The sequence below is a fragment of the Rhodococcus sp. 05-2254-5 genome (genome assembly GCF_002258575.1).
In the GTDB taxonomy this organism is placed as follows: domain Bacteria; phylum Actinomycetota; class Actinomycetes; order Mycobacteriales; family Mycobacteriaceae; genus Rhodococcoides; species Rhodococcoides fascians.
Window position 1 is genome coordinate 286,999 of sequence record NZ_NOZG01000029.1, and the last position, 455,569, is coordinate 742,567.

Sequence of the window (455,569 nt, forward strand, 5' to 3'; positions counted from 1 at the left end):
CGGCCCAGTTCCTCGGCCCGGTCGGGTGACCCGACGATCGACGCGCGAATGGTGTCGCTACCGTCGATGGCCGCGACGCAGCCGCGCAGCGACAACTCGTCGAAGATGCGGCCGTCCTCGTCGATGGACTCGACGACCTCGGCGATGGCACCCACCGGCGCGGTGCAGCCGGCTTCGAGTTCGGCGAGCAGTCCGCGTTCGGCGGCCACTGCGGCCCGCGAATGTGCATCGTCCAGTGTGGCGATGGAGGCAGCGAGATCGGTGTCGCCACTGCGACATTCGACGGCCAGTGCACCCTGTGCGGGAGCCGGCAGCAACTGCACCGGATCCAGCGCTTCTGTGACGACGTCCAACCTGCCGATACGGGCCAGTCCTGCCCGCGCGACGATGACGGCGTCGAGCTCACCCGAGGCCACCTTGCCGATGCGGGTGTCGAGGTTGCCGCGCAGGGGTCGAACATCCAATCCCTGTCCGAGAGCACGCAATTGAGCAATTCGGCGGGGTGCGGAGGTACCCACCTTCGCGTCGGCGGGCAGCTCACCGAGCACGAGCCCGTCGCGGGCCACCAGTGCATCGCGGGGATCTTCGCGCGCCGGAATGGCAGCGATGGTGAAGCGCTCGTCGGCGGCGGTCGGCAGATCCTTGTACGAGTGCACGGCGATGTCGACGGTGCCGTCGGCCAGGGCCTCACGCAACGCCGCGGTGAACACCCCGACGCCGATGGTCTGCACCGGTGCTGCCGACAGGTCGCCCGCGGTCTTGACGATCACCAGTTCGGCTTCGACTCCCGCCGCTGCGAGAGCCACCCGAACCGTATCGGCCTGAGTGGTCGCGAGAAGGCTTCCGCGAGTACCGATCTTGACGACGCCGGTCATTCCTGATCCCCCTCGGCGGTGGTTCCGGGGCGAAGATCGGTACGGCTCGCCGTGAAGTCGTCGACCAACTCCAGGGAACCGATTTCCATGGGAGTCGCCACGGCCTCGACCGAACCGGGGCTGAGCTCGAACAATTCGCGCAGCGCCGCAGCATAGGAATCTCCGCCGGGAGTGCTGGCGAGCTGCTTGACGCGCACCGTCGGTGAATGCAGCAACTTGTCGACGACGCGGCGCACGGTGCGGGCCACTTCGTCACGCTGCGGGGAGTCGAGCCCGGGCAGCCGCGACTCGAGCCGCAGCAGTTCCCCTTCGACCACCTCGGCGGCGCGCTGGCGCAGCGCTGTGACGGTGGGGGTGACCTCGGCAAGTCGTTGTCCCGCAAGGTAACCCGAGAGTTCGTTGGAAACGATCTCGCGTGCGGCCGACGCGTCGTTCGCGGCAGCTCCGGCAGCGGGGTCGCGCTGCAGGGATTCCATGTCGAAGACGGTGATGCCCGGCAGACCGGAGACGGCCGGGTCGACGTCGCGCGGCAGTCCCAGGTCGCAGATCACGAGCGGCCGGTCTGCGTCGCGGCGGGCGAGTGCGAGGTGGGCGTCGGCGATGGAGACGACGGCCCCCACCGCACCGGTACAGGTGACGAGGATGTCGGCGGCGGCCACTGCGTCGGCCAGGTTCTCGAGCGCGACCGAGGAGGCGGCGATTCCGTTCGAGACGGCGTTCTCGGCCAGGTGGTCGGCTCGTTCGCGGGTGCGGTTGACGACGGTCAGCGCGTCGATTCCGGCGCGGCCCAGGTGTGCGACGGCGAGTCCGCCCATCGCTCCTGCGCCGAGGACCACCGCGGTGCGGCCGCGGAGCGAGCCGCCGAACACGTCTGCGGCGCGGTCGAGAGCGACGGACACCACCGAGGCTCCGGCGGCGTCGATGCCGGTTTCGCTGTGCACGCGCTTGCCGACTCGCAGAGCCTGCTGCGCGAGTTCGTGCATGACGCGGCCCGATGCCTGCTGACCGTCCGAAGCGGCGTAGGCCGATCGAATCTGGCCGAGGATCTGCTGCTCTCCGATGACCATCGAGTCCAGGCCACTGGCCACGGCGAACAGGTGCTCGACGGCTGCCTCGCTGTACCGAACGTAGGCGTGCTTGGTCAGGTCGGCGATTTCGAGGCCGGAGTGCTCACCGAGAACTTCGCCGACGGCGGTCAGTGCGCCGTGGAACGCGTCGACGACCGCGTAGATCTCGACGCGGTTGCACGTGGAGACCACCATGACCTCGGAGATGTTTCCGCTGGCCATCAGTTTGTCGGTCAGTTTCGGGCGATCGGTGTCCGTGATGGCGACACGCTCGAGGACTGCGACGGGAGCGCTACGGTGCGATATCCCGACGAGAAGGACACTCACGGTGCAATCACCGATCCGTTTCTTGTCGAACTGTTGACTGGGCTTGGATTACCGGCGATGCGCGGGCCGTGACTGCGACCCAGACGCGAGGTGGAAGGCAGCGGCGACGCCGACACGGGCGTCGGCACCGGGGCCGTCACGATCGTCGGCCCGGACACGTTGCGGGAGCTGTTGAAGGACAGAACCTGCATCTCGACGGCCAGGTCCACTCGGCGTACCTCGACGTGGTCGGGGACGTCGAGCACCATCGGCGAGAAGCTCAGGATGCACTCGACTCCGCCCGAAACGAACCTGCCCGCCACCTGGTGGACGGCCTCGTCGGGAGTGGCGATGACACCGATGGTCGCCTCGAGTTCGCGGCAGGCGTCTTCGAGCTCGTCGATATGCCGAACGATGAGTCCCTCGACCTCGGTGCCGACTCGCGCGGGGTCGTTGTCGAACAGGCCGACCATGGTGAATCCGCGACGTGCGAAGCCGCCGTATCCGGCGAGAGCCTGACCGAGGTTGCCCACACCGGCCAGTACGACGCGGTGGCCACGGTCGAGCCCGAGAGCACTGTCGATCTTGGCGCGCAGGCGCGCGACGTCGTAACCGACTCCGCGCACACCGTTGGGTCCGAGGAACGAGAGATCTTTGCGCAATTTCGCTGATCCGACGCCTGCTGCGGTGGCAAGCTCTTCACTCGAGACGATGAGAACACCTTCGTCTGCAAGGATCGAGAGGACCCGCAGGTATGTCGCCAGACGAGTGACCGTAGCCTGAGGGATGACCCGCTCTACGCCGCTGGGCGACGGGCGCTCTTCGGTCACGTCTGGGGCTCCTCGTCCGAACGGCGTCGATGCCGGTCTTCACGCTGATCCTGCGTTCGTGTCTATTTCACGAATGCTGTTCACACCACGGTAACTGCTTGTGAACGAATGAACAAAGTTGCGCATACCGGCCCTCACCTGCACACGGAGAGCAATCACACGTTCTTAGGGTGCCCTGCCCGGCCCAGATCGGCCCGCAATCGGGGCACGTCGACCTCCCAGTAACTGTGCTCGACACCGTCGAGTAGCACCACGGGCACTCGATCCCCGTACTCCGCGCGCAGGTCAGGCGATTCGGCCGCGGCCTCGTCCACGTCGATGACCGTCACGGCGACGCCGAATTCGGCGCACACCTCGTGGAGCACCGCGGACGCGTGGGTGCAGGAATGGCAGCCTGCGCGGGTGAGAAGTGCCACGCCGGACGGAGTCGTTTTCATCCGTCCACTCTGACATGCCGGTAACAGAGACGAAGGTCACAGCTGCGCGGTGCGTCGGGAACTGTTCATCGTCGGTAGGTGCCGTCGTGCGACGCTCGTGTCGGACGCACGCATTAGGCTGCGAGTGACGTACTGGCGAGGGAGGTGGACGTGGTGACTGACGGGGGCACAGACCTGCCGATCGAGGACACGCCCGATGTCGACATGGTCGACACGAACGATCCGGACGGGGACAAGCAGCGCAAGCGGCGTATTCGCCGGATTCGCAATCCGTTCGGCCCGTCCGATGCGGAGGTCCGCGCCAACGTCGCGGGTGAAGCGAGCGCCGATGCCGCTCTCGCCCTGCAGGTCGAGTCCGAGGGAGCGGTTCCCCGCGATCTGACCGCAGCCGCCTTCTTCGACGTGGACAACACCATGGTCCAGGGCGCGTCGATCATCCACTTCGCGCGCGGACTCGCCGCCCGAAAGTACTTCACCACGGGCGACGTCGCCCAATTCGCTTGGCAGCAAGTCAAATTCAGGGTCAGCGGCAAGGAGAACAGCGAGGACGTGGCCAGTGGCCGCGAGAAGGCGCTCTCGTTCATCACCGGTCGTCCCACTGCCGAACTGAGCCGGCTCGGCGAGGAAATCTACGACGAGATGATCGCCGACAAGATCTGGGCGGGCACCCGTGCCCTGGCCCAGATGCACCTCGACGCAGGTCAGCAGGTGTGGCTGGTCACCGCCACTCCCCTCGAACTGGCGCAGATCATCGCCAAGCGGCTGGGCCTGACGGGCGCACTGGGAACTGTCGCCGAAAGTAAGGACGGGGTGTTCACCGGCCGTCTCGTCGGCGACATCCTGCACGGCATCGGCAAAGCTCATGCGGTGCGGTCGTTGGCCGTACGAGAAGGCCTCAACCTCAAGCGGTGCACCGCGTATTCGGACAGCCACAACGACGTGCCGATGCTCTCGCTCGTCGGTACCGCGGTCGCGATCAACCCCGATCCGGACCTGCGTGAGCTGGCGAAGAACCGCGGCTGGGAAATTCGCGACTATCGCACCGGACGCAAGGCCGCCAAGATCGGCGTTCCCACTGCGCTGGCCCTGGGCGCGGTGGGCGGCGGTCTCGCCGCGGTGATCGGTCGCCGCAAGGCCTGACCTCGCCCGCCCGTCGGGTCAGAGCGTCAGTTGCATCAGGGTCAGGTCCAGCCAGCGCCCGAACTTGACCCCCACCTCCGGCATCTGTCCGACGCGAACGAATCCGAACTTCTCGTGCAGTGCGATGGACGTGGTGTTCTCGGATTCGATGAACCCCACCAGCACGTGGATGTCGCCGCCTCGGGCCCGGTCGATCAATTCGCTCAGCAGGGCACTGGCCAGGCCGCGGCGATAGAAGTCGCGGTGGATGTACACCGAATGTTCCACCGAGTGCCGATAGCCGCTCTTGACTCGCCACTGTCCGTACGACGCGTAGCCGGCGACCCGGCCGTCGACCTCCGCGGTGAGTACCGGGTACCCGGCAGCGATCCGTCCCTCGAACCACGCTGTGCGATCGGCGAGGTCCACCTGTTCCTCGTCCCAGATGGCGGTGGTGTTGGCGACCGCATCGTTGTGGATGTCGAGAATGTCGGGGAGGTCTTCTACCGTGGTGTCGCGAATATGCACTGGCAGAGGATAACCCGAGCTATCCGAGAAAGACGTTGCGTCTCTTGGCAAGCAGTCGGTACAACGTGTGCTGAATGGTTTCGCGCACGTGGTCGGTCAGCTCGAAGAGCACCATCGGATCCTCGAACGCGGTGGCGTCGTAGGAGTCGGTGTGGATGGGCTTGCCGAACTCGATGTACCACTTCGACGGCAACGGAATCAGGCCCAGCGGCCCGAGATGCGGGAAGAACGGTGTCACCGGGAAGTACGGCATCCCCATCAGTCGTGCCAGCGGGGCGATGTCGCCGATCTTCGGGTAGATCTCCTCTGACCCGACGATGGAGCACGGAATGATCGGCGCACCCGTTCGCAGCGCAGCCGAGACGAAGCCGCCGCGGCCGAACCGCTGCAACTTGTACCGCTCACTGAACGGTTTGCCGATGCCCTTGAAGCCCTCCGGGAACACGGCGGCAACTTCCCCGGTGCGCAGCAGCCGCTCCGCGTCGGGATTGCACGCCAGCGTATGCCCGGCCTTGCGGGCGATCGTGCCGACGCCGGGCATCTCGAATGCCATGTCGGCAGCCAACATTCGCAACGGCCGGTGGGCAGGGTGATGATCGCGCACGGCAACCGACGTCATCAGCGCATCGACCGGTACGACTCCGGCGTGGTTGGCCACGACGAGCGCACCTCCCTCGGCGGGGATGTTCTCGATGCCCTTGACCTCGACGCGGAACCATTTGTCGAACAGCGGACGCAGCAGCGGCAGCCAGACGGCATCGGCGAAGTGCGGGTCGTAGCCGAACTCGTCGACGCTGTAGTCGCCGGCCAGGCGTCGACGCACGAACTCGGCGACCGAGGAGATCTGGTCGACGATCGCGGTCTTGGTGTCGTCGATCATCGACAGCACGGGTGCCGCTTCTGCGGCGATCGTGGCCGCAGTAGCGGCGGGGGTCGGGTCCACCAGCGGCGTCGGCTCACGTGGGTCGGCGTAGGCCGATGGGTGCCGCTCGCGTGAACCCTGCGCTGCGCGGGCGGACCGGGCGGACGCGCCGCCGTGCAAGGGAATGACTTTGGCCACGTCGCTCACCTGTCCGCTCCGGATTCTCGCGCCGTGTCGGCACTGCCGAGCGAGGCCAGTACGCGCGCCGCGGACGCCCCCGTGTCGACGGCCCCGAGCAGCCGATTCTCGATCGCGTCGACCCATTCGGTTCGGACGACCGGCCGAAGAGCCGCGCCGCGCACGAAGTCGTCGAACGCCTGGACTGTGGTCCACCGAGGCTCGAACCCGAGCACGGACCGCATCCGTGTGGTGTCCAGCCCGCAGCCGAAATGGAAGTAATCGAGTTGCTCGGTCGTGAATTCGCGCATCATTCCGCCCATGAGCGCCCGCCCCACGCTCTTGAACAGTGGAAACGGCACCGGAACCTGCACGCGACCGGCACGTCGAATCGCCTGCGACAGCATGATGGTGCCGTCGGCACCGATGTTGAACGTGCCCGCCGGCCCGCCGATGGTCGCGCGTTCGAGGGCCGCAAGGGCGTCCTCCTCGTGCAACAACTGCATGCGCGCGTCGCGTCCGACGATGCTCGGGATCAGCGGTGACGTCATGTACCGGGAGATGGTGCCGTTGAGCCGCGGGCCGATCAGTGGGGCCATACGCAGGATCGATACCGCGATATCCGGGCGACGACGACCGAGTCCGCGAATGTAGCCCTCGATGTCGATGGTGTCCTTGGCGTACGCGCCGCTCGGTGGGCGTCGGGCACTCATCTCCTCGGTGAATTTCACCGGATCCTTGGCGCTGCATCCGTACACCGAGGACGACGACCGCAGGACCACCTTCTCCACGGTCGGCGACTTCTGGCACACCGCGAACAGCTGCATGGCTCCGATGACGTTGAGGTCTTTCATCGTCGCGCGGCCGCCGGATTTCGGGGGCTTGGCGACCGTGGCCGCATGCACCACGGTATCGACGCCGGCGTTACGAATCACCTTGCCGATCAACGGGTTTCGAATGTCGGCACGAACGAATTCCGCGTGACCCATACGTCGCAGCAGATCTTTGCTCGGAGATTTCTCGTCGACGGCGATGACACGTTCGATGCGAGGATTCTGAGCGAGCCGGGTCACGAGGTATCCGCCGAGGAATCGACTGGCACCGGTCACGAGCACCACCCGGGGCGCGGCAACACCACGATCGCTCGGACTCACTGCGCCTCCCCAACTTCGGCTCCCGTGCCGAGCCTACTGGATCGACAGGTTTCCGCGAGGTCTGAAAGGAAAGGAGGCCTGGAAGGAGAGATGCAACTCGCCTTCGAACGAGCAGAGCCCGCCACCGATGGTGACGGGCTCGGCCGTGAAGCAGATGACGGCAGGCTTATTTGCCGAGTTTCCTGCGCTGCACGCGGGTACGACGAAGCAGCTTGCGGTGCTTCTTCTTCGACATGCGCTTGCGACGCTTCTTGATCACTGAACCCATGCGGGTGTCCTCACGTTCTTCTCTAGCGTTTTCGCGCACGCCGTTTGCGTACGCCTACCTGACAACCAAGCCCGAAGGCTTCGAGCCAACAACCTTGGTCACCGAGCTGGCGCTGGGGCCACGTACTCGCCCACGGCTGCACACCGGCTGGCTGGCACGACGAACGCCAATCCTACCGGTGTGAGCCGTGACTTACGAAACCGGCCCGGTCTTACGACCTAGCTACGTGCACTAGCCTGCGTCGAAATACGAGGTCTCGAGATAGTCGTGTACCGCCTTGGCGTGCACACGAAAAGATCGACCCACCCGTACTGCGGGCAGCTCTCCGCCGTGCACCAGTCGGTACACGGTCATTTTCGAAACTCTCATCAGAGTCGCCACCTCGGCGACGGTGAGGAACTGTGTTCCGGCCAGAGCCGGTTGACCGTCCGGGGACGAACCCTTGGACGGCTTGTTTATAGACGCCATCAATCCACTTACCTCCGGCACGTCTCATGCGGCAGGCTTCCCCTCCTGCCGAACAGACACGCACGTGCTGCCCCCGAGCCTATAGGGACAGATGGGGTTACTGCGACGGGTGTGGGGAAAAGATTTTTTATTCTGCTGTGATGCCCATCTCAATCGATCGGGCGTTGGCTGCACCGAGAGCATCGAAAAACGCAGCTCGGAGGCCGTTTCGCTCCAATTCGCGTACCGCCGCGGCGGTCGTTCCGCCCGGGGAGGTCACGGCATACCGAAGCTCGCTGGCGGACTCGTCCGAGCGATCCAGCATCGCTCCCGACCCCACCATCGTCTGTGCGACGAGTGCAGACGCGACATCCCGGCTCAATCCCAGGCCCACTCCCGCGTCGATCATGGCCTCGGCGACCAGGAAGAAATAGGCCGGACCGGACCCGGACACGGCCGTCACCGCATCGAGCTGATGTTCCTTGACGACGACGACCTTGCCGACGGCCGAGAGGATGGAACGCACGAGCTCGAGGTGCTCGGCGCGGGCGTACTTCCCCGGCGCCAGCACACTGACGCCCTCCCCCACCAGCATGGGGGTGTTGGGCATGACCCGTACGACCGGGAATCCGGCGGGGAGCTTGGGCTCGAACTTGGCGGTGGGCACGCCTGCGGCGAGCGAGACGATGAGTTGTTCGCGGTCACCGTCGAGCTCGATCTTGGTGATCTGATTCAGTGCGCCCTCGACGTCGGCCGGCTTGACCGCCAGCACGATGACGTCGGCTCCCTCGGCCGCGTCGGCGACACTGGCGGTCAGCACTCCGAAGTCCTTCGCGATCTCTTTGGCGCGCGGCTCGGACTTCTCGGCGACCACGAGGTCGCGCACGGCATGACCGGCCTCGAGGAGTCCCGCAATCAATGCCTCGCCGATCCGTCCGCCACCGATCACTGCAATTCTCGTCATACGGCCAAGCCTGCCATGTCAGTTCGAGCGCGGCACCATCGCCAACTGTCGGCTCTGCACCACCACGGCACCGGTCGAGTCGAGTATCAGGTGGTCCTCCTCGAACCAGGTGCTGCCGATGACGGAGCTGGTCGCTGCCACTCGCAGCCACCCCGGAGCCGGGCGGCGACGCAGATATGTCGTCAGCTGGACCGTCGGCGCCCAGCCGAACATTCCGCGGTTCATCGTCACCGGGGCCGAGATGTCGCCTGCCATCAACGCGAAGAGCACCGACGTGTCGGCGTCGGCTTCGTCGCCCGCGAAGGGGCGCACCCACAGTCGAATTTCGGCCTCACCCTGCTGACCGGTGAGAAACGATGCCGACGACGGTTCGATCCGCATCTCGCAGCCCTTGGCGACGTGCACGATCGACGCCATGGGGTGATCGCCTGCCACCGCGAGGGTGTCCGCAGGAGGCTCCGCGGCCATCGACGTCAGCGACAACGGGGTTTCGTGGTTCGGTTCCTCCGAGTCGGGCCGACCGAGGGTGACCACCGCCCGCACTGCGACGCGTCCGGCCTGAGTCAGCTCGACGTCGACGTGCGAGACCTGCCTGCCGCGCTTGCGCACGATCGTCGTGAGCGCCACTTCGCCTGGGTCGGGCGCGGCCAGATAGCTGACGCTGACGGCCAAAGGCTGGATCTCGACCTGGGCCGGGTCGATCAGCACGATCTGCTGACGCGCCGCGGCCGCGCAGATGGCGAGCATCGCCCCGCCGTGCACTTTGGGGCCGATGGTCCAGGTGGAATCGATCGCACCGGCGAAGGACGCCGTGTCTGCGGAGACGTCGAGTGGGACCAGTGTGGTTGCGGCCCGGAACGGGCTGGTGGAACTCATTCCGGACAACTTACCGGCAGTCAGGACAGGTGTGCGCGGGCGAACTGCAGCGCCTGGTCCAGCATCGACGAACGCTCGGGCACCGTGCGCGCATTCTGAGTGTTGATCTCGATGACGGCTTGACCGTCGAATCCTCGCCGCACCAGTTCGGTGCAGACCTGGGCGCAGGGCTGGCTGCCGTGCCCCGGGATCAGATGCTCGTCCACGGACGCGCCGCGGCCGTCGGCCAGATGCAGGTGCGCTATCCCGTCGCCCATCCGGTCGAGCATCTCGAGTGCGTCCGAGCCTGCGGTCGCGGTGTGCGAGAGGTCGAGTGTGTAGTGGCCGTGACCGACGTCGGTCGGGTCGTACGACGGCGAGAACGCCGACAGCGCCGCTCCCGGGCCTCCGCGTCGTTCCAGCCGTTGGGCGGATTTCTCCTTGCGCCCGAAGAATCTGTCGGCACGCATCGGGAACATGTTCTCCACTGCGACCACGACGTGGGAGTTCGATTCCAGTTCCGCCACCTGATCGGCGAATCCGTCGCTGTACTTGCGCTGCCAGCGGAACGGCGGATGCACGACGACGGTCGCCGAACCCAACTTCTCGGCCACTTCGACCGACCGGGCCAGTTTGACGATCGGATCCGATCCCCACACCCGCTGTGAGATCAGCAGACACGGCGCATGGATGGCCTGCACCGGTATCAAGTACTCACGTGACAGCGCAGCCACCGCATCGACGTTCTGACTGATCGATTCGGCCCACACCATCAGTTCGACGCCGTCGTAACCCAGATCGGCGGCATAGCGAAACGCTGCCTCGGTGTTCTGTGGGTACACCGAGGCCGTGGACAATCCGACTTTGATTCGCTTCGCCGCCATCGTTGTCGAAACTCAGCCGGTACTGAGCTGGAAGGCCAACGGACCGAGCGTGACGAACACACCGACGGCTATGGCAATGACGATCGAGACCAGATCGTCGGTACGCCGGAGAATCCTCACCACGGCGACGAGACCGACGATGACCAGCACCGACAGCACCAGTGCCACCCATGGCAACACGTCCCACAGCTGCTCGAAGCCCTTGAACAGCAGCGCACCGACGACGATCGACACGACGGCCTGCCCGATGAGCACCAGCCACTGCCGAACCGCGCCGCCCTTGCCCTTGACCGGGGACTTGTCCTTGCTTCCCGTGTCCTTGCTCGCCTTGTCCTTACTCGCCGGTTTACGACGATCGGCACGCGAGCCGGTACTCGCGGTGTCGGCGGTCTTCGGGTCGGCGGTCGTCGAGTCGGCAGGGTCTTCGTCGGTGGTCGGCTTCGTGAGGTCGACTACCTCGGGTATGACCTGAGTGCCGGCCTCGTCGGCCGATTCATCAGTGGCCTTCTCGTCCGCGATCTTCTTGTCAGCGGTCTTCTTCTCAGCGGTCTTCTTGTCGTCGACCTCGTTGCCGCGCGTGATGCGCGGGGTGACCGCGGTCTTCGCCAGGTCGTCCACTTCGACGAGAGCGGCATGTGGGCTTTCCACCAGCGGCGCACGCGAGGTGACGTCGGTCTTGGGTTCGGCGGATTCGGTCGAACGCGGCGGCTGGAATCCCGCCGATCGACGGGCCCGTCCCTGCTCGGCCTGGGTCGACCCGTACGGACGACGCTCCGATCCTTGCGCGGCAGGAGCGGCTGGCCGCAACCCGCGCGCGGTGTCGTCGTGCGATCGATTGAGCAGGTCTCCGGCGACGGTCGTGGAGCCCGACAGCAGTTCCGGTTCGGGCTGCTGCTTGTCGCGCTTGCCTGCCGGTTGGTACGGGGTCGGGCGGGTGCTCTGGGGCCGGGCCGGTTGCGGCGTGGACGCCGCGGTCGTGTTGCCGTCGGATGCACTGCTCGTGGGCTCGTTCGCAGCGGTATCGGGAGCTTCGTCCCGCGGCTCGTCGACGACGGGTGCGCTGCGGTCGCCGGGTTCGTCACGAACGACGGGAATCTCCCCGGTCAGTTCGGCCACGGAGATGCCGCCCTTGACGCCTCGCCGGCGTCGCCCTCCTGCCGTCAGGTTGGTCTTCTGGCCGTTTCTGGCCAACAGCTCGGCGACCGAGATCTGCCCGGTGTCTTCCGGGTTGGCGTCGCTCATCTCGAACTCCCCACCAGATCGCCGTCGGCTTCGGTGTCCAGCTTCCTCAAAATCAAACCTTCTCTCAGCGCCCACGGACAGATCTCGAGTGATTCCACCGACAGTGCCCGCATGCTCGCCTCCGCTACCAGCGCCCCGGCCACCAGTTGTGGTGACCTGTCGGCACTGATGCCTTCCAATTCTGCACGGTCGGCGGCCGTCATCCGCGATATGAACGCGATGAGTTGCCTCAGACCGCTTGCCGTCAGCGTTCTCGTCACTCGCGGACCGGCTGCGGAAGGCGCAGCACCGGTCAAGCGAGCCAACGAACGAAATGTCTTCGACGTTCCCACCGCGCGGTCTGCATCGCCCGCAGCCAACAGTTCCTTGGCCGGTGTCGCGAGTTCGGCATCCAACCAGTCACGAAGCACGGCGATACGACGCTTTCCCGGAGGATCCTCGTCGAGCCAGTCCCGAGTGAGGCGGCCGGCACCGAGCTGCAGGGAGAACGCCACGTCGGGATTCTCGTCGCTGCCGCTGGTCAGTTCCAGCGATCCGCCGCCGATGTCGAGTCCGAGGATGCGCCCGGCGCTCCAGCCGTACCAGCGGCGCACGGCCGGGAACGTCAATCTGGCCTCGTCCACGCCGGACAGGGTTTCCAGGGCCACTCCGGTCTCGGCGAGAACCCGCGCGAGAACGTCGTCGGAGTTGTAGGCGTCGCGCACCGCGGAGGTGGCGAACGCCATCAGTTCACTACAACCCGACCGAGCGGCGATGGCGGCGAACTCACGCACCTCGTCGACGAGCCGATCGGCACCTGCTGGAGTGATGTTGCCGAACGCGTCGGTGTTCTCCGACAGGCGCAACGTCGCCTTGCTCGAGCTCATCGGCGTCGGGTGTGCGCCACGGTGTGCGTCCACTACGAGCAGATGCACCGTGTTGCTACCGACGTCGAGCACCCCTAATCGCACAACCCCACGGTACTGGGTCTACCGTCGTCGTTTGTGACAGCAGGTCGTGAGCAGCAGTCGTTCGCTGCAGAGGTCGAGTTGGATTTCCCGCGAGAATGGGTCGAGTTTCCCGACCCCGACAATGCCGAACATGTCATTGCCGCCGATCTGACGTGGCTGTTGTCCAACTGGACCTGCGTGTTCGGTACCCCCGCCTGCCAGGGCACCGTCGAGGGTCGCCCCGACGACGGATGCTGCTCGCACGGCGCGTTCCTGTCCGATGAGGACGACAAACGCAAGCTCGACGAGTCGGTGAAGTTGCTCACGCCGCAGGACTGGCAGCTGATGGACAAGGGTCTGGGCAAGAAGGGATACGTCGAATACGACGATCTCGACGACGAGCAATCTCTGCGCACGCGGCGGTACAAGGGTGCGTGCATCTTCCAGAACCGACCCGGGTTCGAGGGTGGCATCGGGTGCGCATTGCATTCGATGGCGCTGCGCAAAGGCATCGAGCCGCTCGAGGTCAAGCCCGACGTGTGTTGGCAGTTGCCCATCAGGCGCACCCAGGATTGGGTGACGCGTCCCGACGGCTCCGAGATTCTCAAGACCACCATCGGCGAGTACGACCGACGCGGTTGGGGCGAAGGCGGACTCGATCTGCACTGGTACTGCTCCGGCTCACCCGACGCGCACGTCGGAGCCAAGCAGGTGTTCGAGTCGTACAAGCCGGAATTGACCGAGCTGCTCGGCAAGGCCGCGTACGAGGAGTTGGCGTCCCTGTGCAAGCGTCGTCGTGGCCTCGGTCTGATTGCCGTACATCCGGCTACTCGTGAGGCCCAGCGCCGATAGTGCGGCTGGCGCCGCACGTGAGTGGAAACTCGTAGCCCACTACGCGTTTCCACTCACATGCCGCAGGCTCTACCCCTCGAGCTTGTAGCCCAGACCGCGCACGGTGACGAGATGCTCCGGCTTGGCCGGGTCGGTCTCGATTTTCGACCGCAGTCGTTTGACGTGCACGTCGAGAGTCTTCGTGTCGCCCACGTAGTCCGCACCCCACACTCGGTCGATCAACTGGCCCCTGGTCAAGACCCGGCCGGAGTTGCGCAGCAGGTATTCGAGCAGGTCGAACTCCTTGAGCGGCAACGTGATCTGATCGGATCCGACCATCACCACATGCCGTTCGACGTCCATCCGCACCGGCCCGGCTTCGAGCACTCCGGTGTCGGTGCCGCCGTCGACCTCGGCGTCACTGCCGCGGCGCAGTACGGCGCGGATACGAGCGATCAGTTCGCGGGCCGAATACGGCTTGGTGACGTAGTCGTCGGCACCGAGTTCGAGCCCGACGACCTTGTCGATCTCACTGTCACGCGCGGTCACCATGATCACGGGAACGCCTGAGCGCGAACGCAATTGCTTGCACACGTCGGTGCCGCTCATTCCGGGAAGCATCAGGTCGAGCAGCACGATGTCCGCGCCGGCACGATCGAATTCGGCCAGAGCCGACGGTCCGTCGCCGACGACGGTGGCCTCGAACCCCTCTTTGCGGAGCAGGAAGGCCAGTGGATCGGCCAACGACTCTTCGTCTTCCACGATCAGAACGTTGGTCACTGATTCTCTCTTTCTGTAACCGCGGCGTCGTCTTCTTCTTCGAAGTACGCGGGGATCTGGAGGGTGAAGGTGGATCCGGTGCCCAGCTTGCTCCACAGCGAGATGCTGCCGTTGTGGTTGGCTGCGACGTGTTTGGCGATGGCAAGGCCCAGGCCCGTGCCGCCGGTGGCCCGCGACCGAGCTTTGTCGACGCGGAAGAATCTCTCGAAGACGCGTTCCTGGTCCGCCTTGGCGATACCGATTCCTCGGTCGGTGACGGCGAACGCGACGTTCGATCCGCGCAGTGCCCTACTGACCGAGACGGGTGAACCGTCGGAGGAGTACGCGATCGCGTTCTGGATGAGGTTGGCCAGGGCCGTCACCAGGAGCGCCTGGTCACCGAGCACTTCGAGCCCGCTCGGATGGTCGGTGGTGACGGAGATGCCCGCGTTCTCGGCAGCGAGTTTGGACCGGTCCATCGCCTCGTTGACGACGGTGTCGACGTCGACCACTTCCAGGTCGGGCAGTTTCTCGGCCCCTTGCAGACGCGACAGTGCGATCAGCTCGGTCACCATGTTGCCCAGGCGTTTGGATTCGGCGACGACCTTGCCGCCGAAGTGCCGGACGGAGTCCGGGTCGTCCGCGGATTCGAGCAGCGCCTCGGCCAGCAGGCTCATCGCACCGACCGGTGTCTTGAGTTCGTGACTGACGTTGGCCACGAAGTCGCGACGCGTGGCCTCCATCCGTACCTGCTCGGAATCGTCGTCGGCGAAGAGAACGACGAACCGTCGGTCCTCTTTGCTGAGAAGTCTCGCGACGCACCGGACGGCGATCTTGTCGCGGCCGGGCCGGGGGGCCTTTGCACTGAGATCGACTTCGACGGGATTGCCGTCGGACAGCACTTTCGTCGCCGCGGCCCACGCCCGCTCGTCGATGGAACGGTTACGCACCAGGCCGAGCTCCTCGGCCCGAGGATTCGACAACACGACGTCGTGAAATTGATCGACGACGGCGATACCGCTCTCCGACGCCAGCACGATGAGGTCCAGGACCTGCGACATCGTCAATCCGGAGGTGGCGCGGCGACGCTCCGAGTGTCGAGTGTTGAGGTACGGGATCAGAACACCGCCGACGAGGTATCCCACGAAGGCCGCGGCGATTGCCAGTAGTACGGCCGATGCAACACTCACACCGGAATCGTACGTTCGATGGACGGCTCACATACGCAGGGTGCAGGCATTTCCCTGGTCGTCATAGCCCTCGTCGGCAGTGTTCTTCGTTCGTTCACCTGCAGTTTCGACAAACTGCCGGTTTGTGCGTGGCGGAGTTACTTACCGCCCTGGTTTGCCACGGCAGCCGCACCCGCAGCCGCTGCTTCCGGATCCAGGTAGGTGCCACCCGGATTGGTCGGCTTCAGCTTGCCGTCGACCTCGGTGAGGTCGTACTGCAGTGGGATGCCGGTGGGGATGTTCAATTCGGCGATGTCCGCGTCGGAGATCTCGTCGAGGTACTTCACGAGTGCACGCAGCGAGTTGCCGTGTGCGGCGACGAGCACGTTCTTGCCGGCCTTCAGATCGGCGACGATCGTCTCCTCGAAGTACGGGATGAGCCGTTCGACGACGTCGGCGAGGCATTCGGTCAGCGGAACGCTGTCCAGGTCGGCGTAACGGGGATCGGCATCCTGGCTGAACTCGCTGCCGACCTCGATGGCGGGCGGCGGCGTGTCGTAGCTACGACGCCACAGCATGAACTGCTCGTTGCCGTACTTGTCCTTGGTCTCGGCCTTGTTCAAGCCCTGCAGTGCGCCGTAGTGCCGCTCGTTCAGACGCCAATCGCGCACGACGGGGATCCAATGCCGCTCGGCCGCGTCGAGCGCGAGGTTCGCGGTGCTGATCGCGCGGCGCAGCAGCGAGGTGTACAGCAGGTCGGGCAGTACGCCCGCCTCGGCGAGGAGCTGGCCGGCGCGCTTGCCCTCGGCCTCGCCCTTCTCGGTCAGTCGCACGTCGACCCAGCCGGTGAACTGGTTGGACGCGTTCCATTCGCTCTCGCCGTGACGAAGCAGAATCAGGGTTCCGATACTCATGTGGTCAGTTTCTCATGCTGGACGCTGGGGAGTGGAGCCTGCGGAACGACCTAACGCTGGGGGTCGTGGCCCGCGTGCGACGAGCACGCCGACGACGACGATCATGACGACCGCGGTGAGGGTGATCGGGATGGGAATGATCGGGTCGAACAAGACGAGCACGGCACCGACCGGAACTGCGATGTTGACGACGCGATCCGCGTGGGCGCGGATGGCGATCAGCCAGACGCCGAGGACGAATATCGCAATCGGCACCGTGACGGTGAACGACGCGGCGACGTCGCCGAGCTTGCTGTGTTCGGTGAGCACGTCGATCTCGACCTCGATGCCGGCCGAGAACGCGCCCGCCGCGGCGAAGATGAAGTAGTGCGTGTAGCCGTAGATCAGCGAGTTGCCGAACTTTCCGATGGCCCGGTGGTGCGGCGGCCAGAAGTAGATCCACCACAGACTCGCGGTGACGACGAGGGTGAGGACGGAAATCGAGATCAAGGGTGCCAGCGCCGTCTCGTCGTGCAGCGCTTCGATGATGGCGTTGGCCGATGCGAGCAGACTCTCGCCGAGCAGTATCAGCGTGAACAGCCCGTAGCGTTCGGTGATGTGATGCGGGTGCCATGGCGTCGACCCGCTGCGTTCGGCGATCAGTGGAACCGCCATTTCCGCGGCTGCCAACACGAAGAACAAGACGACGGCGGCTGTGCCGTCGAACAGCACCAGCCAGAGAATCCAGAGAACTTGAACTCCTGCAATGCCTGTCGCGTATGTCAGTGCGGTCTTCTTGTAGTCACCGGTCCGAGACGCTCGAACCCATTGCGTCACCATCGCCACGCGCATCACGACGTAGCCGAGCACTACGACCGCAAAATCCTTGTCCACGAACGCCGATTCGACTCCGGCGGCGAGCACCAGCACACCGGCCATCTGCACGACGGTCAGCGTTCGATACAGCCAGTCGTCGGTATCGAAGGAGGTGGCGAACCACGTGAAGTTCATCCACGCCCACCAGATCGCGAAGAACACGAGGGCGTAGCTGAGCAGACCGTCGGCGACGTGGTTCTCGGTGAGCGCGTGATGGAGTTGCACCGCCGCGATACTGACGGCCACGACGAAGACGAGGTCGAAGAACAATTCGAGTGGACTCGCCGCGCGATGCGGTTCGTTCGGATCGCGCGGACGCATCTGTACCAGCCGGGCCGTGGAAAGATTCACGAAGGCAGAGTAAGGCATCCGATTCGCGAATGTTGTCGTGATTGCGTTGCCGTAGTTGCCTTTACGGACATTTCGGGCAGGGTCGACGGTATGGCGTTGGCGATTTACGGAACCTCCCACCCTTTGTGACGACCGCGCGCCGGGGTTCCGCGCATAGCGGGGGTGCGAGGTCCGGAGAAAGGGTGTGAGGTTGCGGGACTACTCCCCCAGCGCCGCCCCGATCTCGCCGACCCGAGCTCCCACGCTCTGATCAACCTCTTCGGTGTCGACGAAATAGCGCCGAAACACCGAGCGCATCAATTCGATGACCTCGATGTGTTGCCTGATCGCAACAGCCGCCGACCGTTCCTCACCATCGGCCAGTCGCTTGAACTTGCGACCCAGCTGTCGAGCTGAAGGAAGCGTGCCGAATGCGTCGAGATCGACGAGAAACTCCGTCTGCTGCACCATGCCCTCCAGGTGGGCGATGTACGTGACGCATGCAGCGTCGCACTGCGCCGCAACACCTTCCGGTATATCCAAAATTCCGGCTGCGGCCTGATCCGACAAGCGCCTCCAGTTCTGCATCGAGTCGAACAGATCCCCGGGGTCTTGTCCCACAGTCATACCCTCCAGTTCAGTTCGATATAGGTGGGAGCGATGCGCGCGTGGTGCGCGCAATATTCTCGATTTCCACACACGGATCTCTTGCTGGCTCGCTCGCCGCGCGAGTGTCGAGGACGAAATACACCAGACCCTTCTCCACCTCGAATGCCATGCCACAACTTCGTCCGACCGGACGGTCAGCGCGCAAGAACTGGTATCCGCCGAGACCGTCGACCTTCGAGAATTGATTGAAGCGGTCGTTCGCCTCCAGATCGTCCAGCGAGTGGAAGCCCGAGAACGCGCCCAGGAAGTACCACGATCCAGGGTCAGGGTCTGTCCAGATACACGTCTTCCAGTCGTTCGACAGCGGGGCGTCTCCGAACAGGTTCGAGCTTTTACTGTCCACATCCAATCCCGCGGCCTCGACGGCATTGTCCGGGATGGTGCATGGATCCCAGGGCTCGGTGGCGATCGGCGCAACGCTGGTCGACGTCGGCAACGCAGCATTCGGTGCACTCGGCGTCGACTCACCACATCCGGCGACCAGCATCATCAGTCCGACCACACCCGTCACCCAGCGCCCTGTTGCTCTCACAACTGGTTGGACGCGGCGAGCCCCGACTCGGTTCCCCGGCAACCTCACACCCTTACTACCGACTGCGCGCCCCCACTCTCAGGAGCAAGGGCGCGAAGTCGACAAATGCGGTGTGAGGTCATTACCCAGCGGACATCAGCCGCAGTTCGACGGTGCCGGCTCTCCTCGGAATCGTGCGTCCACGTAGGCGTAGGCCTCGGGCAGTCCGACGATCGATCCACTGAAGTGCTCGGCGAGTGGATACGCCCGGAACTGCACGGTTGCCCCGGCTGCGCAGTAGCGGTCGACCGTCTCCTTCACCGGCGCGAACGGGGTGATGAAGTCGTTGATTCCATGCCAGATATACACCGGGGCCGTGGGGACGCCGTCGTAGTCGACGAGACTGTTCTTCTTCAGTACCGCCTGCGCAGAGGGCAGGGACGCGATGTCGACGTTCGACAGATCTCTCGCGCTCTTGAACGCTCCGCCGATGATGATGGGGCGCCTGCATTCGTTGCTCACGCGATCTCGCAGGGCCAGGCCCGCCGCATTCAGGTTCTCCGAGACGGGGAATTCCGTCGGGTATTCCCGTTCGAGTCCGAGTGATGCCGCGAGTGCCATTCCGAAGGCGGGGTGCGGAATCGCGCTGTAGCCCAGGTTCTGTGCGATCAATCCCAGGTCGGCCGGGGTTCCACCGTGCACGCTGGCCACGATGTTCAGCTCCGGCGCGTAGGTGGGTGCCATGGCACCGGCCCACGAGGTCGCCAGTGCACCTCCCGAGTAACCCAACAAAGCAACGGGACTGTCTTTCAGCGGCAACTGCTCGAAGTTCTGCACGGCCCGCACACCGTCGAGCGTCAAGCGACCTTCGTACTCCGCGGCTCCGTAGGCTCCGGTCGGGCCGAGGTAATCCGGCACCGCAACCGCCCAACCGCGGGCGACCATACCGACGTACAGGCTCGGCGCTTCACCGATCTCGTATGTGAAAAGACCATGCGACGGAGCACATTTGACGCCCAGGGCATTGATGACGGCTTGATAGGACACCAGTGGGGTTCCCGCGCCCTTGCCTCGGGGCATCAGCACGGTCGTCACCGCGGCGACGGGTGCACCTGCGGAGTTGGTGGACCGATATTTGAGTTGCCAGATGTCGGTGTTGGGGTACATCCAGGCGTCGGCCCGTCGGCTGGCCAGGATGTCACCCGGCGCGTGATCGGCGATGTCGGCCGGTGCCGCGTAGAAGACGTCCGGATCCGGGGCCGTCGGCGCGGGAGCCGCCGAAGCTGTTGTGCCCACTGCGAACAGGGACGCGCAGAGTGCCACCAGGATGGACCCCAGGGTAAAGAACTTTCGGATCACAGCGAGCCTTTCGGGTGAGCAAAATCGAAGATCACGGGACTACGGGAAGAGAGAACTGATTGATCGGATCCGTCGAGGACACGGTGACGTCCGCTGGGCCCGGCCCACCCGCGAAGGACGGATCCGACGCGGTGATCTCGACGGCGACGCGATGACCGCGGTCGAATCGATGGACGATGCTGGGCAGCGAGATGGTCACCGGTTCCCCGGATTCGGTGAGTACGGCGGGTGCGAGAAGTCCGTGAATCGGGCTTCGCGCACCGTCGGGTGCTACGTCGAGCACGGTGACGAAGACGGTCGCGGGACCGGACACCGTGGGACCGATGGACAGTTCCGGTGCGCCGACGACGTCGATGGGTTCGGTCAGTGGCGGCGTCGTCCAGTGCGCGGCAGAGCCGGGTAGCGAGACCCGCGGCACGGGCAACTCGGCCGCGAGATTCGGCAGTCCGAACGTGGTGGGTATCGGCGCACCTGCACCCCGAATCGTCTGGGTCCACACTTCATTCGACGAATCCCCCTCCGCCAGTGATCCATTCGACAAACGGAACGTGCGGCGAGCACCGACGGGAAATGTCTCGGATTCGACGTAGGCCGGCGACGCGACACCGGTATAGGGCACCCAGTCCCGGAAGTAGGTGAAAGCCGGTCCTGGGTCGACGTCACGATCCTTGAGGTGTCGGTCGAGCCAATTGCCCACCAGTGCCGCTTCGTGCTGAGTGAACGGGTCGGGGGCCTTGATGTCGAACTCACCCGGATAACCCTTGCGATCGTTGTGTCCCCACGAGTGCCAGACCATGGACGTTTCCACTCCCCGCGCCCGCAGGGCCTCGAATGTGGCTGCGGCCTCGTCGAGACTGAACAGCGAATCCTTCTGCCCCTGCGTGAGCAACACCGGCACATCGACTCGATCGAGATAGTCGACGGGCGAGACATGACGCATCGCCGCCAGAGTTCCCAGGTCGGGTTCGCGATTGGCCGTGAAGGCGGACGCGGCGTCGCACACCCACTGGGCGTAGTTCGGGCACCCCTGTGCCCGTGCCGGATCCACGGCGTATCCGCCCGGTCCGGTCAGAACGGCACCGGCGGCCAGAAATGCCGAACCGAACACGCTCTTGACCGGCCCGACGGATCTGCGGCCGGCCCCGTCCGGTGCCAACGACCGCGCCAGATCGTTCCAGGTGATCATCGACGCGACGGTGTCCAATCGTGGATCGACCGATGCCGTCGCCAATCCCGTTGCGCCGGCGTAGGAACCGCCGAGGTAGCCGACGCGCGGGTCACCCGGTGCGTCGAGGCGAACGACATCCAGTGCCGGGGCGGCCACCGTCCGTGCGGGATCGGTGAACACCCCGCCGCTCTCACCGGCGAGATAGCCGATCAGAGCCGATGCGGCCATGCCGTCGTAATCGGGATCGGCGAAGTAGATCTTGCATGTCGAGCCGCCGAAACCCAGAGCCGAGTACGTCAGAACCACGTAGCCGTGAGTGGCGAATCTGGCCGCGGCACCGGCCTGGTCGTCCTTGGATCCGCCGAAACCGTTGCTGGTCAGAATGGCTGGAGCTCGGTGGTCCGGTCCCAGCCCGACAGGAACGTACACATCTCCGACGACGGTGCAGTGCTGATCGTGTTCGGGCCCCACTGCGACGTCGAAGTACCGAGTCTGCACCGAGAAGTCGCCGAGCGCCTGCGGTGCCAGGACCGGAAGCTCCGCTGCATATCCGGGCGCGGAAGCCGCGACCAGAGCCGTCGTCACAGCAGCGACGACGGCTGCCAGTCGTCTCATCGGAGGCAGTTCGTCGGCGGCGCGGCACCCCGGAACCTGTTGTCCAGGAATGTCAGTGCCGCGGGAAGACCCTCGAACGCCGCCTGGATGTGCTGCGGTGCATGGACGACGTCGAACTGCAAGGTGGCACCACTCGCGCAGTACCGAGCAGCAGTGTCACGCAACGCACCGATCGGAATGAGCGGATCGTTGTCGCTTCCCCACAGCAGTGTGGGTGCCGTCGGCACACCCGCGTACTTGACCAGACTGTTCTCGTCGATGATCTGCTGCGCCTCGGGGCTGTCCACCAACGACGTAGTGGTCGAGACCGCCAGCGCGCTCTTGAAGGCTCCGGTCGCAAGGATCACCGGCGTGCACGCATTCGACACCTGATCCTTCAACGCCAGACCGGTGGGATTGAGCTGCGCGGTGATCGGCAAACGATCCGGGTATTCACGTTCGAGTCCGAGGGCGGCCGCGAACGCGAGACCGAATGCCTGATGGGGCTGAAAACCCAAGGCGCGAGCGATGTTGTCCAGATCCGCAGGCACACCTCCGGCTGCGGCACCCACGATGTTCAGCTCGGGTGCATAGCTGGGAGCGAGCGCCGCGGCCCACGCCGTCGCCATACCGCCGCCGGAGTAACCGGCCATGCCTACCGGGCTCGCTGCCAAACCGAGTTCCGGCACGCGCTGTGCGGCGCGGACGCCGTCGAGCGTGATCTGTCCGCCCAACTTGGCTGCGCCGTACGCACTTTTCGGCCCGAGGTGGTCCGGTACCGTCACGGTCCATCCACGCATCAGCGCGAGGTTGAGGAATTCGCGTTCCTGCACACCGGTCGTCGGGTCGGCACCGAACAGGGACTCCGACGGTGCGCACTGCAACCCGAGCGCGTTGACGAACGGCTGATACGACAGTAGAGGCCCGCCGGGTGCGCGGTTCGTCGGTGCCAGAACGGTTGTCACTGTGGCGATGGCGTCGCCTCGGGAATCGGACGACCGGTACTGGAGCTGCCAGATGTCGGCACCGGGATACAGGGGGCTCGAAAACCGCCGACTGGCAACGACATCGCCGTTGTTCTTCCCGTTCAGGTCCGCAGCCGCCGCATACAACGTGCCGGGTACCGGGGCCGGATCACCGGGCGCGGCCGACGCATGGGGAGCAGATACGAACAACAGCGACATCAACCCGACGACGAGTGTCGAGGTCACGAGGGTGCGAAACATGGTGTAACTCTTCTCGATTTCGATCGGCCCGAACTCCTGGTCCGGGTGAGACATTGTTGGATACTATTGCGGGACAATCACTTACGAATATTCACGGCACACCCTGGGAGACCATCGACGAGCTGCGTTCGACGACGCCGCGGGGCAGCGCGGCCGCGACTGCGGTGGCCACCACCATGGTCGCGGCCAGCCCGAACAACACCGTCCGCTGAGACGCCAGATAGTCCGCGGCAACCGGCTCCGCAGGAAGCAGACCGAAGTACAGGGCCCCGGTCACCGCGGTTCCCACAGCCGATCCCACTTGTTGGACGGTCGGCAGAATTCCCGAGGCCGAGCCGATAGCGTGCGGGGCTACCCCCGCGACGATGGTGCTCTGCAACGGCGCGATCACCGACCCGAGACCCGCTCCCAGTACCCCGAGCGGCACGACCGCCCACCAGGGAAAGCCGGCACGGTCCAGATATTCGGTGGTGACGCCGAGAACGAGCAGAGCCAGTCCCATGGCAGCCGCGCCGGCCGCAACGACGCGAGAATCCCAGTGGTGGAACGAGATCGGCGCGGCCACCGAAGCGAGCACCGCCCCGAGAGCGAAGGGAACAGTGATCGCTCCCACCGTCGACGCGCTCTCACCCAATCCGGATTGCAGTGTCACCGACATCGTCAGAACGAACCCGGTGAAGGTCCCGTACACGAGAGCCGATACGGCGCATCCCACGGAGAATCCTCGCTCACCGAAGACGCCGATGTTCACCATGACGTGTGCTCCTGCAGCACGTCGACGACGCTCCCACATCGCGAACCCGGCCAGTGTCGTCAGACCGAGCGCAACCGCGGGCAACGCTGCGGCGACACTCGAGCTGATCATGACGGGACAGACGATCAGCAGGGCCGCGATCGACCACAGGACGGCGCCGACCGGGTCGAACCGCCCGCCGTGTCCGGCCGGGACCTGCTCGGTACCCGGTGCCACGAACCTACGGCCGAGAACGATCGCCGCCGCCGCGATCGGGACGTTGATCAGAAACAGTGCTCGCCAACCGGTTTCGAGGATGTCGAGGTGCAGCAGCGCTGCGCCGATGGACGGCCCGGCGAGTCCGGCCAGCCCCGCGGTGCCACCGTACAGCGCGAACGCGGTGGTGCGCCGGGTGCCGGAGTAGGCCGCTGTCACGATCGCCACCGTCTGGGCCGACATCGCCGCTCCCGCGAGCCCCTGCAGCACGCGAGCGAGGACGAGCAGTTCGACGGTGGGCGCATACGCGCAGAGCACCGACGTCACGGCGAACAGTGCAGTGCCGGTGACGAATACCGTTCTGCGCCCGAACACCTCGCCTGCGCGCGCCATCGAAAGCAGCGCGCAGGCGAAGGCGAGCAGATACGCCGTCGGGATCCAGACCTGCTGGGTGCCCGACGCGTCGAGGTCACGCGCGATCGTCGGCAACGCCACGGTGACGGCGGTGACGTCGATCATCTGCATCGTGACGGCCAGCAGGCAGGCACCCAGCGTCAGCCACGACCCGCGGCGAGGGAGCGTCATACCCTGCTGACGTCCGGAAGCTCGTGGGCCAACACGTGAGCCTCGGGTGGCTGTGGGATGTAGTCGCCCTTGTCGACCACGGCGGCGTAAATTTCGGAAATCTTGGAGAAGTACAGGTCGATCGAACGATCGGCCTCGTCCGTGCCCGGGTACAGGAACTCGACGCCGGTGTGGTCCTCGAAGCGGTTGATCCACATGAAGACTTCCTCGGAACTGCCGCGGTTGCCGTACAGACCCGCTCCCGCCGCATCCAATTCGGCTTCGCCCGGCAACTTGCGAACGTCGACGTACGAGATCATCGGCGCGGTCCATCCCGGCTGGGTCGTGATTCCGTGTTCCGGCAAGGCCAGCTCGAGCACCCGGTGGTACGAGGTGTTCGCCAGCAACTTTCCGGAGTCGAATGCTGCCTGTGCGAGCACTGCGAGGGTACGGAACGTCGGCTGCTCACCGAGGTCGAATGGCACCGGAATCAGGCTCGAATACCACCCGATCGACGCGAATTCGCCCGGGGTCGCCCGCGTGCTCTTGGGCGTCAGACCGAGGTAGCTGCCCCGGCCGGCGAGCTCGTACTCCGCCAGCGCTGCGGCGGCGAAGATTCCGCCGATGAACTTGACTCCCACGGCTGCACACGCCTCGTCGACTGCCTGCGCGGTGGCACCGTCGAACAACGGGAACGAACTGTGCGAGGTCCGCGTGTAGTCGGCGCTGTTGCGTCCCAACGGAAGTGGGAACGTCGGCAGATCGCCCCCGTTGTCGGTGACCAAGTCGATCCAGGTCCGAACCGCAGGGCTCTCGAGAGTCGTCGCGTCGCTCTCGAGGCGTTCGCGCTGGCAGTACTCGAGGTAGCTGCCCGGGGTGAACAGGCCGTCGGACTCCCCCGTCACCGCGTTGCGATAGAGCTGGCGCAGTTCGTAGTAGGTCAGGGCCTGCGAGATGCCGTCGGTGTCGAGGTGATCGACCGCCGCGTACACCACGAAGTGATCGTCGTGTTCGATCGTTCCGAACGAGAAGCAGTCCCAGCTCTCGGGGCCGGGCGTGCTGTCCTGCACGTGACTCCGAATGGCCTCGGAGTCCGCAGGCGTTCCGAAATCGGTCGCTTCGAGCGCGATGTCGGCGACGTCCACGAGGTGGCGCGTCGAACCCTCGGCCGTCGTCGAGAACCAGCTACGGAACGAATCGTGTCGGGTGACGAACGTGTTGAATGCTCGTCCCATCGCGGTGCGGTCCAGTGCGCCTTCGATCTTGAACGTCACCAGGCACAGCCGGGAGAATCGGAACGACGATCCCCGGTTGCGGTAGGCGGCTTCGAGATACGCCTGCTGGATGTGCGAGGGCGGTGCCGGGTGAACGGGCGCAGCCGCGGCAGCAGCTCGTGAGGCGACGGTGGGTGACCACGTGGTGAGCGGTCCTGGAGCGGGCTTCCACTCGTCGATGAGTCCGAATGCGACCACGACACAACCTTTCGAAGGAGACAGAGCGATTCGACGCGGCGAGGTGCGTCGGAGGGGCCAGTGCATCACCCGGGCAGAGGCCGAGAAACCCCGTCGACGAGCATTTTGGAAAATTGACAACGATTCGCGGGATATCTGTGTCAGAACTGAAGGATCGTCAACATTGTTGTCGGCACCAGTGATTCGCATTACCGTCCAAAGGCACATCGCGCTCGCCGGAGGTTAGTCGTGCGTGGCTCCCACAATGTCAGGAACCGTTGATGCCCAGTCGATTTCGCCTCGGTCAGGCGACCTTGTCGGCGCTGAGTGTGCTCGCTACCGTCGTCGTTCTCCTATCGACTACGGCGGGGTCGGCTTCCGCCGACACCGTCTCGTCGGTGGTCGGCGTCGAGGGAGTTGCCGACCGACGAGACATCGTATGGGTGCATTCGGCAGCCATGGACCGCGATATCCAGCTCGACGTATTTCGGTCGGCGCAGCCCGGTTCACCCACGCTCTATCTACTCAACGGAGCGGCGGGCGGTGACGGGGGAAGCAGCTGGTTCGATCAGACCGACATCGCCGGCTTCTTCGGAGACAAGAACGTCAACGTGGTGGTTCCGCGGGGCGGCGCTGCGAGCTATTACACCGACTGGTTGCACGACGATCCGGTACTGGGCCGAAACATGTGGTCCACCTTTCTCGGTCGCGAACTTCCTCCGGTGATGGATGCTCTGCTCGACGGCAACGGGGCCAATGCGGTCGCCGGGATCTCGATGGCAGGCACGTCCGTTCTGCAGTTGGCCATCGCCCATCCCTCGGTGTATCGATCCGTCGCCGCGTTCAGTGGATGCGCACGCACCAGCGACCCGGTGGGTGCCATGTACGTCAGGTCCGTCGTCGAGGCCCGCGGCGGTGGGTCGACCGCCAACATGTGGGGACCACAGGGCAGCGCCGACTGGATTGCCAACGACCCCTACGTCAATGCCGAGGGGCTGCGCGGCATGGCCGTCTACATCTCGTCCGGAACGGGAGCGCCCGGTGCGTTCGACGTGCCGGGCGGCCCCGGTATCGGCAGCGATTACGGCAAGCTCGCCCAACAACTCGCCGTCGGCGCAGTGATCGAAGCGACGACCGATGTGTGCTCGCAACAGATGCAGAAACGGTTGCAGGAGTTGAACATCGAGGCCACCTACAACTTCCGACCCAACGGGACCCATTCCTGGGCCTACTGGCAACAGGATCTGCACGATTCGTGGTCGGTGATCGCACCGTCGTTGGGGCTGCCGACCGGCCCGTCCTGAGCCGTGCACTCCTCGAGCGATGACGAAGGAAAAGCGATGAACCGAACCGACGTTGCGGGCACTCCGGCTCTGGCTGCCACCTGGGCCCGCTCACCGTGGCCACTGGCAGACATCATCCGGGCCAAACGTGGCCGGACCGTCTCGGTCGTGCTGCCCGCTCTCGACGAGGAAGAGACCGTCGCCGGCGTCATCGCCTCGATGACTCCCCATCTGGGCAGCCTGATCGACGAGCTGGTGGTGCTGGATTCGGGATCGACCGACCGCACCGCGGCGCGGGCCCGCTGCGCCGGTGCCACCGTCGTCTCCAGGGAGGCCGCCCTACCCGGCACACCCGTGGTTCGCGGCAAGGGTGAAGCGCTGTGGCGCGGAGTGGCCGCCACCTCGGGCGACCTCGTGGTGTTCGTCGACTCCGATCTGGTCGATCCCGGTTCGCACTTCGTTCCCTCCCTCGTCGGTCCACTGGTCATGTCCGACGACGTCGAGTTGGTCAAAGGCTTCTACCGTCGGCCGCTGACGATCGGTGACACCACCGACGAGGACGGCGGCGGCCGCGTCACGCAGCTGACGGTACGTCCTCTACTGACGGCGCTTCGGCCCGAACTCGCCGGCGTCTTCCAACCGTTGGGCGGGGAATACGCCGCGACTCGACGCCTCCTGGAAGCACTTCCGTTCGCCCCCGGCTACGGAGTCGAGATCGGTGTACTGCTCGATACGTGCGACCGGTTGGGTATCGGCGCGATCGGCCAGGTCGGACTGGGAACCCGACGGCATCGAAATCGGCCGACGTCGGAGTTGGCTGTCATGAGTCGGCAGATCATCGCCACGATGTTCTCGCGCCTGGGCCTGAGCGATTCCGGAGCCGGGTTCACCACGTTCTCCACCACCGGAACTCAGCTCTCGATGAGCGTGGCACCGTTGTCTCTCGTCGACCGTCCCCCACTGACCACCCTGGACGAATACAACCGCCTCACCCGATGCCCGGCGATGAGTCTACCCGGCTGATTCGAGCGCGGTTCCACGACAACCTCACACCCCTGCTACCGACTGAGCGCCCATGTTTGCGCCCGAGGAGGGTCGCGCGGTCGGAAAAATGGGTGCGCACTATCGAAACGTCTGCGCCACAACACAACACCCCGCCCCACTGAGTGTGGGACGGGGTGTTGTCGTGGAACGGAGTATTACTTTCCGGCCTCCGCGGCCCGCAGATCCTTACGAAGAATCTTGCCGGCCGCAGACTTCGGCACGATGTCGATGAACTCGACGCGTCGGACCTTCTTGTGCGGGGAGACGCGCTCGGCGACGAACGCGATGATGCCCTCTTCGTCGATCGTGGCACCCTGCTGGCGGACGACGAACGCCTTGGGGATTTCCTCGCCCTCGTCGTCGAGAACACCGATGACGGCCGCGTCGGCGATTTCCTCGTGCGTGAGCAGCAGCGCCTCGAGCTCCGCCGGGGGCACCTGGTAGCCCTTGTACTTGATCAGTTCCTTTAGGCGGTCGACGATGTAGACGACACCCTCGTGGTCGGCGACGGCGATGTCGCCGGTGTGCAGGTAACCGTCGGAGTCGAGGGTCTCCGCGGTGGCGGAAGGATTGTTCAGGTATCCCGCCATCACGTTCGGTCCCTTGACCCACAGCTCGCCCGGCTTGCTCAATCCCTCTGTGGGCAGCTCGATTTCCTCGAGCGTGCCCGGGTCGACGAGCTTGTTCTCGGTGTTGGCCAGTGGCTGGCCCACCGAGCTGAGCGGCATGTCGTCGCGATCGAACGGGATCGCGTGGCTGACCGGGCTGAGCTCGCTCATGCCGTAGCCCTGACGCACCCGCGTGTTCAAGCGCTTGGCGACGGCCTTGCCGAGCTCCTCGTCCAACGGGGCCGCGCCGGAGAAGATGGTGTGCACGCTCGAGAGGTCGTACTGATCGATCATCGGGTGCTTGGCGAGCGCGACGGCCACCGGCGGGGCGATGAACAGGTAGGTCAGCTTCTGGTCCTGGATGATGCGAAGGAACTCGACGAGGTCGAACTTCGGCATCGTCACCAGATGCGCGCGCAGCTTGAGGGCGATGTTGAGCAGCACCGTCAGGCCGTAGATGTGGAAGAACGGCAGCAGCGCCAGGATCGCGTCGTTGCTGTCGATGCCCACGCGCGGTTCCATCTGGGCCACGTTGGCGACGAGGTTGCGGTGCGTGAGGATGACGCCCTTGGGCACACCCGTCGTGCCGGACGAGTACGGCAGCACGGCAACGTGCGTCGCCGGATCGAACGAGACCTCGGGAGCAGGCGCGCCCTGGGTGAGCAGGTCCCGCAGACTCGGGTGGCCCTCGGCACCGTCGAGCACGATGACGTAATCGGCGTCGATACCCACCTTGTCCGCGGCGGCCTTGGCCTGCGGGTACAGCGGGGAGACGGTGAACAGGAACTTCGCGCCGGAGCCGGTGAGCTGCTTGGCGATGTCCTCGGCGGTGTAGAGCGCATTGATCGTCGTCGCGGTTCCGCCGGCACGCAGAATGCCGTGCAGCACCGAAGCGAATGCGGGGACGTTCGGCGAATGCAGTCCGACGACGTCGCCGACCTCGAGCCCACGGGCAGCGAGCGCCCCGGCGATCGCGTCGACCTGGCCGATCAGGCTCTTGTAGGTGGTGACGTCACCCGACGTGCCGTCGATGAGCGCAGGCTTGTCCAGATCGGACTCGGCGATGGACCCGAACAGGAAGTCGTAGACGCTCAGATTCGGGATCTCGACGTCGGGAAAGGGACTGCGGAAGCTCATGGCTCTCCTTCGAAAAACTGCGGCAACAATGATCGAACCTTACAGTGAAAGCGGTCACATCGGACTTACGACCCTACCGCTGAGTCAGATGGCGAAACCGTCAACTCCTGGACGCGTACGGTTTGCCCGCCGCGGCCGGTCCTCGCACGTGGCCCACCAGGCCGGCGACGGCGAAAATGGTGACCACGTACGGCAGCATCAGCATGAACTCGCTCGGCACCGGGGACCCGATGATGCCCAGTACGTTCTGCAGATTCGACGCGAATCCGAACAGCAATGCGGCCAGGGTGGCGCGCACCGGATCCCATCGGCCGAAGATGACCGCGGCGAGTGCGATGTAGCCGGCACCTGCGGTCATCTCCTTGCCGAAGGCTCCGACGGACCCGAGCGTGAAATACGCACCGCCGAGCCCGGCGATGGCACCGGCGAGGCAGACGTTCCAGAACCGCGTTCGGGCCACGTTGATTCCGACGGTGTCGGCGGCTTGCGGATGCTCACCGACGGCACGTAGTCGCAGACCCCACTTGGTATGGAACAGACCGAAGAACACCAGGGCCACGGCGATGTACATCAAATAGACGATCAGTGTCTGTCGAAACAGCACCGGACCGAGGATCGGAATCTGCGAGAGCACCGGAATGTCGATGCGCGCGAAGCGCGGTGGCGAATTCAGCGTCTCGGCGTTCTTGGTGAGCACCACCGAGTACAGGAAGCTCGTCAGTCCGACGACAAGCACGTTCAGCACCACACCGACGATGACTTGATTGACGAAGTAGCGAATCGAGAACACCGCCAGCAGCGACGCGGTCAGTGCGCCGGCGACCAGAGCGGCGAGCAGCGCCACGTAGGTCGAACCGGTGATCGACGCGACGACGGCGCTGACGAAAGCCCCTGCCAGCAGCTGCCCCTCGATGGCGATGTTGATGACGCCGACACGCTCGGAGATCACTCCGCCCATCGCACCGAAGATCAGCGGTGTGCTCAAAGCGACTGCGCCGATGAGCAATCCGGGTACGGGGATCGTCTCCCCGTCCGCGGCCCACGCGAGAAATCCGAATACGAACAGCACTGTGAACACGGCGAGCAGCCACAGCGGCGTCGACCGGTAACGCGACGCCAACAGGGCCGCGTAGCCGGTGATGACGGCCAGCAATACGACCACGACCAGGCCGGCACCGTACGACGGTACGCCGACGGCGGGCAGTGCGAAGAAGTCGTCTTCCGAGGCCAGCGCGAATGTACTGGTTCCTGAGCCTTTTCGGACCACGAACAGCACCAACGCCAGCAGTGTCACGACCCCGAGGATCGTGGGCACCTTCCAACTACGACCGAGGACCGTCTCTGCGGGTGAGTCGACGGAGGTGGTCACAGTGCACCCACCTTCGCGGTCTCGGCTTTGGCGAGTTTCTCTTCACCGGGTTTGGGCAATCGGAACACCGCTCGCACCAACGGCGGTGCGGCGATGAACAGCACGATCACCGACTGCACGACGAGCACGATGTCGATGGGTACGCCCTCGGCCGCCTGCATGGCGAACCCGCCGGCCTTGAACGCGCCGAACAGGATTCCCGCGAAGAAGACGCCCCACGGTTTGGATCGCCCGAGCAGGGCCACGGTGATGGCGTCGAATCCGATACCGGCATCGATGTCGGCACTGAAGCCGGTGGTGACCGTACCGAGCACCTGAGCGACACCGGCCAGGCCGACGAGAGCTCCGGACAGGATCATCGCGTAGAGGTAGATGCGGTTGACGTTCATGCCGGCGACGCGGGACGCGTGCGGGTTCTCACCGACGGCACGGAACCGGAATCCGAGGCTCGATCGTTCGAGCAGCCACCACACCGCGACCGTCACGAGGATGACCAGCACGAACCCGAGATGCAGGTTGTACTTGTCGCCGAACAGCTTCGGGAACACGGCCGTCGATTCGATGGGGGCCGTCTTGGGATTGTTCGATCCCGGAGCCTGCAGCGCACCGGGAGTACGCAGGAGGTACGAGATGAGATAGAACGCAACGTAATTGAGCATGATCGTGACGATCACCTCGTGGGCACCGGTGCGGGCCTTGAGGAATCCGGCGATGCCGCCCCAGACCGCGCCGCCGACAACGCCTGCGACGACGGCCACCAGCAGATGGATGCCGGCGGGCAGGCTCACCCCGAAACCGACCCAGCCCGCGCAGGCGGCGGCGATGAGCATCTGGCCACGACCACCGATGTTGAACATACCGACCCGAAAGGCAAGGGCCACACCGAGTCCGGCGACGATGAGCGGCGTCGCGAACGTCAACGTCTCGGTCAACGGCCGGATGCCGTTCTCGAACCCCGGACGACGGAAGTTGTACACCGACCCCTGGAACAGCGACGAATACGCGCCGGACACCGAATCCCAGATCGCCGTCAGCATGTCCGACGGACGGGAGAAGAAGTAGCCTGCCGATTCCTGGACGCCGGAGTTGGTCGCGGCAATGAGGACGGCACCGACGATCAGCGCAAGCAGGACCGCGAGAACCGAGATGATGGCACTGCCGGTGAAGATCTGCCGAAGTACGACATGAGCTTTCGACGGCTGCTCGGTCTCACTCACCGCGCTCGCCGCCCATCATCAATCCGAGTGTTTCGCGGGACGTATCCCCGGGGACGATTCCCACGATTGCTCCTCGATACATGACGGCTATGCGGTCGGCCAGTGCGGCGACCTCGTCCAGTTCGCTCGACACCACGATGACCGGGATCCCCGAATCCCGGGTGGCGACAATGCGCTTGTGTACGAATTCGATGGATCCCACGTCGATTCCGCGAGTGGGCTGCGCGGCGACGAACAGTCGCAGATCGCGGCTCAGTTCGCGTGCGAGTACCACCTTCTGCTGGTTACCACCGGACAGGCGTCCGACGGCGGTTCCGATTCCCGGTGCCCGCACGTCGAATTCGCTCAGTTTCTCCGACGCGAACGTGTCGAGATACTCCCGCTGTACCGCTCCGCGCCGCACGAACGGCTCACTGATGGAGCGGTCGAGCATCAGGTTCTCGGCAATCGAGAACTCCCCCACCAGGCCGTCGACGGTCCGGTCCTCGGGCACGAACCCCACGCCGGCGTCGAGCACCTGCTGAACTGTCGCCCCGACGAGCGAGCGACCGTCGAGGGCGATCTTTCCGGATACGTTCTCCTGCAAGCCGAGTAGCGCCTCGACGAACTCCGTCTGGCCGTTGCCCTGCACGCCGGCAATGGCGAGGATTTCTCCCGCGGTGACCTCGAGACTGATGTCGTCTACGGTCTTGTTGCCCTGGGCGTCGAACACCGACAGGTTCTCGACGAACAGTGCTGCAGCACCCGGCTCGGCCGGTTCCTTCGAAACGGTCAGCTGCACATCACGTCCCACCATCAACGCGGCGAGTTCGGTGTTGCCTGCCGTCGGCTTCGCTTCGCCGACGACCTTGCCGAGCCGGATAACGGTGATCTTGTCTGCTACTTCGCGTACTTCACGGAGCTTGTGGGTGATGAACACGATGGTAGTGCCGGACGCCGCAAGTTCCCGCATGATCCGCATCAGATCGTCGGTTTCCTGCGGCGTCAGCACGGCCGTGGGCTCGTCGAACACGAGCACCTTGGCTTCTCGAGAGAGCGCCTTGACGATCTCGACCCGCTGCTGCACGCCGACGGGGAGATCGTCGACGAGAGCATCGGGGTCGAGGTCGAAGCCGAACCTCGCGGATATTTCTCGTACCAGCTTTCGTGCTGCCACGAGGTCGAGTCGTCCACCCAGCGAGGTGGTTTCGTTGCCGAGCACGATGTTCTCGGCCACGGTGAACACCGGAATCAGCATGAAGTGCTGATGCACCATGCCGATTCCTGCAGTCATGGCCTCGCCCGGTCCGGCGAACTGCTGCTCGACGTCGTCGAGCAGGATCTGGCCTTCCTCGGCGCGGTACAGGCCGCTGAGCACGTTCATCAACGTGGACTTGCCTGCGCCGTTTTCACCGAGGAGGCAGTGGATCTCGCCGGATTCGACCGTCAGATCGATGTGATCGTTGGCGATCAACGAGCCGAATCGTTTGGTTATACCGCGAAGTTCGAGCTTCATATCCCTTTACGACCGGGGCTACTTGGGTGCCGACGGCGATTCGACGGTGATGGACCCGTCGACGATGCCGGCCTTGATCGTGTCCAGTTCGCCCTGCAGTGCGGGGTCGACCTGGGACTCGAAGTCGTGGAACGGCGCGATGCCGACGCCGTCATTCTCGAGGGTGCCCACGTACGGGCTGTTGTCGAACTTGTCTGCACCGGAGTTGGCCACTACCTCGTCGACACTGGTCTTGAGGCCCTTGGTCACCGAGGTGAGCAGCAGGTCGCCGACCGACGGGTCCGACTCGAAGACGTCGGCGTCCGCACCGATCAGTGCGACCGGACGAGAGGAGTCCCGAATGGCCTGCGCCGCACTCTGATAGATGGGTCCACCGACCGGGAAGATGACGTCGGCGTTCTGGTCGATCAGGCCCTGGGCGGTGTTCTTGGCGACCTCGTTGGCGGTGAATCCGCCGGTGAACGAGCCGTTCTGGGAAGGCACGTCCCAGCCGATGACGCGGACTGCCTTGCCCTTCTGCTCGTTGAAGTAGTTCACACCGTCGGCGAAACCGTCCATGAAGATGGTGACGGTCGGCAGCTGCGAGCCGCCGAAGGTGCCGACGACTCCGGTCTTGCTGTAGCTGGCGGCGGCGTAACCGGCCAGGAATGCCGACTGCGACGCGTCGTAGGTCAGCGGCTTGACGTTCGGCAGATCGATCGAGGAGTCGTCGATGATCGCGAAATCGATGTCGGTGTTGGCCTCGGCCGCGACCTTGGTGGCGTCGGCCAGGTCGAATCCGACGGTGACGATCAGGTTGCAGCCCTGATCGACGAGGTTGTTGATGTTGGGGGCGTAGTCGGTGGGCGACGTGGACTCGACGGTGCGCGGCTCGACGCCGAGCTCGCCTGCTGCCTCGGTGAGTCCTTCGAAACCGAGCTGGTTGAACGACTTGTCGTCGAATCCGCCACTGTCGGAGACCATGCAGGGCAGGAAGTCACTCGAGCCGCCCCCGCCGGATCCTTCGTTCTCGGGTGCGGATCCACAGCCTGCGATCAGGGCGATGGCACCGAGCGACGCGACGCCGCCGAGTGCTGCCTTCCGCGTACTCGTGCGGGTAACGAATGACAAGATGTCCTCCAATATCGATGTGTGTTTCGTCTGTTTCGGGACGGTACTCGCGCGAACCTGGGTGCGCAGGATTTCACTCAGGTATCGGACTCGGGCGTGACCTTGCCGGGCAAGGTTCCGCCTTCGCCGAGTACCCGTGCTTCGTCCTCGCGCACCATCACTGCCGGGCCCGCGGCGACCACCGATGGATTCGACGGCGTACCGGGCTTGAATACGTTGAAGAATACGTTGAGCACCACTGCGACAATGCTTGCGGCACTGATTCCGGAATGGAACACCGTGACGAACCAGTCCGGGAACTCGTCCCAGAAGTCGCTCGCAACAACAGGAATGAGACCGAAAGCCAAGGTCACCGCCACGATGACGACGTTGGCGTTGTTGTCGTAGTTCACCTTGCCGAGGGTGCGGATTCCACTGGCGGCGACGGTTCCGAACAAGGCGATTCCGGCGCCGCCGAGCACGGGCAACGGAACGACGCCGACGACCGCCGCGAGAACCGGCGAAAGACCCAGCAGCGCAAGCACGCCGCCGCCCAGGGCGACGACGAAGCGGCTCTTGATGCCGGTCATCGCAACCAGTCCCACGTTCTGTGCGAACGCCGTCGCCGGAAACGTGTTGAAGATGGGGGCGACGGCCGAGGAGACCATGTCTGCGCGCAATCCGTCGCCTACACGTCGGGAGTCGACGTCGGTTCCGACGACCTCTCCCACGGCCAGGATGTCGGCCGTGGTCTCCACCATCACCACCAGGATCACGATCGTCATCGACACGATCGCGCCGACGGCGAAGATCGGCGAGCCGAAGGCGAACGGGGTGGGCACCGCGACCACCGCGGCGTCCCCGACGCCGCCGAAGTCCGTCTTGCCCACGATCAGTGCTGCGATCGTCCCGACGACGAGTCCGAGCAGGATGGACAGGCGCGAGAGCACCTTGATCTTGGTCATCACCAGCACCGCGAGCAGGGTGAACATCGCCAGTCCGATGTTGCCGGGGTCCAGGTACTCGGAATTCGGCGCACCGCCCACCATTTCCTGGCCGGTGATCCAGCGTGCTGCCACCGGCATCAGCGACAGCCCGATGACGGTGATGATGCTTCCGGTCACCAGGGGTGGGAAGAAGCGGACGATCTTCGAGAAGAACGGGGCGATGGCCAAACCGATCAGCGCGGCCACCAGGACGGCCCCGAGGACCGTGCGCAGTCCGGTTCTACCGTCCTCGGCGCTGCCGATGATGGTCAGCACCGTCGACACCGATGCAAACGAGATGCCTTGCACCAGCGGCAGTTGCGAGCCGAAGAAGGGCACTCCGACGGTCTGCAGCACGGTCGCGACGCCACTGACGAACAGCGCGCACGAGATGAGCAGCGCTTGATCGGCCCCGGACAGGCCGGCTGCTCCGCCCACGATGATCGGGACGGCGATGACACCGCCGAACATGGACAGGATGTGCTGCATGCCGTAGCCGAACATCTGCAGCAGCGGCGGGCGAGTGTCCTCGGGCCTGGTCATGACCTCAGGCTAGGAACCGGACGTTACCGAGGGCAATACCCAGCCGTTTCCGGCGAGTTACGGATGTTCCGGCTCGTCGCTGCTGCCACTGGCCACCAGGTGCTCGAACGCCTTCAGATTCGCGAGCGATTCACCGCGCGACACACGCCAGGCCCATTCGCGCTTGATCGACTCCGCGAAACCCAGCTCGAGCAACACGTTGAAATCGCCGTCGGCCGCCTCGAGGGTCTGACCGAAGATCCGATCGAGTTCGTCACCGTCGACGGCGCGCAACGACATTCGGCCCACCAGGTAGATGTCGCCGACCTTGTCGATCGTGTAATGCACTCCGTACAGCCGACGGTTGCGACGCAGCAGGTATTTGTAGACGCCCTCGAAGTTCTCGTCGGGCTTGCGGCAGACGAACGCCTCGATGCGCACCCCGTGGTGTCCGACGGTCAACATCGTCGTCGTCTTCAGTTTGCGTTCCCCGGGCAGTTCGACGGTGAACACCTCGCCGCGCCGCGTGTAGTCCAGTTCGCGATCCTTCAGGACCCGGTCGATCAGTTCGGCGGTTTCGCTCATGCAGTCACTGCTCCCGATCTGCGCAATTTCGACAATCCTCGGACTCGTCGCGGCGAGAATTCACTCGGTGCCTCGCCTCGATCGAAGTGGAATCGGGCCTGTCGGTAGCTCTCGATCAGGCCGTCCGCGGTGTGTTCCCACGAGAAGTTTCGCGCATGGAGCGGTGCGGCAATTGCCATCTCGGACAACGTCGCTCGATCGACGAGCATCGACGCCAATGCGTCGGCCCAGTCCGCGATGCGGTGTCCCTGCACCAGTCGCCCGGTTTCACCGGATCGCACCGCGACACCGAGCCCGCCGACATCTGCTGCGAGAACCGGTGTTCCGCAGGCCTGGGCTTCGATCGCCACCAGACCGAACGATTCGTTGTAGCTCGGCACCGCCACGAGATCGGCGGCTCGGTACACCTGCGCCAGGCGAGCGGACGGCTGCGGCGGCATGAACGTCACGTGCGGGGTGATCCCGAGCGTATCGGCCAGATCGATCAGACTGTCGGGTCGGTCCAACCCGCTGCCGGACGGCCCGCCGACGATCAGGATCCGCAGCGGCATGCTCGGATGTCGTTGCAGCACTTCGGCAGCCGCTGCGACCAGAACGTCGGGGGCCTTGAGAGGTTGGATCCGCCCGACGAACGCGACGACGGCCTCGTCCTGCGAGAGTCCGAGCGCGGCACGTGCGGCCCGCTTGTCTCCCGGGTTGTATTGCGCCAGATCGGCTCCCGGGGCAACCACGTCGATCGACTCCTGCCGAGCCCCGTAGATCTCGACGAGCGATTTCGCTTCCTCGGTGGTGTTGGCGATCAATCGATCGGCCTCGGCGACCACCTGCTGCTCACCGATCTGACGGGCCGCGGGCTCGGGTGCATCGCCCTGAGCCAGGGACGCGTTCTTGACGGCGGCGAGGGTGTGCGCCGTGTGCACCAACGGCACTCCCCAGCGATCACGCGCCAACCACCCCACCTGACCCGACAGCCAGTAGTGCGAATGAACCAGGTCGTAGTAGCCGGGCTCGTGCCGAGCTTCCTCGCGGAGCACCCCGGCCGCGAAAGCACACAGTTGAGTGGGCAGGTCGTGTTTGTCCAGACCCTCGAACGGCCCCGCGACGATGTTGCGTACCAGCACCCCGGGAGCGGCCTCGACGACCGGCGCGTCGCTCGACGACGTCGCGCGGGTGAATATCTCGACCTCGACGCCGCGTTCGGCCAACTGCTTGGCGCTCTGCAGTACGTAGACGTTCATTCCCCCGGCATCGCCCGTTCCGGGCTGCGCCAGCGGGGAGGTATGCAAGGACAACACAGCGACCCTGTTCAGCCGGCGTCCAGTCACTTCTTCAGCGTGCACGCCTCCACATTACGTCGCCACGTCTGCCGCTTCGCACGGCCTGCGCTTTTGCTCACCCGTCCAGACCGTCGACGAATTCGCTCACCTCGCCGAGAAAGCGCTCGGGATCGGCGACGAACGGGCCGTGGTCGACGCCGTCCCAGTACGACGCGCCGGCTCCGGGAATGAGGTCCGCGGCGTGCCGACCGGCCGAGACATCGACGACGGTGTCGTCGGTTCCGTGCAGCACGAAGGCCGGGATATCGAGGTTGCGCAGCAGCTCGTCGTGGCCGACGGTGCGATCGAACGACGCGGCGCGAACCCGCGGTCGGGTGGACAGGGTCAACCCGAACAGGGCTTGCGCCTCGGTGCCCTTTCCCTCGACGGGGCCCGTCAACGCGTTGCCGAAACCACCCAGCGCCTTGATCGCGATACGCGGTTCTTCGGCCATCGCCCCGGGGATCGCCGCCCGCATGGCCGTACCCACCCGTCCGCCTGCCTCGCCTCTGCCGATGCTCGTGATCGCGCCCACGAGCACGATGCCCGCGATCGCGTCCGAGCCGTGAGTCGCGAGATAATCGCAGATCACCAGCCCGCCGTACGACCACCCCAACAGCACTGCGCCTGCGGTGATGTTCTCGGCGTCCAGCACCGCGGCCACGTCCCCGGCCCAGATCTTCGAGTCGTCGTATCCGGCCTCGGGGGCATCGGAGTAACCGTGGCCACGCAGGTCGACGGCAACGACGCGGTAGCGCGACGACAGATCGGCCAGCAGCCCGTCGCCCCAACACGCCGAACTCTGCGCCCACCCGTGCAGCAGAACCAGCGGTCTCGCCGCCGGGTCACCGGTGACGCGGTAGACGATGTTCGTTCCGTCTATGCCGGTGGCCTGCCGAACCGGTCCTGCTGCAGGGGTGCTCATGTGGGGTCAACTTACGCGGCTGCTCGGCGCATCGAGGCCAGTGGATCCGAGTACAGGGAACTGAGCGAGACCACCGTTGCGGCGAACTCCTGCACCCTGTCGCCGAATCCGGTGACCCGAATGTCCCTGCGCGGCAACGTCGAATTGGCGGCGAAGGCCTCCCCCACGTGCGGAATCCCGGCGGGGTACGCCGTGAACGCCTGGCCACCGAGTACCACTCGATCCGGATTGAACATGTCGCGTAACAGGGCGACCGTCCGACCCAACGTGACGGCCCGTTCGACGAGCAAGTCCCGGGCCGCCTCCGAGCCGTCGGTCGCGGCTCGGTACACGGCGGAGATAGTCGGCCGGGGTTGCGGGGCAGTCGTATGGGTCGCTCCGCGGGCTACGCTCGCGAAAATTTTGCGGTCGATCGCCGCGGTCACGATCGCGCGATCGCTGACGGCCGCTTCGAGGCAGCCCCGGTTGCCGCAGCTGCACAGCACCGACGAGCCGGTGGGCAGGTGAGCGATCGACCCGGGTCCGCTGGACGGAGTGTGCACGCGGCCGTCGATCGTCAGCGCCATGCCTGCGCTTTCGCGTGCATAGAAGTAGAGCGAGGTGCCGGTGCTGCTCGGCGGAGCAGCGGCGTCCGATACGCGGGGCGCGAGCAGAAGTTCCGACGCCGCCATCGCTTCGACGTGGCCGGAAACAGAGATCGGTAGCCCCAACCCACCGCCGATGACGCCCGCCACCTGGGCGTTCTCCCAGCCCAGACGCGGATGATCAACGGTGCCGGTCGTCGTGTCGACACGGCCGCCGAGGGCAACCCCCACCCACAGTGGGGTGCGCCGATGCCATCTGCCGGCGAAGGCCCCGGCGCTGCGGGTGATCGAGGCGAGCGCCGCATCGGCGGACCCGCTGGGCGTGGGAATCTCCACAGCCCCCAGGATCTTTCCGCGCGGGTCGCTGACGATGATCCCGGTGACGACGGCACCGATATGGATCCCGATGGTCGAGAACGGCTCGTGATTGACCTCGAACGGCACGCGGGGGCGTCCGATCGCACCGGCGGCCGTGAGGTCCGCGCGCTCGCGCAGCAATCCGACGCCGAGCAGAGCAGAGACCTGACGATTGACCGTGGCAATGCTCAAACCCGTTGTGCGTGCGGCACTGTCACGCGAGATCGGGCCCTCGACGCATGCGACTCGCAGTACCGACGCCGCGGGACTGTCGGCAATCCGAAGATCGGGCGCGACGAGCTGGACCCGCGATCGCAGCGGGGTGTGGGAGGTGGACCGCGCCGGCGAGCGCAGCGCGGTGGGGCGAGAGTGGTGGTGCAGCGTGGATACGGACATCCGTCGTGTTCCTCAGCAGTGGAAAACTCTCGTCTCGTGTGCGACGTCGACGAAAGAGCGAAGTGATGCAGGTCAAGGGGTGAGGCGGACCGGAGAGGTCCACGTCACGCGAATCGACTGCCCATAGCGCGAGAAGGCTAGAGACAGGTTCCTTGGCCGAGACAACACAATTCCCGAGGAAGCGGGAGGCGAGACCCGAGGGACGCGGTCACATAGGTGACCCGCATCGCAGTGGTCTCGCTGGCGGACATGAACCCAAAATTAGCACTCGAAGCCCGATTGTCCAATCGGGCCCGTCCGGATGCGCTGTTTCTCCCGAACTAGAATTTCTCCATGACCTCGCCCGAACACATCGCACCCGATACCCGCATCGCCGTCGTCACCGGAGCGAGTTCCGGCATCGGCGCGGCCACTGCGCGCCAACTCGCCGCCGACGGATTCCACGTCGTCATCGGCGCACGCAGGCTCGACCGCCTCGAAGAACTGGCCTCGGAGATCGGCGGCACCGCCCTGGAACTCGATGTGACGGACGAGGATTCGGTGGCCGCCTTCACCGCCGTCATCCCCCGCGTCGACGTCCTGATCAACAATGCCGGTGGCGCAAAGGGATTGGCCCCGGTGATCGATGCCGACCTCGACGACTGGCGCTGGATGTGGGAGACCAACGTTCTCGGCACACTGCGCGTCACGAAAGCGTTGCTGCCCAAGCTGATCGATTCCGGAGACGGCCTTATCGTCACCATCACCTCCGTCGCGGCATTCGAGGCCTACGACAACGGCTCGGGATACACCTCCGCCAAACATGCTCAGGCCGTACTGCATCGGACGCTGCGCGGAGAGCTGCTCGGCAAGCCGGTGCGGTTGACCGAGGTCGCACCGGGTGCCGTGGAAACCGAGTTCTCACTCGTCCGCTTCGACGGTGACGCGGCAAAGGCCGACGCGGTTTACCAGGGCATCACGCCGTTGGTCGCAAACGACATCGCCGAGGTGATCGGCTTCGTCGCCTCCCGCCCGTCGCACGTCAATCTGGACCAGATCATCATCAAGCCACGCGATCAGGCCGGTCCGGGGCGCTTCTCCCGTAAGTAACCCATGTGAGTGGAACTTCGTAGTGGGCTACGAGGTTCCACTCACATGCGCAGCGCTTTACCCAGCGGGCGCAGGTGCCGTTGTCGTCGCGGGTGCCGTTGTCGCAGGCGTCGTCGTTGCGGCTGCTCCGCCGGCAGGGAGCGCCGACATCGACTCCCACGTCGGCCAGTCGATGGCCCAGTCGTACAGGTCACCGTCCGCTGCGGAGAGGTCGATGCGGGTGCCGGTGACCTCCACCGGATCGCCGTACATCGCCGTGCCGAAGTACTGCTGCGCGTCCTCGGTCGAGAGGTTGATACATCCGTTCGTGACGTTCGATGCGCCCTGCACGCCGGTGGTCAGCGGGTTGGCGTGAATGAACTCGCCGTTGTTGGAGATGCGCACCGCCCAGCGTTCGCGCACGTTCTCGTAGAACGGCGGGTTCGACATCAGGAAGTCCTCGTGCTTCTCGGTGACGACGTGGATGCCGCTGCGGGTGACGTTGCGATCCTCGTTGCCCTCGCCGTAGCTGACGGGAATGTCCATGATCGTCGCGCCGTCGCGGACCACCTGCATGCGGTGGCTGGTGGCGTCGGCGACGACGACCTGACTGCGTCCGATGCTGAAGTTGAGGGTGACGTCGTCGGCCCCGTAGGCACCGTCGCCGTAGTTCACGCCGTAGAGCTTGGCGTTCACCGAGACCGTCGTGCCGGGCGTCCAGTAGTTGGTGGGACGCCAGTGGATGCGCGAGCCGTTGTCGTCGGGGAACCACGCCCAGGCACCGGGCGTCGGCGGGTTGGTGGTGACGGTCAGCGCCTTCTCGACGGCTGCCTTGTCCTCGATCGCCGAGTCGAACTGCAGGATGATCGGCGCTGCAATGCCGACTTCCTGGCCGTCGCCGATGTTGGTGCTCACCGAGGTACGGCTGTCCGGTTCGACGGTGGTGAAGCTGCCCTCGATCGGCACGGTCTTGTTGTCCGCGCCGACGGCGGAACCGGACCACGTGTATTTCACCCCGTACCCGAGTGGCTCGGTGACGGCGTAGGACGCGTTGTCGGGTGCCAGTGCCCCCTGCACGACCTTGCCGTCCGGGTTCGTCAATTCGACCTGGGTGAGCGTTCCGTTCGTCACCGACACCGAGATCGGTGCCACCGGGCTGACGTCGGTGGCACCTTCGGCCGGGTTCTGCGTGATCTGCGCGACGGGCGCTGCCTCGGTTGTCGGTGCCGAAGCGCCGGGGCTTTTGTCGCCCGATCCGACGGTGCAGCCGGCTACTAACGCAACCAGTGCGACGAGCACGGTGACCAACCACACCATGCGCGTCCGTTTTGTCTGTTCTACCTGCTCATGCACGTTGTCCAACGTACCTGCGTCTGCGAACTACCCCACATTTCCCACTGTTTTTGGGGGCAGTCTCACAGCGAACCGTCGACGACGAGTCAGAGCTTCTGCGAGCGCAGCTCGTGTCCCTTCGACGTCAGGCAGCGGCCCGAGTCCAGGTTCCAGTCCCAGCCGTGCAGGTTGCAGGTGAGCTTGTTTCCCTCGACGATGCCGAACTTCGTCAGGTCCGCCTTCAGGTGCGGGCAGCGACGTTGAATTTCGTAGCCGCCCATCGTGATGGTGGCCGTGTCGTCGTGCGCCTCGGAGAACCACCCGTCGGCGTAGGCGATGCGTTCGTCGGTGAGGCACTTGAAGAACGTGTAGAGGAATTCGTTGTACCCGCCGACGCGTCGGGCCCGGAACCGGGTGGACAGGAAGATCGAGTTGACCCAGTCCGGCTCCTGATCACGCACTGCCGTGCGCACCAGTTCCGGCGGGATCGTGAAGCTGTATCGGAACTTCTCGTTCGAGATAGGCTCTCGGACAATCCTTTTCGGGAAGTCCAGCACAACCGTCTCGTCACCCATCGTGATCCCGACGGGGTAGCCGATGCCATCACAGATCAGATCCGTCTGAGCCATGATCGGCTCGAACAGTCCGCGCAGCGGCTCGAGCAGCGGCTCACCCTCGGCCGGTGCCCAGCCGGCCTTCTCGGCTGCGATGACCGACGCCTGACGCTGGGCGTAGGCCTCGATGTAGTCGGCTTTGCCGGTGGTGAAGATGGCTTCGGCGTCGGCCGTGGGGATGGGATGCTCGTGGGACTTCAGATCCGAACCCTCGAATGTGGCCGTCGTGCCCGGAATCATCAGCAGACCCTTGTCGTGCCCGTGCAGTCGCATCTGCTCGAGAAACACCATCTGGTCCGGGAACACGTTGGCCGGGTCGCCGTAGACGTCGTTGAGCGAGCGCAGTTCGTCATCGAGGAAACACGGCGGGCCCGCGGACGGAATGACCCACGTGGAGCCGACCTGCTCGATGTACTGACGCGCACGATCCATCTGTCGCTGACGCTTCTGGATACCGAAGTTTCGCTTCGCCCGCGAGACCATGTCGTAGACCATCGGGTACCAGATCGCGCCCGAATACTGCAGCATGTGGACGTCGACGGGACCGAACTGCTCGGTCATCATGTCCAGGTCCACCGGCCGCGCGTCGTTCATGTTGAACGCGACGGTCTTCCCGTCGGACACCACCAGGCCAGAGTCGCCGATCGGGCCGTCGGCAGGCGCGCGGAGCGCGATAATCATGATGTCGAGATCGCCCTTGGGCCCGGTCAGCGTGTGCTTGACCGAGTCGGTGGTCTCGTAGAACTTGTGGAAGCCGAGCTTCTCCAGCTCGTGCTTGAGATCGAGCACCGGGTAGTCCGGCAACAAGACCGTCGCGTCCTTGTTGACGTGTTCGGCCAGGTTCTTCGGATCGAAGTGGTCCTTGTGCAGGTGCGAGACGTAGAGGTAATCGCAATCACCCAACTCGTCCCAGTCCAGGCCCGAGTTGTCGGGGAAAGGGAACCACGACGCGTAGAAGGACGGGTTCACCCACGGATCGCACAGGATGCTCCCCGCCTCGGTCCGAATATGGAATCCCGCGTGCCCCACGCTGGTGACCTGCACTGACTTACCTCCTACGAGCCGAACTCTCGAATCTCCATCGTATGCGCCGTTTCGAGCGTCCCTAACCCAGAGCGCAGTTGACGAGGTCACACTCGGGGGTCAGCGTGACCCCGAACTTCTCTCGCACACCGTCTCGGACGTGCGCGGCAAGAGCCATGATGTCCGACGCGGTGGCCCCGCCCCGGTTGGTGATCGCGAGTACATGTTTGGTCGACAAGGCCGCGGTACCGCGGCCGAACTCGGTGCCGTAGCCCCGCGGGAATCCCGAGTTCTGAATGAGCCAGGCAGCCGGAATCTTCGTGCCGGCCGGATCGGGGAAGCTCAGCGCGTGGGTTGCCTGCTCCGGCACCTCCGGCAACACCGGGTTGAGGAAGAACGACCCCACGCTCCACGTGTCGTGATCGGCCGCGTCGAGCACCATCCCACGCTCACCGCGCAGCGCGAGCACTGCTGCGCGGACGTCCGGCACCGGAACGACGTCGCCGATCTGCACATCGAGCCGCTCCGACAACGCGGCATAGCGCACCGGCAGCGATTCGGTGGTCTTCTTCAGCGCGAACGTCACGTCCAGAATCACGTAACGCGACGATCGCTTGAACACCGACGACCGATGCGTTCCGAATCCGCACTGCTCGGGCGTCCACACCGAGGTCTCCTGCGTCTGCCGGTCGTAGACGGTGAGGCTGTGCAGCAATTCCGACGTCGACGCGCCGTACGCGCCGACGTTCTGAATGGGCGTCGCGCCCGTCGTTCCAGGAATCCCCGACAGCGCTTCCATCCCGGACAGACCCGCATCGATCGTCGCCTGTACGACGGCATCCCACTCGACACCGGCGTCCACGGTCACCCGCTCGCCGTCGATCTCCAACCGCGAGCCGGTCACCCGAACCACCCGGCCGTCGAACCCGTCGTCGCCGACGACCAGGTTGGATCCGCCGCCGATGACCAGCACATCCGTCCCTGCACGGTCCGCGTCACGCACCAGGGAGACCAACTCGTCAGCGTTCGTCGCGACGGTGAATTCACGGGCTGGGCCGCCCACCCGGATGGTGGTGAGTTCGGAAATTGCTGTAGGCACGGACTCTCACGCTACCGGTCGCGCACGAACGTCCTCAGTCACCCGGTAACCTGCGGGGATGCCTCGCCCTATTGAGCACAGCTCGACTGTGCCCGCCTCCGCCGACAAGGTCCACGCAGCGCTGACGTCCGAGCAGTACTGGAAGGACCGCATCGAGCAGATCGGCGGCCCCGGTGCCAGCTTGAAGAGCGTCACCGTCGGCGACGGCACCATCGACGTCGTCATGACCCAGTCGGTCCCCGAAGAAGAGCTGCCGTCCGCGGTCACCGCCTTCAAGAAGGGCGACCTCATCATCGAACGCACCGAGAGCTGGGGACAGTTCGACGGCACCCACGCCGCGGGCACCTTCGGAGCCACCGTCGAAGGAGCACCCGCGCGCATCACCGGCACCACCACCCTCGACGGCAAGGGCGAGACGACCACCGTCGCTCTGGCCGGCACCACCGAGGTCAAGGTCCCCATCTTCGGCGGGAAGATCGAAGCGATGATCAGCGAGCAGGTACTCGCCCTCATCGACAACGAGCAGGACTTCACCGGTAACTGGATCGCGGCGCAAGCAAGCAGCTGAGCCTGGTCGTTCCGCAGGCTCCACTCCTGGGTAACCTGACGCACTATGGCTCGCCGAATGAACTACTCCGCCCGGTTCACCCACTCGACGCAGCAGGTCTATGCAGCGCTGTCCAGTCGCGAGCACTGGGACGCGCGCATCGAGGAGATGCGTAAGTATTCGGAGAACGAGCTGAAGAGCTTCGAGGTGTCCGACGCCGGAATCGACATCGTGATGCACCACGTCATCCCCCGTACCGAACTGCCCGACATCGCACAGACGGTGATGAAGAAAGACATGGTCATCACCCGCAACGTGCATTTCGACGCGTACGGGGAAACCACTGCGGGGCACTACGACGCGTCGATTCCGGCCGGACCCGGCTCACTGAAGGGCACCACGTCACTGTTCCCCACCAACGGTGGCTCGACGCTGCGCACGTCCTCCGAGGCCAAGGTGTTCCTGCCGTTCATCGGCGGCAAACTCGAGCAACTGATGCTCGTCAACCTCATCGACCTGTGGCGCGGCGAGGGCGAAGTGACCGCCACCTGGCTCGAGAAGAACGCCTAGCCCACTGAAAGGGCCTGAAGGCGTCATCACCCGCGGCACCACCGGCATCAATCGGTTGCGTCGCAGCGACCGGTGGTTGATGCACGATCCCGATGTCCGACGCGTCCTGCGCGAATCACCGGATCCCCTCGTCGTCGACCTCGGGTACGGGGCGATGCCGAACACGACTCTCGAACTCGCGGGCCGACTTCGCACCGTCAGGCCCGATCTCCGAGTCACCGGTCTGGAAATCGATCCCGCGCGGGTGGTCGAAGGAAGCGGCGGCGTCGAATTCGCCCGTGGCGGCTTCGAGTTGGCCGGACTGCGACCGAATCTGGTGCGGGCCTTCAACGTGCTGCGGCAATATCCCGAGGACGCGGTTCCCGGTGCCTGGCACCGCATTCTGTCGGGCCTGGCACCCGGCGGCCTGTTGGTCGACGGCACCTGCGACGAACTCGGTCGACGCTGCGCGTGGGTGCTGCTCGACGCCGATGGGCCACGATCTCTGACTCTGGCCTGGGACCCGTTCGATGTCGAGATGCCGTCGGACATCGCGGAGCGGCTTCCGAAAGTGTTGATACACCGCAACATCGAGGGCGAGCTGATCCACGATGTGCTGCGCCGCGCCGACCGCGCGTGGTCGGTCTCGGCACCACTGGCCCCGTTCGGCCCCCGGTTGCGTTGGCGGGCGGCATTGAAAGTGCTTGCAGAGCAAGGACTCCCGGTCGCACTCCCCCGCCGCCGCATGCGAGACAACGTGCTCACAGTGCCCTGGTCGACGGTCGCCCCGACGTGACCGATCCTGCTGCGAAGGAAATGCGCATGAACACACCTGACGCTCTCACGGTGAGGCCGTGTGTGCGCGACGACCTCGAAATACTCGAGCAGTGGCGCACTGTGGAGCCAGTCGAGTGGGTCGATTCGACTCGCCTCCACGAGGACATGGCGTCGGGCAATTACCGGTTCGAGTGGACATGGCTCGCCGAACGCGCCGGCCGTCCGGTCGGGCGCGCGGTGTGGTGGGGCCGTTCCGACGCAACGAGCCCGGTCACCCTCGACTGCTTGTCGGTCGCCCCGGACGAGGAGAGACCGGACGACGTCGGCGCTGCCCTGGTCGGTGCCGCCCGTGCAGCGTTCGATCACAGCATCGCATTGGAGTTCAATGTCGATGTGCCGGTAGGGAACTCGATGGACGATTCCCTGCCGCGGGCGTTGGCGTGGCGCGCATCGGCTGCGTACGGAGGCGGATTCACCCGCACGACCGAACGCGTCTCGTTCGCCCGGACGGCTGACGCCCCGCAGCCCGAGACGTCGACCCGACTGCACTTCTCGGCGGGCACCGATGCAGAATTCCTCGAGGTGTTCGAAGCCGTCGCAGCCGGAAGCCTCGACTCCCATACTCGAGAGATGGTCGCCGAGCACGGCGTCGCCGCACTCGCCGCGGACGATCTCGTCTTCTATGGTTCGCTACCGGGGCGGCGGGAGTCCTGGCAGATCGCCGGCCGACTCGACGGCACGACGGTGGGCTTCGTCGTCCCGACCAGAAATGCCTACGACGCGGCCATTAGCTATCTCGGGGTGCTCCCCGAGCATCGTGGTCAGGGCTATGTCGACGATCTACTGTCCGAGATGGTCCGGATACACCACGACGACGGGCAGCACCGCATAGTCGGAACCACCGATGCAGCAAACGCACCGATGCGAGCAGCCTTCGAGCGCGCAGGCTTCGTCGTCACCCGCACCCGTATCGTGCACGCGGGCTAGCGATCACGTACAGGCGGACAGTGCCAGTTCGACGCGTTCGGCCACTCGATCGGTGCTGCTGCCGGCCTCGGAGTACAGCGCCTGCGGGTCGACGCGACCGATGGCCACGGCGTCGCCCACCACCTCGTCGAGGGTGATCTGCGAGATGCCGCCTGCGGCGAGGTCGAGGACCGTGCGTATGGGAGTGGTGATGTTGAACGTGCCGGCCGATTCGACGTCACGCGGCTCGAGCCGAAGTCGGTGCACTGCCAGGCGAGTGTCGGTGAGTCGTAGGTCTCCGAACGCGCAGAGATGTACGAACTGCGGGTGCAGGTGTCCGAAACCGTGCAATTCGGCGGCGCTCTGGTGTGAGATCACTGCCTCGCCGCCGAACCACGCGCACCACATGGCGAACACTTCGAGTTCGCTGTGCGGCCACTGCCCGAGCCGAAACAGGTTGCGCTCGACGCGAGTCCACGTGGACGTGGCCAGGTTGACGCGCACCATCGCAGAGTCGAAGCCGAGTTCACCGGCCTGTTCGGCGGTGAAGTAGCCGTCCTGCCGGGTAGCGAGCGAGTGCAGCTCCTGCACACTCGGTCCTATCGTGCTCATGCAGCAAGAGTACGTCAGAATGTGTTACACATCACAAACTTTCGAATCGAATCCCCGGACTCGGCGAGTTTCACAGAGCTTGCTCAGAAACTTCGGGAAGACTGCCGGGAATGACATCCTCAGCCAGGCGCAGCACAGTACCGCTGATCGCAGTCTCCGTTGTTGTCGTCCTCCTCGTCGCCGTCATCGGCGGAGAACTGTTCGTTCGGCAGCAGATCAAATCCTGCCTCGCCGGCCAGCTCGAGTCCGAGCTGGGCAGCCAGGTGGAGGTGGGTCTCGGCTTCAAGCCGGTCTTGCTGTCCTTGGTCGACAAGAAGGTTTCGTCGGTGACCGTCGACAGCGACGATGCTCGATTCGGCCCTGCCGAGGGCATGGTCGTGCACGCCGAGGCGAACGATCTGAATCTGACCCAGAGCGCCGACTCCGGCGGCACCATCGGTAGCTCGAGTGCCGACATCTCGTGGTCGACCGACGGCATCACCCGCACCCTGCAGAGCCAGGGCATCGGTGCCATCGTCTCCGGGGTCACGTCCGACGCGTCGGCGGGCACCCTGGAGTTCGCCGTCGGCGCGCTTGCGAAGCTGACCGTCAAGCCTCAGGTCACGGGCGGCAAGGTCGACGTCCAAACCGTCGACGCATCGATTCTGGGCCTGGGAATCCCCACCGATCTGGTCGATTCCGTCGTCGGCGTGCTCACCGACAGCCTGCAGGCGTACCCGCTGGACATGGCTCCGACGTCGCTGACCGTCACCGACTCCGGCATCGAGCTCGCCCTCGAAGGTGGCCAGTACACCATCCCGGCCACCCAGCAGAACCAGAATCAGCAGACGCCTGAGGGTTGCTCCCTGGTCGCGTAACCCACGTGAGCGGAAACTCGTAGCCCACTACGAGTTTCCGTGCACGTGCGACGCAGTCGCTCTAGTTCAAACCGTCGAGTACCGCGCGGGTACCCGATAGCCCCAACCGCGTGGCACCGGCGTCGATCATGGCCAGGGCAGCGTCCGTGGTGCGGATGCCGCCGCTGGCTTTGACGCCCAAACGTCCGCCGACGGTCTCGGCCATCAGCCGCACCGCCTCGACGCTCGCGCCGCCAGCGGGATGGAATCCGGTGGATGTCTTGACGAAGTGAGCTCCGGCCTTCTCCGCGGCGCGGCACACTTCGACGATCGCCTCGTCGGACAGCGCTGCCGATTCGATGATCACCTTGAGTACGGCGTCGCCGATGCCTTCGCGGACGGTCACGATGTCGGCCAGCACGGCGTTGTAGTCCCCGGCAATGGCCGCGCCGACGTCGATCACCATGTCGACCTCGTCGGCCCCCTGCTGCACCGCCAGTCGCGCCTCGGATCCCTTGATCAACGAATGATGCTTACCCGACGGGAATCCGGCCACCACAGCGGTGAGCATTCCCTCGGCGCGAATCGGCAGCATCGACGGGGAGACGCACACGGCGAGCACTCCCAGCTCGCGGCCTTCCTCGATGAGGGCCTCCACATCGGCGGCCGTGGCCTCCGGCTTGAGCAGGGTGTGATCGACCATTCCGGCGAGGGCGGCGCGGGTGAGTGTCATGAACCCAGCTTTTCACAGCACCGCATGTCGCGGCCCTGTCGGTCTACCATTCTCGGCTATGGACGCAGCCTCGCTCGCCGACACGTTCAACGCCACCAGCAGGGAGTTCGACGCGGTGACGCCGCTGGTCTGGGGCCCGGCCGGGCAGTCGCTGACGTTCGCTCTCGGGCTGCGATCCGGCGACGCCGTACTGGACGTGTGTTCCGGCACGGGGGCGTCCGCGCTCCCCGCCGCGGCAGCCGTCGGCCCGGACGGCCTGGTCCATGCCGTCGACCTCGCCGACGACCTGCTGGAGGTGGGCCGGGTGAACGCCACCGAGCGCGCCCTGCGCAACATCGACTTCGTCGTCGCCGACGCCACGGCCTGGGAACCGCCGTCGACCGTTCCCGACGCCGGATACGACGCCCTGACGTGTTCGTACGGCATCTTCTTCCTGCCGAATCCCGAGCGGGACTTCTCGCGTCTGGTGTCGCTGGTCCGGCCTGGTGGCGGCGTCGGGGTGACGGTGTGGCGTCAGGGCGCAATCGAGGCGTTCTCCCGTGCGTACTTCGAGGTGATCGCAGCACATTCACCGTCCACCGAGCAGGTGGGCCGCCTCGCGCAGGAGGGGTACGACAAGCACCCGATCCGGCGGATGGAGACGGCCGATCTGCTCGGTGAGTGGCTTGCGGCGGCGGGTACGACGGACGTCCGGGTGGCCGAGCTGAGCAATCATGTACCCGCCACGGAGTCGTTCGTGTGGAGCTTCGTGTTGGGCAGTGCTCTGCGCGGTGCCCTCACCCCGTTCGACGAGGCAGCCGTCGGGCGGATTCGAGCGGACTTGTTCGCGTCGCTGACCGAGCGCGGCATCGATTCGATCGATCTCGGGACACTGGTGGCAACCGGGTTGCGAGCGCCCTGAGAGAATTGCCCTCATGAGTTCTTCCGTGTCCGAGGATCGCCGCTACGTTCTGTCCCTCGGTTGCCCAGACAAGACGGGCATCGTCGCCCGTATCTCCACGTTTCTCGCCGAGGTCGGCGGCTGGATCGTCGAGGCCGCCTATCACGCCGATCCCGATACCGGTTGGTTCTTCACGCGTCAGGCCGTGCGGGCCTCGTCGGTGAGCATGAGTGTCGAGGATCTGCGTGCCCGCTTCGCCGAGGTGGCTGCCGAGCTCGGCCCGGAAACCGAATGGGCACTGCATGATTCGGGCGCACCCAAGCGAGTCGTACTGCTGGTGAGCAAGGAAGCGCATTGCTTGCACGATCTCCTGGGCCGCGCGGCCGGCGGGGAGCTACCCGCTCAGATCTCGGCGGTGATCGGCAACCACAGGTCGCTCGAGCCCGTCGCTGCGGCGCACGGAACACCCTTCCATCACGTCGAGTTCGCGAAGGACCCGTCCGAGCGCGGACCGGCCTTCGAGGAAGTTCGGTCGCTCGTCGACTCCTACGACCCGCACGCGGTCGTGTTGGCGCGTTTCATGCAGGTGTTGCCCGAGTCGCTGTGCGAGCACTGGGCCGGTCGCGCCATCAACATCCACCACAGCTTCCTGCCGTCGTTCGTCGGTGCTCGGCCGTACCACCAGGCGTTCGCCCGTGGCGTCAAGCTCATCGGCGCGACGTGCCATTACGTGACGGCCGAGCTCGACGCAGGTCCGATCATCGAGCAGGACGTCATCCGCGTCGACCACTCCGACGAGGTGACCGACATGGTGCGTCAGGGGCGCGACATCGAGAAGCTGGTGCTCTCCCGCGGCCTGCGCTGGCACCTCGAGGATCGCGTCCTGGTGCACGGACGCAAGACCGTGGTGTTCAGCTAGACCGTTCGGGTCACAGGTTCCGCAGACGAACCACTTCGGCGTTGAAGTCGTCGATCGCTTCCACCGAGCTCATGTGGCCGATTCCGGGGATCACGATCAGTCGGCTCAGGTGGTCGTGGTCGTCGAGTGCTCGGGCGAGCTTGCGCGCATGCACGGGCGGGGTCAGTCGATCCGCAGATCCGACGAGCACGCTGGTGGGCACGGACATGTTCTCGAGCGCCTCGCGGATGTCGAGGTCGCTCAGCGCAGCGCCCCAGATACCCCGGGTACGCGGCGCGCACTCGAGCACGATCTTCTCGCAGAACGCTACCTCGGCGGGCGTGGCACCGGGGGCCATCGAAATGTACTTGATGGCTTGGCGGGTCACAGGGGACGGCCGTAGCGGTAGCGCGGAACTCAGCACAGCGCGTCCCACGGGGGCGGGCACCCGGGGGAAGCGCTGCGGCAACGGGATGACGGTGGTCTCTCGGACGAGGGAATCCGTCGCCGTGCTGGCGAGCAGCACGGCGCTGACCAGGCGGTCGACCTGATCGGGGTAATTTCCGGCCCACGCCATGATCGACATGCCGCCCATGCTGTGCCCCACCAGGACGGTCTTGTTGTCCTCGGTGACGGTGGCCGAGAGAACGGCCGACAGGTCGTCGGCCAGTACGTCAGGGCTCAGCGGACGCGTTCCGACGTCGCTGCGCCCGTGTCCGCGCTGGTCGTAGACGATGACGCGGTAGCGACCTGCGAGCGCATTGATCTGCGGAAACCAATAATCGGCCGAGCAGGTCCAACCGTGACTGAACAGGACGGGTTCGGCATCGGGGTCACCGTAGCTGCGCACGTGCAGGTGTGCGCCGTCGTCGGTGACGACTTCGGTGACGGTCGGCTCGGCCGTGGGATGCTGCAGCAACTCGTCCGGCTGCACGTCCGTGGTCTTGGTGAACGAATGCAGTCGACGTCGCCGAACGACGAAGGCCCCGATGCTCGCGGCAGCGGCGATGCCTCCGACTCCGAGCAGCGAACGTTCGATTGCCTTGCGTGAAACCACTGATATTCCCCTCTACCTGTGACCCCCGAGCGGGTGCGGTAGAGGTTACGCCCAGCGCCGAACGGGCGCCGAAGCCCCTCTACCAGCGCGGTCCGCGCTGAATGCCGTCGAGCTTGGGACGCACGTCCACCAGGTACACGCAGACTGCGACGACACCGATGATGCCCAGGAAGCCGATGACGCCCGAGACAAGGATCAGCAGCAGACCGACGAACAGGATTGCGAGCCAGGCATTCTTGGTCAGCTTGTCCACGGCCGGAAAAGCGTCCGAGCGCTGACGTAGTGCGTGGAAAATCGCGTAGGCCGCTCCTGCCACTCCGAGTAGCTGGAGGAAGGTCAGGATATAGAAGCTGAAACTGCCTGCGATGCTCACAGGCGACAGTGTACGAGAAACGACCCCTGCACCGTGCGGTGCAGGGGTCGTTTTCTTTACGAGTGCTTTAGCTGGTGGTCTTCTTGGCCGGAGCCTTCTTGGCAGCCGGTGCCGGTGCGGTCTTCTTGGCGGCCGGTGCTGGTGCCGTCTTCTTGGCCGGTGCCGGAGCAGCCTTCTTGATCGGTGCGTCGGCGGTGCCGCGGGTCTTGGATTCGACCTTGCCCGCCACGCCGCTCACCTTGTCGGACGCCTCGACGGCCTTGTCCTTGGCTTCGTCGCCGGCTTCGTCGATGTTCTCGGCGAGCTCGTCGGCGGCCTCGGAGATCTCGTCGGCACCTTCACGAACCTTGTCCGACGCGATGCCGGCCAGAGCTGCGGCGCGCTCGCCGACCGCGCGGGTCTGCGATGCGACAGTTCCGAGAGCGTGCTCGGTGAGGTCGACGACGTCGTTGGCGGCGGAGTTGGCCCGCTCGAGGCCTTCTTCGACTGCCGGGGTGCGGCGGATGCGCTCGACGGTCTCTTCGCCGCGCTCGGCGAGCGAGGTGTACAGGTCGGACGCGACCTTGAGGTACGCCTCGGCTACCTTGCGAAGCTCGTCCGGGGTGAAGCGCTCGCGGAGCTCGGCGATCTCGTCGGGCAGCTCTGCGGGCAGGTTCGTCAGGCGCTCGCGGAGCGACTCGACGCCCTCGGTGACCTCGTCGGAGAGGTCTGCGATGCGAGCGTTGACCTCGCTGGTCCGGCTCTCGGCGCGCGAGCGCACCTGTGCCACGACGTCTGCGACGGCCTGGACGACTGCGTCGCCGGCACCGACAGCTGCGTAAATCGGAGTCTTGACGTTCTCGAAGTTCTTGGAATCAGACATCTGGTGTCTCCTGTTCGTCGGTTTCGGGCTCTTGCGTCGACTCGTTCTCACGACAGAACGAGTCGTAGATCTCGATCAGCACTTGCTTCTGCCGTTCGGTGATGTGCTCATCGCCGAGCAGAGCTTCGCGCACCGGACCGTGGGGACGCGCTTCCAAGATCCCGGCCCGGACGTACAGCACCTCGGAGGAGACGCGCAGACCCTTGGCTATCTGCGCAAGCACTTCTGCGGACGGATTGCGTAGTCCGCGTTCGATCTGGCTCAGATACGGGTTGCTCACTCCGGCCCTGCTCGCTAGCTGCCGCATGGATACCTGTGCGGCTTCTCGCTGGGACCGGATGTAGCTTCCGATGTCCTGGGCTGCAGTCGTGACGACTGCGGCGACAAGGTCTCCGGCCTCGGCGACCACCTGCGTCGCCTCGGTCGCTTTGGCGACCAGATCCCCCTCGTTCTCGGCCATCTCGGCCTCCTGGTTTCGGTGTCCTACTGGACGGTACCGAAGGGTGCTAACTATTGCAAGCACTCTGCTAGCACTAGTGTCCGAAGATCAGATCGGAGACGGTGTAGATCGCCAGGCCTGCGATGGAACCGACGACGGTGCCGTTGATCCGGATGAACTGCAGGTCTCGTCCGACCTGCAGTTCGATCTTCCTGCTTGCTTCCTCGGCGTCCCAGCGCGCGACGGTGTCGCCGATGATCGTCGTGATCTCGTCTGCGTAGTTGGCAGCGATGTAACGGGCCCCACCGAGCAGCCATCCGTCGGCCTTTCCGCGCAATTCGTCGTCGTCGCGCAGTCGAATGCCGAAGTTGGCCGTGTTCTCCTTGATCTTGTTGCGCAAAGTACTCGTCGGATCGTCCACCGACTCGGTGATCAGACGCTTGGCCACCTTCCACGTCGACGCGGCGAGCCCGGTGATCTCCTCGCGGCCCATGATCTGTGCCTTGAGCTTCTCGGCCTTCTCGATGGTGGCCGGATCGTTCTGCAGATCGTTGGCGTAGTCGACGAGGAACTTGTTCGCCGCCAGGCGCACCTCGTGTTCGGGATTGGAGCGGATCTTCCACGTGAACTCGACGAGTTCCTTGTAGACCTTCTCCCCCAGCAGTGTGTCGACGAACTTCGGCGACCAGTTGGGCGAGTCCCGGGCGACGACACGATCGATCATTTCCTGGCTGCCCAGTGCCCACTGATGAGCGCGCTCGGCCAGCATGTCGATCAGCGGCAGCTGACGATTCTCGCGAAGCAGCTCGTCGAGGATGCGGCCGATCGGCGGCCCCCATTGCGGATCGGCCAGTCGGCGCACGATGGTGCTGTCGATGACGGCGGTGATGTCCTCGTCGTTGAGCACGTCGACCACGCCGTGCAGCACCGTTGCCGCCTCGGCCGCCACCCGTTCCGCATTGTCGGGTTGGGCGAGCCAGGTGCCGAGTCGCAACGGCACCTGGGCCGACGCGACCTTCTCCGAGACGACCTCGGGCGCGAGGAAGTTGCTACCGACGAACGAGCTCAGGCTGGCACCGAGCTGGTCCTTCTTCTTCTTGATCAGGGCCGTGTGCGGAATCGGAATGCCCAGCGGATGCTTGAACAGGGCCGTCACTGCGAACCAGTCCGCCAGCGCGCCCACCATGCCCGCCTCCGACGCCGCTCGGACGTACCCCACCCATGCCCCGGCCCCGGTGGATTCCTGCCAGCGGCAGAAGAGATAGACGATCGAGGCGAAGACGAGGAATCCCGTCGCGACGGTTTTCATCTTGCGGAGGTCGCGACGCTTTGTCTCGTCGTCGAAGTTCATGAGCTGCACACCCGACATTGTGCCCAGAATCGCAACCGATCAACCGGGCACGGCCCCCTCCTGTGTCGTACCCGACGCATAAGGTGGGTGACGTGGTGAAAAATAGTGCGGCGGCAGCCTCGGAGGACGCCCCCGAGGCGGACGCGGACAAGCCCAAGATCGAGAAGCCGGACGGCCGCAAGCGTCGATGGCGAGAGCACAAGATTGCCCGACGCGAGGAGCTCGTCGACGGTACGTTGGCCGCGATCCGGCTGCGTGGTCGCGAAATCGGGATGGACGAGATCGCGTCGGAGATCGGTATCTCGAAGACGGTGCTCTATCGGTATTTCACCGACAAGAACGATCTGACCAGCGCGACGATGTCCCGGTACGTCGAAACCACCCTCGCGCCGCGCATCTACTCCGCGATCTCCCACGAGCTCGACGAGTACGAGCTGACCCGGGTGGTGGTGACCGCCTACGTCGAGACGGTGGCCACCGATCCCGAGGTGTACCTCTACGTGATGGCCAACAACGCCGGCAACAACCGGGACGTGGTGGCCGAGTCCGAGCGCATGATCGCCGAACTCCTCTCCACCGTGCTGGGTGAGCGACTGCGCCAACGCGAGATGGATTCGGGCGGCTCGGTGCCGTGGGCGTTCGCCATCGTCGGCGCAGTCCAGTTGGCCACGCACTGGTGGATCTCGAACAAGTCCATGTCCGCCGACGACCTGATCGACTACCTCTGCATGATGATGTGGGGCGGCATCCACGGCGTGGCCATGGCCGACGGCTCACCGGCCAAGTTCAAGTCGCAGCCGCATCCTCTGGTGGACGACGAGCCGGGTAAGTCCTAGCGCTCGTCGTATTCGTCGTCGAGCGGAACTTCGGTGCGTTGTTCGATGACGTCCGTGGCGTCGGCCTCGACGGGGAGATCGCCCGCATCCGGCTCGTCCGGTTCGTCAGCGATCGGCAGATTCTGCTCGACGCGATCCTCGGTCGGAGATTCGATCGGTGATTCGCTCATGTGTCCATTCGTACCACTGCCGCGCACACGGTTCTCGTTTGAAACTCGATCGCGCCGGTAATCCGAACGAGCATGAACAACGAAACATTGTCCGGACGCCGCATTGCCGTTCTCGCCACCGACGGTGTCGAGCAGGTCGAATTGGTGCAGCCCCGTGAAGCCGTCGAAAATGCCGGTGGCACAGTCACATTGGTTTCGCTCGATCACGGCGACATCCAAGCCATGAACAGCGACGTGAACGCAGGCGACACGTTCAGTGTCGACAAGATCGCGGGTGAGGTATCGGTCGACGACTTCGACGCGTTGATCCTGCCCGGCGGCACCACGAATCCCGATCAATTGCGCGTGGATGCGGACGCCGTGGAGTTCGTGCGTGCGTTCGTTCAGGCGCGCAAACGGGTCGGAGTCATCTGCCACGGCGCGTGGACGTTGGCCGAAGCAGACGTACTGAAAGGCCGCACGCTGACGTCCTACCCGAGCATTCGGACCGACCTTCGTAACGCCGGTGCGACTGTCGTCGACGAGGAAGTGGTCGTGGACAGCAACCTGGTGTCGAGCCGCAACCCCGACGACCTGCCGGCCTTCTGCGCGAAGATCGTGGAGCACTTCCGCGCTTGATAGGTTAGCGTGCCCTATGCGCATTTCTCGATCTCTGGCCCTGCCTGCGGCAGCCGTGGCCCTCGCTCTGACCCTGACCGCGTGCGGATCCGATAGTTCCGACGGCGGCGACTCGGCCGACTCGGCTGCTGCGGGCACGGTAGTCACCGACATGTTCGGGGAGGTCGAGGTGCCGGCCGATCCCCAGCGAGTAGTTGCGCTCGGCTGGTCCGACGCCGAAACCGCACTGGCTCTCGGCGTGCAGCCCGTCGGAGCCAGTGACTGGCTCGGCGTCGGAGGCAACGGCCTCGGCCCTTGGGTCACCGAAAAGTACGACACCGACCCGACGATCCTGGCCACCTACGACATCGACGTCGAATCGGTCGCCGCCCTGGCACCGGACCTGATCCTGTGGACCAGGAGCACCAACGACAAGGCCGTGTACGACCAGCTGTCCGACATCGCCCCCACTGTCGCGGCCCCTCCGGGAACCGACGTCGCCTACGGCACCACATGGGACGGGCAGACCGAGATCGTCGCCGAGGCACTCGGAAAAGTCGACGAAGGCAAGAAGCTGATCGACGACACCAAGACCCAATTCGCCGAGACCGTGGCTGCCAACCCGGAATTCGCCGGCAAGTCCGTCGCCGTCGGCACGCTGTACAGCGGCCAGAGCGGGGCCTACGTACGCGGCGACACCCGAGTCGACTTCCTCGAAGCACTCGGACTGACGAACGCCCCGGCCATCCAGGACCTCGCCCAACCCGGGAAGTTCAGCGTCGACCTCTCCGAGGAGAACATCGCGAACCTCGACGCCGACCTGACGGTCATGTTCCCCATCGGCAGCGGACCCGAGGTCATCACCGAGAACCCGCTCATCCAGGGACTCCCGTCGGCCCGCGACGGACGCCTCGTCGTGCTCGGTGACACCGACCTGTCCAACGCATTCTCGGCCGCCTCGGTCGCGGGAACCCGATACGCACTCGACAACGCAGTGCCACTGTTCGCAGCACCACTGAAGGCTTAGCTCACCCCCTCCTGGGCGGACTTGTCACACTCTCCCGGGCGGGCTTGTGACATTCTTCCCGGGGGCTTGTCACACTCTCCCGGGCGGGAAGCCACCCGCGGCGATCGGGCCCCAGGTGTCGATCGTGATGCGGATCAACGACTTTCCCTGCTTCACCATCGCCGCGCGGTACTCGTCCCAGTCCGAGTGCTCGCCGGCGATGCTGCGGAAGTACTCCACCAGAGGCTCGACGGCGTCGGGGAGATCGATGATCTCGGCCGTCCCGTCGACCTGGACGTAGTCGCCGTTCCAGTCGTCGCTGTGCACCAACACGGTGACGGCCGGCGTGCGGCGGATGTTGTGCACCTTGGCGCGCTCGGGGTAGGTGGCGATGACGATGCGGCCTTCCGAGTCCACGCCTGCGGACACCGGGGAGACCTGCAGACTGTCGTCGCGCTTACGCGTGATCAGGGTGTGGTGGTGCCGCGGAGATACGAATTCGAGCAGTTGTTCACGCGACACAGTCTCGGCTTTTGCGATGGTAGGGGCCATGAATCCCATGGTAGAGAAGTAGTCTTCCGCCTATGGCCGACAAGTCGAAACTGTGGACGCTCTCTCCCGTCGATGTGCTGCGCGCCAGTGCCTCTCCTCGGGTGGAGGACATCGATTTCACCGCCACTCCGGGGTTCGACGGCGCGAAAGCACACGGCAACGACGTCCTCGAGCAGCGCGGTGCGGTCCTTACGGCGCTCCAGGAAAAGCTCTATGCCCACGGGCGCGCAGGCGGCACCAAGTCGGTTCTGCTCGTGCTGCAGGGCATGGACACTGCGGGCAAGGGCGGCATGGTCAAGCACGTCATCGGGATGGTCGATCCGCAGGGCGTCGACCTCGCGTCGTTCGGGGTGCCGACCCAGGAGGAGAAGCAACACCACTACCTGTGGCGCATCCGCAAAGCTCTTCCGCGCGCAGGCCGAATCGGGGTGTTCGATCGGTCCCATTACGAGGACGTTCTCGTCGTCGCGGTCCACGACCTCGTGCCACGGCAGGTGTGGGAGAAGCGATTCGACGAGATCAACGCTTTCGAGAAGGAGTTGGTCGACGAGGACACGGTCGTCGTCAAGGTGGCCTTGTTCGTCTCGGCCGACGAACAGAAGAAGCGACTGCAGGAGCGGCTGGATCGACCCGAGAAGCACTGGAAGTACAACCCGGGCGACGTCACCGAGCGTGGTTTCCTGCCGCAGTACCGGACGGCGTATCAGCGGGTTCTCGATCGCACGGATACCGACCACGCACCGTGGTATGTCGTCCCGTCCGACCGCAAGTGGTACAGCAGACTGGCCGTCACGGAAATTCTCATCGACGCGCTCGAAAAGCTCGATCTCGATTGGCCCGCAGCCGATTTCGATGTCGAATACGAGAAGCAGCGACTCGCCGAGAGCTGAACCCCCGTCGAAGGCGAGAATGGTCCATCGACCCCCGTCTGGGCAGGTCAATGGACCATTCACGCGTCCAAGGAGACAGTTACAGCGTGGCTGCGTCGATCACGAAGCGGTAGCGCACGTCGGACTTGACGACGCGGTCGTATGCCTCGTTGATCTTCTCGGCCGGAATGACCTCGATCTCGGCACCGATGTGGTGCTCGGCGCAGAAGTCCAGCATTTCCTGGGTCTCGGCAATGCCGCCGACCATGGAACCGGCGAACGAGCGACGGTTGGCCAGCAGGTTGAATGCAGGCACCTCGAGGGGCTTCTCGGGAACACCGAGCTCGACGAGGGTTCCGTTGCGGGCCAGCAGTCCCAGGTACTTGCCCATGGGCAGGTTGGCCGAGACGGTGTTGAGAATCAGGTCGAACTTGCCCTGCAGATCCTTGAGCGCGGTGGTGTCCTTGGTGGCGTAGTACTCGTCGGCACCGTAGGCCTTGCCGTCTGCTTCTTTCGCATCCGTCTGGCTCAGCACGGTGACGTGCGCGCCCATGGCGTGAGCGATCTTGACGCCGATGTGTCCGAGGCCGCCCATTCCGATGATGGCGACCTTCTTGTCGGGGCCGGCTCCCCAGTGCTTGAGGGGCGAGTACAGCGTGATGCCTGCGCACAGCAGCGGCGCTGCGACGTCGAGTTCGACGCCTTCCGGGATTCCGAGGACGAACTTCTCGGTGACGACGATCTGGGTGGAGTAGCCGCCGTTGGTGAATTCACCCTCGTAGGTGGTGGAGTTGTACGTCTGGACGACGCCCTTGGTGCAGTACTGCTCGTCGCCGTCGAGACATGCCTCGCACTTGCCGCAGGAGTCGACGAAGCAGCCGACGCCCACGCGGTCGCCGACCTTGCGGGTGGTCACCTCGGAGCCGACCTCGGCCACGATGCCGGCGATCTCGTGTCCGGGAACGACGGGGTACGTGGTGCCGCCCCACTCGTTTCGGGCGGTGTGGATGTCGGAGTGGCAGATCCCCGCGAACTTGACGTCGATGAGGATGTCGTGCGGTCCGACTGCGCGTCGCTCGATCGTCGCCTTCTCGAGCGGAGCGTCCGGAGCGGTGGCCTGGTAAGCGGTAGCTGAAGTCATGTCTACATTGCTACCTACGCATCTGTGTAAGCGCAACACAGCTACCGCTGCGACCAGGCTATTCCTGCTCCGAACGAGTCGTTCGCAACAGTAACGTCAGCTGTTCTTGGCGATATTGACGCCGAGCCATCCAACATACGCTGCCAGACCGACCAGTCCGATCTTGCGGGTCTTGGGGTACGCGATCGCCACGCCGACGGCCAGTTCTGTGGCCCCGTTACGACTGATCCAGGTTCGAGTGTCCTTGGGGAACGGAAGCTTGGTGATTCCCTCGAAGGCCTCCGGCACGACGAAATGGGCCGCGCCTGTAGCGGCCAACCCGATTCCGAATGCCTTGGGCACCAGACCGTTCGACTTCTTGGACTTGCTCACTGACATGCTCCCTGGGATCGATGGATTTGCACCGGCAGACCGACAATAGCGCTCGGCAGGCCGCTGCGCGGCGACCCGCCCGAGACGCCCACTACTTTGCTACGCGGCCGTTCTCGTAGCGGTAGAACCCGGCCCCGGTCTTCTTGCCCGTCTGCCCCGCCTCGACCATGCGCAGCAACAACGGCGGTGCCGCGAACAGCGGCTCGTCGAATTCCGAATACATGGAGTCGGCAATGGACTTGACGGTGTCGAGACCTACGAGATCCGCGAGCGCGAGCGGTCCCATCGGGTGCGCCAAACCCAGAACCGTCGCTTTGTCGACGTCTTCCTTGGTGGCGAATCCCGACTCGACCATGCGGATCGCCGAGAGCAGATACGGAACGAGAAGTGCGTTGACGACGAAGCCCGAGCGATCCGCGGATCTCACCACCTGCTTGCCGAGAACATCTCCGGCGAAGGCTTCGGCGCGGTCGGCCACCGCATCGGACGTTGTGCTCGTGGTGACCAGCTCGACGAGCGGCAATACCGGAACCGGATTGAAGAAATGAAGTCCGACGACGCGTTGCGGTGCCGTGGTGGCCGACGCGAGCGTCGTGATCGGAATGGACGAGGTGTTGGACGCGAGCACGGCATTCGCGTCGGACACCACCGCGTCGAGTTCTGCGAATATTGCCGCCTTGATCTCTTCGTCCTCGAGGACTGCTTCGACGACGAGTTGGCGGTCTGCGAAGTCCCCGAGGTCGCAGGTGAACCGCAACCGGGAGGCGGCGTGTTCTCGTTCGCGCTCGGTGATCTTGCCGCTGCTCACTCCGCGGTCCAGTGATTGCAGGATGCGGCTGCGGCCGGCCGTCGCCAGTTCGCGAGTCTGTTCGTAGACCGCCACGTCGACGTGCGCGCGGGCGCAGACCTCTGCGATTCCCGCACCCATCTGTCCGGCTCCGACGATCCCCACCCTCTCCACCGTCACAGCAAACTCCTAGCGAATAATGTTGCAGCACAACAGCTTAAAGCGAGATGAGGGTAACCCTTCCGGGGTACGCCCAGAACCCAGGCGATACAAATCAGGCGGCCCGCAGCGAAACGCTGGGGCCGCCTGACTAGTGCGCTGAAGATCCGGGGAGGCGGGCTAGCTCAGTGGAACTGGCCTTCTTCGGTGGAGCCCTTCAGTGCTGCCGTCGAGGTGTTGGGGTCGACGGTGGTGGCGATGCGGTCGAAGTAGCCCGCGCCGACCTCACGCTGGTGCTTGATGGCGGTGAAGCCACGCTCTTCGGCAGCCTTGAACTCGCGCTCCTGCAGATCGACGAACGCTGTCATGCCTTCGCGGGCGTAGCCGTGTGCCAGGTCGAACATGCCGTAGTTGAGCGAGTGGAAGCCTGCGAGGGTGATGAACTGGAACTTGAAGCCCATGGCACCGAGTTCCTTCTGGAACTTCGCGATGGTGGCGTCGTCCAGGTGTGCCTTCCAGTTGAACGAAGGCGAGCAGTTGTAGGCGAGCAGCTGGTCCGGGAATTCGCTGCGAACCGACTCGGAGAACTTCTTGGCGACCTCGAGGTCCGGGACGCCGGTCTCCATCCAGATGAGGTCTGCGTACGGTGCGTAGGCCTTGGCGCGAGCGATGCAGGGCTCGATGCCGTTCTTGACGCCGAAGAAGCCTTCTGCGGTGCGGGTTCCGTCGAGGAACTCGCGGTCACGCTCGTCGACGTCGGAGGTGATCAGCGTGGCTGCCTCGGCGTCGGTGCGGGCGATGATGACCGAGGGGACGTCGGCGACGTCCGAGGCCAGACGGGCGGAGGTCAGGGTGCGGATGTGCTGCTGGGTGGGGATGAGCACCTTGCCACCGAGGTGGCCGCACTTCTTCTCCGACGCGAGCTGGTCTTCCCAGTGCACGCCGGCAGCGCCGGCCACGATCATGGCCTTCTGCAGCTCGTATGCGTTCAGTGCGCCACCGAAGCCTGCTTCGGCGTCGGCCACGATGGGTGCAACCCAGTTCTTGACGGACGTGTCGCCCTCGATCTTGGCGATCTCGTCGGCGCGCAGGAGTGCGTTGTTGATGCGACGGACGACCGACGGAACCGAGTTGGCCGGGTAGAGGCTCTGGTCCGGGTAGGTGTGGCCAGAGAGGTTGGCGTCGCCGGCGACCTGCCAGCCGGAAAGGTAGATCGCCTGGAGGCCGGCGCGAATCTGCTGCACGGCCTGGTTGCCGGTGAGGGCACCGAGCGAGTTGATGTAGTCCTCGTTGTTGACGAGATCCCACAGGATCTCGCTGCCGCGGCGAGCGAGTGTGGCTTCTTCGACCACAGTGCCCTGGAGGTCGGAGACCTGCTGCGCGGTGAAGTTACGGGTGACGCCCTTCCAGCGCGGGTTGGTGTCCCAATCCTGCTGAATCTCGGCGGTGGTCTTCGGGGTGCCGGTGGTCGACATCGGAGCTCCAGTCTCTTCTCTGCTTCTCGGCCTGCCGCGAGACGAATCTTCACATCGTTGCCAGGCCCTTCTGGTGTACTCCAAAACAATGGCACACCCGAAAACAGGCGTCTACCAGTTGTTAGTGCCAATCTTGGCTAGCTTTCCAGAGCCCTTTGCTAAGTCTGCGAATTTTTGGGGCTCGCATACCTCGCTGATCGGGCGGCGTGGTTACTCGTCGGTAGCGACGAATCCCCAGTTGGTGAACGGAATGAACAAAATTCTTTACGGGACGCTTGTACGGTTTGAATCGGGCGTCTGAATCGAGTCAGAAAAGAGCCTGGTAGTGATGGACGTCACACTCGTCTCGTCTCACGATGTGGACGGTGCACAAGTTGCTCCACTCGCAATCTGTATTTGGAGAATCCCCCGTGCGAGTGCGTCGAGTGGAGCAGGAATTGCACCATCCACAAGCATTCCGCCATGCACAGGCCATTCCATTTCCCCAGGTCGACCGATCAACGCCCCACAACGACGCACCGATGCTGCAGCCATGACACACCACAACCCCGCAGGCTCCACCCCCACCACCTTGGGGGACCTCGTCGCCGGAGGGATTCACCCCACCACCATCTCGCGTCGCTTCACGCGCGTCCTGCCGACGGTCCGTATGCGCGGAGAGCCGTCGACGATGGACCGTTGTAGGGCGATCACGCTGTGGCGACCCGACGCCGTCCTCAGTCATCGATCGGCCGCGTACCTGCGCGGCTGGACCACCGAACCGACAATGCTCGACGCCACCGTCCCCCGAACTGCGCGGCTGAGACCTCCGTCTTGGCTTCGGCTGCACCGTCGCGACATGGACTCCACGCTCGTCGACGAGGTCGCGGCGCTGCCCTGCACCATCTCTGCGCAGACGATGCTCGATTGCCTGGCGCTACTCCCCCGCCCCGATGCCGAGTTGCTGATCGACGAGCGCCTGAAGTTCGGAATGGACCCGGCTTCGCTGCTCTGCCTACTCGACCGCTACCCGGGTCGGCACGGGAACGTCGAGCTGGCTCGTCAGGTGCGGCTCGCGGTATCGAGATTTGCGTCGGAGCCCGAGCGCGCCCTGGGCCGCGCAGTGCATCGACTCGGCCTGCGCCTGGAGATGAACGCTGCAGTCGGTCCGTTCGTGTGTGATTTCGTCGACCGCCGCAGCCGAACGATCGTCGAAGTCGACGGTCGCGAATTCCACAGTGCAGCAGCCGTATTCAGCAAGGATCGCCGACGACAGAACGCGCTGATCCTCGATGGCTGGTTGGTGCTGCGCTACTCGGCGTTCGATGTGCTCACCGCGCCTGACGACGTGGCTGCCGAAATCGCGTCGGTTGTCAGGCGGCGCCGGGCATCGCGGCGATGACTGCACACAATGCTCCACTCACTGGGCCGCACACGAGATTCATCGCGCCTGTCCCGGGAAGTGGAGCATCAGTTGCAGAGAAGGCTCAGATGCGAACGCCGGTGCGCTCGTCGCTGGAGGCCACTACTCGCGAGGTGACCGGTGCCCGGCGCGATGCGATGACTCCCAACGCACCCATGGCGGCGATCACGAGTCCGCCGACGATGGCGAACAGGTCCGCGGCCAGCAATCCGGAGGGGAAGACCATCAACGCGGGCGAGACGGCAAGCAACACACCGAGGCCGACGTGAGTCCAGTGGCTCTGTCTGGACGCGGATCCGATTGCCCAGAGCGCCGACGATGCCGCGAGGATGCCGAGCACCAGGATGGCTCCGGTGACTTCTTGGTCGCCCTGGACGGGAAGCCAGACGGTGGAGGCGACCAGAACGGCCCCGGTGACGAAGACGACGACGTCCCTGACGATTTCCGATGTGCGCTGACGATTGGACATGACCGCTCCTCGAGGTGCGTGATGAATAGCTCGTATATCGGTATACGCCTTTACTTCGGCTAATGTTCCCGACGGTCACCGAATCGTGACCCAGCAGCTAGTTGCGAACGGTGTTAAGGCAATTCTTCGCAGGCGTAGCCTGGCAACCGTGTCCAAGACTTTCGTCGGCGTTCGCCTTCGGCAGCTCCGCAGCGAACGCAGCATGAGCCAGGTATCTCTGGCGCAGAAGCTCAGCATCTCGGCCAGCTATCTCAACCAGATCGAGCACGACGTACGCCCGTTGACGGTTCCGGTACTGCTGCGCATCTCGGAGGTCTTCGGCGTCGACACCTCGTTCTTCTCCTCCGAGGACGACACCAGGTTGGTTGCCGAGTTGCGCGAGGTCGCACTCGATCAGGACATGGGCATCGACGCAGATCCGCACGAGATCGCGCAGATGGTCAGCTCGCACCCACAGCTGGCTCGGGCAATGGTCAATATGCATCGCCGATACCGCAATACGACGGCTCAGCTGTTGGCAGCGACCGAGGAACGATTCTCCGACGGCAGTGGCAGCGGCTCCATCAGCAAGCCGCACGAAGAGGTGCGCGACTACTTCTATCAACGACAGAACTATCTGCACGAATTGGATACCGCCGCAGAGGCATTGACATCGCGGATCCGGTTCCATCGCGCCGACGTGGGCGGTGAGATCGCGAAGCGGTTGCGCACGGTGCACGACGTGCAGATCGTCAATCGCATCGACCTCGGTGAGAACGTGCTGCATCGGTTCGACCCGCAGACGCGGGTGTTGGAGATTTCTCCTCACCTCTCCGGCGGGCAGAAGGTGTTCAAGTTCGCCGCCGAGCTCGCGTATCTCGAATGCGGTGATCTGTTGAACAAGATGGCCGACGAGGGAAACTTCACGAGCGAGGCGTCGAAGAAACTGGCGGTGCTCGGGTTCGCCAACTATTTCGCGGCCGCGACGGTGTTGCCGTATCACCAGTTCCACGACGTCGCCGAGGATTTCCGATACGACATCGAGCGGCTGTCGGCCTTCTTCTCGGTGAGTTACGAGACCATCTGCCACCGACTGTCCACGCTGCAGCGCCCCGAGATGCGCGGTGTTCCGTTCTCGTTCGTCCGAGTCGATCGCGCCGGCAACATGTCGAAACGACAGTCCGCCACCGGCTTTCACTTCTCCTCCAGCGGCGGCACGTGCCCTCTGTGGAACGTGTACGAGACGTTCGCGTATCCCGGCAAGATCATGACGCAGATCGCCGAGATGCCCGACGGCCGCAACTACCTGTGGATCGCGCGGACGGTGGAACGCCGCGCCGCTCGATACGGGCAGCCCGGCAAGACTTTTGCCATCGGCCTCGGTTGCGAACTGCGCCATGCCGGACGGCTCGTCTATGCCGATGGACTGGACGTGCAGGGCTCGGCGGTCGCAACTCCGATCGGAGCGGGTTGCCGGGTCTGCGAACGCTCGAACTGCCCGCAGCGTGCGTTTCCGCCGCTCGGCAAGGATCTCGACATAGACGAGCACCGAAGCTCGGTGTCCCCGTACCTCGTTCGCTGAGTAGAAAGAGAATTTCCATGACCCGAATCGGCGTTGTACTCCGGCCCGAGATCGCACCGGAGGCGCTGGTCGACGCGGCTCGCGCAGCCGATGCCGCGGGCGTCGACGAGGTCTGGCTGTGGGAAGACTGCTTCTTCTCCGGCGGGCTGTCCACTGCTGCACTGATTCTCGCGAGCACCGATCGCGTGAACGTCGGCATCGGGGTGTTGCCCACTCCGATGCGGAACGTCGCGTCGACGGCCATGGAGATCGCGACCGTCGCTCGGGTCCATCCGGGCCGGCTCCGCGTGGGGCTCGGCCACGGCGTCCAGTCGTGGATGGGCCAGATCGGCGCGCGAGTGCAGTCTCCGCTGACGTTGCTCGACGAGCAGATGACGGCGCTCACCGCGCTGTTGGCGGGCGAGAGCGTCACCGTGCAGGGTCGGTACGTCTCGCTCGACAATGTGCAGCTCGATTGGCCTCCGCTGCAGGCACCTCCACTGCTCGTCGGGGCGACAGGCCCGAAAACCCTTGCTCTGAGCGGCCGCAGGAGTGTCGGCACCATTCTCACGAGCGAGACGGACCCGGATCAGCTGCGGACTGCCGTCGGGCATATCGCCGCGGGGCCGGGGCACGACATCGTCGTCTATGTCGCCGTCGGATCCGATTCCGATGCCGCCATGAGCAATCTGCAGCGCTGGATCGATGCCGGCGCTACCACTGTCGTACTCGAACCGACTGCAGAACAACCGGATCCGACCCCACTGTTCGCGCACACCGCGTCCTTGACGACGGAGTTCGGAGCCCGGTAACCAGCAATCTCACCGAAAAGTCTGACACTAGCGCTCCCGCAGATACCGTCCCGCGTCGGCGAATGCGCGTGCTCGACGCGTCAGCGTGGGTGGCGCAGCGGGTTCGCCTCGCCACAGGCGGTAGAGCGTGCTCATGCTGAGGATGAGTCGCTCCGGCGAATCCCAGTGCGCGTAATGGCCGAATTCGGGTGATTTGAGCAGGTTCAGGGCGGCCTCGGTGGAGCCGAGGCCCGCGTCGAAGCACGCTCGTCCGGCCTCGCCGACCCAGGTCCAGTAGCTGCGCACGGCGCGTATTTCGTCGGTGCCGCACAGGGGGCCGTGGCCGGGAACGTACACGTCGGCGTCGAGTTCGAGGAGGTGGTCGAGGGCGTCGATCCAGTTTTGCAGCGGGCCGTGCCACAGCACCGGGGTGGCGTCGATGAAGAGCAGGTCGCCCGCGAACACGACCCCCACGTCCGGGAGGTGAGCGATGAGATCGCCTTCGGTGTGCGCCGGACCGAGGTAGCGCAGGTGAACCAGTCGTCCTGCGACATCGATGGTTTCGGTGGTTTCGAAGGTGTGATCAGGCAGCCGGGGCAGCGCCGACGGAAACAGCGCATCGCCGCGAACACGGTCCATGTAGGAGCCCATCGCACCGATCGGTCCCGGCACCCAGCCGACTGCCTTGCCGAAGGACGCGAATGCGGATACACCCTTCGGCGGAGTCTCCTCCTTCATCGCGTGCAGCGACGCCGCACTGGTGGTGATGCGTGCGGAGGCGGGCACGCTGTCGTTACCCCACCAGTGATCACCGTCCGAATGCGTGTTGAGGACCTCGGTGATCGGTGCGGCGGCAACCAACTCGGCCGTGTCGGCGGCAACCCTCTCGGCCCAGTTCACGTCCCAGACGGTGTCGATCAGCATCGACGCCGAACCGGGTGCCACGACGAGCCCGGTGTTGGTTTGCCCCCAACTGCCCGGCGGACGCATGAAGGCCCAGGTATCGTCGGCGATCTGCTGGTATCCCACCTCGGTGTTTCGCACTGCCACAGGCTATCCGCTGAGCATCTCCTGCAGTCCACCATTCCACTGGCGCTCCGGAAAACATCGACCCAATACCTCCAGCATGATGGGAACAGCGGTGGAGGCGCCGGGCGATGCGCCGAGCACGGCGGCGATGGAGCCGTCCCGCGACGCGATCACCTCCGTGCCGAAACGCAATTGCCCGTTCACGACGATCTGGGCGCGCTGTCCGGCGGGGACCACGGACCAGTCCGACGGGTCGGCATTCGGTACGAATTGGCGCAACGCAGCGATCTTCTTGGCTCGGGTGGCCGTCAATTCCGACAGCAGCAGACCTATCAACGGCGTGTTGTTGCCTGCCATCGACAGCAGTGACCCGATGTTGTGCCGGTCGATCGACGTCGGGAAGTCGAGCCACGATCCATGTTTCAGAAACCGAGGATTCGCGCCGGCGTACGGTCCGAAAAGTATGGACCGCCGCCCGTCGACGATGCGGGTGTCGAGATGGGGCACCGACATCGGAGGCGCTCCGATGGGCGGAGTTCCATAGACCTTCGCGTCGTGTCTGTCGACCACCTCGGGCCGATCACAACGCAAGAACTGCCCGCTGATCGGTAGTAGTCCGTAACCGCGGGCCTCGGGAATCCCTGCTGTGCGCAACAGCTTCAGAGCCCAGCCACCGGCACCGACGAACACGAAGCGCGCGCGCTCGATCGATCGGCCACCGCGCACTCGCAGGGACCAGGATCCGTCCCGTTCCTGACTCATCCCGGTCACCTCCCGCCCGGTCTCCACGCGCGCACCACGTCCACTCATGTCCCCCAGCAACTGCCGCGTCAGTGCACCGAAGTCGACGTCGGTTCCGGTCGCATCTCGGGTGGCGGCCCAGTCGCCTGTTCGTCCCGCCGACACCAGCGGTGCCCACTCGTCCAGTACCGCAGCATCTTCGGTGTACTCCATGGCTCGAAACAGCGGATGCGCGGTCAACGCTCGATGCCTGGCCTGCAGCGATCGAACGTTTTCCGCCCCCTGCACCAGGGTCATGTGCGGCACCGAACGTACGAAGCTGGTGTCGGCCAGCGTCGACCAGAAGCGTCGCGTCACGGCGAACTGCTCGGCGATCGCGACGGCCCGGTCGATATCGACGGAGCCGTCGACTCTCTCCGTCGTGTAGTTGGTTTCGCACAGGCCGGCGTGGCCGGTCCCGGCATTGTTCCACCCGTCGGAGGCTTCCATCGCTACCTCGGGCAATCGTTCGAGGACCCGAATCGACCAGGTCGGCTCCACACGTTGCAGCAGCGTGCCGAGCGTCGCGCTCATCACCCCACCGCCGACGAGGATGACGTCATCCATCGCGCACCCCTCTCTCGTACTAAGTACAAGTCACGCTAACACCGACTCGTACGCCTGTATAGTTCTGCCGGTGCCTCGCTTGACCAGGACTGCCGTCGTCGACGCCGCGCTCGAAGTCGCGTACCGACGCGGACTCGATTCGCTCACCATCCGCAAGATCGCCACCGAACTCGGTGTCTCTCCCATGGCGATCTACTGGCATGTGAAGAACAAGGACGAACTAGTCGACGCCATGGGCGACCGCGTCTGCCAGGATCTCGACATCACCGTCGATCCCACGGCGACGTGGTGGCAGCAACTGCGCACCGTGCTCGAGGACTTCATGCGCGCCTTGCGCGCACATCCCGGAGCAGCGACCATCGTCGTTCCACGAATGCTGTTCTCCCCCAACAGCAGAGCGGCGATGGAGCTCAGCCTGAAACTCCTCGGCGAGGCCGGTTTCTCCCTGTACGACGCCACCCAGCTGGCCCGTCACGGCGTTCGAGTCGCCATTTCGTTGATCACGGAGCCGCTGTTCACGGGTGTCGAAGTCGAGCCGGAGCGTCGGGCACACGTCGAACACGAGGTGGCGAAAACGATGGACTCCCTCCATCCCGACGAGTTTCCCAATATCCTCGCCGCAGCCTCGCATCTGAGCGACGTCAGCGCGCGGACGGCGTTCGAGAAGCTCGGGCTGGACACCTACATCGCCGGTGTCAGGGCCCTGGCCGAGGAGACTGACGTTTCGTCCTGATTACTCGCATCGTCGTGTACATCTTGTCGGGTGGCAAAGTCTCGTCCGCGGGTGCAGGCTTTGCAGAACCGAAATAGTCGACGCTAGGGGTTGTGATGACGGTGCCTGTCCTGCAGAACTACATCGACGGGGCATTCGTGACGCCCTCCGGTACCGAGATGCTCGATGTCGTCAGTCCGGTGGACGAGTCGGTGGTCGCCCGAGCCCCGATTTCCGATGCTGCCGATGTCGACGCCGCAATGTCGGCTGCCGCCAAAGCTTTCGAGACCTGGGGCAAGACGACTCCGAGTGAGCGGCAGAAAGTACTGCTGAAGCTCGCCGATGCCATCGAGGCCCACAGCGACGAGATCGTCGAGGCGCAGAGTCGCAATACCGGTCAGCCGAAGGCCACCATCGCCGCCGAGGAAGTCACCGTCGGAGCAGATCAGATTCGGTTCTTCGCCGGGGCTGCACGGATGCTCGAAGGCAAGTCGGCCGGCGAGTACATGGACGGGTTCACCTCGTACGTACGCCGCGAGCCGATCGGCGTCGTGGGGCAGGTGACGCCGTGGAACTACCCGTTCATGATGGCGATCTGGAAGATCGGGCCTGCGCTCGCGGCCGGCAACACCGTCGTCCTCAAGCCGAGCGACACCACCCCCGAGAGCACCCTGGTGCTGGCGAAATTGTCGAAGGGCATCGTCCCCGACGGCGTGCTGAACATCGTGCTCGGCAACGGCGGCACCGGTGCCGCCATCGTCGAGCACAAGACGCCCGGCCTGGTCTCGATCACCGGTTCGGTGCGGGCAGGCATCGCCGTCGCCGTCGCCGCTGCCAAGCAGCTCAAGCGCGCGCACCTCGAACTGGGCGGCAAGGCACCGGCCATCGTGTTCGACGACGTCGACATCACCAAGGCCGCCGACGGCATTGCCGAGGCCGCGTTCTTCAACGCCGGCCAGGACTGCACGGCGGTCACTCGCGTGTTGGTTCACGAGTCGGTACACGACTCGCTCGTCGACGCACTCGTCGCCAAGGCGAAGACACTGAAGGTCGGATTGCCCGACGACCCCGACACCTTCCTCGGCCCGCTGAACAACGTCAACCACTTCGGTCAGGTCAGCTCCAAGGTCGACGGTATCGGCGCGCACGCCACCATCGTCACCGGTGGAAAGCGCATGGGCGACAAGGGATTCTTCTACGAGCCCACGATCATCACGGGCGTGCAGCAGTCCGATCCCATCGTGCAGGAGGAGACGTTCGGCCCAGTGCTGACGGTGCAGAAGTTCTCCGACGAGGCAGAGGCGATCGAACTTGCCAACGACGTCGACTTCGGTCTCGCGTCGAGCGTCTGGACGTCCGATCATGCTCGCACGCTTCGCATTTCGGCGGCTCTCGACTTCGGTGCAGTCTGGGTCAACTGCCACATCCCGTTGGTGGCCGAGATGCCGCACGGTGGCTTCAAGTACTCCGGTTACGGCAAGGACCTCTCGGCCTACGGCGTGGATGATTACACCCGCATCAAGCACGTGATGAGCTCGACGGAGACCATCGCATGACATTCCATCCCCTGGACCCACTCTCGAGCGACGAATTCTCTACCGTCGCCGAGGTTCTGGGCCGGGAGCACAGTGTCGGCGACGGGTGGCGATTCGCCTCGATCGAGATGATCGAACCGTCCAAGTCCGAGGTCGCCGCATTCGATGCGGACGGTACCGTCCCCGCCCGTCGCGCAGTCTCCGTGGTGTTGAACCGCGCCGAGAACAGCACGTTCAAGGCCGTGGTGTCACTGGACAACAGGAGCACCGAATCCTGGACCCACATCCCGGACGTGCAGCCCAACTTCACCGTCGACGAGTGGGAGGAGGCCGACGCGGCTCTGCGTGCACACCCCGATGTGATTGCCGCGCTTGCCGATCGCGGGATCACCGATCTCGATCTGGTGTTCATGGACACCTGGACGTACGGCGAGGCGGTGACGCCCGAGAAGTACAAGGGTCGACGCCTGGGCTGGTCGGACACGTGGGTCAAAGCCGCAGAGGGTGCCAATCCGTACGCGGGGCCGGTGGGCGGCTTCCACTGCGTCATCGACGCCAACACGATGGAACTGCTCGAAATCGAGGACACCTACCGCGTCGAGCGGCCGGAGATCATGGGCGAGTATGTACCCCGCCATATTCCGGAGCGCATCCGCAACGCCAGCAGCCGTCCGCCGCTGAAGCCACTCGAGATCACCCAGCCGGACGGCCCGTCGTTCGAGCTGGACGGCAACAAGCTGACGTGGCAGAACTGGTCGCTGCGCGTGGGTTTCAACTACCGCGAGGGCATGACGCTGCACGCCGTCACCTACGTCGACAACGGGAACGTGCGATCCGTCGCGAACCGAATGTCGTTCGCGGAGATGATCGTTCCATATCGTGACCACACCGAGGATCACTATCGGCGCACTGCATTCGACATCGGCGAGTGGGGCCTGGGCTTCATGACCACCTCGCTCGAGCTCGGCTGCGACTGCCTCGGTGAGATCCGGTACCTCGATGCCGTGCTGCACAACAGCAAAGGCGAGCCGTACACGATCACCAACGCGATCTGCATCCACGAGGAAGACAACGCGGTGCTGTGGAAGCACGTCGATCACGACGCCGGGGCAGAGGTGCGTCGGATGCGCCGTCTCACCGTCAGCTTCCACGCCACCGTCGCCAACTACGAGTATCTCGTCTACTGGCGCTTCTATCAGGACGGCAACATCGAGTGCGAGGTGCGCGCCACCGGCATCATGGTCGTCACCCACTTCGAGGAGGGCGGCACCCATCCGTCGGGCACGCTGATCGACAATCGCACGTATGCGCCGTACCACCAGCACTTCCTGGTCGCCCGGCTCGATCTGGACATCGACGGCACCGAGAACACCGTCTATTCCAGCCAGACCCAAATGGTGCCGATGGGTCCCGACAATCCGTACGGCCTGGCCCTGACGCAAGTGAACACCCCGCTCACCACCGAGTCCGAGGGCAAGCAGGACTACGACTGGAACACGCAGAAGGCGTGGAAGGTGGTCAACGACAACGTCACCAACGGTCTCGGCACCCGGCCCGCGTACAAGTTGGTGCCCGGCTCGGCGATTCCGGCGATGTTCGATCCGGCGTCGCCGATCTTCCAGCGTTCCCAGGTGATCGGTCACACCGTGTGGGTCACCCCCAATTCGCCCGACGAGCGTTGGCCCAGTGGCGAGTTCGTCAATCAGAGTGGCGTCGACCATGGCCTCCCCGAGTGGACCGAGAAGAACCGTTCGATCGAGAACACCGATGTGGTGGTCTGGTACACCTTCGGCATCCATCACATCACCAGGCCCGAGGACTGGCCGGTGATGCCGTCCGACACCGTCTCGTTCTGGCTCAAGCCTTTCGGCTTCTTCGACCGCAACCCCTCGCTCGACGTCGCACCATCGGAGCCGAAGCACTGCCACACCGATCCCGGCAGCACCTGTCACTGACTGGCGCGACCCGACGGCAGCCAGGACCGACAACACAGCGAAGCGGCGCGTAGCTCACCTGAGCTACGCGCCGCTTCGCTGTCTTGTGTTGACCGATCCGTCGTCGGCCTAAGAGCTGTGTCCGGCCTAAGAGCTACGTCGGACCTCGAACTGCTCGCCGACGACAGCAGTCTGCGATTCGGTGACGCAATCCAGGCGTCCGTCCAGACGCAGCGAGACGTTGTACTCACCCGGCTTGAGCGCGAACGTGGTGATCGTGATGCTCGTCGCGTTGTCTTCCACGACGACGCGTGGGCTCAGCGACAGCATGCCGTTGTGCAGGACCTCGCATACCTGACCCGGAAAAACGTTGTCCACATCGACGGTGATGGTTCTGGGGCCGCCCAGAACCTCGATCGTGGGAGTGCTCGACCCTACGAGTCTGAGGTAGCTCTTTTCTCTGCGCACGGTCTCGACTTCCCTGTTTGCATGCTCCACCGGAGGGTGGACGCCCGACACGGTCTCGTTGGTACTTCGTGGCGCGACGGAGGACGGATTGGTATTACACGTCGTCATCGCCGTCCACCCGAGCCTCCCTTTACATCGAACGTGCATCCGTCCGCGTTACCGAAACCGCCGCCGAACAGCACCCCTACAGCCGCAACACCGGGAAATCGCGATGTCATCGGTCAGAACATACCCTCCGGCCTGCAAATCTGCGAAACGGAGACGGTCCAACCGAAGCCTTTACGCATCCTTGCACCCTGTAACAGATCGTGCGACACATTCGAGACCCAATTCATTCGTCCGTATCGAAAGCCCGCTGCTCGGCCAGCTCGGCGGCATGCTCGGCCTTTCGCTGTTTCCGCTGCTTGCGCTTGACGCCCACTACAGCGCCGGCGATCCCCAGCGGTACACCGATAGCCGCCCCGATCCAGACGGACCCGAGATCGCCGCTCACGTAGCGACCGAGCAGCCGTACGAACGCTCCACCCACACCCAGCAAGTACAGAACGATGAAGACCGCAAATCTCGCGCGGAGCCATTGCTGAGCGCTCTGCACTTCGACCCCCCGAGCTCGGGAGTACCCAATTACCACGTAGGAGACAGCAAGGAGAGTGACGATGATCCCGATTGCGATCCATGCCCCGGTGACACCCGCCGCGTACGGCAGAATCGCCGCCGAGATGAACCCAATCCACAGCAAACACTGCAAGCCGACGGCCGAGGCCTCGTTCCAGATGTCGCGTTGTAGTTCGTCGGCGTAGAAGTCGTCGTCCAGATCTCCCACGAAGCGGGCAGCTTTGGTGAATGCGCTCATGTTCGTTTCCCTTCGTCGTCGCCGAACAGTGTTTCGACTGTCGTGTCGAGTGCTCGGGCCAGTCGCAGTGCCAGGTACACGCTCGGTGCGTAGTCGCCGCCCTCGACGGAGACGATGCTCTGCCGGCTGACTCCGCAGATGGTGCCGAGTTCGGCCTGCGTGATGCGTGCCTGTTTGCGATGCGCGCGAACGTTGTTGGATCCGGGCATGACAAAAAGTCAACTCCGCTTGTCACAAAATGTCAAGCAGTCTTGTCATTAGCTCGCCTTTACCCAGTCGTAACGCGAGAAACAGACTCGTCACCGCAGAAAATACCAACGCAATAAGTTGCCTTTACTGTTCGCAATCGCGAATACATCTCCGTATACACACTTTCCGAAAGGGCCGTAGATGCCTGCTGTCTCGAAGCGCATGTCCGTCAAGCGCGTCATGGTCGTTCCCGCAGCACTGGCTGCATTGAGCCTGGTTGCCACTGCCTGCGGTAGCAAGGCGAGCGACACCACCACCGCCGATGGCGGCGGAGGCTCGTCCACCTCGTGTGTGGACACCTCCGGTGACACCATCAAGGTCGGCTCGCTCAACTCCCTGTCCGGCACGATGGCGATCAGCGAAGTGACAGTGCGTGATTCGATCGCACTGGCCGTCGAGCAGATCAATGCGGCAGGCGGCGTCAACGGAAAGCAGATCGAGGTCGTCGCAGAGGACGGCGCATCCGAGCCGACCGTGTTCGCCGAGAAGGCCGAGAAACTCATCAGCAGCGACTGTGTCGCAGCAGTTTTCGGTGGCTGGACGTCATCGTCGCGCAAGGCGATGCTGCCGGTGTTCGAGGACAACGACGCACTCCTCTACTACCCCGTGCAGTACGAGGGCCTCGAGGCGTCGAAGAACATCTTCTACACCGGAGCCACCACCAACCAGCAGATCATCCCGGCCCTGGACTACCTGAAGGAGAAGGGCGTCAAGTCCCTCTACCTGGTGGGCAGCGACTACGTGTTCCCGCAGACCGCCAACCGCGAGATCAAGGCGTATGCGGCCGCCAACGGTATCGAGATCAAGGGCGAGGATTACACCCCGCTCGGTTCGACGGACTTCTCCACCATCGTCAACAAGGTCCGCTCCGCCGACGCCGATGCCGTGTTCAACACGCTCAACGGTGATTCCAACGTCGCATTCTTCCGTGAGTACACCAACGCCGGTCTCAAAGCTGCTGACATGCCGGTCATCTCGGTGTCCATCGCCGAGGAAGAGGTGGCGGGCATCGGAGCCGCGAACATCGCGGGCCAGCTGACTGCCTGGAACTACTACCAGACCGTCGACAGCCCGGAGAACACCAAGTTCGTCGCCGACTACAAGGCGAAGTACGGTGCCGACAAGCCCACCTCGGACCCCATGGAAGCCGCGTACACCTCGGTATACCTGTGGAAGAACACCGTCGAGAAGGCAAATTCGTTCGCGGTGGCCGACATTCAGGCCGCAGCCGACGGTGTCAGCTTCGCCGCTCCCGAGGGCGAGGTCGTCATCGACGGCGACAACCACCACATCTCCAAGACTGCCCGCATCGGTGAGATCCGGCCCGACGGCTTGATCTACACGGTGTGGGAGTCCCCCGAGGCCATCGCTCCCGACCCGTTCCTCGAGACCTACGACTGGGCCTCCGACCTCAACTGACCACCACCCATGTGAGTGGAACTTCGTAGCCTGCTACGAAGTTCCACTCACATGCTCCGAAGGAGCTCCCCCATGGACGTCGTGATCGGACAGTTGTTCACCGGCCTGTCGATCGGATCCATTCTCTTGCTCGCCGCCCTCGGGCTCTCACTGACGTTCGGTCAGATGGGCGTCATCAACATGGCACACGGCGAGTTCATCATGGCCGGCTCGTACACGGCCTACGTAGTGCAGCAGATCGTCTCGACCGGCGGCGCATCACTGTTCATCTCGCTCATCGTCGGCTTCCTCGTCGGCGGCGCAATGGGTGTGCTGCTCGAGGTGACGCTGATCCAGCGCATGTACCACCGTCCACTGGACACCCTGCTCGTCACGTTCGGCGTCGGGCTCATCCTGCAACAGCTCGCTCGCGACATCTTCGGTGCCCCGGCGGTCAACGTCGTCTCGCCGGAATGGCTGAGCGGCGGCGTCGACATCCTCGGTGCCGTGGTGCCCAAGACCCGAATCTTCATTCTCGTGCTGGCGGTCGTCGCCGTCGTCGCACTGTCGATCGCGCTGAAGAAGACCGCAATGGGTCGACGCATCCGCGCGGTGGTGCAGAACCGCGATCTCGCGGAAACCTCGGGCATCTCGAGCCGCAGGACCGACATCTCGACGTTCTTCCTCGGCTCCGGTTTGGCGGGTGTCGCGGGCGTGGCACTGACTCTGATCGGATCCACGAGTTCCACTGTGGGACAGAGCTACCTGATCGACGCCTTCCTGGTGGTCGTCGTCGGTGGACTCGGCCAGATCAAGGGCGCGGTGATCGCCGCCTTCGCCCTCGGAATCCTCAACTCGTTCATCGAATACAGCACCACGGCCTCGATCGCCAAGGTCATCGTGTTCGTCCTCATCGTGATCTTCCTGCAGGCCCGCCCGCAGGGCTTGTTCGCCGTCAAGACAAGGAGCCTGGTATGAGCGAGTTCATCGCCAAGCGCGGCGCTCTGCTGGGTTTCGCGCTCGCCGCAATCCTGTTGTTCGCTGTGGCGCCCGCCGTCCTCAGCGACTTCCGGTTGAATCTGCTGGGCAAGTTCATCTGCTACGCGATCGTGGCTGTCGGTATCGGATTGGCCTGGGGCCGAGGCGGAATGCTCACCCTCGGCCAGGGTGTCTTCTTCGGCATCGGTGCCTACATCATGGCTATGCATCTGAAGATCTCCGACGCCGATCTGCGCGGCGACGCGGTACCGGACTTCATGTCCATCGCCGGCATCCGTGAATTGCCCTCGTACTGGCTGCCGTTCACCTCGCCCATCACGACGATCCTGGGCATCCTGTTCGTGCCGGCACTGGTGGCGCTGGTGCTCGGCCTCGGCGTGTTCAAGCGTCGCGTCAAGGGCGCGTACTTCGCGATCCTCAGTCAGGCACTGGCCGCCGCCTTCGCGATCCTGCTCATCGGACAGCAGACCACCGGTGGATCCAACGGGCTCAACAGGTTCCGCACGTTTTTCGGGTTCAACCTCAACGACCCGGCCAACAAGCAGATGCTGTTCTTCATCGCTGCCGGCGTACTGCTCGTCGTCGTCGCCATCACCCGCCAGCTGATGTATTCGCGCTACGGCGAACTACTGGTGGCCGTCCGCGATCAGGAAGAGCGAGTGCGCTTCCTCGGCTACGACCCGGCGAACGTGAAGATCGTCGCGTACGTCGCCGCAGCGTTCTTCGCCGGTCTCGCCGGGGCGCTGTTCGTCCCGATTGTCGGCATCATCTCCCCCAACGACGTCGGCATCGTTCCGTCCATCGCGTTTCTCATCGGCGTCGCCATCGGCGGCCGCACCACTCTGCTCGGCCCGGTTCTCGGCGCGCTCGGAGTCGCGTGGGCGCAGACCACGCTGTCCGAGCAGTTCCCGTCCGGTTGGACGTACGCGCAGGGTCTGCTGTTCGTCGTGGTCGTCGGATTCTTCCCCGCCGGCATCGCCGGACTCTTCGCACTGCGCAAGCGAAAGAAAGAGCCCGAATCGGTCCCCGAGGCCAGCGCGGAACCAGAGAAAGAGCTCGCACGATGATCCATGTCGAAGGCCCGCAGCCCACGTTCGGCGGCAACGCCGGCATGTCCAGTCAGTACCTCGAAGTCCGCGATCTGACAGTCAGTTTCGACGGCTTCAAGGCCAACACCAACGTCGATCTGACGCTGATGCAGGGCGATCTTCGCTTCCTCATCGGACCGAACGGAGCCGGCAAGACCACGCTGATCGACGCCATCACCGGTCTCGTTCCGGCCACCGGCTCTGTCACCAAGTCCGGAGTGGAACTGCTGGGCAAGAAGGTGCATCAGATCGCCCGGCTCGGTATCGGTCGAACCTTCCAGACGGCCAGCATCTTCGAAAATTTGACGGTGCTGCAGAACCTGGACATCGCCGCTGGGTCCGGACGATCCGTGCTGACGATGTTGCGCCGTCGGGCATCGGTTCTGCCGCAGATCGAGGAGGCCCTCGAGACGATCGGCCTGACGGCCCAGAGAGACAAGGCCGCAGGAATTCTGGCGCACGGCCAGAAGCAGTGGCTAGAGATCGGAATGTTGTTGGTGCAGAACGCCGATGTGCTCCTTCTCGACGAGCCGGTCGCCGGCATGAGCCACGAGGAACGTGAGGAGACGGGCCAGCTGCTGCAACGCATCGGCGGTGAACGGACCGTGGTGGTGGTGGAGCACGACATGGACTTCATGCGGATGTTCGCGACCTCGGTGACAGTACTGGCGGCCGGACGCGTTCTGGCCGAGGGCACCGTGGCCGAGGTGCAGGCCGATCCGAAGGTTCAGCAGGTCTACCTCGGCACCGCCGCGGCGGGCGAGGAACTCGAGCACATCGCAGAAGAGGGAGCCGATCATGCTTGAACTGGTCGACGTCAGAACAGGTTACGGCCGCAGCGAGGTCGTTCACGGTGCGTCGCTGACGGTTCCGGCCGACGGTGTCGCGGCGGTGATGGGCCACAACGGTGCGGGCAAGACGACGCTGCTGCGCGCGGCGGTCGGGCTGTTGAAAGTGAACTCGGGCAAGGTCATGTTCGACGGTGAGGACGTCAGTGCGTTGCGGCCCAGCGCCCGCGTCGCCCGCGGACTGGCGTACGTGCCACAGGGCCAGCAGTCGTTCGGTCAGTTGACGACAGCGGAGAATCTGCAGGTGGTGGCCGACGGGCGCAAGCGCGGCAAGGCACTGATCGACGAGGCACTCGACCTCTTTCCGGCGCTGAAGGAATTGCTGAATCGCAGAGCCGGCCTACTGTCCGGCGGCCAGCGCCAACAGCTCGCCATCGCACGAGCATTGATCACCGAACCGCGGATGCTGATTCTCGACGAGCCGACCGAGGGTATTCAGCCGTCGGTCGTCGCCGAGATCGAGCGCACCGTCATCGAGCTCACCCGCCGCGGCGGTCTCGGAGTTCTGTTGGTGGAGCAGCACATCGGCTTCGCATTGGAATCTGCCCAGAAGTACTACATTCTCGAGGCCGGCCGGATCACGTCCACCGGTGTGGGCGGATCCGATTCCGAGGCCGACGTGCGCGCAGCCATGGCGATCTGACCGGGCGTATCGTGCCGCGCAAGGACCTTCGCGAGAAGGTCTATTCGTCACTGCGCCGGGATCTGATCTCCGGTGCGATCGGCTCCACGGAACGGCTCGGCGAGGAGCGTCTCGCCGAGCTGTACGGCGTCTCGCGCACGCCTGTGCGGGAGGCGCTGGCACGTCTGCAAGCCGACGGTCTGGTCGTGCGCGACGAGGCCGGTCTGCATCCCTATCGTCCCCGGCTCGGCGACCTACCGGATCTGTACGAACTGCGGTCGACTCTCGAGTCCCGCGGAATCACTCGCTCGACGCCGCAGTCCTTCGATCGGGCTGCCTTGTCGGCGTTGGCGGCGACGTGGGCCGGGCTGCGTGCGCACCCACCGGAGACCACCGACGACATGGTCGCCATGGACGAGCAGTTCCATGTCGCGTTGTCGGCCGCTTCGGGCAATGCGGCTCTGACCGAGGCCCTGTGCGCCGTCAACGCCAAGGTGCGGCCCGTGCGTATTCTCGGTGGTCTCGACGCCTCGGCCGTGGTCTCGGCGATCGATGAACATCTCGCGATCGTCGAGCACCTACTGGCCGGGCAGCTGGACACGGCGCTGAATATGCTTGTTGCACATATCGATTCGTCCCGCGACCGAGTGGTCGAGCGCGCCCGTCAGGCAGCGGCGTTGGCCGGCGCGGTCCGAATCTGACGCGTCAGTTGGAAGCCGACAGAATACGATCGATGTCGTCTAGCACGGTTTGCCCGCCCATGGGCCCGACGCCGGTGATCCAGTACGACAGGTCCACCGCGTGCGGGTTGGGCAGTGCCGCAGCGTTGGCGGTGATCGACGACGGGATCGCGGCGGGGTCCGACGGGTTGTCGGCGGTGACGACGATCAGGTCCGCTGCCGCCTGAGCCGCGAGCTCGGGCGAGAGGTCGACCGAGATCTCGTCGGCCCATTCCGGCCGCGGCGGGGTGGTGAATCCGGCGCATTCGAGCGTGCTTCCGGCGAACGACGACGGCCCGTACAGGGTCAGCTCACCACTGCGCGGCCTGATCAATTGCGCTGTTTTCCCGGCGGTGTCGTGCTTTTCGGCGATCTCGGCGCACCGGTCGTCGTAGGCGGTGAGCAGTTCCTCGGCCTTCGCTTCCTTGCCGAGAACGCGCCCGACGAATCGGACACTGTCGCGCCACGGATCGGACTGGGAGGCGATGAACACCGTCGGCGCGATGGCGGAGAGTTGGTCGTAGTACTGCGCGTGCCGAGTCTCCGTCCCGAGAATGAGGTCGGGTTGCGCGGCCGCAATGTCCTCGATGGTCGGTTCGGCCACGGTGCCGACCGTGGCGATGCCGGCCGCTTCCGTACCGAGATAGGTCGGTACACCGGCAGTTTCGCTGAGCACCGCCGTGCCGACGGGCACGATGCCGAGCGCGACCGTGGTGTCGAGTTCCACCGGTTCCAGGGTGACGACCCGCAGAGGATTGTCGGGAACGTCGATCGAGCCTCGAACGGTCTCGACCGTTCGAGTCGCTTCGCCGGCGGACCCGTCGGCGGTATCGGCCGACGAGCATGCCGTCGCTCCTGCCGCCACCGCGAGCGCGGTGATGGCCAACGCTGTCAGACCGAGCTTGAACTGCACCACTTCGAGGGACCTCCGGGTAGAACAATGCGAGACACAAAGGAGGTTAGCCTACCCTCCAGATCATCACCCCGCCGCGTCCCCGAGCGGCGGAGCTACCAGTCGGTAAGATGTGATCGTGACCACTCCTCGCATTCCGTCCGGTACCGCCCGCACTCTCGGCCCCGTCAACTGGGTCATCTGCAAGGTCATCGCCAAAGGCGCGGGAGTACCCAACCCCCACCTGTTCACCACTCTCGGTCGAACCGGTGGCCTGTACCGGGCGTGGCTGTTCTACAGCGGCCATCTGATGCCGGGCGGAAAGATCTCCCGCAAGGAATCGGAAATGGTGATTCTCCGGGTGGCGCACCTGCGCGAATCGGCATACGAGATGGACCACCACATCCGCCTGGGCCGTCGAGCCGGCATCGACCGAGACCTGCTCGAGCTGATCATGACCGGCCCGCACGCCCCTGGGCTGTCGACTCGCTACCGCACCATCCTCACTGCCGTCGACGAGCTGATCGAGACCAAGACGCTCACCGACGCCACGTGGTCCGAACTGGCGACCCAGTTCGACGAACGTCGCCTCATCGAATTCGTCTTGCTGGTCACCCAATACGACGGGCTCGCAACCACACTGGGCACCCTCCGCGTCGAACGCGACTACGGCGACCGGCCGCCACGACGATGAACGAGACACCCGAGACTGCACTGCGCCGCGCTCTGGCGATGATCGAACCGGAGTCGGTCCGCACGAGCGCCCGGATCGACGGCGACTACGTCGAACTCATGGACGACGCCAAGGCCCCCAATCCGACGATGGCCAGCCGAGCGATGAACAACCGCGGTGTCGCGGCGATCTACGAGAACATCTGGCGACCGTTCGGCGTATCGATGATGGGAATCGGCGGGCTGCCCATGTCCGCCGAACGCGCCAAGGCCGTCGCCGACTTGCGGTTACACGGGCCACAGCGAGTCCTGGACGTCGCCTGCGGCCCCGGCAACTTCACCAGGTTCCTGTCGGAGCAGCTGACCGAGGACGGTATCGCCGTCGGCTTCGATATCTCCGAGGCCATGATCGCTCGTGCAGTGCGCGACAATCGGGGGCCGCGTGCGGCATACGTTCGCGGCGATGCGGCCGAACTCCCGTACGCCGACGCGACATTCGACGCCGTATGCTGTTATGCCGCACTGTATCTCGTGCCACATCCACTGCAGGTGGTCGACGAGCTCATCCGCGTCCTGCGACCGGGTGGACGCATCGCCATCATGACCAGCTGTGAACTGGGCCTGGCACCGCTGCGTACCGTCGTCGGCCTGGGATCTGCCGCCGTCGGGGTACGCATGTTCCCGAAGGGGCAGTTCACCGAGATGTTCGCTGCTGCGGGCATGACCGACATCGAGCAGGGCATCCGCGGTCTCGCCCAATTCGTCAGTGCCACCAAGAATTAGCGCTACCGACCCTGCTACACCCCCCGGCAATGCGAGACCTGACCGTGGTCAAGAACGAACCGGAAGGGCTTCTTACTGATACTTTGGCAAACAGACCGATCAGACTGGGAGCCACACAGTGACACACGCACCGGACCGTACTCGTATCGAGTTTCCCGATATCTCCTCTCGCACTTGGGAACACCCTTCGGACCGAGCAGCCTTGGTCACTCTTCGCACCCTCAAGGGCTTCGACACGGTGCTGCGAACGCTGTCCGGACTGCTGCGCGAGAGACAGCATCGCCTGATGTACTTGGCCACCGCGGTGCGTGTCGACGAACGCCAGTTCAAGGATCTGAACGATCTTCGAGCCGATTGTGTGCAGATTCTCGGCGCGGAGGAAACTCCGGAGCTGTTCGTGGTTCAGTCGCCGATGGTCAACGCGTTCACCATCGGGATGGATCGACCGTTCATCGTCCTGACCACCGGCATGCTCGACATCATGACCTACGAGGAACAGCGATTCGTGGTCGGCCACGAACTGGGCCACGCCCTGTCCGGCCACGCGGTGTACCGCACCGTTCTCATGCACCTGATGCGCCTCGCCGGCACGGTCGGCTGGGTTCCGGTGGGCGGCTGGGCCTTGCGCGCGGTCATCGCGGGGCTGATGGAATGGCAGCGCAAATCCGAATTATCCGGCGACAGAGCAGGTTTGCTGTGCGGACAGGATGTGCACACCGCGATCAGCGTGCAGCTCAAGTTGGCGGGCGGCGCACGTATCAGCGAAATCGACGTCGACGCCTTCCTCGCTCAGGCCGCCGAGTACGAGGCCAGTGGAGATCTGCGCGACGGCGTGCTCAAGCTGCTCAATCTCGAACTCCTCTCGCACCCGTTCTCGGTGCTGCGAGCTGCGGAACTGAAGAAGTGGGTCGACACCGGCGAGTACGCGGCGATCCTTCGTGGCGACTACCCACGCCGGTCCACCGACCACGAGGCCAAGGTGTCGGAGGAGTTCCGTAACGCGGCCCGCACGTACAAAAACAACTTCGACACGTCGGAGGACCCGCTGATCAAGACGGTCCGCGACATCGGCAGCGGCTTCACCGGTGCCGTCGACGCCGTCGGCAACGGAATCGGTGACGTGGCGTCGGACATCAAGGGCCGATTCGACCACTGGCGAAAGTCCTAGCACCCCAGAACTAAGCGAACGGCGGCGACCACCGAGGTGGTCGCCGCCGTTCGTCGTTCTACAGCAGAGATCAGAAGTTGATCATGTGGCCTGCGAGGCCGTGGATCGCTTCCTGCAGTGCCTCCGACAGCGTCGGGTGCGTGTGGACGTTGCGGGCCAGCTCGTTGACCGTCAGGTCCCACTTCTGGGCCAGGGTCAGCTCCGGCAGCAGCTCCGAGACGTCCGGTCCGATGAGGTGGCCACCGAGCAGCTCACCGTGCTCGGTGTCGGCGATGAGCTTGACGAAGCCCGTCGCGTCGCCCAGGCCGTGTGCCTTGCCGTTGGCGGCGAACGGGAAGTTCGCGACCTTGATGTCGGATCCACGAGCCTGCGCTTCTTCGCGGGCCTGGTCCTCGGTGAGACCGAAGCTCGCGACCTGCGGCTGGCAGAACGTGGCGCGCGGCATCATGCGGTAGTCGTCGATCGGCAATGTCTCTGCGCCGCCGATGGTTTCGGCAGCCACCACGGCCTGCGCCTCCGCCACGTGGGCGAGCTGGAGCTTGGCGGTGACGTCGCCGATGGCGTAGATGTGCGGGACGTTGGTCTGCATCGTGTTCGTGATGCCGATGGCACCGCGATCGGTGAGCTCGACACCGGTCTTCTCGAGACCGAAGCCCTCGACGCGAGGAGCGAATCCGACGGACTGCATCACCTTGTCGACGGTGAAGGTCTCGCTCTCACCGGACTTGTTGTGCTTGATCTCGACGGTGACCTTGGAGCCGTCGTCGTCGATGCTCTGCACACCCGCGCCGGTGATGACCTTGACGCCGAGCTTCTTGTACTGCTTCTCGATCTCCTTCGAGACGTCCTTGTCCTCGTTGGGGAGCGCGCGATCGAGGAACTCTACGATGGTGACGTCGACTCCGTAGTTCTTCAGGACGTACCCGAACTCCATACCGATGGCGCCCGCGCCGACGATGAGGATCGATCCCGGCAGATCCTTGGTCATGATCTGCTCTTCGTACGTGACGACGTTCTTGCTGAGCTCGGTTCCCGGGAGCAGCTTGGTGGTGCTGCCGGTCGCGATGATCGCGTTGTCGAACGTGATCGTCTCGGTGCCGCCCTTGGACAGTTCGACCTCGATGGTGTTGGCATCGGTGAACGTGCCCTGGCCGTCGTACTCGGGGATCTTGTTCTTCTTCATCAAGAAGTGGATGCCCTTGACGCGTCCGTCCGCGACCTTGCGGCTGCGGTCGAATGCTGCACCGAAGTCGAAGGATGCTTCACCCGAGATACCGAACAGCTTGGCCTCCTTGGTGAAGAGGTGCGCCAGCTCGGCGTTACGGAGAAGCGCCTTCGAGGGGATGCAGCCCACGTTCAGGCACACACCGCCCCAATACTTCTTCTCGATGATGGCAGTGCTGAGTCCGAGTTGTGCCGCGCGGATAGCAGCGACGTACCCACCGGGACCGGCTCCGAGGACAACGACGTCATAGTGTGAGGTCACGAGTCCCCAGCGTAGTCGTGCCCTCCGACACTGTCTCGACCTGGTCTTCGTTACCAGCCGGTAGCCTCGCACGCGTCCTGCACCCGACCGCACGTGTGCTGCTAGAACTGTGCCATGGCTTTCTCGGACGACCCGTACCTCTGGCTCGAAGACGTCACCGGCGACGACGCACTCGCGTGGGTACGCGAGAAGAACGAGGTGACGATCCAGGCGCTGGCAGGCGAGCGTTTCGACGCCACCGTGGCGGGTGTACGCGAGATTCTCGACACCGATGCGCGGATCCCGTACGCACGCAGGCGCGGGCAGTTCCTCTACAACTTCTGGCGCGACGCCGAGCACATCCGCGGGGTGTGGCGGCGCACCACGATGGACGAGTACCGCACGGACGAACCCGCATGGGACGTCCTGCTCGATCTCGATGCCCTGGCCGCCGACGAGGGCGAGAACTGGGTGTGGGGCGGCGCTCAGGTACTGCGCCCCGACCAGCTGCGCGCTCTGGTGACGCTGTCCCGAGGCGGTGCCGACGCGACGGTGGTACGCGAGTTCGATCTCGACTCCCGCACGTTCCGCGCTGCGGAGGACGGCGGTTTCACGCTGCCCGAGGCCAAGACCGATATCGGCTGGATCGACGCCGACACGGTCTTCGTCGGCACCGATTTCGGACCGGGGTCCCTGACCGAATCCGGCTATCCGCGCATCACCAAGCGATGGCACCGGGGCACCCCGCTCGCCGACGCGGAGACCGTCTACGAGGGCGAATCCCAGGACATTTCGATCTCCGCGTGGCACGACCGCACGCCCGGATTCGAGCGCGACTTCGTGCAGCGGTCCACCGACTTCTACAACTCCGAGACCTACGTGCTCGACGGTACGGCGGTGACCCGCATTCCGACGCCGACGGACGCATCGACGTCGGTCCACGAGAACTGGCTGCTGATTCGGACGATGACCGAGTGGACCTACGACGGTGTCACCCATCCGGCGGGCGCTCTGCTCGCGGCCGACTTCGACCAATTCATGAGCGGCACAGCATCTCTGGCGGTTCTGTTCACTCCGGACGAGCACACATCCCTGCATCAGTACGCCTGGACCGAGAATCATCTGCTGCTGGTGACGCTGCAGGATGTCCGCACTCGTCTGCATGTGCTCACCCCTCGTGCGCGTTTTGCGTACCTGGAGGGGCGCAAAACGCGCACGACGGAGTGGGATACGACCACCGTCGACGGGCTGTCGGAGTTGGCGTCGACCGAGATCATCGGTACGGACGCCGAGGAGAACGGGGACGAGTTCTTCCTCGGCTCCTCGGGTTACCTCACCCCGGCCACGCTGTTGGTCGGCACGGTCGGCGGCGCGCTCGAGGTACTGAAGCAGGCTCCCGCCTTCTTCGACGCGGACGGCATGACGGTGCAGCAGTTCTTCGCGGAGTCGGACGACGGCACCGCGATCCCCTACTTCGTCGTCCGACGCGGCGACGCAGGCCCCGGCCCGACACTGCTGTACGGCTACGGCGGCTTCGAGATCTCGATGACGCCCGGCTACAGCGGAGCGATGGGTCGAACGTGGCTCGAGCGCGGCGGCACCTACGTCGTTGCCAACATCCGCGGCGGCGGCGAGTACGGACCGTCCTGGCACACCCAGGTGTTGCGAGCGGGCCGGCATCTGGTCCACGAGGACTTCGCCGCGGTCGCGCGCGATTTGGTGGCCCGAGGGATCACCACCGCCGACCGCTTGGCCGCCCAGGGCGGCAGCAACGGCGGCCTGCTGATGGGCATCATGGAAACGAAGTACCCGGAACTGTTCGGGGCGTTGGTATGTCAGGTCCCGCTACTGGATATGAAGCGGTACCACCTGTTGCTCGCGGGAGCGTCCTGGGTGGCCGAGTACGGCAACCCCGACGACCCCGCCGAATGGGAGTTCATCTCGCAGTACTCCCCGTACCAGAACGTCGTGGCCGCGTCCGAGCGGAAGTACCCACCGATACTCATCGCCACGTCCACCCGAGACGATCGAGTCCATCCCGGACACGCGCGCAAGATGGCTGCGCGGCTGGCCGAGCTCGGTCAGGACGTGAGCTACTACGAGAACATCGAGGGCGGCCACGGTGGGGCGTCGGACAATGCGCAGCTGGCGTTCAAGACCGCACTGACGTACGAGTTCCTGTGGCGGCACCTCGAGAGCCGGTGATGTCAGTCGGCCAGAGCCTGCTCGAACATCGGCCAGGAATTGTGGAGATCGTCCTGCCAGTATCCCCAGGAGTGCGTGCCGCGTTCCCGTAGCTCGAAATGGGCTGGGATGTCCAGCTTTTCGAGCGCGCTCTTCAGTCGACGGGTGCAGTCGCCGGTGGCGACCTCGATGGCACCGCCCACCACCATCTGGTTCAGCAGCACGAAACCGGGGCCGTTGGGGTTGGTTCCGTCGAAGGTGTCCGATGCCCCCGCCAGGCCACTGCCGTTGGAGATGTAGAGCGCGGTGCCGCGCAGCTTGTCGGCGTTGACGACGGCGTCGTTACGCACCCAGTCGGGGTCGTCGTCCGCGCCCCACATGTTCTTCACGTCGGCTCCGAGCGCCATCGATACAACGGTCTTGACGTACGCGCGGCCCAGCGGATCGGTGGTCGAGGCGCACCCGCTGTAGGAGCCGACCGCCCGGAAGAGACCGGGGTTGTGCGCCGCCAGATTGAGCACCGACGTAGCAGCCATCGAGATTCCGGCAATGACGTTGCGGCCGTTGGTCTTCAGCAGCTGGTCGACGAGTGGAGGCAGTTCGCGGGTCAGGAAGGTCTCCCACTTGTTGCGGCCGAGCACGCGATCGTCGTGCTGCCAGTCCGTGTAGTAGGAATAGGCCCCACCGACGGGAGTGACCACATTGACGTTCTTGTCCGCGAAGAACGACACGACATCGGTCTGGGTGTACCAGTCCATACCGTCCACCCCACCGCCCGCGCCGTTGAGCAGGTACACGGTAGGGCTCGGTTCCGCACGGTCCGGCGATCGAAGAATCTTCAGGGGGATGATCCGCTCCATCGCGGCCGAGTACACGAACGCCGTCATGGCGACGGCATCGGTCTCCTCCGTACGCACCACGTACGACGTCGACGCGTCGGGCGCGGCGAGGGCCGTGCCCTGCGCGGCCGACGCAGCGATACACGCGGCCACGAGCACAGCCCTACCGATCCGACGAGCTGTAGCCCCCAGGCCGTTCATACACGTGCTCGCTATCTTCGGCAGAACAGAAGTTGAGTCACTAGCGTTGTACACCAGAACGGGCGCGGAGTTGGAACTTATCGCATGAATTAGTCCAAACGACCGTATCGTTCGGCACGGGGTTGTGTCAGCGGTGCATCCACCGCTCGACCAGGTCGGCCACCGCGGTGGGATTGCGGATCCACCCGTTGTGGCCCAGCGGCTCGTCGATGTGTTCGGTGGTGATGTCGGCGTTGGCAAGCTTGGCCGTCAGATTCTCCATCGAACCCTTGGGGGCCAGATCGTCGCCCTCGATGGTCACTGCCAGCACCGGTAGGGTCAGCCGGCCCATCCGTTCCTCGTAGTCGATATCGGCACCGGCCGGCTCGATCGAGCCCGTTCGGGCGAACCTCGACCAGTCGTCGATCAACACTCGTGATTGACGACCGAATCCGCCGACCCCGATGCGGTCCCCCGGCCAGAACCCGGCGATGTTGCTGGTGATCGCCATCGCCGCCGCGCCGAAGTACAGCGGGACCCCGCGAGTGGTGCCGAAACCGCGGTGGTACGGCGACCCGGACGCCACCAGGATCAAGCCACCGAGCCTGCCTCGAATTCGGGCGGCGTACATCGCGCCCAGTTGTCCGCCCATACTGTGGCCCAGCAGATACGGGGTCGCGGCGGGGAACTGCTCGCGCACCACCTCGAAGATCGCCGGAAAGTCGACCGAGACCAATTCCTGATATCCGTACCTGCTCGACGAACTCGGCTTCGGCTTACTGTCCCCCTGGCCCCGAAGATCGCCGATCGCAGCATGGAATCCGCGGGCGACGAGCGCTTCGGCGAACAGCCGGTAGTAGCCGCCGGGGATGCCGAGACCCGGGAGAACGACGATGACGGGCGCATCGTCTCGGCCCTCACTCGGAAACAGCGTCACCGGCACCGTCGAACCGTCGGGCATCTGAATCGGAACCGTCTGCATCGGCCAACCCTATGACGGTGCGACCGCACCTTCCCCAGGGCACTACCTCACAGGATGATCGGGTGGTAGCTACCGGTCGACCAGCTGAACCAGAACAATTGACTGTTGATGAATCCGACTACGGCTTCGAGCATGGCACCACCTCTATTACCGTCGATACCGAGCGCATCGAGGATGAGGTTCAGGTCTACCCGGTCGGCGGCGAATCATCGACCGCTGGAGGATATTTCGGTCGACCGAATGACACTTCGAAACCACGAAAACCGGGCCCGACGGTAGTCGGGCCCGGCTTCGGGGTCGCGCTTCAGCTGGGGAGCGTGCCGGGGATGTTGACGACCGAACCTGTTCCTTCGGAGCTGCCGACAGCGAGCAACTGCAGCAACAGCGAGAGAAATTCCATCAAAACTCCTTCGAGAGAGGGGATTCGCCGCCGACGCGGCGTCGCGAGCCTTACTGTTCATCGATTCGGCTCCGGTCTGCCGTCCTGGCCGAGGCCTACGGCGCGGAGCCGGGATGTCAGTCGGAGGAAGAACTGATACCCGAGAAGAGCTGGATGAAGATTGCCAAGAGGTCACCGAGTTCAGCGGACATGCGACAGGCTCCTTGTTGTTCGAGGGATGTGCAGATCGAACGTGACGGTCGTCACTCGATTACCTCTGCATGAAGATTTCTACCCGAACGGATAACGTTTCGTACACGCATTGGCATCGAAAAGTCAGAAATCTTGGTGAGCTGTCACAAAACGGTCACGGAGACGAAAAGTCGCGGCCGCCCCCGACAGCGACCGCGACTCGTGGACCGACGAATTACGCGGCGCTACCCGACGTCAGCACGCCGACGATCTGCTCGACGATCGCGTCGACGATGCCGTCGTAGACTCCGGTTGCAATGTCGGTGATGAACTGCGCAGCTGAACCCATGAGAACTCCTGATGCTCGTCTCTTCGTACAGCCGTAGGTAATACGGCCTACCACTTTCCTACCGCAACCACCGTCGCGGTGCACAACGCGGCACGAACTCACTGCGCGGATACCGAAGCGACGCAGGACGTTCACCGAGCAGACCCCGGTATGTAGCCCAGAATTATTCTCCGAGCACGTCTTTCGCGCGACCGACGAGCAACGGGTCTGTTTCGCCCACGATCTCGGAGTCCTTGTTGGCGTAGTCGAACTTGTTGAGCACGAACCGCATCGCGTTGATCCGCGCGCGCTTCTTGTCGTTGCTCTTCACCACGGTCCACGGTGCTACGTCGGTATCGGTGGCGCGGAAGTTCTCTTCCTTCGCAGCGGTGTACGCATCCCACTTGTCCAGTGACGCAAGATCCATCGGCGACAGTTTCCACTGCCGTACCGGATCCACCTGCCGGATCGCGAAGCGAGTGCGCTGCTCGTGCTGCGACACCGAGAACCAGAACTTGGTCAAGCTGATGCCCTCGTCCACCAACATCTGCTCGAACAGCGGTGCCTGCCGAACGAACTGTGCATGCTGCTCCTCGGTGCAGAACCCCATGACCCGTTCGACACCGGCACGGTTGTACCAAGACCTGTCGAACATCACAATTTCGCCGGCCGCAGGCAGATGCCCGATGTACCGCTGGAAATACCACTCCGTCGACTCCCGCACCGACGGCTTCTCCAACGCGACGACGCGTGCGCCGCGGGGATTGAGGTGCTCCATGAACCGCTTGATCGTGCCGCCCTTACCGGCGGCGTCGCGACCCTCGAAGATGATGACGTGGCGTCGTCCGGTGTCCTTGGACCACATCTGCAGCTTGAGCAGTTCGATTTGCAGCAGCCGCTTTTCGAGTTCGTACTCGGCGCGGGTCATACGCTCGTCGTAGGGGTAGTTCTCCCGCCACGTGTCGACGACGTGACCGCCCGGTACCGTCAGCAGCACCGGGTCGTCGTCATCGGAGTCGTCGACGACGAACCCCGAAGTATCGGCAAGATCCACGGCGGTCGTGATGTCCCGCACGTCGCTGAGATTCTTGCGTGCAGCCACGCCGTTGCGGAGATCGAAGTCGGTCATGCGCCGAAAGTTAGTGCTCATCGGTGACCGGTCCATGGCGATTCGGTGAACACCGAGCGCAACCGGACGCATCGGACACGCTTCCGGTCTGCAAGGGGGACGGACCGGAAGCGACCGACACATCCGACCGTAATCCTCGCGCCGACAACAGGTCGAGCGTCTGCGTCGTAAAAGTCACCGAACTTGCATATCGACCCGTTTCTCGATCGTTCGATTCTCCGGGTCGATATGGGTGAAAGCCCCGATGTGCCCACAGGCGTCGGCGACGCAGACTTCTCACCATGACATTCGAGAGCAATTCCCCCAGAGAATTCACCCTGTCCAACTCGCAGAAGATGATCGGAGGCGTCTGCGGCGGTATAGCCGACTACTTCGGCTGGGACGTCAACCTCGTTCGCGTCGCCACCGTCGCCGGTGCAGTGCTCAGCGGTGGCACGGTCGTACTGATCTACCTGGCTGCCCTGATGCTGATGCCGCGCCGCCCGTGAGCTCCCGGGACCGAGGAAAGGCCCCGCATCCTCGGCGGTGGAGGAGCGGGGCCTTGCCGTCGGACTTCGCGGAATGGGGCCTAGCTGGAGCCGAAGCTACCGGTGCTTCCGCCGAGCAGTCCGTCGAGGAGTTCACCGAGACCATCGGTGAGGCCACCGGTGATGGGTCCGGTGATGCCACCGTCTTCGCCGCCGCCGAGGATGGGCAGGAGGCCGGTGAGGAGATCGAGGAGCATGGGTAAGCCTTTCGAAAGACACGTCGTGGCCCGAGTCGGAGGGTGACCAGGCCACAGGAACATAACGTTCCAGACGCGATCCATTCCATTGTTTCGGACAAAAAGGACCCACCGGCTGTTTCGGGGCTCGAAAGCCGACCCGGTTCTTCACCGTTCCGGTGATCAGTCCTCGGTTTTCCCGGTGATCAACCAACCGCAGGGCGCAGCCAGCTCGTCGGCTTCCGTCGGTCCCATCGAGCCCGGCGCATAGTTCTTCACCGCGGGCGGATCGTTCAACAGCGGCGCCGCCACCTCCCACACGTGGGCCAGGCCGTCGGGTCTGGTGAACAGCGATCGGTCCCCGTTCAGTACATCGAGGATCAGACGGGAGTACGGGCTCAACGGCTCCGCGTCGGGCACCGATTTCAGCGGCAACGACAGATGCCCGACGGACAGGTCGAAATCCGGTCCCGGTTCCTTGACCGTCATGGCGATATCGATGCTGCCGTCACCGGACAGGTCGAACGAGAGCACCGCGCCGTCTTCGGGCAGCGTCGACAGTGGACTGTCGGCGGGCTTGCGGAACACCAGCGATACCCGCTGCGCTCCGGCACCGAGCATCTTGCCGGTACGAAGCAGGAACGGCACCCCACGCCAGCGATCGGTATCCACCCACAGCTTCGCGGCCACGAACGTGTCGACCGTCGAATCCTCGGCAACGCCGTCGACGTCGCGGTAGCCGTCGTACTGCCCCAGAACCACCTCGTCGGTGTCGAGTGGACGGAACTGCCCGATCACCGTTTCGCGAGCCGACTGCAGATCCTCGGCCTTCAACGACGCAGGGGGTTCCATGGCCACCTCGGCGGCCACCTGGAACAGATGGGTCACCAGCATGTCCAGAACGGCACCGGTCTCGTCGTAGAACTCGGCGCGGTCGTCGATGTCGAGTGTCTCGGGCACGTCGATCTGCACATGCTCCACGTGCTCGGAGTTCCAGATGCCGCTGATCATGCCGTTGGCGAACCGCAACACGTGCAGGTTCTGCGTTGCTTCCTTACCGAGGAAATGGTCGATGCGATAGACCTGTTCCTCCTTCACGACCTCGTGCACGGCCTTGTCGAGTTCCTCGAAGTTGTGCTGCGAGGTGCCGAAGGGCTTCTCGTACACCACTCGGGAACCCTCGGCGAGATCGTGTGCACCGAGGGCCTTCGTGTAGTCGACGAACGTGCTCGGCGGCAGCGCGATGTAGTGCACCAGCTGTGCGTCGTCACCGATCTCTTTCCTGGCGTCGGCGACGACGTCGGGGAGCTTGCCGGGATCGTCGACGGTGAAGCCGTTGCCCGCGAAACGGATTCGCTTCGAGAACGCCGACCAATCGTCGTCGGCCACGTTCTCGGCGAACTCGTCGAGCACATCTTTCACGTGGTCGCGGAACTCGTCGTCGGACGAATCCTTGCGACCGTTGCCGATCAGGATCCATTTCTCCGGCAGCAGGCCTTCGACGTGGAGTTGGTAGAACGACGGCAGAACCATTCGCTTCGCGAGGTCTCCGGTCGCGCCGAACAGGACGAATACAGTGGGTTGCGAGGACGCCATGACCTCCACTATGCACCGCATAGTGCTACCTAGGTGAGAGTGCACGAAGATGACCAGATCACGGTTTCACGGAGAGATCTACGGGGTAGGTACGACGTCGGGAGTGCGCATCGTCGTCGGACACTGGACGCGCTCGCCCCTCGGCGAATTCACCGATGTGATGGTCCAATTCGCGGACGGTCGACGCCTACTCGTGGCACCGAACGAGGCAGTACGTGAATTCGTCACGGCGACATACTCGTTCGATTCCACCGAGCTGGTACCGGTCACCTTCTCCGAACAGCCCGACGGGTGGCGGTCCGTCGTGGCCGGGGATCTGTCGGTACGCATCCGAGTGGCCGGACCGACGGTTCTCGGCCGCGCCCTGAGCCTCGTCCCCGACGCCGTGTCCACCGCACCGTGGTTCTGCACGATCAGCGACCCCATCGCCCGAGTGATACTGCGCGGAGTGCGAACTCGCGGCAGCGCCGGCGGAGGCAGGCGCGAATACTACGGAGCCAGGCACCAGCACCGCGTCGTCGACGTCGTCGCATCCTGGCAAGGAGAGGACCTCGGCTCGCTGACGCCCGTCACTCCCCCGGTGACGTTCGGTTTCGGCAGCACCCCCGCGGCACCGTCGGTCACGTCCATCACCACCACGATCGACTTGTAGACCACTGCTGTTTCACACCACTGCTGTCTCACACCACTGCTGCTCCGACTTCGCGGAGTTCGTCGAGAGCCGCTGCGGAGGTCTCGGGAGCGACCCCGGCCACCAGATCGGTGAGAACCCGAACGTCCAGGTGCTGTGCCACTGCATCTTTCGCCGACGCCAGCACGCAGTAATCGGTGGCGAGACCGACGATGTCGACGGCCGTCACCTCGTTGGCGGTCAGGATCTCGGACAGAGATGTTCCATCCTCGGTGACGCCTTCGAACGCCGAATACGACGGTCTGCCCTGCCCCTTGTAGACATGCACGTCGACGCTGCCGGTTCGGTAATCCGGGTGATATTCCGCGCCGACCGTTCCCGCGACGCAGTGCACGGGCCACGTGGTGACGAAATCCGGGGCAGCGTCGGTGGCGAAATGTCCACCGTTGTCGCTGTCGCCGTCGTGCCAGTCGCGTGAGGACACCACGAGGTCGTAGTCGTCGCCGCTCCGGGCGAGGTACGCGCTGATCCTGCGCGCCACCTCCCCACCGCCGACCACGGCCAGAGCACCACCCTCGGTGAAATCGTTCTGAACATCGACTACCAACAGAGCACGAGTCATGTGTCCCAGTATCCTCGACGGGTGCGCGTGTCGTCTCTGGTGACCTATCCCGTCAAAGGATGTGCCGGTACGGCACTGGACTCGGTCCGGGTGAGCGCAGCCGGTCTCGAACACGACCGAGCGTTCATGATCGTCGACGCGGACGGCTCGTTCCGCAGCCAACGCACCGATCCCGTGCTGGCCGTCGTTCGATGCTCGGTGGAAAACGGCTCACTGACACTGCGCCACGAGAGCGCAGGGAGCGTCACCGCCGTCGTCGATCGCGATTCCGCGGGCCGCGAGGTCACGATGTTCGGCACGCCGCTGCGGGGCATCGACCAGGGCGACGACATCGCCGCCTGGCTCACCGACGTCATCGGCGAGCCCTCCCGCCTCGTCGCCGCGCCCCGCGATCACGGCCGCGTCACCGACGGAATCTGTCCCGGCTCGGCCCAATTCGCCGACAGCGCCGCCGTCCACATCCTCTCGACCGCCACGCTGGCCGGTCTGAACTCCCGCCTCGACGCGCCGCTCCCGATCGACCGATTTCGGCCCAACATCGTCGTCGACGGCTCGCAGGACGCTCATGTCGAGGACGAAGTGCGCAACATCTCGATCGGCGACGCACGATTGACGTACACGAAGCTGGCGATCCGCTGCGCCGTCACCACGGTGGAGCAGAGCACCGGTGTTCGCACCGGACCCGAACCTCTGCGCACTCTCGGCACCTACCGCCGGGCCCGGCAGAAGGGTGTCGCCTTCGGTTCGAAGTTCTCGGTGATCGAGGAAGGAACCATCTCGGTCGGGGACGAACTACGCGTCGAGACCTGGGGCGAGTCGGAGCTGTAACTCGAACGGCATGTGGTTCGCCCACCCGTTTCGAGCTCGCAGCCGAAGGTGCTGTTCTGCACCGAGTTCGACGCGTCGCCGCCCGGTGCCGAGTGCGGATGTCGTGCCGCGGTAACGAATGAATGCGGTGAGCTCGTGGCCGCCCGGTGCCAGCTCGTAGGTCGACGGTTCCGACCACGACTGGCGATGCTCCACGCCGTCGATCGTCACGAACGGCCGCGCCAGCGTGCGCACCAAGGACGCGTTCACCCAATGCGGAGCGAACTCGATCTCGATCGTGCTCACGTCACGCCTCCTTGGTGCGCTGAGTGTCCACTATTCGGCTCCGTGGGCGGGATCCCGCCTAGGCGAACGAATTGTGGACGACCACGTCAGTAGCTCCAGTGGCGACCAGCGCCGCCAACTGGATGCGCGCCTGCCCGGCCCGGAGTTCGCGGGAGAACACCGCACCGGCGTCGAGCAGATCGTGGCCGCCGCCTCCGCCGCCGTACGTCGGCGAGGTCTCACCGAACGGCACCCGCGTCGTGACGACCACGTGCAGCCCGGCAGCAACGGCCTCTTTCACCGCGTGCACCACCAGAGCGTTGGTGTTACCCGAGCCCAACGCCTCGAGCACGATGCCCGACGCCCCGGCTTCGCGACAGGCATCGATCTGCACCCCGTCCGCGCCCGGGTACAGGGCCACGACGTCCACGCGCACTCCCGCGACGGGCTGCCACCGCAGCGGGTCCGGCCTCGGCACTGCTGCCGACCGAAAGGCGTCGAGTTCGGAAGTGTGCTTCTTGATCGCCCCGCGGGCCGGCAGTACTCGTCCGCCGAACGCGATCAGCACTCCCTGCTCGGACCGCGCCGCCGTCACCGCGGCGGTGATGTTGGCGGGGCCGTCCGGGTCCGGATGATCGGCGGTGCGTTGGGCCCCGGTGAACACCACCGCACGCGCGTCGTCGTGGAACAGGTCGACGTACAACGCCGACTCCTCCATGGTGTCGGTGCCGTGCAACACCACCACTCCGGCGCAGCCGTCCTCGGCCAACGCGTCGACCACGGCAGTGCGAATGGCGTCGAGATCGGCGAGGTCCAGGGCGGAGCTGTCCTTCGACATCACCTCGCGCACCACCACGCCGTCCATGTCGACGCCCACGCCTGCGACCGGCCGAGAAACCCCGTGCTCGTCGCGACTACTGGCGATCGTCCCACCGGTGGTCAACAACGCGACGAACTCAGCACTGCCGGGTCGTTCCGGCAGGCTCCACTCCTCAGTCATTACGGGCGGCTACCTCTCGAATTCTGTTGCGGCACATGTACCATCCGGCGATCAGCATCGGCGCGATGAGCAGGATGGACGCGACGGTCCACGTACCGACGGGTTTGTCGAAGGCCATCAGTACCAGTACACACGCCAGAAAGCCTAGCGTTGCGTAGCCGGTGTACGGGGCACCGAACAACCGGAACGCAGGCCGGGTGACCGCGCCGGTCTTGGACAGAGACCAGAACTTGAGCTGGCACGCCACGATGACGGCCCACGCGCTGATGATGCCGAGCGCAGCGAGGTTCAGCACGATCTCGAACGCCTGCGCCGGGACGACTGCGTTGAGGACGACCCCGAGCAGCGTCACCACCGACGTCAGTGCGATGCCGCCGTACGGAACTCCTTGCTTGTTCATGCGGGCCGCGAATTTCGGTGCCGAACCGGCTACCGCCATCGAATGCAGGATGCGACCGGTGGAGTAGAGCCCGGCGTTGAGAGACGACAGCGCTGCGGTGAGCACGACGAGGTTCATGATCGCGTCGGCACCCTCGACGTCGATCGCTCCGAAGAACGTGACGAACGGGCTCTCCCCGGCCTGATACGCGGTGTACGGCAGCAACAGCGAGAGCAGCAGCACCGAGCCGACGTAGAAGACGACAATGCGGACGATAACGGTGTTGATCGCCTTGGGGATGACCTTCTCGGGGTTCTGCGTTTCTCCGGCGGCGGTACCGACCAATTCGATGGAGGCATAGGCGAATACGACGCCCTGGATCACGACGATCGCCGGAAGCAGTCCGTTGGGGATGAGACCGCCGTTGTCGGTGAGGACGCTCAGACCCGGAGCCTGCCCGTCGATGGGGGTACCGAAGATGACGTAGTAGGTGCCGATCGCGAGGAACGTCACCAGGGCCACGACCTTGATGAGCGCGAACCAGAATTCGAGCTCACCGAACACCTTGACCGACACCAGATTCAGACCGAGAACCAACACCAGGCCGGCCAGCGCGAACACCCACTGATCGACGTTGCCCAGTGGTGCCCAGTACTTCTTGAAGAAGTTCATGTACAGCGCCACTGCCGTCACGTCCACGACGGCCGTCATCGCCCAGTTCATCCAGTACAACCACCCGGCCGCGAACGCGACCTTCTCACCGAAGAACTCGCGGGAGTACGAGACGAACGATCCGGACGACGGGCGGTGCATCACCAACTCACCCAGCGCGCGCAGGATCAGGAATGCGAAGAAGCCGCACAGTGCGTAGACCAGAACCAACGCGGGCCCGGCGTCACGCAATCTTCCGCCGGCACCCATGAACAGGCCGGTGCCGATCGCGCCGCCGATGGCGATCATCTGAATCTGGCGCGGAGCCAGTTCTTTTCGATACCCCAGCTCCTCTTCGCTGAAGGCCTGCTTCTGGGTCGGGTTCTCGGTGCTCATCGCATTACCTCGTCGACGTCTCGGGAGCAACGGAATGCTCGGTGGGAGCCACCCGCAGGTTCGCGAGATGCTCGGGGCTCAGCAATCGATCCAGCTCTTCTCGCGCCAGCAGGCCCTTCTCGAGCACCAGGTCGACGACATTGCGACCGGTGACCAGCGCTTCCTGCGCAATGGCCGTCGACTCCACGTACCCGAGGTACGGGCTGAGCGCGGTGACCAGACCGATCGAGTTCTCCACCCGCTCACGCAGCAGATCGACGTTCGCGGTGATGCCGTCGACGCACCGATGCGCGACGGTCCGGCAGGCCGCACTCAGATGCGCCATACCGTCGGACAGGGATTTGACGATGATCGGCTCGAAAGCGTTGAGCTGCAACTGCCCTGCCTCGGCGGCCATCGTGATGGTGACGTCGTGACCGATCACCTCGTAGGCAACCTGATTGAGAACCTCGGGAATGACGGGGTTGACCTTGCCGGGCATGATCGACGAACCCGCCTGCATCGGAGGCAGATTGATCTCGTTGAAGCCCGCGCGCGGCCCGGAGGACAGCAGCCGGAGATCGTTGCAGATCTTCGACAGTTTCACTGCGACGCGCTTGAGCACACCCGACAGGTGCACGAACTGACCGACGTCCTGCGTTGCCTCGATGAGGTCCGTTGCGGTGACCAACGGCAGGCCGGTGATGGTGCGCAGGTGCGCGACGGCCGACTCGGTGTATCCGGCAGGAGCATTGAGCCCGGTGCCGATGGCCGTGGCCCCGAGGTTGATCTCGTGCACCAGCAACGCGGCTTCCTCGAGCCGTGAGCAGTCCTCGTCGATCATGATCGCGTAGGTGCCGAACTCCTGACCGAGTGTCATCGGCACCGCGTCCTGCAGCTGGGTGCGGCCCATCTTGACGACGGTGGCGAACTCGCTTGCTTTGCGGGAGAACGAATCTCGCAGGACCTTCATCGATGCGATCAGCTCGTGCACCGCGAAGATGGTCGCGATGTTCACCGACGTCGGATACACGTCGTTGGTGGACTGCGAGGCGTTCACATGCTCGTTGGGGTGCAGCATCGAGTAGTCACCGTGCGCGTGGCCGAGGATTTCCAGGGCACGATTGGCGATGACCTCGTTGGCGTTCATGTTGGTCGACGTCCCCGCGCCACCCTGAATGACGTCGACGACGAACTGTTCGTGCCACTGGCCGTCGAGAATTTCCTGGCACGCGGCCCGGATCGCTTCCCCGCGGGTGGCGTCGAGGATTCCGAGGTCCTGATTGGCCGCCGCGGCCGCCCACTTCACGGCTGCGAGCCCGCGGACGAGGTGGGCGTTGGTGGAGATCGGCCGCCCCGTGATGGGAAAGTTCTCCAGCGCGCGCAGGGTATGGATTCCCCAGTAGACGGTCATCGGAATCTCGCGTTCGCCGAGAAGGTCTTTCTCGATGCGGGTATCGGCCACGGTGGGTGCGCTCCTTCAAAGGGTGTCCAGCTGTCCGGCTGTCTGACAGGTAGAGTGTGGCGTAGAACACCTCGTCGGTCAACCCCGGGATAGGATCACTGCATGAACCTGTCGGACAGCTGGGCAGTCAGTGCGCCCACCAATGCCCGCATGAGCGCCGCCGAGGCAGTCTTCGCCGACCTGCGTGCCGCGATCTCGTCGGGAAAGCTCCCCGTCGGGCAGAAGCTCCCGTCCGAGGCGGCGCTGGCCGCGAGACACAGCGTCAGTCGTTCCGTCATCCGCGAGGCTCTGCGCTCGTGCCACGCGCTCGGTCTGACCGAAACCAAGACGGGCCTCGGCACCTTCGTCGTCCGCGATCGAGTGGGTAGCGACCTCGACATCGGCAATTACGAGGCCCGTGAACTCATGGAGGCCCGACCCCACGTCGAGGTACCCGCAGCCGGGTGGGCGGCCGAACGACGTACCGCCGACGAGTTGGCGGTTCTCTCCGGCCTCGCCGACGAGATGCGTTCCGAGGACGACCACGAGGCCTGGGTCCTGTTGGACGCGCAGTTCCACACCGCCATCGCGCGGGCCAGCAGAAACCGCGTGTTCGAGTCGATCGTCGTCGACATCCGGGACGCCTTGACGCGGCAGTCCGAAACGTTGAACCTCGTCGCCCACCGGCAGCAGCAGTCCAACGTCGAACACGACGCCATCGTCGCCGGCATCCGATCCGGCGAGTACGACGCAGCAGCCCGCGCCATGACCGCCCACCTCGATGCCGTCCGTGGTGCAGTGGAGTCGCTCGCCGATCGGCCCAGCTGACCGTACGACTAAGCTGCGGGCCGTGACGAAGGTATTGAACTCCCTCCCGGTCGGTGAACGAATCGGCATTGCATTCTCCGGTGGTCTCGACACCTCGGTGGCCGTGGCGTGGATGCGCGAGCACGGCGCGATCCCGTTTGCCTACACCGCCGACATCGGCCAGTACGACGAGCCCGATCTGTCCGACGTACCCGCCCGCGGCCTCGCGTACGGTGCCGAGCAGGCCCGGCTGATCGACTGCCGCGAACCGCTGGTCGAGGAAGGCCTCGCGGCACTGACCTGCGGCGCGTTCCACATCCGATCGTCACTGCAGACGTACTTCAACACCACTCCCCTCGGCCGCGCGGTGACCGGCACGCTGCTCGTGCGCGCGATGCAGGAGGACGGCGTCTCCATCTGGGGCGACGGCTCGACGTACAAGGGCAACGACATCGAGCGGTTCTACCGTTACGGCCTGCTCGCCAACCCCGAGTTGCGCATCTACAAGCCGTGGCTCGACGAGGCATTCGTCGCCGAGCTCGGCGGCAGGCACGAGATGTCGCAGTGGCTCACCCAGCGCACCCTCCCCTACCGTGACTCGGCCGAGAAGGCGTACTCCACCGACGCCAACATCTGGGGTGCCACCCACGAGGCGAAGCGTCTCGAATACCTCGACACGTCCCTCGAGATCGTCTCGCCCATCATGGGTGTCCGCTTCTGGGATCCCGAGGTCGAGATCGCAGCCGAGGACGTCACCGTCGACTTCGAGCGTGGCCGGCCCGTTCGGATCAACGGCAAGTCCTTCGACAGTGCCGTCGACCTGGTGATGGAAGCCAACGCCATCGGCGGACGCCACGGGCTCGGCATGTCCGACCAGATCGAGAACCGGATCATCGAGGCCAAGAGTCGCGGCATCTACGAGGCCCCGGGCATGGCACTGCTGCACATCACGTACGAGCGGCTCGTCAACGCCGTCCACAACGAGGACACCATCGCCTCGTACCACAACGAGGGCCGCCGACTCGGACGCCTGCTCTACGAGGGCCGCTGGTTCGATCCGCAGGCACTCATGCTGCGCGAGGGCCTGCAGCGCTGGGTCGGCAACGTCGTGACCGGCAGCGTGACGGTTCGCCTGCGCCGCGGTCAGGACTTCACCATCGTGGACACCCAGGGCAGCAACTTCAGCTACCACCCCGAGAAACTGTCGATGGAACGCAGCCAGGGGCAGGCCTTCTTCCCCGGCGACCGCATCGGCCAGTTGACCATGCGCAACCTCGACATCGCGGATTCGCGCAGCAAACTCGAGCAGTACGCCGCCCAGGATCAGCTGACCGCCTGGGGCGACCTGATCGGCGAACTCGCCCCCGGTGGAGCCGACGCCATCGCCGCCAGCAGCGCCGAGAACTCAGTGGACTCCGCAGCCCTCGACCACGCCGCAATCGAGTCCGGCACCGACTGACTTCTGGCTGCCGAACTCGAAGTTATGGACGGATTTCTGCCGATTTCCGTCCATATCTTCGAGTTCGGCTACTTCTCGGGGTCGCTCAGCCCCTCGTGCTCGTCGCGCTCCGCCCATTCGAGTAGCTCGTCGATTGCGAACACCGCGTCGTCGATACCCGCATGTAGGTCGCCCAGTTCGGCGTATCTGGCCGGTACGGTGAAAATCGTGAACTCGCGTGGATCGACGTCGGGTACCTCGGCCCACGAAATGGGTGTCGACACAGTCGCCCTCGGGTTTCCCCGCACCGAATACGCGCTGGCGATCGTATGGTCGCGGGCATTCTGGTTGTAATCGACGAACAACTTCGACGGGTCGCGATCCTTGCGCCACCACGTCGTCGTCACGTCCTCGGGTGCGCGGCGCTCCACCTCCCGCGCGAATGCCAGTGCAGCCCTTCGCAAGTCCTTGAAGCCGTGCGCGGGGTCGATGCGAACGTAGATGTGCAGACCGTGACCGCCCGAGGTCTTGGGCCAGCCGACTGCGCCGAGGTCACCGAGCACGTCCTGCACGACACCGGCGACGCGTTGGACCCGATCGAAGGGGCAGTCGGGCATCGGATCGAGGTCGATGCGCCATTCGTCGGGCATCTCGACGTCGGCGCGGCGCGAGTTCCACGGATGGAACTCCACCGTCGACATCTGCACCGCCCACGCCACGTGCGCCAATTCGGTCACGCACAGCTCGTCCGCGGTGCGGTTGTAGCGGGGGAACGTCACCTCGACGGTCTCCAACCACGGCGGGGCTCCGTGCGGCACCCGCTTCTGGTGCACTTTTTCACCGGCGAGGCCCTTGGGGAAGCGATGCATCATGCACGGCCGCTCCCGCAACGCGCGGACGATGCCGTCGCCGACGCTCAGGTAGTAGTTCACCAGGTCCAGCTTCGTGGCACCGCTCTCGGGGAAATACACCCGATCGGGGTTGGAAATGCGCACCGTGCGCGTGCCCACCTCGAGTTCTATTGCCGGAGATGCCATACCAGCGACACTAGATGTACCCGCGGCCGCGCGCGCTCGGAAGTCGGAGATTTTCTCGCAGGTCCACCGGAGCTACGTGTGGGAACGCAGCGTGATGCCGTAGCGGTCTCGCTTGCGGTAGATCGTGGCTCGACTCATTCCCAGTTCCTCGCCCGCCTGATTCATCGTGATGCCGGGCCGGCTGAGTACTCGAATCATCTCGTCGCGCTCGAACGTCTCGATTCGTGTCAGACGTTGGGTGGTCCGCGAAAGCACCTCGGGCGGCAAGTGATTGACGCCGACGACGTCGGCGCGGACCGCCGCCTCGTGCATCACCGTCGCCAACTCGGTGACGTTCCCCGGCCACGAATATCCGACGAGGGCTCGTTCGGCGTCTCCGGTCAGGCTGACCTCGCGTCCACGCGCCCGCAATGCCAGATGCCGAGCGAGCGGAGCGATGTCCTCGGGCCGATCGCGCAGCGGCGGGACCTCGACGACCGAACGCACCAATTGCGCCAGGGCAGCGGGAACAGCGTCGTAATCGGAGGCCGTCAGGGTGACGGGCACGCCGTCACCGACACGAGAGATCAGTTCCGCCAACGCGTCTGCCCCTCGCGCCGGAAGCCGGTCCACGTCGCGGACGATGACTGCGGTGTCGGGTTTGGGCAGCTCGGGCGTCCACAGATCCAGCCAGGCGTCGACGTCGCGCGCCGCCGGAACTCCGGCACTCAGAATTCGACCCCGTGGGCGGATGGTACGCAGCGCTCGGGCCAGAATCGTGGCACGTCCGGTTCCCGGTTCTCCCACCAGCAGGACCGAATCATGTTGGCTGAGAGCTGTTTCGGAGGACGCGAGAGCCTGATTCCACCGCGTCGACAGCGTCGGGACGCTGCCCGCACCCGGCCGACCCGACGACGCTTCGACGCGGAAGACCGTCCCACGTGGTGCCGGACGCGCGTGCTGTCCCTGCGCTCGCGCGAGCATCATCGCCGCGGTGTTCCCTGCCGCCGACTGAGCAAGGGCCAGCAGCAGATCCGTCGACGACTCCGACCACGTGGTGAGGTTGACGCAGCCCTCCACGGTGCCCGTCATCGGGTTCAGCACCGGTGCCGCGGCGCAGGTGTATCCGGTGAGCGAGAGCGAGTAATGCTCGGAGGCGCGCACCACTGCCGGAATTCGATCGGCGAGCGCGAGGGCGAGGCCGTTGGTGCCCGCCTGGTTCTCGCCGTACGAGAAGCCGGGGGCCAGATGCACACGGTCGAGCGCTGCCAACAGCTCACGGTCCGCGCTCACTCGATCGAGCACCAGACCGTCGGCGTCGGTCAACATCATCGACACCGGCTCGTTCGCCAACGTGTCGCGCAGTCCGTCGAGCACCTCACGCCCACATCGGTAGAACAGTGATTCGCCGTCGTAGGTGCCCGAAAATGCTGGTACGACGTCTTCGAGTGGCACTCCGAATTCCTGGCTTCGGTGCCACGATGCGAGCAACCGATGCGACACGGCAGCGAGGGGCTCCGAGTGCAAGCGGGCTCGTACGAGACCCTCGGGATCTGCCATGTGATTCAGGTTACATTCGCTGGTCGCCATGGATCCGAAACCAGCGTCTCGAATTGAGACATCGCGCTACTTCGTCGAGCCTTCGCCGCGCCTACCGTCATCCACAGATCGCTTGTGACAGACGTCACGCACAGTCTCTGGAGGTCAGCCATGTACAGCAAGAACGGCGAGAACTACTTCATCGTGGACGCCCACGTCGCGCTCTGGGATGCGCGGCAGGAGAACCAACGCAACATCCACGGCAAGCAGTTCATCGACTGCTTCTACGACTACCACCGCAACCTCTCCCCCGAGAGCGAGCTGTGGACCTATGACGAGTACCTCTACCAGGGCGGCGATCGGTTGATGCGCGACCTGTTCGAGATCGGATACGTCGACCACGCCATCTTCCAGCCCGCTCACCTGGGCGAGTTCTATCACCGCGGGTTCGGCCAGACCGACGAGGCATCGGCGCTCGCTGCAGCTCACCCGGACAAGCTGACCTACAACCATCACTTCGACCCACGCAACGGCGAGCGTGGCCTGGACCAACTGCGTGCCGACGCAGAACGCTTCGGGCTCAAGGGCGTCAAGCTCTACACGGCCGACTGGCACGGCGATTCTCGCGGTTACAAGCTCGACGACGACTGGACCCGGCGTTACCTCGACGTGTGCCGCGAGGTCGGCATCAAGAACATCCACGTGCACAAGGGACCCACCATCCGTCCGCTCGATCGCGATGCGTTCGACGTCGCAGACGTCGACCACGTGGCCACCGACTTCACCGATCTGAACTTCGTCGTCGAACACTGCGGACTGCCGCGCCTGGAGGACTTCTGCTGGATCGCCACCCAGGAGCCCAACGTGTATGCCGGCCTCGCGGTCGCCATCCCGTTCATGCACACGCGGCCGAAGTACTTCGGTCAGATCATGGGCGAGCTGCTGTACTGGCTCGGCGAGGACCGCATCTTCTTCTCCTCCGATTACGCACTGTGGACGCCCAAGTGGTTGGTCGAAGGATTCGTCGATTTCCAGATCCACGAGTCCCTCGACGAATACGCACCGATCACACTCGAGCAGAAGAAAAAGGTCCTGGGCTTGAACGCCGCAAAGCTCTACGACATCCCGGTGCCCGCCGAGCTGCAGCTGCCCGACGCCGACGAAACCGAGACCGGACCGCGTCAGCCCGAACGCGCCGACCTTGCGGCGGTGTGACGTGACGACTGCTGTGACCACCAGGAAGGACGAGGCGTACACCGCGCTCGGCGTCGTCCTGGATCCCGAATTGGACGAGCCCATCACCGATCTCGGGTTCGTCCGGTCGCTCGAGGTCGACGAGGGCACTGTGCACGTTCATCTTCGACTGCCGACGTCGTTCTGTTCGCCGAATTTCGCGTATCTGATGGCGGGAGACTCCAAGGACGTGTTGACGGCGTTGCCGTGGACCGAGCACGTTCTCGTCGAACTGGACGATCACCACGACTCGGACAAGATCAATGCCGGCCTCGCCGCCGACGCGGGATATCGGGGCACCTTCGGGCACGAGGCCGAAGAGGACCTCGACGAACTACGAGCGACGTTCCGCCGCAAGGCGTACGTGGCGGCGATGGAACGGTCGCTCATGGCGTGGTTGCGCGCCAATCCCGACTCGACCGAGAACGACCTGGCCGCAGTGGTTCTCGCAGACCTACCGGATGATCGCACCTCGACCGCGCTGCTTCGCCGACGCGAGGCTCTCGGCCTGCGGACCGATCCGGCGGCACCGGCATTGGTCGATCATGCGGGTCGTCCACACACCGGCGACCTGACGATGGTGATGCGACGCGCCCGCGCCACCCGCGTTTCGATCGACGGTAATGCGCACTTCTGCCGCGGATTGCTGCAGACCCGCTACCCCGGCGCAGAGGAACAGCAAGTCCCTCGCGAAGAGGGCGCGTTCGTTCCTCTCACCACTCTCACTGTCCCCCTCCGCACTACACAGGAGCATGTTTCATGAGTTCGATGCGCGCCGTCCAGGTCGTCGGATATCACAAGAATCTGGAGATGACCGAGGTTCCGATTCCGGAAGTACAGGGTCCACTCGACGTCATCGTCAGGATCGGCGGTGCCGGCGTCTGCCGTACCGATCTGCACATTCTCGAAGGCCAGTGGGCCGAGAAGTCCGGCGTCACACTGCCTTACACGATCGGCCACGAGAACGCCGGGTGGGTCCACGCCGTCGGCTCGGCCGTCACCAACGTCCGCGAGGGCGACAAGGTGATTCTGCATCCACTCGTCACGTGCGGGTTGTGCCGGGCGTGCCGCTCGGGCGACGACGTCCACTGCGAGACGAGCGATTTCCCGGGTATCGACACCAACGGTGGATACGCCGATTACCTACGGACCAATGCGCGAACCGTCGTCAAGATCGATGATTCACTCGAACCGTCCGCAGTCGCTGCACTTGCCGATGCCGGCCTGACGGCATATCACGCGGCCGCGAAGGCGGCCCGGCGTCTGACTCCCCGCGACAAGTGCGTCGTCATCGGAGCAGGCGGCCTCGGCCACATCGGCATTCAGGTACTCGAAGCACTGTCGCCCGCCGAGCTGATCGTCATCGACCGCAATGCCGACGCCGTGAAACTCGCGCTCACCTTGGGGGCCGATCACGCGGTGGTCGCCGACGGCAGTCAGGTCGATCAGGTCATGGAACTCACCGGCGGCTTCGGAGCCGAGGTGGTACTCGACTTCGTCGGTGAGAACGGTTCCACTGCAGAGGGATTGGCCATGACGAGGCGGGCCGGCGACTATCACGTCATCGGGTACGGAGAGAACGTCGACGTGCCGACCATCGACCTGGTGTCGGCGGAGAAGAACATCGTCGGCAATCTCGTCGGGTCCTACAACGACCTGTGCGATCTGATGTCACTCGCCGCCCGCGGTGCCGTCAACCTGCACACGCAGACGTACGCACTGGACGACTTCCAGAGCGCCATCGACGACCTCGACAACGGACGAGTTCGCGGCCGCGCGATTCTCGTACCCTGAAATCGGGTACAACCCAGATTCGTCACTACAACCACAGGGAGCAACGTTGATCTTCATCACCGCCAAGTTCAAGGTGAAGCCCGAGCACGCCGACAACTGGCCCGAGATCTCGCGCGATTTCACCGAAGCCTGCCAGGCCGAGGAAGGTTGCCTCTGGTACTTCTGGTCGCGCACCCTCGACGACCCCACCGAGTACGTCCTCGTGGAGGCATTCAAGGACCCGGATGCCGGTGCCGCCCATGTGAATTCGGATCACTTCAAGCAGGCCCAGAAGGATCTTCCGCCGTACCTGGTGGAGACGCCGAAGATCATCAGCCAGGAAGTCGACGGCACCGACTGGAACGAACTGGGCGAACTCGCGGTCGACTAGGTCCTTTCGCGATCCCGGATCACCTGGCCGAGTGTCATGATGGCGTCGGCGAACTGCCCCGGCAACTCCTGGGGCGGGTTGTGGCCGCACTCGACCTGACGAACATCGATCAGATCGGTGAAGTGCGCCGTGTGGTCTGTGCGGCCATACAACGAGGCGACGGTGTCCTCGGTCGGATCGATCACGACCGTGGGCACCGTGATCGCCGGTTGCCGTGTCAGCAACTCCTGCGTCGCGGCGTAAGCGACGTCCCCCGCCTCGATGCCGTATCGGTGCCGATAGGAATGCACGGACACGTCCACGAAATCGGGGTTGTCGAACGAGGGCGCGGTGGCCGTGAATTCGGAGTCCCCGAACCTCCATGTCGGCGACCAATCCGTCCACAGAGTCTGCGCGATCTCGGCGCGGTAGGCCGCGAGCCCGGCCCGGCCGCGCTCGGAGTGCAGGTAGTACTGATACCAATACCGCTTCTCGAGGTGCGGCAGCACGGGCGTGGTCACAGCCGCCTCGATGTCCTGCACGAGGTACCCGGACACGCTCACCAGACCGGACACCAATTCCGGCCACAGCGCGGCGACGACGCACGCCGCTCGGCCACCCCAGTCGTAGCCGGCGACGATGGGGTCGTTCAGCTCCAGGGCGATAGTCAGCTCGCGGAGGTCGTGGCCGATCGCAGCCTGTTCACCCGAGCGCATCGTGCCGGCGTCGACGAAGCGAGTCGGTCCGAAGCCGCGCAGGTAGGGCACCACCACGTCGTAGCCGGACTGAGCGAGCAGCCGGGCGACGTCGTCGTAACTGCGCGGGTCGTACGGAAACCCGTGCATCAGCACCACCGATCGACCCGACGGATCACCGACGCGGTCGTACGCAACCTCCAGCACCCCTGCGCGAATCATCATGGGTCCATGCTCGCATTGCCGGGCTGAGGGTCAGCTGCTCAACACGTCCTGCATGCCGGGAGCGAGAACATCCGAGAGGTCGGTCCAGGGGATCGTGATCGTGACGAGGCCGATGCCGTAGGACCCCACCTGGTAGTCACCGAAGTGAATGTTCATACCTTCCGGCGATGCCGTCCAGTTCCCGAAGTTGGCCACCGTCGGTTCGATGCCCGAGCGCTCGAAGCTGCCGCCCGCGCGGGTGGACGGGAGAATTGCCGCTGCTCGATCGGACAGTCGAGACAGGCCCACATCGAGGTCGGTGAAGGCATCACCGAGAGTGATCGGCTGTGCGGTATCGGCGTCGATCGTCCCGGTCGCAAGCAGTGAATTACCGTGCGCTCCGGGCGGTACGGCGATCCAACTCGTGATCTGTTCGGCACTGATCACGCGCCGCCCGACATAGGCCGTACCCGTCGAGTAGCCGTCGCTGAGAGCGAAGTCGTTCCCGTAATCGCGGTCGATCTGATCCTGCAACGCCGCGCGCATCGACTCGTTGAATTCGGCTGTCACGGCCGGATTGCCGCCGCTCAGCTGTGGAATCGCGACGTCGTAGGTCGCACGCGCTGTCGATCCGGTGATGCGCGTACTGCCGACGACGTACGGCTCGGCGGCACTCGAGGTAGTGGTCGGCGTTGTAGACGTCGGCTCGGCGCGCTCGGTGGTGGCGGTGACATCGGTTGTGGTCGGTGCCGATACGGGCGTGGCAGTTCCGGAGGTGGAGCAGCCCGCGAGGGCCGCTGCCAGAGCGAGTGCGACCGTCATCGAGCGGATTCGCGTCATGCCCCACACTAACCACCGAACAGCCGACAACTCCGCTGCTGGCGTCGAACCTCCCGGGTCTCCGACCGGCCCACGTTCGGAAAGGGAGTTCGATGAAAACAATGAGCATCATCACCAACCTGCGGGTTCCGGACGTCGACGAGGCCAAATCGTTCTACACCGAGTTCCTCGGTCTGAAATCCGAGGAGTTCGATATGGGGTGGGTCGCGCGGCTGTCGTCACCCGACCGCCCGGTCAGCGTTCAGCTGGTGACGAGCGATCGGAGCGCACCCGAGGATTCGGTGATGTCGGTGCACACCGACGATGTCGATGGCGCGTACGCCGAAGCGCAGAAACTGGGCTACGAGATCGTGCACCCATTGACGACCGAGCCGTGGGGTGTGCGCCGCTTCTTCGTTCGCGCTCCCGACGGCAACGTCGTCAACATCGCGTATCACCGGGACTGACTACAGCACACGAAAAAGCCCGACCCCCTCGAAAGGGAGTCGGGCTTTTTCAGCGAGGGGCTGGACTCAGAAGTCCATGCCGCCCATGCCACCGGTCGGATCGCCAGCGGGCGCTCCGGCCTTCTCGGGCTTGTCGGCGACGACGGCCTCGGTGGTGAGGAACAGAGCCGCGATGGACGCTGCGTTCTGCAGTGCCGAGCGGGTGACCTTGACCGGGTCGTTGATGCCTGCAGCGAGCAGGTCCTCGTACTCGTTGGTCGCGGCGTTGAGGCCGTGACCTGCGGGCAGGTTGGAGACCTTGTCCGCAACGACGCCGGGCTCGAGGCCTGCGTTGAATGCGATCTGCTTGAGCGGGGCGGACAGTGCGACGCGAACGATGTTCACGCCGGTTGCCTCGTCACCGTCGAGCTTGAGGTTGTCGAGTGCGGGCGCTGCCTGGAGCAGTGCCACGCCGCCACCGGCGACGATGCCTTCTTCGACGGCTGCCTTGGCGTTACGCACGGCATCTTCGATGCGGTGCTTGCGCTCCTTGAGCTCGACCTCGGTTGCCGCTCCGGCCTTGATGACTGCAACGCCACCGGCCAGCTTGGCCAGGCGCTCCTGCAGCTTCTCGCGGTCGTAGTCGGAATCGGAGTTCTCGATCTCGGCGCGGATCTGGTTGACGCGACCGGCGATGGCGTCGGAATCTCCCGAGCCCTCGACGATGGTGGTCTCGTCCTTGGTGATGACGACCTTGCGTGCCTGACCGAGCAGCTCGAGTCCGGCGGTCTCCAGGGAGAGGCCGACCTCTTCGCTGATGACCTCGCCACCGGTGAGGATGGCGATGTCGGCGAGCTGCGCCTTGCGACGGTCACCGAATCCGGGAGCCTTGACGGCGACGGACTTGAAGGTGCCACGGATCTTGTTCACCACGAGGGTGGAGAGAGCTTCGCCCTCGACGTCCTCGGCGATGATGACGAGCGGCTTGCCGGACTGGATGACCTTCTCCAGCAGCGGCAGCAGGTCCTTGACGGTGCTGATCTTGGAGCTGACGAGCAGGATGTACGCGTCTTCGAGGACGGCTTCCTGACGCTCTGCATCGGTGGCGAAGTACGCCGAGATGTAGCCCTTGTCGAAGCGCATGCCCTCGGTGAGCTCGAGCTGCAGGCCGAAGGTGTTGGACTCCTCGACCGTGATGACGCCTTCCTTGCCGACCTTGTCCATTGCCTCGGCGATGAGCTCGCCGATGGACGGGTCGCCTGCGGAGATGCCAGCGGTAGCAGCGATCTGCTCCTTGGTGTCGATCTCCTTGGCGGACGCGAGCAGCGACTCGGTGACGGCTGCAACAGCCTTCTCGATGCCGCGCTTGAGGCCGAGCGGGTTCGCGCCGGCTGCGACGTTGCGCAGGCCTTCACGGACGAGTGCCTGAGCGAGAACGGTAGCGGTGGTGGTGCCGTCGCCTGCGACGTCGTCGGTCTTCTTGGCGACCTCCTTGACGAGCTCGGCACCGATCTTCTCGTAGGGATCTTCGAGCTCGATCTCCTTGGCGATGGAAACACCATCGTTGGTGATCGTGGGAGCTCCCCACTTCTTCTCGAGTACGACGTTGCGACCCTTGGGGCCCAACGTCACCTTTACTGCGTCGGCGAGGGCATTGAGGCCTCGCTCGAGGCCACGGCGTGCCTCTTCGTCGAACGCGATGATCTTGGCCATTGCGAAGTGATCCTCCGGATTGGGGGTGACACATTGCTGGCCGAGCTCGGTGCCCGCGACGGACGACCAGGGGTGTCGTTGATTCCCCGGCCTCACCGTGTCCCGACCTGGCACTCACGTGTCGAGAGTGCCAACTGCATTTCTAGCACTCGCCCATGGTGAGTGCAAGGTCGTCCGCCGCCAGCGAACCGCCGCACCCCCCATGCTCGACGCCACCGCGGGACGCAGGTGACGAGCAGATGCTCGGCCGAGCCGATATCTGTCACACACTGTTCACACCGGTACGCATTGTTAACATCCGAATACTGTGCATCGGACCCGCGACGCTAATACCGTTGAACGACAACGGTTTCGACACCCGAAAAATTCGGACAAACCCCCGCAAAAGCGACAGTGAGGATCGAATATGTCCGATACGGTCGACACGTCGTACGACAACTCGGCGATGGACCACGAGGAAGAGGGCTACCACAAGGGCCTCAAACCTCGACAGTTGCAGATGATCGCGATCGGTGGCGCAATCGGCACCGGCCTGTTCCTCGGCGCGGGCGGACGCCTCGCCAGTGCCGGGCCCGGCCTCTTCCTCGCCTACGCCCTCTGTGGAATTTTCGTCTTCTTCATTCTCCGCGCCCTCGGCGAATTGGTGTTGCACCGCCCGTCGTCGGGCAGCTTCGTCTCGTACGCTCGCGAGTTCTTCGGCGAGAAGGCCGCATTCGTCGCCGGGTGGATGTACTTCCTCAACTGGGCGATGACAGCCATCGTCGACGTCACGGCCATCGCGACCTACATGCATTACTGGGGAAGTTTCGAGGTGATTCCGCAGTGGGCCATCGCGCTGGTCGCACTGGTTCTGGTGATGAGCCTGAACCTGGTGTCGGTCAAGTGGTTCGGTGAAATGGAGTTCTGGGCGGCCATGATCAAGGTCATCGCGCTGGTGACCTTCTTGATCGTCGGCATCGTCTTCCTGGCCGGCCGCATCCCCGTCGGTTCCGAGATGCCCGGAATCAGCTTGATCACCGACAACGGCGGCCTGTTCCCGTCCGGCGCATGGCCCCTGGTCATCGTCATCTCGGGCGTCGTGTTCGCTTATGCCGCAGTGGAACTGGTGGGTACCGCGGCCGGTGAGACCGAGAACCCGGAGAAGATCATGCCGCGGGCGATCAACTCGGTCATCGCCCGTATCGCACTGTTCTACGTCGGCTCGCTGGTACTGCTCGCACTACTGTTGCCGTACACCGCATATCAGGCCGGTACCTCGCCGTTCGTGACGTTCTTCTCGAGCATCGGCCTCGGCGGCGCGGGCACCATCATGAACATCGTGGTGCTCACCGCGGCGCTGTCCAGCCTCAACGCCGGTCTCTACTCGACCGGCCGAATTCTGCGGTCGATGGCGATGAACGGCAGCGCACCGGAATTCACCAAGAAGATGACCAAGGGCGGAGTACCGTTCGGCGGCATTCTGCTGACCTGCTTCATCACCCTGTTCGGTGTCGCCCTCAACGCCATCGCGCCCGGCGAGGCGTTCGAGATCGTGCTCAACATGTCCGCACTGGGCATCATCGCCAGCTGGGCGACCATCGTGCTGTGTCAGATTCAGCTGTACCGCTGGTCCAAGAAGGGCATCCTGAAGCGGCCCAAGTTCCGACTGTTCGGTGCGCCGTACACGAGCTACGCGACGCTGGTGTTCCTGTTCGGCGTGCTGGTCCTGATGGCCTTCGATGCCCCGATCGGCTCGTGGACCATCGCGACCCTCGTCGTCATCATCCCCGCACTGATCGGCGGCTGGTTCCTGGTGCGCACCAAGGTGCTCTCGGTGGCCGAGGAACGAATGGGCTACACCGGCCAGTACCCGGTGGTGGCCAACCGTCCGACCGAACCGGAGGAGTGACCCTTCCCAACCCCCTCTCGAGCCAGGGCCCCGCATCGACCCGATGCGGGGCCCTGCTCATGGAGTCAAGAAAACCTGAGCCATCGCGAGCGGGTGAACGGTGAGCGTCGCGCCGGCGGCTCCGGCACTCCGGCAGAAACAGCAGCAGCCACGGCATCGGCAAGCTCCACGCAGGTCTGGAATCGATCCGCCGGGTCCTTGGCCAACGCGCGTGCGACCACCGCGTCGAGACCCCGCGGCAGTGATCGCCGACGCCTCGTCACCGCAGGCGGTTCGGCCGACAGATGTGCGGCGGTGATCGCGAGCGGCGTGGCCAACGGGTACGGCGTTCGCCCGGTCAGCAATTCGACCAGCGTCGCCCCCAATGCGTAGACGTCGGTCTGCGCGCTCAGCACTCCCCCGCGAAGCAGTTCCGGTGCCGCGTAGTGGATGGACGCCAGTACAGTTCCGCCGACGACCAGCGGCGTCGAGTCGTCGACCAGACGCGCAATTCCCCAGTCGGACAACAACACTTGCTCGTACCCGTCTACTCGCTCGGTGGAGATGAGGATGTTCGACGGCTTGACGTCGCGGTGCAGGACGCCGTTCGAGTGGGCATAGTCGAGCCCCTTGGCCACCTCGGCGACGATGCGTGCCACGCGGGAGACGTCGAGAGCGATCTGACCGCGAGCGACCAACCGCGCCGCGCTGTACCCGTCGACGTAGTGCATCGACATCCACAACTGACCCTCGAACTCACCGTGTTCGTGCACCGACACGATGTTCGGATGCACCAGCAGCTCGGCCACCGTGGCCTCGGTCCGAAATTTGGTGCGCAGTCGCGGCGAGCGCGAGGCGTCGCGGTCGAGGATCTTCAGAGCTTCGAGCCGATCGTGTCCGCGGCCGAGTACGAGGTACACCTCACTCATGCCGCCGACCCCGAGGCGACGCTGCACCCGGAAGCCGGCGAACTCCGCACCCGGCTGCAGCTGGCCGGGCGTCATGGAATCACCTGCTGCGCAGCCTCACTCACAGCCCACAGGCTCACGAGAGGGACGATCGGACGAGGCCGCAGCATCGACAGAACTGTAGTCCGTTCGGGTGCTCGCGGCGACTCGGCAGACTTTCGACGCGGGCCTGTCTCCCCAGCTCACCGGCTCGGTCACGTTTCGCCGCCCGCGCCGACGTCGTTTATGGTGATTACCGGTACTTGACCAAAACAAGGGAAAAAGAACGGCATACCGATAGTGGTCAGCCGATCACCTCGACTCGAGTTGTAAGGAAGTCAAGTAAGTGAAAGCAGTAAAGGAAGCGTGGGGCGGCCTGCTCAAGCCGGTTTTCGTCCCCGCATCTATCGTCATTTTTGTGATGATCACCTTCTCGGTGATCTATGCCGGCACTGCCGCCGACGCGTTCGACAAGCTCAACAACGCCATCACCAGTGGCGTCGGCTGGTGGTACATCCTGGCCACCACGGGTTTTGTGGTGTTCGCGCTGTACTGCGGCCTCAGTAGGGTCGGCAACATTCGCCTGGGCCGCGACGACGAGAAGCCGGAGTTCGGCGTCCTGTCCTGGTTCGCGATGCTCTTCAGCGCCGGCATGGGTATCGGCCTGGTGTTCTACGGCGTCGCCGAACCTCTCTCGCACTACGTCACGCCACCCGAAGCCGGGGGCATTCCCGGCAGCACCGACCCGGCCGCCCGTCAGGCGATGGAGCTGACCCTGTTCCACTGGGGTCTGCACGCCTGGGCGATCTACGTCGTGGTCGGACTCGGGCTGGCCTACATGACGTACCGCAAAGGACGCCCACTGTCCGTGCGCTGGTTGCTCGAGCCGCTGCTGGGACGCAAGCGCATCGAGGGCGGCATCGGCCATGCGATCGACTCCGTCGCCATCATCGGCACGTTGTTCGGTGTGGCCACCTCGCTCGGATTCGGTGTGCAGCAGATTTCGGCCGGTCTCGAGTACCTGGGTTGGGTCGACACCAACAACTGGGTGACGGTCCTCATCATCGCCGGCGTCACCGGCCTCGCCACGTTCTCTGTCGTATCCGGCGTCTCACGAGGGCTCAAATGGCTCTCGAACATCAACATGGGAATGGCCGCGGCGCTGGCCGTCTTCGTTCTGATCGCTGGACCGAGCCTGTTCCTCATGCAGTCCTGGGTGCAGAACCTCGGCGGCTACGTCCAGGCGTTGCCCGAATTGATGCTGCGCACGTCGCCCTTCTCCGACGATGGCTGGGCCGGTGCCTGGACCATCTTCTACTGGGGCTGGTGGATGAGCTGGGCACCGTTCGTCGGCATGTTCATCGCCCGCATCTCACGCGGCCGTACCATCCGCGAATTCGTGTTCGGAGTGCTGCTGGCACCGACCATCATCGGTTCGCTGTGGTTCACGATCTTCGGTGATGCCGGCATTCTGCGTCAGCGGGACAACGGTGACCTGCTGGTCGACGGTGCCGTCGACACCAACACGAGTCTGTTTCAGCTGCTCGACACGTTGCCGTTGGCTACGATCAGTAGCGTGCTGGCGATCTTCGTCATCGTGTTCTTCTTCGTGACCTCCTCCGATTCCGGCTCGTTGGTCATCGACATCCTCTCCACCGGCGGTGACCTCGAGCCCCCGAAGATCACCCGCGTGTACTGGTCGATTCTCGAAGGCGTGGCAGCAACGGTGCTGCTCCTGATCGGCGGGACAGGATCGTTGACGGCCCTGCAGACGATGTCGATAGCCACGGCAGTACCGTTCTCGATCATCCTTGTGCTCGCATGCATATCGATGCTCAAGGCCTTCCGCTACGACGTCGCCACCACCCCGCGGTACTTGCGCGTCACCGCGACACCCGATGTGGGGCAGGACGAGCCTCAGGCAGCACCGGTGTCACCGGCGGTACGCAAGCGAGTGAGTGCCGGAATTTCGTCGACATTCTCCGGCCTGGCACCGTCTCGAGAAGGGGTGACGCCGCCGCGCACGGACGGCAGCGTCGTGCTGGCGGTGCACGAGGTGCCCACCGAACAACTCGAGATTCACCCCGAGACGGGTGCGGTCGAGTACTCCGGTGACAACGCACCGGTCGATCCCCTGGGCGGCGAAGTGTTCGACACCCAGGAGTTCGCAGATTCGGCCGAAGGCCAGAACGTCAGCAAGAACGCGGACTGAGCACCTTCTCAACCACCGATCGCTGGCCCTCGCGACATTGTTCGCGGGGGTCAGAGGTTTTTCGAAGCCCAGTCGGTCAGTGCTTGCAGGGACGGCAGCAGCGCCGCGCCGGACGGCGTCAGGCTGTACTGCACCGAGAGCGGCGGTCCGTTGTCCACTGTTCGCTGGACCAGGCCGGCCTTGCCGAGCTCACCGAGCCGCTCGGACAGCACCGAATCGCTGATACCACCGACGGCCCGGCGTAGGTCCGCGAATCCCATCGACCCGTTCATCAGGGTGGCCAGCAGAATTCCGTTCCATCGCTTGCCGAGGAAGCCGAACGCTTTGGTCAGGGCTCCGTCGCAGGCACGAGGTTCGTGAGTGGGTTCGTTCGCGGCCATGACCCCACCGTACCGAAGTGCTACTGTCTGCCTTGCCACTTCTGATTCACTAGTGGCCTCAGAAATGAAAGCAGGGCTCATGTTCATCGCAACAGTCGTCGTGTCGGTGCTGCTGGCCGTGGCACTCACGTTCTCCGCCGTCGGAAAGCTGACGCGCAACCCCTCCGTCGTCCCGATGCTCGAACAGGTGGGCGTGCCCGCAGACAAGATTCCGTGGTTGGCCTACGCGGAGATCCTCGGTGCCATCGGCCTGCTCGTCGGCCTGTTCGCATGGCCGATCGGAGTCGCGGCAGCCATCGGCGTCATCGCGTACTTCGTCGGAGCAGTCGTCGCGCACCTGCGCATCAAGGACAAGGAATTCGGTCCGGCGGCAGGCCTGGCCGTGTTCGCCGTCGTCGCCCTGGCCCTACGGGTGCTCAGCGCCTGACCAGTCGTAGTCCATCTGGCCCGCGGTGGCGAGAGCCTGATCGGCACTCGTCCACCGCGCGACCAGATGCAGTGCAAGGTCCAGGCCTGCACTGATACCGGCCGACGTCGCCAGATCACCGTGGTCGATGTATCGAACTCCCTCGTGCACGGCCAGCGCGGGCCAGCGGGTGCGCAACAGGTCGAGGTCCTCCCAGTGTGTGGTGACCGGTCGCGAATCGAGCAGGCCCGCCGCGGCGAGAACGAAGGCACCGGTGCACACCGATGCGACAACTTCTGCGGTGGGTCGAAGTCGCTGCAGCCACTGAAGCACTCGGCCGTCCGCTTCGACCGCGTCGACGACACCGCCGGGAACCAGGACGAGGTCGTAGGTCCGTGGATCGTCGATCGTGGTGTCGACGCCGATTCTCATCCCACCTCGCGCGCGTACCGCTGCGTCGTCGAGCCCGACGAGCGTCACGTCGAAAGGCACCGCGCTACCGGCACGTTGGGCCACCCGATTGGCCACCGAGAACACCTCGAACGGCCCGCAGGCATCGAGCACCTCGACGTCGTCGAACAACAGAATCGCAATACTTCTCATTTTCGCCCTCAGCTGCTCGTGGTCGAAACGATGACGGGCACCATGATCGCTGCCGTCACCGCGGCATTGACGTCCGAGACCGCTTTGCGGACAGCTGCACCCGCCCACTCACCCTCGGCGATCTGTTTGGCCCTCGTCTTCAGCACCTTCTTGTCGGCATCGACGATGACCTTGTGCGTCAGATCGACTGCCGAGATCAGTGAGATCAGAGCAGCCGAGTGCGGTGTGGGCGTCGTGCCGTCGACGAGAGCACTCCGCAGTGCATCCCGCAGCACCTTCTCCCGCGAGGTGTCGCGAGCCGGCCACGTCGTCGTCGGGAAAAGCCCCCAGACCTTGTCCTGCTTCTCGGTGACGAAGCCCTGCGCGACCAGACGCGCAGCCAGTTCCTTCGCCAGATTCTTCTGCGACTTCTCTATCACCTTCTGCGGCTTCATCGGCCGCGACGCCGTTGCCACGAGATCGAACACCCGGCGCAGCAACGGGTCTGCGGGCGGATCTCCCGCGACGACGACGTGGTCCTTCGTGGTCTGCTCACCGGGACCGGTGATGCGGAGCGACCCGCCCAGGGCGAGCTCGACGACCAGCGCACCCGCGAGAACACGGGGCAACTTGGTGGAATCGGCCGATGGCTTGCCCGATTCGTCGTCGAGCAACAACAGCAGCAGGTCCTCCGCAATCAAGGTCATGCTGCGAGATTACCCACAGTGCGCACTCGATTTGCGGTGTTCATCCGAGCGAAATCGACTGTTCAGTCGGCCCCGCCCACTCAGTTGATCAAACTCTGCCAATTCGAGGGCACCCGTTCACGGGGGCCCGGAACCGTCTGATCGAGCGGATGATGTTGCGGCGGAGCAAGTTCGGGCCCGTCGTACATCTGCTCGTCCTCGTAGTTGTAGAACCAGTCCTCACCGGGCTCGTAGCTGCGCACGAATTGGTGCCGAGTGGATTCCGCGTGCTTGCTGGCATGCTGCGACGGAGACGAGTCACAGCACCCGATGTGCCCGCACTGCGCACATCGCCGCAGATGCACCCACCACCCCTGCGTCTGCGTGCACTCCACGCAGCCCGGACCGGACGGCGGGGCTGTCGGATCGATACCGTCGATTGTCATGATGCCTCCTCGATTGCTGGATGAACGGGCAGTCGCACGATGAATCGGGTGTCCCCCGGCTGGGACACCACTCGCAGATCGCCCTGATGTTTCTTCACCACGATCCGCCACGAGATGTCCAGACCGAGCCCCGTGCCCTCACCGACGGCCTTGGTGGTGAAGAACGGCTCGAATATTCGCGACCGAATATCTTCCGGCACACCAGGTCCGGTATCGCACACCTCGATCTGCACCTGATCGTCGTCGAGAAGTGTGCGGACGGTGAGCGTGCCGCGGCCCTCCATGGCCTGCACCGCATTGTCGATCAGATTGGTCCACACCTGATTGAGCTCGGCGGCATACGCGGGAATGGGCGGCACCGACGGGTCGTATTCCTTCACCACGCGGATATCGTCACCGATCTTGCGCCCCAACATGATCAGCGTGCTGTCGAGTAGTTCCCGCACGTCGACGGTCTGGTACGGCGCTCGATCCATCTGCGAATACTGCTTGGCTGCACCGACCAGAGTGGAGATACGAGTGGTCGAATCCGAGATCTCGTTCATCAACAACTCGGTTTCCACCGTGTAGTTGAGCCACCTGATCGCCCCTTCGAGCATGGCCGGATCCCCCACCGTCGCCGACACCCGATCCAGCCACGGCACGTCGAGACCCGCCGAGACGAAAGTGGGGGCCAGATCCCATCCCCCGTCGATTCCGTTGTCGTCGAACCACTCTCCGAGCTCGTCCTCCCTGTCCGACGCCTCCATGGCCGTCAACTTGGGCGCCTTGGCCACCAACTCCACGGCCTCGTTCTGCAGTCCGACCAGATGCGACAAGCTCGAGCGATCGAGAGTCCCGCCGGCAATCATTGCCAATTTCTGCCGCATGTGCGCCACCCGATTTCGCAACGCGGACGTCGCCCGCACCGCGGCCGCGGCCGGATTGTTCAGCTCGTGCGTCAACCCGGCCGACAGAGAACCCAACGCCAACAAGCGTTCTCGTTGCTCGACGACCTGCTTGGTGTTCTGGTTTCCGAAGAACAACCCCTCGAGCAGATGCAGGGCCATCGGGAACCACTCACGCACGATCGAGGCGAAGCAGTCGGCATCGAGGACGAAGAACCGGGACTGCGCGGTCACCCGCATCGAACCCTGATAGGTCTGCGGCACTCGATCACCCAGATATGCCTGCCACGCACCGGCATACACCCCACGCTGCGAGGTGCGATTGACCACCAGGTCTTCCCCGCCCGAGAGCTTCGAGAGCACCACCGAGCCCTCGATCAACACGTAGAAGCACGTCGCTGGGTCGCCTTCCGCGTACACCGGCCCCGGCTCGATCGTTTCGATGCGACCGTCTCGACACAGCTCGGCGAGCTGTGCGTCGGTGAGCTGCTCGAACAAGAACAGCGTCCGCAACTCCTCCGGATCACACAGGGGCGCGTTCACGGATTTGCCAAGTATCTGTGCACCAACATCACGGCCATCGCTCCTTCTCCCACTGCCGAGGCAACCCGCTTGGCCGAGTCCGACCGGACGTCACCGGCCGCGAACACTCCCGGCACGCTCGTCTCGAGGTGGTGCGGCAACCGCGCGGGTGTCCACCCGGCAGGACCGCGGCCGTCGACCACCAGATCGGGGCCCGTCACCACGAATCCATGATCGTCACGCACGAGCACGCCCTCGAGCCAATCGGTGCGCGGTGCCGCGCCGATGAACAGGAACAGGTACTGCGCGTCCACCGTCGTCGTCTCGTCGGTTGCCCTGTTGTGCAGCGTGATCTGCTCCAGGTGCCCGTCGCCGGAGACGCCGACGACCTCGGTGCACGGCCGAACGCTGATCTTCGGGTTCTCTTCGATCTGCTTGATGAGGTAGTACGACATCGATGCCTCGAGGGACGCCGCACGGATCAGGATCGTCACCGACCTCGCGCCTCGCGAAAGATAGACCGCCGCCTGGCCGGCCGAGTTCGCGCCGCCGACGATGAAGACGTCCTGTTCGGCGCAGCGAGCTGCCTCGGTCATCGCCGAGCCGTAGAACACTCCGCGACCGGTGAAGTCGTCGATTCCGGGGGCCTCCAACCGGCGGTAGGCGACGCCGGTGGACAGGATGATCGTCTGGGCACTGATGCTGCGGCCGTCGGCGAACCGCACGGTCCGCGCAGCGCCGTTGGTCTCCAGGGCCACGACGTCCTGCGTGGTGACCACCTCGGCACCGAACTTCAGCGCCTGCCGCCGAGCCCGCTCCGCGAGTTGTGCGCCCGAGACGCCGTCGGGAAAGCCGAGGTAGTTCTCGATGCGTGAACTCTGCCCGGCCTGCCCGCCGGTCGCGGTGCGCTCGATCAACGTGGTGCGCAGGCCCTCGGACGCGCCGTAGAGCGCAGCGCCGAGACCGGCCGGGCCGCCGCCGATGACAACGAGGTCGTAGAACTCTTCCGACGGTGAGACCGTCAGCCCCAGACGGTTGCCGAGTTCGGCATCGGACGGCTCGATCAGCGCGTCACCTTCGGTGGTGATGACCACCGGCAGCCGGTCGTCGGCCACTCCGGCCGCTGCCAACAGCCGCGCACCCTCGGATTCGTCGGACATGTACCAGCGGTACGGCAGTTGATTGCGGGCGAGAAACTCCCTGATCTCCGAGGACCGCGCAGACCAGCGATGGCCGACGATCTTGGTGTCCTCCACGGCCCGATGGTCGTACGCGCACCAGGCTTCGAGCTGAGCGTCGAGGACGGGGTAGAGCTTTTCCTCGGGTGGATCCCACGGCTTGAGCAGGTAGTAGTCGAGATCGATGACGTTGATGGCGTCGATCGCAGCGTCGGTGTCGGCATAGGCGGTGAGCAGGATTCGCCGCGCCGTCGGGAACAGATCCATGGCCTGTTCGAGAAATTCCATGCCGCTCATGTTCGGCATGCGGTAGTCGGCCAACAGAATCGCGACCGGAGTGCCGCGCAACGTCAGCTCCTTGAGCGCATCGAGCGCCCCGGCACCGGATTCCGCGCGCACGATGCGGTACTGCTCGCCGTACCGGCGGCGCAGGTCGCGGGCGACCGAACGCGATACTCCGGGATCGTCGTCGACGCTGAGAATGACCGGTTTCATGACCCTCCAGGACTGGTGCTCGTCAACCTCATGAGCATGCCACCACCGGACCCCCTATGGGAGGTGAGTGACGGCGTCGAGCCTGGGAACAGCAGGGTCAGATTCGGCCGCGCCTGATCAGATCGATCTCCTGCGGGGTGAGCAGCCGCTCGAGCTTCTCGGCCGGCCAGGTACGCGGACTGCCGCTCATCCTGGCGGTCTTCAACAGGGGCAGATCACTGCTGGTACGACGCATTATCGACTGTAATTTCACGGTGGATCACTCCGAACAATTTCTTCGTTGGTCCCGACACTCCGCTTGCTACATCGATCAGTGTCCGCCCGGCGTTAACGCCGGGCTGGGATCTCGTACGGCGTTTCGCGCCGAAAGACCGTTTCTCCCCGCTCTACGTGGGGTAAACATCGGCCCACATCAACTGATCGGGGAACGTTCGTGAACACGTCGGGAAAATCCACGTCGGGACATTCGGGAACAGGTAAATCGGCTACAGGAAAATCACTGGCCAATTCGGTTCAGGACAACGGTGCATTCGAGAAGGCGGCCCGGGCCGGCCACTTCGTCAGCGGAGTGCTGCACATCCTGATCGGGTACATCGCCATCCGATTGGCGTTCGGTCAGGGCGGTAACGCCGACCAGTCCGGAGCACTCGCCGAACTGGCCGAGAAGCCCGGCGGCAAGATCGCACTGTGGGTTGCCGTCGTCGCGTTCGTGGCACTGGCCCTGTGGCGCATCGTCGAGGCCATCGTCGGCAAGAAGTCCGATTCCGACGAGGGCAGCGCGATGGATCGACTCAAGGCGGCAGCGCTGGCCGTCGTCTACATTGCCTTCGCATTCTCCACCTACGGTTTCGCGACCGGATCCGGTAAGTCCAGTGGGCAACAGAACGCCGGCTACTCGGCGCGATTGATGGAATCCGGTGGCGGCAAGCTCGTATTGATCGTCATCGCCCTGATCGTCATCGGCGTCGGCGGATACCACGTCTACAAGGGCGTCTCGAAGAATTTCCTCGACGACCTCGAAGGCAGCCAGAGCGGAGCGGTCGTCAAACTCGGCATCGCCGGATACGCGGCCAAGGGCACGGCGCTCGTGGGGGCCGGAATCCTCGTCGTCGTAGCGGTACTGCAGTCGGACCCGTCGAAGGCCACCGGAATCGACGGTGCCGTCAAGACCCTGGGAGCCCAGCCCTACGGGCAGGTTCTGTTGATCCTCGCCGGCGTGGGAATCGCTCTGTACGGCCTGTATGCATTCGTTCTGGCTCGCTTCGCTCGCATGTGAGCAGGAGTGGAGCTCGCTTCGCTCGCATGTGAGTGAAAGTTCGTAGTGGGCTACGAGGTTCCACTCACATGGTGGCCGAGTGTGGTCACGGCCACATAGGATGCACACGATTGGTGTGACGATCAGTTGCAGCTATTCCTACAACCCGGAGGCCCACGTTGAGCAAGACCCTCGAAGCCACGATCGACATCGATGCCAGTCCGCAGGCCGTGTGGTCGGTCGTCTCGGACCTACAGCGCATGGGCGAGTGGAGTCCGCAGTGCAAGAAGATGAAGGTCTTCGGCGGACCCGTCGGCAAGGGCACCCGAACGCTCAACATCAACCGCAAGGGCCTGCTCGTGTGGCCGACCAGCGCCAAGGTCGTCACCTTCGAGCCGAACAAGGCACTGGCGTTCCGCATCGTCGAGAACAAGACGATCTGGTCGTACACGCTCACTCCGACGGCAACCGGAACCACCGTCGTCGAGAAGCGGGAAGCCCCCAGCGGCACCTCGGCCGTGTCGTCGTTGCTGGTCAAGCGGATCCTCGGCGGGATCGACGAGTTCGATGTCGAGCTGGTCGAAGGCATGAACAGCACGCTCCGACGCATCAAGACCGAAAGCGAAAAGTCGAGCCGAAAATAACTTTTCTCAGGAAGGTTTCAGGTTTGTTACCCCTGGGCATCCATGGTTTCGACAAGCAATCGATACACACGGAAAGTGGGGGCAACACATGTTGGGTCTCGGAATCATCGGCTGGATCATCATCGGCGGTCTCGCCGGCTGGATCGGCAGCAAGATCATGAAGACCGATGCTCAGATGGGCATCATCCTGAACATCGTCGTCGGCATCATCGGCGGCCTCATCGGTGGATACCTGCTCAAGGTCTTCGGCGTCGACGTCGAAGGTGGCGGCCTGATCTTCAGCTTCATCACCTGCATCCTCGGTGCATGCATCCTGCTGTTCCTGGTCAAGCTCGTGACCGGTCGCAGCCGCGTCTGATTTCACTCGCACTTCCCGACTGCCGGGGCCGCTCACGTACTCTGTGAGGGCCCCGGCAGTCGTTTTGTTCGCCGTCCGATCAGCTCCCGGCGTCCAATCCCTGCCCGCATCCGAGCTCGCCCGACAGTAAGAGGAGACCGTGGCACGCCGTCCCGCCCCGATTGATCAACCACCCCGCACGGGAGTGGCTCACATCGTCGACCTGGTTCGCGAAACGGTTCCACCGCTGCACCCCGCCGGACTGCCCTTCGTCGGTGGTCCCCTGGCCGTCGCAGTGCTCGGCCGTCGGTCGAAGTGGGTCCGCAATGCCGGGCTCGTCGCCGCCGGAGCCTGCGCCACCTTCTTCCGCCACCCGTCGCGCGTGCCGCCGAACCGCCCCGGCGTCGTCGTCGCTCCCGCCGACGGTTTGGTCACCCTCGTCGACACCGCGATCCCGCCCGCCGAGCTCGATCTCGGTGCACAGCCCGTGCCGCGAGTGAGCATCTTCCTGTCCGTTCTGGACGTGCACGTGCAGCGTGTTCCCGTCGGCGGACGCGTGGTCGAGGTCGTGCATCGCCGCGGCCAGTTCAAGTCCGCAGACCTGGCCGAAGCCAGTGAGGTCAACGAGCGCAACAGCATGCACATCGAGACCGAATCCGGTCACCACGTCGGCGTGGTGCAGATCGCCGGTCTCATCGCTCGACGCATCGTCAACAACGCGAAGGTCGGAGACGTGCTCTCCATCGGCGACACGTACGGCCTGATCCGATTCGGCTCCCGCGTCGACACCTACTTCCCGGCCGGGACGACGCTCCTCGTCGAACGCGGCCAACGAGCGGTCGGTGCCGAGACGGTACTCGCCGAGCTCCCCCAGTAGAAACGACATGATCACCAGACGCGCCAAGCCGCCTGCTGCTATCCGTCTGCTTCCGTCGGTCGTCACCATTCTCGCGTTGTGCTCCGGGCTGTCGGCGGTCAAGTTCGCTCTCGACGGTCAACTCGGAACCGCACTCGCGATGATCGGTGCCGCTGCGATACTCGATGCACTGGACGGCCGCATCGCTCGTCTGCTCGACGCCACCAGCAAGATCGGTGCCGAGCTGGATTCTCTGTCCGATGCAATCTCGTTCGGCGTCGCGCCCGCCCTGGTGCTCTACGTGACTCTGCTCGAGGGCAGTAGTGGCGGTTGGATCGTCGCACTGGTGTACGCCGTGAGCATCGTGCTCCGCCTCGCCCGGTTCAACACCCTGCTCGACGAGGACGACACCCCGGCGTACGCCCGCGAGTTCTTCACCGGGGTCCCCGCACCCGCAGGTGCACTCATCGCGCTCGCCCCGATCGCTGCATTCGAGGAATTCGGCGACGGCTGGTGGGCCTCGTTCTACGTCGTCGCCGGCTGGTCGATCCTCACCGCTGGTCTGATCGTCAGCACCATCCCCACTCTCGCGCTCAAGACGGTCTCGGTGCCACCGCGCCTGGCCGCCGGTTTGCTGGTGTTGGTCGCGCTGCTCGCTGCCGCGCTCATCACCTTCCCGCTGGTCCTGCTGATGGGATTGGTGTTCGCCTACCTCGTGCACATTCCGTTCGCGGTGCGCTCGCAGCGCTGGACGGCTGCACGCCCGTACACGTGGGATGCGAAGCCGGCCGAGCGTCGCGCGGAACGCCGCGCCATTCGACGGTCGCCCGGCAACGCGCGCCGGTCGCAGGCGCGTCTGGGACTTCGCCGACCGCGCAGCTGACGACCCCATTAGGTTGGACGTGTGACCGAATCCCGAACCCCCGAGCTCGTTCTCACCACCCGATTGAACACCTCGGCCGCCGACGCCAGGCGAGGCGTCGTCCGACTCCATCCCGAGGTCTTGGCGGCGCTCGGTCTGCGGGAATGGGATGCCGTCTCGCTCATCGGTTCTCGGCGTACGGCTGCGGTGGTTGCCGAGGCTCCCAGCGGAATCCCGCAGGGTACCGCGCTGCTCGACGACGTCACGCTCTCCAATGCCGGACTACGCGAAAATGCTTCTGTGGCAGTCGCTCCCGTGACGGTCTACGGGGCGAGAACCGTCACGGTCACCGGATCGGCCCTGGCCACCGGTTCCATTTCCGACGCCACCCTGCGCCAAGCGCTACTCGGCAAGGTCCTCACCGTGGGCGACACCGTGTCGCTCCTCCCCCGCGATCTGGGGCCCGGCACATCGACGTCGACGGCCACGCAGGCACTGTCGCGAACATTCGGGGTGGCGTGGACGACCGAACTGTTGACGGTCTCGGCCGTCGAACCCTCCGGCGGTCCCGTGAGCGTGCAACCCAATTCTGCGGTGAGCTGGGGACGCGGCACGGTCGCCTCGGGATCACCCGAATCGGCCTCGGCCACATCGGTTCCGACGCCCGGAGCTGCGGCCCCGCCACGCGTCAGCGCAGCCGACCTGGTGGGCGTGAGCACTGCACAGGCCAAACTCACCGAGTGGCTACGACTGGCGCTCGACGAGTCGGAACTGCTCGCCACCCTCGGCGCATCTCCGCATCTGGGCGTGCTGATCACCGGCCCGGGCGGAGTGGGCAAGACGACGTTGGCTCGGGCCGTCATCGGCGAACGGCGAAGCGTCGTGCTGGACGGGCCGTCGATCGGCGCATTGGAGGCGTCGGCTCGCGTCGAACGCGTCACTGCCGCGGTGGACGAACTGACCGGCTCGGGGGTGCTGCTGATCACCGATGTCGACGCGTTGCTGCCGTCCGATCCGGAGCCTGCGTCGACGTTCGTCCTCGATGTGCTGCGCCGTGCCGTCGACACTCCCGGCTTCGCACTGATCGTGACGACGGCACATCCCGAGGCCACCGACGCCAGAGTGCGTGGGCAGGATCTGTGCGATCGCGAACTGACGCTCACTCTCCCCGATGCCGCCGGTCGCAGAGCGTTACTGGAGCATCTACTGAAGAAGGTCCCTCAGGATGATGTCGATCTTGGCGAAATAGCCTCACGGGCACCGGGTTTCGTTGTCGCCGATCTCGCTGCCCTGGTGCGCGAAGCGGCGCTACGAGCGGCTGCGCGAGCATCGAACGATGCGACGGCAGCCTCACTGATGCACGACGACCTGATCGGCGCGTTGCAGGTGATTCGACCGTTGTCACGCTCGGGCGCCGAGGAATTGGCGATCGGCAGCCTCTCCCTCGAGGACGTGGGAGACATGGTCGAGACCAAGCAGGCCCTGACCGAGGCCGTCCTGTGGCCGCTGCGTCATCCGGATTCGTTCGCGCGCTTGGGCATCGAGCCACCGCGCGGAGTTCTACTGTACGGCCCACCCGGATGCGGCAAGACGTTTCTGGTGCGCGCCCTGGCCAGTTCGGGCCAGCTCAGCGTCCATTCGGTCAAGGGCGCGGAACTGATGGACAAATGGGTCGGGTCCTCGGAAAAGGCTGTGCGCGAACTGTTTCAGCGCGCCCGCGACTCCGCCCCCTCGCTCATCTTTCTCGACGAAGTAGACGCCCTCGTACCGCGTCGCGGGCAGAGTTCGGATTCCGGTGTCGGCGACCGAGTGGTCGCGGCACTGCTGACCGAGCTCGACGGCGTCGAACCACTGCGCGACGTCGTCGTTCTCGGCGCAACGAACCGGCCCGATCTGATCGATCCCGCTCTACTGCGGCCCGGCAGGCTCGAGCGCCTGGTCTTCGTCCCGCCGCCGGATGCCGATGCGCGAGTGGACATCCTGAAGGCGTCGGGCAAGTCGATCCCGCTCGCCGAGGATGTCGATCTCGAATCCCTCGCACGCGATCTCGACGGCTACTCCGCCGCGGACTGCGCGGCCCTGCTGCGCGAGGCCGCACTGACGGCGATGCGTCGGTCGATGGACGCAGCAGACGTCACCGCCGAGGATGTCGCCACCGCTCGGGCCACGGTCAAGCCGTCACTCGATCCCGAGCAGGTGGCGCATCTGCGGGCTTACGGGTCGTGAGCGGAAACTCGTAGCAGGCTACGAAGTTTCACTCACATGCGGCGCAGCCGCTCTCACTTCCAGCGGGCCAGAACTTCTTCGGCGCGCTTGGCGAGCACCATCTGGAAGATCGGGCCGAAGCTGATGCGACCGACGCCGAGGGAAGCGAAATGCGACAGGTCGCCCTCGGCAGGGTTGGCGATAGCGTTGATGGGCAGCGGGAGTTCCTCGGCGAGACGCTTGTAGTCGGCGTCGTTGTGGAAGCCGACGGGGTAGAGCGAGTCGGCACCGGCAGCGGCGGCCAGTTTCAGGCGTGCGATGGCGCGGTCGACGCGATCGTTCTCGTCACCGATCTGCTTGACGAACAGGTCGGTGCGAGCGTTGATGACGACGTGGACGTCGGTGGCGTCGGATGCCGTGCGGAGGGCTCCGACGAAGTCGGCGTGTTCCTGTGCTTCACGAAGTCGGCCGCCCTCGCTGTGGACGGTGTCCTCGATGTTGAGGCCGACGGCTCCGGCGGAGATCAGTCCCTCGATCAGGCGCTTGGGGTCCTCGCCGTAGCCGGATTCGATGTCGACCGAGAGCGGTGCGTCCACGGCGGCGGAGATCTGGGAGATGCGGGTGAGCAGTTCGTCGAAGGTGATGCCCTCGTTGTCCGGCTTGCCGATCGAGTCGGAGACGGGGTGGCTGCCGACGGTCAGTGCAGTGAAGCCGGCGGACACGGCGAGGTTGGCGGACCAGGCGTCCCATACGGTCGGCAGGACGACCGGGTTGCCCGGCTGGTGCAGCTCGAGCAGGGTGGTGGCCTTCTGGGACAGGTCGGTCATGGAGACTCCTTCGCGGCGGTTGTGGAGAACGTACGTTCTCCCACATCCAACATACGCGCTTCAGTCGATCAAATCGAGGGCCTTCATTCGGTCGAACACCATCAACGACCCCGGGGCGACATCGGGCATGGCGGCGTACTCGTCGCGAGTGAAGTACCGAATCTCGGCGATCTCGCTGGTCGGCGTCGGCTCGTCGGCAAGATCGGCGAGAAAACACGTGATCTCGAGCGGGGTGCCCATCGGATGGCCCCAGGCCTGGCACTCGAACACTCCGAGCAGCCGAACGTCGATGACCGCGGCGTCGAGTTCTTCCCTGATCTCGCGGTGCAGCGCCTGCTCGGGCGACTCGCCGGGATCGATCTTGCCGCCGGCCATGTAGAAGGCAGATTTGCCCGTCGACCGCGTCTGAAGCATGCGGCGGTGGCGAACGTAGGCAAGACCGGCGGTGCGAATGGGTCTCGGTTCACTCATCGACGATCGACTCTCTCTATCGGAAACGTCCGGTTTGTACCGCATGGCACGCCGTCGACCACGCAAAGTAGGATGGAAACCGACAAACGTGCCCGCCACCGTTAGGTGGTCGGTCCGCTATTTCTCAAAGACCGAGTCTTCGGAGACCCAGGTCGATTTCACACACAATTTCACGACCCTACTCATCGCCGCCCTACGACCACCGCCCCGGCCCGAAAGCCGAGGCGACCGAGACGACGGAGTGATTTTTGCTCGCTATTCTTCTTGCGCACGCCGCCGCCGCGCTGCTCGCGCCGCTTCTCGTCCGGTGGTGGGGACGTACTGCATTCTTCCCTTTGGCCCTGGTGCCACTGCTCAGCCTGATCTGGGTGTTCGGCAACTGGAACACCGACCAGAAGCTGCACATCGAATGGGTTCCCGGCCTGTCGATGGACATCGACATGCGCTTCGATTCGCTCGCCGCCATCATGTCGTTGCTCGTTCTGGGCATCGGTTCGCTGATCCTGCTGTACTGCGCCCGCTACTTCGAGGACGACGAGCCCAGGCTGGGCCTGTTCGCCGCCGAGATGGTCGCGTTTTCCGGAGCCATGTTCGGCCTGATCACCAGCGACAACATGCTCGTGCTCTACATCTTCTGGGAAATCACGACGGTGTTGTCGTTCCTGCTGGTCGGCCACTATGCAGAACGCGCGTCGAGTCGGCGCGCCGCGACGCAGGCTCTGCTCGTCACCACCGCAGGTGGTCTGGCGATGCTGGTGGGCATCATCGTCCTCGGCCAGGCCGCTGGGTCGTACAACCTGTCCGACGTCGTCGCGAACGCCCCGGGCGGCTGGCTGCCCGGAGTGGCGATCGTGTTGATCCTCATCGGCGCACTGAGCAAATCGGCCATCGTGCCGATGCACTTCTGGCTGCCCGGTGCCATGGCCGCGCCGACGCCGGTCAGTGGTTACCTGCACGCCGCCGCGATGGTCAAGGCCGGTATCTACCTGGTCGCGCGCCTCGCTCCGGGTTTCGCGGACTCCGGTCCGTGGCGCGCCACGGTCATCAGCCTCGGCTTGCTCTCGATGATTCTGGCCGGGTGGCGAGCACTGCGTGCATTCGACCTGAAACTGATTCTGGCGTTCGGCACGGTCAGCCAGCTGGGCTTCCTGATGGTCCTGGTCGGCATCGGATCCGAGAAGGCCATGTTGGCCGGTCTGACGATGGTGATCGCGCACGCGATGTTCAAGGCCACGCTGTTCATGGTGGTCGGCATCATCGACCACACCACCGGCACCCGAGACATTCGTAAGCTCGCCCACCTGGGCAAGAAGGCCCCGTGGCTCGCCGCCATTGCAGCGCTCGCGGCGGCGAGCATGGCCGGACTACCACCGATGATCGGCTTCGTCGGCAAGGAAACAGCCCTGTCGGCCGTGATCAGCACGCCGACGCTCGACCCCACGGTCGCGGCTGTCGTCGTCGCGGGCCTGGTGATCGGCTCGATTCTGACGGTCACCTACAGCATTCGGTTCGTCTGGGGCGCGTTCGCCCGCAAACAGCTCAAGCGTCCGAGCCCGTCCGTCAGGGCCATGCATGCACCCTCCGCATTGTTCCTCGCCGCGCCCGCGTTCCTCGCCGTTCTGGGTCTGATCGCCGGATTCACGTCCTCGGTCGTCGACCACATCGTCAGTCCCTACGCCCGAACCCTGCCGTCGTACGGGCAGGAGCCTTACCACCTGGCGTTGTGGCACGGGTTCAACCTGCCGCTGGCGCTGACCGTCGTCGTCGTCACCGGCGGCGTCGGGCTGTTCATCGCACACCGGGTGGTCAACCGACTCAAATTCGAGCATCCGCCGCTCGGTAACGCAGACCGCATCTACGACAACGTGCTCAAGTCCATGGACACCCTGTCCATTCGCTTGACCGGCACCACGCAGCGTGGTTCGCTCCCCCTCACTCAGGGCACGATCCTGCTGACGCTGGTGCTGCTGCCGATCATCGTGTTGATCGTCGGCCAAGAACCCGGCCTGGATTACACGCTGTGGAACACCCCGCTGCAGCTGGTCATCGGAGTGATCATGATCGCGGGTGGCCTCGGCGCGACAGTGATGCGCAACCGTCTGGCCAGTGTCATTTTGGTCGGACTCACCGGGTACGGCTGCGGCGTCATCTTCGCCATCCATGGCGCTCCCGACCTCGCCCTGACTCAGTTCCTCGTCGAGACTCTGACCCTCGTGGTGTTCGTCCTGGTACTGCGCAAACTGCCCGCCGAGGTCGACGACCGGGGCTCGGCTGGTTCGCGTGGCCCCCGCGCCGCACTCGCCGTTGCCGTCGGAGCGACCGTCAGCGTGCTCGGCGCGTTCGCGATGAACGCCCGCAGTGCCGCGCCGGTCTCACTGCAGTTCCCCGAGGCCGCGTACGAGCTCGGCGACGGCAAGAACATCGTCAACGTGATCCTCGTCGACATCCGCGCCTGGGACACACTCGGCGAAATCTGCGTACTCCTCGTCGCCGCGACGGGCGTGGCCAGCCTGGTGTTCCGCAACCGGCGGTTCGGCAGCGCTCCGCGGGTGTCCGACGCCCCCGCCTCGTCGTCGGACACGAACGACGCGGCGGAGACGACGTGGCTGCTCGGCGGCGATCTGATCGATCCGCGGCATCGTTCGTTGATTCTCGAGGTCACGACGCGGTTGATCTTCCCGACGATCATGGTGCTGTCGATCTACTTCTTCTTCTCCGGGCACAACGCCCCCGGCGGCGGTTTCGCCGGTGGACTGACGGCGGGCTTGGCGCTGGTGCTGCGGTATCTCGCCGGCGGCCGGTACGAGCTCGGTGAGGCCGTTCCGATCGACGCAGGCAAGATCCTGGGTCTCGGGTTGATCTTCGCGGCCGGGACCGCGGTGGCGTCGATGTTCCTCGGCGCTCCGGCGCTGTCGTCGGCGACGTTGGAAGTGACACTTCCTCTCCTCGGTGACATCAAGCTCGTCACCGCATTGTTCTTCGACCTCGGTGTGTATCTCATCGTGGTCGGGTTGGTACTCGACGTGCTCCGCAGTCTCGGCGCGCGTCTCGACGCACAGGTGGAAATGCAGAGCCAAGGCCGAGTGAGTGCCCCATGACCGCAGATGTCGGAATGCTCGTCATCGTCGGCGTTCTCGTCGCATCGGGTGTGTACCTGCTGCTCGAACGCAGCATCACCAAGATGCTGCTCGGTCTGCTGCTGTTCGGCAACGGAGTCAATCTGTTGCTGCTCACCGTCGGTGGCCCGGCAGGTACGCCGCCCATCGTCGGCCGGGACAACTCTCTGCACCAGAACATGGCCGATCCGTTGGCTCAGGCCATGATCCTGACGGCGATCGTCATCACCATGGGTATCGCTGCCTTCGTGCTCGCGCTGGCGTATCGATCGTTCACGCTCAACACGAAGGACGACCTGGAGAACGACCCCGAGGACACCAAGGTCTCCCAGCGCCGTTCGATGGCCGAAGCACCGGACCGCGACCGTTCCGACGACCCGGTCACCGGTGAGCCGAGCTTCGGGGGCGACGCCTTCGACTCGAAGGGCAATCCGATTCCACTCGAGCAGATCAGGAACCTCGAAGATCTCGAGTGCTACGAGGATCTGCACGACGGCGACTTCGACAACGACGACGACAACCCCCAGCTGCGCGGTCTCGACGGCCTCGACACGGCCGAGAAAGACGACAGCCGACCTGAGCACCCCAGCACTGACCACTCCAGCGCTGACGACTCCAGCACCGACGACACGAAGGGAGACGACAAGTGACGATCTCCCCGGGCGTGATCGATGCCCTGACCCCGCTGCCCGTGCTCATCCCGATGCTCGCCGCGGCGCTGACGCTGGTGCTCGGACGTCGGCCCCGCGCGCAGCGTTTCATCACTCTCGCCGCGCTGACCGCGGTGGTCGCGATCTCGTCGATGATGCTCTATCTCGCCGACCGCGACGGGACCAGCGCACTGCAGGTCGGTGGCTGGGATTCACCACTGGGCATTTCGCTGGTGGTGGACCGGCTGTCGGCGATGATGCTCGTCGTCTCGTCGATCGTGCTGCTGGCCGTCATGGTGTACTCGATCGGACAGGGTATTCGCGACGGCAGCGAGAATCAGCCGGTATCGATCTTCCTGCCCACCTATCTGGCCTTGACCGCAGGCGTCTGCAACGCGTTTCTCGCCGGCGACCTGTTCAATCTGTTCGTCGGCTTCGAGGTACTGCTCGCCGCCTCGTTCGTGTTGCTGACGCTCGGTGCGAGTGCCGACCGGGTTCGCGCCGGTGTGTCCTACGTGATGGTCTCGATGGTCTCCTCGCTGATCTTCCTGATCGGCATCGCACTGGTCTACGGTGCCACCGGAACACTGAACCTGGCGCACATCGCCGTGCGGATGGACGACATCCCGTCCGGCACCCGCACCGCCATCTTCGCGGTGTTGCTGGTCGCGTTCGGCATCAAGGCCGCGGTGTTCCCGTTGTCCACGTGGCTACCCGACTCGTACCCCACGGCCCCGGCTCCGGTCACCGCGGTGTTCGCCGGCTTGCTGACGAAGGTCGGTGTGTACGCGATCATTCGCGCACACACGCTGCTGTTCCCGGACGGCTCACTCGACAACGTTCTGATGGTCTGCGGCCTGCTGACGATGCTCGTCGGCATCCTCGGCTCCATCGCACAGAGCGACATCAAACGACTGCTCTCGTTCACCCTCGTCAGCCACATCGGTTACATGATCTTCGGTGTCGCGCTGTCGACTCAATCGGGATTGTCCGGCTCGATCTATTACGTTGCGCACCACATTCTGGTGCAGACGACGCTGTTCCTCGTCGTCGGCCTGATCGAGCGCCAGGCCGGTTCGTCGTCCCTGCGACGGCTCGGCGGCTTGGCCGCGGCCAGCCCGGTGTTGGCCATTGTCTTCCTGGTGCCGGCCCTCAATCTCGGTGGTATTCCACCGTTCTCGGGGTTCATCGGCAAGGTCGCCCTGCTGCAGGCCGGCAGCGACCAGGGCAGCGTACTGGCCTGGTTGCTCGTGGCCGGCGGCACCGTCACCAGCCTGCTGACGCTGTACGTGGTTGCTCGTGTCTGGACCAAGGCGTTCTGGCGAGCCCGCGCGGACGCCCCCGAAGGCGATCTCGCGGACAACAGCCCCTCTGCGCTGCTCGACGATTCCTCGGACATCCAGTTCGGTGACCGCGAGGATGTGGGCCGCATGCCCGCCTTCATGTTGATCCCGACGATCGGCCTCGTCGTCGTCGGTTTGGCGATGACGGTGTTCGCCGGGCGCATCATCGACATCAGCGATCGGGCGGCGGCGGATCTGCGGGATCGCTCGGTGTACATCGACGCGGTGCGTGGAGCCGAATTCGTCGGCGATCAGGCCTACGAACAGGCACGCGCAGACGAGGAGGGCACCCGATGAAGATGAACCGTTCCTTCCTGCTGCGAATCTGGACTCTGGCATGGCTGACGGCTATCTGGGTTCTGTTGTGGGGCAACGTCTCTGCTGCCAATATCCTCGGTGGCCTCGCGGTCGGCCTGCTCATCATGGTGCTGTTGCCGTTGCCGCGGGTGCCGGTCGAGGGCCGCATCCACGTGTTCTCGCTCGTCAAGCTTGCAGTCGTATTCCTTTATTACGCAGCCGAATCCAGCGTCAGTGTGGCGTGGTTGGCGATCCGCCCGAAGGCACCGCCGGTCACCGGTGTGCTGCGCTGCCGCATCGCCATCAAGTCCGATCTGGTGCTCACCCTTTTCGTCGACGCGATGAATCTCGTTCCGGGAACGATGGTCCTCGAGATCGATCGCACCCGACGCCTGCTGTACGTGCACGTGCTGGACATGGGGACGCAGAAGGCCGTGGACGGCTTCTACGCTTACGTCCGGAACCTGGAGAAGCTGTTCGTCGCGGCCTTCGAGCGTGACTCCGACTGGAAGCCGAGCCCCCTGCATTACCAGGAGTACGAGCAATATCACGGGGTTCTCGGCGACGATCCCGAATCGGGCGACCTCGATACCCCGCGCGACGACAAGATGACCGACGACAACAGGAAGGGGGACTGGTCGTGACCGTCGTATTGGCGATCGCAGGCGCGCTGCTGCTCGCCGCCGCGATCCTCACCGCATTCCGGCTGCTCGACGGCCCGAGCACCTTGGACCGGTTGGTCGCGATGGACACCATCCTCGCCGTGTCGATGTGTGGGCTCGGTGTGTGGGCCGTCTACAGCCGCGACACCACGCTGGTGCCTGCCATCGTTGCGCTGTCCCTGGTCAGCTTCGTCGGGTCGGTCAGCATCGCGCGATTCAGAGTGAGGGACGAATGAGCACGGTAGCCCAGGTCATTGCCTCGATCTTCATCCTGATGGGAGCTCTGCTGGCTTTCACGGCCGCCGTCGGCATCGTGCGCTTTCCCGACACCCTCTCGCGTATGCACGCGGCCACCAAGCCGCAGGTGGTCGGCTTGATCATGGTGTTGGTCGGCGCGATCATCAGCCTGCGCGGCAATGTCGATATCTGGATGCTGGTGCTGGTCGGCATCTTCACGCTCGTCACCGCTCCGGTGATCGCGCACACCGTGGGACGCGTCGCCTACCGGGAACAGCGCGGGCGCGACGGCCTGCTCATCGTCAACGAGATGGAACCGAACGAACCCGATCAGTGAAGCGCGAGCGATCGGCGAAGAACGCGGTATGGAATCCGAACGCCATGCCGATCAGAATTCCGAGCACGAGCGGACCGAACACCAGTGGGTTCGCGGCGAACTCCTCGGCGAGGTAGCGGTAGCTCAACAGTAGTACGGCCATCGCGACGCAACCGTAGGTCACCAGCGTGATCCGGTCGCGGTCCCATCCCCGTTCCGGGTCGCGCAGCAACGATTCGATGGTGAGGCACAGTATCGCGCCCGCGACCAGGTCGACGCCGTAGTGGTAACCGAATCCGAGCGTCGCGGCCAGTGTTCCCACCAGCCACAGTGTGCCGCCGGTGCGCAGCCACCAGGGACCGCGTCGGGAATGGATGAAGATGCTCAGTGCCCACGCGGTGTGCAGGCTGGGCATGCAGTTGCGCGGCGTCTGCAAGTCGAACGGGATCTCGCCGAGGGTGCCCGAGAGCGGAACCGACTGCGTCGGCCACGACTCGAACGCGAACATCGGGCCCACCACCGGAAACAGCAGGTAGAACACCGGTCCGACGAGTCCGATCAGCAGGAACGTGCGGAACAGGAAGTGTTTCGGCCACGCCGAGCCCGCGGCGACCCCACGCAGTTGGTACAGCGCAACGATGATCGCCGCGACGGGGAGCTGAATGTAGATCCAGTGCAGCGTTCCCTCGGCGACCGGGCCGAGTCGGTCCAGAATGCTGCCGAGCACCCAGGACGGATTTCCCAGCGCATGATCGGCGGCGTATGCGTATTCGTCGAGAACGTAGGGCCGGACCAAGGTCGTGATGTGCAACCAGGCATCACCCGCCTTGGTCGCGAGCAACAACAGTGCGCCGAGGGCGACGCCGCGCATCGCCCGAGTGTCATGCCGCCGGACGACATGGAACGCGAGCGCGACCAGCACCAGCGACGGCCCGTTCCCGACGGTCGGCGGCACATCGAACAGATACCGACCGCCCAGTACAACGGCGTCGAGCGCAGCAGCGACGGCCAGTACGCGCAGGCGGGTGGAGTTGTTCAGACCTACCGTGGCCAGGACCAGCGCCGCCCACGGCAGCGACATCGACTTCGGTGTTCCGAACATGTCGTTCCACATGCTCGGCAGCGGGCCGGGGAAGTTCCATTTCCACGCGACGACCTGCAAAGTCACCAGGAACGCTGCCACGAGGACGGCACCGACGATCAGAGGACGAACAGAGTCCTCACGTGTCGCATCGACCTCGACGCTCTCGACGTCCCCCTGCAGCACGCCGTTGATCGTAAACGCTGAGTGAACACAAAATTAAATACAGAGGGTCACGATTGGAGATCGGTGACCAACGACTCCACGACGGCACGCAGATCGCCGCCGGATTTCGCGGCCACGGCACGCTGGCGTTGATACGAGGCCCCGAGGCGGGGAATGTCGGCCACCGCGGCAAGCTCGTCGACGCAATTCAACCGGACCGCCGTCGGCGTCAATTTCTCCAGCAGGTCGTGCAGATCGTCGGTGACCAGCCGCTCGTTGCTGTCGGCGTCGAGAATGATCTCGGCGTCGAGGCCGTACCGGGCAGCTCGCCACTTGTTCTCCTGGACGTGCCACGGCGGGATCGTCGGCAGGGTCTCGCCCGCTTCGAGTCGTTCGTCGAGATGCACGATCAGGCAGTGCGTCAACGCGACGAGGGCCGCGAGTTCACGCTTGGTCGATGCGCCGTCGCACACCCGGACCTCGATGGTTCCCCACTTCGGCGCCGGGCGGATATCCCAGTGCATCCCCCCGAGTTGCTCGATGACGCCGGTCTTGAGCTGATCACGAACGAAACCCTCGAACTGCGACCAGTCGTCGAACTGAAACGGCAGACCGGCCGTCGGCAACTGCTGAAACATCAGTGCTCGGTTGCTGGCGTATCCGGTGTCGTTGCCCGCCCAGATCGGCGACGACGCCGACAGCGCCAACAGATGCGGGTACTGCAGAAGCAACGAGTTGAGGATGGGAAAGACCTTGTCGGGAGAGGACACCCCGACGTGGACGTGCACGCCCCAGATGAGCATCTGTCGACCCCACCACTGGGTACGCGCGATGAGCTCGTCGTAGCTCGGGGAGCTGGTCAGTTGCTGCGTCGACCATTCCGCGAACGGGTGCGTCCCGGCCGAGAACAGATCGATCCCCAGAGGATCCGCGGCTCGGCGCACCAGGTCCAACGAGCCGCCGAGGTCCTCCATGGCCTCCCCGACGTTCTCGCACACTCCGGTGACGAGTTCGACGGTGTTGCGCAGCAGTTCCTTCGTCACCCGAGAGGTGTCTCCGGCGAGGTCACGAACGCCGTCCATGACTGCCTCGGCGGAGTTGACGAGATCCCGCGTGCTCTTGTCGACCAGCGCGATTTCCCACTCCACGCCGAGCGTGGGTCGCGGAGAACTCGCGAAGTCGATCCGGGGAGCGTTCAAACTACTTCAGTACCGCGCACGCCGCCCGAGCACCGGCATCACCGGTCATCAGGGTCGCCATGTCGGGTACCGCAGCACCGTCGGGCAACGTGTACCGCGGCGGGATGTTGGCGAAGTTGTCGGCACCCTCGTGCACGATGACCGACGTTCCGGCACCACCGGCGCGCAGGTCGTCCAGCGTGATCGCATCGGTGGTGGTGACCAGGCGGCCCGTGCCGTCCTCGCCCACCTGGATCGACGACAGGTCGCCGCTGGAGGGGTGTTCGGTGCGTCCGTCGACCTGCAGGTGACCACCCGCAGAGAGGAAGTTGCCCGGCTCGCCGCCGGTCGGCGCTACGGAGTTGGGCTCGCAGGCACCGACGGTGTGGACGTGGAAGCCGTGGAAGCCCGGCGTCATGTTCTCGACCTCGGCCGTGACGGTGAGCTTCTCGCCCTCCGACGCGAACGACACGGTGCCCACCTCGGCACCGGACGCGTTGCGGAGCACGCCTTCGATCATGTTCTCGGAGCTGCCTTCCGAGCCACTCTCTGCCCGACCGTCACCGGCGACTGCGGCCGCGGACGGGTCTGCTTCACCGGTCCACACCGGCGGCACCGTGCCGGGTGTGTCGGACGCGACCTCGCCGTTGCTGCAGGCAGAGAGCCCGAGAGCGGCGATCGCGAGGACCGGGGCCACGTAACGCAAAGAGCGGGTCGCAGCAGTGCGTCGCTTGAACAGGTCCATCGAAGAGTGCTCCTCTTTCGGGCAGGGTGAAGGGCTTGCAAAATCATAACGTGCCGACCGATTCGGCCGAACCGGACAGGTTGTCATGCCGGCGAGTTACTGCGTCACGATGACGACGACACCCGCGGTGGATTCGAGTGAACTGGGCTTGGGCTCGGCCGGAATGCCGAGTTGGGTGGCGATCGTCTGCGCTGCCTGCTGCTCACCGGTGTCTGTGCCGTAGTACACCGCGGTCTGGGCGAACTGGGCTTCGCTGAAGTTGCCGGTCTCGGCGACCGTCCAGCCCTCGGCGGTGAGTGTGCTCGCAGTTCCGGCGGCGAGCCCGGAGACGTTGGAGTTGTTGAGCACGCGCACCTCGACGTCGGCGGCGGCGCGAGAGGTGGTTGCTGCGGCGGACGTGGTCGACGACGCGGCAGGAGCCTGCGCGGCGGGAGCTTGAGTACCGGGAGCTTGGGCCACCGGAGCAGCTGCCGTCGTCGTCGCGGCAGCGGGCGGTTCTGCTGCCGCATCCTCGGAATCGGAGCCGGTCAGAGACAGGGCACCGATCGCTGCGAACAGGATCGCGAGCGAGATCAGCACCATGGCCAGGGCACGGAGGGGTGGCCCGGTCTGTTCCGGGTTGGGGCTGCTCACGTACTCGACCCTAGCCGACCGTCGACCGAGACCTTTTGGACGGAGCCCGGCACCGCTCGGCGGAAGCTCGGACGCCGAAGCTCAGACGTCGAAACCCAGCCGACGTGCAGCACGGGCCTTCTGCCTGCTCGCACGCAAGCGGCGCAGTCGCTTGACCAGCATCGGGTCTGCAGCAAGGGCTTCGGGACGATCCACCAACGCGTTGAGGATCTGGTAGTAGCGGGTTGCCGACATGGAGAAGAGTTCCTTGATCGCCTCTTCCTTGGCCCCGGCGTACTTCCACCACTGGCGCTCGAAGGACAGGATGTCGTGCTCTCGTCGGCTCAAGCCGTCCGCACCGACTTCGTTCGGATCCTGAGAGCCGTCCGATCCCGGTTGCTGAGACTGGTTCGAGTCACGCGCTGCTGCGCCGTCCATCCCACTCCTCGACTTCTCGACTCCCCTGGGCCCGTGCGACAACCGACCCCGGGGAAATCTGCTTCCCCCAGTGCTGCCGGCACCCGTACGAGTACCGACCGAACTTCGAGCGAATTACACAGTTGTACTTCGGGGATCATTCAACCACGTTCGACCGCCCGGACCCGGCTCCCGCGAGGTACTCGCGCGTGGCGTGTTCGTCGACGACCGAACCGCCGGTGCGACACTCGTCCACCGGCTCCGCTCTCGACGGGCCGGTGGGTAGGCCGGGCGTCACCCACTATCCTTGTCGACCATGGCAATTCTTCCCATCCGGATCGTCGGCGATCCGGTGCTCCACACTGCGACCGATCCCGTCACCGAGTCGCCGGCCGAGCTCGCCGAGCTGATCGCCGACATGTACGAGACGTTGGCGGCTGCCAACGGCGTCGGACTGGCCGCGAACCAGGTGGGCGTCGGTAAGCGTCTGTTCATCTACGACTGCCCCGACCAGGGCGCGGACGGCAAGGTGTTCCGCCGCCGCGGAGAGGTCGTCAACCCGGTGCTCGAGACGTCCGAGATTCCCGAGACGATGCCCGACCCCGACGATGACGACGAGGGGTGCCTCTCGGTCCCCGGTGAGCAGTACCCCACCGGTCGGGCCGACTGGGCGCGAGTGACCGGTACCGACGCCAACGGCGATCCGGTGGACATCGAGGGCCGCGGGTTCTTCGCCCGGATGTTGCAGCACGAGGTGGGTCACCTCGACGGCTTCCTCTACACCGATGTGCTCATCGGTCGCCACGCGCGAGCGGCGAAGAAGGCGATCAAGCGCTCCGGGTGGGGCGTCCCCGGCCTCAGCTGGGTGCCGGGCACCGTCGACGACCCCTTCGGCCACGACGACGAGGACGAGGACTGATCGCTGCCGTGACCGTTCCGCCGGGGACGCGGGTGATGCTGCGGTACCGACTGCCACCCGGCCACACCCATCCGATGACGGACGTCATCGGGGAATTGGTGTCGGCCGACGCGGTCGCGGTGTCGGTCCGCGCCAAGGACGGCGCTCTGGTCCAGGTGGCCGCCGATCGCATAGTGGCCTTGAAGCCGTTGGGCCCCAAACCTGTTCGCACCTCGGAGATTCGGGCTCTCGAGGCGGCCGCGGCCGATGGGTGGCCGGGTGTCGAACAGGAGTGGATCACCGGCTGGCAGTTGCGATTCGGGCACGGCTTCACCGGGCGCGCCAATTCGGCCGTGCCTCTCGAGCCCGGCGCAGCAGCAGATTCCGAGACGGTGGCCGCGATCTCCGCCCGCTACGACGCACGAGGACTGTCGCCGATCCTCGCCCTCCCCGACCGTCTCGCGACCGCACCGGCCGGCTGGTCGACGTTCAACGAGACCGTCGTCATGGCGGCGGACATCTCGAATCTGGTTCTACGCGAAGGTGATTCGGCTGTCGCCGTCACTCCCGAACCGACCGCCGACTGGTTGAGTTCTCTGCGCTACCAAGGCAGAGAAGCGTCGACGGGTGCTGCCGAGGTGGTCTCGGCGGTGCGCAACGGAACTCTCGGTTTCGGCGCGATCGGGAACGCAGGAGTCGGATCGATCGCAGTGGGCCGAGCGGCCGTCACCGCGGCCCCGGACGGTCGGTCGTGGGTGGGCTTGACCTCGCTCTGGGTGTCCCCCGAGCATCGCCGCAACGGTCTCGGCACGCTGATGTGCGGTGAGTTGGTGCGGTGGGGACGCGAGAACGGCGCCACGCACGCATACCTTCAGGTGGCCGTCGACAACACCGATGCCCAGTCGCTGTACCGCGATCTGGGGTTCGGCGAGCATCACCGCTATCGCTACGCGCGCCCGGACGACGCGATCGGCCGCGAGCCTGTCGGACGCGTTCTATAGGGTTCCTTCCCGTGCGCTTTGCTACCTGGAATGTGAACTCCGTCCGCTCTCGGCAGGATCGAATCGTCGATTGGTTGCAGCGATCCGACGTCGACGTGCTGGCGATGCAGGAAACCAAGTGCAAGGACGCACAGTTTCCGTACGAGCGGTTCACCGAGATCGGCTACGAGGTTGCCCACGTCGGGCTCAGTCAGTGGAACGGCGTGGCGATCGCGTCGCGCGTCGGCTTGGACGATGTGCAGGTCGGCTTCGAGGATCAGCCCGGGTTCAGCAAGGATCCCGAGGTCGAGGCCGCAGACGAGGCCCGCGCCATCGGAGCGACCTGCAACGGGGTGCGTATCTGGAGCCTGTACGTGCCGAACGGCCGCGAGCTTGCCGACCCGCACTACACCTACAAGCTCGAGTGGCTCGCGGCCCTGAAGGCCGACGCGCAGGCGTGGGTGGCGGCGGACCCGCAGGCGCAGATCGCGCTCGTCGGCGACTGGAACATCGCTCCCACCGACGACGACGTGTGGGATCCCGCCCTGTTCGAGGGCAAGACTCACACCTCGCAGCCGGAGCGTGATGCCTTCGCGGCATTCTCCGAGGCCGGTTTCACCGAGGTGACGCGGCAGTTCACTCCCGAGCCCAGGACGTTCACGTACTGGGACTACACCCAGCTGAGATTTCCGAAGAAGCAAGGTCTGCGCATCGACATGGCGTTGACCTCACCTGCTCTGACGGCTCGCGTGACCGGCGCATCGATCGATCGCGAGGAGCGCAAGGGCAAGGGTGCCAGCGATCATGCTCCGGTGATCGTGGAGATCGGCTGAGTAGGGCGGACCGAACTGCCGGCCACCGCTCGCGCAGCGATGATCGCTCCCACGACAATCAAGATTCCGTGGGCGATCCGCACGGCCGGTGGGGTGTAGAACTGCGGGAGATACAACACGAATCCGGCGGCCAGCACCATCGCATAGCGGTTCCGTAGAGCGAACATCACCAGCCCGACGGCGATCGACACCAGTCCGAGGCCGAACATGACCGTTTGCACGATCGAGTAGCGAATCGGATCGACAAGGTCTAGCAGCCCGGGGTTCGAGTTCGCGGCGGCGTCGATGCCCAGCGCGTGCAGCGCGAACGTCTCCGCACCGTAGTACGGCAGAAGCAGTCCGACGCCGATCCAGGTAGTGACCACTGCCGGATCGGACCGTCGACCGCCGTAGAGCACAACCAGTCCGAGTGCGATGAAGCCGAGCATCGCGAAGGTATGGGCCGTCACCCAACTCGAGGATGCGAAGGCGTCCGCTCCTGCACTGCTCATCTCGTCCGAGTAGGGGCGCAATACGGGGTAGAGGCCGAACATGAGGCCGACGAAGACATACAGAGCTGCACGCATCGGGAGTACCCAACCTTTCGAGAGCGGCGCTCTCTACAGGGAGCAGTATTCACCCTCGACACACTCCAGGCAAGAGCAGTGCTCTCTATTCGACCACCAGGTCCAAGAACTCCGGGTGCTGCGCCAGGTAGCGACGGACGTAGGTGCAGATCGGCACGATGCGCCAGTCGCGGTCGCGCGCGGTGTTCAGCGATGCGCGCACGAGCACTCCTGCCCAGCCGCGGTCGCCGTATTCCTCTTTGACGACCGTGTGCATCAGGGCGACAACCGATTCGTCGCCGGCTGCATCGTCGCCATCGCCGAACCGATAGCCGAGGATGCCGACGAGATCGTCGTCGACGAACAGATCGAATCTGTTGTGATCGGCGTTGTCCTCGATGCGGACCGAGGGGCGCTCGACCGGAATCGCCGCGTCGGAGCGACGGTGAATGATGTGACTCATGTCACTTATGAGACCAGAGTTGCTCGAGTGTCGCGGGGAAAGTGCACCGATCGACGCCGAGTCGAGTCCTTTACGTAACCAGCCCTGGTGTGACCGGCCGGGCAGTGCGAGTACTCAGAGAGCGACGAGCATGTCGTTGTACTCGGGGTTGGCTGCCGCGAAGCGCTGGACGTAGGTGCAGACCGGCTTGACCTTCCAGCCGTAAGACCGCGCGCTGTCGAGGGCGCGGCGAACCAGAATGCCGGCCAAGCCTTGATGACCGAAGTCCTCGGTGACGACGGTGTGCATGAATGAGACGACATGCGTGCGTGTCGCACGGGCTCCGTTTCCTTCGACTTCGAAGAATCCGACGATGCCGACGAGGTCGCCGTTCAGTCGAAGCTCGAAGCGATTCTGGTCTTTGTTGATCGAGACATCAGCACTGGGAGAACTCGCAAGCATGGACGCCTCCTTTGCTGGGTGTGGAGTGGTGGAGGAACTTCGGAACCGAGACGGTATGTGACGTGCACCACTATTAAACATGCGCGAGGTGGGTCTGTCACCTTTTCTACCAACAAACCTTCGGATGCGTAGGTTTGTCCATCGATCCCGAACCGGATGCTGGTACAGCTCATAAGTGTCCCCGTGCGCCGTTGTGATACAACAACATTCAAAGTGTCACCATGTTTTCACCAACATTCACCTCCGGCGTCTCGCCTGCCGAGACCCTGCCGATCGCGGCCCGCCGGTACTGTCGTCTCTCGTGAAGTTCCTACCGCTCACGCCCAACGGCGAGACTCCCGTCCGCGCGCTGACGATCGCCGGAACCGACTCCGGCGGCGGTGCCGGAATTCAGGCGGACAGTCGCACGATGGCCATGTTGGGCGTGCACGCATGTGTTGCCGTCGCGGCGGTGACGGTCCAGAACACCGTCGGCGTCACGGGCTTCCACGAGATCCCGCCGGAGATCGTCGCGGCTCAGGTTCGCTCGGTGGTATCGGACATCGGCGTCGGCGCAGCGAAGACCGGGATGCTGGCGTCCACCGCGATCATCGAGGCCGTCACGGCCGTGTGCACCGAGGTGGGTATCGGCCGCGACCACCCGGTTCCGCTCGTCGTCGACCCGGTGTGCGCGTCCATGCACGGTGACCCCCTACTGCACGCCGAGGCGCTCGACGCCATCCGGCACACGCTGTTTCCCATCGCCTCGCTGGTGACTCCCAACCTCGACGAGGTTCGGTTGATCACCGGCATCGATGTCGTCGACGACGCCGGCGCGCGTCGCGCCGCCGAGGCGCTGCACGGATTGGGCGCGCAATGGGCCCTGGTCAAGGGCGGTCACCTCCGCACCTCGACCCACAGCACCGATCTACTGTTCGACGGCGACACCTTCCTCGAATTCACCAGCGAACGCATCGACACCGGCAACGATCACGGCGGCGGCGACACCCTCGCGGCCTCGATCGCGTCGGCGCTGGCCCACGGATACTCGATGCCCGACGCGGTGGCGTTCGGCAAGGAATGGGTCACCCGTTGCCTGGCCGCGTCCTACGACCTCGGTGCGGGCCACGGCCCGGTGTCACCGCTGTGGCGACTGCACGAGTCGGAGAATGCGTAGGTCGTCGGGTGCGCCCTTGATCTTCGGAGCGAAGAAGCTGCGCCGATAAGGCTTGGCGACCACGTGCAACGCGTCGAGCACCTCCGGTGACACGGCGTCGAGTGCGGCGGCCGAGATCATGATGTTGCCGTTTCCGCCGGTCTGCATGACCCGCGCTGCGACGGTGACGTCGACACCGAGCCAGTCGGAACCGACCTGACGCGGGCTTCCGGTGTGGATTCCGACTCGCATCGTCGGGGTGTAGCCGTCGACGTTCACACTGGTGAGGGCCTCGCGCGCCGCGAACACGGCGTCGACGGCTTTGCCCGCATCGGCGAACACGGCCATGATGCCGTCGCCCAGTCTTTTCACGACGTGGCCACCGCGGAACACGACCTCGGGTTCGACGGCTTTGGAGACTTTGCGGAGCAACGTCAATGTGGCGGTATCGCCCGCGCGCAGCGACCACGACGAGAACCCGACGAGATCTGTGAAGACGATCGTGACGTCCTCGTCGCCGCGGCCCCGACCGGCTCGCTCGAGGATGGCCTGCCACACCTGCAGGGCACCGAGGCCGAGTTCGCGGGAGGCACCCGGTTCGTCGTCGAGTCCGTTCGCTGCCAGGAACCGATCCGCCACCCGCGCGACGGCCAGTGCGCGTCCCGGACCGTCGATCGACAGCGGATCACCGAACGTGGGGTCACCGGGTAATGCGCGACGCACACGCCGAACCGCCCCGACGACGGTGGGCGCTCGGTTGGTGGTGCGGACCCACTCCACCACCGAGGAGACGACTGCGTTCACAGCATCGAGCGTAACTCACGGTTACACATACTTCCCCTACCCTTCGGCGCGTGCGGCCTCGCGCGCAGCCCCGACAAGTACTCCGTTGGGGCCTTCCACCGACTGCGCGTAGACACCGATGCCGTACGCCACGGCGGCACCGTTCCTCGCCAGCGCCGCGCGGTCGACGTTCGCCAGGGTGTCCTGATCGGTGTGGTAATTCTCGTCGAACGTCTGATCGGCCGTGCCACCCCACTTCGCGGCCTGCTCGGCGGTCTTGTTCTCGTCCGCGCCGCTGAAGACACCGCCTGCGGGGATGCCGACCTCGATGAACGGCCCGTAGTCGGATCGACCGTCGAAATCCGTACCGTCGACGGCGATACCGTCGGCCGCCAAATGCTCGACGAACGTGCGCTCGATGGCGTCGGATCCCGCCGGTCCCGCGGGCTCACCGACCTGGTCGGAGTCGTCGCCGTCGTAGGCGAGGTAGCCGGGGTTGTGCGAGCCGATCATGTCGAAGTTCAAGTACAGCGCGATGTTTCGCTTGTCCTCGTCGGACAGGCCCTCGACGTACTTGGTCGAACCGACGAGCCCGTTCTCCTCGGCACCCCAGAATGCGAACCGGACCGCGTTGGTCACCTCGGGTGCACTGCCCATCTGCAGAGCAGTCTCGAGCACGGCGGCGGTGCCGGTGCCGTTGTCGTTGATGCCCGGGCCCTCGGGGACGCTGTCGAGGTGGGCGCCCGCGACCACCACGTTCTCGGTCGAGCCGGTGGTGGTCTGCGCGATGATGTTGCGGCTCGTGGTCGACTCGGTCGTCGTGACGAGAGTCAACGTGACCTCGGGGGCCGCGAGGACCGCTGCCCCGTCCTCCTGGCTGACACCGCCGGTCGGAATCTTCGCGGTCTCGGAATCACCGAGCGTTCCCGAATCCAGTGGTCCGGGTTCGTTGTTGACGATGATCGCTGCTGCCGCACCCAATTCGGCGGCGACGGTCTGCTTCGCACCGAACGGGCACACCCCTCGCGGCACGACTGCCACCGCTCCCGTCAGGTCGAGACCGGCGTAATCGGCTGCCTCGCACCCGTCTGCCCCGGCGGGAGCGCCGACGACGCGTGCGGTGATCCCCTCGGCGGACGTGGTGGGCGAGTAGCTGAGCGCGAACACCGGAATCTCGGTGCCCGCGAGCGACAGGGTTTGCGTCTGCGCCTCGAAGGTGTCGAAATCGAATTCGGGAGTGGTGACGTCGAATCCGGCCGATTCCAGTTGGGAGACAACGTAATCGACACTCGCGTCGTACCCGGCAGTCCCGGCCGCGCGGTTACCGTCGTGCGCGGCGGCGATGTCCTCTAATTCCTGCAGGTGCCCGACGAGGGCATCCTCGGTGACCGCTTCCGACAGTCCGGCCCCGTCGGGTGTCGCGAAAACTCTGGCCGGTTCCTCGTCCCCCGTACCGGAGGAGGACGAGCAACCGGCCAGAATCAGGACAGTGACGGCGCTACCTGCAAGCAAGGAAATCCGCATAGCGGACACCCTACCCAGGCAGGTGTCAGGCGTCCCGGCGATTGACGACGAACACTGCCACTCCGAAGATCACCGCGGTGAAGACGACGAAGTAGATCAGGCTGCCGACGGGTCCCCAGTGGAAGTCCGTTCCCGCGGATCCGCCGAGGAAATGGTCGGCGTTCTTGAACGGCAGGAACGGCTGAATCTTCTCGCCGACCTTCGGGATGATCCCGACGAGGTTCTCGATGAGCAACGGCCACAACAACAACACGGCGATGGCACCGGCGGACTGGCGAATCAGCGCACCCACGGCAACGGCCAGAACGATCTGCACGAACGCCAGAATTGCGGTGCCGTAGACGACGCGCCAGGTGCCGTCGACGTCGAAGCTCAGCAATGCGCCGGCTTCCTCACCGGCGATGGATTTGGCCAGGAACAACGCGCCGAAGGCGAGAACCAACGACAGCACTGCCCCGTACACGCCGACGATCAGTGCCTTCGCACCGAGCACCGAGGCCCGGTTGGTGATCGCCTGGAACGTGGTTCGGATCAGGCCGAAGCGGTATTCGCTGGTGACGGTGAGTGCACCGAGGATCATCAGCACCATGATGCCGAGTCCGCCGACGCCGCTGCCGACGACGTCGTATGCGGTGGTCGGTGGCAGACCTTCCGGCGCATCCGGGCCGACGGCGGTCTTTGCGGCCCAACCCAGGATGGCTCCGAACCCGAGGCCGAAGACCACCACGATCGCGCTGCACCACCACGGCGACTTGGTCGAGGTGAACTTGATTCTTTCTGCTGCCAAGACGCCCATCAGAGTGCACCGCCCATTGCTTGCTGAGTGTTCTGGTCTTCGGCTCCCGAGCCGTGATATTGCACTGTGTCTCCGGTGAGTTTCATGAATGCTTCCTCGAGCGAGCCGCGCTGAGAGGCCAACTCGTGCAATGTGATTCCGGCCCGGCCGGCGAGGTCGCCGATCGCGTCGGTGGTGGAGTTCAGCACGACGAGCGAGGGCTGCAGTTCGTCGGACTTGTCCGGCTCACGCACCGTGAGGCCGGCGGTGGTCAGCACCTGACGTAGGCCGTCGAGTTGTGGGCTGCGCACGCGTACCGAGGCCTCGGAGGCATGGTCGATGAATTCCTGCACCGAGGAATCCGAGATCAGCTTGCCGCGTCCGATGACGATGAGGTGTTCGGCCGTCTGCGCCATCTCCGAGAGCAGGTGGCTCGACACCAGGACCGTGCGGCCCTCGGCTGCCAAGCGCTGCATGAACTTTCGGATCCAGACGATGCCCTCGGGATCGAGTCCGTTGACCGGCTCGTCGAACAACAACACCTTGGGGTCACCGAGAAGAGCGCCGGCGAGACCGAGCCGCTGCGACATGCCGAGCGAGAATCCGCCCGCATTCTTCTTCGCTACCTCGGACAGGCCCACCAGCCGCAGCACCTCGTCGACGCGGGACTTGGGGATGCCGTTGGACGCGGCCATCCATTCCAGGTGCGCACGCGCAGATCGGTTGGGGTGCACCCACTTGGCGTCGAGCAGAGCGCCGACGGTACGCAGTGGCTGCTTCAGGTGGCTGTAGCTCTTGCCCTCGATGGTCGCCGTCCCCGAGGTGGGGCGGTCGAGCCCGAGAATCATTCGCATCGTGGTGGACTTGCCCGCACCGTTCGGTCCGAGAAAGCCGGTCACGATGCCGGGTTTGATGGTGAAGGTGAGGTTGTCGACCGCCGTCACCGCTCCGTACTGCTTGGTCAGTCCTGTCACTTCGATCATGGGACAACTGTCCCCGATCGACGACGTGTCCACATCGCCCCACAGTCGCGACTTGCATCATCCTTTTGGATGACACAGACCCTGAGACAGCCGAGGCCTGGATGCGTCACGCGGTCGCCTGAGCGCAGCCGCAAATGCGCGCGCGTTTGCCAGATGCGCGGGGATTCGCCCTTGTTTTCGCCACTATTCTGCGCGCGTTTCGCAAACGCGCTCGCGTTTGCGAAATACGCAGCACCACACAAAGGGCCGCGCCGCCGACGCAGCCGCTACATCGGCGAGCTTGCCTGCGCCCAGAATCGTTTCGGGATGCGGCCTGCATGTCGGGCCTGGTAACCCGCCGCCACCGCATGTCTCATCGCCGACGCCATCAGCGCCGGGTCCTTCGCGCGGGTCACCGCGGTGGCGAGCAGCACTGCGTCGCAGCCGAGTTCCATCGCGAGGGTGGCGTCGCTGGCGGTGCCAATGCCCGCGTCGAGGATCACCGGTACCCCTGCGGCCTCGACGATCATCTCGATGTTGTGCGGATTGGCGATGCCGAGGCCGGTGCCGATGGGTGAGCCGAGCGGCATGACGGCAACGCAGCCGATGTCTTCGAGACGCTTGGCCAGTACCGGGTCGTCGGTGGTGTACGGCAGCACCTGGAAACCGTCGTCGACGAGTTGCTCTGCGGCCTTGACCAATTCGATGGCGTCGGGCAGCAGGGTTCGCTCGTCGGCGATCACTTCGAGTTTCACCCAGTCGGTCTCGAGCGCCTCGCGGCCGAGCTGCGCGGTGAGCACGGCCTCGGCTGCTCCCCGACACCCCGCGGTGTTCGGCAGCGGGGCGATGTTCAACCGCCGCAGCAGATCGAGCACTCCCGTTCCACCCGCGGCGTCGACGCGGCGCATCGCGACGGTGGTCAGTTCGGTTCCCGACGCGACGAGGGCTTCCTCGAGGACGGCGAGGTTGGCCGCTCCCCCGGTGCCGGTGATGAGCCGGGACGTGAAGGTGCGATCGGCGATGGTGAGTGCGCTAGCCACCCTGAACCGCCGTGAGAACGTCGATGGTCCAACCCTTTTGGACGTCGGTGGTGTCCCATTGGCTCTTGGGCAGCACGGCACCGTCGACGGCGACGGCTATACCTTTCTCGGGCAGGCCCAGAAATTCGAGCAGCCGACGCATGGTCATGTCCTCGGTGAGCAGGTGATCCTCGCCGTTGACGGTGATCCCGATGGCAACCTGGGTCATGGTGTCCTTTCGATCTGTGAGAAGCGTTCGGGTGTGGCGGCTTTCGCCTCGGGCAGCGTGTCGCCCGATATCAGCGCGGCGACGGCGTCGGCGGTGATCGGCGCGAGCAGAATGCCGTTGCGGCCGTGCCCGGTAGCGACGATCACGTTGTCGGCGAGTCTGCCGATCATCGGCAGTCCGTCGGGGCTCATCGGCCGTAAACCTGCAGCGGTTTCGTACAGTTCGTACTCGCCGATACTCGGCATGAGTCGTTCGGCGTCGGCGATCAGGTCTCGTACCCCCGCCACGGTGACCTGGGTGTCCTCACCGGATTCGTATTGTGTTGCGCCGACGACCAATCCGTCGCCGCGTGGCACCAGGTACACGGGTCGGCCGTGCACGGTTCCGCGGATGGTGCGGTGCGGTGGCGGTGCGGCGCTGGGTCGGCGACGCAGCCGCAGGATCTCGCCTTTCACCGGCCGGACGGGCAGTGTCGGCCACAGTGCGGCGCAGCGCGAACCGGCGGCCAGGACCACCTGATCGGCGTCGGGAATTGCGTCGACCGAGGTTGCCACGAACTCCACTCCGGCGTCGAGACATCCCTGCTCGAGCGCGGTAACCAGGGCCCGATTGTCGACGGACAGCTCGGTCGGTGCCAACAACGCGAGCCGAATGTTCTGCGCCAATGCAGGTTCGAGTTCACGCACCTGCGCGCGGCCGAGAATCTCGAGCTCGTGTCCCTGCTCGCCCACCCATTCGGCGATCGTGCGCAGGTCGGTGGCGTCGGCGGAGTCGAGGGCGACGGTCATCGATCCGGTGGCCGAGAACACCGACGGGCCGGGAAGGCGTCCGGCGAAGTCCGGCCACCGCCCGAGCGACGCGGCACCGAGCCGTAGGAGTTCGTGTTCACCGGGCCACCCCTCGGACAGCGGGGCCAGCATGCCCCCGGCGACCCACGACGCGCCTCGACCCAGCGCAGGATCGTGCACCACCACCCGATGGCCGTCCTCCGCCAGTCGTAGTGCCGTCGACAGCCCGATGACGCCTCCGCCGATAACGACGATATGCACGCGATTCACGTCCTCACTCCCTGCGCCCGCATGATCGGGTTCAGGTATTGACGGTAAGGGCGGCGAACCCACTCTCAGCCCCACGATCCCCGGGACTCCCGCGATATGTCGGCCACTCCGTCGTCGGTCGCGGCTGCCATGAGAATACAGTTCGTTTCGTGCACCCAACTCAGACCGTCCGCAACCAGACTCCTCGCGAGCGTCTTGCGTCCGCTCGCCTCTACCTGTGTACCGATGCCCGACGCGACAAGGGCGATCTCGCGCAGTTCGCCGAGGCCGCGTTGTCCGGTGGCGTCGACATCATCCAGCTGCGCGACAAGAACTCCGCCGGTGAGCGCCAGTTCGGGCCGCTCGAGGCCAAGGACGAGCTCGCTGCGCTGGCGATTCTGCTCGCGGCCACCAAGCGCCACGGCGCCTTGCTGGCCGTCAACGACCGCGCGGATCTGGCGCTGGCGTCCGGTGCCGATGTCCTGCATCTGGGCCAGGGCGACCTGCCCGTGCACTACGCGCGCCAGATCCTCGGCCCGGATGTGGTGATCGGACGCTCGACGCAGAACCGCGCGCAGTCCTCGCTCGCCGCGATCGAGGACGGCGTCGACTACTTCGCCGTCGGGCCGGTGTGGCCGACGCCCACCAAGCCCAACCGCTCGGCCGCCGGCCTGGAAACTCTGCGGGCTACCGCGGATGCGTTGCCGGAGCGGCCGTGGTTCGCCATCGGCGGCGTCGACGCGACCAATGTGGATCAGGTTCGAGCGGCGGGAGCCGAGCGCATCGTGGTCGTTCGGGCGATCACCGAAGCACGCGATCCGCAGGCAGCCGCACGCGCGCTGGTACAAGCTCTACAGAACTGACGTCACAGCCAGGCGAGCACGGCAGACGGCGAGAGCACGTGCACCGCGCCGGGCAGTCGATTCTGGAGTCCGCGGTCGGCGGTGACCAGTGCGGTCAGGTCTGTCGATCGGTGGGCCTGATCGGTGAGGGTGTCGTCGCCGGTGCCGTCCGCGAGGATCACCGGGATGCGCGGATCGTCGACAACGGCGTCGCGCGCTTGCCCCTCGAGCACGGCCTCGATGCGGGTGAGCCAGCCGTACTGGCCGCTGGGTAGTTCCACCGTGCGCGGCAGTGTCGCGGCCAGCGACGTCAACAGTGCGCCGGTCGAGCCGGCGCGGTCCTTCCACCAGCCGTCGGGCCGGGAGCCGAGGACGTTGGCGGTGTCGAGCAGCACGCGCAGCGGCTCGGTACGCAGCGACGGCCAGCTCGACGCGAAACCCGGATGCAGTGGCAGCTCGCCGACGATGGACTCCGGCACCCACCGCAGTTCCGTGCTCTCGCCGTTCGGGACGGTGGCCAGCGGGTGATCGGTGTCGGCGATGACCGTGGTGTACGACCAACCGCTCGGGACTGCGGCGGTGACACGCTCGCTGCGCACGCTCAACTGTTCGGCCGAGATACCGGCTTCCTCGTGCGCCTCGCGGACCGCCGCGTGCTCGGTGCTCTCGTGCGAATCGCGAGCCCCGCCCGGCAGGGCCCACGTTCCGCCCTGATGACTCCACAACGCGCGGTGCTGCAGCAACACCATCGGTTCGCCCGCATCGGAGGGCGCACGGAGCAGCAGACCGGCGGCACCGTGCTTGCCCCAGTGCCGAGAACCGTTCTCACCGATCACCCAACCGTCCCCGTCACCGCGCATGCTCCCCACCCTAGGTGAACCGCCTCGTCGTAGTGACTGTGCTGTAGTGGCTGCAGTGCGGTCCGCCTGCTTATATGCTCGATGCGTGATCGCGGCCGGCATTACTCCCTCTGCTGCCGTCCCCCCGACAACGGCACCCCACGTCGGTGCCGCTGCAGGCAAGCCACCGGTTCGATACACGATGCGTTCGACGCCTGCGCGGTTGGTCGCGATGGGTACCGCGCTGGTCGTCTTGGCGCTGACCGTCGGAAATCTCGCGTCCACGGCGGTGACCGATCGAGTCGACACTCTCGGGACACTGCTGGTGCGCACCGAGCCGTTCGCCAACTCGGCTCAGAATCTCTACGGTGCCCTGTCGGTGGCCGACGCGGCGGCCGCGTCGGCCTTCATCGCCGGTGGGCTCGAGCAACCCGAAGTACGTGACCGGTACTCGCAGGCATTGGGTGAGGCGTCGTCGGAATTGATCGCCGCGTCCGCCGGGGTCACCGACAAGGACGAGGCCACCAGCGCGGTGCTGACGCAGATCGCTACCGGGTTGCCGGTGTACAGCGGGCTGGTCGAGACAGCGCGAGCGAACAATCGCAGCGGGAACCCGGTGGGTGCGGCATATCTCGGCGAGGCGTCGACGATGATGCAGTCCAGCCTGTTGCCGCTGGCCGAGAAGTTGTACACCGAGCAGGCCTCCCGCGTCTCGGCCGATCAGGAGAGGTTCACCAGTCCCCCGTACTTCGCGATCGGGTCGGTGGTGTTCCTGTTGCTGATGACCGGTCTCGCTCAGTGGTACCTGTCCCGGACGACGCGTCGGACACTGAATGTCGGTTTTCTCGGTGCCACGGCCGCGCTGGCCGGCTTGCTCGGGTGGATGTTGGTGGTGGGATTGATCTCGTCGATCGCCACCGACCGCGCTATCGACCGCGGGGTGGCACCGCTGAAGTCCTACACGACGGGTTTCATTCTGGCCCAGCAGGCCAGGGCGGACGAGACACTCGACCTGGCCCGCCGCGGTGGCAGTCAGGATTACGGACAGTCGTTCGCCGGCAACGTCTCTCGGCTCGCGGACATGTTCGAGGGCGACCCCGAGGTGACCGAGGCCCTGAACAACTGGTCGGCCTCGCATGCGCGGATCGATTCGGCGCTCGAGGTGGGCGACTTCAACGGTGCGGTGTCGATAGCGACCGGATCGGGTGATTCGGATTCGGCGGCCGCGTTCAATGCTCTCGACAGTGTGCTGGTCGACGGGATCGACAGTGCAAGAAGCGAACTGCGCTCCAACATCGACCGATCGGTCTGGGTCCTGTCGGGTTTGTCGAACGGCGCGTACGTGCTGACGGTCGTGGCGTCGGTGGCGTTCGGTGTCGGCCTGTTCCCGAGGTTGCGTGAGTACCTGTGAAACGTCTGCTCGCCGCCGGCCTCGTCGCGACTGCCCTGCTCGTCGGGTGCTCACCGCCGGAAAGAATTGCGGCACAGACCGATACGACGTTCACCGAACCCCCTCTACCCGACGGTGCCGCCGTCGCAGCTCGGCCCACCGAAACACCGGCGGACGACGAGTGCGCCCGCCCCACGGCCAGTCTGCGGCCGCTACCGACCGGCACCGACGTGCCACTGCCTCCGCAGCCGACCATCGATGCACTCCGCGCCAAGGGTCGCCTCGTCGTCGGCCTCGACACGGGCAGTAACCTTTTCAGCTTTCGCGACCCCATGACCGGGCAGCTGGTCGGGTTCGACGTCGACATCGCTCGGGAGATCTCACGCGACCTGTTCGGAGACCCGAACCGGTTGGACTTCCGAATTCTGACGTCCGCACAGCGCCTCGAAGCTTTGCAGGACTCGACGGTGGACATCGTGGTGAAAACCATGACGATCACGTGCGCCCGGCGTAAGGACGTCCAGTTCTCCACCGTGTACTTCCAAGCGCAGCACCGAGTTCTGGTGGTGCAGGGCTCGGGTATCCGTGGGGTCGGGGATCTGGCGGGCAAGCGGGTGTGCGCGGTGGAGGGCACCACGTCGCTGCGTCGCCTGCAGCGGGTGCAACCGGCGGCAACCGTGGTGACGGTGCCCATGTGGTCGGATTGCCTGGTGGTATTGCAACAACGACAGGTCGACGCCATCAGCACCGACGACGCCATCCTGGCCGGACTGGCCGCACAGGACCCGTACCTCGAGATCGTCGGCGACAGTCTGAGCCCGGAACCGTACGGCGTGGGCATCAACAAGAAGAACGAGGATCTCGTGCGCTTCGTCAACGGAACGTTGGCACGCATCAGGTCCGACGGCACCTGGAACCGCATCTACAACAAATGGCTGACGGTGCTCGGCCCCTCCCCCGGTCCACCCACCGCGTCGTACAGCGATTAGAGGCGCACGTCATGGACGAGGACGAACAGCAACCCACCGCTCCCGCGCAACGCACGCAGGCGGTGTCACGGGATCAACTCACATCGACGGACGGCGTCGAACGCACGCAGGCGGTCTCGCGGCCGGAAGCCACGCCGACGGACGGCGTCGAACGCACGCAAGCGGTGTCCCGGTCGCCGATCGACGATCGAACCGCACCGACTCCGGGGCCGAATTCGCCGGTAGGCGACGGCAACTCGAAATCTCCGGTTGCCAAATCCGCAGCCGTCAGATCCAGCATGTCGCAGAGTGCATCCACTCGGGCCAGAACCGGTCGATCTCGGTCCGGTCGTTCCCGCAGCACCGGTATTCGGCGTCGTCTGGGCGGCGGCCTGGTGGAGGTTCCGCGGGTGGAGCCGATCGATCCGGCGACCGCGGTGATGTCGGATCCCACGGTGCCGCAGCACAAACGGTTCTGCTGGAAGTGCAACGCCAAGGTCGGGCGCAGCGAACCGGGCGAGCCCGACATCTCGGTGGGCGTGTGCCCGCACTGCGGCACCACCTTCGATTTCACGCCGCTGCTCGAGCCGGGTGATCGGGTGGTGGGCCAGTACGACGTTCAGGGCTGCATCGCGCACGGCGGTCTGGGGTGGATCTACCTGGCCATCGACCGTAACGTCAGCGACCGCTGGGTGGTGCTCAAAGGCCTACTGCATTTCGGCGACGAGGAAGCCCATGCGGTCGCGGTTGCCGAGCGTCAATTCCTGGCCGAGGTAGCGCATCCCGGCGTCGTCAAGATCTACAACTTCGTCGAACAACCCCGCGGCGACGGCACCTCCGTCGGCTTCATCGTCATGGAGTACGTGGGTGGTCGTTCGCTGCGCGACATCCTGACTGCGTGCGGCGACGACGCCCGCATGCCGGTCGAGCAGGCGCTCGCCTACGTTCTCGAAGTGCTTCCGGCACTGGGTTATCTGCATTCGATCGGGCTGGTCTACAACGATCTCAAGCCCGAGAACATCATGGTCTCCGAGGACCAGATCAAGCTGATCGACCTCGGCGCGGTCGCGGGCATCGAGGATTACGGCTACCTGTACGGCACGGTGGGGTACCAGGCACCGGAGATCGTGAAGACCGGGCCGACAGTGGCGTCGGACATCTACACCGTCGGCCGCACCCTCGCGGTGCTGACGCTGGACATGCCGTCGAAGAACGGCAAGTACCTCGACGGCCTGCCCTCGGTCGCAGAATCGGACGTGCTGCAGCAGTTCCCGTCGCTGCATCGCCTGCTGCTTCGAGCCACCAACGCAGACCCGACTCGGCGGTTCCGGTCCGCCGACGAATTCGCGGGGCAGGCAACCGGCGTGCTGCGCGAGATCCTGGCCATCCGGACGGGCGTCGAGCGGCCCGGCCTGTCCGCGGTGTTCAGCCCGCCGCGTACGACATTCGGCACGGAGCAGTCGGTGGGTCGTACCGATACCTACGTCGACGGCAAGGTACGCCACGAGCGCATGACGGCAGCCGAAGTGGTTGCCGCACTGCCGGTTCCCCTGGTCGATCCCAACGATCCGAGCGCTCCCCTGCTGGCCGCCGCCGTGCACGTCGAAGCTCAGCAGACTCTGGACTCGCTCCAGCACGCCAAGCGGAACGGCATCGAGCGGGTGTCGGCCGGCACGACGGGTGCCACCGGTTCCGCGCCCGCGGGAGCGAGCCTGGAGATCACCCTCGCGGAGGTCAAGGCGCACCTCGATCTGGGCCACGTCGTGGAGGCCACCGACATCCTGTCGAAGGTGCAATCCGAGGATCACGCCGCCGATCCGTGGCGGGTGCAGTGGTACGCCGGATTGATCGCCTTGCTGCACCACGAATACGATTCTGCGTTCACGAGTTTCGACAACGTGCTCGGAGCGATGCCCGGCGAGCTCGCGCCCAAACTGGCGCTCGGTGCCACGTCGGAATTGTTGGGGCATGTCGCGCTCGGCAACGACGAGGACGCCGAGAAGTGGCGGGCCAGGGCCGAGGGCCTGTACCGCGCCGTGTGGCGCACCAACAGGGGCATCGTCAGCTCGGCGTTCGGTCTGGCCCGGCAGCTGCAGCGCCGCGGTGATCAGACCGGTGCCATCGCGGCACTGGACCAGGTTCCGATCAGCTCGCGGCACTACTCGATGGCACGCATGACCAGTGTGCTGACCTTGCTGATGGATCGCTCGCGCGCCGAGCTGTCCGAGGCCGACTTTCGTTCTGCCGCACGGCGAGTGGCGCTGCTCCCCAAGGCGGAGAGCCGAGCACTGCAGATGCGGACGTTGGTCCTGGCGATGGCCCTGGACTGGATCGTCTCCGGTCACGCGTCCACGGCAGAACGCGAACCGATACTCAGCGTGCCGTTCACCGAGGACGGTTTGCGGCGCGGCACCGAGAAGGGTCTGCGGGCACTGGCCCGCAGCGCGACCGATCGCGCGCACCGGTTCTCGTTGGTGGACCTGGCGAATGCGATCCGTCCGCGTTCGCTGTTCTAGCGGTACGTCAGGAGCGAACCAGATCGTCCGTCGCCCGGGCGATCGCCAGCTCCTCGTTCGTCGGCACCACCAGCACCGTGACGGCCGAGGATTCGGCGGAGATCACGCGAGCCGACTTGCTGCGCACGGCATTACGTTCGGAGTCGATCCGAATTCCGAAGTGTTCCAGGTTCGCCAGCGCGTCGGCGCGCACGGCAGCAGCGTTCTCGCCGACTCCCGCGGTGAACGTGATGACGTCGAGCCGCCCGAGCCCGATCATGTACGCGCCGATGTACTTACGCAGCCGGTGGATGTACACGTCGTAGGCCAACCGGGCCGACGCGTCGCCGTCGTCGATGCGTTGCTGCAGTTCCCGGAAGTCGTTGACCCCGGACAGTCCGATCAGACCCGACCGGCGGTTGAGGAGAGTGTCGATGTCGTCGACACTCATCCCAGCGCTACGACGCAGATGCATGATCACGCCGGGGTCGATATCCCCACTGCGGGTGCCCATCACCAGTCCTTCGAGTGGGGTCAGACCCATCGACGTATCGACCGCCCGGCCCCCGTCGACCGCCGATGCCGACGCACCGTTGCCTAGATGCAGCACGATCTGCTTGAGATCCCCGAGATCGCGTTCCAGGAACTGCGCAACCTGCTCGGACACGTAGCGGTGCGAGGTGCCGTGAAAGCCGTAGCGCCTGATGTCGTGTTCGGCTGCGACGGCGGCGTCGATCGCGTACGTCGCAGCAGCGTCGGGCAGAGAATGGAAGAACGCCGTATCGAACACGGCAACGTGCGGCACGTTCGGCAGTTGCTTCCGCGCCACCTCGATACCGAGGACGTTGGGCGGATTGTGCAGCGGCGCAAGACTGCTCAGATCCGAGATCTGCTGAACGACAGCGTCGTCGATGATCGTGGGGCGATAGAACACCGTGCCACCGTGCACGACGCGATGCCCGACGGCGGTGACGTCGGACCCCAGTTCGATGCCGGCGTCGGCAAGCATCTCGAACGCGAGAGCCAACCCGTCCCCGTGGTCCTCGATGTGCTGGATTCGCTCGGCGCTCTCGCCGCGGTAGTCCAGTTCGACGCGCCCGTCGGATTCACCGATGCGCTCGACGAGACCACTGGCCAGCGATTCGCCCGAATCGGGATCGACCAGTTGGAATTTGACCGAGGACGAACCCGAGTTGACGACGAGGATGCTCACGCCTGTGCCTCCTGCTGGGAGATACCCTGCGCCTGAATGGCGGTGATGGCGACGGTGTTGACGATGTCCTCGACCAGTGCCCCACGCGAGAGGTCGTTGACGGGCTTGCGCAGGCCCTGCAGTACCGGCCCGACAGCGACGGCACCGGCGCTGCGCTGAACGGCCTTGTAGGTGTTGTTGCCGGTGTTGAGGTCGGGGAAGATGAACACCGTTGCGCGGCCTGCCACGTCGGAATCCGGCAGCTTCGATTTCGCGACCGACGGTTCGATGGCCGCGTCGTACTGAATGGGGCCCTCCACCAACAGTTCCGGGTTACGTTCGCGCACGATCGCCGTCGCTTGCCGCACCTTGTCGACGTCGGCTCCCGAGCCGGATTCGCCGGTGGAGTACGACAGCATCGCCACTCGCGGTTCGATACCGAACTGGGCCGAGGTCTGCGCCGAGGAGATGGCGATGTCGGCCAATTGCTCGGCCGTCGGGTCCGGCACGACGGCGCAGTCGCCGTAGGCCAGTACGCGATCGGACAGACACATCAGGAAGATCGACGATACCGTCGACACGCCCTCGGTGGTCTTGATGATCTCGAACGACGGCTTGATGGTGTGCGCGGTCGTGTGCGCCGCTCCCGACACCATGCCATCGGCAATGCCCTTGTGCACCATCATGGTTCCGAAATAGGAGATGTCGGCCATGGTCTCGCGGGCACGCTCGATCGTCATACCCTTGTGCTTGCGCAGTTCCGTGTACTCCTGCGCGAATTCCTCGGCGTAGTCGCAGTTCTTGGGGTCGAGGATGGTCGCCGAATCCAGATCCACTCCCAGTTCCGATGCACGACGACGAATCGGGCCTTCTTCGCCGAGGATCGTGAGGTCCGCGACCTGGCGCTGCAACAGCCTTCCGGCGGCCCGCAGAATCCGGTCGTCGCCGCCCTCGGGGAGCACGATGTGCTTGCGATCGGCACGCGCTCGATGGATCAGCTGGTATTCGAACATCTGCGGCGTCGTGATGGTCGGGATGGCGATATCGAGCCGTCCCAGAAGGGTTTTGGCGTCCACCCGCTGCTCCATCAGGCCCAGCGCGGTGTCGACCTTGCGCTGAGAACCGACGGCAACACGGCCGCGGGTCTGCGCCGCAGCCGATGCGGTGTCGAAGGTTCCGAGCTCGGTGGTCAGAATCGGCAGTCTCGGACCGAGACCGGCGACCAGTCGTGCGATTGCCGGGTGCGGTTCGATGCCGCCGTTCATGATGATGCCGGCGAGAGACGGAAAGCCGTCCGCCTCATGGGCATTGACGAGTGCGAGAAGTACGTCGGACCGGTCTGCCGGCGCGATGACGACGACACCTTCGGTGAGCCGCTCCAGAATGTGCTCGGCCGTCATACCGCCGACCATCACCCGCATCGCTTCTCGCTGCAGCAACGACGAGTCGCCGCTGTAGAGCGTGCCGTCCACCGCGTCGAGCAACTCCGCCATGGTCGGAGCGACGAGCAACGGGATCTCCGGAAGGCTCCACGCCGGAACGTCCACCGACGCCAATGCGTCAGTGACAGCGTCCAACTGATCCGGATCGCACCGGTTCGCCACGATCGCGGCGAGATGGGCGTGATGCTGCCGCAGTTCGGCCTGGCACAGCGCCGCCAACTGAGCGATCTCGTCGGGGGTTCGATCGGAGCCACGCAGCGCGAGGAGCACGGGGGCACCGAGATTGACCGCGATGCGCGCATTGAATCCGAGTTCACTCGGGCTGCCGACATCGGTGTAATCGCTACCCACGATCACCACGGCGTCGCACTGCGCAGCCACCTCGTGATACCGACTGACGATCTCGCTCAGTGCCGCATCCTGATCGGAATGCACCTGCTCGTAAGTGACCCCGAGAGACTGCTCGTAACTCAGATCGGCGGTCGTGTGCTCGACGAGCAATTCGAGAATGTAATCCGGCTCGTCCGTCGAGCGGGCGATAGGCCGAAACACACCGACTCGGGCCGTCGTCGCGGCGAGCATCTGCAGCACACCCAACGCAATCGTGGACTTGCCGGAGTCGCCTTCCGGTGACGCGACATAAATACTCGAGGGATACATGTCAGCCGTCTCGGCACCGGTGGACTCAGCCATGCCCGCCAGCTTAATGGTTGGGGTGTTGACACCGAGCACAGTCGGGTTGTCCCATGAGCCATGGCCGAATCACCGTTTCCGGATGTTCGCTGGGGCAGCGAGACATCGTTCATCCGCAAGCCCGCCGTCAAGTTCGCGTCGACCAAGCCCGGTTCGTGGGTGATCAGGAACCTCGCAGGCGTCGACCGCTGGTTGTTGACCAAGTCGAACGGCCGATTCACCGTCCTCGGACCGATCGCTGCTCCGGTGGTGTTGTTGACCACCACCGGACGCAAATCCGGTAAGCCGAGGACGAGTCCGCTGCTGTACTACCGGGAGGGTGATCGGATCTTCGTCGTGGGATCCAATTTCGGCCAACAACACCATCCGGCATGGACGTCGAATCTTCTGGCCGATCCGAAGGCCGTCGTCACTATCGGCGGCAGGAAGATACCGGTCACAGCCACCCGAATCACCGACGACGAGAAGGCCCGCATCTACCGACAGTTCGACGCGATGGTGGAGGTCTACGGCGAGTACGAAACAAGGACCGACCGAGACATGCGATTGTTCGCACTCTCGGCCGATCCCCGCACTTCGACGTAACTAGCCGAGCTTGCGCAGGCGCGGTGCCAGATCCTTCTCGAACAGCTCGAGGAAGCGCTTCTGGTCGTGTCCGGGCGCGTGGAACACCAGGTGGTTCAGGCCGGCGTCGGTGTACTGCTTGACCTTCTCGACGGCCTCGTCCGGGTCCGAAGCCACGATCCAACGCTTGGCGACCTGCTCGATCGGCAGCTCGTCGGCGGCCTTCTCCATCTCCATCGGGTCGTCGATGGAGTGCTTCTGCTCCGGCGTCAGAGACAGCGGAGCCCAGAAACGGCAATTCTCCAGTGCCAGTTCGGGATCGGTGTCGTAACTGATCTTGATCTCGATCATCTTGTCGATCTCACCGGCGTCACGCTCTGCCTTGCCTGCACCCTCTTCGACAGCCGGGAGGAGCTTGTCGGTGTAGAGCTCCATGCCCTTGCCCGACGTGCAGATGAAACCGTCACCCGCGCGTCCCGCATACCGCGCGACGACGGGTCCGCCGGCCGCGATGTAGACGGGGATGCCGCCCTCCGGGACGTCGTAGATCGACGCGCCCTTGGTCGTGTAGTACTCACCCTCGAAATCGACGCGATCTCCCAGCCACAGCTCGCGCATCAAGCGAACCGACTCCCGCAGTCGTGCGAAACGCTCCTTGAACTCCGGCCATTCGCCGGTGAACCCGGTGGCGATCTCGTTGAGCGCCTCACCGGTTCCCACTCCGAGCATGATGCGCCCGGGATACAGGCAGCCCATCGTGGCGAACGCCTGCGCGATGACCGACGGGTTGTAGCGGAACGTCGGCGTCAGAACGGACGTCCCGAGCTGGATCGTCTTCGTGCGCTCGCCGACGGCCGTCATCCAGGCCAGAGAGAACGGGGCGTGGCCGCCCTCGTGACGCCACGGTTGAAAGTGGTCACTGACAGTCGCGGAGTCCATACCGTGTTGCTCGGCGAGAACACCGAGTTCGACGAGCTCCCGCGGCCCGAACTGCTCCGCCGATGCTTTGTACCCGAGCTTGAGACCCTGCGCCACGCCGAACTCCTGTCGTTGGTCGTCTAGTACTTCGATTGTGCACCTGTGGCGATTGGCGGTGTGCTACTGGATCCCCAGAACAGTGACCACCGCAGCCAATACTGCTACTGCGCCGATGCCGACCGCGAAGATCCACAGGTCCCGGGACTCGGGCATGGGCGCTCCGCTCTCGAGGGCGGCGCGCACTCGCATCCATCGCCGCAGTCCGATGACGGGTGCGGCGGCCGCGAGGCCGATGAGAATCAGACCGAGTGCAGTGCGAACCCAGCCGGTGCTGAATCCTGGAACCAGGTGAACGATTGCGATCCCGCCGGCGAGCAACCCGAGCGAGGTTCTCAGCCAGGCAAGAAAGGTGCGTTCACTGGCGAGGGTGAACCGCTCGTCGGGGCGCGTCACGCTGGAGCGGTGATGCGTTCGCGAATGAGTCGGGAAACGAGTTCAGGATCGTCGGGGGTGAAGACCGGCGAGATGCGGCGGATGGTGAGCACCACTGCAGTGTCCTTCTTCGGACGCATGACGTCCAGCGGGAGCCACTGGTCGGTTGTCGACGCGCCCCACAGTCGCCAACGTCCGTTCCAGTTGCCCAGCACGGCGGTGTCGACGGCGCGAATGTCACCGTAGGGGACGAACTTCTCGATCGCGAACGGAAAGTAGTAGTGCCGCAACGTGACCCCGCTGTCGTCCACGCGCACGAGACCGTCGTCGTAGTGGACCGTGGATGTTGTTCGCATAGTTAACGGTAGGCCTGCTCTGCACGGTCTAGCAACCGTCATCTCGAACCTGCCGGTGGGTCGAGATACTCTTTCTTCAGTTCGAACGCATGTTCTGAACTGGGGGTCACCGGGGGGTGAAAAATGGCTGGACCAGTGGTGTCGTTGGATGCGTTGATCACTGCCGCGCGGGAAGAGAATCGGCATGCGGCCCGAAAGATCGCTGCCTGCTACGACTTCCACCTCGCCTGCATCGCGCAGGATGCAGGTCCGAGCCCGCAGCTGCGTTCGGATACGGGTTCGGTTGCACTACAACCTCATTCGACCACCACAGACGTCCCACCCGACCCGACTGTCGATCCCGACACCCGGCAACGGCGTCGGAATTCCCTTGCCTCCGCAGCGGCCCGACTACGCGATCGCCACTGCCGCTTCCCCGGCTGCCACCGACCCGCCACACGCTGCCAACTCGACCACGTCAACCCGTTCGACCACGCCAATCCCCTCGGCGGCGGCTGGACCACCGTCAACAACCTCCAATGCCTCTGCGAATACCACCACAGCGTCAAAACCGCAGGCTACTGGACCGCCGTCATGCTCCCCGGCGGCGCCATCCTGTGGACCTCCACCTCGAAGACCACCCGAATCACCCTGCCAGCCAACGGAACAGCCGTACCCATCATCGGCAACGACCTCCGGCCACACATCCCCACCCAACCCAGACGATCCGGCATCATCGCCTACCCCGACCCACCAGACAACCCGACCCCCGAACCAGAATCGACCAACGAAGAAGACGAGGAGCCGCCCTTCTGACCTCAGACGTCGGCCGCTCGTTCCGGTGTTCTCACCAGCGTCAGCTGCGACGTCTGGCGCAGCGCGAATCCGATGGAGAGGTACAGCTCGATAGCGCGGATGTTCGTCGCGGCGGCATGCAGGAACGGCTCGTCGCCTCGGGCCCTGATGCCGTGACCGACCGCGCGGACCAGCTCGGTGGCCAAGCCCTGTCCGCGATGAGCCGGGTCGGTACACACTGCGCTGATCTCGGTCCACCCCGGCGGACGCATGCGCTCCCCTGCCATCGCGATCAGTGCGCCGCCCCGTCGGATACCGAGATACGTGCCGAGTTCGCGGGTGCGAGGAAGGAACGGGCCCGGCTCGGTGCGTCGCACGAGATCGAGCATCTCGGGCACGTCGTCGGCTGTCAGTTCTACCGCCTCGGCCAACGGCCGAGTCTCGAGTTCGGTGCCCACGAGTTGAACGATTCCGAAGCTGTCGACCACGGACCACCCCTCGGGCACATCCAGCACCGGCCCCCGCAATCCCACGATGCTTCGCGGCCCGAACAGCACTGCGATGTCGTCCCAGTCCCGTGGCTGCAGAACGTCGGGATGCGCCAGAAAAGGCGAGACCTGGGGATCAGCGCGAATCACTCGGCCGCGCGTGATCGCAAACCGCGACAGCGGACCCCCGAGGGAGGTACGAATGGGATCGTCGAGAGGGTGAACAGACACGTCGGTCAGCGTCCCATGTCGGGCTCGGTCAGTTGCTCACGACCCACTCCGTCACCAATACTTATACCGGTATAGTTATTCGCATCGAACCGAAAGGCATTCCGTGATCGAAATCCTGCCCCCGAGCAAGCTTCCCCTTGCCCGTGAAACCGGTGCACTCGTCGCCGAAATTCTCGAGACCGTCCGCGAACGCGCGACCGTCGGCACCAATCTGCTCGAGATCGACGAATGGTCCAAGGACATCATCCTCGGGGCGGGGGCGACGTCGTGCTACGTCGATTACGCGCCGTCCTTCGGGCGCGGACCCTTCGGCCACTACATCTGCACGTCGGTCAACGACGCTGTGCTGCACGGTTTGCCGCACGACTACAACCTGGCCGACGGCGATCTGCTGACCCTCGATCTTGCCGTGATCCTCGGCGGCGTGGCATCGGACTCGGCCATCAGTTTCGTCGTCGGCGAGAACAAGCCGGCAGAGAGCCTGGCGATGATCGATGCCACCGAACGAGCGTTGGCCGCGGGTATCGCCGCGGCACGTCCGGGCAACAAGATCGGCGATATCTCCCACGCCATCGGGACGGTTCTTCGTGAAGCCGGCTATCCCATCAACGTTCAGTTCGGTGGTCACGGAATCGGATCGACGATGCATCAGGATCCGCACGTATCCAATACCGGCAGGCCCGGTCGCGGCTACGGCCTTCGCCCCGGCCTGATGTTGGCACTCGAGCCCTGGGTGATGGCGGATACCGATGAGCTGGTCACCGACCCCGACGGGTGGACGTTGCGTAGCACCACCGGTTGCCGCACCGCGCACAGCGAGCACACCGTCGTCATCACCGACAGCGGGGCCGAAATCATGACCCTACGTTCGTGATTCTGCGTCGGTAAGGAGTCACAAACGCTTCTCGAAAGTGTTGGAGAACGGCAGCAGTTCGTACGGCGAAAACACCGGGATGCGGGTGTAGCCGCTCTTCTCGTACAGCCGCACCGCGTCGGGCTGACGATCACCGGTCTGCAGAATCAAACGCCGCAATCCCTGGTCGCGGGCCGCATTCTCGGACGCCTGCAGCAGCGCGGTGGAGACTCCCGACCCACGGTGATCAGGATGAACGAACATTCTCTTCAGTTCGAGGTCGGGGCCGTTCCACCGCAGAGCGGCATGCCCGACGGCCTGCTCGACGTTCTGCGCATCGCACCGATAGACGACGAACGTGCGATGCACGTCGCCTTCGTTCACGGCATTGGCCTGCGTCTTCGCCATCAAGGCCGCTCGGTCCGCGTATCGGGGACCCACCTCCGATGCCATTGCGGCACGGAGCGATTCGGCGTCGGGGTGGTTCCAGTCGACGGCGCGGGTGACGAGGTCTGTTCGGGACTGCGCTACATCGGTCACGCTCGATCGGACCACGCGTTACGGGCCGCCGTCAACCGCTGCAATCACGGTGAGTTTATCGCTGGTGCGGCCAGTCGTCGTCGTGCACTGTGACAGCGTGAACACGAACTGTCGCTGCCCACGCTGACCATCCGACCTCCCCACCGTCGACAGCACTTGTCACAGTCGACACTTGTCACAGGAGCCACAGCCATGAGCACCGAAGCGACCGTCGTTCTTCGCATCTCCGATTCCGGGACGTCATCCTTGCAGGGATTGACCCGACCGCAATTGCACGCCCTCGCCGATGCTCTCCGCGTCGCCGCCAAAAGCTATGCACCACATGCCAAGATCCTGACGCGTTTCGACGTCCGGGTGAACGAACTCAACGCTCCCCTCGTCATCGACCTACCCGCGCGCGATGTGGTTCTCGCCGGCAAGAGCGTTCGGTTCAGCCACACCGAGTTCGAGATCTTCGCCTATCTCGCCCAGCATCCTCGTGTCGTGGTGAACAGATCCGAGCTGAGTGACTCGAACGGCGGCCGCAGTGTCGACGTCCATCTCTCCAGGGTGCGAACCAAACTCGGGCAGTACGGCCGACTGATCACGACGGTCCGCGGCACCGGCTACCGATTCGACCCCGAGCCCGGGATTCGCGTCATCACCGAGCCGTCGGTGCTGCGCAGCGCCTGAGATCAGTTACACGACTATCGCGTCAGTGCTGCTGTTCGACGTCGACGGTTCCGACGTACCACCACGAACACGAGCAACGCGACCAGAACCACCGCGATGATCGCGCCCAGTGCCGTCGCGCCGCGGAAGCCGGGTGCGCTGGTATCGAGGGTGCGTTCGCCGGCGTGGGCGGCATTGCTGGTACCCAGAACGATGGTCAGAGTCAGCAGGTTCGGGATGGCGGTGACGACTGCGAGAATCACCGATCCGATCGCCAACTGCTTTCCCGCCCTACCCTTTCGGACCGACCACGCACTCCAGAAGAACATCAGTGGCGCGAACGTGCAGACGATTCCGAACAGCAGGCCCCACAGAATTCCCTTGGTGAACGTGCGATCCGCCAGGCTTTCGACGCGCAGGCTCCACCACCGCGGCAGGAACGCCGCCAGAACGAAGTAAGCGATCAACAGAAGAACGACGCCGGCACCGAGCAGGATGCCGCGCCGCTTCCAATTCGCCGAGCTGTTCGACGGTGCAGGCGTGGTCGGGTCAGCAGTCATAGGCCCATGGTAGAGCGTCGAACACCTCGTACGACCTCACCCGAGACCTGATCGTTAGATGGGGATGTGCCCAGCCCGCTACGACGCCCGTGCACGGTCGGAAGCAGCGTCACCGTCGAGGCCCAGGTGTCCCCGCAACGTCGTCGAGGTGTATTCGGTACGGAACACCCCTCGCTCCTGCAATGCCGGGACCAATTTGTCGACCAGATCGCCGATGGCGTCACGCAAGTGGTACGGGTTGATGTTGAAGCCGTCGACCACACGGTGACGCACGAGGTCTGCCCAGTGGTCTGCCACTGCCGCAGGGGTTCCCGAGTGGAAGCGCGACGCCGGCGACACTTCGAGCACCAACTCTCGGATGGACAGCCCTTTCTCTTCCGAGAGGGCTCGCCATTGCGCGATCTGAGTCAGTTTGCCGGTCCGAGCGTCGATGGACAGCGTGCCGCGTGACGGATCCAGCTCGGCGTCCACCGGATCGATGTCGGGTAGTGGGCCCTCCGGGTCGTACGCCGAGAGGTCCTTGCCCCAATAGTGCTCGAGAAAGGCGATGGCTCGAACACCGTTGTGCGCGTTGGATCGAAGCCACCGCACCTTTTCTTCGGCCTCGGCTTCGGTATCGCCGAGTACGACGGTCACCCCGGGCAAGATCTTCACGGCATCGGCCGGTCGGCCGTAGGCAACCGTCCGGGCACGTAGATCTTTGGCGTAGGCCACCGCTGCGTCGTAGGCGTTGTTGGCCGAGAAGACGACGTCGGCGTGCCGGGCTGCGAGGTCCCGTCCTCCCGGCGAATCGCCGGCCTGGAACAGCACCGGCCTACCTTGCACACTGGACCGAACGTTGGGTGCCGCAACCGTTTCGAGCAGATCGGTGTGGAACTCCACAGGAGAACCTGCCCAATACTGCTTCGCCAGTTCGACCACCTGGGTGGCGCGCTCGTAACGGCGTTCGTGCTCCAACCACCCTCCGCGCCTGAAGTTTTCACCCGTCCAGGCGTTGTCGGTGGTGACGATGTTCCATCCGGCGCGCCCGTCCGACAGCGCGTCCAGGGTGGCCAACCGACGAGCCAACTCCACCGGGATGCTGTACGTGGTGTTCTGGGTCGCGACAAGTCCGATGCGCTCGGTCACCGACGCCAGAGCCGCCAGTTGCGTGATGGCGTCGGGCCTGCCGGCGATGTCGGTGGAGAGAATGTCGCCACGGTTTTCTCGGATACGTTGACCGTCCCCGAGGAAGAACGCGTCGAACAAACCGCGTTCGAGTGTGCCGGCGACTTCGACGAACGTGTCGGTGGCCACTTGATCGGGGGCGTTCGGATCCTCCCAGACCGTCTGCGCGCCTATCCCTGGATAGAACACGCCCAGATGAATCTGCGCGTTCTGGTCGAACGGTGCGCCGGTGTCCGGATGATGGTCGATGATGCCCATGACAGCTCTTCTCTACTCGTGCGCAGCCGCGGCGTAGCGGCTGACCGGACGCGGCAACCCCAGGTTCTCCCGCAGCGACAGTCCCGGCGTCGGTCGACGAATCAGATGTGCCGGAACGGCAAGCTCTTTCAACGCCGCACCACCGAGGTGCAGCCGGACGCCGTCGACGACACCGGCGAGGGCCTCGGCCTTCGACAGGTGGTCGATATCGGCGAACACCAGCGCGGCTCCGTCGCGGCGAGCGGCGTCGGCCTGCTCGCCGATGCCGTCCCCGCGTACGAGTGCGACATCGAGCAGATCGGTGACTCCCAGGTCGGCGTCGCCGATGACGACGACCTGCCCCTGCGGCGGACGAGGAGTGATCAGTGGCCCTACGACGTCGAAGAATTCGCCCTCGAAGCGCACGTGATGCACGCGAGCGGGATCGAGATACCGGCCGGACTCCGCGTCTCGAACGACGGCGTCGTCTTCCCACGAATCCCACAGCCGCCGCGCCACGTCGATGACGTCCCGCACTTCGGCGGTGGTCTCGGAGCGGACCTCGGATCCGACAGCCGCGTGAGTGTCCGCGCTGTTGTCGACACCGACCACCCAGGCCCCGCGGCCGTGCGAGGCGTGGTCCACACTCGCGAGTTGTGTTGCGAGAAAGAACGGTTCGGTCGTCAGAGTGTGGACCGTGGGAGCCAGGCCGAGGGTGGACGTGGTGGAGGCGACGAATGCCGCACGAGTACCTGCATCGAGGCGCTCGCGTGAGGAGACCAGCGAATCACCGAAGGTGACGAGGGTGAAGCCGGCGCGTTCGGCGTCGGCGACGTTCTGCTTCAGGAGCGCGGGTGTCTCGTCGAACCCGTCGAGTTCGACGGCGAAGTACAACGTCTCGGTCATCCTCGGTTCAGCCCTTCGCGCTCATCGTGTTACTGCTTCCTGTACCGACGATCTTCACCGGACGGCTCAACCACGAGTTCCGAAGTCCAGCGCCGCGGCGGTGCAGGCAGGGTGAGCTCCGAGTCGATCGATCAACGCCGCTGCCAGTGCTTTCAGCCAGGTCATACGTGGACCCTAGGTTCATCAGCTGTAGAGCACACCCGTTGCGATCACGCTGATTCGAAGGACGTAGATGCCGGTACGTAGACGCGCAGTGTCAGCACGAGGTCACCGCTCTCGCGGGCCCGGACCACCTCTCTACTGTCACCGATCAGGTCGTGCGACCTACGTCGACCTCCACGAGGACCCGGTTTCACGCTCGAAGACCGGCCGCACATCCACGGTGTCATAGACGATGGACAGTGCAGAAATGCGTCCGTCCTCGTCGAGTTCGGCGACGTCGACCACGTCGAACGGGGCCGCCACACCCGAGGGCAGTCTCCAGTCGAAATGAAACCAGAACGTGACGAGTCGAGCGCCTTCGGACGTACGACCTTCGGCGACGCCCTTCGAGGTCAGCGTCGCACCCGAGGTGTCCGCGAAAAGCGCGCGATAGAAGTCGGATGCGGGCGTCGGTCCGTACAGCGGCGAGTGCACAACCGCACCGGGTGCGAACAGAGTCAGGACCGCATCGACGTCGGCCCGTCGAAGTGCATCGAGGTACTGCTCGACCAAGTGGTCCGCGGACGAGTTCATGAAGCAAGAGTAGCCGACCGCCAGGACGCAAGACATTCGCTCACCGTGATTTTTTGCCCCTGCAGCAACGACTTTCGGCGTGTGCATACTTCTCGTAGTGGGACAGTGTCAGATGGAGGGCCGCCGGTGAAATCGTTCACTATCGCCATTGTGGGTGCGGGTCCGCGCGGCACCGGCGTACTCGAACGACTGCTGGCGCGCCGGTCCGATGCGGAGCTGCACATCCACGTCGTCGATCCGTTCCCTCCGGGGGCCGGTCGCATCTGGCGTAGCAGTCAACCACCGCTGCTGTGGATGAATTCGGTGGCCGCCGACGTCACCATGTTCACCGACGACACCACCGTCGTCGACGGTCCGATCCGCCCCGGTCCGACGCTGGCGCAGTGGGTTCTGGAACATGCCCACACCCTGCGCCAGGACCCCGAATTGCGGGACGAACTGCGCGATTTCGGTCCGCATTCCTTCGCGTCGCGGACTCTACAGAGTCGCTACCTCAGCTGGGTGTTCGAGCACGCCGTTGCCGACACCGACACGCACGTTCACGTTCATCGAGCACGGGTGACGGACCTGACCGCCGACCAGGTACTGCTACTCGACGACGGATCGACCATCCGCACCGATGCCGTGCTCTTGGCCCAGGGACATCCGGATGCGCTTGCATCGCACCGTGAATCACAGCTCGATGAGTTCTCCCGAACCCATGGGCTGACGTACATCGGCCCCGGATACACCGCAGATCTGGATCCCAGCCGAGTGCCTGCGGGAGAACCGGTGCTGATTGCCGGGCTCGGATTGGCATTCATCGACTGGATGGTGTTGCTCGCGGAAACTCGCGGTGGATCGTTCGCCCGCAACGCGGACGGCGTGCTCGAGTACACCGCCTCCGGCCGCGAACCGATTCTCTATGCGGGTTCGCGGCGCGGAGTTCCGTACCACGCGAAGATCTCCTACGACATCGCCGCGGCGCGCCCGCCCCTCCCGAGGTTTTTCACCGCCGACGCCTTCCCCGGCCACGGCCCTCTGCACTTCCGCGACGAAATCTGGCCGCTCGCATCCAAAGAACTGGCCTGGGCTCATTACTACGAGTTGTTCACGGCCCACCCCGAGCGAACAGTCGGCTCCTGGCCGGAGTTCGAGGTCGGATTCAGTGAAATCATCTGGAAATCCCCAGAACTCACCGTCTTCGTGGAGCAATTCGTTCCGAAGGACGAGGACCGCATCGATCTGGCACGGCTCGACAAACCCTTTGCCGGACGGCGTTTCGAGGGACTCGACGAGGTAGGTACCGAGCTGCAGACCTACATCGAGACGGACCTTCGTCGTCGAGCAGATCCCTACTACAGCTCGGATGCCGCCGTCTTCTCGGCGCTGCTCTCGGTGTACATGACCATCGGAGAGTTGTTGCGACGCGGGCGTATTCCGGCGCAGTCGGTCGCAGGCGATGTGGAAGGGTGGCTGCACTCGTTCTTCAGTTTCGTCGCGAGCGGTCCGCCACCGGAACGGCTCGAACAACTCCTGGCCCTCAGCCGGGCGAACATCGTTCACTTCCTCGGCCCCGATGTCACCTTCTCCCCGGAGAACGGGTCGTTCGTCGCCCGTAGCTCTGCACACGATGTGGTGGTGCACGCCGACACTCTGATCGACGCGCGCTTACCCGTCGCATCGATCGCCGCCGCCGGTGACGAATTGCTCCGCACCCTCCATGCGCGCGGCGAGATCACCGACATCCGCGCCACCGAGCACAGCGCAGCGAAAGTAGCAGTCGACGGGCGCTCTCGATTGATAACCGCGTCGGGAGAGGTTGCCGAGAACCGCTACGCGGTGGGTCCGTGGGTCGCCGGACACACGTGGTCGAGTGCCTTTCCGCGGCCGAGGACCAACGCCGGGTTCTTCCGACACAACGACCAGCTCGCGGCAGAACTACTGCGGCACAGCCGCTGAACCGTCGGTCGGCCGAACAACGGACCGGATCACGGCGCGATGCGCAGTCCGGCGATCAGCACCCGCGCCATCTTGCGCGGGTCGTAGCGGCTGTCCGTGGCACCGATGCACAGGTTGCCGACCGCCCGCATCAACTCCAATGCGGTCTGCCCCGGGGCGATCTCCCCCGAGTCCGCAGCGGCGTCGAGCAACGACTCGCACACCGGAACCAGCCGGTTCAGGAAGTAGCTGTGCAAGGTCTCGAATCCGGCGCTGTCCGACTGCATGGCCTCGGCCAGACCGTGTTTGGTGACCAGGAAGTCGACGAACCGATCGATCCAGAGCACCAACGCCGCGTGCGGTGATTCGCGGCCGGCGAGAAGCTCCTGACCGGCGACGGCGCAGGCCTCCACCTGATGTCGGAAGACGGCGACGACGAGGTCGCCCCGCGTCGGGAAGTGCCGGTAGATGGTTCCCACGCCGACGCCGGCCCGCCTGGCGATATCGCGCACCGGCACTTCTACTCCCGACTCGACGAACGCAGCCGCCGCCGCGTCGAGCAGGGTCGCTTCGTTGCGCCTCGCATCCGCCCGCTTTCTGGGCTGCTCGGCTTCGGCCTCGGTCACTGTTCCTCCAGCCATCGACAAACGGAACAACGTTCCGTATGTTTGTTTACGGAACGTTGTTCCGCTTACTCGCAGAGTAACCCCTCCAGAGGCCACAAGGAGATCCCCATGCAGTACCGCACACTGGGACGCACCGGCGTCCAGGTCAGCACTCTCTCGCTCGGCGCGATGAACTTCGGTGCCATCGGACGCACCACGCAAGACGAGGCAACCGCGATCGTCGACGCCGCACTCGAGGGCGGTATCAACCTCATCGACACCGCGGACATGTACAGCCAGGGACAATCCGAGGAAATGGTCGGCAAGGCGATCGAAGGTCGGCGCGAGAACATCGTGCTGGCCACCAAAGTGTTCAACCCCATGGGCGACGAACGCAATCATCAGGGCAGCTCCCGCCGCTGGATCGTCACCGAACTGGAGAACAGCCTGCGCCGACTCGGTACCGATCACGTCGACCTCTACCAGATACACCGCTGGGACCCCACCACGAGCGACGAGGAAACCCTCTCGGCGCTGACAGATCTGCAGCGTGCCGGGAAGATTCGATACTTCGGCTCCTCCACCTATCCGGCTTACCGAATCGTGCAGGCGCAGTGGACCGCACGGGAGCACCGTCTAGGGCGGTTCGTCACCGAGCAGCCGCCGTACTCGATCCTGCAGCGCGGCATCGAATCCCACGTCCTTCCGGTCGCGCAGGAGTACGGAATGGGCGTTCTCGCGTGGAGTCCCCTGGCGGGCGGCTTCCTCTCCGGAGCCATCCGGGCCGGGCGAGAGACAACCACCAACCGCGCGGCGATGATGCCCGAGCGATTCGGCACGGACACTCCCACGGGACGGGCCAAACTCGACGCCGTCGAGAAACTGGTCGGTGTTGCCGACGAAGCCGGACTGACACTGATCCAACTCGCACTCGGTTTCGTGACGGCTCATCCGGGAGTCACCAGCGCGATCGTCGGGCCGCGTACCGTCGAGCACCTACACTCGCAGCTCGCTGCCGCCGACACCGTCCTCCCGGCCGATGTCCTCGACAGGATCGACGAGATCGTAGCTCCGGGAGTCGATCTCGCGCCGGACGACAAGTTCGACACCCCGCCGGCACTGCTCGACGCCTCCCTGCGGAGACGCTGACATGGTCAGCTACGGGATCATGACCCCTCCCCAGAACATCTCCTACGCCGACCTGCTCCGGGTGTGGCGCGAGGCAGACGGCATTCCGGAAATCGAGCACGCGTGGCTGTTCGATCACCTCATGCCCATCGGCGGTGACCTCGACGGCCCGATCTTCGAAGGCTGGACCATGCTGTCCGCATTGGCCGCGCAGACCCAGCGGATCAGACTCGGAATCATGGTCACCAGCAATCGGATCCGTCCGCCCGCGATTCTCGCGAAGATCGCCGTCACGGTCGACACGGTCTCGGACGGGCGGCTGGACTTCGGCATCGGTGCCGGATCACGGCCGAGCGTGCCGATGGCGAGACGGGAGTACGACGGGAGCGGGCTGCCCTACAGCGACGCTGCGAACGCTGTTGCGCGACTGGGTGAATCGCTCACGGTGATTCGTAGGCTCTGGACCGAGAGCGAACCCTTCGACTTTCACGGCAGCCACGTCGACCTCGTCGGGGCGTTCCAGAATCCGAAACCGATTCAGCGACCGGGCCCGCCGATCGTGATCGGCGGCCGGGCCGCAGGAGTGCTGCGCCTCGTCGCCGAACACGCCGACGTATGGAACATTCCCGGTGGGGACCTGGCCGACGCACTGGACAGAGGCAGACTACTCGACCGGTACTGCGCCGAGATCGGGCGCGATCCAGGGGCGATCACCCGATCGATCGCTCTCGGGGTGTCGTTCGAAGAACCCGAGAGGTTGAGAAACGACATCGGCGACGCGGTGGCCGCCGGATTCGATCATGTCGTTCTCATCCTCCCCGGCCCCTATCCCGACGGCATCGCGCAGAGAGTGACCGAGGAGTTCATCGGTCCGAGTACGAGCTCGTGAAGCGTTCTGCGCCCGGGGTTCTCGTCAAGGAATCAGGACGAACTTGCCGCGCGGGTGCGCCGACTGCAGCTCGGCGTGTGCTCTCGCCGCATCGGCGAGGGGAAACGTCTTGGCAACCGTGACCTCGAATACGCCTGCACCCGCCTGCTCCAGCAGCACCGGGGATGCGAGGCGTCGACGCTCCATACTCACCGGCCCACCGACGGTGAGGAACCCGTCTGCCGAAGCTCGCCCGAAGGCGGCCGTGCTGACCAATCTCGCTCTGTCCGTCAGTAATTCGAGAGAGACGTCGACGGCCTCGTCGGTGCCCACCGTGTCGATTGCCGCATCCACCCCATTCGGTGCGGCTGCTCGTACCCGGTCGATCAGTCCGTCGCCGTATTCGACGGGCTCGACACCGTAGGACCGGAGCGCGTCGTGGTTCTGGTGGCGCGCAGTCCCGATGACGGTGGCCCCGCGCTCCAGAGCGAGCTGAGCCACCACGGACCCGACGCCGCCCGCCGCCCCGTGCACGAGAACGGTGTCTCCGCTCTCGACACCGACGGATACCAGTGCGTCGTAGGCAGTTCCAGCCACGGCGAGTACACCCGCAGCAACGTTCCAGTCCAGGGCTTCCGGCTTCGGAAACACGAACCGCGCGGGAACCAGAATTCGCTCGGCGTACGTACCGTTCTGGCCGGAGACAACCACCGCGTCGCCGACGGCGACAGGACCGACCGGGCCCTCGACGGTTCCTCCGACCGCCACCACGATGCCCGACGCCTCGCTGCCCAACGCAATCGGAAGCTTCGACCCGTCGGTACCGAAGGCACCGCTGTAGCTCTTGTAGTCGAAGGGGTTGACGCCGATCGCCTTGACCTCGACCAGAACCTGGCCCTCGGACGGTTCAGGCAGCTCTCGTTCGACGATCTCGATGACGTCCGGTCCACCGTAGGACGCTGCAACTGCAACTCGTGTCATGCGCGGTACAACGGTCACCACGACGCAAATGTTCCGCTCAGATCCGCAGGCGCGGCAGTCCCCATTCCCTACCGAGCAATTCGTACGAGCGCAGCCGGTCCGCATGGTCGTATGTGACCGAGGTGAGCACAAGTTCGTCCGCATCGGTCGCTTCCTGCAGGGCGTCGAGCTTCACCGCGACCGTCGCCGCAGACCCGACGATCTGGGTGTCCACCCGATCCGCTACGCGCTGGTACTCCTCGTCGGTCAGAGGTGCCACATTGTTCGGATCCGGATACTCGATCGCACCTCGACCGCTGCGAATGCTGTGCACCCACTGCGGGAAGGACGCTGCAAGCTCTCGGGCGCGCGAATCCGATTCTGCAACAACCACATCGGCCGACACCGCCACGTACGGCGAGGACAACCGGGCCGACGGCACGAAAGCACGGCGATACTCGTCGATCGCCTCGAGAGTCGTCCCCGGGCTGAAGTGATAACTCGCCGCGAACGGCAGACCGCGGGCACCGGCCTCACGGGCAGTCGGCCCAGCGCTGCTGCCGAACAGCCATAGCGCCACATCGGCCCCGGCACCCGGACGTGCCGTCAACGGCACCCCGTCGCGCTCGTAGCTACCGGCAAGCAGCGCAACAAGGTCGTCGAGTTGATCGACGAATTCCGGGACCTCAGCGTGTGGCTGCTGCAGCGCAGCCAGAGACGCAGCCAGCAGCGAGGTTTTTCGCGGGGTCGCCGCAGCGGGCGCCACTGGGAACAGTCCACCGGGTTCCGATGACACCGCGTGCTCGGGCGCAGCCCGCTGTGCACCGGTCAGGGCTGCTGCTCTGCGCTGCCCGGATCGACCCACACCAAGATCGATACGACCCGGATACAGCGCGTCCACCGTTCCGAAGGACTCCACCACGGCAGCAGCTGTCGTGAAACCGAGCTGGACCGCAGCCGATCCGACACGAATGCGGTTGGTGGCAGCCGCAATCAAACCCACCAGTACGGCAGGCGCAGAACTGGCCGCAGCGACGAAGTGATGCTCGGCAACCCAGTAGCGCTCGTAGCCCCACTCTTCGGCCTGTCGTGCCAGATCGAGCGAATTTCGGAGCGCCTGAGCAGTGCTCGACCCAGCGCTGATCGGTGCCAGGTCGAGAACGGACAGCGGCACGCGCGTCATCCGGGCGTCTTCTCCCCTGCTTCGACAGCCACCGTCAGCCGGTTCTCCGCCGGCGCGACCGGGCACGTCGCGTAGTCGGTGAACGCGCACGGCAGGTTCGCCGCTCGGTTGAAATCGAGTGCCACGGAGCCACCCTCGGGTTCCGCCACAGCAAGGATCCGCGCTGCCGGGTACGTGGTGACCCCGCTCGTGGCATCGGTGAACAGAACCTTCAGACCAGTGTCGTTGCCGCCGAACGCAACCAACTGCTGGGCTGCACCGGCCAGCTCGAAATCGAGGGTGCCCACCGCAGTGTGGTGGTGTTCGAGACCCTCGACCACGGCACCTGTCGTCACGGTGACCGGGGCGTCGTAGGGCGTGAACGTGGCGCGGGCCACGAACTCCTCACTGGGCTCGAAGGCCGGTATTCCGTTGTAGGACTGCAGGGTCGAGGCTTTAGGATCGTGGACCCGTAGCGCCACCGCGCCGGTGCGGCGGATGACCTCGATACGGCGTTCACCGTCGTCGACGAGGATCCCGGGCGCACCCTCCACCGGATTCAGAGTCGTCACCCCGTCCACTCCCTCGACGGTCACCGAGTCCGAGTCGGCCCGCCATCGGCCGGGCAGATCGGCAACGATCTCGAACTCGTCGGTGAGCCAATACAATCCGGTCAGCGACAACCACCCCAATGGATCGCCGTAGGACGCTTCCCGGTCCGCGTGCCACTGCTTCCAGTCCTGCTCGAATTCACTCACGATGCTCGCACTCCTTCACGCTGTTGGTACGGGTGACGCAGACCGAGGTGATCACGCAGCGTGTTCCCGGTGTACTCGGTACGGAAACTACCGCGATCCTGCAGTTGTGGGACGACTTTGTCGACGAACTCGTCGAGCCCGGCCGGTGTGATGTGCGGGACGAGGATGAACCCGTCGCACGCATCGTTCTGGACGTAGCTGTCGATGTCCTCAGCTACCTGTGCCGGCGTTCCGACGAACTGCTGCCGGGTCGTCACCGCGATGATGAGCTCCCGGATGCTCAGGTTCTCGGCCTCGGCACGCTCACGGTACTGCTGCGCAAGGGTTCTCGGGTCACCGTGGCGAGCGCGACCACGGGTGATGCTCACGTCACCGCTCGGCTCGACGTCGGGCAGTGGCCCGTCCGGGTCGAACTCGGACAGGTCTCGTCCCCACACCTGCTCCAGAAACGAGATGGCAGTCTTGCCGCTGACCTGCTGGTGCCGAATATGGTCGGCCTTCTCGGCTGCATCCTGGGCCGAGTCCCCGAGGACGAACGTCGCGGCGGGCAGCACCTTCAGGTCGGCGTGCTCGCGGCCGTACTTGGCCAACCTTCCCTTGACGTCGGTGTAGAATTTCTGCCCGTCCTCCAGCGATCCGTGGATGGTGAAGATCGCATCCGCCTTGGCCGCACCGAACTCACGACCTTCGTCGGAATCGCCGGCCTGCAACAACACCGGGTGTCCCTGCGGACTGCGCGGCAACGTGAAGCGGCCCGTCACATCGAATTGCGGACCCGAATGCGAGACCGTGCGGATCTCGGATTCTCGGCCGAACACACCTCGATCCCGATCGACGACGAACGCATCGGACTGCCACGAATCCCAGAACTCTCGGGCGACGTCGATGATCTCGTTCGCTCGCACGTAGCGGTCGGCCCGGTCGAGGTAGCCACCGCGTCGGAAGTTCTCTCCGGTGAACGCGTCGGACGAGGTCACCATGTTCCACGCTGCGCGCCCGTCGGACAGGTGGTCCAGCGAAGAGAACTGCTTGGCGAGCTCGAAGGGCTCGTTGAACGTGGTGTTGATCGTCCCGGCGAGTCCGAGCTTCGTCGTCACCGATGCCAACGCGTTCAACACCGTGAGCGTGTCCGGGCGGCCGACAACGTCGAGATCGTGAATCTTGTTGCGATGCTCGCGTAATCGGAGACCTTCGGCGAGGAAGAAGAAGTCGAACAGCCCACGCTCTGCGGACTCGGCCAGGTGGACGAACGAATCGAATTCGATCTGGCTCTTCGACGCCGGGTCGGTCCAGACGGTGGTGTTGTTGACGCCAGGGAAATGCGCGCCGAGGTGGATCTGCTTCTTGGTCCGCTTCGAGATCGTCACCGACTGTTCCTTCCGGGTGCTGCAAAACGATTTGTCGGACGAGCCAGGCCGAGGCGCTCACGCACCGTCGCTCCGGTTCTGCTGTCCGTGGCCGGGAGTGTCTTCACTCCCGACGGAAGCGCGAGCGGCACGAGAGTGACCCCGTCCAGTCCCGCGGATTCGGCCGCTCCGAGAAGCAAGTTGAGCCCGGCGACGTCGCCCACGTACTGCAGCGATTGCGGCGTACGTACCCGACCTGCCCAGTTGTCGAGCTGCGCCAATTCTTCGGCCGCGGTCTCAGACACCAAGGTCTCGACGTCGAGTAGCACGAACACGTCCACCGGGTCGCGGCCCTCGTCCACGACGGCCCGTCGAACATGCGCCGCGAGGGCAGCTGCGCCCTCGATCGAGTCTGCAGCAATCCGCACGATGTCCGCTCTGGCGGCCGCTACCGCGGTGGATTCGGCGGAGTGGGCGCGCACTGTCACCAGCGGTTGGCCTTGAGGTGACCTCGGCGTGATGGACGGCCCTTTGACCGAGAAGTGCTCACCCTGGAAGTCGATGTAGTGCAACTTGTCTCGGTCGACGAACCGGCCCGTCGCAGCGTCTCGAATCTCGGCGTCGTCCTCCCAGCTGTCCCACAGCCGAGCGACGACCTCGATGCCCTCGTCGGCCTCCTGCCACAGGCTCTCTTCGTCCTGCTCGCCCTTACGCCCGAACAGTGCTGCCTGCTCCGCGCCGCCGGACACCTCGACCTGCCAACCTGCGCGACCGTGTGAGGCGAAGTCCAGACTCGCGATCTGCTTGGAGATGTGGAACGGCTCGGTGTGGGTGACGGTGACCGTCGGGATCAAACCGATGCGTTCGGTGAGCGCAGCAGCCCGGGCTGCCACGGCAACCGCCTCGAGGGTCCGGGAAGCGAAGGAGTCTGCGAGGAAGACCAGATCGATCCCGGCCTGGTCTGCCGCGCGGAGTTGTTCGATCCAGAATGCCGCGGTGAACACTTCCTCGGCGCGAGAATCCTGTCGCCGCCACGCCTGTGGATGTGCGCCGGTTCCCCTCGGTTCGATTGCGGTGACGAAAAGCTTGTCAGACACCGGTACCCACTCTCTGTGTCGCTGTTCCTGGGATGGCCGCGAGCAACTCGCGGGTGTATTCCTGCTGGGGGTTGTCGAATATCGAAGCGGTGCTGCCATATTCGACGATCACGCCCGACTGCATCACAGCCACGGTGTCGCTGATCTGGCGAACCACGGCCAGGTCGTGCGAGATGAACAGATAGCTCAGACCGAACTCGGATTGCAGATCGCCGAGCAGCGAAAGAATTTGTGCCTGCACCGACACGTCCAAGGCCGACACGGGCTCGTCGAGCACCACCACCTCCGGTGCCAACGCCAGTGCCCGAGCGATTGCGACGCGTTGACGCTGACCACCCGACAACTCGGCCGGGCGACGCGCCAGGTGGTCACTGCTCAGAGCCACTTGGTCGAGCAGTTCCGCGGCACGCGCCGAACGGTCTCGCGACGTCCCGATCTTGAACGCGTCCAGCGGTTCTCGCACGATCTCGCCGACGCGCAACTTCGGGTTCAGTGATGCGTACGGGTTCTGATAGACGATCTGGACTCGACGCCGCAGCTCCCGCCTCGCCGTGCCACGAAGGCCGGTCAGCTCGATTCCGTCGAACGTGACCGTGCCCGCGGAGGGTGTTTCCAGGCCGATCGCGATACGCGCCAGGGTGGACTTCCCCGAACCGGATTCGCCGACGACAGAGACGGTTCGACCCCGCTCGACCGTGATCGTGGCGTCTCGCACCGCATCCAGGTGAACGCCTCGTCCGATGGCGAAACGCTTCGACACCGACGAGACGGACAGAATTGGATCGCCCGCACCCGTCCTGGCCGGACGGAGCGTCGAGTTCAGAGACGGCGCGGCCGCGAGCAGCTTCTGTGTGTAGGGATGGGTGGGGTTCGCCAACACCTCTGCAGTCGGACCGGTTTCGACGATCTCACCACCACTCATGACGACCAGCCGGTCGGCGCGATCGGCCGCAACGCCCAGATCGTGCGTGATCAACAGAACTGCGGCACCCGTCTCGGCAATTCGGGCGTCCAGATGGTCGAGGATGCGTCGTTGCACGGTGACGTCCAGGGCGCTGGTCGGTTCGTCGGCGATCACCAGTTCGGGGCGGCACGCGAGAGCGATACCGATCAGTACCCGCTGCCGCTGCCCACCGGACAGGTCCTGCGGGTACTGGCGTGCCCGCACCTCGGGGTTGTCGAGGCCCGCGTCGGTGAGAATGCGGATCGCCTCGAGCTTCGCGGTACGCCGATCTGCCAACCCGTGCACACGCAGCACCTCGGCCACCTGGTCTCCGACGCGTACGACGGGGTTCAGTGAGGTGGTCGGATCCTGCGGCACGAGCCCGATATGCCGACCGCGCAGGCGATTCAGTGTCTTGTCCGACGCGGTGTCCAGGCGCCGGCCGTCGAAGGTCACCGAGCCACTTCGGATCCGACCGTTGCCGGCCAGCAAGCCGATGACCGCGTGGGCCGTGGTGGATTTTCCCGAACCGGATTCGCCTACGACGGCCAGAACCTCGCCGCGTTCGACGGTGAACGAAATTCCGCGCACGGCCGTCGTCGTGCCGTAGCCGACCGTGAGGTTGTCGACTTCGAGGATGGGGCTCATTCGGATCGCCTCTCGAGTGCGTGCCCGAGACGGTGCGCGGACAGCACGACTGCCACGATCACCAGGCCCGGCAAGGTGGTCATCCACCAGGCGGTGGCGAGGAAGTTCCGACCCTCGGAGATCAGCGATCCCCACTCCGGTGTAGGCGGAACAGCGCCGAATCCCAGGAAGCTCAACGCCGAGACCGCCAGGACCGCCATACCGAATTCGACTGCTGCGAGGGCAATCACGGGACCGTACGAGTTGCGGAGGATGTGTCGGCGAAAGACGTCGAACCATCGCACACCCGAGGCGTACGCCGCCTCGACATACAGCGATCGACGCACACGCAACACCTCCGACCGCATGACCCGGGCGAAGTTGGCGATGAGGGTGACCCCCACGGCGATGGCAACGTTGACGGTTCCGAAGCCGAGCGCTGTGACCAGGGCCAGCGACAGCAGCAGCGTCGGAATCGAGAGCAGCACATCGACGATGCGCATCAGCACGGCGTCGACGAGGCCCCCGACTGCCCCGGAGATCAGGCCGACGAGCGATCCGACGACCAGTGCGATCCCGACCGCGAGCAGTGTCGCGGTCAACGACAGACCGGAGCCGTGGACCACGCGGGTGAAGACGTCACGGCCGATGTTGTCGGTGCCGAACCAATGTGCCGTGCTGGGGGCCTGGAGCTTGTCGGCGGGCACGCCCACCAACGGGTCTCCGCTCGCGAACACGGAGGGGAAGAGTGCGAATCCCAGCGCGAGCAGCAGCACGAGCGCGGACAAGATAAGCCACACGTGCTTCAGGGCGTTCGTCACAACCCGGCGACGACGAGCTGTCGACGGCACCGACTCTGCCTCGAGCAACGCCTCCGCCTGAATCTGGAGATCACGAATCAGAATGTCAGACACGGGCTTTCTCCGGTTCCGCGACTGCGCGCGCAGGCTTGTACTCGCGCACGATGCGCGGGTCGATCAGCGGATACAGCAGGTCCACGGCCAGGTTCACCACGACGAACACCAGCGAGGTCAGCACCACGATGCCCTGCACCACCGGAATGTCCTGGGCCAACACCGAGGTCTGGGTCAGCCGTCCCACTCCGGCCCGCGAGAAGACCGTCTCGACGACGACCGATCCGGCGAGCAGCGTCCCCACCAACACACCCGCGATCGTGAAAGCCGGGATGGACGACAGCCGCGCTATATGCCGCGTCTGCACCCGTAGCCGCGAAACGCCCTTGGCGCGAGCGACATCGACGAACGGCTGCTTCCAGGTAGTCGACATGCTGGTGGCCAACACCTGAGCGATGACCGCACCGGTCGGCAATGCCAACGTGACCGCAGGCAACACCAGTGCAGCCGCTCCGGCGTCACCGAAGGCCGGGAACCACCTCAACTGGAACGAGAACAGTTGCAACAACAGCAGTCCCACCCAGAAGGTCGGTACAGCCACCCCGAGCGGCGGGAGTGCGAACAACAGATTCTTGAGCCACGGCGTTCGGGTGTACGTCGCGGCGTACGCCAGTGCCGACCCGAACACGACTGCCAATACCAGTGCGGTGCCTGCGAGGCCGAGCGTGCTCGGCACGGCATCGAGGATCGCCGTCGTCACCGGCTGTCCGGTGGCGATGGACAATCCGAAATCGCCCTGCACAGCCCCAGACAGCGAATGCCAGTACTGCACCCACACCGGCTGGTCCAAACCGTAGCGGGCCTGCAATTCTGCGACGGCCGCCGCGTCGACCGGTGTGCCCGAACCGGCAGAGTCGACAGCGAGACTGACCGGGTCCGAGGGCAGCAGGAACAGCACGCCGAACGAGATGGTGAACGCGGCCCACAGCACTGCCACTGCCTGCAGTACGCGCTGCCCGAGGTACCGGATCATGCGCTCAGCCAGGTATCGAAGAACTGCAGTCGAGCGGAGGCCTCGAACTTCAGGTCCTGCACTTTCGACGCCGCGCCGACGGCCTGCGACAGCTCGATGGTGGGGATCCACAGTCCGTTGTCGAGCACCTGCTGCTGAGCGGTGGCGAGGATGTCGTTGCGCGCCGTTGCATCGGTGGTCGAGAGCTGATCGGTCAGCGAAGCATCCAGATCGGGAATTGGGTTGCGCGCGTTCAGGTTACGTCCGTCGGCGGCGAACGTGGTGCGCAGAATGTCGCCGTCGGCGCGGGTGCTGTTGTAGTACGTGGAGTCGTAGTCCTTGGTGCCCTGACGTGCTGTCGCCTCGGACGTCGAGACCAACTCGAGCTGCAGGTCGACGCCCACCGCACGTAGCTGCTGCTGCGTCAACTCCAGGATCGCCTGGTTGCCAGCGAACACTGCGGAGTACATGACCTCGAAACTCAGCCTCTGCCCGTCCTTTTCACGGATTCCGTCGGCACCGGGAACCCAGCCGGCGTCGTCGAGCAGCGATTTCGACTTCTCGGGATCGTAGGTGACATCGGCGAGTTCGACGTAACCTGGGGTGGCGCTGGCCAACGTGCTTGTCGCCGTGCGGAAGTCGGGCCCGAGGACGGTATCGACGAGTTCCTGACGGTTGATCGCCGGTACCAGGGCCGTCCGGACGGCGGGGTCTTGTAGCGCACCGCGAGTTACGTTGGGCTGAATGCCGAACGGGACTCCCGGGTTCGAGGTGGTCAGAATTCGGCCGCCGGTCGCTTCGATCTGCGGAGCGTCCTGCGGCAACGCGTCGCTGACGGCGTCGAGCTGATCGGAGGACAAGCTTCCTGTGCGAACGCCCGACTCGGGCACGATGGTGAATTCGATGCGATCGAGATAGGCCTCGCCGGTGTGACCGAATACCGCTGAACCCCAGTTGTATCCGCTTCGCTTGGCCAGAATGACTGACCGGTCCTGCTGGTAATCCGCGTAGGTGAACGGTCCCGATCCGATATTGGTACCCAAGCACCGCGACTCGGCCGACTGCGCCGAGGTCGCGATGGATTGAACTCCGAGCTGAGGTGTCGAACTCGCCTGCAGGAACTGCGCATTCGGTGCTGCGAAGTCGATGCGCACCGTCGAGGGGTCGACCACCGTGGCGCTCTGATAACCGGTCAGATAGCTCGCCGCCAACGGTGCCTTCGCTGCGCCGAGGCCGATGATCGCGTCGAAATTCGCCTTCACCGCCGCCGCGTCGAGCACCGTGCCGTCACTGAAGGTGACGCCGTCCTTCAGCGTGAATGTGAAGGATTTCGCATCGGCACCCACGTCCCACCGCTCGGCCAGCCACGGTTCGATCTCACCGGTTTCGGGGTTCTGATCGGTGAGTGAATCGACGACCTGACGGGTGACGTAGATGGTCTGGTTGGTGCCGGACTGGGCAGGATCCGAGCAGGTCGGGGCCCCGGACAAGCCGTAACGCAGAGTTCCGCCGGGCTGGGCCGGACCGGCGTCGGCGGCCGTGGTGGCGGCACCACCGGCGCATCCGGCGAGGACTGTGGCCGTAGTGGCGATCAGGCCGGCCACCAGGAATGCAGGACGAGTGGACACGTAGGTGTCTCCGATATCTGGTCGATCGCGCGCACGATCCCGCATCCGAGCTGGGTGTGCCCAGGAAGGAGTGCGCGCAGATGATGAGGTGAGGTGTGAAGTACGAGTTGTGACGAAATGTCAGCTGCGACAGGTCGAACCGTTGAGGCGGCACAGATCGACATGGAGACGGCGGCAACCGTTGACGAAGCCTGCGGCAACTCGGGTGTTCACGTGCAATCCTCCATCGGTCCCGGCGGTAGCACCCTCACCCGACGAGCGGGGGGTTGCTGCGACGTCATAGAGCCAGGTCTCTCGGTCGCTCTGGATGGTCCTACAGTTTCCGATACTACGAGAGCATCGCCCCGGTTGCCAACCGGGGTAGGAAAACCCGCCGATAGTAGACGCGAGAAGCGCGGTCGGACCGACGCCTACCGTTCAGACGGCCAGCGCCAGTCCAGCGCTCCCACTCGCGCAAGATCTCGAATCATCATGCGACGCAACTTTGTTCAACTCTGGCGCATTCACGCGGTGCACCCAGTAGTCGATCGCTTCGCCGGCATGAGCGAATCGGACGAGGACGTCCATGCAGAGCCAGGTCGCGACCGAGAAGTCCTGTTCCGCACCGTCGAGACCGATCAGTGTCAATTCTTCTCCCACAGCAAGCAACGCGCGATCGATATCGGAACCGCCGGGGCCGAGCCACGCCAGTGCTCGTCCGAGTAGCGCCCAGTCTCCGGCGGTCACAGGCTCATCGGCCGATTGTCTGCACAGTTCCGCAGCCGCAGCGAGAGCATCCGCCACCGGAGTCGACACCGAACCGTGGAGCTCAGCGAGAATGCCGCGATCGGAGTCGACCAGATCGGCCATGTAGCGCCAGCGGGCAGGAAGCGCCGCGTCCTCTGGCCATAGGTCGGCGGTGCCGAACTGGAGACGGGTGATCATGTCCTTGGGCGAACTGCACGAAAGCGCGGAGCCACACGAGTCGTTCATGTCGATCATCCCCACTGGGTCAACACACAACATTGGACACCGGCTCGACACACGCGTTCGGAGATACCGTCGAGCAGTGGCTTTCGTCACCGATGCAAGCAACGCTGCTGTGGTCGTTACGTCCGCCTTGGGAGATATTGAACGCCGCCACCAGCATCTTCGCGACTCGTGGTTGCACAAAACCGACAACGTCACACTTTTGGTCCATATGTAATTGGCCGCATAGTGCCGTGCTCCGACTCCAGCTGGGCCGCAGCGACAGCCGAATGATGCGGGAACAAACGTTCGAATACTTGTCGGTGGGTCGCGGTAGATTCTGTTCATGCTTTCGGGGGACGGCGGATCAGGGGTGGACGGCATCGAAACGGTGCCTCCTGCCCCCGTCGTGTCCGACCCTGTCTTGGCGGGGTTGGTCGAGGCGGTGGAGTCGGCGGTTGCCGAGTTGGCGGGGCAAGGGTCGGTGGCGTGGTCGAATGCCGACCGGCGTGCGGTGATCCAACGCATGGAAGCGCTCACCAGATCGGTGACCGCCTACTCGCACACCTGGCTCAACGAGCTGATCTCACAACACGGCCTCGACGTGTATCCGGGTTCGGTGCCGTGCTCGGTGGCATGGATGCTGCGAATCACCCCACGAACAGCCGGGGCGCGAGTACGTCTGGCCGCGGAGTTGGGTGACCGCACCGCACCGCACTGTCCGGCGAACCGCTACCGCCTTTGCTGCCACACACCGCTGCAGCGGTGCGGGCAGGGTTGCTCGATGCCCAGCACGTGCAGATGATCCGCGAATTCTTCCGGCACCTGCCGTCGACTGTGGATCCGCAGACCCGCGATCGCGCCGAACAGCAGTTGGTCGGTCTCGCCTCGACCCGACGGCCCGACGACTTCGCGCCACTGGTGGCGCACCTGGACTCGATCCTCGACCCCGACGGCGACTTCGACGAGAACGAAGACGAAGACGAAGACGAAGACGAAGACGAAGACAAGAACGCGAAGCCGAGGCCACGGAAACGGGATGCGTTCTTCTACCTCGGTGAGCAGGGTTCCGACGGCATGTCCGAAGGGAAGTTCTGCGTCGACTCCGAGCTACGCGCTTACCTCGAAGCCTTGTTCTCCAAGGCCGCGAAGCCGGGAGTCAACAACCCTGCCGACCCGACATCGATCGTCCACGACGATGAAGCTGACAGCAAGTCCACTGCAGAGCAGCCCGAGCCGACGTCCGAGCCGTCGTCCGGTGATGCCGGGTCGAGCGATGCAGGCCTGTGGGATGGGACGACCCGCAACGGGGACAGTGACTGCAGTGACGACGACTGCGGTGACGAGGACTGCTGCGAAGGCGACTGCGGCGAGTGCGACGGTGACGACTGTGGTTGCGGCACAACGCCACACGGCACGCCCAACACCAACGACGATGCCGGCTCCGGCAGCACTGCTGAACCCGGCGGCCACGCCGACGCCGACGCATCGGACACCGCTGCTCGCGACGCTGCCGCCGCGCGAGATGTACGCACCCAGAACGAACGCCGTCATGATGCCCTGAAGATGGCGCTCCGGCACACCCTCGCCTCCGGCACCCTCGGCACCCACCGCGGCCTACCCGTCACCGCCATCGTCACCATGACCCTCACAGACCTCGACGCTGGCTGCGGCTACGCCATGACCGCCACCGGATCCCGCGTCTCGATCCGCGACGCCATCCGCATGGCTTCGCACGCCCACCACTACCTCACCATCTTCGACGACAACGGCAGAGCCCTCTACCTCGGCCGATCCAAACGCATCGCCTCCGCCGACCAACGCATCGTCCTCATCGCCCGCGACCGCGGCTGCAGCTTCCCCTCCTGCACCCGCCCCGCGACCTGGTGCCAAGCCCACCACCTCGACGACTGGGTCGAGGGCGGACCCACCGACATCGACTCCCTCACCTTCGCCTGCGACATGCACCACGCACACGTCGGCACCGGACCCGAAAAGTGGGCCACCACCAAAACCACAGCGCGACACAGATACCCGGGCCGCACCCTGTGGCACCCACCAACAGGGATGGACCCCACACGCCGTGGCCTGATCAACCACGCACACCACCCAGAAGAAGTCCTCTACCCACCCGACCAGCACAACGACAACACCCGCGACACCGGCGACGAAGAACCACGACAACCCGCCTGACGACCCACACCACCACCACGGCACAGCTCTGCCTTCAACACAGCCTCGCCTCCGGCAGGATTGCAACGCTGACACAGGAATCCCCCATTGCGTCGACCCACAGTTGCGCTCGATACGACCAGGGGGTTCCATCGATACAACCATCACAGGAGGAGTACGAGCGCATGGCGTACGACGAGCTTCTTGCGGACCGCATCCGCGACGCTCTCAGGGACCAGGAGAGTCTGCGTGAGCAGAAGATGTTCGGCGGTCTGGCGTTCATGGTGCGAGACAGAATGGTGGTGTGTGATCGGCACCGAAAACCGTGCCTTGCTTGTTCGTGTGGACGGGGTACGCGAACCCGAATACCTCCAGCTCGATGGGGCCCACCATGCCGTCATGGGCAAGGGGCGGTCGATGGGTGAAGGCTGGATCACCGTCGATGCAGAAGCGCTGACGAGCGAACAGGCACTGCAGTTCTGGGTCGGTGCAGCTCTGGAACACCACGCCGACACGTCGGGCTGACAAAAATTGCTCGGCGACACCGCACCCCACTCGGGCCGTAGTCGGGCATCACTGAACCGGGCTCATTCGAGACTCTTCTCGAAGGGGTGCGATCCGACTGTTCTGGACGGCAAACTTCGGTCGTAGAGCGGAGTGTATCCAGCTGCCAGGTACAGCGCAACGGCCTCGGGCTGATTCCAGCCGGTCGTCAGGTAGACCCTGCGATATCCGCGATCACGTGCGCTGCGTTCCAGCTCGGCCACGACGAGTCTGCCGAGTCCCCTGCCGCGGTGCTCTTTCGATGTCCAAATACGTTTGAGCTCTGCGGTTTCCGAGTCGTATTTCCGGTACGCACCTCCGGCGACAGGAACGCCATCGGCCAAGGCAATTACCAACACACCACCCGGCGGTGCGAACTCCCGGGCGGGATAGGACTTCAGTTCCTCGTATTGGACACCGGGGCTCCGGCCGTACCGGGACGAATATTCGATCGCCAGTTCTTGCAGCAGGGGCGTCGCCAGCCGATCGTGCTGATCGACCTCGACGAAGTCCACGCGTCCTGGACCCGTGTCACCAGTGCGAATGTTGACATCGAACGTCGCGCTCATGTGCTTCCTGTCTCGATTAACTGTCGACCAGATCAGCGACCAGCATCCCGGCCGACGTCACCTCTGCTCAGTTGTCTAACCTTCCTTGCGGGGTAGCCCGGGCGGGTTGATGACGGACTCGGTCACTGCCTCGGACTGCAGGCCCCAACGATCGATCACCTTCTGATAGCTGCCGTCCTCGATGGCGTGGTTCACTGCGTCCTGCACGGCGTCGATGAGCCCGTTGTCCTTCTTGGTCAGTACTGCTATCTCACCCTGCAGCGCATCTCCGGCACCCGAGAACGTGCCGATGATCTTGGTTTCACCACCGGTTGCCGCGTGATAAACCGCGGACGGATTCGGTCCCAGGTACCCGTCGATACGGCCCGACCCGAGCGCCAGGTAGTAGTCGGACGTGTTCTGGTAATAAGCGATCTCGGCGGGAGCCAGACCCTCGGCAACGTTCTGCTCGTTCCAGTCGACCAGCAACTGCTCTTGGTTGGTACCGGAGCCGACACCGATCTTCTTGCCTGCGATGTCCTGACGCTTCTCGACTGTCCAATCGGTGTCCTTCTGCGCCTCGAAAGCGAGGTTGTCCAGTCGATAGGTCGCGAAGTCGTACTTGTCCTTGCGCTCCTCGGTGACGGTGACATTGGAGATGAACACGTCGTTCTCGCCGGAGTCGATCTTTACGAAGTTCTGCGACCAATCTGCGACCTGAAGATCGACGTCGAGACCGAGAATGTCGGCGATCAGGTACGAGAAGTCCACCTCGGACCCCACGATGGTGGTGTCGTCGGTGGCGTAGAAGCGCAGCGGCGGTGCGGTACCGCCCGACCCGGTGACGATCAGCGTGCCGCGATCACGAATCGCTTGCGGCACTTCGGCTGCGATGTCGTCGACCTTCTCGGCGCGAACGCGGTCGGCCTGCTCGGGTGAAAGATCGAACGATCCGCCGTCCTCGGTGACGACCTGAGATTCGGCAGTGGGCTCGCTGCATGCTGTCGCAGTGAGTGCCAGGACAGCGAATGCCGACGCTACTACCGCGAGCCTACGAGATGATCCGGACATGACTTTCCCCGTTCGTGGGTGCAGGTGAAGCATGAGTGAGAGCTAGAGAACGTGAGCGAGGAACGACTTGGTGCGTTCCTCCTGGGGTGAATCGAGAAGTTCGGCAGGAGAGCCTTGTTCGACGATGACGCCGCCATCCATGAAGACGACGGTGTCGGCGATCTCGCGCGCGAACCCGACCTCGTGCGTGACGATCACCAGGGTGGCACCATCGCGTGCCAGGCCGCGGATGACCTCGAGAACCTCTCCCACCAATTCGGGGTCGAGCGCTGACGTCGGCTCGTCGAACAGAATGACTGTGGGACGCAGGGCAAGTGCACGCGCGATGGCGACCCGCTGCTGTTGTCCGCCGGAGAGTCGTCGCGGATAATCATGGGCTTTCGCGTGCACCCCGACTCGTTCGAGGAGAGCCAGCGCCTCGGGTTCGACGTCGGAACGCGTGCGCTTCTGCGCGGAGATCGGGGCTTCGATGACATTCTCGAGGACCGTCAGGTGAGGAAACAGATTGAAGTTCTGGAACACAAAACCGATCTGGGAACGCTGCCGCAGAATCTCCTTGTTGCTGAGTTCGTGCAGTTTGTTGCCTTTGCGCCGATATCCCACCAGATCACCGTCGATCCGGACGGTGCCCTGGTCCACCTTCTCCAGATGGTTCAGAGCGCGCAGCAGGGTCGACTTGCCCGAACCCGAGGGGCCGATAATCGCGGTCACCTCACCGGGACGTACGAGGAGGTCGACGCCTTTGAGCACCTCGAGCCCGCCGTAGGACTTGTGGACGCCGCGCACCTCGACCGCGTATCTCGTTGCGGCAGTAGATGTGGAGGCATCGAGAGTGGTCATCGGGTTGCCCCTCTCGGCGCGAAGGTGACGTTGGAGAGCTTGTGGCGAATCTGCTGGATCGGCGTCAGCGGAATGTTGCGTACCGCGCCCTTGGCGTAGTGCCGCTCGACGTAGAACTGCACGATCGAGAGCACCGACGTCAGAATGATGTACCAGACGGTCGCGACCATGAGCAGCGGAACCACGCGCCCGTTGCGTCCGTATATGACTTGCACCTGATAGAACAATTCGGCAATGGCCATCACCGACACGATCGACGTGCCTTTGAACAGACTGATCACCTCGTTGGCCGCGTTGGGGAGAATCCCTCGCATCGCCTGCGGCAGAACGATCTTGAAGAACTCCCGCCTCTTCGGAATACCCAGCGCTGCTGCAGCTTCGAGTTGCCCCTGGTCCACCGAGATGATGCCGGCCCGAACGATCTCGGCGGAGTAGGCCGCTTGGTGCAGGGCCAGCCCGATGATGGCCGCCGTCGATCCACTGATGACGTTGTTGACGTCGAACTGAAAGAAGCTGGGACCGAACGGAATTCCCAAAGACAGAGTCTGGTACAGGTACGCAATATTGAACCAGAACAGAAGCTGCACGATCAACGGGATGGAACGGAAGGCCCAGATGTAGAACCAGGAAATAACCTGCAGCACAGGATTGTCGGACAGCCGGGCCACCGCCAGGCCGATACCGATGGCGAAACCGATCAGCGTTCCCCAGAAGGTGAGCTGGATGGTCAACCACAGCGCCGACATCACCGATGCTGCAGTGAAGTACTGCGCGAAGGTGCCCCAATCCCAGCCGGGGTTGGTGACGAAGCCGTGCAGGAACTGACCGACCACGATCAGCGTTGCGACCGCGATCACCCAGCGCCACGGGTGCCACGTGCGTGCAACGACGAGTTGTTCGTCGGGAATGTCGTCCGTCGTATCCACAACGGGTCGAGAGTCGAGTTGAGTCACCGGAACCGCCGGGTCGGATGGGCAGCGATCATCGCTGGGTTGCCTTTCGAAGATTTCGTGCTGTGAGTACGCCGATCGGTCAAGCGTGCGTACTGATACAGATGTTCATCGGTCGTGCCTCCATCGGTCCTGGCGGTAGCACCCACACGCCGTAGGGCGGGGTTGCTGCGACGTCATCGAGCCAAGGTCTCTCGGTCGCTCTGGATGGTGACAGGAACGTACAGAACAATTTATCGAAATGTCAAGTGCACGTGCGCATTCGGTTGAAATCACGATGATTTGAACCCTTGCCACCGACGATGTTTGCCGAGTGTCAGCCGAATATGCCCCGGCACCGGGCCGCCGGATGCGACGCGGGCCGTTGATGTCAAGAGCAGGTCTTCGGACCGGAACCGGGAGTTGCGCACTACTCACGAGCCACTCGATCACCGATTAGGCTTGTCGTGTGCGACTCGACATACGACGCGGTGGAGTGTGGATCGACGCCGTGGTCGTCGCTGCGATCGTCACCGCGGGCTGTGTGGCAGCCGGAATCACCCATGATTCGCAACCCGAGGTCGAAGACATACCGGGTTGTGACGTCGTAGTTCCCGACGGCGAGACGTTCTCCTTCTTGACCGGTTCCTACCCAGGCACGTACGACAACCCCGACTACCCGTGGCTGACGGCCGAGAAGGCGTCGGCGATGTCGGAGTCTCTGGTTCGCTCCTTGCCCGCAGACGTCGAAGTGGAGTTCGCTTCCCCCTCGAATTCACTGGTGTTCCAACCGATACAGATCTACTCGAAGAATGCCGAACTGTCGGGCGGCATGACCGTCGAGGACATCAGTGGGGACAGCACGGCATCCGGGGTTGTCGATCGTGCAGGAGTCGCTGCACCACTTCGGGTCTCGGCAGAGGCGTGGGACGATGCGATTCCGCCGTGCACCGAGGGATCGGTCGACGAACGAATCACGCTGCCCGACGGCACCGCCGTCGATGTGCTGGATGCGGTGTCCGAGTACGACGGGGTATCGACGCATCGGCGCACAGCGACCGCATACTCCCCGGACACCACCGTCCACGCACGGACTTCGAGCGAAGGAGCCGAAGCCGAACTCCCTCTCGAGGCCGACGAGCTCCGCGACATCGTCTCGAATCCCGAACTCCGGGTGAGCGCACGCGTCCCCGAAGGTACGAAACCAGCGCGAGCCGACTGTGGATCATCGCGCGAGTACCCCGTTCCCCCACTCCCACGCGATGTGGTCGTGCGCATCGGATCGGCACTCCAGACGCAGTGGGAAACCACGTTTCCGAACACATCCACCGATGTTGCTGCGGGCGACCTGATGCCGGGCACCTATGGAAGCGGAAGCGCCTGCAATGCAGTCGTTCTCACCACCTCGCGCGGCACCGCACAGCTGAACGTCGAGATATCCGTCGAGGACAACGTGGAGTGGCCCGACGATCCGGACGTAGTGCGCAGTGTTCTGCCCGACGGCACCGTGGTGACCCGCAGGTCCGACATGCGCACGATAGGGACGGAACCGACCGAGTGGCTCAGTGTGCTCAGGCCGTCGAACACGCTGGTGCAGTTTCGTTTCGACGACACCGTCGCAGTCGATTCGCTCGTCGAGCTCGCAACCGCCCCCGGGTTGGATCTGTAGAGGGTCGACGAACTCCACCACCCTCGTGCGAGAATTCGACCCATGCACGTGTGGAAAGCCAGGATCGGTGACGATGGCTTTCGAAGGACGCCGCGCTATCGGCAGCTGAACGCAGCGAGTGTCGTCTTTCTCGGTTCGCTGGTCGTGATCGGCACATTCCAGGCAGTCGACACGTCCGATTCGATACGTCTGGCCACTCACAGCGCCATCCAAGTGGCGATCGCAGCCGCAATTCTTTACGCGCTCAGGCGAACTGACCGAAAGCCGACGTGGCTCCTTCCCCGTACGACGCTGATTCTGTTCGGTCTCGGCAGTCTCGTGTGTGTCGTCGCAGGCGACTATCTCCCTGCTGTGATCGCCGCGATCCAGGCTGTGATCCTTCCGCTGTTCATGCTGGACGACTGAGTGAACGCCCTCTATCGGTACACCCCCGACGTGTCCTGAACCCGCGACCTCGAATCACCCTGATTCCAACCCTTGCCTCGCGCCCGCGACGCGGCGAGAGTTCCTGGCGAATGGCCTTGTGCGGGAGCAGTCTCGCGCAGCGTCGACGAAAGGAATGGGTCGCCACGATGCCGAACGAATCTGCCCCACCGAAGAACACCGCAATTGCAATGATCGAACGCAGGATTTCCTCGTCTGCCGCCGAATCCTGGGACTGGCAGCTCGACGCACTGTGCCGGGGTCAGGACTCGGAGATCTTCTTCTCCCCCTCGGGTGAGGGGCGAACGGCGCGTCGCCAACGCGAGGATCGCGCCAAGCAGGTGTGCGCAGGCTGCGGAGTGCTCGACGCCTGCAAGCGGTTCGCGTTGGCGGCCAACGAACCGTTCGGAGTGTGGGGCGGCATGACGGCCCGCGAACGGCTGGTGCATCGGGCCAACTCGCGACGCGACCACGAGCGGCGGGCAAGTTAGGCCGCGACCAGAAGATGGTCCGCAGGTCGCCGGATGGTCCACAATGGAGGGGTGACCGATATCGAGAAGCCCCTGCCGTGGACGTACCTGATGGACATGGACGGAGTTCTGGTCCACGAGGATCACCTGATCCCCGGTGCCGACACGTTCCTCGCCGAGCTGCAGGCCAACGAGATCCCGTTCATCGTGTTGACGAACAACTCGATCCGCACCCCACGTGACCTGCGCGCACGTCTCGCATTCACCGGCTTGGACATTCCGGAGAAGTCGATCTGGACCTCGGCTCTCGCCACCGCCACCTTCCTCGGCAATCAGCGGCCCGGCGGCAGTGCGTATGTCGTCGGCGAGTCCGGTCTGACCACCGCGCTGCACGACATCGGTTACACCCTCACCGACTCCAGCCCCGACTACGTGGTGCTCGGGGAGACCCGAACGTACTCGTTCGAGGCCATCACCACCGCCATTCGTCTCGTCGAGAAGGGTTCGCGCTTCATCGCCACCAACCCCGACGCGACCGGTCCGTCGCGCGAGGGTTCGCTGCCCGCGACCGGTTCGGTCGCCGCACTCATCACCAAGGCCACCGGCAAAGAGCCGTACTACGTGGGCAAGCCCAACGCGTTGATGATGCGTTCGGCTCTACGCGCCATCGGCGGGCACTCCGAGAACACTCTGATGATCGGCGACAGGATGGACACCGACGTGCTGTCCGGCCTGGAAGCGGGATTGCAGACCATTCTGGTGTTGACCGGTATTTCGACCGTACAGTCCGTCGAGCAGTACCCGTACCGTCCGACGAAAGTGCTCGATTCCGTCGCAGACCTGGTGGGCCGCACACAGAACCCGTTCTGATGAAGCTCCGATTCGTTCTGTCTCGGCAGGATCATCACGTCGTCGGCTTGGGAGTGCAGCAACAGTTTCCGGACGTCGCCGACGCAGTCGCGGCGGTACAGCAAGGCCGAAACGTCGTCGGGGTATTGCCTTTCGACATGTCCGACGCCACCGCGCTGATCGAGCCGGCGGAGTTCTACCGACGCGCCGGTGCGTGGGCGGTACCGGACGCACAGCCGCCACTTCCGTCCGTCACCGTCGAACGCCAGATCCCCGAGCCGGACGTGCACGTCGAACGGGTACGCGAGGTCGTGCGGCGTGTGAAAGCCGGTGTCGCCGAGAAGATCGTGCTCGCACGAGCGATCGAACTGGCCGCCGAGTCGCCCATCGATCCGTCAGCGGTGTTGAGCGCGTTGGTGACTCGCGATCCGATGGGAAACGGATTTCTCGCGGACCTCTCGCCCACAGACGTGCCCGGTAGACATCTCGTCGGCGCAAGCCCCGAACTGCTGGTGCGCAAACGCGGCAACGTCGTCAGCTGCCATCCCTTCGCCGGGACGGCCGCGCGATCCACCGACCCCGACGAGGACGCGCGTATCTCGGCGGCACTGGCGGCCAGCGCGAAAGACCAGGCCGAGCATCGCTTCGTCGTCGACGAGATCAAGGCAGCACTGGCACCGTTCTGCGAAACACTGGACGTACCCGCGACACCTCAGCTGAGCAGCACTCCGCAGCTGTGGCACCTGTCCACGCCGATCGTCGGTACGTTGGCCGACCCGTCGACGTCGGCCCTCGACCTCGCACTGGCGCTGCATCCCACCGCTGCCGTCGCCGGTGTTCCCCGCGCCGCCGCCATGCGAGCGATCACCGAGATCGAGGGATCCCGCGGCTTCTATGCCGGGGCGCTCGGATGGACCGACGGCAGCGGGGACGGTGAATGGATGGTCGCGATCCGGTGCATCGAACTCACCGCGGACGGCCTGTCCGGTACCGCCACAGCCGGCGGCGGCATCGTCGCCGACTCGGACCCCGACGCCGAGCTGGACGAAACCACGGCAAAGTTCAGAACGGTACTCAGCGTCTTCGAGAACTGACCCAGCTACTTCAACGCCTGGTCCAGATCCCCGATCAGGTCCTCGGTGTCTTCGAGACCGATGGAGATCCGCACGACGCCATCGGTGATGCCCACTGCGGCACGACCTTCCGGCCCCATCGCGCGGTGTGTGGTGGTGGCCGGGTGGGTGATGAGCGTCTTGGAATCGCCGAGGTTGTTCGAGATGTCCACGATCTTCAGGCCGTCGAGCAACTCGAAAGCACGCTGCTTGCCTGCGCCCTCGGGGGCATCGAGCTCGAACGTGACGACCGTGCCGCCGCCCGACATCTGCGACGTCGCCAGCTCGTACTGCGGATGTGATGGCAGGAACGGGTATTTGACCCACCGCACCGCCGAATGCCCTTCGAGGAATTCGGCGATCTGCAGCGCGGAGTTCACCGAATGCCGCACACGCACCGGCATTGTCTCGAGCCCCTTGAGCAAGGTCCAGGCGTTGAACGGGCTCAGGGCAGGTCCGGTGTGCCGCATCAACGTCTGTACCGGACCGTCGATGTACTCCTTCGATCCCAGGATCGCGCCGCCGAGCACCCGGCCCTGACCGTCGATGTGCTTGGTACCGGAATACACCACCACGTCGGCACCGAGTTCGAGACTGCGCTGCAGCAGAGGCGTCGCGAACACGTTGTCCAACACCACCGTTGCGCCGGCGGCGTGCGCCATCTCGGACACCCGCCTGACATCGACGAGCGACTGCATCGGATTGGACGGGGTCTCGAAGAACACCGCGGTCGTCGGCACCGACAGCGCCTGCTCCCACTGCTCGAGGTCCTCGCCGTCGACGAAGACGGTCTCGACGCCCCAGCGCGGCAGAATCTCGTTGCACACCACGAAGCAGGAACCGAAAAGGCTACGCGCAGCGACCAATCGATCGCCGGCCTTCAACAGTGCGCCGAGCGCGGTGAACACTGCCGACATTCCACTCGACGTGCCGAAGCACGCCTCGGCACCCTCGATCAGCCGCAACCGCTCCTCGAACATCTTGACCGTCGGGTTGCCGTAGCGCGAGTACACGAAATGATCGATGTCACCGGTGAACGCCCGCTCGGCGGCACCGGCACTCTCGTAGACGAAACCCGAGGTGAGATACAGCGCTTCGGCGTTTTCATCGAAGCCCGATCGCATCAGACCGCCGCGAACTCCCAGCGTTCCCTGACCCACACCGTCGGGTAGCGGCTTCTGAAAACCCCCGCCTCTGGGAATGTTCGTCACGACTGCCTCCAGGGCAACCCGACCGCACGCCACCCCACGGCACCGCGGTGGCCGTCAGCATCGGTGGCACCTTCGAAACCGTCGAGCACGTTGTAGGACGGGCCGATTCCCGCAGCCGTGGCGGCCTCGGCCGCACCGATGGATCGCTGACCGGAGCGGCACAGGAACACCACCGGCCGATCGCCGTCCACGCCTGCGGCTTTCAGCTCGTCGACGAAGCCGGTGTTGCGAGCGCCGTCGGGGTAGCTCACCCACTCGATCAGGTGGGTCGGGCGATCGATGCCGGAGGTGTCGGGTACGCCGACGTACTGCCACTCGGCGTGCGTGCGGACGTCGACGAGAACGGCATCGGGGTTGCTCTGCAACAACTCCCACGCCGCCTGCGGGGTTATGTCACCTGCGTAGGTCACTGGATCAGCCTTCCGTCACTTGCTGTTACGACACACATACCGAGATCAGACATTGCACACCAACCAGGTGTCGTTCACCCGCACGAACTTCCATTTGTCGTCGGTCTGCGCTCCGGATTTCTCTTCCTTCAGCGGTACCGTGACGACGCCGCGGTCGCCGTTGACCTCGTACCCCGTGGGCACTCCGTCGATCGACGTCTCGCCGTTGCGTTCCACGTCGCCTGCGCGGTCGGTGCGGTACTGGGCGTCGTCGCCGGGAATCAGGCGCTCGACCTGATCGGCGCACGTGTTCGCACGCAGCAGATCCGCGTCACCGGTGTTCTGTGCTTCGAGGAAACCGTCGACGGCGTCGGTGAGCAACTGCGCCTGTGTCACGTTGTCCTCCGCGGGGGCGAACTTGGACGCCGCGAAGATGCCGACGAGCAGCACGACGACGATGCCCGCAGCGATGATGAACGGCCACGCGGTGGGCGGACGCTGCTCACCGGAGTCGGCGGCCGCTTTGGATGCGTTGTTGCGCGCTTCCTCACGACTGTCGACCCACTGCTGCCTACGTTCACTCCACGACGCCATGTAGGCAATCTTCCTCGATCCGACGGGTCTGCGTTCAGCTGGGTCCTGGAGTGTGTGGGTCCTCGTAGTGAGTGGGTCCTTCAGCGAGTGGGCCCGACGGGGATGTCGCCCTTCAACGTGATGCGGTGCATCTTGCGGTGCTCGGTGCCGTAATCGCGGTTGGCGTAGTGCGAGGTGCTGCGGTTGTCCCACAGCACCAGATCACCCAGACGCCAACGGTGGCGCACGATGTGCTCGGGCTTGGTGAGGTGCGCGTACAGCAGATCCAGGATTCCGCGGCTCTCCGCCTCCGAGACGCCCACGATGTGGGCGGTGAAACCCGGATTGACGAACAGCCCCTTGCGGCCGGTTTCCGGATGCACCCGCACGACGGGATGTTCGACGGGGACCAGCGCGGTCACTTCCTTGCCGTCCCACACGTTGCCCTTACCGCCGCGCTTCTGCGCGAGGTAGTAGCCGAACTCACGGTTACCGTCGTGAATTGCGGTGAGCCCGTCGATCATTCGGCGAACCGGCGCGGACAGGGACTCGTAGGCGAGTTGACTGTCGGCCCAGTTGGTGTCGCCGCCGTGCGGAGGCAGTACGACGGGCCGCAGGATAGACCCCATCGGTGGGCGCTCCATGAATGTCACGTCGGTGTGCCACACGTCGGCGAAACCGTTGTCCTGGCTGTCGAGGGCATAGACCTCGGGGGCGACGTGACCACTGTCGTGCACGGGGTGCCCGGCGGTGAGGTCACCGAGTCGGCGGCCGAACTCGATGTGGCCTGCGTCGTCGATCGACTGACCTCGGAGCACGAGAACCTTGTGCTCGACGAGAGCTCGGCGGACGGCGTGGATCTGCGCATCGGAGGCCGACGCGACATCGAGACCGATGACTTCGGCACCGAACGACGGGCCGAGCTTGTCGAGAGTGAGCGAAACTGTCTGTTCCAGAGTGGTCATGTGTCCTCGAATCCGAGAGACAGCGGTGCGCCTACTGGTCGCGGCACGGCCGTCGAGGGAGGGATCCCGTCCCGACGACGTCGGGGAACAGGGATTGGGCGTCGGGTCAGGTCACCGACAACACATGTTGGTGCAGGTGCGACAGAAGTCGACGGTGAACCGTCGGACCAGGTATGTCGTCTGCACGGGTCAATTCCTACCGGAACCCGGGGAATACGGCAAGTTGCCCACTGCCCCAGCTCAGGTTGTCCTTAATTTATGCTGGGGTGTCCGCACTTCCCTCGAAGAAGGTAGCTCGCTGCACATGACTGATCAGACTCGTCCACTCCGCGTCGCCATCGTCGGTGCCGGACCGGCAGGCATCTACGCCGCCGACGCGCTCATGAAGTCCGACCACAATGTCAGCGGACCGGGCGTGAGCATCGACCTCTTCGAGCGGATGCCGGCCCCGTTCGGGCTCATTCGCTACGGCGTTGCCCCTGACCACCCACGCATCAAGGGCATCATCACCGCCCTGCACAAGGTGCTCGACAAGCCTCAGGTTCGCCTGCTCGGCAACATCGACTACGGCACCGACATCAACCTCGACGACCTGCGTCGCTTCTACGACGCCGTCATCTTCTCCACCGGAGCCAACGCGGACCGCGCACTGAACATCCCCGGCATCGACCTCGACGGCAGCTACGGTGCCGCCGACTTCGTCTCCTGGTACGACGGCCACCCCGACGTCCCCCGCACCTGGCCCCTCGAGGCCGAGAAGGTCGCCGTCCTCGGCGTCGGCAACGTCGCCCTCGACGTCGCACGCGTTCTCGCCAAGACCGGCGACGAACTGCTCCCCACCGAAATCCCCGCCAACGTCTACGAAGGCCTCAAGGCCAACAAGGCACTCGAGGTGCACGTCTTCGGACGTCGCGGCCCGGCTCAGGCCAAGTTCACCCCGCTCGAACTGCGCGAGCTCGACCACTCGCCCAACATCGAGGTCATCGTCGCCCCCGAGGACATCGACTACGACGAAGGCTCCGAGCAGGCTCGCCGCAGCTCCAAGCAGATCGACATGGTCGCCAACACCCTGCAGGACTGGGCCATTCGCGACGTCGGCGCTCGCCCGCACAAGCTGTTCCTGCACTTCTTCGAGTCCCCGCACGAGGTACTCGGCGAGGACGGCAAGGTCGTCGGTCTGCGTACCGAACGCACCGAACTCGACGGCACCGGCAACGTCCGCGGCACCGGAAAGTACAACGACTGGGACGTCCAGGCCGTCTACCGCGCCGTGGGCTACCTCAGCCAGAACATCAGCCAGCTCCCGTTCGACGAGCAGGCAGGCACCATCCCCAACGAGGCCGGACGCGTCGTCGAATCGCCGCACTCCACCACGCCCGTTCCCGCCACGTACGTCACCGGCTGGATCAAGCGCGGACCCGTCGGCCTCATCGGTCACACCAAGGGCGACGCCAACGAAACAGTCGCGAACCTGCTCGAGGATGCGCCGAGCTTCGCCGGTGCGGCCGAGCCGGACCTCGAGGCCGTCACCTCGTTCCTCGAAGGCAAGCAGGTTCCGTTCACCACCTGGGACGGCTGGTACCGCCTCGACGCCCACGAACGCTCCCTCGGCGAAGAAGAAGGCCGCGAGCGCGTCAAGGTCGTCGAGCGTGAGGACATGCTGAAGGCCTCCGAGCCTGACAAGGCCTAGAGCGGCTGGCGCCGCATGTGAGTGTGGAGCCTGCGGGTCGTTCCGCAGGCTCCACTCCTGCCTCGTAGCAGGCTACGAGTTTCCACTCACATGCGCGAAGCGCTCTACACCCGAACCGCCAGCAGCTTTCCCTCGGTTTCGATCTTGCGTTGATGCTCGTTGAAATCGGGTGCAGCGCAAACGAACAGCGTGCGGCCGTCGGATCCGCCGAGTCCACACGCGAACACGCCGAGGTCGAAGTCGAGCTGCTCGAGAACCTCTCCGCCCGGCGCGACGTGCAACACGCGCTGACCGAGTGCGTCGGCGATCCACATCGTGCCGTCGGTGTCGATGCAGCAGCCGTCGGCTGCCACCTTCACCTCACTCATGGCCGTTGCCATATCCGTCGACGACGGCAGTTCACCGAACGTCGCCCAGTCACGCCGCTCCCCCAGCGACCCGTCCTCGGCGATGTCGAACGCACTGACCCGGTTCCCGACCGTCTCGTCGACGAGCAGTTCAGCGGAATCGGTGAACGCCATTCCGTTGGGGAAGTACAGATCCGATGCCACGACGTGTGCGGACCCGTCCGGGTCGACGCGAATCAGGTCGGCCGTCTCGACGGGAGCGAAGTTCATCAGATCGAACCCGAAATTGCCGATGTACGCGCGTCCCTGCGCGTCGACGAGCATGTCGTTGAGGTTCGCCTTCACGTACGTCGACAGATCGGCATGGACGGTCAGCGAACCGTCGTGCTCGCGCAGTAGCAGTTTGTAATCGCGCATCGAGACGATCAACAGCCGCCCGTCGGGCAGCCAACCGAGGCCCGACGGCTGATTGGGCACCTCGGCCTCGACTCGCACGTCGGAACCGTCTTCGAGAGCGGATACGACGCGATGGCTGTAGAAGTCCGATACCCAGATCCTCCCGTCGTGCCAGCGTGGACATTCGAAATACGTGTATCCGTCGAGAACGACGGTGGTCTCCGGTTTCATGTTTCGCATTCAAACACCGAGCCAGGTCGCCGCGACGGCGAATCGGCGAGCTGGCATGCTGGGACCCGTGTTCGACGCCCACCTACACATCATCGACCCTCGATTTCCGCTGATCGAGAACCAGGGATACACGCCGGATCCGTACACCGTCTCGAACTATCTCTACGACGTCGACGGGCTCGGGATCACCGGCGGTGCCGTGGTCACCGCATCGTTCCAGGGCACCGATCAGAGCTATCTGCTGGCCGCATTGGAGACGCTCGGACGCGGCTGGGTGGGGGTGGCCCAGCTCGATCCGGAGTGCACGGACGAGGAGATCGTCGCCCTCGACGAGGCAGGCGTGCGGGCGATGCGATTCAACCTCAAACGCGGTGAAACCGACGTCGAGATGCTCACCACGCAGGCCCGACGAGTGCACGAACTGGTGGGCTGGCACGCCGAGCTGTACGTCGACGCGTCGTTGCTGCTTTCGCTCGAGCCGATCCTTGCGAAACTACCGGCGGTGAGCATCGACCATCTGGGACTATCGACGCAGGGACTTCCCTATCTGTTGAACCTCGTCGACCGCGGAGTACGCGTCAAGGCAACAGGATTCGGCCGCGTGGACCTCGACATCGTCGACACCTTGCAGCAGATCCACCGCGTGAACCCGGAGGCACTGCTGTTCGGCACCGACCTGCCCGGCACACGAGCCCCACGGCCGTTCTCCGAGACCGACATCGACATCATCTCCGGGGCCGTCGGCGGCGACCTCCCCGCTGTGCTCGACGGTAATGCCCGGGCCTGGTATCGGGTCCCCTAGATCAGTACTGCTCCCCCGAGCCACACGGCCGAGGCGAGCAACGCGCCGAACAGCTCCACCAGGATCGACAGCCCGGCCGCCTTGGTCGCATGCACGGTCGATCGCCAGGCCTCGGAATGGTTGCGGTGCCTGGGTAGTTCGGCCACGTAGACGCCGGCGATGAAGCCGATGAAGAGCCCGACGACCGGGATGACGAAGAAGCCGACGATGCCGAGCAGGCCGCCGACGATCAGCGACCGCATCGGCACTCCGGCCTCCCGCATCCGGCGGCCCGGCCAGGTGTACTTCACGACGCCGCTCAGAACCAGCAGCACCGTCGCGATGCCGAACACCGTCCACGCGGCGGTGCCGCCGGTAACCCACGCCCACACCGCAACAGCTGCGAAGATCAAGATGGTGCCCGGCAGGACGGGCACGACGATGCCGACGAGTCCGACCAGAATCACCAGGCCGACCAGTATTTCTCCGAGAGCGCTCATGGTGGTCAAGTGTGCACGCCGATCGCCGGTAAGTTGACGCCTGTGCCCCGAACCGCGACTTTCGAACGTCCTGTTTCCGGCGGCGACGCCCTGCTGTCCATCGGCAGCCTGCTCATCGGTGCCATCGCTGTGGTGGCCGCGGTCGTGCTTCTCGTCGGTGTGTTCGACCTGAATTGGGTACTCGGCTACGCCATTCCGCTGGCGACGGCGGTGTTCGCAGTTGCCTTGTGGCAGTCGCTGAGTCGCCGCGGCTGGACGTGGAAGGATCTGCAGCTCACGTCGGGTCCACGATCGCTGTGGCACCTGCTGTGGGAAGTACCCGTCGCGTGGATCGCCGCCATGGGCGTCGGCATTGCACTCGCCGGCGCTGTCGACATAGCTCCCGCCTCCGATGCCGGCGGAAGCGCGTCGACTCTCGATGCACTCGACGTGGGTGTGGTCGCCGGCGCTCTCACCATCGCCTGCACCGTCCTGATCGCACCGGTACTCGAGGAAATCCTCTTCCGCCGGGTGATCTTCGGGTGGTTCGACACCCGAACACGATGGCAGATCGCAGTTCTCGGATCCGCGGTGTGCTTCGGGGCCGTCCACGTACTACCCGCCATCGCGCTGATCATGGTCTGCATCGGCTCTGCTGCGGCCCTGCTGGTTCGACTGCACCGATCGTTGATTCCGGCCATCGCACTGCACACGATGAACAACGCCCTTGCTACCGCGGCGGTGGTGGCCTCAATCTAGACGGCGCGATCTAGACGGTCGGTCGAACCTTGCCTGCTGCCTCGCGGGCCCGAGCGCGAGCGGTCTCGATGTCCGACGCCGTCGACACCGCAACACCCATTCGCCGCCGGACGAAGCTGGCGGGCTTGCCGAACAGCCGGAGATCGGTTTCGGGAACCGCGAGGGCATCGGCGACGCCTTCGAACAAGATTCCGTCCGCATCGACACCGCCGTAGATGACCGCCGACGCTCCCGGCGAGAGCAGTGTCGTGTCGATGGGTAGCCCGAGAACGGCGCGGGCGTGCAGCTCGAACTCCGAGAACCGTTGCGTACGAAGCGTTACCAGGCCGGTGTCGTGCGGCCGGGGGCTGACCTCGGAGAAGTACACGTTGTCGCCCTGCACGAACAGCTCCACGCCGAACAGTCCCCGACCACCGAGTGCCGTCGTGATTCTCTCGGCCACTTCGCGTGCCGACGCGAGTGCCGCGTCGGACATCGGTTGCGGCTGCCAGGATTCGATGTAGTCGCCCGACTCCTGCAGATGACCGATCGGCTCGCAGAACGAAGTCCCGTTTGTCGCGCGCACGGTGAGAAGTGTTATCTCGTAATCGAAATCGACGAATCCCTCGACGATGACGCGGCCCAGATCGACTCGACCGCCCTTCAACGCGTAGTCCCACGCCGTCTCGACGTCGGCTTCGGTCCGTACCACCGACTGCCCCTTACCGGACGAGGACATCACCGGCTTGATGACGGCGGGGAAGCCTATGCGGGACAACGCTTGTCGGACCTCGTCCAACGAATCGGCAAACGCGTACGGCGAGGTGGGCAGACCGAGTTCCTCGGCCGCGAGCCGCCTGATTCCTTCGCGATTCATCGTCAATTGTGTTGCCCGCGCTGTGGGAATGACCACCGAGCGCCCTTTGGCCTCTACTTCGGCGAGCGCATCGGTGGCAATGGCTTCGATCTCCGGGACGACGAAGTCCGGCTGCTGAGCGTCGATCAGCGCCAGCAGCTCTTCGGGATTGCTCATGTCGATCGTGTACGCGTGATGCGCCACCTGATGGCCCGGGGCGTTGTCGTAACGGTCGACGGCAATCACCTCGACACCGAGGCGCTGGAACGCAATGATGACCTCTTTGCCCAGCTCACCTGCCCCGAGGAGCATGACCCGGGTGGCACCGGGGGTCAGTGGAGTACCGATGCGGACGGGATCTGGGGCAGTCACAGCCCCATTATCCACACCCACATCACTAGGACGCCCTAGTACACGTTAGTCTCCATTCACTATCGGAGCTGACGAGTCGGAACGAGGCAACAAACGTGGCTAACACTGGTGGACCGCTCGCAGGGCTCCGCGTCGTCGAACTCGCAGGGATCGGACCCGGCCCGCACGCCGCACTGCTGCTGGCCGACCTCGGCGCAGACGTCGTCCGCGTCCAGCGCGCCGGGCAGGTCTCTCCACACGACCACCAGCTGCGCAGCCGCACCATTGTCGAAGCGAACCTCAAGGACCCCGCCGACATCGAGAAGGTTCTCGGCCTCATCGAGCGCGCCGACGTACTGATCGAGGGGTTCCGCCCCGGTGTCACCGAGCGACTCGGCCTCGGGCCCGACGACGCCCTGGCCCGCAACCCGCGCCTGGTCTACGGTCGCATGACCGGCTGGGGGCAGGAAGGCCCCTGGGCACAGACCGCCGGCCACGACATCAACTACATCTCCGTCACGGGCGTCCTCAACGCCATCGGCCGCGACGGCGAACGACCGGTGCCACCGATGAACATGGTCGGCGATTTCGGCGGCGGATCGATGTTCCTCGTCTTCGGCATCATGGCGGCGCTCTACGAACGACAGAATTCGGGACAGGGACAGGTCGTCGACGCAGCAATGGTCGACGGCACCGCAGCACTGTCGCACATGATCTGGGCCTGGCGAGGCGTCGGAGCATGGAGCGACGACCGCGGCGTCAACCTGCTCGATACCGGCGCACCGTTCTACGACACGTACGAGACGTCGGACGGCAAGTACATGGCGGTCGGGTCCCTCGAACCACAGTTCTACGCTCAGCTCGTGACCGGTCTCGGCCTCGCCGATGCAGACCTACCGTCACAGATGGACAAGCCGCGCTGGCCGGAGCTGCGCGAGAAGTTCACCGCGACATTCCTGACCAAGACCCGCGACGAATGGGCGGCGATCTTCGACGGCACCGACGCCTGCGTCTCCCCCGTCCTCACCTTCGCCGAGGCCCCGAACCACCCACATATGAAGGACCGAGACTCGCTCATCGACATCGGCGGCGTGACGCAGCACCGTCCGGCACCGCGGTTCTCCCGAACCGAAAACGGAGTCCCGACGCCACCGCCGTCCACGGCGACCGACATCGCATCCGTCTGGGCGTAATTCTTTGCGCCGAACTCGAGGTTATGGACGCCTTTCGGCTGATTCTCGTCCATAACGTCGAGCTCGCGGTCAGAACACCGCCGCTCAGAACACCAGGGCCGGCTGTTCGGATTCGACGCTCGGTGCCAAGGCTCGATACGCCGCGGCAGTGGCCGCAACTGCGGCCCGAAGCTCTTGCGGCTCACGGGTGTACGGCAGCCGAAGGTAACGCTCGAACGCACCCTCGACTCCGAACCGTGGGCCCGCGGCCAACACTGCTCCGAATGCAGGCGCAGTAGCGGCGAGCGCACTCGACACCGGTGCGGGGAGCTGAAGCCACAGCGACATCCCGCCCTCCGAACGTCGGTATTTCCATTCCGGAACATGTTCGGCCAGAGCATCTTCGAGCACATCTCGACGCTCCCGCAGTTGGGATCGACGGACCTCCAGCGCGGGTTCGGCGTCCTGCAGCAGGAACGACGACGCCAATTGATCGACGATCGAGGTACCGAGGTCATGTGCTGCTCGCGAGCCGGCGAGCTGCGAGACGAGCGAAGGATGCGCTCTGATCCACCCGATGCGCAGACCGCCCCAGAACGACTTGGACGCCGAACCGATCGTGACGATGTCCGATCCCGACACCCGCCCGAACGACGCGACCGGTGGCGGCGGTGGCGCATCGAGCCACAGGTCCACCATGGTTTCGTCGACGATGAGCGTCATTCGGGTGTCTCGGGTGATGCGCGCGAGCTCGGCGCGCCCCTCCGCGTCGAGCACCTGCCCGGTGGGGTTGTGGAAGTCCGGGATCAAGTACGCCACCTTGGCGGCGGTTTGCCTTGCTGCACTGCGGATTCCGTCGAGATCCCAATCCCCTTCGACGGGACGGACCGGCACCGGCACCGGCCGGGCACCGACGCGCCTGATGGCCTCGAGTGCATTGGGATATGTCGGGTGATCGATCAGGACGCGGTCACCGGGCGCGGTCAACGTACCCAGCAGCAACCGAACCGCTTGCTGCGCACCCGAAGTGACCATGATCTGATCGGCGGTGGTGGGCAACCCACGTTCGACGAAACGCTGCGCGATGGCCTCCCGCAACACAGCGAGTCCGATGGGCTCCATACCGTGAGTGGGCAGATACGTCGGAAGTGCTTGCAGCGCAGATTCGTACGCTGCTGTCATCGTTCCGTCGGCCGCCGACATGGCCGCATGACTCATGTCCACCACCGGACCCGACGGTGACGTCGACTGAATCAGCATTCCGTTCGGTGTCGGCGCGGCAGGCAACGCCACGGTGCTGCGCGATCCCTGTTTGCTGATGAGATAGCCCTCGTCGCGCAGCACCGAATACGACGAGGTGATCGTGGTGCGACTCAGGTCGAGAGCAGCCGACAGATCGCGTTCACTCGGCAACCCGACACCCAACGGGATGCGGCCGTCGTGAATGAGCAGTCGAACCCCGTCTGCGAGCGCCCTGTACGTGGGACGGGAGGCCTTGCGCCTGCCGGATCCATCGGCCGACGCGTCGCCGCGCCAGCTTCCGAGATCACGGGCCAGTGACGTTGCATTGAGCACTCTGGAGGCCATACAGCCCATATTCACCCACTGGCATCGAACTTTCAAGTCCATTGGGCGTTCGACTGGACTGCCTGTCGGCGTCCGGTGGATACTCGACCCATGCCGAGCAGCACCCTCTTCGACACGGCCATCGGGCGATGCGGTCTTGCCTGGAGCGCGGACGGCGTGATGGCCGTGGCACTACCCGAGCCGTCGGACGAGGCGATGCTCGATTACCTGGCCGGCTTCGCCGCTGACCTAGGTCCGGTCGACGCTCTCGCCGAGGACGCGATCGATCGAATCGTGGCGCTCCTCGCCGGGCGCGACGTGGACATGAGCCCGATCCCGCTGGTGCTTCAGGTTTCGGCGTTCGACGCCTCGGTCTACACCGTGTGCAGCGCGATCCCCAGGGGCGCGACGCTGACGTACGGAGACATCGCGCGTCGACTCGGGGTGCCGGGCGCGGCCCAGGCGGTGGGTGGGGCACTGGGCCGAAATCCGGTACCGATCATCGTTCCGTGCCATCGCGTGCTCGGCGCGGGCCGAGAGGTAGGCGGCTTCTCCGCTCCCGGCGGGGCGAATACGAAACAACGAATTCTCGGCATCGAAGGCGTCGCCGGATTCGACGAGCCGACGCTGTTCTGAATTCATCGGTAATCGCTAAAGATACTTCTCGACCGAATAAATAGATGGAAAACAGGATTGAAGTTGGCTTTGTCAGCCAGATATCCCGACCGAAGACATCGAGGCGTCGACAACGGAAACCGTCGCGGCGGCGGGACCCGGACTGACATCAGAATCCTCTTCTCTACCGCCGATGGTGAATGCGCCCGTATCCGGAAGCCAGCCGATCGCTCCGCGCTGAAACAGGTTGTAGCGTCCGGAACCGGTGGGCGTCGGGCGCTCGTTGCTGATCGGATAGCCAAGTGCGCCATAGGGTCCGCCGTGCGAGAGGTACCACTCCAGAATGGGTCCGTGTACTTCGTGCGCACCACCCTCGGGGAGGGCGAACACCATCGCGTGGGTGAACTCCAACATGCCGCCCCCTTGCGGACCGAGCATGAATTCGCCAGTCTGCGCCCCGATCCACGAGTGTTCGTAAGCAAACCGATCGAATTGGTAGCTGAAAACTTCCAAGCCATTGTAATTTTCAGTCATCGACCGGCCCTCCGTCGCTTTACTTGGCCTCGATTATCCACCCGATTCGTAGACGCGCACTTCGATTCCGAGATATATGTGGCGTCTCCGCTATTGCAGAAGGGCGAGAATCTCGGCGGGGACGTCATCCGTCGCTGCGGGGTCGACCACCGTTCGAGACCACGCGCAGTCGACATCGACTCGCGCCTTCGGCCGGTCTACGTACACGCCGAACGAGGCGCGCCTCCTACGATCGCTCCAAATCGCGGGTAAGCAGGTCCTCCGCAATGGACCTCCGGTCATACGCGATCATCGAGACCTCGCTGTCGGGTCTGACCGACGGACCTTTCGCGCACATGCCCTCGGCATCATGAGGCGCGGACTCGGCGTAGGTACAGCGGAGCGATCAGCACCACCTGCAACCCGCCGCCGGAACCGTGGTAAGAGGCCGGCACACGAAGCCCAGCGGGATGACGTCGGTGGATCGGGGCTAAAGCAACGCGGCGATGTCCGACGGTAAGTCAGCGGTCGATTTCGTACTCGAAACAAACGTGCCATCACCTGACGGAGCCAACTGCACCGGAGCAGATTTCTCCGAGAGGATGTACAAGCTGCCGTTGGAGGACCACACTGCCCCTGTGCCGTAACGCTCACTCGACGACACTGGGTATTCGTACACGATCACCTCCGCGGGATCGGTTATTGCCAGCACACCTTGTGCGACACTCGCTGTGTACTCACCCGAGGATTTCGGCGAACCGGGTGAGACAAATGCGCTTGCTGGAGGGGCTGGCGGAAGCGCCGACGTCTCAGGGACGGCAGGTCCGGGCTCGACTGGTTCAGGGACAATCGGTGCGGGAACGACCGGTTCGGTGGGGACGGTCGGTGCCGACGTCGTCGTCATTGGTGGCACTTCCGTAGCTTTCGGAGGCGCAACCGTCGTGGTCGGTGTCGTGGTCGCTGTCGTGGTCGATGCCGCGATCTCGGGCGCGGTCGTGTTAGCCACCGAACTATCGATCGTCGGCGACGGTATCGGCACAGCTTGCCTGCTAGCCGACGCGGTGGCGCTGCCGTTGCAATTCACACCTAGAAAAGAGGTGATTGTCTGGGTCTGTTTCCCGGGCGAGACCCACTGCCCAGCAGTCGATCGAACGTCTGCATACGAAGTTCCGCCCAACAATGCCCCGAGAAGTCCGGAAGTCACCACCGCGGTGGCGCTACCGGTCTGCGGCACCGTGAAAGCCATCGGGGCCGTGGAAGTTGTACCTGCAGCATTCCGAACTACCACCTGAAACCCGGTGACCGGAGCCACGGGACGGCCGATGGTCAAAGTCACCGATCCTGCCAACGCCCCACCGCCCGAGCACACCAGTCCTGTCGGGTTGGGTAAGGTACCAGCTGCTAGCGGCCCCGGCCGAACAGTCGCAGTGTCCGATAGAGCAGCCTCAGTCACGTCAGGATGCGCATACCCCATTCCCAGAGCGGTCGCACCAGCAGCTACAAGTGCAATCCCGGTGGACAAGGAGTGCCTGCCGCTCGGCGTACGTGGCGCACTCGGCTCCGGACGCCATGCGACATACAATAAGAATGCTGCAAGTCCAGCGCCGAGCACCCAGGCGAACGGCGTGGTGGTCCACGTTGCTACATAGCCGCCAAAAGGCACATGCGCGAAAACTCGATCGGCTTCGGTAATTGCATAACTGTCGGCATCGACGTCCGCATTTGCGTCGCCTTTGAGGAGGACCGACACAGAGTTTCCGGTAGAACCCTGAATCTTGTTAACTCGGTGCGTAATACGCGATCCATCCGTACGGTTGATGCTCACGATATCGCCGACCGTCAGCGACGACGCCGGTACGGTACGCGCCAAGGCCAAAGATCCCGTATCAATCGCGGGGCTCATCGAGCCGGAACGGAATATCAGCGGTGTGATGCCGAAGAAGACAGCGCACACAGCGAAGACGAAGCAAATAACGCCTAAGAGCGCACCGATATTGAGCGCGGATTCCTTCATCATTTGTCTCGACTTGGCCATCAAGCCCCCGTCGCAGTAAAGAGAAGGCTGACGTTCCCCGTCGAGCTCTGCGCGCTAGCAGGGGCATCCGGCGACAGTCGCAGACTTACGCACAGAACTTGAACTCCGCTTGTGGCGGCCAGGGGTGCTGCCACAGGAGCAATCTGTAGATTCGCGGGCAAAGGAGCGAGTGATGGCGTGACTGCAGTGCCGTCAGTGCACGGCGCAGTCACACTTCCGTCCTTCCTGACAGTTACATCGAAAAATGCGCCGAGACCAGTCCCGGTAACAGCGACGGAGTACGAGAAATTTGTCGACCCGACGTTGCGGACAGTGAATGCCCCTGAGGTAATCGAACCGGGAAACAACCCGGTCAGCGGTGCAGACGCGTACGTCACCGGATCGTTCGAGTTGTTGATGGTTATGTCGACAGTTCCGGTTGTGAACTGACCTGACGTCGCAACCACAGTCGACGACCACGCGGCAAGAGTGCCCACGGCGCCGAGGCCCAGAACCATCCCGAGCGACAGAAGCGCACGAACGCGAGTACTGGACAGGACGTTGAACACCGGACGGAGAAAGCTCACGACTGCAGCTTTCGCCGCGACCGGTCGATCCCTGCGCTCGCAAACTGATAGAGCGCGAATGCAACCAAGCCGCCCGCAATCACGTATACGGCGGTCGTTCGGCGCTCACCGGTAATCCAATTATTCACGTACCCGAGGTACGGAATGCTGTACCAAACCCTTCCGCGGATTTGCTCGGGCTTGACCGGGCTCTCATCAGGACGCGGATTATTGTCGCCCTGCGTTGTGTAAACCCGCCTGTTTTCTGCGTCGAAACCGACGGCGACGATCCTGTGCGTTATCACTTCGGGCAGTCCGGAGGCAATTTGGTATGTGACGGGTTCGCCGATGCCCATCGACTGCACGTCGCCCGGCTTGACGACGATCAAGGTTCCAGGTGGATACGTCGGTTCCATCGATGAGGTCAGAACTGTATATGCCTGCGATCCGCTGACCTTCGGCACAACCACGGCTGCAAGGAGGATCGCCACTACACAGAACAAGAGAAGCAAGGACATAACGTTGACGATCCACCAGCGGAGCCCGGTCTTCTCGCTGGTCTGCTCAGCGGTCGTCATTACTTCTGCACCTGCTCTCCAACAATGGTGAATTCATGTCGGTACGACGACGACACTGACGTCGAGGCGGACACCAACGTCGACCGCACACACAGCACCACTGCCTGATTGGCCTGAATGGTCTGCTCCAAGATCGGCGTTCCGACGGGGACGATTGCAGGCGACGACGTGCTCGCGGAAACGCTGACTACGGACGGGCCCGACGGCGCACTGGTCGTCGTGCAAGCAGCAACAGTCGTGCCGATCCGAACGTCTACGGCGACTTGCACCGGCGTGGCCGGTGCCACCGTAGCCGGCGTCAACCCAATCCTGCTCACTCTGAACCGCAGCGGGACGTTGCCACCGTTCCTCAACACCATCGCACCCTGGCCGAATTCACCGGGTGCAATCAAAGTTTTGGCGAGGTTGTCGAACTGGAAAACCTGGGAGGTCGTAGTCGAATCTCCACCCGCAAAGAGAGTCAACGTGCCCGCTTTGACCGACCCCGCGTTCATCGTCTCTTGGTCGCGCCACAGTGCGCCGGTAGTCTGCACTGACCCAAAGGCCAGGACAGCCACCGACGCAACCGCAATACCGAGCCACATTGTCTTGACTCTCGGTCTGAGTTTCGACACGAACCGAAATGACTACGGACGTGTCTGCTGAAGATTCAGCTTGAACGTCGACAAATTGATAGTGCCGTTCTGACCGACCTGATTGGCGGTTTCCCTATCGAAGGTGACCTTCGCCGACACCGTGATCGTCTGTCCGGCCTGAGCGGAGGTGATTGTGTTGGATCCGGTCGAGTTGGTAACCACGACCGGAGCATTGACAGCAGTCAATCCGGAAGTGCCGTCGTACCTCACTGCGGTCAGCGGATCAGCCGTCAACGTCGCGGTCAGATTGTTACCGGTGGCGGTGACTACGAATGTTGCGTCGTACTGCAGGATGTCGCCGGGTACCATACGGAAGCTGGCGATCGATGGGATCGGGGTGCCAGGCGCACCCGCCGAAATGTCTCTCCATCCCGTACTGGTACCGGGAGCGATGTCGAGAATACCTGCAGTCACGGTGCCACCGTCGACGGTTTCGCTATCACTCCAGAGCGCGTAGGACCCGGCACCGCCGAGCAGGAGCACGCCAGCGGCAGCGGCAGCGAGCGCGCCCTTGGTTGCCTTGTTCATTCGTTCTACTTTCTTCGGTGGCCACACGGGGCCGAGGGGGGTGATCCGATCGGATCGTCGGCCATCCGAAGAGGCCTCCGCAATTGGTGCGATGCTCATTGTTTCGCCACGTCTACGTGGCCTGTTACCCAAGTGAGAGTAAAAGTCCAGGAGTCTTTTCAGCCGCTCGTTTCGAACTCTGCGTTTACATGTCGCGATCATCTGTAAAGCAGAGCCTCATCCGGAATCGGTTGAATCGGACAACTGCCGACGGCCGATTTCGGACGATTACCCGTCCGAATGATTGTTTCCAGCCGGTCTACGAGAGCACAGTTTGTTTCATCGACACAGACGTTCCTGGGTCTACAGGTTCGTGCGGAGACAGCAAAAAGCCCCGAGGCAGTGCGCCTCGGGGCTTTTCGATAACGGGTTCGGCTACCGCAGGATGTCTCGACGGACGATGGTTTCGTCGCGGCCCGGTCCCACACCGATGCACGACATGTACGCGCCCGACAGTTCCTCGAGACGCAGGACGTAGTTCTGCGCGTTGATCGGCAGTTCCTCGAATGTCCGGGCACCGGAGATGTCTTCCCACCAACCGGGCATCTCTTCGTAGATCGGCTTCGCATGGTGGAAACCGGTCTGCGTCATCGGCATTTCGTCGTGACGGACGCCGTCGACGTCGTAGGCGACGCAGATGGGGACGGTATCCAGACTGGACAGCACGTCGAGCTTGGTCAGGAAGTAGTCGGTGATGCCGTTGACGCGGGTGGCGTACCGAGCGATGACCGCGTCGAACCAGCCCGTACGTCGGGCACGACCGGTGGTGACGCCCACCTCGCCGCCCTGCTTGGCCAGGTACTCACCGTGGTTGTCGAACAGCTCGGTCGGGAACGGACCCGAACCGACACGCGTCGTGTAGGCCTTGAGGATGCCGAGGACCGTGGTGATCTTGTTCGGGCCGATGCCGGAGCCGACGGACGCACCGCCTGCCGTCGGGTTCGACGACGTCACGTACGGATAGGTGCCGTGGTCGACGTCGAGCAACGTGCCCTGCGATCCCTCGAGCAGAATCGTATCGCCGCGCTCGAGCGCTAGGTTGAGCTGCAGGCGCGTATCGGTGATGCGGTGCTTGAAACCTTCGGCCTGCTCGAGCACCTCGTCGACGACCTGCTGTGGGTCCAACGCCCGGCGGTTGTAGATCTTCGAGAGCACCTGGTTCTTGAATTCCAGTGCAGCCTCGACCTTTTGGGTCAGGATCTTCTCGTCGAGCACATCCGCCGCACGCACTCCGACGCGGGCGAGCTTGTCCTGGTAGCACGGGCCGATGCCGCGCCCGGTGGTGCCGATCTTCTTGGCTCCGAGGAAGCGCTCGGTGACCTTGTCGATGGCCACGTGGTACGGCATGATCAGGTGCGCATCGGCGCTGAGCAGCAGGTTCGACGTATCGACATCGCGCTTTTCTAGGCCGTCGAGCTCGGTGAGCAGCACACCCGGATCGACGACGACACCGTTACCGATGACGTTCTTGACGCCCGGCGTCAGAATTCCCGACGGGATCAGGTGCAGCGCGAACTTGTCGCCGTTGGGAAGAACGACGGTGTGGCCGGCGTTGTTGCCGCCTTGGTAGCGAACCACCCACTGAAGTCGTTCGCCGAACAGGTCGGTGGCTTTGCCTTTGCCTTCGTCGCCCCACTGGGCGCCGATCAGGACTATCGCCGGCATGTGCTCTCCTACGTTGCTTTCGTGCAAGGACGTGCTGCAGATGTACTAGAGCGAATGCAGCAGTCACCATTCGTCGCAGGCGCGACAGTGGCCGGGGGAACAGTCTAGCCGAGGCGGTGAGCTGGCCCGCATGCCGCTACGGTCGACGCCGAACGAGGGCACTATGGTCGTGACGAGGATTCATCGGAAGATCTAGGAGCGCCGTGACACCGTTCGTTCTGCAGTGCGGCAACCCGCTGCTGCCGATCACGCTGACCGACGTCCCACTGCGCAACGCCGACGCAGTACCGACCGACGACGATTGCAGCGCGATCTTCTCCGACATCGAATCCGCCCCCGAGCCACGCATCATCGTCCTGGGCGATGATGCGTCCCTCGCCGCGCTGCTGACGCGCCTGATGCGCACCGAACGGCTGCACGTCGAAGTCGCGTTCGTGCCGGAGAACGCAACCGATGCCGCTCACATCTACAAGCTGGGCACCGGGTCACGTGCCGCCAAGGTCGCCTTGACGGGCACTGCGTCGAGCACACCCCTCATCCGCGACGATGCAGGCAAGGCCGTCGTCGGGAGGGCTCTGCTCGGCGGTGCCGACGGAACCGACCTCGAAGGCGAGGCCTATGTCGACGACACCCGGTTGTTCTCCGGCGTCGTGCCCGGAGTCGAGGTGGCTCCCACCCCGGACATGCCCGGCCTCCGTGCACGCGTCGTCGGCCGTCGCCGATTTCTGCCGCGCCGCTGGGTGAGCGGCCGCGCCATGCAACTCGGCTCCCCCGCCGCCGAACTGACGCGCGACGGCATCGCCGGCGGCAAGGCGGTGAAGCGGTCGACCTTCTACCGCCACCATCAGGAGTGGTTGCTGGTCCGATGACAGCCCCACTGGTCCGATGACCGTTCCGGTGCGGCGCAGTCCCGTACTGCCGAGCCCGATCTTCGTCGCGGTGCTCGCCGTCGCCGGAATCGGTGGTGCCCTTGCCTGGACGGCGGACGACGTCACGTCCGTCGCCGCGCGCATCGGAGTGTTCGTGCTTGTTCTCGCCGGGTGGATCGCGTCGGTGTGCCTGCACGAATTCGGCCACGCCTACACCGCGTTTCGAGCCGGTGATCGCGAAGTCGAGCTCCGCGGCTACCTGACCCTGAACCCGCTGAAGTACACCCACCCGCTGCTGTCCATCGTTCTCCCGGTGGTGTTCATCGCGATCGGCGGGATCGGCCTGCCGGGCGGCGCCGTCTACCTGCGTACCAGACAGTTCTCGGCGTCGACCCAGCGGCGCATCGCACTGGCCGGCCCGTTCGCCAATGCAGTTGTGGCCGTGGCACTTCTGGTGGTCATCAGGCTGTTCGGTACCGACGGCACCAACGCCGCCTTCTGGTACGGGCTCAGCTTTCTGGCGTTTCTGCAGATCATGGCCACGATCCTCAACCTGATCCCGGTGCCCGGACTCGACGGATACGCAGCCCTCGAACCCTCGCTCTCACCCACCACCCGAGCGTCGCTGAACCAGTTCAAGGGATACGGGATTCTCGTCCTCGTTGCGTTGCTTTTCGTGCCGGCTGTCAATGCCGCCTTCTTCGGAGCGATCTACACCCTGTTCGGATTGTCGGGGGTCCCCGAGTTCTTCGCCGGCAACGGCAACTACCTGATGCGATTCTGGATCTGACAGGTCCAGCGGGAAAGAGTGCACGATATCGAACGCGATCGGCGGGATTCCGTCTGTTCGGGCAGGTTCCGTGCATTCCTGCCCAACACTGTCGGTGGTCGATCGCATAATGTGCGCATGACGACGTGGAACGAATTCTCGGCAGCGGCTCCGACTCTCGCGTCGGCGGTGCGGGCCCGATTCACCGCGCACAAGCACCATGTTCTTGCGACGCTACGAGCAGACGGCTCACCGCGCGTGAGCGGAACCGAGGTGGAGTTCGTGGACACCGGGGTGCTGCGACTGGGCTCGATGCTCGGTGCCGCCAAAGCGCGAGATCTTCAGCGCGACGGCCGCTTCGCACTGCACAGCAATCCCGGCCACCACTCGATGGAGGGCGGCGACGCAAAGATCAGCGGAATCGCCGCAGAGATCACCGATCCTGCTGTGCTGCAACCGATATTCGACGCGGCTCCCGGCGAACTCGTGCCGTATCACGTGTTCGATCTCGACATCGGCGAAGTGGTATTGACGTCACTGGTGGACGATCACATGCAGATCGACGTCTGGCGTCCGGGAACCGAGGTACGCACCGTCACCAGGTGAGCTCTTCCTTGCAGGTTCGGCCGTGTGCGGTCGGCTCGACCTGCACGGTGGCGTGGTCGAGTCCGTAGGTCGACAACAGCGAGCGCGCTCGATCGAGCACCATCGACGACGACCCCTCGCATTCCAGGTGCACGGTGGCCACGTCCATTCCGGTGGTCAGGGTCCACACATGTAGGTCGTGCACTCCCGTCACTCCGGGAAGGGCGCTCAGATCTCCGGTCAACGCGTCCACGTCGACATCGGCAGGACTCGCCTGAGTGAGGATGCGCAGTGCCGACCCGGCGAGCTTGATCGCACGCGGAACCACCCACAGCGAGATGAGCACGCCGACGACGATGTCGACCCAGGTCCACCCGAACACCAGCATGAGCACACCGCCCACCAACACACCGACGCTGCCGACGGCGTCGGCCAGCACCTCCATGTAGGCACCGCGAACGGCGAGAGAGTCCTTCGCATCGCCGCGGATGAGCATCATGACGACGATGTTCGCGGCAAGACCGGCCGCAGCGGTGAGAATCAACGGAAGACCGGGGATCTCGGGCGCATCGCCGATGCGAGATATCGCCTCGTACATGATGAACGCCGCAACGCCCAGCAGCAGAACAGCATTCGCGATCGCGGTGAGCACCTCGGCACGGTGCCAACCGAATGTCCTTGCCGCTGCGGCACTTCCCTTTCGCGCAAGGACGAGAGCGATCAAGCCCATCGACATTCCGAGTACGTCGGTGAGCATGTGGCCGGCATCGGCCAGCAGACCGAGCGAGCCGATGGCCAGCGCCACGGTCAGTTCGACCACCAGGAACACCACCAGAACGGCCAACGCCACGATCATCTTGCGAACCCGAGATCTGGGCGGTCCCGCGCCGTCGGGCGAATGACCACCCACGCCGTGGCTGTGTCCGTGACCCGCGCCCATGACTCCCCCTCGTGACTGCAACGACTTCAGGCAGTCACCATATGCGTACATACGCATATATGCAATGGTGTGCTCGGGTCACAACTCCGGCGGGACGTGCGGATGCTTGACCGTCGGCGGCAGAGTCGCCAGCGCTGAGATGCGCTTGAGCCCGGCGACCTGCAACAGATCGACGATGATCGACCGCAACTGAGCGAGCACCACGGTCGCCGACAACCCGGCGTTCGAGATCAGTTCCGGCTTCGCTCCGGCAGCGACCGACCGCAACACCCGCGCGGCCTCCGCCGCATCCGGCTTCTGCCCCGGATCGGCGAGAATCATCTGGCGCAGGACTTCCACCGCATGCGCCAGCTTCTCCACCTCGTCGACCACCCGCGGGTCGAGAATTTCGTCGTCGCGCACTAAGGTCAACGACCGCCGTGCCAGCACCCGAATATTGCGAACCGCGTTGTCGATGGGGTCGGCCGTCGCCGCCAGGGCCGCCAACCGAGTGCGATGATTCCAGTACATCGGAGAAATGCGCGCGATCTCCCGGCCGCCCTTGAGATCGGTCCGCAGAGCATCGATGCCGGACTGCGTCGCCCGAGCCTTGCGCAACGCATCCTCGATGGGTTTCGGGTCGTTGGCCACCAACCCGTCGGCCACTTTCTGCAACACACTCGCCGCGGTCGCCAACACGTTCGCCGCATCCTTACGCGCCCGCCACACCGGATGCGTCGGAATCAACGCCACGATCGCGATGCCCACCAGACCACCGACCAACGCGTCCACCATGCGGTTGGGGCCACCCATGTTGCCCGGAGGAATGAGGGTCGCCACCAGCACCGCGGACGATCCGGCCTGCATCGCGATGATGGGGCCGCCGTCGAGGAACACCGCAGCCGACATCGCCAAAACGACCACCAGCGCAATCTGCCACGGCCCACTGCCGATCAGGGAGATCAACAGATCGCCGACGCCGATGCCGACCGTCACGCCGGCCACCAGCTCGGCCGATCGACGCAACCGCGCCCCGAGGGACACACCGAGCGAGACGACGGCCGCAATGGGCGCAAAGAACGGACGTTCGTGACCGACGAGATCCGTAGCGACGAACCACGCGACCCCGGCCGCCAACGCGCACTGCACGATGGGCAACAACGACAACCGCAGCCGCTCGGTGCCCGCCTTCATCCGGGTTCGGCCACGCGCCCGGCTCGCGCGGGCCCGATCAGCCCAGGCCGAGCGCTTCCGCTGCTTTGGGGTCACAGTCTTCGAGGAGGTCGAGGCAGCGGGCGTACTCGTCGTGCTCGCCGATGTCGCGGGCGGCTTTGGCGAGGACTGCGACGCATCGGAGGAATCCGCGGTTGGGCTCATGGCTGTACGGGACCGGCCCGAATCCCTTCCATCCGTTACGACGCAACTGGTCCAGACCTCGGTGATAACCGGTACGCGCATAGGCGTACGCGGTGATGGTGGCACCCGATTCGAGAGCGGCCTCGGCGAGATACGCCCACGCGATCGACGCCGTCGGATGGGCCGCAGCAACCGTCTCGGGAGCCTCGTGATTCAGCAGTGCGGATTCGGCCTCGTCGTCGCCGGGCAACAGCGTTGGTTGAGGTCCGAGCAGATCACCGAAAGAAGTCATGGCGCTCATTGTGCCCCTACGTCACCCAATCGTGTCCGAACACCCCCGGCGGCGCTCACGCTGCGCTGCACACGCGGTCGATAGGCTGCCAGCTGACGAAATTTCGGACTTACAGCTTTCGAGGAATTCGGTGAACGAGGGAGAACGCATGTCGGACGAGAAGAACAATGCGACCCCCGAGGCCGACACGACCAAGATCGACCTGAACAAGAAGAAGCCGGCCGACGAATCGACGGACGCCCCCACCGAGAAGATCGCTGCACCTGAAGCCGATTCGCCGGTAGCTGCGCCTCGAAAAGCCGAGCCCCAGAAGATCACGCCCCAGAAGATCGCGCCCAGAAAGATCGAACCGCAGAAGGCTCGGCCGCAGCAGGTCGGACCACGCCGCGTCGGACCGCCGGCTGCGGAACCGAACAAACCGAGTCACAAGAAGTGGTGGGCGGCTCTGGTGGCCGCGGTAGTCGTGATCGCGGCAGTGGCCGCCGGTGCGTACCTGCTGATCGACCGCACGAGCGTCGAAGACTCCCCGGAAGCGCAGATTCGCACGACGGTCGAGTCGTTCACCAGGGCGCTGGCCGCCGGAGATCTGGCCACGCTGCGCAGTACGTCCTGCGGAGACCTGGCGACGTTCTACCGCGACATCCCGGACACGGAGTTCGCCGACGTGCATCGGGTGTCCGTGGAGCAGGGCAACATCCCGACCGTCGACAGCATCGACGCCATCCAGGTCACCGACGACACCACGGCGATCGCTCAGGTCATCGCCCACACGGACGCCAACCCGAACGATCGCTCGCCGCGCACCTTCGACCTGAGCCTCGACGGCGATCAGTGGAAGGTGTGCAGCTGAGAACCCATGTGAGTGGAACTTCGTAGTGGGCTACGAGGTTCCGCTCACATGGGGCGCAGCCGCTTATCCGGCGCTGACGCTGCGTCCGGCCGACTTCAGGTCGTTGCAGGCCTCGATCACACGGGCCGTCATTCCGGCTTCTGCCTTCTTGAGGTAGCTGCGCGGGTCGTAGGCCTTCTTGTTACCCACCTCGCCGTCGATCTTGAGCACACCGTCGTAGTTGGAGAAGAAGTGTCCGGCGATGGGGCGGCTGAATGCGTACTGGGTATCGGTGTCGACGTTCATCTTCACCGTTCCGTACTCGAGCGCCTCTTCGATTTCGCTCTTCGCCGAGCCCGATCCGCCGTGGAAGACGAAATCGAACGGCTTCGAGCCCGATGCCAGGCCGAGCTTTTCGCTGGCCACACGCTGACCGTCGGCGAGAACGGACGGCTTGAGCTTGACGTTGCCCGGCTTGTAGACGCCGTGCACGTTGCCGAAGGTGGCCGCCAGCAGGTAGCGCGAGCCGGCGTCTCCGGCACCAAGTGCCTCGACGGTCTTGAGGAAGTCCTCGTTCGACGTGTACAGCTTGTCGTTGATTTCTGCCTCGACGCCGTCTTCCTCGCCGCCGACGACACCGATTTCGATCTCCAGGATGATCTTCGCGGCCGCAGCACGAGCCAGCAGATCCTTCGCAATCTCCAGGTTCTCGTCGATCGGCACGGCCGATCCGTCCCACATGTGCGACTGGAACAGCGGGTTCTTGCCGGCGTCGACGCGCTCCTGCGAGATCGCGAGCAGCGGACGCACGTAGGTGTCCAGCTTGTCCTTGGGGCAGTGGTCGGTGTGCAGCGCGATCGTGACGTCGTATTCGGCAGCCACGACGTGGGCGAACTCGGCGAGCGCGACAGCGCCGGTGACCATGCTCTTCACGCCCAGGCCGGAGCCGAATTCTGCGCCGCCGGTCGAGAACTGGATGATGCCGTCGCTACCCGCGTCGGCGAAGCCTTTGATGGCGGCGTTGATGGACTCGGAACCCACACAGTTGATTGCCGGGAAGGCGAACTTGTGTTCCTTCGCCCGGCCCAGCATCTCGGCGTAGACCTCGGGAGTTGCGATAGGCACGGCGTCATTCCTCCATTGAAAGTTCGATTGTGTCCTGTGCAGTATGGCAACCTCCGCGCTCGGTGTCGTGCGTACCCGCTCACGTCCCTCTCGGGTGGTTGTCCGTCGAGGGGTGCCGAACAGGCCATCGAGTTCACGGTCGGCCGACACCGACTGTTCAGGAGTTGCCGGTTTCGGCCGGTAGTGTGGGCGCGGTGAGTCTTCTTGCTGCTTCGGAATCGGTGACGACGAATCTGGCCCTGTTGCCCGGTTTCCTCGATCCGGTGAACCTGCTCAATTCCTTCGGTCACTGGGTCCTGATCGGTCTGCTGCTGGTGGTGTTCATCGAGTCCGGCCTGCTGTTCCCGCTGCTGCCCGGCGACTCGTTGCTCTTCACAGCCGGCCTGATCGCGGCGTCGAAGTCCACCGAGATCGAGCCATTTGCGTCCATTTGGACGCTGGTCATCCTGATTCCCATCGCGGCGATCCTCGGCGACCAGGTCGGTTTCCTCATCGGCACCAAGGGCGGTGCTGCCCTTTTCAAGAGCAACGACGCCCGGTTCTTCAAGAAGAAGTACATCGACGAGTCGCACGTCTTCTTCGAGAAGCACGGCCCGATCACGATCATCCTGGCGAGATTCGTACCCATCGTGCGGACGTTCGCGCCGGTCGTCGCCGGTGCGTCGCACATGAAGTACTCGCTGTTCCTGACGTACAACGTCGTCGGCGGCATCCTGTGGGGCGCGGGTGTCACGGTTCTGGGGTACCTGCTCGGACAGATCGCGTTCATCCGCGACCACGTCGACATCATCTTCCTGCTGATCGTCGCCGTGTCCGTCCTGCCCATCGTGATCGAGGTCGGCAAGCGCATGATCAAGGCCCGCAAGACTCCACTCGGGGAAGCAGCCGACGCGATCGAAGCCGACGCCCCGGACTCCAAGTCCTGATCCGAAAGCGATCGAGCCCGTGTCACTGAGCGCCACAGCATTGACCGCCGCCGCACTGCAGACCGTGTCCACCGAGGCCGTCGGCAGTTTCGGACCGCTGCAGTCTGCGGGTCCGCTGGTCGTGTGGGTGATCGTGATGGCATTCGTGTTCATCGAATGCGCGGTGATCATCGGCCTGTTCCTACCCGGCGACTCGATGCTGATCACTGCGGGCATCGTCATGGCGACGCACGCGTCGGGCACCGGCCACATCTGGGCTCTCTCGGTCGGTGCGATGGTCGCGGCGATCGCGGGCAACCAGGTGGGATACATGATCGGCCACCGAACCGGTTCGACGCTGGTGGCCCGCAAGAACGGCAAGTACCTCAACACCAAGAACCTGCACAAGGTAAATCTGCTGCTGGAAAAGCACGGATTCTGGGCGGTTCTCGTCGCGCGTTGGATCCCGTGGGTGCGCACGCTGTGCCCGATGGTCGCCGGGGCGGCGAAGATGGATCACCGTCGCTACACCATCGCCAGCACTCTGGGCGCGATCATCTGGGCACCGGTGCTGCTGCTCGTCGGTTTCTACTTCGGCTCGTTCATCCAGCGCATCCCGTGGCTGATGCCCGCGGTGCTGATCAGCATGATCGTGCTGCTGGTCGTCGGAACGGGTCTGGGCATCTGGCAATACCGCAAGGAAATGGCGCGTCCCGAAGAGACGATCGTCGTCGACGAGGTTGTGGAGTAAGACCCGCGGAACGACCTAGAATCCACCAGCGCAGACGCGGTAGGCCGCTTCCATGAGCATCCAGCCACCGAGTTGCACGGACAGGTCGCGTTCGGGCACCTCGGACGGTCGGACCGTTCCCTCGGCGAAGGTGGCGATGTGCAGGCCCTGCCCCGGGAATCGTGCTTCGCGGGTCCAGTCGGCACCGAACAGTGGGTTGTCCTCCACTTCGAGTCTGTTCTCCCATGCGGCCTCGGCCGAGACGAGGACGATTGCAGCGGCGACCTCTCGTGCACGGTCGTCGGCGTCGGTGTCGCCGGGTAGTTCGGTGGCCACCAATGCGAGGTAGCGCGCGAGGATCGGGTTGAACAGGCCCCCGTCTCCCCCGCCGCCGCCGGTGATGACGAGGTTGCGGGTGAGGTGGTTCTCGACGGCGTCGACCAGAGCGTGGACGCGCTGCGCATGCCTCGGCTCGCCGAGACGGAGTGCGAGTTCGGTTTCCAGTCCGAGTGCGACGCCCTGGCAGTAGCTGTAGATCGCGCGTTCGACCTCGCCGGACTTGCCCGCGTCGACGAGGGCGCGGGTGGAATGCATGCCGTCGAGGATCAATCCGGTGCGCGAGTCACGCAGGGTGCGGTCCATCCAGTCCGACATCTCCTGGGCCCGCCAGAGCCGACCGGTGCGGGCGAGCATGATCGCGGCCGGGCCGTTGGCCGGCGCGTTGTAGAAGTCGGATTTCTTGCGCCACGGGATGCCGCCGCCTTCGGCCGGAGCCCAGGCGTCGAACAGTTCCATCTCGATCTGCTGGATGCCGCTGCGATTTCCGACGAAGTGCTGACGCTGCGCACGTTCGAGAGCCAACCCGAGCCAGGCCATGTCGTCGTAGTAGTTGTTGGTCCAGCCGGTGACGTTTCGGGTGCGGTGCGCGCGGGTGATCTTTGTCAGGCGTCGTCGACGTTTCGTGGTGAGTTCGCGGTCGGCGGCATCCACTGCGCAGTCGAGCAGATGTGCCTGCCACCAGTAGTGCCAGCGCAGGAAGGCACGCTCATGCTTGACGGGCGGCCACGCGACGACTCCGAGCGCCGTACCGGGCAGTCCCCACAGCCGACGCATGTGCCGTGCGACGACGGCCCCCTCCGCAGCGTCGGCACGCTGCGACCACAACTCCTGCATACCCGCAATCCTGCCACTACCGTTGCCGAACCGTTACATCCCGTCCTGGTAAGGCCCTGTCCTCACCATGCGGTATCGAGATCGGCGTGGCGACGAATCCACGAGTGCATCGCAATCCCGGCCGCAACACCGGCATTGATGCTGCGTGTCGACCCGAACTGCGCGATCGAGACCGTCATGGACGCGGACTCCCGCGCACTATCGGAGACGCCGGGACCCTCCTGACCGAACAGCAGCAGGCAGTTGCGCGGCAATTCTGCCGTTTCGATCGGCACCGAGCCCGGGGTGTTGTCGACGGCGACGACGACGAGCCCCTGGTCCTCGGCGAACGCCATCAGCGCCTCCACCGAATCGTGGTGGTGAATGTGTTGGTACCGGTCGGTGACCATCGCGCCGCGACGGTTCCATCGACGCCTCCCGACGATGTGCACCGCCTGTGCAGCGAAGGCGTTGGCCGTGCGCACCACGGTGCCGATGTTCGCGTCGTTCGCGAAGTTCTCGATGGCGACGTGCAGTGAATGACGGCGAGTGTCGATGTCGGCGACTATGGCCTCGCGTCGCCAGTATCGATATGCGTCGACGACATTGCGTCGATCACCGGCGGCGAGTAGTTCGGGGTCCAGTCGCGGGTCGGCGGGCGGCGGCTCGTCGTGGGTGTCCGACCACGGGCCGACGCCGTTCGGGTTCTCACCCCATTCGGTGGGACCGGCTTCGGCCGGTTGGCCGTCGATCTCGTTCTCGCTCAATAGATTTCGTTACTATCGGGCGCGATCCGGAATCCGTGACCGGTGGCGTCGTTCGCGCACGAGATTCCGTTCTCGGCCGAGGTACAGGTGTAGCCACCCTCGGCGATGGTCGCACCGACAGCCAGCGGCGGATCCATCGACTCGCCACCCGAGGTGTACACCACTCCCCCGGAACACATGAATGCCGCGGGACCGTCGTTGGTCACGCGAATACCGTTGCCCCAGTTGATCATGCAGTCGTCGGGCCGCGGCGGAACCGGGGTGGTCGTGCCTTGACAGCCGGCCTCGGTGCGACTCGACAGCGGCACGATGCCGCATTGAAACAGCCCGTCGGGCGAAGTGAAGTAATAGGCCCCGCCGATCGCGGCATACGTCGTCTGCGGCTCCGCGACCGGTGGGGGTGGTTCGACCGGCGGGGGCGGCGGCGCTTCCGACGTGGTCGTCACCGGCGGCGGAGTCGTGGTCGGTGCGGTCGTCGTGGTGGTCGGCACGGGGGTGGTGGTCGACGACGTAGGCGGCGCTTGCGCAGCCGACTCGCTACTGCAGCCGGTGAGTACGAGCGCCGACCCGACCCCGACAGCGACCACCCACGCCCGCACCGTTCCGAATCGCACTGTCCCGAATTGTCTTGTCCTGCTCGACCGCACCGTGCTCAGCATGAAGAAAACCCGACCCACCTTTCGACACCTACTGCTCGAAAGACAGACGATACCGGCGCAGCGCCGGCATCGTCCGGTGCGGCGTTCTAGGTGTGGCTCAGACGGCGGTTGACTTCACGGGTGAGCCACGCAGGCGAGAACCGTGAACCGAGCGAGAGCGCCTTGGAGGGCAGCCCGACCGGGAAGTGCACCTTGTGCAACCGGCGCTTCACCGGACGGGTGGCGTCGAAGATCGCGTCGGACACATCTTTGACGGTGAGCTTGATGCCCAACGAGCTCGTGGTGCCCGTCGAGATCTTCTCGGTCATCGCCGTCTGGACGAACAGCGGCCACATGGCCTTGACCGCGATGTCGTACTTGCTCCATTCGAGATCCAACGCCTCGGTGATGCCGCGCACCGCGAACTTGGATGCGCCGTACGTCACCAACTCGGGCTGACCGTAGATGGCCGAGGCCGAGCACAGGTTGACGACCTGCGCGCCCGGGGTGTCCCTGAGGTAGGGGAATGCAGCGTGGGTGCCGTAGACGACGCCGTTGACGTTGATGTCGATCTGGCGGCGATGCACCGAGAGCGGCATGTCTTCGAAGGCCCCTGCAGCGAGGATCCCGGCATTGTTGATCAAGATGTCGAGTCGACCGTCACCCTCGGCAACGAACTCCTTCAACCGGGTTTCCCACTGGTCGGAGTTGGTTACATCCAAAGTACCGGTGAACACCCGACCGCTGAGCGAAGCAGCTTCCTTGCCGAGTGACGCCAAACCGGTCTCGTCGATGTCGTACGCACCGACGAGGTAACCGTTGGCAGCGAACTTGAGTGCCGTTGCACGGCCGATGCCGGCCGCGGCACCTGAGATGAAGACAGTTGGTCGAGTCACATCGATCACCGTACATGTAACCCTACTTACGAGTAACCCCCAATCTCCGATCGATCGAACGCCGTCTCCCGACGGCACAGGAGTACCGAAGTGAACGACTCGAGGATCGTGCGAGCCGTCGTCGTCGTGGCGATCGGCTATTCGATAGTGCTGGCAGTCTGGATCGGCTGGCTCGTGGACAAGACCCCGCCCGGCACGTTGCCGTACCAGTTGGCAGCCCTGGTGGCCGGATTCGGCGCGGCCCTCGGCCTGGCCATGATGATCGCCGGACGCCCCACGCGCGAGCAGAAGGATCTGATCGAACACGGCGTCGAGGGGTGGGCGACGGTGGACGCGATCCGGCGCATCGACGACGACACCGCCGAGCTCGACCTGGAGTTCACCGTGCCGGGCTCGAGCAGCTACTTCGGCAAGATCGTCTACGGCATCCCCCGAGCCGACACCGCACACTTCGAGCCGGGCACGGTCATCGCCGTTCGAGTGGACCCGGCCCATCGAGAGCGTGTTCTGCTGCTTCCCCGTCACGGCGTCGACGAGTAGTGGCCAGGGCGTCGACGAGGAGCATCTGAGCGGCCACGTACGTGGACAGGATCACCGCCTCCGCCGTACGGCGCTGCCGTTCGTCGGTGAGGAACAGTCGTCGGTGGACGATCAGCGCGTCGGACAGCGTGAACAGGATGCCGCCCACGACGAGCCGGCGATCACCTCCACGCGAGACCGACCGCGCAGACAACGTCGACGTCGTCGCGAGCACGCCGCCGTAGGCCGACAGGGTCGGGGCAACCGCCGGTTGGCGTCGAGCCAGCAGGATCGACGCGGCCAGCCAGCCCGCGTATCGCGGAACGGCGTCCAGCAGAACCGGTCGCGCACCACGACGCCACAGCAGAAACGTGTAGCAGCTCTGCATGACTCCGAATGCCGTGGCACCGAGTTCGAGCGCCGAGTCGTCGTCCGGGTCGATCAACAGCACGTCGCCGATGGTGGCTGCGACCAGCCCCGTCGCCAGCACCCGGTCGTGTACCGGATCGAGGGCGGTGGCCAATGCAGGAACGATCAGCGGCTTGGCGATCTTCTGCAGCCGTGCCGAGCCCGTCCACGCCCCGAGCACTGTCACCGCACCTGCTACCGACGCGGCAACGCGGGCACATCCCACCCGATCGATGTTCACTTCCGACCTTTCCGGGGCGAATCCGTCATAACGACCGTCACATGTGACCCTGACCCCTATCGCTTGATACTCGCAGTGAGCGTGGGCATCGTGGACAGGTCGGTCGGATCATTTTCGAAAGCACTGGGGACCATCATGCGCCGCAAACTCACCGGGCACACTCGCATCGCAGGTGACGAGGTCGCCGGCTACCCCAATCCGCTTCTCCGCGACTGCGACCTTCGCCAGGCACAGATCAAGCGCTGGGTCGTCACCCTGTTGATCGTCATGGCGCCGTTCTCGCTGTGGATCGGCACCGGTGCCTACTCCGAGCAGCAGCAACGACTCGATGAGCAGCGCACGTCGATTCACCAGGTGACGGCCACCACGACCGATGTCGCAACCGTGGCACCGACTGCCGCGACCAGCTTCGACTCCACCAACGGTGCCGCCGTGACGGCCGTTCCCTCGCAGTGGGTCTACCGAGGCGTCGAGCACACCGGCCGCGTCAGCGTCGACACCGGGTCGCCGGTCGGTACGACCGCTCAGATCTGGGTGAACGACGCCGGCGAGCTGAGCCTGCGGCCACTGACCTCGTCGGATGTCGTCGCTGCCGCGATCTTCAGTGCTGTCGGAAGTTGGATCCTGGCGGCCACTGCGCTGATCGGCTTCTACTACGTCATGCGCTTCCGTTACGACGGGCGCCGAAACGCCGAGTGGGATCGCGAGATCGCCGATCTACTGAGTCGACACTGACCGCTCTCTTCCCCCGAGCTCACCCCACCCGATTTCAACGGCCGGCGAGCCTCGCGTTGCGATAGATAGTTAGTGTATGTAACAATAAATCGGTGAGCCATTCCCACGACGACCTCAAAGATCTGGTCTCGGAGCTGGTCACCAGTTCGTCACGCTTCGTTCGCTTGGCTGCCCGATTCGGCAGCGAAGAATGGCCCAGAGCGTGGATGCGGGCACTGTCGCTGCTCGAGGAGTATCAGCCCCTGCGCATCAGCACCTTCGCCGAGTTGGACCGATGCTCGCAGCCCTCGGCCACGGCACTGCTCGCGAAGTTGGGCAAGAACGGCCTGGTGACCAAGACGTCCGACCCCGACGACTCGAGGGCCGTGCTCGTCGAGATGACCGAGGCCGGCCATCGGTGGCTCGCCGCGAGTCGCCGTCACATCGTCGACGGACTCGTCCCGTACCTGTCCGACCGAGACCCGGAACAAATCCAGAAATTGACCGACGGCCTGAGCGAGCTTCGCAGCATCCTCGAACCCGTCGATCGCGAAAAGAGAGGAACTCTTTCGTGACCACCAGCACCTCCCCCGACAGCCTGCTGAAGCAACCGCGCGCAGTGTGGGCCGTCGCGTTCGCCAGCGTCATCGCCTTCATGGGCATCGGTCTCGTCGACCCGATCCTCAAGCCGATCGGCGAACAACTGCACGCCTCGCCGTCTCAGGTGTCGCTGCTGTTCACCAGCTACATGCTCGTCACCGGCGTCGCGATGCTCATCACCGGCGTCGTGTCCAGCCGATTCGGACCCAAACGCACGCTACTGGCCGGCCTGGCCGTCATCGTGGTCTTCGCCGCCCTCGCCGGCATGTCCGGTTCCGTCGGCGAGATCATCGGATTCCGCGCCGGCTGGGGACTGGGCAATGCCCTGTTCATCGCCACGGCACTCTCGACCATCGTCGGTGCAGCATCCGGCGGCGTCGCTCGCGCGATCATCCTCTACGAGGCCGCACTGGGCATCGGAATCGCGACCGGCCCGCTGGTCGGCGGCCTACTCGGCGGATTCAGCTGGCGCGGACCGTTCTTCGGCGTCGCGGTACTGATGGCCATCGCGTTCATCCTGCTGATCGTCATGCTCCCGGACACCCCCAAGCCCGCGCACACCACGTCGATCCTCGACCCGTTCCGGGCACTGCGACACCGCGGACTGCTGACCGTCGGCATCACCGCACTGCTCTACAACTACGGCTTCTTCACCCTGCTGGCGTACACCCCGTTCCCCCTGGACATGGGCACCTACTCGATCGGTTTCATCTTCTTCGGCTGGGGCCTCTGCCTGGCCGTGGCATCGGTGTTCATCGCACCGAGACTGCAGCGGGCCTACGGAACGCTGAACATGATGATGCTCTCGCTCCTGCTCTTCGCCGTCGACCTCGGCGTCATGGCGATGTTCACCGAGAACAAGACCGTCCTGATCGTCGGAACCGTCGTGGCCGGCCTGTTCCTGGGCGTCAACAACACTCTGATCACCGAGACCGTCATGATCTCGGCACCGGTGGAGCGCTCGACCGCGTCGGCGGCCTACAGTTTCGTCCGCTTCACCGGCGGTGCCGCCGCTCCCTACCTGGCCGGCAAGCTCGGTGAATCCAACATGCACGTCCCGTTCTGGGTCGGCGCGGCCTGCACGGCCCTGGCCATCGTCGTCCTGGCGACCGGCCGAAAAGTCCTCTCCCACGTGGACGAACACGAGCCGGCACCACACAGCATCGACGAAGCCCGCGCGGTGACAGTAGGCGACTGAGCCTTCCGATCAACCGCTGGATCCGACGGCCGAGAGCATCACTCTCGGCCGTCGGCGTGTATCAATGGCCTCATTCGTCACATCCGTCTCATCAGTAACACTTTGGTAACCAATACCTCAGTAAAGGACTTTTCGGTTCGATGTACCGTCCGGTTGGTTTACGGTCACGTCATCACGGTTGTTCGTGTGACTCACCAACAACACTCGTTCCGCGTGGGAGGACGGGTGCGCGCAGCTCACTGCTGCCACTGACCGAAGGGCCACAATCTCCATGTCGCAGAAGTCGATCGCCAGGTCCAAGAAGGCGCGCCTCGCCGCAGCCGGGGCCGCCACGGCACTGTCCCTGTCCATCGCCGCACCGGGAATCGCCAGTGCTCAGGAGCCCAGTACGCCGGAAAGCTCCGAGGTTCAAGCACCGGCGGGCGAAGAATCCGAAGGCGTCGAACCCGCCGCTCCCACAGGCCAACAGGGTGCCGCAGTAGAAGGATCGGGCACCGCAACAGCCGAAGGACAGATCGACGCTCCTGTCCCGGCCGTCACGTCCGAGGACGCAGCCGCGGCCGCCGCAGCCGCAGTCCCGACACCCGAAGCCCCCTCCGCCGTTCGTCCACTGCCGCAGATCACCGGCGGCGTCGTGTTCAACGAAGACGGCACGGCCACAGTCAATCTCGACGTCATTCCGCAGTTGTCCGACGCCGAGAAGAAGGCGATCGCCGACGCCGAGGCCGCCAGCAAGGAAGCCGCAGCCGCATCGGCTGCCGCCCAGGTACGACTCGAGACGGCCAAGGCAGCCGAGGCCACCGCGAGCACCGACGCCACCAAGGCAGAAGTTGCTGCTGCCGAGGCAGACGTCAAGGCCAAGGCCGCCGTCACGGCCGCCTCGAACGCCAAGGTCGAGAGCGCAGCAGCGAGCGCAGCGGTCACCGCAGCGAAGAACACCGCTGCCGAACTGAAGACCAAGGCCGACGAAACCAAGGCCGCCGCCGACAGCGCTGCAACAGTCGCAGCCGAGGCAGAGGCGAAGGCGAAAGAGCTCGAAGCCGCAGCCGTCTCGGGCGACCCCGAGGCCACCGCCGCAGCCGAGGCGGCTCGCGCAGACGCCGACGCGAAGGCCGAACTCGCCGCCACCGCCAAGGTCGAAGCCGACGCATCGAACAAGGCGCTCGCGGATTCCGTTACCGCTGTTCAGGATTCGTTCAAGAACTTCAACCTCACCAAGGTGACCGCTGCAGTTCGCGCTGCCGCTGCCACTGCCGCGAAGTCGCTGGCACTGAACATCGAGGCTCAGACCGCTGCCGCAGTGGCTGCAGTGGCCGAGCAGAACGCGAAGAACCTCGAAGCCGCAGCCGAGGCCGCCGCAGGTGAAGACACTGCATCCGAGAAAGCCGCAGCCGACGCCCGCACTGCAGCCGACGCAGCAAAGGCCGATGCCGACGCCAAGGCCGAGGCGGCAACCGCTGCCCAGGCTGCACTCGATTCCGCGCCGTCGGACGCCGATGTCGCCGAGTTGCAGGCCAAGGCCGACGCAGCCGCAGCGGCACTGGTGACGGCGAATACGGCCGTCGAGACGGCGAACGCCGACCTGCAGGCCAAGACCGACGCAGCCGCGACCGCCAAGACCAAGGCCACGGAGGCAGCAGCCACGCTGAAGACGGCTCAGGACGCCGCAACGGCCGCCAAGACCGAAGCCGACGCCAAGGCGAAGGCCGAGGCCGATCTCAAGGCCGAGGCAGCCGAATTGGCAGCCAGCGGACCGAAGTTCGAGTGGACCATCAACCTCGGCAACACCGTGAAGGAAGACGTACCCGTCACCGAGGTCGACGAGAACACCGTCGTCGTCGACAAGACCGGAGTCTCGCTCGTCGGCGTCAAGAACGAGGACGGATCCTTCACCGTCGCGGACTACTTCACCACCGACGACAACGGCGTCGTCAGCGTGGCCGGAGAGCTCCCGCCGGTCGATCTGGCACTCGGCGATTCCTCGAACGAGGCGTCGGGCGCTTCGGACAGCTCGTCGAACACCCCGGTGATCCTGGCCGGTGTCGGCGTGGTCGTCGTCGCAGCTGCCGGTGGCGCGTTCTACCTGCGTCGCCGCAGCTCCACCGATGCCACCTCGTAACACCCGCTGGCTGTGGACGGCGATCCTGACGTTCGTTCTTCTCGTATCAGGTTGTGCGAGTGACGAAGTCGGGATCGCCGCACCCGATCGTTCGCCGGTGCAGTCACAGATCTCGGGGGCTGCACCGACGGGCGATGTCGCCCCCTCTCGACCGGAGTACATCGAGCTGCGCTCGGCGGACGGGTCGACCTATCTGAGCAGTCCCATTCATCCGGACCCCCTCTATCGCGGCGGGGAAAGCGGGCAGGTGCTGAACCCGGTGGACGAACTACCGGCCTGGTGGGCCGAGAGTGGCATGCCGGGCACCTCGACCGAGCAGACGGTAGTTGTTGCCGGACACAACTATTCGAAGCGGGACGCCCCGTTCAAGGCATTGCGGGTGGTAACCCCTGGCGACACCGTTGTGCTGCGTACCTCGAGCGGCACCTTGGAATACGCAGTCGAAACCGTAGGACCCCTGCCGAAGGGATCACTGTTGGCAGACAACGAACTGCGCAAATCGGTACCCGGTCGATTGATCCTGGCCAACTGCGACGTCCAAGGCGGCGAGCCTACCGACGACAACTTCGTCGTCGTCGCGCAGTTGATTCGCTGAAACAGGCTTGTAGACAATCACTGTCGCGGCCGGGCCCCCGGTCCGGCCGCGACAGTGGCTACAGACCGAGGTCTGCCAAGCCCAGCAGTGATCGGTATTCCAGCCCTTCGGCGGCGATGACCTCGTCCGCACCCGTCGCCCGATCCACGACAGTGGCGACCCCGACCACCGTCGCGCCCGCGTCGCGCAGGGCTCGAACTGCGGTCAGGGGCGAATTGCCGGTCGTCGTCGTATCTTCCACCACCAGAACACGTTTGCCGACGATGTCCGGTCCCTCGATCTGACGCTGCATGCCATGCGCCTTCGCCGCCTTGCGCACCACGAACGCGTCGATCGGACGACCCTCGGCATGCATGATGGACATCGCCACCGGGTCTGCGCCCATGGTCAAACCGCCGACCGACGCGAAATCCCAGTCGGCGACGAGTTCGCGCATCAGCGAACCGATCAATGCACCTGCGCGATGATGGAGGGTCGCCCGACGCAGATCCACGTAGTAGTCGGCTTCCTTGCCCGAGGACAACGTCACCTTCCCGTGCACGACGGCGAGCTCTTTCACCAGATCGGCCAGTTCCTGCCTGTCCGAATTCGCAGCGCTGTCAGCCATGTTCGGGTTCCTCTCGTCGTGCCATGAGGCGGTCGGGTCGGTACGAACTTACCCACCGAGATTCTCGACCACCCGCACCCGGGTACTGGGCGCAGCGCTCCCCTACGCGGCGACCTCGGCGGCGCGGTGCTCGTTCAGGGACTCCTTGGTTTCGACGAACGGTTCGGGCGCGGTCACCGATCGAGCCTTCGCGACCAGCGACGAGGGGAACGATCCGACGGCCTCGGACAGCTGATACGCCGTGTCATTGTACACCCGCACCGCGCCGGCAATCCGCTTCTCGGTGACCGTCAGGTCGCCGGCCGGCCCCTGGAACGCCCAGTTGCCGACGACACTGCGGCGCGCTTCGGCGTCGTCGAGAACCGCATGGAAGGCGGCGGACAGAGCGTTCTCGGCTGCAGCCTGCGCCTGCAGGCCCAGTCCGCGATCACGGACTGCCTTGGACCACGAACGCGCTCCGGCGAGCTGACGCAGCAGGTCGCCCGACAGGTCCGCCGACTCGGCCGCAGTCAGAAACGGTTGCAGTTGCTCGTATCGACGCTCGAGCTCGATGTCGACGAGCCGTGCGCTCTGCTCGGCCAGACCGCGGTACCGCGCGAGGCGGCGCACCACACTCAGGACGTAACCGAGAACGACGAGTACCAGCACGAGGACCACAACGCCCGAGAAAACCGTCACGAGGTACGAATTTAACGGTGCCCAGCCGCCGAGGCCGGTAGGCACGCCCGAGAATGATCAGGGTTGGTTGCGTCGCCGATCCGCATCGAACGGAATCGGACGGGACACGGGCGGACGCGGCACCGGTCGCACCGGATTCACCGATCGCGTGGCCTGCGGTCCGCTCTGATCCGGCCTCGGTGGACTCGGCCGTCGAGTCGCCTCCTGCGGACGAGAATCGGCAGCAGGACTTCTCGTCTCCACACCGCGAGGCTCGACACTGCGCGGCGGGACGTTCCCGGACTGCTGGTTGCGGGGCGGCCCGACGCGCGGTTCCTGCACCAACGGTCGACCCGGATCGCTTCGATCACGAACGGACTCGCCGCCGCCCGGACGCGAGCCGTACACCGCGCTACCGCGGACCGGCGGCAGAACGTGCAGCATCCCCGACAGTCGCGCCACCGCATCGATCGCGGCATCCCAATCGCGCCCCGAGCTGGTCAGGGGCATCGATCCGAGAGTCCAGTCCTGTTCACTCCACAACAGCTGCAGATTCTCGGGAATCGACTCGGTGAACGCAGCCATCCGCTGGTCACAGACACGACGAGCGATGTCGACGTCGGTGGCGAACACCACTCGCGGTCCGATGGACCCGAGAAGTTGCATGTCCTCGTCGCGCGGAGGTGGCGTCGAGCGGGGCCTCAGGTCGATATCGACATCGGAGCCGACGGAACGCTGCACGGCCACGATGGTGCCCGTTTCCTCGACGTCGAAGAGTACGAACTCCTCACCACGCCGAACTCCGGTGACGACACCGAGAGCCACATCGAACTCGGGCTTGGACAGCGCGGCGCGCGAGAACTGGGTGACCAGCTCTCGGTCGTGGGGTCGGTACTCGTACCCCTGGGCCTTGGCCCACATCTGCCGTACCCGACCGGATCGATCTCGCTTGGATCGGTCGATGTAGAGCAGCGCTGCTGCGCCCACGAGTGCAATTACCGCCAGGCCGAACCACATTGCCGTCATCGCGAACCACCTTAATCGACTTCCACCTCGCGCCCGTCCACGGCCGCCGACTCCTGTGAACGGTCATAGGAGCCGCACGGGGAGCTGCGGGTCATTCCGCAGGCTCCACTCCCGCCGTCACCCTCCGAGTTTGGGAGTCTCGATGATGACGTTCGCACGGATGATTCCGTTCTCGACGGCCTCGCCCTGCACCACGACGAAAGCACCGACGGCCAACGACGCGAGATCGCGACCGGACAACGAGATTATCTGGGTCTGCGGTGTGGTCTGCACTGTGACCGGAGCGCCGTCGAGGCCGTCGAGCGTCAGAGTCGAACCGTCGTTGGCGTTGATCGTTCCCACCGACGAGCCGAGCTGGCCGAGGATCTCGGGAATGCCGCCCGGGATGAGCTCGGGTGTGGTTGTCGCACCCGATTCCGTGGGCCGCGGCGTCGTCGTGGGCGCGCTGGACGGCGAGGGCCGGATGGAGGTGGACGGTGCCGCGGCGGTGGTGCCCGGCTCGTCGCGCCCTCCGCTCAGAAACGCAATCCCGAACGAGACGACGATGACGAGCACAACGAGCCCGATCAGCGCCAGAACCCACGGACGGGGCCCCTTACTGCCGGAATCGACGCTGTTCGGCTCCTGCGGCGGCGGCGCACCCCCGAACTGCTGGGTGCCCCCGAACTGCTGTGGTTGTCCGAACTGCTGGGTGTGACCGAACTGCTGGGTGTCGTATCCCGGGGCCTGCCCGTAGGCCTGGTTCGCGGCCGCCTGCTGCGCCGGGTCGAAGGGCGGGAACGCCTGCGTCGGCTGGTAGCCCGGTGGGTACGCCTGCGGGTCGGGGTTGCCGTAGGCCTGGGTCGGATACGCCTCCGTCGGCTGAGCGTCCGGGTACTGCTGGGCGTCCGGGTACTGCTGGGCACCTGGGTGCCCGTAGTCCTGGGTCGGCTGGGATGACTCCGGCTGCTGCGCCGCGTCCTGATCGCGATCTCGGGGTGCTCGCGGGTCGTCCGGATTTGTCATTCCACGAGGGTACCCACGCCGAGAACGTCGACAGTGGCAACCGACAGCAGGCCCGCACGAGGTCTCGTGCGGGCCTGCTCCGGCTGGTTGCCGGCTCGGGCGCTAGCCGAGGATGAGCCGTTCGCCGTCGGGGCTGACGTTGACGGGCACCACGTCGCCGTCGTGCACGTCACCGGCGAGGAGGAGCTTCGCCAGCTGGTCGCCGATCGCCTGCTGAATCAGTCGGCGAAGCGGTCGAGCACCGTACAGCGGGTCGTAACCGCGTACGGCCAGCCACATCTTGGCCGGCGACGACACGTCGAGAGTCAGTCGACGAGCTGCCAGACGGTTCGCGAGGAAGCCGAGCTGGATGTCGACGATCGACTCGAGCTGGTCCTCCGACAGTGCGTCGAACACGACGACGTCGTCGAGCCGGTTGACGAACTCGGGCTTGAACGAGCGCCGCACCGCGTCCATCACCTCGTCCTTGGTGCCGCCGGCACCGAGGTTCGAGGTGAGGATCAGGATCGTGTTGCGGAAGTCGACCGTGCGGCCCTGACCGTCGGTGAGCCTGCCCTCGTCGAGCACGGCCAGCAGGATGTCGAACACATCCGGGTGAGCCTTCTCCACCTCGTCGAAGAGCACCACCGTGTACGGACGCCTGCGTACCGCCTCGGTCAGCTGCCCGCCGGCCTCGTAGCCGACGTAGCCCGGAGGGGCACCGACGAGCCTCGCGACGGCGTGCTTCTCGCTGTACTCACTCATGTCGATGCGCACCATCGCGCGTTCGTCGTCGAAGAGGAACTCCGCCAACGCTTTCGCGAGCTCGGTCTTACCGACGCCGGTGGGTCCGAGGAACAGGAACGAGCCCGTCGGACGGTTCGGGTCGGCCACCCCGGCGCGGGCCCGTCGGACGGCGTCGGACACCGCTTGCACTGCATCTTTCTGTCCGACGACTCGCTTGCCGAGTTCGTCTTCCATCCGCAGCAGCTTGGCGGTCTCGCCTTCCAGCATTCGGCCGGCCGGAATTCCGGTCCACGCCGCCACCACGTCGGCGACGTCGTCCGGGCCTACCTCCTCCTTGAGCATCACGTCGCCCTGGGCAGGTGAGTCCTCGGTCTTGGCCGCGAGTTCCTTCTCCAGGGTCGGGATCCGGCCGTACCTCAGTTCGGCGGCCTTGCCGAGATCACCGTCGCGTTCGGCACGATCGGATTCTCCGCGCAGGTTCTCGAGTTCTTCCTTGAGCGCCCGCACCGAGTCGATGGCGTTCTTCTCGTTCTGCCACCGCGTGCTGAGTTCGGCCAGCTTCTCCCGTAGGTCGGCGAGTTCCTGACGCAGCTTGTCCAGCCGGGCCTTCGATGCGTCGTCGGTCTCCTTGGCCAGGGCCATCTCCTCGATCTCGAGGCGACGGACGGCTCGTTCCACCTCGTCGATCTCGACGGGGCGCGAGTCGATCTCCATGCGCAGACGTGATGCAGCCTCGTCGACGAGGTCGATGGCCTTGTCCGGCAGGAACCGGGCCGTGATGTACCGGTCGCTGAGGGTCGCGGCGGCCACCAGGGCGGAGTCCGTGATGCGGACGCCGTGGTGCACCTCGTAGCGTTCCTTGAGTCCGCGCAGGATGCCGACGGTGTCTTCGACCGACGGCTCCCCGACGTAGACCTGCTGGAAGCGGCGTTCGAGGGCGGCGTCCTTCTCGATGTACTTGCGGTACTCCTCGAGGGTGGTCGCGCCGACGAGTCGGAGCTCGCCGCGAGCAAGCATCGGCTTGATCATGTTGCCCGCGTCCATCGCCGAGTCGCCGGTGGCTCCCGCGCCCACGATGGTGTGCAGCTCGTCGATGAACGTGATGACCTGACCGGCGGAGTTCTTGATGTCGTCGAGCACGGCCTTGAGCCGCTCCTCGAACTCACCGCGGAACTTCGCGCCGGCGACCATCGAACCGAGATCGAGGGATACGACGGTCTTGCCTCGCAGGCTTTCGGGTACGTCGCCGGCGATGACGCGTTGCGCGAGTCCTTCGACGATGGCGGTCTTGCCGACACCGGGTTCACCGATCAGAACGGGGTTGTTCTTGGTTCGCCGGGACAGCACCTGGACGACACGCCTGATTTCGGTGTCGCGACCGATGACGGGATCGAGCTTGCCTTCTCGGGCGAGCGCCGTCAGGTCGGTGCTGTACTTCTCCAGCGCCTGGTAGGTGTTCTCCGGATCCGCGCTGGTGACGCGGGCACTGCCGCGGACCGCCTGGAACGCGTCGCGCAGCTCGTTGGCTCCTGCACCATGGCCGGACAGGAGCTTGGCGACGTCGTCGTTTCCGGTCGCGAGACCCACCATGAGGTGTTCGGTGGAGACGAACTCGTCGTCCAGTTCGGTGGCCAGGTGCTGCGCTGCGGTGATCGCGGCGAGGGTTTCACGGCCGAGTTGCGGAGTGGTGGTCGAACCGGATGCCGAGGGCAGGCGATCGACGAGGTTCTGCGCTTCTCGACGCACCGTTGCGGGGTCGACGCCGACGGCCTTCAGCAATGGTGTGGCGATGCCGTCGGTCTGATCGAGCAACGCCACCAACAAATGTGCCGGACGAATATCCGGGTTACCGGCCGCGGATGCGGCCTGCAGGGCAGCCGAAAGTGCTGCCTGCGACTTCGTGGTGGGAGTGAAACTGTCCACCGGTCACCTTCTTTCCAGTGTGGGGTTCGAGCGTGTCGCTGGGTACAACCATAGACAAGTTGAGTCTGTTCCGCTCAACCTTAGTTTTTCTCGTGCGCGTTTTGCGTACCTGGAGGGGCGCAAGACGCGCACGAGGGCGCAGCCCTGATGCGCGAAAGTCTCGATCGGTCTACTTTGGTGACGGTCGAAGGTGTCAATCGGTGGGGGTGGAGGTTGCTCGACGCACGCACGGTCTCCCTGGTCCGCACCGGATTCAAGTCGGTAGCGGCTGCACCGAACGGTCCCGAACAGCTGTCCCGGTCGTTCTACGCTCACCTTTTCGCCAAATATCCTGACTTCCGTTCCCTGTTCCCGGCGTCGATGGACGCATTGCGCGAGCATTTCGTCCTGGCACTGGGGTACATCTTCGACAATCTGGACGACGCCGACCGCGTCGAGCCGTTCCTCGAACAGCTGGGCCGGGACCACCGCAAGCACGGAATCTCCGGAGCACATTTCCGGGCGGGGAGTTCGGCGCTGATCAGCGCCTTCCGGAGCTTCGCCGGCACCGAGATGTGGACCGACGAGGTCGAGACCGCCTGGCGAGACGCCCTCACCGTGGTGAGCAACGCGATGGCCGCCGCCGCCGACAACGACGAGCTGCCCCCGTATTGGGGCGCGACGGTCGTCGAACATCACCGCCTGCTCGACGACCTGGCCGTGGTGCGGCTGAAGACCGACGGGGAGATTCCCTACTTCCCCGGCCAGTACGTCAGTGTGCAGATACCGCAGCGACCCAAACTGTGGCGCTACCTGTCCCCTGCCATTCCCAGCAACCCCTACGGCGAGATCGAGTTCCATGTTCGACGCGTATCCGGGGGCTGGGTATCACCGGCGATGGTCACCGAAACGACTGTCGGCGACCGTTGGCTGATCAGCCCGCCGCTGGGCGGCATGCACGTCGATCGCACGATCGGCGAGGACGTGCTGATGATCGCCGGGGGCACCGGTTTGGCACCGTTGCGCGCGCAGGTGATGGAGATGGCCCAGCGCAGCACCAATCCGCGGGTGCATCTGTTCGTCAGTGGGACGTATCCGTGCGACCTCTACGACCTCGACACACTGTGGCAGCTGTCGTTGTCGAATCCGTGGTTGACGGTGGTGCCGGTGACCGAGGAGCTCGAGGATCCGTGGTGGCATTCGGGTCCGACGCGCGAACTCCCGTGGGGCATGCATCATCGGCTGCACGGCCCGGTGGGCAAGGTGGTGACCCGGTTCGGCTCGTGGGCCGATCGGCAGATTCAGATCTGTGGATCGCCGTCGATGGTGCGCACCACGCTGTACGCACTGCGCAAGGTCGGTACGCCGATGGAGCACATTCAGCACGATCCGTTCTGACTGCGCTACAACACTTTTCGGCCGGAGATCGACCGCGGCGGGAGATCCTCGACGATGCCTCCGACGACCAGCCGCGGTGTCCAGCTCTCGGTGACGAGTCTGCCGTCTCCGGTGATGATCGCCTCGGGATCGGGGTCGACGAGGATGGGGTATCCGGTGTCGGAGGTAGCTCCGACATTCTGCACCAACAGGCCGTTCTCGATGGTGTAGTACACGTGCACCGGGTGCAGGTCGGAGTCGAAAGCCCAAGGGCGGCCGATGAATATCACTGCGTCGCCGGTGCTGTCGAGCACCGATACGGAACCGTCTCGCTCGAGCCGTAACGCCCAGCACGCAGGCATGGATGCGGTGAACTCGAATCGATGCGGAGCCTGGGCTTCGAGCAGGTGAATCATCAACAACGCACCCTCGCGTGGGTCTCGTTGCGGCACAACTACTTCGAACGATCCACATTCGTAGAATCTGGATCCGAACGGTCCCGGTACGCCTACCCCGAGATCGTCGGCGATGGCCAATTCCAGGCGGATCGAACCGGATCCGTTCTCGGCCCGCAAGGTGATGCCCTCGGAAGGATGGGGCATCGGGGACTCGTCGCGGGGCGCGTAGGACAACACCGCTCGCAGCAGCGGCTCGGCGACCTCGGCGTCACCGTCTCGGGAATCGAACGTGCGTCGTCGTCGTCGATCGGTCATCGTCACCCCCTTCGCCTGACTCGACCAGTTTGCCACCCTCGACCCCGATCGCGCGTCCGATTCTGCGGAAAACCATCCATTCGATGCAGTGGTCTGCTAGCGCGCATCAGGCCCCGGCAGCCGCCTTGGCGGCAATCCGCGCCTGCACTTCCGGACGCCTGAGCGGAGGCACCGTCGGAGGTGGCTGCCGCCGGTCCGGCAGGGCGTCGAGCAGCCGATGCGTCGTGGCCGTCACCTCGGCGACTGCCGTCTCGAACGCGTCACGGGTGGCGTCGGACGTCTTCTGCACTCCGCTGATCTTGCGGACGTACTGACGCGCCGCAGCCTCGATCTCGTCGTCGGTGGCGTGTGGTTCCAATCCCCGCAGGGTGGTGATGTTTCGGCACATTCCCCGACGATAGACCCGCAGGTCACACCTCGAGAAGACCTGCGATCGCCTTCAGACACAGCTCGCGAACCTGTTCCCTCTTCAGAGTCCTGCGCTCCACCCAGTCGTGACAGACCGCGCGGACGAATGCCACCCACCCGCGGAGCGCGGCCCGGATCGTCTCGTCGCCGTGGAACTCGTCCGGCAGCGCGTCGAGAATGCGTTGCTGCTGGATGTCGAACTCGCGCGTCAGAATGTCGTTGATGCGGTCGTCTCCGAGCAGCGCGCCTCGATTGACCGCTCGGACGCCGTGCGCATGCTCGTCGGTGTAGGCGATGTAGGCGTCGAGTCCGGCGGCTATTTGCTCGAGGACCGGCAACGACGGGTCCGGGGCGGTGACGGCGAGGTTGCGCTCGGATTCGGTGCGCACGATCTCGACGAAGAACTCCCGTTTGGACGGGAAGTAGTGGTACATCAGACCCCGTGAGACCCCGGCCAGGTCTGCCACTTCCTCGATCCACACGTCCTCGTAGGGACGTTCGGCGAACAGGGTCGACCCGATCTCGATCAGCTGCGCACGCCGCTGCTCCGGTGTCATGCGTTTTCGAGGTGTGGTCATGGGATTTCGAACCTTACTTGACACGAGTTCAACGGTGAGTACGGTCACTATTTGACACCGGTTCAACGAGTCGGTTCGGGGACTGAGGAGCGGCCATGTCGACGGAATTCGCACTACGAGACGGCGTACTACCGCATCCGCCGTATCGGTTGCCGATACTGGGCGACGTCATCGGCGTCGACCCGCGCTCGCCGATCCAGGATTCGACCGCTCTGGCCGCCCGGCTCGGACCGATGTTCGAGCGCCACATCCTCGGCAAACGCTTCGTCTTCGCCTCGGGTGCCGACGTGGTCGGCGATCTGTGCGACGAACGCCGCTTCGAGAAGTTCCTGCCGCCGGGCGTCGAGCGCCTCCGCGACATCGGTGCCGACGGCCTGTTCACCGCCTACAACCACGAGCCCAATTGGCAACGGGCCCACGATCTGCTGCGGCCGGCGTTCACCGCCGGAGCCATGCGGGGCTACCACGACATCATGGTGAACGTCGCGGACGATCTGATCGAGCACTGGACCGAGCGTTCGCGCGACGCGTCGACGACCGATGTGTCCTCGGACATGACGAAGCTGACGCTCGAGACCATCGGACGCACCGGATTCAGCTACAGCTTCGGCTCGTTCACCCGCGCCGAACCACACCCGTTCGTGTCCGCGATGGTCGGCGCACTGACGTACAACCAACGGCGGGCGTTGGTATCGATCCCGGCGTTCGCCGCGCCGCTGTTCGCCCGATCGGACCGCCGATACGAGCAGAACAAGAAGTACCTGGCCGAGGTACTCACCGACGTCGTACGTACTCGTCGACAGTCCGACGGGGACTTCACCGACCTACTGCAGATCATGATGGACGCGGCGCGCGAGGCCGACAACCCGAATGCATTGAGCGAAGCCAACATCGGCCACCAGATTCTGACGTTCTTGATCGCCGGGCACGAGACCACCTCTGGTGCATTGTCTTTCGCACTGTACTTCCTGGCCACCCACCCCGAGGTCTTCGAACGGGCCCGGGCCGAGGTGGACGAAATCTGGGGGACGGACAAGCCCGAGTTCGGCCAGGTACCCAAACTCCGGTACGTCCGCCGAGTCCTGGACGAATCACTGCGTCTGTGGCCGACGGTTCCCGCGTTCGGACGCGGCGCACGAGCCGACACCGTCATCGGCGACGGCTACCCCATGGCGGCAGGAGACTGGGCGATCGTGCTCGCGACGGCCCTGCACCGAGATCCGGTGTGGGGCGACCGGCCGGAGAAATTCGACCCCGACAACTTTCTGCCCGCCCGCATCAAAGCTCGGCCGGCGCACGTGTACAAGCCCTTCGGGACGGGCGAAAGAGCATGCATCGGAAGGCAATTCGCCATCCATGAGGCCGTACTGGTACTCGGCACCGTGCTGCAACGCTTCGATCTGCAGGCCGACCCGTCGTATCGGCTGAAAGTCACGGAGCGGCTGACCATGATGCCCGAGGGCTTTCGGGTGCAGCCGACGGTGCGCACGTAGTCAGTCCGGCAGCAGCGGTACCGATACCCCCGGGTCTCGTCCGAGCAGTACCCCGCGCGTCAGCGACGTCGACCCGAACTTCTTGTGCACCCCGTCCAACGCACGGTCGAGAGCCGACGCCTCGGGTGGTCTGCGTACCGAGGGGGCGTCGAACTGCAGTTCCAGTTGCTCGGCTCCACCCCTGTCGATGCTCGAGACCGTCACCCCGACCAGCGTGATGCCCTTCTCCGCGATCAGCGGAGCCGCCTCGTGCAGCAGCTCGAGGGCGGCATCGAGGATGTCCCGGGTGTCGGCGGTGGCGCGATCGAGGGTGTGCGATCGGGTGGCCCGGGTGAAATCGGCAAACCGCAAGCGCAACATCACGGTTCGGCCGGTCCGCTGCGCGCCCCGCATTCGGTGCGTGACGCGATCGACGAGGCCGATCAACGACGCCTCCACCTCGGCCGCGTCGTGCCGCCCGCGGCCCAGGGCCCGCTGGGCACCGATGGAACTGCGCGACTTTCCGGGCTGCACGCGGCGCGGATCTCGTCCCATGGCCAGTGCGTACAGGTGCGCTCCTGCGCCCTTTCCCAACACCGAGGCCAGCGATCTCTCGCCGTAGGCCGCGATGTCTCCCACGGTTCTGATGTCGAGTACGTGCAGCTTCTCGGCGGTGACCTTGCCGACGCCCCACAGCCTTTCGATGTTCAGCGGGTGCAGGAACTCGAGTTCACCACCGGGTGGCACCAACAGCAGCCCGTCGGGTTTGGCGAACGCACTGGCCACCTTCGCCAGGAACTTGGTGGTGGCAATCCCGACGGTGATTGGGAGCCCTACCTGTTCGGCGACGTCGCGGCGCAGTTGCTGCCCGATGTCGAGTGCGCTGCCCGCTATCTTGCGCAGGCCTCCGACGTCGAGAAAGGCCTCGTCGATGGAGATTCCCTCGACGAGCGGCGTCGTGTCGTGAAAGACGTCGAACACGTCCTTGCTCGCCTGGGAGTACGCCTCCATACGCGGCGGCACGACGATCGCCTGCGGACAGACCGCCCGCGCCTGCCCACCGCTCATCGCGGTGCGTACCCCGAAGGCCTTGGCCTCGTAGCTGGCCGCGAGTACCACTCCCCCGCCGACGATCACCGGTTTTCCCCGCAGCCGCGGGTCGTCTCGCTGCTCCACCGAGGCATAGAAGGAGTCGAGATCGGCATGCATGATGCTCGCTTCCCCGCTCTTCGCCGTTTCGGCGCTCGACTCCACGTTTTCATGCTCCCACGAGGCACCGACATCCCCGTTACCTGCATCGAGCCCGAAAAACACCCCGAGAAAGTGACCCAGGTCACCTGATGTGCCATTGTTGAGTCGTCGGATCACGCGAACGGCTGGAGACAACTGTGACGGCCTGGTGGCGGTGGTACGGAGCACTCGGCGTACTCGGCTGCATCGCCTACTTCGCGGTGCCCGACTCCGTCTGGTCGCAATCGATCTTCGTCGTGGTCGGGGCGTCCGCCGTCGCCGCCACGATCGTGGGAACGAGGCTCAACCGTCCGCGCAACCGAACCGCCTGGTGGAGCATCGCCGCGGGCACCGCGGTGTGGGTGCTCGGCGACATCGTCTACGAGTGGCTTCACGCCGGCGGAGGCGTCGCGTCCTACCCGTCGCTCGCCGACGCGCTCTACCTCGTCGGCTACCCGATCTACGGTTTCGGACTGTTTCTGCTGGTCCGGCACAAGTGGAGGGCGAGCGAACGCGGCCACATCGCCAACAGCGCTATCGTGATGGTCGCATTCGCACTGCTCACCTGGGTTTTTGCGGTCCAACCGTCGCTGGATGGGGACGGCATTTCCGGCGTCGCCGGGCTGGTCGATGTCGCCTATCCCGCGATGGACATCTTTCTGCTCGGGTTGCTCGCCCACTTCGTCGGCTCTCGTCAGTGGCGGGCACTGTCCTACCGACTGCTCACCGCGGCGGTGGTCCTGCTCGTCGTCACCGACACCGTCAACAACTTCTCCATCGTGTCCGATTCCTCGGCCGACCGCTCGCTGCTCGACGCGGGATGGACGCTGTCCTACGTCCTCATCGGCGTCGCCGCACTCCACCCGTCGATGCGGAGAATCACCAGTCCCACCATCGAATCCGACGCCCACCTGATGGCGTCGTTCACCACACCGTCCGTCGTCGTGCTGACCGCCGCCACGCTCACCGCCCCCGCCGTGATGGTCGTCGAAGTCGTGCGCGAGAAGCCGATCGCACAGTGGGGATGGGCGGTCATGCTGTGCGCGGGCATTCTGGTGGTCCTGGTGATCCTGCGCATCACCGACCTGCTGCGACTGCTGCACACCCAGACCGTTCAGCTCCGTGCCGTAGCCGACACCGACCACCTCACCGGGCTGGCCAACCTGCGCGCCCTCGAACACCAGATCTACGGCAACGCCGGTGAATCGACGTTGCTGACGGTCGACATCGACCGCTTCACCGAAATCAACGACACGTTCGGACGGGGCCTCGGAGATCAGGTGTTGGCCGCCGTCGCCACCCGACTGCGCACGGTAGGCGACGACGCGATCTTGTTGGCACGCTTGGCCGGTGACGAATTTGCGCTGTGCGGTGAATCGGATTCGATGGATCCCGAAGCCCTCGCCCGCGACATACTCGAACAATTTTCGACGCCGTTCGAGGTGGGCAACATGTCGTTGCTCATCGAAGCATCCGTGGGGGTGGCGACGAACGCCCCGGCGGGCGTCGCCGAGGACGACGCCACACCCGACCGTCTGGTGCAGCGCGCCGACCTCGCCGTACAGGCCGCAAAGACCGTGCAATCGCGCGTCGCGTACTACGACCGGTCCATGGACCGGGACAAGAGCGAGCAGTTGATCATGCTGGGCGAGCTCACCGCCGCCCTCGCGTCGGATCAACTGAGACTGCGCTATCAGCCCCAGGTCGATCTGGACTCTATGACCGTGGTGGGGGTCGAAGCCCTGCTGCGTTGGCACCACCCGAGTGGAGACATTCTCTCTCCCAGCGCATTTCTGCCCACGGCCGAGCACACCGGACTGATCCGCCCACTGACCCGCTACGTCCTCGAGCAAGCCCTGGCGGAACGACAGCGATGGGCGGCATCGGGCCTGCACCTGCGCATGGCCGTCAACATCTCCACCCGAAACCTGTTCGACGACAGCCTGATCTTCCACGTGTCCCGGGTCCTGTCCGAGTTCGATTGTCCTGCTGAGCAGTTGACCTTGGAGGTGACCGAGAGCTCCGCGATGACCGACCCCGCCGGTGCCACCGAGGTGCTGGCCGGTCTGCACGCCATGGGAGTGCAGGTCGCCATCGACGATTACGGCACGGGCTACAGTTCTCTGGCCTACATCGAGCGCCTCCCGGTCCAGGAACTCAAGATAGATCGAACGTTCGTCAGCGGAATGTCGCACAATGCCACTCACGCCGCCATCGTTCGCTCGACCATTGAACTGGCGCGCACACTGGGACTGTCGGTGACCGCAGAGGGCGTAGAGGACGAAAGGACGGTATCGGTGTTGCGTGAGCTGCGATGCGGACGGGCGCAGGGCTTCCATCTGGGCCGCCCCACACCCGGCGAGCACCTGCCCGCCCTCGTCGACGAACTGAACGAGAACCTGAAAACTGTTATCGGAGAACGGATATCATGACCGAAGCCACACTGTCGGTATACGCGGCCATTCGATCTCGCCGCGACGTGCGAGCCGAGTTCGACGGAACCGTCGTCGACGACGACACCTTGCGCCGCATCCTCGGCGCAGCGCATCAGGCACCGAGCGTCGGTAACACCCAGCCCTGGGATTTCGTGGTGGTCCGCAAACCCGACACGTTGAGCGCCTTCGCCGCACACGTCGCCGACTGCCGACAGGACTTCGCGGACAAGCTCGACTCCGAGCGCCGACAGACGTTCGATCCCATCCGTATCGAAGGGATCGAGACCAGCGGCACCGGAGTGGTGGTCACGTACGACCCGAACCGGGGAGGCCCGCACGTCCTCGGCCGCGACACCGTCGACGACACCGGATTGTTCTCGGCAGTACTGGCCATCGAAAACCTCTGGCTCGCAGCGATAGCCGAGAACGTCGGGGTCGGCTGGGTGTCGTTCTACGACGAGGCGTACCTCACCGAACTGCTCGACATCCCCGCCCCGGTGCGTCCGATCGCATGGTTGTGTGTGGGCCCGGTCGAGTCGTTCCAGGAGGTACCGGATCTCGAGCGATTCGGCTGGCGCACGGGGCGTCCACTGGACGATGCCCTGCACTTCGAGCAGTACCGCCGATCGTGAAAACCGCTCTCGCCGCGGCGACGGTCATGTGCCTCCTGCTCGTGGGGTGCTCGTCTGCCCCTGACGAATCCCCTTCGCCCGCAACCACTCCGGCAACAACTCCGGCGGCCGAACCCGCCCAGGCACCCGATTCTGCCGATCCCGTCGGAACTGTCGTTCCGCTCCCCGGGGCTCCCGAGGGCATCGTCGTGGGGACGTCGGGCATCGCCGCCGCCGGAGTACGCGAGCCCGACGGCGTGGTGCTGTTCGACGCGGCGACGGGTGCCGTCCGGCAGATGGTCCCGACGACGGGCGCACCCCGGCATCTTTCGCTGGCAGGTCCCGACGGCCCGGTCCTGGCCCCGCTCGAAGGCAGTGACGAACTACTCGAAGTGGCGCTCAACGACGGCGCGATCCTGTCCACGGCCACGGGTGTCGGACGGCAGCCGCACGACGCGGTGCTCACCTCCGGCGGCACGATCGTGGCCACCAACGAGATGGGCGGCGGGGTGATCTTCCTGCGCGAGGGATCGGTCGTGTCGGAGCTACCGCCGGGCCCGGTCCAGCCCGGTGGCGCTGCCGCTCTCGGCCCGTACGCCGCCGTCGCAGACGTGCAGGGCAACGGTGTGTGGGTCTACGACGGCGCGACCCAGCGGGAGGTGGCGCAGGCCCCGATCGGCGTCAAGCTGACCCACGCCGTGACGGTGAACGAGACAACAGCCGGGTTCGCCGATACCGACGGCGGGACCGTTCTTCTCGCTTCGGTCGACGCTGCGGGGAGTATCCGCCAGACCGCGTCGATCGAGGCCCCGGGTAATCCGTATGGACTTGCCGTCGACCGCGACCGGGCACTGCTGTTCGTGACGTTGACCGCGTCGAATCTGTTGCGCGTGGTAGATGTTTCGGACGTCTCCGCACCGCGAATCCTGGGCGACGTCCCGACCGTGACACAGGCCAACTCTGTTGCCGTGGACCCGCGCACCGGGGACGTTCTGGTGACCGGCAGCGACCCCGGCGCAACGAGTTCGATTCAGATCATCCCCCGCGCCGAGCTACCCGCGGGGTGAGTGATCACCAGCCGTAGGAGCCTGGAATGCCCTTGAACGGGCCGACCACGTCGTCGGTGATCCAGCCCTCGTAGAAACCGCCTTCTTGCGGCCGGACCGCCTCGCCGTCGATTTCGCAGTCGAGTCGGCTGGGTGAGAACGCGAGGTAGCCGGCGATCTCGGCGAACCGCGGTGTCGGGTTCTCGTAGCTCCACCCCGCGGCCGGGGCGACGGCGTCGCCGCCGTGCACGTCCCAGTACGTCGCCGCGCCTTTCCATTCGCAATGCGTCGACCGGGCCTCGGACGGCGTCAACGCACCCGGAACCACGTCTGCGGGCGAGATGTACCAGGTGGGCGGATGGCTGGTTTCGAGCACTCGGTACGCGGCGGTGGTGCGCGCGACCACCTCGCCGCCGAGCCGGACGACCAGCGAACGGTTGGAGGACTCGAGCTTCGGTGGACGGGGGTAATCCCACACCGACTCCTGACCCGGCTTCGGCTTCTCGGGAACTACGGATCTCGGCAGATTCTGGCTCATCTCTCGATGGTGCCACCGGATGTCACGGAGCGTCGACGGGATAGAGATCGTCCACCCGTTCTTCGTCGAGAATCCAGCGATCGACGTCGTCCAATGGTTCGACCGGGCGCACGGACGTGAACGGAATATCGCGCGCCGGCGAATCGACCCGAATATGCTCGATCAGCGTCTCCTGGGTTCGCGCGCCCGAGGTGTCGCCGTCATGGTCGTCGATGCTCGCGGCGACGGGGGCCGTCCGGCCCCGGGCATCGACCGGAACGTCTGCGATGCTCGACTCGACGTCGTCGGGTTGCTCGGTTGTGTGGTTCCGTCCCGCCTCGGCCCTGCCGGTCTGTTCGACCGCATGGACCTGTCCGACTTCACGGGTCTGTTCGGGTTCGGGTGGTTCGGTGTCGCGCGGCAGTTCGGCCGGCACTCGGACGAGGATGCCGAGTCCGTGGGTCGCGGCCAACAGACTGACCGGGGCGACCGTCGCAATGGCGGCCGACAGCGCCGGATGCAGTGTTCCGGCGTCGGAAATGAAGGCGTGCATGGCATTTGCGCCGATACTGACCAGAGCTGCCGTGATCAACACGCCCCAGAAGAAGCGTCGACCACTGCGTTGTTCCTCGAATTGGGCGAGTGCGATGACGGAGATCGTAGCCTGCAGGATGGTGCCGTCGACGATCACCGGCCACAGCCACGACAGAGAACGCGGGACGCCCGCCATCGTGGCGAGATCCCACAGTGCGGCGAAACTCAACACGAACGACGCGATTCCGATGACGGTGGTGATGACGACCGCACTGACGAGCGTCGCACGCAGGACCTTGTTCATGGGTCGTCATGAAACACGAGACCACCGACAGGTTCCGATCAAGCGGTACGGACGGCTCCGCGGTAGAAGTCGGCGCGATCGTGTGCAGACATTCCGCCCCACACGCCGTACGGCTCGTTCGCTTCGAGGGCGTGCTGACGGCATTGCTCGAGCACCGGGCACCGGCCGCAGACCTGCTTGGCGGTCTTTTCCCGAGTGGCGCGGGCGCGGCCTCGCTCCCCCTCGGGATGGAAGAACACGGACGAGTCGAGACCACGACACAGACCGTCGAGTTGCCAGTCCCAGACATCTGCGTTGGGAACGGGAAGTTGGACCGGCCTGGCGGGTGCGCCTCGCACCATGAGCTGTCTCCTCACTGAAAAGTGAACAAGCTCACCTTCTCGCATTCGTCGTACTTTTACAAGTCCTTTCGGTCATTCGTAGTACTTAAAATCAAGCGCGCTTGCTTGGAATATGCACTTACCGGACACTCCGCCCCGGACCTCTGCCCTGTTTCGGCCCCCGGGTGTGGATCAATGTCCCATTGCCGCACTCTGACCGACTGAATCCCGCATTGATCCGAACCCGGGTGGGGAGCGAGAGGACCGAGGCAGGCAGCACTCAGTGGCTTTCGGACATTCCTGCGCGTTTTTCGAGTTCGACGAGGACGTGTTCGGCGATTTTGGTGGGCGGCGGGCCGATGTCGACGACGATGGCGTTCTCGTCGTCGCCGAGGGGTTCCAGTGTCGAGATCTGGGTGTCGAGCAGTGAAGACGGCATGAAGTGGTCCATCCGCGCGTTCAGACGTCCGCTGATTCGGTCCTTGGTTCCGGCCAGGTGTACGAAGATCACCGGCGCCCCGTCCCTGGCCCCTGCGCTCAGTACGTCCCGATACGACCGTTTGAGTGCCGAGCACGTCACGATTCCCGATCGTCCCGTGCTGGTGTGGTCGGTGATCCACTCGGCGATGATGTCGAGCCAAGGCCATCGGTCCTCGTCGGTCAGGGGCTGACCCGACGCCATCTTCGCGACGTTGGCGTCCGGGTGCAGGTCGTCGCCCTCTTGAAGGTCCCATTTCAAGGCTCCGGCGAGGATGCCTGCCACGGTGGATTTGCCCGATCCGGATACCCCCATCACCACGAGAACCGGATGGTGCGCTCTGCCTGTCTTCTCTGCTGCCATGACTCGATACTGCTCCATCCGGTGCATCGGGATCGGACAGACGCGAGAAACCGGGCAACCCGTGGGACGATCGATCGGACATGACCGAGACCAACGATTTTCGCCAACTCCACGATTCGGTGCTCGACGAGCTCGGGCGCGACATCGTGAGTGGCGCGATCCCGAGTGGCACCCGAATCTCGGCCGACGACGTCGCCGTGCGGTTCGCCGTATCGCGAACCGTGGTGCGAGAAGTCGTTCGTGTTCTCGAGTCACTGGGCCTGCTCACCGTTCGGCGACGCGTCGGCATCACGGTGCTGGGTTCGCAGAACTGGAACTCCCTCGACCCGGTGGTCATCCGCTGGCAACTGGCCGGGCCTGCCCGCGCCGAGCAGCTGCTGCTGCTCAGCGAACTGCGGTCGGGTATCGAACCTTTGGCAGCCAAACTCGCTGCCCACCGAGCCACCCCCGAGCACTGCGGGGCGCTCACCGCTGCCGTCATCGGAATGTCCTCGACGTCGCGGTCCGCGGACTCGGAGGCCTACCTCGAACACGACTGCAACTTTCACCGCACGCTGCTGGAGGCGTCGGGCAATCCCATGTTGCGGTCGATGTCGGACATCGTCGTCGAGGTACTCGCCGGACGCACCCGCCATGCCTTGATGTCGCGGCAAGCAGACCCCGAGGCCATCCGGTTGCACGGAGTGGTCGCGTCCTCGATCCAGTCCGGTGACGCCGACGCCGCACAACGAGCGATGTTGGCCATCGTCACCAAATCCGCGAGGTCGATGTCGGCTGCTTCCGGTGTGACGCCGTCGCCCGGTCTGGTTCCCGACCAGCAGTGATGCACCGGACGCACGAAGCCAGGTACGCCGAGACGAGGTTCATCGCCTAGATTCGACGCGTGACTGCTCTCGAATTGCCGCTCGAACTTCGCCGCGCACTCGTCGGAGTCGCTCGGACTCCGCGTTTGCTCGTCGCGTCCGATTACGACGGAACCATGGCTCCGATCGTCTCCGACCCGCAAAAGGCCTTCCCGCACCCCGAGTCCGTCAGCGCCATGCGCGGGCTCGCCTCCCTCGCCGGCACCAACGCTGCGGTCATCTCCGGCCGCGCCCTCCGCGATCTCGCGATCCTCTCGCGATTGCCGTCCGAGGTGCAGCTCGTGGGCAGCCACGGCAGCGAGTTCGACGCCGGGTTCGTCAACGCCATCGACGACGACGCCAAGAAGCTCCTCACCGTCATCACCGGCGAGCTCCAAGCCATCGCCGACGCCCATCCGGGCGTGAGTATCGAAACCAAGCCGGCCAGCGTCGCACTGCACGTGCGCAACGCCGAGCCCGCCGCGGGCGAGGAAGCCCTGGCCGCCGTGCGTTCCGGTGCTGCCGCACGCGACGGCGTCCAGGTGACCGAAGGCAAGTCCGTCATCGAGCTGGCCGTCATCATCACCGACAAGGGCGTCGCCCTCGATATCCTCAGACATCAGGAAGCCTCCACTGCCGCAGTCTTTTTCGGCGACGACGTCACCGACGAGAAGGCATTCGGCCACCTGCACGGACCCGACATCGGGGTCAAGATCGGACCGGGCGATACTCTCGCCGAATTCCGCATCGACAGCACCGAGCACGTGGCACTGGCCTTGGCGTTCCTGCTCGAGGAGCGTCGGCAGTGGCTCTCCGGAGCCGACGCCCCGCGCATCGAACGACTGACGATGTTGGCCAGCCCCAACGCCGTCGCGCTGCTCACTCCCGATGCCGACGTCACCTGGCTCTGTCACCCCGAGCCCGATTCGGCAGCGGTGTTCGCACACCTGCTCGGCGGCGATCAGGCCGGACACTTCAGCATCGGACCCGTCCGCGCATCGCTTCCGTTGAGCCAGCAGTACGTGGACGGCACGATGACCGTGCAGACCAAGTGGGCCAGCCTGCAGGTCACCGACTACCTCCCGCACGACATCGGCCAGGGCCAGACCGCGCTGACCCGCGTCATCACCGGCAAGGCATCGGCCATCGTCACGTTCGCGCCGCGTCCGGAGTTCGGAAAGGCGTGGGCATCACTGGAACCCGACGTGGACGGACTGCGCATCCTCGGCACCGCGGACCCGATGGTCCTGCGGAGCCCCGGCGTCACCTGGAACATCGTCTCCGACGGATCCCAGCAGTCCGCCCACGCCGAGGTCGACCCGTCGAACGGGCCGATAGTTCTCGAATTGCGGCTCGGCACAGACGATCTGAGCGAGCACCCGTGGCCCGAGGTCGAACGGCGTCGAGCATCGGAGTCGTACTGGAAGGACTGGGCCGACGGCCTGAATCTGCCGCCGCTCAAGCGCGACCTGATGAAGCGATCGGCCCTGACCTTGCGTGGCCTCGTGCACTCCGAGTCCGGTTCGATCATGGCTGCCGCCACCACCTCGCTGCCCGAAGACATTGGTGGAGTGCGCAACTGGGACTACCGATACTGCTGGCTGCGCGACGCAGCATTGACCGCGACCGCACTGGTCGACGTCGGATCGACAGCCGAGGCCGAGAACTACCTGTCGTGGATCCACGGGGTACTCGAATCGGTGTCGGGACCCGAACGCCTGCACCCGCTCTACACCATCTGGGGCCTGGGCCTGCCACCCGAGGCCGTCATCGACGAGCTGCCCGGCTACGCGGGTTCACGTCCGGTCCGCGTGGGAAACGCTGCCAACCAACAGGTTCAGCTCGACGTCTTCGGGCCCATCGTCGAATTGGTGTCCGCCCTCGCACACGCCCGCAAGGCCGCGGGGTCCGAGAACGGCCTCTCCGACGACGACTGGGACCTCGTCCGCGCGATGGTCGAAGCCGTCGAGCGACGCTGGTTCGAACCCGATCACGGCATCTGGGAGATCCGAGACAATCCCCGCCACCATGTCTACTCGAAGGTGATGGGCTGGACGACGGTGGACCGCGCCATCGGTCTGGCCGAAACCTTCGGCCGCACAGCCGAATCGAGCTGGTCCGAGCTTCGTGACACCATCCGAGAAGAAGTGCTCGCCAACGGTTGGAACGACGAAGTGCAGTCCTTCACCGCCGCATACGACGGCACCGACCTCGACGCCGCGACGCTGTACATCGGCCTGTCCGGACTGATCGAGCCGTCGGACCCGCGTTTCGCAGCCACCGTTACCGCAACCGAAGCCGAACTGCGCAGCGGATCGACGGTCTACCGCTACCGCCACGACGACGGCCTTCCCGGCGGCGAGGGCGGATTCCACCTCTGCGCAGCGTGGCTCGTCGAGGCATACCTGCTGGTGGGCCAACGCGCCGAGGCCGAGGCTCTGTTCGCTCAACTCGTCAGCGCCGCCGGACCGACCGGACTGCTCAGTGAGGAATACGACCCGATTGCCGAACGATCGCTTGGCAACCACCCCCAGGCCTACAGTCACCTTGGTCTGCTGCGCTGCGCGAGATTGCTCAGCGCTCAGCCTGCATGACCCCCCGCCCCGGTTCACTCCTCCCCAGTTGGGATCAATGCGCCTTTGTTGCACTCAGACTGACTGAAATCCACATTCATCCCGAACGGGGTTCCAACCGACACTGAATGAATGTGGCTTTGTTGCACTCTGAGTGACTGAAACCCACATTGATCCCAAAAGGGGCGCAGATCTGGGGCGCAAATCTGGAGTGAGCGCGCGAGGACAGCTCAGGCGATTGCGGGCGGTTGAGCCGGCGGCGGTGCTGCGGTGCGGCCGCGGAAGAGTTCGGTCGGGAGTGTTTCGGCGGCGACGATGCCCGAGTGCGAGGACGAGAGCACCAGTTTGCCTGCGCGGCGGCCTTTTTCCTCGGCGTCCTGGCGCACGGTGGTCAGGTTCTCGCGAATGGCGTCGGAGATGCCGTCGAATCCGGTGACCGAGAGTTGGCTCGGCACATCGATTCCCGAGACTCTGGCGAAGTTGAGTGCACCGAGGGCGATGACGTCGGTGGTGCACAGCAGTGCGGTGGTCTCGCGGTTGGCCTGTAGCGCCTGGGCTGCGGCGGAGTGGCCGGAGCGCACGGTGTGGTCGAATCGTTCGACGACGGTGAGGGTGTCGGGGTCGAGTCCGGCGTCGATCATGGCGGCCTGGACGCCGGCGATGCGTTCACGTTGGACGTGGAAGTGACTGTCGGCCAGCCGCCCCGGGGGTACGACGCCGTCGCGGCGGTCGCGTCCGAGCCGCATGCACAGCACTGCAAGGTGTTCGTGTCCCAGCGAGATCAGATGTGCGGCGAGCATTTTCATGGCGACGCGGTCGTCGATTGCGACGAGGGCGGCCTCGGGGATGTTGCGGGGTTGGTCGCACACGACGATGGGTAGGTGTCGTTCGCGCACTGCGGCCAGGTAGGGGTCGTCGTCGGCGACGGAGTAGACGACGAATCCGTCGACTCCTGCTTGTTGGACGACGGCTGCGGCTTGGACGTCGTCGCGTTCGGCTCCGGCGGGGATGAGCAGCAGCCCTTGTCCTGCGGCCTCGCAGGATTCGGCGAGACCGGCGAGGAAGCTCATGGCGGCGGGGTCGCGGAAGGAGTAGCTGAGGGCTTCGGTGAGCAGTAGTCCGATGGCTCCGGCTTTGCGGGTGCGCAGCGATCGCGCGACCGGGTCCGGGCCTGCGTAACCGCGTCGCTTGGCTGCCTGGAGAACGCGTTCGCGCAGTTCGGGCGAGAGTTGATCGGGTCGGTTGTAGGCGTTCGAGACGGTGGTTCGCGATACCTTCAGCTCGGCTGCGATCGACGCCAACGTCGCTTGACGTCGGGGCTCGCTTGACCTGGCCATAACCGGGACGTTAGTCCCACACCACGCTGCAGTGAAAATCGAGGTTGGGCTCGTCCGATTCGATACCGAGCCCGCCCGAGAGCTAGAGTACAACGGTAACGGTTTCCATTAGCGTCAAGCCCTGCCTTCAGGAGTACATCGATGTCGTCCTTCCACCGCCCGTCTCGGGTCAAGAGCTCGGCCCTCATCGGCCTGACCTGCGCTGCCGCGCTGGCACTGACCGCGTGCAGCTCGAACGAGCCGACGAGCACCGAGTCCGCGCCGGCCAACCCCGTCGACGGTCCGATCACGATCGTCGCGTCGACGAACGTGTGGGGCAGCGTTGCCGAGGCCGTTGCGGGCGACCTGGCCACCGTGAAGTCGATCATCGCCGACCCGTCGGCAGATCCACACTCGTACGAGGCGAGCCCCGGTGACGCCGCCGCGGTTGCCGAGGCGTCCTTGGTGGTCTACAACGGCGGTGGCTACGACCAGTTCATCGAGGACATCCTCGGCTCCGAGGGCAAGGACGTGCCGTCCGTCGATGCCTTCACGTTGCTCGACGCGGACCACGATCACGACTCCGAGACGACGTCCGAGGCAGCAACCGAGCCCGCAACCGAGCCCGCGACCGAAGACGGCCACTCGCACGGTGAGGTCAACGAACACGTCTGGTACAACGCCGAGGTCGCAGCGCACACCGCCGAGGAGATCGCCGACAAGCTCGGTCAACTCGACCCGGACAACGCCGCGCAGTACACAGCCAACGCCGAAACGTTCCACGAGCAGATCCACGCCATCACCGACGTGACGGACCGGATCGCCGCCGAGTTCCCGAACGCACCGGTGGCCCAGACCGAACCGATCGCGCACTACCTCCTCGAAGAGTCCGATCTCGACGACCGCACTCCCGAGGACTTCAAGGACGCCATCGAGGAGGGCAACGACCCGTCGCCCGCATCGATCGCCTCGACACGGGATCTGTTCACGTCCAAGTCCGTCCGCGCGCTGGTCTACAACACTCAGACCGAAGACGCTGTCACACAGGACATTCGCACCACCAGCGAGGCTGCGGGCATCCCCGTCGTCGAGGTCACCGAAACTCTGCCCGCTGGGATGACGTTCATCGAGTGGCAGACCAAGGCCGCGACGGACCTGCAAGCCGCGCTCAGCACCAACCCGTGAGCCGATCCGCTTCCCGATCGGTGGGCAGCTGATGGAAAGCTGTAACGCATGCCTGCTGTAGAACTGCGCGATGCCGGACTGGCCTTCGGCGACCGCACACTCTGGCAGAACCTGGATCTGTCCGTCGCGGCGGGCGAGTTCGTCGCCGTCCTCGGCCCCAACGGGTCGGGTAAGACGTCGTTGCTCAAGGTGCTGCTCGGTCAGAACCACCTCACGTCCGGCACCGCGTCGATCGGCGGCAGTCCCGTTCGCCGCGGCCAGTCGGGCGTGGGGTACGTCCCCCAGCAACGCAACATCGACGACGATCTGCCGCTGCGCGGACGCGATCTCGTCGGTCTGGGCTGGGACGGCCACAAATGGGGCATGGGACTGCGCGGCATGCGGCAGCGCAAGGAGACGGTGCAGCGCGCCATCGATCAGGTCGACGCCAATTCCTTCGCCGGCGCACCGGTCGGCTCGATGTCCGGTGGTGAACAGCAGCGACTGCGGATCGCCCAGGCACTCGTCGGCGATCCGTCGGTACTGCTGTGCGACGAGCCCCTGCTCAGCCTCGACCTCGCCAACCAATCGTTGGTCTCCGGCCTCATCGATCGCCGACGGCGGGAGCACGACACAGCCGTGCTGTTCGTGACGCACGAGATCAACCCGATCCTTCCGCTCGTCGACCGCGTCGTCTACATCGTCGACGGCCGGTTCCGGATCGGGACTCCCGAGGACGTCATGACCACCGAAGTGTTGTCCGAGCTGTACGGCACCGAGGTCGAGGTGTTGAAGGTTCGCGGTCGGCTCGTCGTCGTCGGAACCGGCGACTCGATCGATGCGCTCGGCTCGGCCGGTGCCCACCACCCACCCGTACCGCACGACGGAGAAGACAAGGCATGAACGAGAAGGTTCTCGACGCATTCTCGAAAATGCTCGACTTCGACACCACGGCGAATCTGCTGAGCTACGACTTCGTTCAGCAGGCGTTGATCGCCGCTGCCATTCTCGGATTGCTCGCCGGCGCGCTCGGACCGCTCATCGTCAGTAGGCAGTGGGCCTTCGCGGTGCACGGATCGAGTGAGCTCTCCCTCACCGGTGCGTCCGCTGCACTGCTCGTCGGTATCACCGTCGGACTCGGGGCCATCGTCGGATCCGTCGTCGCCGCGGTGATGTTCGCCCTGCTCGGCAACAAGGCCCGCGACCGAGACTCGGTCATCGGCGTCATCATGTCGTTCGGCCTCGGCCTGTCGGTGCTGTTCATCTGGCTGTACCCGGGCCGAACCGGCACCAGCTTCTCGTTGCTCATCGGCCAGATCGTCGGCGTCGGGCAGAGCGGAATCCAGCTGCTGCTGGTGTGCGCCGTTCTCGTGCTGATCGTGCTCACCGTGGTCTACCGCCCGCTGTTGTTCGCCAGCACCGACCCCGAGGTAGCCCTGGCCCGCGGCGTCCCCGTCCGCGCACTCTCGGTCGTGTTCGCCGTACTCGTCGGTGTTGCCTGTGCACTCGGCGTGCAGATCGTCGGCGCGCTGCTGGTGCTCTCACTGCTCATCACCCCGGCCGCGGCCGCCGCGCGGGTCACGGCCAGCCCGCTGAAGGCGACGCTGCTGTCCATCCTGTTCGCCGAGATCGCCGCTGTCGGTGGCATCTTGCTCTCGCTCGCTCCTGGCCTCCCGGTCTCGACTTTCGTCACGACCATCTCGTTCGTCATCTACCTCGTGTGCCGCGGCATCGGGGCAACCCGCAAGGCCAATTCCGGACGGCTCGTCGCCGCCTAGACTGTCCAAGGTGACGGCCATCGATCTCAACGCCGATCTCGGCGAAAGCTACGGTGCGTGGACTCTGGGCGACGACGACGCGTTGCTCGCAGTGGTGTCCAGTGCCAACGTCGCGTGCGGCTTTCACGCCGGTGATCCGACCACTCTTCTGCGCACGTGTCGCTCTGCTGCGAACGCAGGCGTGCGGATCGGTGCTCAGGTCGGCTATCAGGACCTCGCCGGATTCGGTCGACGCTTTCTCGACGTCGCCCCCGCAGATCTCACCGCCGACGTGATCTATCAGATCGGTGCACTCGACGGCCTTGCCCGAGTTGCCGGTTCGGCCGTCACGTACGTCAAACCGCACGGTGCGCTGTACAACGCGATCGTGCATCACCGCGAGCAAGCGAAAGCCGTCGCCGAGGCAGTCGCCGCGTACGACCCGCACCTGCCGGTACTCGGACTGCCCGGTTCGGCATTCCTCGACGAAGCCGAACGCGTCGGGTTACGCACGGTCGCAGAGGCTTTCGCCGATCGCGCCTACACCCCACAGGGAACTCTGGTCTCGCGCTCGGAACCGGGAGCCGTGCTCAGCGACCCGGAGGCGGTCGCCGAGCGGGTACTGACGATGATCACCGACGGTACGGTCGAGGCGGTGGACGGCACAACGGTCGAAGTCCGCGCCGAATCGATCTGCTTGCACGGCGACTCCCCCGGCGCAGTGGCGATGGCGAATGCCGTGCGGGACCTGTTGCGCGTCAACGCTGTCGATATCGCTTCCTTCGTCTGATGCGCCTCCTCCCCGCAGGCGAGAACGCGCTGCTGATCGAGTTCGCCGACCTGCCCGAGACCATGTCGTATCACCGGTCCATGGTCCGCCAACGGCCGGACGCGGTCGTCGATCTGGTTCCTGCCGCCCGCACCGTGCTGGTGATCTTCGACGGGGCACCGGCACCGATACTCGAGTGGGTCGCGGCGCTGGAACCCGCTGTCGACGAACCCACTGCCGCATCCGAGGCGGTCACGATTCCCGTCACCTACGACGGCGCTGATCTCGACGACGTCGCCCGCCTGACGAGCCTGTCCACCGCCGAAGTGGTTGCAGCGCATACGGAACAGACCTGGACAGTCGCGTTCGGAGGCTTCGCGCCCGGCTTCGGCTACCTCGTCGGCACCGACACCCGACTGCACGTGCCGCGACGTGATTCACCGCGCACCAGCGTCCCGGCAGGCGCAGTGGGTCTGGCCGGCGAGTTCTCCGGCATCTACCCGCGATCCTCACCCGGGGGATGGCAGTTGATCGGCCGCAGCGACGTGACGCTGTGGGACAGCGAGCGCACTCCACCGGCACTGCTCACACCCGGCACCACCGTCCGATTCGAGTCGACATGAAGGCCCTGACCGTCCTGCAGACGGGTCCGCTGTGCACCGTCCAGGATCGTGGACGACGTGGCCACGCGGCGGTGGGCGTCGGACGATCCGGTGCAGCGGATCTCCGTTCACACGATGCGGCAAACCGTCTGGTGGGCAACGACTCCGGGGCCGCCACCCTGGAAGTGACGTTCGGTGGCCTGCAGGTCCGAGCCGAGTTCGACGCCGTCATGGCCGTCACCGGAGCGCACGTGATCTGCCGCGTGGACGGCACCGTGCAGGGACTGCATTCGACGCTCGTGGTCCGAGCCGGGCAGACGTTGGAATTATCAACGCCCACAAGCGGTCTGCGCAGCTACGTTGCCGTGCGAGGCGGAATAGACGTTCCCGCCGTCCTGGGCAGTCGTGCGACGGACACGATGTCGGGACTCGGACCCGCAGTGGTCTCCCCCGGCACCGTTCTGCCCGTCGGCGACGAGAAAGCCAAGTGGCCAGCAGCAGAGTTCATTCCGCCGCCCGTCTTCCCGCAGACCCTGCACATCACGTTCGGCCCGCGCGAGGACTGGTTCACCGAGCATGCCCGATCGGTTCTGGTGCAGCAGCCATGGACGGTCACGCAGGATTCGGATCGCGTCGGCATCAGGCTCGACGGCGTGGAGCCCTTGACCCGCGCGGTCGACGACGAATTGCCCAGCGAGGGAATGGTTCTCGGGGCACTACAGGTGCCACCATCAGGACAGCCGGTGTTGTTTCTCGCCGACCATCCCGTCACGGGCGGCTATCCGGTGATCGCCGTCGTCACCGCGAACGATGTGTCCGCCGCCGCGCAACTGACCCCCGGAACGCGAATCCAGTTCCGCGCTGTCGGCTGATCCCGACCCTGCGCAACCTCAGCCTCGACGCTGACGCGCGATGTCGGCCAGCACGACGCCCGCAGCGACGGATGCGTTGAGCGATTCCACCGGCCCGGCCATCGGGATCGACAGGATGTGGTCGCAGGTCTCGCTGACCAGACGCGAGAGGCCCTTGCCCTCGGATCCGACGACGATGACGACCGGTCCCTTACCGTCGAAGGTGTCGAGGTCGGTGTCGCCGCCTGCGTCGAGGCCGACGACGGTGACGCCCTTGGACTGCCAATCCTTCAGTGTACGAGTCAGATTGACCGCCCGCGCGATGGGCAGTCGGGCTGCGGCACCGGCGCTGGTGCGCCACGCCACGGCCGACACGCTGGCGCTGCGACGCTGCGGAATCACGACGCCGTGGCCACCGAACGCGGCCACCGAACGCACGACGGCACCGAGGTTACGCGGGTCGGTGATGTTGTCGAGCGCCACGAGCAGTGCGGGTTCCTGGTGCGTGCGCGCGTTCGAGATCAGATCGTCGGGGTGCGCGTAACGGTACGGCGGCACCTGCAGGGCCAGGCCCTGGTGCAGTCCGTTGGCGCTGAGCTTGTCCAGATCGGAGCGGGGAACTTCGAGGATGGAGATCCGTGCGTCGCCTGCGCGTTGCACGGCTTCCTTGAGTCGATCGTCGCTGTCGGTGCCGACGGCAACCCACAGGGCGGTGGCGGGCACGCCTGCACGCAGGCACTCGACGACCGGGTTGCGCCCGAGTACCACCTCGGGACCGTCTTCTGCCTTGCGTCCGGCCGGACGTCCACCCGCGCGTCCTCCGGTGGTACCGCCACGGTTCTGCGCGGACTTCTCGGCGAGCTTGGCCCGACGCGCTGCGGGATGCTTGGTGCGCTCGGAGGCGGGGGGTGTTGCGCCGCGGCCCTCGAGGCCCTTACGACGCTTGCCTCCGGATCCGGCGACCTGACCCTTCTTGGTGCCGTCCTTGCGGATTGCGCCGCGCCTACTCGAATTGCCTGCCATCACAAACCTGCTTCGTCGGTCTTGCTCGTACCCAGCGACCATTCGGGCCCGTTGGGTGTATCTGTCACATCGACTCCGGCTTGCGCCAGTCGATCGCGTATCTCGTCGGCGACGGCCCAGTCCTTGGTCGCCTTCGCCGTTGCTCGACGCTCCAGCTCGGCCTCGACGAGAACGCCGAGTGCACCGAGAGCTGCTGCGTCCGAACCACTGTCGCTCGACCAGTGCGGATCGAGGGGGTCGACACCGAGGATGTCGAGCATCGCCCGCACGCTGCCCGCATGCTCCACGGCTGCCGGTAGGTCACCGGACTCGAGGGCGGTGTTGCCGAGGGTGACGGTGGCGTGAATCTCGGCCAACGCTTTGGGCACACCGAGATCGTCGTCGAGAGCCGCGGCAAATCGGGCGGTCCACTTGCCCATCGGTACGTCACCGGCACGTTCGACGGCTCGCCGGACGAATCCTTCGATGCCCCGGTACGTTACCGCCGCGGTCTCGAGCGCAGTGTCGGAGTATTCCAGCATCGAGCGATAGTGCGCGCCACCGAGGTAGAACCGAAGTTCTTGCGGCCGAACCTTTTTGAGCACGTTGGGTACCGAGAGGACGTTGCCGAGAGACTTGGACATCTTCTCGCCGCCCATCGTCACCCAGCCGTTGTGCAGCCAGTAGCGCGAGAAGCCGTCGCCGGCCGCCATGGATTGAGCCCGCTCGTTCTCGTGATGCGGAAACACGAGATCGAGTCCGCCACAATGGATGTCGAAGTCCGCGCCGAGGTACGTCTCCGCCATCGCCGAGCACTCGAGATGCCAGCCGGGACGGCCTGGGCCCCACGGCGTCGGCCACGAGGGCTCGCCGGGCTTGGCACCCTTCCACAGCGTGAAGTCGCGAGGATCGCGCTTGCCCTCGGCAACGCTCTCGCCCTGGTGTACGTCGTCGAGCTTGTGACCGGACAACGCGCCGTAACTCGGGAAACTCTGCACGTCGAAGTACACGTCTCCGCACGAATCGGCGTACGCGTGGCCACGCTCGATCAGCCGCTCGATCATCTGGACCATCTGAGTGATGTGGCCCGTCGCACGCGGTTCGGCTGACGGCGGCAGCACACCGAGTCGGTCGTAGGCCCAGGTGAACGAACGCTCGTACGTTGCCGCCCACTCCCACCACGGACGACCGGCGTCGCGCGCCTTGTTCAGGATCTTGTCGTCGATGTCGGTCACGTTGCGAACGAAAGCGACGTCGTAGTCGTGTGCCAACAGCCAGCGGCGCAGAACGTCGAACGCCACTCCGCTGCGTACGTGGCCGATGTGAGGCTCACCCTGCACCGTTGCCCCACACAGGTACACCGATACATGGCCAGGGACCAAGGGGGTGAATTCCCGCAGGGCCCTCGTCTCGGTGTCGTGTAGGTGAAGGGTCACGACCAGCAATGCTACCGGTGGTTTTACCTCGTCATGACAAGTGCGGTCGCGACGGCCGCGATTCCTTCGCCGCGACCGGTCAGCCCGAGCCCATCGGTGGTGGTCGCGGACACCGACACCGGGGCACCGAGCACACCCGAGAGAACGTCCTGCGCCTCGACGCGACGCGGTCCGATCTTGGGCCGATTACCGATGATCTGCACCGCAGCGTTGCCGACCGCAAACCCGTCGGCGTCGAGCAACCGTCGTACCTCGGTCAGCATCGCGGCTCCACTGACCCCGTCCCACTCCGGACGCCCGGTACCGAAGACCGACCCCAGATCGCCCAGGCCCGCAGCGGACAGCAGGGCGTCACACAGCGCGTGCGCGGCGACGTCGCCGTCGGAGTGGCCCTCGAGACCGTCCGCGTCCTCGAAGAGCAGTCCGGCCAGCCAGCAGGGTCGGCCGGGAGCGATGGGGTGGACGTCGGTGCCGATGCCGACTCTCATAGGAGCGCCTCTGCCAGTAGTAGGTCGTGCGGAGTGGTGATCTTGAATGCGAGCGCGTCGCCGACGATCGTGTGCACCGTCTCGCCGATGCGCTCGACCAGTCCCGCATCGTCAGTGGAGATGTCGGTAGCGGCGGCATAGGCGCGACGCAGGACGTCGGCGTCGAAGCCCTGCGGGGTCTGGACCGCACGCAGACTCGCGCGATCGGGCGTGCCGACCACAGCGCCCATGAGGTCGACTTCCTTGACGGTGTCGACGACGGGCAGCACCGGGATGACCGCTGGTCGTCCGGCTCGGACCTCGGCGACGACGCGGGCGATCAACGCGGGCGGGGTGAGAGCGCGAGCGGCGTCGTGGACGAGCACGACCGAAGCGTCTCCGACGACGGCGAGACCGGCGCGCACCGAATCGGTGCGTTCGCGGCCGCCTGCCACGACGATGACGTCGTCGCCGACGAGCCCGCGGGCCGCGTCGAGCAGATCGACGGGCACGATGACGACGATGCGGTCGACGGCACCCGAGGCACGCAGTCCGTCCACGGACCGCGCGAGAAGAGAGTCGGTACCCAGACAGACGAAAGCCTTCGGCTCGTCGTGTCCGAGCCGAAGGCCTTTACCTGCTGCGGGTACCAGGGCGACAACGTCGCCGGCGGTACCGTTCACGCTACGAAGCTGCTCATTCTGCGAAGCTGCTCACTCTACGAAGCGGTGGCGAGAACTTCGTCGAGCATGGTGTCGGCCTTGGCCTGGTCGGTTCCCTCGGCCAGTGCCAACTCGCCGACGAGGATCTGACGCGCCTTGGCGAGCATCCGCTTCTCGCCTGCCGACAATCCACGATCCTGTTCGCGACGCCATAGATCACGAACGACCTCTGCCACCTTGTTCACGTCACCGGAAGCCAGCTTCTCCAAGTTGGCCTTGTAGCGACGCGACCAGTTGGTGGGCTCTTCGGTGTGCGGTGCGCGCAGCACCTGAAAGACTTTGTCGAGGCCTTCTTGCCCGACGACATCGCGAACGCCGACGTACTCGGCATTGTCCGCGGGGACTCGAACGGTGAGGTCGCCTTGCGCGACCTTGAGAACCAAGTACTCTCTCGGTTCACCCTTGATGGTGCGTGTCTCTATCGCTTCGATCAGCGCCGCTCCGTGATGGGGGTAAACGACGGTGTCTCCGACCTTGAAAATCATGTGACAAGTGCCCCTTTCGATTTATCCAGAATACCACGCCCATTATCAACGGCGCAGGTCAGGGGCACAGTGCTGCCGAATCAGGGGTTGACACAGACCGTTCGACGTGTATCCGATGCCACATTTCGGCCGCGGTCGTAACACCCCCGTTCCGTGCGGAAGGCTGCCCTACCTGGCGCATCGTGAGCAGTGGCGGACCCCACGAGCGGTCGGTGGACGAGAACTACTACTCTGCCTAGTGGACGAGATGGACCGAGCCGGCCCGGCACCACATGGAGGACGACCGAAGTGACTGCAATCGACGCTGCGACACCGCTTGGCCGCCATCGCAGAACGGCCGCCGCCCTCGCGCTTCTCGCTGGTGGCACCCTCGTACTCACCGCCTGCGGCGCAGGTCAGATCTCGCAGACGGCCACTCAGGTCGCGGCGGTCAACGGCAATTCCGTCGACGTCGGAGACATTCAGCTTCGCAACGTGCACGTCGTGTACCCCTCCTCCGAGGAGTACAGCATCGAGCCCGGCGGCACCGTCGAGCTCGGGTTCACGGCCATCAACGCCAACCCCGCCGTGGCGGACGAGCTGACCGGGATCTCCTCTCCCGAGGCTCAGGTCACCATCGTCGACGAGGCAGAACCGGGCAGCACCGAGATCGCTCCGCTGACCGCGCTCGGTGCCGGATCACCCGCCGACACGCAGCTGGACGATCCTCTGCTTCCGATCCAGCTCATCAAGGTCGAGATGGCCGACATCAGCGAGAACGTGCGCCCGGGCCTGACGCTGCCGGTCACCTTCGAGTTCGCCAATGCGGGCGATGTTGTCGTCAACGTGCCCGTCGACGCCGGTCACGAATTGGAGCGCTCCGAGGAGGCAGTCTCCGAGCACAGCGGCGGGCACTGACCCCTCCGTACGAGGTCACCGGACCTGTCGGTGCCGATCGTTAGGCTTCCGACGTGGTCAAACTGAAGTCGAGCTACCGCTGCTCCGCGTGTCATCATTCGGTCTCCAAGTGGGTCGGCCGGTGTCCCGAATGCGGCGACTGGGGCTCGATGGACGAGGTCCAGGCCACCGCGGCACCGCTCACGTCGCGCGCAGGTGCATCGGCGCTCCGCTCGGGCGGCGGCGCCATGATCCCGACGACGCCCGCAGCTGCACTGACGACCATCAGCAGCGCAACCTCGCAGGCGAACACCACCGGCATCGACGAGTTCGATCGTGTCCTCGGCGGCGGCCTGGTCCCCGGTTCGGTCGTTCTGCTGGCCGGCGAGCCGGGCGTCGGCAAGTCGACGCTGCTGCTCGAGGTGGTGCATCGGTGGGCTCGTTCGGCTCCCGACCGCCGCGCGCTCTACGTCACCGGCGAGGAATCGGCAGGGCAGGTTCGGCTGCGAGCCGACCGTACCGGCGCGGTGCACGAGCGCGTCTTTCTCGCCGCCGAGTCCGATCTGGCAACCGTGTTCGGACACGTCGAACAGGTCAAGCCCAGCCTGTTGATCGTCGATTCGGTGCAGACGATGCTCGCCGCCGACGTCGACGGCGTCATCGGCGGTGTCACTCAGGTCCGCGCCATCACCAGTGCGTTGACCACTCTGGCCAAGACCACCGGAGTCGCCGTTCTGCTCGTGGGGCACGTGACGAAGGAAGGCGCGGTGGCAGGCCCACGCTCGCTCGAACACCTCGTCGACGTGGTCCTCAACTTCGAGGGCGACAAGCACTCCACGCTGCGCATGATTCGCGGCGTCAAGAACCGGTTCGGCGCCTCGGACGAGGTGGGCTGCTTCGAGTTGCGGGAGACCGGAATCGTCGGCATCAGTGACCCGTCCGGGCTGTTCCTGCATCACCGCAACGACGCCGTCCCCGGGACCGCCGTCACCGTCACGATGGACGGCAAGCGGCCGCTGCTGGCCGAGTTGCAGGCACTGATCGTCGACACCGCGATGCCGTCACCGCGACGCGCGGTCAGCGGACTCGATCACGCCCGTGTCGCGATGATTCTGGCCGTCCTGGAACGCCGGTGCGGGGTGAAGGTGTCCAAGGCCGAGGTCTATGCCGCGACGGTCGGCGGGATGCGCACGAGTGAGCCGTCCGCAGATTTGGCTCTGGCGGCTGCGGTGGCGTCGGCGGTGCGTGATCAACCGTTGCCCGCAGGAATGGTGATTCTGGGGGAAGTGGGGCTCGCCGGCGAGGTACGACGCGTTGCCGGGCTCGGGCGCCGCCTCGCCGAGGCAGCCAGACTGGGGTTCAACTACGCCATCGTCCCCGAGGACGCGGGCCCCATCCCGCCCGGCATCAAGGTCAAAACCGTCACCAACGTCGGTGAGGCCCTGACGTACACGCGTATGCGGCCGGTATGACACCGGGCGGTACCCTTTACGGCGCTGCCCGTGTGCAACGGCGTGGCCCGCATTCGGCGGCGCGTTAGTCTTTGTTGGGCACGAGCTCCAGATCTGCCGCATGCCGTTACGACACGAGGGGGTTGGCCATGGAAGGCGCCGCGCAGTCCCCGGCGTTACGCGAGACCATCGCTCGACTGGCACCGGGCACCGCCCTGCGGGACGGTCTCGAGCGAATCCTGCGCGGCCGCACCGGCGGATTGATCGTCCTGGGCTACGACGAAGAGGTCGAGGCCATCTGCGACGGCGGGTTCGAGCTCGATGTCGAGTTCGCGCCGACACGACTGCGCGAGCTGTCGAAAATGGATGGCGCAGTAGTGCTTTCGACCGACGGGCAGCGCATCGTTCGGGCCAATGTTCAGCTCGTCCCGGACCACAAGATTCCTACCGTCGAATCCGGCACCCGACACCGCGCAGCCGAGCGAACCGCGATGCAGACCGGGTATCCCGTTGTCTCCGTAAGCCAGTCGATGAGCATCGTCAGTGTCTACATCAGCGGCATCAGGCACGTCGTCGAGGGCTCGGCCACCATCCTCTCGCGCGCCAATCAGGCCGTCGCCACGCTCGAGCGATACAAGGCCCGGCTCGACGAGAACACGCGTCAGCTCTCGGTCGTGGAGATCGAAGATTTCGTGACCCTGCGCGACGCGTTGACCGTCGCGCAGCGCCTCGAGATGGTGCGACGGGTGTCGGTGGAAATCGAGCAGAACGTCCTCGAGCTCGGCACCGACGGCCGTCAGCTCGCTCTCCAGCTCGAAGAGTTGTTGGGCGACAACGACATCGACCGTCAACTGATCGTGCGCGACTATCTCGCCGGCAACGAACCGTCGAGCACCACCGGCGTGGAGAAAGCGCTCGCGGCGCTGGACAAGCTGACCGATGTCGACCTGTTGGACCTGACGACTCTGTCCCGGGCATTCGGTTATCCCGCGACCATCGAAGCGTTGGACACCCCGATGAGTCCGCGCGGTTATCGCGTACTGACGCGAGTGCCGCGGTTGCAGTTCAGCCAGATTCACCGACTCGTGGGCGCATTCGGCACTTTGCAGGGCCTGCTGGCCGCCACCGCAGCCGATCTGCAGTCGGTCGACGGCATCGGCGGCCTGTGGGCCAGGCACATTCGAGAGGGGCTGTCGCGCTTGGCAGAGGCCTCGATCTCCGGGCCCTACGACTAGGAAGCGCTACGACCGAGACCCGGAACCACTGGGAACCGGTAACGCCTACCGCTTCTTGGTCCCCGGGAGGAAACCAGCGTCGATCACGGCTTTCACGTAGGGCCGTGCGCTCGTGATCAGCTGCTCCGCATCCGGAACGGTCTTCCACACTGCCGAAGCCATGGCGTCGGTACGCTCCTCGATGTGCCGATCGAGAGCGGTGCCGGCCTCGGTCAACGTCTCCCCCTCGGCAGAAGTGGTGAGCAGTCCCCGGACGGCGAGTCGTTCTGCAGCCGAATCCCATTCGGTCTCGGACCACTGTCGCGTCAGCTGTGTGATGCGCTTGCCGAGCGCTCGGCGCCCGGGCTGCGGTGTCGGGCGGACGGCTTCGTGGAACACCGCTGCTTCCGCGGGGTCGAGTTCCGCGTCGATCAACGCGGCGAGGTGGCCGTCGCCCCGCCACTCACGCAGCACGGTGATCGAATGCCACAGGGCGAGATGAGGCACGTCGGGTCGTTCGGTGGAATGCCATGCTGCTGCGAGAGGACGGCCGGCGAAGGACGCCGCGTCGCCGATGCTGCGCAACCGCTCCGCGATGGTCGCGAGATCGGGCTCGGAGGCCAAGGAACCCAGTGCTGCGCCGAGGACGGAGTCGAGCAGTGCCCACCGACGATCGGACACTGCATCCAGACCGACGGCCACAGCGGCCGGCCACGCCTGCTCGATCAACACCGGGTTGAAGTTGTAGAACGCAGCCGCGACGACGCTGGGCGCGCACGGACCCATCGGCGCGGCCCTCGCGCCCACGTACCAGGCATGACCGTCGAGTCCGGTGTCCTCGTACGCAGATCCGAGTTCAGGATTGAAGTACGCGGTCACATGGAAGGGTTCGAGCGTCGTGTAGGCCGCTCGGGCAAGCGCTGTCGGGGTGGTCATGAGATTCAACCGTACTCAGCCGGTGATGTTGAACGGTTCCGGCACGCTCTTGAGTTCGCCGAGCTGTGCGATGGCCTGGTATGCACCGACGCCGACCGAGACGCGCTCTTCACCGCAACCGGGAACCGAGTTGGTGCCCGACCACTTCACCGTGAAGCCGGCCTGCTCACCGGGCTTGAAGGTTCGCAGATCCGACGCAGCGTTCGGGAAGCAGTCGATGTTGGACCAGATGCGCTGATTGTCGAGCGTGTAGACGAGCGCCTGCTGCAGCCCGGCACCGACGTCGCGTTGGCACTCCGCTGACCCGATGTTGGTGATCACGACGGTGAACACGGGCTCTTCGCCGAGGCGATAGGTGGCCTTCTCGGGCGTCACCTTGATCGCGAGGGACTGATCCGGGCACTGGTTGGCGATCGCCGGAGCGGGCGCACCACTGGTCGTTGCTGCTGTCGTGCCACCGCCGGCCGCGGAGTCGGTACCGCCGCCCGAACCACCGGACCCACCGGAACCGCCCGATCCCTCACCCGAACCACCGGAGCCACCCGAACCACCGGGCGTGGCAGACGAGCTGGGCGACGGCAGCGCGGACGTGGTCGCCGGAGCTGCGACCCCGGCCGGAGCGGCCTCGGGGTCGTCGGAACGACCGCTGAGCGAGGCGATGAACCACACGATCAAGCCGAGGACGACAACGGCCGCACCGATGGCGAGTGCGCGGCGTCGCCAATAGATTTCGGGAGGCAATGGCCCGGTCGGTTCCAACACGAATCAACCGTATGCGGCCGAAGCCACGCTATCCCTGAGCCCACGCGGCGTGTCGCACCGGCGAACGGGCTTTCGGGGGCTGCCGGACCGTCAGGCGGGCTGTTCGACCGTTCAGGCCGGCTGCTCGCCGATGTCGCCGATGACCTCGCGAAGCTGCGCACGCCCCTTGGACAGCTGGTACGTGAGTCCGACGATCGCCAGCTCGCCGGCTTCGACCTTCTCGGCGACGATGCGCGAACGCTGCATCAGCAGGTTGCCGGTTTCCTGGACGTGGCGCGCCTCGAACTCGTCGACGGCTTCGTGGCCGTCGCGTCGGGCCGAGAGCACCGACGGGGTGACGCGCTCGACGACGTCGCGGATGTAGCCGCCGGGCACGTCACCGCTCTCGAGTGCGTCGACGGTCGCCTGGACGGCACCGCAGTGGTCGTGGCCGAGCACGACGATCAGCGGAGCATTGAGCACCGCGACGCCGTACTCGATGGAGCCCAGAACAGCGGAATCGACGACGTGGCCGGCGGTGCGAACGACGAACATGTCGCCGAGGCCCTGATCGAAGATGATCTCGGCGGCGACGCGTGAGTCGGCGCAGCCGAACAGGATGGCCCCGGGGTGCTGAGCGCTCTCGAGCCGGGCGCGGTCCTCGATACCCTGCGACGGATGCAGGACCTCTCCGGAGACGAACCGTTGGTTGCCTTCCTTGAGTGACTTCCAGGCAGCGATCGGATTCGAAGCAGGCATAGCTCTCATTGTGCACGCGCAGCGGGTTACCGGCGAGTCGGGTGCACGCGCAGCGGGCTACCGGCGAGTCGGGTTCACTACTGTTGGTACCCGTCACAGACACGAGAAGAAGGGCGCACAGTTGCCGATCGATCCCGAGGCCCTGCTCGGATGGTTCGATACCGACGGACGCGACCTGCCGTGGCGTCGTCCGGGAGTGACCGCATGGCAGATCCTGATGAGCGAGATCATGCTGCAGCAGACGCCCGTCGTGCGGGTGGCTCCCATCTGGGAGCAGTGGGTGCAGCGGTGGCCGGTCCCCTCGGCGATGGCCGCGTCGTCGCAGGCCGAGGTGCTGCGGGCGTGGGGGAAGCTGGGGTACCCGCGTCGCGCATTGCGTCTGCACGAGTGTTCTCGGGTGCTCGCCGAGGACTACGGCGACGAGGTTCCGCAGGACGTCGACACCCTGCTCGGCCTGCCCGGCATCGGGGCCTATACGGCCAGGGCGGTGGCGACTTTCGCGTACGGCCAGCGAGTTCCGGTGGTGGACACCAATGTTCGACGCGTCGTCGCGCGTGCGTTGCACGGCAACGCCGAGCCTGGAAATCCCTCGACGACAAGGGATTTAGCCGACGTCGAACAACTGCTTCCGGTCAGCGTGCCCCGCGCCGCCCGGTACTCGGCGGCGTTGATGGAGCTCGGCGCGCTCATCTGCACCGCCAAGAATCCGGCGTGCCTGCTGTGCCCACTTCCCGAGTGCGCCTGGATCGAGGCCGGGCGGCCTGCGCACACCGGCCCGGCGAAGAAGGTGCAGAAGTTCGCCGGAACCGATCGACAGGTACGCGGCAAACTGATGTCGGTCCTGCGGGAGAGCACCGGGCCGGTGGAGCGGGCTCAGCTCGACATCGTCTGGCCCACCGACCCCACCCAGCGCGACCGAGCTCTCGATTCCTTGCTCACCGACGGATTGATCGAACAAACCGAGTCGGGATTGTTCGCGCTGGCCGGTGAGGGTTCGGACGGCTAGGACGCCAGAAACTCCACCAGAGTCGCATTGACGGCGTCGGGTCGTTCAAGGTAGCCGAAGTGGCCCGTATCGGCGATTTCGACGTAGCGCGCACCGGGTATCGCCGCAGCCACTTCACGACACTGCTGCACCGGAATGAGCCGGTCGTCGGCAAATCCGACGACGAGCGACTTGGCCGAAATTCGGCGATACGCTATCAATCTGTCTGTGCCGGCACGCATTTCGAGTCCGATCTGCGCCCGCATACCGGCCGTCTTCTTGCCGCCGGAGTATTCGAGCACCGCCAGCCAGTCGCCGATCGCTGCCTCGTCGGCCAAGGTCTTGGGCGAGAAGTTCTGCATCGCAGTCATCGCCGCCCGGTACGAGGCCGGAAGTTCGACTCCGGCGTCGAACAGGTCTTTCTCACCCTTCGTCAACTGCTGACGCATTGTGGTGTTTTTGCCGTAGGTGGCCATCATCACTGCGTGCGACACCAGATCCGGCCGCGCCAACGCCAATTCCTGGGTGACGCGTGCGCCCATCGACGTGCCGACGACGCGCGCCTTTCCGCCGCCGAGATGTTCGATCAAGGCGGCGGTGTCTGCGACCAGGTCGTCGAGCGTCATCCCGCGCGCACACTCGGACGACGGTGCGATACCGCGATTGTCGAATGTGACCACGCGATATCCACTCTTCACCAGCGCGGGAACCTGATGGGTTCGCCAGACGCGGCCCGGGCTTCCCGTTCCCATCACCAGAACCACGAGCGGTCCGTCACCGGTGACGTCGTAGTTCAGGTCGATTCCGTTGAGCTGTGCGAGCGGCATTCGGATGATCCTAGTGTGCGCAGGAACCCCTCGACGGCGTCGCGATACCGCCCCGGGGCTTCGTCGTGAACGAGATGCGCCGCACCCTCGACTCGGACGTACACCGATCCGGGCTTGGCCGAGTGCATTCGGCTCATCTGACCGGCCGGCGTGATGGTGTGCTCACCTTCGATCAACAGAACCGGAGCACGGACGGCATCCCATTCGTTCCAGAAGTGCCGCGTCCCCCACTCCTGCGAAATGGCCTCGAACGTATCGACGTCACCGTGCAGTCGCCAGCCGTCGTCGCTGAGCTCGAACGAATCCAGAAAGTACTGTCCGGCAACATCTCCGAAGAAGGCGCGTACCGCGTCGGCGTCCGGGAACGGTTGCGGCCACGCCCGGATCATCGCCGCCCAGCCGTCCGCCGTTCGACCGCGAAAGTCCGGCGCGATGTCTTCGACGACGAGCGCGGTGACCAGATCGGGTCGCCGCGCAGCCGCACACCAGCCGTGCAGCGCTCCCATCGAATGACCGACCAGCACACTGGGACCCACCGTTTCGAGGTGTTCGATCAGGTCGTCCACGAACGCCTCGGTCGTCAGTTCGGGCGGCGGAGGCCGACGGTGGCCCGGGGCGTCGTAGGTGTGTACCCGCCCGAATTCTCGGAGCCACGGAATCTGGCGTCGCCACGTCGCCGCACTGCCCATCAGCCCGTGCAGCAGCAGTATCGAACGGCCGGATCCACCCTCGTCGTAGAGCATCACCGCCGAGCATATCGGCGGGGTAGTCTCCCGAGAATGGCCATTGTGAAGATCAACGCGATCGACGTACCCGAGGGCGCAGGCCCCGAGCTCGAGAAGCGCTTCTCCGCGCGTGCCGGAACGGTCGACGGTTCGCCCGGTTTCCTCGGGTTCCAGTTGCTCCGTCCGGTCAAGGGCGAGACACGCTATTTCGTCGTCACCCAGTGGGAGGACGAGGAGTCGTTCCAGGCCTGGTCCGGTGGCCCGTCACGGCAGGCGCACGCAGGTTCCGGCGAGAGCAAGCCGGTCGCGTCGGGCGCGTCACTGCTGGAGTTCGAGGTCGTGCTGGACGTGCCCGCCACCTCGTGACGACGCAGTTCGCCCGTCAGATGGGCTGACGGGCGAGCTCCCACTCCAGTCTGGTGGGCGTATCGGAATCGAGCTTGTGCACGGCGTCGAACAACAGCTCGGCAGGCATCGGGCGACCGAGGTAAAAGCCTTGTGCCGCATCGCAACCCAGCCGACGAAGGGCGTCGAGGGTGCCTGCATCCTCGACGCCCTCGGCCATGATTCGCACACCCAGACTGCGGGCCAGGTCGATGGTCGAGCGAACGATGGACGCGTCGGTGTCGTCGGAGTTCATCTTCGAGACGAACGAGCGGTCGATCTTGAGGGTCTGCACCGGCAAGGTCTGCAGGTACGCCAGCGAACTGTAGCCGGTCCCGTAATCGTCGATGGCCAGAGTCACCCCCAGGCTGCGCAACGAGGTCAACGCAGCCACCGATCGCACCGGGTCGGTCATGGCTGTCGTTTCGGTGACCTCGAACTCCAGGGCGTGCGCCGGTACCGAGTGTTTCGCCAGTGCCGCGGCGACCTGTTCGGTGAGTGTCTCGTCGAGAAGATTCCGAACCGAAAGGTTCACCGAGACAGACAGAGTGATGCCTCGCCGCCGTAGTGCGCTGCACTGCGCGAGTGCCTCGTCCAGTACCAGCGCGGTGATGGCGGGCAACATGCCGGTGCGCTCCGCATCGGGGAGAAACGTCGACGGCCCGATCAGTCCCTCGCGAGGGTGCAGCCACCGCAGCAGAGCCTCGACCCGGTCGACGCTGCCCGACTCGAGATCGAGACACGGCTGGAAGAACACCCGGAGCTGATGGTCACGGATCGCCGTGTCGAGCTCGCCCAACAGTCGCATCTGATCGTGTCGGTTTCGGTCCATGTCGGGCTCGTACAGACCGATGCGAGCATGGCCTGCCTTCGCGGACGTCAACGCCACATGAGCTCGCTGCAACATCGCCTCGCCGTCGACGCCGTTCGTCTCGGACGCTCCCGAACACTCCTCGAACGCCGCTATCCCTACCGCCGCATCGAGGGCGACGTTGATGTCGTGCACGAACATCGTTCTGCTGACAGCGAATTGGAGCCGATGAGCCATGTCGAAAATATCGGTCCTGCCCGGGAGCCGACGCATCGCCACGACGAACTGATCGCCTCCCAGCCGCCCCACCAGATCGTCGGACCGCACCGAGGCGACGAGGCGATGGCCGATCTCGCGGAGCACGCTGTCGCCCACGCTGTAACCGAAGGTCTCGTTGATCTGAGCGAAACGGTCGATGTCGACCACGAGCGTGAAGACGTCCGATTCGCCGCGCGTGGCGAGCATCGTGTCGAGCCGCTCCCGAAGCAGCCTGCGGTTGCCCAGTCCGGTAACGGCATCCGTTCGTGCCACGTTCTCGAGCACCGAAGCCTGCCTGCGCAGCGTTCCGAGGAAGCAGGCCATCCTGCCGCCGACCAGGGATATGACCAACGCAGAGGACAGCACGATCACCCAACCCCACTGCGCGACGGGCACTCCGCGAGCCAGTTGCACGGCCATGGCCGCCGGGGTGACGGCAACCGCGAGACCCAGACCGACGAATCGTGCTCGCCCGAACCTGAACGGACTGGGCCGCTCGATCCGTGCGACCGCCCGCTCCGGCACGAACAGCGCAACGACTCCGAAGCACACGTAGGCCGCCAGCCACAGCGTGTTCGGGATCAGCGAGCGGTAGAGCTCGACATCGTCGAGCCGAGAGTAGGTGGCGAAGTCGGACACGGTGAGAAGCACTGTGCCGATGGTGGCAGCCACGACCGGGATTCCGGTCGAACGCGTCAACAGATAGAGACTGCCGATGAGAGTGAGCAAGAACGCGTCGATGGTCAGGTAGACGGTCGCAGGCAGGAACGAGAGCATCGAGGCCAGCGGCCCCGTCCAGTCGCCGGGAACGACGAACATCCACGCGGCCAGACCGACGCCCACTGCGACCACCAGACATTCGAGCAGCTCTTCCAAACCGAAAACGAGCCCGTTCTCGTCGGCCGCACGCGCGAACCCCACAGCGATGATCACGTACCCGGCCAGAAACAGCACGTCCGCGGCCGAGAAGGTCGAGACCCGACCGCCCCCGTACTGCATCAGGGCGACCAAGCCGTCGCCCACGCCCCAACAGCCGACACCGAGGGCCATGTACTTCCATGTGCGCCGATCCGGACCGTTCTCGCGCAGGTACCGATAGACGAATGCCGCCATTGTGGCCAGGACCACGATTGCATAGACGATGTCGCGGGGTAATCCATGCGGGGCTGCCGCGTGCGCTGCGACTGCGAGGGCACCCAGGCCTAGGAAGCGCGTCCACAACATGGTGGGCACATCCTTCCTAGGCTGGTCGTTACATTCCCCGAAGGTATGCAACAGCCGATCTAACCCGATGCTTGACCTCGATTCGGCACCGAACCATCCGTGGATGGGTCGATTCACGAACTATTTCAAACCTGACGACTGTTCGCCAGTCTCACATCGGGTGATCCGTTCGATCAGCCTTCGAGCGCGGCGTCCAGCGTGATCTCGACACCGGTGAGAGCCTTGCTGACCGGGCAGGTCTCTTTCGCTTCCTGCGCCGCCTTCGCAAACCCGTCGGCGTCGAGACCGTCCACCTCGCCGCGGACGGTCAATTTGATACCGGTGAGCTTGAAACCGGGCTGATCCGGACCGAGCGAGACATCAGCGGTGACTTCGAGACTCTGCGGAGTACCGCCCGCTTCGGCGATCAGCGCCGACAATTGCATCGCGTAACAGCTCGAATGAGCCGCTGCGATCAGTTCCTCCGGGCTGGTGGTGCCGTCTGCGTTCTCGGCGGCACGCTTGGGAAACGACACGTCGAACGTCGCTGCACCCGAACTGGACAGCTCCACTTGCCCGGAACCTTCTTCGAGAGTTCCATTCCATGCGGTGCGTGAGGTACGTGTTGGCATCGAACCGAGTCCTTTCGTCGTCGACCCTTCATAGGGCCGATACTCAGGCTAACGTCGGCGGGGTGACCGGGCCATCGAGTGCGGAGATCTCGAGATGACGAACGAGCGAGCCACCAGTTGCCTGCGGCGAACAGCGATGATCGTGGCGGCGGCGCTCGTCTGGGGTGTCACGCTGTCGGCACCCGTCGTCGCCGATCCCCTGTCGGACTTCTACGACCTGCCGGTGGAATCGACGGGACATTCGCCCGGCGATGTGGTGCGAGTACGACCGATGAACTCGCCCAAAGGTTTCGGACTCGGCTTCGACATCGAACGAATCCTGTACACCTCTACAGATACGCACGGCGAACCCATGACCGTCTCCGGGTACACGATGACCCCCACCGCGCCGTGGCCCGGTCCCGGACCGCGACCGGTGATCGCCTACGCGCCCGGCACATCCGGGATGGCCGATCGCTGCGCCGGATCGGCGGTTCTCGGCACAATCGGCTCGTCCCCCGCCATCCTGCCGCTACTGCTGGCCGGCTATCGCGTCGTAGCGACCGACTACCAGGGACTCGGCACTCCGGGCGGGCACACGTATCTGAACCGCCTGGCCTCGGCACATGCGTTGCTCGACGTAGCGAGAACCGCCGACGATGACGCGCCGTTGGTGCTGTACGGGTACTCGGAGGGTGGGTTCGCCTCGGCCTCGGCGGCCGAACTCGCCAATGGGTATGCCCCCGAGCTCAACATCGTCGGCGCCTATGTCGGTGCGCCACCGGCAGATCCGACGCTCAACATCGAGCCCCTCGACGGCACCACACTCGGCAGCGCCGTCCTGTTCGCGGTCGACGGCATGATCAATGCCTACCCCGAACGTGCCGACGACATCCGAAGCGTGTTCGACGCCGACGGCACCGCACTGCTGGACGCCGCGCAGAACTGGTGCAGCACCGACCGTGCAGCGAACGACGCTATCGACACAAGAGCTCTGACCCGCGACGGACGCCCACTCACCGCACACCTGAACGACCCCGGAATCTTCGATGTGATCGATGCGAACACCGTCGGCCGAATCGCACCGAGCATGCCGGTCTACCTGTCGCACGGCGTCGCGGACGACGTCGTACCGATCGAGCAGTCCCGCGCTCTGCTCGAACGCTGGCAGGAACTCGGTGCCGACGTCACCTACCGCGAATACGACTTTCCGGTCGTCCCGATAACGGGCGCGAACCATGCACCCGGAGCCCTGGCCGCATACGCCGACATATTGCCCTGGATCGCGGACCTCGTTCACAGAACCGAGGCCTGATCTCAGCACCGAAATCAGGGTCTTCACCGAGGCGATCGCGGGGAGTTCCTTGATTCACTCGTGCGGCAACGCAGTTCGCCGACCGAGGGACGCCCATTCATGCGCATCGTGCACACCCTGTTGACCGTGGCAGCCATCCTTACCTCGATCTCTCCTGTTCCACCCGACACCGACGCCCGGTCGGACGTCGAGCACGTCGCCGACGTGTTGGGTCTGCCCGGAGTGGCGCTTCGCGTCGTCTCCGAAGGCGAGGTCACCGAGGACGTGACGGTCGGGATGGACGGAAACGGTTCCCCGATCGACGACGGCACACCCTTCGTGTGGGGTTCGGTATCGAAATCGGTGACGGCAGCAACGGTGCAGGCGCTCGTGGCCCAGCACCGTCTCGACCTGACCGATCTCGTCGAAGACGTTTTGCCCGAATCGAATTCGATCATCTCGGCCGACGTCACCGTTGCAGACCTGATCCACCACACCGGCGGGCTACCCCACGACGTCACCGCGTTGGACGTGTGGGGAAGAACAGAACGAGCCCTCGACGTGGTGCCCGCCCTGCGGCTCACACCCGACGACCCGGGTTCGTTCCGCTACTCCAGCCTCGACTATCTACTGCTGCAAGCAATCGTCGAGAGAATCACCGACGAACCGTTCGCCGACGTCGTCGCCCGTGAAACCGGTGTGCACACCAGCGAAGCAGTGCCACCCGGTCACGTCCCGTTCTTCACCTTCCCTCGACGCATCGACACCGGAATCGACAACGCCGGGTTGGGCTACGGCTACCTCGCCGGATCCATCGACGAACTCTCACGCTACGCATCGAGCCAACTCACCACTGTGGCGTCGACCGGTCGAGATGCGGTGCCCACGGGGTCGGGACTGTCCTATGGATTCGGCTGGTACGTCGAAACCCTGCCCGACGGTACCGAGATGCGCTGGCACTCGGGGGCCGTTCCCGGCTACTTCACCCACGTCGCGCTCATCCCGGACCGCCACATGGCCGTAGTGTTCGCGACCAACCGATACGGCGAACTCGAAGCCGAACAGTTGGCCTCGGCGGCCCGCGCACTGGTTCTCACTCGACTCGGATTCGACGAGCCCCGCAGCACCGGCCCGGGCCTGTACGCCATGCTGTTGATCGGCTCGACCGCTGTCGCCGTGCTGCTCGCCGTGTGCGCGATCCGCATTCTGCTTCGCCGGCAAACCGCGCCCGGCCGGTGGGCACCTGCGCACGTCCTCATCGCTGTTGCTGCCGGAGGAGTGCTGTACTTCGCGACACCGACGCTCACCGGTGTACCCATCTCCACCCTGGGCCGTTGGGCTCCCGACGTGACAGTGCTGTTCTGGCTCGTGCTGTCGGAACTTGCCGTCATCGCCGTTGCTCTCGCTGTTCGCACCCTCCGTCAATGGACCCCTGCACACACGTCTGAACGGTGCAACGGCCCATTCACCCACGGAGGTGATCTGCGTGAATGAACCATTGCATGCGTCTGAGCGCTGCAGGGGTCCATTGACGCGAACGGGGGCGGGGGGCGGGTGTTGGTTGGCTTGTGGACATACGACAACGGGCGACCCTCCGAAGAGGATCGCCCGTTGTGTTGGAACTGGTGGAACTTACTCGCTGTCGCTGTCTCCGGCGGCCTTGGCCAGATCGACCGGAACCTCGTCGGGGACGATGATGGCTTTCTTCTCACCGCGGAACGTGAACTTCGCGTCCTCGCCTGCGCCTTCGCCGTCCCAGTTCTCGACGTCGACCAGGATGATCTGGCCGGCTTCGATCTCGCCGAAGAGGATCTTCTCCGACAGGGCGTCCTCGATCTCGCGCTGGATGGTGCGACGCAGTGGCCGCGCACCCAGTACGGGGTCGAATCCGCGCTTGGCCAGCAACGACTTCGCCTTCTCGGTGACCTCGATCGCCATGTCCTTGTTCTTGAGCGCACCTTCGACTCGGTTGAGCATGAGATCGACCATCTGGATGATCTCGTCTCGCGTGAGCTGGTGGAACACGACGATGTCGTCGATGCGGTTCAGGAACTCAGGCCGGAAATGCTTCTTCAGCTCGTCGTTGACCTTGAGCTTCATCCGCTCGTAGTTCGAGCCGGTGCCTTCACCCGAGGAGAAGCCGAGACCGACAGCCTTCGAGATGTCTGCGGTACCGAGGTTCGAGGTGAAGATCAGCACGGTGTTCTTGAAGTCGACCGTGCGTCCCTGTCCGTCGGTCAGACGACCGTCTTCCAGGACCTGGAGCAGCGTGTTGTAGATCTCCGAGTGGGCCTTCTCGATCTCGTCGAACAGCACGACGGAGAACGGCTTGCGGCGGACCTTCTCGGTGAGCTGGCCACCCTCTTCATAGCCGACGTATCCGGGAGGAGCACCGAACAGACGCGAGGCGGTGAAGCGGTCGTGGAACTCGCCCATGTCGATCTGGATCAGCGCATCGTCCTCGCCGAACAGGAAGTTCGCGAGTGCCTTCGACAGCTCGGTCTTACCGACACCGGACGGGCCGGCGAAGATGAACGAGCCCGACGGGCGCTTCGGGTCCTTCAGACCTGCACGGGTACGACGGATCGCCTTGGAGACGGCCTTGACTGCCTCTACCTGGCCGATGATCCGCTTGTGCAGCTCGTCTTCCATGCGGAGCAGACGGGTGGTCTCCTCCTCGGTGAGCTTGAAGACGGGGATGCCGGTCCAGTTTCCGAGGACCTCGGCGATTTGCTCGTCGTCGACCTCGGCGATGACGTCGAGGTCACCGGAGCGCCACTGCTTCTCGCGCTCGGCGCGCTGACCGACGAGGGTCTTCTCCTTGTCGCGCAGGTTCGCAGCCTTCTCGAAGTCCTGTGCGTCGATGGCCGATTCCTTCTCCCGGCGTGCGTCGGCGATCTTGTCGTCGAACTCACGCAGGTCTGGCGGCGCGGTCATCCGGCGGATGCGCATCCGCGCGCCCGCCTCGTCGATGAGGTCGATTGCCTTGTCGGGCAGGAACCGATCGTTGATGTACCGGTCGGCCAGAGTGGCGGCCGCGACGAGGGCACCGTCGGTGATCGAGACGCGGTGGTGAGCCTCGTAGCGATCGCGCAGACCCTTGAGGATCTCGATGGTGTGCTCGACGGTCGGCTCGCCGACCTGGACGGGCTGGAAACGACGCTCGAGTGCGGCGTCCTTCTCGATGTACTTGCGGTACTCGTCGAGGGTGGTGGCACCGATGGTCTGCAGTTCGCCACGAGCCAGCTTCGGCTTGAGGATCGACGCTGCGTCGATGGCACCTTCGGCTGCACCTGCGCCGACGAGCGTGTGCAGCTCGTCGATGAACAGGATGATGTCGCCGCGGGTGTTGATCTCCTTGAGCACCTTCTTCAGGCGCTCCTCGAAGTCACCGCGGTAACGGCTGCCTGCCACGAGCGAGCCGAGGTCGAGGGTGTAGAGCTGCTTGTCCTTGAGCGTCTCGGGAACTTCGCCGTTGACGATGGCCTGAGCCAGTCCCTCGACGACGGCCGTCTTACCGACACCGGGCTCACCGATGAGAACAGGGTTGTTCTTGGTACGACGCGACAGCACCTGCATGACGCGCTCGATTTCCTTCGCACGACCGATGACCGGGTCGAGCTTGCCTTCGAGCGCGGCTTGGGTCAGGTTGCGTCCGAACTGATCGAGGACCAGTGACGTCGACGGGGTACCTGCTTCGCCGCGACCGCTGCCGCTCTCGGACGGCTCCTTGCCCTGGTAACCGGACAGCAGCTGGATGACCTGCTGGCGTACCCGGTTGAGGTCGGCTCCGAGCTTGACCAGAACCTGAGCTGCGACGCCTTCGCCTTCGCGGATCAGGCCGAGCAGAATGTGCTCGGTGCCGATGTAGTTATGGCCGAGCTGCAGTGCTTCACGCAGACTGAGCTCGAGTACTTTCTTGGCGCGCGGGGTGAACGGGATGTGACCGGACGGAGCCTGCTGGCCCTGGCCGATGATCTCCTCGACCTGGCTGCGTACTCCTTCGAGGGAGATGCCCAGCGACTCGAGAGACTTGGCGGCGACGCCTTCGCCCTCGTGAATGAGGCCGAGCAGAATGTGCTCCGTGCCGATGTAGTTGTGGTTGAGCATCCGGGCTTCTTCTTGAGCCAGGACGACAACACGCCTCGCGCGATCGGTGAACCTCTCGAACATCGCTCTCCCTCACTTCTCGGTGGGTGGTAGCTCGCCCACCAGTTCTTCCAGCGCCGCAGTGTCCTGAACACTCGGTCGCTTGTGCATTCGAAGGTAAGACTGTGTCTCACTGTAGTTGGCCGACGTGACGAACGCCGACCCTCCACCCCTGAAATACTGCGTATCCGGCAGCGAGACGGACCGCCTCGTGTGCTTACTGTTCATAACGCAGGCACTTTGCAAAACGTTTCCCGATCGCTGTCCGCTGCTGGCGAACAGCTTTCTGGCCTCCGATCAGGCCTGCGACGGCTTGACGATCGGAAACAGGATCGTTTCTCGGATACCCAGCCCGGTCAACGCCATCAGCAGACGGTCGATTCCCATACCGGTTCCGGTGGTCGGCGGCATTCCCTGTTCCATGGCCGCGAGGAAGTCCTCGTCGAGCACCATCGCCTCGTCGTCGCCTGCGGCAGCCTGACGCGCCTGGTCCTCGAAGCGCTCGCGCTGGATGATCGGGTCGATCAGCTCCGAGTAGCCGGTCGCCAGCTCGAATCCCCGAACGTAGAGATCCCACTTCTCGGTGACGCCCGGCTTGCTGCGGTGCTGACGCGTCAGCGGCGACGTCTCGACGGGGAAATCACGAACGAACGTCGGTTCGGTCAACGCGTCACCGACCTGGTGTTCCCACAGTTCCTCGACGAGCTTGCCGTGGCCGTAGATCGAGACGCCGTCCTTGCGGGGGACGTCCAGCCCGACCTTGTCGGCGATCGCGAGCAGTTCGTCGACGGTGGTGTCAGGAGTGACGTCGAATCCGAGCGACTCCGACAACGACGGGTACATCTCGAGCGTCGTCCATTCGCCGCCGAGATCGTAGGAGGTGCCGTCGGGCAGGGTGACCACGGTGGATCCGAGTGCGGCCACCGCCACTTCCTGGACGAGTTCCCGCGTCATCTTCGCCGAGTCGTCGTACGTGCCGTAGGCCTCGTAGGTCTCGAGCATCGCGAACTCCGGCGAATGCGAGGAGTCGGCACCTTCGTTGCGGAAGTTGCGGTTGATCTCGAAGACCTTCTCGATGCCGCCGACGACGCAGCGCTTGAGGAACAGCTCCGGCGCGATGCGCAGGTACAGGTCCGTGTCCATTGCATTGGAGTGGGTGACGAACGGCCGGGCCGCGGCGCCGCCGTGCAGCGTCTGCAGCATCGGGGTCTCGACCTCGAGGAAGCCGCGACGCTCGAGTGCGTTGCGCAGTTCACGAACGACGGCGATGCGCTTGCGGGCGGTCTCTCGGGCCTCCGGACGCGTGATCAGATCCAGGTAGCGCTGCCGAATACGCGTCTCTTCGCTGAGTTCCTTGTGCGCGACGGGCAAGGGCCGCAACGACTTCGACGCGATCTGCCATGCGTCGGCCATGACGCTGAGCTCACCACGACGGGAGCTGATGACCTCGCCGTGCACGAACACGAAGTCGCCCAGGTCGACGTCGGCCTTCCACGCTGCGAGGGCGTCCTCGCCGACACCTGCCAGGCTGATCATGGCTTGGAGCTGGGTGCCGTCGCCCTCCTGCAGGGTGGCGAAGCACAGCTTGCCGGTGTTACGGACGAAGATCACGCGGCCGACGACCCCGACGATCAGGCCGGTCGTCGTGTCGGCGTCGAGCTCGGGAAACTGGGTGCGGATCTCGAGCAGGGAATGGGTCCGCGGAACCGATACCGGATACGCCTCGACCCCGCGCTCGAGCAGCGCTGCGCGCTTGGCACGACGAATCCGTAGTTGCTCCGGGGTGTCGTCGGCCGGCTGGGTAGAAGCTGTATCACTCACGCGCAGATACTTTACAGACCGAGTATGTACGGACGATCAGTGCGCTGCGACGGCCTCTGCCTCGCGTACGCAGTGCTTGGCCTGCGTCAACACACCGAGCAGACCGGCCGACTTCAGCGCCTGATAGCCGCCGACCAGATCGGTGGCCTTGTGCAAGCCCAACAGCTTGAGCGACGCGGCCGCGAGCGACGAGGTGTAGCCCTCGGAGCAGATGACGATCCACTCGACGTCATGATCGACGGCGATCGCCAGGCGTGCGTCACTGGTGGGATCGAGACGCCATTCGAGGACGTTGCGTTCGATGGCCAACGCACCGGGCAGGGTGCCCTCGACTGCGCGCTGCGCCTGCGGGCGAATGTCGACGACGACCGCGCCGCGGTCGACAGCGTCACGGAGCTCGAAGACGGTCATGCGATCGATGGTCTCGCGAGCGGATTCGAGCATTTCGACGATGGTCATCTCGTGGCCTTCTCGGGTTCGGCGGTGAGCTCACTGCGGGTACGGCGCAGCGTGGCACGCTCGGTCACTTCGTAGTACGACATCGCCGTCAGCGGCGGTGAGTAGGCGTGCACGCTGAGGGTGGGCCCGGTCGTGTTCGACGCCGGATCGTGCATCACGTCGTGCACCCATCCCAGCGGAAAGGCTGCCTGATCTCCCGCGTCGAGATGACGTTCCTTCAGTTCGGTTCCCGCCCAACGGTATTCGAGCAAGGAACCACTCAGGACGGTCAATGCACCGAGCGATCCGGCGTGATCGTGCAGTTCGGTGGATCGCTCGGGAACCCAGCTGATCAACCAGACGTCGAGATCGTCGTCGGAGTGCAGGCGAGTGGCCCAACGCTCGTCGGTAGGCCACTGTCCACCGCCGGGAAGCAGGTGGTCGAAGCGACCCTCGAGGACGTCCGATGCGCCCTGATCGGTGATCCGAAGCAGGTCGGGAGGACGCAGCCGAGTCGGCAATGTCGAGACCGACCGCGAGGTCGAACGGGGTCGGGTGGGTGCAGAAAATACAGGTGTGGAAAGCATGAAGCTCTACTCCAGGGGTGTGTAACGAACGAGGCAGCGGTCAGCCTCGACAACACTCCTGGGTGGCCATGCACGTCATCACGCCGACGATTCTGACACACGAACGCCCGACGCGCTACCCCGCTTCACCGAAACACTCAGCGTGGCCGCCGCTGAAACATTCAGCGTGGCCGCCGCTGAAACATTCAGCGTGGCCGCCGCTTTGCCATGTTGCGTTCGTAGACCAGTCGAAGTCCTTCGAGCGTCAGGTCGGGTTCATGATGCTCGATAGTCGTCGACTCGGGCAGGATCAGCGCAGCGATGTCTCCGGTACCGATGACCGCGACGTCGGCGCCTTTGACCTCCGGCACCTCACGTCTGATGCGTCCGACGAGCCCGTCCACCAGGCCGGCGAAACCGAAGATGGTGCCCGCCTGGATGCACTCGACGGTGTTCTTTCCCAGCACCGATCGCGGCCGCACCATCTCGACCTCACGCAGCGTTGCGGTGCGAGTCGACATGGCCGAGGCCGAAATTTCGAGACCGGGCGCGATCGCCCCGCCGAGGAACTCGCCCTTGGCCGAGACGACGTCGACACACGTGGTGGTCCCGAAATCCACCACGATGCACGCCGAGTCGTACAGATCATGTGCAGCAAGGGTATTGACGATGCGATCGGCCCCGACCTCTTTGGGATTGTCGACCAGCAGCGGAACCCCGGTCCGCACACCGGGTTCGACCACCACGTGCACCACGTGATCCCAGTAGCGCACGAGCATCGTCCGCATCTCGCGCAGCACGGACGGCACCGTGGACAGAGCCGTCACCCCGGTGATCTGCTCGGCCTGTTCGCCCAACAACCCCCGCAACATGAACGCCAGCTCGTCGGCCGTCACATGGGGGTCGGTGCGAATACGCCAATCGCGCAGCAGTTTCGAGTGATCCCCGGTGCCGGTGAAGAGTCCGACCACCGTGCTGGTGTTGCGTACATCGATTGCGAGAAGCATCGAGTCAGACCAGCACGGAGTCGGCCCGCAGATCGCGCGGCGTGATCAGACCCGAACCGACGGGCGCATGAGCCGGGTCGCTGCCGAGCTCGACCGGCCGGTTCTTGTCGTCGACGAACACCACCCGGGGTGCGTAGTCGGCAACCTCCTGCTCGTTCATGACCCCGTAGGCGATCAGGATGACCAGATCACCCGGGTTCACCAAATGCGCTGCAGCCCCATTGATTCCGATGACGCCACTTCCCCGCTCGCCGGTGATCACGTAGGTCTCCAGCCGCGCACCGTTGTCGATGTCGACGATGGTGACCTGCTCGCCTTCGAGCAGATCGGCCGCCTCCATCAGTTCCTGATCGACGGTCACCGAGCCCACATAGTGCAGGTCCGCGTGCGTGACGGTGGCGCGATGGATCTTGGACTTCATCATGGTACGAAACATCGTGTCACTCTCCACTTTTCGGATCGTCCGGGTACTCCAAGAAACCGGTGCCGACTGCGACACCGACGTTGTCGATCAATCTCGTGGTGCCCACCTTGGCCGCCACGAGCAGTCTTCCGTCCCCACGTTCGGGAGCGGGTCCGAGATGCGGGTCGCGCACTTCGAGGTAGTCGACCTGCACCAACGGCACCTGGTCGAGTACGGCACGCGCGGTGGCGATGATCGCCTCCGGACCACCGGCAGCGGCATGCGCCCCGGCCACGAGTGCAGCCGACAACGCCATCGCAGCGTCACGCTGTTCGGCATCGAGATACCTGTTGCGCGAGGACAGCGCCAGACCGTCCTGCTCGCGAACCGTCGGGACTCCGATGACAGCGACGTCGAAGTTCAGGTCTCGCACCATCTGCCGGATCAGCGTCAGCTGCTGGTAGTCCTTCTCCCCGAAGTACGCCCGATGCGGAGCGGCTATCTGCAGCAGCTTGGCCACGACGGTGAGCATTCCCGCGAAATGCGTTGGCCTGCTGGCACCTTCGAGTTCACTACCGAGCGGACCGGGATGGACCGTGGTGCGCGGCCCGGACGGGTACATGTCGGACGCGGACGGCGCGAATACCAATTCCACGCCCTCACCGCGGAGCAGTTCGACATCGGCGTCGAGGGTCCGCGGATAGGCGTCGAGGTCCTCCCCCACGCCGAACTGCAGAGGATTGACGAAGATCGACACGATCACGACCGCGCCGGTGAGCTTCGCCTGGCGCACCAACTGCAGGTGGCCGGCATGCAATGCGCCCATGGTCGGCACCAGAGCGACCTGCTTGCCGACGCCACGTAGGGCCTTGGACACCGACGTGATCACCGCGGGATCGTGATGAACCGTCAACTGCCCCTTCGTGTAGCTGCCCGCGAGGGTCATCGCTTTCCTTCCAGAATCTCGATCAGATCGGCTGCGGCACCGATACGTTGGGCGGACCGCAGCGACAGCGCACGGTACCCGGCGGCGATCCGTGGATCGACGGCCTCGAGCACTTCGAGGTGTTTGCCCACAGCCGCGGTATCGCCTCGGGCCACCGGGCCGGTCAGTGCGGATTGTCCGTTGCGCAGCGCATTGTCCAGTGCAGCTTCGAGCAGAGGAGCCAGAACGCGCTCGGGCACACCACGTTCGGCATCGGATCCAGGAAAACCCGGACCGGCCAACGCAACTCGCAGTGCCTCGACCGCGTCGACCACCAACGTCACGAGGTGATTGCTGCCGTGAGCCAGCGCCGCGTGGTAGAGCGCCCGGTTGCTCTCGGGCACGTGCACCGGCTCGCCGCCGATCTCGAGGACGAGGGCTTGGGCTACCGCATAACCGATCTCGTCGCCCGCGGTGATGCCGAAGCACGCGGCCGTCATCCGGTCGGTGTCCTCGGGTCCGCCGCTGAATGTCATGGCCGGATGTATTGCCAACGGAACCGCGCCAAGGGCAGCCAACGGCTCCAGTACCGCGACGCCGTTCGCGCCGGAGGTGTGCGCCACCAACTTGCCCGGCGCGACCGCCCCGGTCGCGGCGAGACCGGCGACGATCGAGGCCAGTTCGTAATCCGGTACCGCCAGAATCAGCAGTTCGGCGCGACGGGCAACCTCGTCGACAGGCAGAATCTGCGACTCGGGCAATCGATCACGTACTCGCGCGATGGATGCGTCCGATACCGCGGCGGCACCGACGACAACGTGTCCGACGCGTTCGAGCGCCTCACCGAATGCCGTACCGACCCGACCGGCGGAGACGACACCCACGGTCAAGCGAGCCGGAGACAGACCACCAGTGAACCCTGATGAGGTCACCGAAATTTTCCTCTCGTTCGTTCCAGTCCCGCTCGGCGGGTACCAGACGTCCTGCAGGGAACAATAGCGACAGCGGCACCGAACGTGCCATGGGAAACCGGTGTGATCTGGTTCTCAGTCTGCGCGGCGGCGACGGCGACGCGTGCCGGCGTCGGTGGTCGTCGTGTCGGCCGAATCGCCGCCTGCCAGCCCGGCCATGATCTCGGCGACGGAACGGCCGTTGGAGTGCGCGCCGGACGCCTCCTCGGGGGATTCGGCGCGCCTGCGTCCGCGTCGCGGTGCATCCGCCGTCTCCTCGGCAGGCGTGTCGTCGACGCGGTCGGCTGCGAAGAACGCATCGGCCGAATCGCGCAGCGATCGGCGCGACTCCGGGTACGTGGCCGCTTCTTCGGCCGATTCGGACTCGGGGGCCTGTTGAGCCTGGGCCTCCTCGACAGGTTCGGCGTCCTCGACCGCTGCTGATTCGGCCGGTTCGGATTCGGCCGCGGGTCGACGCGTCTGCTCGAAGTTGTATGCGGTGAACGGCGAGGTGGGCGGGCTCACCCGCCCGGCCGGCCTCGGTGCCCCGTAGGGGCGGGACTGCGCGGCCGGCGGCTCGGTGCGGTCGTTCTGCCCGGCGTCGGTGACGTCGTCGGAACCCTCCGGTGCAGAACCCTGCTCGGCAGACGCGTCCTGTGCGTACCGGGAATCGGCTTCAGGTGCCGCGGTCGCGCGGGGCATTTCGTCGGGATCCTCGGGGTAGACCACCGACGTCTCGGCGGTGACCGGCTCGTCGTAGGGCGTACCCACGCCGTTGAAGCCGGGGCCTGCGGGTCCGTTGCCGTTGCCGCCACCCCGTACGTACAACCCGGACGGTGCGGGCTGATAACTGTCGTATCCGCGGCCACCGAGTTCCTGCATCCGCATCGCCTCGGCGCGCAGTGCGACCCGTTCGGTCGGCAGGTTGCCCTCGAACAGCACCTGCAGGTTCTGGCGCAGCGCGGCCAGTTCGTTACGCAGCGCAGCGACCTCGTCCGATTCCAACCGCGTCTCGTTGCGCACCCGGGCTTCGACGCTCATCTCGTACTCGCGTCGGGCCGAGATCTCGCGGGCGAGCTGCAGTTCGTAGACGGTCTGTAAGTCCTTGGCCTTGGTCTGATCCGCGGCCGCTTCCCTGCGGTACTTCGTCATCGCGAACGCACCGATCACCGCGGCCCACAGCGCCGAGAGCACCCCGACGCGCATCCACTGAACGCTTTCGCTGAACAACAACAGCACACTGGCGACGATGCCGAACACGACGAGCGCCGCGAGGAACAGCTGGCTCGCACTACGCCGCTTTCGGCGTCCCTTCTTGGCGCGAGTCTGATCTGTCATGTTCTCAAGGGTAACCGGCCTGTCGGTCGCATCTGGTCATCCCCGACCGATCACGTACACAACGAAGGTAACGATCGAGGGACGGATACGTTATCGGGAGCGCTCGTCGTCCCGATCTTCCGGGGTGCGGCAGCACTGCTCGAGCCACACCGCGGCGGCGACGACGGCCAGGCCCGCGACGAGGGCCACGATCGCTCCGGCTCGGTCCGCGGACGCCGCTCGCACCGTTGCCGCACGTGGCAATACGTACACCAGGAAGCCGACGCACACCCCCACCAAAGCGGTTCCCACCAGCAGCGACGCCTTCGCCAACACCAGCGCCCGGAAGACCGTCAACGGATGCAGGTCGTGCAGACCGGTACCCACTCGATGCTCGGCGATGCGATTGCGGACGATCACCGCGGTCACCACTTCCACCACCGCGACCAGATACAGCGACGCCCCGGCGTACACCGGGATCGGCGGAAACGAACCGTAGAAAACCCGCACCAGCAGCCACGTGCCCACTGCGGCGATCAGAAACAAACCCAAGACATCCCAGATCTTGGTGGGATTGGTCACCACAGTCGATCACCGTCGCCGTCGAGACGGACGACTCCCGCTCGCTCGTCCGTACTCAGACGCTCGAGCAGCTCGGATATCGGCACGTCCGCCCCGTCGACCCGAAGCGTGGCGTCGGGCTCGACGTCCAGCCACGGCATCAGCACGAACGCGCGCTCGTGTGCACGGGGATGGGGAAGAATCAGGCGCGGGTCGTCACTGATGACGTCGTCGCACACGATCACGTCGACGTCGAGGCTGCGGGGTCCCCAACGCTGCACTCGAACGCGGTCCGCTGCCTCCTCGAGTTGCTGCGACAGACGCAACCAGTCCCACGGGCCGTAGGCATCGTCCTCGGCCACCACGATCGCGTTGAGGAAGTCCTGTTGCTCGACGCCACCCCACGGAGCAGATCGATGCACGGCCGAGCACGCCACCACGCGCGAACCCAATTCCGTTGTGACAGAACGCAAGTGGCTCATCGAGTCGCCGATGTTGCTGCCGATCGACAGCACTGCACGGCTCACTTTCGCTCCCGATAGGCCACCACGGCAACGTCGCCGAACGTCAGGGGAATGGGAGCCGACGGCTTGTGCAGCACCACCTCCACCGCGTCGACTCGGGAGTCGTAACCGAGCACCACCTCGGCGATCTCGGCGGAGACCGTCTCGATCAGATCCCGGGACGGGCCCGCTACGACCGCCGCGGCATGTTCGGCCAGCTCGCCGTAGTGCAACGTCCGAGTCAGATCGTCGGTCTCGGCCGCGGGCGAGAGATCCATCCAGACGGTGATGTCGACGACGAAGTCCTGGCCGTCTCGCTTCTCGAAGTCGAAGACCCCGTGATTGCCGCGGACGGTCAGCCCGCGCAATTCGATGCGGTCACCGCGACGAGTCCCTGCAGCGGCACTGTTGATCTCGCTCATGCGCGACCACCCTGCCATGCCCGCACGACGGCCACCGCGTCGAGTGACGACCGGACGTCGTGCACCCGCACTCCCCACGCGCCGCCGGCGACGGCGAGGGCCGAGACGACGGCCGTCGCGATCTCCCGGCCGTCCGGTGGACGCGGTGAACCGTCGGGTTCGGCGAGGAGCGAGCCCAGAAAACGTTTGCGGGACGCACCCACCAGAACCGGGAAACCGGATTCCACCAGGGTGGGCAGTCCGCGCAGCAGCTGCCAGTTGTGCTCTGCGTTCTTGGCGAATCCGAGGCCCGGGTCCAGCACGATCCGCGACGCGTCGACCCCGGCGCTCACTGCGTGGTCGACCTGCTCGAGCAGTTCGCGGCGGACGTCGGCGACCACGTCGTCGTAGTGATCGGCCGGACCGGTGTGCCGGAACGCCGAGTCGGCGGCCCGCCAGTGCATCAGGATCCACGGCAGCCCGCCTTGCGCGACCACGCCGGCCATCGCGGGGTCGGCTCGACCGCCCGAGACGTCGTTGACGATCGACACCCCGGCCTCGATCGCCGCAGCGGCGACGTGTGCGCGCATCGTGTCGACGCTGGTGCTCACGCCTTCGGCGGCCAACGCCGAGATGACCGGTACGACGCGCTGCACCTCGACCGACGGGTCGACGCGGTCCGCCCCGGGGCGCGTGGATTCCCCGCCGACGTCGACGATGTCGACTCCCAGCCGATGCATCGCCAGACCGTGTTCGACGGCCGCGTCGACGTCGAGGTAGCGACCGCCGTCGGAGAACGAATCGGCCGTCACGTTGAGAACGCCCATGACGATGGGCGCAGCGGGAACGGAGCGCGCGACATTCATCGTGATCGGACCGCAACCGTCATTTCCGGAGGATCAGGTCCAAGGCTTCCGAACGCGATGCCGCGCTGGACTGCAGCAGACCCCGGACCGCCGAGGTGGTGGTGCTGGCACCGGGCTTGCGGATACCGCGCATCGCCATGCAGAGATGCTCGGCCTCGATCACGACGATCGCACCGCGCGGGTCGAGCTTCCGCATCAACGCGTCGGCGATCTGGCTGGTCAACCGCTCCTGCACCTGGGGACGCTTGGCGTACATGTCCACCACGCGGGCCAGCTTCGACAGACCGGTCACCTTGCCGCTCTTGCCGGGGATGTATCCCACGTGGGCGACGCCGTGGAACGAGACCAGGTGGTGCTCGCACGTGGAGTACATGGGGATGTCGCGAACCAGAACCAGTTCTTGATGGCCTTCGTCGAAGGTCGTGTTCAGCGCGGTGTCCGGATCGGTGTAGAGGCCGGCGAAGATCTCGCGGTAGGACCGGGCGACACGAGCCGGGGTATCGAGCAGGCCCGGGCGGTCGGGATCCTCACCGACGGCGATGAGCAACTCGCGTACCGCGGCCTCCGCGCGGGGCTGGTCGAACACCGCGCCCGTGGCATAGGCCACCGTCTCCGCGATTCCCTGCTGCGGGGCGGCGGATTGCACGGCTGCTGGGACTTCTGCCGAGTCGCCTGTCGACTCGTCGGTCCTGTTGACTGACACGAGAACGTACCTCCGGTTGGGCTCCGCGAATGTGGCAGCTGGGCGGGCGTGCTGCTCGGTGTGAACGGCTCGCCGACGAACAACAGCACGGGTTCGAAACGACGCACTGGGTCGACCGTCACGGTCGACCCAGTCAGCCTAATGATCGGACTAGCGGTGTGAGCCGCCCGGTCCTTCCCACCGTTGGGTGCGTGGGCCGGCGTCGCCGTCGTCGTTTCCGTGACCGTCGCTGTGCTCACCCTGCTGAGACTCCTCCGACGAACCATGAGCGGGTCGATCGTCTCCGGGCAGCGGGTAGTTGTGCGAGCTTTCCGGAACCTCCCACGTGGGAGTCGACTCCGGCGCGCCCTCGGAATTCTCGCCGTAGGGAGGCTCGTGCCGGGACGTGCGACCGTGCTCCCCGGCGTCCGGCCGGAACGGATCCGGCTGGTACTGCGGCGGCTGATACGACTGCTGCGGCTGCTGCGGGTCGTACGACTGCTGCGGCTGGGGCGGCTGGTAGGACTGCGGCTGCTGATACGTCGGATGCTGACGGTAGCCCTGATCCGAGTCCTGTTCACGCGGAGGCTGGTACTGAGCCGGCGGCGTGGACGGGCCTTGGTAGCGCGGCACCTGTGGCTGATCGCGCGGCGGCCAGCCGGGTGCCGACCAGCCGGCGGGAGCGCCGTAATCGGGGCCCGAACCATTGGGACCCGATCGGGGCTCGGGCCGGCGATAGCCCTCGGAGTATCCGCCGCCCGTGGTCGGCCCGCCGTAGCTTCCGTTGGCAGGACCGCCGTTGGTAGCGCCGTTGTAGCCGCCGCCATTGTTGCTACCGCCGTTGTAGCCGCCGCCGTTGTTGCTACCGCCGTTGTAGTCGCCGGGGGCAGGCGCGCTTCGTCGACCGGCACCCGTGTTCGGTCCGAGCTCGCCGGTGCCGGGTGCGCCGTTGCTGGGTGCGCCGTTGGTGGGTGCGCCGTTGTAACCGTTGTTGCCGTTCTGCTGCCCACCCTTGGTCAACTGCGGCGACCCGGCGTAGCTGGGCTGCGGAAACTGTTGCGGTGGAAGCTGTTTCGGTGCAGGTGGCACCGGAGGCCACGGCTCGCCGCGCTCGGCTGCGAGCTCGCGAGGAGTCTTGACCGGCGGCTTGTCCGACGGCTTACGGTCACCGAAGTCGTTGAACAGCGTGATGCGCGGGCGCTTGGTGACGCTGTGGAAGATCTTCTCGAGGTCCTTGCGGGTCAGCGTCTCACGTTCGAGCAGCTCGGAGGCAAGGGTGTCGAGCAGGTCGCGGTACTCGTTGAGGATGGCCCAGGCCTCGGTGTGCGCGGCTTCGATGAGCTTGCGCACCTCCTCGTCGATTTCGCGTGCGACCTCGTGCGAGAAGTCGGACTGCTGTCCCATCGAACGACCGAGGAACGGGTCGCCCTGTTCCTGTCCGTAGCGAACGGCACCGAGCTTGCTGCTCATGCCGTACTCGGTGACCATCGCGCGGGCGATCTTGGTGGCCTGGTCGATGTCCGAGGACGCTCCGGTGGTCGGCTCGTGGAACACGAGCTCTTCCGCGGCGCGTCCACCCATGGCCATCACCAGGCGTGCGATCATCTCCGACCGCGTCATCAGGCCCTTGTCGTCCTCGGGGACCGTCATCGCGTGGCCGCCGGTGCGACCGCGCGCGAGGATGGTCACCTTGTACACGGGCTCGATGTCGGGCATCGCCCATGCCGCGAGCGTGTGGCCACCCTCGTGGTACGCGGTGATCTTGCGCTCGTGCTCGCTGATGATGCGGCTCTTGCGGCGCGGACCACCGACGACGCGGTCGACGGATTCTTCGAGCGACGCCTCGGTGATGACGGTGCCGTTCTCACGAGCGGTGAGCAGTGCGGCTTCGTTGATGACGTTGGCCAGGTCTGCACCCGACATTCCGACGGTTCGCTTGGCCAGACCTTCGAGGTCGGCATCCTGCGCGACGGGCTTGCCGGCCGAGTGCACCTTCAGGATAGCTCGACGGCCGGCCAGGTCGGGGGCACCGACGGGGATCTGACGGTCGAAGCGGCCCGGACGCAGCAGGGCCGGGTCGAGGATGTCGGGCCGGTTGGTGGCGGCGATGAGGATGACGCCGGTGCGCTCACCGAAGCCGTCCATTTCGACGAGCAGCTGGTTGAGCGTCTGCTCGCGCTCGTCATGTCCGCCGCCCATGCCTGCGCCGCGCTGGCGGCCGACGGCGTCGATCTCATCGACGAAGATGATGCAGGGGCTGTTCTGCTTGGCCTGCTCGAACAGGTCGCGCACGCGGGATGCACCGACGCCGACGAACATCTCGACGAAGTCGGAGCCGGAGATGGTGAAGAACGGGACGCCCGCCTCGCCTGCGACGGCGCGCGCCAGCAGCGTCTTGCCGGTTCCGGGAGGGCCGTACAGCAGGACGCCGCGCGGAATCTTGGCACCGAGGGCCTGGTAGCGCGCCGGGTTCTGCAGGAAGTCCTTGATTTCGTAGAGCTCTTCGACGGCCTCGTCCGCGCCCGCAACATCGGCGAACGTGGTCTTCGGCATGTCCTTGGTCAGCTGCTTGGCCTTGGATTTGCCGAAGCCCATGACACCGCCGCGGCCGCCACCCTGCATACGGCTCATCACGAAGATGATCACGCCGAGGATCAACACCATCGGGAGGATGAGCAGCAGGAACGAGCTGAACCAGCTCTCCTGGGTGACGGTGGTGTTGTAGCTGTTCAAGCCCTGCGAGTCGACCTTGTCGAAGATCTGCTCGGACGCCGAGTCCGGATACTTCGCAATGATCTGCTTCTCGTTCTCCGTGGCGTCGGAGGCCTCTTTGAGGGTCAGCCGAATCTGCTGCTCACGGTCGTCGATCTGCGCGGACTCGACATTGCGGTCGTCGAGCTGGGCGATCGCCACCGAGGTATCGACCGACGTCCAGTTCCGCGTGTCGTTACCGAAGTAGCTGAAGGCATAGATCACCAACAGAATGCCGAAAACGATGGCGAGATTTCGTATTACTGTCTTCCGATTCATACAGCTTCAGCCGACTCGGCCGTGTCCTTTCAGTCCGCTCCCGCGCGCTGGCTGCTCCCTGCCCGCCGGATACTCCAGGCTACCGCGAGACTCGGACATCGGACTCGCTCTTACCTGGCGCTCTGCGTCCACGCGCCTGTCGGCGTCGACGCTTCTTCCCCTCCAACGACTGCACTCCCCCGGCAGTTCCCCGTGTATCGCCGCACACTATCCGGATCGATGGACCATTGCATACGTCTCGGCGCGGCAATGGTCCATTGACGGACGGTCCAGCGCAGCGACACGGGCGGAACCGAAAGAACTCGGATCAGCTGTACACCTTCGGGTCCAGCAGACCGATGTACGGCAGATCGCGGTATCGCTCGTTGTAATCGAGGCCGTAGCCGACGACGAACTCGTTGGGGATGTCGAAGCCCACGTTCGCGACCTCGACGTCGACCTTGATCGCGTCGGGCTTACGCAGCAACGTCACCACCGACAGCGAGGCCGGCGACCGGGTCGCCAGGTTGCGCTTGAGCCAGCTCAGCGTCAGACCGGAGTCGATGATGTCCTCGACGATCAGCACGTGGCGTCCGGTGATGTCGCGGTCGAGGTCCTTGAGAATCCGGACGACGCCGGAGGACGACGTCGACGAGCCGTAGGAGCTCACCGCCATGAACTCGAGCTGCGCCGGGATGGGCAGGGCCCGCGCGAAGTCGGTCATGAACATGATCGCGCCCTTGAGAACGCCGACCAGCAGCAAGTCGCCTTCGGGAGCACCCTCGGGATACCGCTTGGCAATTTCCTCTGCGAGTTCCGCGGTCCGTGTTTTGATCTGTTCCTCGGAAATGAGAACCGATTCGATGTCGCCCTCGTACACGGGGTTTCCCTTCATTCGTTCTCCAGGCCGACGCTCAGCCTGCCATGCCGACGCGAGCACACCAACCTCGCCTCCGGTGTTCCCCCAGGCAGCGCAACTCCGCCCTGCCCGGTCCAGCGCACGACGAGCGCATCGACAGCGCGGATCTGACGGTCCGACAACGACGTCACACCCCGGCCGAGGAGCCAGCGCCGCACCACTCGGCGGCGGATCGCAGGGTCGGACGATTCGATCGCCGAGACGTCCAACTCGCGGGTGTTCGTATCGACGACGGCCGCGGCGATGGCGTCGAGCGCACGGCCGTCGTCCTGCAGCTGCTCGGCCGTGCGGGCCAGAGCCGGAGCGACGCCCCCACCGAGCACGTCCTCGAGCAACGGCAGCACCTCGTGGCGTAGCCGCACCCGGGTGAAGTCCGGATCGAAATTGTGCGGATCCTCGAACGGTTCGAGTCCCAGCTCCGCGCACGCGGCCCGCGTCACAGCGCGTCGCACCCCGAGGAGCGGCCGACCCCACGGGTCGTCGAACGCTGCCATTCCGGCGATGGACCGCGGCCCCGAGCCGCGACCGAGGCCCAGCAGCACCGTCTCCGCCTGGTCGTCGAGAGTGTGCGCCACCAGTACCGAGGCAGCGCCGCGCGCGCCGTCCAACGCGTCGTATCGGGCTCGGCGCGCGGCGGCTTCCACCCCACCCGTACCCGCCACGGTCACCGTCAGCACCCGTGCATCGGCGACGCCCAGCAACCGGGCACGCTCGGCGGCGACGGCAGCCACCTCGGCCGATCCCGCCTGAAGTCCATGATCGACGATCAGCGCCGCCACGTTCGAAGCCTCGGCTGCCGTCGCCGCAGTGAGCGCCAGTGAATCCGCACCACCGGACAACCCCACCGCTACCGGGCCGGGATGCGCCGCCAACCAACCCCGCACCGCTCGCCGAACCTCCAGCAACGCCGGAGACTCGGGCAGCATGGGTCGTTCCGCAGGCTCAGCCAAGGACTCGCGCGACCCACGCATCCGGGTCCTCGATCTCCGACAGCAACGGCAGAGTGTCCGGCCCGGTCCACACCGTGTTGAAGCGTTCCATTCCCACCGAGCCGACGACGTGATCCACGAATGCCTTGCCGCGTACGTATTGCGCCATCTTCGCGTCCATCCCGAGCAGCGTGCGCACGACGCGTTGCACGGGGTTGACCTTGCGTTGGCGTCGCCGATCGAACGCGCGGCGGATCTGCACCACCGACGGCACGACGGCCGGTCCGACGGCGTCCATGACGTGGTCGGCGTGACCTTCGAGCAGTGTTCCGAGAACGAGAAGCCGGTCGATCGCCTGCCGCTGCGGCTCGGGCTGGGTCGCGCGGAGCAGACCGATGATGCCGGCGTCCTCGGCGGATCCGCCGGGGTTCTTCCTGGCCTTCAGAGCGCCGCTCAGCCGAGTGAGGACATCGGACATCGGCTCGTCGGTGCCGTCGGAGAGCAATCCGACGTTGTCCCGCATGTACTGCCCGAGCCACGGCGCGGAGGAGAACTGCACTCGGTGGGTCACCTCGTGCAGGCATACCCAGAGCCGAAAATCACTGGGTGAGACGCGAAGTGCACGTTCGACGGCGATCACATTGGGTGCGACCAGCAGCAGGGTGCCGCTCTCACCGGTGAACGGATCGTACTGTCCCAGAATGGCACTGGACAGGAACGCGAGCATGGCACCGGCCTGCAACCCGGCGGGCTTGCCACCGAGCAGTCCGGTCGGGGGTGCCTCGTTCTCGTCCCCGGTGAGGTGCTTCATCGACGCGGCCGCCGCTGCGATCCATCCTGCTCGATCGACCACCTGGGCGTCGGGCACCGGCAGACCGTCGGCCAGACCGGTCGTCTCCCGCACCGGACCCTCGGCCCGAACCGATGCTGCGGCAAGCTCTTCCACGGCTGCGGCGGCGGTGTATCGCGAGGTGGCCGGCCCCGGGCGGGCCAATCTCGCTCCGGCCTTCGCGGCCACCGCCCAGTCGACTGCGCCGGCGAACCCGGACGTGGCGTCGTTGTCGTCGGCGGTTGCTGTTTCGGTGCTCATCGGCAACCACACATTCTCAGGGTCGATGCGACGGCATCGAGGGCGGGTCGACTGACATCGGGTGGCCGGTCGTTGGACATCAGGGCGAACGTCAGGATCCGACCGTCTACGTCGACGACGTACCCCGCCAGAGCGCTTGCAGCGGAGAGGGTTCCGGTCTTCGCGCGAACCCAGCCGGCACCGGTGCGATCACCCGAGGCGTACCGATCGGACAGCGTTCCGGTGGCACCGGCGACCGGTAGGTAGTCGAGCATGGGCCGCAGTGCCGGTTGACCGCTCCCGGCTGCCGACGTCAGCACCTGATCGAGCAGGCGCGCGGGAATCCTGCCGTCGACCGACAGTCCGCTCGCGTCCTGCAACGACAGACCGGCCATGTCGAAGCCGGCCGAGAACAGGGTCTGGCCGATGGACGCCACCGCCCCGGAAAAGCTTGCCGCCGTGTTCATCTCGAGCGAGAGTTCTCGGCCCACCGCTTCGGCGAGTACGTTGTCGGACCGATAGATCATCTGCTGCAGCCGATCTCGCAACGGGGCCGACTGCACCGATGCGATCTGATCGGCACCCTCCGCCGCCTTGCCCGTCGTCACCGCAGCGGGGTCGACGCCGAGTCCCGCGGCGAGGGCGCGGCCGGCATCGAGGGCAGGCGTGGTGCTACGCGGCGATTCGTCGACGAGGGGGTTCGAGCGGCCGCCGTCGAGCATGATCGGTTCGATCGGGGTGATCGATCCGGCGGCGATGTCGGCCGGGAACCAGCCCTGGGCCATCGTGTCGCCGGAGTAGATGGACGTGTCGACGCTGATGCTGCGCACTGCGGTTCCGCTGCGACGGATCTGCTCCACCAGGTCGTCGATACGCGCCGCTCCCGGATAGAACCCGGTCGTACCCACCGGCAGGGCGGTGAGCGTGGGGTCGCCGCCGGCGATCAGCACGATGTTGCCCTCACCGCTGCCCTGGACCACCCGGGTCGCGACGCGGTGGTCGGACGGAAGCGCGAGCATCGCGGCCGCTGCCGTGAGCACCTTGGTCGTCGATGCGGGAGTCATGGGCGTGTCGGGATTCTGCGACCACAGGATCTGGCCGGTCTGCGCGTCGGCCACGGTTCCGGTGAAGGTGCCGAGCGCGGCGTCGTCCACCACGGGTGCCAACGCGCCCGCGAGACCGGCTGCGCTCGGCACCGGGGCGGAGTCGGGGAACGCGGTGATCGACGGGTTCGGCAGCACCGTCTCGGGTGGGGGTGCGATCGCGGCGTCGGCACTCTCGGAGACCCTGGGCAGCACCAGAGCGGCGGTCGTGACGGCAAGGACCACGACGAACACCGCGCACAGCGTGAGGATCAACCGCTTCTTCCTGCGTCTACGCCCCGCCATGGGACCGAGGAATCGCCGTGTCAGCCCCGCCACCGTTCCTCCGTCATTGCCGTGGTCGTACCCATGATCATCGAGTCAACAGTATCCTCGGGTCCGGTAGCCTTGCGCCGCCACCATAGAGACATTCGCAAACCACTCGAGTCCGGTCGGGCTCGAACCAAGACAGTGAGGACTGCACGTGTCGTTCGACGTCACCATCGAGATCCCCAAGGGGCAGCGCAACAAGTACGAGGTCGACCACGTCACCGGACGTGTTCGCCTCGACCGCTACCTCTACACCGCGATGGCGTATCCGGCCGACTACGGTTTCATCGAGAACACCCTGGGCGAGGACGGCGATCCGCTCGACGCGCTGGTGCTGCTGCCCGAGTCGGTGTACCCCGGTGTCATCGTCGAGGCCCGCCCGGTGGCCATGTTCAAGATGGTCGACGAAGCAGGCGGCGACGACAAGGTGCTGTGTGTGCCGGCCGGCGACACCCGCTGGGATCACATCCAGGACCTGAGCGACGTCTCGACCTTCGAGCTCGACGCGATCAAGCATTTCTTCGTCCATTACAAGGATCTCGAACCCAACAAGCACGTCACCGGTGCAGACTGGGTGGGTCGCGCAGAAGCCGAGGCCGAAATCGCTGCGTCCTTCAAGCGTTTGACGGACAATCCGGGTCACTGATCCTTTCGGCATCACAACACCTCGTTTCGGCCGTGAGCCGACGAACCACAGTTTGGGGAGACGTATGACCGACAGCACTTCCAACGGCACCGCCGGTGATCGGCGCAATCTGGAGTCGCGGCCGATATCGGACCCGACCCAGTTCCCCGATCTGCCGGTGACCGTCGTTCTCGACCGGATCCCGGTACCGATTCTGGCTGTCGATCCCACCGGTGCCATCGTGTTCGCAAACGAGGCCTTCGACGATCTGTTCGGACTCGACCGGACAGAACGAGAGGACTTCCACCTGCACGACATCTTCCCGGATCGAGCTCCGGAGGGCGTGAACGTCGCGGAGATGTTCCTGACCACCGTCGCCACCCGTGCGGACTCCCTGTGGCGGATGACCGACAAGACCGGCGACATCGTTCAGGTGCGGGCCAGCAAGTCGATTCTCAGGCGCACCGAGGACACCATCGTGCTCGTCGCGTTGGAGGATTTCACCGACCAGCTGTGGAACGACCCGAAGAGCGCTCTGCGCTGAGACTTCGAAGAGCGCTCTGCGCTGACGGTTCGAATCGTTCTCCCCAGAACGTTTCCCGGGAACGACCAACGGTGTACACCGGCATGTCAGGTGCCGGTGTACACCGTTGCTTTGTTTCCACCCGCGTGTTTCGACTCGTACATCGCTGCGTCGGCGTCGAGCAGTCCGTTGTGCATCAACTCGGCCGACTCGTAGGACGAATCGGCCGACCGCCACCGGCCGGCATCGAGTATCGCGACCCCGATGCTGACCGTCACCGGCACGTCGTCGCCTGGATCGTGCACCGCCTCGCGAATGTCGTCGGCCAGGTGTTTCGCGGAGTCGGCGTCGACCGGAACGGCAATCGTGAACTCTTCACCTCCGGTCCGCGCCACGCACGGACGTCTACCGGTGACAGCGCTCAGCCGCCGCGCTGTCCGACGAAGAACCCGGTCACCCATCGCGTGGCCGAAGGTGTCGTTGACCCGCTTGAACTGGTCCAGATCGACCACCATCAACGCCACGGATTCAGTGTCGGCCAATCTGCCCAGCATCCGCTCGAGCCGCAGTTCCAGACCGCGCCGATTGAGCAGGCCCGTCAAGGAGTCGGTGTTGGCGAGGTCGAGCTGGCGTTGGATGACGGCGCGAAAGGCGAGCACTGAGTTGACCACAAGCACCGTGACGAGAGCGCGCGCGACGATCGAGGCCGGGTCGTCCGGGCGTTCGAGGACGGCCAGAACCGCGAGCAGCAGAATGACGGCGTTGACGAACGCCGTGTGAAATTTCAGTACGTTGCGGCGGGAGAAGTATGCGATGTAGGTGCCGATCACCGAGAACAGGGCAGCCCCGTACAGAGCCAGGTCCCGGTCCGCAAAGGTCAGCAGTAGCCCCGACACCCCCACGTCCGCATAGATCACAAACCATCCGGGCATGTGCGAGGCGTCCACCGACCGTAACCACCACCACGCTCCCACCGGCAGGGTGGAGAGCAGCACGATCGTGCAAATCAGCACGGCTGTCGTGCCCACCGGACCGTCGTCCGACAGCATGATGATCGCGCCGATCACGCCGAACGACGGGACGAGCACTGCGATACCCCTGGCCACGCGACGCTCGAGCCGGATCGAGCCCGATCGGGGTCCGATCTCGGACGACGGGGAGGGTAGGTCGTGATCGGTTGGCATCGCGTCCCCTCCGTCCGTTCCGAGCAGTCCGAGCATTCGCGTACGACGGCGTCGCGCCCCGGCCGTCGAGGCAGGGCTCGAGCGTACGAAACGACTCGACCGTCGGCACCGAGTTCTCGGAGTCCGAGGCTCAGACGTTACCCGGGCGTTGAGTGGGCAGGTCCGGTCTGATGGTCTCGTAATCGGTCAAGAATCGGTCCAGCAGTCCGACCAGCGTCGCCCGATCCTCCTCGGCCCATCCTTCGATGACTCGTCCGAGGTTCTCGGTGCGGCGTTGCTGGATGGCCGCTGCAGCTTCCTCGCCGGACGGGGTGACGGCCAGAACGAATGCCCGCCCGTCACGTTCGTCGGGTACCCGAGCGACATGTCCTCGCTCGACCAGCTGCCCTACCTGCCTGCTGACCGTGGACGGGTCAGAGTTGACCATCGCGGCGAGCTCGCTGGACCGCATCGGTCCGTCGCGCAGCAGGCGGAACAGGCATACGTAGGCGGCACCGTCGACGCCGCCCGAGGACGAGATCTGCGCGATGTTGCGCTCCCGAATCCGCTGCAGCCGAACCAGCTGTGTACCCAGCTCTTCGGCGTACTCGACCACGTCAGCTACCGGTGAATTGGGCCGGACGCTTCTCGAAGACCGAGGTGATGGCCTCGGTGAGATCGTGCGAGGCGAGGAAAGCCGCGTTCCAGGCCGCGACGAATCTCAGCGAGTCGTCGACGCTCGCCGACCGGGAATGGTCGAGGACGGTCTTGATGCCCTGCACCACCAGGGGCGGGTTCGCAGCAATGGCCGCGGCGCACTCGCGGGCGGCCGCGAGGACGGCATCGTGGTCCTCGAACACGTCGTTGACCAGGCCGATCTTCTCGGCGCGCGCCGCGTCGATGTCCTTGCCGGTCAACGCGAGCTCACGCATGTGGCCGTCGCCGATGATCGCGGGGAGTCGAGCGAGAGATCCCATGTCGGCGACGATCGCGACACGCACCTCGCGGACGCTGAACTTCGCGTCGGCGCTGGCGTACCGCACGTCGGCGGCGGTGATGAGGTCGACGCCGCCACCGATGCACCAACCCTGCACTGCGGCGACGACGGGCTTGCGGCAGTCCGCCACGGCGTTGACGGCCTTCTGCATCGTCTTGATGGTGTCGTGGAACGTGGTCCTGGGTCCGGCGAGTGCTTGGTCGGCCATCAGCGGCCCGAACGTTCCGGCCATGGCCGGCAGGTCGAGACCGTAGGTGAAGTTCCTTCCGGAGCCCGCGAGAACCACGGCCCGTACCTCTGGATCGGCATCGAGTCGGGCGAACAGTTCTGGGCATTCGCTCCAGAAATCAGGGCCCATGGCGTTGCCCTTGTTCGGCCCGAGAAGTGTCACGTGCGCGATGTGGTCTGCGATCTCCGCAGAGAATGCGGTCCAGTTCCGTTCGGTCATGCTGCGAGCCTAGCGGCAGACGCAGCAGTACCCACAGGGCGTGTTACGCCGAGTAACGTCTGCGCTAAGAGCCTGCTCAGCTATGGCAATGGCCGACTGCGGTCCCCCATCATTCATGCATGTTGATGCATCAGGGGTTGGGTCTCGAGACATTCAACGATCTGCCGCGTCGCAAGGCGGTACACGCGCTCTACGAGTGCTGTTGCTCGGTTGCCTGGGCCTCACGTCTCGCCGACGGCCGCCCGTACCGGTCGCGGGACGAGTTGTTCACCGCGGCGGCCGCCGAGCTGAACGAGTTGTCCGACAACGTCATCGACGCCTTGGCCGCGACGCTGCCCGAGCCGAACAAGATGTGCACGACCATGGACGCAGAATCACGTAGCGCCCTGGGCACCGCAGCGCGCGCGTACGAGTCGAAATTCGGCTGGCGGTACGTCTCGAACCTGATGATGGCTCCCGACGGTTTCGAACCCAGGGACGTGCTGATGGAGCTCGGCCATCGACTCGACAACGACGAACCGACCGAACGGCTGGTCATGCGCAGGGAGTTGGTCGAGATCGATCACCGTCGCCTCGGCCGACTGTTGGGTCCCGAAGGCGGCTGGCCGCCGTACTGACACCGCGAAATCAGCCGAACAGGCCGACAACTCGACCGATCAGGCCACCGGCGATCACGATCGCCAACAATGCCACCAGAACGATGACGACGATCGGCATCACGCGACTGCGCTGCGGCGGTTCGTGGTTCGGCCCACCGACTGCTGTCTCGGCTGGAGGAGTATCGCCCGGCGTCACGCTACCGCCCGCTTCGAGGCCGGCAGTCTCATCGGGTTCTGGATTCTGAGCAGTCATGAACCCGGAGTACCCGGTAGCGCAGCCCTCAATCGAGCTGTGCTCTGGCTATCGCTCCGGCGAACAGTTCCGACACGGCATCGGCGATGACGGACCGGTCGATCTCCTCCGGATCCACCGAATGTTCCACGGCCAATCCGGAGATCAACGCAGCCAAGGACATCGCGAGGCGTCGAGCATCGAACGCCTCCCCCACACCCCATTGCACCGCTCGATCGGCGATGAGTCGTTCGAGCTCGGAGCGGAGGGCACGGCGGTCGGTGCGGTAACGCTCGGCGACCACCGGGTCACGGCCCGCAAGAATCCCGAATTCGACGGTCAGTAGCGGCCACCGCGGCTCGGCGACCACCCAGGATGCGATTTCGCCGCCGCCGGCTCCCGCTGCCGCCTGCGGGTCCAGGTCCGACACGTGAGCGAGTACTCGGGCGGCGAGATCGAGTGAGCGCTGTGCCAGCAGTTCGGCGAACAAACCTTGCTTGGAATCGAAGTTGGAGTACACGGCCCCCTTCGTGAAGCCGGCCCGATCGGCAATGTCGGTGAGCTTGGCCGCCGCGTATCCGCGCTCGGTGAACTCGTCGGCGGCTGCGGCGAGCAGTCTCTCTCGCACATCGGTGCGCTGCGGCCTGCGCTGTGGCTGTGTCGATCGCCACTCTTCTTGCTGCTCGGCATTCACGATACCTAGAGTATTGAATACCTCGGGTATCGACAAGGTCTTCGAGTCTCGACATGTTCAGGAGCACTTTTCATGCGCAAGATGTCACTACTCGCCGCCGCAGTGCTGGTGCTGCAACTCGGCTTCATCCTCAGCTACGTGTCGGCGTTTCATCAGCCGACTCCCCACGCGATTCCGATCGTCGTGGTGACCGAGGCCGGGCTTCCCGCCGGCCTGGACCAGCAGACCGCCGACCGCCTCGACGCCATCGACGGGGCACCGCTCGACGCGCGTACGGCAGCGGATACCGCCGAGGTTCGCACCCTGCTCCGCGATCGGGACATCCTCGGCGCCTACGTCGTCGGCTCGAGCGGCACCGACACACTGATCACCGCGAGCGCTGCCGGCAGCTCGGTGGCGACCGCCCTCGAATCGATCTTCACCGAGGTCGATGCCGCTCAGGGACGCCAATTCGTGGTGCGTGACGAGATCCCGGTCGGTGTGCACGACAACCGAGGATTGTCCGGCTTCTACCTGTCGGCGGGCTGGGTCGTCGGCGGCTACCTCCTCGCTGCCGCCTTCGGTCTCCTCATCGGGGCACCGAAGACCCGACGCGAAACCTGTGTCCACGTCGGCATTCTCGCCGCGTACTCGATTGCCTCGGGCGCACTGGGAGCACTGCTGACCACCCACGTACTCGGAACCTTTGCCGGACACTGGTTTCCGCTCACCCTGCTGGGCACCGGGGTCGTCTTCGCCACCGGACTGTTCACGATGGGCCTGCGAGCCCTGATCGGAGTGGCCGCGGTACCGGCGGCGATCGTGCTGTTCGTCATCCTCGGAAACCCCAGCGCTGGAGGCGCTTTCGGGGCCAACGTACTGCCGCATGTGTACGCGTCGATCGGCCGGTGGATCACCCCGGGCATCGGCACCGAAGGAGTGCGCAGCATCGTGTACTTCTCGGGTGCGGGGGTCGGGCAGCCGGCACTCGGACTGGGTCTCTACATCCTGACCGGCGTGCTGCTGATGGCTGCGGCAGCGGTTCTGCGCCGTCGTCGCAGCGCCGGTGTATCGATGCCGAGCCAGTAAAGTGGCATCCCATGACTGCCACCTTCCCTCTGCCGATGCCCGATCTCGCTGTCCGCACACTCGGTGGCGCAGTGGTGTGGGCGAACGACGAGACGTTCGCCGAGAAGGAAAATCTGATCACACCGGGCAAAGCCGACTACTCGACCGCGACGTTCGGGCACAAGGGGCAGATCTACGACGGGTGGGAGACGCGGCGCCGACGCGAGGCCGGCTACGACGAGGCGATCGTGCGACTCGGAGCTGCCGGCGTCGTGTCGGCCGTCATCGTCGACACGTCGTGGTTCACCGGCAACTACCCGCCGGAAATTTCGATCGAGGCCGCCGAGGTGACCGGATTCCCGTCACCGACCGAGCTGTACGACACCGAATGGACGACCATCGTCGCCCGTAGTGCCGTCGACGGCGACAGCGAGAACCGATTCGAGGTCGCGTCCGACGCCCGGTGGACGCACGTCAAGCTGTCCATCTACCCGGACGGCGGCGTCGCTCGGCTGCGAGTACTGGGACGCGGCGTCCCGGACCCGAAGTTCCTCGCCGTCGGGCCCGTCGACCTGGCCGCGCTCGAGAACGGCGCATACGTCTCGGCCTGCTCCAACATGTTCTACAGCTCCCCCAACAATCTGCTGTTCCCCGGCCCGCCGCGCTCGATGGGCGAAGGCTGGGAGACCTCGCGTCGACGCAACGACGCCAACGACTGGGTGCAGGTGCAGCTCGCCGGCACGGGCCGGATCCGGCTGGCCGAGCTGGACACCAGTTGCTTCCTGGGCAACGCCCCCGGCGCGGCATCCCTGCAAGGGCGACTGGGCGACGGCGACTGGATCGAACTGCTGCCGCGAACGACACTGCAGCCCGACACTCGGCATCGCTTCGTCCTCGACCACGACGCCCCGGTGTCGGAGGTGCGAATGGACATCTTCCCCGACGGGGGAATGGCGCGATTGAGATTGTTCGGTGATCTCGCGGGAGTGGAGCCTGCGGAATGACCCAAGGAGGCGGGAGTGGTGCCTGCGGAATGACCCAGTTGGGCAAGCTGTCTGCGTAAACGGTCGTGTGGCAATAGGGTTGGGGCATGTCCCGGCTACTTCATCCGAATGCAGCCCATGTTGCCGACACCCTGATTTCTCGTGGTCATCACGGGGTGGTGGTGAACAGTCCCGAGGGCACCCACACCGCCGCCGACGCCGCAGCTGCGTTGGGCGTCGATGTGGGTGCGATCGTGAAGTCGATGGTGTTTCTGCTCGACGACGAGCCGGTGTTGCTCCTGGTGTCCGGGGCTCACAATGTTCATCTCGAACACACCGGTGAGCGTCTCGGCGGCACGCTCGCCCGGGCCGATCTGCGTACCGCCAAGCACGCCACCGGCCAGCCGATCGGGGGAATCGCTCCGGTGGGCCATCCGACGAATTTGGATACGTTCGTCGATCAGGACCTTGCGGCCCACCCCGAACTGTGGGCCGCGGCCGGGCACATCGACACGATCTTCCGCTCGTCGTACACCGAGTTGCTGCGCATCACCGCAGGTCTGGCGATCGACGTCACCTGAGCTCGAACGACCTAGGAAGCAAGGGTCGGGGCAATTCGGGGTGCGCCGAGGATCGCGTCGACGACGTCGGTGTCGAGGCGGGTGCCGCGCGATTCGAGGAGCGGCAACACTCCCGCGGCCAGGAACGTCGACTGCCGCTCGATCTCGCCGTGCACCTGCAGCGTCACGCCGTCGGCGACGTCGGCCGCGGTGACGTCGGAGATCAAACTTGCCAGTCCCGACGGGGTACCGACGTAGCGGATGGACGACGGGCTTGCCGGCGCGTCGAGTGCGGCGAATTCCCGACGGGCCGTCCTGGCGTCGGCAGCGATGTAGATCTCGAGATCGAGGAAGACCGCGAGATTATCGGCCGATTCACCGCGGTCGACGGCTTCCGCGTGCAACCGGGCGCGTTGCTGCTGAGCTTCCCGCAGGTCCGAGGCAACGATTCTGACGGTGTTCACCTCGGGCCCGACGGTCAGCTCGGTCCAGACGTCAGCGGATTCGATGGCTATGCGGGTGTGATTGTGCGACATGAGTGGTGGTCCTGATTCGTCGGTCGGGATGCGCATGCGGTCGGAGCGGAGCCGAACTCGAACACGACCCGGACGCAGTGCGGCACAGATCGACATACCTGTTGCACCAGTGGCGATTGCCACGCGACACGACACTCACGGTCATGACGCCATGCTAACTGCCTGCGGGGCTGCACGGGGATCCAACCCCGGCGGCCCCATCGGCCAGGGCGGGGAACGGCCGAGGGTCCGGTACGGGGTTCCACCACCCGGCTTCTTCGGCGTAGTCCCATGTCGGCCCGGACTCGACGAACGCTGCCACGGCGTCGACGAGTCGGTCCACGTCGGCCGAGGAACTGCCGAGACCGATACTGGCCCGCACGGCACCGTCGGCATGACCGAGCCGGCGCAGCAGCGGGTGGGCGCAGAACTTTCCGTCGCGCACTCCGATGCCGTGTTCGGCCGACAGGTACGCCGCCACTTCACCGGGGTCGTGGCCGGCGACGGTGAACGTGACGATGCCGACGACGTCGGGCGCGTCGGCCCACACCTGCAGCAGTTCGACACCCTTCAGTGCGGCCAACCCGTCCCGCAATCGGGTGGACAATTCCCGCTCGTGCGTCGTCGCGGCATCCTCGTCGAACGACGCGATGGCCTCGCACGCCGCCGCCAGCGCGGCGACTCCGAGCACGTTGGGCGTTCCCGCCTCGTGACGCTGCGGTGCGGGAGCCCAGTCGGTGTGCTCGATCGTCACACTGCGCACGGCACCGCCGCCGGCCAGGTGGGGCTCGCCCGCGTCGAGCCAATCACGCCTTCCCACAAGCACACCCGCGCCGAACGGGGCGTAGAGCTTGTGACCGGAGAACGCCAGATAGTCCACACCGAGTGCGGCGATGTCCACTCGACGGTGCGGAACGAGCTGTGCGCCGTCGACGACGATCCGGGCACCGTGGCGATGCGCGAGATCGGCCAGTTGCTCGATGGGGAGCACTTCGCCGGTGACGTTCGATGCACCCGTGATGGCCAGTAGCGCAGTAGGTTTCGCAGCCAGCTCCGCGTCGAGCCGGGAGAGCGTCTCCGCCAGCGTCGATGCTGCGACCACCACTCGGCGATTACGCCACGGCAAAAGGTTGGCGTGGTGTTCGATATCGAGCACCACGGTCTCCCCCGGCACGCACGCGGCCAACAGATTGAGCGAATCGGTGGTGTTGCGCGTGAACACGACCACTGAATTCGTTTGTGCACCAACGAAACCAGCCACGGTCTCGCGCGCCTTCTCGTACGCCGCGGTGCACACCCGAGACGCGTAGCCGGCCCCGCGGTGCACGCTCGAATAGAACGGCAGCAATTCCGCGATCCGATCGGTCACTGCGGACAGCGCAGGCGCGCTGGCCGCGTAATCGAAATTGGCGTAGGTGCACGTGCCGCCGTGAACCAACGGAACCTGCAACTCCGTGCCGGAAACAGGGGCAAAAGGAGTGCAGGGACGGGAAAGTACAGACGTCATGACAGATCAAGCCCTCACGTTCGAGGGACCCGCAACGGAAGATATTCGTGAACGAGTCCGCGCTTGCCGCACCGATTTTTCGGTGTCAGCCTGGTCGTCACCCGGAGCACCCCACCGCGAAGGAGGGTTGCCGACCAGCAAGCCGGGGCTCGATGCTGGTACTCGTGACCGTGGTCAAGACACTGGCAAACCCGCCACGGTTTTGTCAAGCCGGGGATCGCTCCCACACAGCAGTAGGATTTCCGCGGTGGGAAGGCGCGCTCGTTCACCTGCTGGCAAACAGAACGTGAGATAACCAACGGCGCTGCTTTCCCCAGCACCACAAGAGTCATGTGCCAACGAACGAGAAGGACACCCGGTTGCCTGTGCACCAAGAGAACGATCTGCCGGGTTCGAGCACGGATATCGCACCTGCTCCGGCCGCGTTTCTCCGCTCGCCCCTTGCCCCGCCGGCCCGCACACTGATCGACGTACTGCAGGAGACCGCCGATCGCTTCCCGGATGCACCCGCGATCGACGACGGGACGGTGTCGGTCAGCTACGCCGAACTGCTGGACGACATCGCCGAGGGCGCCCAGTGGCTCGCCGACGCCGGTGTCCGGCGCGGCGACCGCGTCGGCATCAGAATGCCGTCGGGGTCCTTCTCGCTCTATGTCGCAATTCTGTCGATCCTCGACGTCGGGGCTGCGTACGTACCCGTCGACGCCGACGATCCGGAAGAGCGCGCCGAATTGGTCTTCGGTGAGGCGCAGGTGACGGCCATCGTCACTGCGGGCGGAATCGCTGCCGGCACCGCGCCGAAACAGAATGCGCCCGAACTGGGTGCCGGTACTCCGGTGCCCGAGCTGCCCACACCCGAGGACGACGCGTGGGTGATCTTCACCTCGGGTTCGACCGGAACCCCCAAAGGTGTTGCAGTCAGCCACCGTAACGCCGCGGCATTCGTCGACGCCGAGGCGCGGATGTTCCTGCAGAAGGATCCGCTGGGACCAGGCGACCGAGTGCTCGCCGGCCTGTCGGTCGCGTTCGACGCCTCCTGCGAGGAGATGTGGCTTGCGTGGCGGCACGGTGCCTGCCTGGTACCCGCCCCGCGCTCTCTGGTGCGATCCGGCTTCGACCTCGGTCCGTGGCTCGTCTCCCGAGACATCAGCGTCGTCTCGACGGTGCCTACGCTGGCGTCACTGTGGCCCGCCGTGGCACTGGAAGCGGTGCGGCTGTTGATCTTCGGCGGCGAAGCATGCCCACCCGAGCTGGCCGAGCGGCTCGCCGTCGAAGGCCGGGAAGTCTGGAACACCTACGGCCCCACCGAGGCGACGGTTGTCGCGTGCGCGTCCATCATGGACGGTAAAGGTCCGGTCCGCATCGGATTACCGCTGGACGGTTGGGATCTGGCGGTCGTCGACGCCTCGGGCACTCCGGTGGCGGTCGGCGAAGTGGGCGAGCTCGTCATCGGCGGCGTCGGCCTCGCCCGGTATCTCGATCCGGCCAAGGACGCCGAGAAGTACGCGCCCATGCCGTCTCTCGGGTGGGACCGGGCGTATCGCAGCGGCGATCTGGTGAAGCTCGAGCTCGAAGGGCTGCTGTTCCAGGGCCGCGCCGACGACCAGGTCAAGCTCGGCGGCCGACGCATCGAGCTGGGCGAGATAGACAATGCGCTGCAAGCACTTCCGGGCGTCGGCGGCGCGGCCGCGGCAGTCCGCAAGACCGCTGCGGGCAACTCGGTTCTGGTGGGATATCTCGCCAGTACCAATCCCGACTTCGACCTGGAGGCCGCGCGCGCCTTGTTGGCCGAGCAGTTGCCGTCGGCGCTCGTACCGCGGCTCGCGCTGGTCGACGAGATGCCCACACGTACCTCGGGCAAGGTCGACCGCAATGCGCTCCCGTGGCCGCTGCCCGGCATGGCGGGCGCGTCGGCGCTCGGTGGTACCGCGGGGTGGGTGGCCGAGTTGTGGACCAACATCCTCGGCGCTCAGGTCAACGACGAGAACGCCGACTTCTTCGCCAACGGCGGCGGTTCACTGTCGGCCGCTCAGCTGGTGACGGCACTGCGCGAGCGGTTCCCCGAGATCACCGTCGCGCAGCTCTACGACCACCCGCGGTTGGGTTCTCTGGCACAGTATCTGGACGACCTGAAGCCTGTCGTGGAGGCAATCCCCCGCGATGTGGCACCGACGTCCCGCACCGCGCAGTGGGCACAGATTCTGGCGACCGTGCCGTTGACGACCCTGACCGGGTTGCAGTGGGTCACCTGGCTCGGCCTGCTGTTCAACGTCATGGCCTGGTTCGACGACGTGCCGTGGGCTCCGACGCTGTCGTGGTGGTGGATTCTTCTCGCGTTCGTCCTGTTCATCACCCCGGTCGGGCGCATGGCCATCTCGGTGATCGGCTCGCGGATACTGCTGGCGGGGTTGAAACCCGGCGCATATCGACGCGGCGGCAGCATGCACATAAGACTATGGGCGGCAACGAGATTGACCGATGCCAGTGGCGCGTCCAACCTGTCGGGCGCACCGTGGATGGTCTATTACGCGCGCGCTCTCGGCTCGAAGATCGGTAAGGGCGTCGACCTGCACACCCTGCCGCCCGTGACCGGCATGCTCGAACTCGGCGACGGCTGCTCCATCGAACCCGAGGTCGACCTGTCCGGTCATTGGATCGACGGCGACCTCGTCTACATCGGCGGCATCGAGATCGGTGCGGGTGCCACTGTCGGTGCCCGCTCCACGCTGCTGCCCGGCACCAAGGTCGGCAAGAACGCGGTTGTGACGGCCGGCTCCGCCGTCGTCGGACGAGTCAAGGCCGGCCAGATGTGGTCCGGCTCGCCCGCGCAGAAAGTGGGCAAGGCCGATCATCCGTGGCCGGCGGAGACCCCGCCGCGCGCCACCAAGTGGGTGTTCGCCTACGGCGTCGCGTCGCTGTTCCTCTCCGGCATGGCCCTGTTCTCCATCGGCGTCAGCCTGGTGCTGATGGGCTGGTGGATTCACACCGCGGACTCCGTGCTGGGGGCCTTCGAGCGCGGCTTGGTGATGCTGCCCGTCGCCACTCTGGTGTCGCTGGCGGTGTTCGCGCTGATCACCGTCGTCGCGGTCCGGTTGCTCGGCATCGGTCTCGTCGGCGGCTACCACCCCGTGCGCAGCCGCATCGGCTGGCAGGTGTGGGCCACCGAACGCCTGATGGATTCGGCGCGCACCTTCCTGTTCCCGCTCTACGCGTCGCTGCTGACACCGCATTGGCTCCGGTTGCTGGGCGCGAAGATCGGCAAGGACGTCGAGGCGTCGACAGTGCTGATGATTCCCAAGTTCACCACCGTGGCCGACGGCGCGTTCCTCGCCGACGACACCATGGTCGCGAGCTACGAACTCGGCGGCGGCTGGATGCACCTGGGCGACGCCAAGGTGGGCAAGCGGGCGTTCCTCGGAAACTCCGGCATGACGGGACCGGGGCGGACCGTCCCGAAGAACGGTCTCGTTGCGGTGCTGTCGGCAACTCCGGACAAGGCGAAGTCGGGCTCGTCGTGGCTCGGTAGTCCACCGGTACGGTTGCGCCGCGCGGCAGGCAGTGCCGACTCGTCGCGGACGTTCGACCCGCCTCGCAAGTTGAAGATCGCCCGTTCACTCGTCGAGACGTGCCGGCTGATTCCCGTCGTCGTGACGTTCGGCATCGGCCTCGGTGTGCTGTTCGGACTGACCGCGATTGCCGACTCGATCGGCTACTGGCTCGCTGCCGCGCTCAGCGGTGTCGTGTTGCTCGTCGCCGGCTTCGTGGCTGCAGCGGTGTCGGCGGCCGCGAAGTGGCTGTGGGTCGGCCGGATCGGCAAGACCGATCATCCGCTGTGGAGTTCGTTCGTCTGGCGCAACGAGGTGGCCGACACGTTCGTCGAGACCGTCGCCGCACCGTGGTTCGCGCGCGCTGCCGAGGGCACCGCGGTGCTCAACATGTGGCTGCGGTGGCTCGGGGCGGACATCGGTCGAGGTGTGTGGTGCGAGACGTACTGGCTCCCCGAGGCAGACCTCGTGACGTTGGCCGACGGTGCGACGGTGAACCGAGGGTGCGTTGTGCAGACGCACCTGTTCCATGATCGGATCATGTCCATGGACACCGTCGATCTCGGCAGAGGCGCAACCCTGGGACCGCACTGTGTCGCTTTGCCTGCATCGGGTATAGGTGATGGTGCGACGGTGGGGCCTGCCTCTCTGGTGATGCGCGGCGATACGGTTCCCGCGCATACTCGTTGGCAGGGCAATCCGATCGCGCCGTGGGCCAAGGGTGATCCCTTTCCGCGGATTCGCGACGACCGAAACGAGGGGTGATCTTCAATGCCGGACAGGCTCGTGGCACCGGTGTTCGACGTCGACTCCAGTGACAATCCGATCGATACGTATCTTCCGCAGAACGGCAATCGCGGCTATCGCGTCTCGCGCTACGAACTCGACCTCGAGTACAAGGTCGAGAGCAACCGATTGACGGGCAAAGCGAAGATCACCGCGGTCACCACGGCGACGGTGTCGAAATTCGCGTTGGATCTCGGCCCGGCGATGAACGTGTCGAAGGTGTCGGTCAACGGGTCACGTTCGGTGAAGTTCAGCCACCAGCGGGGCAAGCTGAAGATCACTCCCGCCAAGCCCATCGCGTCCGGAGCGGCACTGGTGGTCACGGTGGCGTACGGCGGAACACCCAAGCCCATCAACGGTTTCTGGGGTGAGGTCGGCTGGGAGGAGCTCACCGAGGGATCGATCGTCGCGAGTCAGCCGAACGGTGCCGCATCGTGGTTTCCGTGTGACGACCACCCGGTGTCCAAGGCCAGCTACGGCATCACCATCACCACCGATTCGCCGTACTACGCGGTGGCCAACGGCACGTTGGTACGCAAGCAGACTCGGGCCAGCCGGACCACGTGGGTGTACGAGCAGCCCGAGCCGATGGCCAGCTATCTCGCGACCATTCAGATCGGCCCGTACGAGCATCGCGTCGTCAGCCCGGGACCGGTGCCGATGAACGCGATCACGCCCCCGCGGCTACGAGCTCAGTTCGACCACGACTTCGGCCGTCAACCCCAGATGATGGACACCTTCGTACGGCTCTACGGCCCTTACCCTTTCGCGGCGTACACCGTGGTGGTGACCGACGACGATCTCGAAATCCCGGTCGAGGCGCAGGGCCTGTCCATCTTCGGTGCCAACCACTGTTCGGGTTCCCGGTACTACGAGCGTCTGGTTGCACACGAATTGGCGCACCAGTGGTTCGGCAATTCCCTCACCCTCGGCAAGTGGGCAGACATCTGGCTGCACGAAGGATTCGCCTGCTACTCGGAATGGATCTGGGCCGAGAACTCCGGCGGCGCAACGGCTCACGACAAGGCCAAGCGAGCTCACACCATTCAGCGAGGGCTCGCGATGGATCTGCAGCTCACCGATCCCGGGCCCGCCCGCATCTTCGACGACCGCGTCTACAAGCGGGGCGCGCTGGCCTTGCACGCACTGCGACGCACCATCGGCGACGAACGATTCTTCGGCCTGATCCAGGAATGGACCTCCAAGTACCGCTACTCCACCGTGGCGACCGCCGACTTCACCGACCTCGCCTCTCGCTTCGGTTGCCCCCGAACCCTGTGGGACGCATGGCTTGTGGATACGCAATTGCCGTCGTTGCCGTAGGTCCAGCGGGCAATCGGCTCCCCGGTTTCGGAAATGTGCCTCCGATCAGAGGCATATTTCCGAGTCTGGGGAGCCGATTGTCGTCAGCGATACCCGAGCGAGACCGCGAGGCCTGCCACGGCGTAGCCGTACAGCGCGACCGTCGCAGATGCCTGTCGCCAGAATCCTTGCGGGAACGTAGCCGCCCAGCGTCCCTTGCCGTCCAGTTGCAGATCGCAGGGGAAGTCGCTGATGACCATCGCCGAAGCCGGTTGTTTCGAGTGTGCGAGCACCACACCGGTGGTGAACGGCAGTCCCCGAACGAACAGGTGACCACGCGCATCCCCCGCTCGATAGCGCACCGTGGATTCCGTCAATGGTCCTGTGTACCAACGCCGTTGGACGTTCCACCCGGTGGCGTGTGCGAGTCGGAGGTTGCGATCGCCGCGTAGTGCCGTGTCCACGGTCTCGACGTGTGCGATCACTCCCCAGCGCAACATCGACACCCACGAGGCGATCCGTCGGTAGCGAAACACCAGAGCCCCGAACAGAACGATCGCGAACATGTAGGGCACCAGCGGGGGATACCTGGACCAGCAGGCAGCAGGCACGATCACCGCGACGAGAAACCAGTACGCTTCGCGTCGATTCCAGACCGTGGCAGCAGCGATCAAGACTGTCGGGGGCACCCGATACGGCGGGACCGTGCGCGAGGACTGCACCATGATGGCGCTGATCCTAGCCTCCCTCGTGCGCGTTGTGCGTCCCTCCAGGTACGCACAACGCGCACGACCCCTAGGGCAGGTGAGCGGACGTTTTCGATCGCACCACCAGGCCACACAGTGCCGCCATCACCGCGCCGAATCCGAAGATGATCGGATACGTGACCACCCCTGGCCAGGTCTCGGTCAGCGCCGACAGCACAGCGGGCACCGCAAAGCCGAGATACGTCAGCGAGTAGAACACCGCCGTGAGGCCGGCAAGATCGTCGGGGCCCGCAATGCGTTGCACCTCTTGCAGACCCGAGACGAGCGCCATGCCGTATCCGCAACCGAGTACCGCTGCTGCGATCAAGGCCGCGGCAATGGTCAGCACTGACGCCGCCCACGCCGCGACAGCCATACCGACCACCAACAGAGACAGCGCAACCAGAGCGCCGCGCGCATTGGCGGGTGTGTCGATCCGACGCCCGACAGCCTGGATCGCAAAACCGGAGCCGAGGGCGATCACCGCCATCGCCGCGGACAGGGCGACGGGGTAACCGCCACCGGGCTCGTCGGCCAACGCGTCGGCCATCAGAGACGGCAGCACCGCATAGGCGACGCTGGCCGCACCGAAAACCCATGGGGCCAAGGGCAACACGACGAACAGGAAGCGTCGATGCGACGCAGACGGAATTCTGAGATCGTCGACGAGGCTCTTCCTTCCCGATGATGCTGCGGCGCTGCGTGTCTCGGGGACCGACAGCATGCCGACGAACGCGGCGATGCAGATCAGCACGTGCACGCTGTACGCGAGGTGCGTCGGCCAGGGTGCCCACTGCGCCAGCACACCGGCGACGCCGGCTCCCAGGGCGAAGCCCGCCGTCAACGACATCGCGGCGCGGCGCGCTCCGGCACCGGGCTTGGCGGTGGCGTCGTGACCGGAGAGTTCCTTGACCCAGCTACCGCCGACGGCCATACCGATTCCGAGCGCGATGCCGCTGAGCACCCGCCCGCCGAAGAGCATGTAGGCGTTGTCGGGTCCGAGGGCGATCAGAATGGACCCGGCCGCGGCAATTGCAGGCGCGGGCAACATGATCGGGCGTCGGCCGAGTCGGTCGGACAACGGACCACAGATCAGCATCGCCGGAATGATGCCCAGAACGTACGCGAACAGGAACGTATCGACCACTACGGCAGAGAAGCCGTGGTCGAGTCGATACATCACCAAGAGCGGTGTGAATTCGTTGCCGCCCCAGGCGACGGCGAACATGCCGACGGCAACCAACAGCCAGCGTTTGGCCGTCGCCTGTCGGACGTCGTCTTCGATCATGGCCTCGGTCATCGTGTTCCCCCTCTGTCTGTGCGCAAGCCGTGCACCCTGAGCATGTGTTGTTCGACGGCTCGCTCGAATTCGTCTGCGTCCCCGGCTTCGATCAGGTCGGCGAGTCTGCGATGGTCGTCGACGATGCGGGAGATCTGACCCGGATCACGGGTCAGGGATGCCGCGGTCATCCGCCGCTGTCGCTCGCGAAGTCCGTCGTAGAACGCGTCGAGCAACGGGTTGTTGCCGGCGCGGACGACGGTCCGATGGAAATCTGCGTCGGCGGCACTGAACTCCGCTGCGGTGCCGTCGACTGCGAGCTTGTCCTGGATTCGCAGGTTGTCGCGTAGCGCCTCGACCACTCGTGCGCGGGCATCCGCATCGCCGACGAAGGCGCGAACACTGCCGGCCTCGACCAATCGCCTCGCGTCGACGACGCTCTCCGCCTCACCCACCGCGATGGGGACGACCAGCGCCCCCCGCTTGGGATAGAGGCGCATCCATCCCTCGACCTGGAGGCGAAGGAACGCCTCGCGGACCGGTGTGCGGCTGATCTCGAGCCGCGTCGCGATCTCCCCTTCACTGACGAGCTCACCACCAGGAAGTTCCCCCGAAATGACGAGCTCCTTGACAGTCAGGTACGCCGTATCGGCGGCGGATCTCGTCTCGGACACAACATAGATACTAGATGCGCCTCACGCTGACACCAACCCAGGTCCCTCCCAAGGTCCACTCGACGTGACATCGACGGTCGAAAAGCCACTGGCGATCAGGACAGGTAATGTCCGCAATAGTTGCAACCGTACTTCCATGACTATCACCGAGTCCCCCGTCCCGTTCACCGTCGACATCCCGCAGTCCGACCTCGACGACCTGGCACGACGCGTCCGCGATGCCCGTCTCCCCGAACCTCTGGGTGCCGACGACTGGACCACCGGTGTCCCCATCTCCGTCCTGAAGTCCATGGCTTCGACGTGGATCGACGACTTCGACTGGCGGGACGTGGAAGAGCAGCTCGAAGCATTCCCCCAATTCCTGGTGGAAATCGACGGGCAGCGCATCCACTATCTGCACGTGCGATCGTCGCGGGCCGATGCCACACCGATACTGCTGTGCCATGGGTGGCCCGGGTCGTATCTCGAGTTTCTGGAGCTCATTCCGCTCCTCACCGAGCCGGATGACGTGAACAGCCGTCCCTTCGACGTGATAGTTCCCTCCGTACCCGGATTCGCTTTCTCCATGCCGCTCTCCGACGACGGGTGGACCACCGACCGTGTAGCGAAAGCGTTCGTGGAGTTGATGAGTCACCTGGAGTACAACTCGTACGTCGTGCAAGGTGGCGACTACGGTGCCGGCGTTGCACCTGCGATGGGACGGCTCGATCCCGATCACTGCACCGCCATTCACGTCAACGGTTCGATCGGCGCACCCCAGCAGGCGCCTGACGAAGAAGAGCAAAAGCGTTGCACCGAAGTCGAACTGGACCGCTACCGCCGCGTAGCGGACTTCTTGCAGTCCGAGTTCGGGTACATATCCATCCAGTCGACGCGGCCGCAGTTGATCGGTGCCGCCATGACCGACAGTCCCATCGGTCAGCTCGCGTGGATGCTGGACAAGTTTCGTGCGTGGACATATCCGTTCGACGCGGAACCGGACAGACGCATCCTGGCGCACGTCACTCTGTACTGGCTCACTCGTTGCGCCGGTAGTGCTGCGTACACCGTGTACGCAGCAGATTCCGGTGCTTGGGGCGAGAAGGCGCAGAAGCCGTCACAACCGGTGGGTGCCATCATGTTTGCGCACGACATCGGCATTCGGCACCTCGCGGAACAGGAATTCCACATCGTGCACTGGACGGAAGTCCCCGATCACGGTGGGCATTTTGCCGCGATGGAGAACCCGGCTCAGTTGGCGGCGGATCTGCGGACTTTCCTCGGCGCGTTGAAATAGGAGCTAGGTCAGGGCACCCAGTGTCTGGCGGCGATGTCGTCGATCACCGGGTCTCCGTCGGGGGCTGCGTCCAGTGCTTCGAGGTCGTCGCGCAGTGCGTTCAGGCGGGGGTCGTCGCCCTCGGCCTGCTCGGCGGCCGTGCCTCCGTCGTCGGCGATCTGGGCGAGCAGTTTCGCCCGCACCCGATCTCGCAGTGAGTCGCTCATTCGTCGTCACCCTTCTTGAAGACGCGTCGGGCCGTGGGGATGAGCGCGATGAGCACGCCCAGCAGCACGATGATCGAGAAGATTTGCAGCAGCACAGCAGCCTCCTAGGGATGTCAGGTCGGGGCGAGGGCGGTGCCCCACGCAGTGTTGCGCACCACGGTGAACAAGACCAATAGGGCAACCCCGACGACGACGGTCGGGCGACCGAAGCGAGGCAGCGTCAGTGGCGTCTGCGTCCATCTTGCTCGAAGCCACGCGGCCCAGACACCGATCGCGACGACACCGAGCACCACCGCCACGACGTTGCTCGACGCGGCAGCCGCGATGTCTCCGCGAGTGAGGTCACCGAAAGCCCTGGTCGCACCGCATCCTGGGCACCACAGTCCGGTCAGGGCGTGGAACGGGCACGGCAGGTACGTCGAGGTTCGGGGATCGCGGACGTGCAGCAGCACAGCACCGCCGACTGCGGCCAGGCCGACGCCGAGAGGAGCGGCGATGCAGCGCGTCCGGGTTGTCATGACTAGCAGTCCATCACGGTTCGACGATGATCGTCGCGGTCATGTCGGGGTGCGGGGTGCAGTGGTAGGTGTAGGTGCCCGCGGTGTCGAAGGTGTGGGTGAACTGCCCCGACTGCATCAGTTCGCTGCGGAACGACTTGTCGTCGGCGACGACGTTGTGTGCCATCGCGCGGTCGGCGAACACCCAGGTCACGGTCTCGCCCGCGGTGATCGTCAGAGACTGCGGCGTGAACATCCGGTCGGCGACGGTCACCTGGTTCTCGGCAGCGGGCTCGGCGGGTGCGGCCGGGGTGGTCGAGGTGGAGCAGGCAGTCGCGGCCAATGTGATCGACAGTGCCGCGAGCAATCCGAGTGCCTTCATGACGTCGACGGTACCGAAGCGGCGAGTTCTCGCCGGTCCAGGAGGTACGTCGCCGTCAGCGCGATCGAGCGGTCCTCATCCTGAGTCAGCTCGCGCAGAGCCTGCGCCGCCGCCGGACCCGGAATGCTGGCCAGCGCCTGGGTCACCCGTAGTCGTGCCGCGACCTCTTTCGGCCCGCCCATGAGGTCCGCGACCGTAGAGTCTTCGTAGCCGAGCTCACCGAGCACGTCTGCCGCGTCCACATCGTTCGTACCCTCGTGGACCATCTCGATCAGCACCGCAATCGCGTCGACGATTCCTCGGGCACCCAGTTCCAGCGCCGCGACGCGTCTGATCTGCCCGTCCTCGTGGCCCAGCGCCTCCCGCAGCACCTCGGTGGCGTCGGGATGCCGAATCTCGACGACGGTATCGACGGCGCGGCGACGCACCTCGGGATCCGGTGAGTCGAGGCCCTCCCGCAGCGCCGAGACGGCGTCGCTCCCGGTCTGCGCGAGTGCCCATCGCAGCGCGCCGGCGACGTTGGTGGCGGGCTCGCGCAGCACCGCCTCGGCCAGAGCCTCGGCCGGGATGGGGCGATCCCCGACGGAGGACAACGCTGCCGACTGTCGCTTCCCCGCGCTCACCGAGTCCAGGTCTCCGAGCATGCCAATGACACCGAGGACGTCCTCCCAGTCCTCCGGTCGGGCGCTTCCGATGCGGCGCAAACGTGTCAGTAGCTCGCTATCTCGCGCGATGCGCTCTTCGGCTCGGGTAGCCAGCTCGTCGACGAGTCCCGTCGCCGCGAAACTCGGATCGTCCAGCGCGCGTCCGACGTCGTGCAGGGACAACCCGAGCGACCGGAGCGATTCGACGTGGAACAAGCGACGAACGTCGGCCGGGGAGTATTCGCGGTAGCCGGTGCCAGTCCGCGAGGTCGGCTGCACGAGCCCGAGCCGGTCGTAGTGCCGAAGCATGCGCGCGCTGACCCCGGACCGCCGCGCCACCTCACCGATCAACATCTGCCTATTTCACCCCGTCGGGTCGGCTGCGCCAAGTGCATCGACGCGCCGGGCCTCGAACAGTGCCCATCCGCTGTCGGGGTCTCGGAGCAGCGACTCCGTCGCCAGTGCGTGCGCGCGAACAGCAACATCCTTGCTCGACGCGGCTGCGCGCACCATCGGCTCGATCACCGACCCGAGTTCCACCAGTGCGCGGCTGAGGCTGCGCTGCAACTCCCGCCCGCCTCGTCCCAGCTGAGTGGACAGCGTCGTCGCCAACCACTGCTCGCTGCCGCCGGGGACCAGGACGACCGCCGCCCGCCACGCGCTCCGGGCCACCTCGTCGTCGGAGTCGGAGATGAGCGGCTCGGTGATCACCGGCCAGGCCGACCGGTCCTTGACCTTGGACAACGTGTGCAACGCCTGGCTACGAGCCTGTGCGCCGCCGGTGCGCACTTCGTGCATCAGCCTGGGCACCGTCGATGCAGCGGGGAGACGAATCAGCGCCCACGTCAACATCTCTCGAACCTGAAAATCCGGTTCGACGGCGCAACGCTCGAGCAGCGCGTCGAGGAGTTCTGGGTTCTTCGATATTCCGATGTCGAGCGCAGCCCGAAGCCGCACGGAAGAGTTCTGGCGCCGAAGTGAGTCGATCATGGCCGTCAGCCAAGACCTTGTCACCGTGTGAAGGTCAAGCCCAGCTCAGGACGTCCGCGTAAGTCCGAACATTCAGCCGGGCCACCGCTCACCCGCCCTGGCAGATTCCGGATTCGTATGCGAGTACGACGGCCTGCACTCGATCCCTCAAGGACAGTGCTTTCAAAATCCGACTGACATGAACTTTGACGGTCCCCTCGGAGATACCCAGATCGACTCCGATCTCCTTGTTGGACCTACCGTTGGCCAGCGAACGCAGAACGGACAGTTCGCGATCGGACAGTGCACTCACCACGGTGTCGTGGCGCGTCTGCCGTTCCGCCGGAGGCAGCGAGCGGGTGAACTGTTCCACAAGATGCTTTGTCGCGCGCGGAGCCAAGACTACGTTCCCGTCGGCCACGGCCCTGATAGCTGTCAGCAAGTCGACCGGTGCAGCATCTTTGAGCAGAAAGCCTTTGGCTCCGGCACGCAGGCCTGCATGGATGTAGGAATCGAGATCGAATGTCGTCAGAATGAGAACCGATGCAGTCGGGCAACGAGATTCGATGGCTGCAGTCGCAGTAATCCCGTCCACGTTGGGCATCCGAACGTCCATCAGTACGACATCGGGCCGAAGAGCGACCGCCATGGACACCGCATCGGCTCCGTCGCCTGCTTCCCCGATGACTTCGATATCGCCTTCGGCTTCGAGGATGAGGCGATAGCCCAGCCTCAACAAGCTCTGGTCGTCGGCCAACAAGACGGTGATCATCGAGCGCCGACAGCGTCACCGACATACAAGGTTGCCGCGACTGCCCATCCGCCAGTCGGATGAGGACCCGCGGTGAGTGTTCCGCCGTGGACGAGGGCCCGTTCGCGCATGCCGATCAAACCGATCCCGGATCCGTCGGTGGCCTTCGCACGAACGCCCGCGCCGTTGTCGCGTACCGACACGTCCACACCCTCCGGTCCGTATCGAACATCGACCTCCGCACACGTTCCAGATCCACCATGCTTGAGAGTGTTGGTCAGGGCCTCCTGAACTATTCGAAACACTGCAAGATGCATCGGCCGGGTCGCCTCGGATCCGGCACCGGACACCGTCAGCTTGGTGGGAACCCCGGCATTGCAGACCCGCTCGATCAACGACTCCAGATCGGCCCGGACGGGTGTCGGATTGCAACCATCGAGTGCTGAATCACGCTGCCGATGAAGTACTCCGAGTAGTCGACGGGTATCGGCGAGCGCCGAACGGCCCGTCTCGGACACCACGCGCATCACCTCGATACCCCTTTCCGGCGACGACGCCGTAGCCGCCGCAGCGCCATCGCTGAGAGCGACCATGACGGTGAGGTGATGGGCGACGATGTCGTGCATCTCGCGACTGATGCGGTCGCGCTCGGCAGCAGCAGCCAACGCGCCTTGCTGATCACGTTCGATCTCGAGATGTACCGCCCGAGAGATCAATTCGGCCAGATACGCTCGGCGGGTCCATGAGTGAATTCCTAGACCTGTCGCCAACCCGACGAGGCCGGACAGCAACAGTGCGTCGACCGTCCGCGACTCGCTCGAAGACGTCAGCGCCGCCGACAAGGCGGCAACCTCCACCAGTGCCGTAGCAGCACTTGCTGTTCGGCGTGGTTGCGTCGCGACAACGGTATAGAGGGCAACCAGAACACCCAAGCCGCCGATCACATGATCGTTCCACTGGACTGCAGCCGAAGCGGCGACGAACACCCATGCGAACACGGGAACGGGATACACCCGCCTGAGCAGTAATGGTGCATGTACGGCAACCAACGCGATCATCGCCGGTGCAACGTTGTGTCGGTCGTCGTAGAAGACGTAGGGAGAGGCGACAGCGAAGGCCACCATCGTCGCGGTGCCATCGAAGATCCACCGACGCCAGGGACGACCGACCGATCGCTCGCCACGTACCAGCCACGTCACTGTGGAAAACACTTGCTCGGCATGGCAACTCCGACCGTGAGATTTTTGTCCGAAACCGTCGAAATCTTCGACTTGGCCGAACCCTATGCCCCAGGAGTCGATATGGGTATCGCCAGATCGGCTCGAAGTTTCGCGCCCTACTACGCCTTCTAACGGCGCGTTGTACGCCTTACGACCGACCATCTCGAGGTCGGCATCGTCCGAAAGGATGATCTTTGCCTCGGGCGAATACCACTTCGTTCCATTTCTCATGGTCAGCTGCATTTGAGATATCAAGCGAGAAAACGTGATTCAACGTGATCATGGTTGACTGCTGCCGGACATCGCAGTGAACAACTCTCGAAAGGACCGATCGATGATCAGAACCACTCTTGTTAAAACGATGATCTGTTCCGTATTGACCGTGGGGCTTGCAGCTACCGCGACCTCCTGCAGTAACGGAGAACGACCGAATTCGCCTGTGGACACTTCACCCACGTCGGCTGTGAACCCCGCTGATCGACCAGTGGATGCCGCGCTGTCCGCGCGCCTGGATGCGGTAATCGATTCAGCGGTAAAAAAGGCCGGTCTGCCGGGCGCTCTTGTGGGAATCTGGGGCCCGGGCGGTAGCTATGTCGGAGCGCGTGGCGTTGCCGACACTGCCACCAAAGCTCCGATGGAGCCCGGCTTCTACAGCAGAATCGGCAGCGTAACGAAGACCTTCACTGTCACAGCCCTGCTGCAGCTGGTGGACCAGGGGAAGATCGGTCTGGACGATCCGATCGCGAAATATGTCGGTGGAGTCACCGAGGGAGGTCGAATTACACTGCGGCAGTTGGCCGGTATGCGCAGTGGGCTGGACCCATACACATCCAACGAGCAGTTCGTGACCGATGTCCTGAGCAACCCGGAGCAGTCGTTGACTCCGGAGCAACTACTCGCCTACACGGCCGGCCATCCCCTCCATGTCGAACCTGGGACCGACGTGGAGTACTCCAACACGAACTTGATTCTTCTGGGCATGGTGATCGAAAAGGTCACCGGACGACCGCTCGCCGATGTCATCGGTACCGGAATTCTGACTCCGCTGAAACTGACGCACACGGTGTTCCCTACCGCTAACGAGTTTCCCGAGCCGCACGCACGGGGCTACACGGAGCAAACACTGGACGGAGCCACTGCCGACGCCACCGACTGGAATCCCTCATGGGGTTGGGCGGCAGGTGCGATGATCTCGACCCTGGACGACCTGCGCGTGTGGGTACCCGCCCTCGCCAAGGGCGACTTGCTCGCACCAGGCACTCAGCACCAGCGTCTGGAGACCCACAGCCTCGACCCGCAGGATCCTATGAGCGGATACGGTCTGGGGCTGTTCAACGTTCACGGCTGGATCGGCCACAACGGCAGCTTGCCAGGGTACAAAACCGTCGCCGTCTACCTACCCGAAAAGGACACTACCCTCGTGGTTTTCGTCAACACCGATATCGACGGACCGAGTGACCTCGTGAGCGCTTTGATGACTCCGATCACGGAAATTCTCAGCCCCGAAAATGTCTACAGCTGATCGAGACCCTCACGCAGAGAACCGTCGACGATGCGGTCGAGCCATTTCCCTGACACCGCGCCGAGGTCAGCCCCGACTGAGGACATCGGCCAGGGTCCGATTCATAGTGTTCAGGGCTCGCACCGCGATCCGCACCGGTCCGGGTGAGTTGGTGCTGGTGAGCAACACATCCAATACCGTTGTGTCGGTCACCTTCTCGGGCTGATCGACGCGCTTTCCCGCGATCGCCGCCTGCACTTGCCGGGCGGTGTCACGCACCAGGGTTGCGGCCTCACGCAAAGCCTGGGCCGTCTCGGGCGAGGGCATCGATGCGGGATCGGCGCGCGAGGCGATTACACCCGCTCGCGCCAGGCCGTGTGCGGATCGGCCGCTGACGGTCAGCACCCGCAGTAATCGCTTCGCCCCTCGCCGGCTGCGGGTCGTCGGCCCGAGCACGAGCGGCTTCCCCGCCGTCACGACCTCCTTCAGCGCGTTGTCGAGCGTGCGCGTCGACGCCACGAGGTCGGTGGCGTTTCCTGGGGTGATCACCGATTCGACGCTGGCGTCGATCAGGGCGTCCAGTTGGTCGAGATACGTATCGACTTTGTCCACCAATGTCTTTCGTGTTCCGGTCGAGAAGATGAAGTAGGCGGACGCAATACCGACGGCTCCGCCGACTGCAGTCTCGATGATCCGTAGTTCGAGAACCTCGATGCTGAACGTGCCGAGCAGCCCGTAGAGCATCGCGAGCAGAATGGTCACGAAGAACGACAGCAACGCATACGCGACGGTCACCAGGTAGAACGCGAAGAAGACACAGACGACGATGAGCACCAACTGAACGGATTGGTGATTGCCGACGAGTGCCGCGATCACCACTCCCGCAAGCACTCCCGCCATCGTGCCGAGGATGCGTTGGCCGGCTCTGGTCAGAATCTCGCCGCGCGTCGACGCCCCCGTGAACACCAGGAACGCCGTCAACACGGCCCAGTACCAACGATCCGGTGAGACCAGCTCCCCCAATACCGTTGCCGCGCTGGTCGCGACAGCAACCTGGATTGCCGCCTTGGTGCTGGGGTTCAGGCCGGCAGGCTTGTCCTTGTCCGCCGGCTCGACAGCAGCCTGTCGAGGACTCGACGTGACAGCCACCGCATTGGTGGTGATGTGATGAATGGCGATGTGTGCCTGCACCGCTCGTTGCGCGGATACCGTCGCGATACCGGCGGGGGTCGACGGGTCGGCGCGCTCGGCCGCCGTGGCGGCCAACCGTCGGGCGGCCTTGAGTTGCTCGGCGGACGGGGCGTTCTGCAGGCACGATCCCAGCGCGGTGGTCGCTTGCCCCAGCGCGGTCGGCCACGGCTTGGCGGGATCGAGAGCCCACAGTGAGCTGACGAGTTGTTCGGTGGCGATCTGGGCGTCGAACACACGAAGCGACAGGTCGGTACTCGTCACGCTGAGCAGTTGTCCCGCGTCGTGACGGTCGAGCCAGTCGTCGATCATCAGGGCGGTGTTTCCGAGCCGATCGAGCCTGCGCCGCAACAGTTCCAGATCACGGTCCTCACGCGCCGATGCCGCCGCGAGCACCGATTCCGATACCGCTCGCATGGCGTACAGCAGCCGCCGCACCTCCACGATCGGTCGGTCCGGAAAGACCACCGCCCGTACGAACAGAGCGATGAGCACTCCGCCGACGATCGCCGCGATCAGCATCGGCACTTGCCCCGGGGTCGCCTGAAGGAACAACGCGAAGAAGTACGAGATGAACGCGACCATGCCGAGCGCGGTGCCACGGGGTCCGAATCTGCGCACCCATACGGCCGCGAACAACACCGCGATGAATCCGACGTCGGCCACCGCGCCGAGCCGCGAGAGCAGCGCCGCGACCGTCACTGCCGCCGAGGCGGGCAGCACCATCAGGGCGGTGGTGACGAGCCTGCTGTGCTGGTCTTTGTCCTTGACCGACGCCGACGCCTGCATCGCCACCACGGTGCCGAGCATCGCCACGGTCACCGGCTGGCCGATGGCGCGAGTAGCGAGCAGCAGGACCACCATCGCGAGCAACACCGTCAGCGTCGTCGCCGAGGCACCGCGCAGCCGTAACTGCCCGGGATCCGACGCGTCGAGGATGCGGGCGAGGCGGTTCATTCCCCGATTCTGCGCTACGGCTCAGCCCCGTGCGGCCCGGATAGCGGGGGCCGACGAATGCGGTAGCAGCCTGTTCATGTCCGCCGGCGTGATCACGTCGACCGTCGCCGACTCGTCCAGCCGATAGGGCTGGGTGGAGATGATGCCGGCGAGGTGCTTGCGCAGGCGCGACATCTCGGCCCGCACGGTGATCGCGCGGCCGTCGTCGCCGAAGAGGTCGGCAGCCATCTGCGACGCGGTGCGTCCCTGCCGGTGGATGGCCAGCAGGTACAGAATCTCGGCGTGCCGGGGCGTCGGCTCGTGGGTCCACTCCCCCACCTCGCTGCGCACCTCGATACGAGGCTTCTGCGAATCGCGCAGGTCGATGCGAATCGTCGTCGTGTTACCGGACTCCGCGACGAACGAGTCCGCCGACTCGCCAGGAGTGGAGCCGGCGGAACGACCATGAGAAGTGGGTCGCACCAGCCATCCACCGGGCAGGGGTTCGAAGTCGCACACCCCGAGGCTCGGCAGCCAGAAGCGTCCCGTCGCGAGGTCCTCGGGCAGCAGGATGCGATTGCGCAGTGCCACCGATTCGACGGCCGCGACCCACCCGTTCGCGTCGACGGCCAGCGCCGGGGACTGCAGGCGCGCCAGCATCGGTGCGGCCACCGAACGCAGTCGATCCAGGGTGGTTCGGTGAATCTCGCGCAACTGCGATTCCGCCAACCTCGCCACGGCGTCGACCAGGGCGATGGTGGTGGGGTGCACCGTCTTGGCCGGCCCGCTGACGTCGATGGCTCCGAGCACCTGGCCGGTACGCGGATCGCGAATGGGGGCTCCGGCACAGGTCCACGAATGATGGCTGCGCACATAGTGTTCGGCCGAGAAGATCTGCACAGCGCGGCGTGAGACCAATGCTGTCCCGATGGCATTGGTGCCCACCGAATCCTCGGCCCAGTTGGCCCCTTCGACGAACCCGAGACCGTCGGCGCGGTCGAGCACCGACGTCGATCCGCTGCGCCACAGCACTCGACCGTTCCGATCGGCGACGACGAGAATGTTGTCGCCGTCCTGCACCACCGATTCCAGGCCACGGGCGAGGTCGTCCAGAATGTCGAACAACCCCGATTCCCGTCGACTGAACTCGAGATCGGACGCGTCCATCTGTCTCTCGGCAGGATTGCCCAGTTCCGGGTCGATACCGAGGGTCTGCAACCGCCGCCAGGAGTCACCGATGACCTCGCGGGGACGCGCGGGAGACTTCCCGCCGGTCATGGTCGCGTCGTACACGGCAGTGAGAATCTGCGCGTAGCGGCGCGGGTCTTCGCCGGCCGCCAGCGCAGGTTCAGGGCCTGTCGACTGCGTCATCGCTGTCAATTGTGCTCCAGCTCACAAAGCGGATTCATGCGGGGTCACCGGTAGACCAAACCACCATCGATCAACGGTGCCTGTCCGGTCATGTAATCCGAGTCGGGTCCGGCGAGATACGAGACGAACGCGGCGACGTCCTCGGGAGTCTGCGCCCGACCGAGAGCGATACCGCCGACGAACTTGTCGTAGGTCTCCCCCTCGGCGGCACCGGTCAGCTCGGCGAAGCGCTTGTCGATGGTCACCCACATGTCGGTGCCGACAACGCCGGGGCAGTACGCGTTGACGGTGATGCCGTCCGAGGCGTACTCCTTGGCCGCAGCCTGGGTCAATGCCCGGACTGCGAATTTCGTTGCGCTGTAGACCCCGAGCATCGCGAACCCGTCGTGGCCTGCGATCGAGGAAGCGTTGATGATCTTGCCCTTCTGGCCGAGCGCCTTGAATGTGGCTGCCGCAGCTTGAATCCCCCACAGCACCCCGTCGACGTTGACGGCCCAGATCTTCTTCGTGTCTTCCGGGCGGACGTCGTCGAGCGGCGCGACCTGTGCGATACCGGCATTGTTGACGATGACGTCGAATCCGCCGAGCGCTTGCTGGGTATGTTCGACGGCCGCGAACACTTGATCGCGATCACTGACGTCGGCGACGAATGTCGTTGCCTTCGAGCCTGTTCGACGCACCTCGTCGGCCACGCCGGTGATCTTGTCCTCGGCCAGGTCGACCAACGCGATGTCGTGCCCGTCGTTGGCCAACCGCAACGCGATCGCCCGTCCGATTCCCTGACCGGCTCCCGTCACTAACACGGCGCTCATGCGGGTGCACCCGTCGAGGGGTCGACCAAAACTTTCATCTTCGTGCCTGCATGCAGCGCCTCGAATCCGTCGTCGATGACGCCGTCGAGCGTGATCTTGTCCACCCAGCCCGTCGTGTCGTAGTGGCCCTGGCTCATCAGATCGATGACGGCCTCGTAATCGGCGGAGGTGTAGCAGAGCGATCCCTGGATGCGGGATTCGTTCATGACGAGCTTCTGCAGCGGTGTGGTGAGCGGCTTTTCGTAGATAGCGACGCTGACGAGCGGTTTGCGAGCACCGATGCAGCCCAGCGCGGTCTCGACGGCCGGTTGCACACCGGCCGCGTCGTAGATGGCGTCGGCCCCGTTGCCGTCGGTCAGATCGGCAATGAACGCGGGGACATCGACTGCCGTCGGGTCGAGGGTCTTGGCACCGAGCGCTTCGATCGAGGCGCGACGCGTCGGCGACGGTTCGACGACGTAGACGTTGTCGAGTCCCTTACCGCGCAACGCGAACCACAGGCCGATACCGATGGGGCCGGCACCGAACACCATCGCGGTGTCCTCGGGCTTCGGATCCCCCAGTGTCGCAGCGTGATAGGCAACCGACATCGGTTCGACGAGGGCACCGAGTTCGAGGGAGACGTTGTCGGGTAGGGCGTGAATCATGTCCGTTGGGACCACGGTGTATTCGGCCATTCCGCCGTCGGACATCAGTCCGTGGAAACCGATCTGCGCGCAGATGTTGTAGTTACCTGCCCGGCAGGGTCCGCAGTGTCCACAGCGGTAGAGCGGTTCGATGGCCACGCGATCGCCGACCGAGATGCCGGTGACACCCGTACCGAGCTCGGTGACCGTGCCCGAGAACTCGTGTCCGAGCACCAGGGGCATCTCCTGGCCGGTCAGTGGATGCGGCGAAGTGGGGATGAAGATGGGGCCGGCGTAGTACTCGTGTAGGTCGGTTCCGCAGATTCCGTTGAACCCGACCTTGACCTTGACCTGCCCCGCACCGGGATTCGGCTCGGGTACGTCGGTGATCTCCACCTTGTTCGGGCCGTAATACACAGCTGCACGCATCGGTTCTCACTCCTGACTGAATTGGATGCACACAGGTTTATGTGACGACGACCACTTCCGACAGGGTTGCAGTGCGTTGCATCGAATCGGCCGCACTGCAACCTCCCGCAACCCTGACGGTGGGCTGTGATTCAGCTCATAGTGACGGCGACCCTGTCGACCCACCGAGAAGAGACCCCCATGACCGCAACCGCAGACCGACCCCTCGACGAGCCGAAAACGGCATCAGCACAGGGCAACTGGCTCATATTCGGACTGGCCAACCTCGCCGTGGTCACGGCGGTATCGCTGGCTACCTGGTATCTGATGGCCGATCCCACCACCAGTCCCTGGAACTTCTATCCGCTGCCGTTCAACGCCGCGCTGTTCTGGGCCATTCTCTTCATCGTGTTCATCGGATTCGATTGTGAATTCGCCGGATTCGACTCTCTGAAGCAACCGATGCGCGGGCTCGCGATCCTGACTTCGACGGCGGTGTTCGCCGTTGCCGTCACCTGGATCCTCGGCAGCGGCCTCGGGGCGTTGTACCCGGACTTCGCCGGTTCTCGCGAGGGCGGGCTCGGCTACTTCGCCGGAGCGCTGTTCGTGCTGTTCGGATTCGGCACTTGGGTCATGGTGGTCCTCAACTGGCAGCACTGGCCGTGGACCGTGCTGCGCATGAAGCAACCGCTGATCGGGCTGTGCGAGATCGCATTCGTCGCCGTCCCGACCCTCGCGTTGTACTTCGTGTTCGGACTGCCGTCGGTCTCGCTCTCGGCCACCGATCCCCTGATGTCCGTGGACACCGCACTCGGCTGGTTCTACTCGATCGTCGTCTCGGTGATCCTGACCGGCCAAACCCTGGACAACTGGCCCTGGAAATTGGCCGGCGGCGGCGGACGGACCGCACTGGCGGCCACCGTCGGCAACGCTGCGCTCGGCACGGCGATCTACTTCCTGATGGTTCCGCTCGCGAAGCTACTCGTCGGCTCGGAAGCGACCGCAGAACTCGGTACTGTGATCAACCAGTTCCCGGCACAGATCGGAGTCTGCTGGGCATTCTGGATGATCTTTTGGGCGAACGGCTTCGGTAATCGCTTCCCGGCGGCGGGACGCGCAGTACTGACTTTCGCGCTGGCCATCGGCACGTTCCTGGCCTACTACTACGTACTTGCCGAGCACGTGCTCCACGAACCCGTCGTCGCTGCCGGGATCTCCGGTAACGCACTGGGCTTCGTCGACTGGCTGGTGCTGTGGACATTGATCTACGTCGTCGGATTCCAGTCGTTGGGGTTGAAGAAGCTGTCACCGGCATGAGCCGCTGCAACGCATTGCAACTCTCGACCCGGCTATCCGAAGAGAGTGTGCTGGGTCACATACACGGCACCTCTTCATCGCAAGGAGTTTTCATGACCCAGACCATCGAGCCCGACTCGATCACCCGCACGCACACCCCGCAGGAACGGGTCGACGCCTGGTTGTCGCAGTTCGAGGACGCCCTGGTCGCCCGGGACATTCCTCGTGTTGCCGGCATGTTCGCCGTCAGCAGCTTCTGGCGCGATCTCGTCACGTTCACCTGGAACCTCAAGACGGTCGAGGGCCGGGACGGCGTCGCCGACATGCTGGGCGAGAGGCTCGCCGATACCGACCCGACGGGATTTCACACCACCGAGACCCCCGACGAAGCAGACGGCGTCGTCTCGGCGTGGATCGCATTCGAGACGGCGACGAGCCGCGGCAAGGGACATCTGCGTTTGACGACGGACGCCGAGACCGGTGACGACGTGGCGTGGACGCTGCTGACGACGATGCAAGAACTCAAGGGATACGAGGAGCGGCAGGGCAAGTCCCGCATCAAGGGTGCCGTGCACGGCTCGAATGCCGACACCCAGAACTGGGCCGAGAAGAAGGAGATGGAAGAGACGGAGCTCGGCTACAGCGTGCAGCCGTACGTCCTCGTCGTCGGCGGCGGGCAGGGCGGCATCGCTCTCGGTGCTCGGTTCCGTCAACTCGGCGTCCCGGCGATCGTCGTCGACCGTGCCGAGCGCCCCGGAGATCAGTGGCGTGGCCGATACAAGTCACTGTGCCTGCACGACCCGGTCTGGTACGACCATCTGCCCTACCTGCCGTTCCCGCCGAACTGGCCGGTGTTCGCGCCGAAGGACAAGATCGGCGATTGGCTCGAGATGTACACCAAGGTCATGGAGGTTCCGTACTGGACCAAGACGACCGCGAAGTCCGCGACCTACGACGAGGCCGCGAAGGAGTGGACAGTCGTCGTCGACCGCGACGGCGAGGAAGTGATCCTGCGGCCCAAGCAGTTGGTGATGGCCACCGGGATGTCCGGCAAGAAGAACGTGCCCAACTTCCCCGGCATGGACGAATTCGAGGGCGAGCAGCACCATTCCAGCGAACACCCCGGTCCCGACGCCTATGTCGGCAAGCGCGTGGTGGTCGTCGGTTCCAACAACTCGGCGCACGACATCTGCAAGGCGCTGTACGAGACGGGCGTCGACGTCACGATGCTGCAGCGCTCGTCCACACACATCGTCAAGTCGGACTCGTTGTGCGAGATCGCTCTCGGCGATCTCTACTCGGAGCGCGCGGTGGAGTCCGGAATGACCACGGCCAAGGCCGATCTCACGTTCGCGTCGCTGCCGTACCGGATCATGCACGAGTTCCAGATCCCGGTGTATCAGCAGATCGCAGAGCAGGACAAGGATTTCTACGATCGCCTCGAGAAGGCAGGCTTCCAGCACGACTTCGGTGACGACGGTTCCGGCCTGTTCATGAAGTACCTGCGCCGCGGCTCGGGCTACTACATCGACGTCGGCGCATCCGAGCTCGTCGCGGACGGCAAGATCAAACTCGTTGCCGGGCAGGTGGAGCGGATCAGCAAGACCGGCGTCGTACTCGAGGACGGGACCGAACTACCGGCGGACCTCATCGTCTACGCCACCGGCTACGGCTCGATGAACGGCTGGGTCGCCGATCTCATCGACCAGGAGACCGCCGACAAGGTGGGCAAGTGCTGGGGTCTGGGCTCGGACACCACCAAGGATCCCGGTCCGTGGGAGGGCGAACAGCGAAACATGTGGAAGCCGACGCAGCAGGAGAACTTCTGGTTCCACGGCGGCAATCTGCATCAGTCACGCCACTATTCGCTGTACCTGGCGCTGCAGATCAAGGCGCGCTACGAGGGCATCGACACCCCGGTCTACGGGCTGCAGGAGGTGCATCACCTTCGGTGACGGTCGTGCGCGGAAACTCGTAGTGGGCTACGAGTTTCCGCGCACATGGCTGCCTAGTCGTACACGCCGGTCCCCTGCGCCTTGGCGATCAACGCGTCCTCGGAGCGCACCTGATCGAGGTTGACCACGCGGGTGGACAGCACCGTCGAGTACAGCCAATCGGTGGCCACGCGCACCCGGGCGGAGGCGGTGGGCAGGGCATAGAGGTGATAACCGCGGGCGACGAACTTCGCGACGGGTCCGGTGAGGGGCACGCCCAAAGGCTTTGCCACACCGTCGAATCCGCCCAGGTCGGCGACCAGTCCCAGATCCTTGTGTCGGTACGGTCGAGCAGTGCCGACACCGAGGGACGCGGCGACGTTCTTGGCCACCGCTGTGCCCTGCCGCTGCGCGTGCTGAGCGGTGGGCGGCGTCGGCTTCGACGGGTCGGCGGCGATATCGGGCACCGCGGCCGCGTCACCGATGGCCCAGACGTCGTCCACGCCGGGGACCGTGAGGTCGGGGTTGACCACAAGCCGCCCCTTTTCGGTCGGCAGGTCGAGTTGCGCGATGAGGGGGCTCGCAGCCACGCCCGCTCCCCACACCAGGGTGCGTGTCGGTACGACGTCGCCGTCCGTCAGCGTCACCGCGTTCGCCGTGGCCGATTCCACCGACACCCCGAGACGCACCTCGACGCCGCGAGCCGCGAGGACTTCCATTGCTTCCTTGCCGAGTCGCTCGCCCAGTTCCGGCAGCACCGCCGGCGCGAGGTCGATGAGCAACCACCGAATGTCCGACGGGTCGACCGTCGCCCACCGGGTAGCGATACCGCGAATCGAATTCTGCATCTGCGCAACGAATTCGGTGCCCGTATAGCCGGCTCCCACAGCGACGACGGTGAGCCGTTCCTTGCGTTCGGCGCGGCCCTCCGGCGTGTCGGGCAGTTCGTCGGCTGCATCCAACTGCTTCAACACGTGGTTGCGAATGAACACCGCTTCGCTCAGGGTCTTGAGACCGTGTGCGTGCTCGGCGACACCGGGGATGTCGAACTGCCTCGTCACCGAACCCGGGGCCAGAATCAGCTTGTCCCAGGCCAGGTCCGAATCACCGTCGGGACCGGCGACGCGAACGCGTCGATTCTCGAAGTCGACGGACGTGACGTGTCCCAGCACCAACTTGGTGCGCCGCAACGTCTGTCGTGTCGACACCGCGATGTCCCGCGGATCCAGCACGCCGGTCGCCACCTCGGGCAGCAACGGGCTGTAGAGCAGGTAGTCGTTGGGCGCAACCAGGGTAAACGAGGCGCGGTCCGGGCCCAACAGCTTCTGCATCTTGCGCAGTGCGTAGAAGCCGCCGAACCCGCCGCCGACCACCACCACCCGGGCTGGGGATGCGGGAGCCGGGGCGGTGCTGCGATTACGGAGTGGTGAGCGCATGGTTCACATTAACGCCGAGTACCGCAGCTCCGCCCCGTCAAACGTGGACCGGTCGACGAATTTCTAGACCAACCGGGCTTCCGGGGAGCCGGTCTTGCCCGCATCACGCTCGACCGAATCGCCGAGGGCTTCGTCGATCTTGGCGAGTACATCCGCGTCCAGGGTGACCTCGGACGCCTTGATGTTCTCGGCGATCTGCTCGGGACGCGATGCCCCGACCAGCGCGGCGGAAATGTTGTCGTTGGCCAGAACCCAGGCAACAGCCAACTGCGCCATGGTGATTCCGAGATCGTCGGCGATCGGCTTGAGTGCCTGCACCCGGGTGAGCGTCTGATCGTCGAGGTAGCGCGCGATCATCTTGTCGCCGCCCTTGTCGTCCTTGGCGCGCGAACCGTCGGGCAGCGGTTGTCCGGGTAGGTACTTGCCGGTGAGAACGCCCTGAGCGATGGGCGACCAGACGATCTGCGAGATGCCGAGTTCCTTGGACGTCGGGATCACCTGATCCTCGATGACGCGCCACAAGGCCGAGTACTGCGGCTGGTTCGAGATGATCGAGAACCCGTTCTGCCGTGCCAGTTCCTGGCCGGCGCGGAGCTGATCTGCCGTCCACTCCGAGACGCCGATGTAGAGGGCCTTGCCCTGACGGACGACGTCGCCGAACGCGGCGATGGTCTCTTCGAGCGGGGTCTCGACGTCGTAGCGGTGGGCCTGGTAGAGATCGACGTAGTCGGTACCGAGCCGACGCAGCGAGGCATCGATGCCTTCGAAGATGTGTTTGCGTGAGAGTCCGGTGTCGTTGGGACCCTTGGGTCCGACGGGGAAGTAGACCTTGGTGAAGATCTCCAGCGATTCGCGGCGCTCGCCCTTCAATGCGTCACCGAGGACCGTTTCCGCAGCCCCGTTGGCGTAGACATCGGCGGTATCGAATGTGGTGATGCCTGCATCGAGAGCCGCACGCACGCACTGGGTCGCGATGGCGTTCTCCACCTGCGAACCATGGGTCAACCAATTGCCGTAGGTGATCTCCGAAATCTTCAGTCCACTGTTTCCGAGGTATCTGTAAGCCATGTAAGAAAACGGTACTCCGGTGTTCAATTCACAAGTGGCCGACGACCGAGGAACCGCGTCCCGACGCCTGCGAGGACCACCGTCGCCACTGCCCCGCCCGTCGAGAGCCACAGCTCTGCACTGGGCCACGTCGAGTGGTGGAGGGCGGATGTGAGCGGCGTGTACGCCGTCCAACCGTAGGTGACGACCATCGGCACCGTGATCGCCACCGGTACCGCGAGGCCGATGGTCAAGGGCGTGGGGGTCGAGGGAGTGGTAGTAGCCGGCGTGCACGCCACGTACAGATAGGCCGCAGCGGCCGGGAAGATCACCAGACTTGCCGCGTAGTGCACGTTGTCCCACGGGGGGCGCTCGAACAGCGCGGTCGTACACACCACCGCCAGGGTCGCCAAGCCGACGATCGGTCGACCCCAGCGCAGCCCGAGTGCCGCGCCCACTGTCACCGCAACTGCCGTGATCGCCACGAGCCCGAGCACCCAGATACCGTCCGACACATCGATGCCCACCCCAGCGGTGGTGGTCGAGGTGAGCAACACGGCTGTCCCGGCGAGCACAAGAATGCCTCCGCGACCCGGTAGCAGAGCGGCAGCACCGAACAACACTGGTACGACGACGAGGCCGAAGTACCAGCTTCCACCGAAGCCGTCTTCAGCTCGAAACAGCATCTGCACGAACAACATATTGAGCAGCAAGCCACCGATCGAGATCAGTAGTATTGCCCCGACCGTGCGGATGCTCCGTTCCGGTGGCACATGGTCGTCGCTGCGGTCGACACGAGCTGCCCAGGCCACTGCAATTACGACCAGTACGCACAGCACCGGAACGACCACCGGCGGACCGATATCGGATTCGGTGAGGTAGTCGGCGTAGCGACGCGGGATACTCGGATGCTGCAAGGCCTCGACCGCGCCTGCACTGAGTAGTCCGACGAGGAACGACCCGATCGACAGTGCTTGCCGAGCTCGTACACCGTTCGCCCGTACTGCAGTGCATCCCAACAGAACTCCGCCTGCCACCAGCTCGGCGAGGCCGGAGGGCATCATCAGTGCCGTCACCCCGGCGCCAGTGGCCGCAGCGATGGACAGGCCGGCCAAAATACTGCGCCGACGGACGAGCATAGCCAGACCCGACGCCAGAATCACTGCTACGGCGACTCCCCCTCCGCCGCTGGAGAACACCACACCCCCGACGCTGGTGTCGCCGAAGATATCGACCCCGTCGGATTGCGAGAGCAAACCGGCCAGGAGGCCGGAAAGAACGATCGCGAGCGATGACATCCCCGAATTATGCACGGCCAGCCCGATAGGTGCGGGATGCCGCAACAATCTTCTCCAAAGTCTGTGCAAAAGAACGCAATTCGTCCTCACCCACCGCGGCACCCACCGCGTCCGACCACGCGTGTTGAGCATCTCGCAGAGCGGCTACGGTCTCGCGCCCCTTCGGGGTGGGCTCGAGGAGCTTCGCTCGCTTGTGGTTCGGGTTTTCGCTGTAGACGGCCCAGCCCCTGTCCACCAACAGGTTTGCGGTTCGTTGCACACTCTGCCGCGCCAAACCCAGACCGACGCGTCGCGCAATATCGGCCACCGAGAGCGGCTCGTCGAGAGTGGCCCCGAGAACCTGCCACCAGGCCGGCGTCAATCCTGTCGGTTCGGTGATGTCCTGTGCGGCAGCGAGGAATTCGCCGTTGAGCTCGAAGACCGGCAGGACCACCTCGGTGAGCGCATCTCCCTCCGGCGTTCGTCGGCTCATGCGCCCGTCAGCTGGTCGTAGAATCTGCGCTCCCCCGTCGTGTAGAGCCCGTACCAAGCGTCGATGATGGGCTGCGGGAACACCTCCAGGCGCTCGAACACCAGCTTGGCGAACTCGATCGGTGCGGTCGCTCCCGCGGTGATGACGGTGCCGTCGGACACTGCCTTCTCCTCGCGGTAACGCTCTGCTCCGCGGTATTCCGCAGCCTGAGTGAGGAATTCGGCGGCATTCGAGGTATGTGGCCGGTCGTCGAGCAGGCCGGTCCGAGCCAGCCCGTAGGTTGCCCCGCAGATTGCTGCGACCGGAGTGCCCGCCGCAACAAGTTCGGCGGCCAGTTCCAACGCCGCCCCGTTGGCGGATTCCCACGTGCCGGCACCGGGCAGGATCAGCGCGTCGACGGGCGGAAGATCGGCCAACGCAACGTCGGGGGTAATCCTCAGGCCGCCCATCGTCGTCACCGCCTCCCCCGACTCCGATGCGACGAGCAACCGGTTGGCGTCGGGATTCTGCTCGCGGGCCATCGTGAGCCCGGCGATGAGGTAGCCGTACTCCCAATCGGCCATGGTGTCGGTGGCATACAGCGCAACGGTGATCATGGAACGGTCCTCACATCGATTGACAGGATGCTGTCAATGCTGCGCGCAAGACAGCAGGCTGTCAACCCTTCCACGAATCTTATAAACCAATTGGTTGACTACGCAGCTCGAGGGGCATATCTTGGCTGTATTCGAGGAGGTGGGTGACCATGGACGACCGTATCGAGCAGCTCAATCGAACCTTTGCAGCGTTGGCGGACCCCACTCGGCGTGACATGGTTGCTCGGCTTGCGGGTGCCGACGCCAACGTCAGCGAACTGGCCGAGCCGTACGACATGAGCCTGCAGGCAGTCTCCAAGCACGTGAAGGTGCTCGAAGACGCCGGGCTGGTGACGCGCAGCAAAGACGCCCAGCGCAGACCGGTGCATTTGGATGCAGAGGTGTTCGGACTGATGGCGAAGTGGATCGAGCGTTACCGCCAGGAGGCCGAGCAGCGCTACCGACGTCTCGACGACCTGCTGGATCACGTTGTAACACAAGACGACTCTCAGAAGGACGTGTCATGAACGAGCACGAAACCGAGATAGTAGCGGACGACAAAGTACCCACCATCGAGATCATCAGGCAGTTCGACGCGTCGCCCGAGCAGGTGTTCCGCGCACACGTCGACCCCGATCTGTATCGGCAGTGGGTAGGCCCACGGTCGGTGACGACGCGAATCATCGCGTGGGACGCACGAACCGGCGGCGCATGGTCGTTCGCGAACGACCGCGACGGCGAAGAGATCGCGTCGTTCTTCGGCAGCTTCCACGAGGTTCGCGCGAACGAGCGGATCGTGTGGACCTTCACCTACGAAGGCGATCCGGATTCGGTCGCCCTCGAGACCATGGCTTTCGGGGCCCGCGACGACGGCGGTACGCGATTGAGGGTGTTGAGCGTCCTGTCCGACTTCGCAACCCGAGACGGGATGCTCTCCAGCGGAATGGATGTGGGAGTCAGGGAGGGTTACGAGAAACTCGATGCACTGTTGACGGGACCGGCTGCACAGCATGCACGGGACGCTGCCGCGTTCACGGCGTTGGTCGATTCCGTTTCCGGGGACGCGTGGTCTCGGCCCAGTCCGGTACCGGAGTGGAACGCGCTGGGTGTCGTCGAACATCTCGTCGGTTGGTCACGTGGTTTCCTCGGCGGTGTCGAGGGTGTCGAACTCTCCGAGCTCGACGTGGCGCGCGACCCTGCCGCCGGGTGGGCGCGACACGTCGCCGACATCCAAGCCATTCTCGACGCCCCCGCGGGCCGCATCCCGAGCAATCCGCACATCGGCGACATGCCGGTCGAAGACGCGATCGACCGGTTCTATACCGCTGATGTGTGGATGCACACCTGGGACTTGGCCAAAGCCCTGGGACGCGAACCCGATCTCGGCGAAGAGCGTTGCGCCGCAGCGCTGATCGCCATGAAACCGATGGACCGCGTGCTCCGCGCGAGCGGGCAGTTCGGCCCCGCCGTCGACGTCGACGACAACGCGTCCGCCCAGCACAGGTTGATGGCCTTCATCGGACGCGACCCGTCCTGGTCACCCAAGAGTTAGGTACCCACAGCCTCGAGCTGCGGACGAATCTTGTTCAGCGAGAACTCGACCGACGCTTTCGATGGTGTATTGAATCCCACCACCGTCGCGTAGTCGACGACGGCAACTCCGCCGCCGGTCGCCGCGGGCAGGCTGGTGAACCCCGGAAGTTGTTCGAGGTCTTCGCGCGTGCCGCCGTTGGGGAGAATGACCACGAGGTCTGCGGTGAGAACGTCCAGCCGTTCGGGGCTCAGCACGATCCGGCCGTGAGAGATGTCGGGCGAGTTCACCAAATCCTGCGGGACGTCGAGTCCGATGCTGTCGAAGACCTTCGCGGCACCGTCCTCCGGGTCGGCGACGACCGCAAGCTGCTGACTGTCGAAAACGAACTGCGACAACACAGCCGACTTACCGTCGAGCGCCGGGTACTGCTGACGGATGCCATCGGTGACGGCATGCCCCTCGTCGATGATGCTCTGTGCATCGTCCTCGCGATCGAGCACCCGCCCGAGCGTCTCGATCTGCGATTCCCACGTCTCGACCTTCTCCGCCTTCGGAAATATCGTGGGCGCGACGTCGGACAAGCTCTTGTACGGCTCTATCGACGGTATCCCCGACAGCAGGATCAGGTCGGGCTGTAGCGCCGCGATCTGCTCGGTCGGCACCGAAGCCCCCATCTGATCGACGGCGGCCGAGTCGAGCATCTGGGCATCCGTATCCACTGCGGACTGCCAGGGGTAGAGCCCGCGTTCGTCGCCGTTCGATCCGGCGGAGACATACCCGACGGGTTGCACGTCGAATTCGAGCAGCGCGTCCACCCACTGCTGCCCGAATGCGACGATGCGCTGTGGCGTTCCCGTGATCTGCGTGGGTCCGGCGAGTGTGTCGACGGTGACGCTGCGGGTGTCGGAGCCGGCGTCGTCAGCGGTGTTACTGCTGCACGATGCCAGCGTCAGGGCCGTGGCGACGGCAAAGGCGCACCCCAGGAAGGTCCTTGTCATCGGCAGAAATTAGCACAGCCTTGCCTTCCTGGGGTGAGCTACGTTCACATGTACTTGCGCAGCTCCATCTTCGCGATGGACATCTTGTGCACCTCGTCGGGACCGTCGGCGAGCCGCAGCGTCCGCACGTGTGCGTACATCATGGCGAGCGGGAAGTCGTTGCTGACTCCGCCGCCGCCGTGCACCTGAATGGCGCGGTCGATGATCTTCAGCGCCATCTCGGGCGCAGCGACCTTGATCGCGGCGATCTCGGTGCGTGCTTCCTTGTTTCCGACGGTGTCCATCAGGTAGGCGGCCTTGAACGTCAGCAGCCGCGTCTTCTCGATCTCGATGCGCGCCTCGGCGATCCAGTCCTGGATGTTCGCACGCATGGCGACCGGCTTGCCGAAGGTCACCCGTGAAACCGCACGGCGACAGAGCAATTCGAGCGCTCGCTCCGCAACACCGATGGTCCGCATCGCGTGGTGGATGCGGCCGGGCCCCAGTCGAGCCTGACTGATCGCAAACCCCTCACCCGGCCCCTTCAGCACGTCCTTCGCCGGCACCCGCACGTCCTCGAAGAGCACCTCGGCGTGCCCTTCGCGGTCGACGTAGCCGAAGACGGGCAGGTTGCGCAGCACGGTGACGCCGGGCGCATCGATGGGCACGACGAGCATCGACTGCTGCCGGTGCGTTGCTGCCTCAGGGTCGGTCTTGCCCATGACGATCAGAACCTTGCAGTTCTTGTGCATCGCGTTCGACGTCCACCATTTGCGCCCGTTCAGGATGAAGTCGTCGCCGTCGCGGTCCATCTTCATCGCGATGTTGGTGGCATCGGAACTGGCGACGTCGGGCTCGGTCATCGCGAAGGCCGAACGAATCTTGCCGTCCAGCAACGGCTTCAGGTACTTCTCTTTGTGCTCGTCGGTACCGAAGAGGGTGAACACCTCCATGTTGCCGGTATCGGGTGCGTTGCAGTTGCAGGCTTCGGGGGCGAGCAGGCTGCGGCCCATGATCTCGGCCAGCGGGGCATATTCGAGGTTGGTCAGGCCGGGGCCCCACTCGGGGTGCGGATGGAACAGATTCCACAGTCCACGCGAGCGCGCTTCCTTCTTCAGGTCCTCGAGAATCGGGGGATGGAAGTGCGGGTCCCCGGCTTCGAGCATCTGCTGCTCGTACACCGCCTCCGCCGGATAGACGTGAGAGTCCATGAACTCCAACAGATCCGACTCGTACTTCTTTGCGCGGTCGCTGGTCTCGAAAAATGCCACGTTCAGTTCCCCTGTTGGTTGTCGAGCAAGCTGTCCTGGTAGCGGCGCATGCCGCGCAACCACCGGTCGTAATCGGCACCTTTGTTGCGGTACATGTCCAGTACGTTCTCGTGGGGCAGGATCAGGAACTGCTCCCGGTCCATCGCGTCGAGCACCACGTCGGCGACGTCGAGCGGCTCGAGCACAGCGCCCGCGCTCAGTACCGCGGCAGTTGCGGCCGCTCCCAAGGCATCTCCCGATTCGCGGCCTTCGTAGAGCAGCTTGGTATTGACGCCCATCGGGCACAGGCAGCTGACGCGAATGCCCCGATTGCCGTAGGTGACGTTGAGCCATTCGGCGAACCCGACCGCAGCATGCTTGGTCGTCGCGTATGTCGCGGAACCGATCTGGGTGAGCAAGCCGGCTGCCGAGGCCGTACTGACGAAGTAGCCCTCACCACGTTCGAGCCAACCGGGCACCAACAGCTGCGCAGCGCGGATGTGTGCGCGCACATTGACGTCGAAGGACAGGTCCCAGTCCTGTTCGCTGGCGTCGAGCCCGGGGGCACCACTGATGCCGGCGTTTGCGAAATACAGATCGACCGGACCGAACGACTCTTCGGCGACCGCGATCAGCCGCTCGATATCCCCGATGTCCGACGCGTCGGCCGCGGCAGCGACGGCTGTGCCCGGCCGGTCTCGCTCGATGGCGTCGACCACGGATCGGGCCGTGGACTCGTCGACATCGGAGACGACGACGCGGGCTCCGTGTTCGGTGAGTCTGGCGGCGATGGCTCCGCCGATTCCGCCACCACCTCCGGTGACGATGGCGACCTTGCCTGCAACCTTCATTCCCCAGGTATAGTTGAAGTCAGATTCAAGTTCAACCCTGGTTCGATGAACTGCCTGCTCATCGCTGGTGTGTCACGCCCTCGGCCGCGTCGGATCGGTGATCCAACCCGACCACGAGCCGGGATACAACGCGGCGTCGATACCTGCCAACTCCAGTGCGAGAACCTGATGTGCAGCGGTCACGCCCGAGCCGCAGTAGACGGCGACGTCCTTTCCCTTCGGCACGAGTCCACCGAATGCGCCATCGAGTACCTCCGGGGGCAGGAAGCGCCCGTAGGAATCGACATTGTCGGTCGTCGGCCTGTTGACCGCCCCGGGGATGTGGCCGGCCACCGGATCGACTGGCTCGACCTCGCCGCGGAATCGTTCGGGTGCGCGGGCGTCGAGCAGGACGTTCTCGCGGGCGAAGGCCAGCACGTCCTCGACCTCGAGGACCCGGGCCAGCGGTGGCCGCGCCGTGAACGATCCGGCCGCCACGATCGAGGGCTCGGTGCCGACGGAATAACCCTCGTCGACCCATCGCGCGAACCCGCCGTCGAGGACGCGCACATCCCGGTGACCGAAGTAGCGGAGCAACCACCAGGCCCGCGCAGCCGCAGTTGCCGGCCCCGCGTCGTAGACCACCACCGCGGAATCGTCGCCGACTCCGGCTCCCCGCATCGCCGCGACGAACGTGTCCGCATCGGGCAGCGGATGGCGACCACGATCGTCTGGCGGTGCCGCCAGTTCCGTACCGAGGTCGACGAATTGCGCGGTCGGGATGTGCCCCGCCTCGTAACCTGCTCTGTCGCTACCGTTTTGGAGGGTCCACCGAATGTCCAGGACCACTGGGCCGCGACCCATCTCGAACAGACCGTGCAATTCGGAAGCTGATATCAGCGGCGACTGGCTCATAATGTTTCGACGCTACAGTCCGGGAGGGGGAATAGCTCGGACTCCGGCCAGGTTGTGCGCAGGCGTGACCGAAACTGCAACGACAACACCGCACCTGTCCACCGCCGGGCTCTTCGAGCCGTTCGAGGTCAAGTCGCTGAAGCTGCGTAACCGCTTCGCGATGGCCCCGATGACGAGGGCGTTCTCGCCCGACGGCATCCCCGGCCCGGACGTGGCGGAGTACTACCGCAAACGTGCAGCAGGCGGCACCGGCCTCATCATCACCGAGGGCACGTATATCCCCGACCCCGCCGCAGGACCGCACACCCGCGTACCGCGGATCTACGGCGACGCCAGCCTCGAAGGATGGAAGGGCGTCGTCGATGCGGTCCACGCCGAGGGCAGCGCGATCATCCCGCAGCTGTGGCACCTGGGGGTCGAGCGCGGCACCGAGCCACGCCTGTTCCCCGACGTCACCACCGTCAGCCCGTCCGGCATCGCTCTCGACGGCTCCTCGGTCGGGCGCGCCTTCACCGACGCCGATCTCGACGAACTGACCTCGCACTGGGTTCAGGCTGCCGTCAACGCGAAGAACACCGGCTTCGACGGCCTGGAATTGCACGGCGCTCACGGCTATCTCCTCGACGAGTTCCTCTGGGCAACAACCAATGTGCGTGACGATGAATTCGGCGGATCTCTCGAGGCCCGCACCCGCTTCCCCGCACAGGTTGTCGCCGCGATCCGCGCCGCGGTGGGTGAGGACTTTGCCATCGTGTACCGCTTCTCGCAGTGGAAGAGCAACCACTTCGACGCTCGACTCGCAGAGAACCCGGCCGAACTCGATCGCGTCCTCACGCCGCTGGTCGACGCAGGCGTGGACGTACTGCATGCTTCGACTCGTCGGCACTGGGATCCGGCATTCCCCGAACTGGACGGAGTGGACGGCAAGCTCGGTCTGGCCGGTTGGACGCGCAAGCTCACCGGCGTTCCGACCATCACCGTCGGCTCCGTGGGCCTCGATTCGGTGTTCACCTCGGCATGGTCGGAGGACGCGGCCTCCGGTGTGACGGGACTGGACGCGTTGGCCGGTCAGTTCCAGGACGGCGAGTTCGACCTGGTGGCCGTCGGACGGGCGCTGCTCTCCGATCCGGAGTGGGTGAACAAGGTCGGCGACGGCCGCGTCGACGAGCGCATCGAATTCACGCGCGACCACATTCGGAACCTGGTCTGACACCCCCAGCCCTGGTCGCCCTCGGGTCCTAGCGCCCGAGGGCGACTCTCACCTCCTGCACGACGAGCCCACGATCGGTCGGTCGTGGGCTCGCGTGTTGCGCCCGAGCAGGAGACGGCACACCCCGCGCCGGCCAGCAGAATGTTCGCGACGAGGGCGATCGCCCTGCGCCCGCTGCGGCGCGCGACAATCAGTCGCCCGCTGCCCGAGCACGGTGCCGTCGGGCCTTCATCTTGTTGCCACACGTGGCCATCGAACACCACCGCGCGGTGCCCGCACGGGAGCGATCCAGGAGAAACAGGCGGCACTCGTCATTCGCACACGGACGCAGTGCGCCGGGAATAGTCTCACGAATCTCCGCCCAGGCCAGCACTATTCGCGCAGCCAGTCGGCGATCCTCGGCCACCTGCAGATTCCAGTCCAGCGCGTCATCGGTCAGCACCGGCACCCGCGAGAGGCCCTCCAAGTACGTTCTCAGCGACGACGGTGACGCCTCACCCCGCACCACCCGCTGAAGGTCGTCACGCACAGCGCGACATACCCGAAGCTCCTCGGCGCTTCCGGTCCCGCCGCGTGCACTCAGCCAGTCTCGGCCGTCGGCGTCGCCCGCCAGGAGATCGATCGGCTGATCATCCACGACCGGTGTGGTGTTGAGCAGGTCGATCAGCAGTGCCTCATCGATCGCCCGTGCTTCCGCGGTGTCCATGTAACCATCATAGACCGCTTGACAGGTTACGGCCAGTGTGGTTCCGTCATGGGAGTAACCACATCAACTACCTATAGGGGTTATTCATGGTCGCCGTTCATCACCACACCACCACCGTCGACGGACTCGAAGTCTTCTACCGCGAGGCCGGCAATCCCGCCGATCCCACCATCGTGCTGCTGCACGGAACACCCTCGAGCTCTTTCATGTTCCGCCACCTCATCCCGTTGTTGGGCAAGCATTTTCACGTGATCGCACCCGACCTCATCGGCTTCGGATACTCGTCAGCTCCATCCGTCGACAACTTCGACTACACCTTCGACACGCTCACCGCGGTGACCGATCACCTCCTCGAGCAGCTGGGTCTCGCCCGGTACGCGATCTACACCCAGGACTACGGCGCACCCGTCGGATGGCGTCTCGCCCTCAGCCATCCCGATCGCATCACCGCCATCGTCACTCAGAACGGAAATGCCTACGAGGAAGGGTTCGTCGACTCGTTCTGGGCTCCTCTATGGACCTACGCGAATAACCGCACACCGGAAACCGCGGCTCCGCTGCGCGAAGCACTCGAACTGGACGCGGTCCGATGGCAGTACGTCCACGGTGTCTCCGATTCGACGCTCCTGAGTCCCGACGCTTGGATCCACGACCACGCGCTACTCACCCGCCCCGGCATCGACGAGATCCAACTGCGGCTGTTCGCCGACTATCCGACCAACGTCCGCCTGTATCCCGCGGTGCAGCGCTACTTTCGCGATTGTCGTCCCCCGCTCCTTGCTGTCTGGGGCAAAAACGACGAGATCTTCGGACCCGACGGTGCGCGCGCGTTCCTGCGCGATCTCCCCGACGCGGAAATTCATCTACTGGACGGGGGCCACTTCCTCCTCGAAAGCCACCTCGACGACGTCGCCACCCTGATCACCACCTTCCTGCACCGATCTTCCGGGGCGCGACACGCAGCCTGATAGAGAACTTGTTCTCGATTCCGCACCAGCTATTCCCAATAGCCATGTATGCCAACAGCCTCCGAGAAAGGCCAGACGTCATGCGAGCAGATGACGACCACATGCCGAGCCAGTGGCATCCAGGGGAGGAGACGATGCACCGTCTTCTGCAGGTGCCGTACGAGGACAACCCCACTGTCCCAGGGCTGCCCGCCGCATACGGACCCTGGATGAGCCGGAGCCCACTCGTGGCGCTGGGGACGATCGGCGTCGACGGCCGAGTGTGGACAACGCTGCTCGGAGGCGCTCCGGGAACAGCAACCGTGGCCGCGGACAGTGTTCTCCGAGTGAGGTTTCGGACCCGGCTCGAACCTCGTCCCGCAGATCCGGGCGCTCACTGGACGGGTACCGACCCAGTGCTCGAGGGTCTCGTGGGCGACGAAGCCACGAACGGACGAGGAAGGCTGGTCTCGGGCCTCGTCATCGATCTCGAGCACAGGGGCCGGGTCAAGATCGCAGGACGGCTGCACGACGGGATGGTGATGGAAAGGCGAACGAACACAACGCCTTCGGAGACCAGCGAACCAATCGACGTACAGGTGAATGTCGCAGTCGACGAAACCCTCGGAAACTGCCCCAAATATCTGAACATGCGGGCGATAACACCTTACGCATCATCTCCGCAGTTGATCACCGATTCGCTCCCCCTACCAGCCGACGCCCTCGCCCTCATCGGCAGATCCGACACGTTCCTCATCTCCAGCCGACACGGCGCCCACAGCATGGACACCAACATCCGCGGTGGGGCACCAGGATTCGTCCGGATATTCAGTAACTCCGACACGGAGGGCGTGACCCTGGTGTACCCGGAGTACTCGGGGAACCGCCTCTACCAGACGTTGGGAAACATCACTTCCGACCGGGCAGTGGGACTCACCTTCCCCGATTTCGACACCGGCGACATCCTCTACCTGACGGGACGCGCAGAGGTACTGATCGGAGATGCCACTGAAAGCGTTCTGCCACACAGCAGTATGGCTGTACGGATCGATATCGAGGCAGTGCGCTTCGTAAGAGAGGGCCTTGCATTCCGAGGCACGCTGCTCGACCCGTCGCCGTACAACCCGCCGGTTCGAAGATTGGCCCGCGAGGTCGGAGGTTCGGGCCGGCGGCCCAGATCAGCGGACAGAATGCTTGCCTCGCTGATCCACAAGCTGCCGATCACACCGACGATATCGCGCTACACATTCCGGCTTTCTCCGGGCGAGTCGTCGACGCCGGTGCGATGGCGTGCCGGGCAACACGTCACCCTCGACTTTTCGGATCGACTCGATCGTGGCTGGTCGCACATGCGCGATCATGACCCGAGCTCCCTCAACGACGACTTCATCAGAACGTTCACGGTGTCCAGCGAACCGAACACTTCGGGCAGCAATGTATTCGAGATAACCGTTCGGGAGCACGGACCGGTCAGCCGCCTGCTGTCGCGGTGGACTCCAGGGTCGGACCTGGCCGTCCCTGTCATGGGCTTCGGCGGCGAGGACGACACCAGATACGGCGATACGCAGCCCGATACCGACGACGTAGTGGTCGTGGCATCGGGGATCGGGATCACGCCCTTCATGGCGCAGGCGCATGCTGCCCACGAATCCGGACTCGCGCTGACCCTGCTGTGGAGCATCCGTGCAGAGGACCTGGCTCTCGCAGTCGACGTCATCGAGCAGGTCGGCCACTTGGGGATGGCGATCACGGTGTTCATCACCGGACAGTTGGACACCGACGGGCATGCCAAGGCACGCACTCTCGAACAGCTCCGAGCCCGGACATACATACGACGAATGACCGAGTCCGACGTCAAAGCCGTAGGCCACGTCGGGCGAAGGCAGTTCTATGTGTGCGCTGTGCCTCCTCTACACGCAGCAGTTCTGGGGTGGTTGGCTGGCGAGGACGTCAGGTTCGAGGCGTTCGACTACTGAACGTTGCATCCAAGAACGCGGCCTCTAGAAGGGCGGTGCTGCCGTGTCGTCTGTCTCCGGCTGTTCGTTGTCCGGTGGGTCGGGGTAGGCGATGATGCCGGATCGTCGCGGTTTGGTGGGGATACAGGGCCGGAGGTCGTTGCCGAGGATGGGTACTGCGGTTCCGTTGGCGGGCAGGGTGATTCGGGTTGTCTTCGAGGTGGAGGTCCATAGGATGGCACCGCCGGGGAGCATGACCGCTTTCCAGTAGCCGGCGGTCTTGACGCTGTGGTGGTATTCGCAGAGGCATTGGAGGTTGTTGACTGTCGTCCAGCCGCCGCCGAGTGGATTGGCGTGATCGAAGGCGATGATGTGGTCGAGTTGGCAGCGTTCGGCAGGTCTGTGGCAGCCGGGGAAGCGGCAGTGGCGGTCGCGTAGTCGTACGGCGGCGGTGGTGAGGGCGTCGGGTCGGTAGATCAGGGCTCGGTCGGTGAGGGGGTCGCGTCGGACAGGTTTTGCGAGGGTGGGGTCGGCGGCGATGGCGGCTTCGAGTGTTGCGGCGAGGGATGCATTGCCGAGGTAGATGCCGGAGGAAGTCCGCTGTGCGGTGCGGCCTGCGGGGCGGACCGTCGGGTTGTCGGGGCGGACCTCCGAGGATAGGTCGAGGGCAGAGCTGTGCCGTGTGCCCCTGCCGACGGGTGTGTGAGTACAGAACAGGGCTGCAGAAGACGCCAAGGCACTCCGACGTCGTTGCCGGTGCTGAGTCTCGTCATAGTCGGTCGGCTCAGGCGGTGTCGGGTCTGGCTTCGAATGCGATTCTGCAGCAACCGAACCCGAACCCTGGACCGGCCCTGCGCCGGGATGCGGTCCTGGGTCCGGTAGCGCCGGTGGCGGTACCGGAGGTGGCGGTATCGACGGTAGTGGCGCTGCTGTGTTCGTTGCGCTGCCCGCGCCGGTGCCGGTGCCAGTGCCAGTGCCAGTGCCAGTGCCAGTGCCAGTGCCAGTATCCGTCCGCGTTACTCGCGTATCCGGTTTCGCTGCATTCGGTTCCGCGTTGGGTTGTGTCGCGTCAGGCTCTGTCGCACTCGACTCGGCTGTTGTTTCTGCCGAGCGTTGTTCCCATTCCCCGGTTTCCGGGTTCTGCACTGCCAGTCCGAGTTTCTCTGCCAGCGTCACCGCCTCGGTGAGCAGGATCTGCCAGTGACTGTTGCGCGCCAACTCCCGCGCGAGGTCGGGATCGATCGATCCATGACCGGCCAGGTACGCCGGATTCGCGAGCAGTCCGATGAGGGTGGCGATGTCGACGGTGACCATCGTCAACGGCACCCGACGATCCGGCAGCTCTGCATCTTTCTTCGGGCAGTCCGCTCGTTGGCACAGGCATACCAGCCGGGGTTCACCGTGCATCCGCGCCATGAAGGCGTCGCACAGCCGATCCTGTTTGCCGCGTGGGTCTTTCGGGCAGAGCGTGTCGGCCATTTCCTCCAGGAGCTGCCATGCGGCCGCGGCTTCGGGGGCGGTCAATTCTGCTCGGATCCGCGCCAACTCCCCAGCCGGGGCATAGGAAACATTGCGGAACTTCTTCGCGAACTCGCGTAGTGCAGCTGCTTCCTCCGGCGCGACCCGCAGCAGAATGTCCCAGATCTCCTTCTCCAGCGGCCCCGGTGGCGACCGTCGGGCCGCCTCGACGATCTCGTCCTCGACCGACCTCACGATGTCGTCGGAGAGGTTGTCGAGGATCCGGCACACCACCCTCACTCGCGGAAGGTCGATCTCCCCAGCCTCGAATGCCTTCTTCACCAGCGGCAGTCGAGTGTGCAGGGCGACCCCGACCGAGACATACGCCTCGGCGACCGTCGCCGAACACCCCAACGCCACCGCCATCTCGGTGCGCCCATACCGGCTGTAGTGTTTGTGCTTGGTGTCGAGAGTGATCCAGCTCCGATGGACGTCGTAGCACGCGGAAATCTTGCGGGCCGCCAGCCGATTCTCTTCTCGCGCAGCGGCGGTCAACGCATCCAACGAGACCGTCGGTATCGCCATCTCTTCACCCCCCAGTGAATCGAAACAAGAACGCATGTTCGAACTGCAAGAAGAGTATCCCGACCCACCGACAAGAACGCCGGACCCGTCGAACCCCAGGTCGTCGGACCGACGCGGCGATGATCGCGTACCCGAGCCACATCCCCCGAATACTCGACAACGCCTATCCTCGGTACGTGCCCACCCTCTGCACTTCACCGACGAGTACCACGTGACCGGTTCGGCAGTGGCGTGGCTGGAGAAGTTCCAGATCCCGCTGTACCTATTGGCGTTGGCCGTCGGAGTTGTTGTCGGGTCGGCGGCACCGGCATCGGCTCCCGCATTCGAGATCGCCATCAATCCGGTGCTGATCGTCTTGCTCTACGCGACGTTCCTCGCAGTTCCGTTCTCCGCCATCGGTGTATCGCTGCGCGACACGAATTTCTTGCTCAGCGTCGTGGTGCTCAATTTTGTGCTCGTTCCGATCGTCGTGTTCGCACTGACCCGGTTCGTTGCGAGTAACGAAGCGGTGCTCGTCGGGATACTTCTGGTGCTGTTGGCTCCGTGCATCGACTACGTCATCGTTTTCAGCGGATTGGCCGGGGCGGCATCGGAACGACTTCTCGCCGCTGCTCCGTTGCTGATGCTGCTGCAGATCGCGTTCTTGCCGCTGTATCTCTGGTTGTTCGTCGGACCCGACCTGGTGAAGATCATCGACGTCGCACCGTTCGTCGAGGCGTTCGTCCTACTGATCGCGCTGCCACTGACATCGGCTGCGGCAACGCAGTGGTTGGCACGACGCACACGCCTCGGCACTCGCATCATGGACGCCATGGCAGCGGCAATGGTGCCGATCATGATGGCGACCCTCGCAGTCGTCGTCGCATCTCAGGTCGACGCAGTCCGCAGCGAGGCATCTCAGCTGATCGCAGCAGTGCCGATCTTCGTCGCGTTTCTGGTCGTCATGGCCGTCGTCGGACTCGCGACGGCTCGGGTCACCCGCCAGGACGTGCCCGCGACCCGGGCTTTGATCTTCTCCGGGGCGACCCGGAACTCGCTGGTGGTGCTGCCTCTCGCGCTCGCGCTGCCGCCGGCTCTTTCCCTCGCCGCAGTGGTCGTGGTGACGCAGACGTTGGTGGAGCTGATCGGCATGATCGCGTACGTCAGGATCGTTCCTCGCCTCGCACCGGCGACCTAGACTCCGAACATGACCGAACCCACGCCATCCGACCTGACCGCACTACGTGCACGGGCTGCGGGCGGTGACCAGGACGCGATCGACGAATTGGTGGAGCAGGGCACCGTCGACGACCTGCGTTCACTTGCCGCAGCCGGCAACAGCGACGCCGTCGACATGCTCGTCGAACGCGCCGGAGAGCGCGAGGACCGCGACGAACTGCAGCGACTGGCAGCCGGCGGAAGTCAGGATGCCGCAGACATTCTCGAAGAACTGGACGGCTAGATCGGATCGGGACGGGTGCCCACCTGCAGGGTGAGCCGGTGCGCCGCGTCGAGCAGCATCTTTCCCAACTCCCGACGTCTGTCCTCTCGAAACCTCGTTTCCACACCGGTCAGACTCAACGCCCATGCCGGCCTGCGTCCTCGGTCGAACACCGCTGCGCCCAGTCCCCAGCTGCCTTCCACGAGCAACGCCGGGTTGACGGCGTAGCCCGAGGACCGCGTCAGCTCGATTCGGTGGCGAATCGCCGACTCCGAATGATCGGCTCCCCACTCGGGCACCAGATCGACTCCGTCGAGGTAGTCGTCGACCTCGCGGTCCGGGAGATGAGCGAGAACGGCCAAGCCTGCGGAGGCCACACCCAGCGGTAATCGGATGCCCTCGTACAGCACATGCGACCGTAGCGGGAAGCTGCCCTCCACCCGAAGCAGACACACCGTCTCGCCACCTCGACACGCGGACAGGAACGCGCTCTCGCCGCTCCGCATTGCCAAGTCCTGCACGATATCTCGGGCCTGATCGGTGACGTCGTAGCGCAATGCGGCCATGGAACCGAGGAGATAGATTTCCGGTCCCAGTGCCCACCGTCCGGTCCCCGTATCGCGGTCGACGAAGCCCTCGTCGGCCAGTTCCGTCAACAGCCGATGCGCCGTCGGGCGCGCAACTCCAGCGGACCTCGCCAACTCGGTGGTCGAGGTACCGGTCGCCTCCGCCGCACTGGCGGCACGCAGCAGAGCACACACTTTGGCGATGACGCCTGCGTTGGCATCGAGCACAGTCACCGCACCACTGTACGTCCACTGAGTGAACGCCGACGCACTTCATGTTCGACATTCGAGCAGAATTTCCTAAAACAGCCACGATGCGCGCTGGTCGAGTTCACTGGACCCATCGTTTGCTCAACGAACACATCAGGAGTTCACGTGACAGGAAAGACCTACGACTCCGCAGCCGACGCGGTGGCGGACATCGGTAGAGGAGCGACCATCGCGGTCGGCGGCTTCGGCCTGTGCGGCATCCCCGATGCCCTCATCGAGGCCATCGCCGACACCGACGCGGACGAATTGGAGGTGTTCTCCAACAACTGCGGCGTCGACGGCTACGGATTGGGAATCCTGTTGGCAGCCGGACGCATTCGCCGCGTCACTGCGTCGTACGTCGGCGAGAACAAGGAGTTCGCCCGGCAGTATCTCGCCGGCGAACTCGAAGTGGAACTGACACCGCAGGGCACGCTCGCCGAACGTCTCCGCGCCGGCGGCACCGGCATACCCGCTTTCTTCACCCCCGCCGGGGTCGGCAGCCCCATCGCCGACGGCGGAATGCCGTGGCGCTACAACGTCGACGGTTCCGTCTCGATCGAGTCACCACCCAAGGAAACACGGGTGTTCGGCAACAAACGCTACGTGCTCGAGGAAGCGATCAACGCCGACTTCGCTCTCGTGCACGCCGAGATCGGCGACACCGCAGGCAATCTCGTGTTCGACAAGACAGCGATGAACTTCAATCCGCTGGCAGCGATGGCCGGCAGGATCACCATCGCTCAGGTGGAAAAGCTCGTCGAGCCCGGCGAAATCGACCCGGCCCAGGTGCATCTTCCCGGGGTGTTCGTCCAACGTGTCGTACATACCGGTCCACAGGACAAGCGCATCGAAAAGCGCACCGTCAGTTCAGGAGTTCGAGCATGACCGCAGGATGGACCCGAGACCGGATGGCCGAGCGTGCGGCGGCCGAGATGGTCGACGGCGAATACGTCAACCTCGGCATCGGCTTGCCGACGCTGATCCCGGGCTACCTCACCGACAAGGTGAACGTCACTCTGCATTCGGAGAACGGCATCCTCGGCACCGGCCCCTACCCCACCGAGGACGAGGTCGACGCCAACCTCATCAATGCCGGAAAGGAGACCGTCACCGTCAATCCCGGTGCGTCGTACTTCGATTCGTCGCTGAGCTTCGGCATGATCCGAGGCGGCCACATCGACACAGCCGTTCTCGGCGGCATGCAGGTGTCCCGTAACGGCGACCTCGCCAACTGGATGGTCCCCGGCAAGATGGTCAAGGGCATGGGCGGCGCGATGGACCTGGTACACGGGGCTCGACGCGTCATCGTGGTCATGGAACACACCGACCGCGACGGCAATCCGAAGATCCTCGACGCGTGCACCCTGCCGCTGACCGGCCAGGGCGTCGTCGACCGCATCATCACCAACCTGGCCGTCATCGATGTCGTCGGCGACGGCACGCTAGAGCTGGTGGAACTGGCGCCTGGCGTGACCACCGAACAGGTCATCGCCGCCACCGGATCAACCCTGAAGCACTGAAGCACCGACAGCCGTTCGAACAGCACTGTGGGCCCGAACGTCCGAAGACGTTCGGGCCCACAGTGTTACGATCTAGTCCGGGATCATGTCGAACGTGTCCGGATTCGGACCGTTCCGGCCTTCCTCGCCCTTGTCGAGTGCAGTGATCGCATCGACGTCGGCCGAGCTCAGCTCGAAGTCGAAGATGTCGAAGTTGGCCTTCACTCGCTCCGGTGTCACCGACTTCGGGAAGATGATGTTGCCCCGCTGAATGTGCCAGCGCAGCACCACCTGTGCAACGGATTTGCCTGTGGCGTCGGCGATTCGCTTCAGTTCCGCGTCGTCGAGAACGTTGCCCTGAGCGATCGGCGACCACGCCTCGGTGGGGATGGCATGTTCGCGGCCGTAGGCCCACACGTCGTGGTTGACGAAGTAGGGGTGCACCTCGATCTGGTTCACAGCGGGGACCGTCTCGGTCTCTTCGGCGAGGCGATCGAGGTGAGCGGGCTGGAAGTTCGAGACGCCGATGTTGCGGGCCCGGCCGTCGGCCGCGAACTCCTCCAACGTCTTCCACGTGGAGACGAAGTCGCCGTCGTACCGGGTGGGCAGCGGCCAGTGGATGAGGAAGAGATCGACGTAGTCGGTCCCGAGGTCGCTGAGCGTCTTGTCGAACGCCGAGCGCGCGTCGTCGGGCCGGTGGAAACCGTTGTTGAGCTTGCTGGTGACGAACACCGATTCGCGGTCGATGCCGGAGTTGCGAATGCCCTCGCCGACCTGCTTCTCGTTGCCGTACATCTGCGCGGTGTCGATGTGTCGGTAGCCGATCTCGAGCGCCGTTTCGACGGCCTTCGCGGTCTCGTCGGCGTCGATCTGAAAGACGCCGAAACCGAGCTGGGGAATCTGCTTGCCGTTTCTGAGCGTGACGTTGGGTACCTGAGTCATATCGCCGGGGTGCCCGCCCACTGTGGCCTTCAAACCGGGTGGAACAATGCCATCGTGATAGTGCAGCGCATCCGGCGCGTCGTAGACGGAGTTGCCGAGAAATTCGGTCGGTCCACCTCTGCTCTGACAGCTCCCGAGCGCAGTTTCGATCCGGGGCACCCATGGTTCCTGACCGCGCCCGAGCGAGGCAACGACGACACCCGAATTTCGGCCTGGACCGAGGGCAATCGCGTCGAGAACCTCGTGCACGGCAAGACGTACTTCGCGGCACTCGCACGGGCCCTCGAGCAGACCGAGCGCGACGATCTGGTGCTCTTCACCGATTGGCGCGGGGACCCGGAGCAGCTGCTCACCGACGACGGCGTGACCGTCGAGGATGCCCTGGCCGCCGTCGCGCACCGCGGTGGCGTCGTCAAGGGCATGGTGTGGCGCTCCCACATGGAAACCCTCGGTTTCACCGGTCCGAAGAACCGCAAGCTCGCGCTGCGGCTGGAGGAGGCGGGCGGCGAGGTCATTCTGGACCAGCGCGTGCTGGTCACCGGAAGCCACCATCAGAAGTTCGTGGTCGTGCGGTACGGCAGGAAAGATCTGCCCGACGTCGCTTTCGTGGGCGGTATCGATCTGGCCCGTGCTCGACGCGACGACGCCGATCACTTCGGCGATCCCGTCTCGCGCCCCTTCCCGCCCGAGTACGGCGAGATTCCGGCGTGGCACGACGTGCAGGTGCAGATCGAGGGGCCCGCAGTCCGGGATGTGGAGGACGTCTTCCGCGAACGGTGGGAAGATCCCGCGGCGCTCTCGCGTCTACCGTGGCATGCCATTCCCGATTTCCTGCGCGGAGTCACGCGTGAACCGTCGGAGTTGCCACCCGCTGCCGCCGCCCCGGAGCCGCAGGGCACGTGCTCGGTTCAGCTGCTGCGTACTTACCCGCGTCGACGCCCCGCCTACCCGTTCGCGACGAGAGGCGAGCGCAGCGCGGCCCGTGCGTACGCCAAAGCCCTCGACCGTGCGACCGAGCTGATCTACATCGAGGACCAATATCTGTGGTCCGTCGACGTCGCGCGTGTGTTCGCCGCGGCACTGCGCCGCAAGCCGAACCTGCGGCTGGTGGTGGTGGTCCCCAAACACCTCGACGACGACAGCAACCTGACCATTCCCTCTGCGCTGCTGGGACACTCGGCGGCGCTCGGGGTCATCCGCGCGGCCGGCGGTGACCGCGTACTGGTACTCGACATCGAAAACGACCGTGGCATACCGGTATACGTGCACTCGAAGGTCTGCATCATCGACGACGTGTGGGCGGCAGTGGGGTCGGACAACTTCAATCGCCGCTCCTGGACCCATGATTCGGAGCTGACCGCGGCCATTGTCGACGAGCAGCGCGACGATCGGGCACCCTTGGACCCAGCAGGCCTCGGCGACGGCGCCAGAACCCACGCGCGCAACCTGAGACTCGAACTGATCCGCGAACACCTCGGGCGGGCCGACGGCGACGACGCCGACCTCGTCGACCCACAGCAGTTCTTCGACGTGATCTCGGCGAGCGCGACGGCCCTGGACAACTGGCACCGCAACCCGTCCGCGAAGCCCCGGCCCGTCGGCCGACTGCGAATGCACGAGATCACGGTGCCGCCCGTCTGGCAGCAGCGACTCGCCGCACTCGCCTACCGGCTGTTCGTCGACCCCGACGGACGCCCCATCGGGATGCGCCTGCGTCGTCGATTCTGAGTCGACGTTTTCGAGTTGTAGCTGTTTCGGACCTGACATATCGGGCATTCGCTCACGATGTCCACCTCCTCCCGCGCGCCCAGCGCGTTCGTCTTCGCGCCGTCCCCACTACTGACGGTGACCCTCGACGCTGCCCCCAACGGCAGTACCGAACTGCACGTGCACGCGGGCGGGCAAGGCCACTGGATCGCCAGGATGGCGTCGGTGCTGGGTCTCGATGTCACACTCGCCGGGGTGTTCGGCGGCGAGATCGGTGCCGTACTGCGCGGCATCGTCGAGAGTGAGGGCATCTCCGTCGTCTCCGTCGACATCGGCCAGGAAAGCGGCTCCTACGTGCACGATCGCCGCAGCGGAGAGCGCGAGGTACTGGCCACGGTCGATCCGCCGCCGCTGGCCAGGCACGCGCTCGACGACCTGTTCGGCGCAGCACTTGCCACCGGTGCCCGCAGCGACGTGGCGATTCTCGGCGGTCCGCACGCCGACAACATCGTGCCTGCGGAGGTGTACGAGCGGCTGTGTGCCGACCTGCGCGCACTCGAGGTCCCGGTGGTCGCCGACCTGTCGGGCCCCACCATGCTGGCCGCCCTCGCCGGCGGTCTCACGGTGCTCAAGGTCAGCCACGAGGACCTCATTTCCGACGGCGGAGCCGAGTCCGAGGACCCGAAGCACCTGATCGATGCGATGCGAAAGATGCACGACGACGGTGCCGAGGTGGTTGTGATCTCCCGAGCGGGAGACCCCGCCTTGGCCCTGGTAGAAGGCGACGTACTCGAAATCGTCACTCCGGGTCTGCAGATGGTCGACCACCACGGCGCAGGCGATTCGATGAGCGCCGGCATCGCCGCCGGAATCGCCCAGGGAATGTCGATGCCGGAGGCGCTCCGCCTGGGCGGCGGCGCGGGCACCGCCAACGTCACCCGTCGCGGCCTCGGTAGCGGCCGAAAAGACCTGGTTCTCGGACTCACCGAATCGGTCGAGGTGCGTCCGTACGGCAAGGCGGGCAAGAAATGAGGGCGCTGATCACCAACGACGACGGTGTGGACAGCGCAGGCATCGCGCTGTTGGCGCGGGTCGCGCTCGACGCCGGCCTCGACGTCGTGGTGGCCGCTCCCCATGAAGAACGCAGCGGTGCCAGTGCATCGTTGACGGGGATGGGCGTCGACGATCACCTGGGTATCGAGCGAACCGAGATCGAGGGGCTGCGCGGCGTCGAGGTCTATGCGGTACAGGCCTCACCGGCCCTCATCGCGTTCGTCGCCACCCGAGGGGCCTTCGGCGATCCACCCGACGTGGTCCTCTCCGGTATCAATCACGGCCCCAATACCGGTGCGGCCGTTCTACATTCGGGCACGGTGGGCGCGGCGCTGACAGCCCTGACGCACGGGGTTCCCGCCATGGCGCTGTCGTCGCTCGCCACCCGGCCGTCGCACTGGGACACCGCCGAACACGTCGCGCATCTGGCGGTGACATGGATGATTTCGCATCTGACCGTCGATGCCGTCGTCAACGTCAACATTCCCGACGTTCCACGGTCGGATTTCGCCGGGATCGTTCCGGCCTCGCTGGCCCGATACGGCGCGGTGCAGGCCGAAATAGGCGATCGCGGAGAAGATTTCGTCACCGTCCGGTTCGACGAAATCCACGCCGAGGACGACGACTCCGACGCCTCCCTACTGGCACGGAACTGGGCGACCGTCACCGCGCTGCGTCCCCCGAGCGAGGTGGACAGTATCGATCTGTCGACGCTGCGTGAGTGAGCTCGGTGCGGTGGACCCGAATGTGTCGGTGCCCTCGGGCACACTGGGAACCATCACCGCACATGCCACGGACCTAGGGGGTCACCGCACATGACGACAGATACCGATTCCGGATCGTTCCGCAGGCTCCACTCGCATGGCGTAGTTCCACCGTTTCTGCTCGAGCGTCTGCAGGGAGCCGGTGCCCGCGCGACTCTGCTGGCCGACCGCGAGATGCGGGCGGGCCGAGAGGTCGTCCAGGCACGTACCGCCATCGCACCGCGGACCGGCGGCACCCTCGAACGCACCATCTCCGATGCGAAAGCGACCCGCGACCTCCCGGGTCAGCAGGTTCGCGCCGAGGGTGAGGATCCCACCGGTGATGCTGCGACCGACGAGGCATACGACGGTCTCGGTGCCACGTATCTGTTCTTCGACGAGGTGTACGGCTACTCGAGTCTCGACGGCAGCGGCCTGCCCCTCGATGCGACGGTGCATTACGGCCGGGACTACGACAACGCGTTCTGGGACGGCTCTCGCATGGTGTTCGGCGACGGCGACGGCGAAGTGTTTGCCCGCTTCACCGTTTCTCTGGGCGTCATCGCGCACGAGCTCGCGCACGGGTTCACGCAGTACACCACCCCGCTTGAATACAAGGACCAGGCCGGCGCACTGAACGAGTCCATCTCCGACGTGTTCGGTGCACTCGTGGAGCAGTACACCGCGAAGCAGAACGCCGAGGACGCGTCGTGGTTGATCGGCGAAGGTCTGTTCCTGCCCGCGGTGCAGGGCAAGGCGCTGCGCTCGCTTCTCGAGCCCGGCACCGCGTACGACGACGATGTACTCGGCAAGGACCCGCAGCCGGCGAGCATGGACGACTTCGTCGTCACCACCGAAGACGACGGCGGTGTGCACATCAACTCGGGCATTCCCAACCGCGCGTTCGCCGTCGCCGCAACCACGTTGGGTGGCCCGGCGTGGGATCGCGTCGGGCAGGTCTGGTTCGACACGATGACCGTCGGGGGCCTCGCACCGACGGTCGACTTCGCCGGTTTCTCCGCGGCGACGCTGCTCGCAGCGCAGAAGCGATTCGGCACCGATTCCGACGTCGCCCGGGCCGTGGCCACCGGTTGGTCTACCGTGGGAGTTCAGTCAACACGGGAGCCGAGCGACGATCGGGTGTGATCGAGGGGCATGAGCCTGCGCATCGAGGTACTGCGAACCGGTGGGATCGCCGGGATGTCCAAACGCGGAGTGGTCGAGACCGACGAGCCGGAATGGCAGTCGCTGGTCGAGGCTGCGCGCCCGTACCTCGCTGAGCCGCCCCCACCCGAGCCGGCCGAGTCGCAGGCCCGCGACACCTTCGTGTGGAACGTGTCGGTGGGCGAGCAATCCTGCCGGGTCGGCGATTCGGCCCTGACCGGGCCGCTACGCGACCTCGCGGAGCGCACACTCCGCGAGGGTCGCGTCAGGTAGTTCAGCAGCTCGGCTCAAGCTTTCCATTCCGCGGAGCGTTCCGGGGACGCCTCGGCCAACGCCTTCACCGTGTCGTCGACGCCGAAGTCCTTGCCGTACACCGGGCTTCCCGGCTGCTGACGCCAGGACTCGGCCAGGGAACCGGCATCGACCGGGTCGAAGCCGAGCTCGTCGATCACCGAGAACACCAGCTTCTTCGACTCGGCGTCGTCCCCGGCGATCGGCAGCGCGATGCGCTTGTCGGTTCCGGCAGGAACACCCTTCTCGAGCAGGTGCTTGTACCAAATTCCGTTGAACGCCTTGATCACCGGCTCACCGAGCTGCTGCGACACCCATACGCTCTCGGGTGTGCCGCCTTCGATGTCTTCGATCAGACCGTCGCGCTGCTGCGGGTAGTAGTTGTTCGTTTCGATGATCGGCGCTCCGGGCTTGCGTGCGCCGGCGATACCGGCGGCGAGGTCGGGCACGTTCTTCTGCGGGATGCTGAGGATGACCAGGTCCGCATCCTGCGCCGCGTCCGCTGCCCACACCGCCGTCGCTCCGGTTTCCGACGCCAGCTCCGCCAGAGTCTCCGGGTCGCGTGAGTTCGAGAATCGAACCTCGTGACCGAGCGCCGTCAACCGGCGCACGAGCGTTCCACCGATGAATCCACTTCCGATGATGCCAATTTTCATGTCCGGAACAAACGATCAGGGACTCGATCTATTCCCGTCAGGAAGCGACCGCGACCTTCGATCGAGGCCGCCCGAACTTCATCGCCTTGTCGACGAGCTTGCCGTACCGCAGAACCGGCAGGTCGCGGAAGTAATTCATCCGCAGCTTCCACGGAGTTTCACTGCCCTGCCTCGGGAAGTTGTCCACGGCCCGCAGCACGTAGCCGGCGGCGAAATCGAGGAACGGCTCTTCGTCCACGGACGGGTCGCGTTCGAGCTCGACGGTGCTGTACCCGTTCTCGTCCATGTGGGCGAGCAGGCGCATGACGTAGTTCGAGACCATGTCGGCTTTGAGCGTCCACGACGCGTTGGTGTACCCGACGACAAAAGCGAAGTTGGGGATCCCGGTGAGCATCATGCCCTTGTACGCCATGGTGCTGGGCAGGTCGACATCGTTGCCGTCGACGCGGAAGGTCGCGCCGCCGAGTGCGGACAGGTTCAATCCCGTTGCAGTGACGACGATATCGGCGTCGAGGTGCTGGCCGGACTTCAGCTTCAGGCCGGTCTCGGTGAAGCTGTCGATATGATCGGTGACGATCGAGACCTCGTCCTTGCGGATCGAGCGGAACAGATCGTTGTCGGGCACCAGGCACAGACGCTGATCCCACGGGTTGTACGACGGGGTGAAGTGGGTGTCCAGGTCGTATCCCTTCGGCAGCCAGCCCTCCTGCATCTTCCGGATCCGCTTCTTCATGAATTCCGGGTACTTCTGGCTCAACGTGAAGATCAACATGGCCATCGACACGTTCTTGAGCCGAGTCACGCTGTACGCCAACTTCTTCGGCAAACGCTTCCGCAGTGTCTGCGCAATCGGATCCTTCGAGGGGAGCGAAAGGATGTAGCTCGGCGAGCGCTGCAGCAGCGTCACGTGCTCGGCCTCACGAGCGAGGTTGGGAGCCAACGTGATCGCCGTTGCACCGCTGCCGATGACGACGACCTTCTTGCCCGCGTAATCCAGATCCTCGGGCCAGTGCTGCGGGTGGATCACCTGCCCACCGAAGTTCTCCTGGCCGACGAACTCCGGGCTGAAACCCTTGTCGTAATTGTAGTAACCACTGCAGGAGAACACGAACGACGCGGTGATCGTGACGGTCTCGTTCGTGTCGCTGCGCTGCGCCGTGACCGTCCAGAACTGCTGCTCGGACGACCATTCGAGGGCGACGACCTTGTGGTGGTACCGAATGTGCTTGTCCACACCCGCTTCTCGTGCGGTTTCGACGATGTAGTTACGGATGTCGGAGCCGTCGGCGATGGACTTCTCTCCCGTCCACGGCTTGAAGCTGTACCCGAGGGTGTACATGTCGGAATCGGAGCGAATACCGGGATAGCGGAACAGATCCCAGGTGCCACCGATCGCCCCGCGGCTTTCGAGGATGGTGTACGTCTTCCCGGGCAGATCGTGCCCGAGGTGACGCGCGGCACCGATCCCGGACAGGCCGGCACCGATGATGAGGACATCGACCTCGGGGGTGGTCAGTACGGCAGTCATGAGCAACGATTCCTTCGGTGGGGGGTCAGCTGATTTTGTTGCGTGCGCTCTCGGACCTACCGAGACGCGCTACTTCTTCGTCCATCTTGGGCAGGATCGTCGGCACGTGCGCCAACATGCTGCGATCGCCGACGCGCGAGGTGATGACGGCCTTGAACCAGGACGCCGCACCCACCCACCGCGGTACGTAGACGCGGCGCTTGCGCTTGGCCAGGCCGTCGACGAACGCATCCACGCACTGCTCGACGGTCATCGTCTTCCCGAGGGGGCCGGGCAGTACCGCGAGCAAATCCTGGAATGCCGTGAGATCGGACTTCGCGTCCTGGACCATCGGGGTATCGATCCAGGCCATGTGGGCCGAGCCGACGTCGACTCCTCGGTAGTTCACTTCCAGCCGAAGCGCATTGGCGAAATGCTCGGCTGCGGCCTTGCTGGCGTTGTACGCGGCCAAGCCGGGGCACGGGGTGAACGCGGCCAGCGAGGAGACGACGAGGATGTAGCCGTTGCGTTCGATCAGAGACGGCAACGCAGCGCGGACGGTGTTGAACACGCCCATCACGTTGATGTCCATGACGCGCTGGAACGTGGCCGGGTCCACCTGCAGGATCGATCCGTAGCTGGCGATTCCCGCATTGGCGAGCACCAGATCGATGCCTCCGTAGGCCGCGATGCCGCCGTCGACGGCGCGCTGCATGTCGTCCAGATTTCGGACGTCGGCGACGAACGCCTCGGCCTTCAGCTGCGTCGCGACCTCCCGCAGCGGAGCCTCGTCGACGTCGACGAGTACCAACTTGGCTCCACGACCTGCCAACGCACGTGCGGTCTCGGCACCGATTCCTCGTGCCGCGCCTGTGATCAGAACGACCTTGTTCCGGAGCGTCGATGACGCCATGTCTCCCCCTCGATCGAGATGCATTCCTGCGAACACTTTGCATCTGATACCGAGCGGTGTCAAGATCTGTCTGTGACTACCCATCACAGTGAAGTCGGCCGCACCTATCGAGGTGCCGATCCGCAGCAGCGGCAGCAGGAGCGTCGAACCCGGCTGCTCGATGCCGCCGTCGAAGTGTTCGGCACCACCGGGTACCGGACGGCGACCGTGGAGAAGGTCTGCAGCGAAGCGGGGTTGACCAAGCGCTATTTCTACGAGTCATTCACCAACAGCGAAGAACTCCTGATGGCCACCTACGCCCGCGCCACCGACGCGATGCGCGAGAGCATCCTCGCCGCCGCGGCCTCGGAAACGGAGTCCAGCGAACAGGTGCTCCGTGGAGCCCTGACCGGCTTCTTCACGTTCGTCGCCGAGCAACCGAAGTCCGCTCGTATCGCCTTCGTCGAAATCCTCGGCGTATCCCCCACTGTCGACGCGTTGTACCGCAAGACCACCACGTCGTTCTCGGCGACGGTGCTACAGGTAGCCGACACCGTCGGGTCCAGCCGAGGCCTGGCCGGGCCGAACCGTAAAACACTGGCCATGGGGCTGGTGGGCGCGGTTCTCACCATCGCTCAGCAATGGTTGCTGTCCCCCGAACGCGAACCTCTCGACTCCGTGATCGCCAGCGCGCACACCATTCTGGCCGCCGTCGTATTCGGACGCGTCGACGGCTGAGCAATTGTCATGCTCTGCTCTGCAGCGGCTCCACCGGTTCGTCCGAGGTGACGCGTTCACCTGATTTGACGACGACGACACCGAGCAGAATCAGTGCGCCACCGGCCAATTGGATCGGTCCCGGAGCCTGGCCGAGTAGCAGCCACGCGAACACAAGCGCTGCAACAACTTCCATCAGACCTATGAACGACGCCAGCCGCGAGCCGAGGCGTCGGCCGGCTGCAATTCCGAGCACGTACGCCAACGCGGCGGTCACCACACCGAGACCGATGATCGGAACCCACCACGGCACAACGGCATCGACGAACGTGACGTCGGTCAGCGGAGCCGCGAACGGGACGATACCGACCAGCCCGGCGGCGAGCAGAATGAGTCCACCTGCCAGCAGACCGCCCCCGGCGAGCACGATCGGCGGCAAACCGTTGCTCTCGTCGGCGGAGAGCACCCAATAGACGGCGGCTCCCGCCATCGCACCGAGCGCCCACAGCACGCCGACGCGGTCGACGTCCGCGCCGGAGATCAGGTCGAGCACGAGCACCAATCCCATTGCGGCCAACAGCGCACCGACCAGCGTCAGCCGACCCGGACGCTGCTGGTGCCGAAACCACATCCAGCCGATGACGGCTACGGGCGAGGTGAATTCGATGAGCAGTGCGACACCCACGTCCATTCGGCCGACGGCGTTGAAGAACGCGAGCTGACAACCGGCCACCGCGAAGGCACCGTAGGCCACGAGTAGTTTCCAATTCTTGGCCAACAGGCCCCAGCGTCCACGCAGCGCGAGAATCGACGGAATGAGCAACACCGCTGCCGCGAGCAGGATGCGCGCCGTCACCGCGGCACCGGCGGTCCAGCCGGCATCGAGCAGGCCTTTGGCCAACGAGCCGGAGAGCCCGAACGATGCCGCGGACAGGAGCGCGAACATGAGCCCCGAGAGTCGACGCGACCGTGCCGCAGCGTCGTGTACAGCTGCGCGATCCACCTGCGCGTCATGAGTGTAAGCCGTCATGACATGTGACAGTAGGGAGTGGATTGGTAAGGTGTCAACATGCTTTTTGCTCATGACGCAGAACTGTCGCTTCTGTCCGCCGTGGCATTGGTCAATTCCGCCGAAGACCCGGACACGCTGACCACCCGCGAGGAGCTGGCCGACTTCTTCAGCGACCAGGGCTACTCCGGACGGTTCGACGGCGACGACGCCGAGCTCGAAGCGGTGCGGGCACTGCGCCCGACCCTGCGATCACTGCTGACCAGCAGTCGAGACGACGCCGTGATCGAGGTGAACCGCTTGCTTGCCGAATCCTCGGCCCTGCCCCGATTGGTCCGGCACGACACTCTCGACTGGCACATCCATGCCGTCGCCGACGACAGTCCGCTCTCAACCCGCATCGTCGTCGATACCGCGATGGCCATGATCGACGTCATCCGAGCCGACGAGCTCTCTCGTTTCGACGTCTGCGCCGATCCGGACTGCAACGGGCTGGTTCTCGACCTGTCCCGAAACCGCTCTCGCCGCTTCTGCAGCACCACCTGCGGCAACCGCGCGGCAGTTGCCGCGTACCGCGCACGCAAGGCCCAGTAGCACCGCGGGGCTTAGACGACCGGGTTTCGGGTATTCGGCGACGGAACTTAGCGAGAGGAACATCCCCATGGTCGAGAAAAGGCCTTCGAAAACGAGCTGGGCACGTGCAGTCGAGAACATGCTGGCCGTCATCTTGATCTTCGCCGGAATCGCATCCGCGGGCGGTCTGATCGCGGCTCTGGCGGGCGGCTTCGAGGGATGGGCGATCGTCGCCGGCATCACCGTGGTCGTACTGTTCGCAGCCGCGTTCTTCGCCGTTCGCGACGGTGCCCGACGACGCGCGCGGGAAGTCGACACCGTCGTCTACTCCCCCGACAACACCGATCAACTGTTCGACGTGGACCCGAACACCGGTGAGCGCACTCCGCACCGGGAATAGCACTGCCGCACGGTAGTGCTGCTCGGCGTCAACTCGGAACCGATTCGAGACGAACCATCGAATCGGTTCCGAGGAAGAACACACCCGACCGCGTCTGGGCGATGGTGCCGCTGTCGGTGAACCCATCGGATCCAGCCGGGATGGTCCAATGCCACCGCACATCACCGGAATCCGTGGTTGCGACGTACGCCGGACCGTCGATCGAATAACGAGTGTTGCCGATGACCTTGTCCGTATCGAACGGATCCGGCAACTCCCACACAGTAGCGCCGGTGGAGTCGACGATGGTGTCGTCCGAGGTCATGTTGAGACCCTCGACGGGTGCTCCGGTGGTCGGATCGAAAAATGTCGCCTCTCCGCCCATCGTCACGACGCCTCGCCCGTCGGCCGTGTGAATCACCGTGCCACTCAGGCCCTCCCACCCCATGGATGTGGTGATCGGTAGCGTCCACATTCGGTCGAGTGCATTCACCGACCCGCCGTGCAACACGGATTCGCCATCCTCAGGGCTGCCTTCCAACAACAGCACCGATGTCCCGTCGCTCTCGATCGCGTAGACGTACCAGTTCTCGGGGACCGGTATTCGCTTCACCACCCCGTCGTTCGTACCGATAGTGACGAGGGACTGCACATCGGAATACGAGTCCAGACAGACGATGTCGCCCTGAACGGGGACACTCGCGCATACGTCGACTGTGCCAGGCGACGCCTTCCATCGCACACTGCCGTCGTCGGCATCGAGGGCCACGAACTCGACTGCATCGAGCGAAGACGACCGTGGATTCGGAAGACCCATTGCGGTGACGAGAACATCGCCGGCGTCGATCACACCCGTGACCCCGAGATCGAACGTCAAACTTGCGTTCGGCGAACGGAATGCAGCGAATTGCCTGCCGTAGACGGTCTCTGCGTCGATCCGCCAGCTGGGCTCGAGCGCCGGCCCAGCCGGTGCCTCAATTGTCTCCGTCTCCTCCGAGAACGTCGGCATCTCGTCGAACGCCGACGTCGTTGCATCGTCCATCGACGGCTTCACGGACACGTCCACATTCACCAGCACGACCGCAGCCGCGGCGACGGATACCACTGCCACCATCACCGCGGCTGCAGCGAGAACAGTGCGTGTCGTCGAATCTTTCACGGCCACTCCGTGATCGGAGCTTGGGCCACTGCATCCAGTAGCTCGAGTGGCAGCGGTTCCGGCCGTGTCGAACGGCCAACGCCAGGAACGAAATCCGCCGTCGACCGAACCGACACCTGCACGCCGGACGGTCGCGTCAGCGTGACCGACCTCGCCAACCGCATGGTTCCGTCCTCCGCGGTCATGCTGCTCGACAGATCGACGTCGTACGATTCGAGCACCGAACCGTCGGGCAATGTTCGCAGCTCCACAACCGGTTCGTACGCATTCTCCGGATCGTAGGGGTCCCTCGCCACCGGGATTGCCGCGCCGGAGGATAAGGAAATCGACAGCGCTACATCGGAGTTCACTACGTCGATGTCCGTACAGGCACCCCTGCCCGTGCGATCGGGTACCAGTGACCCGATCGGCCGGTTCAGGACGGGCGCGTCGGATAGCGCCTGCCACGTTGTCGTCAACGCCTCGTTCGCGGCGTCCAAGGACTCCTCGTCGATGTCCACCGCTGCCGCCTCCCCTGCGAGCGAGACCGAGCAATCCTGGCGCGGCGCAGCGCTTCCCGCCGGTGCAGGCGAACCGACTCGGAGGCCCGGCAGCGCCGCGATTCGGGTCAACTCGGATGTGTCCAAGGGAAATTCGGGACCGACGGTAGTACTGAGATTCGCGGTGACCAGAGTTCCGTCCGGGTGATACGCCGTCGCTCTGCGACTGTTCGTGCGGTCACCACCGATCTCGTACCAACTGTCGTCGGTATCGACCACCGTCCCGTCGCGTTCGGTACTGCGGGCATCGAGAACGCCTGCGACACAGGCGGGTACACCCGTCGACGACGGTCGAACGTCGACGCTGGCAAACGCCGAAATCCCGGCGCGAACCAGATCGCCACGGGCGCTGGTGCTGGGCTCGAGGCCCTCCGGCACGTTACCGCCGAAGTCATCCACCGGTTGGAAGGTCAGCGACTGTGATGGGGCGGCCAACTTCACGGTGACATCCGCTGGAAGTGCGCCCACGAGAGCGTCGGTCATCGCTCCTGCCTTGCTCGCGGTCAACCACGGGTAGGCAGGATTGTCGTAGGACGGAGCCTGACTTCCGATGACCGAGATGAGGCGTCCATCCTCACTGGGCGGGGGCGGCTCGACCTCGGAGCACCCCGGAATGTCGGCCGGATACTCGACAGGCTCGGAGACGATGGAGTAGTCACCGTCGCGCGCGGCCTCTCCGGATGACACAGCATTTCCGGGCGGCAGTTCACTTTCCGGCGAATGCAGCAGTCCGGCCGCAACGACACCGAGTGCGACCACCGTGACGATGACGGATACGTCGATGACGGCGTTGTGTCTTCTACCTTCGCGCACGAGACGACACTACATACCCAACGGACGGTTTTGGTCCGATGCGGCCATTCAGGCCGAGTCCGCCAGCAGCGCCGCCACCATACTCGAGCTGTTCACACCTCGGCTGATCCATGTTGCCTGCACAGCGTGGTACAGGTCGGGTTTGCCACTCCACACCGTGGCTGCGGGCCTGTTGTCCGCGTCGAGTTCGTGATGCCAGGAGCCGTCGACGAGGTCGATGAAGGAGTCGGCGGCGACATCCCACCATGCGCGATAGTCGTTGTCGTAGCGGTCTTCTCCGGTCCGACGGCCCAGTGTCGCGGCGGCCGCGATCGCCTCGCACAACACCCAGTGCAGACGCTCTGTCACTACCGGTCGCCCAGTCCAGTCGGTGGTGTAGACGAAGCCAGGCGACGGGCCGGGTTGCCATCCGTCCTGCGCCGCGCGGTGATACAGGGACGCGGCGGCGGCAACGTAATCGTGGCCACCAGGGCTATCGGCCACGAGATTCGCCTGCACGAGCAGCCGAGCCCACTCGAAACCGTGCCCCACCGTTGCTCCGTACGGCTTGAACTGGTTTGCTGTGTCGCCGCTGTTGTACTCGAGCATCGGCTGCCATTCCGCAGTGAAATGCTCGGGAATGCGATTCTCGTTCGCCTGTGACCAGCCGATCACGTTGTCGCAGATGCGTACTGCCCTGCTCCGCCAGACCTCGGGCGCACCCGCGTCGGCCGCCGCCAGCAGCGCCTCGACCATGTGCATGTTGGCGTTGATACCGCGATAACCGTCGAGCGCAGTCCAGCTCGCATTCCAGGTGTCTGCGCACATGCCGTAGTTCTCGTCCCAGAATCGCCGATCCACGACCTCGAGGGCTTCGTCGAGAAGCCCTCGTCCACTGGGGTGTCCCGCCGCTGCGGCTGCGGCTGCCGCCAACACCACGAAAGCATGCGTGTAGGCCGTCTTCGTCGCATCGGGAGACGAGACGTCGGCGCTGGACTCGAACCACCCGCCGTTCGTGCTGTCCCGCAACGTCGTCAGTAGACCGTCGAACACTCGATCGGCTTTCCTACGAGACCCCGGATACCCCTGCATCGAGGCCAGGAAATGCACGTGCACCATCCGAGCAGTGATGTAGGTCAGGGCCGGATGGCTCAGGTCCGGATGTCCGCGGTCGTTCAACCACGCCGCTCCCCCGGCAGGATGCTCGAGCGAGCTACCGAACCGGAGGAGCCGAGCCGATTCTGTGTCGAGCCACAGCTGGTGCGCAGGCAAGGTCCACCACTGACGACGATCACCGGATGTCATGAGCCCATTCTGCGCGATCGGGCCGGACGACAGGTCTGCTTACCGAACCACCCTGTACCGCAGATACATCCAGCCCGACGTGGGGAAGTGCCTCTGCTCTTCCAGCACCAGGTTCAGTCGGTGCCCCACGGGGAAGTACGGCTTTCCACCACCCAGGATCGTCGGGACGACAATGAGCTCGAACTGGTCGATCGAGTCGAACAACGATGCGGCCAACGACGCGCCGGCGACGGCCAACGTGCCCTCGGTCTCCCGTTTCATTCGCTCCACTTCCGCGACGGCGTCGGCACTACGGACCAGCCGGCAACCGTCGGGCACGGAAGTGAGGGTGTCCGAGAAGACCACCCGGGGAGTTGCCTTGTACAGCTCGGCGAATTCGGCTTCGACGGGGTCGCCGGCCGCCCGTTCCGGGTCGGTCCAGTAGTCCTCCATGGCCTCGTACAGCCGCCGTCCGAACAGAAAGACGCTCGTCTCCACGGTCTGGCGATTCGAGAACCGATGCGATTCCGCGTCGGGCATCGAGTAGTCGAGGCTGCCGTCGGGATCCTCGATGTAGCCGTCGAGGGAAACATGCAGGTTGTAGGTCAGAATCGCCATGTCACTCCAGAGGTTGGGTGGGTTTGCCGGTATCGACCTCTGCACCGCCGAGAAGTCACCGGCCTATCCGCGGATTCAGTCCAGAATCGCGGTTGCTTCCACCTCTACCCGCACGTCCGGTTCGAAGAGGTAATCCACTCCGATCAACGACGCCGGCGGCATGGGAGTCGGCAGTCCGATCTCGTCGGCGACGCGCGTGACGCCGTCCATGAACTCACCGATCAGCTCTGGAGCCCAGTGCGTGACGTAGAACGTCAGCCGCAGTACGTCCTCGAATGTTGCTCCTGCACCGGTCAATCCGATCCCGGTATTGCGCAGCGCCTGCGCAACCTGACCGGCGAGGTCGTCGGTATCGATGGCCGACCCGTCCTCGTTCTGGGCGATCTGACCGCTGACGTGGATGTGTCGAGAACCCTGACCCACCGCCACGTGGTGATACGGGGTGGGTTGCATCATTCCGGGCGGGGTGAATCGAGTGACGCTCATGGTTGGTCCTTCGTCGTAGAAATTCAGGTATAACGTTGATACCTGGTACACAAAGGACACTTCAAGGGAACCTGGTTTCATGACCGATACCGCCGACGGCACCGCAGAACTCACGATCACTGCCCCGCACCGCGAATTGTTAGATCAGGTGCTGGACAAATGGTCACTGCAAGTACTCAACGAATTGTGCGAGCGCCCCTGCCGATTCAACGATCTCCGCCGCGGGATTCCCGAGGTGACTCAGAAGTCCCTCACCGCAACGCTGCGCAAGCTCGAACGCAACGGAATCATCGAACGCACGGTGCTGAGCACCCGCCCGGTGGCGGTGGAATATCGAATCACTCCCCTGGGCAAAACGCTCCGAACTCCCGTCGACGTCCTGCTGGCGTGGGCAACCACGCACATGGACGACATCGACCGAGCGCGAGACCGATTCGATGCCCTGTGACGGTTCACGTCCAGTACAGCAGCTGCGCGTCGGGCAGAACGTCGCGAAGTTCGTCGACGAACCAGCTGCGCATCTCGGCCATCGTGTCCTTCGGATAGACGTATTTCACGCCACCGAACTTGTTTCTCTTCGCTGTGCGCGCGCCCTCGTCCATCTCCAGTTTCGTTCCCGGATACCAGCTCAACAACACATCCTTGCTCGACGGCGTGAAGCGGTGAGTGATGATTTCGGCGGTCAGATCGAGATCGGGCACATCGCGCAACGCGTCGGCGACATTCGCGAGCAATCGACCGTACTGCTCGCGCCACTGCGGGATCGGCATGATCGGCGCGATCGTCAACCCCACTCGGTAACCGGCCAGTGCCAACTGCCGCAGAGCTTCTATCCGAGCCGGCATACGTGCCGTGCCGCCCTCGAAGCGGTGAGCGATGTCATCGGCGTTGACCGACAGCCGAACTCGCGTTCGGCGGCCGTGGTCGAGCGTCACCAACTCGCGGACGTCGTCGAACTTGGTGGTGAAACGCAGCGACACGTCGTCGCCGTACACGCCCGCGCCCACTCTGCGAACGGCCTCGGCAAGAGAGCCCGTCACGTGTTCGATCCCCAAAGGATCGGTGTAGCAGGATAACTCGAATGTGGTGCCTTCGTGCCCGCGCTCATCGGTACCGGAGGTGATGGAACCGCGGCCTGCGTGAGCGCCGATACCGGCCAACACGTCGTCGAGGTTGGCGAAGACCCTGGTGATCGGCGGACCGGACAACGAGCCGGCGAGATAGCAATACTGGCAATGCGCCGGGCACCCCTTGGCCAGGTCGATCCGCCAGTCCGCGCTCGGCGGAATCGGTTGCGGTTTCAGCACACTCGGCGGAGCGACCACCACGGCCATCGTCGACTTGGCTCGTGCGTAGGTCTCGCGCTCGGACTCACCACGCAGTCCGGTGAGGCGGTCACCGGACAGAATGTCGATGTCGGCGACGCCTGCTGCTTCGCACCGACGGAGAATTTCCGCGGTGTGGGGTAACTCGGACGCAGACTTGGTGACCAGGACACGCGAGGGTGTCCAGAGTCGAGTGGGGGCAACCAGAAGATCATCCATTACTCGTGTTCAACGCGTCGCAGCGTGCAATGCTTCCCGGTTACCGCAGCTCAGGCGAGAAATTCGTCGAGCACGCCCAGCAGGGCACGTACCGCCGCGCTCGGAGCGCGAGTCGACGAGGTCGCAACCGCGAGCGGCCACGTCAGATCCACTTTCGACACCGTGGTGACGACCACACCTCTCCGGTCGGTCAGGACGAACCGGGGTAGCAGCGATATCCCGAGGCCGTTGCGGACGTACGCAACGCCGGTGGAGATATCGGTGATTTCGATGCTCACGCGTCGTTGCAATCCCGCGTCGGCGAACGCGCGGTCGGCCACCGCGCGATTTCCGAAGCCGATCGGCGAGTCGATGAAGTCGTACGGTGCAATGTCGTCCAGCGTCAAGGACTCTCGTTCGGCCAGGGGGTGGTCCGACGGGAGCACCAGATCCAATACCGACGACGCGAGTTCGCGCACGTCGATCCCGGCGGGCCGTCGGCCGGAGTCGGAGACGAACGCGAGGTCCAGTCGGCCGTCTGCCACCGATTCGAGTAGCCCCTGAGTGCCCGACGGCGCTGCGCCGGTGATGAGCTGGACGTGCGGAAACCGGCGGTGGTACTCGCCCAGCAGACCGGGAAGGTCGATCAGCTTGATCGAGGTCAACGTGCCGATTCTGACGGTGCCGCGCAGGCCGCCTCGAACGTCGTCGACCGCATCACGGGCATCGCGAGCGGCATCGAGGACCACCCGAGCACGGGGAAGCAGAGCCCGGCCTGCCTCGGTCAGCAGCACACGCTTGGAGTTGCGATCGAGCAGCGATGCACCCAGTTCTCGTTCGAGGGACTTGATCGCCGCCGAAACCGCAGATTGAACGATATGCAGACGGGCAGCGGCACGGGTGAAGTTCTGTTCTTCACTGACCGCGACGAAGTATTCGAGATGTCGCAACTCCATCCGGCAATGATCGCATATCGAGATAGTTGCAAGCTCTTTCATTCGCTGGACGCGATCGTCGACTCGGAGGAAAGTCTTAATCGAGCGAACGACACCCACACGCGATCGACACCGACATCGGAGAACGACATGTCCCACAACACCCTGACTCTCGCGCCGCAGCCTCAGACCGTGCACCCAACCTCTGCACGCCGACACGGCATCGGCTTCTGGGTGGTGGCCGCAGCGTTCCTCACGGCAATGGCGTTCTCCACCGTCCCGAGCCCGCTGTATCCGCTGTATCAGGTGCGCGACGGCTTCTCGACCTTCATGGTCACGATCGTGTTCGCCGCCTACGCCGTCGGCGTGATCGTCAGTTTGATTCTCGCGGGCCATGTTTCGGACTGGGTCGGCCGCAAGAAGGTGTTGATTGCAGCGTTGCTGCTCGAGTTGGTGGCTGCGGTGATGTTCCTCAGCGGCACCGCACTTCCGTTGCTTCTCGTTGCACGGCTCATCACCGGGCTCGGCGTCGGCGCACTCACCGCGACCGCCACGGCCTACCTGCACGAACTGCATTCCACGCACCGGCCGACCGCCTCCGGCCAGCGATTCGAGATGGTGTCCACCGCCGCGAACATCGGGGGGCTCGGCGTCGGGCCGTTGGTGGCCGGGTTCCTGGCGCAGTTCGTCGCGGCTCCCCTGCACACCCCCTACCTGGTGTTCGCCGTCCTGCTGGTCGTCGCCATTGTCGGTGTGACGCTGACACCCGAGACCGTCGACGAGCCGGCGGAGCGGCCCGCCTACCACCCGCAGCGAATCAGCGCAGATCACGGTGATCGCGCTGGATACTTCGCCGCTGCCGCAGCAGGTTTCGCGTCGTTCGCAGTGTTCGGTGTATTCACCTCGGTGGCACCGGGATTCGTGGCAGGCACACTCGACCACCCGTCCCGCGCCCTCAGCGGAGTCACCGTGTTCGCGGTGTTCGGCACGGCAGCCCTCGCGCAGACCCTCACCAGTCGCATGTCGAGCACGGCGAAGCTCTCGCTGGGCATCTCGGCCGAGGCACTGGGTCTGATCGCTCTCGTCACCGGGATGCACACCCTGAGTCTGCCGATGTTCTTGATCGGAGGGGTCGTGGCCGGAATCGGTGCGGGCGTGCTCTTCAAGGCCGCAGTGGGAGCGGTCGCTGCCATGGCCGCACCGGCTCAGCGAAGCGAAGCCCTCGCTGGACTGTTCCTCATCTCCTACCTCGGGCTGGGTATCCCGGCCGTGGGAATCGGAATCGCCACCCTCTCCATGTCCGCAACCGCAGCCATGACCGGACTTGCGGCCTTAGTGCTGGTACTTCTACTGGGAGTGGCAACCCTGGCTCGACGGGCCCCGGCAACACCGCGGTGAGGCTCAGGGATTCCAGGTATCCGACGCGATCTCGGCAGGTCTACCCAGCAGATAGCCCTGTCCCTGAACAGAATTGGGCAACGCCTCGAGTTGATCGAGAGTTTCGATGCCCTCGACCACGCAGCCCAGTTTCAGATCGCGGGCCAAGTTGATGATTGCTCCGACGATGCTGCTGCTCGTCGCGTCACTGGTCATGCTGGACGTGAACGACCGGTCTATCTTCACTGCGCTCACCGGCAGCGTAGCGAGGTATCGCAGGCTCGCGAAGCCCGTTCCGAAGTCGTCGATGGCGATTCCTACACCCAGCGTGCGTAATTCGCCGAGCTGACGCAGGACCGACGAGCCGGAATCGAGCAACACGGACTCGGTGAGTTCGAGAACGAGGTCCCCCGGAGCCATGCGATGCCGACCGAGGGCTGCGTCCACTGCCGCACGGATGTCGACGTGTTGCGCCTGTCGGGCACTGAGATTCACGGCCATCGTGACGGGCGCGTCGGACGCGGAGGTAGGCGGGTTCTCGGATCGCCACCGCGCGAGGGTGCCGAGAGCGGTGTCGAGCACGCGCTCACCCAGATCGGAATGAGTCCCGTGTCCTCGGCCACCGGGATGAATCTGTCGGGTGAAATGGCTGTGCCCGTGCTGTCCCGCAGACGAGCGAGCGCCTCGAAACTGACCAGTCGCCGACTGCCGAGATCGTAGACCGGTTGGTAGGCCACGCCGAATGTCGCGGAACCGCCGCGATCAGGATCGAGCGCGTCCCTCAGGGTCTGTTCGATGTACGCACGCTCGATCGCGTGCACCCGCAGCGCGTCGTCGAACAGTTCGATTCGGTCCTTGCCCAATTGCTTCGCCCGGTACATCGCGGAGTCCGCATCGCGCAGCGCTTCCTGAGCACTGACACCCCGGCGGACCAACACCATCCCGACGCTTGCCGACACCACGTACTCACGGCCTCCGTACGCGATGGGCGCTGCGAGTACCGTCCGGATTCGTTCGGCGACCTGCACCGCAAGCGCGCCGTCCGCAGGCCTGCCTGATCCGTTCTCCGCAGGCAACGCATCGAGGACCAGAACGAACTCGTCGCCGCCGACTCGGGCGATCGAGTCCTCGGCCCGCAGCACCGAACGCAATCGGCGAGCGACCTCGACGAGGACCGCGTCACCGGCGGCGTGGCCGCCGGTGTCGTTGATTCGTTTGAACCCGTCCAGATCACAGAACAGCACCGCCGCGGCAGCGCCGGTGCGAGCCGTCCGCCGCACGCACCCGGTACCGGATGCTGACGCTCTCCCCATCCGGCAGGGAGGCAGCGTCCCGGTCCGCTGCCCGGACGACGTCGATGCCCTGGGACACCACCGACTCCAACCCGTCCTCGGGGGCGGCGGTGTCGCCGGGTGAGCCGTCCTGGTTCGGCCCGGTCAACAACGACCTGACGTTGCGCGAGGCCCACTTCACGGTCCCGGTCTCGACATCGGTGACGATGGTGACGTCCGGCGATGCCGTCAGCACCGCATCACGGAACGCGCGCGCCTGCTCGAGCTCGGCGCGCGCCTCACGCTCGGCAGTGACGTCCTCGGACAGCACCATCGCGCCGACGATTCGACCTGTGTCATCGCGCAGAGGTCTGGTCTTCACGGCGAAGATCGCACCCGTCCGGGAACCCACGGAGTCGAAGGACGATTCCTCCCCATCGATGGCCGCTGTGTAGAACGGCTTCAGCCGGGCATAGACCTCCGGCGGCACAGTGTCTTGCAGCAGCTGCCCCTCCATCCGCCGCGGGTCGTATCCTTCCGCCAGCAGTCCGGCACCTTCGACGAGAATGAATCGCAGGTCGCGATCGACGACCAGCACCGACGTGTGCGGGAGGTTCGCCGCCAGCTGCCGATACCGGGCCTCGCTTGCGTCGTCGAACATCGCAGGTGAGCGGAGCAACGGTCCGTAGAAGCGGCGCATCCCCAGGTAGACGACGCCGGCGAGTGCCGTCGAGGCCGTCACCATCACATCGACGGTCCCGCCCATCGACTCCCGCATCGCGTCCAGGGTTCCCATGCCGGAATCGGTACCGAGATGCGATGCGTGAGTGCCGAGCCCGGCCGTCAGATGCCACGCATGGATCAAGTGGTGGGCGGCACACGTCGTGAAGATCGCGGCGGTGGCGACCGCGAGCCGGTTGTTACGAAACTGCCCGGTTCGCAACAGCCCTCGGACGATGAACAGCACGATCCCCGAGTACGCAGCAGCGGTGATCCCGTTGAGGATCACCACCCAGAGCCACCCACTCACCGCGATCGCTCATCGGCTCGGTACGCCGGGCTCACGAGTCGGTTCGAGTCGACGACGAGCACGATGCGACCCCCCAGGTTCGTAGCGCGTTGCACAGAATGATCGGACCGGGACCGGAATTCGGTACTTCACCACCGAAGACCCGCATTGACCAGCGTTTCAGCACATTGTGTTTCGCGAAGGTTATCGCAGTTCTTTTTACACTGCTGCCGTTCGGGCAGCCGCGAATCGGGCGTTTCGCCGGATAATCCGCACCTTCGGTCCGCCGCCGAACGAACGCGATGCGTCGGGTAAGAAGCTCTCATGCCCTTCGCCGATGAACTACTCGGTCCGGACGCAGCCCACACGCTGTTTCGGACCATTCGTACGGCTGCTCCGAAAGCGGATTTGTCGTTGCTTCGAGAGTCGTCGGACGGGTTGGCTCCACTCGCACTCCGAGCCCGCGCCGACCTGCTGCGTGACGCGCTACTGACAGGGCTGCCGGGCGACTACGCCCAGTTCGCTCGAACCATCCGACTGGCCGCTGCGGATCCCGACTTTCGAGGCTGGTCGGTCTGGCCCGTGACCAGCGCCGTCGCATCGAAGGCCGTCGACGAGCGCACTGCGACCGCGTTCGACGACGGGATGTCCTTGCTCGCCGAGCTCACCGGCCGACTGACCTCCGAATTCGCCATCCGGACCTTCCTGCGAACCGATCTGGATCGGGCTCTCGCCATCGCGGCCGAGTGGACGCAATCACCGGACGAACACGTTCGCCGCCTCGCGTCGGAAGGCACCCGACCGTACTTGCCGTGGTCGGTGAGAGTGCCCGAAATACTTGCGCGCCCCGGCGTGACCGTGCCGATTCTGGACAGGCTGTACCGAGACGACAGCGACTACGTTCGGCGGTCGGTTGCCAACCACCTCAACGACTTCAGCCGAGACATCCCGGATGTCGTCGTCGGGACCGCGGCACGGTGGCTGGGCGAGCCGGACGCCAACACCGACCGGCTTGCGCGCCATGCGCTTCGGACGGTGATCAAGAAGGGGAACACCGACGCGCTCGCGTTATTGGGTTTCTCCCCGGCCGAACTCGAGGTGACGGGCCCTGCCGTGGACGTGACCGAGTTGCAGATCGGCGAGAGCCTGGGATTCACCGCGAAAATTCGCAACGTCGGCGTCGAGCCCGCAAAGATCGCGATCGACTACGTCGTCCACCACACCAAAGCGAACGGCGGAGTGACAGGGAAAACGTTCAAGCTGACGACCAAGACAGTCGCGCCCGGAGAGAGCATCGAGGTAGTGCGCCGACACTCGTTCAGAACGTTGACCACACGCACGTACTACCCCGGCCCGCACTCGATCGAGCTCCAGATCAACGGTGTGAGTTACGGTCTCGCGGAGTTCGTGCTCGTCCGCTAGCCGCGAGTTTTGTACCACGCACATGCGGCACATCGGCTACGTCCGTACGGTCGATGAGGTGCGTGGACAGTGGCGGTGGCTGGCGGTGGTGCTCGGCATCGCCGTGCTCGTCGCCGCGCCCTCGGTGATCGAGCGCCTGCCCGTCGCCGCGTCGGACATCGGTGCGGCGGAACTGCTGTCTCGGGTCCAGTCCTCCACCGCAACACCGTATTCGGGCTACGCCCAGGCCGTTGGCGGCGTCACCCTGCCGGTCACCGACGGACTCGGCGGCCTACCGGATCTGCTGGGCGACACCACGACCCTGCGCGCCTGGTACCGCGCCCCGGACAGCTTTCGCGTCGACACCGTCCGCCTCGCCGGTGAACGCGGTCTCTACCGGTCCCCGGCTCTGCTGTGGAGATGGGACTACGAACAGAACACGGCCGTGGCAAACCCGGTCCCCGAACCGAGCCTGCGTCTGCCGCGCGAGGCCGATCTGCTGCCGCCGGAGCTCGGGCAGCGGTTGCTCAGTGAGGCGACCACCGACGAGGTCACCCGGCTGCCGACCCGCCGAATCGCCGGCCGGGACGCCCCTGGCCTGCGGCTCGTCCCCGCCGAGTCGCAGAGCACCATCACCGAGGTCGACGTGTGGGCCGACCCCGACAGCGGGCTGCCACTGCAGGTCGACGTGCTCGCCGGCGGGGCCGCTCGCCCTGTTGTCAGCACCGCGTTCCTGGACTTCTCACCCGAGATGCCCGACGCCGACACCGTCCGTTTCGTCCCGCCCCCGGGAACCGATGTGCAGCAGCAGGACGGCCTCGACATCGCCTCGTTCGCCGACGGGACCGACTCTCCCCGTCTTCCGTCGACTCTGTCCGGACTGGATCTGCGGGCCCGCGACGAACCGGGATCCGTCGGGATATACGGCCGCGGAGTGACCGAGCTGATCGCCGCTCCGCTGCCGCGTCGCGCCGCGCGCGGGCTCGTCGACCAGTTGCGGGCCGCTCCCGGCGCAGTCGTGACCGGCGACAGCGTCGCACTGTCGATCGGACCGCTGAACGTCCTGATCACCGAGCCCGCCGGAGACCGCCGCCGATATCTGCTCTCCGGCACCGTCACCGCAGAAACCTTGGCCACCGCCGCCCAGCAGCTCGAAGGAGCAGCCACATGATCCGCACGACCGGCCTCACCAAGCGTTACGGATCGGTGCGGGCCGTCGACGGCGTCGACCTCAACGTGCGCGCCGGCGACATCTACGGCTTCGTGGGCGCGAACGGCTCCGGCAAGACGACGACCGTTCGGATGCTGCTCGGGCTGGTCCTGGCCACCTCCGGGCAGATGCAGGTGCTCGGCGAGGAGATGCCCCGACGACGCAGGAGCGTGCTGCCACGGGTGGGTGCACTGATCGAGAACCCCGCCGCCTACCCCAATCTTTCCGGGCGACGAAACCTCACGCTGCTCGACGCGGCCGGCCCCGGTGGTTCTCGGCGCACCCGCACCGCCCGCGTCGGCGAGGCCCTCGAGCAGGTGGGCCTCGCCGGGGTCGGACGCAGGCCGGTCAAGCAGTACTCGCTCGGCATGCGGCAGCGCCTCGGCTTGGCCGCGGCCCTCATGCGTACCCCCGAGCTGCTGATACTCGACGAGCCGACCAATGGCCTCGATCCACAGGGAATCCTCGAGATTCGAGAGTTGTTGCTGGACTTGCATTCCCGAGGCACCACCGTCTTCCTCTCGAGCCACCTGCTGGCCGAAGTGGAGCAATTGTGCGACCGAGTGGGAGTGCTCGATCGAGGTCGCCTCGTTCTGCAGGATCAGCTCTCTGCATTCCAACAACCCACCGGCCGAGTGCTCGTGCGTACCCCCGACCCCGCCGACGCGGTGACGGTCCTGTCCGACGTGAAGGACGCCACCGTGCTCGAGCGTGACGGACAGCAGCTCGTGATCGAACACCCTGATCCGGCCCTGCTCAATCGACTGCTCGTCGAAGGCGGCGTCCGGGTGAGCGAGTTGAGCCCGCAGCAAATGAGCCTCGAGCAGTCGGTGCTGGCGGTCACCGGTGCCAGCGCGGACCGAGTCGACGGTCCTGCTGGCCCTCGCGAAGGTTCCGTCCGATCGGAGGTGACCGCATGATCGGAGTCGAACTGCGCGCGATGCTTCGCCGACCCCGCACCTGGGTCGTCATCCTCCTGCTGAACCTGCTACCCACCATCGTCGCGGGCCTGCTGGCACTCACCGACGTCGGTCCGCGTCCCGGCGACGGACCTGCCTTCCTGTCCGCGGTGACCACGAACGGCCAGCTCTTCCCACTCGCCGCTCTTGCCATCGTGCTCCCGCTGTTCCTGCCCGTCGCGGTGTCGGTCATCGCCGGCGATTCCGTCGCCGGGGAGGCCCAGACCGGCACCCTGCGTTACCTGCTGGCCCGCCCGGTGGGACGAACGAAGCTGTTGGTCGCGAAGCTGATCTCGGTGGCTGCGTTCGTGCTGCTGGCCGTCGTCATCGTTGCTGCCGTCGCATACTTCGTCGGCACGACGCTGTTCGACACCACGTCGTTGGCCGGCGTGTCCAGCGTGTCCGGCACGGTACTGACAGACGAACAGGTCGCCGTGCGCACTGTCATCGCCGTGCTCTACGTGACCCTGTCGATGCTCGGAGTTGCTGCCATGGGGCTGTTCCTGTCGACCCTGACCGACTCGCCACTCGCGGCGACGCTGGGCGCGTTGGCCTTCCTCATCGCCAGCTCGCTACTGCTGACGCTGGACGCCGCCGACGCCATCGCGCCGTACCTTCCGACGCGGTACTGGCTGGCCTTCGTCGATCTCTTCCGCGACCCGGTGCCGACGCGGGACCTGGTGCGCGGCGTCGGATTGCAGGGCGTCTACGTCGTCGTGCTCCTGGGTGCCGCGTGGGCGAACTTCACCACCAAGGACATCACGAGCTGAGACGGCTGCAGTCGGCTGCGCCGAGCTCGACGGTAGAGCTGCCGTCCAACTGGGCCGAGACCATCGCGCCGACGAGAGGATCACGGGGCAGGTTTCCGTGGTCGACGGCCGAGTCCTCGCACACGCTCTGGACGGGGATGTCGATCGCCCCGTCGAGCCGGGCCGAGTTCGGCGGGGTCACCACTTGGTCCAGTTCGGTCCAGATCGACACCCACTGCGGCCCGTCCGGCGTCTCGTCGCCCAAGTTCAAGCCGACCAGCACGGAGCTGTTCGGGGCAAGCTGTTGGCAGGCGATCGGGCACCGGTCGGGTAGGACCTGGGCAGCCAGCCCCGCCACCTGGGTGCCGTGGTGTGGGGAGCCCAGGGTCACGATGCGCCGGGCCTGCTCGGCACCGCCCAGGTCAGCGACCCAGATCCGGGCCACCACCCCGCCGGCGGAGTACCCGACGACGTCGACCGAGGTCGCTCCCGTCCGAGTCAGAGCCGCGTCGACGGCGTCGCGCAGTGTCTGCGCCTGCGCGGTCAGGTCGCCGACGCCACCATCGGGCAGGGCCACGACGGTGGCGTCGCGGCCGTTCTCCCGTAGTTCCGCCGCGAGCACCTCGAGAGCTTCGGTGGATCCGCCGAACCCGGGGACCAGTAATACCGGGCCGGGAACCGACTGGTCGACGCTCGCGACGGGGTCGTTCGTGGACCGCGATGCGACGAAGGCCGCCACGGCCACGACGAGCCCGATCAGGACGAGAGCGAGTACGACGTACGCGAGGCGACGACGGGCCGGGGCGAGGGAGGCGAACACCTCGTCCAGTGTGCCCGTCGACGGTGGTGCGGAAGGTCAGAGTGTCTGCGTTTCAGCTTTCGATGGCGGTGATCGCGTCGACAGCGATGACGACGGTGACGTAGGGGGACCCTGTGGGGACCTCGGTGAGGGCGACGGTGATGAAGCCACCGTCGTCGTCGTTGTTGTCGACGGCCCCGATCTTGCCGACATGCTGGTGTCCGTCGATGGTGCTGATTCGGACGGGGGTTTCGGTATCGGAGTAGTTGGTGAAGATGACGGCGTCGATCATGTGGGTGTTCCTGTTCGTTCGGTGATGGATGTCGCGGGGTCCGCGACGCTGACGAGTCCGACGCTCACCGGAGCGGGATACGAAAAAGCCCCTCACAGATTTGTATCGGTGAGGGGCTGAGCCTGAGCCGCCTAAGAGAATCGAACTCTTGACCTTTTCATTACGAGTGAAATGCTCTACCGACTGAGCTAAGGCGGCGTGCCTTTCGGCGTTGGTGAGTCTAACGGAGCATCGGGTCGAAACGAAAATCGCCCTCCCTGACGGTCAGCCCGCGAGGCCGAGTCCTTCCGCAGGCCCGCTGAGGATCGTCTTGACGTGCCTGGTCAGGTCGTCGGCGAGCACTTCGGTCTCCCCGGCCTCCAGGGCGTCGAGCACCTGGCGCACCACGTCGCGTGGGTCGTTCTTCGGGACGTCGAGTTCGGCGATCATGTCGGTGTCGGTGTACCCGAGATGCACCCCGACAACGAGGGTTCCCTGCGGTGCGAGCTCGAGCCGGAGCGAGTTGGTGGCCGACCAGATCGCCGCCTTCGATGCCCCGTAGGCACCTGCACCGCCGAGCCACGACAGCACCGAGTGAATGTCGACCAACGCCCCGCCGCCGTTTGCCTTCAGTATCGGAGCGAACTCTTGCGCGATTCGCAGCGCGCCGAAGACATTGGTCTCGAACACCGCGCGAATGTCGTCGATCGACGTCGTCAGCAACGGTGTCGTTCCGGGAGCGCCGGCGTTGTTGAAGACGATCGACACATCGGATGCGATATCGGCAAGTGCGGCAACGGAATCCGCGTCGGTGACATCGAGAGCAACGGGAACCACCCGAGGATCCGAGTCCTCTCGCGGGCTCCTCGCAGTCGCGTACACCTTCGTTGCCCCACGCTCGAGCAATGCGTCGACTGTCGCCTTGCCCAGACCGCGCTGACCGCCGGTCACCAATACCGTTGCTCCCGAAACAGACACCATCGACTTCACCCTTACGACAGAGGTTAAATGCTTTTGACTCTGTCAGTAGTAGTTGACCAGTTCGACATAGTCAAATACTGTTCACTTATGTCACAGTCGCCGACGGAGCGCTTTCACCTAGCACCGGCACCCGACGGACTGAAGGTGGTGCAGAATCTGCTCAACACGCGAGCCATCGACGCGTACGGCCTCCCCGACCTCCTAGCGGACGGGAAGGCAGCGTCGCTCGTGTGGGAGACCGCGCTGTCGGACGACGATGCGGCCACGCTGCGGGCTCTGCGCTCGGATGTCGAAGCGGCCATTGCCGGCGACCTGCCCACGCGTCCGGCCGTCCGAGCAGAACTCGTACCGGGCGGCGACGGCACCGTACGACTGATGCCGACCGGCACCGGGGCCGACTACATCGCGTCGAAGATGTGGTCCGAAGTGCTTCTCGCCCAACAAGCGGACACGTGGCGACGACTCAAGCGATGCAAGAACGAGGCATGTGGATCTGCCTTCTACGACCGCTCCCGCAACAACAGCGGCGTCTGGCACGACGTGAAGACATGCGGCAATGTCGCCAATCTTCGCGCCTCACGGGCCCGACGGAAAATACAGAGCTAGCGCAGGACATCCCCGAGCGTCGCGACCATCGCATAGATCGCAAATTTGGGTTTTGCGTTGACAGCCAACGACTCTCGGCATTCGAGGATCGCCTCGATGCTTTTCAGCAGAGCCTCGGGCGGCACGGCTTTCGCCATTCGCTCGACCTGCTCGGCCATGTCGGGGTGCGTGGCCGTCGCGGTCGAGCCGTACGAACGCGCGAGCGCGTCGCGGTACAGGCCCACCAGGTCCATCAACGCGCGGTCGAGCGAGTCGCGGCCGGTTCTGGTGGCGCGAGACTTCTGCCGCTTCTCGAGGTCCTTGAGCACTCCGGCCGAGCCACGCAATGCTCCGGCAGCGCCCTTACCTGTGCCTCCGGCACCCAGAGCCGTGCGCAATTCCTCGGTCTCGGCCTCGTCACGAGTGGCACTCATTTCCTTGGCCTCGTCCTCGGCGGCCTTCACCAGTTCCTCGGCTGCGAGGTACGCCTGATTGGGACGGGCCGCGGCCGACGCCAGCGCAAGTGCCCGCTTGCGTCGCGCCCGCGCGTCCTCGTCGGTCGCGAGTCGGCGTGCTCTGCCCACATGGCCGCCGCTGATCGACGCGGCCCACTCCGCTGTCTCGGCGTCGAGCTTGTCGCGGGTCTGCAGCACCTGCGCGATGGCCGGCACTGTGGGCGTCACCAACGAGACGTGCCGGCAGCGCGAGCGCAGCGTCACCGAGATGTCCTGCGGATCGACCGATGGAGCGCACAACAGGAACACCGTCCGAGCGGGCGGCTCCTCGACGACCTTGAGCAGTACGTTTCCGGCACCCTCGGTGAGTCGATCGGCATCCTCGACGACGACCACCTGCCACAGACCGGTGCTCGGCCGACGCGACGCGACCGAGACGATGTCTCGCATCTCCTTGGTACTGATGCTCAGACCCTCCGGGATGACGCGTCGTACATCGCCGTGAGTGCCTGCCATCGTTGTCGAACACGCCTGACAATGCCCACACCCCGGAGTGCCCTCGGTGGTGCACTGCAACGCCGCAGCGAAGCACAGGGCGGCGATGGAACGCCCGGACCCGGGAGGGCCGGTGAAGAGCCACGAATGCGTCATCGCCGACGAGTCGACGCCCGTACGAGCAGCCACTGCTGCAGCCGTCAGATCGGCCTCGACATCTTCCTGACCGACCAAACGATCGAACACACCCGCCATGCTGGCAACCCTAACGGTTGGGACCGACTACTCCCGGCGCACTGTTCCCGGACACTGCCGAACTCGAAGCTATAGACGTTATCGCTGCCGATTCCATCCACAACTTCGAGTTCGCGAGCTATTCGCCGTCGGTCTTCTTCGCCGGTGCCTTCTTGGCAGCAGCCTTCTTCGTCGTCGTCTTGGCCGCCGTCGTCTTCGTGGCGGTCTTCTTGGCTGCAGCCTTCTTGGCCGGAGCCTTCTTCGCGGCAGCCTTCTTGGCCGGAGCCTTCTTCGCAGCGGCCTTCTTCGCCGGTGCCTTCTTCTTCACCGGGCCACGAGCACGCCTGTCCGCCAACAACTCCGACGCGCGATCGTCGGTGATCGTCTCGACCTCGTCGTCCTTGCGCAGACTCGCGTTGGTCTCGCCGTCGGTGACGTACGGCCCGAATCGACCGTCCTTGATCACCATCGGCTTCTCACTGATCGGGTCGACGCCCAGTTCCCGCAGCGGCGGCTTGGCCTCACCCTGACGGCCTCGACGCTTGGGCTCGGCGTAGATCTTGAGAGCCTCTTCGAGACTGACCGTGAACATCTGATCCTCGTCGGCGAGCGAGCGAGAGTCGGTGCCCTTCTTCAGATACGGGCCGTAACGGCCGTTCTGCGCGGTGATCTCTTCCTTGGACTCGGGATCGACGCCCACGATGCGCGGCAACGACAGCAGCTTGAGTGCATCCTCGAGCGTGATCGTCGCCAGATCCATCGACTTGAGCAACGAGCCGGTCCGCGGCTTGGGGCCGGTGGCCTTCTTCGCGGCAGCCTTCTTGGCCGGTGCCTTCTTGGCTGCAGCCTTCTTCACCGCAGTCTTGACGCCACCGCCACCATCACCGTCGCTACCTGACGGGATCGGCACGATGTCGGGCTGAGGCGGCGTCGGCTCGGGTTCCGGCTCGGGCAGGATCTCGGTGACGTAAGGCCCGAAACGGCCTTCCTTCGCGACGATGTCGTGGCCGGTCAGCGGATCGACACCGAGCTTGCGGCCCTCTTGTGGTGTGGCGAAAAGCTTTTCGGCGAAATCGATCGTCAACTCGTCCGGCGGAAGATCGTCGGGCAGGTTGGCGCGCTGGCTGATCGGGTCGCCGTCGGGATCGTCGTCGCTCTTGACCATGCGCTCGAGGTACGGACCGTAACGGCCTACGCGCACATGGATTTCGCGTCCCTCGGAGTCGTCGAACAGACGGATCGAGTTAATGGTGCGCGCATCGATCTCCTCGAGATTCTGGCCCACCATCTTCTTAAGGCCACCGGAGCGCGCCACCGAACCCTCGGCACCGGTCTCGCCGCCGAAGTAGAAGTTCTGCAGCCAATCGCCGCGGCGCTCACGGCCTCCCGCGATCGCGTCGAGATCGTCTTCCATGCCTGCGGTGAAATCGAAGTCCACCAGACGCCCGAAGTGCGCTTCCAGCAACGCAATCACCGAGAACGCCACCCACGACGGCACCAGAGCACTGCCACGCTTGTAGACGTAACCGCGGTCGAGAATGGTCTTGATGATCGACGAATACGTCGACGGCCGACCGATTCCCAGCTCTTCGAGCGTCTTGATGAGCGACGCCTCGGTGAATCGAGCCGGCGGGTTGGTGGTGTGACCGTCGGGATCGAGCTTGGTGGCCGTCACTGCCTGGCCGGCCTTCAGCGCGGGCAGACGTGACTCGGCGTCGTCGGTCTGACCGCCCGCCTCGTCGTCGACGCTCTCGACGTAGGCCTTGAGAAAGCCGGCGAACGTGATGGTGCGCCCCGACGCGGAGAACGTGCATTCCTCGCCGGTGCCTGCGGTTCCGGTGATGCGCAGCGTCAGCGTGGTACCGCGCAGATCCGCCATCTGCGACGCGACCGTGCGCTGCCAGATCAGCTCGTAGAGCCGGAACTCGTCGGTCTGTAGCGCCGAATGCAGCTGACCGGGAGTCTGGAACACGTCACCCGAGGGGCGGATGGCCTCGTGCGCCTCCTGCGCGTTCTTGACCTTGCGGGTGTACTGCCGCGGAGTGGGGTGCACGTACTCCGGGCCGTACAGCTCGGTCGCCTGCGCCCGTGCCGCGGAGACCGCAGACGCGGACAGCGACGTCGAGTCGGTACGCATGTAGGTGATATAGCCGTTCTCGTACAGGCGCTGCGCGACACGCATGGTCCGCTCGGAACTGAACCGCAGCTTGCGGCCGGCCTCCTGCTGCAGCGTCGACGTCATGAACGGCGGGTACGGCTTACGCGTGTACGGCTTGTCCTCGGCGGACGCGACGGTGAGGTCGACGCCTTCGAGAGCGTCGGCGAGGCGTCGGGCATGCGGTTCGTCGAGAACGGTGACCGACTCGGTCTTGAGCTTGCCGTCGGGACCGAAGTCGCGGCCGGCGGCGACGCGATTGCCGTCGACGTTGACCAGCCGAGCACCGAAACTGCGCGGGCTCGCCTCGGCCCCGGCGTCGAGGGTGGCAGAAATATCCCAGTACTCGGCGCTACGGAACGCCATCCGCTCGCGTTCACGCTGGACGATGATGCGGGTGGCCACGGACTGCACACGGCCTGCCGACAGCTTCGGCATGACCTTCTTCCACAGCACCGGGCTGACCTCGTAGCCGTAGAGACGGTCGAGGATGCGGCGGGTTTCCTGTGCGTCGACGAGGTCTTGGTCGAGGTCGCGAGTATCGGCGGCGGCCGCGAGGATCGCCGGCTTGGTGATCTCGTGGAAGACCATGCGTCGAACCGGGACTTTGGGGTTCAGGGTCTCGAGGAGATGCCAGGCGATGGCCTCACCCTCGCGGTCGGGGTCAGTGGCGAGATACAGCTCGTCGGCGTCCTTGAGCAGGCTTTTGAGCTCTGCGACCTTGCCCTTCTTCTCGGGCGAGACGACGTAGAGGGCCTCGAAGTCGTGGTCGACGTCCACGCCCAGACGTGCCCACGGCTCGCCCTTGTATTTGGCGGGCACGTCGGCAGCACCGCGAGGAAGGTCGCGGATATGGCCGACCGAGGCCTCGACGACATAGTTGCTCCCGAGGTAGGGAGCGATCTTTTTGGCCTTGGTCGGAGACTCGACGATGACCAGACGACGCGGCTCGGCGGAGCTGTCCCCCGAGCCGTTGTTACGTGCTGCCACCTTGCTGCCGAACCTTCCCTAGTGCGTTTTCACAAGCAGATTTGCCTGCCCCACTCCTAACAGACTGACATACGTCGAGCAAATACTCGCAGATCAGTCATTCATCTTCCTACTCAGCGTGGGGCCAATTGGTACGTGCGTCCACATTCGCAGGAGCCTCGCCGACGTTCTCGGTGAGGCGCAACAGCCGACGTCGGCCGGTGATTCGAAGGCCAGGATTGGACCCGCGGGTGCCGATCAGAGTCGGCGCGATGCCCGCGCGCATCAACGATTGAGCGAGGACCGCATGAGTCTCCGGCGCGTGCGGATCGAGGCCGAGTACGTAGCGTTCCCCCTCCGCCTCGGGACGCCCCGACGCGAGCACCCATGCCCGCAACTCCCGAGAACCGGGCACCCACCCGGGAGGCACGGCCTTCACCGCGCCCTTGGTCCACAACGACGCCAGGGCGGACAGTTCCGGAACCGACGCGGTGCGGACGAGAGGACGGTCTTCTTCGGACCGTCCCAGCTCTGCCGACAGACCACATTGTTCGATCAACTCGGCAATGGCATCGGCCCGCCACTGCGCGTCGACGACGACGGAGATACGCGCCGATCCCGAGGATGTGACGACATGGCCGGTGGCAGCCAGCAGTCCGCTGAGATCGGTCACCGCGGGCGGCAACGACTCGGCAGAGAAGAAGGACAGCTGGTTCACAGCATGGACATTAGGACATCGACACCGGCAGACACTGCTTTCGACTCTTCCTGGTGGTTCGCCACGAACGAAACATCCCCCTTTCTCGAACGGCTTTTCACGGCCGATCGAGAAAGGGGGATGAAGGTTCTCGTCTCCGAAGAGAAAAGAATCAGACTGCGCGAACGCCCGTTGCCTGAGGACCCTTGGTGCCCTGGCCGACCTCGAACTCGACGCGCTGGTTCTCCTCGAGGGTGCGGAAGCCGCTGCCCTGGATCTCGGAGTAGTGAACGAAAACGTCAGCGGAGCCGTCTTCTGGTGCGATGAATCCAAAGCCCTTTTCGGCGTTGAACCACTTCACAGTTCCCTGTGCCATGCTTTTCCTTCTCTTTCTAACACCGGATTCGATGGAGCGCACTTTCGATCCATCGGGCCGGTTCCGACCGCTGCACTTGTACGAATCCCCCTCAGGATTCCCCCTGATGGACGAGCTCTCCCAGTACCGCGCCCGCAACATAAGATCCTGCGAAGCGTAGAACGAACACAGAAGCTGCGACCGCGTCAAGTGAACCATGAACTCCGCGTTCGCAACAGTCGAAAACCGACCCTTTTCGAACAAATTGCCCGTCTTGTAACAACACACAACGCCGGACGGGTGGAATGCGGCTCTCACCAGGGCTCGAGCCGCTCGTTTCGGGTCCGCGATAGCATGAGGGCTCCAGGTCCCGCCTAGCCCGAATGGGCGGCCAGTAGATCGAACGAATGTATGGAGACCGGCAGTGAGCGAGAAGCATCCGCACGACGGTGCGGATGTCCGGAGTTACGGGCAGCGGCTGCTGGATCGAGTGTTGGCCGGTACCCCCGCCGACGACGGCCCCGTCACGCACGTCGCCGAGTTGCCGGCTCGATCGTCCAGCTTTGCACCATGGCCGTCGTGGGTCGGCCCGGAAGTGGTGCAGGTGATCACCTCTCGGGGCATCGCACAACCGTGGACGCATCAGGCCCGGGCCGCGACGCTCGCCGCCGAGGGCAGTCATGTGGTGCTCTCGACGAGTACCGCGTCGGGCAAATCGTTGGCCTATCAGCTGCCCATTCTGACGACGCTGGCCGCCGACGCCCGGGCGACGGCTCTGTATCTCGCACCGACCAAGGCCCTCGGCGCCGATCAGCTACGCACCACCATCTCGATCACCGACGAGTTACGTTCGCTGTCAAACGATCTCGCCGAGGTGTTTCCCAGCTCGTACGACGGCGACACCCCGATCGAGATTCGGCAGTGGGCCAGAACCAATGCGCGCTGGATCTTCACCAATCCCGACATGTTGCACCTGGGCATCCTCGGCGCGCACGAGCGATGGTCGCGTTTCCTGCGCAACCTTCGATACGTGGTGGTCGACGAATGCCATTACTACCGAGGTGTTTTCGGCTCCAACGTCGCCCTGGTACTCCGTCGGCTGCGACGCCTCTGCGCGCGCTACGGAGCGTCTCCGGTGTTCGTTCTCGCCAGTGCCACCACCTCGGAGCCGGGACGCGCTGCCAGTCGACTCATCGGAGCGCCCTGCGAGGAGATCACCGAAGACGGCTCGCCCCACGGAGCGCGTACCGTCGCACTCTGGGAACCGCCGCTGCTCAAGGAGATCACCGGCGAGAACGGTGCGCCGGTACGCAAATCGGCGGGGGCCGAGGCGTCGCGCATCATGGCGGATCTGTTGATCGAGGGTGCACGGACACTCGCGTTCGTACGGTCCAGGCGCGGAGCCGAGGTCACTGCGTTGGGGACCCAGAGAATTCTCGCCGACGTCGATCCGCAATTGGTCCGACGCGTCGCCGCTTATCGCGCAGGCTATTTGGCCGAGGATCGTCGCAAACTCGAACGCGACCTGTCCGACGGCACCCTGCTGGGAGTGGCCACCACCAACGCCCTCGAACTCGGCGTCGACATCGCCGGTTTGGACGCGGTGATCGTCGCCGGTTTCCCGGGCACCGTCGCCTCGTTCTGGCAACAGGGTGGGCGTGCCGGACGACGCGGGGAGGGCTCACTGCTGGTACTCGTCGCGCGCGACGATCCTCTGGATACGTACCTGGTGCATCACCCGGCTGCCCTGCTGGACAAGCCGGTCGAGGCAACCGTCACCGACCCCACCAATCCGTATATTCTTGCTCCCCAATTGCTTTGCGCTGCAGTCGAACTACCGATCACCCTGGCCGAGGCCGAGGCGTTGAGCGCGGAATCGGTACTCGAAGAGCTCGAGCTGAAGGGCTACGTGCGTAAGCGTCCTCACGGGTGGTTCATCACCCCCGAGGGGCAGCAGCTGTCTCCGCACGGTGCGGTCAACATTCGCGGCGGCACGGGCGTGCAGGTCGCCATCGTCGACGGCGAGTCCGGCCGCATGCTCGGCACAGTCGACGGCGGACGTGCCCCTGCCACAGCGCATCCCGGTGCGGTGCACATTCATCAGGGCGAGTCCTTCGTGGTCGACGAGCTCGATCTCGAGGCCGGCCTCGCGCTGGTGCATGCCGAACAACCCGAGTGGAACACCTCGGCCCGCGAGATCACCGACATCGCGATCACGGCGGTGCACGAATCCGTCGACTACGGCGAGGTCCGCGTCGCGCTGGTGCAGGTGAACGTCACCCATCAGGTGGTGGGATATCTTCGACGCCTCCCCTCGGGCGAGGTACTCGATTCCATCGAACTCGACATGCCGGCCCAGACCCTCGACACCCGCGCCGTCATGTACACCATCACCCCGGAGTTGTTGGAGCACAGCGGTGTTCCGTTCGAGCGATTCCCCGGATCGCTGCATGCCGCCGAGCACGCCGCCATCGGCTTGCTGCCGTTGGTCGCGACCTGCGATCGATGGGACATCGGTGGAGTGTCGACGGCATTACACCCCGACACCGGGCTCCCGACCGTCTTCGTTTACGACGGATACGACGGCGGAGCGGGTTTCGCAGACCGCGGACACGTGGCCATCGCCGACTGGCTCGCCGCCACCAAGGACGCCATCGTCTCCTGCGAATGTCAGACCGGTTGCCCGTCATGCGTGCAATCCCCCAAATGCGGAAACGGCAACGATCCACTGGACAAAGAGGGTGCCGTTCGAGTGCTGACCGCAGTGTTGGCGGCCGTCACTCGCGAGGGATGAGCCGACCGATCTCGCAGTCAGGAACCTGGTGGCTGGGTACCGAGTGGGGGTTCACCGCAAACGCGCGCGCGTTTGCCATGCGCGCGCAAAATTGTCAGGATTTCGCGGGGATTGCCAGTCATTTTTCGCAAACGCGCGCGCGTTCAAGGCTTGGATCGAACTGGTGCGCCACCCTGCTCGTTGCTGCCGACACCTCGGGTGGTGTGGTGGGGAGAGGATCAGCCCACAGAATCGAGACGACGCATGCCCATTGCCCGGCAGATACCGAAAGCCACCGACTTGCGCGAGGTGCTCTCGTTCAAGAAGCCCGATCTGAACCTGCGCCGACGACGCCTCAGCGCGGCACTGACCATCGACGATCTCCGCACCATCGCCCGTCGCCGTACCCCGCGCGCGGCATTCGATTACACCGACGGCGCGGCCGACGCCGAGATCTCACTCTCCCGAGCCCGGCAGGCCTTCCGTGACGTCGAATTCCACCCCTCGATCCTGCGAGACGTCTCCCACGTCGACACCTCGACGACGGTGTTCGGCGGACCGTCCGCGCTTCCGTTCGGTATCGCCCCGACGGGCTTCACGCGCCTGATGCAGACCGAGGGTGAATACGCCGGTTCTGCCGCCGCCGGCGCTGCTGGAATTCCGTTCTCCCTCTCGACGCTGGGCACCACGTCGATCGAGGACGTGAAGGCCACCAACCCGAACGGCCGAAACTGGTTCCAGCTCTACGTCATGCGTAACCGCGACATCTCGTTCGGACTGGTCGAACGCGCCGCGAAAGCAGGCTTCGACACCCTCCTGTTCACGGTCGACACACCGGTCGCCGGAGCTCGCCTGCGAGACAAACGCAACGGGTTCTCCATTCCGCCGCAGTTGACCGCGTCGACCATCGCCAACGCCATTCCGCGTCCATGGTGGTGGTGGGACTTCCTCACCACGCCCAAGTTGGAGTTCGCGTCGCTGACCTCTACCGGCGGCACAGTCGGAGAGCTGGTCGATTCAGCGATGGATCCCTCCATCTCGTTCGAGGATCTCGACGTCATCCGTGAGATCTGGCCCGGCAAGTTGGTCGTCAAAGGTGTTCAGTCGGTGGCGGATTCGGCGCGCCTTGCCGAACTGGGTGTGGACGGCATCGTTCTGTCCAATCACGGAGGCCGACAACTCGATCGGGCTCCCGTCCCCTTCCACCTGCTGCCGCAGGTCGTCCGTGAAGTCGGCTCCGACTTCGAAGTAGCCGTCGACACCGGCATCATGCACGGTTCCGACATCGTGGCCTCCATCGCAATGGGTGCATCGTTCACGCTCGTAGGCCGCGCGTATCTGTACGGCCTGATGGCCGGTGGCCGCGCGGGCGTCGACCGCATGATCGAGATTCTGAGGGAGGAGATCATCCGCACCATGCAACTGCTGCAGGTCAATTCACTCGCGGAACTGACCCCGGAACACGTCACGCAACTCACTCGGTCGGCCCCTCTGCAGTCCGGTGCCGCCGCATTCACGCCGCGCTGACCGCTGCGGACATCCCGACCCGCCGAGGCCGTGGCAAGACTCTCGGCCACGGGTTCGGGTCCTCGGGCGGGGGTCGAGGCCGGGTTTCACCGCAAACGCGCGCGCATTCGCTGAACGCGCGCGAATTCGCCGGCTCGAACGGGGCGATTCCGCTCGCACCTGACAAACGCGCGCGCGTTTGCGGATTCGGGCGGCCGGCGGGCAGGGGCCCGGACTCACTCCGGCCCCGCCCGCGCCGTCGCGGTGGCGTCGGACATTCCGAAGCGTCCGAGGAACACCGACTGACCCACCGTCACGATCACGTCCCAATCGTCGATCGTGCACTCTCGCAACTCCGTCCCCATTCGCGCCGCCAATGTCCGCGCCGTCTCACACGCATCGACCACCCCACGATCGAGGGCCCCCGCACCGGCCAATGCAGCGAGATCGGCCGCCGATTGCGCCTGATGACGAGCGCCCACCGCCGAGCCGACGTGCATCACCATCACCACGACGGCGATCAACGCCGACATCGCCAGCGCCGCCAACACCGTCGCCCCACCCTCGTCATCACGCACACCTGATTTCATTCCGCTGCAACCGGTTCCGCAGCAGCAACGGCCTCAGCCGACAACGTCAAACCCGGCAGCGGGCTCTCCACCTCCACCCGCGCGACGAAGAATTCACCGTCTTCGCGCACCGTGATCCGAGCACCCTCCGGCGCAACCCGCTCCCCTACCGAGACAGCCCGGGTCGCATCACCTCTCGCCGCCAATCGAGCCGCTTCCCGCGCAGCGTCGACGCAGCCGATGTGCATCGTCACCGACACGATCGCACCGATACACACCACGATCACTGCGACGATGGACGCGACGGCGATCGCCGCCTCCACCGTCACAGCCCCGTCCTCACCGCCCGGAATCAGACGGCTGTGTTGAGCGCTCGATCGATGATCCCCGTCAGCGCGGTCACGATACTGTCCCCCGTCACCACCGTGTAGAGCACCGCGCCGAACGCCGCGGCGGCGATGGTGCCGATCGCGTACTCCGCGGTCGACATACCGTCGTCCTCCACACCGAACAATGCGATTCGAGTCTTGCTCTCCTGCAGTGCATTCCCCATCATGACGCTTCCCCTCCCAGTATTCCGGCGCGGCGTGTCCGCACCGGACGATTCGTTGTTCGGCGGTCACATCAGACCGCCGCCCAGAACATTGCCCGCAAGGCCGATCACCACGGGGACGATGCCCAGGCAAATGAAGGCGGGCAGAAAACACAGACCCAGCGGTCCGCTGATCAGCACACCGGCCCGTTCGGCCGCAGCCGCCGACGCGTCCTCGGCCCGAGTTCGTTGGGTGGCAGCCAGTTCCGTCATCGCCGACGCCATGGACGACCCGGCCCGGGCGGATCGTCGCGCAATTCGTGCCAGCGCCTCGGTCTCCGGATCCTTCGCCACCGCGTCCCATGCCGTCGCCGCGTCGGCCCCCAGCTCGAGCAGATCAGCGGCTTTGCGCAGAGCGACACCGAATGCGGGCGGAGCGGAGTGGGCTGCGGCCGCAGCGGCAGTCGAGATCGGGAGTCCGGAACGCAGACACGCAGCGAGAAGGTCGAACGTCGTCGCCACTGCGAGCGGATCGGGTCCGGAGTCGTCGACGGCTTCTGCCGTCGAAAGCCCCGCAACCTCCACACGTGCCAACCCGCCACGGGTAGCGGGGACGACGACCAATGCCGTTGCCAGACAAAGCGTGATCGCCCACGTCATGTCGTCACCTTGCCGGTGATCGCATCGGTCCACAGCAGACCTGCGCAGCCGAGAGCGGTTCCGATGAGGAGCAGGATTCCGCCCAGCCCGCCGCCCAGCAGTATGCGCAGCGGATCGGCCCCCATCAGTTGCCCGAGCGCGACCCCGAGGACGGGCAGTCCAGCCAACACCAATGCAGTAGCGCGGGCCCCTGCGAGCGACGCCTCGGTTCGTTCCCGGAATCGCCTACGTCCGAGCAGGTCCTCGCGCACGGCGTCGAGCAACTCGGCGAGTGCGAGGCCGTGTTCGTCGGCCACCCGCCATGCCGCGGCCAAGCGGTCCAGTTCGGGGTTCAACAGCGGATCCGACGCGGCTATCCCGTCGGCAGCGCGTCCACCGAGTCGCGATCTGGACGCAGCACCTCGCAGCGCCTCCGAGGCGATCCCGCCGCACTCGTCCGCAGCCACCTCGCCGGCCGTCGCCGGGTGCGCACCGACCCGCAATTCACCGATGACCACTTCGACTCCGGTTGCCAACCAATCCAATTCGGCCGTACGACGGGCGCGCACGGTGCGACGGCCATGTCGGTGCCATCCTGTACCGCCCGCCACGAACAGAGCCGCCGCGCCCCACGGACCGCCGATCCAGAACATGCCTACGGCCGACACCGACGCTACAGCCACAGGGAACGCCCACCCAGGAACCCCGACGGCACCTCTACCGCGGCGCGATAGTCGGCGAGAGCGGCTGGGCCACAGCGTGAATGCAGCGGCCAGGACGCACAGAGCGGCCGTCATCGCATCTCGCCACAGCGGCGAGCGAGCAGTTCGTGCAGTCCGCGCCGCCCGGGCACGGCGTCGGAATCAGCGGACCACGCCGGCACAATGTGGACACGGCCCGTCGAATCCACCTCTACCAGTCCGATCTCCCGCAATCTGCGCGTGCCGTCGGCGCTCCGGTGGACGTGCAGGACGACCTGCACGGCCGCCGCGAGTTGACTGTGCAGTGCGTCTCTGCCCATTCCGCCTAGTGCGGCAAGGGCTTCGAGCCGAGCGGGGACTTCCGAGGGCGAATTGGCATGGATGGTTCCGGCACCGCCGTCGTGCCCGGTGTTGAGGGCCGTCATCAGGTCGATCACCTCGGCCCCGCGTACCTCACCGACGACAAGCCGATCGGGTCGCATCCGTAGTGCCTGGCGAACCAATTGCCGAACCGACACCTCGCCCACACCTTCGACGTTCGGAGCACGGGCCACCAGACGCACCACATGGGGATGCGCCGGAGCCAACTCGGCCGCATCCTCCACACAGACGATTCGTTCGGCTGGATCGACCTCGCCCAGCAAAGCAGCCAGAAGGGTGGTCTTCCCGGCACCGGTACCTCCGACGACCAGAAACGCCAAGCGCGCGAGCACAATCCGCGCGAGCAGATCGTAGCCCTCCTCGGTCACCGCACCGGACGCCCGGAGCGCGGCGAGTCCCTGGGTGGCCGGGCGGAGCACTCGCAACGACAGGCAGGTTCCACCGCTCGCCACCGGTGCCAGCACCGCGTGCAGACGGACCCCGAACGCTCCCTGTCCGACGCCGGATAATCGGCCGTCGACCCACGGCTGCGCATCGTCCAATCGCCGACCGGCCGAGAGCGCGAGCCGTTGCGCCAGCCGCCTGACCGCGGCTTCGTCGGCGAACTGGACTCCGGTGCGTTCCAGGCCTCTACCGCGATCGATCCACACCTGATCCGGCGCCGTGACCAGAACATCGGTCACCCCTGGCTCGGACAGGAGCGGCTCCAACGGGCCTGCTCCGGTGAGCTCGGTCTGCAGAATACGCAGTGCCGCAAGCATATCGGTGTCACCGATGACTCCCCCTGCCTCGGTGCGGATGGCCGCGGCAACGGTGGCGGGCACCGGAGACTGTGCCGAAGCAGCCAGCCGATCTCGTACGCGGTCGAGCAATTCGGCGGTGACGACTGCGCTCATGCCGCCCACCGCTGACCACCGGGCTTGTGCGCGAACGTATCGAGGACCCCGGTGGCCGCCGCCGCGAGCGGTGAGCGGCGTCCGAGAGCAAGCCCGCCCCGCTCGAGACGCTCGGCCAATCCAGGCTCGGCCCGCATGGACGTCAGCAGCGACAGGTCGAGGGCGGCGGCGATGTCCGCTGCCCGTAGTCCCCCGGGTGCGGGCCCACGAACGACCAATCCGACGTTCGCATTGCGACTCGAGATCTCGTCCGCTACTGCTTCTGCCGACGTCACGGCCCGCAATTCGGCAGGCAGCACCAGTACGACGAGGTCGGCTGCGGCGTACAGGGCGTCCGAGAGGTCATCGGAGTGGCGCGGGGCGTCGCACACCACGAGATCGCCTCCAGCGCGCCCTGCGTCGAGCACAGCCGCCGCGGCGACGGCCGAGAGTCCGGTTCGCCGGTCGTCGGATCGCCCGAGTGCCAGCACCGACAATCCGTTCTTCGACGGCAGCGCGCCGTGGAGTGCGTCGCCGGATACGCGCCCGCCCTCGACGACGAGGCCGGACCAGCGCAAGCCTGGGGCGTTCTCCCAGCCGAGCAGCAGATCGAGGCCGCTGCCGTACCGGTCGGCTTCGACCACGAGCGTGCGTTGCCCCGTGCGACTGCTGCACAGGCCCAGCGCCGCCGCGAACGTGGACGCACCCGCACCTCCGCGGGCACCGACGACCACGATGACGCCACCGCCGCCCGGCGATGTGACGACGGGTTCACCGAGGATGCGAACGAGCGTGTCCTCGTCCGAGGGTAACGACACCACGTGTTCGGCACCGAGCGCTGTGGCCGTCCGCCAATCGTCGAGTGTCGGCGAGGCGGCCGTGACCAGAACGACGCCGGGCCGCCGCGGAAGTCCGCCTGCGAGCGCCGACTCGGCAGAAGAAAAATCGATCAAAATAGTTCCTGGGAATTCCCAAATCGGGCGCGCCGATCCGATACCGACCAGTAAGTTCTGCTCTTCCACAACACAATCCGCGGCTGCGGCGATTCGATACACGTCCTGACGCAGTCCGTGATGGTCGATCGACATCGACGCGTTCGCATTCGTCCGCCGTGAAATCGGATCCGTTTTCATGGACCCAAGCGTGCGCGAGAATCCGCTCGCGCGGCGCGCGACTTGGGGAAATGTGGATAGATCGGCCCCTGTGGATGAATACCGGTACCGCGGTACCAGTTTTCGGCCTACCCCGAAAAAGAGGACGACCCTCGCCAGGGGGGGAGGAGGCGAGGGTCGTCTGGTTCAGCCCCGGGGGGTCGGGCTGAACACCGCCCGGAATGAACCGGGCTCGTGGAAAATACTACACCCGTGGACGTCCTTGTTTGCAAGTTCAACCGTCTCAATTTGTGGACATGTTCGGAGCGAGTCGAGAAGAGAAGTTGCGCGACATCCACCGGTCACCACCGGCCACTATGGTGACAATCGTGACCCTCAGCGCAGACACCGACGACGCCCCCGCCGGCCGACGCGCAGCGCGCGTCGCCGCCTTCTTCGACCTCGACAAAACGATCATCGCGAAGTCCAGCACTCTGGCCTTCAGCAAGCCGTTCTTCGACCAAGGTCTGATCAACCGGCGAGCGGTACTCAAGAGCAGCTATGCGCAGTTCTTGTTCCTGCTCTCCGGTGCCGATCACGACCAGATGGAACGCATGCGCGCACACATCGCCGGTATGACCGCCGGGTGGGACGTCGAACAGGTGCGAGCAGTGGTGGCCGAAACCCTGCACGACATCGTCGATCCCCTCGTCTTCGCCGAAGCGGCCGATCTGATCGCGGACCACAAGCTCCGCGGACACGACGTGGTGGTCGTCTCAGCGTCGGGCGACGAGATCGTGCATCCCATCGCCGAACTGCTGGGTGCCGACCACAGCATGGCCACGACGATGGTGACTGTCGACGGCAAGTACATCGGCGAGGTCGACTTCTACTGCTACGGCGAGGGCAAGGTCGACGCCATGAAGTCCCTGGCGGCACAACATGATTACGACCTGTCCAAGAGCTACGCCTACTCGGATTCGATCACCGACGTGCCGATGCTGCGGGCGGTCGGGCACCCCACCGCCGTCAATCCAGACCGCGCGCTCCGCAAAGAGGCCTCGTCCCTCGGCTGGCCGATTCTGACATTCTCGAACCCCGTTTCGCTGCGCTCCCGCATTCCGAATCCGTCCGGGAAGACCGTAGTAGCCAGTGCTGCAGCAGGTTTCAGCGCAATAGCGGCCGGCGCGATCACCTACGGACTACTCCGCAGAAAACGATGAGCCCAAACCCTTGATGTGAGCGGCGTCACGGGGTACAAATGACGTACGGAAGAACGGAAGGCCAAGAACGAACCGGAAGAGAAGGTTCGCTTCTCCCGACCGCGATTCCCAGCACGGACACCGGCACCCACGCGGAGCTTGCCACCTAATGGCAGAAGCGCTGTGGGCCTGCGATATTCGTGGGTGATCAGCAAGAACCCTGCACCGGTTGCAGGGATGACCTCATCACCGTCGAGTTCTCGCCGAGGCCACGTGGTAGTCCATCACAGCCCACCTGTGCACGCTTGGTAACCAGGCGCTCCGTGCTAACGGGCGGCGACGTCGACGCAAGTCGGCATCGCCGCCCTTTTACGTGTGCACAACTCCTACTGTGCAGCTTCGGCAATCGAAGTCGCTTCTGCGGCACCAGCTTCGAATGCCCCGAGGCAGAGGATCACCCAACTGCCGACGCCCGTTGCCGTGCCCTCGGCGAACCCGGCAGCTCCATCCCGGTACGCGTTCGCTCGACGCATCCAGCTCACCTCGGGCACGCCCAGGTTGTGCGGATCGAACCCCGACGATGCGGCCACCAACCTCGATGCAGCGCGCGCGACGATGCCGTCGGCAGTTCCGAAAGGCCGCAGCGTCAACAGTTCACCGTGCACGACTGCCGCGATCACCGGAGCCGGCGCGGAGGTTCCACCCGTCACCAACTGCGCAAGGAGGTCGAGCCGCTCGCCGATGCCCGCGTCCGTGCGCGGTCGACCGAGCGAGGACGCGTCGTCGACGAGATCGGCGGCGGCCAACAGATGTAGGCGGGCCAGCGTCTGCAGTGGTGCGCGCTTCCACGTCGACAACGTGTTCTGCAGGGCGTCACCGTCGAGAGCAGCGGCCACTCGCAGCGCACCCGCCAGAATCGGGTCGCCCTCCTCGCCTTCGCGAGGGAAATCCATCGAACCGCCCTCGAGCGCGGAGGACGAACGAGCTGCCCGGACAGCGGCCTCGGCCGCGGTCGCCGGCCACCCACGACGATTGGCCTTGTGCCGATGCACGGCACCGAGGGCATCGCGTGCCCGTTCGGCGGAATCGACAACTCCGGGCAATTCCAGCAGCGGGGCGAGGGGGTCCGTCACGACAGACGACGGTACCCCCTCACCCACCGCGGCTATGCGCCCAGCTGCACCGAGCCACCCGGAATTGCTGCGAGCAGCTTCTGGGTGTACTCCTGCTGCGGGTTGTCGAAGACGGCATCGGTCGACGCCGCCTCGACGATCTCGCCGCTGCGCATCACGAGCACGTCGTCAGCAATCTGACGGACCACCGCGAGGTCGTGCGTGATGAACAGGTACGTCAACCCGAGCTCGGCCTGAAGGTCGTTGAGCAGGGACAGGATCTGCGCCTGCACCAACACGTCCAAAGCCGACACTGCCTCGTCGCAGATGACCATTTCGGGCTCGAGGGCCAACGCACGAGCGATTGCGACACGTTGCCGCTGGCCGCCGGACAGCTCGTTGGGGAACCTGCGCATCACCGACGACGGCAGTGCCACCTTGTCCAACAGATCACGGACTCTGGCTTCCCGCTCGGACTTCGACCCCACCTTGTGGGTGCGCAGAGGCTCCTCGATGGTGCTGAAGATCGAATACATCGGGTCCAGCGTCCCGTACGGATTCTGGAAGATCGGCTGCACTCGACGACGAAACGCGAACGCGTCCTTGTTGTTCAACCCCGCCACATCGCGGCCGTCGAACTTCACCGAACCTGCCGTGGGCTCGAGAAGTCCCAGAACCATCTGTGCCACAGTCGACTTGCCCGAACCCGATTCGCCGACGATCGCAGTGGTGGTACCGCGTGCGACTCCGAACGACACATCCTTGACGGCCGTGAACACGGACGACTTGAACGGGTTGCCGCCCCGGAGCTTGAATTCCTTGGTAAGCCCCTCGACCACGAGCACAGTGTCCGCGGCCGGCTCGAATCCCGAGTCGGTCTCCTCGGTGACGGCCTCGACCGCCACCTGCTTGGCATGCTCGACGATGTCCTTGCGCACCACCGACGACTTCAGTCGCTGCGACGCGAGAGACGGCGCGGCGGAGACGAGCTTGCGCGTGTACGGATGCTGAGGGTCCTGCAGGATCTCCAGTGCCGGACCGGATTCCACGATCCGCCCCTTGCTCATGACGACGAGGTGCTCGGCTCGTTCGGCAGCCAGGCCCAGATCGTGGGTGATCAGCAGAACCGCGGTTCCGAGTTCCTTCGTCAAACCTTCGAGATGATCGAGAATCTGACGCTGCACGGTCACGTCGAGAGCGGACGTCGGCTCGTCGGCAATCAGTAGTTTCGGACGTGCCGAAAGCCCGATCGCGATGAGCGCGCGCTGACGCATACCGCCCGAGAACTCGTGCGGGTACTGATTGACCCGCTTCTCCGAATCGCTGAGGCCCGCTTCTTCGAGCAGCTCGGCTGCCCGAACACGCGCCGCCTTACCCTTGGCGATGCCGTTGGCAGCGAGGGCCTCCTCGATCTGGAAGCCGATCTTCCACACCGGGTTCAAGTTGGACATCGGGTCCTGAGGAACCAGGCCGATCTGGCTGCCGCGGATGTCGACGAAATCCTTCTCCTTGGCCTGCGCCAAGTCACGGCCCTCGAACAGGATGCGCCCCGCCGTCACCGTGCCGGTTCCGGGAAGCAGGTTGATGATCGAGTGCGCGGTGGTCGACTTACCGGAACCGGATTCGCCCACGATCGCAACGGTCTGCCCCGGGTAGACCGTCAGCGATACTCCGCGAACAGCCGGGACCGCACCGGAGTTGGACCGGAACGAGACCTCGAGATCTTGGATGTCGAGCAGGGGCTGCTCCACTGCGATGCGTGCTGGATCCGTCATCGCTTCCTCGCCTTCGGGTCGAGGGCGTCGCGCAGGGCGTCACCCATCATGATGAAGCCGAGCACCGTGATTGCCAGCGCTGCAGCAGGATAGAAGAGAATGGTCGAGCCCTGTCGCAGGGTGACCTGAGCGGCACTGATGTCGCCGCCCCAGGAGACCTCGGTGGGAGGCAGTCCGATGCCGAGGAACGACAGCGTCGCCTCGGCCACGATGAACGTACCGAGTGAAATCGTCGTGATGACGATGATCGGTGCCATCGCGTTCGGCAGTACGTGCCTGATCAGAGTTCGCAGTCGCGTCAAACCCAAAGCCTGCGAGGCCATTACATAGTCGTTGCCCTTCGCCGACAGCACTGCACCGCGAGTGATGCGAGCCATCTGAGGCCAGCCGAACAACGCCAACACCAGAATCACCGTGAAGATCGTGCGATCGGTGAACAGCTGCATGAGGACGATGGCCGCCAGAATCAGCGGAACGCCGAAGAAGATGTCGGTGATCCGTGAGAGCAACGAGTCCGCGATGCCGCCGTAGAAGCCGGCCAGAGCACCGAACACGACGCCGATGACCAGCACGAGGAACGTGACCCCGACTCCGGTCAGCACGGACGCCCGAGCACCGAACAGCACCCGGGAGTAGATGTCGCAGCCCTGTCGGTCGTAACCGAACCAGTGTCCGGATCCCGGGCCCTGCATGCTGAACTGCAGATCGCAGAAGCGCGGATCGGTACTGGTGAACAGGCCAGGCACGGCTGCGACCACGATGACGGCCAGGATGATGATGGCCGAGACGATGAACATCGGACGCGTGCGCAGGTTCCGCCACGCATCCGACCAGATGCTGGCGGGTGCGTCGTCGATGACGACAGCGTCGGTCTGCGACACGTCGATGACCTCGTCGGCCTCGACGAAACGTGCTTGGCGAGTAGCGCGATCGGCGTCGACGCTCTTCGGGGTGATGGGATCAGACATAGCGAATCCTCGGGTCGAGCGCGGCATAGAGAAGGTCGACGATGAGATTGGCGACCAGATAGACGACGATCAGCACGGTCACGAAAGACACGACGGTCGGTGCCTCACCGCGGATGACGGCTTGGTAGATGGTGCCGCCGACTCCGTTGATGTTGAAGATTCCTTCGGTGATGATCGCGCCGCCCATGAGGCTGGCCAGATCTGCACCGAGGAACGTCACGACGGGAATCAGCGAGTTACGCAACACGTGCACGTTGACGACCCGGTTACGCGAGAGCCCCTTGGCCGTCGCCGTCCGCACGAAGTCCGCACTGAGATTCTCGGCCACCGACGTGCGCGTCAACCGCACCACGTAGGCGAACGAGACGGCTCCGAGTACGAATGCCGGCAGCAACAGGTTGGTGAAGCTGGTGTTGCCTCCCACTGTCGGCGGCACCCAACCCCACTTGATACCGATGAAGAACTGCGCGAGAAAGCCGATGACGAAGATCGGCACGGCGATGATGACGAGGCTGACGACGAGGACCGTCGAGTCGAACAGCTTGCCCTTGCGCAGACCCGCGATGAGACCGAAGCCGATGCCGAACACGGCCTCGATCACGAGGGCCATCGAGGCGAGCTTCGCGGTGATCGGAAACGCTTGTACGAGAACTTCACTGACCGGGCGGCCCGAGAAGGACATACCGAAGTCGAACGTGAAAATGCCCTTGAGGTACAGCAGGTACTGCACGATGAACGGCTGGTCGAGGTTGTAGCGGGCGCGCAGTTGGTCGGCGACGGCGGGACTGATCGCCTTGTCTCCGGCCAATGCCGCGATGGGGTCTCCTGGCAGCAAGAAGACCATGGCATAGATCAAGAATGTCGCCCCGATGAACACGGGGATCATCTGAAGTAATCGGCGTCCGATGTACCAGAGCATCGGATCACCTCCTTTGGAGGAAGGTGGACGTCACCGCAGAGGCGCAAGGATCAGCTGCAGCGGGGCGTCGAACGTAGATACGGGAGTGAGCGAGCACACGAGAAGGGCGGTAGGTGGAAGACCTACCGCCCTTCTCGGTCTCTACAGCAGTGGAGCGAACGTGATCAGTTCTTCTCGATCTGGTTGTAGATGGGGATTCCGTCCCAACCGATCTTGACGTTGGTGACGTTCTCCGACCAACCACTCGCTGCGTTGCGGTACCAGGTCGGCACTGCGGGCAGGTCGTTGAGCAGGATTTCCTGAGCCTGGTTGGTCAGCTCCTGCGCCTTGGTCTTGTCGGTCTCACCTGCGGACTCGCGGAGCAGACGGTCGAACTCGGGGTTGGAGTACTCACCGTCGTTGGAGCTGCCACCGGTCTGGTAGTTCTGTGCCAGGAAGCCGTACTGCTGCGGGTAGTCACCCTGCCAGCCCGACCGGAAGGCGGTCGCGATGGTGCGGTTGGTGGCTTCGGTACGCAGCTGAGCGAACGTCGGGTACGGCGCACCCTGCGCCTCGATGCCGAGCGTGTTGCGGATGCTGTTGCTGACCGCATCCACCCATTCCTGGTGTCCACCGTCGGAGTTGTACGCGATGGAGAACGTTCCGGACCACGGCGCGATGGCATCGGCCTGGGCCCACAGAGCCTTGGCACCCTCGGGGTCGTACTCGACGTTTCCCACGTCGGAGAGATCGCCGGTCCAGCCGTCGATGGCCGGGCTGGTGAAGTCCTTGGCCGGGGTACGGGTCTTGTTGAAGATCTGCTCGGTGATCTGGTCGCGGTTGATCGCCTTGGAGATCGCCTGACGACGCAGCACACCCTCTTCACCACCGAAGTGCGCGAGGCGGCCCGGAATCGTGAACGTCTCGATCGACGCGGACGGCTGGTTCACCGTGCGGTCGGGAAGATCGGACTCGAAGGTGGTGACGGCCGAGGCCGGAACGTTGTCGAGAACGTCGACGTTGTTCGACAGCAGGTCCGTGTATGCGGTGTCGAGGTTGCTGTACAGAATGAAGCTCACGCCGCCGTTGGCGGGCTTGCGGTTACCGGCGTAGTCGGGGTTCGTGACCAGGTCGATCCGCACGTTGTGCTGCCAAGCGCCCTCCTGGGCGAACTTGTACGGGCCGTTGCCGATCGGGTTCTCGCCGAACGCGGCGATGTCCTGGTACGCAACCTCGGGCAGCGGGTAGTACGCGGCGAAGCCGAGACGATCGGGGAACGCTGCCTCGGGCTGCTTGAGCTCGATGGTGAACGTCTTGTCGTCGACGACCTTGAGACCGGACATGGTCTGCACCGTCGGGTTCTCGGCTGCGACCTCGTCGTAGCCCTGAATCGGATCGAAGAACGATCCCTGCAGCTGCGCATTGGTCGACAGTGCGCCGTAGTTCCAGGCATCGACGAACGACTTGGCCGTGACCGGCGTGCCGTCGGTGAACTGCCAGCCGTCCTTCAACGTGACGGTGTAGTTCTGGCCGTCGGTGGTATCGATCGAGTCCGCGACCTCGTTCTCTACACCGCCCTCGGGGGTGTAGGACACCAGGCCGGCGAAGATCGAGTCGACGACACGTCCGCCGGTGTTCTCGCTCGTATTGGTGGGCACCAAGGGGTTCTGCGGCTCACCGCTCCAGGCGTTGATGATGCCGGAGCCGTCTCCTGACCCTCCGCCGCCGGTCGAATCGCTCGAAGAGCACGCCGTCACCAGCGCCGCTCCGACGACAACTGCGATTGCAGCTGACGCGATGCGTGTTTTACGCAAGGAAATCCTCCATCCAGATGTGAACACGGGGTCGTCCGTGCTCAGTTCCTCGGGCGCGACGCCCGGGGATTCGTGGGCGACCGCAAGACACGGCCTGTGAGCCGTACCAACGATCTGATGGAACGAACTTTAGACACATCCTGAAACGAACATGTGAACTCCCCCGGGTTTTGTTGACCGGCGAGTAAGTCGGAAACATGATCGAAACGTTTCGGCAAGTCGATTTCCCACAGTGCGGGCAGAGCCGCCGAGACAGCCTCCCGCCGACGACGGCGATGACCGTCCATCGTGCGGAAACAACCGATCACCGCAGATCAAGGGGTTGCAGCCGATTGCAACGGTGCGATCGCCATCACATGTGACTACCCTCACTAGGGGCTCGAGACCGGCTAGTGAGTGCCGTTTCATGGGCGAAAAGCATCGGACGAAAGAGAGCTATTCGAGATGACGACCAGTACCTCCGGAACCGACGAGACCGCGGTTGCCTCCTACGCACCCTCGGCCGAGTTCGCGGCGCAGGCGAACGCTCAGGCAGATCTGTACGCCGCCGCGGAGAAGGATCGACTCGGGTTCTGGGCGGAGCAGGCTCGCCGGCTGCACTGGCACACCCCGTTCACCGAGGTACTCGACTGGTCCGACGCCCCCGTCGCGAAATGGTTCGCCGACGGCGAGCTCAACGTCGCCTACAACTGCGTCGACCGCCACGTCCTCGACGGCCACGGCGACCAGGTAGCCATCCACTGGGAAGGTGAACCCGGCGACAGCCGCGACATCACCTACTCGGATCTGCTCGCCGACGTCAGCCAGGCCGCCAACACCCTGACCGAACTCGGCCTGGTCTCCGGCGATCGCGTCGCGATCTACATGCCGATGATCCCCGAGGCCATCGTCTCGATCCTCGCCTGTGCACGCCTCGGCCTGACCCACTCGGTCGTCTTCGCCGGGTTCTCCGCCACCGCACTGCGCTCGCGCATCGACGACGCCGAAGCCAAACTCGTCATCACCACCGACGGCCAGTGGCGACGCGGCAAGCCCGCCCCCATCAAGGACACCGTCGACGAAGCCGTGGACGGAGCTGCCTCCATCCGGAACGTTCTGGTCGTCAAGCGCACCGACTCCGACGTCGCCTGGACCGAGGGACGCGACCTGTGGTGGCACGAGACCGTCGCGAAAGCGTCGAAAGAGCATGAGGCGCAGCCGTTCCCGGCCGAGCACCCCCTGTTCATCCTCTACACCTCGGGTACGACGGGTAAGCCCAAGGGCATCATCCACACCTCCGGCGGCTACCTGACGCAGACCTCGTACACCCACCACAACGTCTTCGACCACAAACCCGGCAAAGACGTCTACTGGTGCACCGCCGACATCGGCTGGGTCACCGGACACTCCTACATCGTCTACGGACCGCTCTCCAACCGCGCCACCCAGGTCGTCTACGAGGGAACCCCCAATTCGCCCGACGAGCACCGGCACTGGAACGTCATCGAGAAGTACAAGGTGTCGATCTACTACACCTCCCCCACCCTGGTGCGCACATTCATGAAGTGGGGCAAGGAGATTCCCGAGGCACACGATCTGTCCTCGATCCGCCTGCTCGGGTCCGTCGGCGAGCCCATCAACCCCGAGGCGTGGCGCTGGTTCCGCGACGTCGTCGGCGGCGGCAGCGCACCGATCGTCGACACCTGGTGGCAGACCGAGACCGGCGCGATCATGATCTCCCCGCTCCCCGGCGTCACCGCGACCAAGCCCGGCTCGGCAATGACTCCGCTGCCCGGTATCTCCGCCAAGATCGTCGACGACGACGCCAAGCCACTGGGCAACGGCGGCAACGGATATCTCGTTCTCTCCGAGCCGTGGCCGGCGATGCTCCGCGGGATCTGGGGCGACATGGACCGCTACAAGGACACCTACTGGTCCCGCTACGCCGAAGAAGGCTGGTACTTCGCCGGTGACGGTGCCAAATATGACGAGGACGGCGCCCTGTGGGTCCTCGGCCGCGTCGACGACGTCATGAACGTCTCGGGCCACCGCATCTCCACGTCCGAGGTGGAGTCGGCATTGGTGAGTCATCACAGTGTCGCCGAGGCTGCCGTCGTCGGTGCCGCCGACGAGACCACCGGTCAGGGCATCGTCGCGTTCGTCATCCTGCGCGGCGGCGAGGAGAACACCGGCGACGCATTGATCGCCGAACTCAAAGCTCAGGTCTCCAAGGAGATTTCGCCGATCGCGCGGCCACGGGAAATCTCCATCGTGCCGGAGCTGCCGAAGACCAGGTCGGGCAAGATCATGCGCCGCCTGCTCCGTGACGTGGCAGAAGGTCGCGAACTCGGCGACGTCTCCACCCTCGTCGACCCGAAGGTGTTCGAGGCGATCAAGAAGGGTCGCTAGCGCTCCCATGTGAGTGGAACCTCGTAGCCCACTACGAGGTTCCACTCACATGCGGCGCAGCCGCTCAGACGCTGTCGAGCGACTGGTCTCGCGTTTCCTTCATGATGATCAGCGAGATCAGGGTCAGCGCAGCGGCGATGGCGAGATAGACGCCCACCCAGCCGACGCCGTAGGAACTCACCAGCCAGGTTGCGATGAACGGGGCCACTGCAGCTCCGAGGATCGACGCGGTGTTGTACGAGATTCCCGAGCCCGTGTAGCGCACGTTCGTCGGAAACAGTTCGGGCAGAACGGCACTCATGGGCCCGAACGTCAGACCCATCAGTCCCAGGCCGACGCACATGAACACCAGCATCTTGCCTGCCGACGCGGACGACGGGTCGGCGAACCAGTGGAACGACAGACCGAACAGCACGATCGCCGCGGTGATGACGATGAGCGTGGGGCGGCGGCCGTACTTGTCGGCGAGCAGCCCGGCGACCGGGATCAGCGCCGCGAAGAACAGCACCGCGATGAGCTGGAGCTCCAGGAAGTCCGTGTACGGAATCGCGAGCTTGGGCCCGTTGACGTCGGCCACCTTGCCTGTTCCGTAACTGACCACCCACGTCGTCATGATGTAGAAGAGCGTGTACGTGGCGAGCATGACGAACGTGCCGATGATCAGCTGACGCCAGCTCGTCTTGAACACCTGGGCCAACGGGGTCTTGACCTTCTGGCCGCGCTCGACTGCCAATTTGAACACCGGCGTCTCCTCGAGCTTGAGACGGACGTACAGGCCGATGATCACCATGATCGCGCTGAGCAGGAACGGGATGCGCCAGCCCCACGTGAGGAACGCATGGTCGGTGCCGGAGTTCGCGGAGTCGTAGCCGGTCGCGATGACGATGAGCAGGAAGATGCCGTTGGCGAAGAAGAAGCCGATCGGCGCACCCAGCTGCGGGTACATTGCCGCCCAGGCTCGCTTGCCCGGCTTCGCGGTTTCGGTGGCCAGCAGCGCCGCACCACTCCATTCGCCGCCGAGGCCGACGCCCTGAGTGAAGCGCATGAGCGCCAGCAGGGCCGGTGCCCACAGACCCGCCGCGGCGTAGGTCGGCAGGAGCCCGATCGCGAACGTCGCGACACCCATCGTCAGCAGGGACCCGACGAGGGTGGCCTTGCGTCCGATGCGATCACCGAAGTGGCCGAACAGAATCGAGCCGATGGGTCGCGCGACGAACGCCAAACCGAACGTCGCGAACGACGCCAGCAGCGCGGTCGTGTCGTTGCCTGCGGGGAAGAACAGGCGGGGGAAGACGAGTACTGCGGCCGTTGCATAGATATAGAAGTCGAAGAACTCGATGGACGTACCGACCATCGAGGCGATGACGATTCGGGACCGAGGCACCTGAGGTGCGGGAATTGCGCCGTCGTCCGTGACGGCGTGGGGTGAACTCACGAGTGCTCCTGAAGGGGAAAGTTCCCTGAAAATTACCTGATGAACACCTGAGAATTTCACGCCCCCGGGCCGTTCGTTGCCGATTCGTGCAACATTCCCGTGTTTGTCGCGACGGGCGGAGAGGTAACCGACGACGGGCCGAGCGTCGCTCGGCCGCCGCGGGACAGATAATCTGCTACTTAGGCACTACTGTCGATACGATCTTCCGCAACACCGAGCAGAGCGATCACCGCAATACCGAGCACAGCGATTACAAGGGGTCGAGAGTTGAGCGTCAGCAATGACAAGGGATACGGCAACGGCGTCCCGAACACGATTTCGTCGATACCTCTCACCGATGTCGATGCCCGCACACCCGGTAGCGCGAGCATCGGAAACCTCGTCAAGGACGCCACGACTCAGGTCTCGACGCTGGTGCGTGCCGAGGTGGCCCTCGCCAAGGCCGAGGTCACCGGCGAGGTCAAGAAGGGTCTGCAGGGCAGCGTCTTCTTCATCGTCGCGCTGACGGTGCTGCTGTTCAGCTCGTTCTTCTTCTTCTTCTTCGCCGCCGAACTCCTCGACGTGTGGCTCTACCGATGGGCCTCGTTCCTCATCGTCTTTGTGTTCATGGTGCTGGTTGCCGGCCTGTTCGGGTTCCTCGGCTACCGCAGGGTCAAGAAACTGCGCAAGCCCGAGAAGACCATCGACTCCCTCAAGCAGGCGTCGACCGTGCTGCCCAACCAGCACGACAGCATTCCCGGAATCCCCGGCTACAAGAAGTAGACGACGCCCGGCGAGTCGAGCAGTATGAATCATCCCGATCCGTCCACGGTCCGTTACCCAGGACAGTGGATCCATCGCGACATCCATGCCAATGGAATTCGGTTCCACACCGTGGAGGTCGGCGAGCATGCTCCCGACGCCCCGCTCGTGGTGCTGCTGCACGGCTTCGCCGACTTCTGGTACTCCTGGCATCACCAGCTCGACGCGCTCGCGCGTTCCGGAGTGCGAGCGGTCGCAGTCGACCTCCGCGGCTACGGCGACTCCGACAAGCCCCCACGTGGTTACGACGGATGGACCCTGGCCGGAGACATCGTCGGTCTCGTGCGCGCGCTGGGGTACCCGCACGCGACGTTCGTCGGTCATGCGGACGGCGGCCTGGTGTGCTGGGCGAGTTCGGCTCTGCATCCGCGAATGGTCCGCTCGATGGTCCTGATCAATGCACCGCACCCGATCTCGCTGCGCCGCGCCGTGCTGAAGGATTCCGAACAGCGCGGTGCTCTGCTGCCGCACTTCGTTCGGTATCAAGTTCCGCTGCGCCCCGAGAAGCTGCTCACCCGGCGAGGGGGCGCGGCAGTCGAGGAGTTGATGCGCAGTCGCGCCGGGTCGCAGTGGCAGCGCACCGACGATTTCGCCGATACCGCAGGCAAGATGCGCTCGGCCATCCGAATTCCCGGGGCCGCGCACAGCGCACTCGAATATCAGCGCTGGGCGTTCCGTAGCCAGTTCCGCGCCGAGGGCCGACGCTTTATGGACGCCGTCGACGTGAAGACCTCGATCCCCGTCGCGCAGATCAGCGGTGACCTCGATCCGTACGTCCTACCCACCACCCTCGATCGCGATCGGCACTGGGCACCGGGGCTGACCCGTCGAACAGTGCGGGACGTGGGGCACTACGTGCACCAGGAAGCCCCCGACGTCGTGTCCGAGGAAATCCTGCGCGTCGCGCTCGAAAGCTGACGTCCCGCCGTCAGACGATGCAGTCGCCGGTCCCCACACTGACCGGCGCATCGAAGCTGCGGGCCAGCTCGTCCGAGATCTCGGTTGCCGTCAAGACGAATCCGGTATCGGGGTCGTCGACGGCAGCACCGAACACCACACCGAGTACCTCACCGTTCGAATTGACCAGTGGCCCACCGGAATTGCCCTGCCGCACCGATCCGCGAACTGTGTAGACCTCACGTTGAACAGTGCCGGTGCGGTAGATGTCCGGTCCGCTGAGGTTGATGATCTCGCGAATGCGCGCTGGGCTCGCCGTGTACGGACCGCCGCCCGGGTAGCCCAACACGATGGCGTCGGATCCGGATTCGGCCGGGTTCGGCGCGAACGGCAACACCGGAGCCTGCAGCTGCGAAACTCGAAGCACTGCAACATCTTCTTCGGGATCGAACAGGACGACGTCGGCGTCGAGAGGGCCGTCCGGAGAATCGACGGTCACCTCGGAGGTACCGGCCACCACGTGGGCGTTGGTCATCACCAGATCCGGCCCGACGACGAAACCCGAACCTTCGAGCGCCTTCTGGCAACTCGGAGCGATTCCGTTGATCTTGATGACGCTCGCCTGCAATGCTATCGGGACGGGGCCTGCGGCGATCCCGGAGTCGGGAGCGGCGACGTCGGCGACCGGAGTGCGTCCGAACGGACCGATGACGTCCGGCAGCCCGGACGTGTCGAGCAGCGCCGAGAATTCCTTGGGCACCTGACGCAGCCACTCGGGTGCCACCTCGTCGACCTTGCCCAGGACCGTCGAGCCACGCACGGCACTGGCCACCTCGGGCTGCGACGAGGACGTCAGCGGAATGGCGAGCAACCATGCGGCAGCGAGCACGGCCGCGGCCTGCAGACCGGCCCCGATCGTGCTGTCCACGGATCTTGCTGAGCGCGAATGTATTCCGCTGCGCAACGCACGACCCAGAACCATGCCGGCCACCTCACCGACGATCACCAACACCACGATCAACGCGATACCGACGAACACCCTCGTGCGTGATCCGTCGACGTGTTCGAGCACGTGCGGTGCCACCAGAATCCCGGCGACGGCACCCAGAACAACTCCCAGAAACGCCAGCGCCGACGCCACCGCCCCCTGTCGCCATCCCGACGTCGCTGCCAGCAGCGCGACGGCGAGCACCGCGATATCGACCCACCCTGAACCCGTCACCGATCGAGCCTCGCTCCTACCGCAGTCAAGCTGGCCTCCAGATCGCGTATATCCCCCGTGTCCCATTCGGACTCCCAGCCCGACACAGCGAGCAGGCCCGCCAGAATACCGCCCGTGAATCCCCACACCAGCATTCCCTGCACCGAGAAGGCCGGGCCCTGGTAGCCGGCGGGGTGACGCACCTGGAATCGGTTGGCCGGATCGAGCAACTCGCGCAGGGGAACTCGCACCACGCGCTCGGTTTCGCCGGCGTCGACGACGCGGACCGGGGTTGGACTCTGCCAGTACGAGAGCACGGGAACCACGTCGAATCGAGACGGCGGCACGTAGATGCCGGGCATCGTCGCGAGCGGTACGACGCCGGCCGGGTCGAGACCGGTTTCTTCCTGGGCCTCGCGCAGCGCGGTTCCGATGGGCCCGTCGTCACCCGGGTCGGTGGCACCGCCGGGGAAGGCGATCTGCCCACTGTGGTCGCGCAAGGTCGACGCCCGCTGGGTCAGCAGAACGTCGGCCTCGGCGGGTAGCCCACCGGGCGCGGTCGGATCAGCGGCAGCCGGACCACCGAACAGCACCAACACCGCCGCCGAGCGGGTTCGATCGGCCGGCTGCGCCTGTCGTTGCAGCACCGGGTTGATGCCGGTGGTGTCGGTCAGTCCGTTTTCGCTGCCGGCGACGTCGAGCATGCGCCCGAGCCACTCGGGTGCGCTCACGACGCGACTCCGAGGTTCTCGCGGACTGCGTCGGCGATGTCGTCGACGCTTGTGAAGGGTTCGGTCAGCACCTTGGCGACAGTGCCATCCGCAGATATCAAAACGGATACGGGCAGCACGTTCGGCGCTTCCGCCGCCGCGGCGACGCGTCCGGCACCGTCCTGAACGCCGGGCAGCGTGACGCCGTACTCGGCCAGACGGGTCAGCCCGTTGGACTCGTTGGCATCGTTGTGGACGGTCAACACCGTGACTGCATCACCCGCCCGCTGCGCGTATTGCTGCAGGTAAGGCAACTCCTTCGCGCACGGGCCGCACCAATAGGCCCAGATGTTGAGCAGTGCGGGTCGCCCGGCCAGAGCCTGGCCGAGGTCGATCGACGAGCCGTCGCCGATGCATTCGAGGGTGATGCCCGTCAACGGGCCTGCTGCAGCGCCCGACGGCGTCGGACATGCGTCGAGACCGGCGGTCTGCCGCAGCGGTGCCAGAGCCTCGGGAGTATCGGCGGCCCGACGCTCGGCCGTCGACGGTCCTTGCTGCCCCAGACCGGGACCATCGGCGCGCTGCGTTGCCGGAGATTCATTGCGTGGCCAGAGGGCATAGACCATCCCGACGACGAGAATGAGCGCGACCAGAGACCAGCGGAGTGCGGCCTTGTTCACGACACGATTCCGGCGAGAGCGAGCAGATGATCGGTCTCGGGACCTCTCACCAGGGCGGCAGCGGTCGCCGGATCGGTCGGGCCGAGGCCGAACGACGGGCAGTCCTTGGCCAGGACGCACACCCCGCACGCCGGCGTGCGGGAGTGGCAGACGCGTCGACCGTGAAAGATGACGCGATGGGAGAGCACGGTCCACTCTTTCCGCTCGATCAGCGCGCCGACGGCGTGCTCCACCTTGACCGGGTCCTCTTCTTCGGTCCACTGCCAGCGCCGTACCAACCGACCGAAGTGGGTGTCGACGGTGATGCCGGGAACGTCGAACGCGTTGCCGAGCACGACGTTGGCCGTCTTGCGGCCGATGCCGGGCAACGTCACCAGATCCTTCAACGATGCGGGGACTTCGCCGTCGAAGTTCTCGAGCAACTTCTGACCCAGCCCGATCAGCGAGTTGGCCTTGTTGCGGTAGAAGCCGGTGGTTCGGATGAACTCCTCGAGTTCGGTGCGGTCGGCTTCGGCGTAGTCGCGAGCTGTGCGGTATCTCACGAACAGGGCCGGAGTCACCATGTTGACGCGCTTGTCGGTGCACTGCGCGGACAGGATGGTCGCGACGGCGAGTTCGAGGGGCGTGGTGAAGTCGAGTTCGCAGTAGACGTGCGGAAACGCGACCCCGAGCGTTCGGTTCATCCGCCGGGCCCGCCGCACGAGGCCGAGTCGCGTCTCCTCGCGTTTGCGCACGTCGGGGCGTTTCGGGGCTGTCGATTCCACGCCACAACTGTACGGACAAGAATGCGTAACGAACTACGCGAGCGCGCCGAGCTGTGTTTGTATCGAGACCTTTTCGGTGTTAACTGGCCGGTATGCAAGGACTCGCCGTGGTGCTCTTTCCGGTACTACTCATGCTCTTCGCACTCGCGATGGAGCGCGTGGAGTTCCGGCTCAGCAAGCTCGGCGTCCGGGAGCACGAAGTAGAGGAATTCCTCGATCAGGCGAGCAAGTCCGAGGTCGCCACACTCGCGAACGAGGGCTTCCCCCACGCCCTGGCTCGGTTCAACACCCGCAAGCGTCACCAGACTCCTCCGCGCACGATCGACACGCGCGACGGCATGGTCGACCAACGGGCCAGTTGAGCACCCATTTGTCCGCATTCGGATGAATTTACGGTGAACGCGAACAGACGTACCGTTCCTCTGGCAACCTGTGGTGGCGTCGATCACTCGGTTTCGGCCGAGTCGAAGTAGACTCCCCTGAGGTAATTGTTGTGTTTGAACATTGCATCGGCATCGACGCCTGAATCGCAGCGCGATTCGGTGGTGAGACGAGTGTGTACAGACGCCTTCGGGGGTGCGGGTCACCGCATCACCGACATCCCAAAAGGAGCGCAAGTGGACGACGTCCTGGCACGGGCCGGCATCTTCCAAGGAGTCGAACCCTCTGCGGTTGCGGCACTGACGAAGCAGCTGCAGCCTGTCGATTTCCCCCGGGGACACGTGGTGTTCAACGAGGGTGAGCCCGGAGACCGGCTCTACATCATCGTTTCCGGCAAGATCAAGCTCGGGCGACGCTCCCCCGACGGCCGCGAGAACCTGCTGACGATCATGGGACCGTCGGACATGTTCGGCGAGCTCTCCATCTTCGACCCCGGCCCTCGCACGTCCTCGGCCACCACGGTCACCGAGGTGCGCGCAGTCAGCATGGACCGCGCGGCCCTCAAGGACTGGATCGATCAGCGCCCCGAGATCGCCGAGCAGCTGCTGCGCGTCCTGGCTCGCCGGTTGCGTCGCACCAACAACAACCTGGCCGACCTCATCTTCACCGACGTCCCCGGACGCGTGGCCAAGGCGCTGCTGCAGCTCGCCCAGCGCTTCGGCACCCAGGAAGCGGGATCGCTGCGCGTCACCCACGACCTGACGCAGGAAGAGATCGCTCAGCTCGTCGGAGCGTCGCGCGAGACCGTCAACAAGGCACTGGCCGACTTCGCACACCGCGGATGGCTGCGCCTCGAGGGTAAGTCCGTACTGATCTCGGACTCCGAGCGCCTGGCCCGCCGAGCTCGCTAGGCCGAGTTCCTTCGAGACAGCAGCTCGCTAGTTCTCCCTGAGGTAGGCCAGCTGCGTCTTGACCGACATCCGCGCAGCCGGCCACAACTTCTTGTCCACGTCCGAATAGACGTGGCGCACCACCTGCATCGGTTTGGCGTCGTCTCCGATCTCGGCCAACGCCGCCCGCACCTGATCCAGCCGCTGCCGACGGTGAGCGCGATACAGTCGCGCCACCTCGGCGGTGTCCGGTAGATCGGCCCCGTGCCCCGGCAACACCGTCTTGCCCGCACCGGCGGCCTCGAGTCGGTCGAGCGAATTCAGATAGTCCGCGAGCGAGCCGTCCTTCGGGTCGAGCACCGTGGTGCCGCGGCCGAGGATCGTATCTCCCGTCAGGACCGCGTCGTCGAGCACGAAGCTCACCGAATCCGCCGTGTGGCCGGGCGTGTGGAGCACCCGGATCCGTAGACCCGCCGCATCGATGACCTCGCCGTCGGCCAACCGCTCGCCACCGCCGTGCAGGAACCTCTCCCCCACCGCCCGCACCGGTGCCCCTGTCTTGCGGTGAAACCGCTTCAACCCCGCCGTGTGATCGGCATGGCGATGGGTCACCAGGGTCAGCACCACCGTGCCCGACGCGGCGACGGCGTCGAGATGGGCCTTGTCCTTCGGACCCGGGTCGACGACGATGCACTCGTCGGAACCCGGTGCCCGCAGAATCCACGTGTTCGTTCCGTCGAGCGTCATCTTGCCCGGGTTCTCCGCGAGCAGAACCGACGCCGTGGGCGTCACGTGCCGGACCAGTCCGTAGGCGGGATGCGTCAAGTTCGAGTCGGCCATTGAAACACTGTAGGACGCCCACTGTTCTCGAGGTGGAACAGGACCGGTGCCGACGACTAACGTCGACGCATATGAAGATCGGACTCGTCGGAGCCGGCCCCTGGGCCCGCAAGACTCAGGCCCCCTCGCTGCTCGCTCATCCGGGAGTGGACTTCACCGGAGTGTGGGCCCGCAGACCGGACGCCGCGGCCGAATTGGGTGCACCGGTCTGCGAGTCCTTCGACGCCCTGCTCGATGCCGTCGACACGGTGGCGTTCGCGGTACCGCCGGCCGTGCAAGCCGGTTTCGCTCTCCGCGCCGCGCGAGCAGGCAAACATGTGTTGCTGGACAAGCCCATTGCCGCCACCGTGGCTGAGGCCGAGGAACTGGCCGAGGCCGTCACGGTCGCCGGCGTCCGTTCGATGGTGACACTGACACTCCGATTCGCCCCGGAGACAAGGCAATTCCTCGCCTCGACAGCAGGCCGCTCCTGGGCCGCCGGCTCCGGAACCTGGTTCTCCGGTGCCACTCTCGGCGGGGCTTACTCGGAATCGCAGTGGCGACACGACGACGGGGCGATCCTCGACATCGGGCCACACGTCTTCGATCTCCTCGACGCGGCACTGGGAACCATTGCGCGCGTTGCCTACTCGCACCGCGACGTGGCGTCGGACAGTTGGACCGTTCTACTCGAACACGAGGGCGGCGCGCGTAGCACCGTCCAATTGTCGCTGCGGACACCGGTCATGCCGTCGCTCATGCGGATCGAGCTGTCCGGACCCGCCGGGGTCGACACCTTCACCGACCGATCCACGTCGTCGACCGACTGCTACGCCGTACTGCTGGACGAGTTCCTCGAGTCGGTGGAATCGGGTGTCGACCACGAATGCTCGGTGCACCGAGGACTGCACTTGCAGAGGGTGATTGATCGGGCGCGGGAGTGGGCACCCTGATCGTGTGACCACCATGGACGTCAAAGATGCGATGTTCCACTACACCTCGGCCCCGCATCGCTCGATGGACCAGTACACGACGTTCGTCTTCGACTCGGGGGACCACGAGCCACCGACGTTCGACGACGTCGTGGCCCACGTCGAGAGACGCGCTCGATTGGTTCCGAGACTGCAGATTCGCATCGGCGATGCGGTGGGTCTGTTGGAGTACCCACGTTGGATCAGGGACCCGACGCCGCCTCGTGACCACGTGGTCGACCACGATCTCTCCGACGGTCGTCACACGCTGAATTCGTTTCTGGCCGAACGCGCGTGCGTTCCGGTCGATGCGACGACACGGGCATGGACCGTGCACGTCGGCCGGGGCCTGTCGGGCGTCGACGGTATCCGCGGTGCGGCCACTGTCGTGATCGTTCAGGTCAGCCACGCATTGTCCGACGGGTCGGTCGGTACCCGCATCGTTCGCGCTCTCTTCGGACCGGACGAGCCGACCGACAACGTCACGTTCCCCGACGACCCTGCCGTCTCGCGTCCACGTCGCGTGCGAGATGCGGCCGTTGCGACGGCGCTCCTGCCCTACCGCTGGGCGCGGTCGCAGCGGCGGATGGGGCGGGCACAGCAGACGTATCTCGACGCCGTGCGGACCGGGGAGCTGTTTGCCCCCGCACCGGTCGAACCCACGCGCGTCAACGCCCATCCCGACGAAACAAGAGCGGTGCACGTCCTGCAGTTCCCGAAGTCGCAGTGGACAGGCGGGCCGGCCACCGTCACGGCTACCGCGCTCACCGCCGTCGGAGCGGCGTTGTCGGCGTATCTCGCTGCGCACGGAGAGAGGGTCGGCACCCGCATCCGCGCCACGGTGCCCACCGCGATCGGAACGTCGGCGGCCTGGCCTGCCGTCAACCGAACCGTCCCCGCTGCCGTCGATCTGCATCCCGAGCTCACCGACGCGTCCGACCGAGCATCGGCAGTGGCACACGCGCTGAACCTGCAGCGTGAACGTGTGAACGATCGCCGCCACATCGACGCCACCCGGTCGGCCGAGCTCTACCCCGCCGCTCTACTGCTCGGCTTCGGTCGCCGCGCCCGGCTCGTCGCCCCTCGCAGCGGTACGCCCGAGCGTGTCACCAGCCATACCGTGGTGACGAGCGTCAACCGAACCGGTCTGGACCTCGAGTTGGGGTCGAGCCGGGCCACCCTGTGCGCGGGGGTCGCGTCGCTGAGCCCGGGCTGCAGCATCACCCACGCCGTGTACGGATACGGGGACGTCGTCACCGTCTGTGTGACGGCCTGCCCGACGACGGTCCCCGATCACGCCGTGTATGCCGACCTGCTGCGTTCCGCAGTCGACGAGACCTGCGGTGCACTTCATGGGACGTCGACTACTGCAGTTCGACGATGAGCTCCACTTCCACCGACGCACCGAGCGGAAGTTCGGCGACACCCACGGCCGAGCGGGCGTGCTTGCCTGCGTCACCGAAAATCTCGCCGATGACGTTCGAGGCTCCGTTGACGACACCGGGCTGACCGGTGAAGCCCTCCGCGGAAGCGACGAAGCCGACGGCCTTGATCACGCGTGCGACCGAATCGATACCGACCAGCGCATGCACCGCGGCCAGCGCGTTCAACGCACAGATCCGCGCAGCTGCCGTGGCGTCCTCGGCCGACACGTCGGCACCCACCTTGCCCACGGACGTCAGGTTTCCGTCCACGATCGGCAGTTGACCGGAGGTGTAGACGAGCGAACCCACCTGTACGGCGGGGACGTACGCGGCCAGCGGCGGAACGACGTCGGGCAGCTCGATGCCCAGCTCGGAGAGGCGTTCGCTCCAGTTCGCCACGGCGTCAGCCCTTCGGACGCTTGAAGTACGCGACCAGTGTGTCGCCGCCGTTCGGTCCCGCCATGATCGTCACGAGCTCCCAGCCCTCGGAGCCGTAGTTGTCGAGAATCTGCTTGGTGGCGTGAATCAGCACCGGTGCGGTGAAGTACTCCCAGATGATCTTTTCGCTCATGACTCGAAGCCTATCGCCCACCGGAGTACGAGGGGTGCGTCACTGCGATCGGGTGATTCTCGGTTCTGTCGGACGACCGGCATCGCGTCTCTATATGGTCGAGGCGTGGGTACATCGAAGCAAGAGGGATGGCCGGCGAAGGCGGACGCCGCGCGGCTGCATTTCGTGTCCGGCAAGGGCGGTACCGGTAAGTCGACGGTCGCTGCCGCGCTGGCGTTGGCGCTGGCCGCGGGTGGCCGGCGAGTGTTGTTGGTGGAGGTCGAGGGCAGGCAGGGCATCGCGCAGCTGTTCGACGTGCCGCAGCTCCCGCCGGTGGAGACCCGCGTCGCCTCGGCGGACGGCGGCGGCGAGGTCTATGCGCTGGCGATCGACATCGAGACCGCGTTCCTCGAGTATCTCGACATGTTCTACAACCTCGGTTTCGCCGGCCGCGCGATGCGCAAGATCGGTGCCATCGAGTTCGCGACGACCATCGCGCCCGGCCTGCGTGACGTACTGCTGACCGGCAAGGTCAAGGAGTGCGTGGTGCGCACCGACAAGAAGGGCAACCGCGCGTACGACGAGGTGGTCGTCGACTCGCCGCCCACCGGCCGCATCGGAAACTTCCTCGACGTCACCAAGGCCATGGCCGACCTGGCCAAGGGCGGCCCGGTCCGCTCGCAGAGCGAGGGCGTGGTGCGGTTGCTGCATTCGTCGGACACCGTCGTGCACCTGGTCACCCTGCTCGAAGCATTGCCGGTGCAGGAGACGGCAGATGCGGTACGCGAGCTCGAAGCAGCCGACCTCCGCCTGGGCACGGTGATCGTCAACCGCACCGAGCCGACGTACCTGCCTGCCGACTCCCTCGAACCCATCGCCGAGGGCGAGATCGATGCCGTCGCAATTCAGGAGGGTCTGGCCAAGACCGGAATCACGTTGTCCGAGGCCGACTTCGCCGGTCTCCTGACCGAATCGATCGAGCACGCGTCGACGCTGTCCGCTCAGGTGGAGAGCGCAACACAACTCGACGAACTCGACGTCGCACGCATGACGCTGCCGATGTTGGCCGACGGCGTCGACCTCGGCGGCTTGTACGAGCTCGCCGCCACGCTCGCAGAACAGGGTGTCCGATGACTCGACCAGCAGCAACCGAACTCGACGTCGACCGCATCCTCACCGACCCCGCGTCACGAATCGTCGTGGTCTGCGGCGCAGGCGGTGTCGGGAAGACCACCACCGCAGCGGCGATGGCTCTGCGTGCCGCCGAACAGGGCAGGCGTGTCGTCGTGCTGACCATCGATCCGGCTCGCCGGCTGGCCCAGGCCCTCGGGCTCGGCGACCTCGACAACAGCCCGCAGCCGGTGAAATTGGGTGCCGACGCCAAGGGCGAACTGCACGCGATGATGCTGAACATGCGGCGCACGTTCGACGAGATGGTCATCGAACATTCGACGCCGGAAAAGGCGGCGCAGGTTCTGGCCAACCCGTTCTATCAGACTGTGGCGTCGTCCTTTTCGGGCACGCAGGAGTACATGGCGATGGAGAAGCTGGGGCAGCTGTCCCTCGACGCGTCGTGGGATCTGATCGTGGTGGACACTCCGCCGTCGCGCAACGCGTTGGATTTCCTCGACGCTCCGCAACGGCTCGGGTCGTTTCTCGACGGTCGTTTCATCCGGCTGTTGACCGCTCCCGGACGAGGAATCACCCGCGTCGTCACCAGCGCGATGAGCCTGGCGATGCGCGGCGTCTCGACCGTCATCGGCAGCCAAATGCTGTCCGACGCTTCGGCTTTCGTGCAATCGCTGGATTCGATGTTCGGCGGGTTCCGCGAACGCGCTACGCGCACATACCAATTGCTCCGCGAGGACGGCACCAGTTTCCTCGTCGTCGCTGCCGCCGAGCCCGACGCATTGCGCGAGGCCGCGTTCTTCGTCGAGCGACTCTCCGCCGAGAACATGCCGCTGGCCGGACTGGTGGTAAATCGGACGCATCCGACGTTGTCGTCGGTGCAGGCCGATCACGCGGCCACTGCCGCCGATCTCCTGGACAGAATCGACGACCCCGGTGCCGAACTGACTGCTGCGGTGCTGCGTATCCACGCTCAACGCGCGGTGACGGCGGCGCGCGAGGTGCGGTTGCTCAAACGCTTCACCGGCGCGCACCCCCGCGTGCCCATCGTCGGTGTTCCGTCCCTGCCGTTCGAGGTCTCCGACCTCGCCGCACTACGCGCGGTGGCCGACCAGCTGACCCGCAGAGGCTGATCGGCCGTTTCGGCAGGCGGTCAGATCGCCGCCTGCTGCTGACGCTGGGTCTCGAAGAATTCGGACCACGAGTCGACCTCGGGGTGCTGCTTGAGCAGTGCCCTGCGCTGACGCTCGGTCATGCCACCCCACACACCGAACTCGACGCGATTGTCGAGGGCATCCGCACCGCACTGCATCAGAACCGGGCAGTGCCGGCAAATGGTCGCGGCCTTGCGCTGCGCTGCACCCCGGACGAACAGCTGGTCCGGATCCGTGCCCTTGCACCGAGCGTGTGACACCCAAGCGATACGTGCTTCTGCTTCCTCTACATCGAGTCGCGTCGGCGCGGTTGTCGTGTGCATGGCGGATCCCCTTTACGTCTCGGTCGCCCTCACTGGGCGTCCTGGAGGCTCCGAGCAGTTTGTACCTCGGTGTCGAAGCACAAATTCTAGGAGCTGCCCCACATTCATTATCAAGTGTTATGCGAATCACACTGTGCTCATAATTTAGGTAAACCCGGCCCCGAATGCAAGACGGTGAGGTCACATTTCTGGTACGGGCGTCCCGAGCAGGGGCGCAGCGCACAACGCATGCGGGGCACTGCCGATCCGAACGAGGCACACGTACGCTGTGCTCTGTGTCAGTTGGAAAAACCGTGGCGAAGCTCGCCGGATGTTCAGCACTCGCCGGTGCATTGCTCGCCGGCGTGATGTTCCCCTTGGCCGGCGGGTTCGGGTTCGCGTCCAACCGCGCCGCCGATACCGTCGACAACGTCTCGGCCGAGTTGGTCGAGGGTGCCGTACCTGCTGTTTCGACGATGACCGACGTCAACGGCAACCCGATCGCGTGGCTGTACGAACAGCGCCGCTTCGAGGTACCGAGCGACAAGATCTCCAACGAGATGAAGCTGGCCATCGTCTCCATCGAGGACCGGCGCTTCGCGGAGCACCAGGGCGTCGACTGGCAGGGCACGCTGCGCGCGTTCCTGACCAACACCACCAGCGGCCAGGTCCAGCAGGGTGCATCGACCATCGACCAGCAGTACGTGAAGAACTACCAGCTGCTGGTCGTGGCGAAGACCGACGCCGAGCGACGCGCCGCCATCGAAACGACGCCCGCCCGCAAGATCCGCGAGATCCGGATGGCGTTGACCCTCGACAAGGAACTGACCAAGGACGAGATCCTCACCCGCTACCTCAACCTGGTGCCGTTCGGTAATGCCTCGTTCGGCATCCAGGACGCGGCTCAGACGTACTTCGGCATCGATGCCAGCCAGCTCAGCGCCGTCCAGGCCGCGATGCTCGCCGGCATGGTCCAGTCCAGCTCCGCCCTCAACCCGTACACCAACGAAGAGGGTGTGATCGAGCGCAGGAACACCGTGCTCGACACGATGATCCAGAACCTCCCCGAGCGTGCGGCCGAGCTCACGGCACTCAAGGCCGAGCCCCTCGGTGTGCTGCCCGTCCCTCAGACCCTGCCCCGCGGCTGTATTGCGGCAGGAGACCGAGGATTTTTCTGTGACTACGCGTTGCAGTACCTCGCTCAGGCCGGAATCAGCCAGGAGCAGATAGACAAGGGCGGGTATCTCATCCGCACGACGCTCGACCCCGCGGTCCAGAACTCCACCAAGGCCGCCCTGGTCAGCAACACCAGCCCCTCGCTCGACGGCGTGGCTACGGTGATGAACGTCGTCGCCCCGGGCCAGGACCAGCACCGCGTCCTGGCGATGGGCAGCAGCCGCACCTACGGCCTCAACGCCGACGCCGACGAGACCGTGCAGCCGCAACCGCACTCCCTCGTGGGCAACGGAGCCGGCTCCATTTTCAAGATCTTCACCACGGCCGCCGCCATGGAACGCGGACTGGGCACCAGCGCAACGCTGCAGGTCCCCAAGCGCGTGGAGGTCAAGGGCGTCGGCGACGGTGGTGCTCGGAACTGCCCGGCCTCCACCTACTGCGTGGAGAACGCGGGCAACTACCCACCCGCGCTGTCGATCACCGACGCGTTGGCTCAGTCCCCCAACACTGCTTTCGTCAAGCTGATCGAGTCCGTCGGCGTCACGCCGACGGTCGACATGGCCGTCCGTCTCGGCCTGCGCTCGTACACGGACCCGGGTTCCTCGGGTGCCGAGCAGTCGATGGCCGATTTCCAGAAGAGTCAGAACCTCGGGTCGTTCACCCTCGGACCCACCTGGGTGAACCCGCTGGAGCTGTCCAACGTGGCCGCGACCTTGGCTTCCGGCGGCAAATGGTGCCCGCCGACCCCGATCGACTCGATCTTCGACCGCGACGGCAAGCCCGTTCCCGTCGCTCACCAGGCCTGCGAGCAGGTCGTCGAACCCGGTCTGGCGAACACCCTCGCCAACGCTATGAGCAAGGACGACCAGGCAGGTGGCACGTCCGCGTCCGCCGCTGCCTCGGCCGGCTGGAACCTGCCGATGTCCGGCAAGACCGGTACCACCGAGTCGAACCGATCCTCGGGCTTCCTCGGGTTCACCAACAATTACGCCGCCGCCGTGTACACCTACGGCGACTCACCGACGCCCAGCGAGATCTGCTCGTTCCCGCTGCGGCCCTGCGGTTCGGGAAACCTGTACGGCGGTAACGAACCCGCGAGAACCTGGTTCGACGCGATGAGCCCGATCGCCACCAACTACGGGCCCGTCCAACTTCCACCGGTCGATCAGAAGTACGTCCGCGGCTCGGCCAACGGACAGGTACCCGACGTCACCGGCCAGAGCCAGTCGTCCGCGACGTCCACGCTGCAGGGTGCGGGCTTCCAGGTGACCGCGGTGACGACGGCCGATCAGGCTGCGCGCGGAACCGTGGTGTCGACGTCACCGTCGGGCAGTGCGGTTCCCGGATCGAACATCACGATCTACGTCAGTGACGGATCGGTTCGCCCGGCACCGGCTCCGGCCCCTGCCCTGCCGCCGGGTATCCAGATACCGGACCTGCCGCCGGGTATCCAGATACCGGCAATCCCCGGGCTCACCGCTCCTCGCTGAGCGGCTTCGCCGCATGTGAGTGGAACTTCGTAGTGGACTACGAGGTTCCACTCACATGGGTGGTCACAAACGGTCTTTGACGGCCTTCGACAGGCGAGATCCATCGGCCTTGCCGGCAGCGAGTCCCGAGGCGATCTTCATGACCTGACCCATCTGCTTCATGGCCGGTCGCTCGCCCAATTCTTCGGCGACCTGGGCGATGGCGGTATCGACGATGGTGGCCAATTCCTCGTCGGTCAGCGGAGTGGGCAGGTACTCGTTGATGATCTGCGCCTCGGCGTGCTCGTTGGCGGCGAGTTCACCGCGGCCGTTCTGCGTGTAGATCTCGGCCGATTCGCCGCGCTTCTTCGATTCCTTCGCCAGCACCTTCAGAACGTCGTCGTCGGTCAGTTCGTGGGCCTCCTTGCCGGAGACCTCCTCGGTCTGAATGGCGGCGAGGATCATGCGCAGCGTTGCCAGCCGGAGCTTGTCCTTCGCTTTCATCGCTGTGGTGAGGTCGGTTCGGATACGGGCCTTGAGTTCGGACATGGCAGAAACGCTACGCGGCCCAGCCGTCGGCTCGCGCGTCCATATCGGCTTGCTGCCGTATCGTGGACTGGGTGGCCGTTCACTTCAGTTCCTCGTTACTGCCAACCTCGGCGCAACTGCGCAGCGCTTCCACGCAACTGCGGTCGGTTGCCGAGCACACACGCGACGTCGTCAGAGCGGCACCGCTCAAGAGCTCGGTGATCGGGACGGCGGGTGCTGCGGCCTTGGGCATCGGCTACGCCACCCTCGTCGAGCGCAACGCGTTCACGCTCCGTGAGACGTCGATGGCGGTGCTAGAACCCGGCTCCGCGACGCTGCGAGTACTGCACATCAGCGACCTGCACATGATGCCGGGCCAGCGGATGAAGCAGAACTGGCTCCGCGAACTGGACCGCCTCGAACCCGACCTCGTGGTCAACACCGGCGACAATCTGTCGCACCAACGCGCCGTTCCCAGCGTCGTGCAGGCTCTTGGGCCCCTCTTGTCGCGGCCCGGGCTGTTCGTGTTCGGCAGCAACGACTACTTCGCGCCCAAGCCGAAGAACCCCTTCAAGTACTTCGACAAGAACCACAAGCGCACGACGGGCGAGTCGCTGCCGTGGCGTGATCTGCGGGCTGCGTTCTCCGAACGCGGCTGGCTCGACGTGACGCATGTGCGCCGCGAACTCGAGGTCGCCGGCGTCCGGATCGCATCGGCGGGCGTCGACGATCCGCACCTGAGGCGCGATCGCTACGACACCATCGCCGGCCAGCCGAACCCGTTGGCAGACCTACGCCTGGGAATCACGCATTCGCCGGAGCCGCGGGTATTGGACAAGTTCGCACAGGACGGTTACGACCTCGTCCTCGCCGGGCACACCCACGGCGGCCAGCTGTGCCTGCCGTTCTACGGTGCGCTGGTGACGAACTGCGAGATCGACCGTTCCCGGGTCAAGGGTCCGTCCAAGTGGGGCGCGCACACGCAGCTCCACGTGTCGGCCGGTCTCGGGACCTCGCCGTACGCGCCTGCCCGCTTCTGCTGCCGCCCCGAAGCAACCCTGATCACGCTCACTCCTGCCCCCAGAAAGGGCCCGAAGGACGTCTCCGACGAGGGCGTTTCGCGTTCTGAGGCAGTCGTGAGTTAGACTTCTCCAGCGGTACACGGGGTGTGGCGCAGCTTGGTAGCGCGCTTCGTTCGGGACGAAGAGGTCGTGGGTTCGAATCCCGCCACCCCGACAGTTGGACCACGAAAAGGGACCCACTCGATTCAGTCGAGCGGGTCCCTTTTCTTTGCCTGATCGGCGCTACTGTGAGGCATGCCGACCCCCACCCGCGTTCATGTCACCCATCGGTTCGCTTCGTCTCCCGACGTCGTCTTCGCGGCGCTGTCCGAACACGAGAACCTCGGCCCGTTGTTCCTGGCCAAGATCCGCCGGGTGCGCGACGGAGACACCTCCCGCAACGGCGTCGGATCGGCTCGTAGCCTGAAGCTGGGGCCACTCCCCGCGTTCGAGGAGACCACCACCGTCTCGGAGCCGAACACCCTCATCGAGTACCGCATCACCAAAGGTGGCCCGCTACGCGGTCATTGGGGTGTGCAGAAGCTGACCCCCACCACTGACGGCGGTACCGAACTCGACTACACAATTGGATTCGACGCCCCGATCCCCGGTCTCGCCGCGATCGTCGGCAAGGCACTGACGTCGAGCATCTCGAAGAACCTGCCGCGCTTGGCTCGGTAGCACTGCCGCACAACGACAAGACCCCGATCGATGGTCTCGATCGGGGTCTTCTCGTGTGTGCTCAGCTGGACGCAGCGCGCAGCTTCTCCAACAGTGGGCCGGCCGCCTCGGCCAGGAAGCGCTCCTGAGTTTCGTCGCCCACCTGCACCAGCGCGATGTCGGTGTAACCGGCCTCCCAGTACGGCTTCACGGCCTCGACGATGGCGTCCAGGTCCGGTCCGCACGGGATCGTGTCGGCCACATCCTCTTTCCTGACGAACTTCGTCGCACCGGCGAAACCGGCCGTCGTCGGCAGATCGGCGTTGACGGCCCAACCGCCGGCGAACCAGCGGAAACGGTCGTGTGCGCGATCGATGGCTGCGTCCTTGTCGGGGTCCCACGAAATGGGGATCTGGCCGATGGAGCGCGCCGGTCCCTCGTGGTTGTCCGACCACGCCTTGACGAGATCCGCATCCGGCTCAGTAGCGATGAGGTGATCGCCGTACTCGGCGAACCTCGCCACGGCCTTCTCGCCGCCGGCTGCGATGCCGATCGGGACGCCGCCCTTGGGCAGGTCCCAGATCCGAGCCGAGTCGACGCGAAAGTGCTTGCCCTCGTAGGTGACCAGGCCACCGGCGTGCAGTGCGCGGATGATCTCGAGTGCCTCGACGAACATGTCCTGTCGCTTGTCGATGGACGGCCAGCCTTCACCCACGACGTGCTCGTTGAGGTTCTCGCCGCTGCCCAGGCCCAGAGTGAAACGTCCGTCGGCCAGGATCTGCAATGTCGCGGCCTTCTGGGCGACAACGGCCGGGTGGTACCGGATGATCGGGCACGTCACGTACGTCATCAGCTCGACGCGCTGGGTGGCCTGCGCGACCGCACCCAAAGTGGTCCACGCGTAAGGAGAGTGGCCCATGGACGAGAGCCACGGCGAGTAGTGGTCACTGCTGACCTCGAAGTCGAAGCCGACCTTCTCGGCTCCAACGGCGTACTTCACCAGCTCTTTGGGACCGCTCTGCTCGGTCATCAACGTGTATCCGAAATTGGTCATGCTGTTCTCCTAAATTGTTGCGACGGAACCGGCGTCGACTCGGTAGTTGGATCCGTTGACGAAGGACGCGCGATCCGAGCACAGGAACGTGATCACCGAGGCCACTTCCTCGGGTTCGCCGCGGCGTCCCAGTTCCATGTACGGGCGCTCCTCGTCGAGGAAGCTCTCGATGGCACCGTCTCTGTCGGTGCCCTTCTCCTCGGCTCGCTTGTCCATCATCGCGTCGGTCATCGGGGTGTGAATGAATGCCGGGGAGACCGCGTTGACCAACAGGCCCTCCGACGCATAGCTGCGCGAAAGCCCCTTGGCCAGAGCCAGAACTCCGGCTTTGGCCGAGCAGTAGGGCAATTCGTCGTCGTACGGCTGCACGGCGTCCTCGGACGTCAACAGCACGATGCGCCCCCATCCACCGCGCCGGAGGGCGGGGAGAAACGCGCGCAGTAAGCGGACCGGGCCCATGAGGTCGATGTCGAGGGTGGAGCGCCACCCTTCCTCGTCGATCTCGTGGAACAGCCCCTGCGCGCCGGTGACGCCAGAGGACTGCACCAGAATGTCGATGTCGCCCACGGCCTGCTGCGTGCGCACTGCCAGGTTCTCGACGGCCTCGGTGTCGGTCACGTCCGCGGCGAACGCGAACAGCTGTCCCTCTGCTGCACCGAGTTTCGCGGCGGCCTCGTCCAACGAACTCTGGTCCTTGTCGCTGACGACCACCCGTACGCCCTCGGCCAGCAGCAGCTTCGCAGTGTGCCACCCGATGCCGGAGTCGGCTCCGGTCACCAGTGCGGCTCTACCGTCGATTCCCAAATCCATTCGATCCCACTTTGCGCTAGAGGTCGGTTGTCAGGCTGTGGCGTCGTGCGAACGGGCGATGGTCAACGCCGCATTCACCAGGGCCAGGTGGCTCAAGCCCTGCGGGAAGTTACCCAGAAACGACCCATCCGAAGCATCGATCATCTCGCTGTACAGCCCGACGTCGTTGGACATTTCCACCAACTGGTCCATCAGGGCCGTGGCCTCGTCGTCGCGGCCGACGCACGACAGCGCCGACACTCGCCAGAACGCGCAGGCCACGAACGTGACCTCCTCTTCGGACACTCCGCTGTAGCGGTACATCAACGGCCCGGCACCGAGCTCCTCGCCGAGCGCATCGATCGTGGCCGAAATACGTTCTCCGCGATCGAAATTCATCTCGGCTGCCAACAGCACCGACGCGTCGAGCCCGTCGGCACCCGGGTAAGCGAGGTAGGTCTGCCGCTCCTCGGACCAGCACTCGGTTTCGATGTACCGCCGTATGCACTCCTTCTCGGCCTTCCACCGATCCGGTATGCCCGGGATCTCCCCGGCTTCGGCCAGGTGCACCGCGCAGTCCAGCGCCTGCCAGCACCCCAGCTTCGAGCTCGTGTAGTGCTGCTCCACCTCGAGCTCCCAGATACCGGCATCCTTGCGCTGCCACGAGTCGCAGGCCTCGTCCGCGATGGTCGCCAACAGCCGACCGGTTTGCGCGTCGAGAATGTTGCCCGCGTCCACGTACTGCCGAATGATCGAGAACAGGTCTCCGAAGATCATCAGCTGGAGTTGGTCCGCCGCGGCGTTACCGTTGACCACCGGTCCGATGCCGCGCCAGCCGGGCACGTCGGGCTGCTCTGTGCCGCCCGGCAATTCGCCGCCGAGGGTGTAGAACACGTTCACCAACGGATCGTTGACTCGAATGACCTTCAGCAGCCACGCGACCGCCGCATGGATTTCCTCACGCAGACCGAACCGTTGCAGCGCCCGAATGGTGTACGCGGCGTCGCGAACCCAGGCGTACCGGTAGTCCCAGTTCTTGCCACCGGTGCGATTCTCGGGCAGTGACGTGGTCGCTGCCGCCGCGATAGCACCGGATGGGCTGTGCAGCAACAGCTTCAACGCCAACGCGCTACGAGCGACGTGCTTCGCCCACGGGCCCTCGTACGAGAACTCGTCCGACCAGACGCGCCAATTGTCGATGGTCCGGTCGATGCCCTCGTCGAGGTGTTGAGGATCCGGCAGCGGCAGTGGCTCGTTCTCGGTTCCGACCACACCGATGACGTGACGCGAACCCGAGCGCGTGGTGAAGACGGCGCTGATGTCGCGATCCGCGAGCTGCACGTCTTCGATCCCCAAAGTCCGGACTGCCAGCGTCAATCCGTCGACGCGCAGGACGGTTCCGTGCTCGGTGTCGTACGCCCACGGCGACGCGATACCGAGCATCGTGCCCGGTGCGACGGACCACGTCATGTCCACTGTTCCGTCCAGTCCGTCGATGCGGCGCGCCAACTCCACCCACGGCAATCGCCCGGCCACACCTGTGTTGAGCGAGTCGGTGATTCGGACCGTACCGCTGTCGGTGCGGAACGTGGTGGTCAGAACGTTTGTGCCGGGCACGAATTCGCGCTCGACGGTGAACTCGTCTCTGGGCGTCAGTTCGATGTAGCCACCGTGCGGGGCGTCGAGCAGCGAGGCGAACGGCGGTGGTGAATCGAGATTCGGTACCGGGAACCAATCGATGCGGCCGTCGTCGGCGATCATCGCGACGGTCCGGCCGTCACCGATCGCGCCGTAACTTTCGATGGGGACGTACCCGTCGACCCTCGGACAAGGCTTTCGGAAGTTGCTCAAGCACTTGCCTTGTCGGCAAGGATCGGGCTCTCGGCGAGGTGTTCCAGCAAATCGGCCGGGTCTTCGAACACTGCCACCGCACCCGCGTCGAGCAGCTCTGCGCGTGAGATACCGCCGCTCAACACGCCGATGGCCCGCACCCCTGCCCGGCCCGCGGATTCGATGTCCCACACGCTGTCTCCCACCATGATCGCGTGTTCGGCGTCGACGCCGGCGCGCTCGAGCGCAACACCGATGATGTCGGGCTCCGGCTTCGCCACCTCGGCGTCCTCGCCGGATGTCACCACCGCTACCGAATCCTCGACCTCGAGCAGATTACGCAACGTCGACAGCTCGGACTCCGGAGCGGACGTCGCGAGCACCACGGTGACCTCGCGAGTACTCAGCTCTGCCAACAGCTCCCGTGCACCCGGCAGAATTTCCAAGGTCTTCGACGCGGCCGCGTAATACTCCCCGTGCAGGGTTTTTGCTTCCTGCGCGAGCGCGCTGTCGGACGAACCGACCAACGCCTCCAGCAACTTCGACCCGTCCATCCCGATACTGCGATGAATGCGCCACGACGACACCTCGTGCCCGGCATCGCGGAACGCGCGGGACCACGCGTCAACGTGGACGTAATTGGAATCGACGAGCGTGCCGTCGATATCGAACAACACCGCGTCGACCTTCGGAGCACTTTCAGACATGGGCGTACGAATACCCATGGGCTGTACACGCAAACAAAACGGGCCCCTCACCACCGGTGAGGGGCCCGCATCGAATTCAGGTTTTCAGCTGGCCTGGGCCTGCCACATCCAGTGCAGCTGCTCGAGCCGAGCAGTGATGGCGATGAGCAGGTCCTGCGTCACCGGGTCGGCTTCCGCGGTATCGGCAACGCGTCCACGCAGCCGATCGACGACGGCAGCGATGTTGTCGACGATGGCCGGCACCACTTCGCTGTCCTGGGTCCACCCGGCACCGAATCCCTTGGTTCCTGCCGTCGAGGAGACGGTGGCTGCCCGGCCGTCCGGGCTGACACCGATCGCGGTGGCGCGCTCGGCCGCCTGATCGGTGAATTCACGTGCAGCAGTGACCAATTCGTCGAGCTCGAGATGCACGGACCGGAAGTTCTTGCCGATCACGTTCCAGTGCGCCTGCTTCGCGATGAGCGAGAGATCGATCAGGTCGACGACGGTGCCCTGCAGAGCGTCGCCCGCGATCTTCTGCTGACCTGCGTCGAGGGTGCTGGTGATGGGGTTCGTCATGATATGGCCTCCCTGCCGTTGTACGACGGTGTGCATCGCACGCCATTATTGTGCTTCCGTCTGTATTGCACAACGGCGGCACTGCGCCGGTTGTTCCGGGATCGGCGTCGTTGTGACGCCGATCCCAGGAACGACCGAGTCAGACCTTGGCGGCCTCGTCGGCAGGATCGTCGATCGCGCCGGCACCGGTGGTGGGAGCGGTCTCGTTCTGCTGCGACCGAACACCTTCCTCGACCTTCTTGCCGAGCTCGGGGTCGACGTTGGTCCAGTACTCGAATACCCGGCTCAGAACCGGCTCGCTGACGCCGTTGAGGACGTGTCCGACGATGTTCCCGACCAGACGCTCGCGCTGCGCATCGTCCATGACCTCGCGGACCAGGGCTCCCGCTTGCACGAAGTCGCCGTCCTCGGGGTGCTCGATGTAGCCGGTGCGGACGAAGCGAGGCTCGAAATCCCACGCTCCGTCGTCGCCGTACTTGTTCGTGTCCGCCGACGGACCGCCGAAGGAGTTCGGCGCGTAGACGGGCGTCTCCGGAGAGTTGAACGAGTACCGCATGTTGCCGTCCTTGGAGTACGAGTTGACCTCGGACTTCGGGGCGTTGACCGGCAACTGCGCGTAGTTCGCTCCGATGCGGTACCGGTGCGCGTCCGCGTAGGAGAACACGCGGCCGAGCAACATCTTGTCGGGGCTGAAGCCGATGCCGGGCACGGTGTTGGACGGCTCGAACGAGCTCTGCTCGATCTGAGCGAAGAAGTTCTCCGGGTTGCGGTTCAAGGTCATCTTGCCGACCTCGATGAGCGGGTAGTCCTTCTGCGACCAGACCTTGGTGAGGTCGAACGGGTTGTACTTGTAGTTCTCGGCCTCGTCGTACGGCATGAGCTGGACCTTGAGGGTCCAACTGGGGAAGTCGCCGTTTTTGATGGACCCGAACAGATCCTGACGGTGGTGGTCGGGTGACGTACCCGCAACCTCGTCGGCCTTGTCCTGCGTCAGGAAATCGATGCCCTGATCGGTCTTGAAGTGGAACTTCACCCAGGTCTTCGTGCCGTCCTCGGCGATGAGCTGGTACGTGTGCGAACCGAAACCGTCCATGTGGCGGAACGACTTCGGGATGCCGCGGTCACCCATGAGCCACGTGACCTGGTGCGCCGACTCGGGCGAGAGGGTCCAGAAGTCCCACTGCATGTTGTTGTCACGCAGACCGGAATCGGGCATGCGCTTCTGGCTGCGGATGAAGTCCTGGAACTTGATCGGATCCTTGACGAAAAAGATCGGCGTGTTGTTGCCGACGAGGTCCCAGTTGCCTTCCTCGGTGTAGAACTTCAACGAGAAGCCGCGCGGATCACGCCAGGTGTCGGGGCTACCCTGCTCGCCGGCGACGGTGGAGAACCGTGCCAGCATCTCGGTCTTCGCGCCGGGCTGCAACGCCTTCGCCTTGGTGTACTTGCTGATGTCACCGGTGATCTCGAGCTCGCCGAACGCGCCCGCGCCCTTGGCATGCACGACGCGCTCCGGGACTCGCTCGCGGTTGAACTGCGCCATCTTTTCGATCAGGTAGTGATCGTGCAGCAGGATCGGGCCCTGTGCGCCGGCGGTGAGCGACTGATCGTCGCTGGCTACGGGGATTCCCGAGTTGCTGGTGGTGGGCTTGCTGGTGGTCGGCTTGGTCATACGAAGCCTCCTGATGGCTGTAGAGAGTCCGAGAGGGCTGTCCCGGACGAAATCTGTGCGGCCGAGGGCGCGGCCGGATTCTCATGGGGAATGCCCGTACTCACGCGGCATAAACCCTCGAGCTCGACCACCAGCATGCCATCAATCTGTACTAAGTCAAGAAAAGGATTGCCGTCACGGCACCAGCCGCGCTTCGCCCGTCCGCATCGAACCCGACACGATCTGCAACCCGAAATACGTGCCCGACGGCATCCAGCGATCGAGCGTCGGCCCCGACGCATCCACCTCCACCCGGGCCAACCTGGCTTTCCCCTTCAAGCTCGCGACGCCCAGAGCCGATCCGCCGGGCACCGGCTGCGCGAACCCGATCGATCCGCGCATCGGAAATGCGGGCCCGAAGCCGCGGGAGCCGGTCCGCACCGACCAGTCCCCACCGCTGACCCCGGCCTTGTTCAGCACGTCGCCGTCGAACTCGGCCAGCACCTTGGGCAGATGCCAGTTGGTCCTACCGCCGTGCACCGACGTCGCCGAATCGACGGCGATGAACGGCACCGACATCCGCGGAATCTTTCCGACGTCCCGGCGCAACACCGGGCTCGCCAGTATCTCGCGGTAGGGACCGACGGGTGACGTCATGTAGTCGACGACCATGCACATCGTGATCGGCAACGTCTTCGCGCCGGCAGGCGCGAAATCCGACGACCGGGCGCGATGCCACCAGATCGTGGCCCGGACGTTCGCCGGCCACGGCGCTGCGGGGCTGACCGGCCAATCGGTGCGCTCGGTCTCCGACTCGGCGACGCTCCACATCAGGAGTCCCTCCCCACGACGGTCAGCGGCAGGCGCAGCGCGCCCGGCGCGGTCACCGGCACCACCGGGTTGGACGGTTGAACCGGTGCCACCTCGACATAACCCGAGCCGACGGCAGGCCTACGGTCCGGCTCACCCTTGTTGGGCCACAACGCCATTGCCCGCTCGGCCTGCGCGGTGATGGTCAGAGACGGATTGACGCCGAGGTTGGCGCTGACGGCAGACCCGTCGAGCACGTGCAAGCCCTCGTACCCGTACACCCGCTGGTAGCCGTCGATCACACCGGTGTTCGGTGAATCACCGATGGCGCAGCCGCCGAGGAAGTGCGCGGTCATCGGAATGTTGACGATCTCGGCGATCGACCCGCCCGGATCGCCGCCGATCTTGTCGGCGAGCAACCTGATGGCCGTGTGCCCCTGCGGAATCCACTGCGGCGGCGGATCGCCCGCCCCGGGCCGACTCGTCAGTCGACGCCCGAACGGCCCCTTCTTCGAGCCCAGCTCGAGGGAGTTGTCGTCGGTCTGCATCACCAGAGCGATGACGGTGCGTTCGGACCACCTGTGGACCGACAGACTGCGGGCCGCCGCGCCGGGGTGACGCAGCGCCACTCCGAGCGTCTTGAGAATCCGCGGCACCTTGCCGCCGCCGTCACTGAGAACGGTTTGCAGCAGCCCGATCGCGTTGCTGCCCTTGCCGTATCGCACCGGTTCGATGTGCGTGTGATCGTCCGGGTGGAACGACGAGGTGATCGCCACTCCCTCGTGGTAGTCGACCTCGCGTCCGCGCGCCGTTGCGGCCAGTACGGCCTCGGAGTTGGTACGTACCAACGAACCGATCTTGTTCGACAGCCGCGGCAACGAGCCCTTCTCCTTCGCGGCGAGCATGAGCTTCTGCGTTCCGTAGGTGCCGGCCGAGAAGACCACCTGATCGGCGGTGATCGTCTTCTCCTTGCGGCGCAGCTTGCCGCCGGTGCGGCGCGTCACGACGTCGTAGCCGCTGCCGTTCGGGCGGACGTCCACGACGGTCGTCAGCGGAAGGATGTGTGCGCCTGCACGTTCGGCGAGATACAGGTAATTCTTGACGAGGGTGTTCTTCGCGCCGACGCGGCAACCCGTCATGCACGAACCACACTCGGTGCACCCGGTCCGCTCGGGACCGGCACCACCGAAGAACGGGTCGGGTGCGGTCTTGCCACGGTCACCGAAGTAGACGCCCACCGGAGTCGAGGTGAACGTGTCGCCCACGCCCATGTCCTCGGCGACCTCCTTCATGACCTTGTCCGAGGCAGTGATCGTCGGGTTCGTCTCGACCCCGAGCATCCGACGCGCCTGGTCGTAGTACGGATTCAGCTCACGCTTCCAGTCCGTGATGGCACCCCACTGCGGGTCCTCGAAGAACTTCGTCGGCGGCTGGTACAGCGTGTTGGCGTAGTTGAGCGAGCCTCCGCCGACGCCTGCCCCCGCCATCACCAGCACGTCGGGCAACAGATGGATACGTTGGACGCCGTAGCAGCCGAGCGCCGGAGCCCACAGGTACTTACGCAAACGCCAACTGGTCTTGGGCAATTCGTGATCGGCGAACCGTCGGCCGGATTCCAGCACCGCCACCCGGTAGCCCTTCTCGACGGCCCGCAGCGCGGCAACGCTTCCGCCGAACCCGGAGCCGATGATCAGTACGTCGTAGTCGCTCATGCGGAAACCGCCTTCTTGTCTGATTCACGGGTGTCGGAGACGAGTCGGTAATTCGAGGTGTCGAACGTTCGCGTCTTGTTGCGGAACCGGAACGTGTACGTGGGCCACATCGTCGAGTTACGTCCGTTGGCGTCGAGGTACCAGCTCGAGCAGCCGCCGGCATTCCAGACTGTGCCGTCGAGAGAAGAGTCGACCCACGAGTTGTGCTGCTGCTGAGCGGATTCGGACACCTCGACGGCGGTTGCCCGGTGGTCCCGCATCTCACTGAGCGCCGAGACGACGTAATTGGCCTGCGACTCGAGCATGTAGACGATCGAACTGTGCCCGAGATTGGTGTTGGGGCCGTACATCAGGAAGAGGTTCGGGAACCCGGCGACGGTGGTGCCCAGGTGGGCCTGCGGGCTACCGCCCCAGCGCTCCGCGAGAGTACGACCATCGCTGCCGCGCAACAAGTGCGACACCGGCGGTTCGGTCGGGGTGAACCCCGTCGCGAAGATGATGGTGTCCACCTCGTAGTTGCGGCCCGACGCGTCGACGACGCCGTTCTCGGTCACCGACGTCAGGCCCGATGTCACCAAGTCGACGTCTTGTCGATCCAGCGTCCGCAGCCAATCATTGGACAGCAGAAGACGTTTGCAGCCGGGTGCGTAGTCGGGTGTGAGGGCCGCCCTCTTCGTCGGGTTCTTGACCTGACGCTTCAGATTGGCCTTCGCGAATGCCTTGACGGCGGGCAACATCCACGGGTTGTCGGCCAGCACGGTCACGTATGCCTCGCGGTACCCGTAGATGATGCCGCGAACCGCGCGATGAGCCGCGGGGACCTTCTCGTACAGAGTCCGCTCGACCCGGCCGATGGTGCGGTCCAGACGTGGGATCACCCAGGCGGGTGTGCGCTGAAAGACGGTGAGCCGCTGGGCCTTGTCGACGATCTCGGGCACGAACTGCACCGCCGACGCTCCAGTGCCGATCACGGCGACGCGCTCCCCGGTGAGATCGTGCTCGTGGATCCACGTCGCGGAGTGGAACACCGTTCCCTGGAATGTGTCGATGCCCGGCACGTCGGGGATCTTCGGCGTCGACAGTGCGCCGGTGGCAGCTATGAGAACTCTGACGCTCGCCGCGCCCTTCGAGGTCTGCACGGTCCACCGCTGGTCCGTGTCACTCCAATCGGCCGACAGCAGTTCGCAATCGGTGACGATGCGATCCCGCAGGTTCAGCCGCTCGACCACCGATTGGAGGTAGTCGAACAGCTCCGGTTGGCGCGCGAAGGTGTGACTCCACTTCGGGCTCGGCGCGAACGAGAACGAGTACAGCGACGTCGGGACATCGCACGCACACCCGGGGTAAGTGTTGTCCCGCCATGTGCCGCCCACCTCCGACGCTCGCTCGATGACGGTCACGTCGGCACTCGGATCGGCGGCGAGGATCTTCGCCACCGCGGCGAGGCCGGCAAAACCGGCTCCGACGACGAGCACGTCGACTTGTTGGGGCAGTGCAGAATTCACGAGTCCATCACCTTTTCGGACCAGACGGGGAGGAGCCGTCCGCGCAGCTGCGCGTCGGCTTCGGGGGTACGGAACAGAGCCGATACAGCGAGCCCGCGTGCCAGCTCGACGCTGAGCTCGATGGACTCGGTGGACATGCGGCTACCCATGACGATCTGAGCGCCGCTCTGGATGGCCTCGGCGACGCGGCGCTCGAGCGGAACCATTGCCTCGTGCAGAGCCGGATCGGTACGTGCCGCGACCCACAGCTCGAGCGCGGCATAGAACAGCGGGCCCGAGAACGCGTCGACGAGGATCTCGGGTCCGCGTTCCGGATCGGGCTCGGCTTCCAAGATTTCGGACAGGCGGCGGTCGACGAGATGCTCGACGGCAGCGGTCACCAACGTCTCCTTGGTCGGGAAGTGGTGCAGCTGCGCTCCACGGGATACTCCGGCACGCCGCGCGATCTCCTGCGTGCTGGTCTTCGAGAAACCCAGCTCGACGAGGCACTCGATGGCTGCATCGAGCAACTTTGCGCGGGTCCCCGCGGTGCGTTCGGCCTGCGTGCGGCGCGGGGTCGGCCCGCCGTCGCTGAGCTCTGTGTCGGTAGTCACACTTCGCACAGTAGCGTCAAAACAACAAACAGTCCAGCCTGACTTTAAGTTTTGTCACAACTGCGCTCATCACTCCGATCTCGAACGAAGACCCCGCCATCGCGAGAGCCAATCGTCGCGCGGATATCGGGCACACCCACGTTCCAGGGGGGCGGGCACGTCTCACGTCGACGGAAGAGATCCACCGTGACCGGCAATTCGGTGCGTCCCCAGGACGCACTTCAAACGAATGATCCTCGTTCGACGGACTCCGGATTAGGAAAGGCACCGTGGCGGCGTTCGTCGCGAATGCGCACGCGCTCCGCGACGTGGAACCCGGGACCGAGGCTCACGACGAACTGATCGCGACGCTGAAAGAGCTGGCACCGCAGCTGGCGGCAATCGGAGTGTTCGAGCCACGGGACCCGCAGATCGCCCACCTGGTGGACGTCGCGACTCACACCGACTGACCGACAGTTTGTGCCGACTCGCCGCGGGCAATACCCCGGCCATGGCTCTCCACTCGCACGGCCGCTTCGAGTACTCCCCCATCGTCGATCGGCCTCGGTTCGAGTGGCCGGGCGGCGCACGTCTCGCGGTGTACGTCGCGGTCAACTGCGAGCACTTTCCGTACGACGACGGGCAGCCCGGCCTTGGTTACACGCCCGCGATGGACCAACCCAACACGTACAACTGGGGCTGGCGTGAATACGGCAATCGCGTCGGCGGCTTCCGCATCGCAGAGACATTGCAGCAGTGCGGAATTCGGCCGACACTGCTGGTCAACACCGAGGTGTACGAGCACGCCCCGCAGCTGACCGCGGCGTTCCGAGCACTCGACGCCGAGGTCGTCGCACACGGCCGAACGAACGCAGTGCAACCGAACGATCAAGACGAGGACACCGAACGTCGCTCCATCGAGGATGTCACCGCCGCGATCGAACGACACGAGGGAGCACCGCCCCGAGGATGGATGAGCCCCGGCGCCAACCCGAGCCGCGCCACCGAGGACCTCCTCGCGGAGCGCGGTTACCAGTACACCTTGGACTGGCCCGTCGACGACCAACCTGTGTGGCTACAGACCCGCGGCGGCCCGCTGCTCAGCGTCCCGTATCCCCATGAGATGAACGACCTGCCGATGTTCGTCCATCACCATCAGACCGCAGAAGCGTTCGAGCACAACATCATCGGAAGCTTCGACGAGCTGAAGGAGAACTCGGCAAGGCAACCGGTGGTGCTCGCGATCTCCGTGCACACCTTCCTGACGGGACAGCCCTACCGACTGCGACGGTTCCGTGCTGCACTCGAGCACCTGACCGCCAACAACGACGGCGTCTGGTTCACCACCCCCGGCGACATCGCGGCGCACTACCGCACGGTTGTACCTCCCGTCCGATAGATCGGCTGGACCGCTGTCGGCGTGGAGTCAGGCTGCTCGTTGTTTTCGTCGGTGGTAGCTGGGGAGGGGTTCCTGTCTGGGGTCGACGGATTCGGGTGGGATGGCGTACGGGTGTCCGTCGTCGCCCATGATGAGCTGCCAGTCGCCGTGGTGGACGAGGCGGTGGCATTCTCCGCAGACGAGCGCGAGGTTGTCGATGTCGGTGGGGCCGCCGTGTTCCCAGAATCTGATGTGGTGGGCTTGGCACCACTGTGCGGGGCGGCCGCACATGACGCAGCAGGTGTCGCGGATGGTCAGGGCGATGCGTTGGTCGTCGGAGGCGAGTCTGGTGGTTCGTCCGAGCGCGAGTGGTACGCCGTGGTGGTCGACGATGACGGGGGTCAGGTCGGCGTCGCAGGTGACCAGCTCGGCGAGGAAGCGACTGATGGGCCCGGTCCAGTCGAGGTGGAACGGCCAGTCCGCGTCGCCCGGCTCGGGGACACATTTCTGCACGGCACCACCACATCCGGATGCCGCTTCGCCGTGAGCAGCGATATCCCCTCGGGCCACTCCATCCGGACGCGAGCCGTTGCTGTCGCCGCCGTTCGAGGAGCTCCCCGCGCCCGTACCGGTGTCGCCCGATTCGGTTGCGGTGCTACCCGATTGCTTGTTGCCGCCGTGGGCGAGCAAGTCCCGCAGGGGGACGATCAGGTGTACCGACGCCCGCGACCCGCCCGCCGACCCACGAGTGCCGCCGCGGAGGTGTCGGTCGAGGATCTGATCGAGTGCATCGGCCCGGCGCTTCGACGGGCTACGTGGATCGCGTTCACCACCGGGACCTGGTCGCGGTGCCGTCAACGGCGACAGAGCGGTGAGAAGCTTCTCGGCGAGCAACCGGTCGATGTCGCCACCGAACTGGAAGCGGCCGTTGGCCAGAGCATGCAGGTCGAATCGGTTCAGGTCCGGGTTTTCCGACACCGGTCGCGGTGCAGGCGTCGGCGGAACAGGCTCGGGCGCAGGCGGTTCCGGATCTGGCAGCCTGCCGGTAGAGGTCGCAGCATCATCGCTGCGCCGCTCCTGATCGTGACGCTCTCGTTCCCGCTGTTCCTGCTCTCGGCGTTGCTTCTCGGCTTTCGCGTGTCGCGCTCGGGCGTCGTCCGCGGCCGCATGCGCCAAAGCCTGCGCGCGGGAGGTCACCTGGCCGGCGGTGCTGCGCATCGCGGTGTCGAGCAATTCGTCGACAATTCCTTCGCGGCGGACCTGATCCAACGTCGGGTCGGCCACCACCACGACGTCGTATCCCTCGGCGATGGCGGCGGCGTGCGCGGCATGGATGCGACCATCGGCGAGGGCGTCGAGCACGGTGGGGTGATCGAACAGCCAGTACCCCAGTGCGTTCTGGCGGGCGGCGGATCCGTCGGTGATCCGTATCGATCGGGCGTACCAGCGGGTGACGGACGAGTGCCCGAGTTTCATCGCCAAGCCACGTCGGTCGATCTCGGCGAGCAACGTCAATCTCTGTGCTGCGAGAGCGTTTTCGAGTGAGATGACGTCAGCAAGCTCGGAGACCAACTCCTGGTCCCCGAGCCCGAACACATCCCCCCATGTCTTCACCCCACGAAAGCTATACCCACCCACCGACAGACTTTTTCGATGACTCCGCTACAGCGCGCGCATGCTGTTGTTCCGCGCATTGTGGGTGAGCTCTGCAAGGCCGAGCTCTTCGAGTAGCGGTGGCAGATACATGCCGAAGCGGCCGCGGTATCCGTTCCTGAGCCCGTACCAACCACCGACCGGGTTGTCCGGCGAGCGTCCCCACGCTTCGACCGTGTCCGGCGCAGCCGGCTTCTTCTCGTCAGCGGCACCGAGCAATACCCAGTCGCCACGTTCGGTGAGCCAACCGTGCAGGTCTTCGATTGCCTCGATGCGGTATCGAAGAGTCGTCGACCCCACCTGGCACACGAGGGCAGGTGGCTCGTGGTCGGGATCACGGTACATGGTGTACGCCGAGGTGCCGGGGGCGGTGGTGAGAGCCCACGGGTCGGATTTCGTTCCGCTGGTCATGGCCTGGGTCCGTTCAGTTGTCGCAGTCAGCCGACGGGCAGAAAGACCGACCGAGCACGGTGATTGCCTTACACGGCACGGTCAGTGTGGGCCGACCTGACGGCGAATACAACCAACTCTCGACCCGGGACAGGTTCGGGGTCGTGCGTCACGGAGCGACGGTGCGGTACCGCAGCATCATTTCGTGGTCCTCGTGGTCGAGCATGTGGCAGTGCCACATGTACCCCTGCAGTTCGGACGGACCCGCAGCCGGCATGTCGTGACCGCTCATGTCGTGACCGCCGTGGTGTGCGGCCGGTCCCGCGAATGTGGCGTCGGGATCGAAGCCGAGTTCGTCGGCCGTCGGGAATCGAACGAGGATCTGGGTAACGGTGCCCGGGTACGTGTTGACGGTGTCTTTCCACCCGGCTTCCCAGGTGGCCGGCGGCACCGAGGGTCCGGTGAGGAACTTCTCCACCGGCGGAGCCCATTTGGTGCCGAACGTCGGCCGGGGGAAGTCGCGTTGGTACGCCGCGAGGTCGATGGGGATACGCCCCAGCGTCCGGAAGTGCGCCAGGTGCAGGTGAATTGGGTGCGGCTCCACCGTCGTGTTGACGATGTTCCACATCTCCACGGTGCCCTGCTTGGGCATCTCGATGTCCGGGTCGGAGTACCGCAGGTTGTTCAAGTTCATCAGCGTCATGTCGAGGTTCAGCCCACCGGAGGGCTGGTTGACGGTAACGGTGCGCGTGAAGGTGGGTGTCGGCAACGCGGGCAACAGATCCGGCTGCCCCTTTCCGCCGCGCAGCAACGACGGCATCCCGCCCCGGAACCCCGCCGCGGACGCGACGCGGAACTGGCAGAACATCGGCATCGGGACGGCTCCGAGGGACGCGGCCTGCGCGGGCGGAGGCTCGTCGTTCAGCAGCTCGACGAGGGCACCTGCCTCGACGGCTCCGAAGTCGACGAGGATGTCGGCACGCTCGGCGGGCGCGAGCCGGATGCTGGTGGTCTCCACCGGTGCGTCGAGCAATCCACCGTCGTTTCCGATGACCCAGAATCGTAACTTGTTGGTGAAGAAGAGGTTCCACACGCTGTACGACCCGGCGTTGACGAGCCGCAGCCGGTACATGCCCCGGGCCACTTCCATCGTCGGCCAGATCTTGCCGTTGACGACGCCGACGTCGCCGGTACCGCCGCCCTCCCACTTACCCTGCGGCACAGTGATATTGGAGCGGATACTCATGCTGCCGTCTGGATTCATGATCTTTTCCTGCAGCACCAACGGCAACTCGAATTCGCCCGAGGGCAGACCGAGGGCGTTGTCGGATGTGCCGGTGTCCCACCGATCACGGACGAGGTTCATCCCGAGCAGGCCCGCGTAGACGTTGATGCGCGTCATCGACATAGCGTGGTCGTGGTACCACAGCCCGGCAGCATCATTGAGCCCGGAAAAATTGTGAGTCATCGACTCGCCCGGACGCACCAGCATCTCGGAGTGCCCGTCACTGGCCGGTTCGGTGATACTGCCGTGGAAGTGCAGCGCCGTCGGCGTCATCGTGCGATCCATCTCGCTCATGCCGTGCAGCGAGGTGTCGACGTCTGCGGCGAGTGGGTTGCCTGCGGTGGTGTTGGAGTACTTCAGCGTCCACGGCTGGCCCTGCTGCGATTCGATGGTGGGCCCGAGGTAGTCGCACTGGCCGTAGCCGAACGTAGGCGCGGGCCTGAGATCGGCGTGGAACGAGTGGGTGGCGCTGTGCGCGTCGAGGGAGATCTCGGTACCGCTGATCAGCGGCAACCGAGGTAGCTCGTCACGGAACGGCGTCAGCGGCGGCGAATGGAACAGCAGTGGGCTCTGCCCACGGAGGAAGTCGTCGGCCAGTGCTCGACGCGTCGTCGACGCCACGGGTATCGCTGCTGCTCCGGCTGCCACTGCGGCCGCCGCCAGCCCACGTAGGGCGGTGCGTCTGGACACGGAGCCGCTCACCCGGCCACCTTCCTCCTGGTTGTGATGGGGCCCATACTATGTGCTGGTCGGCTCCCGCCGTCACCCCACACTCGGATCGTCCGGCACGTTCCTGCCGGTGGAGGGATCTATTTCGTCATGGCAACAATCTCGTTCGAGCGCACGACCAGGCTTTTTCCCGGCTCCGACACCCCCGCGGTGAACGAGCTCGACCTGCACATCGAGGACGGTGAGTTCCTCGTTCTGGTCGGCCCCTCCGGGTGCGGCAAGTCGACGTCGCTCCGGATGCTCGCCGGGCTCGAGGAGGTCAACTCGGGACGCATCCTCATCGGCGGCAAGGACGTCACCAACTCCGAACCCAAGGATCGCGATATCGCGATGGTGTTCCAGAACTACGCGCTGTACCCACACATGACCGTCGCCGAGAATATGGGGTTCGCGCTCAAGCTGGCGAAGGCGAACAAGGAGGACATTCGCACTCGCGTCGAGGAGGCCGCCAAGCTACTCGACCTCGAGCCGTACCTGGACCGCAAGCCCAAGGCGCTCTCCGGCGGCCAGCGACAGCGAGTTGCCATGGGGCGCGCCATTGTTCGGCAGCCCCAGGTGTTTTTGATGGACGAGCCGCTGTCCAATCTCGACGCCAAATTGAGGGTTCAGACGCGGACGCAGATCGCTCAGTTGCAGCGTCGGCTCGGCACCACAACGGTGTATGTCACGCACGATCAGGTCGAGGCCATGACGATGGGTGATCGCGTCGCCGTACTGAAAGGTGGTGTGCTGCAACAGTGCGCCACCCCGCGTGAGCTCTACCGAACCCCGGTCAACGCATTCGTCGCCGGGTTCATGGGCTCACCGTCGATGAATCTGTTCCGCGCTCCGGTCACCGACGGCGGCGTCCGCCTGGCCGATCAGGTAGTCCCGGTCCCACGTCAGACCCTCGGTTCCGCCACCGAGGTGATGTTCGGCATTCGTCCCGAGCACATCGAAATCGCCGACAGCGGAATCGCTCTCGAGATCGATGTCGTCGAAGAACTCGGCTCCGAGGCCTTCGTGTTCGGCCGCGCGGACATAAACGGCCGGACCGAAACCATTGTCGCTCGGGCCGATTGGCGCAGCCCGCCCGAGAAGGGCGACCGCGTTCACGTCCGCATCGACGAGGCCCATGCGCACATCTTCGACGCCTCCGCCGAAGGTCACCGCCTGAACTGACCGTCGTGCGCGTTGTGCGTCCCCCTGGGGACGCACAACGCGCACGACCTCAGACCAGCAGCTCGGCGATCTGAATGGTGTTGAGTGCGGCACCCTTACGCAGGTTGTCGCCCGAGACGAACAACGCGAGTCCGCGGCCCCCGGGGACGCCCGGATCCTGGCGGATGCGGCCGACGAGGGAGTCGTCCTTGCCTGCGGCTTCCAGCGGGGTCGGCACGTCGACCAGCGAGACACCCGGTGCGGAGGCCAGCAGTTCACGAGCGCGTTCCACCGACAGCGGTAAAGCGAACTCGGCGTTGATCGACAGCGAGTGCCCGGTGAAGACCGGAACGCGCACGCACGTTCCGCTGACCAGCAGGTCGGGCAGTCCGAGGATCTTGCGCGATTCGTTGCGCAGCTTCTGGTCCTCGTCGGTCTCGCCGGATCCGTCGTCGACCAACGCGCCGGCCAGCGGCAGGACGTTGAAAGCGATGGGCGCGACGTACTTGTTCGGGGCCGGGAAATCGACCGACGAACCGTCGTGCACCAGTTTTTCGACGTCGTCGATGACGGCGCGTGCCTGAGTGGCGAGCTCGTCGACGCCGGCGAGGCCGCTACCGGACACCGCCTGGTAACTCGAAACGATCAACCGCTGCAAGCCGGCTTCGTCGTGCAGCACCTTGAGCACCGGCATGGCGGCCATGGTGGTGCAGTTGGGGTTGGCGATGATGCCGCGGGGCGGGTTCTTCGCGGACTCGGGGTTGACCTCGCTGACCACCAGCGGCACATCGGAGTCCTTGCGGAACGCCGACGAGTTGTCGATGACGGTGGCACCTGCGGCAGCGAATCGCGGTGCCTGCTCACGCGAAAGCGTGGCACCGGCCGAGAACAGTGCGATGTCGATACCGGTGAGGTCCGCGGTGGACGCGTCCTCGACGATGATCTCCTCGCCGCGGAACGGCAGCTTCTTGCCCGCCGAGCGTGCGGAGGCGAAGAATCGAACGGTGTCGGCGGGAAAGTTGCGCTCCTCCAACAGGGTTCGCATAACGGCACCGACCTGGCCGGTGGCTCCTACGACTGCAACTGTGGTCATGGCTATCGTCCTGTTCCTGCGTGCACGACGGCTTCTTCGTCGCCGCCGAGATCGAAGGCGGCGTGCAGTGCGCGTACGGCGTCGTCGAGCTGAGTGTCGCTGCACAGCACCGAGATACGGATTTCGGAGGTGCTGATGAGATCGATGTTGATGCCGGCGTCGGCGAGGGCCTCACAGAACGTCGCGGTGACGCCGGGGTGGCTCTTCATACCGGCACCGACGAGCGAGACCTTGCCGATGTGGTCGTCGTAGAGCACCTGCGCGAAGCCGATATCGGCCTGCAGCTTGGTGAGCTTCTCCACTGCCGTCGGGCCGTCGGCCTTGGGGCAGGTGAAGGTGATGTCGGTCTTGCCGGTGTCGATCTTGGAGACGTTCTGCAACACCATGTCGATGTTGATCTCGGAGTCGGCCACGGCGCGAAAGACCTTGGCGGCGTAGCCCGGTGTGTCGGGCAGACCGACGACGGTGACCTTCGCCTCGCTGCGATCGTGTGCGACGCCGGTGAGAATTGCTTCTTCCACTGGAATGTCCTCCATAGATCCGGAGACGATCGTTCCGGGTTTGGTGGTGTACGACGAGCGCACGTGAACGGGAACGTTGTAACGACGGGCATATTCGACGCAGCGCAGCATGAGCACCTTCGCGCCGCAGGCTGCCATTTCGAGCATCTCCTCGAACGAGACGGTCTCGAGGTGGCGTGCGTTGGGGACGATGCGCGGGTCTGCGGTGAAGATGCCGTCGACGTCGGTGTAGATCTCGCAGACGTCGGCGTTCAATGCCGCGGCGAGCGCGACGGCGGTGGTGTCGGACCCACCACGACCGAGCGTCGTGACGTCCTTGCTGTCCTGGCTGACGCCCTGGAAGCCGGCGACGAGCACGATCGAGCCCTCGTCGAGAGCGCTGCGGACGCGGCCGGGGGTGACGTCGATGATCTTGGCGTTGCCGTGCACGCTGGTGGTGACGACGCCTGCCTGGGAACCGGTGAACGACCGTGCCTCGGCGCCGAGCGAGTGGATGGCCATCGCGACCAGTGCGTTGGAGATGCGTTCACCCGAGGTGAGCAGCATGTCCATCTCGCGAGCAGGCGGGGCCGGGCACACCTGCTGTGCCAGGTCGAGCAGTTCGTCGGTGGTGTCGCCCATCGCCGATACGACGACGACAACGTCGTTGCCCGCCTTCTTGGTCTCGACGATTCGTTCAGCGACGCGTCGGATACGTTCGGCGGTCCCCACCGACGATCCACCGTACTTCTGGACGATGAGAGCCACGCGTTTTACCTCCGCTGGATAGCCGACAATCGTTCGATTGTCCGCGGGTCACCTTACCGAGCGAATGCCCCGAGCAGTGGGCCGGGTAGCTCCGAGCTGGGACTTTAGGGCCTCTCGCCTGCCTTAACATGTTCGAGTGACCGTTCCCGAACATCTCCCACCACCGCCGGCTCGAGGCCTGAAGGTGCTCTTCGGGCTCCCCGCCGTCGGCCGGCGCTGGCCCGGTGGACTGCGTTCGGCGCTGGCGTTCGGTGTTCCGGCGATCCTGGCGTGGCTGCTCGGCTTCCACACCGAGGCACTGCTGGTGGTCTCGGGCAGTTTCGCGGTGATCTACGGCGAGGGCCGTCCCTACCGATCGCGGTGGTGGGTGGTGCTGACCGCAGGGGCCGCCCTGGTGGCCTCGGTGTGGCTGGGCGCGACGGCCGGTCGGCTCGCCCTCGACTTCGGCGAGACCGGGTGGGCGCGGATGATCCCGGTGACCGTGTTGTCCGTTCTCGCTCTCGTCGCGGTCTACGTCGTGGCAGCGCTGCGACTCGGCCCGCCCGGAGCCTTCTTCTTCGTGCTGGTGTGCGCGGTGGCGTCGTACCTCCCTGCCGCCGACATCAGCGCGACCCGCGGTGCCGTGTGCGCGGCGATCGGGGTGGCGTCGGCGCTGGTGGTCGCGATGTCCGGGGTGGTGCGTGACCCGAGGGGTCCCGAACGGGCGGCCGTCGGTGCGGCCGTGACGGCGATCGAGAAGTACACGGCATCGCCGACGGCGTCCGTCGTCGATCGGCACACCGCCGCCTCGCGTCTGCACGCGGCGTGGGCCGCGGTGTACGAGGCCGGGTCGACGCGCGGGACCTCGCGCCCCGCGCTGGTACAGACCCTGTTCGACGCCCATCTCGCGTTTGCGGCCGCCACGAGGGCGCGCGCCGGTGCAGTCCCGGATCCGGAAAGTGCGGTGGAATCGCCACGAGATCAGCTGCCGCTGGCTCGTCCGGGCATCGGGTATCGGTTGAAGCGGTCGTTGCATCGAGATTCGCATGCGGCGTCGACGGCGATCCGAGTGTTCTGTGCGGCGGCAGGTGCCGGCGGGATCAGTGTGGCAATGGGTTTGAGCAGGCCGGATTGGGCGATCCTCGGTGCCGTCCTGGTTCTCCAGCAGGGGCCGGATCGTGTGCACGGGACGTACCGCGGCATGCAGCGGCTCGGCGGAACGCTGGCCGGAGTGGTGCTGTTCTCGGCGATCTATCTTTCGCCGCTGACCGGTCTCGCGGTGATCGTGGTGTTGATGGTGTTGCAGTTCGCGATAGAGATCAGTGTGGCGCGCAATTACGGTCTCGCCGTCACGTTCATCACCCCACTCGCGTTGCTGATGGGCACCATCTCGCATCCGGGCGCTCCGCTCGGCGGCATCGTCGTCGATCGGGTGGTGGAGACCGCAGTGGGTG

Annotated in this window: 455 protein-coding genes, 2 tRNA genes, 2 pseudogenes and 3 riboswitches (2 of these 462 running past the window's edge); of the genes and pseudogenes, 174 read left to right on the forward strand and 285 right to left on the reverse strand. The window is 65.1% G+C overall.

All coding sequences use genetic code 11. The features are described 5' to 3' along the window. The 4 genes from hemC to CH278_RS20815 form a co-directional block, all read right to left on the reverse strand. A protein-coding gene (gene hemC, locus CH278_RS20800; protein WP_027498348.1) for a hydroxymethylbilane synthase crosses the window boundary here: on the reverse strand, positions 1 to 875 show its 5' portion. The gene continues 85 nt to the left of window position 1, outside the view; the window shows 875 of its 960 coding nt (coding positions 1–875); the start codon lies at positions 873 to 875; its stop codon lies off the left edge, out of view. After that, positions 872 to 2,269 carry a glutamyl-tRNA reductase gene (locus CH278_RS20805; protein WP_094622736.1) on the reverse strand — a complete coding sequence of 466 codons (1,398 nt, stop codon included), beginning with the start codon at positions 2,267 to 2,269 and terminating at the stop codon, positions 872 to 874. The genes hemC and CH278_RS20805 overlap by 4 nt, the downstream gene beginning before the upstream one ends. Then, positions 2,266 to 3,078, reverse strand: coding sequence for a redox-sensing transcriptional repressor Rex (locus CH278_RS20810; protein ID WP_094622737.1), 813 nt, complete (start codon positions 3,076 to 3,078; stop codon positions 2,266 to 2,268). Before CH278_RS20810 ends, CH278_RS20805 begins: the two co-directional genes overlap by 4 nt. Positions 3,079 to 3,233: 155 nt before the next feature. Beyond that, complete coding sequence (locus CH278_RS20815; RefSeq protein ID WP_094622738.1) at positions 3,234 to 3,515, reverse strand: glutaredoxin family protein; 282 nt, start codon at positions 3,513 to 3,515, stop codon at positions 3,234 to 3,236. A gap of 204 nt (positions 3,516 to 3,719) precedes the next feature. Here CH278_RS20815 and CH278_RS20820 point away from each other — a divergent pair, with 204 nt between their 5' ends. Continuing rightward, positions 3,720 to 4,655 (forward strand): HAD family hydrolase, encoded by a 936-nt coding sequence (locus CH278_RS20820; RefSeq protein ID WP_045840673.1) that lies wholly within the window; start codon positions 3,720 to 3,722, stop codon positions 4,653 to 4,655. Between the two features lie 18 nt (positions 4,656 to 4,673). Here CH278_RS20820 and CH278_RS20825 read toward each other — a convergent pair whose 3' ends face one another. The 10 genes from CH278_RS20825 to CH278_RS20870 form a co-directional block, all read right to left on the reverse strand. After that, positions 4,674 to 5,162: a GNAT family N-acetyltransferase gene (locus tag CH278_RS20825; RefSeq protein WP_032365213.1), complete on the reverse strand. Its 489-nt coding sequence runs from the start codon at positions 5,160 to 5,162 to the stop codon at positions 4,674 to 4,676. Between the two features lie 19 nt (positions 5,163 to 5,181). Then, the gene (locus CH278_RS20830) at positions 5,182 to 6,231 is read right to left on the reverse strand and encodes a lysophospholipid acyltransferase family protein (protein WP_032390608.1); all 1,050 of its coding nucleotides are present in this window, start codon (positions 6,229 to 6,231) and stop codon (positions 5,182 to 5,184) included. Continuing rightward, entirely contained in the window at positions 6,228 to 7,355 is a 1,128-nt protein-coding gene (locus tag CH278_RS20835; protein ID WP_256991892.1) for an NAD-dependent epimerase/dehydratase family protein, read from the reverse strand. The genes CH278_RS20830 and CH278_RS20835 overlap by 4 nt, the downstream gene beginning before the upstream one ends. A 166-nt stretch (positions 7,356 to 7,521) precedes the next feature. Next, complete coding sequence (locus CH278_RS20840; protein WP_003402602.1) at positions 7,522 to 7,623, reverse strand: 30S ribosomal protein bS22; 102 nt, start codon at positions 7,621 to 7,623, stop codon at positions 7,522 to 7,524. A gap of 231 nt (positions 7,624 to 7,854) precedes the next feature. Beyond that, positions 7,855 to 8,091, reverse strand: a complete 237-nt coding sequence (locus tag CH278_RS20845; RefSeq protein ID WP_008713658.1) for a helix-turn-helix domain-containing protein — start codon at positions 8,089 to 8,091, stop codon at positions 7,855 to 7,857. 127 nt (positions 8,092 to 8,218) lie between these two features. After that, positions 8,219 to 9,034, reverse strand: a complete 816-nt coding sequence (gene proC, locus CH278_RS20850; protein ID WP_027498355.1) for a pyrroline-5-carboxylate reductase — start codon at positions 9,032 to 9,034, stop codon at positions 8,219 to 8,221. An 18-nt stretch (positions 9,035 to 9,052) separates the two neighbouring features. Then, entirely contained in the window at positions 9,053 to 9,910 is an 858-nt protein-coding gene (locus CH278_RS20855) for a thioesterase family protein (RefSeq protein ID WP_032369773.1), read from the reverse strand. A gap of 20 nt (positions 9,911 to 9,930) precedes the next feature. Then, positions 9,931 to 10,773, reverse strand: coding sequence for a sugar phosphate isomerase/epimerase family protein (locus CH278_RS20860; protein WP_094622739.1), 843 nt, complete (start codon positions 10,771 to 10,773; stop codon positions 9,931 to 9,933). 12 nt (positions 10,774 to 10,785) lie between these two features. Further along, entirely contained in the window at positions 10,786 to 12,015 is a 1,230-nt protein-coding gene (locus tag CH278_RS20865; RefSeq protein ID WP_094622740.1) for a hypothetical protein, read from the reverse strand. After that, on the reverse strand, positions 12,012 to 12,965 hold the full coding sequence (locus CH278_RS20870) for a Ppx/GppA phosphatase family protein (protein ID WP_179274503.1): 954 nt from the start codon (positions 12,963 to 12,965) through the stop codon (positions 12,012 to 12,014). The genes CH278_RS20865 and CH278_RS20870 overlap by 4 nt, the downstream gene beginning before the upstream one ends. Positions 12,966 to 12,998: 33 nt before the next feature. On the opposite strand from CH278_RS20870, the gene CH278_RS20875 reads away from it, so the two are divergent. Beyond that, entirely contained in the window at positions 12,999 to 13,796 is a 798-nt protein-coding gene (locus CH278_RS20875) for a hypothetical protein (RefSeq protein WP_027498360.1), read from the forward strand. 69 nt (positions 13,797 to 13,865) lie between these two features. Here the strand turns inward: CH278_RS20875 and CH278_RS20880 are convergent, their stop codons facing one another. From CH278_RS20880 to CH278_RS20930, 11 genes are all read right to left on the reverse strand, one after another. Beyond that, positions 13,866 to 14,555 (reverse strand): response regulator transcription factor, encoded by a 690-nt coding sequence (locus CH278_RS20880; RefSeq protein ID WP_027498361.1) that lies wholly within the window; start codon positions 14,553 to 14,555, stop codon positions 13,866 to 13,868. Then, positions 14,552 to 15,724, reverse strand: coding sequence for a sensor histidine kinase (locus tag CH278_RS20885; protein ID WP_027498362.1), 1,173 nt, complete (start codon positions 15,722 to 15,724; stop codon positions 14,552 to 14,554). The genes CH278_RS20880 and CH278_RS20885 overlap by 4 nt, the downstream gene beginning before the upstream one ends. Positions 15,725 to 15,861: 137 nt before the next feature. Then, positions 15,862 to 16,617 (reverse strand): phosphoglyceromutase, encoded by a 756-nt coding sequence (locus CH278_RS20890; RefSeq protein ID WP_032365206.1) that lies wholly within the window; start codon positions 16,615 to 16,617, stop codon positions 15,862 to 15,864. A 12-nt stretch (positions 16,618 to 16,629) separates the two neighbouring features. After that, complete coding sequence (locus tag CH278_RS20895; RefSeq protein WP_051365418.1) at positions 16,630 to 17,793, reverse strand: low temperature requirement protein A; 1,164 nt, start codon at positions 17,791 to 17,793, stop codon at positions 16,630 to 16,632. Positions 17,794 to 18,021: 228 nt separating this feature from the next. Next, complete coding sequence (locus CH278_RS20900; protein ID WP_045840641.1) at positions 18,022 to 18,429, reverse strand: hypothetical protein; 408 nt, start codon at positions 18,427 to 18,429, stop codon at positions 18,022 to 18,024. A 10-nt stretch (positions 18,430 to 18,439) separates the two neighbouring features. After that, the gene (locus CH278_RS20905) at positions 18,440 to 18,982 is read right to left on the reverse strand and encodes a DUF3558 family protein (protein ID WP_094622742.1); all 543 of its coding nucleotides are present in this window, start codon (positions 18,980 to 18,982) and stop codon (positions 18,440 to 18,442) included. Positions 18,983 to 19,138: 156 nt separating this feature from the next. Further along, on the reverse strand, positions 19,139 to 20,338 hold the full coding sequence (locus CH278_RS20910) for a lipase family protein (protein ID WP_374223898.1): 1,200 nt from the start codon (positions 20,336 to 20,338) through the stop codon (positions 19,139 to 19,141). 34 nt (positions 20,339 to 20,372) lie between these two features. Then, positions 20,373 to 22,124: a CocE/NonD family hydrolase gene (locus CH278_RS20915; protein ID WP_094622743.1), complete on the reverse strand. Its 1,752-nt coding sequence runs from the start codon at positions 22,122 to 22,124 to the stop codon at positions 20,373 to 20,375. Next, positions 22,121 to 23,329 (reverse strand): lipase family protein, encoded by a 1,209-nt coding sequence (locus CH278_RS20920; protein ID WP_094622932.1) that lies wholly within the window; start codon positions 23,327 to 23,329, stop codon positions 22,121 to 22,123. The genes CH278_RS20915 and CH278_RS20920 overlap by 4 nt, the downstream gene beginning before the upstream one ends. A 91-nt stretch (positions 23,330 to 23,420) precedes the next feature. Then, on the reverse strand, positions 23,421 to 24,863 hold the full coding sequence (locus CH278_RS20925) for an MFS transporter (protein ID WP_094622744.1): 1,443 nt from the start codon (positions 24,861 to 24,863) through the stop codon (positions 23,421 to 23,423). Next, the gene (locus CH278_RS20930) at positions 24,860 to 26,314 is read right to left on the reverse strand and encodes a condensation domain-containing protein (RefSeq protein ID WP_094622745.1); all 1,455 of its coding nucleotides are present in this window, start codon (positions 26,312 to 26,314) and stop codon (positions 24,860 to 24,862) included. Before CH278_RS20930 ends, CH278_RS20925 begins: the two co-directional genes overlap by 4 nt. Positions 26,315 to 26,574: 260 nt before the next feature. On the opposite strand from CH278_RS20930, the gene CH278_RS20935 reads away from it, so the two are divergent. Both CH278_RS20935 and CH278_RS20940 read left to right on the forward strand, forming a co-directional pair. Beyond that, positions 26,575 to 27,597 carry an alpha/beta hydrolase gene (locus CH278_RS20935; RefSeq protein ID WP_027498369.1) on the forward strand — a complete coding sequence of 341 codons (1,023 nt, stop codon included), beginning with the start codon at positions 26,575 to 26,577 and terminating at the stop codon, positions 27,595 to 27,597. Between the two features lie 36 nt (positions 27,598 to 27,633). Continuing rightward, positions 27,634 to 28,599, forward strand: a complete 966-nt coding sequence (locus tag CH278_RS20940) for a glucosyl-3-phosphoglycerate synthase (RefSeq protein ID WP_057472727.1) — start codon at positions 27,634 to 27,636, stop codon at positions 28,597 to 28,599. Between the two features lie 176 nt (positions 28,600 to 28,775). Here CH278_RS20940 and CH278_RS20945 read toward each other — a convergent pair whose 3' ends face one another. The 10 genes from CH278_RS20945 to CH278_RS20990 all read right to left on the reverse strand — a co-directional run bounded on the left by CH278_RS20945 (position 28,776) and on the right by CH278_RS20990 (position 41,206). Next, a complete protein-coding gene (locus CH278_RS20945) occupies positions 28,776 to 30,365 on the reverse strand; it encodes an AMP-binding protein (protein WP_094622746.1) in 1,590 nt (529 codons plus the stop codon). A gap of 100 nt (positions 30,366 to 30,465) precedes the next feature. After that, the gene (locus tag CH278_RS20950; protein ID WP_094622747.1) at positions 30,466 to 31,734 is read right to left on the reverse strand and encodes an ABC transporter permease; all 1,269 of its coding nucleotides are present in this window, start codon (positions 31,732 to 31,734) and stop codon (positions 30,466 to 30,468) included. Next, a complete protein-coding gene (locus CH278_RS20955; protein WP_032365197.1) occupies positions 31,731 to 32,951 on the reverse strand; it encodes an ABC transporter permease in 1,221 nt (406 codons plus the stop codon). Before CH278_RS20955 ends, CH278_RS20950 begins: the two co-directional genes overlap by 4 nt. Then, positions 32,944 to 34,446 (reverse strand): ABC transporter ATP-binding protein, encoded by a 1,503-nt coding sequence (locus CH278_RS20960; protein ID WP_094622748.1) that lies wholly within the window; start codon positions 34,444 to 34,446, stop codon positions 32,944 to 32,946. Before CH278_RS20960 ends, CH278_RS20955 begins: the two co-directional genes overlap by 8 nt. 18 nt (positions 34,447 to 34,464) lie before the next feature. Then, positions 34,465 to 35,556 (reverse strand): BMP family lipoprotein, encoded by a 1,092-nt coding sequence (locus tag CH278_RS20965; protein WP_228139285.1) that lies wholly within the window; start codon positions 35,554 to 35,556, stop codon positions 34,465 to 34,467. A 77-nt stretch (positions 35,557 to 35,633) separates the two neighbouring features. Next, positions 35,634 to 37,064, reverse strand: a complete 1,431-nt coding sequence (locus tag CH278_RS20970) for a nucleobase:cation symporter-2 family protein (protein ID WP_094622749.1) — start codon at positions 37,062 to 37,064, stop codon at positions 35,634 to 35,636. 57 nt (positions 37,065 to 37,121) lie between these two features. After that, positions 37,122 to 37,628, reverse strand: coding sequence for a YbjN domain-containing protein (locus CH278_RS20975; protein ID WP_032365194.1), 507 nt, complete (start codon positions 37,626 to 37,628; stop codon positions 37,122 to 37,124). Further along, complete coding sequence (mshA, locus tag CH278_RS20980; protein WP_032365422.1) at positions 37,625 to 38,953, reverse strand: D-inositol-3-phosphate glycosyltransferase; 1,329 nt, start codon at positions 38,951 to 38,953, stop codon at positions 37,625 to 37,627. Before mshA ends, CH278_RS20975 begins: the two co-directional genes overlap by 4 nt. A gap of 67 nt (positions 38,954 to 39,020) precedes the next feature. Then, the gene (locus tag CH278_RS20985) at positions 39,021 to 39,869 is read right to left on the reverse strand and encodes an alpha/beta fold hydrolase (protein WP_094622750.1); all 849 of its coding nucleotides are present in this window, start codon (positions 39,867 to 39,869) and stop codon (positions 39,021 to 39,023) included. A gap of 11 nt (positions 39,870 to 39,880) precedes the next feature. Beyond that, entirely contained in the window at positions 39,881 to 41,206 is a 1,326-nt protein-coding gene (locus CH278_RS20990; protein WP_094622751.1) for an ROK family transcriptional regulator, read from the reverse strand. 333 nt (positions 41,207 to 41,539) lie between these two features. Between CH278_RS20990 and CH278_RS20995 the strand changes: the two genes are divergently transcribed. Next, positions 41,540 to 42,295: an SDR family NAD(P)-dependent oxidoreductase gene (locus tag CH278_RS20995; protein WP_094622752.1), complete on the forward strand. Its 756-nt coding sequence runs from the start codon at positions 41,540 to 41,542 to the stop codon at positions 42,293 to 42,295. 57 nt (positions 42,296 to 42,352) lie between these two features. Here CH278_RS20995 and CH278_RS21000 read toward each other — a convergent pair whose 3' ends face one another. The 3 genes from CH278_RS21000 to CH278_RS21010 form a co-directional block, all read right to left on the reverse strand. Further along, positions 42,353 to 43,627, reverse strand: a complete 1,275-nt coding sequence (locus tag CH278_RS21000) for a L,D-transpeptidase (RefSeq protein ID WP_373557342.1) — start codon at positions 43,625 to 43,627, stop codon at positions 42,353 to 42,355. 86 nt (positions 43,628 to 43,713) lie between these two features. After that, the gene (locus tag CH278_RS21005) at positions 43,714 to 45,264 is read right to left on the reverse strand and encodes an MBL fold metallo-hydrolase (protein WP_032399557.1); all 1,551 of its coding nucleotides are present in this window, start codon (positions 45,262 to 45,264) and stop codon (positions 43,714 to 43,716) included. Between the two features lie 61 nt (positions 45,265 to 45,325). Beyond that, positions 45,326 to 46,342 carry a UDP-N-acetylmuramate dehydrogenase gene (locus CH278_RS21010; protein WP_032365189.1) on the reverse strand — a complete coding sequence of 339 codons (1,017 nt, stop codon included), beginning with the start codon at positions 46,340 to 46,342 and terminating at the stop codon, positions 45,326 to 45,328. Between the two features lie 58 nt (positions 46,343 to 46,400). On the opposite strand from CH278_RS21010, the gene CH278_RS21015 reads away from it, so the two are divergent. From CH278_RS21015 to CH278_RS21030, 4 genes are all read left to right on the forward strand, one after another. Further along, a complete protein-coding gene (locus tag CH278_RS21015) occupies positions 46,401 to 46,910 on the forward strand; it encodes a DUF2505 domain-containing protein (protein ID WP_032365188.1) in 510 nt (169 codons plus the stop codon). Between the two features lie 45 nt (positions 46,911 to 46,955). Continuing rightward, on the forward strand, positions 46,956 to 47,459 hold the full coding sequence (locus CH278_RS21020; protein ID WP_032365187.1) for a DUF2505 domain-containing protein: 504 nt from the start codon (positions 46,956 to 46,958) through the stop codon (positions 47,457 to 47,459). Between the two features lie 79 nt (positions 47,460 to 47,538). Beyond that, positions 47,539 to 48,234 (forward strand): methylase, encoded by a 696-nt coding sequence (locus tag CH278_RS21025; protein ID WP_032386176.1) that lies wholly within the window; start codon positions 47,539 to 47,541, stop codon positions 48,232 to 48,234. Positions 48,235 to 48,260: 26 nt separating this feature from the next. Continuing rightward, complete coding sequence (locus tag CH278_RS21030; RefSeq protein ID WP_179274502.1) at positions 48,261 to 49,202, forward strand: GNAT family N-acetyltransferase; 942 nt, start codon at positions 48,261 to 48,263, stop codon at positions 49,200 to 49,202. A 3-nt stretch (positions 49,203 to 49,205) separates the two neighbouring features. Here CH278_RS21030 and CH278_RS21035 read toward each other — a convergent pair whose 3' ends face one another. Next, positions 49,206 to 49,793: a type IV toxin-antitoxin system AbiEi family antitoxin domain-containing protein gene (locus CH278_RS21035; RefSeq protein WP_094622755.1), complete on the reverse strand. Its 588-nt coding sequence runs from the start codon at positions 49,791 to 49,793 to the stop codon at positions 49,206 to 49,208. 110 nt (positions 49,794 to 49,903) lie between these two features. Here CH278_RS21035 and CH278_RS21040 point away from each other — a divergent pair, with 110 nt between their 5' ends. Continuing rightward, a complete protein-coding gene (locus tag CH278_RS21040; RefSeq protein WP_027498387.1) occupies positions 49,904 to 50,650 on the forward strand; it encodes an LmeA family phospholipid-binding protein in 747 nt (248 codons plus the stop codon). 61 nt (positions 50,651 to 50,711) lie between these two features. On the opposite strand, the gene deoC is transcribed toward CH278_RS21040, so the two are convergent. After that, entirely contained in the window at positions 50,712 to 51,362 is a 651-nt protein-coding gene (deoC, locus tag CH278_RS21045) for a deoxyribose-phosphate aldolase (RefSeq protein ID WP_027498388.1), read from the reverse strand. Between the two features lie 58 nt (positions 51,363 to 51,420). On the opposite strand from deoC, the gene CH278_RS21050 reads away from it, so the two are divergent. Continuing rightward, entirely contained in the window at positions 51,421 to 52,263 is an 843-nt protein-coding gene (locus CH278_RS21050) for a class I SAM-dependent methyltransferase (RefSeq protein WP_032373736.1), read from the forward strand. 13 nt (positions 52,264 to 52,276) lie between these two features. Beyond that, on the forward strand, positions 52,277 to 53,161 hold the full coding sequence (gene purU, locus CH278_RS21055; RefSeq protein ID WP_032365183.1) for a formyltetrahydrofolate deformylase: 885 nt from the start codon (positions 52,277 to 52,279) through the stop codon (positions 53,159 to 53,161). Positions 53,162 to 53,171: 10 nt separating this feature from the next. Here the strand turns inward: purU and CH278_RS21060 are convergent, their stop codons facing one another. The 5 genes from CH278_RS21060 to CH278_RS21080 form a co-directional block, all read right to left on the reverse strand. Continuing rightward, positions 53,172 to 54,197 (reverse strand): alpha/beta fold hydrolase, encoded by a 1,026-nt coding sequence (locus CH278_RS21060; protein WP_094622756.1) that lies wholly within the window; start codon positions 54,195 to 54,197, stop codon positions 53,172 to 53,174. Between the two features lie 79 nt (positions 54,198 to 54,276). Further along, positions 54,277 to 54,570: a DUF2516 family protein gene (locus tag CH278_RS21065; RefSeq protein WP_032365181.1), complete on the reverse strand. Its 294-nt coding sequence runs from the start codon at positions 54,568 to 54,570 to the stop codon at positions 54,277 to 54,279. A gap of 67 nt (positions 54,571 to 54,637) precedes the next feature. Then, positions 54,638 to 55,432, reverse strand: coding sequence for a heparin-binding hemagglutinin (locus CH278_RS21070; RefSeq protein WP_032390624.1), 795 nt, complete (start codon positions 55,430 to 55,432; stop codon positions 54,638 to 54,640). Beyond that, complete coding sequence (locus tag CH278_RS21075) at positions 55,425 to 55,892, reverse strand: helix-turn-helix domain-containing protein (protein WP_027498394.1); 468 nt, start codon at positions 55,890 to 55,892, stop codon at positions 55,425 to 55,427. Before CH278_RS21075 ends, CH278_RS21070 begins: the two co-directional genes overlap by 8 nt. Before the next feature lie 73 nt (positions 55,893 to 55,965). Next, on the reverse strand, positions 55,966 to 57,240 hold the full coding sequence (locus CH278_RS21080) for a DUF445 domain-containing protein (protein ID WP_027498395.1): 1,275 nt from the start codon (positions 57,238 to 57,240) through the stop codon (positions 55,966 to 55,968). 140 nt (positions 57,241 to 57,380) lie between these two features. Between CH278_RS21080 and CH278_RS21085 the strand changes: the two genes are divergently transcribed. After that, positions 57,381 to 58,058, forward strand: a complete 678-nt coding sequence (locus CH278_RS21085) for a TetR/AcrR family transcriptional regulator (RefSeq protein WP_228139367.1) — start codon at positions 57,381 to 57,383, stop codon at positions 58,056 to 58,058. Here the strand turns inward: CH278_RS21085 and CH278_RS27680 are convergent. Next, positions 58,055 to 58,228 (reverse strand): hypothetical protein, encoded by a 174-nt coding sequence (locus CH278_RS27680; protein ID WP_167326064.1) that lies wholly within the window; start codon positions 58,226 to 58,228, stop codon positions 58,055 to 58,057. The genes CH278_RS21085 and CH278_RS27680 overlap by 4 nt on opposite strands. Positions 58,229 to 58,300: 72 nt before the next feature. Here CH278_RS27680 and CH278_RS21090 point away from each other — a divergent pair, with 72 nt between their 5' ends. Both CH278_RS21090 and CH278_RS21095 read left to right on the forward strand, forming a co-directional pair. Beyond that, positions 58,301 to 58,846, forward strand: coding sequence for a type 1 glutamine amidotransferase domain-containing protein (locus tag CH278_RS21090; protein ID WP_179274501.1), 546 nt, complete (start codon positions 58,301 to 58,303; stop codon positions 58,844 to 58,846). A 16-nt stretch (positions 58,847 to 58,862) separates the two neighbouring features. Next, positions 58,863 to 59,852, forward strand: a complete 990-nt coding sequence (locus tag CH278_RS21095; protein ID WP_094622757.1) for an iron-siderophore ABC transporter substrate-binding protein — start codon at positions 58,863 to 58,865, stop codon at positions 59,850 to 59,852. Between the two features lie 69 nt (positions 59,853 to 59,921). Here the strand turns inward: CH278_RS21095 and CH278_RS21100 are convergent, their stop codons facing one another. Then, positions 59,922 to 60,383 (reverse strand): PPOX class F420-dependent oxidoreductase, encoded by a 462-nt coding sequence (locus CH278_RS21100; protein ID WP_094622934.1) that lies wholly within the window; start codon positions 60,381 to 60,383, stop codon positions 59,922 to 59,924. A gap of 32 nt (positions 60,384 to 60,415) precedes the next feature. Between CH278_RS21100 and CH278_RS21105 the strand changes: the two genes are divergently transcribed. Then, positions 60,416 to 61,273 (forward strand): PPK2 family polyphosphate kinase, encoded by an 858-nt coding sequence (locus CH278_RS21105; protein ID WP_094622758.1) that lies wholly within the window; start codon positions 60,416 to 60,418, stop codon positions 61,271 to 61,273. A 79-nt stretch (positions 61,274 to 61,352) separates the two neighbouring features. Here the strand turns inward: CH278_RS21105 and CH278_RS21110 are convergent, their stop codons facing one another. From CH278_RS21110 to aceA, 4 genes are all read right to left on the reverse strand, one after another. Next, complete coding sequence (locus CH278_RS21110; protein ID WP_027498401.1) at positions 61,353 to 62,393, reverse strand: NAD(P)-dependent alcohol dehydrogenase; 1,041 nt, start codon at positions 62,391 to 62,393, stop codon at positions 61,353 to 61,355. A 96-nt stretch (positions 62,394 to 62,489) separates the two neighbouring features. Then, complete coding sequence (locus CH278_RS21115; RefSeq protein WP_027498402.1) at positions 62,490 to 62,765, reverse strand: hypothetical protein; 276 nt, start codon at positions 62,763 to 62,765, stop codon at positions 62,490 to 62,492. A 91-nt stretch (positions 62,766 to 62,856) separates the two neighbouring features. Beyond that, positions 62,857 to 63,732 (reverse strand): 3-hydroxybutyryl-CoA dehydrogenase, encoded by an 876-nt coding sequence (locus tag CH278_RS21120; RefSeq protein ID WP_032373732.1) that lies wholly within the window; start codon positions 63,730 to 63,732, stop codon positions 62,857 to 62,859. A gap of 164 nt (positions 63,733 to 63,896) precedes the next feature. Further along, positions 63,897 to 65,186: an isocitrate lyase gene (aceA, locus tag CH278_RS21125; RefSeq protein ID WP_027498404.1), complete on the reverse strand. Its 1,290-nt coding sequence runs from the start codon at positions 65,184 to 65,186 to the stop codon at positions 63,897 to 63,899. A 532-nt stretch (positions 65,187 to 65,718) separates the two neighbouring features. Between aceA and CH278_RS21130 the strand changes: the two genes are divergently transcribed. Further along, positions 65,719 to 66,567, forward strand: coding sequence for a DUF559 domain-containing protein (locus tag CH278_RS21130; protein WP_179274500.1), 849 nt, complete (start codon positions 65,719 to 65,721; stop codon positions 66,565 to 66,567). A gap of 85 nt (positions 66,568 to 66,652) precedes the next feature. Here CH278_RS21130 and CH278_RS21135 read toward each other — a convergent pair whose 3' ends face one another. Next, positions 66,653 to 67,057: an SPW repeat domain-containing protein gene (locus CH278_RS21135; protein WP_027498406.1), complete on the reverse strand. Its 405-nt coding sequence runs from the start codon at positions 67,055 to 67,057 to the stop codon at positions 66,653 to 66,655. Between the two features lie 148 nt (positions 67,058 to 67,205). Between CH278_RS21135 and ramB the strand changes: the two genes are divergently transcribed. Both ramB and CH278_RS21145 read left to right on the forward strand, forming a co-directional pair. Continuing rightward, complete coding sequence (ramB, locus tag CH278_RS21140) at positions 67,206 to 68,618, forward strand: acetate metabolism transcriptional regulator RamB (RefSeq protein WP_094622760.1); 1,413 nt, start codon at positions 67,206 to 67,208, stop codon at positions 68,616 to 68,618. Between the two features lie 17 nt (positions 68,619 to 68,635). Further along, entirely contained in the window at positions 68,636 to 69,409 is a 774-nt protein-coding gene (locus CH278_RS21145) for an LLM class flavin-dependent oxidoreductase (RefSeq protein WP_094622761.1), read from the forward strand. A gap of 27 nt (positions 69,410 to 69,436) precedes the next feature. Here the strand turns inward: CH278_RS21145 and CH278_RS21150 are convergent, their stop codons facing one another. Then, complete coding sequence (locus tag CH278_RS21150) at positions 69,437 to 70,432, reverse strand: MBL fold metallo-hydrolase (RefSeq protein WP_256991889.1); 996 nt, start codon at positions 70,430 to 70,432, stop codon at positions 69,437 to 69,439. A gap of 9 nt (positions 70,433 to 70,441) precedes the next feature. Further along, entirely contained in the window at positions 70,442 to 71,764 is a 1,323-nt protein-coding gene (gene mqo, locus CH278_RS21155) for a malate dehydrogenase (quinone) (protein ID WP_094622762.1), read from the reverse strand. Positions 71,765 to 71,834: 70 nt separating this feature from the next. Here mqo and CH278_RS27230 point away from each other — a divergent pair, with 70 nt between their 5' ends. The 3 genes from CH278_RS27230 to CH278_RS21175 all read left to right on the forward strand — a co-directional run bounded on the left by CH278_RS27230 (position 71,835) and on the right by CH278_RS21175 (position 75,966). Continuing rightward, positions 71,835 to 72,497, forward strand: coding sequence for a TetR family transcriptional regulator (locus tag CH278_RS27230; protein WP_179274499.1), 663 nt, complete (start codon positions 71,835 to 71,837; stop codon positions 72,495 to 72,497). Between the two features lie 95 nt (positions 72,498 to 72,592). Beyond that, positions 72,593 to 74,032, forward strand: coding sequence for a gamma-aminobutyraldehyde dehydrogenase (locus CH278_RS21170; RefSeq protein WP_032389032.1), 1,440 nt, complete (start codon positions 72,593 to 72,595; stop codon positions 74,030 to 74,032). Further along, positions 74,029 to 75,966 (forward strand): primary-amine oxidase, encoded by a 1,938-nt coding sequence (locus CH278_RS21175; protein ID WP_094622764.1) that lies wholly within the window; start codon positions 74,029 to 74,031, stop codon positions 75,964 to 75,966. The genes CH278_RS21170 and CH278_RS21175 overlap by 4 nt, the downstream gene beginning before the upstream one ends. A gap of 126 nt (positions 75,967 to 76,092) precedes the next feature. Here CH278_RS21175 and CH278_RS21180 read toward each other — a convergent pair whose 3' ends face one another. The 3 genes from CH278_RS21180 to CH278_RS21190 all read right to left on the reverse strand — a co-directional run bounded on the left by CH278_RS21180 (position 76,093) and on the right by CH278_RS21190 (position 77,475). Continuing rightward, the gene (locus tag CH278_RS21180; protein ID WP_052056973.1) at positions 76,093 to 76,521 is read right to left on the reverse strand and encodes a hypothetical protein; all 429 of its coding nucleotides are present in this window, start codon (positions 76,519 to 76,521) and stop codon (positions 76,093 to 76,095) included. A gap of 223 nt (positions 76,522 to 76,744) precedes the next feature. Next, positions 76,745 to 77,266, reverse strand: a complete 522-nt coding sequence (locus CH278_RS21185; protein ID WP_094622765.1) for a hypothetical protein — start codon at positions 77,264 to 77,266, stop codon at positions 76,745 to 76,747. Then, positions 77,263 to 77,475 carry a helix-turn-helix transcriptional regulator gene (locus tag CH278_RS21190; RefSeq protein ID WP_027498412.1) on the reverse strand — a complete coding sequence of 71 codons (213 nt, stop codon included), beginning with the start codon at positions 77,473 to 77,475 and terminating at the stop codon, positions 77,263 to 77,265. Before CH278_RS21190 ends, CH278_RS21185 begins: the two co-directional genes overlap by 4 nt. 181 nt (positions 77,476 to 77,656) lie before the next feature. Here CH278_RS21190 and urtA point away from each other — a divergent pair, with 181 nt between their 5' ends. From urtA to CH278_RS21220, 6 genes are all read left to right on the forward strand, one after another. Beyond that, the gene (urtA, locus tag CH278_RS21195) at positions 77,657 to 78,934 is read left to right on the forward strand and encodes an urea ABC transporter substrate-binding protein (protein WP_094622766.1); all 1,278 of its coding nucleotides are present in this window, start codon (positions 77,657 to 77,659) and stop codon (positions 78,932 to 78,934) included. Between the two features lie 72 nt (positions 78,935 to 79,006). After that, positions 79,007 to 79,891, forward strand: a complete 885-nt coding sequence (gene urtB, locus CH278_RS21200) for an urea ABC transporter permease subunit UrtB (protein ID WP_027498414.1) — start codon at positions 79,007 to 79,009, stop codon at positions 79,889 to 79,891. Beyond that, the gene (urtC, locus tag CH278_RS21205) at positions 79,888 to 80,979 is read left to right on the forward strand and encodes an urea ABC transporter permease subunit UrtC (protein WP_027498415.1); all 1,092 of its coding nucleotides are present in this window, start codon (positions 79,888 to 79,890) and stop codon (positions 80,977 to 80,979) included. The genes urtB and urtC overlap by 4 nt, the downstream gene beginning before the upstream one ends. Next, positions 80,976 to 81,806 carry an urea ABC transporter ATP-binding protein UrtD gene (urtD, locus tag CH278_RS21210; RefSeq protein ID WP_027498416.1) on the forward strand — a complete coding sequence of 277 codons (831 nt, stop codon included), beginning with the start codon at positions 80,976 to 80,978 and terminating at the stop codon, positions 81,804 to 81,806. Before urtC ends, urtD begins: the two co-directional genes overlap by 4 nt. Then, complete coding sequence (urtE, locus tag CH278_RS21215; RefSeq protein ID WP_032373723.1) at positions 81,799 to 82,491, forward strand: urea ABC transporter ATP-binding subunit UrtE; 693 nt, start codon at positions 81,799 to 81,801, stop codon at positions 82,489 to 82,491. Before urtD ends, urtE begins: the two co-directional genes overlap by 8 nt. Before the next feature lie 11 nt (positions 82,492 to 82,502). Next, on the forward strand, positions 82,503 to 83,171 hold the full coding sequence (locus CH278_RS21220) for a GntR family transcriptional regulator (RefSeq protein ID WP_094622767.1): 669 nt from the start codon (positions 82,503 to 82,505) through the stop codon (positions 83,169 to 83,171). 4 nt (positions 83,172 to 83,175) lie between these two features. Here CH278_RS21220 and CH278_RS21225 read toward each other — a convergent pair whose 3' ends face one another. Then, positions 83,176 to 84,105 (reverse strand): ABC transporter substrate-binding protein, encoded by a 930-nt coding sequence (locus CH278_RS21225; RefSeq protein WP_032381218.1) that lies wholly within the window; start codon positions 84,103 to 84,105, stop codon positions 83,176 to 83,178. Positions 84,106 to 84,214: 109 nt separating this feature from the next. Between CH278_RS21225 and CH278_RS21230 the strand changes: the two genes are divergently transcribed. From CH278_RS21230 to CH278_RS21240, 3 genes are all read left to right on the forward strand, one after another. Continuing rightward, complete coding sequence (locus CH278_RS21230; RefSeq protein ID WP_027498420.1) at positions 84,215 to 84,775, forward strand: carboxymuconolactone decarboxylase family protein; 561 nt, start codon at positions 84,215 to 84,217, stop codon at positions 84,773 to 84,775. Then, entirely contained in the window at positions 84,772 to 85,536 is a 765-nt protein-coding gene (locus tag CH278_RS21235) for a class I SAM-dependent methyltransferase (protein ID WP_256991888.1), read from the forward strand. The genes CH278_RS21230 and CH278_RS21235 overlap by 4 nt, the downstream gene beginning before the upstream one ends. Positions 85,537 to 85,654: 118 nt before the next feature. Beyond that, the gene (locus CH278_RS21240; protein WP_094622768.1) at positions 85,655 to 86,704 is read left to right on the forward strand and encodes a M48 family metallopeptidase; all 1,050 of its coding nucleotides are present in this window, start codon (positions 85,655 to 85,657) and stop codon (positions 86,702 to 86,704) included. A 70-nt stretch (positions 86,705 to 86,774) separates the two neighbouring features. Here CH278_RS21240 and lpdA read toward each other — a convergent pair whose 3' ends face one another. Beyond that, entirely contained in the window at positions 86,775 to 88,190 is a 1,416-nt protein-coding gene (gene lpdA / locus CH278_RS21245) for a dihydrolipoyl dehydrogenase (protein ID WP_032365160.1), read from the reverse strand. Between the two features lie 114 nt (positions 88,191 to 88,304). Between lpdA and CH278_RS21250 the strand changes: the two genes are divergently transcribed. Next, positions 88,305 to 90,374 (forward strand): prolyl oligopeptidase family serine peptidase, encoded by a 2,070-nt coding sequence (locus CH278_RS21250; protein ID WP_094622769.1) that lies wholly within the window; start codon positions 88,305 to 88,307, stop codon positions 90,372 to 90,374. Positions 90,375 to 90,376: 2 nt separating this feature from the next. Here CH278_RS21250 and CH278_RS21255 read toward each other — a convergent pair whose 3' ends face one another. The 3 genes from CH278_RS21255 to ppk2 form a co-directional block, all read right to left on the reverse strand. After that, positions 90,377 to 91,393, reverse strand: a complete 1,017-nt coding sequence (locus CH278_RS21255) for an alpha/beta hydrolase (protein WP_032373716.1) — start codon at positions 91,391 to 91,393, stop codon at positions 90,377 to 90,379. Between the two features lie 127 nt (positions 91,394 to 91,520). Next, positions 91,521 to 92,354 (reverse strand): alpha/beta hydrolase family protein, encoded by an 834-nt coding sequence (locus CH278_RS21260; RefSeq protein ID WP_027498426.1) that lies wholly within the window; start codon positions 92,352 to 92,354, stop codon positions 91,521 to 91,523. A gap of 1,083 nt (positions 92,355 to 93,437) precedes the next feature. Beyond that, the gene (ppk2, locus tag CH278_RS21265; RefSeq protein ID WP_045840630.1) at positions 93,438 to 94,382 is read right to left on the reverse strand and encodes a polyphosphate kinase 2; all 945 of its coding nucleotides are present in this window, start codon (positions 94,380 to 94,382) and stop codon (positions 93,438 to 93,440) included. 281 nt (positions 94,383 to 94,663) lie between these two features. On the opposite strand from ppk2, the gene CH278_RS21270 reads away from it, so the two are divergent. Beyond that, positions 94,664 to 94,870 (forward strand): PspC domain-containing protein, encoded by a 207-nt coding sequence (locus CH278_RS21270; RefSeq protein ID WP_027498428.1) that lies wholly within the window; start codon positions 94,664 to 94,666, stop codon positions 94,868 to 94,870. Between the two features lie 80 nt (positions 94,871 to 94,950). Here CH278_RS21270 and CH278_RS27685 read toward each other — a convergent pair whose 3' ends face one another. Next, positions 94,951 to 95,106, reverse strand: a complete 156-nt coding sequence (locus CH278_RS27685) for a hypothetical protein (protein WP_155288427.1) — start codon at positions 95,104 to 95,106, stop codon at positions 94,951 to 94,953. 162 nt (positions 95,107 to 95,268) lie between these two features. Next, complete coding sequence (locus CH278_RS21275; protein WP_032390714.1) at positions 95,269 to 96,681, reverse strand: glucose-6-phosphate dehydrogenase; 1,413 nt, start codon at positions 96,679 to 96,681, stop codon at positions 95,269 to 95,271. A gap of 49 nt (positions 96,682 to 96,730) precedes the next feature. Between CH278_RS21275 and CH278_RS21280 the strand changes: the two genes are divergently transcribed. After that, entirely contained in the window at positions 96,731 to 97,333 is a 603-nt protein-coding gene (locus tag CH278_RS21280; protein WP_094622770.1) for a hypothetical protein, read from the forward strand. A 28-nt stretch (positions 97,334 to 97,361) separates the two neighbouring features. Here the strand turns inward: CH278_RS21280 and CH278_RS21285 are convergent, their stop codons facing one another. Beyond that, positions 97,362 to 97,934, reverse strand: coding sequence for an isochorismatase family protein (locus tag CH278_RS21285; RefSeq protein WP_032365156.1), 573 nt, complete (start codon positions 97,932 to 97,934; stop codon positions 97,362 to 97,364). Between the two features lie 21 nt (positions 97,935 to 97,955). Here CH278_RS21285 and CH278_RS21290 point away from each other — a divergent pair, with 21 nt between their 5' ends. Continuing rightward, positions 97,956 to 98,762 carry an MOSC domain-containing protein gene (locus CH278_RS21290; RefSeq protein WP_094622937.1) on the forward strand — a complete coding sequence of 269 codons (807 nt, stop codon included), beginning with the start codon at positions 97,956 to 97,958 and terminating at the stop codon, positions 98,760 to 98,762. Here the strand turns inward: CH278_RS21290 and CH278_RS21295 are convergent. From CH278_RS21295 to aspA, 4 genes are read right to left on the reverse strand one after another with little or no spacing between them, the layout of a single operon-like run. Continuing rightward, positions 98,727 to 99,047 carry a hypothetical protein gene (locus CH278_RS21295; protein WP_094622771.1) on the reverse strand — a complete coding sequence of 107 codons (321 nt, stop codon included), beginning with the start codon at positions 99,045 to 99,047 and terminating at the stop codon, positions 98,727 to 98,729. The genes CH278_RS21290 and CH278_RS21295 overlap by 36 nt on opposite strands. A gap of 58 nt (positions 99,048 to 99,105) precedes the next feature. Then, complete coding sequence (locus CH278_RS21300) at positions 99,106 to 100,026, reverse strand: asparaginase (RefSeq protein WP_094622772.1); 921 nt, start codon at positions 100,024 to 100,026, stop codon at positions 99,106 to 99,108. Next, positions 100,019 to 101,452: an amino acid permease gene (locus CH278_RS21305; RefSeq protein WP_032399574.1), complete on the reverse strand. Its 1,434-nt coding sequence runs from the start codon at positions 101,450 to 101,452 to the stop codon at positions 100,019 to 100,021. Before CH278_RS21305 ends, CH278_RS21300 begins: the two co-directional genes overlap by 8 nt. Before the next feature lie 4 nt (positions 101,453 to 101,456). Further along, complete coding sequence (gene aspA, locus CH278_RS21310; protein WP_027498436.1) at positions 101,457 to 102,896, reverse strand: aspartate ammonia-lyase; 1,440 nt, start codon at positions 102,894 to 102,896, stop codon at positions 101,457 to 101,459. 102 nt (positions 102,897 to 102,998) lie between these two features. On the opposite strand from aspA, the gene CH278_RS21315 reads away from it, so the two are divergent. Together CH278_RS21315 and argG are read left to right on the forward strand one after the other, a co-directional pair. Next, positions 102,999 to 103,703 (forward strand): FadR/GntR family transcriptional regulator, encoded by a 705-nt coding sequence (locus CH278_RS21315; RefSeq protein WP_032390646.1) that lies wholly within the window; start codon positions 102,999 to 103,001, stop codon positions 103,701 to 103,703. Between the two features lie 22 nt (positions 103,704 to 103,725). Continuing rightward, positions 103,726 to 105,141, forward strand: a complete 1,416-nt coding sequence (argG, locus tag CH278_RS21320) for an argininosuccinate synthase (protein ID WP_032373710.1) — start codon at positions 103,726 to 103,728, stop codon at positions 105,139 to 105,141. A gap of 68 nt (positions 105,142 to 105,209) precedes the next feature. On the opposite strand, the gene ligD is transcribed toward argG, so the two are convergent. Next, positions 105,210 to 106,157, reverse strand: coding sequence for a non-homologous end-joining DNA ligase (ligD, locus tag CH278_RS21325; protein WP_094622773.1), 948 nt, complete (start codon positions 106,155 to 106,157; stop codon positions 105,210 to 105,212). A gap of 72 nt (positions 106,158 to 106,229) precedes the next feature. Beyond that, the gene (locus CH278_RS21330; RefSeq protein ID WP_051365423.1) at positions 106,230 to 107,696 is read right to left on the reverse strand and encodes a helix-turn-helix domain-containing protein; all 1,467 of its coding nucleotides are present in this window, start codon (positions 107,694 to 107,696) and stop codon (positions 106,230 to 106,232) included. A 150-nt stretch (positions 107,697 to 107,846) separates the two neighbouring features. Here CH278_RS21330 and CH278_RS21335 point away from each other — a divergent pair, with 150 nt between their 5' ends. From CH278_RS21335 to CH278_RS21350, 4 genes are read left to right on the forward strand one after another with little or no spacing between them, the layout of a single operon-like run. Then, positions 107,847 to 108,890, forward strand: coding sequence for an amidohydrolase family protein (locus CH278_RS21335; protein WP_094622774.1), 1,044 nt, complete (start codon positions 107,847 to 107,849; stop codon positions 108,888 to 108,890). A gap of 1 nt (position 108,891) precedes the next feature. Further along, positions 108,892 to 109,671 (forward strand): iron-sulfur cluster assembly protein, encoded by a 780-nt coding sequence (locus tag CH278_RS21340; protein WP_052062957.1) that lies wholly within the window; start codon positions 108,892 to 108,894, stop codon positions 109,669 to 109,671. Positions 109,672 to 109,676: 5 nt separating this feature from the next. Next, a complete protein-coding gene (locus CH278_RS21345; protein ID WP_027498442.1) occupies positions 109,677 to 110,702 on the forward strand; it encodes an NAD(P)-dependent alcohol dehydrogenase in 1,026 nt (341 codons plus the stop codon). A 46-nt stretch (positions 110,703 to 110,748) separates the two neighbouring features. Next, on the forward strand, positions 110,749 to 111,072 hold the full coding sequence (locus tag CH278_RS21350) for a putative quinol monooxygenase (RefSeq protein WP_032365151.1): 324 nt from the start codon (positions 110,749 to 110,751) through the stop codon (positions 111,070 to 111,072). On the opposite strand, the gene CH278_RS21355 is transcribed toward CH278_RS21350, so the two are convergent. After that, positions 111,069 to 111,971: an alpha/beta fold hydrolase gene (locus tag CH278_RS21355; RefSeq protein WP_094622775.1), complete on the reverse strand. Its 903-nt coding sequence runs from the start codon at positions 111,969 to 111,971 to the stop codon at positions 111,069 to 111,071. The two genes, CH278_RS21350 and CH278_RS21355, sit on opposite strands and share 4 nt — an antisense overlap. Before the next feature lie 30 nt (positions 111,972 to 112,001). Next, complete coding sequence (locus CH278_RS21360; protein WP_094622938.1) at positions 112,002 to 112,790, reverse strand: RsiV family protein; 789 nt, start codon at positions 112,788 to 112,790, stop codon at positions 112,002 to 112,004. 92 nt (positions 112,791 to 112,882) lie between these two features. Between CH278_RS21360 and CH278_RS21365 the strand changes: the two genes are divergently transcribed. Then, positions 112,883 to 113,236, forward strand: coding sequence for a VOC family protein (locus tag CH278_RS21365; protein WP_027498446.1), 354 nt, complete (start codon positions 112,883 to 112,885; stop codon positions 113,234 to 113,236). A 66-nt stretch (positions 113,237 to 113,302) separates the two neighbouring features. On the opposite strand, the gene groL is transcribed toward CH278_RS21365, so the two are convergent. Continuing rightward, the gene (gene groL / locus CH278_RS21370) at positions 113,303 to 114,928 is read right to left on the reverse strand and encodes a chaperonin GroEL (RefSeq protein WP_008713461.1); all 1,626 of its coding nucleotides are present in this window, start codon (positions 114,926 to 114,928) and stop codon (positions 113,303 to 113,305) included. Between the two features lie 406 nt (positions 114,929 to 115,334). Here groL and CH278_RS21375 point away from each other — a divergent pair, with 406 nt between their 5' ends. Further along, positions 115,335 to 116,816, forward strand: coding sequence for an amino acid permease (locus CH278_RS21375; RefSeq protein WP_027498447.1), 1,482 nt, complete (start codon positions 115,335 to 115,337; stop codon positions 116,814 to 116,816). Between the two features lie 65 nt (positions 116,817 to 116,881). Here the strand turns inward: CH278_RS21375 and CH278_RS21380 are convergent, their stop codons facing one another. Continuing rightward, positions 116,882 to 117,799: a serine/threonine-protein kinase gene (locus CH278_RS21380; RefSeq protein WP_094622776.1), complete on the reverse strand. Its 918-nt coding sequence runs from the start codon at positions 117,797 to 117,799 to the stop codon at positions 116,882 to 116,884. Positions 117,800 to 118,088: 289 nt separating this feature from the next. On the opposite strand from CH278_RS21380, the gene CH278_RS21385 reads away from it, so the two are divergent. Then, positions 118,089 to 119,954, forward strand: coding sequence for a BCCT family transporter (locus tag CH278_RS21385; RefSeq protein WP_032365147.1), 1,866 nt, complete (start codon positions 118,089 to 118,091; stop codon positions 119,952 to 119,954). Positions 119,955 to 120,004: 50 nt separating this feature from the next. Here the strand turns inward: CH278_RS21385 and CH278_RS21390 are convergent, their stop codons facing one another. Then, entirely contained in the window at positions 120,005 to 120,334 is a 330-nt protein-coding gene (locus CH278_RS21390; protein WP_032365146.1) for a winged helix-turn-helix transcriptional regulator, read from the reverse strand. A 79-nt stretch (positions 120,335 to 120,413) separates the two neighbouring features. On the opposite strand from CH278_RS21390, the gene CH278_RS21395 reads away from it, so the two are divergent. Next, the gene (locus CH278_RS21395; protein WP_032382301.1) at positions 120,414 to 120,761 is read left to right on the forward strand and encodes a DoxX family protein; all 348 of its coding nucleotides are present in this window, start codon (positions 120,414 to 120,416) and stop codon (positions 120,759 to 120,761) included. Here the strand turns inward: CH278_RS21395 and CH278_RS21400 are convergent. The 6 genes from CH278_RS21400 to CH278_RS27690 all read right to left on the reverse strand — a co-directional run bounded on the left by CH278_RS21400 (position 120,741) and on the right by CH278_RS27690 (position 125,771). Further along, a complete protein-coding gene (locus tag CH278_RS21400; protein WP_027498452.1) occupies positions 120,741 to 121,343 on the reverse strand; it encodes a DJ-1/PfpI family protein in 603 nt (200 codons plus the stop codon). The two genes, CH278_RS21395 and CH278_RS21400, sit on opposite strands and share 21 nt — an antisense overlap. A gap of 8 nt (positions 121,344 to 121,351) precedes the next feature. Continuing rightward, positions 121,352 to 122,029, reverse strand: a complete 678-nt coding sequence (locus CH278_RS21405; protein ID WP_032365144.1) for a GOLPH3/VPS74 family protein — start codon at positions 122,027 to 122,029, stop codon at positions 121,352 to 121,354. An 80-nt stretch (positions 122,030 to 122,109) separates the two neighbouring features. Continuing rightward, positions 122,110 to 122,454 (reverse strand): UBP-type zinc finger domain-containing protein, encoded by a 345-nt coding sequence (locus CH278_RS21410; RefSeq protein WP_094622777.1) that lies wholly within the window; start codon positions 122,452 to 122,454, stop codon positions 122,110 to 122,112. Next, positions 122,451 to 123,884 (reverse strand): ATP-binding protein, encoded by a 1,434-nt coding sequence (locus tag CH278_RS21415; RefSeq protein ID WP_032390652.1) that lies wholly within the window; start codon positions 123,882 to 123,884, stop codon positions 122,451 to 122,453. The genes CH278_RS21410 and CH278_RS21415 overlap by 4 nt, the downstream gene beginning before the upstream one ends. Beyond that, on the reverse strand, positions 123,881 to 125,536 hold the full coding sequence (locus CH278_RS21420) for an FAD-dependent oxidoreductase (protein WP_032365141.1): 1,656 nt from the start codon (positions 125,534 to 125,536) through the stop codon (positions 123,881 to 123,883). The genes CH278_RS21415 and CH278_RS21420 overlap by 4 nt, the downstream gene beginning before the upstream one ends. 97 nt (positions 125,537 to 125,633) lie before the next feature. Further along, positions 125,634 to 125,771 carry a hypothetical protein gene (locus CH278_RS27690; protein WP_155288428.1) on the reverse strand — a complete coding sequence of 46 codons (138 nt, stop codon included), beginning with the start codon at positions 125,769 to 125,771 and terminating at the stop codon, positions 125,634 to 125,636. Positions 125,772 to 126,035: 264 nt separating this feature from the next. Between CH278_RS27690 and CH278_RS21425 the strand changes: the two genes are divergently transcribed. From CH278_RS21425 to CH278_RS21450, 6 genes are all read left to right on the forward strand, one after another. Continuing rightward, on the forward strand, positions 126,036 to 126,812 hold the full coding sequence (locus CH278_RS21425) for a DUF1206 domain-containing protein (RefSeq protein WP_027498457.1): 777 nt from the start codon (positions 126,036 to 126,038) through the stop codon (positions 126,810 to 126,812). 158 nt (positions 126,813 to 126,970) lie between these two features. Continuing rightward, positions 126,971 to 127,435: an SRPBCC family protein gene (locus CH278_RS21430; RefSeq protein WP_027498458.1), complete on the forward strand. Its 465-nt coding sequence runs from the start codon at positions 126,971 to 126,973 to the stop codon at positions 127,433 to 127,435. An 88-nt stretch (positions 127,436 to 127,523) separates the two neighbouring features. Next, a complete protein-coding gene (locus CH278_RS21435) occupies positions 127,524 to 127,793 on the forward strand; it encodes a GlsB/YeaQ/YmgE family stress response membrane protein (protein ID WP_027498459.1) in 270 nt (89 codons plus the stop codon). 139 nt (positions 127,794 to 127,932) lie between these two features. Further along, positions 127,933 to 128,649 carry a phosphatidylserine decarboxylase gene (locus CH278_RS21440; RefSeq protein WP_032365139.1) on the forward strand — a complete coding sequence of 239 codons (717 nt, stop codon included), beginning with the start codon at positions 127,933 to 127,935 and terminating at the stop codon, positions 128,647 to 128,649. Between the two features lie 7 nt (positions 128,650 to 128,656). Further along, positions 128,657 to 129,511 carry a CDP-alcohol phosphatidyltransferase family protein gene (locus CH278_RS21445; protein WP_027498461.1) on the forward strand — a complete coding sequence of 285 codons (855 nt, stop codon included), beginning with the start codon at positions 128,657 to 128,659 and terminating at the stop codon, positions 129,509 to 129,511. 21 nt (positions 129,512 to 129,532) lie between these two features. Then, complete coding sequence (locus CH278_RS21450; protein ID WP_094622778.1) at positions 129,533 to 131,716, forward strand: AAA family ATPase; 2,184 nt, start codon at positions 129,533 to 129,535, stop codon at positions 131,714 to 131,716. 53 nt (positions 131,717 to 131,769) lie between these two features. Here CH278_RS21450 and CH278_RS21455 read toward each other — a convergent pair whose 3' ends face one another. Next, positions 131,770 to 132,522, reverse strand: a complete 753-nt coding sequence (locus CH278_RS21455) for an isocitrate lyase/PEP mutase family protein (RefSeq protein ID WP_094622779.1) — start codon at positions 132,520 to 132,522, stop codon at positions 131,770 to 131,772. 60 nt (positions 132,523 to 132,582) lie between these two features. Continuing rightward, positions 132,583 to 132,993, reverse strand: coding sequence for an NUDIX hydrolase (locus CH278_RS21460; protein WP_027498464.1), 411 nt, complete (start codon positions 132,991 to 132,993; stop codon positions 132,583 to 132,585). A 248-nt stretch (positions 132,994 to 133,241) separates the two neighbouring features. On the opposite strand from CH278_RS21460, the gene CH278_RS21465 reads away from it, so the two are divergent. Genes CH278_RS21465 through mnhG form a run of 6 tightly spaced genes read left to right on the forward strand, consistent with a single transcriptional unit; the run spans position 133,242 to position 139,635 of the window. Next, positions 133,242 to 136,091, forward strand: coding sequence for a Na+/H+ antiporter subunit A (locus CH278_RS21465; protein WP_094622780.1), 2,850 nt, complete (start codon positions 133,242 to 133,244; stop codon positions 136,089 to 136,091). Then, complete coding sequence (locus CH278_RS21470) at positions 136,088 to 136,759, forward strand: Na(+)/H(+) antiporter subunit C (protein ID WP_256991887.1); 672 nt, start codon at positions 136,088 to 136,090, stop codon at positions 136,757 to 136,759. Before CH278_RS21465 ends, CH278_RS21470 begins: the two co-directional genes overlap by 4 nt. After that, on the forward strand, positions 136,756 to 138,399 hold the full coding sequence (locus tag CH278_RS21475; protein WP_027498466.1) for a Na+/H+ antiporter subunit D: 1,644 nt from the start codon (positions 136,756 to 136,758) through the stop codon (positions 138,397 to 138,399). The genes CH278_RS21470 and CH278_RS21475 overlap by 4 nt, the downstream gene beginning before the upstream one ends. Positions 138,400 to 138,401: 2 nt before the next feature. Then, complete coding sequence (locus tag CH278_RS21480; RefSeq protein WP_245154133.1) at positions 138,402 to 139,043, forward strand: Na+/H+ antiporter subunit E; 642 nt, start codon at positions 138,402 to 138,404, stop codon at positions 139,041 to 139,043. Continuing rightward, positions 139,040 to 139,297, forward strand: coding sequence for a monovalent cation/H+ antiporter complex subunit F (locus tag CH278_RS21485; RefSeq protein WP_094622782.1), 258 nt, complete (start codon positions 139,040 to 139,042; stop codon positions 139,295 to 139,297). The genes CH278_RS21480 and CH278_RS21485 overlap by 4 nt, the downstream gene beginning before the upstream one ends. Then, positions 139,294 to 139,635, forward strand: coding sequence for a monovalent cation/H(+) antiporter subunit G (gene mnhG / locus CH278_RS21490; RefSeq protein WP_094622783.1), 342 nt, complete (start codon positions 139,294 to 139,296; stop codon positions 139,633 to 139,635). The genes CH278_RS21485 and mnhG overlap by 4 nt, the downstream gene beginning before the upstream one ends. Here mnhG and CH278_RS21495 read toward each other — a convergent pair. The 5 genes from CH278_RS21495 to CH278_RS21515 form a co-directional block, all read right to left on the reverse strand. Further along, complete coding sequence (locus CH278_RS21495) at positions 139,601 to 140,890, reverse strand: phosphatase PAP2 family protein (RefSeq protein WP_094622784.1); 1,290 nt, start codon at positions 140,888 to 140,890, stop codon at positions 139,601 to 139,603. The two genes, mnhG and CH278_RS21495, sit on opposite strands and share 35 nt — an antisense overlap. Before the next feature lie 38 nt (positions 140,891 to 140,928). Beyond that, the gene (locus CH278_RS21500; protein ID WP_256991886.1) at positions 140,929 to 142,059 is read right to left on the reverse strand and encodes a glutamate--cysteine ligase; all 1,131 of its coding nucleotides are present in this window, start codon (positions 142,057 to 142,059) and stop codon (positions 140,929 to 140,931) included. Between the two features lies 1 nt (position 142,060). Further along, a complete protein-coding gene (sodC, locus tag CH278_RS21505; RefSeq protein ID WP_032365131.1) occupies positions 142,061 to 142,783 on the reverse strand; it encodes a superoxide dismutase[Cu-Zn] in 723 nt (240 codons plus the stop codon). Between the two features lie 96 nt (positions 142,784 to 142,879). Next, positions 142,880 to 143,416, reverse strand: coding sequence for a LytR C-terminal domain-containing protein (locus tag CH278_RS21510; protein ID WP_179274498.1), 537 nt, complete (start codon positions 143,414 to 143,416; stop codon positions 142,880 to 142,882). 81 nt (positions 143,417 to 143,497) lie between these two features. Beyond that, positions 143,498 to 143,833 (reverse strand): DUF3263 domain-containing protein, encoded by a 336-nt coding sequence (locus CH278_RS21515; RefSeq protein WP_032389011.1) that lies wholly within the window; start codon positions 143,831 to 143,833, stop codon positions 143,498 to 143,500. A 295-nt stretch (positions 143,834 to 144,128) separates the two neighbouring features. Here CH278_RS21515 and CH278_RS21520 point away from each other — a divergent pair, with 295 nt between their 5' ends. From CH278_RS21520 to CH278_RS21530, 3 genes are read left to right on the forward strand one after another with little or no spacing between them, the layout of a single operon-like run. After that, complete coding sequence (locus tag CH278_RS21520) at positions 144,129 to 144,731, forward strand: peptide deformylase (RefSeq protein ID WP_027498476.1); 603 nt, start codon at positions 144,129 to 144,131, stop codon at positions 144,729 to 144,731. An 8-nt stretch (positions 144,732 to 144,739) separates the two neighbouring features. Continuing rightward, complete coding sequence (locus tag CH278_RS21525; RefSeq protein WP_441344197.1) at positions 144,740 to 145,711, forward strand: N-acetylglutamate synthase, CG3035 family; 972 nt, start codon at positions 144,740 to 144,742, stop codon at positions 145,709 to 145,711. A gap of 11 nt (positions 145,712 to 145,722) precedes the next feature. Continuing rightward, entirely contained in the window at positions 145,723 to 146,523 is an 801-nt protein-coding gene (locus tag CH278_RS21530; RefSeq protein WP_094622785.1) for an exodeoxyribonuclease III, read from the forward strand. Here CH278_RS21530 and CH278_RS21535 read toward each other — a convergent pair. The 3 genes from CH278_RS21535 to CH278_RS21545 form a co-directional block, all read right to left on the reverse strand. Next, positions 146,493 to 147,089 (reverse strand): hypothetical protein, encoded by a 597-nt coding sequence (locus CH278_RS21535; protein WP_032406518.1) that lies wholly within the window; start codon positions 147,087 to 147,089, stop codon positions 146,493 to 146,495. The two genes, CH278_RS21530 and CH278_RS21535, sit on opposite strands and share 31 nt — an antisense overlap. 85 nt (positions 147,090 to 147,174) lie before the next feature. Continuing rightward, a complete protein-coding gene (locus CH278_RS21540) occupies positions 147,175 to 147,531 on the reverse strand; it encodes a GNAT family N-acetyltransferase (RefSeq protein ID WP_045840626.1) in 357 nt (118 codons plus the stop codon). A 114-nt stretch (positions 147,532 to 147,645) separates the two neighbouring features. Beyond that, positions 147,646 to 147,972, reverse strand: a complete 327-nt coding sequence (locus tag CH278_RS21545) for a GNAT family N-acetyltransferase (RefSeq protein WP_027498479.1) — start codon at positions 147,970 to 147,972, stop codon at positions 147,646 to 147,648. A gap of 301 nt (positions 147,973 to 148,273) precedes the next feature. Between CH278_RS21545 and thiD the strand changes: the two genes are divergently transcribed. Then, on the forward strand, positions 148,274 to 149,128 hold the full coding sequence (gene thiD / locus CH278_RS21550) for a bifunctional hydroxymethylpyrimidine kinase/phosphomethylpyrimidine kinase (RefSeq protein ID WP_032374726.1): 855 nt from the start codon (positions 148,274 to 148,276) through the stop codon (positions 149,126 to 149,128). On the opposite strand, the gene CH278_RS21555 is transcribed toward thiD, so the two are convergent. From CH278_RS21555 to thiO, 7 genes are all read right to left on the reverse strand, one after another. Continuing rightward, a complete protein-coding gene (locus tag CH278_RS21555; RefSeq protein ID WP_027498481.1) occupies positions 149,090 to 149,911 on the reverse strand; it encodes an adenylate/guanylate cyclase domain-containing protein in 822 nt (273 codons plus the stop codon). The two genes, thiD and CH278_RS21555, sit on opposite strands and share 39 nt — an antisense overlap. A 36-nt stretch (positions 149,912 to 149,947) precedes the next feature. Beyond that, entirely contained in the window at positions 149,948 to 151,414 is a 1,467-nt protein-coding gene (locus tag CH278_RS21560) for a M20/M25/M40 family metallo-hydrolase (protein WP_094622942.1), read from the reverse strand. Between the two features lie 25 nt (positions 151,415 to 151,439). Continuing rightward, on the reverse strand, positions 151,440 to 152,210 hold the full coding sequence (locus tag CH278_RS21565; protein WP_027498483.1) for an ABC transporter permease: 771 nt from the start codon (positions 152,208 to 152,210) through the stop codon (positions 151,440 to 151,442). Then, the gene (locus CH278_RS21570; protein ID WP_027498484.1) at positions 152,210 to 153,172 is read right to left on the reverse strand and encodes an ABC transporter ATP-binding protein; all 963 of its coding nucleotides are present in this window, start codon (positions 153,170 to 153,172) and stop codon (positions 152,210 to 152,212) included. The genes CH278_RS21565 and CH278_RS21570 overlap by 1 nt, the downstream gene beginning before the upstream one ends. Before the next feature lie 266 nt (positions 153,173 to 153,438). Continuing rightward, complete coding sequence (locus CH278_RS21575; RefSeq protein WP_027498485.1) at positions 153,439 to 154,191, reverse strand: thiazole synthase; 753 nt, start codon at positions 154,189 to 154,191, stop codon at positions 153,439 to 153,441. Next, a complete protein-coding gene (gene thiS / locus CH278_RS21580) occupies positions 154,184 to 154,399 on the reverse strand; it encodes a sulfur carrier protein ThiS (RefSeq protein WP_032369838.1) in 216 nt (71 codons plus the stop codon). The genes CH278_RS21575 and thiS overlap by 8 nt, the downstream gene beginning before the upstream one ends. Then, complete coding sequence (gene thiO, locus CH278_RS21585; protein WP_081371280.1) at positions 154,396 to 155,448, reverse strand: glycine oxidase ThiO; 1,053 nt, start codon at positions 155,446 to 155,448, stop codon at positions 154,396 to 154,398. The genes thiS and thiO overlap by 4 nt, the downstream gene beginning before the upstream one ends. Positions 155,449 to 155,606: 158 nt before the next feature. On the opposite strand from thiO, the gene thiE reads away from it, so the two are divergent. After that, positions 155,607 to 156,299: a thiamine phosphate synthase gene (thiE, locus tag CH278_RS21590; RefSeq protein ID WP_027498488.1), complete on the forward strand. Its 693-nt coding sequence runs from the start codon at positions 155,607 to 155,609 to the stop codon at positions 156,297 to 156,299. A 2-nt stretch (positions 156,300 to 156,301) separates the two neighbouring features. On the opposite strand, the gene CH278_RS21595 is transcribed toward thiE, so the two are convergent. Then, entirely contained in the window at positions 156,302 to 157,138 is an 837-nt protein-coding gene (locus CH278_RS21595) for an NUDIX hydrolase (RefSeq protein ID WP_027498489.1), read from the reverse strand. Positions 157,139 to 157,223: 85 nt separating this feature from the next. On the opposite strand from CH278_RS21595, the gene CH278_RS21600 reads away from it, so the two are divergent. The 3 genes from CH278_RS21600 to CH278_RS21610 are packed head-to-tail and all read left to right on the forward strand — an operon-like array spanning position 157,224 to position 161,991. After that, positions 157,224 to 158,528, forward strand: coding sequence for a hypothetical protein (locus tag CH278_RS21600; RefSeq protein WP_032365121.1), 1,305 nt, complete (start codon positions 157,224 to 157,226; stop codon positions 158,526 to 158,528). Then, complete coding sequence (locus tag CH278_RS21605) at positions 158,525 to 159,496, forward strand: glutamate ABC transporter substrate-binding protein (protein ID WP_032391270.1); 972 nt, start codon at positions 158,525 to 158,527, stop codon at positions 159,494 to 159,496. Before CH278_RS21600 ends, CH278_RS21605 begins: the two co-directional genes overlap by 4 nt. Positions 159,497 to 159,507: 11 nt before the next feature. Further along, a complete protein-coding gene (locus CH278_RS21610; protein ID WP_094622786.1) occupies positions 159,508 to 161,991 on the forward strand; it encodes a serine/threonine-protein kinase in 2,484 nt (827 codons plus the stop codon). Positions 161,992 to 161,998: 7 nt separating this feature from the next. Here the strand turns inward: CH278_RS21610 and CH278_RS21615 are convergent, their stop codons facing one another. Further along, positions 161,999 to 163,183 carry an acetate kinase gene (locus tag CH278_RS21615; protein ID WP_094622787.1) on the reverse strand — a complete coding sequence of 395 codons (1,185 nt, stop codon included), beginning with the start codon at positions 163,181 to 163,183 and terminating at the stop codon, positions 161,999 to 162,001. After that, positions 163,180 to 165,297 carry a phosphate acetyltransferase gene (gene pta / locus CH278_RS21620; protein WP_179274497.1) on the reverse strand — a complete coding sequence of 706 codons (2,118 nt, stop codon included), beginning with the start codon at positions 165,295 to 165,297 and terminating at the stop codon, positions 163,180 to 163,182. Before pta ends, CH278_RS21615 begins: the two co-directional genes overlap by 4 nt. Positions 165,298 to 165,357: 60 nt before the next feature. Here pta and CH278_RS21625 point away from each other — a divergent pair, with 60 nt between their 5' ends. Continuing rightward, complete coding sequence (locus tag CH278_RS21625) at positions 165,358 to 165,882, forward strand: nitroreductase/quinone reductase family protein (protein ID WP_094622788.1); 525 nt, start codon at positions 165,358 to 165,360, stop codon at positions 165,880 to 165,882. Here the strand turns inward: CH278_RS21625 and fgd are convergent, their stop codons facing one another. The 3 genes from fgd to CH278_RS21640 form a co-directional block, all read right to left on the reverse strand. Beyond that, positions 165,883 to 166,896, reverse strand: coding sequence for a glucose-6-phosphate dehydrogenase (coenzyme-F420) (gene fgd, locus CH278_RS21630; RefSeq protein ID WP_027498496.1), 1,014 nt, complete (start codon positions 166,894 to 166,896; stop codon positions 165,883 to 165,885). A 63-nt stretch (positions 166,897 to 166,959) separates the two neighbouring features. Then, positions 166,960 to 167,292 (reverse strand): YidH family protein, encoded by a 333-nt coding sequence (locus CH278_RS21635; RefSeq protein ID WP_027498497.1) that lies wholly within the window; start codon positions 167,290 to 167,292, stop codon positions 166,960 to 166,962. Next, positions 167,289 to 167,627, reverse strand: coding sequence for a hypothetical protein (locus tag CH278_RS21640; RefSeq protein ID WP_094622789.1), 339 nt, complete (start codon positions 167,625 to 167,627; stop codon positions 167,289 to 167,291). Before CH278_RS21640 ends, CH278_RS21635 begins: the two co-directional genes overlap by 4 nt. Positions 167,628 to 167,750: 123 nt before the next feature. On the opposite strand from CH278_RS21640, the gene CH278_RS21645 reads away from it, so the two are divergent. After that, on the forward strand, positions 167,751 to 168,422 hold the full coding sequence (locus tag CH278_RS21645) for an HNH endonuclease signature motif containing protein (protein WP_143536283.1): 672 nt from the start codon (positions 167,751 to 167,753) through the stop codon (positions 168,420 to 168,422). Between the two features lie 2 nt (positions 168,423 to 168,424). Here the strand turns inward: CH278_RS21645 and CH278_RS21650 are convergent, their stop codons facing one another. Then, positions 168,425 to 169,120: a GNAT family N-acetyltransferase gene (locus CH278_RS21650; RefSeq protein WP_094622791.1), complete on the reverse strand. Its 696-nt coding sequence runs from the start codon at positions 169,118 to 169,120 to the stop codon at positions 168,425 to 168,427. 103 nt (positions 169,121 to 169,223) lie between these two features. Between CH278_RS21650 and map the strand changes: the two genes are divergently transcribed. Continuing rightward, positions 169,224 to 169,994, forward strand: a complete 771-nt coding sequence (gene map / locus CH278_RS21655) for a type I methionyl aminopeptidase (RefSeq protein ID WP_032406526.1) — start codon at positions 169,224 to 169,226, stop codon at positions 169,992 to 169,994. A gap of 18 nt (positions 169,995 to 170,012) precedes the next feature. Here map and CH278_RS21660 read toward each other — a convergent pair whose 3' ends face one another. Then, a complete protein-coding gene (locus CH278_RS21660; protein ID WP_080736226.1) occupies positions 170,013 to 170,426 on the reverse strand; it encodes a GNAT family N-acetyltransferase in 414 nt (137 codons plus the stop codon). Between the two features lie 279 nt (positions 170,427 to 170,705). Between CH278_RS21660 and CH278_RS21665 the strand changes: the two genes are divergently transcribed. After that, on the forward strand, positions 170,706 to 171,185 hold the full coding sequence (locus CH278_RS21665; protein ID WP_032366689.1) for a winged helix-turn-helix domain-containing protein: 480 nt from the start codon (positions 170,706 to 170,708) through the stop codon (positions 171,183 to 171,185). Positions 171,186 to 171,199: 14 nt separating this feature from the next. Here CH278_RS21665 and CH278_RS21670 read toward each other — a convergent pair whose 3' ends face one another. From CH278_RS21670 to CH278_RS21685, 4 genes are all read right to left on the reverse strand, one after another. After that, positions 171,200 to 171,724, reverse strand: coding sequence for a hypothetical protein (locus CH278_RS21670; RefSeq protein ID WP_032382230.1), 525 nt, complete (start codon positions 171,722 to 171,724; stop codon positions 171,200 to 171,202). 78 nt (positions 171,725 to 171,802) lie between these two features. After that, positions 171,803 to 173,149, reverse strand: coding sequence for an LLM class flavin-dependent oxidoreductase (locus tag CH278_RS21675; RefSeq protein WP_094622792.1), 1,347 nt, complete (start codon positions 173,147 to 173,149; stop codon positions 171,803 to 171,805). Between the two features lie 12 nt (positions 173,150 to 173,161). Next, positions 173,162 to 174,034, reverse strand: coding sequence for an LLM class flavin-dependent oxidoreductase (locus CH278_RS21680; protein ID WP_032366691.1), 873 nt, complete (start codon positions 174,032 to 174,034; stop codon positions 173,162 to 173,164). A gap of 324 nt (positions 174,035 to 174,358) precedes the next feature. Then, positions 174,359 to 174,769: a nuclear transport factor 2 family protein gene (locus CH278_RS21685; protein ID WP_032391261.1), complete on the reverse strand. Its 411-nt coding sequence runs from the start codon at positions 174,767 to 174,769 to the stop codon at positions 174,359 to 174,361. 126 nt (positions 174,770 to 174,895) lie between these two features. Here CH278_RS21685 and CH278_RS21690 point away from each other — a divergent pair, with 126 nt between their 5' ends. After that, complete coding sequence (locus tag CH278_RS21690) at positions 174,896 to 176,710, forward strand: FAD/NAD(P)-binding protein (RefSeq protein ID WP_094622793.1); 1,815 nt, start codon at positions 174,896 to 174,898, stop codon at positions 176,708 to 176,710. 29 nt (positions 176,711 to 176,739) lie between these two features. Here CH278_RS21690 and CH278_RS21695 read toward each other — a convergent pair whose 3' ends face one another. Then, on the reverse strand, positions 176,740 to 177,330 hold the full coding sequence (locus CH278_RS21695; protein ID WP_032386123.1) for a TetR/AcrR family transcriptional regulator: 591 nt from the start codon (positions 177,328 to 177,330) through the stop codon (positions 176,740 to 176,742). A 93-nt stretch (positions 177,331 to 177,423) separates the two neighbouring features. On the opposite strand from CH278_RS21695, the gene CH278_RS21700 reads away from it, so the two are divergent. Both CH278_RS21700 and CH278_RS21705 read left to right on the forward strand, forming a co-directional pair. Continuing rightward, positions 177,424 to 178,443: an aldo/keto reductase gene (locus CH278_RS21700; RefSeq protein ID WP_032369853.1), complete on the forward strand. Its 1,020-nt coding sequence runs from the start codon at positions 177,424 to 177,426 to the stop codon at positions 178,441 to 178,443. Position 178,444: 1 nt separating this feature from the next. After that, positions 178,445 to 179,311 (forward strand): LLM class flavin-dependent oxidoreductase, encoded by an 867-nt coding sequence (locus CH278_RS21705; protein ID WP_094622794.1) that lies wholly within the window; start codon positions 178,445 to 178,447, stop codon positions 179,309 to 179,311. Positions 179,312 to 179,335: 24 nt separating this feature from the next. Here the strand turns inward: CH278_RS21705 and CH278_RS21710 are convergent, their stop codons facing one another. The 10 genes from CH278_RS21710 to CH278_RS21755 all read right to left on the reverse strand — a co-directional run bounded on the left by CH278_RS21710 (position 179,336) and on the right by CH278_RS21755 (position 190,601). Next, positions 179,336 to 180,271, reverse strand: a complete 936-nt coding sequence (locus CH278_RS21710; RefSeq protein WP_094622795.1) for an NADP-dependent oxidoreductase — start codon at positions 180,269 to 180,271, stop codon at positions 179,336 to 179,338. A gap of 37 nt (positions 180,272 to 180,308) precedes the next feature. Further along, positions 180,309 to 181,433 (reverse strand): LLM class flavin-dependent oxidoreductase, encoded by a 1,125-nt coding sequence (locus CH278_RS21715; protein ID WP_032382223.1) that lies wholly within the window; start codon positions 181,431 to 181,433, stop codon positions 180,309 to 180,311. After that, positions 181,430 to 182,170 (reverse strand): DUF1684 domain-containing protein, encoded by a 741-nt coding sequence (locus tag CH278_RS21720; protein ID WP_230073368.1) that lies wholly within the window; start codon positions 182,168 to 182,170, stop codon positions 181,430 to 181,432. The genes CH278_RS21715 and CH278_RS21720 overlap by 4 nt, the downstream gene beginning before the upstream one ends. Then, entirely contained in the window at positions 182,167 to 183,531 is a 1,365-nt protein-coding gene (locus CH278_RS21725; protein WP_094622944.1) for an NtaA/DmoA family FMN-dependent monooxygenase, read from the reverse strand. Before CH278_RS21725 ends, CH278_RS21720 begins: the two co-directional genes overlap by 4 nt. Positions 183,532 to 183,533: 2 nt before the next feature. Further along, positions 183,534 to 184,613: an LLM class flavin-dependent oxidoreductase gene (locus CH278_RS21730; RefSeq protein ID WP_094622796.1), complete on the reverse strand. Its 1,080-nt coding sequence runs from the start codon at positions 184,611 to 184,613 to the stop codon at positions 183,534 to 183,536. Then, the gene (locus tag CH278_RS21735) at positions 184,606 to 186,204 is read right to left on the reverse strand and encodes a dipeptide ABC transporter ATP-binding protein (RefSeq protein ID WP_094622797.1); all 1,599 of its coding nucleotides are present in this window, start codon (positions 186,202 to 186,204) and stop codon (positions 184,606 to 184,608) included. The genes CH278_RS21730 and CH278_RS21735 overlap by 8 nt, the downstream gene beginning before the upstream one ends. Continuing rightward, complete coding sequence (locus CH278_RS21740; RefSeq protein WP_094622798.1) at positions 186,201 to 187,097, reverse strand: ABC transporter permease; 897 nt, start codon at positions 187,095 to 187,097, stop codon at positions 186,201 to 186,203. Before CH278_RS21740 ends, CH278_RS21735 begins: the two co-directional genes overlap by 4 nt. Then, a complete protein-coding gene (locus CH278_RS21745; protein ID WP_094622799.1) occupies positions 187,090 to 188,070 on the reverse strand; it encodes an ABC transporter permease in 981 nt (326 codons plus the stop codon). The genes CH278_RS21740 and CH278_RS21745 overlap by 8 nt, the downstream gene beginning before the upstream one ends. Continuing rightward, positions 188,067 to 189,677 carry an ABC transporter substrate-binding protein gene (locus CH278_RS21750; protein ID WP_363799146.1) on the reverse strand — a complete coding sequence of 537 codons (1,611 nt, stop codon included), beginning with the start codon at positions 189,675 to 189,677 and terminating at the stop codon, positions 188,067 to 188,069. The genes CH278_RS21745 and CH278_RS21750 overlap by 4 nt, the downstream gene beginning before the upstream one ends. A 220-nt stretch (positions 189,678 to 189,897) precedes the next feature. Further along, positions 189,898 to 189,991, reverse strand: a riboswitch (SAM riboswitch). Positions 189,992 to 190,094: 103 nt separating this feature from the next. Next, complete coding sequence (locus tag CH278_RS21755; protein ID WP_143536284.1) at positions 190,095 to 190,601, reverse strand: hypothetical protein; 507 nt, start codon at positions 190,599 to 190,601, stop codon at positions 190,095 to 190,097. A 370-nt stretch (positions 190,602 to 190,971) separates the two neighbouring features. Between CH278_RS21755 and CH278_RS28050 the strand changes: the two genes are divergently transcribed. From CH278_RS28050 to CH278_RS28055, 3 genes are all read left to right on the forward strand, one after another. Then, positions 190,972 to 191,430, forward strand: a complete 459-nt coding sequence (locus CH278_RS28050; protein ID WP_256991885.1) for a 13E12 repeat family protein — start codon at positions 190,972 to 190,974, stop codon at positions 191,428 to 191,430. After that, on the forward strand, positions 191,367 to 192,818 hold the full coding sequence (locus CH278_RS21760) for an HNH endonuclease signature motif containing protein (protein WP_256991884.1): 1,452 nt from the start codon (positions 191,367 to 191,369) through the stop codon (positions 192,816 to 192,818). The genes CH278_RS28050 and CH278_RS21760 overlap by 64 nt, the downstream gene beginning before the upstream one ends. A 285-nt stretch (positions 192,819 to 193,103) precedes the next feature. Beyond that, positions 193,104 to 193,322, forward strand: coding sequence for a hypothetical protein (locus tag CH278_RS28055; protein WP_256991883.1), 219 nt, complete (start codon positions 193,104 to 193,106; stop codon positions 193,320 to 193,322). A gap of 62 nt (positions 193,323 to 193,384) precedes the next feature. Here CH278_RS28055 and CH278_RS21770 read toward each other — a convergent pair whose 3' ends face one another. The 4 genes from CH278_RS21770 to CH278_RS21785 all read right to left on the reverse strand — a co-directional run bounded on the left by CH278_RS21770 (position 193,385) and on the right by CH278_RS21785 (position 196,656). After that, complete coding sequence (locus tag CH278_RS21770) at positions 193,385 to 193,909, reverse strand: GNAT family N-acetyltransferase (protein WP_094622802.1); 525 nt, start codon at positions 193,907 to 193,909, stop codon at positions 193,385 to 193,387. Positions 193,910 to 193,984: 75 nt separating this feature from the next. Continuing rightward, positions 193,985 to 194,959 carry an ABC transporter substrate-binding protein gene (locus tag CH278_RS21775; protein ID WP_094622803.1) on the reverse strand — a complete coding sequence of 325 codons (975 nt, stop codon included), beginning with the start codon at positions 194,957 to 194,959 and terminating at the stop codon, positions 193,985 to 193,987. A 42-nt stretch (positions 194,960 to 195,001) separates the two neighbouring features. Continuing rightward, a complete protein-coding gene (locus CH278_RS21780) occupies positions 195,002 to 195,799 on the reverse strand; it encodes an amino acid ABC transporter ATP-binding protein (protein WP_032371471.1) in 798 nt (265 codons plus the stop codon). Further along, positions 195,796 to 196,656 carry an amino acid ABC transporter permease gene (locus tag CH278_RS21785; protein WP_371828533.1) on the reverse strand — a complete coding sequence of 287 codons (861 nt, stop codon included), beginning with the start codon at positions 196,654 to 196,656 and terminating at the stop codon, positions 195,796 to 195,798. The genes CH278_RS21780 and CH278_RS21785 overlap by 4 nt, the downstream gene beginning before the upstream one ends. A 213-nt stretch (positions 196,657 to 196,869) precedes the next feature. Next, positions 196,870 to 196,963, reverse strand: a riboswitch (SAM riboswitch). Between the two features lie 234 nt (positions 196,964 to 197,197). Here CH278_RS21785 and CH278_RS21790 point away from each other — a divergent pair. The 5 genes from CH278_RS21790 (at position 197,198) to CH278_RS21810 (ending at position 201,233) form a co-directional block, all read left to right on the forward strand. Beyond that, the gene (locus CH278_RS21790; RefSeq protein WP_094622804.1) at positions 197,198 to 198,397 is read left to right on the forward strand and encodes a hypothetical protein; all 1,200 of its coding nucleotides are present in this window, start codon (positions 197,198 to 197,200) and stop codon (positions 198,395 to 198,397) included. Between the two features lie 42 nt (positions 198,398 to 198,439). Beyond that, positions 198,440 to 198,802, forward strand: coding sequence for a hypothetical protein (locus tag CH278_RS21795; protein ID WP_032406539.1), 363 nt, complete (start codon positions 198,440 to 198,442; stop codon positions 198,800 to 198,802). Positions 198,803 to 198,969: 167 nt separating this feature from the next. Further along, positions 198,970 to 199,311 (forward strand): WhiB family transcriptional regulator, encoded by a 342-nt coding sequence (locus CH278_RS21800; protein ID WP_371829088.1) that lies wholly within the window; start codon positions 198,970 to 198,972, stop codon positions 199,309 to 199,311. 33 nt (positions 199,312 to 199,344) lie between these two features. Further along, positions 199,345 to 200,160, forward strand: coding sequence for an HAD-IIA family hydrolase (locus CH278_RS21805; protein ID WP_045840622.1), 816 nt, complete (start codon positions 199,345 to 199,347; stop codon positions 200,158 to 200,160). Continuing rightward, positions 200,160 to 201,233 carry an isochorismate synthase gene (locus tag CH278_RS21810; RefSeq protein WP_032406540.1) on the forward strand — a complete coding sequence of 358 codons (1,074 nt, stop codon included), beginning with the start codon at positions 200,160 to 200,162 and terminating at the stop codon, positions 201,231 to 201,233. Before CH278_RS21805 ends, CH278_RS21810 begins: the two co-directional genes overlap by 1 nt. 5 nt (positions 201,234 to 201,238) lie before the next feature. Here CH278_RS21810 and CH278_RS21815 read toward each other — a convergent pair whose 3' ends face one another. The 4 genes from CH278_RS21815 to CH278_RS21830 all read right to left on the reverse strand — a co-directional run bounded on the left by CH278_RS21815 (position 201,239) and on the right by CH278_RS21830 (position 204,389). Beyond that, positions 201,239 to 202,462, reverse strand: a complete 1,224-nt coding sequence (locus CH278_RS21815) for an O-succinylhomoserine sulfhydrylase (protein WP_032364984.1) — start codon at positions 202,460 to 202,462, stop codon at positions 201,239 to 201,241. Then, the gene (locus CH278_RS21820) at positions 202,459 to 202,872 is read right to left on the reverse strand and encodes a rhodanese-like domain-containing protein (protein ID WP_032371475.1); all 414 of its coding nucleotides are present in this window, start codon (positions 202,870 to 202,872) and stop codon (positions 202,459 to 202,461) included. Before CH278_RS21820 ends, CH278_RS21815 begins: the two co-directional genes overlap by 4 nt. 45 nt (positions 202,873 to 202,917) lie before the next feature. Continuing rightward, positions 202,918 to 203,445 carry an Rv0361 family membrane protein gene (locus CH278_RS21825; protein WP_032371476.1) on the reverse strand — a complete coding sequence of 176 codons (528 nt, stop codon included), beginning with the start codon at positions 203,443 to 203,445 and terminating at the stop codon, positions 202,918 to 202,920. A gap of 80 nt (positions 203,446 to 203,525) precedes the next feature. Beyond that, positions 203,526 to 204,389: a TauD/TfdA dioxygenase family protein gene (locus CH278_RS21830; RefSeq protein ID WP_032371477.1), complete on the reverse strand. Its 864-nt coding sequence runs from the start codon at positions 204,387 to 204,389 to the stop codon at positions 203,526 to 203,528. Between the two features lie 304 nt (positions 204,390 to 204,693). On the opposite strand from CH278_RS21830, the gene CH278_RS21835 reads away from it, so the two are divergent. Further along, the gene (locus CH278_RS21835; protein WP_032371478.1) at positions 204,694 to 206,079 is read left to right on the forward strand and encodes an FAD-dependent oxidoreductase; all 1,386 of its coding nucleotides are present in this window, start codon (positions 204,694 to 204,696) and stop codon (positions 206,077 to 206,079) included. A 104-nt stretch (positions 206,080 to 206,183) separates the two neighbouring features. On the opposite strand, the gene CH278_RS21840 is transcribed toward CH278_RS21835, so the two are convergent. Next, on the reverse strand, positions 206,184 to 207,053 hold the full coding sequence (locus CH278_RS21840; protein ID WP_230593048.1) for an SMP-30/gluconolactonase/LRE family protein: 870 nt from the start codon (positions 207,051 to 207,053) through the stop codon (positions 206,184 to 206,186). Positions 207,054 to 207,108: 55 nt separating this feature from the next. Between CH278_RS21840 and CH278_RS21845 the strand changes: the two genes are divergently transcribed. Continuing rightward, positions 207,109 to 207,855: an amidohydrolase family protein gene (locus CH278_RS21845; RefSeq protein WP_032364983.1), complete on the forward strand. Its 747-nt coding sequence runs from the start codon at positions 207,109 to 207,111 to the stop codon at positions 207,853 to 207,855. Here CH278_RS21845 and CH278_RS21850 read toward each other — a convergent pair. Then, positions 207,852 to 208,334 carry a DUF456 domain-containing protein gene (locus CH278_RS21850; protein ID WP_032371480.1) on the reverse strand — a complete coding sequence of 161 codons (483 nt, stop codon included), beginning with the start codon at positions 208,332 to 208,334 and terminating at the stop codon, positions 207,852 to 207,854. The genes CH278_RS21845 and CH278_RS21850 overlap by 4 nt on opposite strands. 42 nt (positions 208,335 to 208,376) lie before the next feature. Between CH278_RS21850 and CH278_RS21855 the strand changes: the two genes are divergently transcribed. After that, positions 208,377 to 209,072, forward strand: a complete 696-nt coding sequence (locus CH278_RS21855; protein WP_143536285.1) for a CPBP family intramembrane glutamic endopeptidase — start codon at positions 208,377 to 208,379, stop codon at positions 209,070 to 209,072. Between the two features lie 10 nt (positions 209,073 to 209,082). Here the strand turns inward: CH278_RS21855 and purT are convergent, their stop codons facing one another. Continuing rightward, a complete protein-coding gene (purT, locus tag CH278_RS21860; protein ID WP_032386104.1) occupies positions 209,083 to 210,279 on the reverse strand; it encodes a formate-dependent phosphoribosylglycinamide formyltransferase in 1,197 nt (398 codons plus the stop codon). A gap of 95 nt (positions 210,280 to 210,374) precedes the next feature. On the opposite strand from purT, the gene CH278_RS21865 reads away from it, so the two are divergent. Next, entirely contained in the window at positions 210,375 to 211,451 is a 1,077-nt protein-coding gene (locus CH278_RS21865) for a CaiB/BaiF CoA transferase family protein (protein WP_032391242.1), read from the forward strand. Positions 211,452 to 211,535: 84 nt separating this feature from the next. On the opposite strand, the gene yczR is transcribed toward CH278_RS21865, so the two are convergent. Further along, entirely contained in the window at positions 211,536 to 213,017 is a 1,482-nt protein-coding gene (gene yczR, locus CH278_RS21870) for a MocR-like transcription factor YczR (protein ID WP_027494287.1), read from the reverse strand. Positions 213,018 to 213,107: 90 nt separating this feature from the next. Here yczR and CH278_RS21875 point away from each other — a divergent pair, with 90 nt between their 5' ends. Continuing rightward, complete coding sequence (locus CH278_RS21875) at positions 213,108 to 213,632, forward strand: methylated-DNA--[protein]-cysteine S-methyltransferase (protein ID WP_094622805.1); 525 nt, start codon at positions 213,108 to 213,110, stop codon at positions 213,630 to 213,632. A 72-nt stretch (positions 213,633 to 213,704) separates the two neighbouring features. Here CH278_RS21875 and CH278_RS21880 read toward each other — a convergent pair whose 3' ends face one another. Both CH278_RS21880 and CH278_RS28060 read right to left on the reverse strand, forming a co-directional pair. Next, positions 213,705 to 214,145, reverse strand: a complete 441-nt coding sequence (locus tag CH278_RS21880; RefSeq protein WP_032371486.1) for an LGFP repeat-containing protein — start codon at positions 214,143 to 214,145, stop codon at positions 213,705 to 213,707. Positions 214,146 to 214,614: 469 nt separating this feature from the next. Then, positions 214,615 to 216,159 (reverse strand): signal peptidase I, encoded by a 1,545-nt coding sequence (locus CH278_RS28060; protein ID WP_230593049.1) that lies wholly within the window; start codon positions 216,157 to 216,159, stop codon positions 214,615 to 214,617. 177 nt (positions 216,160 to 216,336) lie between these two features. On the opposite strand from CH278_RS28060, the gene CH278_RS28065 reads away from it, so the two are divergent. Continuing rightward, a complete protein-coding gene (locus CH278_RS28065) occupies positions 216,337 to 216,588 on the forward strand; it encodes a hypothetical protein (protein WP_230593050.1) in 252 nt (83 codons plus the stop codon). A 133-nt stretch (positions 216,589 to 216,721) separates the two neighbouring features. Here CH278_RS28065 and CH278_RS21895 read toward each other — a convergent pair whose 3' ends face one another. The 3 genes from CH278_RS21895 to CH278_RS21910 all read right to left on the reverse strand — a co-directional run bounded on the left by CH278_RS21895 (position 216,722) and on the right by CH278_RS21910 (position 220,149). Next, positions 216,722 to 217,282 carry a signal peptidase I gene (locus CH278_RS21895; RefSeq protein ID WP_094622806.1) on the reverse strand — a complete coding sequence of 187 codons (561 nt, stop codon included), beginning with the start codon at positions 217,280 to 217,282 and terminating at the stop codon, positions 216,722 to 216,724. Positions 217,283 to 217,908: 626 nt separating this feature from the next. Next, a complete protein-coding gene (locus tag CH278_RS21905; RefSeq protein ID WP_032371491.1) occupies positions 217,909 to 218,445 on the reverse strand; it encodes an alternate-type signal peptide domain-containing protein in 537 nt (178 codons plus the stop codon). A 414-nt stretch (positions 218,446 to 218,859) separates the two neighbouring features. After that, a complete protein-coding gene (locus CH278_RS21910; protein ID WP_027494295.1) occupies positions 218,860 to 220,149 on the reverse strand; it encodes an adenylosuccinate synthase in 1,290 nt (429 codons plus the stop codon). Between the two features lie 203 nt (positions 220,150 to 220,352). Here CH278_RS21910 and CH278_RS21915 point away from each other — a divergent pair, with 203 nt between their 5' ends. The 3 genes from CH278_RS21915 to CH278_RS21925 all read left to right on the forward strand — a co-directional run bounded on the left by CH278_RS21915 (position 220,353) and on the right by CH278_RS21925 (position 222,393). After that, positions 220,353 to 221,018, forward strand: coding sequence for a hypothetical protein (locus tag CH278_RS21915; RefSeq protein WP_052053266.1), 666 nt, complete (start codon positions 220,353 to 220,355; stop codon positions 221,016 to 221,018). Positions 221,019 to 221,034: 16 nt separating this feature from the next. Next, positions 221,035 to 221,808 (forward strand): site-2 protease family protein, encoded by a 774-nt coding sequence (locus CH278_RS21920; protein ID WP_032382287.1) that lies wholly within the window; start codon positions 221,035 to 221,037, stop codon positions 221,806 to 221,808. A 117-nt stretch (positions 221,809 to 221,925) separates the two neighbouring features. Continuing rightward, positions 221,926 to 222,393, forward strand: a complete 468-nt coding sequence (locus tag CH278_RS21925) for a pyridoxamine 5'-phosphate oxidase family protein (RefSeq protein WP_032391292.1) — start codon at positions 221,926 to 221,928, stop codon at positions 222,391 to 222,393. Here CH278_RS21925 and CH278_RS21930 read toward each other — a convergent pair. The 3 genes from CH278_RS21930 to CH278_RS21940 form a co-directional block, all read right to left on the reverse strand. Continuing rightward, positions 222,383 to 223,312, reverse strand: a complete 930-nt coding sequence (locus CH278_RS21930; protein WP_027494299.1) for a cation diffusion facilitator family transporter — start codon at positions 223,310 to 223,312, stop codon at positions 222,383 to 222,385. The genes CH278_RS21925 and CH278_RS21930 overlap by 11 nt on opposite strands. A gap of 78 nt (positions 223,313 to 223,390) precedes the next feature. Next, positions 223,391 to 224,485, reverse strand: a complete 1,095-nt coding sequence (locus CH278_RS21935) for an FUSC family protein (protein ID WP_032371495.1) — start codon at positions 224,483 to 224,485, stop codon at positions 223,391 to 223,393. Positions 224,486 to 224,522: 37 nt separating this feature from the next. Continuing rightward, positions 224,523 to 224,939 (reverse strand): DUF3151 domain-containing protein, encoded by a 417-nt coding sequence (locus tag CH278_RS21940; protein WP_027494301.1) that lies wholly within the window; start codon positions 224,937 to 224,939, stop codon positions 224,523 to 224,525. 148 nt (positions 224,940 to 225,087) lie between these two features. Here CH278_RS21940 and CH278_RS21945 point away from each other — a divergent pair, with 148 nt between their 5' ends. Further along, positions 225,088 to 225,789 carry an Rv0361 family membrane protein gene (locus CH278_RS21945; protein ID WP_094622807.1) on the forward strand — a complete coding sequence of 234 codons (702 nt, stop codon included), beginning with the start codon at positions 225,088 to 225,090 and terminating at the stop codon, positions 225,787 to 225,789. Between the two features lie 63 nt (positions 225,790 to 225,852). On the opposite strand, the gene fbaA is transcribed toward CH278_RS21945, so the two are convergent. Then, positions 225,853 to 226,893 carry a class II fructose-bisphosphate aldolase gene (gene fbaA / locus CH278_RS21950; RefSeq protein ID WP_027494302.1) on the reverse strand — a complete coding sequence of 347 codons (1,041 nt, stop codon included), beginning with the start codon at positions 226,891 to 226,893 and terminating at the stop codon, positions 225,853 to 225,855. A 185-nt stretch (positions 226,894 to 227,078) separates the two neighbouring features. Here fbaA and CH278_RS21955 point away from each other — a divergent pair, with 185 nt between their 5' ends. Both CH278_RS21955 and CH278_RS21960 read left to right on the forward strand, forming a co-directional pair. Beyond that, a complete protein-coding gene (locus tag CH278_RS21955) occupies positions 227,079 to 227,819 on the forward strand; it encodes a VTT domain-containing protein (protein WP_371828753.1) in 741 nt (246 codons plus the stop codon). A gap of 64 nt (positions 227,820 to 227,883) precedes the next feature. Next, positions 227,884 to 228,549, forward strand: a complete 666-nt coding sequence (locus CH278_RS21960) for a DedA family protein (RefSeq protein ID WP_027494304.1) — start codon at positions 227,884 to 227,886, stop codon at positions 228,547 to 228,549. 15 nt (positions 228,550 to 228,564) lie between these two features. Here CH278_RS21960 and CH278_RS21965 read toward each other — a convergent pair whose 3' ends face one another. The 4 genes from CH278_RS21965 to CH278_RS21980 form a co-directional block, all read right to left on the reverse strand. Continuing rightward, positions 228,565 to 229,701, reverse strand: coding sequence for a glycoside hydrolase family 76 protein (locus CH278_RS21965; RefSeq protein ID WP_094622808.1), 1,137 nt, complete (start codon positions 229,699 to 229,701; stop codon positions 228,565 to 228,567). 62 nt (positions 229,702 to 229,763) lie between these two features. After that, entirely contained in the window at positions 229,764 to 230,447 is a 684-nt protein-coding gene (locus CH278_RS21970; RefSeq protein ID WP_051364881.1) for a TrmH family RNA methyltransferase, read from the reverse strand. Next, the gene (locus CH278_RS21975; RefSeq protein ID WP_230591112.1) at positions 230,444 to 231,061 is read right to left on the reverse strand and encodes a DUF6636 domain-containing protein; all 618 of its coding nucleotides are present in this window, start codon (positions 231,059 to 231,061) and stop codon (positions 230,444 to 230,446) included. Before CH278_RS21975 ends, CH278_RS21970 begins: the two co-directional genes overlap by 4 nt. 131 nt (positions 231,062 to 231,192) lie before the next feature. Continuing rightward, a complete protein-coding gene (locus tag CH278_RS21980; RefSeq protein ID WP_027494308.1) occupies positions 231,193 to 231,981 on the reverse strand; it encodes an SDR family oxidoreductase in 789 nt (262 codons plus the stop codon). A 90-nt stretch (positions 231,982 to 232,071) separates the two neighbouring features. Here CH278_RS21980 and CH278_RS21985 point away from each other — a divergent pair, with 90 nt between their 5' ends. Then, positions 232,072 to 232,521, forward strand: coding sequence for a hypothetical protein (locus CH278_RS21985; RefSeq protein WP_027494309.1), 450 nt, complete (start codon positions 232,072 to 232,074; stop codon positions 232,519 to 232,521). Here CH278_RS21985 and CH278_RS21990 read toward each other — a convergent pair. Continuing rightward, a complete protein-coding gene (locus CH278_RS21990) occupies positions 232,448 to 233,143 on the reverse strand; it encodes a lysoplasmalogenase (RefSeq protein ID WP_048317257.1) in 696 nt (231 codons plus the stop codon). The genes CH278_RS21985 and CH278_RS21990 overlap by 74 nt on opposite strands. A gap of 141 nt (positions 233,144 to 233,284) precedes the next feature. Here CH278_RS21990 and CH278_RS21995 point away from each other — a divergent pair, with 141 nt between their 5' ends. The 5 genes from CH278_RS21995 (at position 233,285) to CH278_RS22015 (ending at position 238,375) form a co-directional block, all read left to right on the forward strand. Continuing rightward, positions 233,285 to 233,884, forward strand: a complete 600-nt coding sequence (locus CH278_RS21995; RefSeq protein WP_094622810.1) for an Rv1733c family protein — start codon at positions 233,285 to 233,287, stop codon at positions 233,882 to 233,884. A 92-nt stretch (positions 233,885 to 233,976) separates the two neighbouring features. Next, on the forward strand, positions 233,977 to 234,438 hold the full coding sequence (locus tag CH278_RS22000) for a MarR family winged helix-turn-helix transcriptional regulator (RefSeq protein ID WP_094622811.1): 462 nt from the start codon (positions 233,977 to 233,979) through the stop codon (positions 234,436 to 234,438). Then, positions 234,435 to 235,661 carry an MFS transporter gene (locus CH278_RS22005; RefSeq protein ID WP_057472648.1) on the forward strand — a complete coding sequence of 409 codons (1,227 nt, stop codon included), beginning with the start codon at positions 234,435 to 234,437 and terminating at the stop codon, positions 235,659 to 235,661. The genes CH278_RS22000 and CH278_RS22005 overlap by 4 nt, the downstream gene beginning before the upstream one ends. A gap of 271 nt (positions 235,662 to 235,932) precedes the next feature. Beyond that, positions 235,933 to 237,780, forward strand: a complete 1,848-nt coding sequence (locus tag CH278_RS22010) for a hypothetical protein (RefSeq protein WP_094622812.1) — start codon at positions 235,933 to 235,935, stop codon at positions 237,778 to 237,780. Continuing rightward, on the forward strand, positions 237,767 to 238,375 hold the full coding sequence (locus tag CH278_RS22015) for a class F sortase (RefSeq protein ID WP_057472911.1): 609 nt from the start codon (positions 237,767 to 237,769) through the stop codon (positions 238,373 to 238,375). Before CH278_RS22010 ends, CH278_RS22015 begins: the two co-directional genes overlap by 14 nt. Before the next feature lie 58 nt (positions 238,376 to 238,433). On the opposite strand, the gene pyrE is transcribed toward CH278_RS22015, so the two are convergent. The 5 genes from pyrE to clpB form a co-directional block, all read right to left on the reverse strand. After that, positions 238,434 to 238,982, reverse strand: coding sequence for an orotate phosphoribosyltransferase (gene pyrE, locus CH278_RS22020; RefSeq protein WP_032388970.1), 549 nt, complete (start codon positions 238,980 to 238,982; stop codon positions 238,434 to 238,436). Positions 238,983 to 239,084: 102 nt separating this feature from the next. Further along, a complete protein-coding gene (locus CH278_RS22025) occupies positions 239,085 to 239,660 on the reverse strand; it encodes a LemA family protein (RefSeq protein ID WP_057472646.1) in 576 nt (191 codons plus the stop codon). Positions 239,661 to 239,717: 57 nt separating this feature from the next. Continuing rightward, entirely contained in the window at positions 239,718 to 240,656 is a 939-nt protein-coding gene (locus tag CH278_RS22030; protein ID WP_032364973.1) for a hypothetical protein, read from the reverse strand. Positions 240,657 to 240,782: 126 nt separating this feature from the next. Then, positions 240,783 to 241,670, reverse strand: coding sequence for a DUF5666 domain-containing protein (locus CH278_RS22035; protein ID WP_094622813.1), 888 nt, complete (start codon positions 241,668 to 241,670; stop codon positions 240,783 to 240,785). 102 nt (positions 241,671 to 241,772) lie between these two features. Continuing rightward, on the reverse strand, positions 241,773 to 244,319 hold the full coding sequence (gene clpB / locus CH278_RS22040; RefSeq protein ID WP_032364931.1) for an ATP-dependent chaperone ClpB: 2,547 nt from the start codon (positions 244,317 to 244,319) through the stop codon (positions 241,773 to 241,775). A 213-nt stretch (positions 244,320 to 244,532) separates the two neighbouring features. Here clpB and CH278_RS22045 point away from each other — a divergent pair, with 213 nt between their 5' ends. Continuing rightward, positions 244,533 to 245,696, forward strand: coding sequence for a globin domain-containing protein (locus CH278_RS22045; RefSeq protein WP_094622946.1), 1,164 nt, complete (start codon positions 244,533 to 244,535; stop codon positions 245,694 to 245,696). Between the two features lie 5 nt (positions 245,697 to 245,701). Here CH278_RS22045 and CH278_RS22050 read toward each other — a convergent pair whose 3' ends face one another. The 3 genes from CH278_RS22050 to CH278_RS22060 form a co-directional block, all read right to left on the reverse strand. Continuing rightward, positions 245,702 to 246,388, reverse strand: a complete 687-nt coding sequence (locus CH278_RS22050) for a hypothetical protein (protein WP_094622814.1) — start codon at positions 246,386 to 246,388, stop codon at positions 245,702 to 245,704. 106 nt (positions 246,389 to 246,494) lie between these two features. Then, the gene (locus tag CH278_RS22055; RefSeq protein WP_032373673.1) at positions 246,495 to 246,776 is read right to left on the reverse strand and encodes a DUF2277 domain-containing protein; all 282 of its coding nucleotides are present in this window, start codon (positions 246,774 to 246,776) and stop codon (positions 246,495 to 246,497) included. Between the two features lie 22 nt (positions 246,777 to 246,798). Further along, positions 246,799 to 247,374 carry a TetR/AcrR family transcriptional regulator gene (locus CH278_RS22060; RefSeq protein WP_094622815.1) on the reverse strand — a complete coding sequence of 192 codons (576 nt, stop codon included), beginning with the start codon at positions 247,372 to 247,374 and terminating at the stop codon, positions 246,799 to 246,801. Between the two features lie 95 nt (positions 247,375 to 247,469). On the opposite strand from CH278_RS22060, the gene CH278_RS22065 reads away from it, so the two are divergent. After that, the gene (locus tag CH278_RS22065) at positions 247,470 to 248,867 is read left to right on the forward strand and encodes a cytochrome P450 (RefSeq protein WP_032406557.1); all 1,398 of its coding nucleotides are present in this window, start codon (positions 247,470 to 247,472) and stop codon (positions 248,865 to 248,867) included. Here the strand turns inward: CH278_RS22065 and dinB are convergent, their stop codons facing one another. Continuing rightward, positions 248,868 to 250,100 carry a DNA polymerase IV gene (dinB, locus tag CH278_RS22070; RefSeq protein ID WP_255032281.1) on the reverse strand — a complete coding sequence of 411 codons (1,233 nt, stop codon included), beginning with the start codon at positions 250,098 to 250,100 and terminating at the stop codon, positions 248,868 to 248,870. A 134-nt stretch (positions 250,101 to 250,234) separates the two neighbouring features. Here dinB and CH278_RS22075 point away from each other — a divergent pair, with 134 nt between their 5' ends. The 3 genes from CH278_RS22075 to CH278_RS22085 are packed head-to-tail and all read left to right on the forward strand — an operon-like array spanning position 250,235 to position 254,189. After that, the gene (locus CH278_RS22075) at positions 250,235 to 252,508 is read left to right on the forward strand and encodes a putative bifunctional diguanylate cyclase/phosphodiesterase (RefSeq protein WP_094622816.1); all 2,274 of its coding nucleotides are present in this window, start codon (positions 250,235 to 250,237) and stop codon (positions 252,506 to 252,508) included. An 11-nt stretch (positions 252,509 to 252,519) separates the two neighbouring features. Beyond that, positions 252,520 to 253,143, forward strand: a complete 624-nt coding sequence (bluB, locus tag CH278_RS22080) for a 5,6-dimethylbenzimidazole synthase (protein WP_179274518.1) — start codon at positions 252,520 to 252,522, stop codon at positions 253,141 to 253,143. Further along, complete coding sequence (locus CH278_RS22085) at positions 253,140 to 254,189, forward strand: hypothetical protein (RefSeq protein WP_256991882.1); 1,050 nt, start codon at positions 253,140 to 253,142, stop codon at positions 254,187 to 254,189. Before bluB ends, CH278_RS22085 begins: the two co-directional genes overlap by 4 nt. 4 nt (positions 254,190 to 254,193) lie before the next feature. On the opposite strand, the gene CH278_RS22090 is transcribed toward CH278_RS22085, so the two are convergent. The 4 genes from CH278_RS22090 to CH278_RS22105 all read right to left on the reverse strand — a co-directional run bounded on the left by CH278_RS22090 (position 254,194) and on the right by CH278_RS22105 (position 256,684). Continuing rightward, entirely contained in the window at positions 254,194 to 254,706 is a 513-nt protein-coding gene (locus tag CH278_RS22090) for a DUF427 domain-containing protein (protein WP_032364925.1), read from the reverse strand. A 22-nt stretch (positions 254,707 to 254,728) separates the two neighbouring features. Continuing rightward, the gene (locus CH278_RS22095; protein WP_094622817.1) at positions 254,729 to 255,523 is read right to left on the reverse strand and encodes a DUF2637 domain-containing protein; all 795 of its coding nucleotides are present in this window, start codon (positions 255,521 to 255,523) and stop codon (positions 254,729 to 254,731) included. 38 nt (positions 255,524 to 255,561) lie between these two features. Next, entirely contained in the window at positions 255,562 to 255,864 is a 303-nt protein-coding gene (locus CH278_RS22100; RefSeq protein ID WP_032364923.1) for a WhiB family transcriptional regulator, read from the reverse strand. A 259-nt stretch (positions 255,865 to 256,123) separates the two neighbouring features. After that, complete coding sequence (locus CH278_RS22105; RefSeq protein WP_032364969.1) at positions 256,124 to 256,684, reverse strand: gluconokinase; 561 nt, start codon at positions 256,682 to 256,684, stop codon at positions 256,124 to 256,126. An 80-nt stretch (positions 256,685 to 256,764) separates the two neighbouring features. On the opposite strand from CH278_RS22105, the gene CH278_RS22110 reads away from it, so the two are divergent. Together CH278_RS22110 and otsB are read left to right on the forward strand one after the other, a co-directional pair. Further along, complete coding sequence (locus tag CH278_RS22110; RefSeq protein WP_027494331.1) at positions 256,765 to 257,508, forward strand: FadR/GntR family transcriptional regulator; 744 nt, start codon at positions 256,765 to 256,767, stop codon at positions 257,506 to 257,508. A 59-nt stretch (positions 257,509 to 257,567) separates the two neighbouring features. Continuing rightward, positions 257,568 to 260,120 (forward strand): trehalose-phosphatase, encoded by a 2,553-nt coding sequence (gene otsB, locus CH278_RS22115; RefSeq protein WP_032406564.1) that lies wholly within the window; start codon positions 257,568 to 257,570, stop codon positions 260,118 to 260,120. Between the two features lie 209 nt (positions 260,121 to 260,329). Here otsB and CH278_RS22120 read toward each other — a convergent pair whose 3' ends face one another. Then, a complete protein-coding gene (locus CH278_RS22120; protein ID WP_032364921.1) occupies positions 260,330 to 261,436 on the reverse strand; it encodes a LacI family DNA-binding transcriptional regulator in 1,107 nt (368 codons plus the stop codon). 141 nt (positions 261,437 to 261,577) lie between these two features. Between CH278_RS22120 and CH278_RS22125 the strand changes: the two genes are divergently transcribed. From CH278_RS22125 to CH278_RS22150, 6 genes are read left to right on the forward strand one after another with little or no spacing between them, the layout of a single operon-like run. After that, the gene (locus CH278_RS22125) at positions 261,578 to 262,600 is read left to right on the forward strand and encodes a metal ABC transporter solute-binding protein, Zn/Mn family (RefSeq protein WP_094622818.1); all 1,023 of its coding nucleotides are present in this window, start codon (positions 261,578 to 261,580) and stop codon (positions 262,598 to 262,600) included. A gap of 48 nt (positions 262,601 to 262,648) precedes the next feature. Further along, entirely contained in the window at positions 262,649 to 263,482 is an 834-nt protein-coding gene (locus tag CH278_RS22130; protein ID WP_027494335.1) for a metal ABC transporter ATP-binding protein, read from the forward strand. Further along, positions 263,479 to 264,357, forward strand: coding sequence for a metal ABC transporter permease (locus CH278_RS22135; RefSeq protein WP_032364918.1), 879 nt, complete (start codon positions 263,479 to 263,481; stop codon positions 264,355 to 264,357). Before CH278_RS22130 ends, CH278_RS22135 begins: the two co-directional genes overlap by 4 nt. Positions 264,358 to 264,367: 10 nt before the next feature. Next, positions 264,368 to 265,126: a LamB/YcsF family protein gene (locus CH278_RS22140; protein ID WP_094622819.1), complete on the forward strand. Its 759-nt coding sequence runs from the start codon at positions 264,368 to 264,370 to the stop codon at positions 265,124 to 265,126. Beyond that, positions 265,126 to 265,728: a 5-oxoprolinase subunit B family protein gene (locus tag CH278_RS22145; RefSeq protein ID WP_094622820.1), complete on the forward strand. Its 603-nt coding sequence runs from the start codon at positions 265,126 to 265,128 to the stop codon at positions 265,726 to 265,728. Before CH278_RS22140 ends, CH278_RS22145 begins: the two co-directional genes overlap by 1 nt. Then, entirely contained in the window at positions 265,725 to 266,579 is an 855-nt protein-coding gene (locus CH278_RS22150) for a biotin-dependent carboxyltransferase family protein (RefSeq protein WP_094622821.1), read from the forward strand. Before CH278_RS22145 ends, CH278_RS22150 begins: the two co-directional genes overlap by 4 nt. An 18-nt stretch (positions 266,580 to 266,597) precedes the next feature. Here CH278_RS22150 and rlmB read toward each other — a convergent pair whose 3' ends face one another. From rlmB to CH278_RS22175, 5 genes are read right to left on the reverse strand one after another with little or no spacing between them, the layout of a single operon-like run. Further along, entirely contained in the window at positions 266,598 to 267,581 is a 984-nt protein-coding gene (rlmB, locus tag CH278_RS22155) for a 23S rRNA (guanosine(2251)-2'-O)-methyltransferase RlmB (RefSeq protein WP_032373657.1), read from the reverse strand. After that, positions 267,581 to 268,996: a cysteine--tRNA ligase gene (gene cysS, locus CH278_RS22160; protein ID WP_094622948.1), complete on the reverse strand. Its 1,416-nt coding sequence runs from the start codon at positions 268,994 to 268,996 to the stop codon at positions 267,581 to 267,583. Before cysS ends, rlmB begins: the two co-directional genes overlap by 1 nt. A gap of 23 nt (positions 268,997 to 269,019) precedes the next feature. Next, a complete protein-coding gene (gene ispF, locus CH278_RS22165) occupies positions 269,020 to 269,484 on the reverse strand; it encodes a 2-C-methyl-D-erythritol 2,4-cyclodiphosphate synthase (RefSeq protein ID WP_027494342.1) in 465 nt (154 codons plus the stop codon). Then, positions 269,481 to 270,146 (reverse strand): 2-C-methyl-D-erythritol 4-phosphate cytidylyltransferase, encoded by a 666-nt coding sequence (gene ispD / locus CH278_RS22170; protein WP_094622822.1) that lies wholly within the window; start codon positions 270,144 to 270,146, stop codon positions 269,481 to 269,483. The genes ispF and ispD overlap by 4 nt, the downstream gene beginning before the upstream one ends. Positions 270,147 to 270,181: 35 nt before the next feature. Then, complete coding sequence (locus tag CH278_RS22175) at positions 270,182 to 270,670, reverse strand: CarD family transcriptional regulator (RefSeq protein ID WP_027494344.1); 489 nt, start codon at positions 270,668 to 270,670, stop codon at positions 270,182 to 270,184. 288 nt (positions 270,671 to 270,958) lie between these two features. Here CH278_RS22175 and CH278_RS22180 point away from each other — a divergent pair, with 288 nt between their 5' ends. The 3 genes from CH278_RS22180 to disA all read left to right on the forward strand — a co-directional run bounded on the left by CH278_RS22180 (position 270,959) and on the right by disA (position 274,232). After that, positions 270,959 to 271,567, forward strand: coding sequence for a hypothetical protein (locus tag CH278_RS22180; protein ID WP_027494345.1), 609 nt, complete (start codon positions 270,959 to 270,961; stop codon positions 271,565 to 271,567). Positions 271,568 to 271,620: 53 nt separating this feature from the next. Next, positions 271,621 to 273,018: a DNA repair protein RadA gene (gene radA / locus CH278_RS22185; RefSeq protein WP_027494346.1), complete on the forward strand. Its 1,398-nt coding sequence runs from the start codon at positions 271,621 to 271,623 to the stop codon at positions 273,016 to 273,018. Between the two features lie 128 nt (positions 273,019 to 273,146). Next, positions 273,147 to 274,232 carry a DNA integrity scanning diadenylate cyclase DisA gene (gene disA, locus CH278_RS22190; RefSeq protein WP_027494347.1) on the forward strand — a complete coding sequence of 362 codons (1,086 nt, stop codon included), beginning with the start codon at positions 273,147 to 273,149 and terminating at the stop codon, positions 274,230 to 274,232. 45 nt (positions 274,233 to 274,277) lie between these two features. On the opposite strand, the gene CH278_RS22195 is transcribed toward disA, so the two are convergent. The 3 genes from CH278_RS22195 to CH278_RS22205 all read right to left on the reverse strand — a co-directional run bounded on the left by CH278_RS22195 (position 274,278) and on the right by CH278_RS22205 (position 276,647). Continuing rightward, positions 274,278 to 275,147, reverse strand: coding sequence for an SCO6745 family protein (locus CH278_RS22195; protein WP_027494348.1), 870 nt, complete (start codon positions 275,145 to 275,147; stop codon positions 274,278 to 274,280). 15 nt (positions 275,148 to 275,162) lie between these two features. Further along, positions 275,163 to 275,909: a hypothetical protein gene (locus tag CH278_RS22200; protein ID WP_094622823.1), complete on the reverse strand. Its 747-nt coding sequence runs from the start codon at positions 275,907 to 275,909 to the stop codon at positions 275,163 to 275,165. 111 nt (positions 275,910 to 276,020) lie between these two features. Then, positions 276,021 to 276,647, reverse strand: a complete 627-nt coding sequence (locus CH278_RS22205; protein ID WP_027494350.1) for a carbonic anhydrase — start codon at positions 276,645 to 276,647, stop codon at positions 276,021 to 276,023. Positions 276,648 to 276,768: 121 nt separating this feature from the next. Between CH278_RS22205 and CH278_RS22210 the strand changes: the two genes are divergently transcribed. Further along, on the forward strand, positions 276,769 to 277,653 hold the full coding sequence (locus CH278_RS22210; RefSeq protein ID WP_094622949.1) for an A/G-specific adenine glycosylase: 885 nt from the start codon (positions 276,769 to 276,771) through the stop codon (positions 277,651 to 277,653). On the opposite strand, the gene CH278_RS22215 is transcribed toward CH278_RS22210, so the two are convergent. Then, positions 277,650 to 278,459 carry an alpha/beta fold hydrolase gene (locus tag CH278_RS22215; RefSeq protein WP_094622824.1) on the reverse strand — a complete coding sequence of 270 codons (810 nt, stop codon included), beginning with the start codon at positions 278,457 to 278,459 and terminating at the stop codon, positions 277,650 to 277,652. The two genes, CH278_RS22210 and CH278_RS22215, sit on opposite strands and share 4 nt — an antisense overlap. Further along, positions 278,426 to 279,202 (reverse strand): alpha/beta fold hydrolase, encoded by a 777-nt coding sequence (locus CH278_RS22220; RefSeq protein ID WP_094622825.1) that lies wholly within the window; start codon positions 279,200 to 279,202, stop codon positions 278,426 to 278,428. The genes CH278_RS22215 and CH278_RS22220 overlap by 34 nt, the downstream gene beginning before the upstream one ends. A gap of 36 nt (positions 279,203 to 279,238) precedes the next feature. Here CH278_RS22220 and CH278_RS22225 point away from each other — a divergent pair, with 36 nt between their 5' ends. After that, a complete protein-coding gene (locus tag CH278_RS22225) occupies positions 279,239 to 279,550 on the forward strand; it encodes an antibiotic biosynthesis monooxygenase family protein (RefSeq protein WP_094622826.1) in 312 nt (103 codons plus the stop codon). A gap of 16 nt (positions 279,551 to 279,566) precedes the next feature. Here the strand turns inward: CH278_RS22225 and CH278_RS22230 are convergent, their stop codons facing one another. Together CH278_RS22230 and CH278_RS22235 are read right to left on the reverse strand one after the other, a co-directional pair. Beyond that, a complete protein-coding gene (locus CH278_RS22230) occupies positions 279,567 to 281,861 on the reverse strand; it encodes a putative bifunctional diguanylate cyclase/phosphodiesterase (RefSeq protein WP_094622827.1) in 2,295 nt (764 codons plus the stop codon). Between the two features lie 173 nt (positions 281,862 to 282,034). Next, positions 282,035 to 282,472: an OsmC family protein gene (locus tag CH278_RS22235; RefSeq protein ID WP_094622828.1), complete on the reverse strand. Its 438-nt coding sequence runs from the start codon at positions 282,470 to 282,472 to the stop codon at positions 282,035 to 282,037. A 94-nt stretch (positions 282,473 to 282,566) separates the two neighbouring features. Here CH278_RS22235 and CH278_RS22240 point away from each other — a divergent pair, with 94 nt between their 5' ends. Both CH278_RS22240 and CH278_RS22245 read left to right on the forward strand, forming a co-directional pair. Further along, positions 282,567 to 283,766 carry a lipase family protein gene (locus tag CH278_RS22240; RefSeq protein WP_179274495.1) on the forward strand — a complete coding sequence of 400 codons (1,200 nt, stop codon included), beginning with the start codon at positions 282,567 to 282,569 and terminating at the stop codon, positions 283,764 to 283,766. Between the two features lie 99 nt (positions 283,767 to 283,865). Beyond that, positions 283,866 to 285,239: a serine hydrolase domain-containing protein gene (locus CH278_RS22245; RefSeq protein WP_094622829.1), complete on the forward strand. Its 1,374-nt coding sequence runs from the start codon at positions 283,866 to 283,868 to the stop codon at positions 285,237 to 285,239. Between the two features lie 138 nt (positions 285,240 to 285,377). On the opposite strand, the gene CH278_RS22250 is transcribed toward CH278_RS22245, so the two are convergent. From CH278_RS22250 to dacB, 19 genes and pseudogenes are all read right to left on the reverse strand, one after another. Then, positions 285,378 to 287,918, reverse strand: coding sequence for an ATP-dependent Clp protease ATP-binding subunit (locus CH278_RS22250; protein WP_032364473.1), 2,541 nt, complete (start codon positions 287,916 to 287,918; stop codon positions 285,378 to 285,380). Positions 287,919 to 288,191: 273 nt separating this feature from the next. After that, on the reverse strand, positions 288,192 to 289,715 hold the full coding sequence (gene lysS, locus CH278_RS22260; RefSeq protein WP_032391345.1) for a lysine--tRNA ligase: 1,524 nt from the start codon (positions 289,713 to 289,715) through the stop codon (positions 288,192 to 288,194). Positions 289,716 to 289,751: 36 nt separating this feature from the next. Then, the gene (locus CH278_RS22265) at positions 289,752 to 290,174 is read right to left on the reverse strand and encodes a rhodanese-like domain-containing protein (protein ID WP_094622830.1); all 423 of its coding nucleotides are present in this window, start codon (positions 290,172 to 290,174) and stop codon (positions 289,752 to 289,754) included. After that, positions 290,171 to 290,740 (reverse strand): cysteine dioxygenase, encoded by a 570-nt coding sequence (locus CH278_RS22270; RefSeq protein WP_080731012.1) that lies wholly within the window; start codon positions 290,738 to 290,740, stop codon positions 290,171 to 290,173. Before CH278_RS22270 ends, CH278_RS22265 begins: the two co-directional genes overlap by 4 nt. A gap of 185 nt (positions 290,741 to 290,925) precedes the next feature. Next, on the reverse strand, positions 290,926 to 291,726 hold the full coding sequence (locus tag CH278_RS22275; RefSeq protein WP_027494363.1) for a type III pantothenate kinase: 801 nt from the start codon (positions 291,724 to 291,726) through the stop codon (positions 290,926 to 290,928). A 4-nt stretch (positions 291,727 to 291,730) separates the two neighbouring features. Beyond that, positions 291,731 to 292,162, reverse strand: a complete 432-nt coding sequence (gene panD / locus CH278_RS22280; RefSeq protein WP_032369423.1) for an aspartate 1-decarboxylase — start codon at positions 292,160 to 292,162, stop codon at positions 291,731 to 291,733. A gap of 4 nt (positions 292,163 to 292,166) precedes the next feature. After that, a complete protein-coding gene (panC, locus tag CH278_RS22285; protein ID WP_027494365.1) occupies positions 292,167 to 293,075 on the reverse strand; it encodes a pantoate--beta-alanine ligase in 909 nt (302 codons plus the stop codon). Beyond that, entirely contained in the window at positions 293,072 to 293,986 is a 915-nt protein-coding gene (locus CH278_RS22290) for a Rossmann-like and DUF2520 domain-containing protein (protein WP_032364477.1), read from the reverse strand. Before CH278_RS22290 ends, panC begins: the two co-directional genes overlap by 4 nt. A gap of 114 nt (positions 293,987 to 294,100) precedes the next feature. Next, positions 294,101 to 295,342, reverse strand: coding sequence for a DUF6779 domain-containing protein (locus tag CH278_RS22295; RefSeq protein ID WP_176458657.1), 1,242 nt, complete (start codon positions 295,340 to 295,342; stop codon positions 294,101 to 294,103). Positions 295,343 to 295,432: 90 nt separating this feature from the next. Beyond that, a complete protein-coding gene (locus tag CH278_RS22300; protein ID WP_032369421.1) occupies positions 295,433 to 295,903 on the reverse strand; it encodes a DUF3180 domain-containing protein in 471 nt (156 codons plus the stop codon). Then, a complete protein-coding gene (folK, locus tag CH278_RS22305; RefSeq protein ID WP_094622831.1) occupies positions 295,900 to 296,409 on the reverse strand; it encodes a 2-amino-4-hydroxy-6-hydroxymethyldihydropteridine diphosphokinase in 510 nt (169 codons plus the stop codon). Before folK ends, CH278_RS22300 begins: the two co-directional genes overlap by 4 nt. Then, complete coding sequence (gene folB, locus CH278_RS22310) at positions 296,406 to 296,807, reverse strand: dihydroneopterin aldolase (protein WP_045841635.1); 402 nt, start codon at positions 296,805 to 296,807, stop codon at positions 296,406 to 296,408. Before folB ends, folK begins: the two co-directional genes overlap by 4 nt. Next, a complete protein-coding gene (gene folP / locus CH278_RS22315) occupies positions 296,804 to 297,652 on the reverse strand; it encodes a dihydropteroate synthase (RefSeq protein WP_032406572.1) in 849 nt (282 codons plus the stop codon). The genes folB and folP overlap by 4 nt, the downstream gene beginning before the upstream one ends. A 19-nt stretch (positions 297,653 to 297,671) precedes the next feature. Further along, positions 297,672 to 298,298, reverse strand: coding sequence for a GTP cyclohydrolase I FolE (folE, locus tag CH278_RS22320; protein ID WP_082519163.1), 627 nt, complete (start codon positions 298,296 to 298,298; stop codon positions 297,672 to 297,674). A 648-nt stretch (positions 298,299 to 298,946) separates the two neighbouring features. Further along, positions 298,947 to 301,364: pseudogene (gene ftsH, locus CH278_RS22325) on the reverse strand (ATP-dependent zinc metalloprotease FtsH); the annotation flags it as partial. Positions 301,365 to 301,671: 307 nt separating this feature from the next. Then, positions 301,672 to 302,223, reverse strand: coding sequence for a hypoxanthine phosphoribosyltransferase (gene hpt / locus CH278_RS22330; RefSeq protein WP_027494374.1), 552 nt, complete (start codon positions 302,221 to 302,223; stop codon positions 301,672 to 301,674). An 11-nt stretch (positions 302,224 to 302,234) separates the two neighbouring features. Then, positions 302,235 to 303,188 carry a tRNA lysidine(34) synthetase TilS gene (gene tilS / locus CH278_RS22335; RefSeq protein WP_179274494.1) on the reverse strand — a complete coding sequence of 318 codons (954 nt, stop codon included), beginning with the start codon at positions 303,186 to 303,188 and terminating at the stop codon, positions 302,235 to 302,237. A gap of 16 nt (positions 303,189 to 303,204) precedes the next feature. After that, complete coding sequence (locus CH278_RS22340; RefSeq protein WP_094622834.1) at positions 303,205 to 304,281, reverse strand: zinc-dependent metalloprotease; 1,077 nt, start codon at positions 304,279 to 304,281, stop codon at positions 303,205 to 303,207. Then, complete coding sequence (gene dacB, locus CH278_RS22345) at positions 304,278 to 305,648, reverse strand: D-alanyl-D-alanine carboxypeptidase/D-alanyl-D-alanine endopeptidase (RefSeq protein WP_051365287.1); 1,371 nt, start codon at positions 305,646 to 305,648, stop codon at positions 304,278 to 304,280. The genes CH278_RS22340 and dacB overlap by 4 nt, the downstream gene beginning before the upstream one ends. A gap of 178 nt (positions 305,649 to 305,826) precedes the next feature. Here dacB and CH278_RS22350 point away from each other — a divergent pair, with 178 nt between their 5' ends. Both CH278_RS22350 and CH278_RS22355 read left to right on the forward strand, forming a co-directional pair. Then, positions 305,827 to 306,318 (forward strand): inorganic diphosphatase, encoded by a 492-nt coding sequence (locus CH278_RS22350; RefSeq protein WP_027494378.1) that lies wholly within the window; start codon positions 305,827 to 305,829, stop codon positions 306,316 to 306,318. A gap of 64 nt (positions 306,319 to 306,382) precedes the next feature. Continuing rightward, entirely contained in the window at positions 306,383 to 306,841 is a 459-nt protein-coding gene (locus CH278_RS22355; RefSeq protein ID WP_027494379.1) for a PAS domain-containing protein, read from the forward strand. Between the two features lie 86 nt (positions 306,842 to 306,927). On the opposite strand, the gene CH278_RS22360 is transcribed toward CH278_RS22355, so the two are convergent. From CH278_RS22360 to CH278_RS22370, 3 genes are all read right to left on the reverse strand, one after another. Further along, positions 306,928 to 308,004 carry a GGDEF domain-containing protein gene (locus CH278_RS22360; RefSeq protein ID WP_032369418.1) on the reverse strand — a complete coding sequence of 359 codons (1,077 nt, stop codon included), beginning with the start codon at positions 308,002 to 308,004 and terminating at the stop codon, positions 306,928 to 306,930. Positions 308,005 to 308,134: 130 nt separating this feature from the next. Next, positions 308,135 to 308,599 carry a MarR family winged helix-turn-helix transcriptional regulator gene (locus tag CH278_RS22365; protein WP_032369382.1) on the reverse strand — a complete coding sequence of 155 codons (465 nt, stop codon included), beginning with the start codon at positions 308,597 to 308,599 and terminating at the stop codon, positions 308,135 to 308,137. A 1-nt stretch (position 308,600) separates the two neighbouring features. After that, a complete protein-coding gene (locus CH278_RS22370) occupies positions 308,601 to 309,428 on the reverse strand; it encodes a crotonase/enoyl-CoA hydratase family protein (protein ID WP_094622835.1) in 828 nt (275 codons plus the stop codon). 119 nt (positions 309,429 to 309,547) lie between these two features. Here CH278_RS22370 and CH278_RS22375 point away from each other — a divergent pair, with 119 nt between their 5' ends. Beyond that, positions 309,548 to 310,045: a 2-oxo-4-hydroxy-4-carboxy-5-ureidoimidazoline decarboxylase gene (locus CH278_RS22375; protein WP_032369380.1), complete on the forward strand. Its 498-nt coding sequence runs from the start codon at positions 309,548 to 309,550 to the stop codon at positions 310,043 to 310,045. Positions 310,046 to 310,055: 10 nt separating this feature from the next. On the opposite strand, the gene CH278_RS22380 is transcribed toward CH278_RS22375, so the two are convergent. Together CH278_RS22380 and CH278_RS22385 are read right to left on the reverse strand one after the other, a co-directional pair. Then, a complete protein-coding gene (locus CH278_RS22380) occupies positions 310,056 to 310,280 on the reverse strand; it encodes a DUF6480 family protein (RefSeq protein WP_027494384.1) in 225 nt (74 codons plus the stop codon). A 28-nt stretch (positions 310,281 to 310,308) separates the two neighbouring features. Beyond that, positions 310,309 to 310,953, reverse strand: a complete 645-nt coding sequence (locus CH278_RS22385; protein WP_179273890.1) for a TetR/AcrR family transcriptional regulator — start codon at positions 310,951 to 310,953, stop codon at positions 310,309 to 310,311. A 72-nt stretch (positions 310,954 to 311,025) separates the two neighbouring features. Here CH278_RS22385 and CH278_RS22390 point away from each other — a divergent pair, with 72 nt between their 5' ends. The 3 genes from CH278_RS22390 to CH278_RS22400 all read left to right on the forward strand — a co-directional run bounded on the left by CH278_RS22390 (position 311,026) and on the right by CH278_RS22400 (position 313,564). Then, positions 311,026 to 312,021, forward strand: coding sequence for a hypothetical protein (locus CH278_RS22390; protein WP_094622836.1), 996 nt, complete (start codon positions 311,026 to 311,028; stop codon positions 312,019 to 312,021). Between the two features lie 11 nt (positions 312,022 to 312,032). Continuing rightward, the gene (gene alc, locus CH278_RS22395; RefSeq protein WP_032391339.1) at positions 312,033 to 313,004 is read left to right on the forward strand and encodes an allantoicase; all 972 of its coding nucleotides are present in this window, start codon (positions 312,033 to 312,035) and stop codon (positions 313,002 to 313,004) included. 86 nt (positions 313,005 to 313,090) lie between these two features. Beyond that, positions 313,091 to 313,564, forward strand: a complete 474-nt coding sequence (locus CH278_RS22400; protein WP_032364486.1) for a YbaK/EbsC family protein — start codon at positions 313,091 to 313,093, stop codon at positions 313,562 to 313,564. 11 nt (positions 313,565 to 313,575) lie between these two features. Here the strand turns inward: CH278_RS22400 and CH278_RS22405 are convergent, their stop codons facing one another. Both CH278_RS22405 and CH278_RS22410 read right to left on the reverse strand, forming a co-directional pair. Next, positions 313,576 to 314,079 carry a hypothetical protein gene (locus CH278_RS22405; protein WP_027494388.1) on the reverse strand — a complete coding sequence of 168 codons (504 nt, stop codon included), beginning with the start codon at positions 314,077 to 314,079 and terminating at the stop codon, positions 313,576 to 313,578. A gap of 154 nt (positions 314,080 to 314,233) precedes the next feature. After that, the gene (locus tag CH278_RS22410) at positions 314,234 to 315,565 is read right to left on the reverse strand and encodes an aminotransferase class V-fold PLP-dependent enzyme (RefSeq protein WP_094622837.1); all 1,332 of its coding nucleotides are present in this window, start codon (positions 315,563 to 315,565) and stop codon (positions 314,234 to 314,236) included. 54 nt (positions 315,566 to 315,619) lie between these two features. After that, positions 315,620 to 315,735, reverse strand: a riboswitch (SAM riboswitch). A 195-nt stretch (positions 315,736 to 315,930) separates the two neighbouring features. Between CH278_RS22410 and CH278_RS22415 the strand changes: the two genes are divergently transcribed. Both CH278_RS22415 and CH278_RS22420 read left to right on the forward strand, forming a co-directional pair. After that, the gene (locus CH278_RS22415) at positions 315,931 to 319,875 is read left to right on the forward strand and encodes a Pls/PosA family non-ribosomal peptide synthetase (protein WP_230593391.1); all 3,945 of its coding nucleotides are present in this window, start codon (positions 315,931 to 315,933) and stop codon (positions 319,873 to 319,875) included. A gap of 6 nt (positions 319,876 to 319,881) precedes the next feature. Then, entirely contained in the window at positions 319,882 to 321,219 is a 1,338-nt protein-coding gene (locus tag CH278_RS22420; RefSeq protein ID WP_032364488.1) for a M1 family metallopeptidase, read from the forward strand. An 83-nt stretch (positions 321,220 to 321,302) separates the two neighbouring features. Here CH278_RS22420 and CH278_RS22425 read toward each other — a convergent pair whose 3' ends face one another. The 3 genes from CH278_RS22425 to CH278_RS22435 all read right to left on the reverse strand — a co-directional run bounded on the left by CH278_RS22425 (position 321,303) and on the right by CH278_RS22435 (position 323,897). Continuing rightward, positions 321,303 to 321,923, reverse strand: a complete 621-nt coding sequence (locus CH278_RS22425; protein ID WP_094622838.1) for a hypothetical protein — start codon at positions 321,921 to 321,923, stop codon at positions 321,303 to 321,305. A gap of 70 nt (positions 321,924 to 321,993) precedes the next feature. Next, positions 321,994 to 323,244, reverse strand: coding sequence for an MFS transporter (locus tag CH278_RS22430; protein WP_239536374.1), 1,251 nt, complete (start codon positions 323,242 to 323,244; stop codon positions 321,994 to 321,996). Further along, positions 323,241 to 323,897: a GntR family transcriptional regulator gene (locus CH278_RS22435; protein WP_032369373.1), complete on the reverse strand. Its 657-nt coding sequence runs from the start codon at positions 323,895 to 323,897 to the stop codon at positions 323,241 to 323,243. Before CH278_RS22435 ends, CH278_RS22430 begins: the two co-directional genes overlap by 4 nt. Positions 323,898 to 324,033: 136 nt before the next feature. Here CH278_RS22435 and CH278_RS22440 point away from each other — a divergent pair, with 136 nt between their 5' ends. After that, a complete protein-coding gene (locus CH278_RS22440; RefSeq protein WP_032388279.1) occupies positions 324,034 to 325,173 on the forward strand; it encodes an epoxide hydrolase family protein in 1,140 nt (379 codons plus the stop codon). A gap of 8 nt (positions 325,174 to 325,181) precedes the next feature. Here the strand turns inward: CH278_RS22440 and CH278_RS22445 are convergent, their stop codons facing one another. From CH278_RS22445 to CH278_RS22475, 7 genes are all read right to left on the reverse strand, one after another. Continuing rightward, a complete protein-coding gene (locus CH278_RS22445; RefSeq protein ID WP_027494394.1) occupies positions 325,182 to 325,379 on the reverse strand; it encodes a hypothetical protein in 198 nt (65 codons plus the stop codon). Positions 325,380 to 325,492: 113 nt separating this feature from the next. After that, positions 325,493 to 325,897, reverse strand: a complete 405-nt coding sequence (locus CH278_RS22450; RefSeq protein WP_094622839.1) for a DUF2752 domain-containing protein — start codon at positions 325,895 to 325,897, stop codon at positions 325,493 to 325,495. Positions 325,898 to 325,910: 13 nt separating this feature from the next. Then, a complete protein-coding gene (locus tag CH278_RS22455; RefSeq protein WP_032369371.1) occupies positions 325,911 to 326,258 on the reverse strand; it encodes a cupredoxin domain-containing protein in 348 nt (115 codons plus the stop codon). Then, the gene (locus tag CH278_RS22460) at positions 326,255 to 327,256 is read right to left on the reverse strand and encodes a HEAT repeat domain-containing protein (protein WP_094622840.1); all 1,002 of its coding nucleotides are present in this window, start codon (positions 327,254 to 327,256) and stop codon (positions 326,255 to 326,257) included. Before CH278_RS22460 ends, CH278_RS22455 begins: the two co-directional genes overlap by 4 nt. A gap of 9 nt (positions 327,257 to 327,265) precedes the next feature. Next, positions 327,266 to 327,892: a HEAT repeat domain-containing protein gene (locus CH278_RS22465; protein ID WP_094622841.1), complete on the reverse strand. Its 627-nt coding sequence runs from the start codon at positions 327,890 to 327,892 to the stop codon at positions 327,266 to 327,268. An 88-nt stretch (positions 327,893 to 327,980) separates the two neighbouring features. Next, complete coding sequence (locus CH278_RS22470) at positions 327,981 to 328,643, reverse strand: response regulator (RefSeq protein WP_094622842.1); 663 nt, start codon at positions 328,641 to 328,643, stop codon at positions 327,981 to 327,983. Next, a complete protein-coding gene (locus tag CH278_RS22475) occupies positions 328,640 to 329,821 on the reverse strand; it encodes a sensor histidine kinase (RefSeq protein ID WP_179274493.1) in 1,182 nt (393 codons plus the stop codon). The genes CH278_RS22470 and CH278_RS22475 overlap by 4 nt, the downstream gene beginning before the upstream one ends. A gap of 460 nt (positions 329,822 to 330,281) precedes the next feature. Here CH278_RS22475 and CH278_RS22480 point away from each other — a divergent pair, with 460 nt between their 5' ends. Next, positions 330,282 to 331,364, forward strand: coding sequence for a serine hydrolase domain-containing protein (locus CH278_RS22480; RefSeq protein WP_230072944.1), 1,083 nt, complete (start codon positions 330,282 to 330,284; stop codon positions 331,362 to 331,364). A gap of 66 nt (positions 331,365 to 331,430) precedes the next feature. On the opposite strand, the gene CH278_RS22485 is transcribed toward CH278_RS22480, so the two are convergent. Genes CH278_RS22485 through CH278_RS22500 form a run of 4 tightly spaced genes read right to left on the reverse strand, consistent with a single transcriptional unit; the run spans position 331,431 to position 336,705 of the window. Next, positions 331,431 to 333,488 (reverse strand): FUSC family protein, encoded by a 2,058-nt coding sequence (locus CH278_RS22485; protein WP_094622845.1) that lies wholly within the window; start codon positions 333,486 to 333,488, stop codon positions 331,431 to 331,433. Between the two features lie 21 nt (positions 333,489 to 333,509). Next, positions 333,510 to 334,838: a GAF domain-containing protein gene (locus CH278_RS22490; protein ID WP_027494399.1), complete on the reverse strand. Its 1,329-nt coding sequence runs from the start codon at positions 334,836 to 334,838 to the stop codon at positions 333,510 to 333,512. Positions 334,839 to 334,882: 44 nt separating this feature from the next. Beyond that, complete coding sequence (locus CH278_RS22495; protein ID WP_032406583.1) at positions 334,883 to 335,650, reverse strand: acetoin reductase; 768 nt, start codon at positions 335,648 to 335,650, stop codon at positions 334,883 to 334,885. Beyond that, entirely contained in the window at positions 335,647 to 336,705 is a 1,059-nt protein-coding gene (locus tag CH278_RS22500) for a 2,3-butanediol dehydrogenase (RefSeq protein ID WP_032364498.1), read from the reverse strand. The genes CH278_RS22495 and CH278_RS22500 overlap by 4 nt, the downstream gene beginning before the upstream one ends. Before the next feature lie 180 nt (positions 336,706 to 336,885). On the opposite strand from CH278_RS22500, the gene CH278_RS22505 reads away from it, so the two are divergent. Both CH278_RS22505 and CH278_RS22510 read left to right on the forward strand, forming a co-directional pair. After that, entirely contained in the window at positions 336,886 to 338,001 is a 1,116-nt protein-coding gene (locus CH278_RS22505) for a hypothetical protein (RefSeq protein WP_032388273.1), read from the forward strand. Between the two features lie 92 nt (positions 338,002 to 338,093). Continuing rightward, positions 338,094 to 339,935: a flavin-containing monooxygenase gene (locus tag CH278_RS22510; RefSeq protein WP_094622846.1), complete on the forward strand. Its 1,842-nt coding sequence runs from the start codon at positions 338,094 to 338,096 to the stop codon at positions 339,933 to 339,935. A 53-nt stretch (positions 339,936 to 339,988) separates the two neighbouring features. Here the strand turns inward: CH278_RS22510 and CH278_RS22515 are convergent, their stop codons facing one another. From CH278_RS22515 to CH278_RS22535, 5 genes are all read right to left on the reverse strand, one after another. Then, a complete protein-coding gene (locus tag CH278_RS22515) occupies positions 339,989 to 341,350 on the reverse strand; it encodes an NAD(P)/FAD-dependent oxidoreductase (RefSeq protein ID WP_052053288.1) in 1,362 nt (453 codons plus the stop codon). 63 nt (positions 341,351 to 341,413) lie between these two features. Further along, positions 341,414 to 342,418 (reverse strand): aldo/keto reductase family protein, encoded by a 1,005-nt coding sequence (locus CH278_RS22520; protein ID WP_094622847.1) that lies wholly within the window; start codon positions 342,416 to 342,418, stop codon positions 341,414 to 341,416. Between the two features lie 23 nt (positions 342,419 to 342,441). Further along, positions 342,442 to 343,695, reverse strand: coding sequence for a hypothetical protein (locus CH278_RS22525; protein WP_094622848.1), 1,254 nt, complete (start codon positions 343,693 to 343,695; stop codon positions 342,442 to 342,444). A gap of 7 nt (positions 343,696 to 343,702) precedes the next feature. Then, positions 343,703 to 344,167: a MarR family winged helix-turn-helix transcriptional regulator gene (locus CH278_RS22530; RefSeq protein WP_094622849.1), complete on the reverse strand. Its 465-nt coding sequence runs from the start codon at positions 344,165 to 344,167 to the stop codon at positions 343,703 to 343,705. Next, the gene (locus CH278_RS22535; protein ID WP_094622850.1) at positions 344,164 to 344,763 is read right to left on the reverse strand and encodes a DJ-1/PfpI family protein; all 600 of its coding nucleotides are present in this window, start codon (positions 344,761 to 344,763) and stop codon (positions 344,164 to 344,166) included. Before CH278_RS22535 ends, CH278_RS22530 begins: the two co-directional genes overlap by 4 nt. Before the next feature lie 149 nt (positions 344,764 to 344,912). Here CH278_RS22535 and CH278_RS22540 point away from each other — a divergent pair, with 149 nt between their 5' ends. Beyond that, the gene (locus CH278_RS22540; protein ID WP_032364507.1) at positions 344,913 to 345,269 is read left to right on the forward strand and encodes an ArsR/SmtB family transcription factor; all 357 of its coding nucleotides are present in this window, start codon (positions 344,913 to 344,915) and stop codon (positions 345,267 to 345,269) included. Further along, the gene (locus CH278_RS28160) at positions 345,266 to 346,294 is read left to right on the forward strand and encodes a TIGR03086 family metal-binding protein (RefSeq protein WP_094622851.1); all 1,029 of its coding nucleotides are present in this window, start codon (positions 345,266 to 345,268) and stop codon (positions 346,292 to 346,294) included. Before CH278_RS22540 ends, CH278_RS28160 begins: the two co-directional genes overlap by 4 nt. Here the strand turns inward: CH278_RS28160 and CH278_RS22550 are convergent. From CH278_RS22550 to CH278_RS22565, 4 genes are all read right to left on the reverse strand, one after another. Further along, a complete protein-coding gene (locus tag CH278_RS22550; protein ID WP_080733271.1) occupies positions 346,291 to 347,274 on the reverse strand; it encodes an ABC transporter substrate-binding protein in 984 nt (327 codons plus the stop codon). The two genes, CH278_RS28160 and CH278_RS22550, sit on opposite strands and share 4 nt — an antisense overlap. Positions 347,275 to 347,318: 44 nt before the next feature. Continuing rightward, positions 347,319 to 348,464 (reverse strand): acyl-CoA dehydrogenase family protein, encoded by a 1,146-nt coding sequence (locus CH278_RS22555; RefSeq protein ID WP_239536539.1) that lies wholly within the window; start codon positions 348,462 to 348,464, stop codon positions 347,319 to 347,321. Between the two features lie 62 nt (positions 348,465 to 348,526). After that, positions 348,527 to 349,354 carry an SDR family oxidoreductase gene (locus CH278_RS22560; protein WP_027494413.1) on the reverse strand — a complete coding sequence of 276 codons (828 nt, stop codon included), beginning with the start codon at positions 349,352 to 349,354 and terminating at the stop codon, positions 348,527 to 348,529. Between the two features lie 72 nt (positions 349,355 to 349,426). Continuing rightward, complete coding sequence (locus CH278_RS22565) at positions 349,427 to 350,248, reverse strand: sulfurtransferase (RefSeq protein ID WP_094622852.1); 822 nt, start codon at positions 350,246 to 350,248, stop codon at positions 349,427 to 349,429. Positions 350,249 to 350,312: 64 nt separating this feature from the next. On the opposite strand from CH278_RS22565, the gene CH278_RS22570 reads away from it, so the two are divergent. Beyond that, a complete protein-coding gene (locus CH278_RS22570) occupies positions 350,313 to 351,458 on the forward strand; it encodes an NADH:flavin oxidoreductase (protein WP_027494415.1) in 1,146 nt (381 codons plus the stop codon). A 190-nt stretch (positions 351,459 to 351,648) separates the two neighbouring features. Here CH278_RS22570 and CH278_RS22575 read toward each other — a convergent pair whose 3' ends face one another. Beyond that, positions 351,649 to 352,164, reverse strand: coding sequence for a CGNR zinc finger domain-containing protein (locus CH278_RS22575; protein WP_094622853.1), 516 nt, complete (start codon positions 352,162 to 352,164; stop codon positions 351,649 to 351,651). Positions 352,165 to 352,250: 86 nt separating this feature from the next. On the opposite strand from CH278_RS22575, the gene CH278_RS22580 reads away from it, so the two are divergent. Continuing rightward, positions 352,251 to 353,132 carry an alpha/beta fold hydrolase gene (locus tag CH278_RS22580; protein ID WP_094622854.1) on the forward strand — a complete coding sequence of 294 codons (882 nt, stop codon included), beginning with the start codon at positions 352,251 to 352,253 and terminating at the stop codon, positions 353,130 to 353,132. A 134-nt stretch (positions 353,133 to 353,266) separates the two neighbouring features. Further along, entirely contained in the window at positions 353,267 to 355,087 is a 1,821-nt protein-coding gene (locus CH278_RS22585) for a pyridoxamine 5'-phosphate oxidase family protein (RefSeq protein ID WP_179274492.1), read from the forward strand. A gap of 24 nt (positions 355,088 to 355,111) precedes the next feature. Here the strand turns inward: CH278_RS22585 and CH278_RS22590 are convergent, their stop codons facing one another. After that, entirely contained in the window at positions 355,112 to 357,109 is a 1,998-nt protein-coding gene (locus tag CH278_RS22590; protein ID WP_179274491.1) for an HNH endonuclease signature motif containing protein, read from the reverse strand. A gap of 211 nt (positions 357,110 to 357,320) precedes the next feature. Here CH278_RS22590 and CH278_RS22595 point away from each other — a divergent pair, with 211 nt between their 5' ends. Together CH278_RS22595 and CH278_RS22600 are read left to right on the forward strand one after the other, a co-directional pair. Beyond that, a complete protein-coding gene (locus CH278_RS22595; RefSeq protein WP_179274490.1) occupies positions 357,321 to 358,286 on the forward strand; it encodes an arsenic resistance protein in 966 nt (321 codons plus the stop codon). Positions 358,287 to 358,295: 9 nt separating this feature from the next. Further along, entirely contained in the window at positions 358,296 to 358,550 is a 255-nt protein-coding gene (locus tag CH278_RS22600) for a hypothetical protein (protein ID WP_032364511.1), read from the forward strand. Here the strand turns inward: CH278_RS22600 and CH278_RS22605 are convergent. Then, positions 358,547 to 359,323 (reverse strand): IclR family transcriptional regulator, encoded by a 777-nt coding sequence (locus CH278_RS22605; protein WP_094622955.1) that lies wholly within the window; start codon positions 359,321 to 359,323, stop codon positions 358,547 to 358,549. The genes CH278_RS22600 and CH278_RS22605 overlap by 4 nt on opposite strands. Before the next feature lie 147 nt (positions 359,324 to 359,470). Here CH278_RS22605 and CH278_RS22610 point away from each other — a divergent pair, with 147 nt between their 5' ends. Both CH278_RS22610 and CH278_RS22615 read left to right on the forward strand, forming a co-directional pair. Further along, positions 359,471 to 360,232: a CoA transferase subunit A gene (locus CH278_RS22610; RefSeq protein ID WP_032364512.1), complete on the forward strand. Its 762-nt coding sequence runs from the start codon at positions 359,471 to 359,473 to the stop codon at positions 360,230 to 360,232. Beyond that, positions 360,229 to 360,867, forward strand: coding sequence for a 3-oxoacid CoA-transferase subunit B (locus CH278_RS22615; protein ID WP_027494424.1), 639 nt, complete (start codon positions 360,229 to 360,231; stop codon positions 360,865 to 360,867). Before CH278_RS22610 ends, CH278_RS22615 begins: the two co-directional genes overlap by 4 nt. Before the next feature lie 72 nt (positions 360,868 to 360,939). Here CH278_RS22615 and CH278_RS22620 read toward each other — a convergent pair whose 3' ends face one another. Continuing rightward, positions 360,940 to 361,788 (reverse strand): aldo/keto reductase, encoded by an 849-nt coding sequence (locus tag CH278_RS22620; protein WP_027494425.1) that lies wholly within the window; start codon positions 361,786 to 361,788, stop codon positions 360,940 to 360,942. Between the two features lie 54 nt (positions 361,789 to 361,842). On the opposite strand from CH278_RS22620, the gene CH278_RS22625 reads away from it, so the two are divergent. The 5 genes from CH278_RS22625 (at position 361,843) to CH278_RS22645 (ending at position 366,728) form a co-directional block, all read left to right on the forward strand. Further along, entirely contained in the window at positions 361,843 to 363,516 is a 1,674-nt protein-coding gene (locus CH278_RS22625) for a phospholipase D family protein (RefSeq protein ID WP_027494426.1), read from the forward strand. A 57-nt stretch (positions 363,517 to 363,573) separates the two neighbouring features. Further along, complete coding sequence (locus tag CH278_RS22630; protein ID WP_094622857.1) at positions 363,574 to 364,527, forward strand: 1-phosphofructokinase family hexose kinase; 954 nt, start codon at positions 363,574 to 363,576, stop codon at positions 364,525 to 364,527. Further along, positions 364,524 to 365,273, forward strand: a complete 750-nt coding sequence (surE, locus tag CH278_RS22635) for a 5'/3'-nucleotidase SurE (protein ID WP_094622858.1) — start codon at positions 364,524 to 364,526, stop codon at positions 365,271 to 365,273. Before CH278_RS22630 ends, surE begins: the two co-directional genes overlap by 4 nt. Positions 365,274 to 365,363: 90 nt before the next feature. Next, the gene (locus tag CH278_RS22640; RefSeq protein WP_094622859.1) at positions 365,364 to 366,437 is read left to right on the forward strand and encodes a M4 family metallopeptidase; all 1,074 of its coding nucleotides are present in this window, start codon (positions 365,364 to 365,366) and stop codon (positions 366,435 to 366,437) included. 9 nt (positions 366,438 to 366,446) lie between these two features. Next, positions 366,447 to 366,728, forward strand: a complete 282-nt coding sequence (locus tag CH278_RS22645) for a protealysin inhibitor emfourin (RefSeq protein ID WP_027494430.1) — start codon at positions 366,447 to 366,449, stop codon at positions 366,726 to 366,728. Between the two features lie 14 nt (positions 366,729 to 366,742). Here CH278_RS22645 and CH278_RS22650 read toward each other — a convergent pair whose 3' ends face one another. From CH278_RS22650 to CH278_RS22660, 3 genes are read right to left on the reverse strand one after another with little or no spacing between them, the layout of a single operon-like run. Beyond that, on the reverse strand, positions 366,743 to 367,402 hold the full coding sequence (locus tag CH278_RS22650; protein WP_048316661.1) for an NADPH-dependent F420 reductase: 660 nt from the start codon (positions 367,400 to 367,402) through the stop codon (positions 366,743 to 366,745). 37 nt (positions 367,403 to 367,439) lie between these two features. Then, positions 367,440 to 368,930, reverse strand: coding sequence for a flavin-containing monooxygenase (locus CH278_RS22655; RefSeq protein WP_094622860.1), 1,491 nt, complete (start codon positions 368,928 to 368,930; stop codon positions 367,440 to 367,442). A gap of 25 nt (positions 368,931 to 368,955) precedes the next feature. After that, positions 368,956 to 369,822 (reverse strand): SDR family oxidoreductase, encoded by an 867-nt coding sequence (locus CH278_RS22660; protein WP_032364730.1) that lies wholly within the window; start codon positions 369,820 to 369,822, stop codon positions 368,956 to 368,958. Between the two features lie 72 nt (positions 369,823 to 369,894). Here CH278_RS22660 and CH278_RS22665 point away from each other — a divergent pair, with 72 nt between their 5' ends. Beyond that, the gene (locus CH278_RS22665; protein WP_032364517.1) at positions 369,895 to 370,539 is read left to right on the forward strand and encodes a TetR/AcrR family transcriptional regulator; all 645 of its coding nucleotides are present in this window, start codon (positions 369,895 to 369,897) and stop codon (positions 370,537 to 370,539) included. A gap of 7 nt (positions 370,540 to 370,546) precedes the next feature. Here the strand turns inward: CH278_RS22665 and CH278_RS22670 are convergent, their stop codons facing one another. Further along, positions 370,547 to 371,548 (reverse strand): EamA family transporter, encoded by a 1,002-nt coding sequence (locus CH278_RS22670; RefSeq protein WP_094622861.1) that lies wholly within the window; start codon positions 371,546 to 371,548, stop codon positions 370,547 to 370,549. A gap of 39 nt (positions 371,549 to 371,587) precedes the next feature. Here CH278_RS22670 and CH278_RS22675 point away from each other — a divergent pair, with 39 nt between their 5' ends. Together CH278_RS22675 and CH278_RS22680 are read left to right on the forward strand one after the other, a co-directional pair. Continuing rightward, the gene (locus CH278_RS22675; RefSeq protein ID WP_094622862.1) at positions 371,588 to 372,121 is read left to right on the forward strand and encodes a CGNR zinc finger domain-containing protein; all 534 of its coding nucleotides are present in this window, start codon (positions 371,588 to 371,590) and stop codon (positions 372,119 to 372,121) included. A 118-nt stretch (positions 372,122 to 372,239) separates the two neighbouring features. Beyond that, positions 372,240 to 372,500, forward strand: a complete 261-nt coding sequence (locus CH278_RS22680; protein WP_052053276.1) for a hypothetical protein — start codon at positions 372,240 to 372,242, stop codon at positions 372,498 to 372,500. A gap of 28 nt (positions 372,501 to 372,528) precedes the next feature. On the opposite strand, the gene CH278_RS22685 is transcribed toward CH278_RS22680, so the two are convergent. The 5 genes from CH278_RS22685 to CH278_RS22705 all read right to left on the reverse strand — a co-directional run bounded on the left by CH278_RS22685 (position 372,529) and on the right by CH278_RS22705 (position 377,357). Continuing rightward, entirely contained in the window at positions 372,529 to 373,638 is a 1,110-nt protein-coding gene (locus CH278_RS22685; RefSeq protein WP_094622956.1) for a hypothetical protein, read from the reverse strand. Then, a complete protein-coding gene (locus tag CH278_RS22690) occupies positions 373,635 to 374,990 on the reverse strand; it encodes a hypothetical protein (protein ID WP_094622863.1) in 1,356 nt (451 codons plus the stop codon). Before CH278_RS22690 ends, CH278_RS22685 begins: the two co-directional genes overlap by 4 nt. A 48-nt stretch (positions 374,991 to 375,038) precedes the next feature. After that, positions 375,039 to 376,274 carry an AGE family epimerase/isomerase gene (locus CH278_RS22695; RefSeq protein ID WP_094622864.1) on the reverse strand — a complete coding sequence of 412 codons (1,236 nt, stop codon included), beginning with the start codon at positions 376,272 to 376,274 and terminating at the stop codon, positions 375,039 to 375,041. 39 nt (positions 376,275 to 376,313) lie between these two features. Beyond that, positions 376,314 to 376,871: a dihydrofolate reductase family protein gene (locus CH278_RS22700; protein WP_094622865.1), complete on the reverse strand. Its 558-nt coding sequence runs from the start codon at positions 376,869 to 376,871 to the stop codon at positions 376,314 to 376,316. Positions 376,872 to 376,946: 75 nt separating this feature from the next. Further along, positions 376,947 to 377,357, reverse strand: coding sequence for a RidA family protein (locus CH278_RS22705; protein WP_032364523.1), 411 nt, complete (start codon positions 377,355 to 377,357; stop codon positions 376,947 to 376,949). 79 nt (positions 377,358 to 377,436) lie between these two features. On the opposite strand from CH278_RS22705, the gene CH278_RS22710 reads away from it, so the two are divergent. Then, positions 377,437 to 377,805: a winged helix-turn-helix transcriptional regulator gene (locus tag CH278_RS22710; protein ID WP_032364524.1), complete on the forward strand. Its 369-nt coding sequence runs from the start codon at positions 377,437 to 377,439 to the stop codon at positions 377,803 to 377,805. A 4-nt stretch (positions 377,806 to 377,809) separates the two neighbouring features. Here CH278_RS22710 and CH278_RS22715 read toward each other — a convergent pair whose 3' ends face one another. Beyond that, positions 377,810 to 378,901: a spore photoproduct lyase family protein gene (locus CH278_RS22715; protein ID WP_094622866.1), complete on the reverse strand. Its 1,092-nt coding sequence runs from the start codon at positions 378,899 to 378,901 to the stop codon at positions 377,810 to 377,812. A 50-nt stretch (positions 378,902 to 378,951) separates the two neighbouring features. Further along, positions 378,952 to 379,836 carry a LysR family transcriptional regulator gene (locus CH278_RS22720; RefSeq protein WP_094622867.1) on the reverse strand — a complete coding sequence of 295 codons (885 nt, stop codon included), beginning with the start codon at positions 379,834 to 379,836 and terminating at the stop codon, positions 378,952 to 378,954. A 129-nt stretch (positions 379,837 to 379,965) separates the two neighbouring features. Here CH278_RS22720 and CH278_RS22725 point away from each other — a divergent pair, with 129 nt between their 5' ends. Further along, complete coding sequence (locus CH278_RS22725; protein ID WP_094622957.1) at positions 379,966 to 381,213, forward strand: MFS transporter; 1,248 nt, start codon at positions 379,966 to 379,968, stop codon at positions 381,211 to 381,213. Positions 381,214 to 381,216: 3 nt separating this feature from the next. Here the strand turns inward: CH278_RS22725 and CH278_RS28265 are convergent. After that, positions 381,217 to 382,505 (reverse strand): annotated as a pseudogene (locus CH278_RS28265) (putative bifunctional diguanylate cyclase/phosphodiesterase). Continuing rightward, positions 382,423 to 383,493 (reverse strand): PAS domain-containing protein, encoded by a 1,071-nt coding sequence (locus CH278_RS22740; RefSeq protein ID WP_143536287.1) that lies wholly within the window; start codon positions 383,491 to 383,493, stop codon positions 382,423 to 382,425. The pseudogene CH278_RS28265 and the gene CH278_RS22740 overlap by 83 nt, the downstream one beginning before the upstream one ends. A gap of 303 nt (positions 383,494 to 383,796) precedes the next feature. Between CH278_RS22740 and CH278_RS22745 the strand changes: the two genes are divergently transcribed. The 4 genes from CH278_RS22745 to CH278_RS22760 are packed head-to-tail and all read left to right on the forward strand — an operon-like array spanning position 383,797 to position 387,812. Next, positions 383,797 to 384,894, forward strand: coding sequence for a DNA alkylation repair protein (locus tag CH278_RS22745; RefSeq protein ID WP_094622871.1), 1,098 nt, complete (start codon positions 383,797 to 383,799; stop codon positions 384,892 to 384,894). A gap of 58 nt (positions 384,895 to 384,952) precedes the next feature. Further along, positions 384,953 to 386,044, forward strand: coding sequence for a LolA family protein (locus tag CH278_RS22750; RefSeq protein WP_143536288.1), 1,092 nt, complete (start codon positions 384,953 to 384,955; stop codon positions 386,042 to 386,044). Continuing rightward, positions 386,041 to 387,003: an ABC transporter ATP-binding protein gene (locus CH278_RS22755; RefSeq protein ID WP_094622872.1), complete on the forward strand. Its 963-nt coding sequence runs from the start codon at positions 386,041 to 386,043 to the stop codon at positions 387,001 to 387,003. The genes CH278_RS22750 and CH278_RS22755 overlap by 4 nt, the downstream gene beginning before the upstream one ends. Next, entirely contained in the window at positions 387,000 to 387,812 is an 813-nt protein-coding gene (locus CH278_RS22760; protein ID WP_094622873.1) for an ABC transporter permease, read from the forward strand. Before CH278_RS22755 ends, CH278_RS22760 begins: the two co-directional genes overlap by 4 nt. Here the strand turns inward: CH278_RS22760 and CH278_RS22765 are convergent. The 4 genes from CH278_RS22765 to CH278_RS22780 all read right to left on the reverse strand — a co-directional run bounded on the left by CH278_RS22765 (position 387,802) and on the right by CH278_RS22780 (position 389,842). Then, positions 387,802 to 388,611 carry an esterase/lipase family protein gene (locus CH278_RS22765; RefSeq protein WP_094622874.1) on the reverse strand — a complete coding sequence of 270 codons (810 nt, stop codon included), beginning with the start codon at positions 388,609 to 388,611 and terminating at the stop codon, positions 387,802 to 387,804. The genes CH278_RS22760 and CH278_RS22765 overlap by 11 nt on opposite strands. A 52-nt stretch (positions 388,612 to 388,663) precedes the next feature. Continuing rightward, positions 388,664 to 388,882 carry a hypothetical protein gene (locus tag CH278_RS22770; RefSeq protein WP_027494450.1) on the reverse strand — a complete coding sequence of 73 codons (219 nt, stop codon included), beginning with the start codon at positions 388,880 to 388,882 and terminating at the stop codon, positions 388,664 to 388,666. 125 nt (positions 388,883 to 389,007) lie between these two features. Further along, positions 389,008 to 389,080: transfer RNA gene (locus CH278_RS22775), tRNA-Thr, on the reverse strand. A gap of 66 nt (positions 389,081 to 389,146) precedes the next feature. Further along, positions 389,147 to 389,842, reverse strand: coding sequence for an SDR family oxidoreductase (locus CH278_RS22780; RefSeq protein ID WP_032386610.1), 696 nt, complete (start codon positions 389,840 to 389,842; stop codon positions 389,147 to 389,149). Between the two features lie 87 nt (positions 389,843 to 389,929). On the opposite strand from CH278_RS22780, the gene CH278_RS22785 reads away from it, so the two are divergent. Beyond that, positions 389,930 to 390,448 carry a CGNR zinc finger domain-containing protein gene (locus tag CH278_RS22785; protein ID WP_094622875.1) on the forward strand — a complete coding sequence of 173 codons (519 nt, stop codon included), beginning with the start codon at positions 389,930 to 389,932 and terminating at the stop codon, positions 390,446 to 390,448. Here the strand turns inward: CH278_RS22785 and CH278_RS22790 are convergent. The 4 genes from CH278_RS22790 to CH278_RS22805 form a co-directional block, all read right to left on the reverse strand. After that, complete coding sequence (locus tag CH278_RS22790; RefSeq protein ID WP_027494468.1) at positions 390,445 to 391,632, reverse strand: DNA polymerase III subunit delta'; 1,188 nt, start codon at positions 391,630 to 391,632, stop codon at positions 390,445 to 390,447. The genes CH278_RS22785 and CH278_RS22790 overlap by 4 nt on opposite strands. Positions 391,633 to 391,750: 118 nt before the next feature. Continuing rightward, complete coding sequence (topA, locus tag CH278_RS22795) at positions 391,751 to 394,756, reverse strand: type I DNA topoisomerase (RefSeq protein WP_094622876.1); 3,006 nt, start codon at positions 394,754 to 394,756, stop codon at positions 391,751 to 391,753. Between the two features lie 109 nt (positions 394,757 to 394,865). Beyond that, positions 394,866 to 395,453: a hypothetical protein gene (locus CH278_RS22800; RefSeq protein WP_032364537.1), complete on the reverse strand. Its 588-nt coding sequence runs from the start codon at positions 395,451 to 395,453 to the stop codon at positions 394,866 to 394,868. A 151-nt stretch (positions 395,454 to 395,604) separates the two neighbouring features. Then, positions 395,605 to 395,808 (reverse strand): cold-shock protein, encoded by a 204-nt coding sequence (locus CH278_RS22805; protein WP_005248460.1) that lies wholly within the window; start codon positions 395,806 to 395,808, stop codon positions 395,605 to 395,607. Between the two features lie 403 nt (positions 395,809 to 396,211). Here CH278_RS22805 and CH278_RS22810 point away from each other — a divergent pair, with 403 nt between their 5' ends. Together CH278_RS22810 and CH278_RS22815 are read left to right on the forward strand one after the other, a co-directional pair. Then, on the forward strand, positions 396,212 to 398,581 hold the full coding sequence (locus tag CH278_RS22810) for a DEAD/DEAH box helicase (RefSeq protein ID WP_094622877.1): 2,370 nt from the start codon (positions 396,212 to 396,214) through the stop codon (positions 398,579 to 398,581). A 243-nt stretch (positions 398,582 to 398,824) separates the two neighbouring features. After that, entirely contained in the window at positions 398,825 to 400,087 is a 1,263-nt protein-coding gene (locus tag CH278_RS22815) for an alpha-hydroxy acid oxidase (protein ID WP_057472581.1), read from the forward strand. 215 nt (positions 400,088 to 400,302) lie between these two features. Here the strand turns inward: CH278_RS22815 and CH278_RS22820 are convergent, their stop codons facing one another. From CH278_RS22820 to ssd, 7 genes are all read right to left on the reverse strand, one after another. After that, the gene (locus CH278_RS22820) at positions 400,303 to 400,656 is read right to left on the reverse strand and encodes an Rv3654c family TadE-like protein (protein WP_094622878.1); all 354 of its coding nucleotides are present in this window, start codon (positions 400,654 to 400,656) and stop codon (positions 400,303 to 400,305) included. Then, positions 400,653 to 400,964 (reverse strand): TadE family type IV pilus minor pilin, encoded by a 312-nt coding sequence (locus tag CH278_RS22825; RefSeq protein WP_032392769.1) that lies wholly within the window; start codon positions 400,962 to 400,964, stop codon positions 400,653 to 400,655. The genes CH278_RS22820 and CH278_RS22825 overlap by 4 nt, the downstream gene beginning before the upstream one ends. Positions 400,965 to 400,987: 23 nt before the next feature. Then, the gene (locus CH278_RS22830; protein WP_179274486.1) at positions 400,988 to 401,191 is read right to left on the reverse strand and encodes a DUF4244 domain-containing protein; all 204 of its coding nucleotides are present in this window, start codon (positions 401,189 to 401,191) and stop codon (positions 400,988 to 400,990) included. A gap of 63 nt (positions 401,192 to 401,254) precedes the next feature. Beyond that, positions 401,255 to 401,827 (reverse strand): type II secretion system F family protein, encoded by a 573-nt coding sequence (locus CH278_RS22835; RefSeq protein ID WP_094622879.1) that lies wholly within the window; start codon positions 401,825 to 401,827, stop codon positions 401,255 to 401,257. Beyond that, positions 401,824 to 402,603 carry a type II secretion system F family protein gene (locus CH278_RS22840; RefSeq protein ID WP_094622880.1) on the reverse strand — a complete coding sequence of 260 codons (780 nt, stop codon included), beginning with the start codon at positions 402,601 to 402,603 and terminating at the stop codon, positions 401,824 to 401,826. The genes CH278_RS22835 and CH278_RS22840 overlap by 4 nt, the downstream gene beginning before the upstream one ends. Next, positions 402,600 to 403,784, reverse strand: coding sequence for a TadA family conjugal transfer-associated ATPase (locus CH278_RS22845; RefSeq protein WP_179274485.1), 1,185 nt, complete (start codon positions 403,782 to 403,784; stop codon positions 402,600 to 402,602). The genes CH278_RS22840 and CH278_RS22845 overlap by 4 nt, the downstream gene beginning before the upstream one ends. After that, positions 403,781 to 404,896 carry a septum site-determining protein Ssd gene (gene ssd / locus CH278_RS22850; RefSeq protein ID WP_080735767.1) on the reverse strand — a complete coding sequence of 372 codons (1,116 nt, stop codon included), beginning with the start codon at positions 404,894 to 404,896 and terminating at the stop codon, positions 403,781 to 403,783. Before ssd ends, CH278_RS22845 begins: the two co-directional genes overlap by 4 nt. A 335-nt stretch (positions 404,897 to 405,231) precedes the next feature. Between ssd and CH278_RS22855 the strand changes: the two genes are divergently transcribed. Next, on the forward strand, positions 405,232 to 406,077 hold the full coding sequence (locus CH278_RS22855) for an HAD-IB family hydrolase (RefSeq protein ID WP_205914341.1): 846 nt from the start codon (positions 405,232 to 405,234) through the stop codon (positions 406,075 to 406,077). Between the two features lie 365 nt (positions 406,078 to 406,442). On the opposite strand, the gene CH278_RS22860 is transcribed toward CH278_RS22855, so the two are convergent. The 5 genes from CH278_RS22860 to CH278_RS22880 form a co-directional block, all read right to left on the reverse strand. Then, positions 406,443 to 407,189 (reverse strand): hypothetical protein, encoded by a 747-nt coding sequence (locus CH278_RS22860; protein WP_032364740.1) that lies wholly within the window; start codon positions 407,187 to 407,189, stop codon positions 406,443 to 406,445. A 32-nt stretch (positions 407,190 to 407,221) separates the two neighbouring features. Then, positions 407,222 to 408,943 (reverse strand): dipeptide ABC transporter ATP-binding protein, encoded by a 1,722-nt coding sequence (locus tag CH278_RS22865; RefSeq protein ID WP_094622882.1) that lies wholly within the window; start codon positions 408,941 to 408,943, stop codon positions 407,222 to 407,224. Then, entirely contained in the window at positions 408,940 to 409,911 is a 972-nt protein-coding gene (locus CH278_RS22870) for an ABC transporter permease (RefSeq protein WP_027494482.1), read from the reverse strand. Before CH278_RS22870 ends, CH278_RS22865 begins: the two co-directional genes overlap by 4 nt. Beyond that, complete coding sequence (locus tag CH278_RS22875; RefSeq protein ID WP_027494483.1) at positions 409,904 to 410,830, reverse strand: ABC transporter permease; 927 nt, start codon at positions 410,828 to 410,830, stop codon at positions 409,904 to 409,906. Before CH278_RS22875 ends, CH278_RS22870 begins: the two co-directional genes overlap by 8 nt. Positions 410,831 to 410,994: 164 nt before the next feature. After that, complete coding sequence (locus CH278_RS22880; RefSeq protein WP_027494484.1) at positions 410,995 to 412,623, reverse strand: peptide ABC transporter substrate-binding protein; 1,629 nt, start codon at positions 412,621 to 412,623, stop codon at positions 410,995 to 410,997. Positions 412,624 to 413,067: 444 nt separating this feature from the next. Between CH278_RS22880 and acs the strand changes: the two genes are divergently transcribed. Continuing rightward, positions 413,068 to 415,011 carry an acetate--CoA ligase gene (gene acs / locus CH278_RS22885; protein ID WP_094622883.1) on the forward strand — a complete coding sequence of 648 codons (1,944 nt, stop codon included), beginning with the start codon at positions 413,068 to 413,070 and terminating at the stop codon, positions 415,009 to 415,011. A gap of 64 nt (positions 415,012 to 415,075) precedes the next feature. Here the strand turns inward: acs and CH278_RS22890 are convergent, their stop codons facing one another. Continuing rightward, a complete protein-coding gene (locus tag CH278_RS22890; RefSeq protein ID WP_027494486.1) occupies positions 415,076 to 416,446 on the reverse strand; it encodes an MFS transporter in 1,371 nt (456 codons plus the stop codon). 267 nt (positions 416,447 to 416,713) lie between these two features. Here CH278_RS22890 and CH278_RS22895 point away from each other — a divergent pair, with 267 nt between their 5' ends. Together CH278_RS22895 and CH278_RS22900 are read left to right on the forward strand one after the other, a co-directional pair. Beyond that, entirely contained in the window at positions 416,714 to 417,208 is a 495-nt protein-coding gene (locus CH278_RS22895) for a phage holin family protein (protein ID WP_027494487.1), read from the forward strand. Between the two features lie 24 nt (positions 417,209 to 417,232). Beyond that, positions 417,233 to 418,165, forward strand: a complete 933-nt coding sequence (locus tag CH278_RS22900) for an alpha/beta fold hydrolase (RefSeq protein WP_032392775.1) — start codon at positions 417,233 to 417,235, stop codon at positions 418,163 to 418,165. 10 nt (positions 418,166 to 418,175) lie between these two features. On the opposite strand, the gene marP is transcribed toward CH278_RS22900, so the two are convergent. From marP to nth, 4 genes are read right to left on the reverse strand one after another with little or no spacing between them, the layout of a single operon-like run. After that, positions 418,176 to 419,366 carry an acid resistance serine protease MarP gene (marP, locus tag CH278_RS22905; protein ID WP_032364547.1) on the reverse strand — a complete coding sequence of 397 codons (1,191 nt, stop codon included), beginning with the start codon at positions 419,364 to 419,366 and terminating at the stop codon, positions 418,176 to 418,178. Then, positions 419,363 to 420,049 (reverse strand): NUDIX hydrolase, encoded by a 687-nt coding sequence (locus CH278_RS22910; RefSeq protein WP_032386606.1) that lies wholly within the window; start codon positions 420,047 to 420,049, stop codon positions 419,363 to 419,365. The genes marP and CH278_RS22910 overlap by 4 nt, the downstream gene beginning before the upstream one ends. A gap of 23 nt (positions 420,050 to 420,072) precedes the next feature. Further along, the gene (locus CH278_RS22915; RefSeq protein ID WP_051365293.1) at positions 420,073 to 420,681 is read right to left on the reverse strand and encodes a TlpA family protein disulfide reductase; all 609 of its coding nucleotides are present in this window, start codon (positions 420,679 to 420,681) and stop codon (positions 420,073 to 420,075) included. Positions 420,682 to 420,731: 50 nt separating this feature from the next. Further along, on the reverse strand, positions 420,732 to 421,418 hold the full coding sequence (nth, locus tag CH278_RS22920; protein WP_205912677.1) for an endonuclease III: 687 nt from the start codon (positions 421,416 to 421,418) through the stop codon (positions 420,732 to 420,734). A 173-nt stretch (positions 421,419 to 421,591) separates the two neighbouring features. Here nth and CH278_RS22925 point away from each other — a divergent pair, with 173 nt between their 5' ends. Both CH278_RS22925 and CH278_RS22930 read left to right on the forward strand, forming a co-directional pair. Beyond that, complete coding sequence (locus CH278_RS22925) at positions 421,592 to 421,861, forward strand: hypothetical protein (RefSeq protein WP_027494493.1); 270 nt, start codon at positions 421,592 to 421,594, stop codon at positions 421,859 to 421,861. 255 nt (positions 421,862 to 422,116) lie between these two features. Beyond that, the gene (locus CH278_RS22930) at positions 422,117 to 422,791 is read left to right on the forward strand and encodes a Crp/Fnr family transcriptional regulator (protein WP_027494494.1); all 675 of its coding nucleotides are present in this window, start codon (positions 422,117 to 422,119) and stop codon (positions 422,789 to 422,791) included. 27 nt (positions 422,792 to 422,818) lie between these two features. On the opposite strand, the gene CH278_RS22935 is transcribed toward CH278_RS22930, so the two are convergent. Continuing rightward, positions 422,819 to 423,610, reverse strand: coding sequence for an MBL fold metallo-hydrolase (locus CH278_RS22935; RefSeq protein WP_094622884.1), 792 nt, complete (start codon positions 423,608 to 423,610; stop codon positions 422,819 to 422,821). A 71-nt stretch (positions 423,611 to 423,681) separates the two neighbouring features. Here CH278_RS22935 and CH278_RS22940 point away from each other — a divergent pair, with 71 nt between their 5' ends. Both CH278_RS22940 and CH278_RS22945 read left to right on the forward strand, forming a co-directional pair. Further along, complete coding sequence (locus tag CH278_RS22940; protein ID WP_094622885.1) at positions 423,682 to 424,542, forward strand: Gfo/Idh/MocA family protein; 861 nt, start codon at positions 423,682 to 423,684, stop codon at positions 424,540 to 424,542. 13 nt (positions 424,543 to 424,555) lie between these two features. After that, positions 424,556 to 425,944, forward strand: a complete 1,389-nt coding sequence (locus CH278_RS22945) for a wax ester/triacylglycerol synthase domain-containing protein (protein WP_256991903.1) — start codon at positions 424,556 to 424,558, stop codon at positions 425,942 to 425,944. Here CH278_RS22945 and CH278_RS22950 read toward each other — a convergent pair. Continuing rightward, entirely contained in the window at positions 425,925 to 426,383 is a 459-nt protein-coding gene (locus CH278_RS22950) for a RidA family protein (RefSeq protein WP_027494498.1), read from the reverse strand. The two genes, CH278_RS22945 and CH278_RS22950, sit on opposite strands and share 20 nt — an antisense overlap. A gap of 4 nt (positions 426,384 to 426,387) precedes the next feature. Continuing rightward, positions 426,388 to 426,555 (reverse strand): DUF4177 domain-containing protein, encoded by a 168-nt coding sequence (locus CH278_RS22955; protein WP_072691993.1) that lies wholly within the window; start codon positions 426,553 to 426,555, stop codon positions 426,388 to 426,390. 105 nt (positions 426,556 to 426,660) lie between these two features. Here CH278_RS22955 and CH278_RS22960 point away from each other — a divergent pair, with 105 nt between their 5' ends. Continuing rightward, positions 426,661 to 427,668: an ArsA-related P-loop ATPase gene (locus CH278_RS22960; protein ID WP_027494499.1), complete on the forward strand. Its 1,008-nt coding sequence runs from the start codon at positions 426,661 to 426,663 to the stop codon at positions 427,666 to 427,668. Continuing rightward, positions 427,665 to 428,795, forward strand: coding sequence for an ArsA family ATPase (locus CH278_RS22965; protein ID WP_027494500.1), 1,131 nt, complete (start codon positions 427,665 to 427,667; stop codon positions 428,793 to 428,795). The genes CH278_RS22960 and CH278_RS22965 overlap by 4 nt, the downstream gene beginning before the upstream one ends. 20 nt (positions 428,796 to 428,815) lie before the next feature. Here the strand turns inward: CH278_RS22965 and CH278_RS22970 are convergent, their stop codons facing one another. Beyond that, the gene (locus CH278_RS22970; protein WP_008712729.1) at positions 428,816 to 429,139 is read right to left on the reverse strand and encodes a WhiB family transcriptional regulator; all 324 of its coding nucleotides are present in this window, start codon (positions 429,137 to 429,139) and stop codon (positions 428,816 to 428,818) included. Between the two features lie 293 nt (positions 429,140 to 429,432). Here CH278_RS22970 and CH278_RS22975 point away from each other — a divergent pair, with 293 nt between their 5' ends. Beyond that, the gene (locus CH278_RS22975) at positions 429,433 to 431,784 is read left to right on the forward strand and encodes a penicillin-binding protein (RefSeq protein ID WP_094622959.1); all 2,352 of its coding nucleotides are present in this window, start codon (positions 429,433 to 429,435) and stop codon (positions 431,782 to 431,784) included. Positions 431,785 to 431,847: 63 nt separating this feature from the next. On the opposite strand, the gene CH278_RS22980 is transcribed toward CH278_RS22975, so the two are convergent. Then, complete coding sequence (locus CH278_RS22980) at positions 431,848 to 432,312, reverse strand: GatB/YqeY domain-containing protein (protein ID WP_027494503.1); 465 nt, start codon at positions 432,310 to 432,312, stop codon at positions 431,848 to 431,850. Positions 432,313 to 432,509: 197 nt separating this feature from the next. Between CH278_RS22980 and CH278_RS22985 the strand changes: the two genes are divergently transcribed. From CH278_RS22985 to CH278_RS22995, 3 genes are all read left to right on the forward strand, one after another. Further along, complete coding sequence (locus tag CH278_RS22985) at positions 432,510 to 433,436, forward strand: metallophosphoesterase (RefSeq protein WP_256991901.1); 927 nt, start codon at positions 432,510 to 432,512, stop codon at positions 433,434 to 433,436. A gap of 17 nt (positions 433,437 to 433,453) precedes the next feature. Further along, positions 433,454 to 433,527 (forward strand) — tRNA-Pro (locus CH278_RS22990). An 80-nt stretch (positions 433,528 to 433,607) separates the two neighbouring features. After that, positions 433,608 to 434,033 carry an SRPBCC family protein gene (locus CH278_RS22995; RefSeq protein ID WP_027494505.1) on the forward strand — a complete coding sequence of 142 codons (426 nt, stop codon included), beginning with the start codon at positions 433,608 to 433,610 and terminating at the stop codon, positions 434,031 to 434,033. 61 nt (positions 434,034 to 434,094) lie between these two features. Here CH278_RS22995 and CH278_RS23000 read toward each other — a convergent pair whose 3' ends face one another. From CH278_RS23000 to CH278_RS23045, 10 genes are all read right to left on the reverse strand, one after another. Continuing rightward, positions 434,095 to 435,066, reverse strand: a complete 972-nt coding sequence (locus CH278_RS23000; protein WP_094622888.1) for an LLM class F420-dependent oxidoreductase — start codon at positions 435,064 to 435,066, stop codon at positions 434,095 to 434,097. A 9-nt stretch (positions 435,067 to 435,075) separates the two neighbouring features. After that, positions 435,076 to 435,876, reverse strand: coding sequence for an SDR family NAD(P)-dependent oxidoreductase (locus tag CH278_RS23005; protein ID WP_027494507.1), 801 nt, complete (start codon positions 435,874 to 435,876; stop codon positions 435,076 to 435,078). 30 nt (positions 435,877 to 435,906) lie between these two features. Next, entirely contained in the window at positions 435,907 to 437,706 is a 1,800-nt protein-coding gene (locus tag CH278_RS23010) for a glycoside hydrolase family 15 protein (protein ID WP_094622889.1), read from the reverse strand. Then, complete coding sequence (locus CH278_RS23015) at positions 437,703 to 438,392, reverse strand: HAD family hydrolase (protein ID WP_094622890.1); 690 nt, start codon at positions 438,390 to 438,392, stop codon at positions 437,703 to 437,705. The genes CH278_RS23010 and CH278_RS23015 overlap by 4 nt, the downstream gene beginning before the upstream one ends. Positions 438,393 to 438,476: 84 nt before the next feature. Further along, entirely contained in the window at positions 438,477 to 438,950 is a 474-nt protein-coding gene (locus CH278_RS23020; protein WP_027494510.1) for a Dps family protein, read from the reverse strand. Between the two features lie 139 nt (positions 438,951 to 439,089). Then, complete coding sequence (locus CH278_RS23025) at positions 439,090 to 440,622, reverse strand: catalase (protein ID WP_027494511.1); 1,533 nt, start codon at positions 440,620 to 440,622, stop codon at positions 439,090 to 439,092. A 174-nt stretch (positions 440,623 to 440,796) separates the two neighbouring features. Next, positions 440,797 to 441,432, reverse strand: coding sequence for a hypothetical protein (locus tag CH278_RS23030; protein ID WP_027494512.1), 636 nt, complete (start codon positions 441,430 to 441,432; stop codon positions 440,797 to 440,799). Continuing rightward, the gene (locus CH278_RS23035) at positions 441,432 to 443,123 is read right to left on the reverse strand and encodes a GMC oxidoreductase (RefSeq protein WP_032373786.1); all 1,692 of its coding nucleotides are present in this window, start codon (positions 443,121 to 443,123) and stop codon (positions 441,432 to 441,434) included. The genes CH278_RS23030 and CH278_RS23035 overlap by 1 nt, the downstream gene beginning before the upstream one ends. Further along, entirely contained in the window at positions 443,120 to 444,628 is a 1,509-nt protein-coding gene (locus CH278_RS23040; RefSeq protein WP_236254030.1) for a flavin-containing monooxygenase, read from the reverse strand. Before CH278_RS23040 ends, CH278_RS23035 begins: the two co-directional genes overlap by 4 nt. After that, complete coding sequence (locus CH278_RS23045) at positions 444,625 to 445,230, reverse strand: TetR/AcrR family transcriptional regulator (RefSeq protein WP_373557343.1); 606 nt, start codon at positions 445,228 to 445,230, stop codon at positions 444,625 to 444,627. Before CH278_RS23045 ends, CH278_RS23040 begins: the two co-directional genes overlap by 4 nt. A gap of 260 nt (positions 445,231 to 445,490) precedes the next feature. Here CH278_RS23045 and CH278_RS23050 point away from each other — a divergent pair, with 260 nt between their 5' ends. Next, on the forward strand, positions 445,491 to 445,670 hold the full coding sequence (locus tag CH278_RS23050) for a hypothetical protein (protein WP_027494516.1): 180 nt from the start codon (positions 445,491 to 445,493) through the stop codon (positions 445,668 to 445,670). 41 nt (positions 445,671 to 445,711) lie between these two features. Further along, positions 445,712 to 446,599: a polysaccharide deacetylase family protein gene (locus CH278_RS23055; RefSeq protein WP_094622892.1), complete on the forward strand. Its 888-nt coding sequence runs from the start codon at positions 445,712 to 445,714 to the stop codon at positions 446,597 to 446,599. A gap of 27 nt (positions 446,600 to 446,626) precedes the next feature. On the opposite strand, the gene CH278_RS23060 is transcribed toward CH278_RS23055, so the two are convergent. The 3 genes from CH278_RS23060 to CH278_RS23070 form a co-directional block, all read right to left on the reverse strand. Further along, complete coding sequence (locus CH278_RS23060) at positions 446,627 to 448,192, reverse strand: HNH endonuclease signature motif containing protein (protein WP_256991881.1); 1,566 nt, start codon at positions 448,190 to 448,192, stop codon at positions 446,627 to 446,629. Between the two features lie 48 nt (positions 448,193 to 448,240). Then, on the reverse strand, positions 448,241 to 448,642 hold the full coding sequence (locus tag CH278_RS23065) for a DUF6855 family protein (protein ID WP_032385994.1): 402 nt from the start codon (positions 448,640 to 448,642) through the stop codon (positions 448,241 to 448,243). A 148-nt stretch (positions 448,643 to 448,790) separates the two neighbouring features. Further along, positions 448,791 to 450,608: a multicopper oxidase family protein gene (locus tag CH278_RS23070; RefSeq protein ID WP_094622894.1), complete on the reverse strand. Its 1,818-nt coding sequence runs from the start codon at positions 450,606 to 450,608 to the stop codon at positions 448,791 to 448,793. Positions 450,609 to 450,725: 117 nt separating this feature from the next. On the opposite strand from CH278_RS23070, the gene CH278_RS23075 reads away from it, so the two are divergent. Then, a complete protein-coding gene (locus tag CH278_RS23075; protein ID WP_032364567.1) occupies positions 450,726 to 451,796 on the forward strand; it encodes an ABC transporter ATP-binding protein in 1,071 nt (356 codons plus the stop codon). A gap of 49 nt (positions 451,797 to 451,845) precedes the next feature. Here CH278_RS23075 and CH278_RS23080 read toward each other — a convergent pair whose 3' ends face one another. Next, complete coding sequence (locus CH278_RS23080) at positions 451,846 to 452,868, reverse strand: aspartate-semialdehyde dehydrogenase (RefSeq protein WP_094622895.1); 1,023 nt, start codon at positions 452,866 to 452,868, stop codon at positions 451,846 to 451,848. Between the two features lie 2 nt (positions 452,869 to 452,870). Continuing rightward, the gene (locus tag CH278_RS23085) at positions 452,871 to 454,136 is read right to left on the reverse strand and encodes an aspartate kinase (protein WP_027494523.1); all 1,266 of its coding nucleotides are present in this window, start codon (positions 454,134 to 454,136) and stop codon (positions 452,871 to 452,873) included. A 136-nt stretch (positions 454,137 to 454,272) separates the two neighbouring features. On the opposite strand from CH278_RS23085, the gene CH278_RS23090 reads away from it, so the two are divergent. Beyond that, on the forward strand, positions 454,273 to 455,569 hold the 5' portion of the coding sequence (locus tag CH278_RS23090) for an FUSC family protein (protein ID WP_143536289.1). 392 nt of this gene lie beyond the right edge of the window; the window shows 1,297 of its 1,689 coding nt (coding positions 1–1,297); the start codon lies at positions 454,273 to 454,275; the stop codon falls past the right edge of the window.

Excerpts from the sequence above, each read along its gene's own strand:
- CH278_RS22410 (WP_094622837.1), bottom strand. The coding sequence starts at position 315,565 with ATGACGTCTGTACTTTCCCGTCCCTGCACTCCTTTTGCCCCTGTTTCC.
- CH278_RS21595 (WP_027498489.1), bottom strand. The coding sequence starts at position 157,138 with ATGCGCGGTGACGGGGACGGTTGGGTGATCGGTGAGAACGGTTCTCGG.
- CH278_RS21940 (WP_027494301.1), bottom strand. The coding sequence starts at position 224,939 with ATGACTTCTTTCGGTGATCTGCTCGGACCTCAACCAACGCTGTTGCCC.
- ppk2 (WP_045840630.1), bottom strand. The coding sequence starts at position 94,382 with ATGACCGACTTCGATCTCCGCAACGGCGTGGCTGCACGCAAGAATCTC.
- CH278_RS22600 (WP_032364511.1), top strand. The coding sequence starts at position 358,296 with ATGACCGAACCCACGCCATCCGACCTGACCGCACTACGTGCACGGGCT.
- CH278_RS22455 (WP_032369371.1), bottom strand. The coding sequence starts at position 326,258 with ATGAAGGCACTCGGATTGCTCGCGGCACTGTCGATCACATTGGCCGCG.
- CH278_RS21135 (WP_027498406.1), bottom strand. The coding sequence starts at position 67,057 with ATGTCCAATCGTCAGCGCACATCGGAAATCGTCAGGGACGTCGTCGTC.
- CH278_RS21665 (WP_032366689.1), top strand. The coding sequence starts at position 170,706 with ATGAGCACCGAAGCGACCGTCGTTCTTCGCATCTCCGATTCCGGGACG.
- CH278_RS22460 (WP_094622840.1), bottom strand. The coding sequence starts at position 327,256 with ATGTTGATCGGTGAGGTGGCGCGGCGGTCCGGGGTCAGCGCGCGCATG.
- CH278_RS22965 (WP_027494500.1), top strand. The coding sequence starts at position 427,665 with ATGACTCGACCAGCAGCAACCGAACTCGACGTCGACCGCATCCTCACC.
- CH278_RS21255 (WP_032373716.1), bottom strand. The coding sequence starts at position 91,393 with ATGAACGGCCTGGGGGCTACAGCTCGTCGGATCGGTAGGGCTGTGCTC.
- CH278_RS22065 (WP_032406557.1), top strand. The coding sequence starts at position 247,470 with ATGTCGACGGAATTCGCACTACGAGACGGCGTACTACCGCATCCGCCG.
- CH278_RS21545 (WP_027498479.1), bottom strand. The coding sequence starts at position 147,972 with ATGCTTGCGAGTTCTCCCAGTGCTGATGTCTCGATCAACAAAGACCAG.
- CH278_RS21110 (WP_027498401.1), bottom strand. The coding sequence starts at position 62,393 with ATGACTTCAGCTACCGCTTACCAGGCCACCGCTCCGGACGCTCCGCTC.
- CH278_RS21935 (WP_032371495.1), bottom strand. The coding sequence starts at position 224,485 with ATGAAGGCGGGCACCGAGCGGCTGCGGTTGTCGTTGTTGCCCATCGTG.
- CH278_RS21270 (WP_027498428.1), top strand. The coding sequence starts at position 94,664 with ATGACATTCGAGAGCAATTCCCCCAGAGAATTCACCCTGTCCAACTCG.
- CH278_RS21965 (WP_094622808.1), bottom strand. The coding sequence starts at position 229,701 with ATGCAGGAGTTGTGGTCGCAGCGTGCCGACGCTGCGGAGGGGGCCGTC.
- CH278_RS21075 (WP_027498394.1), bottom strand. The coding sequence starts at position 55,892 with ATGGCCGAGAACGAGGGGGATCTGGTCGCCAAAGCGACCGAGGCGACG.
- CH278_RS22500 (WP_032364498.1), bottom strand. The coding sequence starts at position 336,705 with ATGCGTGCAGCTGTGTATTACGGCCCGAACAAGGTGGAGATCACCGAC.
- CH278_RS22835 (WP_094622879.1), bottom strand. The coding sequence starts at position 401,827 with ATGACGTGGGCGATCACGCTTTGTCTGGCAACGGCATTGGTCGTCGTC.
- CH278_RS22840 (WP_094622880.1), bottom strand. The coding sequence starts at position 402,603 with ATGACGGCCGCTCTGTGCGTCCTGGCCGCTGCATTCACGCTGTGGCCC.
- CH278_RS21660 (WP_080736226.1), bottom strand. The coding sequence starts at position 170,426 with ATGGCATCGGAGGTGGGTCCCCGATACGCGGACCGAGCGGCCTTGATG.
- CH278_RS22945 (WP_256991903.1), top strand. The coding sequence starts at position 424,556 with ATGGACGTCAAAGATGCGATGTTCCACTACACCTCGGCCCCGCATCGC.
- CH278_RS22490 (WP_027494399.1), bottom strand. The coding sequence starts at position 334,838 with ATGACGCAGTCGACAGGCCCTGAACCTGCGCTGGCGGCCGGCGAAGAC.
- CH278_RS21805 (WP_045840622.1), top strand. The coding sequence starts at position 199,345 with ATGGTCCACAATGGAGGGGTGACCGATATCGAGAAGCCCCTGCCGTGG.
- CH278_RS22125 (WP_094622818.1), top strand. The coding sequence starts at position 261,578 with ATGTCGTCCTTCCACCGCCCGTCTCGGGTCAAGAGCTCGGCCCTCATC.
- CH278_RS22580 (WP_094622854.1), top strand. The coding sequence starts at position 352,251 with ATGGTCGCCGTTCATCACCACACCACCACCGTCGACGGACTCGAAGTC.
- CH278_RS22235 (WP_094622828.1), bottom strand. The coding sequence starts at position 282,472 with ATGCCAACACGTACCTCACGCACCGCATGGAATGGAACTCTCGAAGAA.
- CH278_RS21080 (WP_027498395.1), bottom strand. The coding sequence starts at position 57,240 with ATGTCGGGTGTGCAGCTCATGAACTTCGACGACGAGACAAAGCGTCGC.
- CH278_RS22650 (WP_048316661.1), bottom strand. The coding sequence starts at position 367,402 with ATGAAAATTGGCATCATCGGAAGTGGATTCATCGGTGGAACGCTCGTG.
- CH278_RS22695 (WP_094622864.1), bottom strand. The coding sequence starts at position 376,274 with ATGACATCCGGTGATCGTCGTCAGTGGTGGACCTTGCCTGCGCACCAG.
- CH278_RS22660 (WP_032364730.1), bottom strand. The coding sequence starts at position 369,822 with ATGGCGTCATCGACGCTCCGGAACAAGGTCGTTCTGATCACAGGCGCG.
- CH278_RS21100 (WP_094622934.1), bottom strand. The coding sequence starts at position 60,383 with ATGGCCCCTACCATCGCAAAAGCCGAGACTGTGTCGCGTGAACAACTG.
- CH278_RS22405 (WP_027494388.1), bottom strand. The coding sequence starts at position 314,079 with ATGTCGCACAATCACACCCGCATAGCCATCGAATCCGCTGACGTCTGG.
- CH278_RS21835 (WP_032371478.1), top strand. The coding sequence starts at position 204,694 with ATGACTGATCAGACTCGTCCACTCCGCGTCGCCATCGTCGGTGCCGGA.
- CH278_RS21455 (WP_094622779.1), bottom strand. The coding sequence starts at position 132,522 with ATGACCGACCTGTCCCAGAAGGCCACCACCCTGCTCGAGCTGCACCAG.
- CH278_RS22575 (WP_094622853.1), bottom strand. The coding sequence starts at position 352,164 with ATGGACACCGCGGAAGCACGGGCGATCGATGAGGCACTGCTGATCGAC.
- CH278_RS20960 (WP_094622748.1), bottom strand. The coding sequence starts at position 34,446 with ATGAAGCTCGAACTTCGCGGTATAACCAAACGATTCGGCTCGTTGATC.
- yczR (WP_027494287.1), bottom strand. The coding sequence starts at position 213,017 with ATGGCCTCCAGAGTGCTCAATGCAACGTCACTGGCCCGTGATCTCGGA.
- CH278_RS22935 (WP_094622884.1), bottom strand. The coding sequence starts at position 423,610 with ATGGCCGACTCGAACTTGACGCATCCCGCCTACGGACTGGTCCGGCAC.
- CH278_RS22205 (WP_027494350.1), bottom strand. The coding sequence starts at position 276,647 with ATGCCTGCTTCGAATCCGATCGCTGCCTGGAAGTCACTCAAGGAAGGC.
- CH278_RS28060 (WP_230593049.1), bottom strand. The coding sequence starts at position 216,159 with ATGGCCAAGTCGAGACAAATGATGAAGGAATCCGCGCTCAATATCGGT.
- CH278_RS21810 (WP_032406540.1), top strand. The coding sequence starts at position 200,160 with ATGAAGCTCCGATTCGTTCTGTCTCGGCAGGATCATCACGTCGTCGGC.
- CH278_RS21535 (WP_032406518.1), bottom strand. The coding sequence starts at position 147,089 with ATGCGTGCAGCTCTGTATGTCTTCGTCGGCCTCATGTTCGGCCTCTAC.
- deoC (WP_027498388.1), bottom strand. The coding sequence starts at position 51,362 with ATGACACTCACCCGCGCCGCCCTCGCCGGAATGGTCGATCACACCCTG.
- CH278_RS22010 (WP_094622812.1), top strand. The coding sequence starts at position 235,933 with ATGTCGCAGAAGTCGATCGCCAGGTCCAAGAAGGCGCGCCTCGCCGCA.
- CH278_RS22970 (WP_008712729.1), bottom strand. The coding sequence starts at position 429,139 with ATGCACACGACAACCGCGCCGACGCGACTCGATGTAGAGGAAGCAGAA.
- acs (WP_094622883.1), top strand. The coding sequence starts at position 413,068 with ATGACGACCAGTACCTCCGGAACCGACGAGACCGCGGTTGCCTCCTAC.
- CH278_RS22420 (WP_032364488.1), top strand. The coding sequence starts at position 319,882 with ATGCCGGACAGGCTCGTGGCACCGGTGTTCGACGTCGACTCCAGTGAC.
- CH278_RS21920 (WP_032382287.1), top strand. The coding sequence starts at position 221,035 with ATGACCGTTCCGGTGCGGCGCAGTCCCGTACTGCCGAGCCCGATCTTC.
- CH278_RS20890 (WP_032365206.1), bottom strand. The coding sequence starts at position 16,617 with ATGAGTATCGGAACCCTGATTCTGCTTCGTCACGGCGAGAGCGAATGG.
- CH278_RS21880 (WP_032371486.1), bottom strand. The coding sequence starts at position 214,145 with ATGACTGAAAATTACAATGGCTTGGAAGTTTTCAGCTACCAATTCGAT.
- CH278_RS22035 (WP_094622813.1), bottom strand. The coding sequence starts at position 241,670 with ATGACAAATCCGGACGACCCGCGAGCACCCCGAGATCGCGATCAGGAC.
- CH278_RS22720 (WP_094622867.1), bottom strand. The coding sequence starts at position 379,836 with ATGGAGTTGCGACATCTCGAATACTTCGTCGCGGTCAGTGAAGAACAG.
- CH278_RS20845 (WP_008713658.1), bottom strand. The coding sequence starts at position 8,091 with ATGGCGTCTATAAACAAGCCGTCCAAGGGTTCGTCCCCGGACGGTCAA.
- CH278_RS21925 (WP_032391292.1), top strand. The coding sequence starts at position 221,926 with ATGACGACGTGGAACGAATTCTCGGCAGCGGCTCCGACTCTCGCGTCG.
- CH278_RS22645 (WP_027494430.1), top strand. The coding sequence starts at position 366,447 with ATGAGCCTGCGCATCGAGGTACTGCGAACCGGTGGGATCGCCGGGATG.
- CH278_RS22295 (WP_176458657.1), bottom strand. The coding sequence starts at position 295,342 with ATGACAGATCAGACTCGCGCCAAGAAGGGACGCCGAAAGCGGCGTAGT.
- CH278_RS20920 (WP_094622932.1), bottom strand. The coding sequence starts at position 23,329 with ATGTTTCGCACCCTCGTGACCTCGACACTCGTCGTCGGGTTGATGTCG.
- CH278_RS21280 (WP_094622770.1), top strand. The coding sequence starts at position 96,731 with ATGACCAGATCACGGTTTCACGGAGAGATCTACGGGGTAGGTACGACG.
- tilS (WP_179274494.1), bottom strand. The coding sequence starts at position 303,188 with ATGCTGCCCGAGTCTCCGGCGTTGCTGGAGGTTCGGCGAGCGGTGCGG.
- CH278_RS21570 (WP_027498484.1), bottom strand. The coding sequence starts at position 153,172 with ATGATCGAAGTGACAGGACTGACCAAGCAGTACGGAGCGGTGACGGCG.
- CH278_RS22470 (WP_094622842.1), bottom strand. The coding sequence starts at position 328,643 with ATGATCACCGTCTTGTTGGCCGACGACCAGAGCTTGTTGAGGCTGGGC.
- CH278_RS22670 (WP_094622861.1), bottom strand. The coding sequence starts at position 371,548 with ATGACGGCTTACACTCATGACGCGCAGGTGGATCGCGCAGCTGTACAC.
- CH278_RS20990 (WP_094622751.1), bottom strand. The coding sequence starts at position 41,206 with ATGTCCGTATCCACGCTGCACCACCACTCTCGCCCCACCGCGCTGCGC.
- CH278_RS21025 (WP_032386176.1), top strand. The coding sequence starts at position 47,539 with ATGCACGATCCCGATGTCCGACGCGTCCTGCGCGAATCACCGGATCCC.
- CH278_RS21400 (WP_027498452.1), bottom strand. The coding sequence starts at position 121,343 with ATGAGAAGTATTGCGATTCTGTTGTTCGACGACGTCGAGGTGCTCGAT.
- purU (WP_032365183.1), top strand. The coding sequence starts at position 52,277 with ATGAGTTCTTCCGTGTCCGAGGATCGCCGCTACGTTCTGTCCCTCGGT.
- CH278_RS22145 (WP_094622820.1), top strand. The coding sequence starts at position 265,126 with ATGCGCCTCCTCCCCGCAGGCGAGAACGCGCTGCTGATCGAGTTCGCC.
- CH278_RS22230 (WP_094622827.1), bottom strand. The coding sequence starts at position 281,861 with ATGTTGTGGACGCGCTTCCTAGGCCTGGGTGCCCTCGCAGTCGCAGCG.
- CH278_RS22680 (WP_052053276.1), top strand. The coding sequence starts at position 372,240 with ATGCTGGCCGTCATCTTGATCTTCGCCGGAATCGCATCCGCGGGCGGT.
- CH278_RS20985 (WP_094622750.1), bottom strand. The coding sequence starts at position 39,869 with ATGAGCACCCCTGCAGCAGGACCGGTTCGGCAGGCCACCGGCATAGAC.
- CH278_RS21020 (WP_032365187.1), top strand. The coding sequence starts at position 46,956 with ATGGCTCGCCGAATGAACTACTCCGCCCGGTTCACCCACTCGACGCAG.
- CH278_RS21800 (WP_371829088.1), top strand. The coding sequence starts at position 198,970 with ATGCCGAACGAATCTGCCCCACCGAAGAACACCGCAATTGCAATGATC.
- CH278_RS22980 (WP_027494503.1), bottom strand. The coding sequence starts at position 432,312 with ATGTCCGAACTCAAGGCCCGTATCCGAACCGACCTCACCACAGCGATG.
- CH278_RS23020 (WP_027494510.1), bottom strand. The coding sequence starts at position 438,950 with ATGACGAACCCCATCACCAGCACCCTCGACGCAGGTCAGCAGAAGATC.
- CH278_RS20815 (WP_094622738.1), bottom strand. The coding sequence starts at position 3,515 with ATGAAAACGACTCCGTCCGGCGTGGCACTTCTCACCCGCGCAGGCTGC.
- CH278_RS22630 (WP_094622857.1), top strand. The coding sequence starts at position 363,574 with ATGTCCACCTCCTCCCGCGCGCCCAGCGCGTTCGTCTTCGCGCCGTCC.
- CH278_RS22655 (WP_094622860.1), bottom strand. The coding sequence starts at position 368,930 with ATGACTGCCGTACTGACCACCCCCGAGGTCGATGTCCTCATCATCGGT.
- CH278_RS22755 (WP_094622872.1), top strand. The coding sequence starts at position 386,041 with ATGATCCGCACGACCGGCCTCACCAAGCGTTACGGATCGGTGCGGGCC.
- CH278_RS22425 (WP_094622838.1), bottom strand. The coding sequence starts at position 321,923 with ATGGTGCAGTCCTCGCGCACGGTCCCGCCGTATCGGGTGCCCCCGACA.
- CH278_RS28160 (WP_094622851.1), top strand. The coding sequence starts at position 345,266 with ATGAACGAGCACGAAACCGAGATAGTAGCGGACGACAAAGTACCCACC.
- CH278_RS22520 (WP_094622847.1), bottom strand. The coding sequence starts at position 342,418 with ATGGCTTACAGATACCTCGGAAACAGTGGACTGAAGATTTCGGAGATC.
- CH278_RS22105 (WP_032364969.1), bottom strand. The coding sequence starts at position 256,684 with ATGGCAGCAGAGAAGACAGGCAGAGCGCACCATCCGGTTCTCGTGGTG.
- CH278_RS21175 (WP_094622764.1), top strand. The coding sequence starts at position 74,029 with ATGACATTCCATCCCCTGGACCCACTCTCGAGCGACGAATTCTCTACC.
- CH278_RS22240 (WP_179274495.1), top strand. The coding sequence starts at position 282,567 with ATGACGAACGAGCGAGCCACCAGTTGCCTGCGGCGAACAGCGATGATC.
- CH278_RS22355 (WP_027494379.1), top strand. The coding sequence starts at position 306,383 with ATGACCGACAGCACTTCCAACGGCACCGCCGGTGATCGGCGCAATCTG.
- CH278_RS21670 (WP_032382230.1), bottom strand. The coding sequence starts at position 171,724 with ATGACTGCTGACCCGACCACGCCTGCACCGTCGAACAGCTCGGCGAAT.
- CH278_RS22590 (WP_179274491.1), bottom strand. The coding sequence starts at position 357,109 with ATGGCGATACCGACGGTCTCGTTGGATGCGTTGACCGCCGCTGCGCGA.
- CH278_RS22900 (WP_032392775.1), top strand. The coding sequence starts at position 417,233 with ATGAATCATCCCGATCCGTCCACGGTCCGTTACCCAGGACAGTGGATC.
- urtE (WP_032373723.1), top strand. The coding sequence starts at position 81,799 with ATGCTTGAACTGGTCGACGTCAGAACAGGTTACGGCCGCAGCGAGGTC.
- sodC (WP_032365131.1), bottom strand. The coding sequence starts at position 142,783 with ATGGACCTGTTCAAGCGACGCACTGCTGCGACCCGCTCTTTGCGTTAC.
- CH278_RS20995 (WP_094622752.1), top strand. The coding sequence starts at position 41,540 with ATGACCTCGCCCGAACACATCGCACCCGATACCCGCATCGCCGTCGTC.
- CH278_RS21360 (WP_094622938.1), bottom strand. The coding sequence starts at position 112,790 with ATGACGCGAATCCGCTCGATGACGGTCGCACTCGCTCTGGCAGCGGCC.
- ligD (WP_094622773.1), bottom strand. The coding sequence starts at position 106,157 with ATGGCATCTCCGGCAATAGAACTCGAGGTGGGCACGCGCACGGTGCGC.
- CH278_RS22530 (WP_094622849.1), bottom strand. The coding sequence starts at position 344,167 with ATGAGCCGACGAACGCCGGAGGGAGATGCGCTCACCGAGGTGGTCCTG.
- CH278_RS20855 (WP_032369773.1), bottom strand. The coding sequence starts at position 9,910 with ATGAGTTCCACCAGCCCGTTCCGGGCCGCAACCACACTGGTCCCACTC.
- CH278_RS21715 (WP_032382223.1), bottom strand. The coding sequence starts at position 181,433 with ATGACGCGCGTGCCGCTGTCCGTTCTCGACCTGGCACCGATCAGCGCT.
- alc (WP_032391339.1), top strand. The coding sequence starts at position 312,033 with ATGACTGCCACCTTCCCTCTGCCGATGCCCGATCTCGCTGTCCGCACA.
- aceA (WP_027498404.1), bottom strand. The coding sequence starts at position 65,186 with ATGTCGACCACCGGCACCCCGAAGACCACCGCCGAGATTCAGCAGGAT.
- ssd (WP_080735767.1), bottom strand. The coding sequence starts at position 404,896 with ATGAAAACGGATCCGATTTCACGGCGGACGAATGCGAACGCGTCGATG.
- CH278_RS21040 (WP_027498387.1), top strand. The coding sequence starts at position 49,904 with ATGACATCCTCAGCCAGGCGCAGCACAGTACCGCTGATCGCAGTCTCC.
- CH278_RS21480 (WP_245154133.1), top strand. The coding sequence starts at position 138,402 with ATGAACCGTTCCTTCCTGCTGCGAATCTGGACTCTGGCATGGCTGACG.
- CH278_RS21830 (WP_032371477.1), bottom strand. The coding sequence starts at position 204,389 with ATGACCACTCTGGAACAGACAGTTTCGCTCACTCTCGACAAGCTCGGC.
- CH278_RS21445 (WP_027498461.1), top strand. The coding sequence starts at position 128,657 with ATGATCACCAGACGCGCCAAGCCGCCTGCTGCTATCCGTCTGCTTCCG.
- CH278_RS21565 (WP_027498483.1), bottom strand. The coding sequence starts at position 152,210 with ATGGGCGTCTTGGCAGCAGAAAGAATCAAGTTCACCTCGACCAAGTCG.
- CH278_RS21560 (WP_094622942.1), bottom strand. The coding sequence starts at position 151,414 with ATGCGGATTTCCTTGCTTGCAGGTAGCGCCGTCACTGTCCTGATTCTG.
- CH278_RS22195 (WP_027494348.1), bottom strand. The coding sequence starts at position 275,147 with ATGACCACCCCGACAGCGCTTGCCCGAGCGGCCTACACGACGCTCGAA.
- CH278_RS22360 (WP_032369418.1), bottom strand. The coding sequence starts at position 308,004 with ATGCCAACCGATCACGACCTACCCTCCCCGTCGTCCGAGATCGGACCC.
- CH278_RS22400 (WP_032364486.1), top strand. The coding sequence starts at position 313,091 with ATGTCCCGGCTACTTCATCCGAATGCAGCCCATGTTGCCGACACCCTG.
- CH278_RS20900 (WP_045840641.1), bottom strand. The coding sequence starts at position 18,429 with ATGACTGTGGGACAAGACCCCGGGGATCTGTTCGACTCGATGCAGAAC.
- CH278_RS22055 (WP_032373673.1), bottom strand. The coding sequence starts at position 246,776 with ATGTGCCGAAACATCACCACCCTGCGGGGATTGGAACCACACGCCACC.
- CH278_RS22495 (WP_032406583.1), bottom strand. The coding sequence starts at position 335,650 with ATGAGCGCCGTGTTAGTGACGGGAGCCGGTCAGGGAATCGGACGGGCG.
- CH278_RS22870 (WP_027494482.1), bottom strand. The coding sequence starts at position 409,911 with ATGTCTGATCCCATCACCCCGAAGAGCGTCGACGCCGATCGCGCTACT.
- CH278_RS20895 (WP_051365418.1), bottom strand. The coding sequence starts at position 17,793 with ATGCGTCCGCGCGATCCGAACGAACCGCATCGCGCGGCGAGTCCACTC.
- CH278_RS21460 (WP_027498464.1), bottom strand. The coding sequence starts at position 132,993 with ATGAGTGAACCGAGACCCATTCGCACCGCCGGTCTTGCCTACGTTCGC.
- folP (WP_032406572.1), bottom strand. The coding sequence starts at position 297,652 with ATGAATGTCGCGCGCTCCGTTCCCGCTGCGCCCATCGTCATGGGCGTT.
- panD (WP_032369423.1), bottom strand. The coding sequence starts at position 292,162 with ATGTTTCGTACCATGATGAAGTCCAAGATCCATCGCGCCACCGTCACG.
- CH278_RS22540 (WP_032364507.1), top strand. The coding sequence starts at position 344,913 with ATGGACGACCGTATCGAGCAGCTCAATCGAACCTTTGCAGCGTTGGCG.
- CH278_RS22450 (WP_094622839.1), bottom strand. The coding sequence starts at position 325,897 with ATGACAACCCGGACGCGCTGCATCGCCGCTCCTCTCGGCGTCGGCCTG.
- CH278_RS23065 (WP_032385994.1), bottom strand. The coding sequence starts at position 448,642 with ATGACCAGCGGAACGAAATCCGACCCGTGGGCTCTCACCACCGCCCCC.
- CH278_RS21640 (WP_094622789.1), bottom strand. The coding sequence starts at position 167,627 with ATGCGAACAACATCCACGGTCCACTACGACGACGGTCTCGTGCGCGTG.
- CH278_RS22760 (WP_094622873.1), top strand. The coding sequence starts at position 387,000 with ATGATCGGAGTCGAACTGCGCGCGATGCTTCGCCGACCCCGCACCTGG.
- CH278_RS22785 (WP_094622875.1), top strand. The coding sequence starts at position 389,930 with ATGTCACAGTCGCCGACGGAGCGCTTTCACCTAGCACCGGCACCCGAC.
- CH278_RS22015 (WP_057472911.1), top strand. The coding sequence starts at position 237,767 with ATGCCACCTCGTAACACCCGCTGGCTGTGGACGGCGATCCTGACGTTC.
- CH278_RS21105 (WP_094622758.1), top strand. The coding sequence starts at position 60,416 with ATGGCCGACAAGTCGAAACTGTGGACGCTCTCTCCCGTCGATGTGCTG.
- groL (WP_008713461.1), bottom strand. The coding sequence starts at position 114,928 with ATGGCCAAGATCATCGCGTTCGACGAAGAGGCACGCCGTGGCCTCGAG.
- CH278_RS28050 (WP_256991885.1), top strand. The coding sequence starts at position 190,972 with ATGCTTTCGGGGGACGGCGGATCAGGGGTGGACGGCATCGAAACGGTG.
- urtB (WP_027498414.1), top strand. The coding sequence starts at position 79,007 with ATGGACGTCGTGATCGGACAGTTGTTCACCGGCCTGTCGATCGGATCC.
- CH278_RS20865 (WP_094622740.1), bottom strand. The coding sequence starts at position 12,015 with ATGAGCGACGCCAACCCGGAAGACACCGGGCAGATCTCGGTCGCCGAG.
- CH278_RS21905 (WP_032371491.1), bottom strand. The coding sequence starts at position 218,445 with ATGAACAAGGCAACCAAGGGCGCGCTCGCTGCCGCTGCCGCTGGCGTG.
- CH278_RS23035 (WP_032373786.1), bottom strand. The coding sequence starts at position 443,123 with ATGAGCGACTACGACGTACTGATCATCGGCTCCGGGTTCGGCGGAAGC.
- CH278_RS22510 (WP_094622846.1), top strand. The coding sequence starts at position 338,094 with ATGACCCAGACCATCGAGCCCGACTCGATCACCCGCACGCACACCCCG.
- CH278_RS22150 (WP_094622821.1), top strand. The coding sequence starts at position 265,725 with ATGAAGGCCCTGACCGTCCTGCAGACGGGTCCGCTGTGCACCGTCCAG.
- CH278_RS22875 (WP_027494483.1), bottom strand. The coding sequence starts at position 410,830 with ATGCTCTGGTACATCGGACGCCGATTACTTCAGATGATCCCCGTGTTC.
- urtD (WP_027498416.1), top strand. The coding sequence starts at position 80,976 with ATGATCCATGTCGAAGGCCCGCAGCCCACGTTCGGCGGCAACGCCGGC.
- CH278_RS21030 (WP_179274502.1), top strand. The coding sequence starts at position 48,261 with ATGAACACACCTGACGCTCTCACGGTGAGGCCGTGTGTGCGCGACGAC.
- CH278_RS22100 (WP_032364923.1), bottom strand. The coding sequence starts at position 255,864 with ATGGTGCGAGGCGCACCCGCCAGGCCGGTCCAACTTCCCGTTCCCAAC.
- CH278_RS22925 (WP_027494493.1), top strand. The coding sequence starts at position 421,592 with ATGCAAGGACTCGCCGTGGTGCTCTTTCCGGTACTACTCATGCTCTTC.
- CH278_RS21930 (WP_027494299.1), bottom strand. The coding sequence starts at position 223,312 with ATGGGCGCGGGTCACGGACACAGCCACGGCGTGGGTGGTCATTCGCCC.
- CH278_RS21300 (WP_094622772.1), bottom strand. The coding sequence starts at position 100,026 with ATGACTGAGGAGTGGAGCCTGCCGGAACGACCCGGCAGTGCTGAGTTC.
- CH278_RS21945 (WP_094622807.1), top strand. The coding sequence starts at position 225,088 with ATGTCGGACGAGAAGAACAATGCGACCCCCGAGGCCGACACGACCAAG.
- CH278_RS21420 (WP_032365141.1), bottom strand. The coding sequence starts at position 125,536 with ATGAAACCGGTCATTCTCAGCGTCGACGACGATCCCGGAGTATCGCGT.
- CH278_RS21190 (WP_027498412.1), bottom strand. The coding sequence starts at position 77,475 with ATGCCCGGATCCAACAACGTTCGCGCGCATCGCAAACAGGCACGCATC.
- CH278_RS20915 (WP_094622743.1), bottom strand. The coding sequence starts at position 22,124 with ATGAGACGACTGGCAGCCGTCGTCGCTGCTGTGACGACGGCTCTGGTC.
- CH278_RS22465 (WP_094622841.1), bottom strand. The coding sequence starts at position 327,892 with ATGATCGACTCACTTCGGCGCCAGAACTCTTCCGTGCGGCTTCGGGCT.
- CH278_RS23015 (WP_094622890.1), bottom strand. The coding sequence starts at position 438,392 with ATGTCTGAAAGTGCTCCGAAGGTCGACGCGGTGTTGTTCGATATCGAC.
- CH278_RS22130 (WP_027494335.1), top strand. The coding sequence starts at position 262,649 with ATGCCTGCTGTAGAACTGCGCGATGCCGGACTGGCCTTCGGCGACCGC.
- CH278_RS22715 (WP_094622866.1), bottom strand. The coding sequence starts at position 378,901 with ATGGATGATCTTCTGGTTGCCCCCACTCGACTCTGGACACCCTCGCGT.
- folB (WP_045841635.1), bottom strand. The coding sequence starts at position 296,807 with ATGAGCGAGATCAACAGTGCCGCTGCAGGGACTCGTCGCGGTGACCGC.
- CH278_RS22245 (WP_094622829.1), top strand. The coding sequence starts at position 283,866 with ATGCGCATCGTGCACACCCTGTTGACCGTGGCAGCCATCCTTACCTCG.
- CH278_RS22175 (WP_027494344.1), bottom strand. The coding sequence starts at position 270,670 with ATGATTTTCAAGGTCGGAGACACCGTCGTTTACCCCCATCACGGAGCG.
- CH278_RS20820 (WP_045840673.1), top strand. The coding sequence starts at position 3,720 with ATGGTCGACACGAACGATCCGGACGGGGACAAGCAGCGCAAGCGGCGT.
- thiS (WP_032369838.1), bottom strand. The coding sequence starts at position 154,399 with ATGACCCAGGTTGCCATCGGGATCACCGTCAACGGCGAGGATCACCTG.
- CH278_RS21260 (WP_027498426.1), bottom strand. The coding sequence starts at position 92,354 with ATGCAGACGGTTCCGATTCAGATGCCCGACGGTTCGACGGTGCCGGTG.
- CH278_RS22535 (WP_094622850.1), bottom strand. The coding sequence starts at position 344,763 with ATGATCACCGTTGCGCTGTATGCCACCGACACCATGGCCGATTGGGAG.
- CH278_RS20940 (WP_057472727.1), top strand. The coding sequence starts at position 27,634 with ATGAACCGAACCGACGTTGCGGGCACTCCGGCTCTGGCTGCCACCTGG.
- CH278_RS20935 (WP_027498369.1), top strand. The coding sequence starts at position 26,575 with ATGCCCAGTCGATTTCGCCTCGGTCAGGCGACCTTGTCGGCGCTGAGT.
- CH278_RS21675 (WP_094622792.1), bottom strand. The coding sequence starts at position 173,149 with ATGGGCATCATCGACCATCATCCGGACACCGGCGCACCGTTCGACCAG.
- CH278_RS22030 (WP_032364973.1), bottom strand. The coding sequence starts at position 240,656 with ATGTGGTTCGGCCTGGCGGTAATTGCACTCGTGGGCGCAGCAGCGCTG.
- CH278_RS21015 (WP_032365188.1), top strand. The coding sequence starts at position 46,401 with ATGCCTCGCCCTATTGAGCACAGCTCGACTGTGCCCGCCTCCGCCGAC.
- CH278_RS22915 (WP_051365293.1), bottom strand. The coding sequence starts at position 420,681 with ATGGTCTATGCCCTCTGGCCACGCAATGAATCTCCGGCAACGCAGCGC.
- CH278_RS21330 (WP_051365423.1), bottom strand. The coding sequence starts at position 107,696 with ATGGCAGATCCCGAGGGTCTCGTACGAGCCCGCTTGCACTCGGAGCCC.
- pta (WP_179274497.1), bottom strand. The coding sequence starts at position 165,297 with ATGGCTGAGTCCACCGGTGCCGAGACGGCTGACATGTATCCCTCGAGT.
- CH278_RS21995 (WP_094622810.1), top strand. The coding sequence starts at position 233,285 with ATGCGCCGCAAACTCACCGGGCACACTCGCATCGCAGGTGACGAGGTC.
- CH278_RS22910 (WP_032386606.1), bottom strand. The coding sequence starts at position 420,049 with ATGCTCGACGTCGCCGGCAGCGAAAACGGACTGACCGACACCACCGGC.
- CH278_RS22710 (WP_032364524.1), top strand. The coding sequence starts at position 377,437 with ATGACCGATACCGCCGACGGCACCGCAGAACTCACGATCACTGCCCCG.
- ispF (WP_027494342.1), bottom strand. The coding sequence starts at position 269,484 with ATGAGAGTCGGCATCGGCACCGACGTCCACCCCATCGCTCCCGGCCGA.
- CH278_RS21035 (WP_094622755.1), bottom strand. The coding sequence starts at position 49,793 with ATGAGCACGATAGGACCGAGTGTGCAGGAGCTGCACTCGCTCGCTACC.
- CH278_RS21910 (WP_027494295.1), bottom strand. The coding sequence starts at position 220,149 with ATGCCGGCGATAGTCCTGATCGGCGCCCAGTGGGGCGACGAAGGCAAA.
- pyrE (WP_032388970.1), bottom strand. The coding sequence starts at position 238,982 with ATGGCTGACAGCGCTGCGAATTCGGACAGGCAGGAACTGGCCGATCTG.
- mqo (WP_094622762.1), bottom strand. The coding sequence starts at position 71,764 with ATGGATGACGTCATCCTCGTCGGCGGTGGGGTGATGAGCGCGACGCTC.
- CH278_RS21185 (WP_094622765.1), bottom strand. The coding sequence starts at position 77,266 with ATGAGCGCATTCACCAAAGCTGCCCGCTTCGTGGGAGATCTGGACGAC.
- CH278_RS21735 (WP_094622797.1), bottom strand. The coding sequence starts at position 186,204 with ATGAGCCCCATCCTCGAAGTCGACAACCTCACGGTCGGCTACGGCACG.
- CH278_RS21130 (WP_179274500.1), top strand. The coding sequence starts at position 65,719 with ATGACACACCACAACCCCGCAGGCTCCACCCCCACCACCTTGGGGGAC.
- CH278_RS21285 (WP_032365156.1), bottom strand. The coding sequence starts at position 97,934 with ATGACTCGTGCTCTGTTGGTAGTCGATGTTCAGAACGATTTCACCGAG.
- CH278_RS20970 (WP_094622749.1), bottom strand. The coding sequence starts at position 37,064 with ATGACCAGGCCCGAGGACACTCGCCCGCCGCTGCTGCAGATGTTCGGC.
- disA (WP_027494347.1), top strand. The coding sequence starts at position 273,147 with ATGGAAGGCGCCGCGCAGTCCCCGGCGTTACGCGAGACCATCGCTCGA.
- CH278_RS20840 (WP_003402602.1), bottom strand. The coding sequence starts at position 7,623 with ATGGGTTCAGTGATCAAGAAGCGTCGCAAGCGCATGTCGAAGAAGAAG.
- CH278_RS21410 (WP_094622777.1), bottom strand. The coding sequence starts at position 122,454 with ATGACAATCGACGGTATCGATCCGACAGCCCCGCCGTCCGGTCCGGGC.
- proC (WP_027498355.1), bottom strand. The coding sequence starts at position 9,034 with ATGACGAGAATTGCAGTGATCGGTGGCGGACGGATCGGCGAGGCATTG.
- urtC (WP_027498415.1), top strand. The coding sequence starts at position 79,888 with ATGAGCGAGTTCATCGCCAAGCGCGGCGCTCTGCTGGGTTTCGCGCTC.
- CH278_RS22560 (WP_027494413.1), bottom strand. The coding sequence starts at position 349,354 with ATGAAGGTTGCAGGCAAGGTCGCCATCGTCACCGGAGGTGGTGGCGGA.
- CH278_RS22845 (WP_179274485.1), bottom strand. The coding sequence starts at position 403,784 with ATGAGCGCAGTCGTCACCGCCGAATTGCTCGACCGCGTACGAGATCGG.
- CH278_RS22745 (WP_094622871.1), top strand. The coding sequence starts at position 383,797 with ATGCCCTTCGCCGATGAACTACTCGGTCCGGACGCAGCCCACACGCTG.
- CH278_RS22820 (WP_094622878.1), bottom strand. The coding sequence starts at position 400,656 with ATGAAATCAGGTGTGCGTGATGACGAGGGTGGGGCGACGGTGTTGGCG.
- CH278_RS21610 (WP_094622786.1), top strand. The coding sequence starts at position 159,508 with ATGGACGAGGACGAACAGCAACCCACCGCTCCCGCGCAACGCACGCAG.
- CH278_RS22220 (WP_094622825.1), bottom strand. The coding sequence starts at position 279,202 with ATGCTCTACGACGAGGGTGGATCCGGCCGTTCGATACTGCTGCTGCAC.
- CH278_RS21710 (WP_094622795.1), bottom strand. The coding sequence starts at position 180,271 with ATGACACGAGTTGCAGTTGCAGCGTCCTACGGTGGACCGGACGTCATC.
- CH278_RS22515 (WP_052053288.1), bottom strand. The coding sequence starts at position 341,350 with ATGCGCTCACCACTCCGTAATCGCAGCACCGCCCCGGCTCCCGCATCC.
- CH278_RS22340 (WP_094622834.1), bottom strand. The coding sequence starts at position 304,281 with ATGAGCACCGAAACAGCAACCGCCGACGACAACGACGCCACGTCCGGG.
- CH278_RS21755 (WP_143536284.1), bottom strand. The coding sequence starts at position 190,601 with ATGATCACCCGTCTCCAGTTCGGCACCGCCGACCTATGGCCAGAGGAC.
- CH278_RS21180 (WP_052056973.1), bottom strand. The coding sequence starts at position 76,521 with ATGACGACGTGTAATACCAATCCGTCCTCCGTCGCGCCACGAAGTACC.
- CH278_RS22525 (WP_094622848.1), bottom strand. The coding sequence starts at position 343,695 with ATGTCATCGCTCGCGATCGTTCTTTCCGGCCTCCTGGCCGGTTTGCTC.
- CH278_RS22430 (WP_239536374.1), bottom strand. The coding sequence starts at position 323,244 with ATGACCGAGGCCATGATCGAAGACGACGTCCGACAGGCGACGGCCAAA.
- CH278_RS22380 (WP_027494384.1), bottom strand. The coding sequence starts at position 310,280 with ATGACTGCTCAGAATCCAGAACCCGATGAGACTGCCGGCCTCGAAGCG.
- CH278_RS20975 (WP_032365194.1), bottom strand. The coding sequence starts at position 37,628 with ATGAGCGAAACCGCCGAACTGATCGACCGGGTCCTGAAGGATCGCGAA.
- CH278_RS21840 (WP_230593048.1), bottom strand. The coding sequence starts at position 207,053 with ATGAAACCGGAGACCACCGTCGTTCTCGACGGATACACGTATTTCGAA.
- CH278_RS23025 (WP_027494511.1), bottom strand. The coding sequence starts at position 440,622 with ATGACCAAGCCGACCACCAGCAAGCCCACCACCAGCAACTCGGGAATC.
- CH278_RS22135 (WP_032364918.1), top strand. The coding sequence starts at position 263,479 with ATGAACGAGAAGGTTCTCGACGCATTCTCGAAAATGCTCGACTTCGAC.
- CH278_RS21235 (WP_256991888.1), top strand. The coding sequence starts at position 84,772 with ATGAACGAGACACCCGAGACTGCACTGCGCCGCGCTCTGGCGATGATC.
- CH278_RS21700 (WP_032369853.1), top strand. The coding sequence starts at position 177,424 with ATGCAGTACCGCACACTGGGACGCACCGGCGTCCAGGTCAGCACTCTC.
- CH278_RS21335 (WP_094622774.1), top strand. The coding sequence starts at position 107,847 with ATGTACAGCAAGAACGGCGAGAACTACTTCATCGTGGACGCCCACGTC.
- CH278_RS21395 (WP_032382301.1), top strand. The coding sequence starts at position 120,414 with ATGTTCATCGCAACAGTCGTCGTGTCGGTGCTGCTGGCCGTGGCACTC.
- CH278_RS22225 (WP_094622826.1), top strand. The coding sequence starts at position 279,239 with ATGGCCATTGTGAAGATCAACGCGATCGACGTACCCGAGGGCGCAGGC.
- CH278_RS21685 (WP_032391261.1), bottom strand. The coding sequence starts at position 174,769 with ATGAACTCGTCCGCGGACCACTTGGTCGAGCAGTACCTCGATGCACTT.
- CH278_RS21090 (WP_179274501.1), top strand. The coding sequence starts at position 58,301 with ATGAACAACGAAACATTGTCCGGACGCCGCATTGCCGTTCTCGCCACC.
- CH278_RS22615 (WP_027494424.1), top strand. The coding sequence starts at position 360,229 with ATGACCGCAGGATGGACCCGAGACCGGATGGCCGAGCGTGCGGCGGCC.
- CH278_RS21775 (WP_094622803.1), bottom strand. The coding sequence starts at position 194,959 with ATGTCCGGATCATCTCGTAGGCTCGCGGTAGTAGCGTCGGCATTCGCT.
- CH278_RS22505 (WP_032388273.1), top strand. The coding sequence starts at position 336,886 with ATGACCGCAACCGCAGACCGACCCCTCGACGAGCCGAAAACGGCATCA.
- CH278_RS21705 (WP_094622794.1), top strand. The coding sequence starts at position 178,445 with ATGGTCAGCTACGGGATCATGACCCCTCCCCAGAACATCTCCTACGCC.
- CH278_RS22445 (WP_027494394.1), bottom strand. The coding sequence starts at position 325,379 with ATGAGCGACTCACTGCGAGATCGGGTGCGGGCGAAACTGCTCGCCCAG.
- CH278_RS21070 (WP_032390624.1), bottom strand. The coding sequence starts at position 55,432 with ATGTCTGATTCCAAGAACTTCGAGAACGTCAAGACTCCGATTTACGCA.
- CH278_RS22640 (WP_094622859.1), top strand. The coding sequence starts at position 365,364 with ATGACGACAGATACCGATTCCGGATCGTTCCGCAGGCTCCACTCGCAT.
- CH278_RS22250 (WP_032364473.1), bottom strand. The coding sequence starts at position 287,918 with ATGTTCGAGAGGTTCACCGATCGCGCGAGGCGTGTTGTCGTCCTGGCT.
- CH278_RS21050 (WP_032373736.1), top strand. The coding sequence starts at position 51,421 with ATGGACGCAGCCTCGCTCGCCGACACGTTCAACGCCACCAGCAGGGAG.
- CH278_RS20925 (WP_094622744.1), bottom strand. The coding sequence starts at position 24,863 with ATGACGCTCCCTCGCCGCGGGTCGTGGCTGACGCTGGGTGCCTGCCTG.
- CH278_RS22700 (WP_094622865.1), bottom strand. The coding sequence starts at position 376,871 with ATGGCGATTCTGACCTACAACCTGCATGTTTCCCTCGACGGCTACATC.
- CH278_RS22620 (WP_027494425.1), bottom strand. The coding sequence starts at position 361,788 with ATGACTCAGGTACCCAACGTCACGCTCAGAAACGGCAAGCAGATTCCC.
- panC (WP_027494365.1), bottom strand. The coding sequence starts at position 293,075 with ATGACCCTCGCGGGCAGCTACACGAAGGGGCAGTTGACGGTTCATCAC.
- CH278_RS21825 (WP_032371476.1), bottom strand. The coding sequence starts at position 203,445 with ATGGCGTCGTGGAGTGAACGTAGGCAGCAGTGGGTCGACAGTCGTGAG.
- CH278_RS23075 (WP_032364567.1), top strand. The coding sequence starts at position 450,726 with ATGGCAACAATCTCGTTCGAGCGCACGACCAGGCTTTTTCCCGGCTCC.
- CH278_RS22090 (WP_032364925.1), bottom strand. The coding sequence starts at position 254,706 with ATGAGCCAGAATCTGCCGAGATCCGTAGTTCCCGAGAAGCCGAAGCCG.
- CH278_RS27685 (WP_155288427.1), bottom strand. The coding sequence starts at position 95,106 with ATGCTCCTCGATCTCCTCACCGGCCTCCTGCCCATCCTCGGCGGCGGC.
- CH278_RS21795 (WP_032406539.1), top strand. The coding sequence starts at position 198,440 with ATGCACGTGTGGAAAGCCAGGATCGGTGACGATGGCTTTCGAAGGACG.
- CH278_RS22705 (WP_032364523.1), bottom strand. The coding sequence starts at position 377,357 with ATGAGCGTCACTCGATTCACCCCGCCCGGAATGATGCAACCCACCCCG.
- CH278_RS22370 (WP_094622835.1), bottom strand. The coding sequence starts at position 309,428 with ATGACCGAACGGAACTGGACCGCATTCTCTGCGGAGATCGCAGACCAC.
- CH278_RS23030 (WP_027494512.1), bottom strand. The coding sequence starts at position 441,432 with ATGTGGAGCGTCGCCGAGTCGGAGACCGAGCGCACCGATTGGCCGGTC.
- CH278_RS27690 (WP_155288428.1), bottom strand. The coding sequence starts at position 125,771 with ATGCGTCGTACCAGCAGTGATCTGCCCCTGTTGAAGACCGCCAGGATG.
- CH278_RS22485 (WP_094622845.1), bottom strand. The coding sequence starts at position 333,488 with ATGAACCGCCTCGCCCGCATCCTCGACGCGTCGGATCCCGGGCAGTTA.
- CH278_RS22270 (WP_080731012.1), bottom strand. The coding sequence starts at position 290,740 with ATGCTTTCCACACCTGTATTTTCTGCACCCACCCGACCCCGTTCGACC.
- CH278_RS22865 (WP_094622882.1), bottom strand. The coding sequence starts at position 408,943 with ATGACGGATCCAGCACGCATCGCAGTGGAGCAGCCCCTGCTCGACATC.
- CH278_RS21405 (WP_032365144.1), bottom strand. The coding sequence starts at position 122,029 with ATGACCTTGATTGCGGAGGACCTGCTGCTGTTGTTGCTCGACGACGAA.
- CH278_RS21780 (WP_032371471.1), bottom strand. The coding sequence starts at position 195,799 with ATGACCACTCTCGATGCCTCCACATCTACTGCCGCAACGAGATACGCG.
- CH278_RS22215 (WP_094622824.1), bottom strand. The coding sequence starts at position 278,459 with ATGCCGCTCGCACAGCTCAACGGAATCGACCTGAACTACGACGTCACC.
- CH278_RS22855 (WP_205914341.1), top strand. The coding sequence starts at position 405,232 with ATGGTGACAATCGTGACCCTCAGCGCAGACACCGACGACGCCCCCGCC.
- CH278_RS22780 (WP_032386610.1), bottom strand. The coding sequence starts at position 389,842 with ATGGTGTCTGTTTCGGGAGCAACGGTATTGGTGACCGGCGGTCAGCGC.
- CH278_RS22375 (WP_032369380.1), top strand. The coding sequence starts at position 309,548 with ATGTTGATGCATCAGGGGTTGGGTCTCGAGACATTCAACGATCTGCCG.
- CH278_RS21515 (WP_032389011.1), bottom strand. The coding sequence starts at position 143,833 with ATGGACGGCGCAGCAGCGCGTGACTCGAACCAGTCTCAGCAACCGGGA.
- CH278_RS21875 (WP_094622805.1), top strand. The coding sequence starts at position 213,108 with ATGCCGAGCAGCACCCTCTTCGACACGGCCATCGGGCGATGCGGTCTT.
- CH278_RS23000 (WP_094622888.1), bottom strand. The coding sequence starts at position 435,066 with ATGACCAATTTCGGATACACGTTGATGACCGAGCAGAGCGGTCCCAAA.
- rlmB (WP_032373657.1), bottom strand. The coding sequence starts at position 267,581 with ATGGCAGGCAATTCGAGTAGGCGCGGCGCAATCCGCAAGGACGGCACC.
- CH278_RS21695 (WP_032386123.1), bottom strand. The coding sequence starts at position 177,330 with ATGGCTGGAGGAACAGTGACCGAGGCCGAAGCCGAGCAGCCCAGAAAG.
- urtA (WP_094622766.1), top strand. The coding sequence starts at position 77,657 with ATGCCTGCTGTCTCGAAGCGCATGTCCGTCAAGCGCGTCATGGTCGTT.
- CH278_RS21380 (WP_094622776.1), bottom strand. The coding sequence starts at position 117,799 with ATGACGCCCGGCCAGCTGCAGCCGGGTGCGGAGTTCGCCGGCTTCCGG.
- CH278_RS22805 (WP_005248460.1), bottom strand. The coding sequence starts at position 395,808 with ATGGCACAGGGAACTGTGAAGTGGTTCAACGCCGAAAAGGGCTTTGGA.
- CH278_RS23080 (WP_094622895.1), bottom strand. The coding sequence starts at position 452,868 with ATGACCACAGTTGCAGTCGTAGGAGCCACCGGCCAGGTCGGTGCCGTT.
- CH278_RS21645 (WP_143536283.1), top strand. The coding sequence starts at position 167,751 with ATGGCTGGACCAGTGGTGTCGTTGGATGCGTTGATCACTGCCGCGCGG.
- CH278_RS22585 (WP_179274492.1), top strand. The coding sequence starts at position 353,267 with ATGCACCGTCTTCTGCAGGTGCCGTACGAGGACAACCCCACTGTCCCA.
- CH278_RS21375 (WP_027498447.1), top strand. The coding sequence starts at position 115,335 with ATGTCCGATACGGTCGACACGTCGTACGACAACTCGGCGATGGACCAC.
- CH278_RS22110 (WP_027494331.1), top strand. The coding sequence starts at position 256,765 with ATGACCGAGACCAACGATTTTCGCCAACTCCACGATTCGGTGCTCGAC.
- CH278_RS22095 (WP_094622817.1), bottom strand. The coding sequence starts at position 255,523 with ATGAACAAGGTCCTGCGTGCGACGCTCGTCAGTGCGGTCGTCATCACC.
- CH278_RS22995 (WP_027494505.1), top strand. The coding sequence starts at position 433,608 with ATGCCGACCCCCACCCGCGTTCATGTCACCCATCGGTTCGCTTCGTCT.
- CH278_RS21895 (WP_094622806.1), bottom strand. The coding sequence starts at position 217,282 with ATGACGACCGCTGAGCAGACCAGCGAGAAGACCGGGCTCCGCTGGTGG.
- nth (WP_205912677.1), bottom strand. The coding sequence starts at position 421,418 with ATGAACCGAACGCTCGGGGTCGCGTTTCCGCACGTCTACTGCGAACTC.
- CH278_RS22275 (WP_027494363.1), bottom strand. The coding sequence starts at position 291,726 with ATGCTTCTCGCAATCGATGTACGCAACACCAGCACGGTGGTCGGACTC.
- CH278_RS21745 (WP_094622799.1), bottom strand. The coding sequence starts at position 188,070 with ATGATCCGGTACCTCGGGCAGCGCGTACTGCAGGCAGTGGCAGTGCTG.
- CH278_RS22675 (WP_094622862.1), top strand. The coding sequence starts at position 371,588 with ATGCTTTTTGCTCATGACGCAGAACTGTCGCTTCTGTCCGCCGTGGCA.
- CH278_RS22830 (WP_179274486.1), bottom strand. The coding sequence starts at position 401,191 with ATGATGGGGAATGCACTGCAGGAGAGCAAGACTCGAATCGCATTGTTC.
- CH278_RS22050 (WP_094622814.1), bottom strand. The coding sequence starts at position 246,388 with ATGACCGATCGACGACGACGACGCACGTTCGATTCCCGAGACGGTGAC.
- CH278_RS22815 (WP_057472581.1), top strand. The coding sequence starts at position 398,825 with ATGCCCATTGCCCGGCAGATACCGAAAGCCACCGACTTGCGCGAGGTG.
- CH278_RS21315 (WP_032390646.1), top strand. The coding sequence starts at position 102,999 with ATGAACCTGTCGGACAGCTGGGCAGTCAGTGCGCCCACCAATGCCCGC.
- CH278_RS21365 (WP_027498446.1), top strand. The coding sequence starts at position 112,883 with ATGAAAACAATGAGCATCATCACCAACCTGCGGGTTCCGGACGTCGAC.
- CH278_RS22060 (WP_094622815.1), bottom strand. The coding sequence starts at position 247,374 with ATGACCACACCTCGAAAACGCATGACACCGGAGCAGCGGCGTGCGCAG.
- CH278_RS21250 (WP_094622769.1), top strand. The coding sequence starts at position 88,305 with ATGGCTTTCTCGGACGACCCGTACCTCTGGCTCGAAGACGTCACCGGC.
- CH278_RS27680 (WP_167326064.1), bottom strand. The coding sequence starts at position 58,228 with ATGAGCGAATCACCGATCGAATCTCCGACCGAGGATCGCGTCGAGCAG.
- CH278_RS21355 (WP_094622775.1), bottom strand. The coding sequence starts at position 111,971 with ATGATGATTCGCGCAGGGGTGCTGGAGGTTGCGTACGACCGCGTCGGT.
- CH278_RS21770 (WP_094622802.1), bottom strand. The coding sequence starts at position 193,909 with ATGAGCGCGACGTTCGATGTCAACATTCGCACTGGTGACACGGGTCCA.
- CH278_RS23055 (WP_094622892.1), top strand. The coding sequence starts at position 445,712 with ATGGCTCTCCACTCGCACGGCCGCTTCGAGTACTCCCCCATCGTCGAT.
- CH278_RS22390 (WP_094622836.1), top strand. The coding sequence starts at position 311,026 with ATGCGCAAGATGTCACTACTCGCCGCCGCAGTGCTGGTGCTGCAACTC.
- CH278_RS22550 (WP_080733271.1), bottom strand. The coding sequence starts at position 347,274 with ATGACAAGGACCTTCCTGGGGTGCGCCTTTGCCGTCGCCACGGCCCTG.
- CH278_RS20860 (WP_094622739.1), bottom strand. The coding sequence starts at position 10,773 with ATGGCGGCGAAGCGAATCAAAGTCGGATTGTCCACGGCCTCGGTGTAC.
- CH278_RS21520 (WP_027498476.1), top strand. The coding sequence starts at position 144,129 with ATGGCAATTCTTCCCATCCGGATCGTCGGCGATCCGGTGCTCCACACT.
- CH278_RS21850 (WP_032371480.1), bottom strand. The coding sequence starts at position 208,334 with ATGAGCGCTCTCGGAGAAATACTGGTCGGCCTGGTGATTCTGGTCGGA.
- mnhG (WP_094622783.1), top strand. The coding sequence starts at position 139,294 with ATGAGCACGGTAGCCCAGGTCATTGCCTCGATCTTCATCCTGATGGGA.
- CH278_RS21435 (WP_027498459.1), top strand. The coding sequence starts at position 127,524 with ATGTTGGGTCTCGGAATCATCGGCTGGATCATCATCGGCGGTCTCGCC.
- CH278_RS22940 (WP_094622885.1), top strand. The coding sequence starts at position 423,682 with ATGAAGATCGGACTCGTCGGAGCCGGCCCCTGGGCCCGCAAGACTCAG.
- CH278_RS21145 (WP_094622761.1), top strand. The coding sequence starts at position 68,636 with ATGACCCGAATCGGCGTTGTACTCCGGCCCGAGATCGCACCGGAGGCG.
- dacB (WP_051365287.1), bottom strand. The coding sequence starts at position 305,648 with ATGGCGGGGCGTAGACGCAGGAAGAAGCGGTTGATCCTCACGCTGTGC.
- CH278_RS22265 (WP_094622830.1), bottom strand. The coding sequence starts at position 290,174 with ATGACCATCGTCGAAATGCTCGAATCCGCTCGCGAGACCATCGATCGC.
- CH278_RS21680 (WP_032366691.1), bottom strand. The coding sequence starts at position 174,034 with ATGACCGAGACGTTGTACTTCGCCGTCGAACTCGACGGGTTCGACGAG.
- CH278_RS22565 (WP_094622852.1), bottom strand. The coding sequence starts at position 350,248 with ATGAGCCAGTCGCCGCTGATATCAGCTTCCGAATTGCACGGTCTGTTC.
- CH278_RS21390 (WP_032365146.1), bottom strand. The coding sequence starts at position 120,334 with ATGGCCGCGAACGAACCCACTCACGAACCTCGTGCCTGCGACGGAGCC.
- CH278_RS20945 (WP_094622746.1), bottom strand. The coding sequence starts at position 30,365 with ATGAGCTTCCGCAGTCCCTTTCCCGACGTCGAGATCCCGAATCTGAGC.
- CH278_RS22555 (WP_239536539.1), bottom strand. The coding sequence starts at position 348,464 with ATGGACTCTCACGTCTATCCGGCGGAGGCGGTGTACGAGCAGCAGATG.
- CH278_RS22955 (WP_072691993.1), bottom strand. The coding sequence starts at position 426,555 with ATGAGCGAAAAGATCATCTGGGAGTACTTCACCGCACCGGTGCTGATT.
- CH278_RS22790 (WP_027494468.1), bottom strand. The coding sequence starts at position 391,632 with ATGGCGGGTGTGTTCGATCGTTTGGTCGGTCAGGAAGATGTCGAGGCC.
- CH278_RS21095 (WP_094622757.1), top strand. The coding sequence starts at position 58,863 with ATGCGCATTTCTCGATCTCTGGCCCTGCCTGCGGCAGCCGTGGCCCTC.
- CH278_RS21275 (WP_032390714.1), bottom strand. The coding sequence starts at position 96,681 with ATGGCGTCCTCGCAACCCACTGTATTCGTCCTGTTCGGCGCGACCGGA.
- CH278_RS21470 (WP_256991887.1), top strand. The coding sequence starts at position 136,088 with ATGACCGCAGATGTCGGAATGCTCGTCATCGTCGGCGTTCTCGTCGCA.
- CH278_RS22725 (WP_094622957.1), top strand. The coding sequence starts at position 379,966 with ATGTCCCACAACACCCTGACTCTCGCGCCGCAGCCTCAGACCGTGCAC.
- CH278_RS23005 (WP_027494507.1), bottom strand. The coding sequence starts at position 435,876 with ATGGATTTGGGAATCGACGGTAGAGCCGCACTGGTGACCGGAGCCGAC.
- surE (WP_094622858.1), top strand. The coding sequence starts at position 364,524 with ATGAGGGCGCTGATCACCAACGACGACGGTGTGGACAGCGCAGGCATC.
- CH278_RS21540 (WP_045840626.1), bottom strand. The coding sequence starts at position 147,531 with ATGAGTCACATCATTCACCGTCGCTCCGACGCGGCGATTCCGGTCGAG.
- CH278_RS21845 (WP_032364983.1), top strand. The coding sequence starts at position 207,109 with ATGCTGGGACCCGTGTTCGACGCCCACCTACACATCATCGACCCTCGA.
- CH278_RS22440 (WP_032388279.1), top strand. The coding sequence starts at position 324,034 with ATGACTATCACCGAGTCCCCCGTCCCGTTCACCGTCGACATCCCGCAG.
- CH278_RS21305 (WP_032399574.1), bottom strand. The coding sequence starts at position 101,452 with ATGAGCACCGAGAACCCGACCCAGAAGCAGGCCTTCAGCGAAGAGGAG.
- CH278_RS22120 (WP_032364921.1), bottom strand. The coding sequence starts at position 261,436 with ATGGCCAGGTCAAGCGAGCCCCGACGTCAAGCGACGTTGGCGTCGATC.
- CH278_RS22770 (WP_027494450.1), bottom strand. The coding sequence starts at position 388,882 with ATGATCGACGCCGTCATCTTCACCAACTACTCCGATACCGAAACCCCC.
- CH278_RS21170 (WP_032389032.1), top strand. The coding sequence starts at position 72,593 with ATGACGGTGCCTGTCCTGCAGAACTACATCGACGGGGCATTCGTGACG.
- CH278_RS21345 (WP_027498442.1), top strand. The coding sequence starts at position 109,677 with ATGCGCGCCGTCCAGGTCGTCGGATATCACAAGAATCTGGAGATGACC.
- CH278_RS21625 (WP_094622788.1), top strand. The coding sequence starts at position 165,358 with ATGGCCGAATCACCGTTTCCGGATGTTCGCTGGGGCAGCGAGACATCG.